The sequence below is a fragment of the Rathayibacter sp. VKM Ac-2762 genome, from assembly GCF_009866585.1.
GTDB lineage: Bacteria > Actinomycetota > Actinomycetes > Actinomycetales > Microbacteriaceae > Rathayibacter.
In genome coordinates this window covers 2,539,151-2,988,653 of the sequence record NZ_CP047419.1, presented here as the reverse complement: position 1 = coordinate 2,988,653, position 449,503 = coordinate 2,539,151, and the positions used below count along the sequence as shown (strand labels likewise).

Genomic DNA, 449,503 nt, shown 5'->3' with positions numbered 1-449,503 from the left:
TCCTCCTCACCGCCGCCGCAGCCACTCCCGCTGTCGCCGCGACCTCGGACACCGCCGGGGACTCCACCCGCTCCGTCGACGAGTTCGGCGTTCTCGCCGCGACCGACGGCGACACGCTGCTGATCAACGGGCGCGCCTTCCTCCTCGAGTAGGCCCTCCCCGCCGGGCACGGCCGCGAGGACGCCACTCGCGACGCCTGCCTCCTGATCCGCCACTGCGTCGACGTCGACGCCACCCTGGCCGTCGTCCCGTCGGCCGTCATCGAGACCACCGACGCCGATTACGCCGACTTCCTGCCCCTGTTCCCGCCGGCCGTCACCGAGACCGCCGACGCCGACCGCCGATACCGCGCCCCGATGGCCGGTGGGCGAAGCCTCGAGCCGGGCGACCCCGGATCGTCATCCACCCCCACTAGGGTGACGCTACTCATGCCCGGTCCTCCGGCCGTGGACCGGATCCGACACGGATCCCGCGAGGGGTGCCGCCCGGCAGTCGTCTCGCTCGTTCGCGGACCGCCCTCCCCGGGAAGGCTCCGCCTCCCCGCGGCTGGAGTCAGCATGGAGTCCCCCTTCCCCCTCGCGCACCGGCGATCCGGCACCACCGTCGGACTGCTGTCGACCTTCCCGCCCACGCGGTGCGGGCTCGCGACCTTCACCGAGGCCCTCGGCGGAGCACTGGCCGACGACCACGGCGCCGGCATCCGCACCGTCCGCGTGATGGACGAGCTCGCCGTGCCCGGATCGACACCCGGCACGAGCGTCGTGGCCGAGCTCGTCGCGGGCGACCCGGCGAGCACCGCGCGCGCGGCCGCCGAGCTCGACTCCTGCGACGTCGCGATCATCCAGCACGAGTACGGCATCTACGGCGGACCCGACGGCGACGAGGTGATCGCGCTGATGGAGCGGCTCGCCGTGCCCGTGATCGTGGTCCTGCACACGGTGCTGGAGACGCCGACCCCCTCGCAGCGCCTCGTGCTGGAGCGGGTCGCCTCCCTCGCCGACGCGGTCGTGGTGATGACGGCCGTCGCGGCCGAGATCCTCGAGCGCCGGTACGACGTCGACGCCTCGCGCGTCGTCGTCATCGCGCACGGCGTCCCCGTCTGGAACGCGGCCGCCCGCCCCGCCGCCGCCGCGGATCCGCAGATCATCACCTGGGGCCTGATCGGCCCGGGCAAGGGCATCGAGTGGGGGATCCGCGCGATGGCCGACCTGCGCGACGCCGGCGTCTCCGCCCGCTACACCGTCTACGGGCAGACGCACCCCAAGGTCGTCGCGCACGCCGGCGAGGCCTACCGGGAGTCGCTGGCCGACCTGATCGCCGAACTGCGGCTCGAGGACCGGGTCGTGCTCGACGGCCGCTACCTCGATCCCTCCCAGCTCGCCGCGGCGGTCGCCGAGGCCGACGCCGTCCTGCTGCCCTACGACTCCCGCAACCAGGTCACCTCGGGAGTGCTCGTCGAGGCGCTGGCCGCCGGACGGCGCGTCGTCGCGACGGAGTTCCCCCACGCTCTCGAGCTGCTCGGGAACGGCCGCGGCCGTACGGTCACGCACGAGGACCCCGCCGCGATGGCCACTGCGCTGCGCGAGGTGCTCGCCGGCTCCGCCCCCGCAGCCGCTCCGGCCGCCCTCTCCTGGCCCGCGGCCGCCGGCCTCTACCTCGATCTCGTCGAGCGCCTCCGCATCGAGCACGCGGCGTGACCGCGGGGCCCGCCCTCGCGACGGCACTCCCCTACGAGCACCTCGACGCCCTCACCGACGACCGCGGACTGCACGAGCACGCGCTGCTCGACGCACCCCGGCCCGAGCACGGCTACTGCGTCGACGACGTCTCGCGCGCCCTGATCGTGGTGGCGCAGGAGCCGGAGCAGACGTTCCGGACCCGTCGCCTCACGGAGCAGTACCTCCGCTTCCTCGAGGCGGCCGCCGAGCCGGACGGCACCGTGCACAACCGGCTGTCGCCCGACGGCGAGTGGGCCGACGCCTCCTCGCTCGGCGACTGGTGGGGCCGCAGCGTCTGGGCCGCGGGGGTCGTCGCCGCGCACGCCGAGCTGCCGCTGACCCGCCGCCGCGCGATGCGGCTCTTCCTCCACCTCGCGGAGGAGCGCTCGCCGGACCTGCGCGCCATGACGTTCGCGGTGCTCGGCGCGGTCGAGGTCGTCGCCGTCCGCCCGCACTCGCTGGTCGCGGTCCAGCTGCTGCACGACGCCGCGCCGATGCTCCTCTCCTGCACGGACCAGGCCTGGCCCTGGCCGGAGGCGCGCCTGCGCTACGCCAACGGCTGCGTCCCCGAGGCGCTCCTGGCGGCCGGCGAGGCCCTGCAGGATCCGCCGCTGCTCGCGCGCGGGTTCGCCGCCCTCGCCTTCCTGCTGGGCCTCGAATCGCGCGACGGCCGCCTCTCGGTGACGGGCGTGGCCGGCCGCGGGCCGGACGAGCTCGGAGTGCTCTTCGACCAGCAGCCGATCGAGGTCGCCGCCATCGCCGCCGCGTGCGCCCGCGCCCTGACGCTCGACGAGGATCCGCTCTGGCGCGAGGGCCTCGCCTCCTGCTGGGCCTGGTTCCACGGGGTCAACGACTCCGCGACCGTGATGGTCGATCCGCTCTCCGGCGCCGGGTACGACGGCCTCGAGTCTCAGGGGCGCAACGAGAACCGGGGCGCGGAGTCGACGATCGCCGCCCTGCACACCTCGCTCGTCGTGCGGCGGGCCGGCCTGCAGCCGACGCGGCCGAGCGTCCCGGCGACCCCCGCGGCCGTCACCGTCCGATGACCGCAGGACCCGGGGACCCGGCGGCCGGGCTGCGGATCGCGATGCTCGCGCCGATCGCATGGCGCACGCCGCCGCGCCACTACGGGCCGTGGGAGCAGGTCGCGAGCCTCCTGACCGAGGGCCTGGTCCGCCGCGGAGTCGACGTGACGCTCTTCGCGACCGGCGACTCCGTGACGACGGCCGCGCTCGAGTCGGTCGCTCCGACGGGCTACGCCGAGTCGGGCCGCGACGGCCGCGTCTGGGAGGCGCTGCACATCGCGGCGGTCCTCGACCGCGCTGGCGACTTCGACCTGGTGCACAACCACCTCGACTGGCTGCCGCTCGCCCTCGCGGCGCAGTGGCCCGTGCCACTCGTGACGACGGTGCACGGCTTCTCGGGGCCCGAGATCCTGCCCGCCTACCGCGAGGCGCTGGGGCACCCGCGCACCGCGCACCTGGTGTCGATCTCGGACAGCGACCGCTCCCCCGAGCTCGACTACGCGGCGACGGTGCACCACGGGATCGACGTGGAGGGCTTCCCCGCCGGATCCGGAGGAGAGGATCTCGTGATCCTCGGCCGGATCCACCCCGACAAGGGCACGGCGGAGGCGGTCCGGATCGCCGCCGCGGCCGGGCGCCGACTCCTCATCTGCGGCATCGTGCAGGACGAGCGCTACTGGCGCGAGGAGGTCGAGCCGCTCGTCGACGGGACGCGCGTCGTCTACCGCGGCTCGGTCGGGCCGGAGGAGCGCGCCCTCGTGCTCGGCGGAGCGCTCGCGCTCCTGCATCCGATCGGCTTCGACGAGCCGTTCGGCCTCTCCGTCGTCGAGGCGATGGCGTGCGGGACGCCGGTGATCGCGTACCGCCGCGGATCGATGCCGGAGATCATCGACGAGGGCGTCACCGGGTTCGCGGTGGGCTCCCTGTCGGAGGCGGTCGCCGCGGTCGAACGGGTCGGACTCCTCGACCGCGCGTCCGTCCGGGAGACGGCGCGCCGCCGCTTCGCCGTGGATCGGATGGTCGACGAGTACCTCGCGGTGTACGCGGGAGTGCTGGGGCGCTGACGTCGGCGCAGTCGCGGTGGCGACCGCCCTCGCGTCGGGCTCGGATGCGCGGGGTCGGCGTCAGACGACGCGGCCGTCTCGGAGGGTGAGGACGCGGTCGGCGCGATCGGCGAGGGCCGGGTCGTGGGTCGCGACGACGGCGGCCGTGGGGCCCGAGCGGACGGCGGCGGCGAGCAGATCGATCACGCGGGCCGCGGTGGCACTGTCGAGCTGGGCGGTCGGCTCGTCGGCGACGAGCAGCCGCGGGCGGCCGACGAGCGCCCGGGCGATCGCGACGCGCTGGCGCTGCCCGCCGGAGAGCTGGTCGGGGCGCTGATCGCCGTGCTCGTCGAGCGCCACGGCGGCGAGCGCCGCGGTGACCCGCTCGTCCCGCTCGGACGGGTCGGTGCCGACCAGGCGCAGCGGCATCTCGACGTTCTCGCGCGCCGTCAGGTCCTCGAGCAGCGCGAAGTCCTGGAAGACGATGCCGAGACCGCCGCGCCGCAGCTCCGAGAGCCGCCGCTCGTCGAGGTCCGCGACGGCGGCGCCGTCGACGAGCACCCGTCCGCTCGTGGGCCGGTCCACCGTGGCGAGCATCGACAGGAGCGTGGTCTTGCCCGCTCCGGACGCGCCGAGCACCACGACCAGCTCTCCCGCGGCGACCGAGAGCGAGACTCCCGCGCAGCCGACGACGTCGCCCGCCGGAGTCCGGAAGACGCGGTGGAGGTCGAGGGCCTCAAGGACGGCGGTCACGACGCGTCCTCCGCGGGGAGGGAGTGCCGGCCGCGGCGCCGGGGCGATTCGGTAGCCCGGGGCGGGCCGGCGGGCGGGAGCGGATCGGCGGGCCGGGGCGGGTCGGCGGGCGGGACCGGGTCGGCGCGCGGGAGCTCCTCCGCGCGCGCCGCCGCCTCCCCCGACTCCACGCGGATGTGGTCCGGCTCGAGCCCGAGCCGCACCCGGTCGCGGAGCCCCAGGGCGCCGGTGAACTCCTCCGGCAGCTGGAGCCGGCCGAAGCGGTCGAGCACCGCGAACTCCTCCGCCGCGTGCTGCGCGTCGACGCTCCGCTGGTCCGCCGAGAGGCGTCGCAGCGTCTCGGTCGAGGTGCGGCCGTCGCGGATGCGGACGGTGCGGCCGACGTGGTCCGACACTCCCGCGTCGTGGGTGACGATCACCGTCGTGACGCCGCGCTCGCGGTTGATCCCGCGCAGCGCCTCCAGCACGTCGACCGTCGCGGCCTCGTCGAGCTCCCCGGTCGGCTCGTCGGTGAGCAGCACATCCGGCTCGTTCACGAGGGCCACCGCGATCGCGGCCCGCTGCTGCTGCCCGCCCGAGAGCGCGCCCGGGCGCCGATCGCGGACGTCGCCGAGCCCGAGCAGGCCGACCATCTCGTCGACCCGCGCCGCCCGCTCCCTCCGCGGCGTGCGGGCGACGGCGGCGACCACCGAGATGTTGTCCTCGATCGAGAGGTAGGGCAGGAGGTTCCGCGCGGTCTGCTGCCAGACGAAGCCGACCGTGCGGCGCCGGAAGTCGACGCGCTCCCGCTCGGTGAGGGTGAGCACGTCGCGGCCGGCCACCTCGACACGGCCCGCGGTCGGGGTGTCGAGGCCCGAGAGGATGCCGAGGAGGGTCGACTTGCCCGATCCGGAGGCGCCGACGATCGCGATCAGCTCGCCCCGCTCGACGACGAGATCGAGGCCCTGGAGCGCCTGCACCTCGACCCCGGCGGTGGTGAAGATGCGCACGAGGCCCGAGCAGAGCACGGCGGGTGGGGTCATCGGAGGGGTCCTCTCGGAGGAGCGAGCGCGGAGGCGAGCACAGTGACGGCGGCAGCCAGGAGGAAGGCCGCGAGGGTGACGAGGGTCGCGGCCGGATCGATCCGCACGGCGGGTGATCCGGAGACGAGCAGCGGGACGAGCGCGACGGGCAGGAGGAGTCCGGAAGCGACTCCGGCGAGGGTGCCGATCACCGCGGGAGGTGCGGCGGTCGCGACGTCGAGCAGGGCGGTCCGGGAGCGCGGCATCCCGAGCGCGGCGAGCGCGGCGGCCCGGCGGCGGCGGGCTCCCGCGGAGGCGAGGCCGGCGAGGAGGAGCGCGGCCGACGCGGATGCGACTCCGCCCGCCACCGCGGCGACGAGGGCGGTCTGCTCGGCCGCGAGCCGCGGGCTGTCGAGGCGCTCGGCGGCGACGCCCGCAGAGGTCTCCACGTCGGCGTCCGGTCCGAGGAGGGTGCGCACGGCGTCCGCCGCCGAGGGGTCGTGGAGGCGCACGAGCACCACGGCGGCCGTTCCGGGCTGCACCCGCAGCTCGCGCGCGGCGGCCTCGTCGACGAGGAGCCAGGTCGTGGCCGACGTCAGCGGAGAGGCGTCGTCGGCGGTGGCCACGACGTCGAGGGCGCGGCCGCGCAGAGTCACTCCCGCGTCGCCGATCGTCGCCGCGGCGGAGCGCGAGGCGATCACCGGGACGCTCCCGTCCGCCTCTGCCGCAGCGAAGCCGTCGGGGATCGCGAGGCGGCCGACGAGGCCCTCCTGCACGCGCTGGAGCGCCGCCGTGTCGACCACGACGAGGCGCATCGGCTCCCGGGAGGCGCCGACTCCGACGGTCACGGGGTCGTCGATACCGACCGACGCCACCGCGGCGACCCCCGGCAGCGCCCGCAGCTCGTCCGCCCGGGCGGCGGTCACCGAGGCGCCCCGCACCGACAGGTCCGCGCCGACGTCGACCACTGCCCGGTCGGACACGTCGGCGCGGACGGTGGTCAGCAGCACGCCCGAGAACAGCGCGATCGCCAGAGCGCCCGCGATCGCGACCACGACGAGCGCCCCGTCGCTCCGCGAGGACGCGAGGAGCAGGAGCGGCCCGGTGCCGCGCCGCGCGCGCGCCGCCTCGCCGCCGCAGCAGAGCGGGCAGGAGGCGGGCGGCCGCGACAGCGACGGTCAGCGCGACCAGCGCCGGGGCGAGCACGCCCGCCAGCGGCAGCGGCGCCTCCTGCACCAGGGCCAGCACGGCGGCGACCGCCACCAGCAGGAGGAGCGCCTCGGCGATGAGCCGGAGGAGCGGCAGCCGGTCGGTCCGCCGCTCGATCGCCGAGTGGTGCGCGAGCGCCGCCGCACCCGCCGAGACGAGCACCAGGGCGCCGGCGGTCGCCACGGCCCAGCCCGGGACGACCACGGTGCCGACGAGCAGGAGCGAGAGGAGCACCCCGACCACTCCTCCGGCCACGACGCCGACGAGCGAGGCGCCGCCCGCCTCGCCGGCCAGCGCGAGCCTCCGCCTCGTCGTCGAGGCTCCACGCGCCTCGAGCAGCGCCAGACCCGGCGCCCGCGAGCGCGCGAGCAGCGTCAGCACGAGCGCGAGCACGACGGCACCGCCGACGGCCGGGCCGCTGGCGGCGGTCCAGACGGACCCGTCGCTCCGCGTCTGCGCCGCCACCGCGTCGTCGAGCAGCCGCGGCAGCCGGCCGACGAAGGAGTAGGCCGGGACGCCGCCGCCCTCGACCCGCTGCTCGCGGCTGGTGAACGTCCGCGCCTGCTGGGCGAGCAGCTCGGCGTCGGCGCTCTCGACCCGGTCGACGCGCGTCGAGTACCAGGCGAGCGTCCGCGCGACGATCGGCAGGCCCGCGAGCCGGGGCAGCGAGGCCGGATCGACGAAGCCCGTGCCGAGGACGACGGTGCCGCCCGCGCCCGCCGCCACGACGGCCGGGCGCACCGCGTCGGTGATGTGCGTCCACACCGCGGCGTCCTCGTCGGTCGCGCTCACCGTGCCGGTGAGCTCGATCTCGACGGAGCCGCCCGGCGGAAGGGCGAGCAGCCGCCGCTCGCCGACCGGCCACTCCATCGCGGCGGCCACCTCCGTGTCGAGTGCGATCGGGATGCGGAGGCGCGGCTCGCCGTCCTCGTCGAGCGACCCGTCGCGCGCGGGCGGGCCCGGGAGCACCCCCTCGACCGGTCGGACATCGGTGGTCAGATCGGGATCGGCGGCCAGGGCGAGCTGGGAGGCGCGCACCGGATCGCCGGAGATCAGGGGTCCGACGGGCGCCGACTCCAGAACCACCGCCTCCCCCGGATCGGCGAGCACCGAGGCGAGCGGCTGCGGCTGCGCGTCGCGGAGGGCGCGGAGCGACGCGTCGAAGCGGCCCCACACCGCGTCGACGCCGCCAGGGAGGGTGCCGTCGCCGGGGCCGGGTGTGACGCCGCCGAGCGCCTGCGCGGTCAGGTCGAGACTCGGGACGCCGGCCTCGTCGAGGTCGCCCCGGAGAGCCGCCGTCGCCGAGGCGGCCGCGAGGGCGGGCACGAGGACGAGGGCGGCCGCGACCAGGAGGCCGAGGACGGCGAGGGAGAGGGCCATCGCGGGCGCGGCGAGGGCGGCGCGGAGGGTGTGGGCGGGGGTGCCGGCGGGGGCGGGCCGCCGGGTCGGGCGCTTCCCGGTGATCGGGGCGCCGGATCGGCGGGGGCTGTCTGCGCGAGGGGTGGCGCGGCCTCCCGCGCGATCCGAAGCGCGGTCCACGTCCCGGTCCGAGGCGCGGCTCATCGCGCACCCCGCTCGTGGGAGGCGGCCGCGACTCCGGCCGCTACCGCGACGAGGAGCCCCGCCGCGAGCGCCAGGAGCAGCGGCACGTCGACCGCCGGAGCCGGCCGGGTCGCTCCTCCGACCGCGAGCGATGCCACCGCGGGCAGGCAGAGCGCCGAGGCGACCGCTCCGACCACCGCGCCCACGACGATCCCCGTCCCCGCCACGATCCCGTTCTCGACCAGCCGGCGGCCGCGCCGCTCGCGGGAGCCGACCCCGAGCGCGGCGAGAGCGGCCTCGTCGCCCGCGCGCAGCCTCCGCAGGACCGCCCCGCCGGCGGTCAGCGCGACGAGCGCCATCAGCACGGCGACCACCGCGGCCACCGTCCAGACGCTCGCGCCCGCGGAGACGAAGGGCGATCCTCCGCCGCGCACCGTCCACGGGGCGCTCGCCTCCGTCGCGACGACCCGGGCCGTGCCGCGGAGGTCGTCCGTCGCGATCCAGACCCGGGACGGGGTGGGCAGCGAGTTCGAGGCCGCGAGGTTCGCGCGGGCGAAGTCGCGGGTGTCGATCGCGACGGCCGGGGCCCCTCCCGCGCCGGGGACGACGGGCACGATCGAGGCGACGACGGCCTGAAGCGCGCGCCCCGAGGGTCGGCTCAGGTCGAGGTCGTCGCCGACGGTGAGGCCGAGCGCGGAGGCGGCCGACGCGGTGAGGGCGACGGGCAGCGGATCGTCAGCGCCGTCCACGAGGATCCGCGCGCGCTGCTGCTGCGTCGTGAGCGAGACGGCGTCGCGGGAGAGCCGGGTCGCGTCGATCCCGCCGGTGGAGGCGCCCTGTGCGTCGAGCCCCGAGACGGAGCCGACCTCGACAGTGGCGGTGTCGGCGCCGTCGAGTCGCAGATCGACGGCCAGGAGGTCGGCATCGGCGAATCCGTCCGGGAGTGCTCCCGAGAGGAGGGCGTCGTCGGAGCCGGAGACCGGCACCGTGCCGAGGTCGATCGCGGCGAGCGCTCCGTCCGCGGAGGCGAGCCACGCCGAGCCGGCGACGACGCCCGGGCCGACCGGTCCGTTCGCCGTTACCCGCACGCCGAGCCCGGTCGCATCGACGCCGAGGCCGGGGTTGTCGGCTGCTGCCGGAGCGAACGCGCTGCCGGTGAGCGCCGCGGCCGAGGCGGAGGGCAGGACCACCGAGGCGAGGTCGACGTCGCCGACCGACACCGCCTCCGTGACCACCGCCGCCGCGCGCCCGGTGGCGCGCGCGAGAGCCGCCACCGGCACCGGGGTGTCCCCCACGGCGACGATCGGGCCGAGGTCGAACGTCGCGCTCGCCGCCGCGCCGACGGTGTCGGCTGCCACCGCGCGGTCGGAGGCGGTGATCGTCGCGGGCAGGGCCGCCGCCGCCACGCAGAGCGCCGAGGCCAGAGCGACCACCAGCGCCGTCGCCGTGAACCAGGAAGCGCGCACCCGCAGCGAGCGGAGCGCCGCGAAGAGCCAGGCCGAGCGCGCGCCCAGCCCGATCCTGGTGCGGCGCCGCAGACCGGCCGCCGCCGCCGTCACCGCCGGCAGCGACAGGGCGACCAGGAGGAGGGGGACCGCCGCGATCCCCGCGGCGCCCAGCTCGCCCGACGCCGCGACCAGCTGCCCGACCGCCACGCCCGCCGCCGCGAGGAGGAGCACGGTGCCGAGCACGCCGAGAGCGCCGGTCCCGCGCCTCCGGGGCCCCGCGAGAGGAACGGGCTGCAGCGCCGCCGTCGCCACGAGCGCGCCGAGCAGCACCGCGACTCCGAGCAGCCCCGAGCCCTGCAGGACGGCACCCGGCACGAGAGCGGCGGAGGCGCCCGCTCCCGCCAGCACCCCCAGCACCGCCGCCGGGCCGGCCACCGCCAGGACCTCGCCGCTCGACCAGCGCACCAGCTGCCCCCGGGAGGCCCCGCGCGCCCGCAGCAGCGCATCGGCGTCGCGCCGGCGGCCCGCGCCGAGCACGATCAGGCGGCTGCTGCCCACCACCACGACCACCAGCAGGAGGAGCAGCGCCGCCGCCGTCAGCCCCTCCGCGGCGGAGGAGGTGCGGAGCGCGCGCCGGGCGGTGGCGTCCAGCCCGCCCGAGACGCTCATGTCGCCCGCCTCGCCCGAGACCGCGAACGCGTCGGCCAGAGACGCGCGGTCGGCGCCCCGGGCGAGGTCGGTGATCGACCGGCTCCCCGGCACGACCACCCACTCCGACGTCGTGGAGGAGGCGGCCGCCTGCAGAGCGTCCTCCGCGACGAGGAACGGCCCGACCGCATCACCGTCCCGCCCCGAGGCGGCGGCGGGATCGGCCGCCCAGCGCGGATCGAGCACGTCGAGCGGCTCCCACGTCCCGCTGACCTCGAGCGGTCCGCTCGGAGTGGCGAGGATGTCGCCCGGAGCGAGGCCGAGCGCGTCGGCGGCCGTCCGTTGCACCGCCGTCTGCCCGGCGGCCGGCCACGCGCCCGCGACGAGCCGCGCGGCGTCGGCGAGCCCGGCGTCGGCGAGCAGCTCCGCTCGGATGGCGACCCCGTCGTGCTCGATCGCGACCGGAGCGGACTCGGTGCGGACGACAGCGGCATCGCCGAGGCGGGCCCGGAGGAGGTCGCGGACGGCGGTGTCCTGCCGGGTGGCGTCGGGCGTGCCGGCCGTGTCGGTGGCGTCGGAGGTTCCGGTTGTCCGGGCGGTCTCCGCCGAGAGGAGGACGACGCCCTCGGTCCCGACCGCCCCCCGCACCGCGCTCACGGCCGCCCGATCGGTCGCGGCGGCCACCGATCCCGTCACCCCGACCAGCAGCGCGGACGCGACCGCCACCACGACCCCGACCGCCGCCAGACTCGATGCCGCCGACCTCGCGCGCGCACCCCACGGCGACGCGCGTCGGCGCACTCGGGGAGGGGCGGTGGGAGCAAGGATGCGGGCCACTCTAATGCGGAAGAAGGGCGGGAGTGAGCGGGGTTCCGCGTCCGTGATTCCACGGAGGACAGGCCCTCTCCCCCTCCGCTATCGCCCCTCGCGCTCGCCTTCCGGGCCGCCGTACCGAGTCGCCCGAGAAGGCTCGTTCTCGGCGCCGAAAATCCTTTCGATCCGTTGGTCTGGGCGCATCTTCCGGCATCGGCCCGTCGCGAGTCGAGAGAACTCCTCGAGAGATCCGTCATCCGATCTGTGACTGCCTTCGCCGTACTCAAGCGGTCTCTTCGCAGACCGATCGTCTGTCAGGATCAGGAGGTTCACGGCGGAGACGGGCTCTCTCGTTCTGGAGCGATCAGATCTCTGACGCTCACAGCCGCACTATTCGGGGGAGACAGCACATGAGCAGCGAAGAGACCATCGGTTCAGGCGAAATCATCGCACCTGTCGAGGCTGTCACTCTGGAGGCGGAACTCGTCGAGGAGGAAGCCGCGGAAGACATCGCCAAGGCAGTGAGCGCGCGCCACTCGATCGCCCGGAAGTACGTCATGCGTCTGCGCCGGAAGCGCCCCGACGCCTCCCCGGCGGAATTGATCCGACTGCTGGAACGGCACTACGGAACCTCGATCACGGCAGCAGGCGCGCTCATCTCCGCCGGCGCTATCGCTGCCGACGTCGGCATCGCGATGATCCCGGGAGTCGGCGCCGCAGCGGCCGGGGTGAAGAGCGCGGGGGCGCAGGCAGCGAAGAAGGCCGGCAAAGAAGCGACGAAGGCCGCGGTCAAAACCGCGGCGAAGACCGTCGCGCTCGGCGCCGCGAGGTCAGGAGCGCAGAAGGCCGCCGCGCTGCTGCCCGCCGGCGACGAGCAATTGCAGTTCGAGATCACAGCGATCTTCGCCCTCGCGGTCGCAGACATCCACGGCATGGACCTCGACCAGGATCAGGCGCAGGCACTCGTTTACGGCCTCACCAACGATCGTGTCGGCGCGAAGCAGATCGCTGCCATGGCGACCGATGTCGCCGCGGTCTCCTCCGGTGGGAGTACGCAGGAGAAGCCGACCGCGAGCGGTCGGACTGACTGGGCGCGCACTCTTGCAGACTCCCTTCCTGCGGGTCACGCGCAGAGCCTCGTTCGGACGATTCAGACGGGCCAGCTGGACGGCGTCCGCGACTCCCTCAGCGGCAAGCAGCAGTCCGCGGTGGACTACGGAGTCGGTGCTTTGTCCGGCGGGATTGCACGATTCGTCTTCGGGCGTGAAGTGATCACTGCCTCTCGGGCCGCCTTCGCTGAGGCACCGGATCAGTTCCCCTCCCGACTCGCCCTCGAGCTCGCGCTCGCGGGTGACGACGACGACACGGAGCCGAACCGCGCGCTCGCTGCTCTGGAGGATGCCGCGAAGTCCACCGGTGACTGGGTCGCCGGGACAGCAGGAGCCGTTGGCGGCGGCATCACCTCCGCGGCCAGCGCCGTCTCGCGGCCCTTCCGCAGTGTGGACATCGACGGCGACGGCGTACCGGACGAAGCGCAGGCCCTCACCGCCATGAAGAGCGCAGGATCAGCCGTCGCCGGCGCGGCCGATGCGGTCGGTGGAAAGGTCGCAGGCCTGTTCAGATCGCGCAAGCGCGACTAGGTCTTTTCAGGGGAGGCCAGCCGGAGTCGAGGTCACCCCGCCCGCCCCCACTCCCCCAGCAGCTCCCGCTCCCGCTCCTCCCCCAGTCCGGCGCCGCGTCCCGGCACGTGCGCGGCCGCCGCGTCCCGCAGCGTCTCGGCGAGCTCGCGGCGCTCGAAGCCCGCGGCCTCCGCCCGTGCCGTCGAGCGCGCGTTCATGCCGCGCCAGTCCGGGTCCGCGATCCACAGCGGGAGCGAGCCGGCGCCCGCCCACTGGCCGACGCCGCGCTCGAGCAGCCACTCCTCCGGCACGGCGACCGGCTCGGCGGACGACCCGCCGCGCGCCACGGCGAGGTGCTCGCCGAACGGCACGGGGGTCCCGCAGACGTTCATCACGCCCGCCACCCGCGCCTCGGCGGACGCCACCAGCCAGGCGGCGAGATCCCGCACGTCGACCACGGACGCCGGCAGCTCGGGCGCATCCGGCACCAGCACGGGCCCGGACCGCGTGCGGAAGCGCCAGGGCCAGTAGGAGGAGCGGCTCGTGGGGTCGCCGGGGCCGCCGATCAGGCCGGCGCGCGCGATCAGAGACGGCGCGGATCCGGCCAGCACGGCCTGCTCGCAGGCGGCCTTCGCGGCGCCGTACGAGGCGGGGTCGTCGGAAGGAGAGAGCTGCTCGGCGTCCTCGTCCGCACCGACGACCGCGTTCTCGGCGTAGACGCTCGTGGTCGAGACGAGGACGTAGGCGCCGCAGCGCAGGTCGCGGACGGATCGGCGGACGTGCTGCGGGGTCGAGGAGACGTCGATCACCGCGTCCCACGATGCCGCAGCCACGGCGTCGAGAGCGTCGTCGCGGTCGCGGTCGGCCCGGACGAGGGACACCCCCGCGGGCACGGCCGTCCCGCGCACGAGGCAGGTCACGTCGTGGCCGCGCCGCAGCGCCTCCGCGGCGAGGTGCCCGCCGAGCCAGCCCGTGCCTCCGAGGATCAGCGTTCTCATCCCCGCATGCTCGCACGGGCCTCCCCGCGCGAGGCCCGCTGAGGTGCCCGAGACGGTTCCGAGAACGCTGAAACAGCTTCATCCTCGGGCGACTCGACGCGGTGCGCGCCGAGCGAGCGCCTCAGCGACAAGGGCCCCCTCCACGAGCCCCCGCACACCCGACCACCCGAGCCCGCCCGCGTCCTCTGTCCGGAATCACGCGGGCGGCTCGGGCGCCCGAGCGGCTCACACGACGACGAAGGCGTCCAGGATCAGCGAGTTGCCCGTGGAGGCGGCGTTGCGCTTGCTGCCGCGGCGGATGGTGATGGTGTGCTCGCCGGCGCTGAGGGTGCTGCTGGTGAACACGGTGCGGGCCGAGCGGTTCGTGGCGCTGTAGCGGTCGACGGAGGCGACGAGCACGCCGTCGATCAGGACCTCGTTGATGCCGGAGGTCGGGGTGATCCGGCTCACCCAGCTGACCTTCGTGCCCCGGAAGCGGAGGGTCGCCGAGGCCGTGGAGGTGCTGGAGTACGAGATGCTGCCGCCGCTGTCGGCGGTGCTCGAGAGCGTCGCCCAGGTGCCGACCGTCGCGATGACGGCGGCTCCGTTCTGGTACGTCCCCGCCGCCGGCAGCGTCGAGGTCGGGGTGGGCGTGGACGTGGCCGTCGGGGTCTCGGTCGGAGTCGGCGTGTCGGAGGGGGTCGGCGTGTCCGTGGGCGTCGGCGTGCTGGTCGGCGACGCCGTCGCGGTGGGGGTGGGGGTCGACGTGGAGACGGTCCCCGCGGTCACGACGAAGGCGTCGAGGATCAGCGTGGATCCGGTGGACGCCGGGTTGCGCGTCGTCCCCCGGCGGATCGTGACCGTGTGGGTGCCGGCGGCGATCGGCCCGCTCGTCCAGACCGTCTGACCCGAGCGGGTCGTGGGGCTGTAGCGGTCGACGGTGGCGACGAGGACGCCGTCGAGCAGCACCTCGTTGATGCCGGAGGTCGCCGTCATCCGGCTCACCCAGCTGACGCCCGTGCCCGAGAAGCGGAAGCTCGCGGACGCTCCGGCCGAGCTGGAGTAGCTGATGCTCCCACCGCTGTCGGCGGAGGAGGAGATGGTGCTCCAGGTGCCCGCCGTCGTGATGAGCGGCGAGGAGTTCTGGTACGTGCCCTCGCCGGGGATCGACGAGGCGGGCTCGTCGGGCAGCGGAACGACCGGCTGCTCCGCGAGCCAGCGGTCGAACGTGTCGAGCATGTCCTTGTTCGTCAGGCTCGGCACGTTGTGGCCGTTCGGAGCGCCGTCGGTCGGCGTGTAGAGGACCACAGCCTCCTTCGCGACGGGCTTCGCGAGCGCGACCCAGGCCCCTCCGTGCACGGCGATCGGGACGAGGACGTCCTCGGTCGAGCCGGTCGTGCGGATCCGCGCCCCCGCCCACGAGGCCTGCGGCAGCAGCGCGGGGTCGGTCGCCGGGATCGTCGAGGGGTCGTTGTCGTAGTCCGGCAGAACCCGCTCCGGGTCGCGGCGGGCCATGTCGGCCATGTCGTAGACGCCGGCCGCGTGGTACGCGCCGCGGATCTCGGGGACCAGCTTGTTGCCGTACGCCCAGCAGAGCAGCGCGCCGCCGCCGGAGTTCGAGCGGAGGAAGCTCGCGCCGATCCGCCACGTCTTCTGGAACCAGGCGACCGCGTCCACCTGCATGGCGACGGCCCGCTTGTTCGTGTAGATGCTGCCGCCGTAGTTCGGGCAGATCGAGATGACGCCCTTGTCGACGGCCTGGTCGGCGCTGTACTGGTAGGCGCCGGACAGGGCCGCGTAGGTGCTCCCGTTGGCGTGGTAGTACCAGTAGACGACCCGGCCGATCCGCTGCGACGGGACCGCGGTGTGCGGGACGAAGAGCCGCGCACGGTCGGTGCCGATCATCACGTCGATGATCTGGTACGGCTTCTTCCCCACGCGCGAGATCGCCGTGTCGCTGCGCCCGAGCTCGTTGGGCAGCGGCGGGATCACGCTGTAGTCGGGCGCCGCGGACGCGGTCATCGCGTAGGCGAAGGCGGATCCGACGCCGAGGGCGGCTCCGGTGAGGACGAGACGGCGGCTGTGGCGCGCAGGAGAGGACATGGGATCCCGACGTGGAGAGGGCTGCTCGGTCGGCGGAGCCTGACCGGAAGGAGTGAGGGGGTGCTGCGGTCCGGGTCGGACCACCGTGGAGGGGGCGCGGTGCGGTCCTTCGGGGGACCGTGCGGGCGGGCAGGCGCGAGTGCATCCTCCCGCGTCCGCTGCGCGACCGCCAGACCCGCTTCAGGGACACCCGCGGCGGCGCTCCCACCTGGCGTGGAGCGGCGGAGGGATGCGAGAAGGTCCTGGTGAGAGCGCTATCTCGCGCCACTGCTCTGGAGATGCCCGCCACGGGAGCGGAACCGCATCGTCCCGGTGCCGGGACGCCGGGGCGGCACGGGGCCGGCACGGATCCAGGCCGCCTTTCGTCCGGCGCGCGGGCCATGCGCACGTCAACACTCTCGCGGGAGACCCCCGGATGAGTCTCGTTATCTGAGCACGACCTGATCGCTGGTTCAGCGCCTGCTCTCCCCCTTCTGAGTGCCGACCGGGTCGAGGGTCCGTCGTCCGCCGCCCACGTCCCGTCTCAGGGGGACAGGGCGCCTCCGAGCCGCGACCTATCGTGATCCCGCTCCATCCGGAAGGCCCGGCGAGGCGCCCGGGGGGAGGTCGATCCGTGTCGAACGCGCATGCCCGGCCGGGCCACGACCGCTCGATCGCCCTCGGCCTCGTCCTGCTCCTGATCGCCGCCGTCCTCGTGGTCCTGCCGGCGACGAGGGCCGCGGCGGCCACGGTCCTCCTCCAGGAGGGCTTCGGCGGCACCAGCGTCGCGGACTCGGCGTGGCAGCCGCTCGACGCCGCGTGCCTCACCCGGGCGACCGCGACTCCGCCGACCGGCAGCTCCCGGCTGGGCACGTGCGTGACCCCGAAGAACGCGGCGCCGGCGACCTCGACGGATCCGGGCTTCCTGCAGCTGACGGACAGCCGCGGATCCTCGAAGGGAGGCGCGGTCTTCAACCGGCCGATCCCGGCCACCGGCGGACTCGATGTGCAGTTCGACCAGTACCAGTACCAGGGCACGCTCGACGTCACCGGCGGTGACGGGATCGGGTTCTTCCTGACGGACGGCTCCCGCAGCCTCACCGCGGCGGGAGCCTCCGGCGCCTCTCTCGGATACGGGCAGTCCTCGACCAGTGACGGCGTCAGCGGCGGCTACCTCGGGATCGGACTGGACGCCTACGGGAACTTCTCGAGCACGGCGAACGGGCTGGGAGCGGGCTGCCCCACCGCTCCTCCCGGGGCGCTCGCCAACCGGATCGTCGCGCGCGGACCCGGCGACGGGAGGACCGGCTACTGCTTCATCCAGAGAGCGTCGCCCGGAACTCTGCAGTCATTGCGACCGACGGTCAACCTGGGGGACCCGACGAATCCGCCGGCGTCGAACGGACGCACCATCCGCATCACGGTGTCGGCAGCGGCCACGCCGGTGGTGACGGTCTACTACGGCTCCACCGCAGGCCTGGCGGCCGCCTCACTCGCGCAGGTGATGCAGTTCACGATGCCGACCGCAGCTCCGTCCACGTACAAGCTCGGCTTCACCGCCTCCACGGGAGGTTCGTTCGACACCCACCTGATCCGGAACGTCTCCGTCTCGTCCATCAACACGCTCGACGACATCACCCTCGTCAAGCAGATCGACCGCACCACCGCGCAGCCCTCCGCCTACACCGAGGGCGCTGCGATCCCGTACCAGTTCGTGGTGACCAACGGCTCGATCAAGGCGACGCTCAGCGGCATCGTCGTCGCCGACCCGAAGGTCGCGACGATCACCTGCGCGGCCACGACGCTCGCTCCGCTCGCCTCCACGATCTGCACGGGATCCCATACGGTCACGGCCGCAGAGGCGGTGGCCGGCTCCCTCGTCAACACGGCGACGGCCTCGGCCACACGGACCGCGACCGGCGAGACGACGACGACCGTCACCAGCAGGACCGCCACCGTCACCGCCCCCATCGCCGCCCCGGCTCCCGCTCTGACCCTCACCAAGACCGCCCTGCTCACCGACACGAACGGCAACGCCCAGGCCGACGCCGGCGAGCAGATCCGCTACTCCTTCCTCGCCCTCAACTCCGGCAACGTCACACTGCAGGCGGTCGCCGTCGCCGACCCGAAGGTCACCGGCATCACGCCCGCCTCGACTCAGCTCGCCCCCGGAGCGAGCGCGACCTTCACCTCGGCGCCGTACACGGTGCTGCAGACCGACATCGACAAGAACACGTCGCTCGTCAACACGGCGACCGTCTCCGGCCGCACCCTGGCCGCCACGCCCGTGACGGTCACCGCGACCTCCACGGCCACCACGCCGATCCGCTACGCGCCCTCGATCTCGCTGACGAAGAACGGCACGATCCCGACCGGCGCCGCCGTGGGGTCGACCGTCTCCTACAGCTTCACCGCCACCAACACGGGCAACACCGGGCTGAGCTCCGTCGCGGTCACCGATCCCAAGAGCGGGCTCTCCGCGCTCGCCTACTCCTGGCCGGGGACCGCCGGGCGCCTCGAGATCGGCCAGTCGGTCACGGCGACCGCCTCGTACACGCTCACGCAGGCCGACGTCGACGCGGGCCAGGTCCTCAACACCGCCACCGCGACCGGCACCCCTCCGACGGGCGCCGCCGTCACGGCCACCGCCTCGCGGACGGTGACGATCACCCGCACGAACGACCTCGCGCTCACCAAGACCGCGAACCCCGCCTTCATCAGCGCCGCCGGCACCGTGGTGACCTACACCTTCCGCGCGACCAACACCGGCACCACCACCCTCACCGCGGTCGCGATCAGCGACCCCAAGAGCGGGCTCTCCGCTCTCACCTACTCCTGGCCGGGCACTTCCGGACGACTGCTGCCCGGCCAGGTCGTCACCGCGACCGCCGCCTACACGACCACCGCCGCCGACGTCACCGCCGGCACGATCGCCAACACCGCCACGGCGACGGCGACCGGCCCGACCGGCGGGGCGTTCACCCGCACGGCCTCGGTGAGCATCTCGGTGATCCCCGATCCGGCGGCCGACGCCGCGACGGTCGTGCAGGGCGGATCGGTCGTGATCGACGTGCTCACGAACGACGGGCCCGCCGCGACCGGCGCGACCTTCTCGCGCGCGCAGCTCTCGGCGACCCCGAGGGCGATCGGAGGCGCGGCGACCCCCGCCCCCGCCACTCCCGTGCAGGGTTCCGTCTCCTGCGTCGCGAGCGGAGCGACCCGCGGCCAGTGCACCTACCGCCCGATCGCCGCCTTCGTCGGCACCGACGTCTTCGACTACTCGCTCTCGGGCCAGTACGGCACCTGGAACGTGCGGGTCACGGTCACCGTCACCGCGCTCAACCGCGCGCCGGTCGCCCGGCCCGACCGCGTGGTCGCGACCACCGGCGGCCCCGCCGTCACCGTCGCTCCGCTCGCGAACGACACCGACGAGGACGCGGGCACGACCCTCGCCCTGGTCGGCACGAGCGTCTCGGCCGGGCTGCGCGGTACCTTCTCCTGCTCCGGATCCACGTGCACCTACACGCCCGCGGCCGACGGCTGGACCGGGAGCGCGACGATCGCGTACACGGTCACGGACGGCGCGCTCACAGCGGGCGGCACGATCACGGTCTGGGTCGATCCCGCTCCCCTCGTCCGGCGCGGCTTCTCCGGCACCGGCAGCACGAGCGGAGCGGTCGGGCTCGGCGCCTGGACCAGCTCCTCCGTGGTCGCCACGCCCGTCGCGAGCTGCACGGCCGGTCGGCCGAGCACCCTCGTGAGCTGGTCGGCCGCCGCCGGAGCGACCGGCTGGACCCTCGAGCGCCGCCTCGCGGGGACGACGCCCGGCCCCTGGACCGTGATCGCGGCACCCGCCGCCTCCGCGACGAGCTTCACCGACGACCGGGTCGGCGAGGGCCGCAGCTACCAGTGGCGGGTCCGCCCGGACCTGCAGCGCTGGCTCGGAGTCGCGTCCGCCGCCTCGATCGCCGTCGCCCAGCCGGCCGTCACCACCGCCGGAGGCTGCTGATGCCTCCCCGCCGACACCCCTCTCGTCCTGCACGTGTCCTCGTGAGGGAGACCACGCCCGCACCGGGCACCACCCACCAGAAAGGAACGGTCGCCATGACCACCACAGCACCCACCCGTCGCAGCCCCTGGAAGAAGATCGCCCTCACCGGCGGCGTCCTCCTCGCCGCGGGAGCCCTCGCCGGCGCCGGCGCCTTCGCCGTGTTCACCGACTCCGGGACCGCCGTCGGCAACGTCGACGCCGGCCAGACCGACATCTCGGTGACCGGAGCGTTCACGGTCGCGAACATCGCGCCCGGCGACACGGTCCAGCGCCCGATCAGCCTCGTGCTGCCGAACGCGACCAACGACGGCGACCTCGTCTCGTCGGTCCGCTTCTACCAGGACGTCACCAACGACGTCGTCGGCTCGGACACCACCGACCCGGGCCGCGTCGGCGCGTCCCTCGTCACCGGCGCGAACGGACTCGACTACCGCCTGCTGACCTGCTCCACCGCCTGGGTCCCCGCCGCCGCTCCCGCGGAGGCCGGCCCCTACACCTGCGCGGGCACGCAGACCGTCACCGGCACCGGCAAGCTCTCGACCATCGGCGGAGTCGCCAACGCGGCGAACTTCACCCCGGCGAACTTCGGCATCACCCCCACCGCGACCGGGACCTTCCCCTCGGACGCCGGTGACGTGACGCTGAACACGCTGATCGAGCTCGTCCTGCCGACGGCGGCCGACAACGCGTACGAGAACGCCTCCGCCACGGTCACCTTCACCGCCGCCGCGATCCAGCGCGCCGGCATCCAGAAGTAGACCGTCCCCCACCGCCTCCGCCCTGCCCGGCCGCCACCGGCGCGGGGCGGAGGCATCCCCCTTTCCTCCCGGAGTCGTCCCCATGCCCCACGCCCGTGCGCTCGTCGCCGTCCTCGCGGTGGTGCTCCTCGCGCCCGCGGCGAGCGCCGAGCCCGTCGGCGTGCTCGACGTGCGCGAGCTCTCGGCGCCCGGATCCCTCACCGACCTCGCTCCGGGCGACCGCGCCGAGTGGGCGGTCGAGGTGACCAGCACCGGCCTGTCGCCGCAGGGGGTCTCCGTGGCCTTCGCGGTCGACGGAGGCACGCTGGCGCAGGACCCGCGCGACGGCCTCCAGCTGTCCGTCGAGCTCTGCGACGCGGCGTTCACCGTCGCCGAGGTCGTCGACGGGGAGCGCACGGTCGAGCGCTACCTCTGCCCGGAGGACGCGATGCCGCTCGGATCCGGGCCCGCGGCGACGCTCGGCCGGCTCGACGGCGTGCGTCCGCTCGAGCGCGGGGCCACCGTGGGGGTGCGCGTCCGCGTCCTGTTCCCGGAGTCGGCCGGCAACGGGGCCGAGCTCGCGGCGGCGTCGCTGCGGGTGCTCGTGGGCACGACGGAGGAGGATCCCTCCCCCACCCCCGGCCCCGGCTCCTTCCCCGGAGCGGCGGGCGGCGGGCTGGCCGTCACCGGCCGCGACCTGGGCGCTGCGCTCCTGGGCGGGATGCTCGCCCTCGGCTCGGGCGCCCTGCTCGCCGCGGCCGCGCGCCGTCGTCACCGGAGGGAGCAGGCGTGAAGGCCATCCGCGCTCTCCTCGGCGGACTGGTCGCGATCGTGGCCGTCGCCGGCATCGCCGTCTTCGTCCTCTCCGCGCTCGGTCTCGTGCGGCTCGTGCCGGTGCTGTCGAACTCGATGGCGCCCGGGATGCCCGTCGGCTCCCTCGCCGTCACCCTGCCCGTCGACCAGGCCGCGATCCGCGCCGGCGACGTGATCGTCTTCACCGACCCGGACGATCCGGGCCGCCGCGTCATCCACCGCGTCACCCTCGTCTACTCCGAGGAGGAGGCTGCGGCCCTCCGCGGCCGCGAGCCCGGCCAGCTGGCGCTCACCACCAAGGGCGACAACAACGAGTCGGCCGACCCGTGGATCGTGACGATCGCGGACGAGCGGATCTGGCGCGAGAGCTCGGTGGTGCCGCTGCTGGGCTGGCCGAGCATCGGCCTCGCCCACCCGGAGGCGCGGTTCGCGCTCTTCGCCGCGGGCGGCGCGGTCATCGTGGGCGCGCTCCTGATCGCCATCTGGCGCCGCCCCGCGGAGGTCGCCCCGTGAGCGGCGCGCACCGCTCGTCGGACGGCACGCCGCCCCCGGAGCCCCTGCGTCCGCCCGCTGAGCACGGGCGGCACAGCGCCCGGCCGTCCTCCCGCGACCGCGGAGCCCCGCGCCACTCCCCCGAGGTCCGCCGCCGCGTGGTCTCCCGCGCCGGCCTGGCGGGACTCGTCGCCGGCGCGCTCGTCCTCGGCGCCGCCGCCACCGCGACCGCCGTGCTCCTGGACCGGGGCTCCGTGAGCGCGCGGGTCGCCTCCGGCACCGTCATCGCGACGTTCACCGGCACCGGAGCGACGACCGTGCCGGTCCCCGTCGCGGGCCTCGTCCCCGGTGGCACGGCCCGGCGCCTCCTCGACCTGACGAACGCCGGGACCCTGCCGATGTCGGCCCTCCAGCTGCAGACGGCCACCGGCACCGACTTCTCGGACGGCCTGCAGCTCGCGATCGAGCGCTGCTCGCTGTCCTGGTCGGCCGATGCCGCGACCTGCCCCGGCACCGTCACCACCGTGTCGGCCGACCGCCCCGCCGCCTCCCGCCTCGACCTCCCCGGCTCCCCGGCCCTGGCCGTCGGAGCGACCGACCACCTCCGCCTGACCGTGCGCCTCTCGGAGTCCGCGCCGCCCGCCGCGCAGAGCACCTCCGCGACCGTCACCGTCACCGTCGTCGGCGTGCAGCGTCCGGGCCGCCAGCTGTAGGCGCGGCGGGCCCACGCCTCGGCGGCACCACCGCCGCGCCGTCCACTCTCGCGTCAGCGCTGAGGCGCCCTAGACGGTCGTCGACACGCCGGAGCGGGCGACCGTCTCGGGCGACTGAGCGGGGCCGCGGGTACCTCGGTGGTGCCTCGCTACTCGCGCAGGGCCGCCACGGCGTCGTGGAAGCTCGGCACGTCGGAGAGCACGCCCTCGGGGCCCAGCACCGTCCAGGTCGTGCCCGTGCGGATCAGGACGCCCAGCTCCTCGGCGGGCCGGCGGCGGGTGCGGCGCAGCTCGAGCACGAAGACTCCGGGACGCGCCTCTCTGATCTCGGGAGTGCGCCGGTCGGGCAGCATCACGAGTCCTCCCCGAGGGTCAGCGGTAGACGCTCCACTCCTTCTTCACGATCCGGCGCTCCTCGCCGTCGACCGCGACGATCCACTCGCCGTCCTTCTTGGCCACGACCCGCCCGCGCAGGTACTGCGGCTCCCAGCCGTCGGCCTTGTTGACCCACTTCACGAATCGCGCGAACCGCCCCGGTGCCACGTCGTCTCTGGACATCTCTCGACTCCCCTTCGTCGTCACCGGCACGTCCATCGCCCTCCGTCAGGAGAGCACCTCGCCCAGCGCGAGGGGGACCTCTCCTGTGAGGTCTCGAAGCCGGTTCACTGACGGTAGAACGCGCTGCTGGAAGTGGACGAGGCCGTTGACTGATCGACGATCGTCTGGCAGTGGGGTCAGGATGCGGCAGCGGATTCAGGAGTCGAACAGCACGTGCGGCCGTCCGGCGTCGACGATCACGCGGGCGCGCACCCCGTAGACGTCCGCGATCAGCGCCGGGGTGAGCACCTCCTCCGGGGTGCCGCCCGCGACCACGCGCCCCTCGCGCAGCACCAGCAGCGCGTCGCAGAAGAGGGCCGCGAGGTTGAGGTCGTGCAGCGCGACGACCGTGGTCACCGGCAGCGCCCGCACCAGGGCCAGCAGCTCCAGCTGATGGCGGATGTCGAGGTGGTTGGTCGGCTCGTCCAGCAGCAGCTCGCGCGGCTCCTGCGCGAGCGCCCGGGCGATGTGCGCCCGCTGCCGCTCGCCGCCCGAGAGGGTGTGCCAGAGGTGGTCGGCCTTCGCCTCGAGACCCACCTGCTCGAGGGCGCGCTCGATCGCGCGCAGGTCCTCGGCCGTGTCTCCGCCCAGGAGGGAGCGGTGCGGTGTCCGCCCCAGCCGGACGACGTCGCGGACGGGGAGGTCCGCCTCCGTCTCGGCCTGCTGCGTCACCGTGGCCACGGCCCGGGCGACCTCGCGGCGGCGGAGCGAGCGGAGCGGCGCGCCGTCGAGGGTGACGACGCCGGCGTCCGGAGCCGCGGTGCCCTGCAGCAGCCGCAGCAGCGACGACTTGCCCGAGCCGTTGGGCCCGAGCAGTCCCACTGTCGAGCCGGGAGCGGGGCGGAGCGAGACCCCGTCGACCACCAGGCGGCCGCCCCGGCGCCACGAGACCCGGTCGGCCTCGAGCGTCACGAGCGGCCCCTCCGCCGCAGGAGCAGCAGCATGAACACCGGCACGCCGACGAGTGCCGTGCCGACCCCCACCGGCAGCGGAGTCGGCGCGAACGCCACCCGCGATCCGGCGTCGACCCACACCAGGAACACCGCGCCGAGCAGGATCGTCGCCGGGATCACCCGCGAGTGCCGCTGGCCGAACACGAGTCGCGCGGCGTGCGGCAGCACCAGCCCCACGAAGCCGATCGCGCCGGCGATGCTCACCAGGGTCGCCGTCAGCAGGGCCGTCACCACCAGCAGGAGGAGGCGGGTGCGGCCCACGTGCACGCCGAGCGACGCGGCCACGTCCTCCCCGAAGGCGAACGCGTCGAGCGTGCGCGCCGCGGCGAGGCAGACCACGGAGCCGAGCAGCACGACTCCTCCGCTCAGCGCCACGTCGTCCCAGCGCATCCCCTCGAGGGAGCCGAGCAGCCAGAACATCACGCCGCGCGTCTCGTCCGAGTCGGCGAGCGCGAACACGATCAGCGAGGTCAGCGCCGAGAACAGCTGCGTGCTCGCCACCCCCGCCAGGATCACGCCGGAGGTGCCGCCCGCCGAGAACCGCGTGAGCAGCAGCACGAAGCCGAAGGCGACCAGCGCGCCGACGAAGGCGCCTCCGGAGAGCCCGACCACTCCTCCGCCGACCCCGAGCACGCCGACGAGCACCGCGCCCGTGGACGCTCCGGACGAGACGCCCAGCACGAACGGGTCGGCGAGCGGATTCCGCAGCAGCGACTGCAGGATCACTCCGCACACGCCGAGCCCCGCCCCGCAGGCCGCGGCCACGAGTGCGCGCGGGAGGCGCTCCTGCCAGACGATCGCATCCTCGGCCGGGCGCACCGGGACGGAGGCGAGCCCGAGGTGGTTGAGGAGGATGTCGCGGACGTTCACGAGCGAGACGTCGGCCGGGCCGAGCGTCACCGCGACGCCGACCGAGAGCGCCAGCGCGAGCAGCCCGCCGACGACCAGCGCAGCGGCGGCCAGACCGCGCGGCACCCGGCGGACGAGGACCGTGCTCGTGCTCGTGCTCGTGCTCGTGCCCGTGCCCGTGCTCAGAGCGAGGCCCCGTTCTCGTCCCACCAGGCGCGGATCTTCTCGAGCCCGTCGACGAAGCGGATCGACGGGTTCAGCTCGGCGCCGTGGAGCGCGATGAAGCGGCCGTCCTGCACCGCGGGCAGGCTGCTGGTCAGCGGGTCGGAGCGGAGGAACGCGGTCTTGTCGTCGAGGCGGTCGCCGGGGAAGCGGTCGCGCTGCAGGTCGCCGAGGACCAGGACGTCCGGGTCGGCCGCGACGACGCTCTCCCAGCCGACAGCGGGCCAGTCCTCCGTGCGGTCGGCGAAGACGTTGGTCATGCCGGTCGTGGTGCCGAGCATCGAGGCGAAGTTGTAGCCGCCTGCCATGTAGGGCGTCTTGGTGTCGGCGAACCAGAAGGCGACGCTCCGGCCGCCGAGGTCGACCCCCTCGGTGGCGGCGGCGGCGCGCTCCTGCAGCTGCGCGACCAGGGCGTCACCGCGCTGCTGCACGTCGAAGACCTCGGCCAGCTCGTGGATCTCCTGGTAGAGGACGTCGACGGTCAGCGGGACGGTGCGCGTGCCGCTCCCGCCGTTGACGCTCGCCCCGTTGTCGCAGTCGGAGGGGGCGAGGTAGGAGCCGATCCCCGTCTCGGCGAGGCGGTCGCGCGAGGCGACGCCCTCGGGCGCGTAGTGCCGGCCGAAGGAGGCGGTGACGAAGTCCGGGTCGGCGCCGAGCAGCACCTCGTAGGTGGGCGCGTTGTCGGCCAGGCGCGGCACGCTCTCGTTCGCGGAGGCGAGGGTCTCGAGCACGGGGTCGGTCCAGGAGGCCGTGCCGACCATCCGGTCCTCGAGGCCGAGGGACAGCAGGATCTCGGTCGAGTTCTGGTCGAGGGAGACGACCCGCTGCGGAGGGGCGGTGACGGTGGTCGTGGTGCCGCAGTCGTCCAGCGTGAGCGGGTACGAGGTCGTGCCCTCCCCCGCGGCGGCCGTGCTCTCGGGCTCGATCTGCTCGGAGGCGCCGCAGCCGGTGAGGGCGAGCAGGGTGAGGGCGGCGAGGGCGAGGGCGGCGGGGCGCCGTCGGTGCGTGGACATGGATCTCCCGTGGTTCGTGGGCGTCGGTCGTCGGCCCGGTGCGCGGGCCTTGTTCGTGGGCCCGGCGCGGAGCCCGGGTAAGCATAGCATTACCTCACTTCGACCCGTCCATTCGCGCCAGTCGATCCGCGCCACCGACCCTCGGCCGCCCTCGGCCCGGCCCGCATGCGACCCCGCAGGAGTCGCCGTGGTCGCGCGCGAGGACGGCGGCTGCCGAGTCCTCACCGCACTCAGAAGGTCCGGAACAGCCGAGTAAGCGGACACCTGTCGCGCACCTCGCCTCCGCAGCCCCCAACCAGGTGGACAGCACCCCGGACACGGTTCCCCTGGGGGCGGGAGAGCGCGATCCTGGACAGCGACGCTCGACGGCGCCCGCCCCACCGCCCTCCGACCGTCACAGAAGGATCCTGTTGCCCCGCCACTCCGCCCGCACCGCCCCCTCCGGCCGGTCCGCGCTGGTGCGCAAGGCCGATGCGTCCGGCTACCGGCCCGAGATCGAGGGACTGCGCGCCGTCGCGTCCCTCCTGGTCGCGACCTTCCACATCTGGCTGGGCCGCGTCTCCGGAGGCGTCGACGTCTTCTTCGTGATCGCCGGGTTCCTCACCACCCTGACCCTCCTCGGCCAGATCCGGCGGTTCGGGCGCGTGCGTCCGATCGCCTTCCTCCGGAGGCTCGCCTCGCGGCTCTTCCCGGCGGCCGCGGTGGTGCTGGTCGTCGTCGCGGCGCTCGCTCCGCTCCTCCTGCTCCCCTCGCAGCTGCTGCAGACCTTCACCGAGGTGCTCGCCTCGACCTTCTACGTCGAGAACGTCGCGCTCGCGCGGGCCGGAGTGGACTACCTCGCGCAGGACGACTTCCACTCGCCGGTGCAGAACTTCTGGGCGATGTCGGTGCAGGGGCAGTTCTACCTGATCTGGCTCGCCCTGGTGCTCGTCGCGACCCTCGCCGCCGTGCTGCTGCGGCGACGCGCGCAGCTGCCGCGGTTCCTGCTGGCGCTCGTCGCGGCGCTCACCGTCCTCTCGTTCGCGTTCTCCGTCGTGCTGGTCGGGATCGACCAGCCGACCGCGTACTACAGCACCCTCGCCCGCTCGTGGGAGTTCGGGCTCGGCTCGCTCGCGGCCCTCGTGCTCCCGGGACTGGCGATCCCGGCGACCCTGCGGGCCGTTGCCGGGTGGCTGGGGCTGATCGGAGTCGTCTCCTGCGGGTTCGTGCTCCAGGTCTCGAGCGCGTTCCCCGGCACCGCCGCGCTCTGGCCGACCCTCTCGGCGGTGCTCGTGCTCGTCGCCGGGACCGGCCCCGCCCCGGAGCGCGGAGTCGGCCGGCTGCTGGCCCTGCGCCCGCTCGTGTGGCTGGGCGGCCTGAGCTACGGGATCTACCTCTGGCACTGGCCACTCCTGGTCTTTTGGCGCGAGAGCACCGGCGAGGACCCGACCGCCCTCGCGGGCCTGGGCGTCATCGCCGCCGCGATCCTCCTGGCCGCCGCCTCGAAGCGCTTCCTCGAGGACCCCCTCCACCGCCGCGCTCCCGCCGAGCGCCCGCACCGCCTCCGCGCGCTCGCCCCGGCGGCCCTGCTGGCCGTCGCCGCCCTGGTCGGAGCGACGGGCCTCACCGGAACGAACGCCGCGATCGCCGCCGACCTCACCCGCGCGCACGCCCTCCCCGTCTCGACCGAGGGCTGCGTCGGAGCCGCGGCGCTCGCGAACGCCTGCTCCGACTCCTGGACCACGAGCCTGCCCGCCGTCGACGCCTCGGAGGACGGCTCCGCGCTGAACACCGACGAGTGCAGCACGGGCAACTCCGGCACCGCGCTCAAGGAGTGCCGCTTCGGCGATCCCGCCGGCCTCCGTGTGCTGCTCATCGGCAACTCGCACGCGGCGTCCTTCTTCCCGGCGCTGCGCGGCGTCGCGGAGGAGCGCGGCTGGGACCTGCACACCTACTACAAGACGGGCTGCGTCTTCTCGACCGCGGAGCGGCGCGACGACTCCGCCTCCTCCCGCCGCTCCTGCGACGTCTGGAACGAGAAGCTGCAGGAGGAGCTCGCCGGCCAGGAGCCGTACGCGCTCGTCGTCACCGCCTACTCCGCGAAGAAGTCCGTGTTCGTCGACGCGTCCGGCACCCCCGACGAGCAGGCCGGCATCGACGGGTTCCACGAGTCGTGGGCGCCGCTGATCGCCCGCGGATCCACGGTGGTCGCGATCCGCGACAATCCGGTGCTGCCCTCGCTCTCCCTGCTGGCCTGCGCCGAGGAGCCGGGCCCCGCGGCCGACTGCAGCGTGCCGCTCGACGAGGCCTTCGCCGACCGCGAGCTGATGGCCGCCGCGGCCGAGGGCTGGCCGGGCGCCGCCGCCGTCGACCTCACCCGCTGGTTCTGCGACGACCGCGGCTGCCCCCTCGTGATCGGCGGAGTGAAGGTGTACCGCGACCTCGGGCACCTCACCGAGTCGTATGCCCGGACCCTGGCGCCCTACCTCGGCGAGGCGCTGGACCCGCTGGTCGGCTGAGGGCCCTCGCGCTCGCCTCCGGACGCATGCAAGACTGTTTATACGAACAGGGATCGGAGGAGCCGATGGGCCACTCTCACGGCGTTCCAATCGGCTCCGCCGCCGCACGGCACCGGCGTCCGCTCGTGGCCGCCTTCGTGCTGACCGCGGCGTTCATGATCGTCGAGTTCGCGGTCGGAGTCGCAACGGGCTCGCTCGCGCTGCTCTCGGACGCCGCGCACATGGGCACCGACGTGCTGGCCCTCGGAATGTCGATCGCCGCGATCTCGCTCGCCGCCCGCCCCGCCGCGAAGAGCCGCACCTACGGCTCCTACCGCCTCGAAGTGCTGGCCGCCCTCGCCAACGGCCTGCTTCTGTTCGCGGTCGCCGCGTTCGTGATCGTCGAGGCCGTCCGCCGCTTCGCCGAGCCGCCCGCGGTGCCCGGCGGCCCCCTCCTGATCACCGCCGTCGTGGGCCTGGCGGTCAACCTCGTGAGCCTGCGCCTGCTGTCCGCCGGGGCGAAGGAGAGCATCACCCTCCGCGGAGCCTCCCTCGAGGTGCTCGGCGACGCGCTCGGCTCGATCGGCGTGATCGTCGCGGCGATCGTGCTGCTCACCACCGGCTGGGCGTGGGCGGATCCGATCGTCGGCGTGCTGATCGGGCTGCTGATCCTTCCCCGCACCTGGTCGCTGACGCGGCAGGCGCTGGGGATCCTCATGGAGTCGGCGCCCGCGCACGTCGACCTCGCAGCGCTCGAGCGCGACGTCTGCGCCGTCCCCGGCGTGCTCGCGCTGCACGACCTGCACGTGTGGACGATCACCTCCGGCATGGAGAGCGCCACCGGCCACGTGGTCGTCGCCCCCGACGCCGACTACCGCACCGCGCTCTCGCGGGTGCTCGCCGTCCTCCGCGAGCGCCACGGCATCGACCACGCGACCATCCAGTGCGAGCCCGAGGCCTTCCCGGAGACGACGCACCGCGTCTGAGCGCGGGGGTGTCGCGGCGCGCGGCCGCACGCCTCCGCATGCCCACGACCCTCCAGGAGTCGTCGCACTCGGCGCCGACTGCGACGACTCCCGGCTTCTCGACGCTGCGGGCCTCGCCCACCCCTGAGCTCCTTCCGATTGTTGACGTGAACATGTACAGTCGGCCGTCAGGGCGCGTTCACGTGAACATGCCCGCATTTCGATGGCGAAAGAGAGACCGCATCAATGTCGATGTCCTTCAGAAGGGTCGCCGCGCTCGCCACGAGCGCCGCCCTGGCCACAGGAGCACTGCTGGCGATCCCCGCCGCAGCGGCCCCCGCTCAGGCCGCGGACGCGTTCCGCATCACGCCGAACCCCGCCGCCGCCGGTGAGGCGTTCGAGGGCTGGGGCACCAGCCTCGTCTGGTTCGCGAACGCGACCGGCGGCTATCCCGAGGCCCTCCGCGAGGACCTCTACCAGAAGGTCTTCGGCGACAGCGGCCTCGACCTGAACATCGCCCGCTACAACATCGGCGGCGGCAACGCCTCCGACGTGAAGGACTACCTCCGCCCGGGCGGCGCCGTCGAGGGCTGGTGGAAGCCGAACCCGGCCGGCGACGCGTCGACCTACGGCGGCACCTCCACGAAGCTCGCCGACCGCGATGCGCTCCTGGCGAAGTGGAACGCGGACGACCCCGCCTCCTACGACTGGACCGCCGACGAGACGCAGCGCTGGTGGGTCGAGAGGCTCGCCGAGGAGAAGCAGATCTCGCACTGGGAGGCGTTCTCCAACTCCGCCCCGTACTTCATGACCGAGAGCGGCTACGTCTCGGGCGGCTTCGACGCGAACAGCGAGCAGCTGAAGCCCGCCGCCGAGGAGCAGTTCGCGAAGTACCTCGTGAAGGTCACCGAGCACATGGAGGACGAGTACGGCATCGAGTTCGACACGCTCGACCCCTTCAACGAGCCGAACACGAACTACTGGGGCACGCAGCTCTCCAACGGCGTCCCGACCGGCGGACGCCAGGAGGGCATGCACGTCGGACCGACGCGCCAAGCGGGTCTGATCCCCGACGTCGCCGCCGCGCTGGACGCCTCGACCACCGACGCCGGCATCGCCGCGATGGACGAGACCAACCCCGACATCTTCGCGACGAACTGGGCCGCCTACTCCGCCGCGATCCGCGCCGAGGTCGACCGGATGAACGTCCACACCTACGGCACCTCGGGCCGCCTCAAGGTGCGCGACCTCGCGAAGCAGGCCGACACCGACCTGTGGATGAGCGAGATCGAGGGCAACTGGGTCTCCGGCTTCGACCCCACCAACATGGAGAACGGCCTCGGCATCGCCGGCCGCATCAACGACGACCTGCGCGAGCTCGAGCCGAAGGCGTGGGTGCTCTGGCAGCCCGTCGAGGACTACTACAACATGCAGCAGCCCAAGCCCAAGGGCGAGAACCTCAACTGGGGCTCCGTCTACATCGACCTGGACTGCAAGCCGTACCAGGAGAACGGGACCGAGGTCTGGAAGTCGGTCCGCCGCGTCGCCGACGCCGGTGGCGACTCCACCAAGGCCCCGGTCTGCGGCGTCGAGACGAACTCGAAGTTCAACACCATCCGGAACTTCACCAAGTTCATCCACGAGGGCGACCACCTGATGCCCTCCAACGACAGCTCCTCCACCGCCGCCGTCCGCGGCGACGGCTCGGGCGCGACCGTCGTGCACACCAACAGCACCGCGACCGAGAAGACCGTCGTGCTCGACCTCTCCCGCTTCGGCACCATCGCCGACACCGCGACGGTCACCCCGTACGTCACCACGAAGGCCTCCTCGGCCGCCGCTCCCACGAGCAACGCCCTGGTCGCGAAGACCCCGGTGAGCGTCGACCGCATCTCGCGCACCGCCACGATCACCGTGCCCGCCAAGTCGGTCACGAGCTTCTCGATCGACGGAGTCTCGGGAGTCGCCGACTCCGCCCCCGCCCTGCGCGACGGCCACCGCTACCAGCTGGTCGGCACCCAGAGCGGCAAGGCCCTGACCGGCAACCCCTCGGGTGCCGCGACCACGATCACCGGCCTCGCCACCGACTCCGCCACGGCCGCCAAGCAGACCTGGACGGTCCGCGAGGTCGCCGCCGGCGAGCGCGAGGCCACCCGCCGCGTCGTCCTCGTCAACGGCGACGGACGCGTGCTCGGAGCCACGACCGCCGGCACCGACCTGCGCTCGCTGTCCGTCGACGCGGCGAAGACGACCGCCGCGACCCGCTGGATCGTCAACACCACCGACGGCGCGAACTTCTCGCTCGTCAACGAGTCGATCGCCCAGTCGCTCGACGTGAACGGCGGCTCCAGTGCCGACAACGCGTCGGTCGGCGTCTACACCTCCAACGGAGGAGCGAACCAGAGGTGGTCCCTCCGCGACCTCGCCCCGACCGCCGGCCAGACGATCGCCGTCCGCACCACCGCGGGCGTCGCTCCGACCCTGCCCGCGAGCATCACCCCGCAGTACTCCTGGGGAGCCGGCGCACCGCTCGCCGTCACCTGGCAGCGCCCCGCCGACTCGGCGTACGGCGCGACCGGCCGCGTCGAGGTGCCCGGCACCGCGACCGACCTCTACGGCCAGACGATCACGGTCACCGCGCTCGTCGATGTCGGCGGACTGACCGCGACCGACCCCGTGTCGGTCACTGCCGCCGCGGGCGCCTCGGTCGCCGGAGTGAAGGCCTCGGCCCCGACGACGGTCCCCGCCCGCGTGGGCGCCTCGGCCAGCACCTTCCCGGTGCCGGTCGTCTGGGACTGGACGCCGCTCACCACCGCCTCCCTCGCCCAGGCCGGGCAGGTGACGGTCTCGGGAACGGCGACCGCCGACGGCGCGACGCTCCCCGCCACGCTCACGGTGCTCGTCACCACGGGCACGCTCCGCAACTTCAACCCGGACGCCGGCATCGTCGCGACCGCGTCGTCGTCGGAGTCGGGCTACGGACCGGAGCGCACCCGCAACGGCGTCGACGGCGACAAGGGCTGGTCGAACTGGACCAACGGCACCAAGGCCGCGCAGAGCTCGCTGACCTACACCTTCCCCTCGACCCACCAGGTCGAGAAGGTGTCGGTGCAGTTCCTGGCCGACGGCGGCACCAGCTGGGCGCAGACCTACCAGTTGCAGTACCAGGCCGCCGACAGCACGACCTGGACCGCGGTCCCCGGCTACGAGTCGGCCGTGGCCCTCGCGTCACCGGCCGGCGGAACGGCTCCGACCCTGGTCGCGTCGTTCGCGCCCGTCACGGCCAAGGCCTTCCGCGTCGTGATGAACGCCTACGACAACACGCACCTGATCGTGGCCGAGACCAAGCTCTACGAGTCGGTCGCCTCGCCCGCCGCGGTCGCCACCCTGGGCGCCCTGCGCGTCGGAGGAGCAGGCATCGCCGGGTTCGACCCGGCCCGCACCTCCTACGCGGTCACCGTCGAGGGCACGGCGATGCCGGTGATCGGAGCAGTGGCGACCGACTCGGCGGCCACCGTGCGGATCACCCAGCCGACGACGGCGAACGGCGGAGTCGCGACCATCGCGGTCCGCGCGGCCGACGGCTCCGTCACCTCGACCACGACGGTGACGGTGACCCTGAAGGCGCCCGCCGCCCTCGCGGTCGCGGTCACGGCGACCACCCGCTGCATCGCCGGCAAGGTGACGCTCACCGTCGCGGCGAAGAACGAGTCCGGCGTGCCGGTCTCGATGACCATCGCGACGCCCTCCGGGTCGAAGCAGGTCACCGGAGTCGCGCCCGGCGCGAGCGGCAGCGCCGCGTTCACCACGCGCGCGGCCTCGGTGCCGGCCGGCCAGGCCACCGTCACCGCGACGGGCACGGTCGACGGTGAGCAGGTCACCTCGGTGGCGACGGGAGCGTACGCGGCCCGCAGCTGCTGACGCCCCCTCCGACACGGACCGCCTCCGCCCCTCCGGGGACGGGGGCGGTCCGTCGTTCGCCGTCGGAGCGGCGCTGCGCGGGCGGCGCGTCGTGATGTCTCGGCGCGCCCGCGGCGCGAGCTACTCGATCAGCATGGATCCGTGCCGGTCGGGCAGCCGCACACCTCCGCGCCGGTGGAGCGACCGCGCACCCCCATGCCGGTCGACCGGCCGCGGCACGCGGAGTACCGAGACCCCGCTCAGTGCCCCGCGGCCGCCTCGTCGCGGGTGCGCAGGCGCGAGACGCCCATCACGACGGCCGCGATGACCAGACCCAGGACGAGGCCGAAGATCATCGAGACGAAGGTGTCGGCCAGCCACACGACGACCGGGCCCGCGCCCTCGACCGCGTGGGTGACGACGTGCACGAGGTCGTACGGACCGTGCCACACCGTCTCGGCGAGGTTCGCGACGACGAGGTGCCCGCCGACCCAGAGCATGGCGAGCGTCCCGATGATGCTGATCGCGCGGAACACGACCGGCATCGACGCGACGATCCTCGCCCCGGTGCGCCGCACGCCGCGGGCCGCGTTCTTCATCAGGCGCAGGCCCACGTCGTCGATCTTCACGAGCAGCGCGACGGCGCCGTAGACGAGCACGGTCATCCCGAGCCCGACGACCAGGAGCGCGCCGAGCGTGGGCCAGATCCCGAAGTCGGGGTCGAGGCCGTCGAGCGCGATCAGCATGATCTCGGTGCTCAGGATGAGGTCGGTGCGGATGGCGCCGAAGACGAGCTTCTTCTCGTCACGCGCCTCCGTCTCGTGGCCGCCGTGCGAGACGCCGAACCACTCGAGCACCTTCTCCGCCCCCTCGAAGCAGAGGAAGGCGCCGCCGAGGATCAGCAGGTACGGCAGCACCTGCGGCGCGAACGCCGAGAGCAGCAGCGCCAGCGGGATGATGATGACGAACTTGTTGAACAGGCTCCCCAGCGCGATCCGCCCGACCACCGGGAGCTCCCGCGCGGGCGTGAGGCCCTGCACGTACTGCGGGGTGACGGCCGCGTCGTCGATCACGACGCCCGCCGTCTTGGCGCTCACCTTCAGGGCGGCGGTGAGGATGTCATCGACAACCGCGAGCAGGCCGACCGACATGTGCGTCTCCTTGGAGGTCCGGGGTGAGAGGGCTCACAGTATCGCGAGCGCCGCGGTCGAGCGGGCACGGGGAGGGGCGTGGGTGCGGCAGAGGGGGTCCGGTGCAGGGGATCTCGGTACGCCGGCGGGGTCGGCTCCTCGATCAGCGTGAAGGGCGGGCGGGCTCCGCGGGCCGGCTCCGCGGAAGCATCAGGAGGCGGCGGGGGCCGGGCCGGTGCTCTCGCGGACGATGAGGCGGGTCGGCACGAGCGAGACGCCGGTGCGCTCGCCCGACTCGAGCTCGCGCAGGAGGATGTCGACCGAGCGGCGGCCCGTGTCCCCGAAGAACTGGCGCACCGTCGTGAGAGGCGGCCAGAAGCTCGCCGACTCCTGCATGTCGTCGAAGCCCGCGACGCTCACCTCGCCGGGCACGGCGCGTCCGGCCTCGTGCAGGGCGCGCAGCACGCCGAGCGCCATCTGGTCGTTGGCGGCGAAGATCGCGGTGACCTCCGGATCGGCGGCGAGCCGCTTGCCGAGGCGGTAGCCGGAGTCGGTGGACCAGTCGCCGACCAGCACCTCCGGCACCGGGGCGCCGCGCTCGATCAGGGTCGACTCCCACGCCTCGTGGCGGCGCTCGGCGGAGTAGGAGCGGTCCGGGCCGGCGATGTGGTGCACGGTGCGGTGTCCGAGTCCGAGCAGGTGCTCGACGGCCTGGCGGGCGCCCGACATCTGGTCGGTGTCGACCACCGGGTACTTCTCGCCGCCGGCGGAGTCGACGACCACCACGGGCAGGTCCGGCGGGAGGACGATGTCGGCCTCGTCGAGCAGGTGCGCCTCGACGATGATGATGACGCCGTCGACCGCCTCCTCGCTCAGCCGGTGGAACGCGACCGACACCTCGCCCTGGGTGGGGTGGGAGACGGGGATGAGGGTGATCGAGTAGCCCGCGTCGGCGGCCGCGATCGCGATGGCGTCGAGGGTGCGCATGTTGCCGAACGAGGACAGCGTGAACATGATCACGCCGATGCTGTGGAAGCGGCCCGTCCGCAGGGCCCGCGCCGCACTGTTGGGCCGGTAGCCGAGGGCCCGCATCGCCTCGAGGACCCGCTCGCGCGTCTCGCCGTCGACGTTCTGCTTGCCGTTCGACACCCGCGAGACCGTCTGGCCCGAGACGTTCGCGCGCCGGGCCACGTCGGCCATCGAGACGCCGCGTCGCGGCCGGGTGGACGGGGACGGGCGGTCGGTCTCGAGTGACATGGGCTTCCCTTTATAGCGCGCCGCCCGTCAGCCGTGGTGCATCGTGCGCCGAACCGTGACGCAGGAACAGTCGCGGGTGGCGACGTGGACATGCTACGGTGACGCTCTGCCATGTTGACGTGAACATGGCGGGCCCGCACTACTCCCCGAACGGAATCCCATGACGACGACGTCTCCCCCCGTCCCGCTGAGCGAGGTCGCCCCTCCGGCGTCCCCCCTCGCGGCCCCGAAGTCGCGGGCGAAGAGCGAGTGGAAGGGCCTGGCGTTCGTCGCCCCCTTCCTCGTCGTCTTCCTCCTGGTCTTCATCGCCCCGGTCGTCTACTCGATCTACCTCAGCCTCTTCCGCGAGCAGCTGGTGGGCGGCAACTCCTTCGTCGGCTTCGCGAACTACGCCGCGATCTTCACCGACCCGAACTTCTGGGAGGGCTTCGGCCGCGTCCTGCTGTTCCTCGTCGTGCAGGTCCCCGTGATGCTCGTGCTGGCCCTCGTCGCGGCGCTCGCGATCGACAGCGGCCGCCTCCACGGCACCGGCTTCTTCCGCATCGTGGTCTTCCTCCCCTACGCCGTCCCCGCGGTCGTCGCGGTGCTGATGTGGGGCTTCATCTACGGCGACAACTTCGGCCTGGCCGCGAACGTCAACGACCTGCTCGGCTCCGACGTCGTCCAGCCCTTCTCGCGCGACTGGATCCTCGCCTCGATCGGCAACATCGTCACGTGGGAGTTCGTGGGCTACAACATGCTCATCTTCTACTCCGCGCTGAAGACGATCCCCGGCGAGCTCTACGAGGCGGCCGAGATCGACGGCGCCGGCCCGATGCGCGTCATCCGCTCGATCAAGCTGCCCGCCCTGCGCGGCGCGATCGTCATCGCCACGATCTTCTCGATCATCGGCAGCTTCCAGCTGTTCAACGAGCCGAACATCCTCCGGACGCTGGCGCCGAACATCATCACCACCTACTTCACCCCGAACATGTACGCCTACAACCTGTCCTTCGCCGGTCAGCAGTACAACGCGTCGGCCACGGTCGCCATCGTCATGGGCGTGATCACCGCGGTGATCGCCTACGTCGTGCAGCTCCGCGGCGCGCGGAAGGAGAACTGATGGCCCTCGCGACCGCTCCCCGGACGCCCGCCCGCGCCCCGAAGCGCCCGGCCGCCCGCCGCGGCTCCTCGGTGCAGCCCAAGAAGTCGATCGCCTTCACCCTGCTGATGTCGGTCTTCATCCTCTACAGCCTCGTGCCGCTGGCCTGGCTGGTCATCAACGCGACGAAGACGCAGGCCGGCCTGCTCTCGAGCTTCGGCCTCTGGTTCGACGGCGACTTCGTCTTCTTCCAGAACATCGCCGACACCCTCAGCTACCGCGACGGGATCTTCCTCCGCTGGCTCGGCAACACCCTGCTCTACGTCGTCGTCGGCGCCGGAGGAGCGACGCTCCTGGCCACGCTCGCCGGCTACGGCCTCGCGAAGTTCCGCTTCACGGGCCGCAAGGCGGTCTTCGCCGTGGTGCTCGGAGCGATCGCGGTGCCCGGCACGGCCCTCGCCGTCCCGACGTTCCTCATGTTCAGCCAGCTCGGCCTGACCAACACCCCGTGGGCGATCATCATCCCGTCGCTGATCAGCCCGTTCGGCCTGTACCTGGTGTGGGTCTACGCGGTGGAGTCGGTGCCCACCGAGCTGCTCGAAGCGGCGCGGATGGACGGGGCGGGCGAGTTCCGCACCTTCTTCACCATCTCCATCCGCCTCCTCGCCCCCGGCATCGTGACCGTGCTGCTGTTCTCGGTCGTCGCGACCTGGAACAACTACTTCCTCCCGCTGATCATGCTGAGCGACCCCACCTGGTACCCGCTCACCGTCGGCCTCAACCAGTGGAACGCGCAGGCCACCGGCGTCAGCGCGCAGCCGATCTACAACCTCGTGATCACGGGCTCGCTCCTCACGATCATCCCCATCGTCGTCGCCTTCCTCGGGCTCCAGCGCTTCTGGCAGTCCGGTCTGAGCGCCGGCAGCGTCAAGGGCTGAGCCCTCCCCCTACCCATCCCCCGGCCGGAGCGTCCTGCCCCGTCCACAGCACCCGCAGCACGAAGAAGTGAAGGGAAACACCACCATGAAGATCGCCCGTTCCGCCCTCAGGCGGACCCTGACGGTCGCGGCCGTCGCGGCCCTGGCCGCCGGCTCCCTCGCGGCCTGCTCGTCCACCTCCGGTGGCGGCACGACCACGAGCGCCGGCTCCGCCGCCGACCTCGACTCCGCCCTCGAGGCCGGTGGCAAGATCACGTACTGGAGCTGGACCCCCAGCGCCGAGGCGCAGGTCGCCGCGTTCGAGAAGGCCTACCCGAAGGTCGACGTCGAGCTCGTCAACGCCGGCACCAACAAGGACGAGTACACCAAGCTCGAGAACGCGATCAAGGCCGGCTCGGGCGCCCCCGACGTCGTCCAGATCGAGTACTACGCCATGCCGCAGTTCGCGCTGTCGGACTCGCTCCTCGACCTGTCGCAGTACGGCATGGGCGACCTCGAGGACAAGTACTCCGCCTCCACCTGGGGCAGCGTCAACATCGACGGCAAGCTCGTCGGCCTCCCGCAGGACTCGGGCCCCATGGCGCTGTTCTACAACAAGACCGTCTTCGACCAGTACGGCATCGCCGTCCCCGCCACCTGGGACGAGTACGTGGCCGCGGCCGAGAAGCTGCACACCGCCGACCCGTCGAAGTACATCACCGCCGACACCGGCGACGCCGGCTTCGCGACCAGCATGATCTGGCAGGCGGGCGGCGAGCCGTTCACCACCGACGGCACGGACGTGAAGATCGACCTCGCCGACGAGGGCACCGCCGAGTGGACCGGCGTCTGGAACCAGCTCGTCGAGAAGAAGCTGCTCTCGGACACCCCCGCCTGGGGCGACGAGTGGTACAAGGGCCTCGCCGACGGCTCCATCGCCTCGCTGGTGACCGGCGCCTGGATGCCCGGCGTGCTGGAGTCCAGCGTCCCCGACGCCTCCGGCGACTGGGCCGTCGCGCCGATCCCGACCTACGACGGCACCGCCGTCAGCGCCGAGAACGGCGGTGGCGGCCAGTCCGTCACCAAGCAGAGCGAGAACCCGGCGCTGGCCGCCGCGTTCCTGCGCTGGCTGAACAGCGACCAGGCCTCGGTCGACGTCTTCCTGCAGAGCGGTGGATTCCCGTCGACCACGGCCGACCTCGACAGCTCGGACTTCACCGGTCAGGAGTCGGAGTACTTCGGCGGCCAGAAGATCAACGAGGTGCTGACCCAGGCCTCGAAGGACGTCCGCTCCGGCTGGTCGTACCTGCCCTACCAGGTGTACGCGAACAGCGTCTTCGGTGACACCGTCGGCCAGGCGTACGCCAACGGCACCAGCCTCGACCAGGGCCTCGCCGACTGGCAGAGCAAGCTCGTCCAGTACGGCAACGCGCAGGGCTTCACCGTCTCGGAGTAGCACCACTGCTCGACGCGGGGCCGGCCGGATCGCTCCGGTCGGCCCCGCGTCGTTCTCACGCTCGGACACACCGGGCACCGATCCTGAGGGGGATCCAGATGACCACCGCTCCCGAGAGCCGCTTCGCCATCGGCACCGTCGACTTCGAGCTCGACGGCCGCCCGCACCGCATCCTGTCGGGGGCGCTGCACTACTTCCGCATCCACCCGGACCTCTGGGCCGACCGGATCCGCAAGGCCCGCCTGATGGGCCTGAACACCATCGAGACCTACGTCGCCTGGAACGCGCACGAGCCGCGCCGCGGCGAGTGGCGCGAGGACGCCGGGCTCGACCTGGGCCGCTTCCTCGACCTGATCGCCGCCGAGGGCATGCACGCGATCGTGCGCCCCGGCCCCTACATCTGCGCGGAGTGGGACAACGGCGCCCTCCCGGCCTGGCTCTTCCGCGACCCCGAGGTGGGCGTGCGCCGCTCGGAGCCGAACTACCTCGCCGCGGTCAGCGACTACCTGCGCCGCGTGTACTCGATCGTGGCTCCGCGCCAGATCGATGCCGGCGGGCCCGTGGTCCTCGTGCAGATCGAGAACGAGTACGGCGCGTACGGCTCCGACAAGGAGTACCTGGCCGAGCTCATGCGGGTGACCCGCGACTCCGGCATCACGGTCCCGCTGACCACCATCGACCAGCCCACTCCGCAGATGCTCGCCGACGGCAGCCTGCCGGGCCTGCACCTCACCGGCTCGTTCGGCTCGCGGACCACGGAGCGCCTCGCGACGCTGCGCGAGTTCCAGCCCACCGGGCCGCTGATGTGCATGGAGTTCTGGTGCGGCTGGTTCGACGACTGGGGCACCCAGCACCACACGACGGACGCCGACGCCTCCGCGCAGGAGCTCGACACCCTGCTCGCGGCCGGCGGCTCGGTCAACATCTACATGTTCCACGGCGGCACCAACTTCGGCCTGACCAGCGGCGCGAACGACAAGGGCCGCTACGCCGCGATCACGACGAGCTACGACTACGACGCCCCGCTCGACGAGGGCGGCGACCCGACCGCGAAGTTCTGGGCGTTCCGCGACGTCATCGCGCGCTACGCGCCGGTGCCGGAGGAGGTGCCCGCGGTGCGCCCGCCGGCCCCCGCCCTGACCGCTCCGCTCGTCCCCGGCCCGGCGCTGCTCGGCCTCGGCCAGGCGTTCGGACCGGCCGCGCACCTCGACGCGATGGCCAGCTTCGACGACCTCGGCCACGACGACGGCTTCGTGCTCTTCACGACGACGCTCGACGGCTCCTCCGCTCCGGTCCGCCTCGTGGTGGGCGAGGAGGTGCGCGACCGCGCCTGGGTGCTGCTGGACGGCGTGCCGGTGGGCGTGCTGGCGCGCGACCACCACGAGCGGGCGCTGACGCTGCCGAGCGGACGCGGCGAGCTCGCGATCCTTGTCGAGAACCAGGGCCGGGTGAACTACGGCACGCGCATCGGCGAGCACAAGGGCCTGATCGGAGGCGTGACGCTCGACGGCGCCCCGCTGACCGGCTGGGCGGCGCGCGCCCTCGCGCTCGAGTGCCTCCCCGACCTGGCCGTCGCGGCACCGGCGTTCTCGGCCGGGCCGCAGCTCGCCTCCGGCTCGTTCGACCTCGACGAGCAGGCCGACCTGTACGTGGACACGCTGCACTGGGGCAAGGGCCTGGTCTGGGTGAACGGCTTCCTCCTCGGACGCTACTGGCGCCGCGGACCGCAGCGGACGCTGATCGTCCCCTCGCCGGTCACCCGCGCCGGCCGCAACCGCGTCGTGGTGCTGGAGCTGGAGGGCATCGCCGAGCCGGAGATCCGTCTGCTCGCGGGAGCCGAGCTCGGGCACACCGAGATCTGAGCTGCGGAGCGGAGGCGCGAGCGGCCATCGGAGGCGCGGGTTCGGGGTTCCGGGCTTCGTCGTGCGGGCGGGGCCGGGCCGACTCCGATCTGCACGCGCTGCCGGACCGCCTCCGGTCTGCGGGTGCCACCGGGCCGCCTCCGTCCTGCGGGCGGCGCCGGGCCGCCTCCGGGACGCGAGGCTCTGCTAGCCTCAGGCGCCCCGGTGCGGCGCCGGCGGGCGAAGGGGGAGACATGATGTCCAAGACACTGCTGCGCACGACTCTGATCGGAGGCGCGCTGCTGCTCGCCCTCTCGGGCTGCGCGGGGACCGCGACGAGCGGATCGACCCTCCGCCCGTTCACTCCGACGCTCCCCTCGTCGTCGGCCGCCCCGTCCGCCACCGCGACGGCCGCCGCCCCTGCCGCCGACACCGCTCAGAAGACCGGCGAGCAGGTGGCCGCCGTGCTGACCGGCGTGCAGTTCGTGCCCGGCGAGTACGCGAGCATCCAGGAGATGCTCGACTCGATCTACCCGGGCCTCACCGCGACCGACGCGAGCTGCCTCTCGCCGTTCGGCCTGGGCTGGGACACCGCGCAGCCCGCCGCCGGACTCTCGTACGGCACCAGCGCCGACCGCTCCATGACCGCCGTCGTGTCGAGCACCGGCACCGCCGACGCGGCCGCCTCGCTCCTCGCGAGCGCCACCGACGCGACCACGCGCTGCGCCTCCGGCTCGACGCTCTTCGCCATGCAGGGCGTGCCGGTCGAGACGACCGTCGAGCGCACTGAGCAGACGCTGACCGGCGCCGACGAGACGCTCGGCTGGAAGGTGTCCGGAGCCGTGGGCGGCAAGCCGTTCTCGCTCGTGGGCATCACCGCGCGCGTCGGCGGCGACGCGGTCGCGCTCGTGGGCTGGGACCCGACGACGAACACCTCGTACGTCCCGCGCGCGACGCAGCTCGTGGTCGACGGGCTGTAGGGCGCTCGGCGCTGGGCGCTGGACGCTCTGAGCTCTGGCTCTGAGCTCTGAGTCCTGCGCTCGACCGTCCTCCCCTCCGCGAGAGTCCAGGAGTCGTCGCACTCGACGCCGAGTGCGACGACTCTTGAACAGTGGGCGCGGGTCGAGCGCCGGAACTCCGAGCTCCGAGCTCTCAGCGCTGCACTTCGACGCCCTCTCCTTCGCGACTGTCCAGGAGTTGTCGCACTCGACGCTGAGTGCGACAACTCGTGAACAGTGGGCGGAGGATCAGGCCGAGCGCCTGAGCTCAGAGCGCTGCGCGCTGCGCGTTGCGCGTTGCGCGTTGCGCGTTGGGCTTCGGGCTTCGGGCTTCGGGCTTCGGGCTTCGGGCTTCGACGCTCGCTCCTCCGCGAGAGTCCAGGAGTTGTCGCACTCGACGCTGAGTGCGACAACTCTTGAACAGTGGGCGCGGGTCGAGCGCCGGGGCGGAGCGGGCACCGGGCGCCGGGCACCTCCCGAGCTTCGGGCAGCCCGCACACGGCGCTGGAGCGAGCCTCAGGCCAGCCAGGAGAGGGTGCCACCGTGGGCGGCCGCGCTCGCGAGCGGGACGCCGTCGGCGGCGAGCAGGAACGGGGTCGGCTCGGGAGCCGTGCGGTCCCCGCGCGCGGCGACGAGGTGCGGGAGCAGCGCCTCCGCCTCGAGCGTCACCAGGCTCGCGCCGCGATCGGCGACCGTCGCCAGGACGCTCTCGCGCGCGGCCCACGGCAGGTAGACCAGGGTCCCGAGCGAGACGACCACCGTCCGCAGACCCGGCGGCACCGCGTCGAGCAGGGCGGGCAGCTCGGCGGCCGCATCGCCCGCGACGATCGTCGGCGGGTCGTCCTGCAGAGTCTCCACGGCCGAGCGGAGCCGCGCGGTCCGCTCCGGGCGGTCGGGCGGGAGCAGCGCCTCCAACCAGGCGACGTCCTCGGGCGAGCGGACGTCGAGCGGCGCCAGGTCGAGCCCCCGGCGCCACGCGACGACCGGCAGCCGCGCCGGCGCCGCGCCTCCGCTCACCGCGCACCGCAGCAGAGGCGCGCCCGACCCGAGCCTCTCCTCGCCGTCGCTCGCCGTGAAGGCGTAGGAGTACCGCTCCGGCGCCAGGCAGAGCCCTGCGGAGGCGCCGATCTCGACGAGCGCCACCGGCTCACCGGGCTCCGTGATCCGCTCCAGCGCCGCGACCAGGGGCGCGCACCGCAGCGCCTCGTTGGTCTGCGTCCTCCGGTCCGCCGCCACCGGCGCCACCCGCGCCCACTCGCTCCGGAGCCACGCGGCGAATCCGGCGCCGTCGACGTCGGGCACGCCGAGCAGCCGCGCGACCGAGAAGAGCAGGGACGGCTGCCGGTGCTGCGCGGGCAGCTCGTCGATCAGGGCGAGGAGGCGCGCATCCTCCGTGACGGCGAGCGCCCACTCGACCTGCCGCTCGGAGGTCTGCGCGAGCTCGACGGCGGCGCGGCGGAAGCGGTCGGCGGAGGAGGGCATGCCTCCATCCTGAGGGAGCGGCGCCACGGTGCCTGCAGCCGGGCGGAGGACCTGCGCGCCGGGCGACGGCCCCGCCCCCGCGGATGTCGGTGGTCGCCGGTAGAACGGACTCATGTCCGACACCGCTCCGAGCCCCGCGTCCGCGCAGGTCCGCGAGCGGCGCCTGCTCGACATCCGGCGGATCTACGCCGAGCCGGCCGCGCTCGAGCTGCCCCGCGGGCAGGAGGTCGTGGCGCGCTGGCCGGGCGCCGAGATCGTGCCCGTCGAGTCGCACTGGCTGATCCCGGAGGTGCACGGCGACGAGGCGAACGTCGCGCGCTGGGTGCGCATCAAGACGGAGGCGCTCGTGCTCGGGGTGAAGAAGTCGCTCGTCACGCGTCCGAACGGCCGCTCGGCCGACTTCATCGCCCCCTCCACCGCCAACGGCTGCGCCATGGCGTGCGTCTACTGCTACGTGCCGCGGAGGAAGGGCTACAGCAACCCGATCACGCTCTTCACGAACATCGAGCAGATCCAGCGCCACCTGGCCCGGCACATCGCCAAGCAGGGCCCCAAGGCCGAGGCGAACCAGTGCGACCCGGAGGCCTGGGTCTACGACATCGGCGAGAACAGCGACTGCTCCGTCGACGCGCTTCTGAGCGAGAACGTCCGCGACCTCTGCGAGCTGTTCCGGATGTCGCCCACCGCCAAGGCGTCCTTCGCGACCAAGTACGTCAACCGCGAGCTCCTCGAGTGGGACCCGCTCGGGCGCACGCGCATCCGGTTCTCGCTGATGCCCGCGGAGACGGCGAAGGTCACCGACATCCGCACCTCGCCGATGGCCGAGCGGATCGCGGCGATCAACGACTTCGTCGACGCCGGCTACGAGGTGCACGTCAACTTCTCGCCGGTGATCCTCACCGAGACCTGGCAGCAGGACTGGACCGAGCTCTTCGACCAGCTCGACGCCGCCCTCCACCCGCGGGCGAAGGCGCAGCTCGCGGCCGAGGTGATCCTCCTCACCCACAACGAGGGCCTGCACGAGGTGAACCTCGGCTGGCACCCCACGGCGGAGTCGCTGCTCTGGCAGCCGGGGCGCCAGGAGCAGAAGGTCTCCGAGAACGGCGCCGTCAACATCCGCTACCGACGCGACCTCAAGCGCGCCGCCCTCGACCGCTTCCGCGCCCTCCTCGCCGAGCGCCTCCCCTACTGCCGCGTCCGCTACGCCTTCTGAGCGTCGGCACCCCCGCCGGAGCGGCGGCGCGACGACTCGCGGAGGAGCGCACCCTCCTCCTCCCGCACACGCCGAGACACCGCCGTCTCGCCGGGACACCGCCGCGGAGACGGCGTCTCGCGCACGAGCGCGTGTCTCGACGCAGCCGCCCCGCCCTTCGGAGGCACCCTCAACTGAGCCCCGGAGTCACCCGGCTGGGAGTCCGCCCGGCGGCCGGGGCCACTGCTTCGCATTCCGGATAGCGGCACGTGCCCTCCGAACGAGGGGCGTACTTTCGGAGAACAGCCGGAGGGACGGCCCGACCGCCCGACTCCACGGGCCTGCAGAGCAGGCGTCAGCGGGGATCGACGGCTCGGCGCGACGGCATCCGGGCTCGACATCCCGGAGCCCGGCACCCCCGGATCGACACTCCGGACACTCGACTCGGCGGCACAGCACACCCCGGGTCCTGCTCCCCACGAACACCCCCACCATCTCGCACTCCCCCTCCCGGCGGCACTCGCCGGGGCACCCCACCGTCGCGGCCGGCACCCGCGACACAGCACAGAACGGCGGCACGCACCATGGGCGCTCTCCTCTACGGCACTCCCCCCACCTCGCACGAGATCGACGACCGCGCGCTCGCGCACCTCCAGATCGTCATGATCAACAAGTTCCGCCGCGACGAGGCGTTCGCCTTCCAGCTCGACGCCTCGAGCGCGCACGGCACCGGACGCCAGACGCTCTGGCTGCACCCGACCATCCCTCTCCAGTTCTCGTTCCACGGAAGCCGCATGCCGGCGATCAACGCCACCTGGGTGCGCGCACTGATGGAGGAGGCCAACAGCGGCCGGGGCCTGCGGATCGTCACCGAGCCGGCGCAGCAGCCCGAGTCCTCCGGGCTCACGCACGCTGCCTGAGCGCGCCGTGTCCAGGCGCGACGACGACGAGCCGATGGAGGTCACCGACTTCGTCGAGCTCGCCGGTGCGGTGCACGACGACGCGGGCTTCGAGTGCTCCTCCACTGTCGACGGCGTGACGGGCGCGCTCTGCGTGCTGCCCGACTCCCTGGTGCTGCGGAGCGCCGGCACCGGCGACTCGACCCGCGTCGGCACCCGCGACATCCGCTCCTGGCGGGCCACTCCGGCCGGCGCCACCTTCTCGCTCGCCGTGGAAGCCGGAGCGCGGCACACCGTGGTGCTGCTCACGCAGTTCCAGGCGGCGACCGTCCAGGCCATGACCCGCGCCGCCGGACCCGCGACTGGTTTATCCGCTTAACGAATTCCCCGTTCGGGGCACGCGGTGAGGAGCGCTCCTCGTGCGACCCTGATCGGGATGAACGAGAAGGACGAGGTCATGCGCTCCGACATCGGCGGGCGTGACATCGAGCAGGCGCGGGCCCTCTTCGAGCAGTCGTACAACGGGCACCGCTTCGTCGTCGAGCCCGGCGAGGACTTCTCGTACCGCTACACCTCCGTCGGCGACGGCGATGTGACGCTCCGCGGCAGCCAGTTCGCCGGCTCCGTGCAGGGCTCGATCCAGACCGAGGGCGAGTACGTCGTCTCGTGGCTGACCGCCGGCGCGGGCGTCACCGATCTCGACGGCGACGCGGTGACCCTCGGATTCGGGCAGCCGGCGATCTTCGTCAACGACCGTCCCAGCCGGTTCGAGTTCCACGACTACCGCCAGAACCTCATCCACTTCGACGGCGCGTACCTCGAGGGCATCGCGGAGGAGGTCGAGGGCACCCGCGGCCCCCTCCTCTTCGACACGACCTCACGGCCCGAGGGCGCGGCGCTGCGGCGCTGGTCGGCGACCGTCGCGACGGTCGCCCGGGTGATCTACGACGCCGACAGCTCGCCGCTGCTGCGCCGCGAGGCCGACCGCGCGGTCGCCGTCGCCCTGCTCGAGACCTTCCCGCACTCGACGCTGGACACTCCCGGCGACCTCGGAGTACCCCGCTCGGGGCGCCTCCGCCAGGCTATCGAGTACATGTACGAGCACGCCCACGAGCCGCTCCGGACCGAGCAGATCGCCGACGCGGCGGGCATCGGCCTGCGGACGCTGCAGACCGAATTCCGGCGCGAGTTCGGCTTCACCGCGGTCGACTACCTGCGGCGGATCCGGCTGGACGGCGTGCAGAAGGAGCTGCGGGCGGGCGAGTCCGGAGTCGTCAGCGTCAGCGAGGTCGCACGGCGCTGGGGCTTCGCGCACCTCGGCCGGTTCTCGGCCTCGTACGCCCACCGCTTCGGCGAGCGCCCCAGCACCACGCTCGACACCTGAGGCGTCAGAGGTAGTCGGTCCCGCCGTCGTCCTCGCTGTCGTCGCCCTCGCCGCGCGGCTGCACGGTCGGCCGCGCGGGCTGGAGCCGTCGGGTCTTCTCGCGCATCGACTCCACCGCCTCCGGGTCGTCGAGGTCGACGCCGCGGTCGAGCGCCGGGCTGGTGAAGAGCTGGCTGGCCGGCCCGACCAGGAGACGGGTCTCGCCGCGCATCCCCTCGTCCGAGAGTGACGGCACCACGACCAGGTCCGACTTCCCCACGTTCGCCAGCGCCTGCGCGTACTCGACGACCGCCGAGCACACCTCGTCGCCCAGCAGCACGAATCCGCTCGCGTAGTACAGCTTCTGCATCTCGCCCTCCCCTGGATCCCGGACCGCCCCTCCGGTCGGCCCGTCCCCCGACGCTAGGACGGCGCCGACCGGGTGCCCCACCCCTTGACGGGGGTGGGGCGGAGGGGTCAGAGTCCGCGCGGAGGGGTCAGAGTCCGCGCGGAACGGGCAGTCGCAGCGCGGTCGCGAGCGCCTCGACGACGCGGGTCGCGCGCACGTCGCCGACCCCCTCCATCCGGTTGGTGAGGAACGCGAAGCCGACTCCCGCGTCCGGGTCGGCGAAGGCGACCTGTCCGCCCGCGCCGTCGTGCCCGAAGCCGCTCGGCGTGAGGTACCGGCGCGCGTCCGTGCTGAGCTGGAAGCCGCAGCCCCAGGCCGGCCACGGGCCCGGCACCGGCCACACCGGCGGGCCGCTGCTGAGCGGAGCGGTGGCCCGCTCGATCGTCGCGTCCTCGAACAGCCGCACGCCGTCCGTCTCGGTGAACGCCGCCGACCAGATCGCGGCGAGCGCCCGGGCCGAGCCGATGCCGCCCGCCCCGGGGATCTCGGCGGCCTGCAGCATGGGATCGTTGAAGCCCGTGCCCGGTCCGACGAGCTCGACGGGCAGCGCACCGCCGAGAGTCATCGCCCGCTCGCCCCAGTCGACGACTCCGGGGGTGCGCGCCGCGGCCTGCGCCGCCGTGAGCTCGGCGAGGGTGGGGCCGACGAGCATCGTCGCGACGCGGCCCTGCTCGGAGGCGGGCAGCCCGATCCACGCCTCCGCGCCGACCGGTCCGGCGATCCGCTCCTGGAACGCGGCGCCGACGCTCCGCCCGGTCACCCGGCGGATCACCTCGCCGATCAGCCAGCCGTGCGTGATCGGGTGGTAGGCGTACCCCGTGCCCGGCTCCCACAGGGGCTCCTGCTCGGCGAGGCGCCCGGCGACGAGGTCCCAGTCGGCGAGGTCGGCGGTCGTGAGCGGGAGGCGGGGGGCCGAGAGCCCGGCCCGGTGGGCGAGCAGGTCCTGCACGCGCACGTCGGCCTTGCCCGCTGCGGCGAACTCGGGCCAGTACTCGGCGACCCGGGCGTCGTAGTCGAGCAGCCCCTCCTGCACGAGACGTGCGGCGAGGAGGGAGACGAGGCCCTTCGTGCACGAGAAGACGACGCTGAGGGTGTCCTCCCGCCACGGCTCCTCCGCCCCCGCCTCTCCCGCCCAGAGGTCGACGACCGGCCGGCCGTGCAGCCGCACCGCGACCGCCGCTCCCGAGCCGGGCCGGACGGCCTCGGCTAAGGCGTCGCGGACCCCCTCGAACCCGGGCTCCACGACTCCGTGCACCGCGGTCACCCCTTCACCGCGCCCTGCAGCAGAGCGGTGATGAACTGCCGCTGGAAGATCACGAAGACCAGGATCGTCGGCACGATGATCAGCAGCGCGCCCGCGTTGAGCAGCGGGATGCTGTTGCTGTACTGCCCCTGGAAGAAGGTGAGCGCTCCGGCGACGGTGCGGTCCAGCGGATCGGAGACGAGCACCACCGGCAGGAGGAACTGGTTCCAGGTCCAGAGGAACAGCAGGATCGCGAGCGCCGACAGGGCCGGGCGCGCGAGCGGCAGCTGGATCCGCCGGAACTCCTGCCAGGTCGTCGCGCCGTCCACGCGCGCCGCCTCCGAGAGCTCGGACGGGATCCGGACGAAGTGCGCGCGCATCCACACGACGCTGAAGGGCATGTAGAGCCCGATCAGCGGCAGGATGATCGCCCACTGCGTGTTCAGCAGGCCCAGCGACTGGATCTCGTAGTACAGCGGGATGATCAGCGACTCGAACGGGATCGTGAGCCCGAGGATGAGGAACACGAAGACGAACCCGCCGCCGCGGATGCGCAGGTTGCCGAGTGCGTAGCCGGCGAGGGTCGCGAAGAGCAGGCTGATCGGGACGACTCCCAGCACGATCAGGGCGCTCGACCCCATGAGCTGCAGGACGTGCCCGGTCTCGAAGGCCTGGGCGAAGTTGCCCCACTGCGGGTCCGTCGGCCAGGTGAGGCCGGTCGGATTCACGTCCGCCGGCTGCAGCGCCGCCGAGAGCATGTTGACCAGCGGGATGACGGTCAGCACGAGCACGACGATCAGGACGACGCGGCCGATGACGACCTCGGACTTGGTGACGATCATCGGTCGTTCACTCTCGAGAGGCGCTGGAGGGGGAGGACGCAGGCGAGCACGAGCACCATCAGCACGATCCCGAAGGCGGAGGCGAGACCCACGTCGCTCTGCGTGAAGCCGATCCGGTAGATCGAGATGCCGGGCACCAGAGTCGAGCGGCCGGGGCCGCCGAGCGTGGTCGTGTAGATGATGTCGAAGCTGCTCAGCGCCGCGATCACGGTGATCGTGGTGAGCACCGAGATCTCCTGGCGCAGGCCCGGGACCGTGATGGTGAAGAACTCCCGCAGCCACGTGCCGCCGTCGAGCCGGATGGCCTCGTAGAGCGAGACGTCGATCTTGCCGATGCCGGTGAGGAAGAGGACCGTGCAGAGCCCGGTGAGCACCCACGAGCCGATCAGGCCGACGGCGGGGAGGGCGGTCTGGAAGTCGCCCAGCCACGGCCGCGCGAGCGAGCCGAGCCCGACGGCCTGCAGGATCTGATTGACCGCTCCGGTCTGCGAGTACATCCACGACCAGGCGATGCCGGCCGCGGCGAGCGGGATGATCTGCGGCAGGAACAGGATCGTCTGCGACACGCTCGAGAAGACGCCGGGGCGCATCGAGCGCAGCAGGCTCGCGAGGACCAGGCCCGCCGAGACCGGGATCACCGTGAAGTAGAGGATCAGCACGAAGGCGTTGCCGATCGAGCCGAGCAGGTCGGGATCGGTGAACACGCGGAGGTAGTTCGAGAAGCCCACCCACTCGGAGGGGCCGACGCCGTTCCACTTGTAGAACGAGTACTGCACCCCGGTGATCAGCGGGTAGATGACGAACGCGATGTAGACGAGCAGGGCCGGCACGACGAAGAGCCAGCCGACGAGGGTCGCCCGCCGCGCCGCAGTGCTCCTGCGGCGCGGCGTCCCGCTCCGGCCCCCGCGGTCGACGGCGCTCGAGACGAGAGGGCCGGCCGCGGTCATCCGGCGAGTTCCTTCGCGTAGAACTCCTGCACGGCCGTGACGAAGTCCTGGCCGGAGATCTGGCTGGTCACCAGCAGCTGCGACTCCGGGATGATCGCGCCCGCGTAGATGCCGGCGGTCGCGTTCGACATGAAGTCGACCTGGCCGTCCTCCGCGCCGATCTGCGCCGACATGGCGAGCGCCTGCTCGAGCAGCGAGCCCGACTCGACCTCGGGGAGCGCCTGGGCCGGGTCGCCGCCGGGAGCGGCACCGGTCACGTCGACGACGATCTGGCGCGCGGCCTCGTTCGTGTGGATCCAGTTGAGGAAGAAGACGATCTCGTTGAGGTGCGACGACTTCGCGGCGACCGAGAACGAGTTGGCGGCGCCCATGGCCACGTGGCTCCCGCCCTCCTCGGCCGGGGGCACCAGGAAGAAGTCGACGCCGTCGCCCATCTTGGTCTGCGTGTCGGCGGCCGCCCAGTTGCCGTTGAAGGCGAACAGGCCCTCGCCGCCCTGGAAGCGGCTGACGAAGGAGGAGTAGTCGATCGCGTTGATGTCCGAGGGGAAGTAGCCCGCGTCGGCCCAGGTGCGGACGAGCTCCGCACCCTTCACGTTGCCGTCGGTCTCGTAGGTGGCGCCGGGGACCGTGAAGATCCAGTCGGCCATCTCCTGCTTGTCGGCGTACTGGTTCATCGCCGCCTGCACGACGAAGTTGACCACCCCGTCCTTGTCGCCGGCCATGATCGGCAGGACGCCGCCGGCCTTCGCCTTCGCGAGGTCCTCCTCGAACTCGGCGAGCGTGGTCGGCGGGGCGTCGATCCCGAGCTGCTTCGCGAGCTCCAGGTTCATGTAGATGCCGGTGACGCTGTAGCCCAGGCCCAGCTGATAGAGCGAGCCCTTCCCGCGGACGCCGTCGGAGTCGACGCGGAGCGGGGCGAGCTGCGAGGCCGACCAGGCGTCCCAGCCGTAGGCGTCGAACCACGGGTCGAGGTCGGCGAGCAGGCCGTCCTTGACGGTGTCGCCGATGGTGGGCAGGCGGATGAGGTCCGGCGGAGTGTCGCTCGCGAGCAGCTTCGGCGAGTTGGCGGTGAGGTTCGCGAAGGTGTCGCGGTTGATGGTGAAGGTGACGTTCGGGAACTGCTTCGTGAACTCCTCCGTCAGCTTGTCGGTGACGGGGAAGCCGGTCTCGTCGGCGATGACGAGCTCGACGGTGTCGCTGGTGAGCTCGGTCCTCACGTCGACCGAGGAGCTCGCGGCCGGAGCGCTCGAGCCTCCGGGCGCGCAGGCGGCGAGGGTGAACAGGGCCGCGACCGAGCCGGCGCCGACCAGGACGGTCCTGCGGCCGATCGGCGTGCCGGGGGTGGGGAAAGACATGCGGTGACTCCTTCGTCGTGGGTGCAGGTGCTGCTGGTGCCCGGCCGCCCGGAGGGGCTCGAGCCGCGGCTCCGGACGGCCGCCTGAAACCTTTGAGCGGGGGACTAAAAGGTTTCAGGTGTGGATATAGTCTGTGCACACGGAAGACTTGTCAAGGGCGACGGCGGGAGGCGGCGGGCATGGCGAAGAAGCGCGTGACGCTCGCCGACGTGGCCCGCGAGGCCGGGCTGTCGATCTCGGCCGCGTCGATGATCCTGAACGGGAAGCCCGAGACCGGACTGTCGAAGGACGCCCACGAGCGGGTGTTCGCCGCCGCCGAGGCGCTGCACTACCGGCCCAACGTCGCCGCCCGCGGGCTCCGCACCGACAAGACCCGCACGATCGGCTTCATCTCCGACCAGATCGCGACCACGCGCTTCGCCGGCGGCCTGATCAAGGGTGCGCTCACGGCGGCCGAGGCGGCACGGCACGTCGTCCTGCTCCTCGAGACCGGCGGCGATCCGGCGCGCGAGGCCGAGGCCGTCGACGCGGTGCTCGACCGCCAGGTCGACGGCATCATCTTCGCCTCGATGCGCTCCCGCGAGTTCTACGTGCCGGAGCTGCCCGCCTCCACCTCCGTGGTGATGCTCAACGCGACGAACTCGCAGCACCCCGCGTCGATCCTGCCCGACGAGTACGCGGGCGGGCGCGCCGCGGTGGAGCTGCTGCACGCGCACGGCTACCGCGACGGGATCGCGCTGATCGGGCAGAACGACGAGGTCGAGCGCGACCGCTTCCGCTCGGCGACGGTGGCCGAGCGCGTCGCCGGCATCCGCGACGCCATGGCCGAGAAGGGGCTCGCGTTCGTCGCCGAGGAGTCGATCCCCGACTGGGAGCCCGAGCACGGCCACCGCGCGGTCGCCGACCTGCTGGTGCGGCGCGACGACATCCGCCTCCTGCTCTGCCTCAACGACCGGATGGCGTTCGGCGCCTACCAGGCGGTCGCGGAGGCGGGACTCTCGATCCCCGGCGACGTCGCCGTGGTGTCGTTCGACGACGACGAGCTGGCCGCCTACCTCCGCCCCGGGCTGACGACCGTGGCGCTGCCGCACGAGGAGATGGGCCGCCGGGCGGTCGAGCTGCTGCTCAGCGGCGCTCCGGGAGAGCGGGTGCTGGTGCCGATGCCGCTGGTGGAGCGGGCGTCGACGCGGCGGGTCTGACGGGGCGGGGCTGATCGGGGACGGCGGGCGGGGCGGGTGGAGTCGGGCCAGCCGCCTCAGCCGGCCGAGCGGATCCCTCCGGTCGGACCCCAGGCGACTCCGGTGCCGCCCGCGTCGCCCTGGTAGTCGTCGGGCGAGAGGGTCATGCCGCTCGCGACGAAGTCGGCGGTCGCCGCGCAGTCCGTGACGACGACGTCGCCGTCGGAGCGCGCGAGCCCGTAGAGGCAGACGGACTCGTCGGCGAGCTCCGCGGCCGAGAAGGAGTCGAGGCTGAGGGTGGCGAAGTAGTCGACTCCGGCGATGCTGCCCAGGTAGCGCGTCGGCCCCCAGTGGAAGACGCGGAGGCTCGCGAGGGTCGACAGCGGGCGCGTGGCGACGTCGTCGGGGACGGCCCAGGGCTCGGTGAAGACCTCCAGCGACGGGCGAGGGGCCAGCGCGACGGAGGCGGCCGTGCCGAGGGCGGCGAGCCCGAGCACGGCGACGAGGGCGGCGATCACCCCGAGGCGGCGGCGCGGGCGGGGCGTGGCGGAGGTGCGGGAGTCGGCGTCGTCGCCTCCGGTGGTCTCGCCGGTCTCGTCCCCACCGGTCCGGCCGCTCGTCGTCCCGCGGCCGATCCGGCCCTGGGCCGCTGCGGGCCCGACGGACGCGGCCAGTCCCGCGACCGCGGCGTCGAGCGCCTCCTCCCGCTCGCGGAGCTGCGCGCGCAGCAGTGCCAGCTCCTCGAGCGCCGGGTCCGCCTCCGCGCTGAACGCCCGGCGCTCGAGCGCGGCCCGCTGCCTCCGCTCCTCCGGCGACGCGCCGTCGCGGCGCCGCTGCAGGGCGGCCCGGCCCCGACCGCGACCGCCCAGGGCTGCATCGAGCGCCGCCTCCGTCGCGGGATCGAGGTCGTCGAGCAGCCGCGCCGCGCGTGGCGGCGTGACCGCGATGCCGACGGACGCCGGCACGTCAGGCCCGGTCGCGGACGGCGCGCGCCAGCGACTCGAGGCGCTCCCGGTACTCCGGCCACCACTCCTCCGGCACCGGCGGGAGGTTGTCGCCGGGCGTCCGGAGCCCGACCCGCCCGTCGATCAGCTCGCGGACGATGTCGGCGTGGCCCGCGTGCCGGTGCGTCTCCGCGGTGATGTGGACGAGGATCCGGTGCAGCGTCACGTCGCGGTTCGTCCACCAGGGGACCTGCCCGGGAGCGTCGAGCGGGAGGGCCGCGACCGTCGCGTCGGAGTGGGCCCATACGCGGCGGTACAGCGCGACGACGTCGGCCAGTGACTCGTCGGCCGTCGCCCACATGTCCGAGTTCGGCTCCGACTCGTCCTCCATCCACGGCATCGGCTCCGGGAACGGCCGCCCGAACACGGCGCCGAGGTAGCCCGCCTCGGTGCCCGCCACGTGCTTCACCAGGCCGAGCAGGTTCGTGCCCGTCGAGACCAGCGGCCGCCGCACGTCGTACTCGTCGAGCCCGTCGAGCTTCTGCAGCAGGGCGTCGCGCCCCTCCTGCAGGTAGCGGAGGAGGGTCTGCTTCGCGTCGTCGCTCATCCCCCCAGCCTGCCGCGCCCGTCCGAGCCGCGCCAGAGCGGTACCGGAGCCGCGCCGTGCTCAGACCGCAGGAAGGATCGCCCCGCGGGCACCGGGATCCGCGGATCCACGGCCCGCCGGAGCGATCCTTCCAGCGTTGTGCACGGGTCAGGCCGGGACGCCCGCTCCCGCCCGCTGGACCCGCGTGCCGACGAGGCGCTGCGAGGAGGCGTCGACAGCGGCGGCCGCGCCGACCAGCTCGAGCGCCGCCTCCGTCTCGCGCGTCGCGCAGTCCGGGCCCACCCACAGCTCGACGCGGCCGGGCTCGACGATCCGCACGCCCTCGCGTCCGGTGAAGGCCAGGCGCGCGGCCGGGACCTCGAAGCGGACCTCCACCTCCTCGCCGGGCTCGAGCGCGACCCGCGCGTAGCCGAGCAGCTGCGCCACCGGCCGGGTCACGCTCGCGAACACGTCGCGGGCGTACAGCTGCACCAGGTCGGTGCCCGCCCGCTCGCCCGTGTTGCGGACGCGCACGGTCGCCGTGAAGGATCCGTCCGTCGGGGCGGACTCCTCGACCGCCAGCTCCGTCCTGGCGAAGGTCGTGTACGAGAGCCCATGGCCGAACGGGCGCACCGGCGTGCTGTCGGCGGAGGTCACGTCCGACGGCCCGCCGAGGATCGGGTGCAGGTACGAGAACGGCTGCGCTCCGGCGGAGCGCGGCAGCGAGACCGGCAGGTGGCCGGAGGGGTCGACCCGTCCCGAGACGACGCCCGCGATCGCGCCGGCGCCTTCCTCCCCCGGGAAGAACGCCTGCAGCACGGCGGCGGGAGCCGACGGCCCGTCGAGCGCCCAGCCCACGGCGTAGGGGCGGCCGGTCAGCAGCACGAGCACGACCGGGGTCCCCGTCGCCACGACGGCCTCGACCAGCTCGCGCTGGCGGCCCGGGAGCTCGAGGCTCTCGACGTCGTTGCCCTCGCCGACCGTGCCGCGGCCGAACAGGCCCGCCCGGTCGCCGACGACCACGATCGCCACGTCGGAGTCGGCGGCCGCCCGGACCGCCTCGGCGATCCCGGAGGCGTCGTCGCCCTCGACCGAGCAGCCCTCGGCGAGCAGCAGCTCGACCGAGCCGAACTCGCCGGCCAGCGTGTCGGCGACCGTCGGGATCTCGAAGCCCAGCGGCACGCCCGGGTGGTGCGCCAGCACGTGGTTGGCGAAGGAGTAGCAGCCCATGAGCGCGGGCGCGCTGTCGGCGTTGGGGCCGATCAGCGCGAGGCGGCGCGGCGCAGCGAGCGGCAGGACGCCGTCGTTCGCGAGCAGAACCACCGACTCCTCGGCCAGCCGGCGGGCGATGTCGCGGTGGGCGGGCGAGTCGAGGTCGATCGACTCGGGGGCGTCGTCGAAGCGCGCGTCGAGCAGGCCGAGCCGCTCCTTCTGCGCGAGCACCCGCAGCACGGCCCGGTCGACGAGCGCCTCGTCGGCCTCCCCGGCCCGGATCCGCGCGGCCAGCGGCGCGAGGAACGCGTCGCCCGTGGGAAGCTCCACGTCGATCCCCGCGGCGAGCGCCAGCTCGGCCGCCTCGCCCAGATCGGCGGCGACCGCGTGCATGAGGTGGAGGAACGCGACCGAGAAGTAGTCGGCGACGACCACGCCGTCGAAGCCCCAGCGCTCGCGCAGCACGCCCGTGAGGTAGGCGGGCGTCGCTCCGACCGGGTCCCCGTCGATCTCGGCGTAGGAGTTCATCACCGAGCGGGCGCCCCCGTCGCGGATCGCCATCTCGAACGGCGGCAGCAGCACGTCCGCGATCTCGCGCGGTCCGGCGTGCACCGGCGCGTGGTTGCGGCCGCCGCGGGAGGCGGAGTAGCCGATGAAGTGCTTCAGCGTCGCGTCGACGCCGGTGGACTGCAGCCCCTGCACGTACGCGGTCCCGATCGTGCCGACGACGTACGGGTCCTCGGCGATGCACTCGTCGACCCGGCCCCAGCGGGGGTCGCGGATCACGTCGAGCACGGGCGCCAGGCCCTGATGGATCCCGAGCTCGCGCATCGAGCCGCCGATCACAGCGCCGAGCTCGGCCACGAGCTCCGGGTCGAAGGAGGCGCCCCAGGCGAGCGGAGTCGGGAACGTCGCGGCCTGCCAGGCGGCGAGCCCGGTCAGGCACTCCTCGTGGACGATCGCCGGGATGCCCAGCCGCGTCTCCTCGACGAGCCGGCGCTGCTCCGCCCACAGCCACTGAGCGCGCTCGAGCGGATCGACGGGGCGCGTGCCGTAGACGCGGGTCAGCTGGCCGATCCCCTCGCGGGTCGCCTCGGCGTACCCGGTCGAGGTGGCCATCTCGCCGGCGAGCGGGGCGACGACCTCGCCGCCCTGGTCGACCCAGTAGCCGACCAGCTGGGAGAGCTTCTCCTCCAGCGTCATCCGGCCCAGCAGCTCGGTGGTGCGGGCGGACGGGGCCTGGGGGTCCTCTGGTGCGTGCGGTGCGGTCACGGTGCGACCCTCTCTGCGGGTGGGGCGACGGGTGCGGACGGGACGGGGGACGCGGCGGACGGGCGGAGCGATCCGCTCATCCCTTCACCGCCCCCGTCAGCCCGCCGACGATGCGGCGCTCGAAGACGCTGAAGAAGATCAGCGCCGGGATCATCGACAGCGAGACGAAGGCGAGCACCTTCGCCGTGTCGACCGAGTACTGCGACGAGAACGCCTGCACTCCGAGCGGGAGCGTGAAGGTGGACTCGTTGTTGAGGATGAACAGGGGCAGCAGGTAGCTGTTCCAGCTCGCGATGAACGCGAGGATCCCCGTGGTGATCACGCCGGGCATCGCCAGGCGCACGACCATCCGGAAGAAGAAGCCGATCCGGCTGCAGCCGTCGATGAAGGCCGCCTCCTGGATCTCGTCCGGGATCGCGCGGAGGAACGGCACCAGGATGATGATCGTGGTCGGCAGGCCGAACGCGATCTGCGGCAGCACCACTCCGGCGAGCGAGTTCATCAGGCCGAGGCTCTTGATCACCAGGTAGAGAGGAGTGATCGCCACGGTCATCGGGAACATCAGGCCGGCGGCGAAGAGCGCGTAGAACACGCCGCGTCCGGTGAAGTCGTAGCGGGCCAGGACGTAGCTCGCCATCAGGCCGAGCACGACCACGCCGAGCGTCGTCGCGAGGCCGGCGATGGTGGAGTTGCCGACCTCCTGCCAGAAGACGCCGCCGGTGATCACGTCGAGGTAGTTCTGCACGTTCCACGGCGAGGGCAGGCCCGCCGGGTCGGTGGTGATCTGCGCGTTCGTGCGGAAGCCGCCGAGGATGATGTACGCCACCGGGGCGAGCATCAGCGCGATCACGACGATCGCCACGACGTAGGCGATCGTGGTGCCGCGGCCCAGGGGCTGCCGGCGCCGCTTCACCGCGAGAGGCCGAGGGGTCTCCGGAGTGATCGGCGGGGCCGTCATCGTCGTGCCGGTCATCGCTTGTCTCCCGTCAGTGCGCCCGCCGTGTCGCGCCGGAGCACGAAGCGCTGGTAGAGCAGCGCCACCACGAGCGAGATCAGGAACAGGACCACCGCGACGGCGTTCCCGTACCCGTAGTTGCCGGCGTTGCGGCCGTTGGTGACCAGGTAGATCGCCATGGTCGAGGTGCCCGCGGTCGAGGACACGTACTGGCCCCAGATGATGTAGACGAGGTCGAACAGCTGCAGTGCGCCGATGATCGACAGGAACGCCCAGATCCGCAGGGTCGGCGCGAGCAGGGGCAGGGTGATCCGCCGCTGCACCTGCCAGTAGGAGGCGCCGTCGATGGCCGCGGCCTCGGACAGCTCCTCGGGGATGCCCTGCAGACCCGCGAGGAAGAGGATCACGGCGAAGCCGATGTACTTCCACGTGATGATCAGCATCAGCGTCCAGATCGCGATCGCCGGATCCGAGAGCCAGTCCTGCTTCAGCGCGCCGAGGCCGACCTTCTCGAGCAGGCCGTTGACCGCGCCGCTGGTCTGGAGCATCAGGCTCCAGCCGGTGCCGACGACGACCTCCGAGATCACGTACGGCACGAAGATCAGGACGCGGATGATCGACTGCCCGCGCAGCTTGCGGTTCAGCAGCAGCGCCAGGAGGATCGCGACCGGCCCCTGGAGCACGAGCGAGAGCACCACGATGATGCCGTTGTGCGCGAGGGCGTCGTGGAAGGTGGGGTCCTGCAGGATCGTCAGGTAGTTGCGGAAGCCGACGAAGTCCGTCGGCACTCCGTAGCCCTGCCAGCTGAAGAAGCCGTAGTAGGCCGCCATCACGACCGGGAAGATCACGAAGGCGAGGAAGACGATCAGCGCCGGGCCGACCAGGAGCGCGATCTCGAAGCGCCCCGCCCAGCCCACGCTGCGGCGGCGCCGGCGCACCGGAGGCGTCGAGGTGACGCCTCCGGTGCGCGCGGTCCCGCGGGGCTCATCCACTCCGAGGAGCGGGCTCTCGCGGAGTGCCATGGTGGCTAGGCCTTCGCCGCGGCGGCGTTGACGGCCTCGACCAGCTGCTCGGGGTCGCTCTTGCCGGCCAGCAGGTCGACGACTCCGACGTTCAGCGCGTTGCCGACGTTGAGGCCGTAGACGGTGTCGAGCCACTGCGAGACGTACGGGGCCGAGTTGTAGGCCTCGAGGATCTGCTGCAGGTACGGCTCGGTGACCGCCTCCTGCGCCACGGTGTTCACCGGGGGCGCGTTGAAGGCCGCGTAGTACTCCTTCTGCACGTCGGAGGTGGCCAGGTAGTTGAGGAAGTCGACGCACTCGTCGGGAGCGCCCGCGGAGCAGGAGTAGCCGTCGACGCCGCCCATGATCGCGCCGGCCTCGCCGTCGCCGCCGTCGATCTCGGGGAACGGGAACCAGCCCAGGTCGGGCAGCGGCTTCTCGTCGGGGGTGAGGGAGGCGATCACGCCCGGGTCCCACGCGCCCATGAGCTCCATCGACGCCTGGTGGTTGGCGAGGAGTCCGGCCGAGCTGCCCGCGCCCTGCTGGGCGGCGGTGGTGAGGAAGCCCTCGTTGAACGGCTCGGTCGCCGCGAAGTCCTGCAGGTCCTCGCCCGCGCGGACCCAGCAGTCGTCCGAGAAGTCCTTGGTGTCGGCCGCCTCGGCCATGGTGTCGGCGCTGCACTCGCGCAGCGCGAAGAAGTAGTACCAGTGCGCGGCGGGCCAGGCGTCCTTCGCGCCGAGCGCGACGGCCTGGGCTCCGCTGCCCTTGATCTTCGTGATCGCCGAGTCGAGCTCGTCGATGGTCTTCGGCGTCTCGGTGACTCCCGCCGCCGTGAAGAGGTCCTGGCTGTAGAACAGGCCGCCCGGGAGGACGGCGACCGGCATCGCCCAGACCTTGTCGTCGAGCGTGTTCGCCGAGAACGAGCCCTCGGGGATCTCGCTGCGCGCCTGGTCCGAGATGCCGCCGGTGAGGTCCTTCAGCTGTCCGCCCGCGACCATGGCGGCGAGCTTGCCGCCTCCGCGCTGGAGGAAGACGTCGGGGGCGTCGCCCGAGTTGAGCGCCGTCTGGAGCTTGCCGTCGAGGTCCTCGTTCTGGATGGCCTGCGACTCGATGGTCACTCCGGGGTTCGCGGCCTCGAAGTCCGCGATCGTCTTGTCCCAGAACTCCTGGCCGGGGCCCGTGGTCGAGTTCTGCCAGAGGGTCATCGCGACGGTGCCGTCGCTCGATCCCGAGTCCTGGGCCGAGCAGCCGGTGAGGGCCGCGACCGTGCCGAGCAGGGCTGCTGTCGCCACTGCGATCTTCCTGAACTTCATCGTCCAACCGTTCTCTTCATCGAGGGCGCCGCCTGGTGCACCGGCGCCGTGGGGGTTCCCGCCTTCGCGGGTGGAGTCAGTGTCCGCAGTGCTTGCGAAAGTGGTCAAACGTTTTCGAAATGGTTTTCGAAGCACGGGTTACAGTCGGCCACATGACCACCCGACCGACCATCCACGACGTCGCCGCTGCCGCCGGCGTCTCGGTGGCGACGGTGTCCAAAGCCGTGAACGGCCGGTACGGCATCGCCCCCTCCACCGCCACCCGCGTGCTCGAGGTCGTGCGCGAGCTCGGCTACGAGTCGAGCCTCGTCGCGAGCAGCATGCGCTCCCGGCGCACGGGCGTGATCGGCGTGCTCGTCGCGGGGTTCGAGCCGTTCAGCGCCGAGATCCTGAAGGGCGTGGGGTCGGTGCTGGCGGAGTCGCGGTTCGACCTGCTCGCCTACTCCGGCTCCCACGAGGGCGAGCAGGAGGGCTGGGAGCGGCGCTCGCTCAGCCGGCTCAGCGGCACCCTCATCGACGGGGCGATCATGGTGACGCCGAGCGTGGTGAGCGCCCCCTCCGACATCCCGCTCGTCGCCGTGGACCCGCACACCGGCCGTGCCGACCTGCCGACCGTCGAGTCCGACAACTTCGGCGGCGCCCTGCTCGCCACCCGCCACCTCGTCGCCCTCGGGCACCGCCGCATCGGATTCGTCGCGGGCCGCGGCGACCTGCGCTCGGCGAGGCTGCGCGAGGCCGGCTACCGGGCGGCGCTGGCGGAGGCCGGCATCGCCTTCGACGAGCGCCTGCTGCGGGTGGGCAACTACCACCGCGACACCGCCCGGCGGCCCGCCTCCTCGCTCCTGTCGCTGCCCAACCGGCCGACCGCGGTCTTCGCCGCCAACGACGTCTCGGCGCTGGCGATCATCGAGACCGCCGCGCACCTGGGCCTCGCCGTGCCTCACGACCTGTCGGTGATCGGCTTCGACGACGTGCCCGAGGCCGCCCGCTTCGATCCGCCGCTGACCACCGTCCGCCAGCCGATGCAGACGCTCGGAGCGACCGCCGCCGAGATGCTGATCGCCCTGATGGCCGGGCGCGAGCCGCGCTCGCTGCACGTGCAGCTGCCGACGCAGCTCGTCCGCCGCGCGACGACGGCACCGCCGGCATGAGCGGCGACGGGACCGCCGGCATCGGCGACGAGCTGGAGGACGACGGCCCGACCGCGGTGCACGCCGCCCTCTTCGACGCGCTGGAGCTGGTGGACCTGCCCGCGCTCGAGGCGCTGCTCGACGAACGCTTCGTGATCGAGCACCCGACCGGCCTGGTGCAGTCGCGGGAGGAGTGGCTCGCCGACATCGACGAGGCGCGCAAGGAGTACCACGAGATCGACCACGTCGAGAGCGCCCTCTCGGGCGGCGCCGCGCACCCGGTGCTCACCTCCCGCACCATCACCGAGGCGACCATCGGCCGCCTGCACGCGACCTGGCGGCTCCAGCTGACGAGCCGCCTCGTCCGCCGCGACGAGGGGTGGGTGATCACGCGGACCGTGGTGACGAGCTGGTGAGGCGGGCGGACCGGCGCGTCCGCGGCCGGCTGCGGGCGCGGCGGGCAGGATCGACACCGTGCTCCTCCAGGTCGTGACCCGCTCCGCCCGCCCGGCCGCCGAGATGTTCGACCGGGCACGCGACATCGACCTGCACACCGCCTCGCAGGCCGGCGCTCGCGAGCGCGCGGTCTCCGGGACGACTACCGGGCTGATCGGCCTGGGCGAGCACGTGACCTGGAGCGCCCGGCACTTCGGCGTCCCGCTCCGGCTGACCAGCACCGTCACCGCGCTCGACGCCCCGCACTCCTTCGTCGACGAGCAGACCCGCGGGCCCTTCGCGACCTTCCGGCACGAGCACCGCTTCGAGTCCGACGGCTCCGGCTCCGGCTCCGGCTCCGTGATGATCGATCGGCTCGAGTACTCCGCGCCGCTCGGCGTCCTCGGGCGGATCGCGGAGCGGCTGGTGCTCGACCGGCACCTGCGGCGGCTGCTGGAGGAGCGCGGCGCGTTCCTCGCCGGGGGCGACCGGTGAGGCTCCTGATCCGGACCCTGCTGACGCTCGTCGCCGTCGCCGGGGTCCTCTCGCTCGCGACGACCTCGGTCCTGTTCGCCCTGTCCTCCCTCGACACCGGCCGGGACCCCGGCGAGCTGCTCCTCCCGCTGGCCCGAGCGCTTCTGGCGGCCGCCGTGACGGCGGCCGTCGGCGGGCTCCCCTACTCCGCGGGACGGGGTCGCGCGCCCTGGCCGGTCCTCTCAACCGCTTCTACGGTCTGCATCCTCGCGATCGCCTGGCTCATGGTCTCGATCGCGGCGTGGACCGACGCGGGCGACGGGACGGACGCCGTCGTCGCGCTGCTGACCGTGGTGCCCGCCGCCTGCTGCTCGATCGCCGCGGTGCCGGTGAGCGAGCTGGTCCTCCGGGTGGGAACGCGCAGGATCGGCGCCCGCTAGCGGATCCGTCCGCGCCGCTTGACGTTGACGCTGCGTCAACCCGTACCGTCGCTTCCATCGCCACCGGAGTCCCCGGCGACGCGGAGACGGAGGGCACTGTGGAGCAGGAGTGGACCGTGCACGAGGTGGCGCGGCTGGCCGGCACGACCAGCCGGACGCTTCGGCACTACGGGGCCGAGGGACTGCTCCCGGCAAGCCGGGTGGGCGCGAACGGCTACCGCTACTACGACGCCGCCGCGCTCGTGACGCTGCAGCGGATCCTGCTGCTGCGCGACCTCGGTCTCGGGCTGCCCGAGATCCGGCGGATCCTGCGGCGCGACGCGGAGCCTGTGGCCGCTCTCGAGCGGCACCTCGACGTGCTCCAGGAGGAGCGCCGACGGCTCGACCGCCGCATCCGGGCGGTCACCGGGACGATCACCACGATGAGAGAAGGGAACGGGCCGATGGCCGAGGAGATGTTCGACGGGTTCGACCACGGGGAGCACCGCGAGGAGGTGGAGCGCCGCTGGGGTGCTCCGGCGTACGCCGACGGCGACCGCTGGTGGCGCTCGATGAGCGCGGAGGACCGCGAGCAGTGGCAGCGGCGGCAGGCGGACCTCGCCGACGCGTGGATCGCCGCGGCGGCGAGCGGGGCGGATCCGACCGGGGAGGAGGCGCTCGCGCTGGCCGAGCGGCACCGCGCCTGGCTCGCCGAGGTGCCGGGCACGCCCCGCGACGCGACCGGCGGCCCGAGCGACGAGTACCTGCTCGGGCTCGGCGAGATGTACGTCGACGACGAGCGGTTCTCGGCGCACTACGGCGGAGTCGCCGGCGCCCGGTTCGTTGGCGACGCGCTGAAGGCGCTGGTCGAGCGGCGGGGATGACGGAGGTTCCGTCGGCCGGGACGGGACACTGCTCCGGAACGGCATGATCGCCTCATGGGACGCATCCGATTCAGCAGTCCGGGCTGGGACGAGGACACCGATCGGGGGCCCGCGCCCGACCCCGACCGCGGCCGGTACTCCCGGGACGACGGGGCGAGGTTCACCGCGATCGCGCTCACCTGCCTGTCGGTCCTCCCCGCGATCGTCCTCACGGCCGCGTTCCTCCTCGTGCGGCTCCCTCCGCTGGACCGCGACGACCAGCCCGACTGGACGGCACCGGCCGCGGACGTCCTGGCTCCGTGGCTGCTGCTGTTCCTGCTCCCGCCGCTGGTCACGGGGCTGCTCGCCCGTCTGGTCGGCGGGCGGGACTCCTCCCACGGGTTCGGTCGCTCCGCCGCGGTCTGCCTCGTGGTGATGGCGCCGTTCCTCGGGCTCTCGGCCCTCTCGCTCCTCGGCTAGGCGCTGCCTCTCACGCCTGCAGGACCACCGCGCCGTAGTGGGTGCCGGCGCCCGTGCCCACCAGCAGCACCGACTCCCCCGGCTGCACGCGCGAGCGGTGCAGGGCCAGCGGGATCGCGCTGCCGATCGTGTTGCCGACCTCGCCGAGTGTGATCGTCATCCGGTCGCGACCCCAGAGGCGGGCCATGCCCTCGAGCCCGGCGGCGCTGGTCTGGTGCGGGACCACGCGGTCGATGCCGGGGAGCCCGGTCGAGAGGCCGGGCCGCACCTCCTCGAGGAACGCCGGGAAGTGCCGCAATGCGTCGACGAGCAGCGCCTTGCCCTGCATGTCGAAGCGGAAGTCGGCGAGCCGGTCGGGCGCCTCCTCGATGCGGATCCGCGAGCCGAAGCCGCGCAGCTCCGCGTGGCGCACACCGCTCGGGCGGGTGCGGAAGTGCGTGGTGACCAGGCCCTGGCCCGGAGTCTCGGCGCGGCCGATCACGACGGCGGCGGCCGCGTCGCCGAAGAGCAGGGCGCTCTCGGGCTGGCCCGGGTCGATGCCGCGGCTGCCGCAGTCGGTCGAGACGATGAGCACGGTGTCGGCGCGACCCGTGGCGAGGAGGAACCCCGCCTCCTGCAGAGCGAAGAGGAACGACAGGCAGGTGGCGCCGACGCTGTACGCCGAGACGTCGTCGAGGCCGAGGCCCGCCGCGAGCAGCGCGCCTCCGTCCGGGATCGCCTGCAGCTGAGTGCCCGAGGCGTTGAGCACCACGTCGACCGTGTCGAGCCCGGCCGCCGCGAGCGCCCGGCGGGCGGCGAGCAGGCCGAGCTCCAGCGGGTCCTCGTCGTCGGTGACCCAGTGGCGGGTGCGCACGCCGGAGCGGCGCTCGGCCTCGTCGGCGGGCAGGCCGCCGAGCGCGGCGACCTCGGCGGTCGTGACGATCCGCTCGGGCAGCGCTTCGCCCGTGCCGAGGATGCGGAGCGGGAGGAGGTCGGGCACGCGGGCCCCTTCCTGCCCCGGGACGTGCGGAGCGAATCCCTGTATAGCGCGCCTCTGCACTTCTGCGTGCCGTGTCGGCGCGGTTTGACGGCACGGGCCCCCGCCGACACCATGGTCCCGGAGCGGGGGACGGATGGACGCGCGCGGTTTCTGGGTGGTCGTGCCCTTCCTCGACGAGGAGAAGCTGCTCGGTGGCGCCCTCGACGCGCTCGCCCGCCAGACCGATCCGGACTTCACCCTCCTGCTCGTCGACAACGGCAGCACCGACGGCTCGCGCGCCGTGATCGACGAGTTCCGCCGCCGGTGCCCGGAACGGCAGGTCGCCGTGATCGACGAGGCGCAGAAGGGCACGGGAGCCGCCTCCGACACCGGCTTCCGCCACGCGATCGCCGAGGGCGCGACGGCCGTCGCCCGCACCGACGCCGACTGCCTGCCGAGCGCCGACTGGGTGGCGCGCCTCAAGGCCGACCTCCGCGGCGGCGCCCGCTTCGTCGGCGGCCGCCTGTCCCCGCGACGGGACGAGGCCGTCTACCGCTGGTACGACGGCGTGCTCGGCACCGCGCTGATCCGCCTGATGGAGCACGCGCCGGCCGTCTTCTACCGCCGCCCCGGCCAGCGGTACCGGATGTTCATGGCCGCCGGCTGCAACCTCGCGATCGACGCCGCGCTGTACCTCCAGGTCGACGGCTTCCCGCGCTCGAGCATCGACGACACCGACGAGGACCTGGAGCTGCACCTCAAGGTCTGCCAGGTGATCGGGCGGAGCGAGGCGCTGCTCGACAAGGACGCGGTCGTGCTGATGTCGATCCGGAAGGGCAAGGCGCTCGGGTACCTGGGGATCCTGCTCTGGTACTGGGGCCGCAAGCGCGGGCTGGAGGTCGTCGATGTCCGCTGAGCGCCGGCGCCGCGTGCTGATCACCGGGGCGACGGGCTTCCTCGGCGGCTACGCGGTGCGCGAGTTCCTGGCCGCGGGCGACGACGTGCTCGCCACCGGTCGCGCCCCCGAGGCGCTGGCGCGGCTGGAGGAGGAGGGCGCCACGGTCCTCCGCGCCGACCTCGCCGAGCTGGGCGCGACGACCGTTGAGGCCGACGTGCTCGTGCATGCAGCGGCGCTCTCGAGCCCGTGGGGCACGTGGAGCGAGTTCGAGCGCGCGAACGTCGCGGGGACGGAGGCGATGATCGCGCTGGCCGAGCGCTGCGGGATCCGCCGGTTCGTCTTCGTCTCGTCGCCGAGCATCTACTCCGCCCGGCGCCACCAGTACCTGGTGCGGGAGGAGGAGGTCGACACCGGCAGCCGGATGAGCCTCTACATCCGCAGCAAGATCGAGGCCGAGCGGCTGCTGCAGGAGGCGCACCGCGCCGGCCGGATCCCCGAGCTGGTGATCCTGCGCCCCCGCGGCCTGATCGGCGTCGGCGACCCCAGCCTCCTCCCCCGCTTCGTCGCGGCCAGTCGCCGCCGCGGCATCCCCCTCTTCGACGGCGGCCGGAACCCCGTCGACATCACCTGCGTCGAGAACGCCGCGCACGCGCTGGTGCTCGCCGCCGACGCTCCCGTGGCCGACGGCGGCGTCTACAACATCACCAACGGCGAGCCCGCTCCGCTCGGCGACCTCCTCGAGCGCTTCTTCGCCGCGATGGGCGAGGAGCCGCGCTTCATCCGGGTGGACCTGCGCGTGCTGACCGCGCTCGCCGAGATCCTGGAGCGGGTCTACCGGCTGCTGCCCGGCCGCGAGCCGCCGTTCACCCGCTACACCGTGGCGACCCTCGCCTACGCGCAGACCCTCAACATCTCGCGGGCGCGGACCGAGCTCGGCTACGAGCCGACCGTGCCGCTGGCCGAGGGCATCCGCCGGGTCGGCGAGCACCTGAGGGGGACGCGTGGCTGAGTCGTCGCTGCAGGTGATGGCGTGCGGGAGCACCGTCTTCCCGCTGTCCCGGGTGTTCCGCGGGAAGGGGCTCCCCCGCCGCGTCTTCCCCTCGAACGTCTTCCTCTACACGCACGCGAGCGGCCGACGGGTGCTCGTGGACACGGGCTACCCGCCGACGTTCCGCGGAACGGGCCTCGTCGGACGGCTGTACGAGCGCATCCTGCCCGCGACGGTGCCGGACGACGAGACCGTCGACCAGCGGCTGCTCGCCCTCGGCCTGACCCCGGCCGACGTGGAGTTCGTGGTGCTCACGCACCTGCACCCGGACCACGTGGGCGGCGTGCGCTGGTTCCCGGACGCGACGTTCGTGCTGTCGTCGGGCCAGGTCGCCGCCGTGCGGCGGAACCGCGTGCGCGAGGGGATCTTCCGCGCGCTGCTGCCGCCGTGGTTCGCGGCCGGGATCGTGGCGGACGAGCAGCCCGCGACGACGATCGCGGGGCTGACCGGATTCGACCTGTTCGGCGACGGGTCGCTGCTCGTGGTGCCGCTCCCGGGGCATGCGCGCGGGCACCTGGGGGTGCTCGTCGAGGGGCGCGTGCTCGTGGCCGGAGACGCAGCATGGGGGCGGGAGTTCCTCGGCTGGTCCGGGCGCCTGCGCCGGCTGCCGCGGTTCATCAGCGACGACGCGCGGTCGCACGAGCGGACGTCCGAGTTGCTCGAGCGTGTGGAGGCGGCGGGGGTGCGGCTGCGCTTCTCGCACGACGCGTATCCGGAGGGGGACGTGCGGCTGGGTGGGGCGGCGGCGAGTGGCGGACAGGACCTCATCGACCTCGACGGTGAGAGCTCCCGTCTCCGCTAGACGGGAGGCGACTCAGGTTCACGGGGTCCTCGGCGGATCAGTCGTTCGAACGTCCCGCGAGAGGCCCCGTCACCGGGCCTGTCGTCGGGCAGGTCTTTCGGGACGCTGCGGACCGCGAGATCTCGAGTTCCGGTACTCGACCAGGCGGCGGTCGTCAGCGGGGCAGGTGCTCATAGGGGACGCGGCGGCTCAGCCAGGCGAGCAGCCCGGCGGCGAGCGCCGCGATCGCCGCCGGGATGAGCAGCAGCCAGAGGGCCGAGGTCACGGCGACGAGGACGAGCGCCGCCGCAGCGACGCCGGCGCCGATCGCGAAGTTCCAGCGCACGTCTGTCGCCACTCCGCCCTCGGGACGCGCCCACAGCACGACGAGGGCCGTCGCGATCGGCCCGAGCAGCAGCCCCAGCACGAACCAGCGCCAGCGCGAGCGGCCCTTCTGCTCGGCCAGACCGGCGGTGACGATCGCGAGTCCGAACCAGATCCAACCGGAGTCCTGGGTGAGTGTCATGCGTGGAGCCTAGGGCGCGGGCAGGATCGCCCCGGCGAGGTCGCCGATCGGGAGCGTGGGCCTGTCGCCCGCGTCTCCCGCCCAGCGGTCCCCGGCGCGGCTACCGACCTCCACCGCTACCCGGGCACCACCGCGAAGGCGACTCCGACGACGACGCCCAGCACGAGAGCCACTGAGCCGAACCCGATCAGGAGGGCGAACGTCAGCGGACGGGTCTCCCGGAAGCTCATCGTGCCGGGGATCAGCTCGTTGATCTCGGAGGGGCTGAGCGTCTTCTCCGGGGCGGGCGGCGCCTCGGTCTCCCGCCGACGAGCGGCTCCGGTCAGGCGCGCCCACACGCTCCGGCTACCGGTGTGCACGCCACGCGCCGCCGGCAGGAGCGGCGTCGTCACGGCGGCGACGACAGCTCGCAGATCCTCGATCTCCCAGTCCGACCCGCGGAGCCGCAGCGACCGGCTCTCGTCCGACAGGAACAGGATGAGCGACGGGGGCAGGTTGATCCCCTCACTGTTGGGGCCGGCGGGCACCCAGGCGAGCAGCGCCTTCACCGACGGGTCGGCGCGGTCGAAGGTCACGACCCTGCCTCGAGCGTCCGTGCACTCGATCGTCCGGTCCGAGATCCGCAGCGACGCGCTGGCGAGGAACCGCCGGTTGCGGAGCGCCAGCACTCCGACGATCACCAGAGCCACCACGGTGGCGAAGCCGAACAGCCCGAGGTAGACGGCCAGCGCGGCACCGCGGTCGTCGGCGACCACGACTCCCCAGACGCTCCCCGCCAGCAGGACCAGCGCGGGGAGGACGGCGACGGGCCTCAGGCGTCGCGACTCGTTCTTCTGCCGGGCCCTCGAGGGCCGGAACTCGCGAACCGGCTCCGAGCGGTCCGCCCGTCGCCGCTCCATCAGACGGACGCGACGGACGGAGAGCCGGTGCGGACGCGGTTCCGAAGAGGGTCGTCGAGGATGCGGCGCATGGCGTCAGGGTAGCGGTGGCGCTCACCAGCGCCGCCCTCGCCTTGGGGGCCTTGGATTCTTCGCGCGGCTGTAGCGCAGCGACCGCCGAAAGCGAGGACCACCGCTCCTTCTGTGCTCCCGGCGACGCCGATAGCCTTCGCCCGTGACCTCCTCGACTCGCGCACTGGACCTCGCTCGTGCACGCCTCCGGATCGGAGTGCTCGCGTTGGTCCACCTCGTGGTCGCCGTCAACCTGGTCCCGTTCGGACTGTTGAGCTACGCCTCCGAGAACTATCCGGCCGTCGATGAGTGGTCCGACCTGTCGACGCTCGGGCGGGCCGTCCAATGGGCGGCCTTCGCTCCGTGGGTGCTCGTCGTCATCACTCCCGTCGTCTCGTTCATCGTCGTCCGTCGCCTCTCCGCCCCCCTGAGGAGCTTCTGGATCACGCCCGCCGCCGGCATCGCCGCCACCGTTGCGATCCACTTCGTGTCCTACCTCTTCTTCGACGCCCCTCGCCCAGTCACCGGAGGGTGAGCGGACGCGGCGCGCCTGTCGGTCCGCGCGGGATGTCACCGCACGACAGGTCGCCCCCCTCCCGGGGTACCGCCGCCGAGCACGATCATCCGAGCGAGGGCTCGTCCGGGTCGACAGACTGGGCTGGTGTCCTCACCGATGACGATCCGCGCCGTGCCGACCTCGGCCCAGCGTGAGGAGATGCACCTCAGGCTCCATCTCGCAGAGAGCAGGCGAGTGCTGCCTCTCGCGGCCGTCCCCGGCGATCGGCCTCCTCAGGACCTTCCGTACCGGGCAGCGCGCTCGACGCACGCGGGACGCCGGGCGCGGCGGCAGCCCGCCGGGGGCCGAGCGCCCTGACGCGACTCCCGCGCCGCCGGCGACACGACGCCCCCACTCGACGCCCCACGTACCCACTCAGACAGGACCTGCCATGACCTCCTCCCTCTCCCACCCGGCGAGCCGCTGGGCGCTCGACCACATGCCCCTCACCGCGCAGGCCGTCCGGGAGCTCGCTCCGGTGCTCTCCGGGAAGAAGCTGGCGATCTGCCTCCACGTCGAGCCCAAGACCGCCGCCCTCGTGTCGCTCCTCGTCGAGGCCGGGATGGACATCGCTCTGACGGGCTCGCCCGGAACCACGAAGGACGACGTCGCCGACGACCTCCGCGCCCTCGGCGTGCACGTGCACACGCAGCAGAGCGACGGCGAGGCGGAGCACCTCCGCAACATCGAGAAGGTGCTCGAGCACGATCCCGACCTCACCCTCGACAACGGCGCCGACCTCACCCTGCGCCTGATCAATTCGGGCGTCCCGGACCACTACCTCGGCGGCACCGAGGAGACCACCACCGGCGGCATCCGCCTGCGGGAGAACAGCGCGACCCTCCCGCGACCGGTCGTCGTCATCAACGACTCCCCCCTCAAGCTGATCGTCGAGAACGAGTACGGGGTCGGCCAGAGCGTCGTCCAGGGCTTCATGAACGCCACGAACCTGATGATCCCCGGCACGCGCGCCGCGGTCATCGGCTACGGCCCGTGCGGACGCGGAGTCGCCGACACCCTCGCGCAGCTCGGAGCGCGGGTCTCCGTCGCCGACGTCGACCCGATCCGCTCGCTGCAGGCGATCCTCCGCGGCCACCGCGTCGGACCCGTCGCCGACGTCCTCTCGGACGCGCAGTTCGTCTTCACCGCCACCGGCGCACCCGGCGTCATCGGCGCCGCGGAGATCGACGCGTTCGCCGACGGCGCCGTGATCGCGGGCGTCGGCCACTTCCCGTGGGAGATCGACGAGGACGCCCTCGCGGCCGCCACGGAGTCGACCACCGAGTTCGCCGACGGACAGCGCCGGCAGGGCATCCGCCTGAAGAACGGCAAGCGGATCGTCCGCCTCGAGAACGGCCGGATGATCAACCTCACCGCGGCCGGAGGGAATCCGATCCAGGCGATGGACCTCGGCCTGACCCTGCAGGCCCGGAGCCTCGCCGCTGTCGTCACCGCGGACCTCGACGCCGCCGTGCAGCCCGTCCCGGCCGACGTCGAGCACCGCATCGCGACCGACCTCGTCGCCCTCCTCAGCCGCTGAGGGGCGCCGGGCAGGAGGGGCTCGCCGGGCGCAGCGGGTCGGGATCGCGACCCGGCTGCGCCGACGTCGGCGCGGTTGCCGGCAGCAGGAGCAGGCGTCCGTGGCCGCTCCCGCGAGGCCGAACCAGCGGGCCCGCCCGGCTCACGGGACCGTCACTCGCGGCCGAGCCAGTCCGTGATCGCGCTGACGACGCGGTCGAGGTGGGACTCGAGCAGGAAGTGCCCGCCGTCGACGAGCTCGATGCGCGCGTGGGGCGCGTCGCGGAGGAAGGCCTGGGCGCCGGCGGGGGCGAAGATCTCGTCGTTCCGGCCCCAGACGGCGAGGACGGGGACTCCGGACTCGCGGATCCACGCCTGCACGGCGGGGTAGAGCTCGCGGTTGGTGGCGTAGTCGCGGAAGAGCGCCAGCTGCACGTCGTCCTGGCCGGGGCGGGCGAGGAGCGCGAGGTCGTGCTCCCAGGCGTCCGGATCGACGGTGGTGGTGTCGGGGACACCGTGGGTGTACTGCCATTCGACGGCCTCCCGGCCGAGAGCCGGCCGGAGGGCGTCGCGCGTCTCGTCGGTCCGCTCGGCGGCGTCGGCCCAGATCGGGTCCCAGAAGCCGGGCACGAAGCCCTGCTCGTAGGCGTTGCCGTTCTGCGAGATCACGCCGACGACCGCGGACGGATCGGTGAGGGCGAGGCGCCAGCCGACGGGGGCGCCGTAGTCCTGGACGTAGATCGTGTACCGGGTCACCCCGATGGTCTCGAGGAAGCGGCCGGTCACCGCGGTCAGGGCCGCGAACGTGTAGTCGAAGTCGTCGACGGAGGGCGCGGACGAGCGCCCGAAGCCGATGTGGTCGGGGGCGATGACGCGGTAGTGGCCGGCGAGGGCGGGGAGGAGGTGGCGGACCATGTGCGAGCTGCTCGGGTACCCGTGCAGCAGCAGGAGGACGGGCGCGTCGACGGGCCCGGCCTCCCGCCAGAAGACGTCGAGTCCGTCGACGGACACGGTGCGGTGATGGACGACGACCATGACTAACCCCTTACAATAGATTTACCGGTTAGCCGGACGCTAGCATGGATCGAACGGGCCGCACGGCGGGAGAACGGGGAACGATGGATCGGGACGAGGAGCTGCTCCTGGCGGTGCTGAACAGCGCGCCGGTGGTGGACGGACGGCCGACGGACGACCTCGGCGACGCGTCCGGTCGCGAGCTCGCCCGGCGGTGGGGCGGAGTCGGCACCGAGGACGAGCTCGAGCGGCTGCGCCGCGCCCGCGACGCGCTCCAGGCCGTCGTGCGCTCGGACGCGCCCGCGGCCGTCACGGAGCTCGCGGACCTGGTCGCGCGCGCCGTTCGCACCCCGCGCATCACCGGTGAGGGCGTCGTGTGGGAGCTGAGCGCTCCCGAGCCGGATCGCCTCGCGGTGCAGTCGGTCCTCGCCTGGTCCGCTGTGAACGCCCGGTTCCCCGGGCGGCTCCGCGCCTGCGCGAACGACGAGTGCAACCTCTTCCTCCTCGACCGCAGCCGCCCCGGCACCGCCAAGTGGTGCTCGATGGCGACCTGCGGCAACCGGATGAAGGCCCGCGCGCACGCGAGCCGGTCGCGGGACTGAGCGCGGCCGGGAGGCGGACGCCGTCGAGCTAGCGGGGTCGCACGTCGTAGGTGACCCGGAGGAGCCCGTCCCCCTCGCTGCTGTGATGGCCTCGGAGAGTGAGGAGCACGTCGCCGGTGAGGTCGCCGAAGAGGCGGTGACCCTGTCCGATCAGCACGGGAGCGATCGAGACGGTCAGCTCGTCGACGAGGCCCGCCCTCAGGAACGCCTGGATGGTGCGGCCTCCGTCGATGTAGACGCGCTCTGCCGCTCCGGCGTCGAGCAGCAGCGCCGCCTCCTCGACGGAGTGAGCCACCTCCACTCTGCCGTCCGCCTCGATCGTGGTGCTCAGCACGACGACCCGCTTCCCCTCGAACGGCGAGGCGTCGAAGCCGAGGACCGTCTCGTAGGTGGAGCGCCCCATGACGAGGGTGTCGATCGTCGGGAAGAACGTCTCCCAGATGAGCGCGGGGTGGGCCGTCGCCTCCGCGGTGTGAGGTCGCGGGGCGGGATCGGTGAGCCAGTCGAGGTCTCCGCCCGGTCGCGCGATGAAGCCGTCGAGACTCGTGCCGATGAACACGCATCCCGTCCACGATCGGTTCTCTGCCATGTCCAGCCTTTCCGAAGAGCGTCGAGTGCGAGGGCAATGATCGCAGGGGAGGCGTCGCGACCGGACGGCCATCGGGGCCCCGGCGCGGCATCGGCGGTCGGCCGCCCGAGACGCTCGGCCGCGCGCGGATCCGCTGAGTACGCTCGGGCCATGCAGCGCAGGGTGGGCGGAGTCGTCATCGAGGTCGTCCACTCGAGGACCGATGATGCGACCCGGACTCCCGACGGCCCGATCCAGCTGTGGAGGATCACCCTCTCCGGAGCAGGCATCGATCACACCGCGACGGTCGGCGTCGCCGGCACGTCGACGGAGCCGGACGACGACGTGCTCGCCACCGTCCTCGACGTGGCCGTCGTGGAGTACGTCCCCGTATCCGAGGTTTCGAGCACGACTCCGGCGTTCCGCGAGTGGAAGCGGGACCACGCGTCCGAACTGCATCAGCTCGTGGCGGCGCTTCGAGCGGGCAGCTGACTCCTGCAGGGCGCGCGACGGATGCTAGGCGCCGCGCAGCCGGGCCGTCGATGCGGACGCCCGCGCTCGAGCCCGTTGCAGGGCCTCCTCGCGTCCGGCCGCGTCGAGGCGGGCGGGACCGTAGGTGACCACCGGGGGCAGGACGTCGTACCCGACGAACTCGAGCATCCCGCGATGGATGTGGAAGAGGAACGACTGCAGGTCGCCGTAGCCGTCGGCGGCGCCGGGCGCGAAGGCCGCCTCGCCGCCGCCCGTCGTCAGCAGGAGCATCGCGCTCCTGCCGCGCAGGCCGCCCTCGGCGAAGACGCCGTGCTCGCCTCCGAACGTCGCGCCCATCACGAAGACCCGGTCGATCCAGCCCTTCATGATCGCCGGCATCGAGAACCACCACAGGGGGAACGAGAGCACCAGGAGATCCGCCTGCAGCAGCTCGTCGAGATCGCTCGTGACGGGCTCCCCGAGCGTCTTCTCGAGGACCGCGGTCATCTGCTGCGCCTGCGGCTTGAAGTAGCCGGAGCCGGCCGCGAACTGGTCGCGGTGCAGCACCGGGTCCCGACCCTCGGCGTACAGGTCGAGCCGGCGGACCTCCATGCCGTCGGCCCTCAGCTGCTCGAGGACCGCGTCCGCCTGCGCCGAGGAGAAGGACCGCTCCTCGGGATGGGCATGGACGAGCAGAGCGCGGCGAGCGGGAGCGGTCTCGGAAGCATCGGTCATGCGGCCGATCATATCGACGATTCGCGATACGTCGCTAGATCGACGCTCCGAGCCGCTTCAGGAGCCCGTCGACGTCGGCGTCGCTCCTCCGGTAGTGGGTGTACTTCCCCACGCGCGTCGAGCGGACGAGGCCCGCGCGTTCCAGGGATCCCATGTACGACGAGATGGTCGACTGCGCGAGACCGCTCTTCGCGGCGAGATGGGTGACGCAGACCCCGAACTCGGCGCGGTCGGCGATCGGCTCGAACTCGCTGAACGACGCCTCGGGAGAGCGGAGCCACTCCATGATCTGCAGTCGCGTGGGATTGCCCAGCGCCTTCAGCACCTCGACCAGTCCCGTGTCCACCGCGCCATTCTCCTCTGCTCGCCGCCCAGGCGCCTCCGCACCGGAATCACCCTCCGCCCGGACGCACCCCGCTCACGGCAGCAGGATCACCTTGCCGTCGAGCGTCCGGGACTCGGCGAGCTCCATCGCCTCGACGATCCCGGTGAGCGGGAAGCGGGCGGCGATGTTGGCCGTCAGCGAGCCGTCGGCGAGGAGTCCGAGCACGCGGCCGAGGTCCTCCTCGAGCCGCGCACGGAAGCGCGCGGGGCGCATCGAGTGGCCCGCCCAGAGGTCGTAGAAGACCGCGCGCCGGCCGTTGGGGGCCAGCTGGTAGGCCTGGATCCGTGCGAGCTGGCGGAGGAACGGGGGCCAGATCCTCCCGGTGCTTGCGCTGACGATCGCGTAGGCGACGAGGGTGCCGCCGGGCGCGAGCAGCGACCACGCCAGCCGGGTCGTCGCTCCGCCGACGTTGTCGAAGACGGCCTGCACTCCGCCGGGAGCGAGCTCGCGCACGCGGGCGGCGAGGTCGGGATCGGCGTAGTCGACGGGCTCCACTCCGGCCGCTCGGAGGGCCTCGTGGTGGCGGGGCGAGGCGGCGCCGATCACGCGGATCCCCTCGAGGCGGGCGAGGCGGTGCACGAGGCCGCCGACTCCGCCGTTCGCGCCGAACAGGAGGATCGTGTCGCCGCGGGAGACCCGGGCCGAGCGGTGCAGCATCTGCCACGCCGTCACTCCGTTGACCACGACGGCCTCGGCGTCCTCGGACGCGACTCCGTCGGGGACGAGAACGCAGTCGCGGGCGGCGACGCGGGCGTGACCCGTCCAACCGCCGGTCTTGGTGAGGGCGGCGACCCGGCGGCCCTCGAGCGACGCGTCGCCGCCGGGGCCGACCGCGAGGACCCGGCCGACGAGGTCGTAGCCGGGCGTGAAGGGGAACGGCGGCTGGGCGAAGTAGCGGCCGCGGCGCATCGACTGCTCGGCGAACGAGATGCCGGTGGCCTCGACGGCGACGAGCATCTCGCCGGCCGCGGGCGGCTCGACCGGTGCCTGCTCGAGGAGCAGCCCGGACGGCTCGACGATCCCGGGGAGGACGACGCGGGTGGTGGTGCGGGGAAGGGTGGTGGACATGAGGGGCTCCTGGAGGTTGTGGTGAGTGACTGGACAGTCACAACGACGGACATGAAGAAGAGGGTGACGGAGAGGAGGAGGAAGAGGAGGGAGAGGGAAGGGCCGCGGACTCAGTCGCGGTGCCGGATGCCGTCGGAGACGATGCGGGCCCACTCGGAGTCGACGCCGCCGAGGTCGGTCTGCACGATCAGGTGGCAGAGCTGCCCGTAGGCGACGAAGCGCTGCACGGCCGGGCCGTCGGCTCCGGAGACGACGGTGACCGTCCGGACGACCGCGGAGATCCCGCGGCGCACCGCCTCGCGGATCTCGGGGACGTCGCACGCGCTCTGCGCCTGCGACTGCAGCATGATCAGGTCGCGGTCGGCGATCAGGTCGATGTAGGCGACGGTCATCGCCTCGAGCCGGTCGGCCGGGTCCGAGGAGGGCGAGGCCTCCCCCGCCGCCGCGAGCGTGGACGCCACCTGCTCGTAGCAGCGGTCGACCGCGGCGACGAAGACGCCGAGCTTGCCCGGGAACAGGCGGAAGACGTAGGCGGGCGAGACGCCGGCCTCGGCGGCGACCTCGGTGATCGGAGTCGCGGCGTAGCCGGTGCGCGCGAAGACGTGGAGCGCCGCCGCGGTGATCCGCTCGCGCTGCGCCTCGGCGGTGGAGCGGGTGGAGGGAGAAGGCATGTGACTGATCGAACACTTACTTCGCTCGTGTGTCAAGAGCGGCGGCCGGACGGATAGAGACAGCGGCCCCGCTCAGGGGCACCCCACGATCCGGTCCGGCACGCGTCAAGGGCAGGCCTACCGATCGTGGAGCCCGCCACACACCCCCTACCCCGCACCCCCACCCCGCCCCTAGGTTGGGGGGACCGGCATCGCCGACCGCGCACCACAGAGTTCCGATGGAGGAACGCCATGGCCACGACACCCGTGCTCCGCAGGATCGCGATCGCAATGGTCGCGGTCGTCGCAGTGGGAGTGGCGGGTGCCGCACCGGCGTCCGCTCTCGACAGGCCCGTCTCCGGATACCTGAAGGACAGCGGGCTCACGCCCGAGAAGATCCGCGACTTCCTCGGCGGACCCCTCATCTCGCCCTCGACGCAGGTGGGCTACGGCGGAGCGGTCTCGAGCGTCGACGCGAACGCGAGCCGCGTGGGCATGGAGGTGCTGAAGCGCGGCGGCAACGCAGCTGACGCCGCTGTCGCCACGGCCGCCGCCCTCGGCGTGAGTGAGCCCTACAGCGCCGGCATCGGCGGAGGCGGGTACTTCGTCTACTTCGACAAGGCCTCCGGCGAGGTCAGCACCATCGACGGACGCGAGACAGCGCCGGCCGGCATCACCTCGGACGCGTTCCTCGACCCCGCGACCGGAGCCCCGTACCCGTTCACCCCGGACCTCGTCTCCTCCGGCGTCGCGGTCGGCGTGCCCGGCACCGTGGCGACCTGGGACACCGCGGTCGACCGCTTCGGCACCCTGCCGCTCCCCGTCGTGCTGGCGCCCTCGATCGCGCTCGCGGCGAAGGGCTTCCGGGTGGACGAGACCTTCCGCAACCAGACGCTCGACAACCTCGAGCGGTTCCGGGCGTTCCCCGACACGGCCGAGCTCTTCCTCCCCGGTGGGGACGCGCCGAAGGTGGGCAGCACCTTCCGCAACCTCGACCTCGCGAAGACGCTGACCTCCATCGCCGTCCACGGGCCGGACGCGTTCTACGAGGGCGCGCTGGCCGCCGAGATCGCCGACACGGTCCAGAACCCGCGGATCGCCGAGGGGTCGGACCTCCCCGCCCCGGCCGGCACGATGACCGCCGCCGACCTCGCGGCGTACTCGGTCGCCGAGCAGGCGCCGACCCGCGTCTCCTACCGCGGACTCGACGTCTACGGCATGGCGCCCTCCTCCTCCGGCGGGATCGCGGTCGGCGAGGCCCTCAACATCCTCGAGAACCACGACCTCGCGGCCGAGGACACGGGCAGCGCCCTGCACCTCTACCTCGAGGCGTCCGCCCGCGCCTTCGCCGACCGCGGCGCCTACGTCGGCGACCCGGCCTTCGTCGACGTGCCCACCGAGACGCTCCTCAGCCAGGAGTTCGCGGACTCGCGGGACTGCACGATCGACCCGGCGACCGCCTCCGTCCGCCCGGTCGCGCCCGGCGCTCTCGACGGCTCCGGATGCGCGACCGCCCCCGCCGCGGAGGAGTCGGACACCGAGAACATCTCCACGACCCACCTCTCGGTCGTCGACAAGTGGGGCAACGCCGCCTCCTACACGCTGACGATCGAGCAGACCGGCGGCTCGGCGATGACCGTCCCCGGCCGCGGCTTCCTCCTCAACAACGAGATGACCGACTTCTCCCCCACCTTCGTCGACGGGGACCCGAACCGGATCGAGCCGGGCAAGCGCCCGCGCTCGTCGATGTCGCCGACGATCGTGCTCGACGGCGGGGACGTGCGGTTCGTCGTCGGCTCGCCGGGCGGATCGACGATCATCACGACGGTCCTGCAGACCCTGGTCAACCGCATCGACCTCGGCATGACGCTCCCCGAGGCGGTGGCAGCGCCCCGCGCCTCCCAGCGCAACGGCGCGACGACCTCCGCCGAGCCCGAGTTCATCGAGGCGTACGCCGACGACCTCGCTCCCTTCGGCCAGCAGCTGGTCCCCTCGGGCGACACCTTCACCTCGGCCGCGCAGATCGGGGCAGTGGCCGCCATCGAGGTCGACCCCTCCGGCCGGATGACCGCGGTCGCCGAACCGGTGCGGCGCGGCGGCGGCGTCGGGCTGGTGGTCCGGCCCGAGAAGTGACGCACCGGAGCCTCCGCGGCCCGCTGAGAGGAACCGTCGGCCGGCCGCCCCTCTCGCCCGGGAGCGGTCCTCCGCGGGAAGGAGGCGTCTGCGACACTGGGAAGATGTCGTCGTCGCGCCCGCTGCGCACCCTCCGGGGTGTCGTCGCGGCGACGGTGGCGACGCTCGTCGCGCTGTTCTCGCACGTGGCCGGCGGCGGCCAGATCCCGGGTCCGCTCGGTGTCGCGATGCCGCTCGTCCTGTCGGTCCTGGTGTGCGTGGCGCTCGCCGGGCGCAGGCTCTCCCTGGTGCGCCTGGCGGTCTCGGTCGGAGTCAGCCAGTTCCTGTTCCACACGCTCTTCACGATCGGGACCTTCGCGGGGCCGGTCGATGCGCCGACCCTGCACGCGCACCACGGTGCCGTGATCGACGTCAGCGCGGCGATGACGCACAGCGGGATGACCGGCTCCTCGATGTGGGCGGCGCACCTCGTCGCCGCCGTCGCGACGACCGCGGCGCTCCACCGCGGCGAGTCCCTCCTCGTCAGGGTCGCCGCGACGACGAGCCACCTCGTCACCCGCCTGGTGCGGGTCCTGCCGACTCCGGCGACCGCTCCTCGACCCGCGCGACGCTCCTCCTTCGAGCTGCGCGACGTGCTCCCCCTCGCCTCGGGCGTCTTCCCCCAGGCGGCGCTGCGGCGCGGCCCCCCTCTGCAGCCCGCCTCCTGATCATCGACGCGAGCCGCGGCGAGGACCTCCCCGGAGGTCTCCGCGGCGTCTGACCGACCCGTCTCCTCCCCCGCAGGGGTCTCCGAGGGACGCCGGCCGGTCGGCGTCTCGGCGACTCCTCCCGGACGGATCGTCCTGGCCCGGCGCTCCTGCGCGCCGGCGGAGGGGTCAGTGGAGCGTCCCCTCGGGGACGCCCCTGAAGGGAGCCACGCCTGTGGCACAAGCATCGACATCGGTCGACGACGACCTCCTCCCGCCTCAGCGGCCGCTCGCCGCTCCTCTCCGCGGGGCGGAGGCGTCCCTCCTGCTCGCGATACCGGCGGCGGTCGCCGTCGCCCTGCTGGGCCTGTCGTACACCGGGGCGTTCTCGGTGGAGACGCGGCTGATCGACCCCGGCGACCTGGTGACGCGGGGCCTGCCGATCGCGCGGGTCCTGCACGACTCCGCCGCGTCGCTGACCATCGGCCTGCTCACCGCGGCCACCTTCCTGCTGCCCGGGCAGCGCATCGCGCCGGGCGTCGTCTCGTACTCGCAGAACCGCGCCCTGCGCTGGGCGACCTGGTCGGCCGCGGTCTGGGTGGCGTCCGCGATCGCTGTCCTCGTGTTCACGGCGGCGAACACGATCGGGCAGCCGCTGGACGCGCCGGGCTTCCGGACGCAGCTCGTGTTCTACGCCACGCGGATCGAGCTGGGGCAGACGCTCGTGGCCTCGACGGCGTGCGCGACGGCCGTCCTCCTCCTCACCCTGTTCTCGCGGCGGCTGGCCTGGGTGGCGGCGGCGACCGCGATCGCAGTGCTGGCGCTGCTCCCCCTCTCGCTGTCCGGGCACGCCGCCGGCGCCGACGAGCACGCGAACGCGGTGAACAGCCTGGCCGTGCACCTGATCGGAGTGACGGCCTGGGCCGGCGGGCTCGCCGCGGTGATCCTGCTGCGGCGGACCGTCGGCGCCCAGCTCGGCGTGGTCGTCGCGCGCTACTCGGTGCTGGCCGGCTGGGCGCTCGGGGCGGTCGCCTTCTCGGGTCTGGTGAACGCGTCGCTCCGGATCGAGGACCTCGACGACCTGGGCACGCCCTACGGGCAGCTGCTGATCGTCAAGGCCGTCGCGCTGCTCGCCCTCGGCGGCGCGGGCCTCGGGCACCGGCTGCGGCTGATCCCGCGGCTGCGCGCCGACCCGGCCGACCGCCGCGCGTTCGTCGCGGTCGCGGTCGGCGAGGTGGTGGTGATGGCGCTGACCATCGGCGTCTCGGTGGCGCTCTCGAACAGCGCGCCGCCGGTCTCGCAGGACCCGATCAGCGGAGACGTCCGGCGCAGTCTGCTCGGCTTCCGCTACCCGCCCGAGGTCACACCCGAGCGGATGCTCGACCAGTGGCACCTCGACGCCGTCTGGCTCGGGATCGCGGTCGTCGGCGCCGCCCTCTACGTGTCGGCGGTCCTGAGGCTGCGGCGCCGCGGCGACGCCTGGCCGCTCGGGCGCACCGTCGCCTGGGTGGCCGGCTGCGCGGCCCTCGCCTACACGACCAGCGGCGGCCCGGCCGTGTACGGGCAGGTGCACTTCAGCACCCACATGATCCAGCACATGCTGCTGATGATGGTCGTGCCGCCGCTGCTCGTGCTCGGCGGACCGGTGCTGCTCGCTCTGCGGGTGCTGCCGGTGCGCCGCGACGGCGGGCGCGGGCTGCGCGAGTGGATCCTCGCCGTCGTGCACTCCCGCTACCTCGCCGTGCTGTCGCGGGCGCCCGTCGCCGCCGTGCTCTTCGCCGGCAGCCTGGTCGTCTTCTACTACACCGGCTGGTTCGAGTGGGCGATGTTCAGCCACCAGGGCCACGTCCTGATGACCCTGCACTTCCTCGCCACGGGCTACCTCTTCTTCTGGGTCCTGATCGGCGTCGACCCCGGCCCGAACCGGCCCGGCCACGTGCTGAGGCTGCTGGTGATGCTCGCGACGCTGGCGTTCCACGCCTTCTTCGGCCTGGCGATCATGTCGCAGACCACCGTGCTGGCCGCGTCCTGGTGGACCGCGCTCGGGTACACCGACACGGAGGCGCTGCTCGCCGACCAGGGCGTCGGCGGAGGGATCGCCTGGTCGGCGGGCGAGATCCCGATGGTGCTGATCGCCCTCGTCGTGGTCGCGCAGTGGGTGCGCTCCGAGGAGAGGACCGCGAAGCGCTACGACCGGCGCGCCGACCGCGACGGCGAGGCCGAGCTCACCGCCTACAACGACCGTCTGAACCGGCTCGACAGCTGGAGCACTCCCCGTCCGACCACCACGAAGGAGACCGACCGATGACCTCTCGACCCCTGCGACGGCTTCCCGCCGCGCTGGCAGCCCTCGCCCTGGCGGGCGTCCTGATCGGGACGGCCGGGCCCGTCCAGGCGCACGACCAGCTGATCAGCAGCACTCCCGGCTCCGGTGAGCACTTCACGAACTCGCCCGCGGAGGTGACGCTGACGTACTCCGAGGACGTCCTCACGATCGGCGCGCTGGTCCTCGTCACCGACATGGACGGCATCGACCACGTGTCCGGCCCGGTCGAGCTGACCGACTCGACGGTCACCGCTCCGCTCGAGGCGGCGCTTCCGGGCGGCTCCTACGACCTCAAGTGGCGGGTGGTCTCCGCCGACGGCCACCCGATCGCGGGCGTCGTCCCCTTCACCGTCGGCGACGGCGCCTCGGCGCAGGCCGCGGCCGTGGCGGAATCCACCCCGACCATCGAGCCGACCGTCGTCGCAGCCGCCTCCTCGCAGGCCCCGCCGGACGTCCTCCGACCGGTTCTCATCGGTCTGACCGGCGCGGTCCTCGCCGTCGCGGCCTTCCTCCTGATCACCCGCCGCCGCGGGCGGCCCTCGACCACCACCGAAGACCGGACGTCGTCGTGACCGCCGACGTCCTCCACCCACCGCACCACTTCACAGGAAGGCGCCACACCATGCGCACTCGACACGTCACCACCCTCTCCGCCCTCTCGGCCGCAGCCCTGCTCGCCCTGACCGGCTGCAGTGCCGGAGCCTCCGGCAGCCCCTCCGCCGAGGTCGCGCCCGCCGCGACCGAGGTGAGCATCACCGACGGCTGGGTGAAGGCCGCCGACTCCGGCATGTCCGCCGCGTTCGGTGAGCTGGAGAACTCCGGCACCGAGGACGTCACCGTCGTGTCCGCCACCTCCGCCGCGTCCTCCGAGCTGGAGCTGCACGAGACCGTGGCGAACGAGTCGGGCGAGATGGTGATGCGCGCCAAGGAGAGCGGCTTCACGATCCCCGCCGGCGGCAGCCTCGAGCTCGCCCCCGGCGGGAACCACATCATGCTGATGGACCTCACCGCGCCGATCGTCGCCGGAGACGAGGTCACCGTCACCCTCACCTTCTCGGACGACTCCACGACGGAGTTCACCGTCCCGGCGCGCGACTACGCCGGCGCGAACGAGGACTACGAGGGCGGCGACATGGACATGGACATGGGCGGAGAGGGCTGATGAGCGAGGACCGCGAGACCGGCCACGGCGCCGACGAGCGCCCGCGCAGCGCCGTCAGCCGGCGACGGCTCCTCCTCGGCGGAGCAGTCGCCGGCATCGGCGCGGCCGGTGCGATCGGAGCGGACCAGCTGCTCGGCCGCGGCGGCGCTGCGCCGGCAGCGGCCGCGGCGCTGAACGGCGACGAGACGATCCCCTTCCACGGTGCGCACCAGGCGGGGATCGCCGCGACACCGCAGGCGCACGCGACCTTCGTCGCCCTCGATCTGCGCGAGAGCACCGACCGGGACGGGCTGCGGCGGATGCTGCGCATCCTGTCCGACGACGCCGCGCGCCTCACCCAGGGGCAGCCGGCCCTGGCCGACTCCGAGCCCGAGCTCGGCGTGGTCCCCGCCCGCCTCACCGTGACCTTCGGGTTCGGGCCGAGGCTCGTGTCCCTCGCGGCCGGCGATGCGGCGAAGCCGGCCTGGCTGGCACCGCTGCCCGCGTTCGGGATCGACCGGCTCGAGGAGCAGTGGAACGACGGGGACCTGCTGCTGCAGTTCCACGCCGACGACGCGTTCACGATCGCGCACGCGCTGCGGATGCTGCTGAAGAACACCCGCACCTTCGCGACCGTCCGCTGGACCCAGACCGGATTCCGCCGGGCGCACGGCTCCGAGAAGGCCGGCACCACGATGCGGAACCTGTTCGGCCAGGTCGACGGGACCGTCAATCCGCGCCCCGAGGACGTCGACTTCGACGAGCTGGTCTGGGTCCGCGACGGCTGGCTGGCCGGCGGCACCGGGCTGGTGCTGCGCCGGATCCGGATGGACCTCGACAAGTGGGACCGCCTGGACCGCAGCGGCCGCGAGCAGTCCGTCGGGCGGACCCTCGCGAACGGCGCGCCCCTCACCGGGACGGCGGAGGCCGACGAGCCCGACTTCGAGGCGACGACGGCCATCGGCTTCCCGGTGATCCCGGAGTTCTCGCACATGAGGCGCGCCCGCTCGGAGAACACCGCCGAGCGCTTCCACCGCCGCGCCTACAACTACGACGACACCCCGACGGGCGAGGACATCTCGAACTCCGGGCTGATCTTCGCGGCGTACCAGGCCGACGTCACCGCGCAGTTCGTGCCGATCCAGATGCGACTGGACGAGCTGGACCTGCTCAACGAGTGGACGACGCCGATCGGCTCCGCCGTCTTCGCGATCCCGCCGGGCTGCGTCGAGGGCGGCTACATCGGCGACACCCTCCTCTGACCCTCACCGGCACCCGCCACAGCACCGAAGGACCAGAAGCATGACCACCACCGCCACGAGACCCCGCGACTCCGCCGACACCCCGCCCCCGCCGCGCAGAAGCAGCGGAGGCTGGCTCGGACAGCTGCTGCTCCGCCTGCACTTCTCCGCCGCCCTGTTCGTCGGGCCGTTCATCCTCGTCGCCGCGACCAGCGGAGCGCTCTACGCACTCACCCCGCAGCTCGAGCAGGTCGTCTACGCGCAGGAGCTGCACGCCCCCGAAGCGGACACCTACCTGCCCCTGGCCGACCAGATCGACGCCGCCGACGCGTACACCGGAGGCGGGCAGAGCATCGTCGCCGTCCGCCCCGCCCCGAACCCCGGCGACACCACCCGGGTGATGTACGCGGACCCGGCGCTCGGCGCCAGCGAGACCCGCGCGGTCTTCATCGACCCGGCCACCGCCGACGTCCGCGGCGACCTCACCGCCTACGGCACCAGCGGCGCCCTGCCGTTGCGGACCTGGATCAGCGACCTGCACCGGACGCTGCACCTCGGGGACGTGGGCCGCTCCTACAGCGAGCTCGCCGCCTCGTGGCTGGGGGTCGTCGCCCTCGCCGGCCTGGGCCTCTGGATCATCCGCCTCCGCCGCGCCCGCGTGAAGAGGGACCTGCTGCGCCCCGCGCCGAGGACCACCGGCTACAAGCGCCTGTTCTCCTGGCACGCCTCCACCGGCGTCTGGCTGCTCGTCGGCGCCCTGTTCCTCTCGACCACAGGCATCACCTGGTCGCTCTACGGAGGCGGGAACTTCGAGACCCTCCGCTCCGCAGTCGGCTGGACCACGCCCTCGCTGGGGACGACGCTCGGCGACCGGACCGGCGAGGTGGCCGACGAGCACGCCGGGCACGCCGGACACGGCGCGGCCACCGGCGACGCCGTCGAGTCGACGGCGGGCTACTCTCCGGCCGCCTACGACTCGGTGCTCTCGGTCGCCCGCGAGGTCAACGTGAACACGGGACTGGTCGAGATCCGGCCGCCCGCGGCGGAGGGCTCGGCCTGGGTCGTGCAGGAGATCCAGCGCAGCTTCCCGACCGAGGTCGACGGCGTCGCGATCGACGGGAGCACGATGCAGGTCGTCGACCGGGTCGACTTCGCCGACTTCGGCCTCGTCGCCAAGCTCTCCCGCTGGGGCATCGACACGCACATGGGCTCGATGTTCGGGCTGCCCAACCAGCTGCTGCTGTTCGTCACCGCGGCCGGCATCGCCACGATGGTCGTGCTCGGGTACCTGATGTGGTGGAAGCGCCGCCCCACCCGCGGCCCCCGGCGGCTCGGCGGCACCCCGCCGGCCCGGGGAGCGCTCCGGCGCGCGCCGTGGTGGGGAGTCGCGTCCGTCCTGGTCGTCGCCGCCGCGGTCGGGCTGTTCCTCCCGCTCCTGGGGGCGAGCCTTGCGGCCTTCGTGGTCGTCGACACGCTGCTGGGGCTCCGACCCGCGCACCGCTGAGCGCGCGGGCGCCGACCCGGTGAGGTGCACCGGGCCGGCGTCACAGCCCCTTCGGGAAGCCGAGGGAGCGCAGCGCGGGGTCGAGGCCCTGCCACTGGTGACGGCGCTCCGCGTCCCGGTCGGCGTCGCTCCCCCGGAGTCCGACCGCCTTCGCGGCGTACACGGCGGCGTGCGAGCAGTGATCGACCATGTGCGCGACGGCTGCGGCCTGCCCGGCCGCCCGCGCGGCAGCGGTGGCGGCCGGCTCGCCCGCCTGCGTCGCGGCGCGGGCTGCGGCGTGCGCCGCGAAGGCCGCCGAGCGGCACTCCGTCATCGGAGCCTCGCCCCGCTCCCACGCGAGGAGGACGTCGAGCGCGCGCCGGGGCCGGGGATCGTCCGGGTCCCACTCCTCGAACGCCGGGAGGGCGCGCTCCGCGCACTCCGCCGCCCACCGCGCGAGCGCCCGGTGGACCTCCGGCTCCGGATCCGCCCAGGCCGGCTCCTCCGCTCCGCTCACGGGTCTCTCTCCGATTCCGGAGCTCAGCTCCGGCGCGGCCGCCCCGTGACGTGCTTCACCCCGTAGACCAGGAGGAGCAGGATGCCGCTCAGCTGCAGGGCGAGCGAGAAGCCGGAGGCGAATTCACCGGCCGGCCACACCAGCCTCAGCACCAGCGCGACGAACATCGCTGTGACCCCGACGACGAACAGGACTCGATTCCGCATCCGTCGAGTCAACCATCCGCACGCGCATCGGGGCCAGCCGGACGGCTCAGCTCAGGCGCTCGGTCAGGTGGACGGTGACGACGTCGCCGAGGTCCTTGCCGATCGTCTTCCGCAGTTTCGCGCTGATCGACAGCATGTGACCGCCGGTGCCGTTCGGCAGCAGGCCCGCGGTCACCGGCTCGCCGTCGACGGTGGCGACCACCTTCACCGACCTCCCTGTGCCGAGCAGCTCGACGGAGCCGGGCACCTCGACGCACGACCAGAGGTCGCCCTTCACGGCGACACCGATCGGGGCGGTGAAGGCGAGGTCGAGGGGGCCGGCGCTCATGCGCTCTCCTCCGCGGACGCCGCGCTCTCGCCGGAGGAGCCCTGCCCGCTGTACCGGTCGAGGATCTCGTCGTACATCGCGTCGTCGAGCAGACCATGGGACAGGGCCCGGCGGACCTCCTCGAACTCCCCCGGGTCGAGGGTCGTCCAGTCGAAGCCGTCGCTCGGCGATCCGGGCCGGTAGCGCCAGCGGCCGAGCTCGTCGACGGCCTGCTCCCGCGTCAGCTCCCCCGCGGCGAAGCGCTGCGCGATCCCGTACGGTGTCGCGCCGGAGAAGCCGGAGCGCACGTGCGGCAGCGCGGCGGCGGCCTCGATCCCGTCGGACACCTCGTCGATCGACATGCGGACCCCTCCCGTCCGAGGGTCCACCGACCCTCCCGTCGACCCTACGACGAGACGTCGCATCCCGGTCGGGCCGGGCGACGCGCACTGCCCTCGACTTGCGGCTACCGTTCCTCCATGACCGGACGCGCCGCTACGTCCCGGCACGAGTTCCGCGTCGACTCGCGCACGCTCGTCGCCCACGACTTCCTCGGCACTCGAGCCCCCCGCGCTGTCGTCGTCTGGTGCGGAGGGACACCGCACACCGGCGCACTCCTCGCTCCCCACGTCGACGCCGCTGCGGCGCGCGGCATCCGGCTCGTCTCCGTCGCCCGTCCCGGCTTCGGCGGCTCGATGCGCGCTCCCGGACGGAGCATCGCGGATGCGGCCGCCGATGTGCTCCGCGTCGCCGACCTGCTCGGGATCGAGCGCTTCGTGGTGACGGGCTACTCCGGCGGCGGCCCGCACGCGCTGGCCGTCGGGGCTCTCGGAGGTGATCGCGTCCTGGGCGTCGCGACGTTCGGCAGCCCGGCGCCCTTCAGTGACGACGGAGCGTGGTTCGACGGCATGCAGGATCCGGGCGCTCTCCGCAGCGCGCGCGACGGCCGGGCTGCGCGCGAGGAGTGGGGGGGCGACTGCCCGCTTCGATCCGGAGCAGTTCACCGGTGACGACTACTCGGCCCTCGACGGCCCGCTGACGGCGCTCGGCGCAGAGGCCGGACGCGCCTCGGAGCTCGAACAGGGCGGGAGCGTCGACGACGACCTCGCCCTCGTCATGCCCTGGGGAGTCGACCTCTCGCGCCTGGCGGCGCCGGTCCTCCTCCTCCACGGCGCCGCGGACAGGGTGGTCCCGGTGGCCCACGCGGAGCGGATCCGCCGCCTCCACCCGGCTGCGGAGCTCACGATCCGGTCCGGTCGAGGCCACATCGGCGTCCTGCTCGACTGGCCGGACGTCCTCGACCGCCTCCTCGCGGACGGGATCCCCGGGGACCGCCCCGGCAGCGGAGGCTGAGCGCCTCATCGCGGCCGGCAGCGGAGCCGACGCGGAAGGTGGGCCTGGAAGGGCCACGCTTCGAGAGGGCTCCCTCCGCGAGGATCACGGCATGGCCCCTCACACGGATCCCCGCCGATGACTCTGCAGGACCTCGCCGACGAGCTCGCCCAGGCTCTCGACCGCCCGGTGACGATCGAGGACGCCTCGAGCCGGGTACTGGTGGCGACGCGCGCGCGCGAGGAGGCGCCCCGCGACGGGGTGTTCCCCGTCCAGGATCCGCGGGGCCGGCTCGCGACCCTCCTCCTCCCCCGGGAGCGGCCCGCGCCGCTCACTCCGGCCGAGTACTCGCTCATCGATGCGGCCGTCGGAGCGATCCGCCGCCTCCTCGGCCCCTCGACGCGGGCGGGCGGCAGCTCCCGGCGCGCGGACGTCCTCGCGGCGCTCCTGGCGGCCGACGGCGGCACCCGGCGCGCCTCCTTCGCCGAGGCGGTCGAGCGCCGCTGGCTGCGCCGTGACGCCCAGACCGTGGTCCGCGCGGTGCGGCTGACCGGCCCGACCGGCTCCCTCCAGCGGACGGCGCTGGCGCGGCGGATCGACGCGAGCGCCGCCTCCGGGCTGACGTTCCTCGGCGACCAGGAGGGCGTGCTGTTCTTCGTGAGCGTGGAGGCGCCCGAGGCCGCCGCGGAGGCGGACGACGTCCTGCGGGCGGAGGCGCGCGGCCGCGGCACGGCCGTCGACGCGATCGGCTCGGCGCGCTTCGACGTCCGCGACGACGACCTCCTCCCGACCGCCGAGCGGGCCGCCCTCGCGGCGACCATCGTCGGCTCCCTGCCCGACGGCCGCGGCCGGGCCGACATCGCCGAGCTCGGGGCCTGGGTGCTCCTCGCCTCGATCGGGGCGGACAGCTCGCAGCTCGCCATGCTCTCGCCGGCCGCGGCGATGCTGCTCGAGCGGGGCGACGAGGTGCAGCGGCGGACGGTCGAGGCCTACCTCGACGTGCGCGGCAGCGTGCGGGAGGCGTGCGGGCTCCTCCACATCCACCGCACCACGCTCTACTACCGCCTCGACAACCTGCCCGAGGCGGTCCGGGAGGCGCTCGACGACGGCCTCGCCCGCAGCACGCTGCACCTCTGCCTCAAGCTGATGAAGTTCCGCGACGGGCTCGAGCGGCGGCGGGCCTCGTGACCGTGGCCGGGGACCTCCCGCAGGTCCGCCTCTACGGGCGGCGCGAGAGCCGCGACGCGTGGGAGATCCGCGACCTCCTCTCGCGCAGCGTCGTCTCGTTCTCGTGGACGCCGATCGACACGGACGAGCAGTGCCTCGCCGTCGCCGGGCATCCGCTCGCCACCGCGTCGCTCCCCCTCGTGGTGTTCCCGGACGGCAGCCGCGCCTCCGATCCGACGCTCGCCGAGGTCGCGGCCCGGCTCGGCTGGGTGGGCTCGCCGCGGCTCGCGGAGTACGACCTCTCCATCTACGGAGCCGGCCCGGCCGGGCTCTCGGCCGCCGTGTACGCCGCCTCGGAGGGGCTGAAGGTCGTGGTCCTCGAGCGCTCGGCGATCGGCGGGCAGGCCGGCTCCAGCAGCCTGATCGAGAACTACCTCGGCTTCCCGCACGGGATCGCGGGAGCCGATCTGGCCGAGCGCGCGCGGCAGCAGGCCGTCTCGTTCGGCGCCGAGCTGCTGCGGATGCGCGAGGGGATCCGCGGGCGCTTCGCCGACGACCGGATCCACGCGCTGCTCGCCGACGGGACGACCGTCGTCGCCCGCACCAACATCTGCGCCACGGGCATCCAGTGGCGCCGGCTCGGCCTCGAGCGCGAGGACGAGCTGCTCGGCGTCGGCCTCTACTACGGTGCCGGCACGAGCGAGGCGCCGCTCTGCGAGGGCGAGGACGTCGTGGTCGTCGGAGGCGGCAACTCGGCCGGGCAGGCCGTGATGAACCTCTCGGCGCACGCGCGGCACGTGACCATGCTGGTCCGCGGCCCGGATCTGGCCGACAGCCTCTCCTCCTACCTCGCGGAGCGCGTCGTCCGGCAGCCGAACGTGACGATCCTCCTCGACTCGCGCGTCACCCGCCTGCACGGCGCCGACGCCCTCGAGTCGATCGAGGTCGAGAACTCGGCGACCGGCGCGCACGGGGCGCTCGCCACCTCCCACCTCTTCGTCTGCATCGGCGGCGAGCCGGACACGACGTGGGCGGCGGAGACCGCGATCGTCCGCGACTCCGGCGGCTACCTCGTGACGGGACCGGACCTCGCCGGCGAGCACGCCGCTCCCGACTGGCCGCTCGAGCGGGCGCCGTTCTACCTCGAGACCAGCGTCCCCGGCTCCTTCGCCGCGGGGGACGTGCGCCGCAGCTCGGTCAAGCGCGTCGCCTCCGCCGTCGGCGAGGGCGCGATGGCCGTCACCTTCGCCCACCGCCACCTGCAGGAGACCTCGTGAGCCGCCGGCTGCCGACGGTGCGCCACGGCGTCGGCTTCTGGATCGTCGCCGCGACCTTCCTGCTCGTGATGGCGTACTCGACGGTGCCGACTCCGCTCTACCCGCTCTACCAGCAGCTCGACGGCTTCCCGCCGTTCGTGATCACCGTCGTCTTCGCCGCCTACGCGGTCGGAGTGATCGTGAGCCTGTACCTCGCCGGTCACGTCAGCGACTGGCTCGGCCGCCGCCGAGTGCTGCTGATCGCGGTGCTCGTCTCGGCGGTCTCGGCCGTGCTCTTCTCGCTGACGACGGAGGTGCCGGGGCTGATCGTCGCCCGCTTCGTCAACGGCGTCAGCATCGGGATGCTCACCGCCACGGCGACCGCCCACCTCGGCGAGCTGCGCGCCCGCGCCCGGCCCGACGAGAACACGATCGTCGCCGCGTCGATCTCGGGCGCGGTGAACCTCGGCGGACTCTCGCTGGGCCCGTTGCTCGGCGGGGTCTTCGCCGAGTTCCTGCCCGATCCGCTCCTCCTGCCGCACCAGGTGTTCCTGGTCGCGCTGCTCGTGGCGGGCCTGGCGCTGCTCCTCGTGCCCGAGACGGTCGACGTGCCGGAGACGGCGCCCGCCTACCGGCCGCAGCGGCTCTCGGTGCCGGCGGACGCGCGCCGGGCGTTCCTGCTCGCGGCGTTCGGAGCGTTCTCGGCCTTCTCCGTCCTCGGCCTCTTCACCTCGCTCGCACCGACGTTCCTGGTGCAGACCTTCCAGGTGCGCGACCACCTGCTGGCCGGCGCGACGTCCTTCGCCGTGTTCGCCTCCGCGGCCCTCGGCCAGCTGCTGCTCGTGAAGGTGGGGACGCGCCTGCAGCTCTCGATCGCGGTGGCGGGCTGCGCGGTCGGGCTCGCGGCGGTCGCGGCCGGAGCGATCGCTCCGCAGCTGGGGGTGTTCCTCGCCGGCGCCGTCGTCTCGGGCTTCGGGGTGGGGCTGCTCTTCAAGGGGTCGATCGGCACAGCGGTCGCCCTCGCGGATCCCGCCCGCCGGGGCGAGACCCTGGCGGTGGTGTTCCTGGTCGCGTACACGGGACTCGCGGTGCCCGCACTGGCGGCGGGAGCGGCGCTCAACCTCGTCGCCGCGACGATCGTGCTGACGGTGTTCGCGGCGCTCGTGCTGGCGGCGACCGCGACGGCCGGCGTGCTGCTGCGCGCCCGCACCGTGGCGGCCGGGCGATGAGCGGCGGAGCGGGGCGGCGCTGCGGGGTGCGGGCCGGCGGCCGTCCGGGTGCCGGCCGCGTGCACCCCCGGACGGCCGCCCGCCGCATCAGAAGTCCTCGCGCCGCTCCTGCTCGGCCTCGGCGGCCGGCTCGAGCGCGGCGAGATCCCCGAGCGCGAGGCGCAGCTGGCGCAGCAGCCACTCCTCGGTCAGCGCACCGGCGTCGAGCGCGTCCAGCCGGCGGAGGCGCTCGGCCGCCGACCCGGTGAGGTCGGCGGGCGTCCCCGCGCTCATGCGCCGTACCCCGCTCCGCGGAGCAGGCGGCGCAGGTCGACGAGCTGCTGCTCGTCCACGTCCTTGTGGTGCGGCCGGTGGAGCGTCTCGGTCGTCGAGCCGACCGTCACCGAGAAGGCGCCGTCGTGCTTCTCGTGGACGGTGCCGACGGCCTCGAGCAGCGTCAGCACGTCCGCCCAGAGGACGTTGTGGCTCGGCGAGTCCTCGAGCAGCCGCTCGAGGGTGTCTCGCTGGTTCGAGTGGAGGTGGCGGGTGTCGGTCATGAACGGCCCTTCGGTGTCTGCGCACGCGCCCCGGTGGCGGTGCTCGGCGTCGCGTCCGACGGTAGGCGCGCGGGTGGAGCGGGTGCGCGAGTCGGATGACTCGAAGAGCGGACGCCGCGGGGCGGCCCCGCGAGAGGTGCGGTCCCCGCGAGAGGTGCGGCCGTGAATCCGGAGCCGAGCGACCGCCTCGACGAGGAGGACCCTCCCCGCACGCCCGCGCTGCCCGAGGCCGCCGTCTCCGCCGCGTCGCTCCCGGACCGGCCGGCCGCGTTCCTCAACGCCCTGCTGACCGAGCACTTCGTGCTGGAGTCGGCGCGCGGCATCACCGTGACGGAGTCGAGCAGCCGCGCCTCGCTCTATCTGACGATGCTCTCCAGCTCGCTCGTGGCCTTCGGCTTCCTCGCCCCGACCCGGTACGCGATGGGGTTCCTCGCGGTGATCATCCCGGTCGTCGTGCTGCTGGGGGTGTTCACCTACGAGCGGCTGGTGCAGACCTCGATGGAGGACATCGCCGCGCTGACGGCCATCCAGCGCATCCGCCGCTACTACGGCACGCTGCTGCCCGGCGCGGGCGCCTACTTCGCGGTGCCGCGCGGCCGCCACGCGCCGAACGAGCTGCTCGAGATCGGCCGACGGCAGAGCTGGCGGGGCATCTTCTTCACGATGTCCTCGGCGATCGCGGTGGTCAACTCGATCGTGGCGGGCGCCGGAGTCGCGCTCGCGCTGACGCAGAGCGGCGCGGACGAGGTCCCCGCGATCGCGTGCGGGATGGCGGCCGCGGTCGTCCTCGCGGTGCTGCACGGGGTGTACCAGTTCCACCGCTACCGGCAGATGCGGCTGCGGATCGCCGAGGCGGAAGCGCTGGACGGGGTCGAGAGGGGGTGACGGGGCGGGGTCCGGCCGGCGGGGTCTGGAGCTGACGAACGCCGATCAGGCGCGGCGTCGGCCGCCGGCTGGGCAGCTGGCTCCGACCTGCTCCCGCGACTGCTCAAGAGTTGTCGCACTCGACGCCCAGTGCGACGACTCCTGGACTCTCGTGGCGATCGCTCCTCGGCGGGCCGCCGCGAACATCCAGAAGTCGCCGTGGTCGGTCGCGAGCACGGCGACTTCTGGCTGCACGCCGCCTGTAAACAAGCGTTGGGTGTCGGCGGCTCCGACGGCCGCGACTGCTCGAGAGTTGTCGCACTCGACGCCCAGTGCGACAACTCCTGGACCTCGTGGCGATCGCTCCTCGGCGGGCCGCCGCGACCATCCAGAAGTCGCCGTGGTCGGTCGCGAGCACGGCGACTTCTGTCTGCACGCCGCCTGCGGACGTGCGCAGGGAGCCGGCGGCCGGCGACTGTCCAGGAGTTGTCGCAGTCGATGCCGAGTGCGACAACTCCTGGACTCTCGCGAAAGTCCTGCGCTCCCGCGGAGGCGCGCGGCTCAGCCCCGCTCGGCGCGCTCGGCGCGCTCGGCGCGCTCGGCGCGCTCGGCGCGCTCGGCGCGCTCGGCGAGGAGGTACTGCCAGTCGCGCGGCACGCGGTCCTTCGGCCCCGGGGTGGTCTGGCTCGCCGGGTGGCTCTGCGGGTCGGCCAGGGCGGGGCCGTCGGCGTAGTCGTCGGTCCGGTAGTCCCAGAACCAGTCCTCGCCGGGCTCGAAGCTGCGGATGACCGCGTGGCCCGTCGAGTGGTAGTGGGCCGTCGCGTGGCGGTTCAGCGAGTCGTCGCAGCAGCCGATGTGCCCGCAGAGCGCGCAGCGGCGCAGGTGCAGCCACCACGAGCCGGACTGCTCGCACTCGACGCAGCCGGGGCCGCTCGGCGGGACGGAGGGGTCGATCATCTGCTGCGACGTCATGCGCTCAGCATGCGCCTCCCGCGGCGGCAAGCACCAGGTCGGATGACTCGATCCTGCGGCTCCGTCATGCGCTCCGGGCGTCCTCGAGGCTGAGGAGCGCGTCGCGGAGCCCGGCCCGCGAGGTCACCCCGAGCTTGGGGAAGATCCGGTACAGGTGCCCGCTGACGGTGCGGGGCGAGACGAAGAGCTGCTGGGCGATCTGCTTGTTCGACAGGCCGGCAGCGGCCAGAGAGACCACGCGCCGCTCCTGCTCGCTGAGGTCGGCGGCGACCGGCGCCTCCCCCGCTCCGCCCGCCGCCCGCAGCTCGTGCTGGGCGCGGGCGAGCCAGAGCTCGGCCCCCACCGCGGCGAATCCCGCGGCGGCCTGGCGGAACCGGGTGCGCGCCTCCAGCGGGCGCATCCGGCGGCGCAGCCACTCGCCGTGGCAGAGCTGGACGCGCGCCCGCTCGAACGGCCACTCCTCGGAGGCCGGGTCGAGGGAGCGCTCGAAGAGGGCGCCCGCGCCGCCGGTCTGATCGAGGACCGCGGTCGCCGCGAGGGCGAGCATCCGCCCGCGGGGAGCGAGGGGCCGCGCGGCGAGGTCCGCCGCGGCCGTCGCCAGCTCGGCGCAGTGCTCGGGCAGGCGGAGGCGCGAGGCGGCCTCGGCTGCGTCGAGGAGCTCCAGCGGATCGCCGCCGGCGCGGGAGGAGGAGCGGGCGTGTGCCTCCTCGAAACGGCCGCCGCCGAGGTCGAGCGAGCACAGGGCGTGATCGGCGGCGCGCGCGACCGACGCCGCTCCGTGCCGCAGCGCCCAGGCCGTCGCGCGCTCGGCGCACTCGAGGGTGCGTGCGCGGTCGCCCTGCACGGCGTGGACCCGGGCTCGAGTCGCGTCGATCAGCGCGCGCACGGCGGGCAGGTCGTCGGCGCGGGCGGCGGCGCGGTCGAGGTCGGCCGAGGCGTCGTCGAGGCGACCGCCGTCGAGTGCGGTGGTGCCGCGGCGGAGGAAGGCGAGGGCGCCGGGCAGGCCGTCCGCCTCCTCCCCGCCGTCGAGGAGCCCGGCGAGGCAGTCGCGGCGCTCGTCCGAGACCTCGAGCAGCGACCAGGCGAGGTGCAGCGCGACCGTCTTCCACGGGTCGCCCGTGACCGCGGAGTCCTCGGCGAGCCGCAGGCGACGCTCCCACTCCTCGTCCGGGACCGGCTGCACGCAGGCCTCCACGAGGCGCAGGACAGGATCGAGGGGGTGCTCCTCGCCGACGGCGAGCGCCTCCTGCCACCACGCGGGATCGCTGCGGAGCATGCAGGCGAGGTGGAGGACGGTCGTCAGCAGGTCGGCGGCGGCGTGAGGGGCGACGCGGTCGGCGGAGAGGCTGCCGGCGTCGTCGCGGGAGGCGTCGGTCTCGGCGGGAGCGACACCGCCGACTGGAGAGGCACCGCCGGCGAGCGAGGCACCACCGACTCCCGCGCCCCCACGCCCCACCCGAGCGCCGAGCCCCCGGAGGGCCGCGCGGCGGACCCCGCCCACGTCCCCCGTGCGGAGCAGCGCATCGGCCAGCCGCGCCGCCTCGACGCCGGCCCCGAGAACCCCGCCGTCCTCCCGCGAGCGCTCGACCACCCGCTCGAGGGCCGCCGCGTCGCCGGTGAAGGCCGCGACGGCGGCCGCGCGCGCCTCGAGCTCCTCCTGAGCAGCACCGCGCGCACTCGACCGCGCCTCGGCGAAGAGGAGCAGCGCCTCCTGCGGCCGACCCGCGCGGAGTCGCTCCTCCGCCGCGTCCCTCAGCAGCCGCGCCCGCTCCTCCGGCCCGGCCGCGTCGTCCGCCGCGAGCAGCAGGCGGAGGTGCGGGGCCGACTCCGGGCGCTCGGCGAGCCGCCTCCGTGCCGCCCGCAGCGCTCGGGGCGACGCCGTCGAGAGCACCACCGCGCGGACCACCGGGTCGCGGAACGCACGGCCGCCCGCCGTCAGGATCCCCGCCTGCACCAGGGCGCGGTCCCCGTCTCCGGGGGCCGACCCGATGCTCTCCGTGAACTCGGCGCCCGCCACCGCGGCGACCAGGAGCGCCTCCCGGCACTCCTCCGACAGCGGAGCCAGCAGGTCGAGCACCCTGGTCTCGGCCTGCTCGAGCCGCGGGTAGACCGGGAAGGGCGAGGGAGCGTCCTCGTCGGCCCAGGCCCGCCCGAGGACGTCGAGGAGCAGCGGATTCCCCTCCGCGACCCGCAACAGGCGCGCCTCGACGGCGAGCGACCGCCGGCCGCCGTGGGCGCGCAGGAAGCCGCAGGCCGCCTCCGCGTCGAGGGGCTCGGTGCGACGGTGCCGGAGGCCCTCCCAGCCGGCGAGGACGCGCCGGTCGCCGGTGGCGAGGAGGCAGGCGGCGCCGACCTCGTCGACCAGCCGGGTCACCAGGGCCTGGAGGGTCTCGCGGGCGGCGACGTCGAACCGCTCCCAGTCGTCGACGACGATCAGGAAGCCGGGGTCGCAGGGCGAGGCGGAGGAGTCGCGCACCCGCTGCAGACGGCCGATCAGCGTGGCGAACAGTGCGAGCGAGGACGCGCCGATCACGGCGTCGCCCCGGTCCGGCCGCACCTCCACGACTTCGCAGCCGGCGGCGCGAGCGGTGGCCGCGGCGGAGCGCAGCATGTGCGTCCGGCCCGAGCCGATCCCGCCCTCGACCACCAGGAGCCGCTCCCGCGCGGGCGACGCCGAGCTCAGCATCCGGACCACCACGTCCTCGGGGGCGCTCGGGTGCGCGGGCGGCGAGGAGAGTGCACTGATCGTCATCGCGACTCCTGAGGGACGGGTTCCGAGGACCCCATGCTGACCGCCGGGCGCGGCCGCGCTCTCCTCCCTCTGTCGGAACCCTCCGGAGCGCACCCTCTGTCGAACCGTCCCGAGCGCCCGTCTCCCGGTCGGCGCCGGGCAGGAGGCACAGGAGGGCAGTGGGCCCCGCGAGCGCCCGACGGTACTCTGTGTCCCACCGGACGACCGGTACGGCCCCACCCCCGCACGACCGCCGCTCGACGCGGCGGGTGATCCGATGGAGTCGCACGATGAGCTCTCGCAGCCCCCTCGCGGAGTTCCTCCGCGCTCGCCGGGCGGCGCTGCGGCCGGAGCAGGTCGGCGTGCCGACCGCGGGCACCCGGCGGCGGGTGCCGGGCCTGCGCCGCGAGGAGGTCGCCGACCGCGCCCGGATCAGCCGCGACTACTACCTCCGCGTCGAGCAGGGGCACGCCGTCGCCCCCTCCGACCAGGTGCTGAACGCCCTCGCCGAGGCGCTCGCCTTCGACGAGTTCGAGCGCGCCTACCTCTTCCGGCTGGCCCGGCTGCGCCCCGGCCCGCGCGATCCCGACTCCCCTCCGCCGGGCCAGGGCGCGGAGTCGCTGCTCGCCCACTGGCCGAGGACCCCGGCGTACGCGTTCGACCGCAACCTCGACGTCCTCGGCGCGAACGACCTGATGAGCCGTCTCGCCCCCGACAAGGGCGTGCCCGGCGCCAACATGCTGCTCTCCACGTCCCGCGGCTACGTGCGCGCCGTGGCGGACGGCGACCCGCCGGACCAGCTGCAGGCGTGGGGCCAGGTCTTCCGCGAGCTGATCGCCGCGCTGCGGTTCTACAGCGACCCCGACGATCCGCGGCTGCACGAGATCGTCGGCGAGTGCTCGGTCGAGAATCCGCTGTTCCGGTCGATCTGGGCCGAGTACCAGGTCCGCCCCTTCACCCACCGGTGGATCCGCGTCCACGTCGAGCCGTTCGGCTGGCTCGACCTCGAGATGCAGACCCTGGAGCTCGCCGGCGCTCCGGGCCGGTACGTCGTGACCTACCTCGCGGCAGCGGGGACTCCGGCGGCTGCGGCCGTCGACGTCCTCGCCTCGCTGCGGCCCGCTCCGGAGGCGGGCACCGCGCTGGCCGCCTCGGCCGGCGCCTGACGCGTGGCCGCGAGCCGGGCGAGAGCCTCGCGATCCGTCGCGTCACCCGCCTCGAACAGGAGCAGGAGGCGCGCGCCGTCCCGGACCAGCCGGTAGTCCATCGGAACGGAGCCGACCGCGGTGTCGAGGAACACGACCGACCCGCGTGCGTCGGCCTCCGCTCCAGCCGCCCACGAGTCCGCGAACCGCGGGCTCCTCGCCGAGAGCTCCCCGACGACCGTCAGGAACTCGCGGTCCCCCCGGTGCCGGTCGAGCGAGTCGCGGAGCATCGCCGCGACCTGATCGGCGGCGGAGCCCCAGCAGGGCAGGTCCTCGACCTCGGACGAGTCCAGGAAGGTGAAGCGGGCGATGCTCACTCCTGGGGCGAAGGCGGGCGAGAGCGCCCGCGCGAGCGGAGTCGCGGCCAGCACGCGCAGGTGCCGATCCAGCAGCACCGCCGCCCTCCCCGCCCACGGCAGGAGCGCCGCCTCGTGATCCTCCGCCATGTCCCCGTCCCCTCAGCGCGTCCCTCCCTCAGCGCAGCGGAGTGATCCCCTGCGTCCCTGGCGGGAAGGTCGCCAGCACCTCCTCCGGGATGTTCAGGTGCTGCGCGACCAGCGACGGCGGCAGGTGGCTCAGCCACTGGGCGAGCGACACCTCCTCGTAGCGGGAGCTCTTGAAGGTCTCGATGTAGACGAGCGTGTCGTCGCCGGTGTTCTCCACGTAGTGGCCGAAGTTGCGGCGCACGACGCCCACGTCTCCGGCGTGGAAGTCGGTCGTGTTGGCGTGCGGGCCGGTGTTGAAGACGGTCATCCGAGCGGATCCGCGGAGGTAGTACTGCCACTCGTCGGCGTTGGGGTGCCAGTGCAGCTCGCGCATCGAGCCGGGCTCGACGGTCGTCAGCGCGGCCGAGACCGTGCGCGAGGCCGGGAAGTTCGTGCTGTCGGCGATCTGGATCCGGCCGCCGCTGTTCTGGTACGCGGGCTCGGAGCGGGAGAGCCGGAAGATCACCGCCTCGTCGCCGTCCTGCACCCCGGCCGCGGCCCGGTCGGCCTGGAGGTCGCCGGGCACGTCGCCCGGGAAGATCCAGAGGTCGTGCAGCGGGATGTCGCGGAAGACCTCCTGCGCGACGCCGAAGTTCTTCGCCAGCACGTCAGGCGGCGTGTGCGCGAACCAGTCGGTGAGCAGGAGCGTGTTGCTCTCGGACTGCTCGCCGTCGTCGAACGCGAGCACGAACTCCGCCCCGTCCGGGCCGAGGCCCTGCAGGGAGTGCGGCAGGCCGGGCGGGAAGTACCAGAGATCCCCCTCCTGCACATCGTCGACGCTGGGCCGGCCGGTGCGGCTGAGCGTGGTGATGCGGCAGTTCCCCTTGGTCATCAGCGCCCACTCGGCGCTCTGGTGCCAGTGCAGCTCGCGGATCCCGCCGGCCTCGAGGTACATGTTCACGCCGGCGATCTCGTTCGAGATCGCGAAGTCGGCCTGCGTGAGCTCGCGCGCCCAGCCTCCCCGCTGCACCCGCCGCGGCGAGATGTTGAAGGAGGACCAGAAGAACGGCTGCGTGCTGATGTCCGTCGCGGGCGCGGCGATCTGGTTCGGGAACAGTCCCTCCAGGACGCGGTTCTGCGGGCCGGTCATCGTGTTCGCCGAGGGATCGCCCTCGGTGTTCACGATCCCCTCCTGGGGGAGGTCCGGGTCTCCGAAACCGGGGGTCTCGTGGTGCGGAGCGGTGCTGTCGTCGGGTTCCACGGCGTTCTCCCTGCTGATCGTCCTGCGCGCCTGCGCTGCTCCGATCCCACCGCTCCGGCCCGGGCGGCACCACGGTCATCCGACTCGATCCGCGCCCCGACGACCCACCCGTGTCAGCCGCCCAGGCCCTCGAGCACGTCCCGCGAGGGCACGAAGTAGACCCCGCCGGTCGTCGCGGTCGAGAAGTCGAGGAGGCGGTCGTGCCGGCCTGCGGGCACGCCGACGAACATCCGCGTCAGCATCGTCTCGATCACCGACAGGTCGGCGGCCAGGCCGAGGAAGTACGTGCCGAACTCGCCCCTGCCGGGCCGGCCGAAGGGCATGTTGTCGCGGAGGATGTCGTGCTCGGTCCCGCCGGCGTCGACCACGGTCGCGAGCCCCTTGTGCGAGAGCTGCGCCGGATCGTCCTCGCGCTCGACGTTGTCGGCCTTGCTCCGGCCGATGACCCGCTCCTGCTGCTCGGTGGTGAGCGCGTGCCAGGACGTCAGGTCGTGCAGGTACTTCTGCACGACCAGGTAGCTGCCGCCCGCGAACGCCGCGTCCTCCGCGCCGATCAGCGCGACGCGGGGCAGCGCCTCCCCGGTCGGGTTCTCGGTGCCGTCGACGAAGCCCAGCAGGTCGCGGTTGTCGAAGTAGCGGAAGCCGACCACCTCGTCGCGGACGACGACGTCCTCGCCGAGCGCGTCGAGCAGGAGGCGCTCGAACTCGAAGCAGGCGTCGTCGCGCTCCGCCCGGATGTGGAACAGGAGGTCGGTCTGCGTCGAGACGGCCGTGTGCGCCGCGCCCACCACCTCCCTGAACGGGTGCAGCTGTACGGGGCGCCCCTCCCCGCCGAAGCGGCCCCACGCGTCGCTCCCGATCCCGACCAGGCAGGAGAGGCGCAGGCCCAGGTCGCGGAAGCCGACCGCTCGGAGGATCCCGCCCACGTCGGCGACGACGTCCCGCACGCGGTCCGCGGCGTCCTGCCCGCCGACGATGTCGAGCGAGAGGAAGACGGCGGACCGGCTGAGCGGAGCGACGACCGCCTGCGGCTCGATCGGGACGCGGTCCTCGACGGTCACCGGAGCACCGCCGGCCGGAGCGTCGTCGTCAGGGGCGTCGGCAGGGCCGACGTCGTGGGCGTCGTCGTGGGCATCGCGACCTCCGATCCGCGCGCCGCGGGAGGGCGCGTCCGCCGCGATCCTGTCAGCGTCCGCGGTGCGGGTCACGAGTCATCCGACCCCACACGGCGTGCGCGGCCGGCGGCCTCGCCACCGCCCATGCGACCAGGTCTGGACGATCGTCGGAACATCTCCCCGCGCTCTTCAGGGAGCGCTCCCACGCGCCTATCGTGGAGCCGCTCCCCACCCTCATCCGGGGAGGCACCACCTTGGACACGACCCGGGCCGGGCTCGGGATCGACACGAGCACGGAGGTTCGAAGATGCCGTTTGTGACCACGGACGACGACGTCGAGATCTACTACAAGGACTGGGGCAGCACCGACGCGCAGCCCATCGTCTTCCACCACGGCTGGCCGCTGTCGTCCGACGACTGGGACGCGCAGATGCTGTTCTTCCACGCGCGCGGCTACCGCGTCATCGCGACCGACCGCCGCGGGCACGGACGCTCGACCCAGGTCGGCACCGGACACGACATGGACCACTACGCCAGCGACGTGAACGCGGTCGTCGAGCACCTCGACCTGCGGAACGCGATCCACATCGGCCACTCCACCGGAGGCGGTCAGGTCGCGCGCTACGTCGCGAAGTACGGCGAGCCCCAGGGTCGCGTGGCCAAGGCCGTCCTCGTCTCGTCGGTCCCGCCGCTGATGGTGCAGACCGAGGCTAACCCCGAGGGCACGCCGATCTCGGTGTTCGACGGCTTCCGCGACGCTCTCGCGGCGAACCGCGCCGAGTTCTACCAGGCCGTGGCCTCCGGGCCCTTCTACGGCTTCAACCGCGAGGGCGTCGAGCTCTCGCAGCCCGTGGTCGACAACTGGTGGCGCCAGGGCATGACCGGATCCGCGCTCGCGCACTACGAGGGCATCAAGGCCTTCTCGGAGACGGACCAGACCGAGGACCTGAAGGCGATCACCGTCCCCGTCCTCGTCACCCAGGGCGACGACGACCAGGTCGTCCCCTACAAGGACGCCGCGCTCAAGCAGCACGAGCTGCTGCAGAACTCGACGCTCAAGATCTACGAGGGCTACCCGCACGGCATGCTGACCGTCCACGCCGACGTCATCAACCCCGACCTGCTGGCCTTCATCCAGGAGTAGCGCGGCACGCTCGCAGGCGCGTCCCGGCCGTTCCGGGGCGCGCCTGCGCGTCTGCGCTCGAACGGGGGCCGGGTGCCCCTGCGAGCGGAGTCCGGCCTCAGGCGTCGGCGCCCGCGTCCCTCCCGAGCACCGCGGCGAGCTCGCCCCGCCCGCCGATCCCGAGCTTGCGGTACGCCGCGTACAGGTGCGCGCCGACCGTGCGCGGCGAGAGGAACAGGTTCTGCGCGATCGCGCGGTTCGACAGCCCCGTGCTCGCGAGAGCGCAGATGCGCAGCTCCTGCGGGGTCAGCGTCGCAGCGGCCGGCGACGGCGCGTCCGCGATCCTCCCTCCGGCGGCCCGGAGCGCGTCACGGGCCCGATCGGCCCAGGCGTGGATCGGCAGCTCCTCGAGCATCGCCAGTGCCTCGCGGAGGAGGGGCCGCGCCTCCGCCGCCCGACCGGCCCGGTGCAGCCCGTCGCCCACGAGCAGCAGCGCCCGCGCCCGTACGTACGGGAGCGGCGGCGGAGTCCGGCGGAGCAGCCCGGCCGCGACGTCCGGCGCTCCGTCGGCGAGCGCCACGGCGATCTGCGCGTACCGGAGGGCCGCCTCGATCATCGGCTGGTGCCAGCGCTCGAAGAGCGATTCCAGCCTCGCGGCGTGCAGGCGCACGACTCCGACGTCCCCGATCGCGAGAGCCGCGTCGACGAGATCGGGCGTGGTCAGGATCGCGAAGCCGGGGTTCAGGGAGTCGTCGTCCGTGTCGAGGAGGGGCAGGAGCTCCGGCACGGCGTCGCCCGGTCGAGACTCGAGGACCGCCACCGCCGCTCTCGATCCGCGGAGCGTCGCCCGCATCACGCTCGAGGAGAGGACGGCCGCGCCGATCGCGCTGCCCGCGCTGATCGCCTCGGGATCGGGCGCGACTCCCTCCATCGCGTCGAACCAGGCCAGGCAGGCCCGGGAGGCGGTCTCGAAGCCGACGTCCCCCAGGTCGCTCCCGAGGACGAGCGCCTCCTCGGCGAAGGAGCGGGCGCGCGAGAAGCGGCCGGCGAGCGACGTGGTCATCGAGGCGGCGAGGAGCGCCTGCGGGAGGATCCGGATGTCGCCGCGCGCGCGCAGCCCGGTGATCGCCTCCTCCAGGAGCTCCCGGGCGACCTCGACCTCGCCCGCCGTGTTCAGCGCGTAGCCGAGCCACCACGCCTCCTCCGGACCGCTCGCTCCGCCGGCCGCCGCGAGCGCCCGGCGGACGACCTCGTCGCCGCGGGCGATCGGCTCGGTGACCGCCGCGAGCAGGACGGCGCGCGGGTCGGAGTCGTCGAGGGCGAGCGCGCGCACCGCCTGGATCATCGGCTCCCCCGGCGATGCCTCTCGGTTGTGGTCCCAGGCGATGGCGGCGAGGTGCAGGAGCGCGGCGGTCGCGGCGTCGACGGCTCCGTGGCTCTGCAGCGCCGTCACTGCGGCGAGCGCGGGCGAGAGGTCTCCCCGCGAGAGGGCCGTGCGCCCGGTCGGCAGCGTCTCGCGCGTCCAGGCGGCGCGGGCGGTGAGCACCGGATCGACGGTCTCGCCCGCCGCGCGGTGCACGAGCAGCGCCGCCTCCGCGGTCCGGCCGGCGAGTCCGGAGTACTCGGCCGCGTCGATCAGGCGCGAGACGCGCAGCGGCCCCGCGGGGGTCAGCTCCGCCGCCCGCTCCATCGCCTGAGCCGCCAGGACGACGTCGCCCGTCGCGAGGCCGGACGCCGCGAGACCGGCGAGCTCCTCGCCGACCGGCCCGTCCGAGCCGGTCGCGAGCTCCGACCGCCACCAGAGCGTCCGGCTCGGGTCGTCGCGGTGCTCCTTGACGAGCGTACGGAGCACGGCGGCGCGCTCGGAGGGTCGGCTCACGCTCGTCACCGCGGACTGCACGAGAGGGTGCCGGAAGCGGAGTCCGCTCCCCGGCGTCCAGCTGAGGAGCGACGCGGCGACGGCCCTGTCGATCCAGGAGGGGTCGGGATGGCGGCCGAGCGCCAGGTTCGCCAGGCGGCTCGCCTCCTCCGCCGTCGCGACGTCGCCCAGCGCCACGGCCAGCACGGCGAGCCGCGAGGGCTGGTCGAGCTCCGCGAAGCGCTCGGCGAAGGCCGACTCGAGGCGTCCGGTCACCGCGCGGTCCTCCGCCTCGTCGGCCGACGGGTCGCGCCCGGTCAGCTCCACCAGGGCGAGCGGATTCCCGCGGGCGAGGTCGAGCAGAGCGCGCCGGGCGGCGCCGCGAGGAGGATGCGGGAGCGTGTCGAGGAGAGCGGCCGAGTCGGCGGCCGACAGCGGCCCGAGGTGGAGGTGCTCGAGGCCGGAGTCCTCCTCGGGCCGGTCCCTCGTGGTCATCACGACGACGACGCGGTCCTCGCCGATGCGCCGGGCGAGCATCCGCAGCGCCCACGCCGACTCCGGGTCGATCCGGTGCAGGTCCTCGACGACGACCAGCAGGGGCCGATCGGCGGCGGCGTCGCTCAGGAGGGTCAGGGCCGACAGGCCGGCCAGGAGCGGCGTCGGCTGCACTCCCTCCGCCAGGTGGAAGGCGACGCGGAGCGCGTCCCGCTGCGGCAGGGGCAGGCCGTCGAGGCCCGGGCGGAGCGGGTGCAGGAGGAGCTGCAGCGCCGCGTACTGGTCGCCCGACTCCGCTGCGGAGCCCGCGGTGCGCAGCACCCGCACGTCGCGTGCGCGGGCGTAGGCGACGACCTCCTCGACCAGGGTGGTCTTGCCGACCCCGGCGTCCCCGTCGACGACGAGCGCCGACCCGTGGACGGCGATGCCGTCGACCATCAGACGGAGCCGCGCGAGCTCCGATCCCCGACCGACGACGAGCGCGTCCCGCTTCACGCGTCGAGTATCGCACCCTCGCGCAGACACTCCTCGACCCGGTGGCGGGCCCGGATGAAATCGATCGCGGCGGCCGCGGCGCTGCCGGGGGCGCCGAAGAAGGAGGTCAGGAAGTGGTCGCCTCCGTGCACCTCCAGGGTCTGCCAGCGGAAGGCGATGAAGCCGAAGGGGTCGACGCGCACCGGCGACGAGCCCTCGCGGAGCGGATACGCCTCCTGGCTCGCCCAGACGCGGCGGAAGACCCGCGAGCGGCCGCCGAGCGAGGCGACCAGGACCCGCAGGCGCGGGTCCGCCGGGTCGGAGTGGAAGCGGAGGGCGGCCGCCATCACGGCGATCGTGCGGTCCCAGTCCTCGTGCCGCTCGGCGTCGGTCTCGAGCGCCGCGGCGTCGATGACGGCCTCGATCATGTTGGTCCCCTGCTCGCAGGCCAGGGGCAGGAACAGGCGGCCGAGCTCGTTCACGGCGACGAGGTCCTGGTAGCGGTCGACCACGTAGGCGGGCGTCGTGGTCCAGGACGAGACCATGCTCGTCAGGCTGCCGACCTGCGCCGGCGTCGGCCCGGCCTGTGCCCAGCCCGGCGAGCGGCGCGGCGCGGCGTGCCCGCCGAGCCGGAAGAGGTAGTCCCGCCCGTCCGCGTCGAGACGGAACGCGCGGGCCAGAGCGTCCAGGACCTGCGCCGAGGGGCGGCGGTCCTTGCCCTGCTCGAGCCGCAGGTAGTAGTCCGGGCTGATCCCCGCGAGCACCGCGACCTCCTGCCGGCGCAGCCCGCTGACCCGGCGACGTCCGTCGGTCCCCAGGCCGACCTCGTCGGGGCGCAGCCGGTCGCGGTGCCCCCGGAGGTAGGCGCCGAGCCGTGCGGTGTCCGTGTCCACGATCCCGCCCTTCTCTCCCTTCGAGGCTAGGGAGGCGGCGGGCCCGGCTCCACGCGACGCCGACCTAGATCCGCGGCGGGAGTACCTAGATCGGCGGGGCGTGCTTCAGGGTGGGGGTGGTGCGCGGCGGGGTGCGGAGGAGCGCACCGGAACGCAGCGCACCCCTCCGCGATCGGTAAGACTCCGCGGTCAGCTCAGCTCCGCCGCGGCGTCGGTGATGACCCGCGCGACCTCCTCCGGGTGCGAGCGCATCACCAGGTGCGGCGCGTCGAGCTCGACGACCGAGCGCACGCCCGCCCGCCGGTAGCCGAACCGCTCGACGTCCGGGTTGATCGTCCGGTCCGCGGCCGCGACGACGCCCCAGCTCGGCCGGGTCCGCCAGGCGGCGACGGGAGCGGCCTCACCGAAGGCCAGAGCGGCGAGCGGGCGCTGGCCGACCGCGAGCACGGCCGCCTCGGCCGGATCGATCCCGGCCGCGAACACCTCCGGGAACGCCGACACCGCGACCGACACGTCCGTGCCCGGCTCCGCTCCGTCGATCGGGAACGGTGTGTAGACGAGGTTCGCCGGGAGGTCGGAGTCGGGGAAGGCGCCCTGCAGCTGCCCGAGGCTCTCCCCCTCCTCGAGCGCGTAGGCCGCGAGGTAGACGAGGCCGACCACGTTCTCGGCGGCGCCCGCCACCGTGATCACGGCGCCGCCGTAGGAGTGGCCCGCCAGCAGGACCGGCCCGTCGAGCTGCTCCACGAAGGAGCGGAGGTACTCCGCGTCGCCCAGCAGGCTGCGGTTCGGCACGGCCGGGACGCGCACGGTGTGGCCGGCGTCGAGCAGGATCCGCGTGACCGGGGCGAAGCTCGCGGCGTCGGCGAACGCTCCGTGGACGAGGACGATGGTGGGTGCGGTCATGGGGCTGTCCTTCCGGTCGGGCTGCGGTCCGGCAGCCGGCTGCGCAGCCGATCCGGACCCGGGCCGAACCTAGGACGGCGAACGGCGCGCGTCGTGACCCCGCGACTCCCCTGCCGACCGGGCGGTCGCCTGTCGCCCGCCCGAGGACACGCTCCAGCGCTCGTCCCGCCCGCTCACGGCGGGCCCGGCCCGCTGCAGCGTCCGCGTCCTGGTCCCGGCAGGGTCACCCTTCGACGGCTGGACCGCCCGGGATCGCGGCGCGATCGGCCGGCGGAATCTCCGGCCGGATCGCCGGCGACAGCGGCGGATCGGCACGCGGACTCCTGCGGCCCGAGACCCGGGCCGCGGCGCCTCAGCTCGCGAACTCCTCCGGCCAGCCCAGCGCGGCCAGCGACCGGCGCACGCGCTCGATGTCCTCCTCCGAGGGCAGCTCCGAGGTCACTCCGGCGATCGCGGTGCCGACGTCCGCGCGGGAGGCGGGCGCGTCGGCGGCGAGACCGGCGGCCACCTCGGCCACCTCCTCGTCGCTCAGACGGCGGCGGAGGAGCGCCAGCAGCGGCACGAAGTCCTGCTCGGGCAGCCCGGCCGGATAGCCGGCGCGCAGCCAGCGGACGATGCGGGCGACCAGGCCCTCGCGGGTGTCCGGCTCGGCCAGCGACTCCGGACCCGCCAGCGGCCAGCCCGCGCTCGCGAGCCGCGAGGAGACGCGGGCGACGTCCTCGGGCATCGCCGGTCCGAGCAGCAGCTGCTCGATCCGCTCGCGCACGACGGCCCGTGAGACGACCGTCTCGGCCCGCTCCGACTCCGACAGGAGCCGCGCGACGACCTGCTCGACCTCGTCCGTCGTGAGACTGCGGCGCAGCAGGCCCAGCAGCGGCAGGTAGTCCTGCTCCGGCACGCCGGACGGGTAGCCCGCGCGCAGCCAGCCGACCACGCGGGCGACGATCCCCTCCCGCGCCGCGATCGGATCGGTCGAGGCCATGCTCAGCCCTTGGGCACGAAGGTCGGGATCACGTGCTCGAAGCTCACCGACTGGCCGAGGCCCGTCGCGATGATGACGCTCAGGCCGATCACGACGGAGCCGACGACGAGGGCGAAGCAGAGCACGCCGATCCCGCGCAGCACCGGAGCGGGCAGACCGCTCCGGACCGCGGAGGCGTCGGACCCGCCCCAGGCGGGAGCACCGGCGGCGACGGCGAAGGAGCGGACGCCGACGGCGAAGAGCACGGGCAGGCCTGCTCCGAGGAGCACGGCGACGAGGGCCACCTGGCCGGCGGCGGAGAGGAAGAGGGAGAGCACGGTGCGGATCCTTTCGCTCAGACGCCGGCGGTCTCGGGCGCGGGGCGTGCCGCCGCGTCCTGCCACTCGTCGTTGACGTTGTGCGCGCCGATGCTGTCGCGGCGCGAGCGGATGTAGATGAGGGAGGCGACGGCGACGAGGATCGCGGCCATCAGGAGGCCGCCGGCCGCGCCTCCGACGAGGTGGCCGATCCACCACATCACGGCGCCGACGAGGGCGGCGGCCGGGAGCGTGATGACCCAGGCGATCACCATGCGCAGCGCCACGCGCCAGCGCACCTGCGCTCCGGGGCGGCCGACTCCGGAGCCGAGGATCGAGCCGGTCGCGACGTGGGTGGTCGAGAGGGCGAAGCCGAGGTGGCTGGAGGCGAGGATGACCGCGGCGGAGGCGCTCTCGGCGGCCATGCCCTGCGGGGTGTCGATCTCGACGAGGCCCTTGCCGACGGTGCGGATGATCCTCCAGCCGCCGATGTAGGTGCCGAGCGAGATGGCCAGCGCGCAGCTGAGCTTGACCCAGAAGGGGACCGACTCGGTGTCGCTCCAGCCGCCGGCCGCGATCAGCGCGAGCGTGATCACTCCCATGGTCTTCTGCGCGTCGTTGGTGCCGTGCGCGAGCGAGACGAGGGAGGCGCTGCCGATCTGGCCGAAGCGGAAGCCGCGGTGGAGGCTCTTCTCGGCGAGGTTGCCGATCACCCGGAAGACGAGCCAGGTGCCGATCGCCGCGACCGCTCCGGCGAGCACGGGCGACATCAGCGCCGGGAGGATCACCTTGCCCACGACGCCGTCGAGCTTCGTGCCGTCGCCGGCCCAGTTGACGCCGTTGAGGCCGAGGCCCGCGAGAGCGGAGCCGATCAGGCCGCCGAAGAGGGCGTGCGACGAGCTCGAGGGAAGGCCGAGCAGCCAGGTCAGCAGGTTCCAGACGATGCCGCCGATGAGGCCGGCCAGCACGATCAGCAGCAGAGCGGATCCGCCGTCCTCGAGCAGCGCCGGATCGGGTGCGCCCGAGGAGTCCTGGATCTTCACGACCGCGTTGGTGACGGTCAGCGCCACCTCGATGCTGAGGAACGCACCGACGAGGTTCAGCGACGCCGAGAGGGCGACGGCGGTGCGGGGCTTCAGGGCACCGGTCGCGATGGACGTGGCCATCGCGTTCGCCGTGTCATGGAAGCCGTTGGTGAAGTCGAAGGCGAGGGCCGTGACGACGACGAGCGCGAGCAGGATGAAGGGATCCACGCAGACATGATGCTCCCGCGGCGGGAGGCGTTCCGGCGTGGTCGCGAGGCTTCACCTGCTGTTCACCTCGCGGGGCACGCCCGCCCGAGTACCCTGTGCGGATTCTCAGGCGGGCGGCGCATCGGCGGATGCGATTCTCCTGAGCCCGCACTGGCGTACGGCGCTCAGACGGGTGCGCTCAGGAGGCCGAGCGCGGCATCGGCGGGGTGAGGTCCGGGGTGTGCGCGGGGTCGGAGTCGGGGGCCGGCTCCGGCTGTGCGGCGGACCCGGCCGCGGCACCGGCGTCCTCGGCGGACTCCTGATCCTCGGCGGGCTCCTGCGAGCCGGGCAGCGGCGGGGTGAGGTCGAGGGCGCCGACCGCCGGCTCGGCGGCGTGCTTCGGCGTGGTCGGGTGGTTCTCGGCCGCGGCCGCCTTCTTCGCCGCCTTCTCCTGGGTCCGCTTGAGCTTCTCGGTCTGCTCGGCCAGCTTGCGGGCCTTCTTGCGCAGCTTCTTGCTGGAGTCGCGGACCGCCTCGTGCGCCGCGCGCACCGACTTCTCGGCCTTCTTCAGCGCCTTCTTCGCGCGCTTCTGCGCCGCCTTGTCGCGTGCGTCCTTGTCCTTGCCGGTCCCGGCCATGTCCGCTCCTCCGCTCGTCGACCGCTCCGGCCGACTTCCCCACGCTACCGAGCGGCACCCGGCCCGCGAACCCGCTGGCGAGCGCGCCCGGGTCGCGCTAGGCGCGCGGGCGGCGGCCGTCGTCCGGCCGTGCCGTCCGTGCTCCTCATTCCCCCTTCGTCGCCGCCTCTCCCCCTTCCCCCCGGCTCTCGCTTCGGCCCTGCAGCGCCGTTCGCGGCTGGGAGTCGCGGGCGAGTCGACCCCGCGACGGGCGCGGGTTCGGCAGGCTGGGGGCATGGTCTTCCAGCACGATCCCGGCGGCTACCAGGGCCGCGCCGGCCTCCGGCGTCCCGTGCGCGGGCCCAGGCGCGACAAGTGGATGTGGTGGCGCCTGGGCTCCGGAGTCGCGGCGACGGTCGCCGGTGTGATCGCCCTGCTCGTCTTCACCGCCGACCGCTGAGCACGCCCACCGGCGACCCGGCGCACCCCCGCCACTCCGGATCGAGAGCCGATCGATGCGCTCAACCGCTTGACTCCGGAGGTTTCTCTCAGGTCGGATCCGGCGGAACGCGGGTAGTTTGGAGGGTCGCATCGGCTTAGCCGTGCGATCAGCCCCACTGCCCCACCCGGCGCTCGCCTCCCCCCTCGAGCGTCGGCAGACCTGGAACCTCCTCTGCATGCACCGTTCGTCACGCGCCTCGACTCCCACCCCCGCAGGAGCCGAGACCGGCAGTCCGTCCGCCCTCCCGACCCGTCGCTCGCTCCGTGAGCAGGAGTCCCGCAGCCGCCGCCCCTCCCGCGGCCCGTCGCGACCCCGCGTCTCCGCCGTCGCCGCGATGACCCTCGTGGCCGGCATCGCGATCACGTCGACGATGCCCGCGTTCGCCGTGGGCGGCACCGCCGACTCCGAGCTGACCCGCGACACGGCCACCGCCGTCGCCGCGGCCCGCCCGCAGAGCTTCGTGGCGGCCGGAGTCGTGCAGCAGAGCGTCACCCGCGACGCCTTCGCCGCCGAGGCCAAGCCCGAGGTCCTCGTGCCCACCGCGTCCCTCGACGCGATCACGGCCACCTCCGGCGAGTCGACCGCGGCCGCCGCCGGAGCGTCCGGAGCGTGGGTCGTCCCGATCTCCGGTCACATCAGCAGCAGCTACGGCCCCCGCCCCGACGCGCCGGTCGCCGGCGTGAACCTGTTCCACAAGGGCACCGATCTCGCCGGCGCCTGCGGCACGCCCGTCCTCGCGGCCTCCAGCGGCACCGTCGAGGAGGCGTCGTACCAGGGCAGCTACGGCAACTGGATCCTGCTCGACAACGGCGGCGGCATCGAGACCGGCTACGCCCACAACAGCGAGCTGATGGTGTCGGTCGGCGAGACCGTCACCGTCGGCCAGGTCATCGCGCTGCGCGGCTCGACCGGCGCCTCGACCGGCTGCCACCTGCACTTCGAGACGCGGGTCGACGGCGAGGCGGTCGACGCCGTGCCGTTCATGGCCGAGCTCGGCGTCCCGATCGGCTGACGTCCTCGACGACTCGAGAACGCAGACGTCGCGGTGGCCGCTCTCGACCACCGCGACTTCTGTGTTCTCGTGAGCGCGCAGGCCGGCGTCAGGGCCCGGGGACCGTCCGCGCCCCGGTCGAGACGGCGGCCGACCAGTGCGCGTCGTCCGGCACCGTCGTCACCCTGATCTCGGCGTCCTGCTCGACGGCGATCTGCATGGTGCCCGTGTTGCCGCCTCCGGTGCCGGTGCGGGTCGTGCTCGGGCTGTAGACGCACGACGATCCGCTCGTCATCAGGCCGACGACCTCGATCGTCACCTCGGCGTCCGCGGTGTCGCAGGCGACCGAGACGGTGATGTGCAGCGGATCGCCGCTGAGGTTCACTGTCTGCGGATCGACAGGGCCGACCTGGTCGGTCCACCGCACGGCGGCGGTCGCGCCCTCGGGCAGCGTCACGGGCCCGAGCGGAGCGTCGGTGGGCGTCGCGGTCGGAGCGGCGGTCGTCGGAGCAGCGGCGCCCGGGGCGGCGGGTGTCGCCTCCTCCGCCTGGTCGGCGCCGCTCGTGCAGCCGCTCAGAGCGAGCGCCGCGAGCAGTGCCGAGGCGCCCAGCACGGTCGCGTGCCGTCCGGCCCGGAGCCCCGTCGCCCGGCGCGGAGCGGTCGTTCTCGTGGTGTCCATGGTGGTTCCCCCTGTCCACTGGCGTCCCTCCGGTCTACCCGAGCCCGCGTGGCCGCGGATCGCACTCTGCGGCGGTTGCCAGGGTCGGGGGCCGTGCTGCGGAGCGATGTGGAGCTCCTCCGTACCGGCGCGGCGGCCCGTCGATCCGCTCGGGTGCCGCGGATGATCGGCACCGGGCGGGTCCGACGCCCGCCGCACCCGGCGCACCCCGCCGAGCCGCCCCTCTGCACCCGGAAGGCACCGCCATGATCGCCTCGAACACCTACCCCTTCGCCGAACGCACCGTCCTGGTCACCGGAGCCGGCTCCGGCATCGGCCGCTCCATCGCACGCGCATTCCTCGAGCAGGGCGCGAGCGTCGCGGTCGCCGGGCGCACCCCCGCCACGCTCGAGGAGACCGTCGCCGGCTTCCCGGCCGAGCGCGTCCTGGTCGTCCCCACCGACGTCTCGGTCCGAGCCGAGGTCGACGCGCTCGTCGAGGGCACCGTCGCGAGGTTCGGCGGGATCGACGTCCTCGTGAACAACGCGGCCGGCCACCTCGGCGGCCCGATCGAGGAGGTGGAGGACGACTCCTGGCGCTCGCTCTTCGCGACGAACGTCGACGCCCTCTTCTACGCGGTGAAGGCGGCGCTCCCGCACCTCAAGGCGAGCCGCGGCAACATCGTCGTCGTCTCCTCCGTGTCGGGCATCCGCGGCGACTGGGGCCAGGCCGCCTACAACGCGACCAAGGGCGCGATCACGACGTTCGTGCAGTCGCTGGCCCTCGACTTCGGCGCGCACGGGGTGCGGGTCAACGCCGTCGCCCCCGCCTTCACGCAGACGCCGCTGACCGAGTCGATGGCCTCGACCCCCGAGGAGCTCGCGCCCTTCATCGACCGCATCGCCCTCGGGCGCCCCGCGCAGCCGGACGACATCGCCCCGCCGGTGCTGTTCCTCGCCAGCGCGGACGCGGCGTACATCACCGGCGCGATCCTGGCCGTGGACGGCGGAACGAGCGCCTCGACGGGGCAGCCGCACCTGTAGGCGGGCGTGCGGCGGATCGGGGTCGGGGGGGGGCGGGGGCGGGGGCTCTGCCCAGGACCCGAGTGCTCGCGTCGGATCCTGCGGCCCCGCTCGTGAGGGTCCACCGGGCTCGACTGCGGGCGCCCGCAGCCCGGATCACTCCATCCCTGACCGCGCACTCAGACTCAACCGACACCTGTGGCGTATCGTGGAGTCAATTGCATGCAGACGCATGGATACGGACTCGCCGACCGCACGGCCTCCGAGCCCATCCCTCTTCGAGCAGGAGTCGTCATGACCACCACAAGCACCCGCTTCACCGACCGCGTCGTCCTCATCACCGGAGGTGGATCCGGCCTGGGCCGCGCTGCCGCCGTCCGCCTCGCCCAGGAGGGCGCGAAGCTCGCCCTCGTCGACATCTCGGAGCAGGGCCTCGCCGCCACGGTCGACGTCCTGCCGGAGGGCACCGAGTCGATCACCGTCCTCGCCGACGTGTCGAAGGAGGCGGACGTCGACGCCTACGTCGCGCGCACCCTCGAGGCGTTCGGCCGCATCGACGGCTTCTTCAACAACGCCGGCATCGAGGGCCGCCAGAACCTCACCGAGGACTTCACGGCCGACGAGTTCGACAAGGTCGTCGCGATCAACCTCCGCGGCGTGTTCCTCGGCCTCGAGAAGGTGCTGAAGGTGATGCGCGAGCAGGGCTCGGGCATGGTCGTCAACACCGCGAGCGTCGGCGGCATCACCGCGATCGGCAACCAGTCCGGCTACGCGGCCGCCAAGCACGGCGTCGTCGGCCTCACCCGCAACTCCGCGATCGAGTACGGCGAGTTCGGCATCCGCATCAACGCGATCGCGCCCGGGGCCATCTGGACCCCGATGGTCGAGAACTCGATGAAGCAGCTCGACCCGCAGAACCCGCGCAAGGCGGCCGAGGAGTTCATCCAGGTCAACCCGACCAAGCGCTACGGCGAGGCCGACGAGATCGCCTCGGTCGTCGCGTTCCTCCTCTCCGACGATGCCTCCTACGTGAACGCGACCGTCCTCCCGATCGACGGCGGTCAGTCCATCAAGTACTGAGGACCCGCGGAGGGAGCGGAGGGAGCGGAGGGAGCGCCTGCTGCGGCGGCGAGCCCTCCACCCTCCCGCTGACGCCGTGTCGTTCGTGGGACGGACTCGGCCGCTCCTCCACAGGTGCTCCCTCCGACGCGCGTCCCCACCGGGCCTCCGTCGCGCAGCACCCGGCACCGCGGCGGGAGCAGAATGGGGTCGGTCCCGCCAGCGGCCGGACCTCGACCGCTACGGAGACATGCATGAACCCCACCGGGAGCTTCCGCGCCGCCCGCGACACCCTCCTGCAGCACCGCACCGATGCGGTCGCCGCGAACGAGGCCTTCCAGTGGCCGGACGTCGGGCCCCGCTTCAACTGGGCGGTGGACTGGTTCGACGCGATCGCCATCGGCAACGAGCGCCCCGCCCTCTGGATCGTGGAGGAGGACGGCTCCGAGGAGAAGTACTCCTTCGACCGGATGCGCTGGCGCTCCGACGAGGTCGCCGCCTGGCTCCACTCGGTCGGCGTCGAGCAGGGCGATCACGTGATGCTCATGCTCGGCAACCGCCTCGAGCTGTGGGAGTCGATGCTCGCGATCATGAAGCTCGGCGCGGTCATCCTCCCCACGACGACCCTGCTCTCACCCGCCGATCTGGCCGACCGCCTCGAGCGCGGCGAGGTCGCGCACGTCATCGCGGACGCCTCCGAGACAGCCAAGTTCGACGAGATGGAGGGCGGCTTCGGCCGCATCGCGGTCGGTGGCGCCGTCGAGGGCTGGCTCGACTACGCCGACTCGCTCGAGCCCTTCGGCATCAGCCCGACCGTGGTCGTCCAGAGCTCCGATCCGTGCCTGATCTACTTCACCTCCGGCACCACCTCGAAGCCCAAGATGGTCGTGCACACGCACGAGTCGTACCCCGTGGGGCACCTCAGCACGATGTACTGGCTCGGCGTCCAGCCGGGCGACGTGCACATGGCGATCAGCTCGCCGGGCTGGGGCAAGCACGCGTGGAGCTGCTTCTTCGCGCCGTGGAACGCCGAGGCGACGGTGTTCGTCTACAACTACAGCCGCTTCTCCCCCACCGCACTGCACGAGCAGCTCGACCGGGCCGAGGTCACCACGTTCTGCGCGCCGCCGACCGTGTGGCGGATGCTGATCCAGTCGGCGCTCGGAGTGAAGCCGCGCGCGCTGACCGAGATCCTCTCGGCGGGCGAGCCGCTCAACCCCGAGGTCATCGCGACCGTCGAGCGGGAGTGGGGACTCACGATCCGCGACGGCTACGGCCAGACCGAGACCACCGCGATCATCGCGAACCCGCCCGGCGCCCCCGTGGTCCCCGGAGCGATGGGCCGCGCGCTGCCCGGCGTCGCGATCGCCCTCGTCGATCCGCTGACCGGCGAGCCCGCCTCCACCGGTGAGATCTGCCTCGACCTCTCCGTCGAGCCCGTCAACCTGATGTCCGGCTACCTCGGCGACGAGGACCGCACCGAGCGCGCCCGCGCCGACGGCTACTTCCACACCGGCGACGTGGCGGTCCGCGCGGTCGACGGCACGATCACCTTCGTGGGCCGCACCGACGACATCTTCAAGTCCTCCGACTTCAAGATCTCGCCGTTCGAGGTCGAGAGCGTGCTGCTGCAGCACCCCGCCGTCGCCGAGTCCGCAGTGGTCCCGGCTCCGGACGAGGTGCGCCACAGCGTGGTGAAGGCCTACGTCACCCTCGCCGACGGCTGGGAGCCGACCGCCGAGACGGCGAGCGCGATCTTCGCCCACACCCGGGAGCTGCTCTCCTCCTTCGAGCGGGTGCGGCGCCTCGAGTTCCACCCCCTGCCCAAGACGATCTCGGGCAAGATCCGCCGCGTCGAGCTGCGCGAGCGCGAGGAGGAGGCGTTCCGCCGCGGCGAGGAGATCCCCACGGAGTGGCGCGCCGACCGCCTCTAGGCGCGGGGGCCCTCGTCCGCCGGGACACCGCCGAAGCACCGCCGAGACGGCGGCGTCTCGGCGAGGCGGTGCTGTCTCGGCGGGATGCGGTGGGGCCGGGACGTCGGCCGCCGGTGACCAGCGGGAGCGGGTGCCGTCAGCGCGGAACCAGCGCGGTGTCGGCGGCGTCCGGATCAGAGGTCGGCGGTCAGCTCGGCGTCAGCGTGGGCGGACCGCGATCAGCTCGCCGTGGTCGCGGACGCCGGGGGCGCTGCGGCGGAGCGAGTGGGTCACCTCGAGGCCGGCCTGCTCGGCGAGGGCGCGCATCTCGGCGAGCGGGTGAAACCACGCCGGTGCGACTGCGTGCGCGAACGCCTCCGTGCGCGGCCCTTCGAAGAAGCCGATCAGCAGGCTTCCGCCCGGTCGGAGGTGCGCGGCGAGCGCCGTGACCGCGCCGGACAGCTCCGCCGGCGGGAGGTGGATGAGCGAGTACCACGCGAGAACGCCCCCGAGGCCGTCGACGTCGAGCTCGAGCGCCGAGCCGAGCCGGAACGGGACGTCCGGGAACCGCGCCCGCGCCAGAGCGACGAACTCCGGCACCGGATCGACGCCGATCGCGGCGGCTCCGCGGCGCTGGAGGAACTCCGTCCAGTGCCCGGGCCCGCAGCCCACATCGGCGACCGTGCCCTCCAGCCCGTCGGCCCACGACCCGATCAGCTCGCGGTCGGCCGCAGGCCCCGCGTCGACCGATCCGAGCAGCGCCGCGTACTCCTCCGCCCGCGCGCCGTACGCGTCCCGCACCTCGTCCATCCGGTGAGCGTAGGCCGTCTCGAAACGGCGCGCAGCGGGCACTCGGAGGCGCGTGGCACGTTCCGCGGTGCCGTTGGCACAGCTCGGCGGCACGGTCCACTGGCGCGTTCTGACGTTCTGGCGCGCCTGCCTCGTGAGCGTTCGCGCCCGGCCTCCCGAGGCGCTCCGCGAGGACGGATCATCGAGGTGCCGCGCCCCGTCCCCGCCCCGAAGGAGACCCGATGACCCCTGCCGACGCCGCCCCCGCCCTGCCCGCCGCCGCCCTCGTCTTCCCCCTGCTCGTCGGAGTCGCGCTGCTCGCCTCGGGCGCGACCGCCCTGCTCCGCGCCGCTGGTCCTGATGGCGTCCGGAGGCGCCTCGAGGAGTCCCGCGCCCGCGCCGCGGCCCTCGGCGGAGGCCCGGGCGCGCGCGGATGCAGCGCTCCCGGCGTCCTCCCGGCCTGCCTGCGGGTCGTCGTCGGCGCCCTCCTCCTCCTGGCCGCCGGCCCGGCCTACACCGCGGCCGCCCTCGTCGCCGCAGCCCTCTGCGCACTCGCCCTCGCGCACGCCGTCCGCCGCTTCGCCCAGGACTCGGAGGGCGACCCGCCCACCCCGGCCGCGGTCGCCGCCACGGCCGCGATGCTCGCCTTCGCCACCGTCGCCGCGGCCCAGGGGATCCTCGGATTCACGGGCGTCCCGGCACACCTCCGAGAGTTCGACCAGCAGGACCTGAGCTGGGCGGCCGCCCTCGTCGGAGTGGTCGCCGCGTGCGGCCTCCTGCAGCTGGCGGGACGCGCAGCGCAACCGGTGGCCGCACCGGCGGCGGGCGTCAGGCGGCGCGGCTGATGCTCGGAGCTCCGACGCTCGATGCGCCCCCGCACCTCGTCCTCGACGGCAGCGCGGTGCGGCTCGCGCCCGCCCGCGGGTCCGTCGCTGTGATCACCTTCTGGATGCAGTTCCACAACTCCGGCACCGCCGCCCTGCACGATCTCGCCCTGTTCTGCGGCTCCTTCACCGACGGCTCGGGCGTCGAGCTCGACTACGACGAAGCCCCGGTCACCGTCGTCGGCCGGCCCGAGCGGGTCGCCCCAGGAGCGGGATTCGTGGCCGTCGCGCACTACACGATCGCGCCGCTGCGGGCACCGCGGACGCTCCGCCACTCCATCGTGCTGCGGGGCCGCACGAGCGACGACCGGCCGTTCACCGACGTCGCCGCGCTCGAGGTCCACGTCGATCCGAGGCGCACTCCGGAGGTGCGGTTCCGTCCCCCGATGGCGGGATCCGACACCTTGCGGTGGAGGTGAGCGACGATGCGATCGCATGAAGACTTCTCACCACCGGGCCGGATCGGCCAGGGTAGAGGGATCGCGTCGTACGGAGGACGCGCCAGAGGAAAGGACTCCGCCGTGAGGGGAATCGCAGAAGGCAGCCGACCGATCGTCGATCGCGGAGTGTCCCGCCGGGACACCGCGGCGGCCGCGTGGCTGGCCCAGAGCGGCGTCGACGTCCGCGCGAACGGCGCGTTCCGCATCGTGGCCGACACCCTCTGCAGCGACGGCGTCGACGTGCTCCGGATCTGGCACTCGCCGGCCCGCCTGCACCGCACCTCCGCCATCGGCCCGGGCGTCCGCCTGATCATCCCGCTCGAGGGCGCGCTCGTGATCCAGCCGGACGATCCGGCGGCGCTCGAGGTCCGCGTCGCGCCGGGCGACATCGCCTTCCTCCACTGCGACTCCCCGTTCACGATCGTGACCGACACCCCGAGCGCCCGCACCGAGATCGCCCTCGACCGCCCGCTGCTGGGCCTGGTCGACTCGGCCGACCGTGGCGCCGTCGTCACCGAGGCCGACCCGGCCAGCCGCGGCATCCTGCTCTCGACCGTCAACGCGACCTTCGGCTCCACCCTCGACGCCGACTCCCCCGCCTTCCCCCTGGTGCGGGCCGCCGTCGAGCAGCTGGCGGGCGCTGTGCTGGCGACCTCGCTGCCGCGCGAGAGCAGCGAGGACGTCTACACGCGCGCCCTCGCCCTGATCGCCGCGATGTCCACCGACCCCCGCCTCTCGGTCCAGGAGATCTGCGAGCGCCTCGGCGTCCCGAAGCGGACGCTGCAGCGCACCTTCGCGCGGAACGGCACCACGGTGTTCGACGAGATCCGCCGCGCACGCCTCACGACCGCGCGCGCCCTCCTCGGCGGGAGCGACTCTCCGCCCTCGCCCGAGCACGTGCTGAGCAGCTACGTCCGCTCGCAGCGCCTGCGCCGCGACCTGCTCCACCTCGAGGCGGTGCCCGCCTCGAAGCTGGGCTGACCCCGGGGCCGCAGCTCTCTCCGCGTCGACAGCCCCGTGGGCAAGGGAGGTCACCGCGCGGGCGCACGCCTCCCATCCGGACGCTCCAGCTCGGTCGCACCGTCTCCGCAGCCGCCCCGCGCTCAGCCCGGGTACGGCACCGCCGCCGCCGGCCACCCCGACGCCGCGAGCTCCGCGCGCAGACGGTGGTGGTGCTGCACGGCGCCGAGCGAGTCGGTGCGGAAGGCGATCGCGAGGGCCGCGTCGGCCCAGTAGGCGTCCCAGCCGGAGTAGCGCTCGAAGACGCGGTCGCCGACGGCGGCCAGCAGCTCCCAGGCCCGTGCCGCCGGGAGGTAGCCGGCGACGTAGGCGTAGCGGATCGCGCCGATCGTGCGCTCGGCGTCGCCCGCGAGCAGGAGGAGCGGCGGACGCCCCTCGACCGCCTGGGCGAGCTCGAGGAGGTGGAACTCGCTGCCGCCCGTGAGCGCGGCGACTCGGGAGCGCATCCGCTCGGCGTCGGCGGAGGCCGAGACCTCGGCGAAACGGGTCGAGAGCGGCCCGCGGGTGAGCACGTCGGCGACCAGCAGCTCGACGTCGTCGGCCGAGGCGATGCGGAAGTCGCGGTCGAGCGCGACCCGGTGCTCGACGAGCGGATGCAGCGGCAGCTGCTGCCACGGCGCTCCCTTCGCTCCGTCGGCGTATCGGCGCCGCAGCTCCTCCGGGAGCTCGGCCCACGAGGGCTGGAACGCGAGGGAGGAGTTCCAGCCGGCGAACGAGAAGTCGCTGACCGCGTCGAGCGCGAGCAGCTGCTGCTGGCGGAGGGACGGGGTCGGCGAGCCGGCCGCGCCGAGGTACGCGAGCTGCTCGCGGCGCGGCGCGCGCGCATCCCACTGCTGGAAGCCGACCGTGGCGGCGAGCAGCCCGAAGGCCAGAGCGAACGCGAACGCCGTGAACGCGACGACGCTCTCGCCGCCGCCGAGCGCGAGCCCCCATGCGAAGCCGACCAGGCCCACCGGAGCCGCGAAGGCGGTCACCAGAAGCGCGCGGCGTCCGGCGCCCTGACCGCGCCGGTGCGCATCGGCCGCCCGCGCGTAGCGCAGCCGGGGTCGGACGGGGAACTCGACGTCTCCGGGATGGTTCTGCAGCGGCACGGTCGCAGCCTAGGGGCGCGGGTCGCGTCGATGTGTGCTTGCCTGGTCGCATGACTCTCGCCGAAGCACTCCTCGAGCGGGCCGACCTGCAGAAGCGGATCGAGGCCCTCCAGTCGCGGATCGTCGCGAACGCCTCCTACCAGGAGGGAGAGGAGCCGACCGAGGACCCGGCCGAGCTGCTCGCCGACTGCACGCGCGCGCTGGGCGAGCTCGAGCGGCTGGTCACGGCGATCAACCTCACCAACGCGACGGCGACCACTCCCACCGGAGAGGTGCTGACCGCGGCGCTCGCCCGGCGCGAGGCCCTGCGCGCCCGGCACAGCCTCCTGACCCGCGCGGCCGACGCGGCCGCCGGCGAGCGCGGCTACCGCCAGCTCCGGAGCGAGCTGCGCCGCCTGCCCGCGCTGCCGGTGCGGGAGCTGCGCGAGCAGGCCGACGCCGTGGCGCGCGAGCTGCGCGGGCTCGACGCCGATGTCCAGAGGACGAACTGGGGGGTCGAGCTGCAGAGCTGACACGAGACGCGGTGAGTCGGTAGGCGCACCGGAGCGAGCACGCACCGTCGGGCCGGCGGTTCATCCGGCCCTCTGTCACGCGGTGGGCAGCGTCCCGGCTCCGGCCGTCACTCACAGCCCAGCACCGAGGACCGGTGACCGCGCAGACAGGACACCTCATCACCATGTGCTGGCCGGTGCGCCGAGGGCGGGTTCGGGGACCTCACCGCATCTCGGGCGTGCGCGGACGCTCGCCGGGTCGGGGCGGGATCTTCTCGAACGGGCGCGTGGGCGCACGCCGGGCTCGGGGCTGCGGCCCCTCGAACGGGCGCGCGGACGCCCGACGGATCCGGGCCGGCGTCCGGCCGCCTCCGCCCGGCCGCGCCCGCCCGCCCCACCGCTCAGTACTCGATGCGCCCGCGCCGGTCGTGGAACTCGCCCGTCGGCCCGTCGGAGCCGAGCAGGGCGAGCGCGACGGTCGCGTCCGTGCCCTCGGTGACGGTCTGGTGCCCGCCGTGCCCGTTGAAGTCGGTCGCGGTGTAGCCGGGGTCGCTCGCGTTGATCCGCATCGCCGGCAGGTTCTTCGCGTACTGCACGGTGAGCGCGACGACCGCCGCCTTCGACGCCGCGTAGGGGATCGCGGTGACGGGGAACTCGTCGTGGCCCTCGGTGCTCAGCCAGCGCGGCCAGCCGACTCCGGACGCCACGTTCACGACGACCGGGGCCGCGGAGGCCCGCAGCAGCGGGAGCGCGGCCTGCGTGACGCGGACGATGCCGACGACGTTCGTCTCGAGGACGCCCGCCATCGCCTCCGGGGTGAGGTCGTCGACGCCGAACGAGGTGCCGAGCACGCCGGCGTTGTTGACGAGCACGTCGAGCCCGGGCAGGGAGGCGATCGCGGAGTCGACGCTCGCCTGATCGGTGACATCGAGGCGGACGGGGTGGGCGCCGAGCGCGCGGGCGGCGTCGCCGTCGGCGGTGTCGCGCATGCCGGCGTAGACGGTGTGGCCCGCCTCGAGGAGTCGGCGGGCGGTCTCGAGGCCGAGGGAGCGGTTCGCTCCGGTGATGAGTGTCGTGGTCATGCGCCCATCCTGCGCGGGTCGTCGGGCCTCGACCAGGCCGCGCTCGACGGGGGGACCGTCAGTACCTGGCTCGGCGACGGCGGGCGGAGGAGGATGGGCGGCATGGAGGAGTTCGCCACGGTGCTGCGCTCGTGGCGCGACCGCATCCGTCCCGCCGACGTCGGCCTGCCCGCGGGCTCGGGCCGCCGCGCCACGGGCCTGCGCCGCGAGGAGCTGGCGGCGCTCTCGGGCGTGAGCGTCGACTACCTCGTGCGGCTCGAGCAGGGACGCGCACGGAACCCGTCGCCGTCGATGCTCCGCTCTCTCGCGGTGGCGCTCCGGCTCACGGACAGCGAGCGCGACCACCTCTACCGGGTCGCCGGTGCCGCCGTCCCCTCGCCGGGCGTCGTGCCGCAGCACGTGAGCCCGGGCGTGCAGCGGATCGTCGACCGCCTGGGCGACGTGCCGCTCGCGGTGTTCACGGCGGCCCACGACATCCTGCTGTGGAACCCGCTCTGGGCCGCCCTGAACGGCGACCCCTCGGTGTACACCGGGCTGGAGCGGAACCTCGTCTGGCGGCACTTCACCTCGGGCCACGCGGGCACCGAGTTCGACGCGCAGCACGAGGAGGACTTCGCGAGCGACCTCGCGGCCGACCTGCGCGCGGCGACCGGGCGCTACCCGCGCGATCCGGCGCTCGCCGCCCTCGTCGCCCGGCTGCGCGAGGAGTCGCCCGAGTTCGAGCGGCGCTGGGCGGAGGCGCGCATCGCCGAGCACCGCGCGAGCCGGAAGACGGTGACGCGGACGCCCGTCGGACCGATCACGATCGACTGCGATGTGCTCACGGCTCCGGGCACCGACCTGCGGATCGTCGTCTACACGGTGGCGCCGGGCAGCGAGGACGAGGCGCGGCTCGACCTGCTGCGGGTGACGGGGCTGCAGGCGCTGAGCACGGCGCCGGCGTGAAGCGGACGGGCGCGGCTGGGGCGCGCACAGCGGAGCGGGGCGCTGGCTGAACCGGGCTGAGCTGAGTCGAGCGGGCTGAGCCGAGCCGAGCCGAGCCGGGCGGGGCAGGCCGGGCTCGTCCCACGGCGGGCGGGACAGGCCGGGCTCGTCCCACGGCGGGCGGGACCGGCTCGGCGCGGCCGACGGCGCAACCTGCCGATGCGGGCGAGCGGCGGCTAGTGACGGCCGAGGTGGACGGCGAGACGCGTCCGCGGCGCCGACGTCCGCGTCCCCGGACCGCCCGCCACCCCTGCTCAGGACGCGCAGTACGCGGTGATGAACGCGTAGAGCTCGCCCTTCTGCTCGGGGGTCGCGGCGACGACGACGGTGCCCTGCCGGCCCGCGGTCTCGACGGTGACCGGCAGGCGCGTGCCGACCTTGTCCTCGGCGAGCGCGTGGGTGTCGCAGCGGGTGGGGACGGCGTCCAGGACCACGGAGTCGAGGGTCCCGGCGGGCACGGAGCGGTCGAGGGTCCAGGCGTCGGCGGCGTCGGGCGGCTGCAGCAGGATCGTGGCGTCGACGCTGCGGAGCACGAGGGGGGTGCCCCGGACGTCGGCGGTAATGGTGAGGCGCGCCGGCTCGTGCGCGGCGCCTCCGGACGTGTCGATCCGCAGGGCGAGGTCGGCGTCGACGGTGCGGGCGAAGCAGCCGGACCGGGCGAGAGCGTCGACGAACGAGAACGGGTCGTCGGCGGGGTACGCGTGCTCGCCGTGGCCGTCGATGGCGAGGACGACCTCGAGCGCAGCGGGCGCCTCCGCGGCCGGGCAGGCGGGCTCGGGCACGTCGACGCGGAGGTCTCGCGAGGTCCCGTCGGGGACGCCCGTGCCGCCGGTCCAGGTGAGCGGGGCGGCGAGGCGCGGGTCCACGAGGCGGGCCGCGGTGACCTCGATCGGGGCGCCGCTGCCGTTGTGGACCTCGAAGGCCATGGTGCCGCCGGCGATGTCGGAGCGGTTCTGCTGGACGGAGACGGTGACCCCGGGAGCCGGGGCGGACGGGGCGGAGGAGCGGGCCGGGTCGGGGGCGGCCTGAGCCGGGGTGGCGGTGGTCGCAGCCGCGGTGGCCGCCGCGGTGCCGCTCGGGGCGCCTGTCGCGCCTGCCGGCGCGCAGGCCGCGAGGGCGGGCAGGAGGAGCAGCGCGGCGGCGAGGGCGCGGAGGCGTCGCATCGTGCCTCCCTCCGCTCGCCGTCAGTCTGGCGCCCCGGACCCCTCTCCGCGAGCGGGCGCTCCGGCGCCCCTCGGCTCGATCGATGCGTCACGAACGGTCGCCACGGCGGGCGGATGACGACCGTTCGTGACGCATCGCCGGAGCGACGGGGGTGAGGACCCGGGGACGCGCACCCATCCGGGTGTGCGTCCGCTCCGAAGAGAGGCGGGGACTTCAGGAGGAGACAGATGGCACGCGGCAGATGGCACGTCGGCACGATCGTGGCGCGAGTGCGCGCATCCGCAGCGATCGGGGCCTCCGGGCTCGACGCGGTGGAGCGGGCGGAGCGCCGGGCAGAGGTCCTGCGCATCGCCGGAGGAGTCGACTCCGGCCGTCTGGGCGACGACCAGGCGATCGCGGCGTTCGGCCGGATCGTCGACGGCCTGCAGAGCGACCTGCCCGGCTCGGCGCTCGGCGCCTAGCCCGCGAGGCCGGCGTCCCGGCACCCGCCCGGAGCGGACACCCGCCGAGCCGACATTCCGAGCCTCCGCGCGGCGCTGAGACCCGCCGGGCGAGCGTGCCGACGGCACACTGGGCGCCGAGACCCGGCACCCCGAGCACCCGCGCGCCGCGGAGCCCCGCTACCCCAGCGTCCCGAGCGCGATCCGCGGCAGCAGCCGCTGGATCGCGACGGCCGCCGCGCCGCGCGCCCACTCCACGAGCCCGCCGTCGTCGACGAGCAGCGCCAGGGGCGGAGCGTCCGGGTCGCGCGTGGCCGCGATCGCGGCGTCCACCACCGCGGCCTGCTCCGAGTAGAGGGCGACACCCTCCCCGGCCAGGATCACCGTGCCGGACATCGAGAGGTTGCCGATCGCGGCGATCATCGTCCCGAGCGCGTTGCCGGAGTCGGCGAGGATGCGCTCGGCACCGGGGTCGCCCGCGCGAGCGGCGGCGAAGCCCTCGGCCAGGGTCAGCTCGCGGCCGGTGGCGACGAAGAGCTGGCGGAGGAGCGAGGGCAGGCTGAGCATCGCGGTCGAGCAGCCGCGGTGGCCGGCCTCGCAGACGGGGCCGGTGGGGTCCAGCGGGTAGTGGCCGCCCAGGCCGAGCCCCGCCTCCGGGGGCGCGACCACCCGGTCGTGCACCACCAGTCCGTAGCCCACGCCCGCGCCGACGGTGAGCACCGCGAAGTGCGGGATGCCGCGCCCCCGTCCGAACCAGTGCTCGGCGCCCGTGAGCGCGACCACGTCGTTCTCGAGGGCGACCGGCAGCCCGAGGGCGGCGGAGAGCGGAGCGGCGAGGTCGACGTCGCGCCAGCCGAGGAACGGCGCGCGGCTCACCCGGCCGTCGGCGGCGATGCTCCCGCCGAGCGTCACGCCCAGGCCCGCGAAGGCGGAGGGGCCGCCGAGCTCGTCGACGACCGAGACGATCGCGGCGATCACGTCGGCGGGCTCCGTGCCCGGCAGCGGGCGGACCAGCTCCCGCTCGGTCCGCGCGCGCAGGTCGGTGCGGACGGCGAGGACCTCGGTGCCGGTGATCTTCACGCCCGCGAAGCTCAGCGCGTCGGCGCGGATGTCGAGCGGGCGGGCGGGGCGGCCGACTCCGGTGCTCTGCTCGGGGCCCTCGACGACCAGGCCGCCGTCGAGGAACGGGCGCGCGAGCCGGGTCAGGCTGGCGGGCGAGAGGCCGAGGCGGCGGCCGAGCTCGGCCCGCGAGACGGGACCGTGGATCAGGACCTCGCGCGCCAGGAGCTCGGAGGAGCTCCCGGAGGCGTCCTCGGCGACGATGGTGTCGGTCACGGGGCTCCTTCTTTCCGGCCTGGTAGAAAGCTACCGGCAGTGCGCCGCTCCAAGAACGGATCCGGACACTCGCGCCGCTCTTGACACCCCTATTACTTCTGCTCTAGAAATAAGCCATGCACCGCAGCATCGCCCCCACGAACGACTCCGTGACCCTCTCCGGCCGGGAATCGCGCCTCTTCCACCTGCAGGACGGGGGCACCAGCGTCGTCGTCGACGCCCGCCTCGTCACCTTCCCCACGATCGTGCACTGGGGCGCCGCGCTCGGAGATCTTTCCGCCGCCGAACTATCCGCCCTCGCCGACGCCGCCCTCCCCCAGCGCGTCTCGGGCGGACTCGACGCCTTCGCGCCGTTCGGCCTCGTCGCCGTCGAGGCCGACGGCTGGCAGCACGCCCCCACCTTCGAGGGCACCCACGAGCGCGCGGCCGCGTCGGAGCGGTTCGAGGTCGAGAGCATCGAGGCGCTCGGCTCCGCCCTCCGGACCGTCGCCACCGGCGCGGGCGTCCGGCTGACGGTGGACCTCGAGGTCGATGCGGCCGGCCTGCTCACCCAGCGCGCCCGGGTCGAGAACCTCGACGCCCGCCCGTTCCGCCTCGAGCGCTTCGAGCTCGGCTTCCCGCTCCCCGCGACCGCGCGCGAGATCCTCGACACCACCGGGCACCACCTCCGCGAGCGCCACCCGCAGCGCCGCGCGCTGACCATCGGCGAGCACACCCGCCGCACCCGCCGCGGCCGCCCCGGCGCCGACGCGACCCTCCTCCTCGCCGCGGGCACGCCCGGCTTCGGCTGGGAGCGCGGGCTCGTGCACGGCGTCCACCTGGGCTGGAGCGGCGACAGCTCGCTCCGCGCCGAGCGCACCGTCGAGGGCGTCTCGCTCCTCGCGGCCGGCGAGCTGCTGCGGCCCGCCGAGATCGAGCTCGCGCAGGGCGAGAGCCACGAGACCCCGGTCGCCTACGGCTCCTGGGGCGACGGGCTCAGCGCTCTGCAGGCCCGGTTCCACGCGTCGCTCCGCGCCCGCCCGCAGCACCCCGTCGCTCCGCGGCCCGTCACCCTCAACACCTGGGAGGCCGTCTACTTCGACCACGACCTCGCTCGCCTCACCGCCCTCGCCGAGCGGGCCGCGCGGATCGGGGTCGAGCGCTTCGTGCTCGACGACGGCTGGTTCCTCGGCCGCCGCGACGACACCGCCGCGCTCGGCGACTGGACCGTCGACCCCGCGGTCTGGCCGGAGGGCCTCACCCCGCTGACGGACGTCGTCACCGGCCTGGGCATGCAGTTCGGCCTCTGGGTGGAGCCCGAGATGATCAGCCCCGACTCCGACCTGGCCCGCGCGCACCCGGAGTGGATCCTCGGTCCGGCCGGCCACCTCCCGGCCTCGGGGCGGCAGCAGCAGGTCCTCGACCTCTCGCAGCGCGGCGCGTTCGAGCACGTGCTCGGCGCCCTCGACGCGCTGCTGACGGAGTACCCGATCGCGTACCTCAAGTGGGACCACAACCGCGACGTGATCGAGGCGGTCTCGCCCGCCACCGGTCGCTCCGCCGTCCACGAGAACGTGCTCGCGCTCTACCGCCTGCTCGACGAGCTGCGCTCCCGGCACCCCGGCGTCGAGATCGAGTCGTGCGCCTCCGGGGGCGCCCGCGTCGACCTCGGGATCCTCGCCCGCACCGATCGCATCTGGACGAGCGACTGCATCGACCCGCTCGAGCGGCAGACCATCCAGCCCTTCACCCAGCTGGTGGTGCCGCCCGAGCTGATGGGGCAGCACATCGGAGGGCCGCGGTCGCACTCGACGCAGCGCACCCACTCGCTCGCCTTCCGCGCCGGCACCGCGCTGCCCGGCCACCTCGGCATCGAGTGGGACGTCTCGGATCTCGCCCCCGCCGTCGAGGAGGAGCTGACCGCCTGGGTCGCCTTCCACCGCGAGCACCGGGCGCTGCTGCACACCGGGACGGTCGTGCGCGCCGACCTCGCCGACGACGCCGCCTCGCTCTCCGGAGTCGTCGCCGCCGACCGCTCCGCCGCCCTCTTCACCTTCGCCCAGCTGCGCACCGGCGAGACCTACCCGCCCGGCCGGATCACGCTCCCGGGCCTGGACCCGGAGCGCACCTACTCCGTGGCGCTCGCCCCGGTCACGTCGCCGCTCGGCGGCCCCGGGCAGTCGCCGCTCGGCTGGGCCGAGCACGGGACCGCGCTCCGCGGCCGCGTGCTGGGCACCGTCGGGCTCCAGGCCCCCGTCCTTGATCCGGAGCAGCTCGTCGTGCTCGTGCTCACCGCCCTCTGACCCGCCCTCCCGGCGCCGGAGCCGACCCCGCTCCCCCGCCGCCGCACCTGCTCTCGCACCGCCCTCCGCGGTCGAGCGCGCCCTGAGACCTGTCCCCACGCGCAAGGAGGCGCCGCATGTCCGCTCATCCGCATCCCCCCGGGTTCTCCCGGCGGCTGTTCCTCTCGGTGCCGCTCGCCGCGGCGTCCGCCGCCGCCCTCGCCTCCTGCGCCTCCCCCGGCGCCGGCGACGGAGTGACCACGCTCGACTTCTTCCAGTTCAAGGCGGAGGCGGTGGAGGACTTCGCGCGGATCATCCGCGAGTTCGAGGCGGCCAACCCGGACATCCGGGTCGTCGCCAACAACGTGCCCGACCCCGACACGGCCATCCGCACCCTGCTCGTCAAGGACAAGGTGCCGGACGTGCTGACCCTGAACGGCAGCGGCTACTACGCCGACCTCGCGAAGGCCGGCGTGTTCCACGACTTCACCGGCGACGAGCTCGTCGAGCGGGTGAACCCGGCGGCCCTCGACATCCTCGCCGCCCTCGGCAGCTTCGAGGGGAAGGAGGTGAACGCGCTCGCCTTCGCGAACAACGCGGACGGGATCCTCTACAACCGCACGATCTTCGCCGAGAACGGGATCGAGGTGCCGACCACCTGGGACGAGCTGATCGCCGTCTGCGAGACGCTCACCGCCGCGGGGATCACTCCCTTCTACGGCGCCCTGCTCGACAACTGGACCGGCGCCCCCGCCTTCAACGCGCTCGGCGGGCAGCTGCAGCCGGACGGCTTCTTCGACGCGATGCGCGAGGAGGGAGCGGCGCTCGGCCCCGACTCCCCCGTCTCGTTCACCAAGGACTACGCGACGACGATGGAGCGGCTCGGGCAGCTCTTCTCGTACACGCAGGAGGGCTCGTTCGGCCGCGGCTACGACGACGGCAACCAGGCCTTCGCCGCGGGCGAGGCGGCCATGTACCCGCAGGGCATCTGGGCGATCAACCCGGTGCGCACGAACAACCCGGACATCGATCTCGGCGTCTTCCCCTACCCGGTGCTCGACGACCCGGCGGACACGCGGGTCACCTCGGGCGTCGACGTGGCCGTCGCCATCGGCCGCGGCACCCCGAAGCTCGAGGCGGCCCGCCGCTTCGTCGACTTCCTGCTGACCCCCGGAGTCGTCGAGCCGTACGTCGCGAGCCAGGCCGCCTTCTCGCCGCTGGTCGGCGCCGCACCCAACTCGGACCCCACGCTGGCCGAGCTGCAGCCCTACTTCGAGCAGGGACGGCTGATCGGCTTCGTCGACCACCAGATCCCCGCGAGCATCCCGCTCAACCCCACGCTCCAGGCGTTCCTCGCCAGCGGGGACGCCGACGCGGCGCTCCGGACCCTCGACAGTGAGTGGCGCAAAGTCGCGGCACGCACGACCAGGAAGTGACCCCATGACCACGACCACGACGGCCGCCGCGCAGGCGGTGGCGACCACTCCTCCGCCGCCCGCGCGCCGCAAGCGCACCATCGGGCGCACCTCGAAGACCTTCTACTGGATGACGGTCCCCGCCGTCCTGCTCTTCTTCGTGCTCCACACGGTCCCGGTCCTCACCGGAATCTTCTTCAGCTTCACCGACTACGCGGGCTACGGCTCGTGGGACCTGATCGGCGCCTCGAACTACCTCGCGCTCCTCCAGGACGACCGTGTCTGGAAGGCCTACGGGTTCACCTTCGGCTTCGCGATCGTGGCGACCGTGCTGGTGAACGTGATCTCGCTCGCCATCGCCGTCGCCCTCAACGCGCGGATCAAGTTCCAGACGGCGTTCCGCGGGATCTACTTCATCCCCTACGTGCTCTCGACCCTGGTCATCGGCTACGTGTTCCAGTACCTCTTCGCGAACTCGCTGCCGCAGATCCTCGGCGCGATCCCGGTGATCGGCGAGAACATCCTCGCGAACGCCGACTGGGCGTGGGTGGCGATCGTGGTGCTGGCGGTCTGGCAGGCCTCGGCCTTCTCGATCATCATCTACCTCGCCGGACTCCAGACCATCCCGGGCGAGCTCTACGAGGCGACCTCGCTCGACGGAGCGGGGAGGTGGCGGCAGTTCACCTCGATCACGTTCCCGCTGATCGCCTCCTTCTTCACGATCAACATGGTCATCTCGATGAAGAACTTCCTCCAGGTGTTCGACCACATCATCGCCCTCACCAACGGCGGTCCCGGCACCTCGACGGAGTCGATCACGCTGCTGATCTACCGCGGCGGCTTCCAGGGCGGCGAGTACGCCTATCAGACGGCCAACGCCGTCCTCTACTTCCTCATCATCATCGTGGTCTCGCTGATCCAGTTCCGAGTCCTCAGCCGCAGAGAGGCGTCGTTCTGATGACATCGACCATCACCCCCACGACCGCCATCGCCCTCGGCGAGCCCGAGGGGCGGCGCCGGCCCTCCCGCGACACCTACCGGATCAACTGGTGGGCGACCGCGCTCATCGCGGTCTGCTCGCTGACGATCCTCCTGCCGCTCTACTTCGCCGTCGTGACCGCGCTGAAGACGCCCGACCAGCTCGGCGGCACCGGGTTCGAGCTGCCGACCTCGATCTCGTGGGGCAACTTCGCCGAGGCGTGGACGGCGACCCGCTTCCCGCAGGCCTTCGTGAACACCGCGCTGATCACGGTCGGAGCCGTCGTGCTGACGCTGTTCTCGAACTCGATGGTCGCCTACGCGGTCGCCCGGAACATGCACAGGCCGTTCTTCAAGGGCGTCTACTTCTACCTGCTCGCCGCGGTCTTCGTGCCGTTCCCGATCATCATGCTGCCGGTGGTGAAGGAGACGGCCCTGCTGGGCCTGGACAACCAGGCCGGGCTGATCCTGCTCTACGCCGTGTTCGGGCTCTCGATCAACACGTTCATCTACACCGCCTTCATCCGCTCGATCCCGATCGAGCTCGAGGAGGCGGCGCGCACCGACGGCGCCTCGACCTGGCGGACCTACTGGCAGGTGATCTTCCCGCTGCTCGGCCCGATGAACGCGACCGTCGGGATCCTGACCTGCGTGTGGGCGTGGAACGACTTCATCCTGCCGCTCGTGGTGCTCTCGGACCCGTCCGCCCGCACCCTGCCGCTGGCCGAGTACGTCTTCCAGGGGCAGTTCAACACGAACTACACCGTCGCCTTCGCGTCCTACCTGATGGCAATGGCGCCGCTGCTGATCGTGTACCTCTTCGCGCAGCGCTGGGTGGTCAGCGGAGTGATGCGCGGGTCGATCAAGTAGCGGTCGCGGCGAGCGCCGCCTCGAGCAGGTCCGTGAGCACGATGCCGCGCGAGCCCGCGTCCTCCGGGTGCCACTGCACGCACCAGAGCGGCGCGGACTCGTGCTCGAGGGCCTCGACGGTGCCGTCGTCGGCGCGGCCGACCACGACGAGGCCCTCGCCGGGACGGTCGACGGCCTGGTGGTGGGAGCTGCGGACGTCGAGCTCGGCGGCGCCGAGGATGCGAGCGAGGGCGCTGCCCGGCTCGAGCGCCACGCGGTGGTCGACCATCCCGGACAGGTGCTCGCCGGGGACCGACCGGCCGACGTGACCGGCGCCGGGCAGGTGCTGCACGAGGTCGCCGCCGAGGGCGACGTTGACCAGCTGCATCCCGCGGCAGATCCCGACCAGCGGGGTCCGCGTCTCGACGGCACGGCGGACGAGCGCGATCTGCGCGCGGTCGGCGGCGGGGAAGGACTGGCCGCGGTGCGGGTCGTCGGGCCGGCCGCCGTAGAGGGACGGGTCGACGTCCTCGCCCCCGGTGACCACGACGGCGTCGGCGGCGGCGAGCCGGCGCTCGAGCTCGGCGGCGCCGGCCTGCTCGGCCGGGACGCGGTCGACCACGAAGCCCGCGGCGGTGGCGGCCGAGACGACGCTCGCGGTCAGCAGCTGCAGCTCGATCTCGAACTCGGGATCCTCGCGGCCGCCGTCGGCGACGTCGACGACGAGCAGGACGGGGCGGTCAGAGGCCATGCGGACATCGTGCCACCCGGCCGGCTCCTGCAGAACGTCGGCGGAGAGGAGGGCCTGTGCGTCGGCGGGCGAGGGACCGCGCTCTCGGCGGGCGTTCTGCACGAGCCCGCAGACCTCTCCCGGGGTCTGGTCAGGATCCGGTACCGCGATCTAGGATGTTCACGTTCACATTCCGTGCGAAGACGCACACCTCCGCGGCCCTGCGGATCGTGCCTCGACGCCGCACCCGATCACGAGGGCCTATCTGCATGAGACGATCACGATCGGCGGTGAGGACCGCTCTGGCGGTCGCGACCGTCGCCGCCACGGCGCTGCTCGGCGCCACGGTCCCCAGCTCCGCCTTCGGAGCCACCGAGACCCCGCTCCTCCACTACACGTTCGACACCGCCCCCACCGGCACCACGGTCGCCGACACCAGCGGCAACGGCTACAGCGCGACGCTGCGCGGCTCCGGGGCCCAGTTCCGCAACGGGCTCATCAGCCTCCCCGGCGGATCCGCCGCGGCCGCCCCCTACCTGGAGATCCCCACCGCCGGCCTCGTCGGCAAGAAGGACCTGACCTTCTCCACCTGGCTCGCCCACAAGGGCGGCACCGGCAACGTCGCCGCCGCGTTCGTCGGAGCGCCCGTCGCCTCCGGCGCCTCGTTCTCCTCCGGCTACTGGCTGCTCAACCCGAGCAACCTGTCCGGCTACACCAAGTCGGTCGTCACCAACTCGGTCAACGCGGGCGCTCCCTACAACACCGAGGTCGGCGCCGGAGCGACGGGCACCCCGACCGTCGGCGCGCGCACCCCCGCGGGCCTCTCGCTCTACACGACCGTCGTCGACGGCTCGACCGGCAAGCTCACCGTGTACGTCAACGGCGCGCAGATCTCGCAGAGCGCGATCGCCCGCGACGTCTCCTCGTTCGGCCCGTCGCTCGTCGCGTACATCGCGCGCTCGACCTACAACGACCCGGGCTGGAACGGCGAGATGGACGACTTCGCCGTCTACGACAGCGCCCTCAGCAGCAGCTCCGTGCAGGCGCTCTACTCCTCGCAGGCCCTCGACCGCGCCGTCGCGTCGGTCACGGTGCCCACGGAGGCGACCGCCGGCTTCACGGTGCCCACCACCGCCAGCGGCGTCGGCATCACCTGGACGTCCAACAGCGCGGCCGTGGCCATCACCGGCGGCACCGCGACCGTCACGCGCCCCGCCGCGGGACAGCCGGACGCCACCGCCACCCTCACCGCCACCTACAGGGTCGGCACCGAGACCCGCTCGGTCGACTACACGGTGCGCGTCGCCGCGCAGCTGGACGACGCGACGAAGGTCCAGCGCGACCTCGCCGCGATCGCCATCCCGAACGTCGGCGACATCCGGACGAACGTCTCGGTGCCCACCACCGGCACGCTCGGCTCGAGCATCGCCTGGAGCGTCGTCAGCCCGAGCGGGGCGACCGTCCGCGACGGCAGCGCCGCCGGCACCCGCACCATCGACGTCGACCGCCCCGCGACCGGGAGCCCCGCGATCGACGTGGTCGTCCGCGCGACCGCGACCAGCGGATCCACCACCCGGACCCGCGACTTCACCCTCCGGGTGCAGCCGCTCCCCGCCGGCACCGACGACACCGAGGCGTACGTCTGGGCGTTCTTCACCGGAGAGGGCGACGGCGCCGAGCGCATCAGCCTCGCCGCCTCGAAGGGCAACGACGCGCTGAGCTGGAACACGCTGAACGGCGGCAAGCCGGTCTTCACCTCGAACCTGGGGACGATGGGCCTGCGCGACCCGTTCATCATCCGCTCGCACGAGGGCGACAAGTTCTTCATGCTCGCCACCGACCTGAAGATCGACGGGCTCCCCGGCGGCTTCGACACCGCGCAGAAGTCGGGCTCGAAGTACATCGAGGTCTGGGAGTCGACCGACCTGGTGAACTGGTCCGCCCAGCGCCACGTCAAGGTCTCCACCGACTTCGCCGGCAACACCTGGGCCCCCGAGGCGTACTGGGACGACGAGCTCCAGACCTACGTCGTGTTCTGGGCCTCGAACATCTACCCGACCACGAACACGGCCGACCGCGCCTCCGTCACCTACAACCAGATGATGTACGCGACGACCGAGGACTTCACCTCCTTCTCGGAGGCGAAGCCGTGGATCGACGTCAAGCGCGGCGCCGGCAAGGGCACCATCGACTCGACGGTCGCGAAGGACGGCGACACCTACTACCGCTTCACCAAGGACGAGGCGTCGATGACCCTCCGCGAGGAGAAGAGCACCGACCTGCTGGCCACCGTCTCGGGCTCGCTGCCCGGCACCGGCGGACCGGCGGACGAGTGGTCGCTGGTCAAGGAGAAGGTGGCCTCGGGCCTGCCCAACGGCGAGCCCGGGAAGACCTTCACCAGCGGTGAGGGCCCCAACGTCTTCCCCGCCAACGAGGGCGACGTGAACGGCCTCGACTGGTTCCTCTTCATCGACCAGCCGAACTACCACGACGGGCCGAACCACTACATCCCGTTCGGCACCGACGACCTCGCGAACGGCGACTCCTGGCAGCCGCTCGGAGCGAAGCTCCGCACGGGCCTGCCGCAGAACGCCGACGGCGGCAAGCCGCGCCACGGCACGGTCATCCCGGTGACGCGCTCCGAGTACCAGAAGGTGCTCGAGGGCTACGCCCCCGGCCTGGCCGTCGCCTCGGTCGCTCCGCTGACCGCGACGACCACGGTCGGCACCGCGCCGGTCCTGCCCCGCGCCACGATCACGACCGCCGCCGGCACCACCAGCACGGTCGACGTGGCCTGGGACGCCGTCGCGCCCGCCGCCTACGCCACGGCCGGGACCTTCACGGTCTCGGGCGTCGCGCAGGACGCGTCGCGCATGCCGGTGCAGGTCACTGTCACCGTGCAGTCCTCGCTGAAGGTGAGCGCGACCGCCACGTCGCGCTGCGTCGCCGGCAAGGTCGTGCTGACGGTCGTCGGCAGGAACGGCGACACGGTGCCGATGGACGTCTCGATCAGCACCCCGGAGGGCGTGAAGACGATCGCCGGCGTGAAGCCGGGCGCCTCCGGCTCCGCCGCGTTCACGGTGCGCTCGACGCAGCTCGCCGCGGGCGAGGCGACGGTCACCGGCACGGCCACGGTCGGCGGCAAGACCGTCACGGCCACGGCCACCGCGCCGTACAGCGCGCGCAGCTGCGGCTGACGCACGGCACTCCCCGGGAGCCCGTCGCACCTCACCGGTGCGGCGGGCTCCCTTCGTCGTGCGGAGGGAGTCGGGACACCGCCCTGACACCGAGGCACCGCTCCCTCGGCGGCGCCTAGGAGGACGGCGCGGTGCCGCGGCGCGCGGGCGGACCCGGGACGGCCCGCCCGGCGTCATCCGGTGACGGCTGCCGGTCCGGCTTCGAGCAGGTCGCGGACGCTGCGCGGCTCGCGTCCGAGGAGGCGCCCGAGCTCGGGGCCGGTGCCCGCGAAGAAGCCGCGCTCGGCCGCCTGGTGCATCCCGAGGGTGAAGCGCACGAGGAACTCGGGCTGACCCGCCGCGACGCGCGCGGCGACCCACTCGTCGTCGCCGAGGACGCGCAGCTCGACGGGTCGCCCGCCGACCTCGGCCGCGATCCCGGCGATCTCCTCGAACGTCGGAGCCTCCGTCGCGGTCAGCATGATCGGCCCGTCCTGCGGGCTCCCCGAGAGGAGGAGCCGGGCGGCCGCCTCCGACTCGTCCTCGCGGGCCGTCCACGAAACGCGGCCGTCGGAGGGGACCTCGATCACGCCGGTCTCCCGCCACGGTCCAAGGAACAGACCCAGGCTGTGCGCGTAGAAGCCGTTGCGGAGCGACGTCCAGGCGAGTCCGGACTCGGCGAGCAGGCGCTCGGTCGCCGCGTGGTCCCGGCCCGGGCCGAAGGGGGTGTCGGCGGCGGCGCCCTGGTGGCTCGTGTAGAGGACCCGTCCGACTCCGGCCGCGACGGCCGCCTCGACGGCGGTGCGGTGCAGGGCGACGGCGTCGGCCCGCGGATCGCTCGAGGAGACGAGGAGCAGCTGATCCGCTCCGTCGAAGGCGCCCGGGAGGGAGGCGGGGTCGGCGTAGTCGCCGACGCGCACCTCCACTCCGCGCTCCGCGAAGCGGGCGGCCTTCGAGGCGTCGCGGGCGACGACGGCGATTCCGGAGGCGGGGACGGAGTCGAGGAGGTGGTCGACGGTGGCGCCGTTCAGAGCGCCGGTGGCACCGGTCACGATGATCATGGGGAGAGCCTTCCGATGAGGGGTATCAGCGATACCACGACGAAGATAACCACGGAATTCCCTTGATAGCAACCGTGCGCTACCGTCGATACGTGACCAGCTCCACTCCTCCGACCGACACGCGCCTGCGCATCGTCGAGGCGGCCGCCGGCCTCCTCCGCGACGAGGGCCCCGCCGCCGTCACCACGCGAGCGGTCGCCCTGGCGGCCGGGCTGCAGGCCCCGGCGATCTACCGCCTCTTCGGCGACAAGGACGGCCTGCTCGAGGCGGTCGCGGAGCACGTGCTGGCCACCTGGGTCGACTCCAAGGCGCGGACGGTCGAAGCGGCCGTCGCCGCCGGCGTGGACCCGGTCGAGGACCTGCGCGCGGGCTGGGCCGCGCAGGTGGAGTTCGGCCTGGCCAACCCCGCGCTCTTCCGCCTCCTCAGCGATCCGGGCCGCGCCTCCGGATCGCCGGCCGCCCTCTCCGGGCGGCGGGTCCTCGCCGCCCGCGTGCAGCGCGTGGCCGCCGAGGGCCGCCTCCGAGTGCCGGAGGAGCGCGCCGTCGGCCTCATCCAGGCGGCGGGCACCGGCGTGGTCACCACCCTGCTCTCCACCCCCGCCGCCGACCGCGACCCCGGTCTCGCCGACGCCGCGCTCGACAGCGTGCTCGCGGGGATCCTCGCCGACCCGCCCTCCCCCGGCGACGGCGGGCGGCTCACCGCCCTCGTCGGCGTCCGTGCCCTCGCACCGGAGCTCGCCGGCCTCACACCCGCGGAGCGCCTGCTGCTCGCGGACTGGCTCGACCGCGCCCTCGCAGCGGCCGAGCAGGAGTGACGGGCGCGCAGGAGTGACGGCCGCGCAGGAGTGACGGGCGCGCTTCCACCACAGGAGTGACGAGCGCCGTCCCGCCGCGGGGACGACGGCGCCTCCGTCCCGCAGAGACGCGGGCTTCGCGGCTAGGCGCGTCTGCCGTCGGGCGGGAGGATCGACGCCTGGATGAGCGGCACGGGGAAGTGCGACGCCCGCAGCGGGTCGAGCAGGCTGTCGGTGATCCCCGCGGTGAAGTCCTCCGTGCCGAAGACCTTGAACAGCGCCTCCCGCCCGAACTTCGAGCTGTCGGCGACGAAGAACGCCTCGCGCGCGGACGCCATCATCAGCCGCTTGAGCTCGAGCTCGTAGCTGGTGGTGCTGTAGATGCCGTCGTCGCCCACGGTGTCGGCGCCGAAGATCGCGACGTCCACCCGCAGGTTCGAGAGCTGCTGCACCGAGGTCGGCCCCCACATCGAGAAGGCGTTCGGCAGGAGCTCGCCCCCGATGAAGACGAGGTGGATCGTCTGCTTGCGGGCGACGGCGAGGGCGACCCGCAGGTCGCCGGTCACGACGGTGAGGCGCTGGTTCTCGAGGTGCCGCGCGACCTCGAGCGTCGTGGTGCCCCCGTCGAGGAGGATCGTCTGCCCCTCGAGGACGCGCTCGGCCATCGCCCGCCCGATCGCCGCCTTCTCGCTGCGGTGCAGCTCCTCCTTGAAGTGGTGCGGAGTCTCGGACTGCTTCACCGGGATCGCACCTCCGTGCGTGCGCTTGACCAGGTCCATCGCCTCGAGCCGCTCGAGGTCGCGCCGGATGGTCGACGGAGTGACGTCGAACCGCTCCGCGAGGTCTCGCACCGACTGGAAGCCGCCGTCCTGGAGGGCGTCGACGATCTCTGCTTGACGGGACATCCCACACCTCGATCCTGGTCTCGCCTCCGTCGAGGCTACGGGGCGGAGCGGGGAGGAGGCGCAGACGGCGCGCGGAAACGCGCAGATTGCGCGCATGCGCGGGCGGCTGCGCGTCCCGACCGCCGGGTGCGCGGCGGATCTGCGCGGTCGAACGCACCGTCTGCGCCCTGGATGCGTGATTCGCGCGCTTCCCACGCCCCGTGCGCGAAAGAGTGCAGCCATCTGCGCGTTATCGCTTGACGGAGTGCTCGATCAGCGATTAGCGTCGGGCTCCTGCGACGGATTCCGACACAGCAGCGTCAGAACACCGCACCGGATGAGGGCCGAACGGCCGCCATCCTCTCGTTCACGAAGGAGTCAACGAATGGACCGCTCTCGACTTTTCCGAGGCATGACGCTCGCAGCGGGCGCCGCAATCCTCCTCACCGGATGCACGACCGTCGGCGCCGGCTCCGACACCGCCGCCGGCAGCGGAGGCTCGTCCGCCCCCGGCGAGATGGTCATGGTGACCGTCGTCAAGGCGCAGACCATCCCGTGGTTCCAGCGCATGGCCGTCGGCGTGCAGGACTTCGCCGACGAGACCGGGATCGACGCCCGCCAGGAGGGCGCCGACGACGTCAGCCCCGAGAAGCAGACCGCGATCGTGCAGGACCTGATCGCGCAGCGCCCGACGGCCATCACGGTCGTCCCGAACTCGCCCGAGTCGCTCAGCAACGTGCTCGCCCAGGCCCGCCAGCAGGGCATCATCGTCGTCTCGCACGAGGCGTCCGGCATCGAGAACGTCGACGTCGACATCGAGGCCTTCGACAACGCGTCCTACGGCTCCGAGATCATGGACAACCTCTCGGAGTGCATGGGCGGCGAGGGGAAGTACGTCCAGTTCGTCGGCGGCCTGACCGCGAAGACCCACATGGAGTGGGTCGAGGCGGCGTACGAGACGCAGCAGGCCGACTCCCCCGGCATGACACGCGTCGAGACCCCCATCGAGAGCACCGACAACCAGGAGACGGCGTACGAGCGCGCGAAGGAGATCCTCGCGAAGTACCCCGACATCGCGGGCTTCCAGGGCTCCGCCGGCAACGACGTCCCCGGCATCGCGCGCGCGGTGCAGGAGGCGGGCCTCCAGGACCAGGTGTGCGTGATGGGCACCTCGATCCCGTCGGTGGCCAACCAGTACCTGGCCGACGGCTCCATCGACAAGATCTTCTTCTGGGACCCGGCCCTCGCCGGTGAGGCCCAGCTGTCGATCGCGAAGATCCTCGCCGACGGCGGCGAGATCACCGAGGGCACCGACCTCGGCGTCGAGGGCTACGACTCGCTCAAGAAGCTCGACGGGTTCGACAACGTCTTCGTCGGGAACGCGTCCGTCGCGGCCGACGCGGAGACCGCCGCGCAGTACGACTTCTGATCCCCCTCCACCCCCGTTCCGGGGCGCGCCGCCCGCGCGCCCCGGAGCACCCTCAGGAAGGTCGACGATGACCGACGCTCCCCCCGGCACCATTGCCCCGATCCTCAGCGCCCGCGGCATCACCAAGCGATTCGGCGGCGTCACCGCCCTCGACGGCGTCTCGCTCGACCTGATCCCCGGCGAGGTGCACTGCCTCGCCGGCGAGAACGGCTGCGGCAAGTCCACCCTGATCAAGATCATCTGCGGGGCCGAGCGCCCCGACGCGGGCGAGATCTCCATCGACGGGGACACCCGCTCCCGGATGGACACCACGTCCGCGATCACGAGCGGGATCCAGGTCATCTACCAGGACTTCTCGCTCTTCCCCAACCTCACGGTCGCCGAGAACATCGTGCTGACGTCGGCCGTCGCGGCGAAGCACCGCCTCTACCGCGCCGGCACCGCGCGCCCCCGGGCGAAGGCCATCGTCGACGAGCTGCAGCTCGACCTGGACCTCGACGCCGACGTCGCCGACCTCTCGGTCGCCGACAAGCAGCTCACCGCGATCTGCCGCGCCCTCGTCAACGACGCGCGCGTCATCATCATGGACGAGCCCACCACCGCGCTGACGCACACCGAGGTGGCGCGGCTGTTCACGATCGTGGAGCGGCTGCGCAGCCGCGGCGTCGCGCTCGCGTTCGTCTCGCACAAGCTCGAGGAGGTCCTCGAGATCTCGCAGCGGGTGACGATCATGCGCTCCGGCCGCGTGGTCACCAGCGGCCCCGTCGCCGACTTCGACCGCCGCTCCATCGCCGAGCACATGACCGGCCGCGAGCTCGACGAGTCGCGGATCGTGAGCACGCTCGACGAGTCGGCGCCCCCGATGCTCGAGGTCGTCGGCCTCTCCCGCCCCGGCGCCTTCCACGACGTCTCGTTCTCGGTGCGCCCGGGCGAGATCCTCGGCATCACCGGGCTCCTGGGCTCGGGCCGCACCGAGATCGCGGAGGCCGTCTTCGGCTCCCAGCCCGCCGCCTCCGGGATCATCGCCGTGGACGGAGCGCCCACCGCGGTGCGCAGCATCCGCGACGCCGTCCGCGCCGGCATCGGCTACGTGCCGGAGGACCGCCTCTCGCAGGGCCTCTTCCTGGAGAAGCCGATCGCGGACAACATCATCGCGGGCTCCCTCGACACGCACCGCACGCCGTGGCGCTCGCTCGACAAGCGGCGGATCCGCGCGACCATCGACCGGCTCTTCGCCGAGCTGTCCATCAAGGCCCCGAACCCCCAGGCGCCCGTCCGCTCCCTCTCGGGAGGGAACGCGCAGCGCGTGGTGATCGCGAAGTGGCTGGCGACCGACCCGAAGGTGCTGATCCTCAACGGACCCACGGTCGGAGTCGACGTCGGCTCCAAGTCGCAGATCCTCGAGCTGCTGCGGCGCGAGGCCGCCCGCGGGATGGCCGTCGTCGTGATCTCGGACGACGCCCCCGAGCTGGTCGCCTGCTGCCATCGCGTGCTGGTCGTCGCCCGCGGCCGCATCGCCCACGAGCTCCGCGGCGACGAGATCACCGCCGAGAACCTCCAGAACAGAATGGCGGTCTGACGTGTCCACGCTCCGATCCCTCCGAGGCGCGAACAACGAGGGCGTCCTCGCCCTGGTCCTGGTCGCCCTCGTGATCGTCATGACGGCCGTGAACCCGGTCTTCTTCAGCGCGACGACGGGTCTGTCGATCCTCCGCAGCGCCACCGTGCCGCTGATCTTCGCGCTCGCGGTCCTGATCGTCATCGTCTCCGGAGGCATCGACGTCTCGTTCGCGGCCGTCGCGATCTTCTCGGCCTACACGGCGGTCAGCGTCACCCTCGCCACCGGGCAGGACCTCCCCGCGCTCGCGATCATCGCGATGGCCGTGGTGATCGGGGCGGTGCTCGGCCTGGTCAACGGATTCGTGATCGCGCGGTTCCGGCTTCCCACGCTGATCGTCACGCTCGGCACGCAGGGCGTGTTCGTCGGCGTGATGTACACCTTCGTCGGCGCCCAGTACTACGCGCAGCTGCCCCCGTCGCTCGCGGCGCTCTCCTCGGTCAACGTCGTCGACGTGGCGACCTCGGGCGGCCGCGCGGCCCTCCACCTGATGACGCTGCTCGCCGTCGTGCTCGCGGTCGTGGTCTGGCTGATGCTGACGCGCACGATGTTCGGACGCTCGCTCTACGCGATCGGCGGCGACATCGAGGCCGCCCGCCGGGCGGGCTTCCGCGTGGTCAGGACCCAGCTCTCGGTCTACGTCCTCGTCGGCGTCCTCGCCGCCCTGGCCGGGATCGCGCACATGGTCCTCGGCCGCAGCGCGAACCCGCAGGACCTGGTGGGCGACGAGCTCGACATCATCGCCGCGGTCGTCCTCGGTGGCGCGTCGATCTTCGGCGGCCGCGGATCGGTGCTCGGCACGGTGCTGGGCGTCGTCCTGATCCAGGTGATCAACAACAGCCTGCTGCTCGCCGGCGTCCCCAGCGCCTGGCTGCGCGCCGCGGTCGGAGTCCTGCTGATCGTCGGAGTCGGCGTGCAGGCGATCGCCGCGCGCCGCAAGGCGAAGCGGGTCCGGCCCGTCGACGACGACGTGAGCCACGAACGAGAGAGCGCGAGGGTCGCATCATGACCGACGGATCCCGGACCACCTCCGAGCACCCGGCTCGGCGCATGAACGACCGCCTCGACGCGTTCACCCGCGGTGTCGTCGGACGCGCCGCGGGCAACCGCGGGACGGGCCGCATGCTCATCGCGCTCGTCGTCGCGGTCGCGATCTTCGCGATCGCCAACCCCCGCGTGTTCCTCAGCCCGCTCAACCTGCAGAACATCGGCGTCGCGGCTCCCGAGATCGGCGTGATCGCCATCGCGATGATGCTCGCCATGCTCACGGGCGGCATCGACCTCTCCCTCGTGGCGATCGCCAACCTGTCGGCGGTGACGATGGCGACGATCTACTCCCAGGTCGCCGCCGCCGACCCCGCCGCCGCGGAGGCGATGACCGTGCCGATCGTCCTCGCGGGCCTGGTCGTCGGAGTCCTCTGCGGCGCTCTCAACGGATTCCTCGTGAGCGTCGTCGGGATCACCCCGATCCTGGCGACCCTCGGCACCATGCAGATCCTCAACGGCATCGCGGTGGTGTGGACCGGCGGGACCACGCTCTACGGAGCACCGTCGGCCCTGACGACCTTCGGCATGATGGCCGTCGGGCCCGTCCCGGTGCTGTTCCTCGTGCTGCTCGTGGTGGCCGTCGCGGTCGCCCTGCTGATCAACACGACCTCCCTCGGCCGCAAGGTGCAGCTGGAGGGAGCGAACCCCGAGGCCGCGCGCTTCTCGGGCATCCGCAGCGTCAGCGTCCTCTCGCGCAGCTACATGATCGGCGGGCTGCTCGCCGGCGGCGCCGGGGTGCTGTTCCTCGCCCGCAATCCCACCGCGTCCGCCGATTACGGCTCCTCGTACGTGCTGCTCGTCATCGTCATCGCGGTGCTGGGAGGGACGAACCCGTCGGGCGGCTTCGCCTCGGTCGCCGGAGTCGTGCTCGCCACGCTCACCCTCCAGGTCGTCTCGAGCGGATTCACCGCTCTGCGGCTGACCTCCCACGAGTACGCCATCGCCCAGGGCGTCCTCCTCATCGCCGTCATGGTCCTCGACTCCGTCACCGCGAACCGGCCGCGCCGGCAGCGGGCGACGGCCCCGACCCCTCCCGCGCCCGCGCGGCCCACCGTGGACGCGTCCACCAGAACGGAGCACCAGTGAAGAAGATCATCAACGAGCCGAAGGACTTCGTCGACGAGTTCGTCGAGGGCATCCTGCTCGCCCACCCGACCCTGGTGAAGACGCCGGGCACCGACCTGCGGATCCTCGCCCGCGCCGACGCCCCCGTCGCGGGGAAGGTCGGGATCGTCACGGGCGGCGGCTCCGGCCACCTGCCGCTGTTCAAGGGCTACGTCGGCACGGGGCTGTGCGACGCGGTCGCCATCGGCAACGTGTTCTCCTCGCCGTCGTCCGCGCAGATCCTGGAGGCGACCAAGGCCGTCGACGGCGGCGCCGGCGTCCTCTACCTGTACGGCAACTACGGCGGCGACGTCTTCAACTTCGACCTCTCGGTCGACATGGCCGAGCTCGAGGGGATCCGCACGCTGACCGCCCTCGGACGCGACGACGTCGCCAGCCAGCCGAAGGAGCGCGCCGCGGACCGCCGCGGAGTCGCCGGGATCTTCTTCGCGTTCAAGGCGGCCGGCGCCGCCGCCGAGCGCGGGGACTCGCTCGACGAGGTCGCGGCCGTCGCCGAGGACGTCATCGAGCACACGGCGACCATGGGAGTGGGCCTCTCCCCGACGATCCTCCCGATGACGGCCAAGCCGAGCTTCGAGCTGGCCGAGGACGAGATGGAGATCGGGATCGGGATCCACGGCGAGCCCGGCATCCACCGCGGCGCCCTCGAGTCGGCGGACAGCATCGCCGAGCACCTCACGGAGCGGCTCGTCGCCGACCTCGGCATCGGCGAGGGCGACCGCGTGGCCGTGCTCGTCAACGGCATGGGCGCCACACCTCTCGAGGAGCTGTACCTGCTCTACCGGCGGGTCCACGGGCTCCTCGCCGAGCGCGGCGTCACCGTCGCGAAGAACTACATCGGCGAGTACGCGACCAGCCTCGAGATGGCCGGAGCGTCGATCTCGCTCCTCGCCCTCGACGACGCGCGTCTCGAGCTGCTGAACGCCCCCGCCCAGTCCCCCTTCTTCCGAGAGGTCTGATCACGATGAACGGAACCGAACTCAGCTCCGCGATCGCGAAGTGCCTGGTCGTCTTCCCCGAGCACGCCGACGAGCTCGGCGACCTGGACCAGGCGCTCGGCGACGGCGACCTGGGCATCACGGTGTCGCTCGGCGCCAAGGCCGCCCGCGAGGCGCTCGCGCTGCTCCCGGACACGGCGACGCCGACCGAGGTCGTGCTCGCCTGCGCCAAGGCCTTCGCCAATGCGAACCCGTCGACGATGGCCGCACTCGTCGCGGGCGCGCTGCTCGCCGGCTCCCGGGTCTGGGGCGACGCCGCCACCATCGGCTCCGACGACGTCAGTGCCTTCGCGCTCGCGGCCGCCGAGTCGATCAGCCAGCGGGGCAAGTCGCAGGTGGGCGACAAGACGATCCTCGACGCGATGTTCCCCGCGGCCGAGGCGCTGCGCACGTCGGAGCCCGGCCCCGCCGCCCTCGACGCGGCGATCGCGGCCGCCGAGCAGGGCGTGATCAGCTCGAAGGAGCTGCAGTCCCGCCGCGGCCGTGCGTCGTGGCTGCAGGACCGCAGCATCGGCCTGCAGGACCCCGGAGCCACCGCCTACCTGCGGTTCCTCCAGTCCTGGAAGGCCGCCAATTCCGACCAGGGGGCGGAGCTCCCCGCGGAGACGACCTCCGACACAGAGATGAAGGTGCACTGAGATGGCGAGAATCGGATTCCTCGGACTGGGGACCATGGGACGCGGGATGGCGGACAACCTCGTGAAGGCGGGGCACGACGTCACCGTCTGGAACCGCAGCGCGGTCCCCGAGGTCGCGGGAGCGGCGACGGCCGGGTCCGTCGCCGACGCGGCGGAGGGCGCGGACTTCGTCCTCTCCTGCTTCGCCGACGACACGGCCGTGCGCGAGGTCGTGCTCGCCGAGGGCGGGCTCGCCGGCCTCGTCGATCCGTCGACGATCGTCGTCGACCTGTCCACGATCAGCCCCGAGGCCAGCGACGAGGAGCGCGCGGCGTTCGACGCCCGCGGCGTCCGCCTCCTGGACGCCCCGGTGTTCGGCTCGAAGGGCGAGGCCGCGGCGGGCGGGCTCTGGGTCGTCGTCGGGGGCGACGCCCAGGTCTTCGCCGAGGCGCGGCCCGTGCTCGAGGCGATCAGCGAGACCGTCCACCACATCGGCCCCGGTGGCTCCGGTGCGCGGATGAAGCTGGTCGGCAACCTGATCGTCGCGTCGCAGCTGCTCGCGCTCGGCCAGGCGCTCACCCTCGCCGAGAAGGGCGGGCTCGACCTGCACAAGGTGCTGGAGGTGCTCGCCGTCACCGACTTCAAGTCGCCGATCTTCGACGGCGTCGGTCCCTCCGTCCTCGCCGGCGACTACTCGCCGTCCTTCGCCCTCGCGCTGATGCAGAAGGACGCGGGGCTGATCCAGGCCTACGCGGACAGCGTCGGCGCGCCCGTCCCCGGCGTCGGGACGGCCCGCCACTACATCGACGAGGCGATGGCCGCCGGCTTCGGCGGGGAGAACGCCTCGGCGCTGATCAAGGCGATCGCCGCCGAGGCCGACGTCGACCTGACCCGGCGCTGACCCTCCGCCCGGGGGTGCCCCTGCCCGGCCGTGACGGCTGCCGCAGGGGCTCCCCAACACCCTCCCCGTCCCGGCCGCGCCGCGTGCTTCACTGGAGGGATGACCACGCGTGACGACCACATCGCCGACTTCGCCGAGTTCCTGACCGCCTCCCCCTCCTCGTACCACGCGGCCGCCGAGGCGGCACGGCGCCTCGAGGGAGCCGGATTCACGGGGCTGGACGAGACGCGGGCGTGGCCCGCGGAGCCCGGCCGGTACTACGTCGTCCGCGACGGCGCGATCATCGCCTGGCACCTGCCCGAGGGCTCCGGGGCGACCACGCCCTTCCGCATCCTGGGCGCCCACACCGACTCCCCCGGCTTCATGCTCAAGCCCCGGCCGACGATCGGCTCGAAGGGCTGGCTGCAGGCCGGCGTCGAGATCTACGGCGGCCCGCTGCTCAACTCCTGGCTCGACCGCGAGCTCGAGCTGGCCGGGCGCGTGGTCACCCGCGACGGCTCGACGCGCCTGCTCCGGACCGGTCCGCTGCTGCGCATCCCGCAGCTCGCGATCCACCTCGACCGCACGGCGAACGAGGGCCTCACTCTCGACCGCCAGAAGCACACCGTCCCCGTGTTCGGCGTCGGCGACGCCTCCGAGGTCGACCTGCTCCAGCTGCTCGCCGCGCACGCCGGGCTCGACGACGCCTCCGACATCGCCGGCTACGACCTGCTCACCGCCGACACGCAGGCGCCGCGCCGCTTCGGCCTCGACGAGATGTTCCTCGCCGCCGGGCGGATGGACGATCTCAGCTCCGTGCACGCCGGCCTCGTCGCACTCCTCGCGGCGAGCGCCGATCCCGCGGCGCCGCCCGCGCACATCAGCGTGCTCGCCGCCTTCGACCACGAGGAGCTCGGCTCGGCGAGCCGGTCCGGAGCGAGCGGGCCGTTCCTCGAGGACGTCCTCTCGCGCATCGGCACGGCCCTCGGCGCCGGCGTCGACGAGCGCGCCCGGGCGATCGCCGCCTCCTGGTGCCTCTCGGCCGACGCGGGCCACTCCGTGCACCCCAACTACTCCGAGAAGCACGATCCCGCGAACCAGCCGGTGGCCGGGAAGGGGCCGCTGCTCAAGATCAACGCGACGCAGCGCTACGCGACGGATGCGCGCGGCGCGGCGCTGTGGGCGGGCGTCTGCGAGCGCGCCGGGGTCGGGTACCAGGAGTTCGTCTCGAACAACTCGGTGCCGTGCGGATCCACGATCGGCCCGCTGACCGCGACCCGGCTCGGCATCTCCACGGTCGACGTGGGAGTGCCGCTGCTCTCGATGCACTCGGCGCGCGAGCTCGCCCACGTGGACGACCTGGTCGCCCTGACCGCGGCGATCGAGGCGTTCTTCACTCCCTGAGCCGGGTCCGGCGCGCCCGGGGCCCGTGGCTCCGCGCAGCCTGTGGGCGGACCCTGCGACTCCGCGCAACCGCCAGGCGGGCCCTGCGACTCCGCGCAACCGCCAGGCGGGCCCCGCGGCTCCGCTCAGTCGCCGGGCGGCCGCCGGCGCTGCTGCTTCGTCTCGGAGCGCTGCTGCTTCGCGGCGAGCCGCCGGCGGGTGGAGCCGCGCGTGGGCCGGGTCGGGCGCCGCGGGGCGGAGGGAGGCGCGAGGGCCGCGGTGATGATCCCGCGGAGCATCTCGAGGGCCGTCTCGCGGTTGCGCAGCTGCGAGCGCTCCTGCGCCACCGTGACGGTGACCGCCCCGGAGACGAGCCGCCTCCCGAGGCGCTCGAGCAGGCGCGAGCGCTGCTCGTCCGAGAGAGCCGTCGACTCCTCGACGCTCCAGGTGAGCTGCACGCGGCTGTCGGAGGTGTTCACGTGCTGCCCGCCGGGCCCGGAGGAGCGCGAGAACCGCCACTGCAGCTCCGATGCGGGGACGACGAGCCCCGGCCGCACCTCGAGATCCATGCGGCAAGCCTGGCACGCGCCCACCCCGGAGCGGGAGCGCCGGCGATCCGCTCCCGGGTGCGGTGTCCTCTTCCGGACGTGTCCGCTACAGGCTCTTGTCCCCGCCGTGGTCACGTCCGGACACTGGAAAGGTGCCCGGGCGGGCGCATCGGCCGACTCCTCAGGGCCACCCGAAGGCGTCGAGGGGTCGGCCGCACCGTGTCTGCGACGATGGCGGGCATGACGATCCTCGACCGGTTCCTCGCGCGCCTCGACGAGGAGGGAGCCCGCGACGGACTGCCGCAGGGCGCCGTGGAGGCGGCCCGGCTCGCACTGGCCCGCGCTCGTGACGCGCACGATCCCGAGGAGCGGACCGCGGCACTCGCGCCGCTCGCCCGGCAGATCTCGGACACCTGGCCGCACGCCTCGACGCTCGGCCGGGACGTGCTCGGGTACGTGCAGGGGCTGCGCCGGTAACGCCGGGATCAGGCCCCGCGGCCGGTCCACGCCGAGACCCCGTCCCCGCGGCGGCACTGCCCCGCCCCGGCTCAGTCCTCGCGCGGCACCGTCTCGGCGAGGTCGATCTCGCCGTCGTCCAGCGCTCCCGGCTCGAGCGCTCCCGGCTCGAGCGCTCCCGGCTCGAGCGCCTCCGGATCGACGAGCACCGGCTCTCCGGCACCGGCGTCGCCGTCGCGGGTGCGCGAGTCCGCCGCCCACGCCGTGCCGAGCGCGAAGAGCGTCGCCACTCCGTAGTGCTCCATCGCGGCGGCCACGCGGCGGCGGCCGGTCCGCGGATTCATGCCGAGCCGGTGCGACGCGGTCTCGAGCGTGACGCCCTGGCGCATCAGCCGGAGCAGCGGCAGCCAGCTCTGGTCGACGGCGCCGATCGGAGCGGCCTGCCGCCACAGCACCTCGAAGTACGACTCGACCAGCCCCGCCAGCGCCGCATGGCGCACGCCGAGCACGCTGGTCGGCTTCGTCTCGCCCCGCTCGAACGGGACGGCGAGGTGGTCGCCGTCGACCCAGAACCAGCTCGGCGGGCTCTCGAGGAGCCGGTACTCGACGCCCGCCGCCTGGTACGCCTCCACCCGGGCGAGCACCCGGGGGTCGCGCGCGCCGGCGGCCGGCATGATGACGCGCACCCGGTCCTTCGCCGCGAGCGCGTGCCCGAAGCGGATCGCCCGCTCCGTCGGCGGGTCGAGGAACCGCTCCACGTTCGGGAGCACCGCCACGAGCGAGCCGGAGTCGCGGCGGACGAGGTCGAACCAGAGGTCCTCGGACGCGTGCGGCCCGTGACGGAGGAGGGTCGGCACCGGATCCGTCGTGTCCTCGCCGACCCGCCAGGCGCCGAGCAGCATCGGCAGGCCCGCGACGACGCGCTCGATCCCGTCCAGGGACTCCCTGCCCGCCCGCCGCGCCGACTCCGTGTGCCGGGCGATGGCCGCGGCCGCCCACTCCATCGGCGCCGGGAAGTCGAGCTGCTCGCCCTCGCCGCCCATGAGCCCCCGGCCGCGGAGCCGCTCGATCGCCGCAGCGACCTCGGCCTCGTCGATGTGGGTCAGCTCCGCCGCGTCGGCCAGCGTCGCCGGCCGTCCCCGCAGCAGCGCAGCCAGGAGTCCGTCGTCGTCCATGCGTCTCCTTCGCCGTGGGCCGTCACCCGAGGGTGCCGTCTCCGCGGTCGAGGAGCAAGGGACGCGCGGCGGACGGCGGGGAGCGGCCAGGCGGGGGCGGGGGATGAACTCGTGACGGGCACGGACCTCGGCTCACCTGAGGACTTCCAGCGGAAGCCTTCTTCTCCGCTGTCGATCGCGATCTTTCGCCGTGGCGCCTCGTCACCGGGAAGGCGGTGGTCACTGCGGACGTCCGGGATCGATCAGGAGCCCGGTACTGCGATCACTCGGACAGCAGCGGGATCGAGCGGCCCAGGCGCCTGCCGTACTCGGCGATGGCGCGGCCGACGGGGAGCCGCTCGGCCTCGTAGCGCTCGAGCGCCTCGTCGACCGGGTGCCGCGCGAGGGAGGCGGCGAGGGCCAGCGCGTCACCCGCCGCCTTGGCCGCGCCCATGGCCGTGTGCGGCCGCACCGTCACGGCGGCGTCACTGAGGAGGGCGACCCGGCCGCGGACCGTCCGCGGCGGGACGTAGTCGACGATCGCCTGCAGGAAGGGCTGCGGCTCGGCGAGGACGGCGGCCGCGAAGGGCGGCGGCAGGCGGTCGACCGCGTCCTCCTCGAGCCGACGGCGGAGATCGGGAGCGAGATCGCCGGGCGCGAGGGACACGCTCTCCGGCGGACGGCCGGACGCCGTCATCACTCCGCGGAGGGCGTCCTCCGAGAGGGGCCGGTACCAGACCCAGTTGTAGCGCCGTCGGCCGGGCTCCACCTCGCCGGCGGGTCCGGGGACGAGGTAGCCGAGCATGTGCTCGCCGGGCGCGGTGTAGAAGGCGAAGCGCCCTAGCAGAGTCGCCGCGGCCTCGGCGGGGAGCGCCGACTCCGGGATCAGCCCGCGCCAGGTCGAGTAGCCGGCGTAGCGGTTCCCCGGCGCCTCGGGCGCGACCGCCGCGCGCATGACGGATCCGAGGCCGTCGGCTCCGATGACGACGTCGAACTCCACGCCGCTCCCGTCGCGCAGCTCGACGACGACCGGGTCCGTCCCGGTCGAGGGGCGCACCCCGGCGACGGCGTGACCGAGGAGGTAGCGGTCGGCGGGGATCCGCGAGCGGAGCGTGTCGTAGAGGTGGTCCCACGACACCTGCGTCTGCGGGGAGGGGTCGCGGCCGATCACGCGCCCGGAGCGGTCGAGGGTGATCCGCTCGTGCGCGACGACGCCGACCCGCGCCTCGTCGTCGCGGCCTATCGCGTGCAGGAGGTCGATCAGGTCCTGCTGGGCCACCAGCCCGGCTCCCCGCCGCGACAGCCCCGTCGCCGACCGCTCGAGCACCGTCACGCGGTGCCCGTCGCGGACGAGCAGGGCCGCGGCGAACAGTCCGCCGATCGAGCCGCCGACGATCCCGACGTCGAGCGGGCGCACCGCAACTCCTGCTGCCATGAGCGCGACCGTACCGGCGAGCGCGCGGCGCCCGTTCCTACAGACGGCGGAACAGCGCCCCTCAGGTGCGGTCGTCCACCCGCAGTGATCGGATCATCCCGCGGAGCAGGCGCGCCGCCGCCTGCCGCTCCTCCTCCGCGAGCCCCTCCAGCATCCGCAGCTCCACCCCGCGGACGGCGGCGGACGCCTCGGCGAGGCTGCGGCGTCCGCGCTCGGTGAGCCGGGCGGGGAGCACCTTTCCGACCGGAGCCGCGTCGGGGCGGATGACGACGCCGTCGCGCTCGAGGGTCTGCAGCAGGACGTTCATCGACTGCCGGGTGACGAAGGCGCCCCGCGCGAGCTCCGAGTTCGAGAGGCCCGGCCGCTGGGCGAGGAGCTCGAGGCAGGAGTAGTGGGTGACCGTCATCCCGAGCGGGCGGAGCACGGCCTCCATCGCCGCGCGCAGGGCGCTCGACGCCTCCTTGAGGAGGTAGCCGAGCGAGGTCTCGAGGTCGATGCCGTCTCGACTCATGTCAGTATTCTGACATATGCTCCTGTGTGTCAAAAATCTGACACAACCGAGGAGGAACCCCATGCCCGTCACCGGCCCCGACTTCGTCTCGCTCCAGGTCCGCGACCTCGCGGCGTCCCAGGCGTTCTACGAGCAGTACCTCGGCCTGGTCCGCTCGCCCGCCGGCCCGCCGCACGCCGTCGTCTTCGCGACGACTCCGATCGCCTTCGCCCTGCGCGACCTCGCGCCCGGCACCGACCTCGACTCCGCCTCCCGCCCCGGTGTGGGCGCCGCGATCTGGCTGCACGCGACCGGCGTGCAGGAGATCCACGACGCGCTCGTCGCCGACGGGCACCCCGTCGTCGCGGCTCCGATCGACGGCCCGTTCGGGCGCACCTTCACCTTCGCCGACCCGGACGGGTACCACGTCACCCTGCACGACCGCGCCTGAGCGGAGTGAGACGGGGCGGGGCCGACCGCGCCTGAGCTGAGCGGGGCAGAGCGGGACGGGACGGGGCAGAGCGCCTCAGCCCATCGCGCGCAGCTGGGCGGCGAAGAGGTGCAGCGAGCGGTCGACCTCGGGCAGCGCCGGCGTCCGGTTGAGGTGCCCGTGGGGCATGCCGGCGGCCAGGTGCCCGGTCACGGCGACGCCCGCCTCCGCGAGCTGGCGCAGGAGCAGCTCCGCCGACCCCCGCAGCTCGTCGTACTCGTTCACGACAACCGTGACCGGAGGCAGACCCGCCAGCGGCGCGGAGCCGGGCAGCGCCTCGACGGGGAGGTCGGAGATCCGCCCGAGGTAGGTGCGCACCATGCCCTCAATGCTCGACGGAGGGAAGCGGAGGACCGGCGGCAGCTCGCGCAGCTCGGCCGCGATCGCGTCGTCGACGGCGGGGTTGGGGAAGTGGGCGAAGGGGTAGGCCAGGAGCACGTGCTCCGGCAGCCGCGCACCGGCGTCGCGCTCGCGGAGGACCGCGCCGAGGGCCAGGGCCGCTCCCGCGCTCGCGCCGCCGATCGCGACGGGCGTGGATCCGGACTCCGTGCTGCGGAGGTGCCGCCAGGCGGCGTGCACGTCGTCCAGCGGGACGGGGTAGCGGACGTCGGGGCCGGCGAGCCGGTAGTCGACGGAGACGACCCGGGCTCGCGCCCGGTGGGCGAGCTCCGCCGCGACGACGTGCGACTCGCGCATGTCGATGCTCCCGGCGGCGAATCCTCCTCCGTGCACCCAGAGCAGAGCGCGCTCGGGCGCGGCGGGCGAGTACACGCGCAGCGGGACCGGTCCGTGCGGGCCGGACGCCGTCTCCGTGACGACGTCGATCCCCTCGGGCAGCGACCAGGGCCCCGGATCCTCCTCGAACGCGACCATGCGGGCGGCCTGCTCGGCGTCGAGCGGATACGCGAGGCCGGCCAGGAGGGGCAGCCGAGCGGCGAGGTACGGATCGAGCGGCATCGGCGCCTCCTGCGGGGTCGGGGTCGCGGACCACGCTAGCCCGGCCGCGGGTCCTCGAGCGGCGCCTGCTCAGCCGCGTCTCTGCAGGAGCATCACGCCGTCCAGGAGCACGGCTGCCGTGCCGTCGGGAGCGGTCACGGCGCGCTCCCGCGTCTCGACGAGCTCCGCGGTCCACTCGGCGGGGTCGAGGGCCAGCTCGGCGAGCTCCTCCTCGGGGCCGACGAGGTGCATCGCTCCGTGGCGGTGGTCGTCGCCGCTCGCCCACGGCGGGGGCGCGGCGTGCGAGACGACGGCGAGGCGGCCGCCGGGAGCGACGACGGAGGCCGCCCGCCGCAGCACGTCGATCCGCGGGAACTCGGCCATCGAGTGCAGGAAGCTCGCCGTCACCAGATCGAACTCCCCCACGACCGGCCAGTCCTCGGCGAGGTCTGCCTGCACGAAGTCCACATCGGCGCCCCGCTCGGCCGCGGCCGCGCGCGCCCGGCCCAGCGCCGTCTCGGAGAGGTCGAGCCCGGTGACGCGCCAGCCGAGCGACGCCAGCCACAGCGCGTCCGCCCCCTCACCGGCGCCGAGGTCGAGGGCGCGGCCCGGCGGCAGCGAGCCGACCAGCCCGACCAGCGTCGCGTTCGGCCGGCCCGACCAGATCCGATCGGAGTCGGCGTAGCGCGCCTCCCACTGCTCGCGTGCGGTGCTCATGCTGCTCCTCGTCCCCGGGCGCAGGGGCACCCGCGTCGAGGATGCCGCGCCGCCGCTCCGGCCGCCAGCCGTCGTGCCGAACCGGCACGGGCACCCGTCCCCGCGGACGACACGGCCGGACGGAGCAGCGGCGCCGCGCGGACCCGCCGGACGCACTTCCCCGACACGCCCCGCGCCGATTAGCGTCGGTGCATGGCCCTCCGACTCGAAGAGATCATCGTCGACTGCACCGACTTCCGGACCCTCGGGCACTGGTGGCAGGAGGCGCTCGGCTGGGACGTCGTGGACGAGGACGAGGACGGCATCGAGCTGCTCGCCCCGTCGGGCCGCGGGCCGAGCCTGCTCTTCCTCGACGTGCCCGAGCGCAAGACCGTGAAGAACCGGCTGCACCTGGATTTCGTGCCGGACGACCAGGAGGCGGAGGTCGCGCGGCTGGTCGGCCTGGGGGCGACGCGGTCCGATGTCGGGCAGGGCGAGCAGTCCTGGGTCGTGCTCGCCGACCCGGAGGGCAACGAGTTCTGCATCCTCTCGGCGCGGGAGTGAGAGCGCTTCCACTTTCCGGGACGGTTGTCGGGAAAGCGCTTCCATGCGCATGCATCGAAAAAGATTCTGAAATGTCAAGGGTAGAACGATCGTTCTCGACTCCCTAGCATCGCCTCCGACGCGTTTCCCGACCGGGAGCGCGCGGAGCCGAGGAGTCACCGTGACCACCTACGACAGACCCGTCGCCGCCGTCGGCATGACGCAGTCGCAGCAGCAGGGCGAGCTGCTCGCCGGCCGCGCCCTCGAGAACCGCGCCCTCGGCCTCTACGCGTACGCCTACCGCCTCACGCTGTCGGACTCCGCGGCGAGCGCCGCCCTCCGCCACGCCGCGGTCACCGTCCGCAGCGGACGGCCGCAGGGACTCGACGACACAGGCGCCCTCGACCTGATGCGCTCCGAGGTCGGGCGCGCGAGCGTGCAGCGCGGCGGCTCCGCGATGGAGCGCGCCGAGCAGGCCCCGCCGGCGATCCGCGAGGACGACCTGCTGCGCTCGGGCTTCCACCGCCGCCTGCACGCCCTGCCGACGCTCGAGCGCCAGGCCTGGCTGCTCCGGCACACCGGCGGCCACGACGTCGACGCGATCGCGGCGATGCTGCAGGAGCCGGCGGAGCACATCCGCTCGGCCCTCGCCTCGGCCGCCCGCACGCTGGTCGAGGGCGAGCTGGCCGAGAGCGAGTCCGCGGAGTAGCGCGGCACCGAGGTGCCCGAGAGACGCCGGGTCCAGCCGGCGGCGCCCCTCAGGCGTCTGGGACCCGGCAGCGACTCGGCGCGACCGGGAGGACGGGGTCAGTCGAGGTAGTCGATGTCGTCCCACGGCTGGTGGACGTCACCGGTGTCGCGGTCGTCGTCCGGCACCTCGAGCTCCTCGAAGATCACCGGAACACCTGTCGAGATCAGGACGCTGACCTGGCGGTTGCCCACGATCACGAAGTCGACGAGGCCTCCTCCGGCCTGCGTCGCCTCGGTCGCCGACCGCTTCAGCTCGGCGACGTCGGTCCCCTGGGACAGCCCGTAGGTCTTGCCCTCGATGGTGACGGTGGTGCGGATCATGTGGCGCTGCTGCTCCTCGGCTCGATGGGTTCAGCGTACGAATCGCGACAGAGCGCTGCCAGGCCTTGCGGTGGACGCCCGCGGCTGCCACGCGTGAAGTGGCCGACTGAGGCGAGCGGCGTCCGGCGCCGAGGCCGGAAGCAGCGTGACGGGCCGCTCGGGCGGATCCGCCGCTCCTGACCTCGGTTCCGGACACCGGGCGGCGGAGTCAACCGGGCGCGCTCCACGGAGCTCCCGCCGTAGCGTGGAACCTGTCCGCACGTTCCGCATCCAGCGACAAGGAGGATCCGATGACCGAGAAGAACACTCCCGAGGACCCGCAGACCACCGACCCCGAGCACGTCGACCCCGAGACGGCCACCGACCCCGAGGGCGACCCGGTCGAGAACCCGTCGGGCTGACGCCCGCACCGGAACGGCCCGCGGCCGCCGGGACACCGCTGAGAAGGCGGCGTCCCGGAGGTCGCGGGCCGTTCCCGTGTCCGGCGCCGCCATACTGACGGAGTGCAGGCCGAGGACGACGAGCGCAGGGATCTCGAGCGGATCCTGTCGGCCCGACCCCGCGACGACGGCGCCGACCGGGACGGGCGGCGCGAGGCGCTGCGACGGCTCGGCGAGCTGGAGGCGGAGGACGCTCCTCCCGGAGTGACGCGGTCCGGCGCGCAGACGGGCGCCGCGCCGTCCGTGGCGCAGCCGGGCGCGGCGCATCCCGGGACGGCGACCGACTCGCGTCTCCTCCTGCCCGCGACCGCACTCCCGCTGTCGGCGACTGCCGGCTCCGAGACTGCGGAGGCGCCCGCCGAGCACCCCGACCGGCCGGCCCCGCGGACGCCGCACCCCCGCCGCCGCCGCCTCGTGCTCGCCGCCGCGATCGTCGGCGGAGCCGCGGTCGGCGCGATCGTCCCCACCGCGCTCCTCCTCCCTCCGCCCGCGGACCCCGTCGCCCCGCCGACCGCCTCCGCGGATCCCGCCGACCGCTTCGCCGCGCTCGTCGAGGGCTGGGAGCCGACCACCGACGTCCCGCCGGGCCTCGCCCTGCTCGCCGGGGAGGCCGTCGTCTACGGCTCCGGGTTCGACACCGCCGAGAACGACCGCCTGCTGATCACCGAGCCGAACGGCACCACGGTGTGCCTCGCCGTGCAGCGCCCGGACGCGTCCTTCTTCGCCGGCTGCACCGGCTCGGAGGCGTTCTTCGCCGGGGAGCCCCTCCGGGTCAGCGGCACGACGCTCCGCAGCGGCGCCCCGGTGTACACGCAGATCCTGCTCCGCCCGGACGGGACGATCGAGGGCGGCTACCAGCTGGTGCCGGAGTCGCCGCAGCCCGAGGCGGAGGAGTCCGGAACGGTGGAGTCCGGGTCGGTGGAGTCCGGGTCACCGGACCCCGCGACCAGCGAGCCCTGAACCGCCGGGGCCGCGACCAGCGAGCCGTGAGCCCGCGACCAGCGAGCCTCTAGGCGCGCGTCGCCTCCGCCGCGTCCGCGATCACCTCGGCCGCGGACGCCGTCCGCTCCCACACCGCGCGCTGCCGCTCGGCGCCCGTGCCCCGCGCCAGGACCCGCTCGACGCCGCACGCCGCGACCTCCTCGTCGCCGGACTCCGCCAGCGCCCGACCCGCGTGGTCGAGCAGGCGCGCCAGTACCGCGGAGGCGGGGGCCGGGCAGCCGTCGACCGGATCGATGAGGTCGCCGGTCGTGCCGTGGCGGCTCGCCAGCCAGGAGGAGACGGCGATCACCGGAGTCGGCAGCGCCACGGGCGGGACCCCGGCGTCCGCGTCGCGCACGGCCGTCTCGGCGAGCGCCCGGATCAGGACGGCGATCAGCGCCGAGTCCTCGGCGTGCAGCGGGACGTCGGCGATGCGCACCTCGACGGTCGGGTGCGCACGGGAGAGGCGGGCGTCGAAGTAGAGCATCCCCTCGTCCAGCAGCACGCCGCAGGAGGTGAGGGAGGCGACGACGCTCCGGTACTGCTCGACGTCGCCCCAGATGCCGACCGGGCCGGCGGAGGGCCAGCGCCCCCAGGACTGGTAGCGCCAGCTGGCGAACCCGGTGTCGACGCCGGCGCTCAGCGGGGAGTTGGTGCTCAGGGCGAGGAGGGCGGGCAGCCAGCCGCGCAGCCGGTCGAGGACCGCGATGCCCTCCTCCGGCGACCCGATCCCGACGTGGACGTGCAGGCCGCAGGTGAACTGCTCGCGGGCGACGAGGCCGAAGCGCTCGGCCATCCGGTCGTAGCGCTCGTCGGCCGAGAGGTGCGGCTCGAACGCGGCGGGGCTGGTCGCGACCGCGACGGCGCGGGCACCGACCTCGCGGGCGGAGTCGTCGGCCAGGCGGCGGCCCTCGCGCAGCCCGGCCAGCAGCGCGTCGTGCGTGCGGGCGGGAGCGCCGACCGCCTCGATCTGCTCCGCCTTGAGCTCGGCGGCCAGGGCGACCGCCGCGGAGCCGCGGACGGAGCCGAGCAGCAGCGGCGCCGCGGGCGTCGGGAGGAACGTGCCGGCGTCGACGAGGAGGTACTCCTCCTCCACCCCGAAGGTGCGGGCGCTCATCGGAGCGCCTTCCGCTCGAGTCCCCCGCCGCAGCCCACCCGGTCATCCCACCGTGCCGGGCGCCCGCCGGGCAACCGTCCTCGGCCGATGTTCAGCGTCGTGACGCCCGCGGCGCCGGTCCGCGGGCGGGCTGTCAAGGCCGGGTGCTGCCGGGCGCGGAGCGGCAGGATCGGAGCACACCCAGAACCGGAGGTCCCCGTGCCCGACAGCACTCCCGAGCAGACCGAGTACGACGTCGCCGTCATCGGCGCAGGACCCGCGGGGACGGCCGCCGCCCTCCGCGCCGCGGAGCTGGGAGCGCGCGTCGTCGTGCTCGAGGCCGCGCGCGTCGGCGGCACCTGCGTCAACACCGGCTGCGTGCCCACCCGCGTCCTGGCGAAGACGGCGCGGATGATGCGCGAGACCCGCTCCGCCGGCGACTACGGGATCGAGATCGGCACTCCCGTGCTCGACTGGGCCGCGACCGTGCGCCACGTGCACGAGCGCGTCGACCTGGTGCGCTCGATCAAGCGCGAGGCGCAGCGGTTCGAGGAGGCGGGGGTCGACCTGATCCACGAGGGCCGCGCCCGCTTCGTCGACGAGAGCACCCTCGTGCTCGACAGCGGCCGGCGGATCCGCGCGCGCTCGATCATGGTCTGCGTCGGCGGGCACTCGCGGCGGCTGCCGATCCCGGGCGCCGAGCTCGCGACCGTGCCGGAGGACGTGCTCGGGCTGACCGAGCTGCCGCGCCGCGTCGCCGTGATCGGCGGCGGCAACACGGGCGCCCAGCTCGTCACCGTCTTCAACGCCTTCGGCTCGGAGGTGACGCTCCTCGACGTCGCCCCGCGGATCCTGATGACCTCCGACTCCAGCATCTCCGAGCACGTCGCGTCCGCCTTCGAGCGCCAGGGCGTCCGCGTCCGCACCGGGATCGAAACGGTGTCGGGCATCGAGCGGCAGGACGACGGCTCGCTCGCGATCGCGTGGCGCGAGGGCGGTGAGGACCGCACGGCCGAGGTCGACGTGGTGATCATGGCCACCGGCTGGCCCGCCGACGTCGAGGACCTCGGACTCGAGAACGCGGGCATCGAGGTCGTCCGCTCCGCGATCCCCGCCGACCAGTACTTCCGCACCGTCGTGCCGCACATCTTCGCGGTCGGCGACGCGAACGGGCGCGACATGCTCGTCCAGGCGGCGCAGTTCGAGGCGGAGGCCGCCGCCGAGAACGCGGTGCTCGGCGCGAACCGGCGCACGCCTCAGTTCCTCCTGCCCGCGGGCGGATTCACGGACCCTGACTACGCGGGCGTCGGCTTCACGCAGGAGCAGGCCCGCGAGCGCGACCCGCAGTGCGTCGTCGCCTCGGTGCCGTTCTCCAATTTGGACCGCGCCGTCATCGACGACCGCGAGAACGGGTTCCTCACGCTGATCGCCGACCGGCGCCGCGAGCTGCTGCTCGGCGCGCACGCGGTCGGCGAGAACGCGATCGAGGTCGTGCAGTCGGTGACCACGGCGATGGCGGCCGGAGTCGACCTCGCGACCCTCGCGAACGTCCGCTTCGCCTACCCCACCTACAGCGCGGTGATCGGGATGGCGGCGCGCGCCCTGCTGGCCGAGCCGGCGCGCCCGACCGAGCTGGACTGACGCGCTACCCGATCCTCGGAGGCGGCGCCAGCCCCGAACCGGCGGCCCGCCGCCTCCGAACCACTGGAGACGGGCACTCCGCCCGCCCCGCCGAGAGGAACCCCTGTGCCGATCCCCGCTGTCGACTACAACCACGTCCGACTCACCGTCCGCGACATCGCCGTCTCGCGCCCCTTCTACGACTCCGTCTTCGGCTTCGACGTCGCCTTCGAGGCGCCGCCGGCCGACGCGTCGCCGGAGGAGAAGGAGCAGCTGGCGTTCGTGTTCGGCGGCGTGATCTACCAGTTCCCGGGCGGACTGCTCGGCCTGCGCCCCGTCGCGCCCGGCGACGACCGCTTCGACGAGGACCGGGTCGGGCTCGACCACGTCAGCTTCACCGTCCCCGACCTCGACGCGCTGAAGGCGGCCGCGGCCGTGCTCGACGACCTCGGCATCGCCCACGAGCCGATCAAGGACGCCGGCGGCATGAGCCTCCTCGAGTTCCGCGACCCCGACAACATCGCGCTCGAGATCACGTCCCCGAGCTGATCGGAGCAGCGCGCGCACGATCGGGCGGGTCTCACCAGGCCTCCACGCTGATCGAGTAGCGCGCGTCTCGAGATCCCCCACGCTCGAAGGGGCGGGTCTCGATCCGCCGTTGCGCCGCTACTCGACCAGCAAGGGTCCCCGCCGTGCTGATCGAGTAGCGCGCTCAGCGCGCGTCTCGGGATCCCCGCGCACGCACGGAGAGCGGACTACGGACGCCGCCGACGGTACGGAGTCGTCGTCGACACCCGGACGAGGCCCGCGCGCTCCAGGATGGGCCGCGAGTACTCGGTCGAGTCGCTGTGCAGGAGGGTCTTCCCGAGGGCTCGAGCGGAGGCGGCGCGGGCGGCCGTGACCAGGCCGTAGAGCCCGCGTCCGCGGTAGTCCGGCAGCGTCGCTCCGCCCCAGATGCCGGCGAAGGCGGTGCCCGGGACGGGCTCGAGCCGGCCGCCGGACGCCATCCGCCCGTCGACCTCGGCGACCCACAGCTCCATGCCGTCGCCGCGCGCCAGGCGGGCGACGAGCGAGTCGGCGATCGACACGTCGACCTCCTCCTCGAAGGCGGCGTCGATCATGGCGCTGAACGCGCGGACGTCCGGCTCGTCGACGACCCGCCGCAGCACGACCCCCTCCGGGACCGGCCGGTCCGAGAGCAGCGCCTCGACCGGGCCGATCATGATCGACTCGGCCTCGTCCGGCGCGAAGCCGTTCGCGACGAGCGCGTCGTGCAGGCCGGGGGCCTCGTCGTGGCCGCGGGTCTTCCACTCGACGCGGGTGATGCCGGGATCGGCGTCGAAGTGCGCGCAGGCCGCGGCGACCAGGCGGGCGATCTCCGCGGAGGACGCGCCGGCGAGGTCGCGGTAGGTGACGAAGCCGCGTCCGCCGGCGAAGGTCACCAGACGCAGAGGCCCCTCGCGCGTCACGGAGGCGGCGCTCGGGGTCTCGGCGTCGGAGCGGAGCTGGTCGTCGTAGGCGCGGAGGTAGTCGGAGCTCATCGCCCCGACGCTACCCCCGGACCCGGGCGATCAGGTCCTGGATGAAGGGGATGACGTCCTTCGCCTGGTCGACGCTGGCGAATCCGGTCGCGACGAGCGGCCAGATCGAGCCGATGAGCGTCGCGATCACGGCGGCCACCGCGGCGACCCAGGCGAGGGCCGCGTTGCGGGAGAGGAACGCGACCGCGAGGCAGGCCAGGCCGACCGCGTAGCTGAGGACGATCGAGAGGACGATCGCGCCGACCGGGACGTCGAGCGCCCCGGCCGTGGTGCCGTCCGCCGCGCCGATCAGCCCGAGGACGGGCAGCAGCACGGCGACGACGACCACGAACGAGAGCACGACGCCCGTGCCGAGCGCGATCCAGGCCGCACGCGGCTTGCGTCGCGCGCCGTACGAGCGGGTGCGCACGGGACTACTCCCGACCGGCGGTGGACGACGCGCGGTCGTCCTCGGAGCGGTGGGCGTCGGCGTCGTCGGACGCGGCGTCGCGATCGGCCGCGGCTTCGTCGCGCTCGGACTCCTCCGCCGGAGCGACCTCGACGGTCGCGGTGCGGGGGTCGCCGTCGTCGTCGACCGGCTCGACCTGGACGCGGACCACGAACTCCGCGGTCTCGACGACGGCCGGGGCCGCGTGGGTCTCGACGCGGGGGTCGTCCTCGTCGCGCTCGGCGGCGCGCTCGTCGTCGGCCGTCTTCTGGGCGGCTGCGCGCTCGTCGCGCTCGTCGGCCGCGCGGTCCATCGCGTCCGCGGCGTCGTCGGCGGCGTCCGCCAGGCGTCCGCGGGCGGAGTCGACGGCACCGGAGACGGCGTCGCGGGCGTTCCCGGCGGCCTCCACGGCGGAGTCGCGGGCGTCGGACGCGGCGCGCTTGGCGGTGTCGACGAGCGGCTCCTCGTCCTCCTCCGGCTTCTCGATCGGGTCGAACGGGCCGTGGACGTCGGTCGCCTCGACGTTGACGACGACGTGGCCGCCGGCGACCGGCTCCGCCACGCGCTGCACCTGCTCGCGCACGGCGTCCAGGACCTCGCGGACGGGGTGGGGGTACTCGACGACGAGGTCGATGTCGACGGTGGTGACGCCGTCGGCCTTCGAGACCGTGACTCCGGGGACGGTGCTGGTGCCCAGCACGCGGCGGGAGGCGCGGTCGAGGCCGCGGGCGACGGCTCCACCGAGGTGGTGGACGCCGGACACGCGCTGGGCGCTCTCGCCGGCGGCGGTCGCGACCCGGCTCTCGGTCGACTCGGGCTCGGACGGCTCCCCGTCGCGGCGGGCGGACTCGCGCCGACTCTGCTCGTTCGGGGTCGGCTGCTCATCGGTGCGGATGCGCTCGACGGTGCCGGGCTCCATCGGATCGGACATGGGGTGCTCCTTCAGAAAGACTTCCATCCCGCCTGAGCGGGGCTCTCCGGCCCTCCCGATCGGGAGGGCCGGACGGTGGTGCCGGCGGCTACTGCACGCGGGCGGTGCCGCTCATCTTCGTCCGCAGACCGCTGACGATCTGGATGACGACGGGCGTCTCCTCGCCGAGGAGGGCGTCCCACTGGCGGACGGCCTGGTCGACCGTCTGCCGGGTGCGGGCGGGCGAGGCGCCGCGGCGGGTGTGCGCGGTGACGCGCAGCACCTTCTGGTGCTTGATCTCGAACGCGGTCACGTCGACCGCGACGATGGACGGCTCCTGCGACAGGGCCTCCTCGAGGACCTGCTCGGCGACCTTCGCATCGATGGTGACGGAGCCGCCGGTGGGCGTCCCCGCTCCCTCTCCGGAGCCGACGCGCAGCAGCGTGGAGGTGCGGCCGCGGCCCTGGCGCACGATGAAGCGCACCAGCAGCAGGATGAGGACGAGCGCGACGACCGCGATGACCCAGAGGATCCACGGGGTGCCGCCCGAGAGGGCCCGGCTCGTGGGGTCGGCCGCGTCCTGCGCGGCGGTGGACACGTTCTCCTGGACCTGCGGGAGCAGCGACCCCACCGCGACGGCGCCGCCGGCGAGGAGGAGGACGAGCCCCACGACGAACAGGAGCAGCCGGTTGAGGAATCGGTTCGTGGTGGTCATCAGCGGACCGTTCCCTTCTCGGACAGGCGCACCTTGGAGCGCAGGCGCGGGGTGCAGTCGAACGTGGCGAGCTCGGCGTCGACGGCCTCGCGGATCGGCGCGACGTCGATGCTGCGGCCGGAGGTGCGGGAGACCGTCACGTCGACGACGCGGGATCCGACCGACACCGACACGTTGTCCGGGTCGACGTCACCGGCGTAGCCGGCGGTGCGGGCGACGGCCTGCGCGATGACGCGGTCGTCGACGATGGCCGCGGTGCGGTCGGTGCTGACGGCGCGACGGCCGCGACGGCCGGGCTTGAGCGACACGACGATCAGGACGAGCCCGATCAGCGCGAGCACGGCGCCGGCGGCGGCGGTCAGCGCGATGGGCGCTGCGGCCGCGTTGAGCAGCGAGGACGCTCCGTCCTGCGGGGCCACGAGCAGCGCGGGCTGGCCGAGGACGGCGAGGACCGCCTCCGTGCCCAGCCACGCGAACAGGAGGATGAGCAGGACGGCGAGGACGATCGCCGATCCGGAGCGGGACGAGTGCGTCTCGCGCCTCACCAGGCGCGGGTAGAGCGCCCGGCCGGCAGTGCTGGGAGTCGTCACGACACCCTCCTTCGTTCTCGGAGGTCGGCACCGGTGATCCGGAGGTCGACCCGGCCGATCGTGGAGCCCGTCAGTTCGAGGCAGCGCGAGCGGATGGTCGTCTGCGCCCGGCTGAGTCGGTCCAGCAGCGTCCCGGAGGAGCGGCGGCCCGTCTCGCCCAGGGGCGTGACGTGGATGGGGGCGTGCGCGACGACGTGGAGGCGTCCTCCCTCGTCGTCGAGCTCGACGGACACGTCGGACGAGTTCACGTCCAGCGCCTCCGCGGTGACGGCCGACACGACTCGGCGCACGGCGCGCGAGCTGATCGTCGTGCGGCCGTGGCTGGCCTCGTCGGCCATCACCGCCGCGGTCACGAGGACCGCCGCCCGCGGAGGGTGTCGCCGAGGGAGCGCAGGTCGAGCTTGCCCTCGACGACCCGCCCGACGCCGTAGCCGATCGCCATGGCGAGCGCGACCCAGAGGAGCGCCCAGAAGCCGAAGACGAGGGCGGTCAGCGCGAGGACCGCGCCGAGGACCAGGCCGATGTGGGACGGAGTCACTTGACGCGGCTCTCGGTCTCGTCGTCCTTGTCGTCCGAGGGGATGAAGACGTCGGAGACGGTGACGTTCACCTCGGCGACCTCCATGCCGACGACCGAGGAGATGGCCTCGGAGACGGCGGAGCGGATGCTGTCGGCGAGCTTCTGCAGTGCGACGGGGTACTCGGCGACGACGGTGATGTCGGCGGCGACCTGCTTCTCGCCGACCTCGACGGAGATGCCCTGGCCGCGGTCCTGCGCGTTGATCGCGTTGCGGATGGCGCCGATGGCGCGGGCGGCGCCGTTGCCCAGGTCGTGCACGCCGGGGACCTCGCGGGCCGCGATGCCGGCGACCTTCTCGACGACGCCGTCGGCGATCGTGTTCTTGCCGGCCGAGGTGGCGGTGCCGTGCTTGGCCGAGGAGGCGTTGGCGAGGCTGGTGGGGGTGACGTTGGTCATGATCTTCTCCAGATGGTCAGAGGTCGTGGCCGGGGCCGCGGTGCTCACGATCCGTGGCACATGATGAAGACGTGGCCCGGGGCCCGGACGTCCCGGTGGCTCAGCCAAGGTGCAGGGAACGTCGAGCGGAGATGCGTTTCGCGGCCACCGGCGTCCACAGGCCTCGGCGGCGCACTCGCTGAGCGGCCAGCGGAGTGCACAGCCGCGTCAGGCCGCGGTCGCCGTCCCCGCCGGGAGCCGGCGGTCGCGCCGACGGGTGAGGGCGCGGCCTCCCGAGATGAGGCTCCGGCCGCCCGCGCGCATGACCGAGCGCGGACTCCTCCCCGCGGAGGAGCAGCGCGTCAGGCCTCGTGCAGGTGGCGGTCGAGCGTCATCCAGTTCTCCCGGCTGAGACGGGCGGCGCCGTCCGTGTCGCCCGCGCGGAGGGACTCCACGATCGCGCGGTGCTGCTCCACGGATCCGCGGGCCGCGAGGGAGGCGAAGCGCTGGCGCTCAGCACGGCGGATGAGCGGAGTGGCCTGCTCGAGCACGTCCTCGATCATCCCGTTGCCGCTGAGCCCGGTGAGCACCGCGTGGAACGCGTCGTCGGAGCGCAGCGCCAGCTCGACGTCGCCCTCCGCCAGCGCCCGCGCGAAGTCGTCGTTCGCCGACTCCATCGCGGCGAGCGCCTCCGGAGTGACGGCCGGGCCGGCGAGGCGCGTGGCGAGCTCGTGCATGGCGGCGGCGATCTGCTGGGCGTCGCTGATGCTCTCGGCCGTGGCGGGGGTCACGATCGTCGCCCGGCCGGGCTTGGCCGAGACGAGGCCGACGCGGGCCAGCCGGAGCAGCGCCTCCCGGATCGGCGTCCGGCTGACCCCGAGCCAGGCCTCGAGCTCCTGGTCGCGGAGGCGCTCCCCCGGCTCGAACGTCCCGTCGACGATCGCGTCGCGGAGGGCGCGGTAGACGTCGTCGCGGAGGAGGGACCGGGGGGTGACGGCGGTCGTCTTCGGGATGGGCATACGGCGACCATAGCACCGCGCGATATATTGCATACGCCACTCGACCGCCGCCACCGGCGTCACTCCACCGACACCGCGCCCGCTCCGCTCACCGCGAGCCGGGTGTCGAGCGGGAGCGGCTCCCACCGGTCGCCCGAGCAGAAGTCGACGCGGTCCCGGTCCAGTCCGCTCGTCGTCACGACCTCGCCGCCGTCGAGCACGACCAGAGTCTGCATCCCCTCGTCCTCGGACCGGTCGGGCCCGGACCAGGAGATCCCGGTCCGCTCCTCGACCGACTCCGGCGACTCGTAGGGGCAGACGACGAGGAAGTCAGAGCCGTCGACGCCGTCCACCTCCGCGAGGGCGAACGATCCGCCCGCCGCGGCCTCGGCGGCGTCCTCGACGGCGGGGCCGGGATCGGCCGCGCCCGCGCAGCCGACGAGCAGCAGCGCGGACGAGAGGACGACCGCAGCAGCCCGGGTCCGGCGGCCGGAGGCGGCCCCTCGGTCCGCCCGCCCCGTCACCGCGTCGCCCGCACCGCGTCGAGGATCAGCTCCGCGACCGCGTCCGGCTCCGAGACCGTCACGGCGTGCGACGCGTCGATCTCGACCGCGGTGGAGCGGGCGCGCTCGGCCATGAACCGCTGCGACTCGGCGGGGACGGCGAGGTCCTGACGCGTGATCAGGGTCCAGGAGGGGATGCTCCTCCACCCGGCGGCCGTGGCCGAGTCCTCGAGCGCGGCGGCCGCGATCGGCCGCTGGGTCGCAGCCATCAGAGCGGCGGTGGGCTCGTCGACGTCGGCCGCGAAGACCTCACGGAACCGGTCCTGCTGGATGTAGAGGTCGTCGCCGGAGAACCCGCCGGACGCGAAGGGGACGGGGGTCAGGGCGGGGCCGAGCTCACCGCCCGGGAACTTCCCGGCCAGCTCCCCGGTGCTCTCGCCCGGCTTCAGGAGGAAGCTGGCGACGTAGACGAGCGCGCGGACGTTCGCGGCGCCCTCCGCCGCCTCGCTCGCGACGGATCCCCCGTAGGAGTGGCCGGCGACGACGACGGGTCCGTCGATCCCGTCGAGGACGCTGCGGAGGTACTCGGCGTCGGGGGCGAGCCCGCGGAGGGGGTTGGCGACCGCGAGGACGGGCAGGCCCTCGGCGAGGAGCCGGGTGGCGACTCCGTTCCAGCTGGACGACTCGGCGAACGCGCCGTGGACGAGGACGACGGTGGGCCGGTCGCCCTCAGGGGTGAACGCGGACGTGGACATGGCTGCTCCTTCGGGATGAGGTGGTCGGACGACTGCATGCAATATATTGCATGCAGGTAGAAGAAGGCGAGAGAGTGGCGGGAAATTCCCGAGGCGGATGAACGGAGTGGTCCGGTCGCCCGGTCGGGGCCTCCCACCCTCCCGGCGGGCCGAACGGTCAGCCCGCGTCGTCATCGACCTGCGCACGCGCGCCGACGTCGCCCGGAGTGAGACGCTCTCGACGGAGTGAACGCCTCCTGCCGGGCCGTTCCTGCGTGGAGGCGCGCGGACACGATGCCCCCACCGGCGCCGGAGAAGCCTCGCGCTCCTCGATGAGCGAGAGGACATAAGCTCGCACACGTGGCAGCCGGCGCAGTGATGTACAACTTCGCGATACAGCTGGCTGATGTGGACCGCGGCGTCTACGAGGACATCACGTTGCGGGCCGCTCGGCACCCCTCCGAGACCGACGCGTACATGATGACGCGCGTGCTCGCGTACTGCCTCGAATACGTGGAGGGGATCACCTTCAGCGAGGGGATCTCGTCGACAGCGACCGAGCCGGCGGTGCTGGTCCGCGATCTCACCGGCAGGCTGACCACGTGGATCGAGGTGGGCGCGCCGGACGCCGAGCGACTGCACTTCGGGAGCAGACTGGCCGACCGCACGACGGTCTACACGCATCGCAACCCGGAGAAGGTGATCGCGGCGTGGTCCGGCAAGCGCGTCCACCAGCTCGAGCAGATCACCGTGCAGAGCTTCGACCAGGGGTTCCTGGATGCCGCGGTCGCGGTACTCGAGCGCCGCAACACGCTGACCGTGTCGGTCGTCGAGGGGCAGCTGTATCTCGAGTTCAACGGCGTGACGTCGAGCAGCGACATCCACGTGCATCAGCCGGGCTGAGCCGGCGCCGAGTGTCCCGAGGTCCGTGTCCGGAAGACCGGTCGGAGGACACGATGGAGCATGACGGCAGAGCACTCGCCGCCGACGAGACCGATGTGCATCACCGGCCCTCACCTGTCGCGAGCGTGCACGTCGGGGCGGCGGTGACCTGGCTGGCGATCTCTCCTCTGGTCACCATCGGGATGACAGTGCCGGCCCTCGTCGCGGACGAGTGGCCTCCTGTTCTGCGGGCCTTCGTCCTGACCGCCGTCGTGGTGCCGCTCGCGGTCTACCAGGTCGTGCCGCGGCTGCTCCTCCTGCACGGCCGGATCGTCGCCTTCCGCGGACGTCACCGAGCTGCCCGCGGCTGAAGTCGCACGCTGACGGCTCCGGGTGCCGAGAGGCTCGAGGCCGCTTCTAGTCGAGCGCAGTCTCGGCGAGCCAGTCGCGGGCGATGGTCGCGGGGGATGCCTGCTCCTCGACGCTGCGGGTGTTGAGTCCGAGGAGTCCCTCGGGGGGTGAGTTCGGCGCTGATCGAGTCGATGATCCTTCGCTAACGCCGAGGGCCGCTTCCCTGAGGAAGCAGCGTAAGTGGCGGCGGAGTACCGGGCGCAGTGCCGCGGGTGAATGAGACGCTGCGACGACTGGCCGACCAGTGATCCCCAACGTCACGTACGGCGGGGACATGGGCGGTCTCGTGCGCTACCTCGCGGGCGAGGGGCGCGCGAACGAGCACACCGAGCAGCACTTGATCGCGGGGAACCCGGCGATCATGGCGATGCTCGGTGAGAGCGTCCTCGACCAAGCCGAGGCCGCCGCGATCGCGGCAGAGTTGAACGAGTACAAGAACTTCTTCGGCGTCGAGGTGACCCGCCACGAGAAGGTGTTCGACAAGGACTCCGGCGAGTAGATCGGCAGCAAGCGCGTCGCCGCTGACGTCTGGCACTGCTCCCTCTCGCTGCGTGCGGAGGAGGGGCAGCTCACCGATGAGCAGTGGGGACGGATCGCGACCGATTTCGTGGACCGGATGGGGTCCGCCGGCGAGTCCTCCGCAAAGGCGGACTGCCGGTGGATCGCCGTGCGGCACGGGCTGTCGAAGAACGGCAACGACCACATCCACATCGCTGTCTCCGCGGTGCGCGCCGACAGGACGAAGGCGCACGTCGCGTATGACAAGGCGCTCTCGCAGACGGTCAGCCGTCAGCTGGAGAAGGAGTACGGGCTCGAGCCGTTGCACGCGCCCGAGCGTGAGCTGGGGGAGCGCGGCGTGCAGCCGGGCGCTCGCGAGTCCGCGCAGCGCCGCGGCGCCGTCGAGGTCGACGCTCACCGGCTCGAGCGCGCGGTCCGCTCGTCGACATCCGCGTCAGCGGACGAGGCGGAGTTCGTGCGCCGGATGCGTCAGGCCGGCGTGCTCATCCGCCCGCGCTATGCGGCGGGCCACGACGACGTCGTCGCCGGCTACTCGGTCGCGTTGCGTCCCGAGAAGGGCGCGCCCGTGGTGTGGCACGGTGGCGGGAAGCTCGCCCGGGATCTCACTCTCCCGGAGCTGCGGAAGGGCTGGCCGGACTCACCGGAGTCCGCGCAGACAGCGGTCGATGAGTGGCGCGCGACAGCGAAGAACTCGTGGCGCTATGAGCCCGTCGCGTCCGGCCGCGAAGCGACGGAGCTCTCCAGCGCCCTTTACTCCTCGTACGCGGAGGACATGGGGCGGCTGCACGACTACCTGAGTCGAGTGGACCCCTCCGATCGAGCGACCTGGGCACACGCAGCCCGCGAAGCCTCCGGCGCCTACGCCGCGTGGTCGAGGCGCCTCGAGCCGACGCCCGGGCCGCTGGCCGAAGCGTCACGGACCCTCGCCCGCTCCGCGCACCTGCGCGCGCACGAGTCGACGCCGCGGCCGGCGGGGATGCCGTCCATGTCCGGCACGACGATGCTGATCCTCGCGACCGCCGGGAAGCGGAACAAGGCCGCCGAGGAGGCCATGCTGCTGCGTCAGATCGTGCGCACCACGCGAGCGATCATGGACGCCCACCAGGCCGCCGGCGACGCCCGCCGCACGCGCGAGCTCGCCGGGACGATCCGAAACCAACTGAAGACGGTTCACGAGGGCTACAGCGCGCAGATCCAGAAGAACGCCTGGGAGGCTCTGCCCGAGGACACTCGCCGCGCGCGCGAGACGGTGCAGGCGAGCTTCGCGACCGGGACTCCTGTCCCGACGAAGCTCACGAAGGCCGAGCCGAACGTCACCACGACCGCTGCCCCGCAGCGCGGCACCGAGCCGCGCGAGCGCGACGGATACGACCGCTAGACCGAGACCAGTGAAGGGGAGGCATCACTATGGCTGACGACGACGGAGGCGTGGAAGAGTCCATCAACTCGTCCACGCGGATCGCGCTCACCATCGCGATCCAGCTCGGCGAGAAGCTGGCCCGCGCATACCAGGAAGCGATGCGCGAAGCGCAGCAGCGCAGCGCGATCGAGGCCCGCGAGCTCGCCGCCCGCTACGAGGGCGAACGGGCAGCTGCGCGACAGGCAGTATCGGTCGTCAACGATCCCCAGTGGTGGGATCAGGCGAGCGTGCGCGACGTCGCCCGCGTCGCGGAGACGGCGACCGCGTGGAAGGACGCGGACCCTCAGATCGCGTCCGCCAGCGCCTTGATCGCGTCAGAGGCGAAGGAGCGCTACGGCGTCGACGTCGCCACGCTGCAGGGCATCGCACGCGACACCCCAACCGAGCTGGACCTCGCTAAGCAGTGGGCCTCCACTGCCGCGCCCGAGGGCTACCACCGACACGACGATGACCGGCTGACGATGCCCGTCGGCGACATCCGCGAGCCCAACCCTTCGGCGGAGCGGGCGCTCATCGCGGACTACCGCGCGGCGGTAGCCGGCGACGTCCCCGCACTCGAGCTGAGTGTCGCGGAGGAGTGGAAGCGCGCCAACGATCCGGTCGGCTACCAGGACTACCGCGTCGAGACAGCCGTCGCCTTCGACCATGGCCGCGCGCAGCCGGCGGATCCGGCGGTGGCTGAAGCCGCGAGCGCGGCTCTCGTGCAGGAGTGGCGCACCGACCAGGCCGGCGGCCCCACCGTCGCCGCGGCGGACGCCGAGCGGGCACAATCCCGCCGTGACGTCACCGAGGCCCAGGTGATGATCGCGGAGGCCGGCGGAACGCCCACGCAGAGCCCCGAGGAGTTACGCACCCTGGCCGAGGACGCTCGATCCCAGGTTGCGCTCTACCGCGACGACAACGGCGTCCAGAGCGCCCCTGACGGCGTTCCTGCGGCGGTAGACGAGGGACGCGCAGCCGCGGCCCGCTCCGAAGGGAAACTCGCGTACGACAGCGCCGAGCGCCGGACTCCCACCGCGAATGCGATGCAGGCCCAGGACGTCCCGCAGGAGCAGATCAACGCGCGGATAACCGTGGACGCCTCGTTCGCGACTCCCGCTCGTGGAGCGGACCCCGCAGCGCGCACACGAGTTCCATCGACGCGTGGCGGACGCGGGCAGGGCCGTCAGATCGAACGATCTGAACCCGGCCGCTGAGTCGCGCCCTCAGCCATTGACGCTGCGCTCGCGCTCGTCCCGAGCGTCGCGCGGATAGCTGCTGACCAAACATCAAGGGGCGGAGGGAGGTTGTCTGTCGACGACCGTGACTTGCACCTGTAATCCGATGGTGTAGCGGGAGAAGGGGAAGTAGAGCCGGTTTTGGGTGTCGACCATCTTGAACGCGGCGATGCTCGTGCCTTGAACGAACTGTGCGGTGCAGGGGACCGTGAACACGAGGTCTTCGCCGGGTTTGGTTGTGGGCATGGGGATGAAGGCGGGTGTCGTGATGAGGCCGTGGCCTGCGGCGATTCCGATGCGGGCGAGGCGTCGGTCGGTCCAGGTGACTGTGCCGACGTTGCGGATGGTCCAGGTTTTCTCGAACATTTGGCCCGGCGCCATGATGGTGCCGTCCGCGATTGTCTCTCCGAGGAACTCGGAGGAGTCGGCTTCGGATGCGTCAGGGGAGAGTGCGAATTGGGTGAGTTCGCGGTTGAGCTTCTCTCTGGCGCGTCCCGCGAGGACGGCTTCGTAGGAGGACATCAGGATGCCGCCGCTGGCGAGGTGGTGCTCGAGCTGCATCATGACCGCGGCTGACGGGCAGTCGCGCCCCTCCTCGGCGCCACTGATGGTTCGACGGTTGCGTCCGACGAGGTCCGCGAGTTGGGGGATGGTGAGTGATCGCTGCTCTCGCCAGTGCCGGATCTGGTGGCCAAGCTGCTGCTGCAGCGTGTGGGCGGGGCCGGGGGGACGACTTTCGCGTGGCATGGGCGCCTCCGGTTGGGGGGAAATTTCCCACAACATAGCGTCCCCCGTATCAAGGGAAGTGGCGTCGGTCACAACCACCAGCCGGCGCTCCACTCCATGACACAGCAGAGGAGCCCTGATGTACCCGATCACCCGGCGAGCCCCCCGGTCTCGCCTGACCACTTCCTTCCAGCTCGACACCCTTCGGGCGGGGAGCGAGAAGCCAGTTGGGCCGCGAAAGCGGGTCACGCTCCGCCGAACCGTGGCGACGGGGCTAGTTACAGGTTCCGTGGTCGCCTATGCGGTCGCGGGAGCGAGCTCCGCGCAGGCATCGGACTTCTACCCCACCCTGGGAGCTGCGAACATCCGCTCGGGACCCACGACCGCCGCACCTATCGCCACCGTCGTGCCCCAGGGAACTCAGCTGGCGATCGACTGCTACGAGATCGGGCAGAGCGTCAACGGCACGGCAATCTGGAACCACATCCCGGGCCAGGGATACATCCACGATTCGCTTCTGCTCACGCGCAGCAACGACCCCGTGGTGCCTGCGTGCTCGAACTACGCCCGAAGTGCCGCGGTGCAGTGGGCGCTGGATCACGTCGACGATGAAGACAGCTACCGCTATGGCAACGACTGCACCTGGTTCGTGTCCAACGCCTTGTGGCAGGGCGGGCTGCCCAAGACGTCCGACTGGACGGACTGGACCATCAATCCCGTCTACATGAACGACAAGCCCTGGCCCGGCCCATCCAAGGCGGCCTCCGCCGCCGACTGGTTCAAGAACTCGATGGTGAACAACAACTACTCGACGCTCGCCGAGATCAGCACCGAAGACCGCACAGCCGGAGGTGCCCAGCTCGGCGACATCATCCTCTACGACTGGGATGCCGCCAACGGCGAGCACCACGCTGACGGCGCCATCGATCACGCTGGCATCGTCACCGCGATCGATGGAGACGGATCCGTCCGCATTTCCCAGCACAGTCCGTCGCGCCTGGATAAGCCGTGGGCGCTCGACCCGTCGACAGGCCAGTCGATCGGAGCGGCCGGCGGCCGCGGCTACCTGCTGAAGATCACCTACTAGATCTTCGCGACAGGGGAGGGCCAGGTCGTAGTAGCGGCCTAGCCCTCTTCCGCGCTGCCGCCAGCAGACCCGGTGCATCTTGCCTACCGAAGAAGACGAGGGGCGTTTCCCCACTACGAATGAGCCCGCGTATCAAAGATTCTGACGACGGACGAGACCTTCGGCCGGCGCACCAACTGCCAGGAGTCCTGATGAACCAGACAGCTTCACGAAGCCTTCGCTCCCGTCTCTCGAGCGTCCTCGCCGCCTCCGTCGTGCTCACCGCGACGGCGATCGGGGGAGCGCCCGCAGCGAACGCTGCTCCGACGAGCGGGGATCCTCTCGCCACGGGATGTTCCACCTCGGCGTCCACGATCTACATGCGCAACTACCTCGGCTACGGCAAGGTCGAGGTGCGGTACAGCTCCAGCTGCCAGACGAACTGGGTCAGGATTACCAACGCGGGTGGTCGGCAGGCGGAGGCCGGCATCTACTCCGCCTCATCAGGATGGAAATACAGCCCGTCCTACGCGAGCGCCCCGAACGAGTTCTGGACCCCGATGGTCTACGCACCCGGAACGACCTGCATCACCTTCTACGCGAAGATCGCCAAGAACCCGGTCGACGTCCTCAACACCGGAAACGTCACCCTCTGCTGACAAACTTGCAGGGAGAGTCGCTCGCGCCGCTCTCCCTGCAAGCCGCCATGAGACCCATCTACACACTCTGCACTCATTGAGTTACTGAGTTACCTGGTCCGCGCAGCCCGCAGGATGTCGGTGGCCGTAGCTAGTCTCGTTGAAGGCCTAGTGTCGCGTCCGACGACCGGCGGCCGGAGAGGCAATCCATGGTCCAGTCTGAGGGTCTCCCGGCCCGTGGTGTGGTGTTCTGGCCAGTCGGTAACGGCGACAGCACGACGGTCGTCGTCGATGACCTCCTTGTGCTGCAGGTGGATCTGCATGACATGGCGAAAGCCGATGATGAAGCCACGCCAGAAGTCGCGGTGGTCGACCGTCTGATCGAGGCACTGCCGGTGGTGGACAATGTGCCGTACTTGGCGGCCTTCGCGCTGACGCATGCTGACGAGGACCACTGTCTGGGCTTCGCGGACCTGGTTGACCGAGTCAGGATCGGCGAGCTGTGGTCCACCCCCCGGTTGTGGCGCGAGTACAACGACCCGGACGCTCCGGCTTTGTGCAGCGACGCGGTCGCTTTCCGGGAGGAGTCCGAGCGACGCATCGCGGCAACGATGGATGCGGTGAACGCTGGAAGGGTCCCCGCCAGTGGTGATCGTATCCGGGTCATCGGGTACGACGACGAGCACAGTTCCCATGCCTACGACGAGTTGCCGGACGAGTACCTCGCGTGGCCGGGACAGTCGTTGACGGTGCTGGACGGGCACGAGCGGGCGGGCATGTTCGAGGCGTTCATTCACGCGCCGTTTAAGGACGACGCCGCATCGGCGCGGAACGACACGTCGTTGTCGATGCAGGTCACTCTGACCGACGAGAGCGGCGTTGACGGCAAGGTGCTGCTGTTCGGAGACCTAGCCCACGACACGATCATGAAGATCTTCGACTACAGCGAGTACTACGACCGTGAACAGTACCTGGCGTGGGATCTGCTTCTGGCCCCACATCACTGCTCCAAGCGCGTGATGTACAAGAAGGACAGTGACGGCAACGAACAGCTGCAATTGGACGTCCTCAACGCGTTCGAGCGCAACGCCCGCGCGAATGGGACCATCGTGTGCAGCAGCGGAGTGTTTCCCGACGTAGACGTCGCGGGGCACAACCCGCCCCATCGGATGGCAGCGGATCGGTATGAGGACATTGCGGACGAGGTCATCTGCACCATGTCCTGGATTGATGAAGCGGCGCCTTCCCCGGTCGTGTTCGGCGTTGACGCGATCGGCGCCCGCGTCATCCGTGGCGACCTCGTCCAGAGCGCTGCAACCGAGGCCAAGATTGAGTTGGCCGCCTCGGCGATCGGTCGTCGGTTCGCTGCCATCACGGCAGCCGCCGTTGCCGTCGGTAATGCAATGCCCACCACGGCGTCCGCTGCGCCGTTGAGTACGGGCCCGGAGCGCATCGATGCCGCGGTCGCGGCCGATCGGGGCGGCAGCAGTGCCCCGGAGATGCCGGTCGGGTTCGGTCGTTGAGCGCGCTGGCCCACCGGCAGCTGTCCGATCTCGCTGACGTCAGTGGCGGCGGGATCCAGCTGCTACATGTCGAGCACGATGAAGAGGGCCTGACCACCTTCACCGTCTCCCTCGACACCTCCGGGATCGTCCTGAGTGGGTCGGGCATCCGCGTGCGCGCGCGGGAACGATTCGAGTTCCTCGTCGGGCCTTCCTTCCCATTGGTGCATCCCACCGTCTGCGTCACGCACCGGCGATGGGCGGGGACGCCCCATGTGCAGTGGGGCCGCCTTTTGTGCCTCTACGCGGCGCCCTCAGTGGAGTGGAACCCGGCAGACGGGATGCGCGGGCTGATCGGCCGGCTGAACCTTTGGCTGCAGCGTGCTGCGGCTGGGGAGCTCGACCCAGCCGGCCAGCCACTACACCCGCCGATTGCCTACAGCTCTTACAAGAACGGCTGGGTCGTGGTCCGACCAGACCTGGGCGACCTCGCCCCCTGGACAGATACCGCACCCGATGCTGCGCGGGTGCGCTTGCTGTTCGCCTGGTGCGCCCAGCGCGGAAAACGGATCGATGTGCTGGAGTGGTTGACTGCGCAGCAGATCTACCAGCGTCTGGTTGCTGACGAGCTGCCGGCCCACGACACGGACGGTACGGCACACTTCGCTGCCCCACTTGTGCTGATCAGCGACACCCTCGATATGGAGTACCCCAGCACGGCCGACGCGCTTGCGGCCTCGCTCGAGACCTACGGGTACAGCCGCGACGAATTGCTGCGGGCTTTCGTGATTACCCGCACCATCAATAAAGCAGTCGGTGTCGCGCTCGACGGAGACGATGCCGTCCCCGCGATGATGCTGCTCGGCACCCCCGCACGCCGGCTCGACCCCGGGCAGGCGCTGGCTCACGTCACGGCCTGGGTTCTGGATGACCTGGGTGCGCAAATCACCGAGCTGCTCCAAGACGTCAGCCCCCAACACGTCGAGCTCACCCAGCAAGTGCGCGACCTGGCACAGAGATGGCTGGGCTTTGCAAAGATCCAGTGGATGGTCATTCATGAAGCCCGCTCGGAGGTGACTCGACGCCGCGACTCCGGATCGCCAGCGCAGTGGCTCATGGGCCGCAAGGTGCTGATCCTAGGCTGCGGCGCCCTCGGCGCACCCATCGCGGAACACTGCGTTCGCGCTGGAGTGGCACAGCTGCACGTGGTCGACAAGGGCGCTGTCACGCCTGGAATCCTGGTCAGGCAGCCCTACGACGATGCGGACATCGGCCACAACAAGGCCGATCGACTCGCGCAGCGGCTATCTCGTATCCGCCGAGACCTCGCCGTCACCAGCTCCAGGGTCAATATTGTGACCGGCGCACTCGCCGATCCCGCAACGCTGCTCGAGTACGACCTCATCGTTGACGCGACCGCGGATATCGGGGTGCGGGTCGGGATCGAACGCGCACGAGCAGTCACGCGCGGACAGTGGCCACCGACGATCAGCGCGCTATTTGGGCATACCGCGCAGCGAGGCATCGCCACGGTCTCGATGCCCGGAGCGACCGGCAGCGGCCACGACATCTTGCGTCGCCTTGCCATCGACACCGCCACTATCCCGGCCCCCGGGTGGAGAGCGATCACAGAAGACTTGTTCCCGAACCCGCCGCGCGCCGATCGATTTTTTCCCGAACCAGGCTGCTCAGCTCCGACCTTCACCGGCGCGGCAGCCGAGGTCACAGCACTGGCGTCTGCCCTGTTCTCCAACGCACTGGCTCTTGTTGCCGACAAGAACGCTGCACCGATGTCCGCGGTTGGCTGTGACCTAGCACCCACAGCATCAGGTGGCAGACCCGTGCCGTTGACATGGGCGAACGATCTCACTTTCACCGACCACACCGGTGAGTACGACGTGTGCATCAGCGAACGGGCGCTGACCGAGATGCGTACCGAGGCGCGACGAGGACGACGAGTGCGCGGGAATCGCATCGAGACCGGGGGAATGATCCTGGGCAGTCTCGACGAAGCCACCCAAACCGTCTACATCGATAGCGCGAGCGGCCCGTCGCCTGACAGTCGCCTGTCCGCGGCGTACTTCGACCACGGCATAGAGGGCACCCAGGAGATCGTCACGAGCGTCCGCACCGCGACCGTCGAGCGGGTCGGATTTATCGGCATGTGGCACACCCATCCGCACGGCATTGCCTCACCGAGCCGTACCGACGAGGCCGGCATGGCGGACATCGTCTCACCCGACGGCACGGGGCGCAGAGCCGTCATGCTCATCCTCGGTGGACGCGGAACCACCTGGCAGGCATGGCTGGAGACAGGCACACCACCGGATCTCTACGTGCGTGTGGTGAACCGTACGACCCAGTCCCGGCCCGAAGAGCCGATCGCACTCCACTTCATCTCGGTCGGCGCATGGTTCCCCGGCGGGTACGCCTACCCGGGCCGCAGAGCTTCCGATGACGAGCATGAGGGCTCGGGTGACCATAGATGACCGCGCGAATCGGCCTCGCCCTGTCCGGTGGAGGGTTCCGTGCAGCGGCCTTCGGTCTAGGCGCGCTACGAGCCCTCCACGACCGCGACGTCCTCGACAAAATCAGCATCGTCTCTGGCATTAGCGGTGGCAGCCTCCTAGCGGCGCTTTGGGCCTACGGGCCCCGAAAGTTCGACGAGTTCGACAACACGGTCACTGCCTTGCTCCGAGGCGGTTTGCAGAATGAACTCGCACGCCGCGCCCTCACGCCACGCGCGGCCATGCGCTCAACGTTCAGCGCAATGCGTGCCCTCGGCACATGGCAAGGGCGCTCCTACTCCCGCACCGACGCGCTGGTTGAGGCGCTGGCCGCGCGCCCCTTCGGCGCCTTGCAGATGACCGACGTCACGCACGCGGGCCTCGACACGATCATCTCCGCCACCGACATGAGCACCGGGAACGCCGTCAGATTCGGCAGCGCCCTGAGCGCGTCCTCGCCCTACGGGCGCATCCTCGATGAGGTGAGCGTCGCCGAAGCCGTCGCCGCCTCGGCAGCGTTCCCGATCCTGTTCCCCGCCCTTCACCGACGGTACGCATTTGAACGCTCCGACGGCACCCGCCACGACGAGACGCTCGCAATGACCGATGGCGGTGTCTACGACAACCTGGGCCTTTCCCCACTGCTACCGGGTAGGTCCACCCAGCACAGCTCTCACGTCTACGACCTGGACTACATAATCGCCATCGACGCCGGTAGAGGACGCGGTACACAAACGGCATCGCGCTTCCTCGCCGGGAGACTCACGCAAAGCTTCGACATCACCCACACCAAGTCCCAAGACGCCGCCCGCAACCGCATCCACCTCGTTGGTGAACGAGCCGAGATCAAGGGATTCATTCACGTCTACCTCGGAACGCAGGACCACCGGCTCCCGAACCCTCCAGCTGATCTCGTTCCGCGGCGCGCCGTGCACGCGTACCCCACAAACTTCGCAGCGATGAATAAACCGGACCTCGAAGCGCTCGCCCTGAGAGGCGAACAACTGACGCGCACACTCATCACCGCATACACGCCAAACCTTGGCGGTTCGACCTAGGCGACGGGCCTGCGCAAACCAGACATCCCCTCTCGTGACGTCCGATGCCTCAGCGTCAGTCCGTAGGCTCAGCTGCCGCGTTGAGGAGAGCCTCTGCGTACCTTGTAGCAGGTCGCTTGACGTACGCCGGCGTGATAATGACGATCCAGAGCGCGCTAATCGCGAGGGCTGCGGCGCCACTGAGGATGACCGGGAGCCAGGAGAAGTCCGCCCGGCCGAGTACGTTCACCACGGCAGCGCCGCTTGCTAGAAGGAGAACGCTTACGGAAATCGTGAGGCCCCACGGCTTCACGCCGAGCAGATTTCTCGCGGTGCTGTACTCGAGCAACTCAGAGAAGACGCGATGGTAGCGCGTGCGGTCTCGGGTCATTTCTCGGAGGCGTGCTACTGCGCGCTCGTATGTCGCATCTGCCTGAGCCGAGTCGGAGCGTTCGACCGCGGCCTTGGGTAGCTTCGTGCCGGTCATCGCCTGGACTCGGCGGTGAAGATCGGCGTGGGCCGACTGATCGGTGGCCGAACTCCAGCGGAGCCGAAGTGCTGTCGGGTGTCCGCCCCACTGTTGCCAGAGCCGGTCTTGAACCTTGTTTCCTCGGTCGCGGATCAATCTCATGATGACGAGGTGAAATCCCGCGGCAGCGAGACACGTGACGATCGACGGTGGCAGGTCCTCCCATTGGAAAGTGACGATAGCGGCGAAGCTCAGGGGTGCAACCGCTGCGGCGGCAGGTACCAGTTGTGTCGTCCGTTGGTAGCGGTCCATGCCGTCAGTCCTCCGGTTCCACCCAGGGAAGAGGGGTCATCGGGACCCACCCGGTCCGAGGACTTGCATCGCGGGAGAAGCAGATCTTCTGTCCTCGTGTGGCGCCGACGATGTATCCCCGGCGCTTGAGCGCGTTGGCCACTTCTGCGCGGGGGAACTCGTCTGCCTTCTTCCCGACGCTGACCAGAGCTGTGTGGCTGGCGGTGTCGCCGATGATTGGTCCCACGAGACGGTCGAGCGTGGCTGAGTCAAGGTTGTGACGAGATCCGTGATGGGGGACGTCGAAGAAGTCGGGGCTGGCCGTGGAGCGGTTGGCGGCGGCCACCGCGTCGACGGCTGGGTTGAGTGCGGGTACGCCGGCGTCACCGGTGAAGAGCGCACGGTAGCCGTCGAGCTGGAAGTCGAGGATGATGCTGCTGTTGTTACGTGCGGTAGTGCCACCGTTGTCGGTCAGCTCACCTTCACCGGGATCTGTCGATCGGGGGGTCAAGGCCTTCTTGATCGCTGCGGCTGATGCTCTTAAGAAGGACGAGAAGCTACTGGATGATCTGGTGGTCGAGCCTGATTGCTCAGCCAGGAGGGTGCGGTAGTACTCGCGGGTTGGACCGGCGATCATGAGAGCGCCGGAGAAAAAGGTGTGTCCCGCCCAGACGCTGGTAGACACTGTCGTGCCGGATGCGTGGGCGAGCGTGATGAGCTCGTCAACACGAGCTGCTTTCACGTCGTCGGACCGGTAGCCGTGTTCGCTAGGGCGGTGGATCAGTAGCTCGCCAACAGTGAGTTCGTCGAAGACGCCGAACAGACCGTCGATGTGGTCGCTGTCCGGGTGTGTGCAGACCATCAGGTCGATGTGGCTTGTTCCGTAGAACTGACGGACATGCGAGGCGATGTCGTCGCTCGTGTCGATGAAACCTCCGTCGATGAGGACGACGCGGTCCCTGCCTGTGGACGGCTCCGTGAAGTGGAGCAGGATCGCGTCGCCGGTGTTGGTTTCCTCGCCGATCGGCAAGAACTCGATCTCGATCATGGTGTGAGCTCTTCTCGTGTAAAGCTAACTCGTGGTTGGAGCGGCGTAGCGGGCGGGGGTCGGGAAGCGTTGGGTTGCGACGAGGCGGCTCCACGCTGGGTTCGAGACCAGGTGGTCCTCGATCACCACATTGCCCGACAGCTGTCCAGATGGACATCACTGATGTGTCCCATTCGAGCTCCGCTGCTCGCGGAGGTCGTCCGTTGCCGGCCGCTGCTGTCCAGGAGCGCCGAGGCCCTCGGCTGCTTCGCAGCGAACGAGGCGGCTTCCTCGCGGCGGCGATCGCGCAGAGATGATGCGCGACCGAAGGGTTACGGCCGCCGCGTCGGAACGAGCGATGCGCGTTTCGAAGCGGTGAGCGGTTGCTCGGCCAAGCCTCAGCGCCAGGCGAAGCTGAGTTGACATCCGACAACTACCGACCCAAAATAGACACATTGCTCCCCGCCGTCTCCGGATTGGCGGGGATTTTTTTACCTCGGGGGAGGCCCGTTGTTCCGCACGTCCGTCATCGTTGACTACCAGAACGTTCATCTGACGGCGTTCGACGTCTTCAACCCCCGCGGCGACCGACATGACTCCCTGATTCATCCGATGCAGTTCGCCAAGCGAGCAGTTCAGGAGCGGAACGCGAAGCAGCGGGATGGGTTCGAGCACGCTGACGTGACGCGCGTTGTTGCGTTCCGAGGTCTTCATCACATCGACCACGACTGGGAGCAGCACCGTCGCGCCCAGGACCAGGCCACGCAGTGGCGGGCTGACGGAGTGGATGTCCAACTTCGCGATCTCAAGTACTCGTACCAGCTCGGGGCGGACAGGAAACCTGTCCTCGACATCAATGGCAAGAAGATCCCCCTTGGTCGACCCAAGGAGAAGGGCATCGACGTGCTGTGCGCACTCGCCTGTGTGCGAGAGGCGTCGCGCGAGGACGTGGATCTCGTTGTGCTGGCTTCCCGAGACACCGACCTCGTCCCGGCTCTCGATGAGGTGTACGACTTTCGCGGTCTCGAGCCGGCCAGATACGCCCGTATCGAGACGGTCTCGTGGTTCAACAGTCGATGGCGTGAAGAAGACTCGGTGAGCGGGGGCAGCTTGAAGCCGACCCAGCCGAGAAGGATCTGGAACACGAACCTCAACCGGTCGTGCTACGAGGCATCCGTCGACCGGACGCTCTACCGGTAGGAGCGACTCAGCTCGAGTCGAAGATCTGACCGACGACGTGGGCGTCGTCGGCAGCTTCACGAACATCCGATAATCTAGATTTTGTCAGTTTGCTGACACCACACCCGCTGCCCCCTCATCGGAAGCCGAGCTCCTGCTACCCGGCGAGCACCAGCTGGCCGATCAGGCCAGACGCAAGGGCGCCTGCGCCAGCGTTGGCGGCGGAGGTCAGCACGCCTTTGATCGTTGGCAGGGCGCGCTTGATGACCGACACGTCGGGCGCGGGCTTCGACGCCTCCGTTACGACGACTGTCGCGGAGTCACGAGCTGCCTCCACTTCGTCGGGGTCCACCCCGGCGGTTTCCTCGATGATCGCGATCGCGCGACCCACAGCATCCGCGAGCTTCTCGAACCCTGCGCTGACCGGCAGCTGCTGCGTGATCGAGCTCCCCTCGACCGCCACGGTCACGTTGTTGCCATTGACGATGATCATGTGACCGCCACTCGCGTTGCCACCTTGCTGGCGCGGGAAACCCAGGGAGTGCTTTGAGTACTTCGCCGAGATGTGCTTCATGAATGCTGAGGCCGTGGGCGCATCGAAGACTTCGACGCTGGTGACCTGAGCGGTCTGGCGACTGCCTCGGTCGTCCCACTCCAAGATGTCGCCGTCGAAGACGAGGTCGTCGACCTCAAAATCGATAGCGTCTGGTTTTGCGAGCCCGCGGAGTTCACGAACTCCTCGTTCGGGCATTTGCGTTCCCGGCGTGACCGTCACCGTCTTCGCTGATCCCAGCCGGCTCCAGTGCTGTACGAACGACATCTTCTCTTCCCCTCAGCCGGTCGATTGGCGTAGCTTCCAGACCCGAACCTCGCATCCGAAGTACCAGTCTCAACGAGCGGTCTGACATCGGTAGCAAGGCTGTCAGCCGGCGCCGCTCAAAACGTTCGATGTTGCGGTCCTGCCTGCGTCCTGTTCGAGTGCGAAGGGCCGCCTTGCTTGCCCGGGAATCGGGCTGAGTGGCCGGTGCGAGCGGCTAGCCGTGGAACCGGTTTCCGAGACGGCCCCTCGGGACGCACCCGGAGACGACGAAGGCCCGGCACCGTCCTGAGACGGTCCGGGCCCTCGGGCTCGCAGGGGCTGAGCGTCAGCGGCGCAGCGTGTGGCTCGGCTTCTCGTCGAAGCGCACCTGGTACGCGCTCGCGAAGCGGCCGAGGTTGCCGAAGCCCCACTCGCGGGCGACCGCGGCGACGGTGGTCGAGCAGGGGTCGCCGGCGACCAGGTCGGAGTGGGCGCGGTCCAGCCGCACGTCGCGCAGGTAGACCGACGGCGACACTCCGAGGTGCCGCTTCGTCGCCTGCTGCAGCGTGCGGGTGTGCAGTCCGGCCGCGCGGGCGGCGTCGGCCGGGGTGATCGGCTCGTGGGCGTGGTGCTGGAGGAAGTCGAGCGCGACCCGGGTGCGGGACGCGGACGGGCGCCGCAGCACGGCCGGCACGTCCCACGCGCGCCACGGGAACAGCAGGAGCAGCACGCGGGCGAGGTCGAGCTCGGCGGTGAAGCGCACGAGCGGAGTGATCGCGGCCGTCGCGAGCGCGGCGCTCGCCTCCGTCACCGCGGCGCGCCAGCGGGCGAGGACGCCGGGGTCGGCGTCCGCCGCGTGGTCGAAGGAGACGGGCTGGCGGGGGCCGGCGTGCGTCTCGGTCGCGACGTCCTCGAGGAACCCGGGGGCGAAGTGGATGAGGTTCTGCCGGTGCGGCTCGAACTCGAGCCCGAACTGGCGCTCCGCGGGGAACAGGAACGGGGCCGACAGCGCGCCGGTCCGGGTGAACGGCGGCAGGTTCAGGCGTCCGCCGCCGGCGCGGAACCAGCCGACGACGTACTCCTTCAGGTGGGGGACCTGGCCGGTGAGGGCGCCGGAGCAGTCGGAGGTGCGCAGGGTCACCCGGTCGCTGCCGCGGACGGCGTAGCGGTAGGAGAAGCCGCGCTGCGACGGAGCGACGCGGAACTCGCCTCCGCCGTACGCCTCGGAGTAGACGGCGGACGCGGCGGACGGATCGTCGCCGGAGGCTTCGTAGCGCCGGTCGGCCCGCTCGTCGCCCGCGAACGGGCTGCCGAGGGTGAAGGTCGACTCGCTCATGACGTCCGCCCGGGGCGGCGGCGGAGGGAGCAGTGCATGGGGGACTTCTTCCGGGTTCGGGGTCCGTGCGCTCGGGGGGACGCACGAGGGGTACGGAATCAAGACGTGTCGAGGAGCCGGAATGTCACGAATCCCATCTCGAGACGTCCCCCATCGGCGGCACTCGCAATCCGGCCAGCGGATTCGGCGGCCCGTTGTCAAGGCTGGTAGTCATGCCGGACGGCGCCCCACACTGAGGGCACCGGCGCGCGGGGACACCGCGCGCGGGACCGCGGAGGAGGCGCTCATCGACGACGACCCCCTCCTGAACGCGTCCGACGCGACCCTCGCCGCGCGCGCCGTCGACGGCGACGTGCAGGCGTTCGAGCAGCTCGCCCGCCGCCACGGCGCCCTCATGCGCGTCTACGCCGCGAAGCTCCTCGGCTCCGAGGCGGAGTCCGAGGACGTGGTGCAGGAGGCGTTCCTCACCGGCTGGCGGCGTCTGGCCGATCTCGACAGCCCGGCGCACATCCGCAACTGGCTGATGCGCATCGTCACCCACAAGGCGATCGACCGGATCCGCGTCCGCCGCCGCCACGACGACATCGACGACTGGGATCCGCCCGCGCCGCCCGAGCACTCCCCCGAGCGCATCGTCGAGGCGCGACTCCAGCTGGACGCGGTCTGGGAAGCGCTGGACCGATTGCCTGCTGATCAGCGACGCTGTTGGCTACTCCGCGAGACCGCCGGCTACAGCTACCAGGAGATCGCCGGCGCTCTCGAACTCCCCGTCTCGACGGTCCGCGGCCTCCTCGCCCGGGCTCGTCGATTCCTGCTCCACGAATTGGAGGCATGGCGATGACCGACGACGCCGCCGTGCCCGAGGACGACCTCGACGGCCACACGCTCGAGGAGCTGGGCGAGTACCTCGACCGCGGCCGCGAGCCGCGCGACCCCTCGATCGAGAACTCCGCCGCGTGCCGGCTCGCTCTCGCGAACCTCACCCGCCTCACCGAGCTCTCGGCGCGGGCGCTGCGCCAGGAGGCCGACCGCGAGCCCGACCGCGACGAGGTCTGGATCGCAGGCCTGCTCGACGCGATCCGCTCCGAGGTGCGCTCCGGCCGCGACATCCCCGTCCGCCACCCCGACCCGACCCTCCGCCTGGCGCTCACGGAGGCGGCCGTGCGCGGGATGATCCGCCGCGCCGGCGACACGATGGGCGGCGTCATCATGGGCCGCTGCACCCTCGACGGCGACGTCTCGGCTCCCGGCGCCGTGGTCCGGATCGACGTGACCTGCGCCCTCGAGTTCGGCCTGCCGGTCGCCGTGGCCGCCGACCGCCTGCGCGAGCGCATCCGCTACGCCCTGGAGCGCCACACCGAGCTGACCGTCGGCGCGATCGACGTGACCGTCGACGACGTGTACCCCCACCGGGAGGAGCGGGAATGACCGACGACACCGAGCTCTCGCAGCGGCTGACCGCCGAGATCCGCGACATCGAGGGCGTCGCGGGGGTCTACCCCGCCCAGCCGATCGTCGAGGCCGCGGCCGACGCGCTCGCCGTGAAGCTGGACCTGCGGCAGCCCGACGTGCTGGTCGACATCGACCGGTCGGAGGGGTTCACCACGGTGAGCGCGCACATCGCCGCGTCCGCCGCACTGCCGGCCCCCGAGACGCTCCGCCTGGTGGGCGAGCGGATGCACGCGCTGCTCGCCGCCGACCCGTCGGTCTCGGGGCCGCTCGCCGTGAACGTGAAGGTGCGCCTCATCGAGGACTCGGGGCGCGCCGAGCACTGAGCGCAGCCGCCGCCTCCCTCCCGCGAGAGCCCGCTCGGGTACGCCGCGTACGGCGTGCCCCGTACCGGAGCGGTATCCCGCGGAAGGGATCAGGGGCAGCCCGGGTCAGCAGGAGACGAGGCGGTCGAACCGGGACGCGACGCCCGAGCTGTCGCTGAACTTGCGGTTGATGACGCTGATCTTGTTGCAGCCGCTGTCCGGACCGTTCTTCCAGATGACCTTGACGTTGCTCGCCTGGTCGCAGTGCCACCACACCGTTACCTGCGCGCGACCCAGGGAGTCGCGCTGCGAGCGGACCTCGTAGCAGTTGCCCGGGCCGCCGTTCTGGTAGACGAGCTGCCCGGCGGAGGCGGGGGTCGCGACGGCGACGGCCCCTCCGAGGGCGAGAGCGATCGCGGCGAGCGTGGCCGTGAGACGACGGTGCATGGTGTTCTCCTTCGAACGGGCGATCGGAGGCGACGGCGGCCGCCCCTCGGCCAGCACCCTGGACCCGGCCCCGCCGAGCCCGGTCGTGAGCTTTCGTGCCGGGGATCACCCCGCCTGGAGGGTGGAGGGAGAGCGAGTACTCCTCACTAGCGTCGAGGCGCGCGCAGCTGTGCGCCCCTTCGACGCAGAGGACTCGCCATGCCTTCACGACTCCTCGACCGGCCGCGACTCGCCCTCGCTCTCGCGGCCCTGTGCCTCGGAGTGCTGGCGGCGACACCCCCGCAGGCGGTCGCCGCCCTCGCACCGGCGTCCGCGACTCCGACCGCCTCGTCCGCCGGCCAGGCCGTCACGGCGGCGCCCGCCGACGCCCCGGGCTGGACCACGCTCCTGCGCGACGACTTCACCGGGCCGGCGGGCGCGCCGGTCGGGAGTCAGTGGGAGCACGAGGTCGGCACCTGGGGCACCGGGGCGGTCGACCGGACGACCGCGTCGACGGCGAACGTCTTCCTCACGGGCGGCGGCGCTCTGGGCATCCGCGCCCTCCGCGACTCCGCCGGAGCATGGACGTCCGGGCGGATCGTCACCGCCGACAAGTCGTTCTCGGCGCCGGCGGGCGGCCGACTGCTGATGACCGCCTCGATCCAGCTGCCGGACGTCGCGCAGGCCACCGGCTACTGGCCCGCCTTCTGGGCTCTCGGGCGGGACGCGAACGCCGTCATCGACTGGCCGGCGACCGGCGAGTTCGACATGCTCGAGGCCGTCAACGGCACCGCCCAGGTGATCCAGACTCTGCACTGCGGAGTGCCGGACGGCGGCCCCTGCGACGAGCCCGCCGGCCGGACGAGCGGGATGCTGGACTGCGCGTCCTGCGGGACGGGGTTCCACCGCTACTCCGCCCTGCTCGACCGGACCGTGCCCGGCGACGAGCGCGTGGAGTTCCTCGTCGACGGCGTCACCCGGCACGTGGTGCGGGAGTCGGAGGTGGGGACGGCCGCGTGGCAGGCCGCGGTCCCGAACGACGTGCTGCTGATCCTGAACCTCGCCATCGGGGGCGGGCTGCCGAACGGGGTGTGCGGGTGCGACAGCGCGGCCGCTCCGAAGAGCTCCGGCGGGACGATGCTCGTCGACCACGTCGCGGTCTACCGGTCCGACGCGGCGCCGGCTCCGGTCGTCGTCGGGACCGCCGCGGTGGGCGCGACCCTGTCCTCCTCCGCCGGCCGGACGGGACCGCTCGTGCACCGCTGGGCGGCGGGAGGCGTCGACATCGCGGGAGTGACGGGTCCGGATCTCGTGGTCCCCTCCTCCGCGGTCGGCAAGCGGGTGACCGTGACGGTGAGCGCCGCCGACGGCTCCGGCCCGACGACCTCGCAGCCGACCGCACCGGTCGCCGCCGGCACCCTCGGCACCGCGACGCCGACCGTCACGGGCACGGCCCGGGTCGGAGCGGTGCTCACGGCAGCCCCGGGTCCGTGGACGCCGACCCCCGTCAACCTCACCTACCGGTGGAAGGCGGACGGCGCGGCCATCGCGGGAGCGACGTCGCCGCGGTTCACGCTCACGAAGGCTCAGGCGGGGAAGCGGATCACGCTGACCGTCACCGGGACGAAGACCGGGTACACCACCGCGAGCCGGACCTCCGCGGCGACGGCGGTCGTGGGACGGTGACGGGCGCGGGCTGTCCCCCGCTCGCCACCGTGTCTCAGACCTCGCGCTTGCGGCGAGGAGCGATGCGCAGGACGGCGGTCCCCGCAGCGATGAGGGCGAAGGCCGCGAGGGCGAGCCAGACCGAGTCGAACCCGGTCATGGCGAGCGTTCCGGCACCGACTCCGGCTCCGGCGGCTGTTCCGATGTGGTTGTACATGTCTCTCTCTCTGTTTCACCAGTCGCGCCGACGGCGTGTCAGCGCATCCAGGTAGGCCTTGGTGTGGACGACCTGCAGGAACAGGTCGACGACGAGCTCGTACATCGACGCGGCGGCGAGCATGTACCGCCAGCCGCGGTCGCGGACCGTCACGATCCGCTCGACGACGAAGATCGCGGTGACGGCCAGCCAGAACGGCTGGAGGCTCAGCTCGCCCCAGCCGACCGCGTAGACGATCGTGGCCAGGTAGACGTACGTGATGATGCAGCCGAGCATCGTGAGCAGCTGGCGCCCCCAGTAGGGAGCCGTGACCCGCGTGAAGCCGTACTGCACGCAGTTCTCGACCGCTCCGCGCTTCCAGCGCAGGCGCTGACGCCACAGGTCTCCCCAGGTCGGCATGACCTCGGTGACGAGGGTGCAGCCGGCGGGGCTCAGCACGTCGTAGCCGAGGTGGCGGATCGCGAACGTGAGCTCGTTGTCCTCGGTGAGGACCGTGGTGTCGTAGATGCCGCCGATGCCGTCTCCGGAGGGGAGGGAGCCGGCCAGGCGGGCCGCGCTGATGCGGCGCATCACGGCGACCTGGAGCACGGCCGCGGTGCCCGTGACGACCAGGCACTTCCCGTTCAGGCGGCGCACGTCGCGGGCGTAGCGCGCGTACTCGTTGCGCTGGAGGTGGCCGACGAAGCCGCCGCCCTCGCCGCCGCGGAACACTCCTCCGACCGCGCCGATGCCGCCGTGCAGCCTGCCGCGGGCGATCTCGAGGAACCCGGGGTCGAGCGCGGAGTCGGCGTCCTGCACGAGAACCAGGTCGTCGTCCTGCAGCCCCGGGAGGACCTCGGCGAGGAACTGGTTGAGTCCGCCCGCCTTCTTGTGGCTGTTCCCGACGGTGACGAAGACCTCGGCGCCGTGCGCGAGAGCGATCTCGACCGTGGCGTCGGTGCAGTTGTCGGCGATGACGACGATCCGGTCCGGCGGCCAGGTCTGCCGGCGCAGGCCCTCGATCGCCGCGGCGATCCCGGCCTCCTCGTTGTGGGCGGGGAGGGCAGCGACCAGGTCGCCGATGCGCGACGAGGCGCGGCGGCCGCTGCGGGGGCGCGTGCCGCGGATCGGAGTGGATGCCGGAGGGAGTCGGTCGGCGTCGACGGCGGGGAGCGCGGTGCGCTCGAGGACCGCGGCGGGGGCCGGCGGACGCTCGAGCAGCGCGGTCGGGGCGGCCGGACGCTCCAGCGCGGCGGTCGCGGTGGCCGGATGCTCCAGGGCAGCGGCCGTCGCGGCCGGAAGCGCGGTCGGCGCAGCCCGACGCTCCAGGACAGCGGCCGGCACGACCGGTCGCGCGACCACCGCGGACGGGGCGGCCGGATGCTCCAGCACCGCGGTCGGGGCGGCGGGGACCGTCACCGCTCCGGCGGTCAGCGCGGACGCGAGGCGGCGCGGTGCGGAGACCCGCTCGCGCCCGGAGCGGGCGGCACGGCGTCCCGAGAGCGGGCGCGAGGCCGTCTCGTCGTGCGCCTCCCAGGTCGCCCGGCGACGGGGAGCCGTCGGCTCGTCCGCGCCGTGGCCGGGCTGTGTGCTCATGACTGTTCCTCTCCGCGGCCGGGGGCCGATGTGCGCTGATGAGCGCCCGCGCGGAACGGAGGTCGTCGCCGGGGTGGGCGCGACCCGAGTGAGGATCGGCGTCCGACGGGGGGATCGGAGCAGGGCCTGACAGAGGACAGCATCGGGGGGTGCTGCGATCAACCTAGGGGCACGGAGATGATGGAAGCAAGCAAAATTTGTCACCCTAAAGGGGCCGTACAAGGTCCTTGCGGCTTCTTCGTCTTCGTCGTAGGTGATCCCTCGCCTCCCTGAGCCTCCTCCACACCCGGCGCACCCCTGTCCGCTCGGCCCCACGGCGGGCCGTTCGGGGGTCGGCGGCGCTCTTGTGCGCCGGGCCGCCGGGGTCCACCATCGAGCGACGGCCCCCGCCCGGGGCGGCCGCACCCGACGGGTCAGGGGCGCCATGCGGTCGCGAGGTCTGCTCTTCTGCCTGATCCCGCCGATCCTCTGGGGCGGGATGCTCCCCGTCGCGGACAGCATCGCGGCGACGGTCGACTCCTTCTACATGACCCTGATCCGCTACACGGCGGCCGCGCTTGTCCTCGCCCTTCTGCTCGCCCGGGCGGAGGGGCTCCGCGCCTTCCGGCTCGACGGCCGCGGGTGGCGGCTGGCGCTGCTCGGCGCCTCCGGATTCGCCGGCTTCGGCCTGCTCGCCTTCACGGCTCTGCGGTTCACCTCGGCCCCGAACGTCAGCCTGATGATGGGGATGATGCCCGCGATCGGCGCGGTGCTCGCGAGCATCGGCGCGCGTCGCCTGCCGCCGGCCGCCACAGTCGGCTGCATCCTGCTCGCGCTCGCCGGAGTCGCACTCGTCGTCACCCGCGGCGACGTCGCCCTCCTCCTCGACGGCGAGCTGGGGTTCGGCGAGCTGCTCGCCCTGCTCGGCGCGATCTGCTGGGTCGTCTACACGCGCGGAGCCGCGGCGTTCCCCGGCTGGTCGGCGCTGCGGTACTCGACGCTCACCACCGCGCTCGGCTGCCCCTCGATCGCCGTCGCGGTCGCCATGGCGACGGCCACCGGCTCCGCGCACCCGCCGACCGGAGCCGAGGTGCTCGCGGCCTGGCCGCAGCTGGCCTACCTGATCCTCCTGGCCGGCGTCGTCGCCGTGCTGCTGTGGAACGCCGGCATCAAGCTGCTCGGCGCCCTCAACGGCACGCTCTTCCAGAACCTCGTCCCGGTCACGACCTTCGCGATCAGCATGGCGGGCGGCTACCGGCCGGGGCCCGTCGCCCTGCTCGGCGCGGCCATCGTCGTGACGGCGCTGCTGCTCAACAACTGGGCGACGCGGCGCGCGGCCGCGGTCGCCGCGCGTCCCGTGGCGGTACCGGCTCCGGTGCGCTGAGCGCACCGCCGGAGCCTCCCGCTCGGGGCGGTCACTGGTCGGAGTTGCCGGCCCAGCGGACGGAGCCCTGCGCCTCCTCCTTGCTGATCGGGGACACGGTGCCGCAGTGCGAGCACTCGAGCAGGTAGCGGGTCGAGACGGTCAGGACGGGGACGAAGAAGAGCGAGAGGCGCGTCCGGCGGCGGAGGATCCGCTGCTCGTCGCGCTGCCCGCAGACGCGGCAGACGAAGACGAGCGTCCGGAGGAGGTCCTCGACGGCTCGGGTCCCGAAGATGAGGAGCATGCGTCCGAGCGTAGGGAGCAGGGCGCGCTCGGCGGAGGGGGTTGCCGGGGCGCCGTCGCCGCGAAGCGCCGGGCGCAGACGACCACGGCGAGCGCCGTCTCGAGCAGGTCGCCTCCGTAGAACAGCAGGAGCGCCGCCTGGCGTCCGGTCTCGTCCGGAGCCTCCGCGTAGAGCACGGTCGCGAGCAGCCCGTGCGCGGCGATGCCCGCTCCGAGCACCCCCAGGCGCAGGCCGAACGGGGCGCGGTGCGGGTTCGGATCGACTCCGGCGAGCGCCGCCGTCATCAGGCAGCCGCTGAGGAGGAAGTGCACGCTGAGCGCGAGGTGCAGCAGCGGATCGGCGTGCGCGGCGGCGAGCAGTCCGGTCGCGTGCACGAGCCAGAGGGAGCCCGTCGAGAGCAGGAGCGCCGTCACCGGGTGGGCGAGGAGACGGGCCGGGCGACTCCGGAGCAGCCGCGAGAGCCGCCGGGCAGCCGTGACGTCGAGCGCGCGCAGGGCCAGGGTGACGGGGGCCGAGAGCACCAGGAGGAGCGGCGCGAGCATCCCGAGGACCAGGTGCGTCAGCATCGCCCCGCGCGGATCCGCGTGCGACCACTCCGCGAGCGGACCCGTGAAGCAGAGCGCCGCGGTCGCGAGCCCGCCGAGGAGCAGGGCGGTCCGGTGCAGCGGCCACGGCCGTCCGCGCCGCCGCTCGAGGGCCGCGGCGCCCCCTCCGAGCGCCGCCGCCGCGGCCAGCGGGACCAGGAGCAGCAGGCCCGGGTCGAGCAGGGTGTGGTCGGCGTGCGGGGTCACGCCGTCGCGCGCCGTCGCCGAGGCAGGAGGAGCAGGCCCGCCGCCAGCAGCACCGCTCCAGAGGCGATCCAGACGGAGTCGTAGAGCAGCAGGTCGACGTCGTAGCGCACCTGGTGCACCCGGAGCAGCTTGTGGTCGACGACTCCGTCCCACAGCTGGAACAGCCCCGCCCCCGTGAGCCCCGCGGCCCACGCCGTGCGCGGACGCAGAGCGGATCGGCGCCGGGCGTCGGCGAGCAGGAAGCCGCCGCCGACGAGCGCGAGGATCTCGGCCGCGTGCAGCAGCCCGTCCGAGAGAAGGCCGATCGCCGGAGTGGAGCGGTCGTAGAAGTGGTGCCAGGCGAGGATCTGGTGGAAGACGATCTCGTCGACGGCCGCCATGAGGCCGACTCCGATCAGGAAGGCGCCCTGGAACGCCCTGTCGCCGCGGAGTCCCCGGCCGCTCCGCCGCATCCGGTCCCCTCCCGATCGAGTGCCGGGGCCCCGGGATCCCGAGACCCCCGCGCCTCCTCCCGAGGCCCCGCCACCAGGGAAGCGGACGCCCGGATCGCGGCCTAGAGGGTTGACTCCTCGCGCCCGCGCCGGTCGTGCTGCCCCTCCGCTACGGGCTGGGCCGACGAGGCGCAACCCCGCGCGAGGGGCGCTCCCGTTCGGGAGAGTGGAGGCATGCAGCAGCTGACCTACGCCTCCAAGAGCTTCGTGACGACCGACGCCGTGACCGAGGCCCTCCTCGACCTGGTGACCGCGATCGACCGCCAGGAGCACTCCGAAGCGGTCACGGTCCCGGCGTTCACCGAGGACGGCGAGCTCATCGAGGCGAAGATGACGCTCGACGCGAGCAGCGAGCTCGTCGCCGTCCCCGTCGAGGTCTCCATCAAGGACGAGGAGTCGACCACCGGCGCCGTCGAGGCCGCCGTCGAGGACATCCGCTCCCGCATCAAGAGCAACCGCGCCACGATCGCGCGCCCCGTGATCGACGAGGACCCGGAGCCCTACAACTACGAGGAGTTCTGAGCCGCGCCTGCGGGCCTCAGCATCTCCGCGGCTCCGCACTGAGGTGCCCGGATCTGCTCACGACACGCCGGAGCGGCCGGCCGATCCGAGCACCACAGCGCGGATCCTCGCCCTGCGCCTCTTGACCGGCGGCGCCGCAGGGAGTCGGATGAGGGCGTGCGCGCGCTGGTCCCCGTCTCCGATCCGTGGTCCGTCGACGGGAGCGGGCGGACGGACGACGGGCCGGTCGACGACCTCTCGGTCCGCGCCGAGCGGGACGGCGGCTCGTACTCGGTCCGCACGCTGCGGCTGACCGGTGTCCGCCTCGGCCCGCGCGGCTCGGTGCACGGAGTGGTCACCGACCCGGTCGCGACGGCCGCGCTCGCGATCGGGTCGCTCCTCCTCTCGCTGATCCCCGCCGGCCTGCCCGGGGACCGGACGCGAGCGGCGATGGTGGCGGCGGAGGCGCGGGCTCAGGAGCTGGCCGCCGACCGGCCCGCGTGGGACGTGAGCCCCCTCCCCCTCGACGGGATCGACTACGCGCTCTTCACCCGGACCCTGCCCGAGGGCGCCGTCGCCCACGCCGACCTCGGCTGGGCCGTCGTCGCGCTGTGGAGCACAGGCCCGCTCCCGCGGGGTCCCTTCCACCTGCTCGACATCCCCGACGAGCCCGTCCCGCGCTGAGTCGCCCGGATCGGCTCGCGGCACACCGCAACGGGGAGCCGATCCGGGCGTCTCAGCGAACGGGTCAGCGCACTCGGCCCGGGTTCAGGCGCCCGCGACCGTGGAGCCGCGCACCAGCAGCTCGGTCGGCAGCAGCGTCACGCGCTGCACCTCCTCGCCGGCCAGGAGGCGCACCAGCACGTCCGCCATCGCCTCGCCGAGGCCCGTGGAGGGCTGGCGCACCGTGGTGAGGCGCGGCTCGCTCGCCTCGGCGAAGTAGTCGCCGTCGAATCCCGCGAGTGCGATGTCGCCCGGGACCGTGAGGCCGCGCTCGCGCAGCGCCGTCAGGGCGCCCGCCGCCATCTGGTCGTTGGAGGCGAAGACCGCGTCGATCGGCCGGCCGGAGTCGAGCAGGCGGCGCATCGCGGTCGCGCCGTCCTCGGGCGAGTAGTCGCCGTACTCGACGAGCGAGTCGTCGAGGCCCGCGGCGCTGACGGCCGAGCGCCAGCCGGCCAGGCGGTCGATCGCGGCGGGCATGTCCTGGCGGCTCGCGATCATCGCGGGGGCCGTGCGGCCGAGGCTCAGCAGGTGCTCGGTGACCGTGCGCGCCGCTCCGGTGTTGTCGACGTCGACGAAGTAGCTGCCGCCCTCCTCCGTCAGCGGCCGCCCGCCGAAGACCACGGGGAGGGAGGCGCCGAGCTGCGCGTAGGAGTGGTCGCCGCTGTGGTGCGAGACGACCAGCGCGCCGTCGACGTTGCCGCCGAGCAGGTAGCGCCGCGTCTTCTCAGGAGCCGCCTCCGACGCGATCACGATGGTGAGCGTGTACTCGGTGCCGGCGAAGGCCATCGCGGCGCCCTGCACGACCGAGGCGAGGAACGGATCCGCGAACACCTTCGCCGCCGACTCCGGCACCACGAGCGCGACGGTCTGCGTGCGGCGGCTGGCGAGGGAGCGGGCGGCACGGTTGGGCACGTAGCCGAGCTGCTCGATCGCGGCGAGCACGGCCGTCCGGGCGCCGTCCTTCACGCGCGGGGAGTCGTTGACGACCCGGCTGACCGTCGCGCGGGAGACTCCGGCCAGCGCGGCGACGGCTTCGAGGGTCGGGGCGGCCGAGACGGCGTCGTGAGTCATGCAGGCCTTCCTCGCGGGTGCCTCCGAGGCTAGCCGAGCGCCGGAGGAGCGGCCTCGGGGAGGGCGTCCTCGGCGCGAAGGGGCGCGGATCGCGGCCATTCGGGGGTGATGCGGCGGTGACGGGGCCACCGGGAGCGCCCCCGACGACCGCGCTCAGAGCCCGGTCGCCCCCTCCTGGCCGAGGCCGTTGAGGGCGAGCGCGAGCTGCGTCCGCGTGCGGACCCCCATCTTCCGGTAGGCGTGGGCGAGGTGGGTCTCCACCGTGCGGACCCCGAGGAACAGCTGCTCGGCGATCTCCCTGTTCGTCAGCCCGGAGGCGGCCGCGTCGGCGACCCGGGCCTCCGCGGTGGTCAGCAGCGCTCGGCCGTCCACCGCGTCGACGGTCTCCGTCAGCTGGAGGGTCCTCGCGGCGATCCGGGGGTCGTCGGCGTGCGCGCGCGACGTGGCGACCTCGGCCAGCACGGTGCGCGCCCGGGCGCTCCTGCCCCCGGCGACGAGCAGCTCGGCGCGGTCGAGCTGCGCCCGCGCCAGCTCGGGCGCGAATCCGCTGCGGCGCAGGAAGTCGACCGCGTCGTCCGCCAGGCGCAGGGCCTCGGCGGGCTCGCCCGAGCGCATCGCGACGAGCGCCCGGAGCCGGAGCGCCTGGCCGTGAGCGTGCGGGCGCCGGTGCGGCTCGTCGAGTCCGGCGAGGTGCCGGGCGAGCGCCTCCGCTCCCTCCAGATCGCCGGCGTGGACCCGCGCCCGGCCGAGCTCGACGTCGATCCAGAGCCGCCTGCCGGGCTCGACGATGCCCTTCGCGTCCGCCAGCGCGAGAGCCGTCTCGAGCTCCGACCGCGCGATGTCCCACTGCTCGGACCACGCGGCGTCGATCCCGGCGAGCCCGTGGAGCAGCAGCCCGCCGCGCATCATCGACGTCGGGCTCACCGATCCGGCGAGCAGCTCCTCCAGGGTGTCGCGGTCGTTGCGGGTGAGCGCGACGAGCCCGCGGGCGCGCGTGAGCGGCAGCGGCGGGTCGACCAGGCCGCGCGCGTGCTGCTCCGCCTCGGCCAGCAGCGACCCGGCCTGCACGATGCGTCCCGCGAGCACCTCCACGATCGCGGCGTGCGCGAGGGCGGACACGGTGGTCCGGTGCTCGCCGACGAGCTTCGCCGTGCGGACGAACGCCGTGAGGGCGGGGCGGGAGCGGCCGAGGTCGTCGGCCTGGTACGCGCCGGTGGCCTCGACCGCTCCGGAGCTGGACCTCAGGTCGAGCACGCCGTTCACCGCCTCCAGAGCCCGCGTCCGCGCGAGGATCTCCGAGGAGAGCCCCTGCCCCGCATCGAGGTGCCGGAAGGCGAGATCGCCCAGAGCAGTGAGGAGGGTGTACGGCGTAAGCTCCGGAGGGAGCGCGGCGGCCCGCTCGGCCAGTGCCCGGCCCACCTCCGCGGCCTCGCCGCTGGACCAGACGAGCCTCAGCACCTGGATCACGGTCGACCGCACGTCGTCCGGCTCGAAGGTCCTCAGCGCGTTCGCGAGGCGGTGGTCGAGGGCCTCGACGCCCAGGTCCTGGGCGATCGCCTCCGCGGAGACGACGGCGAGCCGGTCGAACCGGGACGGCGTCAGCTGCGCGGGGTCGACCATCGCGGACAGCCGCAGGACGAGCGCGATCTCGCCCCGCCCACCGGCGATCTGCGCCGCGTGCAGCACCGTGTCGACGTGCGCGGTCGAACCCGGTTCCGCCCGGGCGAGCGCGCGCAGCGCCAGCCGGAGAGCGTCGGAGCTCGTCCCGATGCGCCGGGCCCGATCGGACGCGGTCCGCAGCTCCGCCGCCAGCTCCGGTTCCGGACCGGGCGGGAGGGCGTCGTCGCGGTGCTCGAGCCGCTGCTCGGCGGGGAGGGCCGTCTGGGCCAGCTTCGCGTGCAGGGCGCGCCGGACGCCCACCGGCGTCGTCTCGGTCACCGCGGTCCGCAGCAGCGGCGTCCGGACCGACACTCCGTCGCCCGTGACGCTGAGGACGCCGAGCCGCACGGCCTCGGCGAGCGCCTGCTCCTGCTGACCGGAGACCTGGAGGAGCACGTCGACGCTCCCCGTCCGCATCAGAGCGGTCGCGACCAGGAGCTCGCGGACGGCCTCCGGGAGCCGGGAGATCCGCTCGATCGTCGACGCGACGGCGCGGGACGCGGAGGCCCTCGGCCGCGGCTCCCCCGTCCGGCGGGCCATCGCGAGGTCGATCGCCCAGGACGGGTTGCCGCCGCTCTCCGCGGCGATCTCGGCCGCCTCGGTCGGGGTCAGGCCGTCGATGTCGGCGTCGGCGAGGACGGCGGCGACCGCCGCCGGTCCGAGGGGAGGGAGGAGCGCGAGCTGGGCCGCGGTGAAGACCACCTTCCACGAGGTCACCGGTCCGCCGGCGTCCAGTTCGCGCGCGACGACGAGAGCGATGCCGGCCGCCTCCTGGGGCGGTCGGAACATCGGCGCCAGGAGGTCGACCGACTCCCGGTCCGCCAGGTGCGCGTCGTCGAGGATCACCACCGCGTGCGACGCCGCCAGCAGGGAGCAGAGGTGGCGCAGGGCGGCCTCGAGCACGCGGCGGTCGGCGAGAGCGGGGGGATCGACGACGAGGAGCCGCTCCAGGACGGCGCGGTACCCGCTCGGCAGAGCGCGGTGCAGGCGGTCGGGCACGAGGCGGAGGAGGGACCTCACCGCGGCGAAGGGACCGACGGCCCCCTCGTCGAAGCGGATCAGCAGCACGACCCGGTCGTGGCGGACGCGGCGGGCGAGGGCCTCGAGCATCGTCGTCTTGCCCACGCCGGGCTCGCCGACGAGCGCCAGACGGCCGCCGCGCTCGCCGGCGACGCGCACCATCCGCTGGAGCAGCGCCCGCCGCTCCGGCGCGATCCGATCGGGACCCTCGGGGTCCTCGAGCGCTCCGGGGGTCATCGGCGGGCGCTCCCGAAGACGGCGTCGAGGTGCGCGAGCGCCGACTTGGTCGGCGACAGCGCGGTGTGGCGCGCCCCGGCCCCCACGTCCTGGAGTGCTCGCGCGAGCGGGTGGCCGGTGCGCAGTGCCGCCGCGCCGCTGCCGTTCACGAGCAGCGGCAGCGCGCCCTCCGCCTCCGCGACGGCCTGCACGGCCAGGTCGGCCGCCGTGGCGCGGTCCAGCGCGGACTGCGCGTCGACCGCGGCGCGGGTGCCGAGCCCTGCCACCGCGGCGGAGTAGAGGGCGTTCGCCCGCGCGACCCGCAGCATCGCGGAGCTCACCGAGGCGCGGACGTCGCCGCGGTCCCAGCGCGCCGATCCGTCCGCCGCCTCCGCCGCCACCCTCTCGGCCGCGGCGGTCACGGTGCCGATCAGGGGGGCGGCGAAGAACAGCGTGGCGAAGTAGGTCAGCGGTGCCGCGGCAGGATCCGGACGGAGGATCCGGGTGCGGCGGAGGGGCACGGTCACGTCGTCGAGGAAGGCGGAGTCGCCGCCCGTGCCCCGCAGTCCGAACGCGTCCCAGGTCGCCTCGGTGCGCACCTCGTCGACGGGGACCAGCACGCGCACCGGCTCACCGGCGCCGGCGTCGAGGACCGTCGCCATGACCCAGTCGGCCCAGGGCAGTCCGCTCGCGGGCGAGGAGACCGCCCGGACGCGGAAGCCCCCGCCGATCCGCTCGCCGGTCCCCTGCGGAGCGAGGGTCCCGCAGACCAGCGGCGCGCGTCCGGGCGCCCAGATCTCGCGCAGCGCCTCGTCGGGCAGCTCCGCGACGGCGAGGTTCGTCACGGCGGCGACCGCGCCGACCCAGCCGAGGTCCGTGTCCTCGGCGCCGAGCGCGAGGAGCCGGGCGGCGATGTCGGCGACGGTGGCGGGGCCTCCTCCGTACTGCTCCGGCCGCCAGGCCCGCAGGACTCCGGACCGCTCGAGCGGGAGCGGCACCGGGGCCGCTCCGCGGCCGGTGGTCGAGGGGATGTCGTGGTGCGTGAGGGTCATGCTCGTCCTGTCGATCGTCGCCGGAGTCCCGACTCCGCTCCCGCGCCGCTCGGGGCGCTGCGGTGCGGCGTCGTCCGGTCCCGATCCTCGCCACCGGCTGTCGACGTCGCGTCGACGACGGATCGACGCCGGGGCGCACTCCGGCTCACAGTCCGTGCGGGGCGACGAGGAGGCGGACGGCGAAGACGGCGCCGAACAGGACGAACCAGAAGCCGCCGACGACGACGCCGGCGATCGCCAGCCCGCGTCCGCGCTCTCCGGTCCGGCGGATCTGCGCGAGCGCGACCAGCGACACCACGAGGCCGACGACGTTGAGGACGAACGCGAGCACGAAGCCGGCGATCGACAGGGTGTTCAGGCGATCGGTGTGCGGTGCGGTCGATGTGCTCCGGCCGGTGATGGACATGGGGTCTCCTTCGTGCAGCGTCCCGGGCGGGCGCAGCGGCGGACCGTCCGGGATCAGCCTCCGACGATGGACGACAGGTGTCGAGCACCGTCCGGACGATCGTGATCACCCCACAGGATGAGGGCGACGGACCTCCGTGATCGCACGGACGCCGGCCCCGGCGCAGCGGACGACGATCGCCTCCATGCCGGAACACGAGCCCGCCCTCGACTCCTTCTCGGAGCAGTCCCCCTCCACCGCAGCCGCCCGGAGCGCTCTCCGCGCCTCCCCTGCGCAGTGGATCAGCGGCGCGCGTCCTCGGACCCTCCCCCTCAGCATCGGCTCCGTCGCTTTGGGCACGGGAGCGGCGATCGCGGGCACCGGCGGCGGCATCGCCGAATGGGCGGCCGGCGGCCGGAATCCGGGGATCGCGGCGCTGTGCCTCGCGGTCGCGCTCTGCCTGCAGATCGGCGTGAACTTCGCCAACGACTACTCCGACGGCGTGCGCGGGACCGACCGCTTCCGGCGCGGACCGGCCCGGCTGACCGGAGCCGGGACCGCCGCCCCGGCCGCCGTGCTCGGAGTCGCCCTGTCGTTCCTCGCGCTCGCCGCGGTCAGCGGGACGGCGGTCGTCCTGCTCACGGGGCTCTGGTGGATGCTCGCGGTCGGCGCCGCCACGATCGTCGCCGCATGGTTCTACACCGGAGGCGCGCGCCCCTACGGCTACCGGGCGCTCGGCGAGGTGTCGGTCTTCGTGTTCTTCGGGCTCGTCGCGGTCCTCGGCACGGAGATCGTGCAGCTGGACCGCCTCACCGGTCCCGGCTGGATCGCCGCCACGGCCGCCGGATCCTTCGCCTGCGGCGTCCTGATGGTCAACAACATCCGCGATGCCGAGGCGGACCGCCTCGCCGGGAAGCGGACCCTCGCCGTCGTCGTCGGGGAGCGCACCGCGCGGGTGCTCTACGCCGTCCTCCTGCTCGCCCCGTTCGCTCTCCTCGCCGTCCTCGCGCCGGAGCATCCGCTCGCGCTCGTCGCCGCGTCGGCCCTCGCACCGGCGGTCCCCGCCGTCCGGATCGGCTCGCGTCCGGCGGACGCACCGCGCCTCATCGCCGCCCTCCAGCTGTCGTCTACCGCCTCGCTCGTCTACGCGCTCCTGCTGACGGGAGCGCTCGCCCTCGGCGCCCCGTCCTGACCGCCGCAGCCCGGCGAGCCCGTCCCCCGCACGTCCCTCTCACCCGCCCGCTCCCCCGATCGAGGTCACTCATGCGCATCGTCTTCTCCGCCAACCCGCTCCCGGGGCACCTCGTCCCGATGATCCCGCTCATGCGGGCCGCGCGTGCCGCCGGGCACCGCGTCGCCGTCCTCACCGGGGCCGACGCCGCGGCGTTCGTCCTCGCCGAGGGGAGGCCGGACCTCGAGATCCTGCCTGCAGGGCCGCCCACCCTCGCGGCGATGACCGCGATGCAGGAGGAGACCGGGGCGAGCCCCGCGACCGCTCCGGATCCCGCCACGATCGCCGAGTTCTTCGCCGTGCGCCGGGTCGCCGAGACGGTGGACGAGGCGGTGAGCGCCGCCCGGGTCTGGCGCCCCGACCTGGTGATCAGCGAGAGCCTCGATCACGTCGGACCCTACGTCGCCGAGGCGCTCGGAGTGCCGTTCGTCAGGCACACGTTCGGACCCGAGCGCCCCGAGGCGGTCCGGACCGCGATCGCCGCGGCCTCCGCCCGCGCCGCCGCCGCGCGGGGTGTCGTGCTGCCGGCCCCCGCGGCGTGGATCGACGTCTACCCGGCGTTCCTCGAGGACCCGGCGAGCGTCCGCACCGGATACCGCATCCCCCTGCGCCCGTCGGCGCACGAGGCCGCGGGCTCGCCCGGAGCGCCGCGGCCGGCGCACGGCGACCGGCCGCGCGTGCTCCTGACCATGGGAACGGTCTTCACCAGCCAGCCGCTCCTGGACGCCCTGGTGTCGTCGATGGAGCGGGACGGTCTCCGCATCGACCTGGTGGCCACCGCCGTCAACGGCGTGCGGGCGCGGCCGGGGGCGCCGGAGTCCCCCGTGCGCGTCGAGAACGTGCCCTTCCGTCCGCTCGCCGAGCTCTTGGCGGACGCCGACGCCGTTGTGACAGTGGGCGGTGCCGGCACCGTCCTCGCGGCCCTCGTCTCCGGGGTCCCCCTCGTGGTGATGCCGCTCGGCGCGGATCACGCCGTCAACGCGGCCCGCGCCACGGCAGCGGGTGCGGCGATCACCGTCGCCGCAGCGGAGGAGGCGGGTCCCGCCCTCCGGAGGGTCCTCGAGGACGACCGGTTCCGCGCGAGCGCCCGGACGGCCGCCGCGCGCATCGCAGCGCTGTCGGCCGCCGACGAGGTGCTCGGCGAGATCGAGCACCTCGTCCTGGGCGACCTGCGGAAGCGGGCGTGAGCGGGGAGGAGCGGCCGGGAGGGATGCCGGCCGCGGAACCCGGTCCCGGTGCGCTGCGGCCGCGATCCGCCGGGTCCGGGCGCGGATCCACGCCGTCGCACCGTCGTCGACAGCCCGTCGACCGGACGTCGACGGCCGACTGGTCGACTCCTCACGACCGCCCCCTCCGGGCGGACCCACGACGAAGGACGGACATGCCCCCCACCACTGACCACCGCACCGCCGGTGCCGCTTCCGACTCCCGCGCCGCGTTCCTCGAGGACGTCGCCGCGCTGAGCGCCGCTCTCGAGGGCGCCGCGCTGACACCCGAGGACGACGGCTACGCGGCCGCCTGCGCCGGCTACAACCTCGCCGGCCACCGGCGTCCCGACGTCGTCGTGACGGCGCGCAGCGCGGGCGACATCGTCGAGGCGGTCTCGTTCGCCGCGGCGCACGGCCTCCCCGTCGCCGTCGTCGCCACCGGCCACCACGCGACCCGCCCGATGCGGGACGGCCTGCTCGTCTCGACGGCGGCGATGACGGACGTGCACGTCGATCCCGCGGCTCGACGGGCCGTCATCGGCGCCGGCGCGCGCTGGAGCGACGTGGTGCCGCGCACCGCGGAGCACGGCCTCACTCCCGTCCACGGGTCCTCCGGCCACGTCGGCGCGGTCGGCTTCACGCTCGGCGGCGGCCTCAGCCCCGTGCTGGGCCGCCGGTACGGCTGGGGGTCCGACCACGTCGTCGCCCTCGACGTCGTCGCCGCCTCCGGCGAGCTGCTCCGCGCCTCCGCCGATAATCACGCCGACCTCTTCTGGGCCCTGCGCGGCGGCCGGAGCAGCCTCGGCGTCGTGACCTCGATGGAGATCGAGCTGTTCCCCGTCGAGCGGTTCATCGGCGGCGGCCTGTTCTTCGACGGGGAGCACGCCGAGGCCGTCCTCGCCGCGTTCGCCGCGGCGACAGCATCGGCGCCCGACGAGCTCACGCTGTCGCTGGCGTTCCTCCGCTTGCCGCCGGTGCCCGGTGTGCCGCCGCTGCTCGCCGGGAGGTCCGTGCTGCACGTCCGGGTTGCGCACCTCGGCGACGCGGCGACGGCTGCGGCGCTCCTGGCTCCGCTCCGCGACGCGGCGCCCGTCCTCGCCGACACGGTGGAGGAGACGCGGTCCGAGGACTTCGAGCGCATCCACAACGACCCGACCGACCCGGCGCCGTTCTCGGAGGAGACCTCCCTGCTCGCGGGCCTCGACGCGTCCGCGCAGCGCGCGCTCCTCGACACCGTCGGACCGGCGAGCGGCACCGGTCTCCACATCGTCGAGCTGCGGCACCTCGGAGGGGCGTTCGCCGCGCCGCGGGCCGGAGCCGGGGCGGTCTCCGCAGGCTCTGCCGCCTACGTCCTCTGGGCCGTGTCCATCGGGATGCCCGAGGACGACGCCGACGGCGTCGCCCAGGCGCGCGCGCTGATCGAAGCCCTCCGCCCGTGGAGCACCGGCGCGCGGTACGTCAACTTCGCCCCGGACGACGGGCACCCCGAGCGCTCGTTCTCCGGGGACGACTGGGCGCGGCTGCTGCGGGTGAAGGCGGCCGTCGATCCCGGCGACCTCTTCCGGGCGCAGACGCCCCTGCTCGAGCACGCGCCGTCCGGCGAGCGCCGTCCCGCCCCGCGCCCGTGAACCCGCACCACCGACCCGCACGAACGACCACCACCGACCGAAGGAGCACCACCGTGACCACCACCGGCACCACCGCCACCACCGACACCACCACCGCCACCGCCGCCCTGCCGTTCGCGGTCGAGCAGGAGCTCGGCCGCATCCCGCTGCTCTGGGCGCGCGCCCTCGACACCGCCGACGCGTCCGTGCTCGAGGACCTCCTGACCGACGACGTCGTGGTTGACATGACGCCCGCGACCACGAGGATCGGGCTCGAGTTCCCCGTCCTGCAGGGGAGCGGGACCGTGATCCCCACCATGATCGGCGCCGTCGGCCCGCTCGACACGATGCACGCGGTGAGCAACGTCACCGCGAGCCGCCGCGGCGACGGGTACCTCGTCGAGGCCTACGCCCTGGCGCAGCACTTCCTCCCCGGCGAGGGGCCGGTCGCGACGGCGACCCGGCACGCCCTGATGGGCAACACCTGGACCTTCCACGTCCGCGTCACGCCCGAGGGCCACCGGGTGGAGCGCTTCGTCATGGACTGCCGCTGGATGGAGGGCGACCCCCTGGTCCTGCTGGCCGCGATCTCCTGACGCCCGCGGCGGCCGGATCCGCGGACCCGGCCGCCGTCCTCACCCCGGCGGGATCCCGGAGACTCCGGCCGGGACCCCGAGGAGGCCGATCCGCCTCAGGCGACCTCCTGCCGCAGCGGCTGGCGCCGCGCGAAGGCGCGCACCAGCGCGAAGAAGCCGTAGCGGCCGCCGGCGGCGTCGAGGAGGAGGTGCGCGTCGACCAGGTCCTCGAGCACGGCGCGCGTCGCCGACACCTCCAGGTGCAGGACCTGCGCCGCGGTCTCGACGGAGAAGGCCTCCTCGGTCAGGTGGGACAGCGCGTGGAAGGCCGCCCGGCGGTCCTCCAGGAGCCCGGCCGACGCGCGGCGGAACGGGGCGTCCACGATCCTGCAGTCGGCGTGCATCACGACCGGCTGGTCGAGGTCGTCGTACAGCTGCTGCTCGATCTGCGCGACGCTCCACGCCGGACGGTCCGCGAGGCGGGCCGCCGCCACGCGGACCGCGAGGGGCTGGTGCGAGCACGCGGCCGCCAGCCTCGCGGTGGGGCCGGGCTCGGCGGCCAGGCGCTCACGGCCGACGAGGCGCCCCATCAGCTCGACGGACTCCTCCGGGGCGAGCGGCAGGAGCTTCATCCAGCGCGCCCCGGTGACGTCGAGGAGCCGCCTGGTCGCCGTCACCACGGTCAGCGAGCCGGCGCCCGTGGGGATCAGGGGGTGGACCTGGGCAGCGCTCGCCGCGTCGTCGAGGAGGAGCAGCACCGGCCGGTCCGCGGTCACGGACCGCCACAGCGCCGTGCGCTCGTCGAAGCCGTCGGGGACCGCGGCGCGGGCGACTCCGGCGCCCTCGAGGAGCGACAGCAGCGCGCCGGCCGCGGTGCGGGGGTGGCCTCCCGCCGCCCGGAGGTCGACGAAGAACTGCCCGCCGGGGAACGCCGCCCGCACGCGGTGGGCGGCGTGCACGGCGAGCGCGGTCTTGCCCATGCCGCCCAGCCCGGTGATCCCGACGACCCCCTGGCCGGAGCCGACCGCCGCGGCCTGCTCGATGCGGAGGATCTCCTCGGCCCGCCCCACGAAGTCGGCCGGGTCCGGTGGCAGCTGCGCGGGTGCGACGGCGTGGCCCGGCGTCCCACCCGGCCGCGCAACGGAGGCCGAGAGGGCGACCGGACCGGCGGGCGGTCGAGCGGGATCGTCCTCGAGGAGGTCGCGGTGCAGCTGCTGGAGCGCCGCGCCGGGCGAGACTCCGAGCTGCTCGGCGAGCCGTCGTCGGAGCGCGTCGTAGGCGCCCAGCGCGTCGCTGCGGCGTCCGAGCGCCCGGAGCGTCTCCAGGAGGAGCGCGGCGACTTTCTCGTCGAGCGGTCGCTCCTCGGCGAGGCGGCGCAGCCCGGGCAGGGCGTCGTCGTGCCGCCCGAGGCCGACCCGGAGCCCGGCGAGCTCCAGCGCGATCTCGTTCCGCACCTCGAGGAGGCGCCGGCGCTGGTCCTCGAACCACTCCCCGGGCAGCCCGGCGAGCGGGGTGCCGCTCCACCGGTCCGCCGCGGCGCCGAGCCGCTCGGCAGCGCCGGCCGGGTCGTCGGCCCGCTCGAGCTCGCGGGCGAGACGGCGCTCCCGCTCGACCACGGTCAGGTCCAGATCGACGCCGCCCCGGGGCATCCGGTACCACCCGCCGTCGGTCTCGATGCCCGGCCCGTCCGCGCCGGCGTGAGGAGCGAGCACGCGCCGGAGCCGGTAGACGTAGGTCCGCAGGACTCCGTGCGCGCTCCGGGGCGGGGTCGCCCCCCAGATGCGGTCGACGAGCGTGTCGACGTCGACCGGGCGGCCGTCGGCGAGCAACAGGATCGCGAGGACGGCCCGCTGCTGCGGCGAGCCGAGATCGAGGTCGGCGCCCTCCGCGACGGCCGAGATCGGCCCGAGCACGGTGAACCCGACGGAGCGGGGAGCGGGTGAGGTCATGGACGGTCCTCCTGTGGCGGTGGGGCGGTGGCGGGGCGTCCGGACGACGCGGGGTGCGCGGGACGCGCGGATTCGAGGGGGTGACGGAGCGGCTGTCGCGATGCGGAGGAGACGGACGCCGGGTCCGCTGCGCTCCTCGCGGCTGGGCGGAACGACGGGCACCGCCCGCGCCTCCCGGAACCGGGACCGCGGACGGCTGTGCGCCTCCCGCACCGGGACCGCGGACGGCTGCTCGCATCCCGGAACCGGGACCGCGGACGGCTCCTCACCTGCGCCTCAGCGTCGCGGGAGTGCCGCGCGCGGGCTCGCGGCGCCCCGGTCGCTGCGGGCGGCGGCGTCCGACGGCGCGCTCGACCGGCGCCGCGAGGTGAGCGCGAGGAAGGCGAGCGCGCCGACGAGCGCGATGCCCCCGGCGAGGCGGAAGTCCCCGTCGAGGCCCGTCGCGGTCACCACGCCGCCGCCGACGATGGAGCCGGCCGCGAGGGCGAGCTGGATGGTGGTGACGAACAGCGCCAGTGCGGTCTCGGATCCGGCGGGGGTCGCCGTGGACATCCAGGTCTGCAGGGCGAGCGGGAGGCCTCCCCAGACGAAGCCCCAGACGAGCACGAGCGCGACGACGCCGACGCTCGAGGGCGCCAGGAACGGCAGCAGGACGACCGCCGCGGCGAGCGCGATCTGCGCCGTCCCCGTCGTGCCGCGCACGCTCCGCGTCACCGTCGCTCCGGCGGTGAAGTTGCCGGCGATCCCGGCGACGCCGAACAGCAGCAGTGCGACCGTGACCGCCTCCGGTCCGAGCCCGGCACGGGTCTGCAGGAAGGGCGTGATGTAGGTGTACGCCGCGAACTGGGCGAAGAACAGGACGGCGGCGCCGAGGAGTCCGACGCGGGCGCGCGGCACGCGGAGCAGTCCGCCGAGGGAGGCGAATCGGACGCGCTCCGTCGAGGGGAGCGGCGGCAGGGTCGCGAGCTGGAGGGCGAGGGCGACCAGCCCGATCGCGCCGCCGATGACGAACGCGAGGCGCCAGTCGGCGAGCGCCGAGACGGCCGCGGACAGCGGGAGGCTGACGACGGTGGCGACCGAGATGCCGGCGGTGATCATCGACACCGCTCGGACGGCTCCGGCCGGCGGCACGAGCCGGGCGCCGATCCCCATGCCGATCGCCCAGAATCCGCCCAGGCTGACGCCGAGGAGTGCGCGGGCGGCCAGGAGCACGGGAAAGGTCGGAGCGAGGGCCGCGAGCGCGTCCGAGACGACCAGCAGTGCACTGAGGGCGACGAGCACGGTGCGGCGGTCGAACCGCGAGGTGGCGACCGTGACGAGGGGCGCGGCGAGGGCGGCGAAGAGGCCGGTGACGACGACGACCGAGCCGGCGGTCCCGATCCCGACGTCGAGGTCGGACGCGATCGCGGGCAGGAGGCCGATGGGCAGGAACTCCGAGAGGACGATCGCGAACGAGCCGAGGGCGACGGCCGCGACTCCGACCCGTCCGCGGCGCGCCGTGATTCCGGGCCCGCTCACGAGAGCGCTCCGACGATCGCGGGGGCGTCGACGAGGGGGAGCGTTCCGGTGCGCGACGGGAGGGCGCCACGGCGGAGGGCGGGAGGAACGGTGCTGGTCATGAGTGGTCTCCTTGCTGCTCGGGGTTCGCGGGCGGAAGCGGTCCTTTTCCGGGGGAGGCGGGCCGGGCAGGGAGCGCCGTGCCGATCTCTGGGCCTGATGAAGCCACCCGGGTTGTTGACCGATCAGTCTTGAACGCTACGCCGATGTAGACCTTTCAGTCAATAACTCCGTGCAGCCCTCCCGGCCGGGCCTCAGGTCGCGAGTCCGGCGAGGTGGTGCGGCGCGGAGGGGTCGTACCGTCGGAAGACGGCGTCGGGGAAGTGCGGGCCGACGAGCACGACGTCCCCGCCTCCGACCCGCTCCGCGAGGAGCTGCCGCGTGCGGACCGCCTCCGCTCCGTCGTGGTCCCCGACCCAGACCAGCTCCGGACGGAGGATCTCGGCCGGGCAGTGCACCGCGTCGCCGACGACGAGCGCGCGGAGGCGGCTCCCCTCCACGGCGAAGCCGACGCGACCCGGCGTGTGCCCCGGTGTCCGGACGACCCGGACCCCGGCGACGGGCTCCTCGCCCTCCACGAAGTGCCGACGCCGCGCGTCGATCAGACGGAGCTCGTTCGGCCGCGGCCCCACGGCCTCTCCGCCGTTCTCGGGCCGGCTCCAGAAGTCCCACTCGTCCGCCGCCAGCCAGTACTCGGCGTTCGGGAACGTGGGCACGCCGTCCACGGTCTCGCCGCCGATCCAGCCGATGTGGTCGGCGTGGAGGTGGGTGATCAGCACGGCGTCGATGTCGGCCGGCTCCAGCCCGAGAGCGGCCAGGCTCTCGAGCAGCGCGCCTCCGCGCATGTACGCGTCGCGGACGGCCCCCGGCCGGACGAGGGGGATGGTCCGGTCGCCGATGCCGGCGTCGATCAGCACCCTGCGGTCCGCAGTGGTGGCCAGGACCGCTCCGACGCTCAGCACGAGCATGCCGTCGTCGTCGAGGACGTCGGGGCCGTCGGCGGCGAGCGCGTCGTCTCCGCGGGGGTAGGCGAGTCCGGGCTCCGCGCGGAACTCGCCGTCGGGCAGGTAGTCGAGGGTGATCCCGCCGAGATCGAGGTGGGCCGCGGCTGCGGGTGATGCGCTCATGAGGACTCCGGACGGTGCTCGGGACGGGGACACGAGCAGTGAACCGCGACGAGGCCCGTCCGGCCGTCCGTGGTCCCACCGAGACCGCTCCGCGCCGGCTGGGAGCCGACCGGGCGGCAGCGGAGGGAACGGTGACAGGTCCGCCCCTCCACCCGGCCCAGCCGTGGTTCCACGGACGCCCCGACGGCGACCGCGTTCCTACCGTTCCCACGACGGCCCGCGCAGAGAGCGCGGGCGGGCCGGACTCCGGCCGGACGTCGCGGAGGGAGCATCCATGCGCATCACGGTCCTGGCGGTCGGGTCTCGAGGAGACGTCCAGCCGATGGTGGTCCTCGCCGCCGAGCTGCGCGAGCGCGGACACGACGTCCTGGTGGCTGCACCGGACGACCTCGTGCCGATGGCGTCCGCGCTCGGCCTCGACGCCGTCCCGCTCGGCTTCGACGTGCGGGCGTTCCTCCAGTCGGGCGAGGGGCAGGCGTGGCTCGCCTCCGGAGACACCCGGAGCTACCTCCGCGGCCTGCTGCGGCAGAAGGTCGAGCTCAGCAGCGTGCTGCAGCCCGCGATGGTGCGGGCGGCGGCGGGTGCCGACCTCCTCCTCGCCGCCAACCTCGTCCTCGACGAGGCCTCGTGCATCGCGGAGGCCGCGGGGATCCCCGTCATCGGGATGCACTTCGTGCCGCGGCGCTCCAACCCGCGCTACCCCGCCGTCACCGTGACCGCCCGGAGACTCCCCCGCCCTCTCCCCCGCCTCACGCACCTCATCGCCGATCGCGTCGAGCGGCGGGCGACGGCGGGCTACGTGAACGACCTGCGGCTCGCGCTCGGCCTCCCTCCGACGACCCTGCCGGTCAGCCGGCGCCTCGCGGACCGGGGCGCCTGGGAACTGCAGGTGTACAGCTCCGTGCTGGTGCCCGGCCTCGAGGGGTGGCCGGAGCGCCGGCCGATCACCGGGTTCATCCGCGCGACACCCGAGCAGCACGCGCTGTGGGGCGATGCGGGCGCGGACGACTCCCTCGACGCCTGGCTCGACGCGGGCGACCCCCCGGTGTTCTTCGGCTTCGGGAGCATGCCCGTCGGCGAGCCCGGCCCCGTGCTCGCCCTGCTCGACCAGGTGTGCCGCGACCTCAGGGTCCGCGGTCTCGTCGGCGCGGGCTGGAGCGACTTCGCCGACCGCGCGCCCTCGACCCGGGACCGGCTCCGCGTCGTCGGCGCTCTCGACCACCGCGCCGTCCTCCCCCGCTGCGTCGCGGCCGTCCACCACGGCGGCGCGGGGACCACGGCGGAGTCGCTGATCGCCGGCCTCCCGACCGTGATCGCCGCCGTCTTCAGCGATCAGCCGTTCTGGGGGCGCCGCGTGACCGAGCTCGGGGTCGGGTCGACGTTCGCGTTCGTCGACCTCTCCGCCGACCGGCTCGTCGCCGCGCTCCGGCCCCTGCTCAGGGAGGAGGCCGGGAGGCGGGCGCGAACCGTCGGCGCGGCGCTCGCCCGCGAGGACGGGGTGCGGGCCGCGGCGGACGCCGTCGAGCGCTCGGTGAGTGCCGGCGTCCGCTGAGACGTCCGGGGTCCGTCAGCCGCGAGAGGCCGCGTTCCGGCGGAGCCCCGCGATCACCGGTCGCCGGTCCGCGCAGCCGCTCCCGGGCGGACGACGCGGTCCACGGCACGGACGGCCCCGGTCGCGTCGGTGCCGTCGGCGGCGAGCCAGACGACGCCGCGGACCGCCTCCACCCCCGGCGCCGGCCGGTCGATCCGGTAGCCCACCCGGAAGGGGAACGAGCCGCCCGTGCTCCAGGGGAGGCTCCCGGGCGCCGAGTGGTGCTCGACGAGCTCGACCGTCGCCCAGGTGAGCCCCGCCACCGCCGTGAGAGGGGTGTCGAGGAGCAGCCGGTCGCCCGCGCGCACCGGCGCCGCGGTCACGCTGCCGCCTCGCCGACCTTCAGCGGCGCTCCGTGCCCGGGCAGGATCCAGTGCGTGGGCAGCTCGCGCAGGTGCCGCCCGGCGGCAGCGGCCTCGTCCGGATCGGCGTGGAAGAAGCCGGGGAGCAGCTGCAGGCCGTCGGAGTCCAGCAGGGGATGGCCGGTGACCAGCGCGTCCCCGGCGATCAGGACTCCCGCGGACGGCTCGAGGTACGCGGTGTGCCCGCTCGTGTGCCCGGGGCTCGGGACCACGCGGAGGGTGTGCCCGGTGGTGAGCGCCAGCTCCGTGCCGGCGAGCTCGACGGCGGTCGGCACCCCGACCCGGCCGAGGCCGCCCGCCGCGACGGCGCGGAGCACCCAGTCGATCGTCCGCGGTCGGTGCAGCACCGGGAGGAGCTCCCGCAGTGTCACCTGCTCCTCGATCTCCCGGCGCACGTTCGCCGCCTCCACCGGGCCTGTCGCCACCGCGACTCCGCGGGTCCGCGCCAGCAGACGGCTGCTGCCGAGGTGGTCCGAGTGGCCGTGGGTGATCAGGATCCTCCGCAGGTCCTGCATCCGCCCTCCCGCGAGCGCGATCGACCTCTCGACGAGCCGCAGGTCGCGGGGATAGCCGCAGTCGACCAGCTCGACGGAGCCGTGCCCCGTGAGGACCGTCCAGTTCGACAGCGGCCCCTCGACGAAGAGGACGCCGGGCGCGACCGCGGTCGTCCGCATCCTCACGCGGCTGCGGCGCGCGCTCCCGCTCATTCCGGGCCCCTCGAGCCGAGCGGGCGGACGAGGAGCGGAGCGGGAGCGGCCTGCGAGGAGCGGGAAGGACGTCTGGACACTCAGTCATGGTCGTCCCCGCCGACCGAGGCCCGCGTCGGTGGGATCACGGAGATCCGGCGGACGCGCGCGGTCCCCGCCTCGACGGACGCTCCCGGCCCGATCCGATCGGCCCTTCCGGGTCAGCCCGTCTCGGGGAGCACCGTGACGGTCAGCGCCCGCGCCGGAAGCGGGAAAGGAAGCTGCGGAACCGCTCGGCCTGCCGGTCGGTGAAGTCGTTCGACAGCCGGAACGCCTCGCTCGTCGGATCCGCCCCGTTCGCGACGTCGCGGATGGCGCGCAGCGCCTGCTCCGACGGGGTCGGGCCGTCCGCCGGACGCGGCTGCGCCGACTCGCTCGACGGGTCCTCGTCGCGCCGGTCCTTCGGCTCCATGTCGCCTCCTCCGCGCCAGCCTAGGCGGCGGGAGGACACCTCCGACGAGGTGTCGAACGGGGCGCGGACGCCGAGGAGCAGTGCCCGGCGGTCGGACGCTCCCGGGGCGACGATCGGCCGCGGCCCGTTCCGGAGGGACCGTCGACCGCTCGCGGCCGGGCGGCACGCTCCCCGACCTCGATCCCCGGACCCGGAGCGCCACGGCCCCGGGTCCGAGGCCCCCGTCCCGCGGTCCGATGTCCCCCGACCCGGTCCCGCGGGAGTCTCCGGGCGTCAGCCCTTCACCGCTCCGCTCATGATGCCCGCGATGAGCTGGCGTCCGGCGAGCAGGAACAGCACCAGCAGCGGGATCACCGAGAGCACGGCGCCGGCCAGCACGATCGAGTAGTCGACGTAGTAGCCCGACTGCAGCTGCGCGAGCGCCGTCTGCAGGGTCGGGTTCGTGGGGCTGAGGACGATCAGCGGCCAGAGGAAGTCGGTCCAGGCCATCATGAACGTGAAGAGCCCGAGGATCGCCATCGCCGGTCGCGCCGCCGGGACGGCGACGGTGAGGAACGTCCGGAACTGGTTCGCTCCGTCCACGCGCGCCGCCTCGATCAGCTCGTCCGGGATCACGTCGACCAGGTACTGCCGCATGAAGAACACGCCGAACGCGGTGACCAGCGTCGGCACGATCACGGCGCCGAGCGAGCCGGTCCAGCCGAGCTGCCGCATCAGGATGAACAGCGGGATGATGCCCAGCTGCGTCGGGATCGCCATGGTCGCGACGACTCCGATCATCAGGCCGTCGCGCCCGCGGAACCGCAGCTTCGCGAAGGCGTAGCCGGCGAGCGTCGAGAACGACACGACCGACAGCGTGATGATCCCCGAGACGATGACGCTGTTCAGCAGCGCCGTCCAGAACGGGATCGCCGTCAGCACCTGCGAGGCGTTGGCGAGGAAGTTGCCGCCCGGGACGAGCGGCAGGGTCTCGCTGCGGGTCGCGTTCGAGCCGCTCGCCACGACGAACGACCACCACAGCGGGTAGGTCGAGCCGAGGATGAAGGCGCTCAGCAGCCCGTAGGTGAGGAAGCCGGGCCGGTCGACGCGGCCGGCGCGGGAGGCGCGGACGCGGCGCACCGGGAAGGCGGCGGAGGTGGCGGGGGCGGTCATCGCTCGCTCTCGTTCTGGCCGAGGCCGGTGGTGGTGAGCAGGGGGTCCGCGGAAGCGATCTCGTCGGCGGTCGCGGGGCGGGCGGAGCGGCGCTTCGAGCGCTGCGAGATCCGGTTCTCGACGGAGGCGATCCGCCGCGAGATCGCGAAGTTCAGCAGGCCGATCAGCACGATCAGGAGGAACAGCAGCCACGCGATCGCCGCCGCCTCGCCGAAGTTCTGGCGGAAGAACGCCATCTCCCAGAGGTAGAGGACGGTGGTCTGGAACTGCCGGTCCGAGCCGCCGATGCCGCCCGCGTTCGACACGTCGAACAGGCGCGGCTCCGCGAAGATCTGCAGGCCGCCGATGGTGGCGGTGATGATCACGAAGATCAGGGTCGGTCGGATGCTGGGGATCGTGATCGAGCGGAAGCGGCGGAACGCGTTCGCCCCGTCGATCGCGGCCGACTCGTGCAGCTCGCGCGGCACGGCCTGCATGGCGGCGAGGAGGATGAGGGCGTTGTAGCCGGTCCAGCGCCAGTTGACCATCGTCGCGATCGCGACGTGGCTGGCGAGGCGGTCGTTCGTCCACTCGATCGGGCTGATGCCCACCAGGCCGATCAGGTTGTTGATCAGGCCCTCCTGGTCGCTGAAGACGCTCGAGAAGATCAGCGCGACCGCGACCGGCGAGACGATGTACGGCAGCAGGACGCTCATCCGCCAGAAGGTGCTGGCCCGCAGCGCCTGGTCGAGGGCGGCCGCGAGCAGCAGCGCGACGGCGAGCTGCGGGATCGTGGAGAGCAGGAAGATGCTCAGCGTGTTGACGATCGAGTTCCAGAAGAAGCGGTCGCCGAGCACGGCCGCGAAGTTCGCGAACCCGACGAAGTCGCCCTGGCCCTGCAGCAGCTGCCAGTCGTAGAGCGACACGACGAGCGTGTAGACCAGCGGGAACGCGCCGGTGAGCGCGAAGAGCAGGAAGAACGGCGAGATGTAGAGGTAGGGCGAGGCCTTCACGTCGAAGCGGCTCGCGCGCTGGCGGAAGGTCAGCGGGAGTCGGGGCGCCGGGCGCCGCTTCCCCGCGGGGGGCGTCGCCGTGGTCGGCGGGGTGAGTGTGCTCGTCATGGCGCTCTCTTCGAGGTCGAGTCGGAGTCGGAGGGGTGCGGCGGGGCCGGAGTCTCTCGTGCGGCGGGGCCGGCCGGGAGGAGTCGCGGGCGGCGGGGCCGGAGAGGCCTCGGCCGGCGGGCGGCAGCGTTTCTCCCGTGCGGCGAGGCGGCCCGGGATGCGGGCGGCCCGGCCGCACGGGGACCGGGAGGTCCGGTGGCGGCCGGACCTCCCGTATCGGTTGGGCGTCGGCTCGGAGGGGTCAGCCCCCGGGCGTCGGCCCGACCGGATCAGTCGACGAGCTCACCGAGGAGCTGGAGCGCCTCGTTCCAGCCCTCCTTGCCGTCGATCTCGCCGCGGTCGACCTTCTGCAGGACCGGTCCGAAGACGTTCTCCTGGATCAGCGAGTCGTCCGGGCCCTTGTACTGGGCGACGACGCCCTCGGCGCGCTGCGCGAGGATCGCGCCGGTCGGGGAGTCGTTCATGCCGGGGTCGGGAGCGGCCGCCGAGGCGAGCTCCTTCTGCGCGTCGAGGGTGCTCGGGAACGGTCCGGCCGCCTCGAACGCCTTCAGCTGCTGCTCCGGCTCGCTGAGCCACGACGCCAGCGCGGCGGCCTCGGCGGGGTGCTTCGACTGGGTCGGGACGGAGAGGAACGAGCCGCCCCAGTTGGCGGGGCCGCCGGGGAAGACGTCGGCGAAGTCCCAGCCGGTGGCCTCGGCGTTCCCGCCGCCGGCCTCGACGTTGCTCTTCAGCGTGCCGAACATCCAGCCCGGGCAGACGAAGGTGGCGAAGGTCTGGTCGGTGAACGACTTGCCCTTGTTCCAGTCCCACGCCTTCTGCGCGGCCGAGAGGCCGGAGGCGGTGGCGTCGGTCAGCTGGCCCCAGCGCTCCTCGAGCTCCGGGTTGCCCTCGACGTTCAGCTCGCCGTCGGAGGTGTAGTACCCCTCGGGCAGCTGGTTGACCATGGCGTTCCACACGAATCCGGAGTGGTCGAACCACGCCTTGCCGGTCGCGTCGTGGTACTTCTGGCCGGCGGCGAAGTAGTCGTCCCAGGTCGCGTCCGGTCCGCCGAGCATCTCGGCGACGGCGGCGCGGTCGGTGGGCATGCCGGCGGCCTCGAAGGCTGCGGTGTTGTAGCAGAGGCCCTCGGGTCCGATGTCGGTGCCGTAGCCGATGACGCGTCCCTCGGGGTCGGTCGCCTGCTCGTACTTCCAGTCGACCCAGTCGGCCTTGCGGTCCTCGATGCCGTGGTCGCGCAGGTCGACGAACTGGTCCGAGACCTCCATGACGGAGCCGAGCCAGCCCTCCTCGATGGCGACGACGTCGGCGAGTCCGGAGCCGGCGGCGAGCTTGGTGAACGCGTCGGTCCGCGCGTTGCCGCCGGTGTCGATGTTGTTCGGGACGATGGTGATCCCCGGGTTGGCGTCCTCGTACTCGCCGTAGAGCTCGTCGAAGCCCATGGCGTTGAACGTGGTGACGGTCAGCTCGATCTCGCCGCCCTCGGAGGCGTCGGATCCCGACGAGCATCCGGTGACGATCAGGGCGAGGGCCGAGGCGCCGGCGATCGCCGCGGCGATCCTGGTGCGTCGTGAATAGGGCACGGTCACTCCTTCGTGATGGTGGTGGGGCACCCCCGGGAGCGCTCTCACGCGTGCTGTTCCGCGTATGTGAGAGCGCTCTCACGAGGTGTGCGGCGAGCTTACGCACGCCCCCGCGGAGAGGTCAAGCGTTTTCGAGAGAGCGCTCTCATTGGATTGATGGTCCGCGCCCAGCCGCGCGCCCCCCGCCGCCCTCGCCCCACGAGAACGCAGAAGACGCGGTACTCGACCGCGAGTACCGCGACTTCTGTGCACTCACCGCCCCCTGCCGATCGAGTAGCGGCTACTCGACCAGCAGGGACGCCCTCAGCCCACCAGCACCGCGAAGCCCTGCGCGGGCAGCTGCACGGAGACGGCACCGGACGGCGACGTCTCGCTCACGAGCACGCCGTCCTGCGAGTAGACGCGCAGGGTGCCGGAGCCGCCCGAGACGCCGATCGCCGTGGTGCGCACCCCGTCGGTGGAGTTGCGGATCAGCTCGGTGCGGCCGCCCTCTCCTCCGACCACGAGGCGCGTCACCAGCGGGCGCACCAGCAGCGCGTCGAGGCGCGTCTGCCCACTCAGCGGGCGGACCTGGACACTCGTCGATCCGGCCGGCACGGTGCGGCGGAGCTTCTCCGGGAGCAGCGCGCCCGACGCCTCGGTGACCCCCTGCGACCCGACGGTCGAGCGGAGCAGGTCGAGCGGGCGCGAGCCGGACGTCCAGACGCTCAGCGGCGTGCGCTCCGTGCCGCGCTGCGGCTGGTCGATGACGGCCTCCACCACGCGGTCCTGCGTGGACGAGCCGATCGGGATCGACACCGCGCGGCGCGGGTCGGTCAGCGAGAGGTACGAGCCGCTCCAGCCGGCCTCCCCGGTCCAGGACGACTCGGGCGTCACGACGGTGCCGCTGCGCGCGCTCTCCGCCTCGACCAGCGTCAGCCCGTCGCGCGAGCGCTCGGTGGCGACGGAGCGGGCACGGTCGGCGACGTCCGGGTGTGCGTCGAGCGCCAGCATCGCCAGCAGGCCGTGGATGGTGCTCTCGGCGCCGCTGTTGCGGTTGACGGACCCGTCGGCCTGGACGCCGTCGAAGACGACTCCGGTGGCCGGGTCGTAGACCGGGGCGAGGCTGCGGTTCAGGCCGAAGAACCAGGCGCCCTGCACGGCTGCGAGGTCGGTGAAGGCGCTGGAGCCGGTGGCGTCGGCCAGGGCGAGCGAGTTCTGCAGGCGGGAGTCGGCTCCGTACGCGATCTGCACGCGGTCGGTCGGAGTCGGGTTCCAGCCGTTGTCCGGGCCACCGGCGGTGAGCAGCTCCGGAGCGAAGCGGGCGCCGTCGACGAGCGCGGGCTCGAGGAGGGAGGAGTCGTCGAGCGCCGCGGACGACGCGGCGAGTCCCCCGGCCATCTGCGACGACCAGGAGTGCCAGAGCGTGCGCGACTTCGTCCACGGGAGGATCGCGCCGTACGGCCAGGCGGTGGTGTCCGCCTCCGTCGTCGTGGTGCGGGCGTAGGCGGCGACGCCCTCGGCGAGCTCGGCCGTGCTCGTGCGCACCGCGGAGTCGTCGGGAGCGGCCTCGAGGTAGGCGGACAGGCCGAGCAGCGCCTCCGAGGTGGCGTCGGCGCCGTCGACGATCAGCCAGGCCGGCACCTTCACGCCGTCGGCCTGCGCGTACTCCCCGTAGCGCGTGAGCACCTCGCGGTCGACCGCCGCGACGCCGAGGCGCAGCCGCTCCTGCAGGAAGGCGGCGAACTCCGGATCCGTGTCGCGGAACGCCGCGTAGCCCTCGCCGAGCGCCCAGAGCGTGCGGGCGAGCCAGTAGCTGTCCTCGGAGTCGCTGGGATCCGGCAGCTCGACCGGCTCGGCGCTCGCGTTCAGCTCCCCGTCGGTCTGCATCCAGAGCACCACGTTCCCGGCGTCGTCGCCCTCGGTGGTCTGGAAGTAGGCGAGGGCGCGGAGCGTCTCGAAGGCCTTCTCGCGGCTCTCGGTCGACCCGGTCTGCTGCCAGTGGCGGAGGTAGACGACCGCGGCGCGCGAGATGTCGTCGGTGTTGAACGCGCCCTGCTCGTAGTCGCCGGTGGCCGGATCGAGGCGGCCGCCGCCCACGCGCTCGAAGGCGCCGCCGTCGCGGGCGTCGGCGTAGGTCCACGGCATCACCAGGGTCGGCTCCTCGTCGAGCCGGTAGGTGGTGTGGCCGGGCTCGGGCACCGGAGTGGCGGTGTCGAGGAGGAAGTCGAGGTGCGCCGTGTTCGTCAGCGGCTCGGCCGCCTGCGCGGGGGTCGCGCCGAGGGCGAGGCCCCCGACGGTGAGGGCGGCGGCGGCCAGGACGGCCGCCGATCTGGTGAGCGTGTTCGTCATCGAACTCTCCTTGGGTGGGGGATGTGGGGGCGGATCTCGATACGCGATGCGCGGCTGCTCGATCAGCACGAGGCGCGGGCGGACTCGATCCGGGGAGTCAGCCGTCCGTGCGGACGAGGCGGGCCGCGCCGATCTTCGAGTCGGCCATGCCGTAGAAGACGTAGTGCTGTCCGTCGATCTCCTCGATCGCCGTCGGGAAGACGACGTTCGGGACGATCCCGCTGCGCTCCTCCTCCGTCTCGGCCTCGAGCAGCGGCTCGGCGGTGCGCGCGATCACCCGCGACGGGTCGTCGCCGTCGAGGAGGATCGCTCCGGCCGAGTAGTTCACGTGCTGCTGCTGCGCGAAGGCGCTGTCGATCACTCCGGTGACCCCGTGATGGATGAGCAGCCACCCCTCGGGCACGCGCAGCGGCGCGGGGCCGCCGCCGACCTTCAGCTCCTCGAACGGGAACTCGGGGCCCGCGAGGAACCGGTGCCGCGTCCAGCGCGTGAGGCTCGCCAGGTCGCGGTCGACCTCGTCCACCGGCACGTAGCTGATCCAGATGCTCTGCCGCGGGTCCTCGATCCCGGCCGGGAGGCGCACGCCCTCGCCCGGCCGCGTCTCGCCGAGGTCCCACATCGGCCGGTGCAGCACCGCGAACGAGCGGGTGCCGTCCGGGGCGGCGACGATCTCGGGGAAGAACACGCAGTCCTTGTTGTGGAACAGGCCCAGGTCGATGTCGAGAGCGTCGTCGTAGGCGAAGGTCACCGGGCCCAGGCGCCGCCAGTCGCGGAGGTCCTCGGACACGGCGAGCGCCGTCCGGGGCCCGAGCGGCCCGTAGGCGACGTAGGTCATCACGTGCAGGCCGAGCGCCTCGATGAAGGTGATCCGCGGATCCTCCACGCCGGCGTTGTGCGCGCCGCGCTCGAAGCCGCGGTCGGGCGCGAGCACGACGCCCTCGCGCTCGACTCCGACGGGCACGCCGCCCTCTACGACCACGCGGGCGAGGCCCACGCGGGAGACGTTGCCGGCGGCGACCATCCGGGGCAGGAGGTACAGCTCGCCGTCGGGCCCGCGGCCGCTGCCGGGGTTGAGCACCCCCTCGGCTTCGAGCTCGTCGCCCGGGGCGGGCTCCATCACGACGCCGACGCGCTCGAGACGGTAGGGGACAGTGGTGAGGGTGGGAGACATGGTCAGCCTTTCACTCCGGATCCGAGATCGGTCGAGACGAAGTAGCGCTGGAACACGATGAACAGCACCACGACGGGCGCGGCGAGCACGACGGCTCCCGCGAGGATCGCCCCGAACGGGTTGTCGGTCGACGACGCCACGTTCGAGATGTAGTTGGCCAGGGACACGGCGAGCGGCTGCAGCGACGCGTCCTTGGTGATGAGGAACGGCCAGAGGAACTCGTTCCAGGGGCCGATGAAGGTCAGCAGCACGGCGGTCACCAGCGCGGGCCGCACCAGCGGGAGCGCGATGGTCCACAGCAGCTTCAGCTCGCCGGCGCCGTCGATCCGGGCCGCCTCGAACAGCTCCTTGGGGAGCTGCAGGAAGTACTGCCGGAAGATGATCACCGCCGTCGAGTTGATGGCGAACGGCAGGATCATCCCGAGGTGGCTGTCCGCGAGGCCGTAGTCGCGCGCGATCAGCACGTAGAGCGGGATCTGCAGCAGCTGGAACGGGATGACCTGCACCAGCAGGGCGAGCGCGAACACGGCGTTGCGCCCCCGCCACTGCAGCATCGCGAGCGCGTAGCCGGCGAGGACGCCGAAGAACACGGTGCACAGCAGCACGCCGCCGGTGAAGATCCCGGAGTTGACCAGTCCGGTGAGCAGGCTGATCCGCTCGTTCACGTTGACGTAGTTGTCGAGCGTGAGGTTGCCCGGCTCCGGGATCGCTCCCGCGAGCGTCGGGTCCGGATCCGTCTGCAGGGAGCCGACGATCATGTAGTAGAAGGGGAAGAGGAAGACGATCGCGCCGATCGCGAGCACGACTCCGCGCAGGATCACGGCTCCGCGGCTGGAGCCGACGGGGCGCCTCCGCGGCGACTTCTCCGGGGCTGCGGCGGCGGGCACGGCCGAGGCGGCGCCTCCGGCACTGGACAGGGTGCTCATGAGTTCCTCTCCCCCGCGAAGCGGTTCTGCAGATAGGCGATGACCAGCACCAGCAGCACCAGGACCACGCCGATGGCCGAGGCCACGTCGGGCTGCCCCTGCTGGATCCCGAGCTGGTACATCAGCAGCACGGGCGAGGCGGACGCGCCGTTGGGGCCGCCTCCGCCGGTGAGGAGGTAGGGCTCGGTGAAGAGGTTCGCCCCGGTGACGGTCGACACCAGCAGCACCAGGAGGGTCGCGGGCCGCACGCTCGGCACGGTCACCGACCAGAACTGGCGGATGCGTCCGGCGCCGTCGGTCGAGGCCGACTCGTAGAGCTCCTTCGGCACGTTCTGCAGCGCCGCCAGGTACAGCAGGATGTAGAACCCGAGCTGCTTCCAGGTGACGTAGAGCGCGATGATCGGCATCGCGAGCTGCTCGTTGATCAGCCACGACGGGTTCGGCGCGAGCGGCCCGAGGAGGCTGTTGACCAGTCCGTTCCCGTTGAAGAGGAACAGCCACACGCCGACGACCGCGACGCTCGCCGTGACGTACGGCACGTAGAAGCTGACGCGGAGGAACGTCCGCAGGTGCACGACCTTGTCGAGCGCCGCGGCGAGCAGCAGCGAGAGCACCACTGTCAGCGGCACGTTGATCACCAGGAAGATCCCGATGTTGCCGAAGGAGCGGATGACCTGCGGGCTCGAGAACGCCGTGACGAAGTTGTCGAGGCCGACGAACGGCCGCTCCACCTGCACGCCGGGAGCTGCGAAGAAGAAGTCGTGGAACGCGATCCAGACCGAGTAGACGACCGGGAACGCGAAGACCGCGAGCACGAAGAGGAGGTAGGGGCTGCCGAACAGCAGCCCGAGGGGCTGGGGCCCGAGGACGCGGTGCAGGAGGCTCCGCTTCCCCGGTGCCCCGGCCGGCGCGGGCCGGCGGGTGAGGGTGGTCACGGCCGGGTCACTGCTGGCCGGCGAGCCCGGTGACGGTCTCGGCCGCTCCGTCGAGTGCCGTCTTCACGTCGCCCTCGCCGAAGATGACCGTCTTGCCCCAGGCGTCGCGGATCGCCTGCAGCATCTGCACCGTGTTCGGCCCCGACGGCACCTCGATGGTGCGGCTCGCCTGGTCGCCGAAGCGCTGGTAGGCGGGGTTCGCCTCGAAGTAGTCGGCGTAGGTGGTCTGCAGGTCGGTGCGCAGCGGCATCTGGCCGGTGGTCTCCAGCAGCGAGCGGTCCTGCTCCTCGCTGGTCGCGAACTTCAGCACCTCCCACGCCGTGCCCTTGTTGGCGCAGGCGGAGTAGAGGCCGACGTTCTTCGCGTCGCTGAAGGTCCAGGTGTCCTCGGCGGGCGTGCCGTCGGGGGTGGGCACCGAGACGGAGCCCCAGTTCAGGTCGTCGTAGACCGAGACCGCCCACGGGCCGACGATCGACATCGCGGCCTGGCCGTCGGCGAAGGCGTCGCCCTGGTACTGCTCGCGGCCGGCGAGGCCCTGGTCGTAGAGGCTCTTCCAGAAGTCGGCGACCTCGTAGCCCTCGTCGTCGGCGAAGGTGGCCTTGCCGTCCTCGACGAGGCTCGTCCCTCCGGTGGCCGCGGCGTAGAGCGGCATGAAGTCGAACTGGGTCTGGAAGAACTCGCTGGTGGGCGCGGGCTGGATCGCGGCGGGAGCGGCACCCGATTCGACCAGCGTCTTCGACGTCGCGAGGAAGTCGTCGTAGGTCGACAGCGACGGGTTCTCGGGGTCGAGTCCCGCCTTCGCGAAGAGGTCCTTGTTGTAGAAGATGACGACCGGGTTGCTCTTCCACGGCATCTGGAAGTACTCGCCGTCGGCGTTCTGGTACTGCTCCGCGAGGTCGCCGCTGCGGGTCTCGATGTAGTCCGCGCCGCCGTCGAAGCTCGAGAGGTCGACGAGTCCGCCCTGGCGCTCGAACTGGCCGACCGCGCTCGGGGCCGTGTTGAAGACGAGGCACGGCGCGTTGCCGGCCGTGATCGCGGCTCCGATGACCTCCTCGCTGCTCTTGCCCGCGGGGATCTCCTGCCCGGTGATCTCCTCGTCCGGGTGGTCGGCGTTCCACGCGTCGACCATCGCCTTGCCCCACTGCACCTCCTGCTCGTTGTTCGAGTACCAGATGGTGATCGGTCCGGTGGCGGTGAGGTCGGTCGACGCTCCGCCGCCGCCGCTGCAGGCGGTGAGGGCGAGGGTCGCGAGGGAGGCGGTGGCGATCCCGGTCAGCCAGCGTCTCGTCGTCGAGGGGGCCATGGTGTTCTCCTTGTCCGGCGTGCGCGACGGTGCGCACGCGTCTTCAGTGGGTCGACGGCCGCGGAGGAGCGGTCGAGTGGCGCACCACGAGCCCGGCGGGCTCGAGGTCGACGTCGGGGGCGCTGCCGGACTCGATGAGGTCGAGCAGCGTGCGGGCGGCCTCCTCGCCCCAGCGCGCGGGGCGCGTGCGGGCCGAGGTCAGCGACGGGTAGACGTGGGCGGCGATCTCGGAGTCGTCGAAGCCCGTGATCGAGAGGTCGTCGGGGAGTCGGAGCCCGCGGGCGTGCGCGACGCCGAGCCCGGCGATGGCCATCGGGTCGTTGCCGAAGACGATCGCGGTGGGCGGGGTCGGGCTGTCGAGGAGCCGCTCCGTGGCCGCCGCGCCCTGCTCGGCGCTGAAGTCGGTGGCGACGAGCGCGGTGGGCTCGAGCCCCGCGTCGGTGCAGGCCCGCGTGAAGGCCTCGCGGCGGCGGGAGGAGTGGAGCAGGTGGTCGGGCCCGGCGACGTGGGCGATGCGGCGGTGGCCGAGCTCCGCCAGGTGCCGGACGGCGTCGGCGATGCCCGCGGAGTCGTCCATCACGACGGCGGGTGAGGAGGAGCCCTCGAGTCGCCCGAGCGTGACGGCCGGGATCTGCAGCTCGGCGAGCAGCGCCGGCCGGGAGTCGTCCTGCCGGAGGTCGGTGAGGAACACGCCGTCGACGCGGCGGTCGGCCGCGAGCGTGCGGTAGACGGCCTCCTCGGAGGCGCCCGGGTCGACCACGCTGAGCACCAGCACCCGGCCGCGCTCGGCGAGCATCCGCTCCACTCCCGAGATGAAGGAGGGGAAGAACGGGTCGGCCGCGATGACCGCCGGGTCGCGCGCCACGACGAGGCCCACCGCGAAGGAGACGCTGGTGGAGAGGGAGCGGGCCGTGAGGCTGGGCCGGTAGCCGAGCTCGGCGGCCACGCGAAGGATCCGCTCGCGGGAGTCGGGCGAGACGCCCGGCCGGTCGTTGAGCGCGAACGAGACGAGCGCCTTGCTCACGCCGGCCTCACGCGCGACGTCGAGGATCGTCGGTCTGCCCGCCATGGGAGCTCCCTCGCTCGTCGCCGCGTCTGAACCGGTTTTGTAAACCGGTTCAGAGCACCGTAGCAGGGAGGCGGGCGGAGGAGAAGAGGGAGGTGGGCGAGGCGGCGCTCGGGCCACCTGGAGCCCGTTTCCCGCCTGTCCCCGGCGCTGAGACGTGCGGGCGTCGGCCGGTCGCTACGGTGACGGGCGCCTGTGCATGGGCGCCCGGGATGGCCGCCGAGCGAGTGGCTCCAGGCCGCTCACGGAACCGTCGAGCGACGGAGTCTGAGAGCCCTCCGCGTCCCGGCTCCGGCTCGGCTGCCGGGTGCTGGAGTGTCCCGGTGCCCGGTGACCCCGCAGGCACTCCCCCGACCCGAGAGAGAACGATCATGGCCCGCCCCCACACCGCCAGCCGCACCACGAGCGAGCAGCGCACCGAGCACGCCGAGCAGTACTCGGCCGGAGCGCGCTACGCGTCGGAGGCGTTCGGCACCTTCCTCCTGGTCGCCGGCGGCGTCGGCACCGCGGTGTTCGCCTCCGCCTTCCCCGACTCCGGCAACGCGCTCGGAGTGGGCTTCCTCGGCGTCGCCCTCGCCTTCGGCCTCACCGTGATGGCCGGCATCTACGCCGTCGGCCACATCTCGGGCGGCCACTTCAACCCCGCCGTCAGCATCGGTCTCGCCATCGCCGGCCGCACCGAGTGGAAGCACATCCCCGGCTACATCGTCAGCCAGATCCTCGGCGGTCTCGTCGGAGCCGGAGTCGTCTTCCTCGTCGCCGCCGACGGCCCCGCCGGCTACCTCACCGCCGCCCGCGACTCCGGCTTCGCCTCCAACGGCTACGGCGCCGCCTCCCCCGGCGGCTTCGGCCTCGGCGCGGTCCTGCTGACCGAGATCGTCCTGACCGCCGTCTTCGTCGCCGTCATCCTCTCCGTCACCGCCAAGAGCGAGTACAAGGCTGTCGCGCCGCTCGCCATCGGCTTCACGCTGACGCTCGTGCACCTGATCAGCATCCCGGTGAGCAACACGTCGGTGAACCCGGCGCGGTCGATCGCTGCGGCGGTGTTTGCGGGGCCGGACGCGCTGGGGCAGGTGTGGGTGTTCCTGGTGGCACCGATCGTGGGCGCTGCGATCGCGGGGGTGGGGACGAAGGTGCTGAACCGGCGGAAGTAGGCGGTTGACGGGGCGCGCCGCAATGTGCGCCCTCCCCCGCGCAAGGGCACATTGAAGCTCCCGACGCGCCTCGAAGGATGATCGGATTACCCGCGCTCCCTCAGCAGGGTGGCGGTGTGAGCAGAGCGATCAAGACCGACCAAGTCCGCTGATGCGACACAGGCAGGCACCGACTCGCTCCTCGGCTCACTCGAGGCGAATCCTCACCCGGGAGCGCTCGACTACGACCTTGCCCTCCGGGGCCACGACGCAGAACCTGCAGCTGGTGCAGCCCTAAGGCGACGGGCGCGTTGAGCGGCAGCCGAGCGCAACGATCTACCGAACGTGTGCCCAAGGCCAAGCAACTGTGGAGCCGCTCCGCATCAGAAACCCCCTCGCGAACCCAAAGCGAGGCATCCCACCACGAGACGCCTTCCCTAGACGGTTGTGCGCCCGGGATCCGACGAGCGCTCGGGCTTCGTCTGCGAGGCGACCGCGTGTCCCAGGAAGCAATGTTTCTCGAGGCACTCTGACAGGACGTGGCAGCGGGCCTCACGCAATCATGCGCCGCACCTCAATCGCGACTCAAGACTCACACACGACACCGCTCGCAAGCAGACCGGCACCATCCGCTAAGTTTTCAGCATGCCTCGCATCCCGGTAAACGGCGCTGTTCTTCGGTGGGCGCTTGATGACGCCGACGTTGCCGTCGACGAAATTGCGCAGATCACCGGCCGCTCGGCACAAACGATCGAAGCCTGGATGGCCGAAACTGAGGATTCGCCAAATAAAGGCGACTTGGAGAAAATAGCAAAGCGGGTCGGTCGATCCCTGCAGTTCTTCCTTCTGCCTGCCCCACCTGCGGCTACGCCAAACACAATCCGCTTCAGAGCGGCCATCGAAGGCGAAAGCGTGGACCCGCCCGCTGAACTGGGAGCGGTTCGCAAAGCAGGCGGAGCTCAGAAGCTTGCTCGATGGGCAGCCGAAGTCAACTCGTCTGCAGCCGTATCGTTACCTCAGCCCGGTTCGGATCCGATCGAGTTCGCCACCACGATGCGCGACTTCCTCGCTTGGTCCTACCAGGATCAGGTGAACGCTACGAGCAAATCAGCAGCATATAAGGGACTGCGTGCCGCTATCGAACGCTTGGGTATCGTCGTTCTCTACATTGCGGCCGGACGCTCGAACTGCCGGGGATTCTCCTTACCCGACGGCCTTGCGCCAGTCATCACTCTTAATTCAGCTTATAACTTGGCTTCATTGAAGAGCTTCACTCTTCTCCACGAGCTAGCTCATCTCGCCGCCGGAACTGCGGCGATCTGCCACGACCCCTCGTCTTCCGAGGAAAAATGGTGCGACGACTTCGCATCTGCTTTTTTGCTCCCAGAGCAACATCTACGCAATTACTTTGAATACAAAGGTTGGGCTACTGTCTCAGTCGGCGAAATTGACGATCGAATCCGCCTAATATCCAACCGCTACAACGCGAGTTGGCAGGCAGTGGCTATTCGGTTGAGACAGCTCGGCCTGACCGACCAGACCGTCGTAGATAAGGTTTTTGAGGCAAGCAACGAGGTCATCAGGGGCTTCAGCCCGGATGGCGGTCGTACACGTCCTCTAATTCGACTTGACGAGTATGGGGCTACGTTCACCCGAGCGGTAGTAACCCTTCGCAATACGAACCAGTTAAGCGAGTTTGACGCTCGGCAACAACTAAACGTCAACAGAGCCGAATTTGAGCAAATAAAGAGTCTTCTTTTAGGGGCCGGCTGACGTGCCCTTGTATATTCTCGACGCGAGCGCTCTGATAGCACTGGAAGACACCTGTATTGACGCGGGACATCAAATTGAAGATATCCTTGATTCCCTGACTGAACTTGCGATTCAAGGTTCGTTGGTCTGTCCTCCTCTTGTGATCAAGGAGTGCAGGAGGCTTGGGGACGGCGAAAGTACTGTTCGCTGGTTGCGTGCTTCTTCGGGCCACTTCAGCCGCTTGGATGACCCTTGGGATTACATGGAGACAGTGCTTTCGTCTTGCCCCGAGCTAATTGATCCCGATGATATGAACGAGAACCCGCAAGTAGCAGTTCTTGCGCTGGCACTCTTCTCACAAACGACTTCAAACGAGGAAGTCATCGTTGTCACCGATCAGTGGGTCGATAGCCCAATGCGCCAGTCACTTGGCACAGCTGCCGCAGTAATCGACGTCATGGCTTTGCCAGTAAAGGACTTTGTTCTGACCGTAGCAGCTTAGCGAGAAGGCACGACTATCTGGCGCGCGATCGGCGGAAGATAGTTGCCGAGCCACGAGGCTTCCGCTCCGGCGTCGAGATTTAAAACATCCAAAAGTAGCTTGGCAAAAATCAGAAGAGCTCGGCCCGGTTCGAATACATGTCGAGGGCCATTAGGCTTGAAGCGACTAATCGGATACCTAGTGACTCCTGAGGCGATCCAAGTTGCCGTTCCAGTAGCGGCTATCCATTGCTCGCTTAGCCGTTCCCCCGCCGCCGTCACTTTATGCAAAGGCACCATGCCGACAACCTGCAAATTGCCAGGGTCAGTGACTACGCCTGGTACGAGCAGACACGTCAGGTCAGGGCGAGAATTCTCAGGTAGCTCATTGATCTCGAGAGCACGTACAGATGGGGCTCCGTGTGATTGATAGCCAAATAGCCCAAATGCCGGAGTTCGTTCAGACGCGGAATCGAGCGCATTCAAGCTCAGCTTCTTTTCAGAGGAATCCGCGATTTCTTTGGCGGTGACTGTAGTCTTCACCTCGATGACCATTCGCACTGTCTCTATTGGAAACAGTAGTTGCGTTGATTGCGCAAGCAACTGCGGTTGAGAGGCTTTGTCAAAGACAATTAGGTCACATTGTTTCGAGCGGCCTCCGTGCCTATCAATCACGATCCCAGTACCTACTCCATAGTGCGCTGGGATAAGTTTAGTTACAAGACTTTCGAGTGCAATTTCGTTTGCTCTCCCCGTCTCGCCATTATGACCAACCAGACGACTGAAGACGTCTGCTTCGATTTGCAACTGACTCGCAACGCCAGTCCAGTACTCCTCAACCACTCCAATAGACTGCATACATGGAGTATTGCACCTTAAAGTCCATTTCTGCACATTCGCGGCGCGTAGCCTGGCGACAGACTTCTGGGTGCCGTCGCGAGGTCAATCTCTATCGGGCGAGTGACGATCTTCCCTACCACCCTCGGTGTGAGCAGTTTCAGTGACGCCGGTGGCGACGCCCTCATCTGAACCGGCAGCAAGTGCCCTCCGTCAAGTTCTCATACTCAGACGAGAGAGGTGGCCGACGCCCGTGGCCACGTCCGACCTGCAGCGGGGGGTCCTTGTCGCTAGCGCTTGCCGGTATCGACGTCACCTCCTCACTGGTACGGTCGAACCCAATACCAGGGAGACACCGGATGACAGCGTTGAGTGGACCGACCCAACAGGCACTCGCTCGCCTGCTCGATGCGGAAGCCACTCATGGAGTCATTGACAGCCTGTACCAGCGATTCCAGGTCGATTCCCTTCCGACCGCTGACGGCATGCCGAACAAGCTGAAGAAGGCCACACACCTCACCCGCGAGCTTGCGAAGCGCCCCGAGGGCCGTTTGAGCTTGATGAAGCTGATCGAGTACGTCGGATCTGATTCTTCCGGCATGCCTCAGACCTTCCGGCGAGGACACCCTGCCGCGGCGGATCTGTACCAGAACCTCGACCACGACCTAGAAGCAGTTCGGCGTCGTCAGCAGCCAACGGTGCGGAATCCCGCGCTGGAGCGTCAGTTCAAGAGACCGGGAACAACTGCCCCGACGCCTACCGAAGCGACGGCAGCTTCACCCAATCGCGCTGTCTTCGTGGTCCGCGGTCGAGATAACGACGCCTACGAGGCTCTCGAGTCCCTATTACTCGCGCTGGACCTGCGGATCGTCACCTGGGACGACGCTGTTCGCGCGTGTGGCGGGGGCACTCCGCACACTCTTGACGTCGTACGCGCAGGAATCAACCTGGCGACAGCTGTCGTCGTTCTGATGACAGCGGACGATCTCGGACAGGTCAAGCCGGAGTTCCACCAGGCGACCGACAACCCCCGCGAAGCGAGTCTGAGCGGGCAGGCCCGGCAGAATGTGGTCTTCGAAGCCGGCTGGGCCATGGCCCTGAATCAAGATCACGTCGTGCTGGTGCGCGTCGGTGACGTCCGGCCACTGAGTGACATCGACGGGTTGAACTACGTGAGCCTGTCTGGTGATATCTCCAGTCGCCGGCAGCTCATCGGTCGCCTCAAGAACTGCGAGCTCGCGGTCGACGACAGCGGGGAGCGGTGGCGTGCTGCCGGTACCTTCCCTGGGCAGGAATAGATCATCTTTGCGCGCCCTGTGCCGCATGGTCCGTCTACCGCCTCGACGCCGCCCACTCGATCAGTGCATGCCCGGCTCGCCAAGTGGTTCTACGTGGTGACTGGTTCGAGCTGAAGCGACCAGCCGGCCGGTTTGTCGACGGCGTGGCCGTCGTGCTCGGTGAAGACGTAGAAGTAGAACGTGGAAAGCCGCTTGTCGTTGCTGCCCGACAGGGCACCGGCTGCGTAGAGACGCGTCGCCCACTGCTCCCCCACGACGGCTTGCGCCCACGCGGTGTACTCGTCGGGTTCGAGGATCTCCGAGTTGCCGACGAGGAGGTTCACGCCCTTCACGGACACACTCACCAGCGAGAGCGTCGGGTCGGCGCCGGAGTCCGGTTCGAGTTCCCTGGCGGCCCCGCGGTCCATGAGGACGGACACCTCGGCGCGCCGGTTAGTCAGAGATCGTCCTCGCAGGCGGGGAAGTTGCCGTGCGCGAGCGTGTGCGAGCTCGTGCAGCTGGGCGTCGGTGAGACCGGGCTGTGAGGTGATCCGCTCCCCTGCTTAGGTGAAGAGGGTGCGTTGCATCAAGCGGATGTCGCGCTCGTGCTTGTTGACGATCTTGCGGACGAGTGGCGAGACCACGCCCGGAGTTTAGAGGGAGAGAAGACGGCCCTCCGTCGGTCGTGGGACGCTGACGGTATGACTGCTCCCCGTACTCCTCTGGCGCGAACCGCTCTGTTCGCGAATGGCATGGTGTGGTTCGGGGCGTCGGTGATGTTCCTCGCGATCGCCGGTGAGCAGACGTATGCGGCCTTCACCGGTGAGCGGTTCAACGTCCTCGGCTGGGCGCTGATCGTGGCCGTGGCGGTGGGTCTGGCGGTCGTGGGTGTGATCGAGAACCGGAACATTCGGGCGGGGAAGAAGTACCGGGCGCGGCCGCGGCGCCGATGACTCGTCAGGCTCATGCTGCTCTGCTGGTCTGGCTTCTTTTGCTGGCTGGCCTGTTCGTCGTGCCGGTGGCTGCTTCGCTGTTGCAGGCGCGCGATCCGGAGTACACGTGCCTGGTGGACCGGCAGGCGCCGCCCTCGAACGGCGTCGACTACGAATGGCAGGTGCGGGGACGGATCACCCCGTTCCCGCTGGGCCTGGAGTGCACGTTCATCCGGGAGTCGGGGGAAGAAGTCGTCGTCGGTCCGGGCTGGCTGCTGACGCTGTTCGCCGGCACCGCCGGCGCCTTCGCTGCCGCCTCGGTCGCAGCGCTGGTGTGGCGAGCACCTCGACCGGCCTCCTCACACCGGACCGCCGCGTAGCCCGAGCACGCCGACCCGAGCTCGGCGCGTGGTGACCGGGGGGGGTCGAGGGGGTTCTCCCCCTCGTGCGGGCCGGCCTGGTTCGGGTCGGCCCGCAGGCACGTTCAGAGCGCGAGCGTGTGGAGGATGAGCACGGTGGAGCCGATGGGGGTTCCGAAGTCGGTGTAGTCCTGGGTCGCGGGGTGGTTGGTGATGAGGTCGAGGGCGACCAACTCCTCCTCGGATTCATCCGTCATCGGGTCGGGGTCGTCGTCCCACGCTCGGAGCACGGTCCGGTCGGCGTCGAGGACTCGCCAGAGTCCCCACACTCCGGCGACGGGCCCGGTCGACTCGTACTTGAACACGACAGCGGTCGCGGTGGGCCAGCCGTGCGCGGCCGCGGCGTCGATCAGCGCTCGCGCGGCCGCGGCAGTCGCGGCCTGGTCGCCGGTGGCGGTGGCGGCGTCGACGGCGGCTTGCGCGTCGCGCAGCGCCGGGGTGTGTCCCCACACGTCGACGTCGACGGTGGGAGTCGTGGTGGTGGTCATGGTGAGCCTTTCTGCAAAGCCGAGGCGGGAGGGGGCGGGCTAGCTGAGGCTGGCGGCGTCGGCTGCGGTGGTGTCGCCGGTGACGACCTGCTCGACCGGGGAGAGCGCGTAGCCCCATGCCGCGAGCTGGCGGAAGTGAGCGGCGGCGCGCTCATCTCCCCGGCGACACGACTCCTTGCTCGTGTTCGCCTCCTCCCCTCCGAGAACCACGGCCAGCGCGACGAGGCGGGCCTTCGCGGGGTTGGCCTCGACCAGCGCGCCGAGAGCGTCGGAGTGGTAGCCGGAGGGCTGCGCGATCCCGAGGAGGGTGTGCGCGAGGGGGTTGCCGTTGCTCATTCCGGAGGACATCGAGAAGCGGTGCACGATGAGGCCCAGCGCGATCACGCGGTCCGCGTCCTTCGGGAGGGTCTTGCGGGAGAGGAACGAGGCGATCCACTCGCGGGGGACCGTCTCTGCCGCTTTCCACACTTTGTTGCAGGAGATGAGTATGCGACGCTCGGCCTTCTGCTCGTCGAGCATGGGGCCTGCGGGTAGTCCTTCCCTCCTTGCGGAAGCCCGCCGCTTGCTGGTCAGTGAAGTACTAGCTGGCATCGGCGCTCTTGCCGGTGAACACAACCCGTACATCTGCGGCGCGTCCCTCGACGTTCTCGATGTCGGCGGCGTCTACCCGGGAGCCGTCCTCCTTGCGGAGGTCGCGGATGCTGGTGTGGCTGGTGTCGCCGTAGTAGACCTCGCTGTCGAGGATCGCGAATCCGCGTGCGGTCAGCTCGGCCTTCGCAGCGGCCTTGGCCTGTGCGCAAGCTCACTCGTCGCGGGCGCGCTGCGCGGAGCGTTGTGGTCCGCGGACGCTAGATCGGGGCATTGATCGTTCTCGCTAGTCCGCTGGACGATCCGGACCGCAGTCGTCTCGTCGCTCTCCGCGATCTGGACAGGGATGGTGGCGGGTCCGGCCTCGCGGGTCGCTAGCGAACGGCGCTGGCGGGCGCAACTTTCGAAGCCACGAGCGTTGACCGTATCCAGCCGAACCGCCTCCGCATAGGCGGCAGGAATGATTCCGCGACTAGGCGAAGAGACGCAGGGCGACTTGACCCGATGACTCTGCTGATCCCGATGACCGAGGTCGGCGTCGCGGTCGGAGACTGGTTGACCTCAGGGCCGAGCTTCGCTCCGATCGTCCTGGCGGTACGAGCCGTCGCCTCTATCGTCACTCTGCGCCGACACGACGCGACGTCCTACCTCTCCGCTGCGGTGGCGAAGAACCTGATCGAGGCGCCGGAGAGCCGAGCGGTGACGGTCGGCCTGCGGGACTGACCGCCTCACAGCGGCTCACGACGCAACCCCGCCAAGCCGTGGGCGACCAGGGCTCTGCCACCCCCGCTTCGGTACCGTCTCCCCCATGCCCGACCTCACTCCCGACGCCCCCGAGGTCGCCGCCGAGCACCTCCGCGCCGAGCTGCAGCTGCGGCGCTTCGGTCGGCTCCGCCTCACCATCGACATGGCGCTGGGGAGCGGCTTTCTCGCGCCTTACGACCTCGTCGTCGTCCGCCTCGACACCGGGGCCGAGATCATCCGCGTGAAGGCCGACCTCACCGATCCCCACTACCTGCTCGGTCAGGTCGAGCTCGACCTCGAGACGAAGACGGTCGCCGAGTTCCTCGAGGAGTGGCGGCCCGCCTGACCAGGCCGGCACAGCCGCGATCCCGGTGACGGGACGGGGCCGAGGCGACCGGAGCAGGACGGCGGAGATCCGCGCCCCCTCGCCTCACAGATCCGCAGGAACTCTGTCGCGCTCCTCGTCGGCGGCCACTACCGGCACCCACGCTCCGCGCGCCGGCCGCCCCGCCCACCAGACGTACACCCCGGCTGCCACCACGGCGCCTCCGGCCGCGATCGCCCACCACGGGAACCCGGCGACGTCGGGCGACTCCCCCGCCGCGTCCACGTCCGACTGCGGCGTCGGGATCACCCGTTCGCCGGTGACGAGAATGCGGTGGGTGTTGATCCCGAGCGGGGTGCAGGTGACGAGGGTCAGGAGGTCCTGGCCGGGCTGCACGAGGAGACTCTGCGTGTCCTCCGGCTCGACGACGAGCGTCTCGCGCACGCGGTAGGTGACCACCTCGCCGTAGACCTCGATGGTGAAGGTGTCGCCGACGTCGACGCGGTCGAGGTGGGTGAAGAGCTCGGCCGAGGCGAGGCCGCGGTGGCCGGTGAGGACCGAGTGGGTGGAGGGGCCGCCGACCGGCAGGGCGGTGCCCTCGAGGTGGCCGACGCCGCGCTCGAGGACGGCGTCGCTCGTGCCGTGGAAGATCGGCAGGTCCACGTCGATGGCGGGGATCCTGATCCGGGCCATCAGTCCCTCGGCGTCGCCGCGCAGGAGGGAGGAGTAGCGCTCGCGGTCGGCGACCTGCTCGTCGTCGGCGAGGGGAAGGCGCTCGTTCGCGGCGACGGCGGCGCCGCCGCCGCTGAGGCTCTGGTTGTAGGCGCGGGCCTCGACGAGGTTCTGCCGGAGGGTCTCGGCGCCGAGGTCGGTGATGTCCTGCGTGAGGGAGTCGATCTCGCGCGCCTGCTCGACGGCGCTGAGCCAGCTGGCGGCGACGGGGTACAGCAGCAGCGCCACTCCCGAGAGGCTGATGAGCGCGATGACCAGCGGGGCGATCGGGAGCCGCCAGCGCGGCCGGCGGTGGATCCGCCTCCGCGGAGGAAAAGGGCTGGAGACAGAGGAATGCGGGGCACCCGACGGGTGCCCCGCATTCGACTTCGTCATGGTGTGACGTTACTCCGCGGTCTGAGCAGCCAGCGCGGTGCGACGGCGCGAGGCGATCAGGCCCGAACCGATCGCGAGGGCGAGGAGCGCGCCTCCACCGAGGGTGAACCACTGCGCGCCGCCACCGGTGAGGGGCAGGGCGAACGCCGGCACCTGGGTGTGGAGGAACTCGACGTAGTTCTGGATCGGCGCGGTGGCCGAGCTCGGTCCGGCGACGACCTGCGTCAGCACCTGGGCCGGGGTAGGCAGACGGAATCCGGCGGGCGGGGTCAGCTCGCGGACGTAGTAGTTGCCCGGCGTGATGATCGGGATCTCGACGATGCCGTTCGCCCCGGTCGTCCAGTTCTGGTTGCCGTTGATGAACACCGGGTTCTGGCCGAGGTTGGCGTCGTTCTCGGTGAGGAACACCTGGTAGACGGCACCCGCGAGCGGCACGCGGTTGGCGCCGTTGTTCTGGTACGCGTACACGGTCAGCTGACCGATCGGGGTGCTGCCGGTGACCGTCTCCGTGGCCCCGTTCACGACGCTCGTCGCCGAGTTGGTGATGATGCCGTTGGCCGGAATGGCGGTGGCGCGGGTGAGCACCGTGAGGGTGACGACGCCGCCCTGCAGGCCCTGGAGCTTGGTGAGGCCGGACTGCAAGAAGTTCAGCGTCACGTTCCGGGTCGCGGCGTCGTAGCCGAGCGTGTAGTCGGTATTGGCGATGAACGCCGGTGCGGGCGCGGTGCCCGCGGCGCTGGTCACCGTGATGCCGGTGGGCGCGACGCCGGCCGGGCCGGTCGGCAGGTAGGTCAGCTCGGCGGGGAGCGTGTCGGTGAGGGTGAACGCGTCCAGCGCGTCACCGGCGGCGAGCACCGGCACGTCCGAGGCGATGGCCCAGCGGATGAGGTCGGGGTTGCGCGCCTCGACCGAGTTCGCCGCCGCGGGGACGCGCGTCTTGGTGAGCTCCGTGACCGCGTTCTTGGGGTAGACGTGGACGTCGTAGATCCACTGGTTCGCCGGCGCACCGGTCGGGCCCGTCGGGAACGGCAGGGTCACGAGGAACGGCGCCGCGCCGTTGGTCGCTCCGGCGGGGAGCTGGGTCTCGGTCACGAGGTAGAGGCCGAGCGGCATGCTCGCGCCGTTGTTGAACACAGCCTCGCCGTCCGTGCCGCTGGTGGCGGTGAAGGTGTCGGCGGCGGTGACACGGGTCGCGGCGGTGCCCGGGGTCAGGTTCGCGACCTGGTTCCAGCCGTCGGGCGTGGTGAGGTCGACGCCCTGGACGCGCGCGGCGGTGAACACGGCGCCGGGCAGCGCGTCGCCGGGGACCGTGATCTCCTGGCCGGTGCCGATCGCCTGGCCGTTGTTGGAGCCCAGCGCGAGCTTGTGCACGGTGAGGGTGCGGCTGATGGTGGGGTCGATGTTGCCGGGCAGCGTGACCGCTGACGCCGGCGCGACGGCGGTGAAGACCGCCGCAGCGCTCAGCGCGAGGACGCCGGCTGCGGCGGCGAGCCGCCTGGTGAGTGAGCGGGACATGTGATCTCTCCTACTGAGGTCGTGAGTGCTGGTGTCGTGAAGTCGAAGGTGTGCGGGAAGGGGTCTGCGGGAGAGCGCCGGGGCTCTCGGTCGGGGCGTCACCGGGAGGGGCCTCGCAGCCTCCGGCGCCGCTCCCAGAGGAGGAGGCCGAGTGCGAGAGTGAGCACCGACCCCCCGCCCAGGAGGAACGCGTCGGTGCTGGCGCCACCGGTCAGCGGCAGGCGTGTGGGGTCCACGGGTGCGTTGACGAAGCGGTAGACCGCCGTCTGACCGGCCGTGGGGGCCGTGATCGTCCGCGAGGCGACCGGGGACCACGTCGTCCCGGTCAGGCGCTCGAGACGCAGTTCCTGGTAGGCGAGGCGGCGGGTCGGATCCGTCGCCGCCTCGGACAGCGTGTAGCCGTGACCCGGTCGCACCTCGAAGGTGCTCGCCGGGTTGCCCGCGGCGGCGTACTCCGCGCCGGCCCGGGTCTCCGTCGGGAGCGTCGCTCCGGCCAGTGCGGCGGGCGTCGCGGTGACCCGCCAGTCGGCGGCCTGGAAGCCGGTCTGGGGGCGCAGGACCTGCTTGACCAGGGTGATCGTCGCGCTGGCGTTGTCCACGGTGCAGGTGACGGCGGCACCGTTCGTCGGGGTCACGTCTCCGGCCGCGCTCACGGTGAGGGCGGCACCGGTGTCGGTGCGGCACTGCCAGGGCCCGGTCTGCACAGAGGTCGCGGAACCGCCGGTCTCGGCGAGCCGGTAGGCGGCACCCGGGGTGACGGGGATCGCCGACACGCCCGCGGAGCCCGCGCGGCCGGTCGGGCCGGGCAGCGCGCCGGTCGGGCCGGTGGCGCTGAGCGTGAAGTCGCTGGGCAGCGCGCTGCCGGAGCTCACCGTCTTCACCAGCGTGAGGGAGGCCGTGGGCCGGTTCACGATCGAGCACTCGACGACCGCCGCGGAGGCGATGCCGGTGAGGCTCGCGCTGATGACGGTCCCGGACTGCGAGAACGTGGTCGCCCGGGCGGTGCCGTTGACCGTGCAGGCGCCGCTGACGAACGCGAAGCCCGTCTGCTGCACCTCCGAGACGGTGAGCGTCGCCCGCGACGCCTCCGTGCCGAACAGGACGGTCCAGGCGGCCTGGCCCGCGGCGTCCGTCTGCTGGCGGGGCGACTGCTCCGGCAGCAGGGCGACGGTGCCGGCGGTGGCCGTCGCGGTCGTGCCCACGGTCCAGTCCACGCCGGGGCGGGTCGTGCCGGAGGCGTCCCGGATCGTCTTGGTGATGCGAACAGTGGAGGCGGGGCGCGGGGAGTTGAAGAAGGTGCAGGTGACGTTGACGCCGAGCCGGTTCGGGAGGGTGACCGTCCCGGTCGGGTTCGAGCCCGTGCTCACCCGCACGCCGTCCGCGTAGCACTCGTAGATGCTCGTGTAGGCGGTGATCGGGGAGGCGGAGCCCGCGGCCATCGCCTCCGAGACCGTCACCGTGCTGTTGATCGGAGTGGGGAAGGGGCCGATCTGCGCGGTCTGGCGGCCGGTGGTGGCGCCGGTGGTGGTGGCCGTGGCGAACGGCGACGCCGGGGAGCCGGCGGCGGCCGTGAGCTGGAACTGGTCCGCCGCGGCCAGGCGGCCCACCACGCTCTTCTGCACGGTGATCGTGGCCGGCGAGGAGCAGCCGGAGAGGTCGACGGCGTTGACGCTCACGCGCGGCGTGCCGCTGACGCGGGTCCAGGTGGTGGCGTCGAACTCGTAGGCGCTGCCGGGAATCGCCGGGGCACCGTTCGCGGCGGCGACGTCGCCGTTGGCGAGGTAGACGGTTCCACGCGGCGAGAAGGCGATGCCGTTGATGTTGGCGAAGGCGGCGTCGGTCCCCGTCACGGCCTTCGCGATCGAGGTGTTCACCGGGAGGGTGCCGCCGGTCGCCGCGGCCAGGGCGTCGGCCGGCACGGTGAAGATCGCAGCGCTGCTGGCGTTGTTGACCGAGCCCGCGCCGACGACGTAGAGGTTGCCGCGAGCGTCGAACGCCATGTCGCCGTTGCCGTTGGGGGTACCGGAGGTGGGGAAGGAGCCGACGAGGGCGAACCGGGTGGCGACGGGGTTGGCCTCCGTGAAGCTCCAGATGTAGAACTGGCCGCTCGCGAAGCTGCCGAACAGGTACCGGCCCGTCCGGAGGTCGACCGCGCCGGCGACAATGCTGCCGGTCACCTGCGCTCCGCCGGCCACGGTCGTGTACGCGCTGTTCGCGATCCTCTGGAAGCCGGCCTCCGGCGTCCACTTGAGGACGGCGTCGACGTCCGTCGCGTCGGACGAGCGGTCCAGCGCGTAGGCGAAGGCGCCGTTCGCGCCGACGCCGAGCGCGTTGGCCTCGGCGGTCCCCGACCAGCTGCCGATCGAGGTCAGGGATCCCGTGACGATGTCGGCCTGCTGCAGGGCGCCGGCCGCCGTGAGGGAGTAGAAGCGGCCGGTGTCGCAGAACAGGCGCGGCGTCTGCACCGTGTTCGTGAAGGTGCAGAGCACCTCCGCTCCCGCCTCGCTGGGGATCGTGATCGACCCGGCGGCGGAGGCTCCGGAGGCGATGACCGTGCCGCCGCGCGAGCACTCGTAGCTGTTGGAGTACCCCAGGCCCGCGCCCGCGGTCTGCGCCTCGGCGATCGTGTACGTCGCTCCGGACTGCACGGTGAGGCGGCTGATCTGCGCGGCCTGGATCCCGGTGGCGGTGCCCGTGGTGGTCGCCGACGCGAGGACGGTCGTGCCGCTGCGCACCGAGAGCGTGAACTGGTCGCCCGTGGCGCTGCGCACCGGCAGGTTCTTCCGGACGGTGAGGGTCGTCGCGGCCTGGATCGTCACCGAGGTGGGGGCGGAGGCGATGAGGCCGGTGGGAGCCGTGGTCCCGGTGCTGTACGTCCCGGCGGCGGCGGCCACCACGTCCACCGAGATCGTGCAGGAGGTCGCGCCCGCGGCGAGGTCGCCGCCGACGGTCGAGACGGAAGAGGATCCGGCGGCCGCTGTGACGGCGAACGCGGTTCCGGTGACGTCGGTGCAGGACCCGCCGACGGCAGGCGTCGGGGCCACGACGAGGCCGGCTGGGAGCGCGGTCGAGAAGCGCCAGTCCGCCTTCGCGAGGAGGTCGCTGGTGTTGGTGACCGTGTAGGTCAGCGTGGTCGGCACCGTCGCGGTCGGCACGGCCTGCGTGAAGGCCGCGTCGAGAGCGGGAGTGACGTCGAGCACGCGGAGGTCGTCGACGGCGAAGGCGCTTCCCGTGCCGGTGACCGTGTTCACGAGCTGCACCTGGGCCGCGGCGATCTGCGCCGGAGTGAGGAGTGCGGTGCTCGTGCCGGTGTAGGCGGCGGCGCGGGCGGAGGCGGGGAGCGCGGGATCGACGAGCGCGCCGAGCCCGCCGACCAGCGGGAGGGTCGGGGACGTGTAGAACACGCTGCCGGTCGCGGCGCAGGGCACGACCGGTGCGGCGAATCCGGTGAGGACGGTGGACCCGCCCGAGACCAGGTTGAGGGAGAGGGACGCGTTGTTCGTCCCGCACTGCCCGCCGGCGGCGTTCATGCCGACGGCGTAGTAGCGGGCGGCGGGCGCGGAGACGCCGATCCCCGCGGCGCTCTGGGCGACGGTCGTGCCGCCGGTGACGGCGGCGTACGGGTACTCGACCAGGGCGTGGTTCGCCTGCGTGCCGGTGTTCGAGCCGTTGGCCGGTGCGGTGCTGGAGGTGGACCCCGGCACTCCGGCCGCTACCTGGCCGAGGACGTCCGCCATGCGGCGCGTCTCGCGTGCGGCCGACGATCCCGTGCCGACGGTGAGGAGGGGCCGGGTCGGGCAGAAGGCGGCGTTGGGGTACGGCGCCGTGTAGTTGACCAGGACGCCGGTGCAGTTCGTGGCGGTCGACCAGCCGGTGGCGGCTGTGTAGCGGCCGTTCGCGTAGGCGGTGAGCGCGCTCGGGGTGGCGGTCAGGCCCTGCTCGAAGGTCTCCGTCCACACCTGTCGCGGGGCCTCGGCGACGCCGGCCGCGAGCGTGGAGAAGCCTCCCGCTGCTCGCGCCGTCGCGGGCGGGCCGCGGTCCGACTCCTGATCGTCGTCCGAGGCCGCCGGAGGAGCGGGCGCCGATCCGGCGGGCGCCAGCTCGACGGGCTGCTCCGTCCCTGCGGCGCCGCGGGGTGCTGCGGGATCGGGCTCGTCCTGAGCGGGCTCCTCCGCCGTCGCACTCGGCGACTCCGCGGCCTCGGCGGGTGCGGACGGGGCGGACGTCGACGGGGCGGACGCCGAGGGCGCGGGTGCCGACGGAGCGGGTGCCGGATCGGCCTCGGGGGCTGTCGGCGGTGTCGGTGCGACCGGCGTCGGGAGAAGGGCGGGGGCGTCGCCGGCGACCGGATCCGCCTGGTTCGCGGCCTGAGCGGGAGACGAGGCGGAGACGTCGCCGAGCCCCCACGAGCCGACGAGGAGAGCGCCGATCGTCGCGAAGACGACGGCCCGCATTCCGAGGCGCGACGGCGCTCGGTGCCGTGAGTGGCGGCGCCGCCGGGTCGTGAAAGCCATGGTTCTGCTTCTCAGTCGTGTTGTCGATCGTGGAGATGAGCGAAACGTCGACACGACGAACGACACGGATGTCGCAGCGAGTGCGGAGGCCCCAGACTCCGGAAGGGAGCACGCATTCCGCGCGGGCTTCCGAAGATGAACGTATAGGTCGGCCTTCCTCTCGCCATAGAGAAGTGAGCCCCCCTTGTCGGGGCCATAACCGATGAGAAAAGGACCGGGGTGAAGCCGAATATGGCGCCTTTTGACGGCTCTTCGCGAAGGAGTCCCCGAAGTGAGCACGCGCGACCGCCTCGGCTCACTCCTCCCGTCAGGTCCCGTGCAACGCTCGGGCCCCACCCGGCCACGTACTCGGTAGACGCCCGACCGACGAAGGATGGACCCGATGACGCGACGCACACTCGACGACCTGCTCTCCCGCAGCGACCCCGCGACCGACGACCGGGCGCCCGGTGTCCGCACCGCCCTGCACAGCGTGATCGCCGAGACCCGCGAACGCGCGCCCCGCCGTCCCGCGCGGTCGAGGGCGTGGTGGCTGGCGGCTCCCGTCCTCCTCGTCCCGGGTCTCGTGCTGGCGACCAGCGCCGGCACCGACGTCCGCTCGGTCCCCGACTTCACGATCCCGATCAGCTACACCACCGACTCCGGCGCAGCGGTGTCGTGCTCGATCGACTACTTCAACGGCGAGATCGACTACCGCGAGGTCACCACCTCCGCGACCGACTACCTGCGTGCGCAGGACTGGAGCGGCGTCGGCCAGCGGATCCACGACGACGCGGTCGCCTACACGACCGACCCCGCCTGGCTGGCCTCGGACATGAACAGCGACGGCCCCGTCCTCTCTGACGAGACGATCCGCTGGCGCGCCTGGATCACCGCCGCGGACGACCACATCCTCGACACGATCCCCGAGGGCGTGATCGTCGAGGGCGACGGCGGCCTGGGCGGCAGCACCGACTGCACGGGAGCGCTGTGATGAGCGCCGGCGAGGCGGCGCCGTCGATGGCCCGCAGCGTCGTCCGCTCCCCCGCGCGCGACCGGGAGGCCGAGATCACGGCCCTGGTCGAGCGGGAGGCGCCGGACCTGCTCCGCTACTTCGCGCGGCGGACGGCGAGCCCCGAGGACGCCGCGGACCTCCTCAGCGACACCCTCCTGATCCTCTGGCGGAAGGAGCGGTCGATCCCCGAGGACGAGACGCGCGCGCGGATGTGGGCGTTCGGCGTCGCACGGCGGGTGCTCTCGGGCCAGCGCCGCACCGCGACCCGGAGGAGCGCGCTCGTCGAGCGGCTGGCGGAGGAGCTCCGCATCCCGCCGCCCGCACCGGCCGACGTCGCCGCGGAGGACGTCCGCGCGGCGATCGCGCAGCTGAAGCCCGTCGACCAGGAGATCATCACCCTCGTCTACTGGGACGGCTTCTCCCTCGCCGAGGCGGCCGAGATCCTGTCCCTCCGCGCCGCGACCGTGCGGAGCCGGCACGCGCGGGCGCGGGCGACGCTGCGGGACGCGCTGGGAGCGGCGATGTGAGGGGGTGGCGGGGCGGGGGTGCAGAAGTGCGCACAACCTCAGCTGAGACAGGGAGGCCTCCCTCAGGGGGCGACGCCCCCTCCCGTCAGCTGACGTCGTGCGCGCGAGGCGCAGGGGCCGCCCCGGACAGCGAGCGGTCGCCCGACGCTGCAGGCCGGCGGAGCGCCCGGGCGCATAGCCGGACCCCCAAAACGACGCTCGCCGCGCCGCCCGCCAGCACCCCGGCACTCAACGCCGTCCAGGTCGTCATGCTCGAACTCGGCACGGCGCGCAGCCCGAAGACGAGCCCCACTCCGCTGCCGACCAGGGCGGCCGCGACCAGGGGGATCGCCAGCGCCGACCTCTTACCGGCGCCGGTCCACGCCGAGCTCCACAGCACCAGAACGGCGCCGATCGGCCAGCCGACTCCGGGGATCAGCAGCCAGCCGAAGGCGAAGACCAGGGAGGCCGCGAGCGCGAACCACCGGCGGGCGAGGATCCCCCGCCCCTCTCCGGGCTGAACTCCGGCCCGGACCTGATCAGTCATGCGTCGGAGCCTACGGAGACGGCCGCGACCGCGGCACGGACTGGCGCAGGATCCTCCGCGCTCCGGCACGCGGCGGAGAAGCACCTGCCGACGTCGGCACCACGCCTCAGTCCACGCACCCCTCCGGTGCGCCGCCGCCCACCCGCCCGATGGACTCCCGGGCGATGAACGTCGCGGCGAGCATCTCCGCGTCCGGCTCCGTCCGCCCGCCGAGCAGGCGCAGGATCGTGCGGCCGGCCGCGACTCCCACCTCGTAGATCGGCTGGGACACGACCGACAGGGGCGGATCGATCAGCTCGGCCCACGGGAAGTCGTCGAACATCACGAAGGAGAGGTCGTCCGGGATGCGCAGGCCTCGGGCCCTCGCGGCGCGCAGCAGGTCGAGGGCGATGAGGCTGTCGGAGGCGAGGATCGCGGTGGGCGGCTCGGAGAGCGCGAGGAGATCGTCGAGGACGGCGGCCGCCTCGACGAAGCCGGTCGCGCCGAAGTGGATCAGCTCCCGGTCGGGCGCGATGCCCGCCGAGCTCAGCGCCGCGGAGATGCCGGACAGGCGCTCGGTCACCGAGGACACGCGAAGGGGCTCGCCTGGCGTCCAATCACCGGGGTCGGCGAGCGCCGTCACGAACGCCACCCGGCGGTGCCCGGCCTCGAGCAGGGCGGCGGTCGCCTGCTCGGCGGCCACGGCGATCTCGACGCCGACCGAGGGAACCGGGAGTCCGTCGATCCGCCGGTCCAGCAGGACCAGGGGACGACCCGTGGCGTGGACGTCGTGCAGGTGCTGCGTGTGGAAGGACGACGCGGGCGAGACGATCATGCCGTCGACGCGCTTGTCCAGGAGCACCCTCACCGCGTCGACCTCGGTGTCGACGTCCTCCGACGTGTTGATGAGGACGACGTCGTAGCCCGCTCCGGCGACGGCGTCGGTGATGCCCCTCATCGCGAGGCCGAAGTAGCCGTTCTCGATGTCGCCGACGATGACGCCGATGGTCTTCGACTTCCCCGTGTTCATGCTCCGGGCGAGCTCGTTCGGCCGGTAGTCGAGGCGCTCGGCGGCGGCCAGCACCCGGTCGCGGACGCTCTCGCTGACGGCGCCGTAGTTGCCCAGCGCGCGCGCCGCCGTGGCCTTCCCAACGCCGGCCTCCCGGGCCACGTCGGCCACGGTCACCTCGCGCCTCCGCTTCGTGATGTCGGTCACGACGCTCCTTCCGATCCGGACTTCTCCTGCTCTTGACACTCGTTCGCAGCGCGGGGTAGCTTCCTCGATACCGCAGTGAGTCCGGTCTCAACCTAGCTGATTGGGACCGGACTCACCTACAGAATCCCTCGATCCTCCGCCCCACCTCCTCATGAATGGACAGCGATGAAGAAGCGCATCATCCCCGCAGCGATCGCCACGCTGGCGGCGGCCCTGCTCACCCTCACGGCCTGCGGCAGCAGCGGAGCAGGCGGCGGAGCGACCTCCGCCGAGAACCCCTACGGCCTCATCACGCCGGGCCAGATCCGCGTCGCCAGCGTCGGCGACATCAAGCCCTACGCGTTCACCGACGCCGAGGGGAAGTTCAGCGGCTTCGACATCGAGCTGTTCACCGACGTCGCCGCCCGCGAGGGCATCACCGACGTGGTCTTCACCGGCCAGGACTTCTCGAGCCTCCTCGCCGCCGTGGCGAACAAGCAGTACGACGTCGGCGTCGCCGCGATCGGCATCACTCCCGACCGCCAGAAGACGGTGGACTTCAGCGACGGCTACCTCGCCGGCTACCTCACGGTGCTGAGCACGAAGGACAGCGGGATCTCCTCCGCCGACGACCTCGGCTCGGGCACCCGCCTCGGCGTCGTGCAGGGCACCCTCCAGGAGACCTACGCGGTGAAGAACTTCCCCGAGGCCGAGCTCGTGCGCTTCCCCGACAACAACGCGGCGATCGCGGCGCTCAACAACGGCACCATCCAGGCGCACTTCCTCGACTACGAGTCGACCAAGGCGTACATCGACCAGTACGACCTCGTCGACGTGGAGGACATCCCGTCCTTCGACGCCCCGGCCGGCTTCGCGGTCGCCAAGGGCAGCGACGCCCTGCGCGAGGCCCTCAACGACGGACTCCACGAGGCCATGGAGGACGGCACCTGGAAGGAGCTGTACCAGAAGTGGTTCCCCGGCTCCCCGATGCCCGAGCAGTACCTCCCGAGCGCCGAGCAGACCAGCTCCCCCACCCCCACCCCGTGACCTGAAGGGGGCGCGCGCGGTCCGCGCCGCGCCCCCTCGACCTTTGAGAGAGCACCATGGACTGGCTCGACACCCTCACTCAGACCTTCCTCGACTTCGACGCGATGGCCGCGGTCTTCCCGCAGCTGCTCGGCACCGGCCTCGTCAACACGCTCGTGATCTCGCTCGCGGCGACGGTCATCGGCATCGTGCTCGGGATGATCCTCGCCGTCATGGGGATCTCCACCTCCCGGTGGCTGCGCATCCCCGCCCGGATCTACACCGACGTGTTCCGCGGCCTCCCCGCGATCCTCACCATCCTGCTGATCGGCCAGGGCTTCGCCCGCTTCAGCCAGCAGATCTTCGGCCCCTCGCCCTACCCCCTCGGCATCCTCGCGCTCAGCCTGATCGCGAGCGCCTACATCGGCGAGATCTTCCGCGCCGGCATCCAGAGCGTCGACCGCGGACAGCTCGAGGCCTGCCGCGCCCTCGGCCTCAGCTACGGGAAGGCGATGCGGCTGGTCGTGGTGCCGCAGGGCATCCGCCGCGTCCTGCCCGCCCTCGTCAACCAGTCGATCGCGATCGTGAAGGACTCGAGCCTCGTCTACTTCCTCGGCCTCCTCGTGAGCGAGCGGGAGCTGTTCCGCGTCGGCCAGGACGCCGCCGTCCTCACCGGCAACCTGTCCCCGCTGGTGATGGCGGGCCTGTTCTACCTCGTGATCACCGTTCCGCTGACCCACCTCGTCAACTACTTCGACAACCGCTTCCGCACCGGCCGCCGCAGGGCCGCCCCGCCGAAGAGCGGTCTCGACGAGGTCGCCGAGGTCTCGCCCACCCCTCTCACCCTCGGGAGCAACACGTGACCTACACCTCGCCCATCCCCCTGGCCGACGGCCACGTCTACGAGGGGTCGCGCCTCGAGCTCGCGGACCTCACGATGGCCTACGGCGACATCGAGGTCCTCCGCGGAGTGAGCCTGACGGTCGAGCCGGGCACGACCACCTGCGTCATCGGGCCCTCCGGCTCGGGCAAGTCGACGATGCTCCGCGGCGTCAACCGCCTGCACGAGCCGAAGAGCGGCGACGTGCGGATCGCCGGCGAGAGCGCCCTCTCGGTGAAGCCCGACGTCCTCCGCCGCCGGATCGGCCTGGTCTTCCAGCACTTCAACCTCTTCCCCGACCACACCGCGCTCGAGAACGTCGCGCTGGCGCTGCGCAACGTGAAGCGGATGTCGAAGGCGGAGTCGCTGCGCGTCGCCCACGAGCGCCTCGAGGAGGTCGGACTCGCGGAGCGCACCGACCACCGGCCGCGCGACCTCTCGGGCGGCCAGCAGCAGCGCGTCGCCATCGCCCGGGCCCTCGCCATGGCGCCCGAGGTGATGCTCTTCGACGAGGTCACGAGCGCGCTCGACCCCGAGCTGGTCAAGGGCGTCCTGAACCTCCTGGCCGCGCTCGGGCAGCGCGGGATGACGATGCTCGTGGTCACGCACGAGATGAAGTTCGCCCGCAAGGTCGCCGATCAGGTCGTCTTCATGGACGAGGGCCGGGTCGTCGAGGCCGGCACCCCGGAGCAGATCTTCGACGCACCGCGCAGCGCCCGCCTGCAGCGCTTCCTCTCGGAGGTGCTGTGAGCGCCCGGGAGCCGCTGCGCACCGGTGTGATCGGGTTCGGCACCTCCGGCCGCGTGTTCCACGGTCCGCTCCTCGCCACGTCTCCGCGGTACTCGGTGGAGGCCGTCGTCACCGCCGATCCCGAGCGGGCCGCCGAGGCCCGCCGCCTGCACCGGGGCGCCGAGGTGCTGCCCGACGCGGAGTCCCTGTTCGAGCGCGGCCTCGACCTCGTCGTCATCGGCTCGCCGCCCGGCACCCACGTCGACCTCGCTACCCGGGCGGTCGACGCCGGAGTCGCGGTCGTCGTCGACAAGCCCCTGGCCGCCACCGCCGCGGAGGCGCGGGCGCTCGTCGACCACGCCCGCGCCCAGGACGTCGTGCTGACGGTCTTCCAGAACCGCCGCTGGGACGGCGACTTCCTCACCCTGCGCGCTCTCCTCGACGAGGGCGCCCTGGGCGTGGTGCGCCGGTTCGAGTCCCGCTTCGAGTGGTTCAAGCCGGTCGAGACGAAGACGTGGAAGGCCCGCTCGACAGCGGCCGACGGCGGCGGGATCCTCCTCGACCTCGGCACCCACCTCCTCGACCAGGCGCTCCTCCTCTTCGGCGAGGTCGACCACGTGCACGCGGAACTCGCGACGCGGCGGGACGGCGGAGGAGCCGAGGACGACGCGTTCGTCTCGCTCGAGCACCGGAGCGGAGTGGTCTCGCACCTGTGGATGAACGCGGTGGCGCCGCTGGTCGGGCCGCGCTTCCACGTCCTCGGCTCCGAGGCCGGCTTCACCTCCTCGGGCCTCGACCCGCAGGAGGGTGCCCTCAAGGCGGGGGGCCTCCCCACCGACGAGGGCTTCGGCGCGGCCTCGAGCCCGGCCCTGCTCGGGCGCGACGGGTCGGCTCGGCCGCACCCCCTCCTGGCCGGCCGCTACAGCGACTTCTACTCCCGCCTCGCCGACACCCTGCTCGACGGCGCGCCCCTGCCGGTCGATCCCGACGACGCGGTGCGCGTCCTCGAGCTGATCGACCGGATCCGCGCCGCCGCATCGCGCTGACGGCGCCCCCTTTCTCCACTCATCGAACAGGAAGCACAGCCATGCCCAGAACCACCGCCTCCGCTCCCGCCGTCGTCGTGATCGGTGCCGGAGTGCTCGGAGTCTCGACCGCGGCGCAGCTCGCCCGGCGCGGCGCGACGGTCACCCTCGTGACCGAGACGACCGTCTCCTCCGGCGCCAGCGGCCGCTCGCTCTCGTGGCTCAACTCGGCCGGGATCCGCAGCGACGAGTACCACGCGCTCCGCGTCGCCGGGATCGACCGCTACCGGACGCTCCTCGCCCGCAACCCCGACGCCGCGCGGTTCCTGCGCTTCGACGGCGGCCTGACCTGGGCCAAGCCCGGCCGGTCCCACCGCGAGCGCTCCGCCCACGAGAAGGCGGTCGGCTACGACTCCGAGTGGCTCTCCCCCGACGAGATCGCCGAGTGGACCCCAGGGGTCGACCCCTCCTCCGTCGCCGAGGAGGGCGCCATCTTCAACCCCGGAGAGGGCTGGGTCGACCTCCCGCTCCTCACCGCCCACCTGCTCCAGGCCTTCCAGGAGGCGGGCGGCGTGCTGATCGAGAACGCCGGACGCACGACGGTCGTCGTCGAGGGCGGTCGAGCCGTCGGAGCCGAGACCGCCTCCGGCGACCGGATCCCCGCCGACGAGGTCGTCCTCGCCACGGGACCCTGGGTGCCGCGCGAGCTCGCGGAGCTCGGTATCCACCTCCCCGAGCAGACGCCGATCTCGCTGCTCGTGACGACGAAGCCGATCGAGGTCGAGCTGCGGGCCGTGCTCAACACCCCCCGCGTCGCCGTGCGGCCCACCCCGCACGGGACCCTCGTCCTTGACTCCGGATGGTCGGAGCGCGAGGTCGTCGTCGACCCCGACGGCACCTGGCACGTGCGCGACGAGACCGTCGCCACTCTCCTCGAGGAGGCGTCGGCCGTGCTCGCGGGCAACCCGCGGCTCGAGCTCGACTCGTTCGGGGCCGGCCCGAAGCCGATCCCGGGCGACGGCGAGCCGGTGCTCGGAGCCGTCGAGGAGATCCCCGGTCTGCATGCCGTCTTCACCCACAGCGGCGCGACGCTCGGGCTCATCGTCGGGGAGCTGATCGCCCTCGAGATCCTCTCCGGCGAGCCGAGCCCACTGCTGCGGCCGTTCCGCTCGTCGCGGTTCAGCGCGGTGACGGCCTGATGCGCCCGCTCCCGCTCGCCGATCCCCGGATCGTGGCCGTCGGCGACAACGTCGTCGACTGCTACACCGCGGACGGTGTGATGTACCCCGGCGGCAACTGCGTGAACGTGTCGGTCTACGCCGCTCGCGAGGGTGTCCCGACCGCCTACATCGGCGCCGTGTCCGACGACGCCGCCGGCCGCCTCCTCCGCTCCTCCCTCGCCGCCGAGGGCGTCGACGTGTCGCGCCTGCGCCAGGAGGAGGGCTGGACCGCCTACTGCCGGATCGGCCTGATCGACGGAGACCGCGTCTTCCTCGACTCGGGGAAGGGCGTCTCGCTCTTCACCCCCTCGGCCGACGACCTCGACACGATCACGGGCTTCGACGCTCTGCACGTCGGCGCCTCGAGCTTTCTCGACGAGCACCTCGGCGCGTTCGCCGAGCGGACGCGCGTGTCGTACGACTTCTCCTCCGAGTTCGACCGGGCGTCCGTCGCCGAGGTCGCGGAGCACTGCTTCCTCGCCTCGTTCTCGGGAGGAGGCCGAAGCGACGACGAGATCGAGGATCTGCTCGCCGGCGCCCTCGATGCCGGCGCCTCCTGGGCCCTCGTCACCCGCGGCGAGCGCGGAGCCGTGCTCTCCGACGGAGTCCACCGGGCCGTCAGCACCCCGGTCGCCACTCGCGTCGTGGACACACTGGGCGCCGGCGACTCGTTCATCGCGCGCACGCTCATCGGGCTGCTGCGCGGCGAGGAGCTGGACGACCTCATGGCCGCAGCCTCGATCTCGGCCGCGTTCACCTGCACCGAGCACGGCGCCTTCGGCTACGGAGCGCCGATCGAGATCACAGAGGAGGCCGGCCCGCCCGCGGCCGCCGCCCTCGACCACCAGACCCACCCCCTCGCAGAAGGAGAACTCCGATGACCGACGGCACCTACCTCGGACCGGGCCCCGTCGCCCCCGTCCCCGACGACATCGCCCCCTCGATGGAGCACGCTCTGTCGCTGTGGAGCCGGATCGACGACCACGTCGCCTCCCTCCCCGCGGTCGACCGCGTCTTCCTGGTCGGCGCGGGCGGATCGCTGATGGGCGTCCAGGCCGCTCAGTACCTGCTCGACACGGCCGCGATCACGCCCGCCGCCTCCTACAACTCGGACGAGTTCTTCTTCCGCGCGCCCGCCTCGGTCGGCCCCGGCGCCCTCGTCGTCGTGCTCTCGGGCACCGGCGAGACCCCCGAGACCGTGCGGGCCGGCGAGTGGGCGCAGGAGCGCGGCGCCGCCGTGGTCGGAGTGACCCTCAAGCAGGAGGGACCGCTCGCGCTCGCCCTCGACACCGCCTTCGTCGCGCAGACCGGTCAGGGCACGCAGCTCGTGCTGCAGCTGCTCGCGCTCGCGGTCCTGCGCCGCGACGGGGTGGACGTGACGGATCGGCTCGAGGCGCTGCGCGCCCTGCCGTCCGCGATGGTCGCCATGGTCGCCGCCTTCGAGCCGAGGGCCGAGGAGCTGGCCGCCGCGATGAAGGACGTCCCCGTGACCTACCTCGTCACCTCCGGGTCGCTCATGGGCCCCGGTCAGACCTTCACCTCCTGCTACCTGCAGGAGATGCAGTGGATGCACGCCGCGACGATCAACGCGGACGAGTTCTTCCAGGGCCCCTTCGAGGTCTTCGACGGCGAGACGCAGAGCCTCGTCCTCCTCGCCGAGGACGCGACGCGGCCGATGGGCGAGCGCGCCCGGAGCTTCCTCGACCAGTACAGCGGGACGACCCACTACGTCGACTCCCGCGACCTCGAGCTGCCCGGCATCGCGGCGCCCCAGCGCGCCTTCGTCGCACCGCTCGTGTACTCGACGCTGGTCTCCCGGCTCGCCGCCCACTGGGCCGCTGTCCGGGGCTACGCGCTGGAGGGGCGCCGCTACATGTGGCAGTTCGCCTACTGAGCAGCACCGGGACCGGGAGGCGGGGGCGACTGCGGTCGCCCCCGCGCCCCGGCCTCCGCTCACCCCGCGACCGTCAGCAACACCTCGACCGTCACGTCCTCGGGCCCCTCCCCCAGCACCGTCTGCCGCACCTCGACCCCGTCGAGCCGCAGGCCGCGGTCTCCGGCGGCGTCGAAGAGCGCGACGATCGCCGGATGCAGGGTCCCCTCGGGCAGTTCCTCCCCGTCGCGGGGGCGCCAGGTGGCGACCAGCTCGGTGCGCGCCGGGAGGATCGCGGCGAGATCGGCGAGGTCGCCCTCCCCCTCCGCCGACGTCGGCCAGCAGCAGACGAGCTCCGCCGAACCCGGCTCGCCCGCCCGGAGCGCCGTCCAGAAACGTCCCGTCGGCCCGAGCCCTGCCGCGTGCACTCGGGTGGCGAGCGCGCCGAAGATCTCGTTCGCCTCGTCGTCGCCCGGCCCGTCGGCCTCGACCAGGGCGATCGTGAGGACCCGGCCGACGTACGGCTGCGCCGGCATCGTCCGCTCGGCGACCTCGACCGGAACGGCGAGCGCCCGCAGCGCCACCTCGGCGGCCTCGAACGCCCGGTCCTCCTGCTCCCGCTCCGCGAGCACGCGCTCCCTGTGCGCCTGCAGCGCCTCCGCCGCGGTGCCGGCTCGAGTCGCCGCCGCGACCTCGGGCAGCGGCACCCCCGCGCTCCGGAGGGCGCTGATCACTACTCCGGCCCGGACCTGGGCGTCGGCGTACCGGCGGTACGACGACCGCTCGTCGACCTCCGCCGGGACCAGCACGCCCTTCTCGTCGTAGTGCCGGAGCGCCTTCACGCTCAGACCCGTGATGCCTGCGTACTCCCCGATGCCCAACATGCCTCCAGCATCCCGTCTCCCCCGGCGGGAGGGTCAAGGGGCGGGAGGGTCAACGGGCGGGAGGGTCGACCGACCGGCCGGTCGACCGGCGGAACGGGTCGACCAGCGGGACGGCCAGCAGCGGAGCCGGGCGGGAGGCGACGCGACCGGCGTCGGCGGACCCGACCCCGCATCACGCCACGCGCCGACGCCTCAGCCCGCGCGCCTCACCGCGCGCTCACCAGCCCTCGGGCCCCGCGCTCCCCGCCTCGTACTCGTCCAGCGGAGCGTCGCCCGCGGCCCAGGCGGAGAGCACCGGAGTGACGATGCGCCAGCACTGCTCGGCCACGTCGCCCGGGACCGAGAGCAGGGTGTCGCCCTGCAGGATCCCGGCGAGGACCTGCGCGTAGGGGTCGAGCGTGGCCGCGCCGGGCTGCGCCGTCAGGGTGGTGCGCTCGAGATCGGTCAGCTCGTCGGCGCTGTTCACGACCAGGTCGAGGCTGACGTCGCCGCCCTTGAGGCCGATCCGGAGGACCGTCCCGGCGTCGCCCTCGGCCGCCTGCAGGCCGCGCGGGGGCGTGGCGGCGCGGAAGTGGATCGCCACCTCCCGGCGCGGGTCGCCGATCGCCTTGCCGGAGCGGAGGACGAAGGGGACGCCCGCCCAGCGCGGAGTGTCGACCTGGAGCAGCAGCTGCGCGAGGGTCTCGGTGCCGGTCTCGGGGTCGACGTCGGGCTCGTCGACGTAGGAGGGGAAGAAGCGGCCGTCGACGCGGCCCTCGGTGTAGCGGGCGCGGCGGGCGGAGGAGGGGTCGTCGCGCCAGAGCCGCACGGCGCCGAGCACCTCGGCCATGCGCGCGTGGACCTCGTCGGGCGCGACCTCGTCGGGGCGCTCCATCGTGGTCAGCGCGAGCACCATCAGGAGGTGGCTCTGCAGCATGTCGCGCAGCGCGCCGGTCTTCTCGTAGAAGGCCGCGCGGCCCTCGATGCCGAGCGTCTCGTCGTAGACGATCTCGACCTTCTCGATCCACTCGGCGCTCCAGCTCGCCTCGAGCAGGCTGTTGCCGAAGCGCAGACCCAGCATCCCCAGCACGGTCGCGTTGCCGAGGAAGTGGTCGATGCGCCAGAGGCGGCTCTCGGGGAGGACCTTCGCGAACGCCGCGTTGAGGGCGATCGCGTCGTCGAGGTCCTCGCCGAACGGCTTCTCGATGGCGACGACCAGCTCCTCGGGCAGGTCGAGCTCGGCGAGCGAGGCGGCGACCTTGTGCCCCATCGCCGGCGGCAGGGCGACGTAGAGCACCGGGGTCGACGGGCAGGCGTCGAGGAGGGCCTTCAGCTGCTCCGGGTCGGAGGCGTCGGTGGCGACGAAGCGCGCGCGCGACGCGAGCGCCTCGACCGTGTGCGGGGCGACTCCGGCCGCCTCGAGGCTGCGGCGGACGAGGCCCTGCCACTCCTCGTCGGTCTGCGGCGTGCGCGCCGCGCCGATCAGCGTGAGCTCGAGGTCGCGCGCGAGCTCGGCCACCCGGCCCAGGCCCGGCAGCAGCAGCCGCTCGGTGAGGTCGCCGCCCGCTCCGAGGATCGCGATGCTCCGCTGCTCGCTCCCCAGCGCCGCGGCCTCGGGGATTCCGATCTGCTCCGTCATGGTGTCTCCCTCGTAGCCGTCGTGAGTCAGCGGCCACAGTACGCGCCGGGCCCTGGCGCGAGGCCGGGAGCCGGGAGGGGTTGAGGAAGCGGGCGCGGAGTGGCAGGGCGGCGCGGTCGGGAGCGAGAGAGCTGGACAACCTCCGCTGAGACGCGGCCTGCCGTGTCGGGGCAGGGACCCCCCTTCTCAGCCGACGTCGGGCCGCGACCCACGACGCCCGGCCCGCCGCAGCCGTCCCGCACAGCACGTCATCCCTCTCCGGTGCCGTCCGGCGGTACCCTGCCCGCATGCGCCTGCGCCAGGTCGTCCTCGACACGGAGGACGCCCGCGCCCTCTCCGCCTTCTACCTCGCCCTGCTCGGCGGCGAGTACCGCCCCGGCGACGAGCCGCCCGCGGACGGCTCGGACGACGAGGCGGAGTGGGTCGCGATCGTCACCGCCGACGGCGCGAAGCTCACGTTTCAGCGGGTGGCCGCCCTGCCGCGCGCGACCTGGCCGGAGGGGCCCGTCCCGCAGCAGCTGCACCTCGACTTCATGGTCGCGGACGCCGACGAGCTCGACCGGCAGAAGACCCGGGCGCTCGCTCTCGGCGCCGAGCTGATCGAGGACAGGAGCGAGGACCCGGAGGAGGCGCTCCACGTCCTCGCCGATCCGGCCGGCCACCCGTTCTGCGTCTTCGTCGCGCCCGACTACCCGGCGGAGTAGGGGCGCGCGGCCTCAGCGAGTCGCACGCGTCGGATCACATGCCGGTGATCGTGACCGTCGTCGTCGCGGCGATCACCGCGGCTCCCGTGACGCTCGCGGCGGTTCCCGCGAGGACGGCGGCGGCCGCCGGCCCTGCCCAGTGCTGCGCCGCGAGCGACCGGATCGCCTGCCGGTCCGGGATGCCGGGCCTCGGCGAGAGCGCTCCGGCCGCGTCGAGCAGGCCGATGAGCGCCGCGTCCGACGGAAGAAGCGCCGTCCGAGCCGCGAGGACCTCGGCGACCCGGATCCGCAGCCGCTCGTCCTCCGCCGGCTCCACGGCGGCGACCCGCTCGAGGAGGGCGGCATGCAGCTCCCTCCGCGTGAGGCGGGCGATCCACCAGGAGACGCTGCGCGGTGCTCGCTCCGCTTCGATCCACCCGAGGGCCCCGTCGAGCACGGCGTCCCCGAGCGCGGACCGCTCCGGCCCGAGGGCGACGACTCCGGCGTCCACCTCGACGCGCCGCTGGAGGGAGAGCTCCGCGAGGACGGAGGCGGCCAGGACGGTGTCGAGAGCGCCCGACGAAGCCGCGGGCCGCCCGTCGCTCCGCCGCAGCAGGAGGAGGAGAGCGACGGGGAGGGGCGGCTGCCCGGCTCCGGGGGGCGCAGCGGCCGGCGGGGCAATGGGAGCAGGCTGTTCCGAGGAGTTCCGTGTCGAGTCGTCCATCCCTCGAGCCTGACACCCGACCCGTCGAGACCGCATCCGCCGGGCGACGGGTCCTCCGTCGTCCGACCGATCGACCGGCCGGACCCGCGACAGTGCCCGAGAGGACCGGGGCTGGCCGGACCCGCTCGGCGTCTGATTGACTGCCACGGGCGCCGGGGGGCGATCGGCGGGGAAGGCACGTCGTCACCGCCGCGCCGCCGAGGAGGACGATGTCGAACGACGACTACAGCGGGCGGATCACCGAGATCTACGGCCTGCTCTATCCGATGCCGGCCGAGGAGCACGACGCCCTGCACTCGCTGCTGCGGCGCTTCGCTCCGGGGAACCGCGTCATGGAGTACGGGATCGGCGAGGGTCGCACCGCCCTGCCTCTCGCCTCGGCGGGCTTCGACGTCGCCGGGATCGACATCTCGGCGCCGATGCTCCGTCTGCTCGCCGGCGCCGACTCCGACGGCCGGATCGACGCGCGGCACGGATCCTTCACCGAGCCGGGCCGCACGGGCGACTACGACGCCGTGCTCCTGATGATCAACACGATCTTCTTCGCGAAGAGCCTCGAGGAGCAGCAGGCGGTCTTCGCCAACGCCTTCGGCGAGCTGCGGCCCGGCGGCGTCTTCGTCGTGGAGACCTTCAATCCGATCCACTACCACTCGAGGACCAGCCCGTCCTCCTCGCTGCGCCACCTCGACCCGGGCACCGTCCTGATCGAGCAGTACACGGTCGAGCCCGTGCGCCAGCTCCTTGTCGCCGAGAACACGGTGATCGGGAGGGGCGACCCCATCAGCTGGACCCAGGTGCTGCGCTACATGTACCCGAACGAGATGGACGCGATCGCGCTCGCAGCCGGGTTCCGCCTCGCGGGGCGCACGGCGGACTGGATCGGGGCGCCCTACGGCCCCGAGTCCGCGCGGTGCATCTCGCTGTACGCGGTGCCGGCCCCCGACTGAGACGGAGGCGACGCCCGCGCCTCGAGCCGGCTCCGTGCCGCCGTCAGGAGCGGACGTCGCGCCTCTCGACCCGGAAGCACGCCAGCGCGACCAGGAGCACTGTCGCGCCGACGAGGGCCGCGACGCCGCCCGCCACGCCGCCCGGGAGAGCGGCCGCGTCACCCTGCGCTCCCGCCAGACTGAGCCCGGCCGAGACCGGGAGGAGCGACGCCGCCGCTTCGAGGGCGGGCACCCGTCCGAGCCAGTCCTCGACGAGGAGGTACCAGACGAGCAGGACGCCGATCGTCAGGGGCACCGAGTCGAGCAGTGCCGCCACAGCGACGGCCATCGCGGCGTACGCGGCGAGCACGAACGGCAGGACCAGCCAGAAGCGCGCTCCACCCGCCTCCAGCAGCTCGGACGGCCAGGCGATCGCGCCGGCCGCGGCGGACGCCGTGACGATCAGCGCGAGCGGGACGAGGACGGCCGTGAGTACGAGCGTCCCGACCGCGGCGACGGTCGTCTTCGAGAGCACGAGCACGCTCCGTGACGGCACGGCGATCGCGCTCAGCCCGGCCGTCCGGGGGACTCGCTCCCCGAGCACCGACCAGGCCGCTGCCAGGAGGAGGAGCACGACCCCGACGGTCAGCAGCCCGACCAGGGCGAACTGGGGCTGGAGGATGCCCTGTCCGCTGTTCCACCGCGCGTCGGCCGTGCGGCTCACCGAGCCGATCCCGAGCGCGACCCCGAGCGTCACCAGGCTGACGAGGACGGCACCCCCGGCCTGGAACCCGGTCGACCACTCCTTCGACACCTCGGCACGGACGGACCGGGCGAACATCGTGGATCGCGGCAGGCGCGACTCGCTCAGGGCAGTGGACATCAGTGGTTCTCCTTCCGGGAGGACAGCACGGGGACGAGCGCCGAGACGGTGAGCGCCGCAGCGCAGAGGGCGGCCGCCCAGGCGAGGGGCACGAGCAGCGCCCAGGGAGCCGACCAGGGGTAGTCGGCCCCGTAGGCGCTACCCGTCACGAAGTAGTCGGCGTTGCGGACGGGCAGGAACGGACCGGCGATCGGCCCGAGACCCGGGATGCTCCCGACGAGCCGTTCGCCGACCGCCGACCAGGCGAGGACGAGGGTCCAGACGGCGGCGGTGTTGCGGAGCAGGTCGCCCAGAGACCGCGCGGCGACGACGAGCACCGCGACGACGAGCCCGGCACGGAGGCTCTGCAGCAGCAGGACCGTCACCGGCGCCCCGATCGACAGGGCCGACTCGGCGCCGACGACGATCAGATGGGCCGCGGCACCCCAGGCGAACCCGAGCACGGCGACCGCGAGCAGGGCGCCGCCGGTCCGCGCGCGAGCCGAGGGGACGGCGAGGACGACGGCGTTCTCGACGCCCAGCCGATGCTCGAGGGCACGGCTGCCCGCGACGGCGGCGGCAGCCAGGGGCACGCCGAGCGAGACGAGCAGCAGAGTCGCCCGGCTGGACAGGTAGGGGCCGTCGACCTCGAGGGTCCGGGAGGCGAGGAGAGCGGCCGCCGGGATGAGCACCGCGACGAGCGCGGTCACCTGCACGTCGGAGGTGGACACGAGGCGGGTGCCCGCGGAGCGCGCTGAGCGGAGCAGCTGCACGGCGCTAGAGCCTTCCCCGGAACTCGGCTCCGTCACCGACCTCGCGGAAGAAGGCCTCCTCGACGGACGACCGCTCGGCGCTGATCTCGAAGACGAGGAGTCCGGCAGCCGCAGCCGCCTCGGCGACCGTCTGCTCGTCGCTGTCCTCCACTGTGAACTCCGGCCCACGCGCACCTGCGACGACGTCGGAGCAGACCACCCCGCTCTCGGCGAGGACGGCCGCGAGGCGCTCGGGCTCCGCCGCGCGGACCCGGACCCTCCCCGACCCGCCGCGGGCGGTGAACTGCTCGATGCCGCCCGTGTACCGGGCGGAGCCCCGGGCGATCACGACGACCTCGTCGCAGCTCTGCTCCACTTCGCCCAGCATGTGGCTGGACATCAGCACCACGCGCCCGCTGTCCGCGAATCGCCGCATGAAGGCGCGGATCCACTGGACGCCCTCGGGATCGAGACCGTTCGCCGGCTCGTCGAGGATGAGGTGGTCGGGGTCGCCCAGCAGCGCTCCGGCGAGGCCGACCCGCTGGCGCATCCCGAGCGAGAGCTTGCCGCAGCGGCGACCGGCGACGCTCTGGAGGCCGACGATCTCGAGGACCTCGCCGATGCGCTCGCGCGGGATGCCGTTCGACTGCGCCATCCAGCGCAGGTGCGCGGAGACCGTCCTCAGCGGATGCACCCAGCCCGCATCCAGCAGCGCGCCCACGCTGCGCATCGGCTCGCGCATCGACCGGTAGGGGACGCCGTCGAACGTGGCGGTCCCGCCGTCGGGCTGCTCGAGCCCGAGCAGGATGCGGAGGGTCGTCGACTTGCCGGCGCCGTTGGGTCCGAGGAGTGCGGTGACCGCGCCGGGTCGCGCCGAGAACGAGAGCTCGGAGACGGCGGTCGTGCCGCGGTAGCGCTTCGTGAGGGAATCGATCGAGATCACGTCGGTGTCGCCTTTCAGGTGTGGTGCCGGTGGGGAGAGTCAGCGCATCGGCGCGGCCGCCGCCCGCGCCGGGTCAGGGGCGGCCCCGTCGGATGCGCCGCCGTCCAGAGGCGGATACAGCGTGCGGTACGGGCCGTCGATCGCCGCGAGCTCGTCGTGGGGGCCGACCTGCGCGATGCGGCCGCCCGCGAGGACCACGACCTGCTGGGCGTCGCGGATGGTCGAGAGCCGGTGCGCGAAGAGGATCCTGGTGCAGCCCAGATCCCGGACGTACTCGTCCACGAGCCGCTCGTTGACTCCGTCGAGGGCGCTCGTCGCCTCGTCCATCACCAGGATCTCGGGGTCGCGGAGCAGGGTGCGGGCGATGGCGACGCGCTGGCGCTGCCCGCCCGAGAGGTTCCCTCCGAGGCTGGAGACGATCGTGCGGTACCCCATCGGCATCTCGTCGATGAAGTCGAGGAAGCCCATCGCGCGGCAGCGGCGCTCGATCTCGGCGGGGTCCATGGCGGAGCCCATGGCGAGATTGTCGAGCAGAGTCCCGTTGTGCAGGGTGCTGGTCTGCGGCACGTAGCCGATGCGGGAGCGCAGGAAGTCCGTGTCGTACTCGGTCGACGGCACTCCGCCGACCAGCATCCGACCGGTCGTCGGACTGTAGAGGGTGCACAGCACGGCGGCCAATGTGCTCTTCCCCGCCCCCGATGCTCCGACCACCGCGGTCGTCGAACCGGCGGGCAGGTGCAGAGAGAGGCCCGAGAGCGAGTCGGGGGCCGAGACGGAGTAGCGGAAGCCGACGTCGTGCAGCTCGAGCGAGGCGTCGTCCAGTCGAGTGCGAGTACCGCCGCTCGTCTCGGGCGCGGTCTCGGTGATGTCCCCGATCCTGGCGACCGCTCGCGAGGTCTGGACGAACTCGTTGTAGGCGCCGAAGAGCGAGGAGAGCGAGGCGAACAGCACCCCGCCGACGCTCTGGACGGCGATCGCCTGGCCGGTCGTCATCTCGCCGCGGCTCGCCTGCCAGAGCGAGACGGTGAGCAGCAGGAGGGGCGCGAAGAGCTGGACGCAGGCGACCACCCCTCCGACCGCTCCGAGCTGGAGGCGCATCCGCCCTTCGAGAGCCGCCATCGAGCGGCGGTAGTCGGTCGACCAGCGCTCGACCACGGACCGCGCGCTCCCCGCCATCTTGATCGACTCGATGGACGCGATCGCGTCGAGCTGCACGATCTGACTCGACGCCGCGTAGGCGATCTCCGTGTCCAGGCGGGTGCGGATGCGAGAGGCGGTCAGGGCGAGCAGCACCACCACGAGGGCGAGGACACCGAGCGCGGCGAGCAGCACGGCGGGCGAGACGATCGCGAGGTACACGGAGAGGGACAGGAGCGTGCCCGCGTCCACCACCACCTGCACGACGCGGGTCGAGAGCAGGTCGCGGACGGTGTTGACGCTCGACAGGCGGTAGAGGAGCTCACCGGCCGGCCTCGTCGAGAAGTACGGGAACGGCAGGCTCATCATCCGGTCGAACACCTTCTCCATGAGGTGCTGCCCGAGGGCTCGGACGAGGCGCGCGAGCACGACGCTGCGCAGGAGCGTGATGACGTAGAACAGCACCGCGGCGACGAGCACGAGCAGCACCACGCCCCCGATGTCCGGCGCCGCGCCTCCGGTGAAGGCGTCGACGATGCTCTGCGTGAGCAGCGGCAGCCCGATCGTCACCGCGTACCCGGCGAGCACGAGTCCGGCGGCCGCGAGCAGGGGCGCCCGCATCCCCGGCGCCCGGAGCGGCAGCGATCGCCACTCCGCGAGCAGAGGCGCGCGGCTCGGAGTGAAGTCCTCGCCCGGCCGGGCGTCGATCACGATGCTGCTGAACCCCTCCTCGAGCTCGGCCATCGACACCACTCGCCGCCCGTAGGCCGGATCCATCAGGAAGGCGCGGTCTCCCACGATCCGCTCCAGGACCAGGTAGTGGTACTGCTCCCAGAACAGGATCACCGGCGACGCGCAGGCCCTCAGAGCCTCGGCGGAGGCGACTCGGTAGACCTTCGACTCCATCCCCCTGTCCGCGAGCATCCGGACGAGATCGCCCGCGGAGAGTCCGTCGCGTCCCGCTTCGTAGCGCGACCGGGCCGACGCGAGGCTCTCGTCGACCCCGTGGGCCCCCAGGACGGCGACGCAGCTGCTCAGGCCGCACTCGGTCTGCGAGGTCTGCAGGACGACGGGAACTCTGCGGCGCGCGGTCACGAGAGCACCACCGGCGACGACGGAGCGTCGGGATCGAGCCGCCGGACGGTCGAGAGGAGGACGCCCGACGTGCCGACCATGACCGAGTTCGTGTGCGCGTAGCGGCTGCTGGGCTCGTCGATCCGGGCACGGAGGACGGAGGCCGACAGGAAGGACTCGACGCGGGCCCTGTCCTGCGCGTGCGCACCCCCGGAGGCCTCGTCGAGCGCGCGGAGGACCTCCAGGTTCCCCAGGTCGCCGTGGCAGAGCGTCGTGTTGCGCCCGAACCCTCTCCTGATCAGCGCGTCCTCGCTCGCGGCGAGGACGTCCGGGTCGACGCCCGCGTCGGGCGCGTACTGCGCGCAGGTCGTCAGGGCGAGAGCGATGCCGGCGGAGCCGTGGCACCATCCGGTCGCGGACCCGGACCGTGCCGAGTCCGTGTGCCAGTCGCGCTCGGCCGTGTCGTAGAAGGAGTCGAGCACACCGAGCAGGCGGCGCAGCACCGCGGTCCTCGTCCCGCTCGGTCGGGCGTGCCGGGCGACCGTCGCGATGGCTCCTGCGACGCCGTGCGCATAGCCGGACTGCCGGAGCAGCGGCGTCGCCCCGGAGAGGACGGCGAGGCTCCGGACCGCGTCCTCCACCAGTGCGTCGAGGGCCGCGTCGGGCGCGGGATCGACGGCGCGGAGCATGCCGAGGGCGCCGAGCCTGCCGGAGACGATGTCCCACGACGCGGGATCCGTCTCCTCCGCGAGCTGATCGAGGACGAGACCGCGCGCGGACACCGCCGCCTCGATCCAGTCGGCGCGGTCGAGGCGGCGTCCCGCCTCCGCGAGGCCCCAGAGGAATCCGGGCAGCCCGGTGTAGGCGCCGGTGCCGATCGCGCGGATGCTCCTGGCCTCGTAGCGGCCCTCGCTCAGCACCTCGGCGGAGGCGTCGAAGACCTGGCGGGCGATGTCGAGGTGGCGACGGGCTCCGACCGAGGCTCCGAGAGCGGCGAGGGCGAGCGCGGGACCCGTGCGTCCCGTGTAGAGGTCGTAGCCGAGGACTCCGGGCGGCCAGGGGCGGGCTGCGGAGGCGGAGGCGAGAGGGCCGATCCAGGTGGGAGGCAGATGCGCCCAGCGGTCGCCGAGGACCGTGTCGACGAGATGGTCGCCGATGTCCACGGCGAGCGCGGCGAGATCCGACCGGGCGGACGAGGGGCGGTCGTCCCGCATCCTCCGGGCCCCCGCTCCGTCCGCGCCGCCGCTCCCGGGCAGGTGGTTGTCGGGGAACTGCGCGGTGAACGCGGCTCCGATCAGAGACGCCTGCAGAGACCTGTCCGCCGGGCCGAAGCGCGCGAGCTTCGCCCGGAACGACTCCAGAGGCGACTCCTCGAGGCGAGCCACGATCGCGCCGTCCGCTGTCAGCTCCTCGTGATCGACGCGGGTGACGAAGTAGGGGATGTCGCGGCGCGAGAGCTGGAGCATCTCGGACGCCACCAGGGTCGTCGCGACGTTCTTGCTCGCGATCCCGATCCTCTTGAGCACGGCGAGGAAGACCTCGCGGGACGCGAGCACCTCGACGCCGGAGGTCATCCGGAGAGTCTGGGCGTAGAGGATCGTCGGGTTGTGCACGTAGCGGAGCCGGGCCGACCCGAGGTGACGGACGACCAGCTCGGCGAACGCGTCGCGGTGCTCGGCGATCCAGTCGTACAGGTCGAGGAACCCCGCAGTGAACTCGCTCGCGACGGTCCGGACGCCTGCTCCCGGGTCGACGCCCGCGGCGAGGACCGCCGGGCCGTCGTCGGGCTCCGCGGACTCGAGCGCGACGGTCATCTCGTCCGAGAAGCCCTCCCGGACCCGGAGCGTCCGGTAGGGCGAGGGCCCGTCGCCTCCTCGGCCGAGGAAGCCGACGTCGAGGTGCCCGGCGTCGTCTCCGGGGCGGGTGATGAGCATCGGCAGCAGGCCGACGCCGTAGACGGACTCGGAGAGGACGTCCTGCGCGGTGCGCCGCCCGCCGGAGGAGCGCACGGGCAGCGGAGTCCCAGTGGTCGACTGCTCCTGCCTGCGGGGGTGCAGGAGGGTCTCGAGGTCGACGGGGACCGGTCCAGACGTCGACAGGAGGACGTTCTCGTGATGCATGTCGCGGGCGTTCAGAGCGAACAGGAGCGCGCCGAGCTGGCCGGAGCGGAAGACGCTGTCGGACGGCGCCTCCGCGGGCGGCACCGCGCGGACGAACTGCACCCAGCCGTACCCGTCGCACCGGACGACCCGGGCCGCCTCGAAGCGGCGACCGGACAGAGCACCGAGCTCCTCGGCGAGCGCCGCGTAGCCGGCCTCGCCGTCGACCGAGCGCGGCTTGTAGGCGACCGCGCCGCCGCCGTCGAAGCGGAGGATCCCGACGGCCGAGCCGCGGGCGTGGGTGTCGCCGCTCACGCTGATCCCGGTGAGGACCGGGGAGCCGGAGGTCGGCTCGATCAGGGTCTCCACGAGAGCGCGGTCGCGTCGGAAGCGGGCCAGCAGGAGATCGTGGGCCGCGAGCGACTGCCGGATCACTCCGTCCACCTGCGAGGCGAGAAGAGGGAGGCTCCGGTGGGTGACGGCCGCGAACTCGCTCTCCCATCGCGCGCAGAAGTCCTGGTACCGCGCGAGACGGGTCCCGCCGCGGAGGACGCCCTCCTCGCGCGCGCGGTTGATCGCGACGACCAGCGGCCGGATCAGCACGGGGCGGACGCGCTCGCGGAGCAGCAGTCGCAGTCCCGCCTCGACGGCGTCCGCGTCCACTCCCTCGTCGGTCGCGGCGGGCGCCGTCCGCCCCGCGAGGTGCTCGTCGACGACTCCGTCGATGATCGCGTCGAAGGGGGCGGACTCGACGGCCGGTCCGGAGTCCGCGACCGGGGTGCCGAGCGCAGGATCGGAGCGCCCGGCGAGGGAGCGCTCGAGCTCGCCGTCCCACTCCGTCAGCGGCCGGATGACGTCGTCGAACTCCTGCTGATCGAACTCGGGGTAGAAGACTCTGGTGTCGCTCATCTCACGCTCCTGCTGGAATCGGTCCCCTCGCTGACGGGGACCCTGCCGATGAAGGGAACGGGAGGCGGGACCGGTCGTGGCCCCGCCCCCCGTCATCCGTCTACTTGCAGTTGGGCTGACACTCGACCGTGAGCGTGCACCATCCGCCCTGGTTGCCGAGGACGTTGCTCAGCGTGAAGGTGTTGGTGGTGCAGGCGCCGTAGGCGACCGAGTCGAAGTCCTGCTCGGCGATCTCCTCGAAGAGCGCGACGTCGTACTGGGACATGATCTTCTCCTTCGTTCGGATGTCTGCCCGACCGGTCCGGGACGGGCCGGGTCGGGTGGTGTCGGTGGTGGTCTGGTCTGGATGTGCTCTCGTCCGGTCTCAGCCCACCCCCGCTCTGTCCTCCGACCGCCTCGGTGCGGTGCGGAAGGAAGGGCCCTCGAGCGGCTCCGCCGGCTCGAGCAGCGTGATCAGGGCGTCGAGGACCGCTCGCGGGCCGGCGACGGCGGTCGCTCCGATGACATTGAGGACGATCTCCTCCACACCGGCGGCGGCGTACCGCGACCGCAGCCCGTCGAGCTCGGCGGCCGGGTCGGTGGTCACCGCGCCCCGCTCCTCGAGGTCGCGGCACACCTCGGCCGACAGCGCCGCGCCGGGCTCGGGCAGGCGGATCCCTGCTCTGCCGAGGACGTCGCGGTAGTGCGGCAGCGTCAGGTGGTGGCCGATGGTCGCCTCGATCGCCGCTGCTCCGTCCCTCCGGTCGACGCCGAAGGCCGCGGGGAGCACGGACACGATGCGCGGCCGCGGCCGCCCGGCGGAGGCGGCTCCCTCCTCGAGGGCGCTCAGCAGCGTGTCGCGGATGTACTCCGGCGGAGTGAGCCAGGTGATCGCGACGTCGGCCGTCTCACCGCACAGGAAGGCCATCCGGGGGCGGAGGACTCCCATCCCGATCTCGATGCCGGGCGTCCCGCCGAGAGCGGTCCGCATCGTCGAGACGTAGTCGCGCATGTGCGTGAGCGGTGACGGCAGCGGTGCGCCGTGCAGGGCGGCCTGCGCGGAGCGCCCGCCGGGGCCGAACCCGGCGACCACGGGGCGTCCCGTCTGCCTCGTCAGCGAGACCGCCTTGACGACCGCTTCGAAGGGGTGGGCGTAGCCGGTCAGCTGGACGCCGAAGCCGAACGGCACCGTGTACCCGGCTCCCGCGAGGTGCGCGGCGTTCATCCAGGCGTCCCCGGCGGTCGAGTGCCCCTGCCAGAGCATCCGCAGCTCCGTCTCCTGGACGAGGGCGCAGAAGGGAGCCAGGGCCGCCGGATGGGCGGGATCGAACGGAGCGAGCAGCGAGAGGGCGGTCACGGGAGGACCCCCTCGGCCGCATCGTCGACGGCGGGCGCGGGCCGCTCCCCGCTCGTGAGGTCGATCACGACATCGGCCCGGGCGACCGTGTCGGAGTCGGAGGAGACGAGCACCACGGTCGTCCCCTGCCGGGAGAGACGCTCGAGCAGTCGCTGCTCCGCGTCGCGCCCGAGCGGAGCGGTCGCCTCGTCGAGCAGGAGGACGGCGGGCCCGACGGCCAGCGCCCGCGCGAGCACGACTCTCCGCCGCTGCGCCGTCGTGAGCGACGCCGCTCCGGGCGCGATCACGGTCTCGTAGCCCATCCGCAGGCGCCGGACGTCGTCGTCGAGCTCGACCGTCGCCGCCGCCGCCCTGATGTCCGCGTCGGACACGTCGGCGCGGCCGAAGCGGATCATCTCGGTGATCGTGCCGCCGGGGAGGACGGGACGCTGCGACACGTAGGCGACGCGACGGGAGAGCGAGGACCGGCGGTACGCGGTCCTCGGACGGCCGCCGATGAGGACTCGGCCCGCGCCCGGATCGGCGACACCGGCGAGCATCGCGAGGAGCGCGGAGCGGCCCGACCCGGGCGGACCCGAGACGACGGCCCGCTGTCCGGCGGGGACCCCGAACGAGACGATCGGGCCCGTCGGAGCGGGTCGGAGCCCGTCCGCGCAGATCCCGGAGTGCTCGAGTCCCTCGAGGCCGGTCTCCGCGTCCGCGGCGGCCGGCCTCCCGAGGAGGTCGAGGGTGCCGTCGATGTCGTGATCGAGCGCCGCGAGCGAGACGAGCGCGCGCTGGGCGCGGCCGAGCAGCACGAGCACCGCCACGCCCAGCGCGGCGGCTCCGAGGGCGACGGGGCCGGCGACGAGCAGCAGCACGAGGACGAGTGCCGAGCGGACGAGCCAGGCGGCTGCGCCGATCGCCGTCCGGATCGTGTCGGCGGTGCGGCGGTGCCCGAGTGCCGCGGACACGCTCGTGGCCCAGCTCCGGGCAGAGGCCGCCTCGAGCGCCGACGCCTTCACCTCCGCGATGGACACGATCGTCGCAGCCGCCGTCTCCGCGGCTCGCTGCCCGTCGGCCACGGCGGCGGCCTCCTCGAGCGCCGCCGCGCGCTCGCCCCACCGGCTGATCGCCCACTGGCCGAGCGCGGCGAGGGCGACGGCGACCGCCGCTGACGGCGAGACGACCGCCGCGGCGGCCACGAGCGCCGCCGCCGCCGCGAACGATCCGATCGCCGCCGCCGCGCCGCGCAGCACTGCGCGCCGCACGGGCTCGGCACTGCTCAGACGGAGCATCGGCTCCGATGCGGCGCGCTCCGAGAAGTACGTCAGAGGGAGGCGGAAGAGGTGCTCGGAGAGGAGACGGGACGCCGACCGGTTCGTGCGGTCGACCGTGCGGTCGAGGAGCAGAGCGTGGGCGAGGAGGAGGCCTCCGCCCACGGCCGCGCCGGCGGCGGCGGAGGCGAGGTGCTGCGGAGCGAGCGCCCCACCGGCTGCCGGAGCAGCCCAGGCGTGCACCGCCCCGCCCGCGATCGCGGCGGTCGCCACGGCGTGGAGAGCGGCGGCGATCCCGGCGGCGAGCGCGGTGCGGGGGCGGTTCCAGCCGAGGGCGCGTCGCGCGCGATCAGCGGCACCGACCGCCTGGCTCAGCAGGGCCCTGCGACCATCGACCTCGACGAGCACGCCGCCGTAGCGACGGGAGAACTCCTCCGTATCCACGGCGAGCCGCCCGACCGCAGGATCGACGACCACGACGCGGCGGCGGCCGACGCGCTCCAGCACCACGAAGTGGCCGCCGTCCCAGAACAGCACCGAGGGCGCCGGCAGAGCCGACAGCGGTGCGACCGGGACGCGACGCACCCGGGCGGGCAGTCCGTTCCCGGCTATCGCCGCGGCCACCTCCGCGAGGCTCATCCCCCCGCTGGTCCCGGTCGGCGGCGCCAGGCGGCCGACCTCCTGGCCGATGCCGTGCGCGTCGAGGATCATCTGCGCGCATCGGGGCCCGCACTCGGTGACCGAGAGCTGCAGTCGGGGCCGGACCGTCGTCCTCATCGCGCGGCCACCGGCTCTCGGCGACGGGCCGAGCCGACCGGAGCCGTGCAGGGAGCGGTGTCGGAGACCTCGAGCAGGGCGTGAGCGAAGCCGGGCACCCCGAGCATGAAGCCGAGGGACGACTCCCCGTTGCGGACGCCTCCCCGGAAGCCGCTGCGCGCGTAGCGGTCGACCAGGTCCGCTCCCGCCGCGCGTGCTCCGCCGAGCAGCTCCTCGTCGCCGAGCGCGCGAGCGACGGCGACCCAGCTGGACAGAGCGCCCGCCGTCCCGTGGCACAGGCTCATGTCGTCCGACGACACGGCCGCCGACGTGAACGCCTCCCGCGCCGCCGTGCCCAGGCGCTCCTCGAGCTCCTGGCGGTCCGCCCCGAGGGCCCGGAGCCCGTCGACGGCGCCGCGGAGTGCGCCGGGCAGTCCCTTGCACCACGAGAAGTGCGCCGCGGGATCGCGGTCGACCCGAGCCGCCTCGCGGTGCACGAGAGCCTCGAGGCCGTCCGCGAGCTCGTCCCGCGACAGCGACGGGTCGTACGGGGCGGCGTGGGCCAGGCCGACGAGGACGCCGAGGCGGCCGTGGGCGAGGTTCTCCTCGGGGTCGTCGGCGACGGGGGCCGCCCGCAGTGCCCGGACGGCGGCGGTCAGGGCCTCCTCGTGCCGGCCGCCGGCTGCGTCCCCGGCCGCGAGCAGGGGAGTGACGCCGGCGACGCCGCCGATGAAGTCGGAACCGAGGCCCTCGCCGTCGCGGAGACGACGAGCGACGAGGTCGAGCGCCTCCTCGCTCAGCGCGGCGGTCCGGGGATCGCCCGTCACCCGGGCCGCGGCTGCGAGCGTGACCGCCACCGAGCCGAGCCCGGTGAAGCCGGAGACGCCCAGCGGCTGCTCGGCGAGGTCGACCCCGTGGAAGCCCGCAGCGAATCCGCGCAGGGCACGGGCGTACCGGGGGTCGTCGAACCTCCGGTGCGCCGCCTCGAGGAGCAGCGTCAGCCCGCCTCCCTGGTAGAGGGTCAGGTCGAGGGAGGAGACACGCAGACGCGTGTCGTCGACGAGCAGCGGCGTCAGCCAGGTGCATGCCGAGCCGTCCTCGGTCCAGAGCGCGAGATCGACGATGCGGTCGGTGAGATCGCGGGCGACGTCCTCCGGGGAGCCGGCGTCGAGCGCGAAGGGGATGTCCCGCCTCGTCGGGCCCTTCGTCCAGGCGTTCGGAGGGGTCGAGGCGATCAGGGAGTGGATGGAGTGGTCGTCGCGCACGACGCCGCGCCGGACGAACTCGCGCAGGGCGTCGAAGGCGGCGATCTCGATCGCGCTCGACGGCAGGTCGACCCCGGACTCGTCGGCGGCCTCCCGCAGCGTGTTGCTCGGCCGGTCGTAGACGAAGAAGGGGATGTCGCCGCGCATCAGCGCGCGGCGCTCGGCGAGGGCGACCCGGTGGGCGACTCCGGGCGGAACGGATGCGGGATCGCCGAGGAGCGCGAAGAGCCCCTCCGCGGCCTCCCGCGAGGTCAGGTAGCGGGGGTGGAGGGAGGACTCGAGGAACGCCGCGTAGGTCGAGGTCGGCCGGAGGATCTCGCGGACGGCGAGCCGCCAGGTCCGGAGGATCGTCTCGATCCGGGTGCGGGAGCGGACGATCGCCTCCGCCGTCTCGCGGTACCCGGCCCGCAACGGCGCCGACAGGTCCTCCAGCGTCCAGGCCTCGGCGTCCGAGCCCTCCGGCGCGTGCGGCTGCCGCTGCACGGAGCCGGGGACCCGGTCGACGCGGATGCCGATCGTGCCGGCCTCGACGATCCGCGATCCGCTCATCACGTCCGACTCCTGCAGGACCGCGGTGCCGGCGGCGGAGAGGTCGATGTCGAACCGGCCGGCCGTATCGGAGTTCGGCAGGATCAGCGACGCGCCGACACCGAAGGCGGCGTCCACGGCCATCCGCGCCGCGAGCGAGTCGTTCTCGGGAGCGGCGAACCGCACGCGGATGCCTGTCTCCAGATCGATGGGCACCGGCTGCGCGCCGACGGCGAGGATGTTCTCGTAGTGCATGTCGTGGCCGCCGACAGCGGTGAAGAGAGCCAGGAGGCTGCCGAGCCGCCGGTAGTACTCGAGGTACTCGTCCACGGAGGCCGAGCGCCGCGACTCGATGAACGGCTGCCAGCTGTGGTCCCCGCGATCGACGGTCGCAGGAACGAGGAGGTGCGAGCGGCCTCCCGTCTCATCGTTGACGACCTCCGCGATGCGGGCGACCAGCTGGTCGATCGAGGACGAGCGGGGCTTGTAGACCAGACGGCCGGCGTCGGTGGTGACGATGAGCACCCTTCGTCCGTTCCGGTGAGGATCGCCGTCCGAGAACGTGATGTCCCGGATCCGGGAGCCGGCGTCGAGAGGTGCGGCCGCGAGCGCGGCCTCGTCGGCGAAGAAGTGCTGGACGCACTCCAGGACGGTGGAGACCACCTGGTCGCCCGTGCGGTCGAGCATCTCGGCGAGCACGGGGTACTCGGACAGGAGCGCCGAGCGCTCCTGCGGGGAGGACATCGTCGTGACGAAGTCCACGAACGCCGACGACCCCGCATCGGCGGGGAGGTCCTCCGCGTGCAGGCGCGCGATCAGCGTCCTCGCGCCCAGCCGGGTGAGACCGCTCATCGCCGACCGGGCCGCGCTCAGGACGACCGTCTCGTCGATCCGGCCGCGCTGGGGAAGAGCGTCGAACGACTCCGCCAGCCGCGCGACGACCCGCTCGACCCACGGACGGTAGACGGGTCCGAAGACTCCGAAGTACTCGTCGCACACCCTGTCGACAGTCGATGCCGTCATTCCTGCCCCCCTCGAGCACTGGTCGGATCGATCCCGGATCGCGTCACCCGTGTGCGGATGCTCTGCCCGTGACCGGCCCGATCAGGTGCGGGAGCGGCTGCGACGCCGCTCCCGCACCCTGGTCCGCGATCAGCTGAGGACCGCGGTCACGCCCGATGCGGGCGCGTGGTCCGACGGCCGATCAGCACTCGCCCGTGCAGGAGAACGTCGGACACAGCCCGGAGCTGGTCACGAGGGCGCTCACCGCGGTCGCGCTGGCCACGGTGCCCGAGACCGCCGAGATGATCACCGGCGAGCCCGCCCCCACCTCCTGTTCTCCAGCAGCACGGTCGCCCGCCACCAGGTCGGACAAGTGGGACTCGTCCACGAAGCCGGTCCGTCGCAGAACATCGTCAGCGTTGTTCGTCATCTTCATCAACCTCTTTCCATCTGCCTTGCACGGTGTTCTTCTGATCCTCCGCGGAACTCCTTCTTCTCCTCGGGAGAAGCGGAGGCACCGTGGAAGCACTCGGTGGGGAGAAGAGTCGCCGGCGTCGCTCGGGAGCGCAGAGGAGATCCCCCGCAGGGCACCTTTCGACGGATGTCCGAGCAGGCGCACGCGACCCTCGCCGCCTAGCGGGAGGAGCGCATCCTCGACATCTGCACGAACCCTGCGATCAGCAGGGCGATCCCCACGACGGCCGCCACTGCACCGAGCGGAACATCGCCCGACGTCGTCAGGAAGATGCTCCCGACGAGAACGAAAGTGGCGACTATGAAAGTGATGAGCGCGGCATTCGCATTCGATGCCCCGGCGATCGACTTCTGCGTCATCGGCCTGTCCTCTCCCCTCATGGACATCCCCCTGTCCACCCGACGAGAAGATCACCTGACGTGCTTCTCGATCGGTGGAGTCCGGAGGACGACTGCACTATCGACCCTAGAAAGGGCCTGAGCGGGAGAAGAAGACCGCTCAGGGGAATCGGAGGTTGTCCCAGAGGATGCACACGAGACTCCGCCGGGAGGCAGTTGCGGGCGCCGGGAGACGTCACTACCTTTCGGCCTCGCGGCCGGATCGGCCCGTTCCCGGCGCACGGCCGTCGGACGAGGGCCGCGTACCCCTCCGCGGACGGGAGCCGGAGGCCGAGGGAGCGCGACAGCCCCTCGGCCCGACCGGCGTCAGACCACCCCCGCCGCCGTCCCCGACACGATCAGGTCGGCGCGGTCGCGAGTGGCCTCGATCAGCAGCGCGTTCCGCCCGTCGACCTCGGAGGCCCAGGCGGAGGCCGCCTCGGGGGCGCGGCCGAAGGAGACGTGGCGGTCGACCAGGCGCTCGAAGCGCTCGGTCTCGGGAGTCGCGCAGAACCAGGCCTCGTCGAACTCGGCGCTTAGCAGCGCCCACGGGCCCTCGTCGACGAGGAGGTAGTTGCCCTCCAGCACGACGAGCGACGCGGAGGGGTGCACCGCCAGCGCGCCGGCCACTCCCTCGTCGACGGTGCGCTCGAAGGTGGGCGCGTAGACGACGTGGTCGGTCTCGGCGCGCAGCCTCCGCACCAGGGCGAGGAAGCCCCAGCCGTCGAACGTGTCGAGGGCGCCCTTGCGGTCGTGGCGGCCGAGCTCGTCGAGCGTGGCGTTGGCGAGGTGGAAGCCGTCCATCGGCACGAAGGCGGCGGTCCCCTCCCCCGCGAGCTCGTTCGCGCGGGCGACCACCGCCCGGGCGAGCGTGGTCTTGCCGGCCCCGGGGCTGCCGGCGATCGCGACGATCGCACGGCGGCCCGGCGAGGTCAGCGCGAGCGCGCGCCCGGCCAGCTCGTCGAGGCCGGGCCGCACCGCGTCGGGCGCGACCTCGGTCTCAGGCCTCGCCACGGCTGCTCTCCAGCGCGTTCACCAGGAAGCCGTGGGCGTGGCGGGCGAGCGCGGGGCCGTCGTTCCAGAGGTTCCGCCACACGGCCAGGTCGTTCGAGAGGGTCGGCGAGACGACGGCCGACGAGAACGACTCGAAGGTGATGGGTCCGCGGTAGTCGATCGCGGCGAGGGCGTGGAAGAACGTCGTGAAGTCGAGGTGGCCGCTGCCGAGGTAGCCGCGGTGGTTCTCGCCGATGTGGACATACCCGAGACGATCCCCGACCAGCAGCACCGGGCGGAAGAAGTCGTCCTCCTCGATGTTCATGTGGTACGTGTCCAGGTGGATCAGGACGTTGTCGGCGCCGATGTCGTCGGCGAGGCGCAGGGCGTCCGCGGCGGTGTTGATGACGTTGGTCTCGTAGCGGTTGCAGATCTCGAGGCCGAGGGTCATGCCCTTCGTCGAGGCCTCGGCGGCGAGGTCGGTCAGCACCGAGACGACGTTCGCGCGGCCCGCGGCCGAGAGGGGCGCGCTGTACTTCCCGAGCGCGCTGTAGAGGGCGCCGGTGAAGTGGGTGCCGCCGAGCGCGTGGGTGGTCTCGAGGGAGTCGGCGAGCAGCTTCGCGCCGCGGGCCACCACCTCCGGGTCGTCGCTGGAGACGTCGGCCGAGAAGGCGAGGCCGCGGGAGCAGACGATGCCGAGGTCGTTCGCCTCGAGTGCGGCGCGGGCGGAGGCGGTGTCGAGGTTCTGCACGTCGTGCAGCGAGAGCTCCAGCAGGTCGAATCCGGCCGCCTTGGTCTGCTCGATCGTCGCGGTCACTTCGTCGGGGGTGGTGCCGCCGGCGAAGACGAGGGCGTGCACTCCGAGAGGGTTCGTGGTCATGGTGGTGCTCCTTGGTTCGAGAGGTTCAGGGGCGGCGTCGGGCCGCGGGGTCGGTGTCGAGCAGGTCCGCGAGGAACGCGTGGCCGGAGGTCGCGAGGGCGACGGGGTCGTGCCAGAGCTCGCGCCAGAGGCCCATGCCCTCGGCCGAGGCCGGGGGCTGGACGGCGGGCGAGAAGCTCTCGAGGGTCAGCGGGCCGCGGTAGCCGGAGTCGGCGAGCGCCGCCGCGAGCCCGGTCCAGTCGGTGCTCCCGGTGCCCAGCTCTCCGCGGTGGTTCTCGGAGGCGTGGAGGTAGCCGAGCAGGTCGCCGGCGTCGCGGACGGCGCTCGCGAGGTCGACCTCCTCGAGGTGGGCGTGGAAGGTGTCGAGGTGCAGGAGCACGTTCGGCGCGTCGAGCTCGCGGAGGAACGCGGCGGTCTGGGCGGCCGTGTTCAGCAGGTTGCTCTCGTAGCGGTTCACGTACTCCGCTCCGACGACGACGCCGGCGGGAGCGGCGGCCGCGGCGACCCTCCGCAGCACGTCGAGCGAGCGCGAGCGGGCAGCCGCGTCGGCCGCGTGCTCGTACTTGCGCATGGCCGAGTAGGTGACTCCGCCGACGTACCGCGCGCCGATCGCCTCGGCGAACCGCACGGCCGCCAGGAGCCGCTCCTCGCCGCGGCCGGCCGTGGCCTGGTCGGTGATGTCGGAGTCGGCGTCCAGCGCGAGCGAGACGACCGCGTCGATCCTGTGCTCGTCGAGCAGGTCGGCGGTCCACGCGGAGGCGTCGGGGTCGTCGGGCGCCGGGATCTCGATCAGGTCGAAGCCGATCGAGGCGGCGGCGCCGATCGCGCGGCGCCCCGACTCCGGCGTCCAGTCGCCGACGAGCAGGCCCGCGTGGACCCCGATCGGCGACGAGCGCTCCGTGCTCCCGCGGTGCAGGAACTCGGGGTGCATCAGGCGGCCTTCGCGCCCGTGATCAGCGAGACGAGCTCGTCACCGCTGGTCTCGGCGGTGCGGCGGCCGGCGACGGCGAGGCCCGCGCGCATCACCCACACCTGGTCGCTCAGGCGCATCACCTGGTCGAAGTTGTGGCTGATCAGCAGCACGGCCACTCCGGCGTCGCGCAGCTTGAGGATGATCTTCTCGACGCGCGCCGTCTCCTGGACGCCGAGCGCCGCGGTCGGCTCGTCCATGATCACGATCTTGCTGCCCCAGCCCGCGGCCCGGGCGATCGCGACCGCCTGGCGCTGGCCGCCCGAGAGGCGGCGGACCTTGCTGGTGACCGGCGGGACGTTCACGGCGAGGTCGCCGAGCAGCTCCTGGGCCGTCTTCTTCATCTGCGTCCGGTCCAGGAACCGCACCCCGGGCACGCCCTTGGTGAGCTCGCGGCCGAGGAAGAAGTTCTGCCACACGGTCAGGTCCTCGACCAGGGCGAGGGTCTGGTGCACCGTCTCGATGCCGCCGTCCCGCGCGCCGAGCGGAGTGGTGAAGTGCACCACGTCGCCGTCGAGGGTGATGGTGCCGGAGTCGGCGGGGTGCACCCCGGAGAGGCAGCGGACGAGGGTGGACTTGCCCGCGCCGTTGTCGCCGATCAGGGCGGTGATCTCGCCGCGGCGCATCGACATCGACGCTCCCTTGAGAGCGTGGACGCCGCCGAAGGACTTCTTGATGTCCCGCGCTTCGAGCAGGATGTCGCTGGTCATGGCTGGGCTCACTTCTTCTGGTAGCGGGTGATGAGGGCGGCGAGCACGACCACCAGGCCGACGGCGAGGGGCTGGTAGAACTGCGAGACGCCGAGCAGGGTCAGGCCGTTGGTCAGCGCGGTCAGGAGGAACGCTCCGATGATCGGGCCGACGATCTTGGCCTTGCCGCCGGTGAGGCTCACTCCGCCGAGCACGACGGCCGCGATGGAGTTGAGCAGGTACTGCGTGTTGATGGCCGGCTCCGCGGCGCCGACGCGGGCGACGAGGAGGAGCGAGCCGACTCCGGCGAGGACGGCGGCGATGATGTACACCGCGATGCGCACGCGTCCGGCCTTGATGCCGTTGGCGACCGCGCTCTCCTCGTTGCCGCCGACCGCCTGCACGTGCAGGCCGAAGCGGGTGCGGAACATGACGACCCAGGCGACGACTCCGATGACCGCGGCCAGGATGATCGGGTAGCCGATGATCCCGATCGAGCCGGTGGTGAGGCGGAGCAGCTCGGGGCTGCCGACCGTGATCGGCTTGCCGTCGGAGACGATCAGCGCGAGGCCGGTCGCCACCGAGAGCGTGCCCAGTGTCGCGATGAAGTCGGTGACCTTGCCCTTCGCGATCAGGAAGCCGTTGATCACTCCGATCAGCCCCGCGAAGAGCAGGGCCGCGAGCGCCGAGAGCCAGAAGCCCCAGCCGGCGCTCCAGCCGATGCCGAAGCCGACCGCTCCGACGGTCATCGTCGCCGAGATCGAGAGGTCGATGCCGCCGGTGGTGATGACGAAGGACTGGCCGATCGAGAGGATGACCAGGATCGCGGCGGCGACGAGCATCGCCTTGATGTTGCCGAGGCTGAGGAACGTCGGCGTCGCGATCGAGAACACGATCACCAGGGCGACGAGCCCGATCGGTGCGGCGTTCTCGGCCCAGAAGCTGAGCTGACGGAGGTTCGCCAGCAGCGGGGAGGCGCTGGCCGGGGGTCGGGCGGTGACTGAGGTCATGGTCGCTTCCTGGGTTGCCATGGGCAGGAGGTCCTACTTGCTGGGGACGAGCGCGGCGAGCGGGTTGTCGAACTCCTCGAACGGCTGGGGGAAGGCGCCGAGGGCCTGCTCCGCGGTCTCGGAGGTCACGAGCGCGGTGGGCGACTCGATCTCGGCGGGGATCTCCTCGCCGGCGCCGACGGCCTCGCACGCCTGCACGCCGAGCTGGCCGATCGCGTAGGGGTACTGGGCGACGGTGGCGGTGAGTCCGCCGTCCTTCACCGACTGCAGCGCGTCCTCGTTGCCGTCGACGCTGACCACCTGGACGGAGCCGGTGAGGCCCGCGTTCTCGACGGCCTTGACGATGCCGAGGCCCATGTCGTCGTTCGCGGCGAAGAACGCCTTCACGTCGGGGTTCGCGGCGAGGATGTCGGTCGCCTTGGTCAGCGCGACCTCGCGCTTCCAGTCGGCCGCGGCCTCCTGGACGACGGTGAGGTCGGAGCCGATCGCGGCGGTGAAGCCGTCGACGCGGGCGGCGCTGGTGACGTCTCCCGAGACTCCGCCGATGACGGCGACCTCGGAGCCGGCGGGCAGCTGCTGCAGGAGGAAGTCGCCGGCCTTGCCGCCCGCGGCCTCGTTGTCGGTGCCGATGTAGGTGGTGACGTCGAGGTTCGCGGCCTCGACCGCGTCGGGGTCGAGCGGGCTGTCGATGTTGACGATCGTCTTGCCGGTGGCGGAGGCGAGGGCCTGCACCAGGTTCGTGCCGCTGATCGGGTTGACGATCAGGCAGCCGAAGTCCTGGCCGGCGACCGTGGTGAGCTTGTCGGCCTGGCCGGTGGTGTCGCCGATGTCGGCGGCGGCCTGCACCGAGACGTCCACGGAGTCGTCCTTCGCGGTGTCCTCGATGCCGTTCTCCATCGCCTGGAAGAAGGGGTTGTCGAGGCCCTTGATGACCGCGGCGACCTTGGTCGATCCGGAGCCGCCGGCGGCCGTGTCGCCACCCGAGGCGCAGCCGGTGAGGAGGAGTGCGAGGGCGCCGACCGGTGCGAGAACCGGGAGGAGGCGGCGTGCTGTGCGGTTCATCGTCATCCTTGAGGATCAGTGGCACCACTGCGTGCCGGTGTGTGAAAACTACCGGCGCTTTCGCGTTACCGCAATACGAAAGTCGGGGAACTTCAGGTTTCCCGTCGGCAGGCATGTACGCTGACCGTGACAAGAGGGGGAGCGATGACGGGGTACTCCACCGGCGAGGCCGGTTCGCACGTGGCCGACGTCCTCGCGCTGTTCCGCGAGCAGGGCGAGGTCTCGCGCAACGCGGTGATGGAGCAGACGGGGCTCTCCCGCTCCACCGTCAACCAGCGCCTCGCGACCCTCGTGGAGCTCGGCCTGATCGCCCCCACCACCGGCGGCGAGTCGACCGGCGGGCGCCCCTCGAGCATGTTCGCGATGAACCTGGTCGGCACGGTGTTCCTCACCGCCGACATCGGGGCGAGCGGATTCGTCGCCGCCGCCTGCGACCTGCGCGGCACCCCCCTCCGGCACGAGAGCGGCGTCGTCGACGTCTGGGAGGGGCCGGACGCCGTGCTCTCGCTGGTGATCGCCGCGTTCGAGCGGCTGCAGCAGGGCGACGCGGTCGCCGGCATCGGCGTCGGAGTCCCGGGGCCGGTCGAGTTCGCCGCCGGGCGCGTGCGCAACCCGCCGATCATGACCGGCTGGGACGACTTCGACATCGCCGGCTACTTCGCCGAGCCGTACGAGGGCGTGCAGGTCGTCATCGAGAACGACGCGAACGCCCGCGCCCTCGCCGAGTCGCGCCACCACGGCTCCGACAACCTGATCAGCCTGAAGCTCGGCACCGGCATCGGCTCGGGCCTCGTCTTCAACGGAGCGACGATCCGCGGAGCCGTCGGCGCGGCCGGCGACATCGGCCACACCCGCGCGGTCACGGGCACGGTCGACGCGGATCCGCTGCCCTGCCGCTGCGGCAACGCCGGCTGCGTGGAGGCGTACGCGAGCGGCTGGGCCCTCGTCCGCGACCTCTCGGCCGACGACCCCTCGATCAAGCACGTCGCCGACGTCACGGCCCGCGTGCTCCGCGGCGACATGCGCGCCACCCAGGCCGTGCGCCAGGCCGGCCGCGTCCTCGGCGAGGCGGTCGCCGACCTCGTCAACATCCTCAACCCGCGGACCATCGTGATCTCGGGTCAGCTCGGCGACTGCGGCGAGGTGCTGATGTCGGGCCTGCGCGAGCGCGTCTACCTGCGCACCCACCCGCTCGCCACGCGGCACCTGACCATCCACACGTCGGACCTGGGCGAGCTGGCGGGCGTGATCGGCCTCGCTCTGACGACCGCCGACCAGGTCTTCAGCCGCGAGCGCTTCGACCGCGAGGCGAGCGCCGAGAGCCCCCGCGCGGCGGCCGCCGCGAGCTGAGCGGGAGCGGGTTCAGTGACGCAGGGTCGCGGTGATCCGGCAGAGCACCTGGACGTGGGACGGGGCCTGGGGGTTCACCTTCTCTGCGACCGCCTCGACCTCCCATCCGGACGCCATGAGCGCGGCGACCTCACCGCACAGCCAGTCCGGAACCCATCCGATCCGCTCGCCGGACACCGAGGCCACCTCGTAGGCCTCCGGGTTGCGGAGGTTCGAGGCGTCGGGCACGAGGACCAGCCCGTCGCCCTGCTCGAGAGGCAGCACCGGAAGCGGGAGCTCGGCCCGATGGCGGACTCCTGACACGAAGAAACGACTGATGAGGGTCTGCGCGGTGCGGAGAGGCTTCTCCACGACATGGAAGGTGTCGGTCGCTCGCGCCGCGCCGGTCCGGACCATGATCTCGACGGGGAGGTCGGGGGACGCCGCCTCGAGACCGAGCCACCCCAGGTACTCCTCGTACGAGCCGCGCTCGGACGACATCACCCTGTTGGCGAAGAACGGCGGAAGGGACGAGCTCCGGTACTCCGCGTCCACACGGGGGAACTCCGCGAGCGGGAAGAAGTCCTCGTCGGCGACAGCCGCAGGCTCGTACCGGAAGAGGAAGCCGTCGACCCCGACGGACAGCACCGCCGCGCGGAGGAATCGGCGAGTACGAGGGTTCTGCCAGACGAGCAGCAGCTCGCGGACACCAGGGGTCGGACGCGGCGCCGGTCGATCAACGAGGAGAGTCATCGAGGATCCTCCTCCGTGTCGCTGCCAGCAGTCCTTCCGTGAAACTAGCGCACGTCTCCGACATCAGGGTCGGAGGCACCGCCGCGAGGACCTCGCGGACTGCAGAGGGATCGACCGCTCGGAGGCGAGCAGGCCAGAACGCCTGCGCCTCCGGAGAGGCCGCCGCGAGGGCCTCCGCTGCGAGGTCGACCAGCAGCGGTCTCCCGGCGAAATGGTGACTCCTTCCTCTCCGCACCCACCGGTCGAAGAGAGCCTCATCGGCGAGGCAGGCGGCGCGCTTCTCCTCGGTCTCCTGGAACCCGAGGGCGTTGCCGTGATCGAACGAGGGCGAGAGGGTCCGATGACCGCGTCCGGCGATGACGGCCCAGTTCTCGTCGTGTCGATCTCGTCCAGCTACCCAGGCATCGAACAGCAGGTAGCCCGCCCACACGTCGAAACCGCTCAGTCCGGCGACGGCGTCGAAGCCTGCAGGAGCGTCGACGCCGTCGAGAGCACGTCTCACCGCATCGACGGTGTAGCGGTCGTTGGGCCGCCTCCGAGCGTGGTCGTAGTGGCGATCGGAGTGGCGCAGCAGGCTGTTCCCGATCTCGAGGCTCTGGATCTGCTCGCGCTCGATGACGTTCCTCGACATGATTCCGCGCCGACCGCCCACCGTCGCAGGTCGGATCTCCGCGCACGGGACGTCGAGCATCCGCGCGAGATGGAACGACACCCACTCCGCCCAGTCCTCACCGCGGGTCTCGTCTCCTCGCTGGCGGGCGAACTTGAACAGCCACAGATCGCCGTCGGCGACGAGCCAGAACTTCTCCTTCGTCCCCATCGGCTCGTCCGACCACCCCTCGTCGAAGGCGCGCTCGATGGTCGTCGACTCCCACTTCGGCTGCATCCGGTCACGGTAGCCCGCGTGCTGCCGGCCGCGGCGGTCCTGTCGCGTCTCGCGGCCGCGACCCCCTCCGCCCCGCGCACTGTTACGCCCGGCGACGAAGGGTTACGCCGGGCGACGCGGGCCGGGACGGGCGGGCCCGCGGTGCTCCATCATCGTGTCCGGGACGACGCGGAGAGGCCGCGGCCGCCCGACCCGTCCGAAGGAACGCGATGATCCGGCTCGAGCAGCTCAGCAAGTCGTACGGTCCGGCGACCGTGCTCGACCGCCTCGACTTCTCGGTCGCGACCGGCGAGATCTTCGCCGTCGTCGGCCCGAGCGGTGCGGGCAAGAGCACGCTCGCCGCCTGCGTGAACCTCCTGGAGCGGCCCACCTCGGGCACGGTCGTCGTCAACGGAGAGGCGCTCTCGCAGCTCTCGGAGGAGCGGCTGCGCGTCGCCCGCCGCCGCATCGGCACCGTCTTCCAGTCCGACGGACTCTTCAGCCGCCGCACGGCCGAGCAGAACGTGGCGCTGCCGCTGGAGTACCTCGGCGTCACCGCCGCCGAGACGAAGCGCCGCGTCGCGGAGCTGCTCGAGCGCGTCGGCCTCTCGGACCGCGCCCGCTACTACCCGCACCAGCTCTCCGGTGGTCAGCGCCAGCGCGTCGGCATCGCCCGCGCTCTCGCCCTCCGCCCCTCGGTGCTGCTCTCGGACGAGGCCACCTCGGGCCTCGACCCCGCCTCGACCACCGCGATCACCACGCTCCTGAAGGAGCTGCGCGACGACCTGGGCCTCTCGATCCTCTTCATCACCCACGAGATGGAGACGGTGCGCCAGGTGGCCGACTCCGTCGCCCGCCTCGACCACGGCCGCATCGTGGAGTCGGGCCGTCTCGTCGACCTGCTGCGCGACCCCGCGTCCCCGCTCGGCCTCGCCCTCAACCCGGTGCGCCCCTCCGTCGCGCCCGGCCCGGGCCTGGGCGAATGGGTGGTGGGCTACTCCCGCTCCGGAGTGCCGACCGACTGGGTCACCCGGCTCGCGGAGGCGGTCGGCCCGGTCGCGCTGCTCGGCGCGGCGATCGAGACGGTGGACGGGCAGGCGGTCGGCCACGCGACGATCGGGCTCGGCCCGGTCGACGAGGCGCGGCTCACCCGTGCGGCGGCCGAGCTCGGCCTGTCGGTCCGGCCCGCCGGCGTGCGCGTCCTCGCCGAGGAGGTGGCGGCGTGATCCTCCACCTCGACAACAAGGTCCCGCTCGAGCAGATCCCCGCGCTGGTCCTGCCGGCGCTCGGCGAGACGCTGATCATGGTCGGCATCGTCATGGCGATCGTGGTGCTGGTCGGCGTGCCGCTGGGCGCTCTCGTGCACAACCTCGCTCCGGGCGGGCTGGCCGAGAACCGGGCCGCCCACCAGGTGCTCAGCGCCGTCATCAGCGTCGGCCGCTCGCTGCCGTTCCTCATCCTGATGGCGTCGATCATGCCGTTCACGCGCCTGATCACCGGCACCAACATCGGGATCGCGGCCGCCGTCGTGCCGATGTCGATCGCGGGGATCGCCTTCTTCACCCGGATCGTCGAGAACGCGCTGCGCAGCGTGCCGCTCTCGCTCACCCGCGTCGCCCGCGCCTCCGGAGCGTCGCGGCTGCAGGTGGTGCGGACCGCCCAGCTGAGCGAGGCGGTGCCGCAGATCATCGGCGGCCTGACGATCAACACGATCGCGATGATCGAGTACTCGGCGATCGCCGGCACGATCGGCGCCGGCGGCATCGGCTACGTCGCGGTGACCTACGGCTACCAGCGCTTCGACACCACCGTCATGCTCGCCACCATCGTGATCCTGGTCGCCACCGTCGCGACCGTGCAGCTCACCGGCGACGCCCTCGTCCGCGCAACCACGCCCGGCGCCTCCCGCTCGCGGCGAGCGCCGCGGGTCGCGGCCGCCGTCTAGAACCACCACTCCTCCTCCTGCGCCCTCGGGCGTCCCTCCCGCGCGCCCGCGCACCCCCTCTTCGAAAGGCACCGCCATGTCCACTCCCGACGACCTCGGATTCGATCTCAAGAAGAAGCGCCGCTGGCCCTGGATCGCCGGAGCGGCCGTCGTCGTGGTCGGCGTCGCCTCCGCGATCGCCGTCCCGCTCCTCTCCCCCGCCGTCTCGGCCAACGAGCAGGAGGGCGCGACGCTCTACGTCGCGACCGCCGAGGGCAACGCCTCCGAGCAGGCCCTGGTCGACTTCGTCGCGAAGGAGGTGGCGCCGCGCTACGGCATCACCGTCGCCTTCAAGGGGCTCTCGGACAGCAACACCATCAACCGCGCGGTGAGCGAGGGCGAGGTCGCGGCCACGGTCTACCAGCACAAGCTCTGGCTGGGACAGGTGCTCGAGGCCAACCCCGACTTCGAGGAGGAGGCGGCCACCCCCGTCTTCCGCTGGGGCTTCGGGCTCTGGAGCGACAAGTACTCCGACGTCTCCCAGATCCCTGACGGCGGCACGGTCTCGCTCTACTCCGACCCCGCCAACGAGGCGCAGGGCCTCTGGCTGCTGCAGAACGCCGGCCTGATCACGCTGAAGCCGGGCACGGAGCCGGGCACCGCGACCCAGGACGACATCGCCGAGAACCCGAAGAACCTGCAGTTCACGCTGCTCGACTTCGCCGCCCAGTCGCGCGCGCTGCCGGACCTCGACGCGGCCGTCGGCTACACCGAGTACTACCTCGCCGCCGGCATCCCGATCGAGCAGCAGATCTTCGCCCCGCAGGCCCCCGACGACTTCGCCGGGCAGCTCACCATCGGCTCGAAGTACCGCGACACCGAGAACGTGAAGAAGCTCGTCCAGGCCTTCCAGGACCCGGCCGTGCAGGAGTTCCTCGCCACGGACGAGACGGTGAAGGGGATCCTGCTGCCGATCGACGGCTGAGCAGGGCCGGAGCGACGGGGTCGCCTGAGGAGTCGCGCGCGGCTTCTCGGGCGACTCGGCGTCTGCGGACGTAGCGTGGGCTCATGAACACGTTCACTCTCCACAACGGTGTCGAGATCCCCGCCCTCGGACTCGGCGTCTTCCAGACTCCGCCCGACGAGACCCGCGCCGCCGTCGCCGCCGCGCTCGACGCGGGGTACCGGCACATCGACACGGCGGCGGCCTACGGCAACGAGCGCGAGGTGGGCGAGGCGATCGCCGGCCGCGACGACGTCTTCCTCGAGACGAAGGTGTGGATCAGCGACTACGGCTACGACGAGACGCTGCACGCCTTCGACAAGAGCGCAGGCAAGCTCGGCGTCGAGCGGATCGACCTGCTGATCCTGCACCAGGCCCTGCCCGAGGCCTTCGACCGCACCCTCGACGCCTACCGGGCGCTCGAGCGGCTGCTCGCCGACGGGAGGGTGCGGGCGATCGGCGTGAGCAACTTCATGGTCGAGCACCTCACCCGCCTGCTCGCCGAGACCGACGTCGTCCCCGCGGTGAACCAGCTCGAGGTGCACCCGTACTTCCAGCAGCGGCGGGTCGAGCGCTTCGGCTGCGAGAACGACATCCTCACCCAGGCCTGGTCGCCGATCGGCGGCATCACCGCCTACCGCGACTCCCCGCGCCGCAGCTTCGACGACCCGGTGCTCCTCGAGCTCGGCGCCAAGTACGGGAAGACGGCCGCGCAGGTGATGCTGCGCTGGCACCTCCAGGAGGGCCGCCAGGTCATCCCCAAGTCGACCCGCCCCGAGCGCATCGCCGAGAACATCGACGTGTTCGACTTCGCGCTCTCCGGCTCGGAGCTCGCCCGGATCGACGCCCTCGAGGCCGGCGTGCGCGGCGGACCGGAGCCCGAGGCCGTCACGCTGGAGGCGTACGGCCGCGACATCCCCGAGGCGTGAGGAAGGCGCCCGCGACGGGAACACCGGAGCCGTCGCGGGCGTTGCCCTCACCATGAGCGTTCCCCTCTCCATCCTCGACCTCGCCCCCATCGCCCCCGGTGAGACCGCTCGCGACAGCTTCGCCGCCTCCGTCGCCCTGGCCCGGGAGGCCGAGCGGAACGGCTACCGCCGCGTCTGGTACGCCGAGCACCACAACATGGCGAGCATCGCCTCCAGCGCGACCTCGGTGCTCATCGCGCACGTCGCCTCGCAGACCTCCACGATCCGCCTCGGCTCCGGCGGCGTCATGCTGCCGAACCACTCCCCGCTCACCATCGCCGAGCAGTTCGGCACCCTCGAGACGCTGCACCCGGGCCGGATCGACCTCGGACTCGGCCGCGCCCCCGGCAGCGACCAGGCGACCTTCCGCGCGCTCCGCCGCGACCCCGACTCCTCCGAGCGCTTCCCGCAGGACGTGCTGGATCTGCAGGCATTCCTCGCCGGCGAGTCCCGCATCCCCGGAGTGAGCGCGACGCCCGGTGCCGGCACCCGCGTCCCCCTCTACATCCTCGGCTCCTCGCTCTTCGGCGCGCAGCTCGCGGCCGCGCTGGGCCTGCCGTACGCGTTCGCCTCGCACTTCGCTCCGGACGCGCTGCACCAGGCCGTCGCGGAGTACCGCCGCGGCTTCCGCCCCTCCGAGCAGCTCGACGCCCCCTACGTGATCGCCGGGATGAACGCCATCGCCGCCGACACCGAGGAGGACGCGCAGGAGCAGTTCGCGCAGATGAAGCGCGCCCGCCTGATGATGCTGCTGCGCCAGAGCGGGCAGATCCCCGTCGGCCAGACCTTCGACGACGAGGAGCTCGACGCCCTGCTCAGCGCGCCGATCGGCGCCCACGTCGCGAGCATGACCACCTACACCGGTGTCGGCACCGGCGACCAGGTGGCCGACTACACCGCCGACTTCGCCCGCTCCGCCGACGCCGACGAGGTCATCGTCGCCCACGCGTCGCTGCAGACGGAGGCGCGCCTGCGCTCGGTCGCGCTCCTCGCGCAGTCGAACGCGCGCGTCGCCGTCTGAGCCCGTCCGCAACCGAGGTCGAGCGGCCCGGCACCGGCCTGATGGCCACTGTCGGACGCTCCGGGCCTCGGTTGCGAACGGCCGGCCCTGCGCAGAGTGGGGGTCGGGCGGCGCACATCAGCGGACGCGAGCAGAAGTGAGCCTCTAACGGGGGCCACCTCTCGGGGCACGACCCCGGGAGGAGCGCGTCCGCGGTGCCAGGCTGAGCCCTGTGTCGACGATGACGGGCGAGCGGCGTGAGCCCGGGGACAGCCCTGCGCGGTCAGCGGCCCTGCTGCTGCGGGTCTGCGCGGGCGACCGGACCGCCTTCCGGCAGCTCTACTCGCTCACCGCGGGCAGGGTCGTCTCCGTCGCGGACGCGGTGCTCGACGACCGCGCCGCCGCCGAGGAGGTCGCGCAGGAGGTCTACCTCGAGCTCTGGCGCACTGCGCGCTCGCTCGACCCGGGCCGTCCCGTCCTCGCCTTCCTGGCCCAGGTCGCGCACCGCCGGGCCGTGGACCGCGCCCGGGCGGACCGGTCGGCGCGGCGCCGGGAGCTGCAGTACACGGTCCTCGACCGGCCGCGCGATCACGAGTGGGAGCGCTCGGACGTCCGGCTCGCCCTGGCGCCCGCGGCCGGCGCGATCCGGCAGCTCGCCGCCATCCACCACGACGTCCTCTACCTCGCCTACGTCCGCGGGTACAGCCACTCCGAGATCGCGGAGGAGCTGTCGATCCCGCTCGGCACCGTCAAGACCCGGCTGCGCGACACCCTCATCCGCCTGCACACCCACCTGCAGTCCGCCGGCCCGGCGGACCCGGACGGCGGACCGGGACGGCGCATCCGGCACTGACCGATGGCGCGGACGCCTCTGCACCACCGGGGTCGCACGCTTCCGGACCGTGTCCGGCCCGCTCAGCCCGCCTGCGTCGCGCCCGAGACCGCGAGCCCGACGATCACCGTCAGCACCGTCGTCCACAGTGCGATCGCGACGCCCTGCCAGAGCAGGATCCGCCCGCGGCCGACTCCGGCGCCCGCCAGCATCACGGCGGTGAAGTGCGTCGGGAGCAGCAGCGGCCCCAGCAGGCTCACGCCCGGGACGCCGTAGCGGGTGAAGGCCCGCTGGAACTTCTCGCGCCGCGGAGTCGTCCGCTTCGCCTCCGAGCGGCCCGTGATCGCCGAGCGGACGCCGGTGCCCAGCAGCACGAGCAGCGCCACGCAGACGAAGTTGCCGATCGCCCCGGCGAGCCCGGCGACGACCGGGTGGATGCCGCCGATGATCCCGATGCTCGCCGCTCCCTCGCCCTCGATGAAGGGGACGGCCCCGGCCGCGGCGACGACGAGGGGCTGCACGAGCTCGGGAACGCGGCCGATCAGGTCCTGGAATCCGAGGATCGCGTCGCTGATGATCGTCATGGTCGTGCCTTCCGGTTCGTGGCCCCGGCTCTCGGGACTCCTCCATCCGACCGTGTCCGCGCCCGCTGCGGCAGTGCCGCCGGGTCACCGCGTCCCGGGAGGATCGACGGCCCGAGGGGTGACAAGTGTCATGGTCGTAGCCTGGGCCGCATGGTGAACTCGACCGAGGCGGATCCGCCCGTGCGCGCGGGCCGCGGCGTCGCCGTGACCTGGTGGTACACCCTCGCGTCGGCCGCCTCCTTCGTGGTGATCGTCCTGGCCGTCTGGTCCGTGGCGGTGCTGAGCGCCGAGGCCGAGGAGTGGCGGAAGGGCGCCTACTTCCTGGGCGCGGCCGCCTGGGTCGCGGTGTTCTCGCCGACCGCGCTCGCGTACCGGCGCGCCGACCGCGAGGGCCCGGTGCGCCTCCGGGCTGTGCCGACCCTGGTCTTCTGCCTCGGAGTGGCGGCCGCGGCGCTCACCGGCACGGCCGCCGGGAGCCTCGCGCTCGGGCTCTCGCTCGCCGCGACCCTGGTCGCCGTGCTGCCCTGGCAGAGCGGGGTGCGGCTCCGGGTGATGGTGCTCTGCACGATCGTCCTCGCGGTCGCGGCGGTGCTCGAGCAGACGCGCGCGGCGCCGGACGCGTCGGCCGCGCTCTCGACCCTGCTGCTGTTCGCGACGCTGCTGCCCCTGACGGTCGTCAGCGCGCTGTGGTGGTGGGACATCGTCCGCGAGCTCGACCGGGCGCGTGCCGCCGAGGGCCGGCTCGCCGCCGCCCAGGAGCGCCTGCTGCTCGCCGGCGACGTGCACGACCTCCAGGGGCACCACCTCCAGGTGATCGCGCTGCAGCTCGAGCTCGCCGAGCGCCTCCTCGGCAGCGACCCGGATGCCGCTCTCGAGCAGCTGCGCGCCGCCCAGCGCTCGGTCGACGGCGCCCGCACCGGCACCCGCGAGCTGGCGACGCGCTTCCGCAGCGTCCCGCTCGCCGACGAGCTGGCCAACGCCGCCGACCTGCTCCGCTCGGCCGGGCTCCGCGTCGAGCTCGAGGTCGACCCGGCGGCGGCTCACGCGCCGGCCGAGACGCTCGGGCCGGTGGTCCGCGAGACGACGACGAACATCCTCAAGCACGGCGGCGGCTCCAGCGCGCGGCTGCGGCTCGCGCGGGAGCAGGACGAGTGGCGGTTCGAGGCGGTGAACGACCTGGCACCGGACGCGGAGGAGGCGGACGGGACCGGCTCGGGCGTCCTCGGCATGGCGGAGCGGGTCGAGCGGGCAGGGGGGACGCTGCGCGCCGGGGCGGTCCGCCGCTCCTTCGAGCTGGACGCGCGCCTGCCGGTGGGGAGCGACTCGTGATCCGGGTGCTGATCGCCGACGACGAGGACATGATCCGCACGGCGCTGGCCGCGCTCCTCCGCCTCGAGGAGGACCTCGAGATCGTGGGCGAGTGCCGCGACGGCGAGCAGGCGGTCGCGGAGGCGCTGCGCCTGCAGCCCGACGTGTGCCTGTTCGACGTCGAGATGCCCGGGCTCGACGGGATCGAGGCGGCGGAGCGGCTGCGCCGGGTCTCCGCGACGCGGGTCGTGGTCGTCACCCGGCACGCGCGGCCGGGGGTCCTGCGGCGAGCGCTCGGAGCGGGCGTCAGCGGCTTCCTGCCGAAGTCGCGCCGGGTCGAGGACGTCGCCGAGGTGATCCGTCAGGTCGCGAGCGGACGCCGCTACGTCGATCCGGAGATCGCCGCCGACGCCCTGGCGAGCACGCGCAGCCCGCTGACCGACCGCGAGCTCGACGTGCTCAGCGCCGGCTCCCGCGGCGAGACGATCGGCGAGATCGGCGCGGCGCTGCACCTCTCCTCCGGCACCGTCCGCAACCACGTCTCGTCGATCCTCCGCAAGCTCGACGTCGACACCCGCCAGCGCGCGGTCATCGAGGCCCGCGAGCGCGGCTGGATCTGAGCGCAGGCGCCGCGACGGCAGCCACTCCGCAGGAGTCGTCGCACTCGCGCTCGAGTGCGACGACTTCTGCGTTCTCGCGAGCGCCGCCGGGTCAGGCCGTCGGCGTCCAGATCCGCATCGTCGACGGTCCGCGGTTCGCCCAGCGGTGGTACGGCCGGAACTCCGCCTCGAAGCGGCGCCCCTCCTCCACCGGCACGGAGCCGTAGGGCCAGCCGGGAGCCGCCTCCCGCGCCACGAGGGACACGCGCGCTCCCTCCGCCGTCACGACGGGCGGCACCGAGGCGTCGACCGCGATGTGCTCGGTGTCCAGGCCCTCGGGCAGGTCGAGCGACTCGATCGCCAGCACGAACGGCCCGCGCTCGAGGGCGACCTGGCCGCGCACCGCATCGATCCGGGGGTGCGGGGCGACGAAGCGGGCCGTCATCGGCAGCGAGAGCCGCACGGTGTCGCCGGCGGAGAACGCCCGGCGGACGGTGACGGTCGGCGTCGAGACCGGCTCGCCGTCGAGCAGCGCCGAGCCCCGCGCGAACGGCGGGACCCGCAGCGTCAGCGCGAACTCCGCGTCCTCGAGGATCCGCACGACGATCTCGCCGTCGGCCGGGTACTCCGTCTCGACCCGCAGCGCGACGCCTCCGGTGCGCACCTCGTACGCGCCGTACTGGTGGAGCTGCACCCCGTCGTCGGTGGCGGTCGCGAAGCCGAGCTCCACGCTCGCCAGGGTGCGGGCGGTGTTGGTCGGGCAGCACGAGACCCAGAACCAGGGCGCGCGGAGGCTGGACTGCGCGCGGTCGGTCTCGCGCGACTCGTCCGGCGCCACTCCGTCGACGCGCTGCTGCAGCGTGTTCGTGTAGAAGAAGGCGCGGCCGTCGTCGCGGGTGGCGGGGAGCACCGCGTTCAGCAGCGTCCGCTCCATCAGGTCCGCGTAGCGGGGCTCGTTCGAGCCGAGCAGGAGCCGCCAGCTGAGCATCGTGGAGCCGATCGCCGCGCAGGTCTCGGCGTAGGCGCGGTCCGGCGGCAGCTCGTAGTCGGCGCCGAACGCCTCGTCCTGGTGGTGCGAGCCCATCCCGCCCGTGACGTAGGTGCGCCGCTCGACGGTCGCCTCCCACTGGCGGCGGACCGCCTCCTCCAGCTCGGCGTCGCCGGTCTCGACCGCGACATCGAGAGCCCCGGAGGCGAGGTAGAGGGCCCGCACCGCGTGGCCGCGCAGCACCTCCGCGTCGCGCACGGGCACGTCGTCCTGGAAGTACTCGGCGCCGAACGCGATCGGCTTCAGCGTCCCCGTCCCGCGCCGCTCCACGAACAGGCGGGCCAGCTCGAGGTAGCGCTCCTCCCCCGTCGCCCGCGCCAGTTCGGCGAGCGCCGGCTCGATCTCGGGGTGGCCGCACACGGCGACCCTCCCCTCGGGCCCGAACTCGCGGTGCACGTGGTCGGCGAGCCGTCGGGCGACCTGCGGCAGGAGGTCGTCGTGCCCGGTGCGCAGCCGCGCCACGGCGGCCTGGATCAGGTGCCCGAAGCTGTACAGCTCGTGGCCCCACTCCAGGTCGGAGTAGCGCGCACGCTGGCCGGGCCGGCCGAAGCTCGTGTGCAGGTAGCCGTCCGGGTCCTGGGCGGAGGCGACCCGCGCGACGAGGTCGTCGTACCGCTCCTGCAGCCCGGCGTCGTCGCTCCGGCCGAGCTCCCAAGCCATGGCCTCGAGGAGCTTGTAGACCTCGGAGTCCACGAACTCGATGCCCGCGTGCGCGTCGCCGCCCTCGGCGGACGAGATCGAGCCGTCGGCCGCACGGTCGAAGTTGCCGGCCCAGCCGACGCGCTCGATCCACGAGCGGCAGTGCTCGATGACGGCGGAGGAGTTGAGGTCCTGGTAGTGCTTCCAGAAGCCGCCGGTGAGGCGGATCTCGTCCTGGCGGAGCGGCCGGAGCACGCTCCGCGAGGGGGCGACCGGGCCGCCGAGGGCGGTGGCGGTGGGGGCGGTGAGGGTCACGGTGTCTCCTTGGAGGGACGGGTCAGTCCTTGACGGCGCCGGCGGTGACTCCCGCCGAGACGTACCGCTGGGCGACGACGAGGAGGACGGCGGCCGGGAGCGAGGCGACCACGGCGGTCGCCATGATCGAGTTCCACTCCTGGTTGTTGTTGCCGATGTACTTGTAGATGCCGAGGGTGATCGGCTGGAGCTTGCCGCCGCTGTCGAGCGTCGAGGCGAAGATGAAGTCCGACCAGGCCCAGAGGAACGCGAACAGCGAGACGGTGACGACGGAGTTGCGGCTGATCGGCATGATCACCGAGGTGAAGGTGCGCCAGGCGCTCGCTCCGTCCATCCGGGCCGCCTGGGTGAGCTCGTCGGGGATCCCCGACATGAAGGCCGTGAAGATCAGCACGCCGAACGGCACCGCGATGGTGGAGTCGGCCACGATCAGGCCCGGGATCGAGTTGAGCAGCCCCAGGTTGAGGTAGATGGCGTAGAAGCCCATCGCCATGATGATCGCCGGGATCATCTGCGCGATCAGCAGCACGAACGAGAGGGCCTGCCCGCCGCGGGGCCGCAGCTTCGCCAGCGAGTAGGCGGCGGGAGCGGCGATCGCCACGGTCAGCAGCACCGTGCCGAGGCCGACGACGAGGCTGGTGCCCAGGTAGGGCAGCTGCTCGCTCAGCACCGCCTGGTAGCCGGTGAACGTGGGCGAGAACGGGAACCAGTCCGGCGGATCCTTCCGCATCGAGCCGGTCGGAGTGAGGGAGACGTTGATCATCCAGTAGACGGGGAACAGCATGACCGCCGTGAGGGCGATCCCGACCACCGTCAGGTACCAGGGGCGTCGGGCGGTCACGAGTCGGCCTGCTTCCGCTGGACCCGGATGTACACGAGGCCGAAGACGAGGGCCAGGATGATCAGCAGGTTGCCGACGGCCGCGGCCGGTCCGAAATCGGGCAGCATCGAGCCGAAGCCGAGCTGGTACGTCCAGGTGGCGAGCGTGGTCGAGGAGTCGGCGGGGCCGCCCTTCGTCATGATCCAGATGATGTCGAACACCTTCAGCGTGTAGACGAGGCCGAGCAGGATCGTGATCGCCGACACCGGCCGCAGCAGCGGCAGCGTGATCCGCCAGAACTGCTGGGCGCCGGTCGCGCCGTCGAGCGAGGCCGCCTCGTAGAGGTCCTGCGAGATGTTCTGCAGGCCGGAGTAGAGGATCACCAGGTTGAACGGGATGCCGATCCAGATGTTCGCGATCAGGACCGCGATCAGCGAGGTGGTCGGCGAGGTGAGCCAGTTGATCTGGCCGATCCCGAACGACTCCAGGAACGCGTTCACGATGCCGGAGTCGCTGTTGAGCATCCACGACCAGGTCGAGGCCGAGACGATCAGCGGCAGGAGCCACGGCACCAGGAACAGCGCCCGGAGCGTGCTCGCGAGCGGGAAGCGGCGGTAGAAGAACACGGCGAGCGCCAGCCCCAGCGTGAACTGGAAGAGGAGCGAGACGCCGGTGAAGACCGCCGTGTGCAGCAGCGCCGGGCCGAAGGTCGCGTCCTGGAACACCTGGACGTAGTTGTCGAACCAGACGAAGGGCGCGTTCCCCTGCACGAACGAGCGGACCGTGTAGTCCTTCAGGCTCAGCTCGAGGTTGCGGTAGAGCGGGAACGCGTAGAAGACGAGCAGGTAGGCGACGAGCGGGGCGAGGAACGCCCACGCGACCAGGCGGCCGCCCTCGGGGCGCCGGCGGCGCCGACGGCTCTCGGCGGCCGGGGCGGGCGGGGCCGGCGGCTCGGTGCCGCGCCGCAGGAAGCGGGCGGTCTCGGTGGCAGTGGTCATGGTCTCTCCCGTCCCCCCGGCCGGTGCGCGGAGCACCGGCCGGGGGGACCTCGTTCGGGGAGCGGGAGCCCCCGGTCGTCCTACTTCGTGGCGGATTCGGCGGCCGACTGGGCGGCCTTCAGGGCGTCCTCGGGAGACTGCGAGCCGCTGAGCACGGTCTGCACCGCGCCCCACAGCTGCTCCGAGATCTTCGGGTACTTCGTGCCGAGGTCGTCCGAGGTGCGGCCCTTCGCGGCCTGCACGGCGGTGACCCACGGCTCGAGGTCGGCGTTGCCGGCGACCTGCTCCTGCTGCGCCTCGGCCGTCGGCGCGATGTACGAGAGCGTGTTGTCGGTCGTGACCAGGCTCTCCGTCGAGGTCAGGCACTCGGCGATCTGCTTCGAGGTCTCGTAGCGCGCCGTGTCCGACTGCACCGGGAGGGTGAGGAACTCGCCTCCGGTCGGTGCGGGGGCCGCTCCGCCGTCCTTCGACGGGATGGTCAGGACGCCGTAGTCGATGCCCGAGGCCTTCGCGTTGGCCAGCTGCCAGGTGCCGTTCTCGCCGAAGGCGTACTCGCCGGTCTCGAACTCCTGCCAGCTCGTGGTCTGCGTGTTGCCGATCACGGAGTTGGGCGCGTAGCCCTTCTCGAGCCAGTCGCTCCAGAGCGAGACGGCGTCGACCGCGGCGGGCGAGTCGAGGTCGGTCAGCTCGGCGCCGGAGCCCCAGAACCACGGCAGGAACTGGAAGGTCCCCTCCTCCGTGCCGATGCCGGAGAACGTGATGCCCTTGCCGCCGGAGGCGGTGACCTTCTCGAGCGCGTCGGTCAGCCCGGCCCAGTCGGTGATGGAGGCGGCGTCCACGCCGGCCTTCTCGAGCACGGCCTTGTTGTAGTACAGCGCGAGCGTGTTGGCGCCGATCGGCACGCCGAAGGTGTCGCTGCCGGTCTGGCCGGCCGCGAGGATGTTCGCGTCGATCCCCTCGGTGGAGAGCCCGGACTCGGCGGTCGTGGTCAGGATGCCCGACTCCGCGAGCGTCGAGACCACGGGGTTGTCGACGAGCAGGAGGTCGGGCGAGTTGCCCTGCTGCCCGGCGAGCAGCGCCTTGTTGGTCAGGTCGGTGGTGTCGTAGCCGGTGCGCTCGACGGTGACGCCGGCCTCGGTCCCGCAGGAGTCGATGAGCTTCGCCCAGTCGGACGACTCGTCGAACTGGGGGTACGGGTCCCAGAACGTGTAGCTGCCTCCCGCGGCGGAGCCGGAGTCGCCCCCGGTGCCGCTCGCGCAGCCGGTCAGTGCGGCCGCGGCCGTTCCCAGCAGGACGGCGGCGGCGAGGCCCCGAGCGTGCTTCCTCGTCTTCACGGATGATCCCTTCGTCGTTGACGGATTCCTCGGCAGTCGTCCCGATCGTCTACGCCGGGCCGAAACTACTTTCTGTCGGGTAAACCTAGGCAGGGGCGGTCAGCGCGTCAAGAGATGCGACCTTTTCGGTCTTTTCGGTTTTTCGCCGAAGTCGTGCGAGGATCGACGCGGCGGCCCGCCGGGCCCGGAACGGAGGCGCGGTGCCACCACGCAAGCCCACCGGCACCATCACGCTCACCGACGTGGCGGCCGCCGCCGGCGTCTCGATCGCCACCGCCTCCAAGGCGCTCAACGGCCGCGACCAGGTGCGCGCCGAGACCCGCCAGCGCGTGCTGGACGCCGCCGAGGCCCTCTCCTTCACCCCGAACCCGTTCGCGCAGGCCCTCAACTCCCGGCGCACGGGCACGATCGGGATGCTCACCAACGATCTCGACAACCGCTTCGTGCTCCCCGTGCTGCTCGGCGCCGAGGACGCGTTCGGCGCAGGATCGACGTCGGTGCTCCTCTGCGACGCCCGCGGCGACTCGATCCGCGAGCAGCACCACATCAAGAACCTGCTCGCCAAGCGCGTCGACGGGATCGTGGTGCTCGGCCGGACGACGAACCCGCGCCCCTCGATCACCCGCACCATCCCGGTGCCGGTCGTCTACGCCTACGCGCCCTCGGAGGATCCGCGCGACTCCTCCTTCACGCCCGACAACGTGCAGGCCGGCGTCCTCGCCGCCCGCCACCTGATCGAGCGCGGACGGACCAGGATCGCCCTCGTCAACGGCGAGCCGAGCTACACCGCCGCGCACGACCGCGCCCGGGGCGTCGAGCAGGCGCTGACGGAGGCGGGGCTCCCGCTGGTCGGCGGCGGCGTCCTCTTCGGGCAGTGGTCCGAGAGCTGGGGCCGCCAGTGCGCCGAGACGCTGCTGCGCGCGCATCCGGACCTCGACGCGATCATCTGCGCGAGCGACCAGATCGCCCGCGGCACCCTCGACCACCTGCGCGAGACCGGCCGGCGGGTTCCGCAGGACGTGGCCGTCGTCGGCTTCGACAACTGGGACCTCCTCGTCGAGGCCGCCCGCCCGCCGCTCTCGAGCATCGACATGATGCTCGACACGCTCGGCCGCGCCGCCGCGGAGGAGCTCTCGAACGCGATCCACGGACGTCCGACCGCGGGCGTGCAGGCCATGCCCGTCCGCCTCGTGCCGCGGGAGTCCTCCGGCTGACGCCGCCCTCCGCGAGAACGCGGACGTCGTCGCACTCGAGCTCCGGAACGACGACTCCTGCGTTCCCGCGACGTGCCGACCGGGGCTCGCGGAATCATATGTTGACGCCGCGCTCTCGGATGTGTACTTTCCAGTTATACGAATAACCGAGACCACGAGGAGGTGGGTCATGGCCGGACGGACGGCGACGATGAGGCAGGTCGCGGAGCGCGCCGGCGTCTCCCAGGCCACCGTGTCCCTCGTGCTCAACAACGCTCCCGGCAACCGCGTCACCGAGGCCACCCGAGCCCGCGTGATGGAGGCGGTCGAGGATCTCGGCTACCGCACCAACGCCTTCGCGAAGTCGCTCCGCAGCGGGCAGTCGGGGATGATCGGCTTCGTCTCGGACGAGGTCGCCAGCTCCCCCTTCGCCGGCCGCCTGCTGAAGGGCGCGCAGATGCGGGCCTGGGAGAGCGGCCACATCATCCTCAGCGTCGACACCTTCGGCGAGCGCGCCCTCGAGGAGTCGGCGATCGACATGATGCTGTCGTACCGCGTGCTCGGCGTCATCTACGCCTCGATGTACCACCGCGTCGTCGAGGTGCCGGAGGCGCTGGGCGACGTGCCCACCGTGGTCGTGAACGCGCAGTCCGCCGGCGGGCGCTTCTCGAGCGTCTTCCCGGACGAGGAGGAGGGCGGGTACACCGCCACCCGCCAGCTGACCGGCGCCGGCCACCGCCGCATCGCCTACATCGACATCCAGCCCGCCGACAGCGACCTCCCTGCGGGTGTCGGACGGCGGGCGGGCTACCGCCGCGCCCTCGAGGAGGCGGGCCTCACTGTGGACCCCCGCCTCGTCCGGCACGGCTCCGGCGGCACCGTCGAGGACGGCCTCGCCCTCACCGCGGAGCTCCTCGACGAGGCCGATCCCCCCACCGCGATCTTCTGCGGCAACGACCGCACCGCCTGGGGCGCCTACCGGGCTCTCGAGGCGCGGGGCCTCCGCGTGCCCGAGGACTGCTCCATCGTCGGCTTCGACGACCAGGAGACCCTCGCCTCCTACCTCGACCCCGGCCTCACGACCGTCGCGCTCCCCCACGAGCGCATGGCCCGCGACGCCGTCTCCCTCCTCCTCGCGGAACCGCGCGAGGAGCCCCGACCCCATCCCATCCATTGCTCACCGGTCCTCCGCGGATCGGTGACGAGTGCAGAGGTGCGCGCATGACGACGATGAAGTCCGCCCCCGGGATCCCCCGGCCACGGCGCCTCCTGAGCCCGAGGCAGCGCCTCGGCTCCGCTGCGAGGCGCGCCCTGCGCTCCTGGCAGTTATACGTACTACTGACCCCGGCGCTCGTCTTCGTGGCGCTGTTCAAGTACTGGCCGATGTACGGCGCCCAGATCGCCTTCCGCGACTACAACCCGTCGCTCGGCTTCTCGGGCAGCCCGTGGGTGGGCCTGGACAACTTCACCCGCTTCGTCTCGTCGTTCCAGTTCGGGCGCCTGATCGAGAACACCCTGACGGTGAACGCCCTGGGGCTGCTCATCGCCTTCCCGGTGCCGATCGTGCTCGCGCTGATCGTCAACCAGCTGCAGAGCGAGCGGTTCAAGAAGTTCACGCAGACGGTGCTCTACTCGCCGTCCTTCATCTCGGTCGTCGTGGTCGTGGGCATGATCCACCTGCTCTTCTCGCCGCGGTCCGGGATCGTGAACAGCGCGATCGTCGCCCTCGGGGGAGAGCCGGTGTTCTTCATGGGCTCGCCGGACTGGTTCCGGCCCCTCTACATCGGCTCCGACATCTGGCAGAACGCCGGATTCTCGATGATCGTCTACCTCGCCGCCCTCACCGCGATCGACCCGGCTCTGCACGAGGCCGCCCGCGTCGACGGAGCGAGCAAGTGGCAGCGGATCCGCCACATCGACATCCCGGGCATCCTGCCGGTGATCACGATCCTGTTCATCCTGGCGATCGGCAATCTCTTCAACCTCGGATTCGAGAAGGTCCTGCTCATGCAGACCGACCTCAACCTCCCGACCTCCGAGGTGATCCAGACCTACGTCTACAAGGCGGGGCTGCAGCAGGCGCAGTTCAGCTACTCGGCCGCCATCGGCCTCTTCAACTCCCTGATCAACCTCGTCCTGCTGGCGACCTTCAACCAGGTCGCCCGCCGTGCGGGCCAATCGAGCCTCTGGTGACGACGCCATGACACAGACCATCCACCCCGACCGCGCCGTCCGCGAGCCGTCGGCACCGACTCCCCCTCGCCGCACCGCCCCGGCGAAGCGCACCGGACGGTACGCGGACCCCGTGTTCAACACGATCGCGATCGCCGTCCTGCTCCTGGCGATCGTCGCGATCGTCTACCCGATGTACTTCATCGTGATCGCCTCGTTCAGCGAGCCGTCGCAGATCCTCAACGGGAACGTCTGGCTGTGGCCGGCCGGCTTCACTCTCGAGGGCTACGGGCGGATCTTCTCGGACGGCGCGATCTGGCAGGGCTTCGGCAACTCGGTCCTGTACACGGTCGTCGGCACCGCGATCAGCGTCAGCACGATCCTCTGCGCGGCCTACGCCCTGTCGAGGAAGGACCTCTACGGGCGGACCGTCTTCCTCCTGATCTTCATCCTCACGATGTTCATCGACGGAGGCCTGATAGCCCGCTACCTGGTGGTGCGCGACCTCGGGATGCTGGACACGATCTGGGCCGTGGTCCTGCCCGGCGCGGTCGGGGTCTGGAACCTGATCATCGCCCGCGCCTTCTTCGAGAACAACGTGCCGGGCGAGCTGCGCGACGCCGCTCAGATGGACGGCGCGAGCGACTTCCGCTTCTTCTTCAGCATCGTCCTGCCGCTGTCGAAGCCGCTGATCTTCCTCATGATCATGATCCACCTCGTGGCCAACTGGAACGCCTTCTTCGACGCCCTGATCTACCTCGACGACGAGAGCAAGTACCCGCTCCAGCTGGTGCTGCGCAACGTCCTGATCCAGTCCGAGGTCACCTCCGCAGGCGGCTCCGGAGCGATGGACTCCTACGCCGCCGCCCAGCGCCTGGGCGAGCTGATCAAGTACGGAATGATCGTCGTCTCGACGATCCCCCTCTTGATCGTCCTGCCCTTCATGCAGAAGCACTTCACCAAGGGCGCCCTTCTCGGCGCCGTGAAGAGCTGACCCTCCACCCCTCCCGCACCACCCTTTCGACAAGAGGAACACGAACGATGAGACACCGCAGTTTCTTCACCACCACCGCACTCGCCCTCTCCGGCGGACTGCTCCTGGCCGGCTGCACGACCGGCGGCGGGAACGACCCCGTCCAGGACCGCTCGAGCGAGGTCGGCTTCAACGAGACCGGCCTGCCGATCGTCGACGACACGCTGTCGCTGACCTTCGGCGGCACCAAGTCCGCCCTGTCCCCCGACTACTCCTCGATGCAGCTCGTGCAGCAGTGGGAGGAGGACACCAACATCTCGATCGACTGGAAGAACCTCCCCGAGCAGGTCTACGCCGAGAAGAAGAACCTCCTCCTCGCCAGCGACGACGTGCCGAACGTGCTGTTCAACTCGGGCCTCACCGACGCCGAGATCGTGCAGTACGGCGAGAACGGCACGCTCCTCCCGCTCGAGGACCTGATCGAGGAGCACGCGCCGACCCTCTCCGCGATCCTCGAGGACCGGCCCGACATCCGCGCCGCGCTCACCGCCTCGGACGGCCACATCTACACGCTGCCCTCGGTCGAGGAGCTCGGGATCCTCCAGTACCCGAACTTCCTCTTCATCAACACCGCCTGGCTCGACGCGCTCGGCCTCCCGATGCCGACGACGATCGAGGAGTACCGGGTCGCACTCGAGGCCTTCAGAACCGGCGACCCCAACGGCAACGGCAAGGCCGACGAGATCCCGCTGTCCTTCCGCACCGACTCCTTCTGCGGCAACCCGCACGACCTGATCGCGGCGCTCGGCGGCCAGCCGGAGAACAACGACCACCGCATCGTGGTCGACGGGAAGGTGCAGTTCACGGCCGACACCGACGGCTACAAGCAGGGCGTCGAGGCGCTCTCCGACTGGTACGCCGACGGGCTCATCGACCCCGAGTCGTTCTCGCAGGACGACGTCGCCTTCCTCTCCAAGGGCAAGGCCGACACCCCGGTCCTCGGCTCCTTCTTCTGGTGGGAGGCGAAGGAGATGGTCGGCGAGGACCGCCTCGGCGACTACGCGATCCTCGGCGTGCTCGAGGGCGTCGACGGCGAGAAGCGCGCCAGCGTCACCAGCAACCAGGAGATCAACCGCGGCGCGATGGCGATCACCCGCTCCAACGAGTACCCCGCCGCCACGATGCGCTGGGCCGACCGCCTCTTCGACCCCGAGATGAGCGCCCAGAGCAGCTGGGGACCCCTCGGCATCACGCTCCAGAAGGACGAGGCCACCGGCCTCCTCGTGCAGATCCCCGCCGCCGCCGGCGAGGCCGAGGGCGAGCGCCGCCAGAAGGTCGCCCCGGGCGGCCCGAAGATCACCACCGAGAAGGACTTCGAGACCGTCGTGGCCCCCGAGCCGCGCGCGAAGGAGCGCCAGGACCTGGTGAACGAGTACTACCTCCCCTACAAGGCGAACGACGCCTACCCGCCGGTGATGCTCTCGAACGACGAGCTCGACCGCGTCTCGTACGCGCTGACCGACATCAACACCCTGGTGAAGGAGAAGTTCGCCGCCTGGATCGTCAACGGCACCGTCGACAGCGAGTGGGACTCCTACGTCTCGCAGCTGGAGTCGATGGGCGCCTCCGACGTGACCGCGACGTACCAGCAGGCCTACGACCGCTTCCAGAACGGCGGCGAGTAGTCCCCGGGGGCGCGGGCGGCAGCCGCCCGCGCCCCTCGTCCGGCCGCACCGAACCCCTCTCCTCAGGAGCCCTTGTGACCATCACCACGACGACCGACGCCTGGCGTCCGTCCGCCCACTTCACCGCCCGATCCACCTGGCTGAACGACCCGAACGGGCTCCTCTTCCACAACGGCACCTACCACCTGTTCTTCCAGAACAACCCGACCGGCAGCACCTGGGGCAACATGTCCTGGGGCCACGCGACCTCGACCGATCTGGTGTCGTGGAGCGAGCAGCCCGTCGCGATCCCCGTCCTCGACGGCGAGATGGCCTTCTCCGGCAGCGCCGTCGCCGACGTCCGCAACACGGCGGGCTTCGCCGGCCCCGGCGAGACGGCCCTCGTCGCGGTCTACACGGCCGCCCGCGACGCCCTCCCGGACGGCACCGGGGCCTCGCAGGCCCAGGCGCTCGCCTACAGCGTCGACGACGGCGCCACCTGGACCCGGTACGCGGGCAACCCCGTCCTCGACATCGGCTCCGCGGAGTTCCGTGATCCGAAGGTCTTCTGGTTCGGCGGGGACGACGGCCACTGGGTGATGGTCGCCGTCGAGGCGGTCGACCGCCGCGTCGCGGTCTACACCTCGCCCGACCTGATCGCGTGGACCCGGCGCTCCCACTTCGGCCCCGCCCATGCCACGGGCGGCGTCTGGGAGTGCCCGGACCTCTTCCCGCTGCGCGTGCGCGGCACCGACGAGGTCCGCTGGATGATGATCGTGAGCCTCAACCCGGGCGGCATCGCCGGCGGCTCCGGCAGCCAGTACTTCCTCGGCGACTTCGACGGAGCCGAGTTCACCGCCGACCGGCTCAGCGCGTCCGAGGACCCCGCCGACTACGACTGGCTCGACTACGGCCGGGACTACTACGCGGCCGTCTCCTTCAACGATGCTCCTGAGAGTCGCCGCCTCACGATCGCGTGGGCCAGCAACTGGGACTACGCGAACGAGACGCCCACCGGCCCGTGGCGCTCGTCCATGTCGCTCGTGCGCGAGCTCGACCTCGTCCGCGGGGCCGACGGCCGTCTCCGCCTCGCGCAGCGGGCGGTCCTGCCGACCGGGCCGGCGTCCCGCGACGTCCGCGTCTTCGACGTCGACGTGTCCCGCCTCCCCGGCGACCGCACCGAGCTGCGCCTGCTCACCGGCACGACCGACGACGAAGTGGTGCTCACGGTCGACGGCGACGAGGGAGTGCTGACCTGCGACCGCACGCGCAGCGGCGCGGTGGACTTCGCGGCGTCCTTCCCCTCGGTCGACTGGGCTCCGCTGCCCGCGCCGGACGAGTCGGGGCGGATCCCGGTCCGCATCGTCGTCGACGCCTCGGTGGTCGAGGTGTTCCTCGGCGGGGGTCTCAGCACCCTCACCCAGCTCGTCTTCCCGTCGGCGCCGTTCACGACGCTGCAGGTCCGCGCGGCGGCGGAGTGAGCGGCCCCGGCTCGGGCTCCGGCCCGCGCGTCCTCGTCGTCGGCGAGACCGTCGTCGACGTCGTCGAGCGGAACGGGAGCCGGTCGGAGCACGTCGGCGGCTCGCCCGCGACCGTCGCCGTCGCGCTCTCCCGGCTCGGCCGCTCCGTCCGCTTCGCCACCGCCCTGGGCGACGACGAGCGCGGACGCCGGGCCCGAGCGCACCTGGAGGAGTCCGGAGTCGCGGTGTCGGCGCCCGCGCGCGGCACCACGTCGACCGCGGCGGCGGTCATCGGCGCCGACGGGTCGGCCCGCTACGACTTCGACCTCAGCTGGGACCCGGACCGCATCGATCCCGACGGAGCCGCGCACCTCCACACCGGGTCGATCGCCGCCTTCCTGCACCCCGGCGCGGACGCGGTCGCGGACCTGCTCGACCGTCTGCCGCCCGGGACCTCCGTCAGCCTCGACCCCAACATCCGGCCCGAGGTGCTCCCTCCGCGCGCCGAGGTGCACCGCGTCCTCGAGCGGCTCCTCCGGCGCTGCGATCTGGTGAAGCTGAGCGACGAGGACGCCGAGTGGCTCCACCCCGGCGACTCCGTCGACGCCGTCCTCGACCGCCTCCTGGCCGCCGGCCCTTCGCTGGCGGTCGTCACGCGGGGCGGCGAGGGGATGGTCCTCGCGTCCCGCCGGGCCCGGGTCGTCGTCCCCGCCTCCCGCATCGCTGTCGCGGACACCATCGGCGCCGGCGACACGGCGATGGCCGGGCTGATCGACGCCCTCCTCGACAGCGGGACCACCGCTCTCGACGAGGACGCCCTCCTCGCGGCGGGCCGGTGGGCGGCCCGGGCGGCGGGAGTCACCGCCTCCCGCATCGGCGCGGACCCGCCCTTCCGAGCCGAGCTGGCCGGGGTCTGACGGCCGGGCGGAGCGGACCCCGGCATCGAGCGGACGCCCGCGTTCCGAGCAGAGCGGTCACGCACTCCTCGCATGCCGCCTTCCGCCCCGAGACACTGCCCCTACCGCGATGTCCCGGCGATCGGAGCGGCGTCTCGACGCACGAGCGGGCCCGACGGCACCGGGGTACTCCCGTGTCAGGAGCAGTGCGTGCTCACCCGGACGCGCACCCGCCTCCTGCCCCGACACCGCCCCGCATCCGAGACGCCGCCTGCTCAGCGGTGTCCCGACACTCGGAGCGGCGTCTCGACCCACGAGGGGGCCTGCACGCAGCGGCGAGGACACCGGAGAGACGGGCGGAGCGCGATCGAGGGCGCAGACGTGCGCCGGACCCCTCGGGAGTCCGGCGCACGACCTGGCGGTGATCAGCTTCCGGTGATCAGCCGGGATCAGCTCCCGGTGCGCTCACCGCGTCGTCGGAGGGTGAGGAGCATCAGACCCCCGCCGAGCAGGGCGAGCAGGCCCAGCACTCCGGCGGTCGCCGTCGCTGCGGCGTCCACTCCGGTCGAGGCGAGAGCCGGACCGCGGGGACCGTTCGACCCGGACACGGGAACGACCGCGGCGTGGGAGGGCGCCGGTCGCGGCGCTGTGGTCGCGGTCGGAGTGGGCGAGGCCGTGGGCGTCGCGGTCGGCGTGGTGGTGGGGGTCACCGTCGGCGTGGTGGTGGGAGTCGCCGTCGGAGCCACGGTCGGGGTCGCCGTCGGCGTGGTCGTCGGCGTGACCGTCGGCGTGACCGTCGGAGCCACGGTGGGCGCGATCGTGGGAGTCACCGTCGGAGCCACGGTGGGCGCGATCGTGGGAGTCACCGTCGGAGTGACGGTGGGCGTGACCGTCGGAGTCACCGTCGGCACGACGGTGGGGGTCACCGTCGGGGTGACGGTGGGAGTCACGGTCGGCGTGACGGTCGGGGTGACAGTGGGCGTGACCGTCGGCGTCACGGTCGGAATGACTGTCGGAGTCACAGTCGGCGTCACGGTCGGCGTCACGGTCGGCGTCACAGTCGGCGTCACGGTCGGAGTCACAGTCGGCGTCACGGTCGGCGCGACGGTGGGGGTCACGGTCGGCGTGACGGTCGGAGTCACGGTCGGCGTCACCGTCGGGGTCACGGTCGGGGTCACGGTCGGCGTGATGGTCGGGGTCACCGTCGGAGTGACCGTGGGCGTCACGGTCGGAGTGACCGTCGGCGTCACGGTGGGCGTGACCGTCGGGGTCACGGTCGGCGTCACGGTCGGCGTCACGGTCGGCGTCACGGTCGGCGTGACCGTCGGGGTCACGGTCGGCGTCACGGTCGGCGTGACCGTCGGGGTCACGGTCGGCGTCACGGTCGGCGTGACCGTCGGCGTCACGGTCGGCGTGACCGTCGGAGTCACGGTCGGCGTGACCGTCGGAGTCACGGTCGGCGTCACGGTCGGCGTCACGGTCGGGGTCGCCGTCGGCGACGGTCCGCCGTCGGAGGGCTCGCAGCCCGGCTCGGTGAAGTCGTTGGAGTCGAGCGTGACCGCTCCCGTGCGGGCCAGTGCGCGGCCCTCGACGGAGACGCCCGTCGTCACCGTGATCGAGGCCGAGGCGAGCACGGAGCCCACGAAGTCCGAGTCGGTGCCGAGCGTCGCGGAGCTGCCGATCTGCCAGTAGACATTGCAGGCCTGCGCTCCGTTGATCAGGGCCACCGTGCTCGACGAGGCCGTCGTCAGCGTCGACGCGGCGCGGATCACGAAGACCGCCTCGTTGACGCCCTCGGCGTCGAGCGTGAGCGTCCCCGTCACTCCGACCGGTCCGGCCGCGGTGTAGACCCCGGGCTTCAGCGTGCTGCCGCCGATCTCGGCGTCGATCTGCGCGGTCGTCGCCTGCGAGGCGAGCTGTCCGTAGGCGGTGCCCACGTCGGCCTGGGCCTGAGCCGCCTCCGCGTCTCCGCGGTGGATCACTCCGTCTGTCCGCCCGGGCGGGAACCCGGTGACGGCGGTCAGCGGGCTGACCCCGACGCTCTGGTCGAGGACGCTCGACCCCGTGTTCGTCACGGTCGACGCGGCCAGGACCGAGTAGTCCTCCGCCGTGCCGAGGTCGGGAGCAGTGGCCGCCTGCGCCGAGACGCCGGCGAAGAGCGCGGCGCCGACGACGGCGAGGACGACACCCGTCCCGATCGCCCCTCTTCTGCGGTTCTGCCGATGACGGCGGAGCGAGGTACGAGAGGACACGTGCGGCATGAGGCCAGCGATCTGCCCACGTCAGCGTGAGCTCAATAACCCGAGGTGGGAGGCTCGAACCGTAGGTCGCGCTCCTCGCCCGCGTCTACGCCGCGACCCTGACGGGGGGCAGGATCCGCCGACGGCGTCCCCCGACCCGGGACATGGCCGCCACTGGAGTCCTCGCGCCGGTGACGGCGGACCCGGCCGGCGGAGCGGATCAGCGGTGACGCCCGCGGCACCCGAACCGGTCGGAGTGCCGTGCGTCCCGAAGCCCTCAGCCGAGAGCCGCCACCCGCTCGATCACGCCCTCGCCCAGCCGGGCGACGTACCCCTCCGGATCCGGCCCGGCCGGCGCCAGCTGCACGTGGTCGATCCCCAGCTCCGCGTACTCCTCCATCGCGCGGACGAAGCCGTCGGGGTCGCCGATCGGATCGCCGCCCCCGGTGATGGTCTTCGTGATCGTCGCGTAGTCGCGCCCGAGGTCGTCGCAGTGCCGCTTCAGCACGTCGAGCTTGTGCGCCACGTCGTCCGCGCCGGTGCCGAACAGGTTGCAGGCGTCGCCGTACTGCGCGACCAGCCGCAGCGTCTTCCTCTCTCCGCCGCCGCCGATGAGGATGGGCGGGCCGGGCTGCTGGATCGGCGCCGGGTGGTTCAGCGTCTCGGCGAGCCGGTAGTGCGTCCCCTCGAACGGCCCGTCGTCGTCGCTCCACATCTGACGGCAGATCCGCAGCGTCTCCTCCAGCCGCTCGAACCGCTCCTTCAGCGGCGGGTACGGCACGCCGAGCCCGAGGTGCTCGCGCTCGTACCAGGCGGCCCCGATGCCGAGCATCGCGCGCCCGCCGGAGAGCACGTCGAGGGTGGTGACGATCTTCGCGAGCAGTCCCGGATGGCGGTACGTCACGCCGGTGACGAGGAGACCCAGCCGCATCCGCTCCGTCCGGCCGGCGACGAAACCGAGCGAGGTGTAGCCCTCGAGCATCGGATCCTCGCTCGTCGCGAAGTGCTCCATCTGGAAGTAGTGGTCCATCAGCGTGAACCACGCGCAGCCGACGTCCTCGGCCGTCCGCGCGGTCGCTCCGAGGATCGGCGCGATCTGCGCACTCCCCCCGGTCAGAGTGAAGTTCATGAAGTGAATGCCGAGCTGCACGCGCGTCTCCTGTCGTCCCGGGATGTCCAGGAGCCAGTGTGCGCCGAGCCACCGCTCAACACGCCGACGCGCCCGCCTCTGAGCGGCGTCTCATCCGTTCCGCGGCGTCTCGGCCGATCGCACCCGTCGAGGCGCGGCCGCGCTCACTCGCAGACGCGGAAGCGGTTCCGGTCGAACCCGACGACGTCGCCGACGACGAGCTGGCGCCCGCGGCGCAGATCGACTTCGCCGTTGACGGTCACCATCCCCTCGGCGACCGCCTCCTTGGCCTCGCCGCCCGAGAGGATCCCCGCGAACTTGAGGAACTGGCCCAGGCGGATCGACCCGCCGCCCAGCGGGACGTCGACGGGCTCGGGGACGGCAGCGGCACCCGTCACGTCAGACCGCCGGGATGTCGGCGAAGCGCGAGAAGTGGCCGTGGAAGCCGACGGTCACCGTGCGGGTCGGGCCGTTGCGGTGCTTGGCGACGATGAGGTCGGCCTCGCCCGCGCGCGGGTTGTCCTTCTCGTAGGCGCTCTCGCGGTGCAGGAGGATCACCATGTCGGCGTCCTGCTCGATCGAGCCGGACTCGCGGAGGTCCGAGATGGCGGGGAGCTTGTCGGCGCGCTGCTCGGGGCCTCGGTTCAGCTGCGAGAGCGCGATGACCGGCACCTGCAGCTCCTTCGCGAGGAGCTTGAGGGCACGCGAGAACTCCGAGACCTCCTGCTGGCGGCTCTCGACCTTCTTGCCGGAGGTCATCAGCTGCAGGTAGTCGATGACGACCATCTTGAGCCCGACCCGCTGCTTGAGCCGGCGGCACTTCGCCCGGATCTCGACGAGGGTCATGTTGGGCGAGTCGTCGATGTAGAGCGGCGCGTCGTTGATCCGGCCGCGGGTGGAGGCGATGGTCGTCCAGTCGCGCTGGTCGACCGTGCCCTTGCGCATGTGCTGCAGCGGCACGGACGCCTCGGCCGAGAGGAGGCGCATCGCGATCTCGCTGCGCCCCATCTCGAGGGAGAAGAAGATCGTGGCCATGTTGTGCTTGATCGCGGCGGCGCGGGCGAAATCGAGCGCCAGCGTCGACTTTCCGAGCGCGGGGCGCGCGGCGACGATGATCATCTGCCCGGCGTGGAAGCCGTTGGTCAAGTCGTCGAGGTCGGCGAAGCCGGTGGGGACGCCGGTGAAGCTGCCGTCCTTGTGAGCGGCCGCCTCGATCTCGTCGATCGCGACGGTCACTGCGTCGGTCAGCGGGACGTAGTCCTCCGCCGTCTCGGAGCCGGTGACGTTGTAGATCTCGGCCTGCGCCGTGTTGACCAGGTCGAGCACCTCGCCCTCGCCCTGGTAGCCCATCTGCGCGATGCGGGTGCCCGCCTCGACGAGGCGGCGCAGCAGAGCGCGCTCGGCGACGATGGAGGCGTAGTAGCCGGCGTTGGCCGCGGTGGGGACCATCGAGGTGAGCGTGTGCAGGTAGTCGGCGCCGCCGGCCCGCTGCAGCTCGCCCTGCTTCGTGAGCTCGTCGGTGACCGCGATGACGTCGGTCGGCTCGCCGTGCGAGTAGAGGGCGAGGATCGCGTCGAAGACGATCTCGTGCTTGGGGATGTAGAAGTCGGTGCCCTTGACGCTCTCGACGACGTCGGCGACCGCGTCCTTCGAGAGCAGCATGCCGCCCAGCGCCGACTGCTCGGCGAGGAGGTCGTGCGGAGGGGTCCGCTCGTTCCCGCGCGACTCGCCGCGGTCTCCGCGACCGTCCCGTCCGTCCGAGCCGGGTACCGCCAGGTGCGCGATCGTCATGCCTTCGCCTCCTCCTGTCGGGTGCTGCGCGTCCGGTCGAGCCGGTGCCGGGATCCGTTCTACCAGCGACCTCCGACAGCGGCGCACGGGCGCCTGCCCGCACCCCTCGCGGGGCGCTGCGCCACCCTACGGACCGCCGCCCGCGGCACGCAAACCGCCCTGTGGAGAGAGCTGTGCAGAACCGAGGGGAAACGCCGGGCCCACTGTGGGCAACGTGTGGACAACCCTGTGGGATCAGCGGCCCTCAACAAGTTTTTTCCGACTCCTGACCAGGCATTTCCTGCTTTCCACAGGTGTGTGGGGAAAAGAGTCTCAAGACCACAGTGAAGGTTGGTCCCGCCGGAGGGTGTATGTGGATGGAGCTGTGGAGAACGGGAACGACGAAGGGCGGTGCGAGGGGACTCGGAAGTCCCGTCGCACCGCCCTCCGCGGCGTTCTCGCGGCCTTACTTGGCCGCGACCACCTGCAGCTTCACAGTGGCCTGGATGTCGTCGCGCAGACGCACCACGGCCTCGTGCTCGCCGACGTGCTTGATCGCGTTCGAGATGACGATCTTGCGCTTGTCGAGCTCGCCGAATCCGGCCGCCGCCACCGCGTTCGCGATGTCGGAGGTCTTCACCGAGCCGAACAGGCGGCCGTCCTTGCCGGCCTTGACCGTCAGCTTCACGCGGTTGGCCTCGAGGACCTGCTTGGTGTGCTGGGCCTCTTCGATGGTCTTGTGCTCACGAGCGGCTCGCGCCGACTTGATCTGCTCGACCTGCTTCTCGCCACCGCGGGTCCACGCGACGCCGAAGCCCTGCGGGATGAGGTAGTTGCGGGCGAACCCGTTCTTCACGTCGACGACGTCGCCGGCCGAGCCGAGTCCGTCGACCTCGTGGGTCAGGATGACCTTGGACATACCGTTACCTACCTTCCGCTGCCGGCGTAGGGCAGGAGCGCCATCTCGCGGGCGTTCTTGACGGCACGGGCGATGAGGCGCTGCTCCTGAACGGAGACGCCGGTGATACGACGGGCGCGGATCTTCCCGCGCTCCGAGATGAACTTGCGGAGGGTCGCGACGTCCTTGTAGTCGATGACACCCACGCGGACCGACTTCGCGGGGGCCGCGTTCTTCGCGCCCTTGCCGCGGATCGGCTTGCGGCGGTCGCCGCTGCTCTTTCCAGCCATAGTGGTTTCCTTAGATTCTGGTTCGCCCCTGCCCCGCCGCGAGCGATCGCGGTGCGGGGGAGGCGTGATTCAGGTGAGGAGAGCGTCCGAGCCGAGGCTCAGAACGGCGTCTCGTCGTTGTAGCTGCCCGGCGTGCTCCACACGTCGCCACCGGCGGGAGCGCTCGGCGCCCACGGCTCCTCGGCCTGACCGCCACGGTTGCCGCCGGCGTTGCCGGAGCCCCCCTGACCGCCGCCGCCGAAGCCGCCCTGGCCGCCGCCGATCTGACCGCCGTTGCCCTGGCCGCCACCGGCCTGGCCGCGTCCGCCTCCACCGGAGGCGCGCGTGACCTGCGCGGTCGCGTAGCGCAGCGAGGGCCCGATCTCGTCGATCTCGAGCTCGATGCTGGTGCGCTTCTCGCCTTCCTTCGTCTCGTAGGAGCGCTGCTTCAGGCGGCCGGTCGCGATGACGCGGCTGCCCTTGGTCAGCGTTCCTGCGACGTTCTCGGCGAACTCGCGCCAGACGGAGGCGCGGAGGAACAGCGCTTCGCCGTCCTTCCAGTCGTTCGCCTGACGGTCGAAGGTGCGCGGCGTGGAGGCGATGGTGAAGTTCGCGACCGCGAGCCCGCCCTGCGTGTAGCGCAGCTCGGGGTCGGCGGTGAGGTTCCCCACCACGGTGATGATCGTCTCGCCGGCCATGAGCGCTACGCCTTGGGAGCGGCCGAGGCCTTGGCAGCCTTGCGGGCGGCCTTCTCGTCGGCGAGCTTCGCGGCGGCCGCGACCTGGGCGATGCCCTCTTCGGCCCGCAGCACCTTGGTGCGCATGACGGCCTCGGACAGCTTCAGCTGACGGTCGAGCTCGTTCGCTGCGGCGGAGGTCGACGTGAAGTCGACGACGGCGTAGATGCCCTCGGACTTCTTGTTGATCTCGTACGCCAGACGACGGCGGCCCCAGACGTCGACCTTGTCGATGGATCCACCATCGGTGCGGATGACGTTGAGGAACTTGTCGAGACTCGGAGCGACGGTGCGCTCATCGATCTCGGGGTCCAGGATGACCATGATCTCGTACTGATGCGTCACTAACCCACCTCCTTCGGACTGAACGGCCACGGTATTTCCGTGACAGGAGGGTATGTAGCATCTGCCCACTCCCGCGGACGCGAGTGCGTCTGGTCGTGGACAACCTGTACAGACTACAACAGGACCGCCGCGACGCGCCGGACGGATCCGCTCGAGGCGCACCATCCCGGGCGCAGGGCGAGGCGAGCACGGGGCCCGGCTCAGCGCCTCAGCGCGACGCCCACCATTCGCGGAGCCGCTGCGTCGCGACCTCCTCGCCGAGCGGACCCTCCTCGAGCCGCAGCTCCAGCAGGAACCGGTACGCCTGTCCGACCTCGGGGCCCGGGGCGAGGCCGAGGATCTCCATGATCCGCGTGCCGTCGAGGTCGGGGCGCTTGGAGGCGAGCTCCTCCTTCTCGGCGAGCTCGGTTATGCGCGCCTCGAGGTCGTCGTAGGCGTGCGCGAGCCGGTCGGCCTTGCGGCGGTTGCGCGTGGTCACGTCGGCGCGGGTGAGGATGTGCAGACGCTCGAGCAGCGGCCCCGCGTCGGTCACGTAGCGGCGCACCGCGGAGTCGGTCCACGCGCCGTCCGTGTACCCGAAGAAGCGCAGGTGCAGCTCGATGAGGCGGGCCACGTCCTTCGTCGTCTGGTTGTCGAACTTCAGGGCGCGCATCCGCTTGATCGCGAGCTTGGAGCCGACCAGGTCGTGGTGGTGGAAGCTCACCGCTCCGGCCGGCTCGAGCCGCCGCGTGGCCGGCTTGCCGATGTCGTGCAGGAGGGCGGCGAGCCGCAGCACGACGTCGGGGGCGGCTCCGGGGTGCCGCGACTCCTCCAGCGCGATCGCCTGCTCCAGCACGGTGAGGCTGTGGGTGTAGACGTCCTTGTGGTGGTGGTGCTCGTCCTGCTCCAGGCGCAGCGCGGGCAGCTCCGGGAGGAAGCGACCGGCCAGACCGGTGTCGACGAGCAGCTCCAGGCCGGCACGGGGCGAGGCGGTCGCGAGGAGCTTCCGCAGCTCCTCCTGCACGCGCTCCGCCGAGACGTCGTCGATCCGGCCGGAGAGCTCGGCCATCGCCCACTCGACCTCGTCGGTGGTGCGGAATCCGAGCTGCGAGGTGAAGCGCGCGCCGCGGAGCATCCGGAGCGGATCGTCGCCGAAGGAGAGGTCGGCGGGGGAGGGGGTGCGCAGCCGGCCGGCGAGCAGGTCCTCCACTCCTCCCGAGGGATCGACGAGGACGACCTCCGGGAGCCGCAGCGCCATCGCGTTGACCGTGAAGTCGCGCCGCACCAGGTCGCCCTCGAGCGAGTCGCCGAACTCGACCTCGGGCTTGCGGCTCACCCCGTCGTAGCTGTCGCTGCGGTAGGTCGTGATCTCGACCGTCTCGCCGGCCACGCGAGCGCCGATCGTGCCGAAGGCCCGGCCGATGTCCCAGTGCGCCTCGGCGATCGGAGCGACGATCCGCACGATGTCGTCGGGGCGTGCGGAGGTGGTGAAGTCGAGGTCGTGCACGCCGTGGCCGAGGAAGGCGTCGCGGACCGGGCCGCCGACCAGCGCGAGCTCGTGGCCCTGGGCTGCGAACGCCTCCGCCAGCCGCGTCACCGTGGGCGTCCCCGCGAGCGCGCGGAGGGTCTCGAGAGCGGTCTGGACGCTGTGCATTCGCACGATCCTAGTGGCGGGGGGTGTCCCGGCAGCGGGTGACCGTGCCAGGGGGTTACGCGGGGGAACCGCCTGCACAGCGGACGCACCGCCTGCCCCGAGGAGGGCTGCCCGTAGAATCACCCGCATGGAGGCCGAGTGAGTCCGATGCATCGGCGCGACCCCTCCCTCCGCTCCCGCCGCTCGCGGGCGGCCCTCCTCCTGCTCCGCTCGGCAGGTGCTGCCGCCCTCGCGCTCGGCCTGACCGGCGTGGCCTCCCCCGCCCTCGCGGCCCCGGTCGCCGCCGCGACGGCGACCTCGACGCCCGCTCCCGGCACCGTCACCACGACCGCCGGGGCCGGCAGTGACGGCGTCCTGCGGCCCGGCCAGGACCTCGAGCTCTCGATCGCCGTGCGCAACGGCACCACCGAGGCGATCGACAGCGCCGACGTGACGGTCGCCCTCTCCTACGCCACCCTCGACACCCGCGCGGAGCTGCACGACTGGCTCGACGCCGAGGCCGACAACGACACCGACCCGGTCCGTGCGACCGCCCAGCTGCGCCTGCTGCCCTCCAGCACCGCCGAGGCCGGCCTCACCGTGCCGGTCGATCAGATCCCCTTCTCCAACGACCGGACCGCGCTCGGCACCCACGCCGTCCTCGTCACGGTCACCGGTCCAGGTGGTGTCGTCTCGACCGCCCGCACGGCCGTCGAGCTGACCGACGACGCGGCGGCCCCGGAGCCCGAGACCGGCGTCAGCGTCCTCGTCCCGCTCACCGTCCCGGACACGGCCGACGGCCTGCTCTCGGCCGAGGCCCTCGCCGACTACACCGACGGCACGGGGACCCTCACCCGGCAGCTCGACGCGGTCGCGGGGAAGGGCGTCACGATCGGGGTCGACCCGCGCATCCTCGCCTCGATCCGGATCCTCGGCAGCGCCGCTCCGGAGTCGGCCCTCGACTGGCTCGACCGGCTGCAGTCCGTGCCGAACGAGCGCTTCGCCCTGCCGTACGCCGACGCCGACGTCTCGGCCCAGGCGCAGGCCGGGCTCTCCGCCCTCCTCTCTCCCACCTCCTTCGAGTACGCGATCGACGACACCCGCTTCGCCGCGGTCCCCGGCACCGCCAGCCCGGCACCCACGGTCGCCGTCGACTCCGACCAGCCGGCCGAGGACCTGCCGGCGCGTCCGAGCACCGAGTCGCTGCTCGCCTCCGACTGGAGCACCTCCCTCGGCAGCGTCGCCTGGCCCGACGAGGGCACTCTCCGAGGGTCGGACCTCGACGTCTACGCGGCCAGCGGAGTGAACCGCACGGTCGTCCCCTCCTCCGGTCTCCTGCTGCCGGAGGAGGTGACCACGACCTCGCGCGCCACCGTCGGCGACTCGGACCTGGTCGTGGCCGACTCGCGCCTCACCGAGGCGTTCGACGCGGCCGCGACTGCCACCGACGACACCGAGTGGCGCGCCCGCATGTCCGAGATCGCCACCGATCTCGCCGAGGTGCAGGAGGAGGGGACCGCGCCGGACGTCGTGCTCACCCTCGGCCGCGGCTCGGCGATCGGCGCCGCGCGCCTCTCCGAGACCCTCGACGCGATCGAGTCGCTGCCCTGGGCCCGCGGAGTCGCCCTCTCCACCGCCCTCGCCGTCCCCGCGACCGAGGGCGCGAGCGTCGTCGACTCGCCGGAGTCGGAGTCGCGGCTCGACCGGGTGCGCGACCTGCTCGACGCCGGCTCCGAGGTCGAGGCGTTCTCCTCCGTGCTGCAGGAGCCGGAGCTGCTGTCGGGCAAGAGCCGCAACGACGTGCTGGCGCTGCTCTCGGTGACCTGGCGCGGAGACGGCAGCGGCTGGGGCGACGCCGTCGGCGCGGCCATGACCGAGGCCGACCGGACGCTCTCGCTGGTGTCGATCGACGCGACCGGCAGCATCCTGCAGGTCTCCCGCGACTCGAGCATCCCCGTGTACGTCCGCAACGAGCTCCCCTGGCCGATCGCCGTCCGCATCCAGGCCTCGACCTCGAACGCCGTCCTCGACATCGACGAGGAGGCGATCGAGACCACCGAGATCGACGCCCGCTCGCAGGGCCGCGTCCTCATCCCCGTGAAGGCCCGGGTCGGCAACGGCGAGACGAGCCTCGGACTGCAGCTGACCTCGGCGCAGGGCGTCCCCATCGGCACCCCCACCGGCATGACGACCAGCGTCCGCGCCGACTGGGAGACCGTCGGCACCCTGGTCATCGGGATCGCGCTCGTCGTCGTCTTCGGAGCCGGCATCCTCCGCAACATCCGCCGTCGCCGTCGAGGCGACACCCCTGAGGACGAGGAGGACCCGAACGCCGTGCTCGAGGTCCAGCCCGACCTCGACGACCAGCGATCGGACCCGCGTGGCTAGCTTCTCCCTCGGACGCGCGAGCGCCGTCCTCGCCTCCGGCACGATGGTCTCGCGGATCCTCGGCTTCATCATGTCGATCGTCATGGCGAACACGATCGGAGCCGCGGTCGCGCCGGGCGCGGACGCCTTCACGACGGCGAACCTGCTCCCCAACACGATCTACTCGATCATCGCGGGCGGCGCTCTGAACGCCGTCCTCGTCCCGCAGATCGTGCGGGCGGGCCTCGACGCCGACGGCGGCCGCGGCTACATCAACCGCCTGCTGACCCTGGCGCTCGGCCTGCTCCTGGTGACCACGATCGCCGCCACGGTCCTCGCTCCCCTGCTCGTGCGCCTCTACGCGCCCGGCTACGGACCGGAGCAGTACCAGCTGGCCGTCGCCTTCGCGTTCTGGTGCCTGCCGCAGGTCTTCTTCTACGGTCTCTTCACCATCCTCGGCGAGGTGCTCAACGCCCGCGGCTCTTTCGGCCCCTTCACCTGGGCGCCCGTGCTGAACAACGTCGTGGTGATCGCCGGGCTCGTCGCCTTCATGGTGCTGTTCGGCGCCGATCCGGAGGGGAACCGTCCGGTCGACTCGTGGTCCCCGGCGATGGTCACCCTCCTCGGCGGGAGCGCGACGCTGGGCATCGTCGTCCAGTCGCTGTTCCTGATGCTCTTCTGGCGGAGGGTCGGCCTCAGCTACCGCCCCGACTTCCGCTTCCGGGGCGTCGGCCTCGGCACGGCCGGGCGGATGTCGCTGTGGTCGTTCGCCACGGTGCTGCTGACCATCGTCGCCGGCATCGTCGAGAGCCAGGTCTCCTCCACCGCGTCCGGCGAGGGGCCCTCGGCCGCGGCGCTGCAGAAGGCGTGGCTGATCTTCATGCTGCCCCACTCGGTCATCGCGATCTCGATCGCCATGGCGTACTTCACCAAGATGAGCGGCCACACCGCGCGGGGGGAGATGAAGGAGTTCCGCTCGGACGTCTCCACCTCGCTCCGCCTGGTGCTGATGATGCTCGTCTTCGCCGCCGCCGCGATCGTCGTGGTCGCGGTGCCGTTCGGCTCCGTCTTCACCGACTCGTTCGCGGACGCGCAGGCCATCGGAGCGATCGCCATGGCCTACGTGATCGCCCTGCCGCTGTTCTCCTCGATCGCCATCATGCAGCGCGCGTTCTACGCCCTGAGCGACGGAGCGCGGCCGTTCCTGTTCACCCTGGTGCAGGTCGTCGTGGCGGTCGCCGGGTACCTGATCGTGCTCCGGCTCCCCGCCGACCGCACCGCCGTCGGCATCGCCGCTGCGACCTCGCTCGGCATCTGCGTGCAGGCCCTCGTGGCGGCCCTCCTCCTGCGCCGCCGGCTCGGCGGCCGCGGAGGCAGGCGGATCCTCGTCAGGCTCGCGCAGTTCGTCCTCGCCGCGCTGCCCTCCGCCGCCGCCGGCTACGGCGTCCTGGTCGCCCTCGGCGGCACGCGCGCGGGCGGTTTCGCGGTCTCGAACTACGTGGAGCCGCTGCTCTCGATGGCCGCGATCGGCACCGTGATGGCGCTCGTCTACTTCGCGGTCCTCTGGTTCCTCCGGGTGCCGGAGCTGCGCGCCGTCCTGGCTCCGGTGCTCCGCCGACTGGGCCGCTGATGCTGCTCCGGCAAAAGCCCGGTCAGAGGCTCTTTCCGGTTCTGCTGAGTCGACCGGACCGTAGCGCTGCCCACGCTCCCGGGCCCGCGGAATAGTGCCCGCCTAGGATGTGTTGTAGCCCACGGAGCCGCGGAACGATTCGAGCGACCGGCTCCGGGTGCTCGGCTCCCGCCCCACCCGTCACCGCTCGTACAGACCCCGAGGAGTTGCCGTGCGCGACATCGTCATCATCGGATCCGGCCCCGCCGGCTGGACCGCCGCCATCTACGCGGCGCGCGCCGAGCTGCACCCGGTGGTCGTGGCCTCGTCGGTCGAGATCGGCGGCGACCTGATGAACACGACGGACGTCGAGAACTTCCCCGGCTTCCCCGACGGCGTCCTCGGCCCCGAGCTGATGACCTCGATGCAGGCGCAGGCCGAGAAGTTCGGCGCCGAGACCTTCTACGACGACGTCACCTCCCTCGATCTCGAGGGCGAGGTCAAGACCGTCCACCTCGGCTCCGGCGAGAGCATCGAGGCGAGGACCGTCGTCGTCGCGACCGGATCCGCGTACCGCAAGCTGGGCCTCCACGACGAGGACCGCCTGTCGGGACACGGTGTCTCGTGGTGCGCCACCTGCGACGGCTTCTTCTTCAAGGGCAAGACCATCGCCGTCGTCGGCGGTGGCGACTCCGCCATGGAGGAGGCGACCTTCCTCACCAAGCACGCCGCGAAGGTCTACGTGATCCACCGCAAGGACTCGCTCCGCGCCTCGAAGGTCATGCAGAAGCGCGCCTTCGACAACGAGAGGATCGAGTTCATCTGGAACGCCGAGGTCACCGGCATCACCGGCGAGAACCACGTCGACGGCGTGAAGCTGCGCGACACGGTCGACGGCACCGAGTCCCACCTCGACCTCGACGGCCTGTTCATCGCGATCGGCAACGACCCGCGCACGCACGTCGTGCACGGCAAGCTCGACCTCACCACCGAGGGCACCATCTCGGTGGTCGGCCGCTCCTCCCAGACCTCCGTTCCCGGCGTCTTCGCCGCCGGCGACGTGATCGACCCGACCTACCGTCAGGCCGTCACCGCCGCGGCATCCGGAACGGTCGCCGCCCTCGACGCGGAGCACTACCTCGCTTCGCTCGCCGATGGCACCGCCCACACCGAAGGCTCACCCCGGGCCGAGCTCATCACCCGCTGACCGTCCGGTCATCGCACATCGGAGCCGGCAGCCCGCCGACTCGTGAAGGAGAGAACACCATGTCCACCGCGAAGAGCGTCACCGACGCATCGTTCCAGTCCGACGTCCTCGACTCCGAGAAGACCGTCCTGGTCGACTTCTGGGCCGAGTGGTGCGGCCCCTGCCGCATGGTCGCGCCGATCCTCGACCAGATCTCGGCCGAGCACGGCGACAAGATCGAGATCGTCAAGCTGAACGTCGACGAGAACCCGCAGACCGCTGCGAAGTACCAGATCACGTCGATCCCGGCGATGAAGGTCTACCAGAAGGGCGAGGTCGTGAAGACCGTCATCGGCGCGAAGCCGAAGCCGGCCCTCGAGGCCGACCTGGCCGCGTTCCTCTGAGTTCGCACCCCTGACCGCCCTCTGCGGTCTCCGAGAGCCCCTGTCACGTCGTGACGGGGGCTCTCCTCGTTCCCGGTGCTGTTTCACGTGAAACAGCCCCGCTGGGACGCAGGCCACGCTCCCTGCGGTGGCGCCCGACCGCCCCGCCGCAGCACAGGACCGGCCGGTACTGTGGATCCACCCGGCTCCGGCCGGAGAGACCCTGTCCACCGAGCGAAGCGGAACCATCGTGACCAACCGCGGCACCAACCTCGACCCCTGGTACAACTCCTATGCGGAGCGCACGGCCGGTCTGGCCGCCAGCGAGGTCCGAGCCCTGTTCGCCGTCGCGTCACGCCCCGAAGTGGTCTCGCTCGCGGGCGGCATGCCGTTCGTGTCCGCGCTCCCCCAGGACCTGGTGACCGGCGCCATCGACACCGTGATGCGGGAGCAGGGACCCGTCGCGCTGCAGTACGGGTCGGGCCAGGGCGTCCCCGTCCTGCGCGAGCAGATCCTCGACGTCATGGCCCTCGAGGGCATCTCCGCCAGCGCGGACGACATCGTGGTCACCACGGGCTCTCAGCACGCCCTGGAGCTCGTCTCCAAGCTGTTCCTGGACCCGGGGGACGTCGTCCTCTCCGAGGGCCCCAGCTACGTCACGGCGATGGTCATCTTCCGGTCGTACCAGGCCGAGGTCGAGCACGTCCCGATGGACGAGCACGGGCTCATCCCCGCCGCCCTCCGCGAGCACATCGCCCGCGTGCGCGCCGCCGGCAAGACGATCAAGTTCCTGTACACGATCCCCACCTTCCACAACCCCGCGGGCGTGACCCTCAGTTGGGAGCGCCGCGTCGAGATCCTCGAGATCTGCAAGTCCGAGGGAATCCTCGTGCTCGAGGACAACCCGTACGGCCTCCTCTACTTCGAGGACGTCCCGCCGAAGGCGATGCGCTCGCTGGAGGAGGACGGAGTGATCTATCTCGGCACGTTCTCGAAGACGCTCGCTCCCGGCTTCCGGGTGGGCTGGGCTCTCGCTCCGCACGCGATCCGCGAGCGGCTGATCCTCGCCAACGAGGCGGCCGTCCTCAGCCCGTCGTCCTTCAGTCAGCTGGTCATCTCGAAGTACCTCGAGACGGCCGACTGGCGCGGACAGATCGACACCTTCCGGGGCGTCTACCGCGAGCGGAAGGAGGCGATGCTGAAGGGCCTGCAGACCCATCTGCCCGGCCTCAGCTGGACGAACCCGAACGGCGGCTTCTACGTCTGGGTCACGCTGCCCGAGGAGCTCGACTCCAAGGCGATGCTGCCGCGCGCAGTGAAGGAGCTCGTCGCGTACACGCCGGGTACCGCGTTCTACGGCAACGGAGACGGACGTCAGAACATCCGCCTCTCGTTCTGCTACCCGACGCCGGAGCGCATTGGTGACGGCATCCGCCGCCTCGCCACGGTCATCAACGGAGAGCTCGATCTGCTGTCGACCTTCGCGGGCACGGGCCGGCTGAGCAGCGCCGACGCGAGCAAGCCTGACGCCGTCCTGCCGCCGAACGTCTCCTGACACCGCTCCTTCGATAAGAAAGCCCTGGTCATGACCGATTTCTCTGTGCTCGACCGTACACTCGACATCGTCGTCATCAGCGGTGGGATCAGCCACGAGCGCGACGTCTCCCTGCGGTCGGGCCGTCGCGTGGCGGACCGTCTGTCCGCCATGGGCCACCGCGTCTCCCTGCACGAACCGGACGCCGGCCTCCTCTCGACGCTCCTGCAGAAGCGTCCCGACGTCGTCTGGCCCGCGGTGCACGGAGCGAGCGGCGAGGACGGTGCACTCCTCGGGCTCCTCGAGGCGGCGGGCTTCGCCTACGTCGGCTCGCAGACGGACGCGGCGCGCCTGGCCTGGTTCAAGCCGACCGCGAAGACGCTCGTCGCTCGCGCCGGCTTCTCGACCCCGCGCTCCGTCACCCTCCCCCGCGAGACCTTCCGCGAGCTCGGAGCCGCCGGGATCCTGGAGCAGGTCGAGGCGCACCTGCCGGGCTCACTCGTGGTGAAGCCCGCTCAGGGCGGTTCGGCCCAGGGCGTCAGCATCGTGACGGAGTCGTCGCAGCTCCCGCGAGCGATGGTCGAGGCGTACACCTACGGCGACGTCGTGCTCATCGAACAGCAGATCCAGGGGACCGAGGTCTCCGTCGGTGTTCTCGACCTCGGTGACGGTCCTTTCGCCCTGCCGCCTGTCGAGATCGCACCCGTCGCGGGCCAGTACACCTTCGAGGCGCGCTACAACGCGGGGGAGACGCACTTCTACACGCCGGCACGGATCTCGCCGGAGATCACGGAGGAGGTGTCCCGCGTGGCCGTTGCGATCCACGAACTGCTGGGACTCCGCCACCTGTCGCGGCTCGACTTCATCATCGACGACGCCGGACTCCCCTGGTTCTTCGACGCGAACGTCCTTCCCGGAATGACCGAGACCTCACTCGTTCCCCAGGCTATCGAGGCGTCCGGCCGCTACCTCGGCGACGTCTACTCCACCCTCGCGAAGCTCGCCGCCTCCTGACCTTTACCGTTTCACGTGAAACGGTCCGCTGCGCGTCCGCTCCTGGTCGCGAGGCTGCAGCGTTGTGAACATGTGCGCGAAACCATGCCAAACGAGTAGCCGGATCGCGGCATATCGAGACCCGCGATCGCCCCCTTCTCCTATGACATGGGTCGAGTAGCCGCCCAACAACGTGTCCTGGTCTTCATCAGCAGACCAGTAGTGCCGACTCGAGGGAAGCCGAGGCCGCATCTCGACCCCCACAACGTCAGACACCCATCGCCGCGCCTGTCGAGTATCCGTAGATCGGCGTGGTGAGGCCCCCCTCGTCCCCCTAAACCCACCAAGAATCGACCTGGCCCATGGGCTTCCATCGGCACCTGGTCCTCGTCGTCATGCTGGTCGAGGAACCGCATTGCTGCGTCCGAGACCCGGGCACCCTTGGTGGGTACCAGGTGAGGCATTGCCTGGGGCAAGATATCCACGCCAATCGTTTCCCTATATCCGCAGACATACCGGCGAAGAGCACTAGTGCGTCGAATCGAGGCTCACCACGATCGCCACCCGCGCCATCTCTGGGAAACGACCTGTTCTATCGACGCTGATCGACGCCAGCCCCCGTCGCTATGCTGGTCGAGTAGCCACAACGCGACGTATCGAGACCCGCGGGCCGAAGGGACCCCTCTCGCTTGGTTCTCTGACCTCAACTCCGCCTCGGGGGGTGGTGCCTGAATTTCGTTGGTCAGGCGAGCGATCTCGTTCGAACACTGCGGTCGAAGTCCGTCCCACGATGATCCGCACGTGCGCCCAAGGTTTTCGGCAGGGGCGTTTCACGTGAAACGCTTCCGCTGCCGTTGAGCAACTTCAATCGGAAAAGTTGCGCCCGTTGGAGCGAGTCGAGCCGACGAGGGCCTCCTGATTGGCCTGACGAGTTCGTAGCTCGTCAATGGCCAGGCCGCCCTGGAGCGCGCCGTTTCACGTGAAACGGCCCTTCCATCGTCTCTTTCAGTGCTCTCTGGGGGCGACCGCCGACGGGGTCCTCCGTCAAACCTCGGCGAACCCACTCATCACCTCTGCATCGATCCGCGAAAACGAAGCGATACTGCATTTCGTCTAAACTTGCCCCCCGCTGGCCAATTTCTGGAGGTCCAAGAAGCACTCCTCACCGGCGACTTGGGATGCACGGACAGCCGAGGTGATCCTCATCCCAGCGGCCAACGTAGGAATGTTTCACGTGAAACATTGCGCACGCGACTATCGGCGACCATGACGTCGCCCTGGGCAGCGGAGAGCGCCACCGAGTAAGACCCGCCCAGGCACCCGTCCTGCGCCCGCCAGCGAGTCACCGAAAGCGACATGAACTCCGGAGGTCAACGAGGTCTGAACTCAGCCAACCCTAGATCCGGCGCTCTACGCCTACTCAACCGCCATATAGACGCATTGTGAGCTGCTCTCTCCAGAGATCAATGCCACAGAAACCCGGCGATCATCGCCGATGGACAATACCCGCCGTATTCGCGACCAGACTCGGAGTCAGCAGCGCCCCGCAGAACCTGGGGCCACTTCATCAGACTGTACCGGTCAGAAGGGCTTATCAATCAGAGAGAAGACGACAACCGAGAATGCTCCGCCCACAAGGCATCTCGTAGATCGCCTCAAGCGTGCTGATCTCTGCGATCACGGTACTGACGAGGGGAGGGGACACAGCCAGATCGGCGATACTGCCGAGAACACAGCGAGCGCGCGCCCTCGCAAGCCGCAGGGCTGATCGGTGGCCGCCGCTAGGCCGGCCCTCTACGGAGCGAGCGACACCTCGGTCGGCTCCCCGATCTCGGCGAGGATGCGGTTCAAGTCCTGGATGGTGGCGAAGTCGATGACCATCTGGCCCTTACGTGCGCCCAGGGTGACCTTGACGCGCGTGTTCAACCGGTCGCCGAGGTGATCCGCGATCGACGAGAGGTGTCCGGAGTGCCCGCCCTTCTCCTCCACCACGGGACGCACGGTCGTCCGCGGCGCCTTCATCTGCGCGGCGGCAGCCTCGGCGGCACGGACGGACAGGTCCTCGTTGACGATCTTGTCGGCCAGGCGGCGCATCATCTCGACGTCGTCGAGGGACAGAACCGCACGCGCGTGTCCTGCGGTCAGGACGCCGGCAGCGACGCGGGCCTGCACATCGGCCGGGAGCCGCAGGAGACGGAGCGTGTTCGAGATCTGCGGCCGCGAACGTCCGAGCCGCGTCGCCAGGGCCTCCTGGGTGATCCCGAAGTCGCTGAGGAGCTGCTGGTAGGCGGACGCCTCCTCGAGCGGGTTGAGGTCGGCGCGGTGCAGGTTCTCCAGCAGCGCGTCGCGGAGCATGTTCTCGTCGGCCGTGTCCTTGACGACCGCGGGGATGGTGGTCAGTCCCGCGGCCTTCGAGGCGCGGAACCGGCGCTCACCCATGACGAGCTCGTACTTCGCTCCGCCGCGAGCCGTCACGGGCCGGACGACGATCGGCTGCAGCACTCCGAACTCGTGGATGCTGTGGACGAGTTCCGCGAGGTCGTCCTCGTCGAACACCGACCGCGGCTGCGCCGTGTTGGGGGTGATGTCGGCCAGGGGGAGTCGCGCCAAGCGCGCTCCGGGGACCTCGAGGAGCTCCTCGGCACGGGCCGAATCGCCGACCTGATCAGGGAAGAAGACGTCGACAGGTCGGGAGCGCGACTCGTCGCTGGTCGGGATGAGCGAGCCGATCCCCCGGCCGAGTCCCGTGCGCTTGGTCGCCATCAGCGTGCCTCTCCTTCGTGTGCCGTCTCGGGTGTCTTCCGAGCTCCGCGTCGTGCGATCTCCGCGGCCGCCTCCAGATACGCCAGCGAACCGGATGACTGCGGGTCGTAGCTGATCACGCTCTGTCCGTAGCTCGGCGCCTCCGAGATCCTCACGTTGCGCGGGATCACCGCGCGCAGCACCTCCTTCGGGAAGTGCTCTCGGACATCCGCTGCCACCTGCTGGGAGAGGTTCGTGCGGCCGTCGTACATGGTCAGAAGGATCGTCGAGACACCGAGGTTCGGATTGAGGTGTCGTTCGATCAGGTCGATGTTCTTGAGCAGCTGGCTGAGCCCCTCGAGGGCGTAGTACTCGCACTGGATCGGAATGAGCACCTCGCGAGCGGCGACGAACGCGTTGATGGTCAGCAGACCGAGCGACGGCGGGCAGTCGATGAAGACGTAGTCGAACGGCTCGTCCATGGTGTCGAGCATCCGGTCCAGCGCACGGCGGAGCCGTTGCTCGCGTGCGACGAGCGAGACCAGCTCGATCTCGGCGCCGGCCAGGTGGATGGTCGCCGGCACACCGTAGAGCGAGGCGAACTCCGGGCTCTTCTGCACGACGTCCGCGAGGGGAGTGTCGTTGACGATCACGTCGTACACGCTGGCCGTCTCGGCACGGTGCTCGATGCCCAGGGCCGTCGACGCGTTGCCCTGCGGATCGAGGTCGATGACGAGCACCTTCGCCTCACCGCGGGCGAGCCCGGCGGCGAGGTTGACGGTCGTCGTCGTCTTGCCGACGCCGCCCTTCTGGTTCGAGATCGTGATTACGCGCGTCGACTCGGGCTTGGGCAGCGGCTGGGCGTTCAGCAGTGCGCGCCGACGGGTCATGTCCGCGATCTCCCGGGCCAGGGGAGTCGAGGAATCGAAGCCTCCGGTCAGACCGGCGGAATCGGGTTGTTTCACGTGAAACCTTCGCTCAGCGAGTGGGACGGACAGCAGCACCGAGGAGTCGACGGACGAGGAGTCGGGGGCTCACTGCGGCGTCGTGGCGATCAACCCACTGTAGCCCGGACGACCCTCGTCACCTCGGAGAGCACGCCGTCGCCGAGCACGACGACCTCGGGCGGGGAGAGCCGGAAACGACGGATCTGCTTGGCCGCCGCCTCGATCTCCTTCTCGGCGTTGATACCCTTCAGCAGGACCAGCTCGCCTCCGAGCCGCAGCAGCGGCGCGGTCAGCGGGATCAGCTTCGAGAGGGCGCTGACCGCACGAGCGGTCACCTGGTCGAGAGGCTCCGCGAGCTCCGCCTCTTCAGCACGGGCTCGAAGAACTGAGACATTCTCGAGTCCGAGTCCGTCCACCTGCTCCTGAAGCCAGACGACGCGACGCTCCATCGGCTCGATGAGCACGAAGCGGACGTCGGGCCGCACGATGGCCAGGACGAGCCCGGGAAGGCCCGCGCCACTGCCGACATCACCCACCAGTCCCGGACGCAGGAGAGGGGCCACCAGGGCGCTGTTGAGCACGTGCCGCGTCCAGAGACGGGGGAGCTCCAAGGGCCCGATCAGGCCGCGCTCCTCACCCTGGTCGGCGAGAGCCTCCGTGAACCGCCGCAGGAGGGGCAGGCGGTCGCCGGCGATCGCCGCAGCGGCTGCGGGCTCGGCCTCGAGGGTCGACTCCACGCCGCTCAGCCGCGGGTGATGACGGTGTGGCGCTCGCGCGCCTCGCCGCGCGACTCCGACACGAAGCCGCGCTCGCCCACCATGTCGTGGACCAGCTTGCGCTCGTACGACGACATGGGCGGGAGCGAGGCCGACGTGGCACCGTCCTCGATCCGCTCGATCGCGCGGTCGACCAGCTGGGCGAGCTCAGCCTCGCGGGCGTCGCGGGAGCCGCCGATGTCGAGGATGAGGCGGGAGAACGCGCCGGTCTTCGTCTGGACCGCCAGGCGCGTCAGCTCCTGCAGTGCCTGGACGGCGTCGGGGCGGGAGAGCACCCGGAGGTTCGTGTCGCCGGAGGCGGTGACCGAGAGGTAGGCGCGGCCGTTGCGGACCTCGATGTCGATGTCGCCGTCGAGGTCGCAGATGTCGAGGAACTCCTCGATGTAGTCGGCGGCGACGTCGCCCTCGTCCTCGAGCTGCGAGAGCGTGGACTCGGGCGCCTCGTCGACGGTGGACGCGTCCACGTCCGCGGGTGCGGACGCGTCGTCGGTGATGGTCTGCATCGGATCGGTCATGGCGGCTCTACTTCTTTCCGGCTTGCTTCTTGGAGCGGTTCTTGCTCACGGGCTGCGTGCGCTGCACGGCCTTCTTCTCGACGAGGGTGACGTCGCCGGCGGCCGTGGTCTCCTCGACCAGCTTGCCCTTGCGGCGCAGGCGCTCCTCGCGGGCCTTGGCGGCCTCGCTGCCCGGGGTCGGCATGTTCCGGATGACGATGAACTGCTGGATCATCGTCCAGATGTTCGAGGTCAGCCAGTAGAACATGACGCCGAGGGGGAACGCGAAGCCCGAGAAGGCGAAGACGAGGGGGAGGATGTAGAGCAGGATCCGCTGCTGCTTGAACGTCGGCGAGGCCTTCGCCTCGGGCGACATGTTCTTCGACACGATCTGCAGCTGCGTGATGAACTGCGACGCCGTCATCAGGACGACCATGATCACCGCGATGATGATGACCGGCTCCTGGCCGCCCTCGGCGAGTGCGCCCTGGATCGACTGGTGCAGCGGCGCGACGCCGAAGAGGTTCGCCTCGCCGAACTGGCGGGCGAGCGTCTCGTCGAGCGGGCCCACGCCCTTCTGGCTGTGCTGCGCCGCGTTCAGCACCGAGAACAGGCTGAAGAAGATCGGCATCTGGATCAGCAGGGGCAGGCAGGAGGCGAGCGGGTTGGTGCCCGTCTTCTTGTAGAGCTCCATGGTCTCGCGGGACATCGCCTCGCGGGACAGCTGGTCGCGCTTGCCCTTGTACTTGTCCTGGATCTTCTTGAGCTGGGGCGCGACCTCGAGCATCCGGCGCTGGCTCTTGATCTGCTTGACGAAGATCGGGATGAGCGCGGCGCGGATGACGATGACCAGGCCGACGATCGAGAGGACCCAGGTGATTCCCGCGGCCGCCTCCATGCCGGTGAAGGTCAGCAGCTGGTGGAAGGCGACGAGGAGCAGCTCGACCACCCACTTGAGGGGCCAGAGGATCGTGCCGAGGAGGTCCATGGAGTGGGGTCAGTCCTTTCGAGGGCCCACGACGAACCCGGCTCGCGTCACGGCGAAGCGGGTCCGGCCGGAAGCCGGTCGGTGCAGGGGGATCGAGGTCGGGACGTCGTCGATGCCGCCGGCCGCCCACGGGTGGCAGCGGAGCAGACGGCGGGCCGCGAGGACGGAGCCGAGGACGAGCCCGTGGAGCTGGACCGCCTGGAGCGCGTACGCGGAGCACGAGGGGTAGTAACGGCAGACGTCCCCGTAGAGAGGGGACACGACCGCCCGGTAGACGATCAGGAGCAGCACGCCGATGTTCCGCGGCAGCAGGAGGATCGCCCACCCGAGCCGGGCGAACGGCGCCTCGCGGCGGGGGAGCACGGCGGTCACGAGGACGCCCCGCTCTTCCGCGCGGCTCGCGCCATCGCGGACCACACCTCGGAGCGCAGCTCCGACCAGGGGGCGTCGGCGCTGCCGGGCAGCGCGCGGACGACGACCTGGGTGCCGGGGTCGATCTCGGGGACGAGCTCGAACGCCACGGCCTTGAGCCGGCGGCGGACGGTGTTGCGCGTCACCGCGGTGCCGACCGTCTTGGCGACGATGAACCCGAACCGCGCCGGATCGCCCGCGGAGGACCGGCGGACATACGTGACGGTGTGCGGTCCTGTGGACCGCACACCGCGACGGACGACTGTCCGGTACTCGCCTCCGTGGACGATGCGATTGGCTCTGGCCAGCACCGCTGGTCGGTACCGCTCGCTGCTAGGCGGAGAGCTCGGTGCGCCCCTTGGCGCGGCGCGCGCTGAGGATGCCGCGGCCGGCACGGGTGCGCATGCGCAGACGGAAGCCGTGCACCTTGGCGCGACGACGGTTGTTCGGCTGGAAGGTTCGCTTGCTCATAATCAGATCTCCACGTACGTGTTCCGCGGCGCGAACCGGCACCACCCGCTCGGGCGGAGACTCGGATCCTCCGGGAAGAAGGGGTGCCCGGCTGCGGAATCCGCTCGGCCTGCGAGGGCCGCACGGACGACACCGGGCAGGCGTCAACTGATTTAAACTACGGCCTGTTCCGTCACCGGTCAAATGTGGACGGCGCGAAACCTCGATCATGCACACGGGACACGGGGTTCCGCGCATTGACACGCGGGTATCGCTGTGGTGGATTTGTCTCCCGTCGGCTCCGTTCGTTACGGTGTTGAGCCGCAGTTATCCACAGGTGGGATCCGCGTCCTCCCGCGCCCGCACAGGCATCGCTCGAGGCCGGTGGACAACCCTGTGGAGAGAGCGGCACTCGAGACCCGGCTCCGCGCCCGGTCCGCGACGCCCCTGCAGCGGGCGGCGACGGGTCCGGCGGAGACGGCGATCCCGCAGCGACTTCACAGCGACAGCACCCAGGACCGGAGACAGATGGCAGACGACACGTCGATGGTCGACGCGTGGAACGTGATCCTCGGCGCACTGTCCCAGGACGAGCGGATCACCGCTCCCCTCTACGGGTTCGTCTCGCTCGTGGAGCCCAAGGGCATCATGGCGGGCACCTTCTACCTGGAGGTCCCGAACGAGTTCACCCGCGGGATGCTCGAGCAGCGCGTGCGCGTGCCCCTGCTCAGCGCGATCGGGACGCTCGACGACTCCTTCGGCGTCACGACGTTCGCCTTCGTGGTGAACCCCGACATCGAGCACGAGCCCCTCAGCTCCCCGTCGTCGCAGGAGTCGATGAACCCGTTCGAGCCGATCACCGCCTCCTCGGCGACGGTCGCGCCGACCCGCGGGGTCGAAGAGCTGCGGACCGTGCCGGCGACCGACACCCGGCTGAACCCGAAGTACAGCTTCGACAACTTCGTCATCGGAGGCTCCAACCGGTTCGCGCACGCCGCGGCCGTCGCGGTCGCCGAGGCTCCCGCCAAGGCCTACAACCCGCTCTTCGTCTACGGCGACTCCGGGCTCGGCAAGACGCACCTCCTCCACGCCATCGGCCACTACGCGATGAGCCTCTACCCGGGGATCCGCGTGCGGTACGTCTCGAGCGAGGAGTTCACGAACGACTTCATCAACTCGATCGCGAACAACCGGGGCAACGCCTTCCACGGCCGCTACCGCAACGTCGACATCCTCCTGATCGACGACATCCAGTTCCTGCAGGGGAAGGCGGAGACGCAGGAGGCGTTCTTCCACACCTTCAACCAGCTGCACGACCACAACAAGCAGGTCGTGATCACGTCCGATCTGCCGCCGAAGGCACTGACGGGCTTCGAGGACCGGATGCGCTCGCGCTTCGAGTGGGGCCTCATCACCGATGTGCAGGCTCCCGACCTCGAGACCCGCATCGCGATCCTCCGCAAGAAGGCGGTCAGCGAGAAGCTGCTCGTGCCCGACGACATCCTCGAGTTCATGGCGTCGAAGGTGTCGAGCAACATCCGCGAGCTCGAGGGGACGCTCATCCGCGTCACCGCGTTCGCGAGCCTGAACCGGACGCCGGTGGACATGTCGCTCGTGCAGACCGTGCTGAAGGATCTGATCACGCTCGACGAGGACAACGTCATCTCGCCGGTCGACATCATCAACCACACCGCGGACTACTTCAAGCTCACGGTCGACGACCTCTACGGCTCGTCGCGCTCGCAGGCCGTCGCCACCGCGCGCCAGATCGCCATGTACCTGTGCCGCGAGCTGACGAACCTCTCGCTGCCCAAGATCGGCCAGCTGTTCGGGAACCGCGACCACACCACGGTCATGTACGCGAACAAGAAGATCTCGGAGCTCATGAAGGAGCGCCGCAGCATCTACAACCAGGTCACCGAGCTGACCACCCGCATCAAGACGAACCGCTAACCGGCAGTCGTACGGTCCCCGGGACCGCCTGTCCCGGGTGGCGTGCCCCGGGGTCCATCGGCGTCCGTGCGCGGTGGTCGGGTAGTCGCTCCCCTCTCTTCGTGTGAGGGGAGGCGACGGGGATCGCGGCGCGAGCAGCAGGGCGTCGGTGTCGGCGCGCGTCGAGATCAGGCGAAGGCGCTGGCGGGGGTCTCGATACGGCTCGCTGGGGCTACTCGACCAGCACGGACCGGACATGCTCAGGGGGTTCGGGCGAGTGGCGGAGCGGCTGAGCGGCCGACGTGCGATCGGACGGTGTCGATCCGCCGTGCGACGGCCAGGAGAGCAGCGCAGGGGAGAGGGAGCGCGCATCGTCTTCCGCGCCGCTCGGACGGCGCGAGCCGCGTTCGACGGTCTCCGTCGTGACCCGGAGAAGTCGTCGACGGACTCCTCGACCCACCGCGCGGGCCTCGGACACGCCGCCTCGCGCGCCTCGGAGGGCCGATTTCCACAGTGTGAGGAACCTGTGGATAACTGTGGACAACCGCCTCGGGACTGTGCGCCGGGAGAGCCCGCCTGTGGAGGGCGACCGGTCGGCCCGGATCGCTCCACAGGGCGTCCACGGCCCCGCTCACACTCCCTCCACAGGGGCGGGTCCCTCCGATCCCACCCAGGAGTAGGGCCCCGAAGCGTTTTCCACAGTTTCCACACGTGTTAACACTGTTAACGCAGTTCTCTCTTTAATGAAGCCTCGACCGGCAACCTCTCCACAGCGGCTCGGGAGTGCTCGGCGGTCCACCCCCTTCCGAGCTCGTCGAGCCCGGCGGGTACGATGGGCGACGGTCTTCGTCCGCGACTCGTCAGGGGTGTACTCGTGAGGTTCCAAGCCAACCGCGATGTCTTCAGCGAGGCGGTGTCCTTCGCGGTCAAGCTGCTTCCGCAGCGCACGACCCTGCCGATCCTCTCCGGAGTCCTCATCGAGGCGACCGCCGAGGGTCTGACGCTGTCCTCCTTCGACTACGAGGTGTCCGCGCAGACGCAGATCGCGGCCGACGTGGAGGAGACGGGGACCGTGCTCGTCTCGGGCCGTCTGCTCGCCGACATCGCGAACCGCCTCCCCAACGCTCCCGTGCGCATCGCCACGGAGGAGTCGCGCGTCTCGGTCTCGGCCGGCTCGGCGCACTTCACGCTCCTGCAGATGCCCGTGGAGGAGTACCCGAGCATCCCCGAGATCGACGCCTCCACCGGCCTCGTCCCGGCCGACGCCTTCGCAGCCGCCGTCTCGCAGGTGGCGGTCGCCGCCTCCCGCGACGACGTGACCCCCGTCATCACCGGCGTGCAGCTCGAGATCACCGAGAACACGATCGGCCTCGTCGCGACGGACCGCTACCGCGTCGCCGTCCGCGAGATCGACTGGGACAACGGGGACAACCCCGCGCCCACCCAGCCGCTCACCGCCCTCGTGCCCGCGCGCACGCTGCAGGAGGTCGGCAAGACCTTCGGCCACTCCGGCACCGTCTCCGTCGCGATCACCAACCGCGACGAGCGCGAGCTGATCGCCTTCACCGCGGACCGCAAGACCGTCACGTCGCTGCTGATCAAGGGCAACTTCCCGCCCGTGAAGCGCCTCTTCCCCGCCTCCGTCGAGAACTACGCGGTCATGTCGACCAGCGACCTCATCGAGGCCACCCGCCGCGTCTCGCTCGTGCTCGAGCGCGAGGCGGCCCTCCGCTTCAGCTTCAGCAGCGACGGCCTCACCCTCGAGGCCATCGGCTCGGAGCAGGCGCAGGCGTCCGAGAGCATCGACGCGATCGTGACCGGCGACGACGTGGTCGTCTCGCTCAAGCCGCAGTTCCTGCTCGACGGCCTCGCCGCCGTCCACTCGGAGTTCGTGCGCATCGCGTTCACGAAGACCGAGAACCCCAACAAGCCCGGCCCCGTCCTGATCACCGCGCAGACCTCGCGGGAGCAGCCCGGCAGCGACAGCTACCGCTACCTGCTCCAGCCCAACCTGCTGCTGCGCTGACCACTCCCCGGATCGCAGAGCCGCGACCGCCCCGCTCCCGACGAGCGCCCGCCCGCCGGACAACGAATCCAGGAAGGTTCACCATGCACATCGGACTCGTCGGCCTCGGCAAGATGGGCGACAACATGCGCTCCCGCCTCCGCTCCAAGGGGCTCGAGGTCACCGGCTACGACCGCAATCCCGACGTCTCGGACGCGGCCTCTCTCGACGAGATGATCGCCGCACTCCCCTCGCCCCGCATCGTCTGGGTGATGGTGCCGGCCGGCGAGATCACCGACGCGGTCGTCAAGGACCTGTCGGAGAAGCTCAGCGAGGGCGACCTCGTCATCGACGGCGGCAACTCCCGCTTCACCGAGGACTTCAAGCACGACGCGCTGCTGAAGCCCAAGGGCATCCACTACATCGACGCGGGCGTCTCCGGCGGAGTCTGGGGACTCCAGAACGGCTACGGCCTGATGGTCGGCGGCCCGAAGGAGCTCGTCGAGTACGCCATGCCCGTCTTCGACGCGCTGCGCCCGGAGGGCCCCCGCGAGGAGGGCTTCGTCCACGTGGGCGAGGTCGGCGCCGGCCACTACGCGAAGATGGTCCACAACGGCATCGAGTACGCCCTGATGCAGGCGTTCGCCGAGGGCTACGAGCTGCTCGAGACCCGCAGCGACATCATCAAGGACGTCACCGGCACCTTCAAGGCGTGGCAGCGCGGCACGGTCGTGCGCTCCTGGCTGCTCGAGCTCCTCGTCCGCGCCCTCGAGCAGGACCCGGACTTCAAGAACATCGAGGGCTACGTGCAGGACTCGGGCGAGGGCCGCTGGACCATCGAGGAGGCCATCAACAACGCCGTCCCGGTGCCCACGATCAGCGCCTCGATCTTCGCCCGCTTCGTCTCCCGCCAGGAGGACTCCCCCGCGATGAAGGCCGTCGCAGCGCTCCGCAACCAGTTCGGCGGGCACTCCGTCAAGGCCGTCGACTGAGTCGGCTGGTGAGGACTGCCTCCGGCAGTCCTCACGGCGGTCGGCTTCCCGAGGGGGGCGCGTTCCGTAGAGCCGGTGACGGACGGCGGACTGCGGCCCGCCGCCCCCGTGAGGCAGGGATGCTCTCACGGAGGCGGCGGGCCTCCGGCCGCCTCCACCTCGCTACGGACGTCGGGCGGCGGGCCTTCGGCCGCCTTCACGGGCGGGGACGGGGCGCCGCCGATCATGGTGAGCGAGTAGTGGCCCCGGACGGGCGTATCGGGATCCGCGTCCCGGACGGTTCCGCCGCCGTGCCGGTCGAGTAGCCCGCAGGGGTGTGTCGAGACCGGGGGCGCAGGCCTGGCCGGCAGGGGGAGAGCGGACCGCAGGCGCCGGGGCGGGTGGACCGGCCGAGCGAGACGGGCGAGGAGCCCGCAGGGGTGCAGTGAAGGCCCGCGACGACGGGTGGAGGAGAGGAGCGCGACGTGCAGGTGACGCAGCTGGCGCTCAGCGACTTCCGGAACTACGAGTCGGTCGATGTCGAGCTCGTGCCCGGACCGAACCTCTTCGTCGGCCGCAACGGCCAGGGCAAGACGAACCTCGTCGAATCTCTCGGCTACCTCTCCACCCTGGGCTCGCACCGCGTGTCGAGCGACCAGGCGCTCATCCGCGCCGGCCGGGACAGCGCCGTGGTGCGCGCCCGCCTCCGCAACGGCGAGCGCGACCTGCTGGCCGAGGTGCAGATCAACCGCTCCTCCCCCAACCGCGCGCAGATCAACCGCGGCGGGATCAAGCCGCGCGAGCTCCCCCGCTTCTTCTCCAGCGTCCTCTTCGCGCCGGAGGACCTCCTCCTCATCCGCGGCGACCCGTCGGCCCGCCGCCGCTTCCTCGACCAGCTGGTGATCCTCCGCTCCCCGCGGATGAGCGCCGTCCAGGCCGACTACGAGCGGGTGCTGCGCCAGCGCAACTCGCTGCTCAAGTCCGCACGGGCGAGCGGCGTCCGGGACCCCTCGAAGCTCGGGACCCTCGACATCTGGGACGAGCGCCTGATCGCGCTCGGGACCGAGATCATGCAGTCGCGCCTCACCCTGGTGGAGGAGCTGAGCGGACCGGTGCGCGCCGCGTACGAGGCGGTCGCCGGTGCCGATCAGCGTCCGGTGCTCCGCTCCCGCCTGAGCATCGAGGGCGCGGTCGACGACGACGGCGAGCCCGTGGAGCAGCCGGGCGCCGCGTCACCGGCGGCGGGCGAGGGACTGGCGGAGGCGTTCGCGTCCGCGCTGGCCGGGGTGCGCCGCCGCGAGCTCGACCGGGGCGTCTCCCTCGTCGGCCCGCACCGCGACGACGTGCAGTTCGAGCTGAACGCGCTGCCGGCCAAGGGCTACGCCAGCCACGGCGAGAGCTGGTCGTTCGCGCTGGCGCTGAAGCTGGGCGCCGCGGAGCTGCTCCGGCGCGACTCCCCCATGGGCGATCCGGTGCTGATGCTCGACGACGTCTTCGCCGAGCTGGACGCGCGTCGACGCGAGCGCCTCGCCTCGGTGGTCGCCGACTATGAACAGGTCCTGATCACCGCGGCCGTCTTCGACGACGTCCCGGAGGCGCTGGCCGCGCACACCGTGCGGATCGAGGCCGGCCGGATCGTCGGCACGGGCGCCGCCGCCGCGCCGATCGCCGTGCCGGAGCCGATCGCTCCCGACTCCGCCTCGTCCGATCCGGTGTCCTCCGACTCCCCTCCTCCCGGTCCCGAGTCCTCCCACTCCTCTTCTCCCGGTCCGGTCTCGTCCGACTCCCCTTCTCCTGGTGCCGTCTCCTCCGCCGCGGCCTCCTCCTCGGAGCCCGCGTCCCCAGCGCCGGCGTCCACGGATCCCGCGTCCCCGGAGCCGCCCGCCCCCTCCCCGTCCGAGCCGTCCGATGGCTGACTCCCCCCGCCGCGGAGCCCCCGCCCCCGACTCCGAGGCCGCCCGCGTCTACCGGCACCTCAAGGAGGTGTTCGGCGCCGACGGCCCGCGCCGCATCCGGAAGACCGTCGAGCGCGCCGAGCCCAAGGGCGACGCGATCCCGTTCGGCAAGGGCCGCGACCCGCACGACCTCGGCGACGTCCTCGACTCCCTCACCGTGAAGCTCGGCTGGACGGCACCGCTGGCGCAGGGCGACCTGATGTCGTCGTGGACGGCGATCGCCGGCGAGGAGACCGCGAAGCACTCGACTCCGGTGGGCGTCGTCGACGGCGTGCTGACGGTCGCGTGCGAGTCCACGGCGTGGTCGACGCAGCTCCGGTTGATGCGGATCGAGATCATGAACCACATCGCGGTGAACTTCCCCGACGCCGGCATCGCGTCGATCCGTTTCCAGGGCCCGGACGTCCCGAACTGGAAAAAGGGTCCCAGGTCGATTCCAGGGCGTGGTCCGCGCGACACCTACGGCTGAGGACGCATTTTCGGTCGACCGCCGATCTTTCGCGCCTCAGATCGCCGTCCAGCGCTTCGGATCGACCCGGCACGCGGTAGAATGGAGGGCCGCCGAACCGCAGTGACGCCGCCGCGCGGGCGATCTCCAGATCACCGTGCGCGTCGCGACGGACCGTCAGAGGAGAACTCCACAGCTATGACTCACGAGCCGAACGACTCCACGTCACCCGCAGCGAACGACCTGGACGCGAACGGCTCAGCAGCCCCCTCCGCTCCGCACGAGAGCATGTCGACCAAGTCGTCCGGCGACTACGGCGCGAACCAGATCCAGGTCCTCGAGGGCCTCGAGGCGGTCCGCAAGCGCCCCGGCATGTACATCGGATCCACGGGTCCGCGCGGTCTGCACCACCTGGTCTACGAGATCGTCGACAACGCCGTCGACGAGGCGCTCGCGGGCTACTGCGACAACATCGAGATCCTGATGCGCGCCGACGGAGGCGTCACCGTCTCCGACAACGGCCGCGGCATCCCGGTCGACATGCACCCGACCGAGGGCATCTCCACGGTCGAGCTGGTCCTCACCGTGCTGCACGCCGGCGGCAAGTTCGGCGGCGGCGGCTACGCGGTCTCCGGCGGCCTGCACGGCGTCGGCTCCTCCGTGGTCAACGCGCTGTCGACGCGCCTCGACGTCGAGGTCAAGCGCCAGGGCGCCGTGTACCGGATGAGCTTCACCGACGGCGTGCCGGACGCCCCGCTCGAGAAGGGCGAGGCCAGCGACGAGACCGGCACGACGATCACCTTCTGGCCCAACGCCGGCATCTTCGAGACGGTCGAGTTCGACTACGAGACCCTGCGCGCGCGCTTCCAGCAGATGGCGTTCCTCAACAAGGGCCTGCGCATCGCGCTGACCGACCAGAACGAGATCGAGTTCGAGGGGGAGGGCGAGAACGAGACCGAGGGCGACCGGACCGACGTCTTCCACTACGAGAAGGGCCTCGTCGACTACGTCGAGTACATCAACTCGCTGAAGAAGTCGGACCTCGTGCACTCCGAGATCATCGACTTCGAGTCCGAGGACACCGAGCGCCGCATCTCGCTCGAGGTCGCGATGCAGTGGACCACGGCCTACACCGAGAGCGTCCACACCTACGCGAACACCATCAACACCCACGAGGGCGGCACCCACGAGGAGGGCTTCCGCGCCGCGCTGACCACTCTGGTCAACCGCTACGCGCGCGCGAACAACCTGCTCAAGGAGAAGGACGAGAACCTCTCGGGTGACGACATCCGCGAGGGCCTCACCGCCGTCGTGTCGATCAAGCTCGGCGAGCCGCAGTTCGAGGGCCAGACCAAGACGAAGCTCGGCAACACCGAGGCGAAGGCGTTCGTGCAGCGCGTGGCCGGCGAGCAGCTGGCCGACTGGTTCGACCGCAACCCGAGCCAGGCGAAGGACATCATCCGCAAGGCGATCCAGGCGGCCTCGGCCCGCATGGCGGCGCGCAAGGCGCGCGAGACCGCCCGCCGCAAGGGCCTGCTCGAGGGCGGCGGCATGCCGGGCAAGCTCAAGGACTGCCAGTCCAAGGACCCGTCGATCTCCGAGATCTTCATCGTCGAGGGCGACTCGGCGGGCGGATCCGCGGTGCAGGGCCGCAACCCCGAGACGCAGGCGATCCTCCCCCTCCGCGGCAAGATCCTCAACGTCGAGAAGGCGCGGCTCGATCGCGCTCTCGGCAACAACGAGGTCCAGGCGATGATCACGGCGTTCGGCGCCGGCATCGGCGAGGACTTCAACCCCGACAAGGCGCGGTACCACAAGATCATCCTAATGGCCGACGCCGACGTCGACGGCCAGCACATCACGACGCTGCTGCTGACGCTCCTCTTCCGCTACATGCGCCCGCTGATCGACCTCGGCTACGTCTACCTCGCGCAGCCGCCGCTGTACCGCCTCAAGTGGTCGAACTCCCCGCACGAGTACGTCTACAGCGACCGCGAGCGCGACGCCCTGATCGCGCACGGCTCGGCGACCAACAAGCGCATGCCCAAGGAGAACGGCATCCAGCGCTACAAGGGCCTCGGCGAGATGGACTACAAGGAGCTGTGGGAGACCACGATGGACCCCGCCACGCGGACCCTCCTCCAGGTCACGCTCGACGACGCGGCCGCGGCCGACGAGATCTTCTCCACCCTCATGGGAGAGGACGTCGAGTCCCGCCGCTCCTTCATCCAGAAGAATGCGAAGGACGTGCGCTTCCTCGACATCTAGTGGTCGAGGAAGCGGACGTCTTCGAAAGGCGGCGGCCGGGCGGTCCAGTGGACCGCCCTCGCGACCACCTCGAACACGTGACGGCGGCCCTCGATGGGCCGCATCCTCGACCAGAACGCGACAGAGGCCCCCACCGGCCCGCACACCGACGACACACCTGACACCCAGCGCGACCGCCGCCCCCGCTCCTCCGGGGCACGGACCCACCTGAGAGACCAGAGACCATGGCAGAAGAACCCACCACCCCCACCGGCCCGGACGAGAGCGACGACATCGTCACCGAGACCGGTGTGGTGATCCACGGTCACGACAAGATCGAGCCGGTCGACCTGCAGCTCGAGATGCAGCGCTCCTACCTCGACTACGCGATGAGCGTCATCGTCGGGCGAGCCCTGCCGGAGGTGCGCGACGGCCTGAAGCCCGTGCACCGCCGCGTGATCTACGCCATGTACGACGGCGGCTACCGTCCCGACAAGGCGTTCTCGAAGTGCTCACGCGTCGTCGGCGACGTGATGGGCCAGTTCCACCCGCACGGCGACTCCGCGATCTACGACGCGCTGGTCCGCCTGGTGCAGCCGTGGAGCCTCCGCTACCCGCTCGCGCTCGGGCAGGGCAACTTCGGCTCCCCCGGCAACGACGGCGCGGCCGCCCCCCGGTACACCGAGACCAAGATGGCGCCGCTCGCGCTCGAGATGGTCCGCGACATCGACAAGAACACCGTCGACTTCCAGGACAACTACGACGGCCGCACGCGAGAGCCGGCGATCCTGCCGGCCCGGTTCCCGAACCTGCTCGTCAACGGCTCCGTCGGCATCGCGGTCGGCATGGCGACCAACATCCCGCCGCACAACCTGCGCGAGGTCGCCGCCGGCGCCAAGTGGGCGCTCGAGAACCCCGACGCGACGCGCGAGGAGCTCCTCGAGGCGCTGCTGCAGCGGATCAAGGGACCCGACTTCCCCACCGGTGCGCAGATCCTCGGCGTCCGCGGTATCCAGGACGCGTACCGCACCGGCCGCGGCTCGATCACGATGCGCGCCGTCGTCTCCATCGAGGAGATCCAGGGCCGCACCTGCCTCGTCGTCACCGAGCTGCCGTACCAGGTGAACCCGGACAACCTGGCGATCAAGATCGCCGAGCTGGTCAAGGACGGGCGCGTCTCGGGCATCGCCGACATCCGCGACGAGACCTCCGGTCGCACCGGCCAGCGCCTCGTCGTCGTCCTCAAGCGCGACGCCGTGGCGAAGGTGGTGCTGAACAACCTCTACAAGCACACGCCGCTGCAGGAGAACTTCGGCGCGAACATGCTCGCGATCGTCGACGGCATCCCGCGCACGCTCTCGCTCGACGGCTTCATCCGCGCGTGGGTCGACCACCAGGTCGAGGTCATCGTGCGCCGCACCCAGTACCTCCTCGACGAGGCGGAGGCGCGGATCCACATCCTGCGCGGCTACCTCAAGGCGCTCGACGCGCTCGACGAGGTCATCGCCCTCATCCGCCGCTCCCCCACCGTGGAGGAGGCGCGCGACGGCCTGATGGAGCTGCTCGACATCGACGAGGTGCAGTCCCGCGCCATCCTCGACATGCAGCTGCGCCGCCTCGCGGCCCTCGAGCGCCAGAAGATCATCGACGAGCACGACCGGATCCAGGCCGAGATCGAGGACTACAAGTCGATCCTCGCGAGCCCGGAGCGCCAGCGCACGATCATCTCGGACGAGCTCGACGAGATCGTCGACCGCTTCGGCGACGACCGCCGCACCGAGATCCTCTTCGGGTTCGACGGCGACATGAGCGTCGAGGACCTGATCCCCGAGGAGGAGATGGTCGTCACCGTCACCCGCGGCGGCTACCTCAAGCGTACCCGGAGCGACTCCTACCGGGCGCAGCACCGCGGCGGCCGCGGCGTGCGCGGCGCGCAGCTGAAGGCCGACGACATCGTCGAGCACTTCTTCGTCACCACCACGCACCACTGGCTCCTGTTCTTCACGAACACCGGCCGCGTGTACCGCGCCAAGACCTACGAGCTGCAGGAGGCCGGCCGCGACGCCAAGGGCCAGCACATCGCGAACCTGCTCGCGCTCGAGCCGGGGGAGCAGATCGCGCAGATCCTCGACATCCGCGACTACGAGGCGGCCCGCTACCTTGTGCTCGCCACGCGCGACGGCCTCGTGAAGAAGACGGCCCTCTCGGAGTACGACACGAACCGCTCCGGCGGCATCATCGCGATCAAGCTGCGCGACGGCGACGAGCTCGTCTCGGCGCTCCTGGTCGAGGAGGACAGCGACGTGCTGCTGGTCTCCCGCAAGGGCATGTCGATCCGCTTCACCGCGTCCGACGAGGCGCTTCGTCCGATGGGCCGCTCCACCTCCGGAGTCCGCGGCATGTCGTTCCGCGGGGAGGACCGCCTCCTCGACGCCAACGTCGTCAGCGACGAGGGCTTCGTCTTCGTGGTCACCGAGGGCGGCTACGCCAAGCGCACCGCGGTCGACCAGTACCGCCTCCAGGGACGCGGCGGGCTGGGCATCAAGGTGGCCAAGCTCGAGGAGAAGCGCGGCGACCTCGTGGGCGCCATCATCACCGGAGAGGACGACGAGGTGCTCGTCGTGCTCGCCAGCGGCAAGGTGGTACGCTCTGCGGTGGCCGAGGTACCGGCCAAGGGTCGCGACACCATGGGAGTCGTCTTCGCACGATTCGCTGAGGACGACCGCATCATCGCACTCGCCAAGAACACCGAACGCAATCTCGACGCCCAGGACGAGGATCCCGACGCCGCGGCGCCGGCCGAGTCCGCCCCGGTGTCGGAGGAGGATGGGTCCGTAGATGAGTAGCACCGTCGCCGAGAAGCTCGCCAGGAAGTCCGCGAAGAGCCCGGCGGCGAAGCAGGTCCGCCTGAAGCTCGTCTACGTCGACTTCTGGTCGGCCGTGAAGCTCTCGTTCCTGCTGGGCCTGACGCTCGCGATCATCACGATCGTCGTCGTCTACCTGGTCTACACGGTCCTGGCCCAGACGGGAGTGTTCGACGAGGTCAACGGCCTCGTGCAGGACATCGCCGGCGCGGAGGCGTTCGACCTCAACACGATCATCTCGCTGCCGCAGGTCATGGGCTTCGCGATCGTCGTCGCGGTGCTGAACACCATCGTCACCACCGCGCTCGGCGCGATCGTGGCGCTGCTGTACAACCTCAGCGTCAAGATCACCGGCGGCCTCCTGGTGGGCTTCACCAACCAGTAGGGCGCACGGTCCGGCCGATTGGGATTCCTGCTCGATGTCGGGTAGAGTCTCCTCTGGCCATTCCGGGGGTATAGCTCAGGCGGTTAGAGCGCTTCACTGATAATGAAGAGGTCCCAGGTTCAAGTCCTGGTACCCCCACCCGGTCCGAACGGCCCGTCACCTCGCGGTGGCGGGCCGTTCGACTCTCGGAGACGGATCGCCCCGTCTCCGGCCCGGGGCCTTAGCTCAGTTGGTAGAGCGCCTGCTTTGCAAGCAGGATGTCAGGAGTTCGAATCTCCTAGGCTCCACACTTCCTCCCCGCTCGCGGGTGCTCCCAGTCGCCAGATGCGCCCATGCAGTTGTGCCGATGCAGCTCGGACGGCTCTCGAGGGTGCACGAAGCAGGCATATCCTCACAGCAAGGCGCCGCGGGCCGTCCACTCGGAGCGACCACCGCATCTCCGTGCTGGGACGATAGTGTGACCGTCGTGGGGGACGCGACGGAGAAGAAGGCTCAGAGGCGCGGTCTGCGGTTCTGGGAGATCGTGGTCTACGTCATCGGCGCGGCTCTGGTCGTGCTCGGCGGTTGGGTGTGGGTTCTTCGCGCGAGCGTCGAGGGGGACTTGTCGCTTCGCTTGTCGCAACTATGGGACTCCATCGGGCTCATTTCGCTCGGTCTCGCCATGGTTGCCATCGGACTCACTCTCTCCATCCTTCGCGTGCAGAATCGCGAAGCCGCGCGAGCCGACCGCGAGACGAAGACCCGCCAGGACCAGCACGAAGAAGTGCTGAGGCGGGTCGAGGCCATCGCCGAGAGAACGCACGTCGCCGTCAGCGAGACGGGGGTGGACGTCAAGGACATGAAGCAACTCCTCGGGTCGCAGATCGAGTCAGCTCAAGCCGCGAGCCGGTCGGAGCCGGAGCCGGATCCGGGAACGTCATCGACGACGGAGTCCGAGACTGACGCGCTCTTCGACGACCTGTCGCTCGAAGGTGTCCGCGATGGCGACATCTCGAACCTCCCGCTCGATACCCACGCTCTCGCGGACAACCGACTGCTCGAAGAGGTGAGAATGCGCGAGGGTGTCTTCTATCCTGTCGGTGCTGTTCCCATCGGCGTGCTCGCCGACATCTTCGACGCTTGGGAAGCCGCCTATCCCGAGTCGAAGGCTCAGTGGAAGGTGGGCGCGCTCGTCGGCGCGTACCGCTCCTACTCAGCGAAGGCTCTGGCCAAGGGGCGCCGGTCGTTGCAGGGCGCGCCCTGGTACGTCACCTTCCGTCCGTCGCACGACACTCTCGTCACGTACTACCTGTCGAGATCCGGTCGTCTCCGGCGCGGCCAGACCGAGCGAACACCAGTCGTGAAGCGTCTGATGGGCGAAGGTGAGGATGCGCGCTGGGTGCCTCTCAGTGATGCACCCGACTTCACATGACGCGCTCACAACCGACGACGTAGACATCAACACGACGATCGGGCGATGGAGCCCCGGCTCACCCTCGGCTCGCACGCGAGTCCGCCGTGCTGACGATTGAGCGGTGTCGTCGCGCACCTTCGGGGCGAGCAGACACCGTCACGGGTGCGAGTACGTCGCGGCGCAGCTAGCCACTACGTCGAATCTCCTGCGCTCGACGGCTCCACCGCGAGTCCTCTGCCGTCGCCTGACCGCCGTTGGTCGCGGAGGGTCCGCGTCGGGGTCCACGGGCCGGCGGCCTCTCCTGTCGCCGACCGTGCGGTCGTGCGATCGAGGCCGCCGCTCGGACGGCCGCCCGCTCAGCGGTCCACGCAGGCGAGGCCGAGGAACTGCTGGACCGAGAGGGTCTCGGACGTGCCGTCGCGGATGTCGCCGACGATGATCTCGCCGACGGAGAGCGTGTCGAACTGCTCGGCCGTGAAGACGACCGGGCGGGCGAGCACGGAGCGGTCGGTCGCGTAGGCGCCCAGCGAGAGGTCGACGCCGAGCGGGAACCGCTCGATCACCGTGTCGGCCGGCCAGACCGTGGATCCGGAGAGGTCGGTCGCGCCCAGTTGCGTGACCGGTGACGGGGAGACCCAGCGGGTGACCCTCCGCAGCCCGTCGCCGATGGTCAGGGGGGCGGAGTCGGAGGCGGCGAGGTCGAGGCCGTCGACGGATCCCGAGCACACGACGACGACGCCGAGGACCTCGCCGCGCTCGCCGCCCCGTCCGAGCCCGACCGCGGCCGTGGTCACCGGCTCCTCGGAGGCGCATCCCGAGAGCGCGAGGGCGCCGAGCAGAACGACGGTGCTCGCGAGCGCAGCGCGACGGTGCATGGGTCCTCCCGCGGCCACCCTACGCGGGCAGGGCGAGGGCCAGAGCGGCGAGAGCCTGCGGAAGGGAGGGAGCGCCCTCCGCCCGGAAGACCACCTCTCCGGCCGTATCGCGCACGACGACGGTGGGGGTCGAGCGGACACCGGCGGCCTCAGCCTCGACGGGGTGGAAGGCCACGTCGCGCTCGCGGATCTCGGCGGCGGGGACGAGCTCCGCGGCACGCTCCAGCACCGAGCGCGCGGCATGGCAAGCGCCGCAGAAGGCGGAGGTGTAGAGCTCGACGATCACGACGAAGGGAACGCCGGGGCGCGGCCGGGGATTCCCGGGCACCGTCAGCGGAGGAGCCAGGCCTCGTTCATGGTCAGGGCCGCGTCGACGAGCTCGACGCGCTCCAGCTCCTCGACGTCGCTCAGGGGGAACCAGGCGGCGGCGTCCGTGGAGCCGTCCACCTCGTGCGTGAGCTCGCCGCCCACGATGCGGGCGCGGTAGACGACGCGGATGGCGTGCAGGGGACCGGCCTCGGGATCGCTGCGCCGGTGCGCGGGGATCACGTGCGAGTCCACGCCGATGAGGGCCTCGAGCTCGGCGCGGTAGCCCGTCTCCTCGAAGATCTCGCGGACCGCGGCGTCGGCGGGCGACTCGCCCTCGTCGATCCCGCCGCCCGGAAGCGTCCAGGCCGACCACGGTCCCTGGCTCCAGTGCGCGAGCAGCATCCGCTCGCCGTCGATGATCACGCCGTACGCGGCGACCCGGATGTCCACCGCAGAAGCCTAACCCGGGCATGCGAAGGAGCCGGACCCCCTGAGGGGCCCGGCTCCAGCGACGAGAACGTCAGGAAGCGGTCGAGGCCGCGTTCTGCGCGGCGCTCTGCGGCTCGTCCTCGGCGACCCACAGCTCGTCGTCGGCGCGGAACGTCTGCCAGACGGCGTAGCCGATGCCGCCGACGGCGACCAGCGCGGCGCCGATCGCGAAGACCGTCCCGACCTTGCTCTTCTTCTTCGGGGGAGTGGTGAGCTCCTCCCAGCGCGCCTTCGAGATCTCGGCGAGCTTCGCGCGGTTCTTCGAGTCCTTGGCGGCCTCGAAGGCGGCGGCGGCCGTGCCGCCCACAGCGGCGAAGGTCGGGACGACCTTGTGCTTGTAGGCGTTGCGGGCCGAGGAGTACGTGCCCTCGACGGCCGAGACGCCGTTGTCGTAGACCGGCTTGACGCGCGAGTCGTACGTGTCCTTGACGAAGGGGACGAGCTCCTTCTTGGCGTACTTCGACGCGTGGCGGCGGCTCTTCTCGAGCACGGAGGCCGCGTGCGCCAGCACCTCCTGCTGCTCGCCCCAGACCGCCTCGGCGTTCTTGCGAAGACGCTTGAGGTCCTTCTTGTGCTTACGTGACAGACCCATGTTGGTCCTCCATCGGCTACGAGCAGCGAACGCCTCAATACTGCCACTCATCGATCGGCGTCCGCATCGCGCACCCAGCGCATTGACACCGGGCGTTGCAGGGGCCTACAGACGCGCTGTGCGAGAATCCGAGCATGCCTTTGCACACCGCAGTCGCGACGTTCCACACCAACAAGGGCGACATCGTCGTCAACCTCTACGGGAACCACGCTCCCAAGACGGTCCGCAACTTCGTCGGTCTCGCGACCGGCGACATCGAGTGGACCCACCCCGCCACGGGTGCGAAGACGAAGGAGCCGCTCTACAACGGCACCGTCTTCCACCGCATCATCCCCGACTTCATGCTCCAGGGCGGCGACCCGCTCGGCCAGGGCATCGGCGGCCCGGGCTACCAGTTCGACGACGAGATCAACTCGGAGCTCGACTTCACCCAGCCCTACATCCTCGCTATGGCGAACGCCGGCAAGCAGGCGGGCCGCGGCACCAACGGCTCGCAGTTCTTCATCACCGTGGCGCCGACCACCTGGCTCCAGGGCAAGCACACCATCTTCGGCGCCGTCGCCGACGAGGAGTCGAAGAAGCTCGTGCAGTCGCTCTCGGCGGTCCCCACCGACGGCCGTGACAAGCCGCTCGAGGACGTCGTGATCGAGAGCGTCGAGATCACCGAGGTCTGATCGCCTCATCCACCACTCATTCGAGGGCCGGGTCCGTCAGGGCCCGGCCCTCGTTCTCCCCGGAGGCACGTCCGTGACCCAGGTCCCGCCGAGCAGCACCTACTCCTGCTACCGACACCCCGACCGGCAGAGCTTCGTGCGCTGCCAGCGGTGCGGCCGCACCATCTGCGGCGAGTGCCAGACGCCCGCTCCGGTCGGCGTGATCTGCCCGGACGACATGGCGCAGCAGCGCGCCACCGCGCCGCGCACCCGCGGTCCCCTCCTCTCCCGAGTGCGGGCCATGACCCGAGCCGACCAGCCGACGGTGACCTACGCGATCATCGCGCTCTGCATCGTGCTGTGGATCGTCGAGATCCTCCCCTTCGTCGGCGGGCCGGCGGTCAACGCGCTCCTGTACGCCCCCGCCTACACGCTCCCCGGCTTCGGTGCCGGCTTCGAGCCGTGGCGGATGCTCACCTCGGTGTTCCTCCACAGCACGTCGCTCTTCATCGTCATCCCGTTCCACCTGGTGCTGAACATGTACACGCTGTGGGTGTTCGGCATGGTGCTCGAGCGCATGCTGGGCCGCGGGCGCTACCTCACCCTCTTCCTCCTGAGCGGGTTCGCCGGGTCGGTGGGCGTCCTGCTCCTCGCGAACCCGCTCACCCCGGTGATCGGCGCCTCCGGTGCGATCTTCGGGCTGATGGGCGCGTACCTGGTGATCCTCCGGCATCTCGGCGGTCAGGCGTCGCAGCTGCTGGTGCTGGTCGGACTGAACCTCGTCATCGGCTTCCTGCCCGGGATGAACGTGGCGTGGCAGGCGCACGTCGGCGGTCTGGTGGCCGGCGCGCTCATCGGGCTGGTCTTCACGAAGACCCGGCAGCGCGCTCAGCGGCGCACGCAGAATCTCCTCGTCGGGCTCATCGGAGTCGGACTGGTGGCGATCACCGCGGGCGCCTACGTCCTCGGCTGATCCCGTCCCCTCCCGCAGCGGCGGGTCCGGCAGTGCCTCGCGCACTCCCGGGCCCGCCGCTTCGTCGTTCCCGCGGCGACCGTCTCCACCGCTGTCCACAGGTGCTCTCAACAGGTGGGGAGGAAGTTATCCACAGAGTTGTTAACACTGGGGAGAACGTTCCGGGTGTCCTCCTCGGGAGGACGATCCGGGGACGGCGGCGCGTCCGAGGACCGGCGGACTGGTGCGGATCCGGGCCCTCCTCGCCTCGAGCAGGCCAGCGCGGCGGGGACCGCGGAGTTCTCCACAGGAGATTCCACAGCTGGGGATAATTACAGCGGTGTAGTTCTCCGGCGGACGGCCACCAGGGCCGTCGCCTCACGGTCGTCGTCGCGGTGCAGCGAGGTGGCGAACCCGGCCGCCTGGAACGCGGAGGCACTCGCCGCGGCCTGATCCGCGCCGACCTCGATCACGACGACGCCGTGGGGTGCGAGCCACGCTCCCGCCTCCTGAGCGATGCGGCGGTGGAGGGCGAGCCCATCCGACCCGCCGTCGAGCGTGAGCATCGGCTCGTGCACCCGGGCCTCCGGCGGCATGAGCGCGATCGCCGCGGTGGGGACGTAGGGAGCGTTGACGACCACGACGTCGATCCGCCCGCGCTCACTCCGGGGGAGCGCGTCGAAGAGGTCGCCCTCGTGGACGTCGGCGCGGCCTGCGAGCGTGCGGCGCGCGCAGGCGACGGCGGCGGGAGAGAGGTCGGCCGCGAGCAGGCGGACGTCCGGCCGCTCCTCCGCGATCGACCGTGCGAGGGCGCCGGATCCGCAGCAGAGGTCGAGCACCACGGCGCCGTCCGGGAGGACCTCCAGGGCGCAGTCGACCAGCCACTCGGTGCGCACGCGGGGCACGAAGACGCCGGGTGCGACGGGGACGCGCAGGCCGCGGAAGGCGACCCAGCCGAGGATCTGCTCGAGGGGTTCGCCCGTCTCGCGGCGTCGGAGCAGCAGCTCGAGGTCGGACGAGGAGTCGGCGGCCTCCTCGAGCAGGCCCGCCTCCTCCTCGGCGAAGACGCAGCCGGCGGCGCGCAGTCGCTCCACCGACGACGAACGCCCCGTCGGCGGACCGGACGGGGCGTCGTTCACGACTGGGGGAGGCTCAGCGCCAGCGCGTCGTCATCAGGAAGCCGATGAACGCGATGCCGAAGCCGATCAGGATGTTGAGGTTGCCGAGATCGGGGATCGGCAGGGTGCCCTGGCTCACGTAGAAGACGATGATCCAGGCGAGTCCGAGCAGCATGAAGCCGAACATCACCGGCTTGAACCAGACCGGATTCGGTGCGTTCTCGCCGGTCCGGGCCTCGTCGCGCTCGGGCTTCGGGCTCTTCGTCGCTCGTGCCATGCCGACCACTGTACCGGGCGGAGGCTCCGGGCCGGGAGCGCCGGGGCTGCGCGGGTGCTGTGCGGACTCGCGGAGCGGCCGGTGCGGGCGCTCGAGTGGTCTCATCGGTCCTCCTCAGGCGGCGACTCGGGAGGGCTCTCCACAGGTCCGGATCATGCGCCACAGCCGGTCACGGCTCGCGCCTAGACTCGTCGCATGACCGCCCAGAACCCCGACGGGGCGGCTCTGCGGCCGCGAGCGAAGCGACGGAGGGCCCGCCCGGTCCGACGACTCTCGTTCTTCGGAGTCGTCGGCGAGCTCCTGATGACCGCCGGCGTCCTGGTCCTGCTCTTCCTGGCCTGGCAGCTCTGGTGGAACGACGCGGTGATCGCGGGCCGGCAGACGACGCAGGCCGCGGAGCTCCGCGAGACCTGGGGCGACTCCTCTCCGGCACCGCAGCCGACCGAGGCCGCCCCGGCGGAGCCGGTCGTCGCGTCGGTCGCCGCCCTCGACACCTCCTTCGGCAACCTCTACATCCCGCGCTACGGCGAGGGGTGGGTGCGCACGATCGCCGAGGGCATCGACGCCGAGAACGTGCTCGACGAGGGGAGCATCGGCCACTACCCCGGGACGCAGATGCCTGGCCAGGCCGGCAACTTCGCGCTCGCCGCGCACCGCAGCGCGTACGGCGGAGGCATGCACCTGATCGACGAGCTCCAGCTCGGCGACCCGATCTACATCGAGACGGCGGACGGCTGGTACACCTACCGCTTCCGCAATCTCGAGTACGTCCAGCCCTCCGACGTCCAGGTGATCGACCCGGTTCCGTGGACTCCGGACGCGGCTCCGACCGATCGCCTGATCACGCTGACGAGCTGCAACCCGCTCTACTCGACGGCCGAGCGGATCATCGCGTACGGCGTCTTCGACTCGTTCCAGCCGCGGTCCGCGGGCGCCCCCGCCGAGATCGCCGCCTCGCTGGCTCAGGAGGGCTGACCGTGTACGCAGCGCTGTGGCGGCTCCTGCCCGGGCCGTGGTGGGTCCGGCTCCTGATCGTCCTCGTCCTCGTCGCGGCGGTCCTGGTCGCGCTCGACGAGTGGGTGTTCCCCTGGGTGCAGTCGCTCGTGCTCGACCGGAACGTGACCGTCGGCTCGTGACCGGCGGCGCGGCCCCGCGGATCCTGGTCGTCGACCACCACGACAGCTTCGTCTTCACGCTCGTCTCGTATCTCCGCGAGCTCGGTGCCGAGGTCGACGTGGTCGAGTTCGACGACCTCGGGACGACGGCGCTCCTGGCTCTCGCGGAGGAGGCGGACGGAGTCCTGGTCTCACCCGGACCGGGCCGCCCCGAGGACGTCCCCGCGTCGACGGCGCTCGTGCAGCGGGCGGAGGCGACCGGGCGGCCGCTGCTCGGAGTCTGCCTCGGCCACCAGGTGCTCGCCCACGCTCTCGGCGCCCGCGTCACGGAGGCGCCGGAGCTGCTGCACGGCCGGACGTCCGCGGTCCTCCACGACGGAGATCCGCTCTTCGACGGCCTGCCCTCCGGCTTCGCCGCGATGCGGTACCACTCGCTCGCGGTCGACCGCGAGAGCCTTCCCGAGGAGCTGCGGGTGACGGCGCGGACACCGGAGGGAGTGATCATGGCCGTCCGGCACCGGAGTGCTCCGCTCGTGGGCGTGCAGTTCCATCCGGAGTCGGTCCTCACCGAGGGCGGGCGACGCCTTCTCGAGAACTGGCTGCGCGAGGTGAGGCCGGGCGGAGCCTCCGTATCGGCCGACGACACGCCCGGACTCTCGATCCCGGCTCGATGAGGCGGAATTCGCCGGGCTTATCGGGCTGCTTATCGAATCGAGAGCGCTGAGAATGATCAGTGTCGGTCGTCCCCCGAACGGGGATGAAGGCCTGAGCGCGTTCTCACGCAGAAAACCGCCATGTGACGGCTAACTGGTCGTGCGCCGAGGAGTCCGCCCAGACAGGGTATGAGCGTGACCTTGTCCACCCCCTTGCGCACCCCCCGATCAGGTGGCGGGATTTGACGGGCTCCCGGCGGAGGATGCGGCCCCTTTTCCCTGCATAATCAGAGGGCGCCGACAGGGGGTCGGCGCCGCAGAAGAGAAGTCCGGGGGGACCTCATGGTCGCATCGATCTCCTGGGCTTTCTCGGGAATCCGAGAACTCGAGAATCTCGGTCCGCGCATCGTCGTCAAACCCGGCACCGTCCCGAGCATCACCGGTTCGGGATTCGGCACCGCCGATCTGAGCGTCGTGCTGATGACGGTCTCGCCGTTGCGCGTCCTCCGCGGGACGTGGCCGGCCGACGACACCTCCTTCCTCACCTTCAGCTTCCTCATCGACGGCTTCGTGCGCATGGTCGCACCGGACCGCACGGTGCTGCTGCGTCCGGGCTCGATCTCGTACCAGCAGGGGACGACGACGTTCACGACCGAGTCGACGACTCCGGCCACGATCCTCCATCTCTCACTGCGCGCCGACGAGATGCGCCGCTACGGCTTCGACACGTCCGCCCCGGTCTACGCGCTCGACCCCGACGCCCGGTCCACCCGCGCCGCGTACGCCTTCACGACCGCCTTCGCCCTCGCTGCGGAGTCCGGGACGGGGCTGCCCGGCGAGGGCGAGGTCACCGGCTTCGCCCACGTGGTCAAGCAGCTCCTCACCAGCGCGTTCCTCGCTGCGGCGAGCTCGCAGCCCGGCACCACGAGCGTCCGGGCCGCCACGCTCGGACGCGCGCGCACGGTCATCGACCGGACGCACCGCACGCCGCGCTGCACCCCGGAGGCGGTGGCCGACGCGGTCAACGTGTCCACGCGCTCCCTCCAGCGGCTCTTCGAGGACGCGGGCACCACGGTCGCGAGCGAGATCGAGCGCTCCCGGGTCGCCAGCGCCGTGGAGCTCCTGCGCCGCCGCCCGCGGGAGGTCCCGCTCGAGGCGATCGCCGCCGCGTCCGGATTCTCCTCGGCGGACCACCTCCGCCGTGCGCTCAAGCGCCGCGAGGGGCTCACCCCGAGCGACATCCGCGGCAGGATCGCACGCCCCGCCGACGGATCGGCAGCCGGCGAGGTCGTGCGGCTCCAGCCCCCGCTCGCCGACGCACGCCGGGCGTAGCCGTTCACCTCGGCGCCGTCGGCTCCGTGGAGCATCGACCCCGACGAGCGACGTCCCGACGAGCCCTTCTCGGCGCGCAGAGCAGCGGCCCGGCCTCCACCGGGCGCCGTCGGTCGACGCCGCAGCCGCAGCGGGCTGCAGGCCGGGTCAGCCCGCGCAGTATCCGAGCTGGACGGTCGATCCCTGCGGGACGTCGCCCGGAGCCAGGGACTGGGTCGTGATGGGCGGGTTCGCCCGGGTCGCGTCGCAGGTCTCGTCCGGGACCTCGACCCCCACGAGTTGCAGCTTCTCGGAGGCGAGGGTGGCCAGTGCGCTGCTGAGGGACGTCCCGACGAGGTCGGGGAGCGTGACCTGGCCTGAGGAGACGGTGAGGTCGACCGGCGTGCCCGGGGCGACCTGCTGTCCCGCTCCGGGGGAGGCGGAGAGCACGACGTCGCCCGGGACGGTCGGCGAGTTCTCGCGGGTCTGGGAGCCCTCGACGAAGCCGACGGCGGTGAGCGCGTCGATGGCCTCGGCGAGGCTCTGCCCGACGGTGTCCGGCACGGCGACGGGCTGCGGGCCCTGGGACACGACGATGCGGATGACCGTCTCGGGTGCGACGATCGTGCCCGAGCCCGGATCCGTGCGGATCACCTCGCCCTCGGGGACGGTCGAGCTGTACTCCGCGACCTGGCTCGGCACGAGATCGAGCTCGGTCAGGGTCGACTGCGCGCTGTCGTAGGTGGTCTCGGTGAGGGTGGGGACCTCGCGCGACTGCGACGGCAGCGTCGACGCGGGCTGGAGCGTCAGCACCCAGATCACGAGTGCGGCGACGATCACGGCCAGCACGACGATCGAGGACCAGATCCAGAGGACCGGCGGGCGGCGCTGGGTGCGGACGATCGAGTTGTCCTCGGCCAGCTGGCGGAGGGCGAGCTCGGAGTCGTTGACTCCGCCCTGGCTGCGGGCCGCGAAGAGCGAGGTGGTCAGCTCGTCGATCGGGCGGTGGTCGGGGAGGCGTCCGGCGGCGGCGTCGCGCAGGTCGTCACGGAACTCCGCAGCTCCCTGGAAGCGCTCGTAGCGGTCCTTCGAGAGTGCTCGGGCGACGACCGCGTCGAGTGCTGGGGTGACGGCCGGGTTGATGGAGCTCGGCGCCGGCGGCGTCTCGCTGACGTGCTGGTAGGCGACGGCCACCGGGGTGTCGCCGCGGAAGGGCGCACGGCCGGTGAGGAGCTCGAAGAGCACGATGCCGGCGGAGTAGAGGTCGCTGCGGGCGTCGACCTGCTCGCCCTTCGCCTGCTCGGGGGAGAAGTAGGCCGCGGTGCCGAGGATCGCCGTGGTCTGAGCGACCGTGGCGGCGGAGTCGGAGACGGCGCGGGCGATCCCGAAGTCCATCACCTTCACCTGGCCCGACGGGGTCAGCATGATGTTGCCGGGCTTGATGTCGCGGTGGACGACACCTGCGCGGTGCGAGTACTCGAGGGCGGTGAGGATGCCCTCCGTGATGCGGACGGCCTCGTCCACGTCGAGGGGGCCCTCGGCGATCAGGTCCTTGAGGAGGCGGCCCTCGATGTGCTCCATGACGATGAAGGGCCGGCGCGATTCGGCGCCGTTGTCGTCGAGCGAGACCTCCTCGCCCGCGTCGAAGACCCGGACGATCGTGGGGTGCGACATGCGCGACGCGGACTGCGCCTCCTGCCGGAACCGCAGGCGGAAGGCGGAGTCGGAGGAGAGGGAGAGCTTCAGCTCCTTGATGGCGACGGTGCGGCCGAGCCGGGTGTCGGTGCCGAGGTACACCTCGGACATCCCGCCGCGGCCGAGCCGGGGCCCGACCTGGTACCGTCCCGCGATCAGGCGACCCTCATCCGTCACGCGCACGCTCCCGCCCTGTACTTCCGTGTGGTGCGGCCCCGAGGAGCCACGGCAAGTGTACCTATGGGCCCCTGGTGTTCCGGGCGGGGGCGCGACGCGACGGCCGCGAGGCGCCGGGCCGGAGCGGTGCCCCGACCGGCGCGCCGCCGCTACTCGGAGGGGGTGGGCGTCGAGGTGGCCTTCGAGGTGGGGGTCGGCACCGGGGTCGGAGCCGGCTCCTCGACGGTGACGGAGAGGGTGGGCGAGGCCGCCGACTCCGACTCGCCGCAGAGCACGGTGTACGTGACGTCGATCGTGCCGGCCGTGGTGCCGGCCTGGATCGTCGCGGTCGTCGAGTTCGACGGGTTGGTGCTCGTCACGCTCGCGCCCTCACCGGTCGCGGTCACCCGGTAACCGCTCACGGAGGTTCCGCTCGGGCACTGGTTGTAGTTGCTCCAGGTGACGTTGAACGTCGCGCCCGCCTCGACGCTGGAGGCGGCGGGGGTGACGGTCGGCACGGCGGTCGGTGCGTCCGGGGTCGCGACCTCGGTGAAGACGGAGACCTCGATGGTCGTGCCCTTCACCACGTTCGCGGTGGGGTTCACGTCCTCGACGAGTCCGACCTGCTCGGCGGTGGGGGCGCTCGGGCCGTCCGCGCGCCGGACGCCCATGCCCAGGGCCTCGAGCTCGGTCTCGACGTCGTCGAAGGAGCGCCCGACGTAGTCGGCCTTGTCGATGACCACCGTGTTCGAGGTCGGTGTCGGCGTGGGGCTCGGAGTCTCGGACGGCGTCGGCGACGGGGCCGTGCTGGTCGTCGCGGTGGGGGAGGCGGCCGGGTCGCTGCTCCCGCCGGTCGTCAGGGCGAAGATCGTGCCCGCGATGACGACGGCGAGGATCACGATGAGGGCGATCAGCGGCCAGGTCCAGGGGCTGCGCCGCCGCGGCTCCTCGGCCGGCTCGAGCGGCTCCTCGATCGGCACGAACGGAGCGGCGGCCGCGGCCGCGGGCGCGCCGGAGGGCAGCACCGTGGTCGCCTGCGTCGCGCCGTGGTTGGAGGGGAGGACCGTGGTCGCCTGCGTCGCGGGAAGGTCGCTGAGGACCGCGGGGACGGCCAGCGCCGCTCCGCGCACGTCGCCCGAGCGCAGCGCCTGGGCCGCCCGCGCGAGGTGCGCGGCGGTGGCGGGGCGGTCGGCCGGCTTCTTGGCGATGCAGGAGTAGACGAGGTTGCGCACCGGCTCCGCGACCGTGACCGGCAGCTCCGGCGGGGTGTCGTTGATCTGCGCCATCGCGATGGCGACCTGCGACTCGCCCGTGAAGGGGCGGCGCCCGGCCAGGCACTCGTACGCGACGATGCCCAGCGAGTAGATGTCGGTGGCGGGGGAGGCGGGCTGGCCGCTCGCCTGCTCCGGGGACAGGTACTGGACCGTGCCCATGACCTGCCCGGTCGCCGTCAGCGGGACCTGGTCGGCGATGCGCGCGATGCCGAAGTCGGTGATCTTGACGCGGCCGTCCGGCGTGATGAGCAGGTTGCCCGGCTTCACATCGCGGTGCACGAGGCCCGCGGCGTGCGCGGCGTGCAGGGCGAGCGCGGTCTGCGCGACGATGTCGAGGACCTTGTCGGTCGAGAGGACGCGCTCGCGCTCGAGGACGGTCGAGAGCGCCTCGCCGGGGACGAGCTCCATGACCAGGTAGGCCGAGCCGTCCTCCTCGCCGTAGTCGTAGACGTTGGCGATGCCCTCGTGGTTGACCAGCGCCGCGTGGCGGGCCTCGGCGCGGAAGCGCTCGAGGAAGCCGGGGTCGCCGAGGTACTCGTCCTTCAGGATCTTGATCGCGATGGTGCGGCCGATGACGAGATCGGTCGCCTGCCACACCTCTCCCATGCCGCCGATGGCGATCCGGGACTGCAGCTCGTAGCGTCCTCCGAAGGTGAGGCCTGTCGTGGGTCTCATTTGTTCAGCACCGCCTCTAGTACCTGTTGTCCGATGGGTGCGGCGATCAGGTTGCCGTACCCGGTCTGGCCGAGCCCTCCACCGTTCTCCACGAGCACGGTGATGGCGTACTGCGGGTCGTCCGCAGGCGCGAAGCCGGTGAACCAGAGGGTGTACGGGTCGTCCCCGCCGTTCTCGGCGGTACCGGTCTTACCGGCCACAGTGACGCCCCCTATTGTTGCATTCGTCGCCGCGCCGCCCTGGACGCTGGCGACCATCATCGCCTTGACGGCGTCCGCGGTCTGCGTGCTCACCGCCCGGCCGAGCGACTTCTCCTGGAACTGCTGCAGCACGCTGAGGTCCTGCGAGCGGATCGAGTCGACCAGGTTCGGCTGCATCACCTCGCCGCCGTTCGCGATCGCCGCGGAGACCATGGCGATCTGCAGCGGCGTCGCGCGCACCTCGTACTGCCCGAAGGCGGTGAGGGCCGTCTGGGCGTCGTCCGTCTTCGTCGGGTAGGTGCTCGCCTCGACCGACATCGGGATCTCGAGCTCGGTGTCGAAGCCGAACTTCTCGGCCTGCGAGCGGATCGCGTCCGCTCCCAGCTGCACGCCCATCTCGGCCATCGGGACGTTGCAGGAGAGCGAGACGGCGGTGGCCAGCGTGACCGTCTCTCCGGAGCCGCAGCGACCGCCTCCGGAGTTGATCACCTGCGACGAGGAGCCGGGCAGCGTGTAGGACTCGACGTTGGGGAAGCTCGAGTCGGCCGTGAAGCGGCCGGACTCGAGGGCGGCCGAGGCCACGACGAGCTTGAAGACGGAGCCGGGCGGGTTGAGCGAGCCGCCGATCGCACGGTTCACGAGGGGCTCGGAGGAGTCGTCGTTCAGCGCCCGGTAGGCGGCGAGGACGTCGTCGGTGTCGTGGGAGGCCAGCGCGGTGGGGTCGAAGGTGGGCTTCGAGACCATCGCGAGGATGCGGCCGGTGGCCGGCTCCGTCACGACGACGGCCCCCGTGTAGTCGCCGAGCGCGTCGAAGGCGGCCTGCTGGGCGACCGGGTCGATCGAGAGCTCGACCGACGCGCCCTTCGGATCCTGGCCCGTGACGAGGTTGTTGATCTCGTCGAAGAACTGCGAGTTCGAGGTGCCCGAGAGGTAGTCGTTGAGCGTGCGCTCGATGCCGGTGGTGCCCTGGTTCAGGGTGAAGTAGCCGGTCACGGCGGAGTAGAGCGGGCCGTTCGCGTACTGCCGCTGGAACTTGTAGAGGTCGTCCGACGGCGTCGAGGAGGCGATCGGCTGACCGCCGGCGAGGATCGCACCGCGCTCGGTCGAGAAGCTCTCGTAGAGGGTCCGCGTGTTGCGGCCGTCCTCGTCGAGGGAGTCGGCCTGGATCACCTGGATGGTGGTGGTGGAGAGGAAGAGGGCCACGAACATCGTCAGCACGACGAGGCTCACCCGTTTGAGTTCTCGGTTCATCGACGGATCACACCACCAGACGAGGCTGACTGCGGACTGTGTCGGACAGGCGCAGCAGCACCGCCACGATCATCCAGTTCGCCACGAGGGAGGAGCCGCCGGCGGCGAGGAACGGCGTGGTCAGGCCGGTCAGCGGGATGACACGGGTGACGCCTCCGATGACGATGAAGCACTGCAGAGCGATCACGAACGAGAGGCCGACTCCCAGGAGGCGCCCGAAGTCGTCCTGCCCGGCGAAGCCGATGCGGAACCCGCGCGAGACCAGCAGGAGGTAGAGGCCGAAGATCGCGAAGAGCCCGGCGAGGCCCAGCTCTTCGCCGAGGCTGGCGATGATGTAGTCGGACTGCGGGACCGGCGTGAGATCCGGCATCCCCTGGCCGAGGCCCGTGCCGAGCAGCCCGCCGTGCGCGAGGCCGAAGAGGCCCTGCACGAGCTGGTAGCTGCCGCCCGGATCCGCCCCGTAGCGCTCGGCGCTGAACGGCTCGAGCCAGTTGGCGAAGCGGTTGCCCACGTAGTCGAGCGTCTGGCTCGCCAGCAGCGCGCCGCCGAGGAACAGGCCGACGCCGATGAGGACCCAGCTGGTGCGCCCGGTCGCGACGTAGAGCATGACCAGGAACAGGCCGAAGTAGAGCAGAGCCGTCCCCAGGTCGCGCTGGAAGACGATGACGCCCATCGTGACCGCCCAGACCACCAGGATCGGGCCGAGGTCGCGCAGGCGCGGGAAGCGCATCCCGAGGACGGTGCGGCCCACCATCGAGAGGGAGTCGCGGTTGCGCACGAGGTAGCCGGCGAAGAAGACCGCGAGGGCGATCTTGGCGATCTCGCCGGGCTGGAAGCTCGCCACGTCGCCGATCCCGATCCACACGCGCGCGCCGCTGACCTCGCGGCCGATGAAGGGCAGGAGCGGCAGGAGGAGCAGCACGATCGCCGCGAACCCGGCGACGTAGGTGTAGCGGAACAGCACGCGGTGGTTGCGGATGACCAGCAGCACCACGATCGCCGCCACGACGGCCAGGGCGCTCCAGAAGATCTGCCGCACCGCGACCGACTCCCAGCCGGTCGCGCCGTCGGCGATGTCGATCCGGTAGATCTCGGCGACGCCCAGGCCGTTCAGCACGGTGGCGATCGGGAGGAGGAAGGGGTCGGCCGCCGGGGCCGCGAAGCGCAGCACGACGTGCACGGCGAGCACGAGCGCCGAGAGGCCGGCGCCCAGCGAGACCAGCGTGGTGTCGATCGAGCCGAGGGCGCCGAGCTGCACGAGCACGATCGCGCCGGCATCGATGAGGCATGCGCCGATCAGGAGCAGGAGCTCGAGATTGCGCAGCTTCTGGCGGAAGAAGCCCTGCCGCTCGGGGGCGGGGCGGGCGGTGGCCGTGGCGGCGTCCGTCATGGTGCTCCGTTCGCGTCCGTGAGGCGCTCGACGATGTCGACCGCGCCGGCGTAGGAGTCGGCGCTGATCGTCTGCTCCAGCTGCTCGACGTCGTAGGCGCGGAGGGAGTCGAGCGGGATGCCCGTGTCCTCCTTCACCTCCGAGAGCGAGAGCGGGCCGACCGACTGCTGGATGCCCTGGTAGATGATCACGGTGTCCCCGTCGGTGCCGACGTAGAAGCGGGACTGCGTCCAGTCGTAGGCGAAGAGGATCCCGAGGAATCCGATGATGAGCACGAGGGACAGGCCGACGAGCCAGGTGATGCGGCGGCGCAGGTGCCGGCGGCGGTCCTCCTCGATCAGCTCGTCGAGGTAGTCCTCGGACGCGGGCTCGAAGTGGGTGGGGCCCTGCGCGGCGGGAGCCCGGGTGTGCAGGCGGAGGCCGGGGATCCGGACGCGGTTCTGCGAGTCGTCGGTGCTGAAGGGCGTGGGCGCGGCGGCGGATCCGACGACGACCGGCTCCTCCACGGGGGCGAGGATGCGCGCGGTGTCGCCCGCCCCGGGGATGTCGAGGACGACGACGGTGACGTTGTCCGGGGCGCCGTGCGAGAGGCTGTCGCGGATCAGGCGGTCGGCCACCTGCTGCGCGGTCTCGTCGCGGCTGAGCTCCTTGAGGATCTCGTCGTGCGGGACGACGCCGGAGAGGCCGTCGGAGCAGATCAGCCAGCGGTCGTGCGGCTCGGTCTCGAGCGTGAGCGTGTCGATCTCGGGGTTGGTGTGCACATCGCCGAGGACCCGCATCAGGACGGAGCGGCGCGGATGCGTCATCGCCTCCTCCTCCGTGATGCGGCCGGAGTCGACGAGGCGCTGCACGAAGGTGTGGTCCGTCGTGACCTGCTCGAGCCGGCCGTCGCGGAGGACGTAGATGCGGGAGTCGCCGATGTGCGCGATCGCCACCGACTCGCCGACGCGGGCGATCGCGCTGACGGTGGTGCCCATGCCGGTGAGCTCGGGGTGGTCGACCACGGCGTCGGCCAGCAGGGTGTTGGCCGCCAGCAGGGTGCGCTTGAGCTCGTCCTCGGCCTCGTAGGTGGAGGCGTAGACGCGGTCCGCCTCCGCGATGCGCTTGATCGCGATGGAGGAGGCGACGTCGCCGCCCGCGTGGCCGCCCATGCCGTCGGCGACGACGAAGAGCTGCCGGCCCGCGTAGCCGGAGTCCTGGTTGTTCGAGCGGATCCTGCCGACGTGCGAGACGGCGGCGCTCTCGCGCACCGCGCCGTGGCCGGAGGCGCTCTCCGGAGTGGGGGCCACGCGCTACGACCGCCGCAGTTCGAAGGTGGTGGTGCCGACCTTCACGGGCGTGTCCAGCGGCACCTTGGTGGGCGCGCCGACGCGGCGGCCGTCGAGGAAGGTGCCGTTGGTGGAGTCGAGGTCCTGGATCATCCACTCGTCGTTCCAGAGGAGCAGGCGCGCGTGGTGGGTCGAGGTGTAGTCGTCGCGGATGACCAGAGTCGACTCGGCGGAGCGGCCGATCGTCAGCGGGTCGCCGGTCAGCTCGAGCTCGGTGCCCCGCTTGGGGCCCGAGGTGATCACGAGGCGCTGCGCCGTGTGGACCGTGGCGGCGCCTCCCTGCTCGGCGCGCTCGGCGGCGGCCTCGCGGCTCCTCCGGGCCGAGGGGGCCGACGGGGAGGCGGGCTGCGCGGGCGCGGGAGCCGGGGCGGCCGCAGCGACCACGGGCTGGGCCGCCGTCACGAACGGGGCCTCGGGGGACGCGGCCTGCGCGCCGGGCGGCAGCTTGCGCACGCGCTGCCCGAACAGGTCGGAGCGCAGCGCGTAGACGATGCCGAACACGAAGAACCACAGCAGCGCGAGGAACGCGATGCGCAGGAGGAAGAGAGTGAGCTCGCTCATAGCCGGTCGTCCCAGAATCCCTCGGAACCGCGTCCGGCTGCCCTGCCGGACGACGGGCGGTCGGTGCGTGCGGGCGCGGAGCCCTGCACGACGCGGTAGACGATCGAGGTGCGCCCGATCGTGATGGTCTGCTCGGGGGCCAGGGGCGCCTGCGTGACGGGCCGGCCGTCGAGCTTGGAGCCGTTCGTGGACCCGAGGTCGTGCACCTGGGCGCGGGAGCCGTCCCAGAGGATCTCGACGTGCTTGCGGGACGTGCCCGAGTCGTCGACGGTGATGTCGGCGTCGCTGCCGCGGCCGATGACGGTGCGCGCCTTCGTGATCGGGTGGCGCCGGCCGTCGATGTCGAGGACGGGCGTGTAGGCGACGGTGCCCTTCACGCTGCGGGAGTCGACCTCGACCATGCCGTCGCTGAGCGCCGGATCGACGGCGAGGGAGATGTCGATCGGGCCGGGGAAGCGGAAGCCCTGCTTGGTGGCGTGCTCGGTGGCGACCGTGGTGAGCTCGTCGATCAGGGTGGCGCCGAGGCGCTGCATCCGGTCGAGGTCGGTCGCGGACATCCGCAGGACCAGGCTGTTGGGGACGAGGATGCGGTCGCGGCTGACCACGGCGGCGGAGGTGTCGAGCTCCCGGCGGAGGGCGGAGGCGAGCTCGACCGGCTGCAGACCCGACTTGAAGGTCCGCGCGAACGCGCCGTTGACGACGCGCTCGAGTCCCTTCTCGAAGTTGTCCAGTATGCCCACAGTCTTCCGATCTTCCGGTTCTTCGCCTTCTCGGCGGTCGCGCACGGATCGAGATGTCTGCGCGCCCGTCGCCGCTTCCTCTTCTTGGTCTGCGCCGCGCACGGCTACGGGCATGTTACTGGGATGGTCTGGATGCGCGATCCTCCGCGGTGGTTTCGCGGCCGGAGTGCCGTGTGCGCGCTCTCACCGGGGCGGCCCGGAGGCGGCTCCCGGGGGAGCGACGGCCCGGGGCGGCGGGTGCCGGTTCGGCTAGGAGGCCGGGGGATGCTACGATTTCTCGTCGGCGCTTCGGTGCCGCTGGTGAGCGCGAGTGGCGGAATAGGCAGACGCGCACGGTTCAGGTCCGTGTGCCCGAAAGGGCGTGGGGGTTCAACTCCCCCCTCGCGCACCAGAGTTCATGAGAACCGGAGTTCGAGAGAACCGGGTTCGAGGGAACCGGAGAGAAGCCCCCGATCGGATGTCCGGTCGGGGGCTTCTCCCGTTCCCGGGTGCGGTGCGCTCCGGGGCGGGCTCCTGTCGTGTCGTTCTCGCGGACGGCGTCCCGCGGAGGGGCGGTGTTCACCGGGAGGTCGGCGGGAGGTCGTCCGGCGCGGGCACGCTCGCGGGGTGATCGCCCTCCGTGCCGACGTGTCCGCCCTCGATCCGCGGGCGCTGCCCGAGCTGCTCCGACGTCTCCGCCGGCACCGGAGCGTGCAGGTGGGGGAGTGCCAGCGGATCGCGGTGCTGCCCGGATCGGGCCCGGTGCTGCTGACGGCCGGCGACCGGCTCGTGCTCGACCTGCTGATCGAGCGGCGCGCGCTGCTCCCCGTGGTGATCGACGCGCTCGAGGCGGAGCTGCGCAGCGGCGGCTTCCGCGAGCGGATCGCGCTGAGCTGGAGCACGCCGGACACGGTGCCCGTGCCGCTGCGCTGACGAGCCGCGGTCAGCGGCGGGTGAGCTCCACGACCGGGATGATGCGGGTGGTGCGCTTCTCGTAGTCGAGGAAGCCGGCGGAGGCGGTGGTGAAGCGGGCCCAGCCGGCGTCGCGCTCCTCCCCGGCGAGGACGCGCGCCCGGACGTCGACGGTGCCGTCGTCGGGGGTCTCGATCGCCAGGTCCGGGTGGGCGATCATGTTGTGGAACCAGGCGGGGTGCTTCGGCGCACCGGCGGCGGACGCGGCGAGCAGCCAGACGTCCTCGGAGGGGTGCAGCGCCATCAGCGGAGTCACGCGCTCCTCACCGGAGCGGGCGCCGCGGTGGTGCACCAGCACGAGGCTCCTCCCGAAGCCGCCCGTGGTCACGGTCCCGCCGTTCGCGCGGAACTCCTCGATGATCGTGTCGTTCCAGTCGGCCATGCTCGTCCTCCTCGACGCGGTGCCGGCACTCGAGTGCCGGGGTCAGGCTCGGGCGCCCAGGGCGTCCTCGCGGCTGCTGCTCCCACCCGGCGGCTGCACGCCCCCGGTGACGGCGGCGGGATCCGCCAGCGCCCGCCGCCAGGGTAGCTCCGCGGCGCCGACGAGTTCCAGCCTCGAGCGCAGGGCGGCCCGCTCGATCCGCACGCCGCGCGCGAGGTCGCTCAGGGCCCGGGCGGAGACGCGGGCGGCGAGGCGCTCGCGGTCGACGGTGAGCAGCGAGCCGAGGAAGCCGCCCAGCACGACCGCGGTGGGGTTGAAGAGGTTGATGTAGGTGGACAGGCCCTCCGAGAGCAGGTCGACCTGGCGGGCGACCTCGCCGAGGACGGCGGGGTCGCGGGAGGTGCCCAGGGCGATGTCGAGCTCGTCCTGGTCGAGGACGCGGGCGCCGAGGACGTCGAGGAGGGAGCGCATCCGGACCTCGGCCTCGAGGCAGCCGCGCCGGCCGCAGCCGCAGAGGCGGCCGTTCGTGGCGACGAGGGTGTGGCCCAGCTCGGCCGCGAACCCCGAGGAGCCCTGGAGCGGGACGCCGCCGATGATGACTCCTCCGCCGATGCCGCCCGCGCCGCCGGTGACGTAGACGACGTCGGCCACGCCGTGCGCCGCTCCGAAGAGGGACTCGCCGATGGCGCCGAGGGTCGCGTCGTTGCCGACGGCGACCGGGAGGTCGAGGGCGCGGCTGAGCTGGGTGGCGAGGTCGACGTCGCGCCAGCCCAGGTGCGGGGCGCGGTGGACGAAGCCGGAGTCGGCCTGGACGAGGCCGGGGACGGCGACGCCCGCGCCGACCAGCGTGCGCAGCGACTCCCGCTCGGAGCGGAAGCCCTCGACGATTCCGGTGACGACGCGGACCACCGTGGCGGGGCTCGCGGGCTTGGGGGTGTCGAAGCGGACGCGGCGGAGCAGCTCGCCGTGCAGCCCGACGAGGCCGACGATGATCGCGTCGGTGTCGAGGTGGACGCCCACGGCCGCGAACCGGTCGCCGGGGACGACGGTGGCGCTGGGGCGGCCGATGCGGCCGTCGGGCGCGGTGGTCTCCTCCGCCACCCAGCCGAGCTCGCTCAGCTCGCCGACGAGGTTGGCGACGGCGGAGCGGTTCAGCCCGGTGAGGCGGCCGAGCTCGGCGCGGCTGGTGGGACCGGAGCGGTGCACCAGGGTCGCGAGGCTCGCGAGGTTCGTGCGGCGCAGCAGCGCGTTGCTGGAGGCTCCGACTGCTCCTGCCATGATCGCCTGCCTGTCGCTGGACCCCGACGGGTCTCGGATGCACTCGGGCGCGGCTCCCCCGAGGAGAAGCCGCGCCCGAGAACTGTAGAAGAGAAGGACGAGGAGCGCCGCTGGGCGGCGCCCGGCGTTCGTCTAGCGGCCGCCGGCGCGGCGCTTGTTGAAGATGTCGAACGCCACCGCGAGCAGGAGCACGAAGCCCTTGATCGCCATCTGCCAGGCCGCGTCGACCGAGAGGATGGACAGGCCCATGTTGAGCACGCCCATCACGAGTCCGCCGATGACGGCTCCGACGACGGTGCCCACGCCTCCCTGGACGGCGGCGCCGCCGATGAAGACCGCGGCGATCGCGTCCAGCTCGTAGTTCTGTCCGGCCGAGGCGACCGCACCGCCGGCGCGGGCGGTGCTGACGATGCCCGCGACTCCGGCCAGTGCGCCCATGTTGACGAAGATGAAGAAGTTGACCCACTTCGTCTTGACACCGGACATCATCGCGGCGAACAGGTTGCCGCCCATCGCGTAGATGTGGCGGCCGAAGACCGTCCGGCCGAGCACGAAGCTGTAGGCGAGGATCAGCACGGCGAGCACGATCAGGATGATCGGGGTTCCGCTGTAGCCGGCGAGCAGCCAGGAGAGGGCCATGATCGCGATGACGGCGATGGCCGACTTCGCCACCAGCGAGCCGATGGGCTCGCGGGGCAGCTCGAGGCGGCGGAGGGTCGCGCGGCTGCGGAGCTGCTGGGCCACGAGGACGACGCAGACGATCAGGCCGAGGACCAGGGTGAGCGCGTCGCGCCCGGCGATGCCGCCGAGGACGCCCGGCAGCCAGCCGGCGCCGATCGCGGTGAACTCGGTGGGGAGGCCGTTGATCGTTCCGCCGGTGAGGAGGACGAGGGTGAAGCCGCGGAAGATCAGCATGCCCGCGAGGGTCACGATGAACGCCGGTATGCCGACGAAGGCGACCCAGAAGCCCTGCCATGCTCCGACGGCGGCGCCGGTGACGAGGGCGACGACGACGGCCGCCCACCAGGGCAGGCCCCAGTTGTTCATCGCGATCGCCGAGATGGCGCCGACCATCGCCACGACCGAGCCGACCGAGAGGTCGATGTGGCCGGCGATGATGACCATCACCATGCCGATCGCGAGGATCAGCACGTAGGCGTTCTGCTGGATCAGGTTGTTGACGTTGCCGGGCAGGAGCAGGCGCCCGCCGGTCAGCACCTGGAAGAGCAGGATGATGATGGCCAGCGCGGCGAGGATGCCGTACTGCCGGAGGTTGATGTTCAGCCGGCGCGAGCGCTTGGGCGGGGTGGAGGGCGTGTTGGCGGGCGTGTCCGCCGGCGCTGTGGTGGTCGTGGCGCTCATCGGGCCTGTTCCTTTCCGGCGGTCATGTAGTGCATGAGGTGCTCCTGGGTGGCGTCGGCGCGATCGATCTCGCCCGTGATCCGTCCCTCGGAGATGGTGTAGATGCGGTCGGCGAGGCCGATCAGCTCGGGCAGCTCGGACGAGATGACGACGACCGCCTTGCCCTGGGCCGCGAGCTCGTTGATGATCCCGTAGATCTCGTACTTGGCTCCCACGTCGATGCCGCGGGTGGGCTCGTCGAGGATCAGCACGTCGGGACCGGAGAAGATCCACTTCGAGAGGACGACCTTCTGCTGGTTGCCGCCGGAGAGCTTCCCCGTGACGGCCGAGACGGTCGGCGCCTTGATGTTCATCTTCGATCGGTACGAGTCGGCGACCTTGTACTCGCGGTGCTTGTCGATCACGCCGAGCCGGGCCAGGCGCGAGAGCGCGGCGGCCGAGACGTTGACGGTGATGTCGCCGATGAGGTTGAGCCCGTAGCGCTTGCGGTCCTCGGTCGCGTAGGCGAGGCCGTTGCGGATCGCCTCGTCGACGGTGCGGGTCTGGATCTCCTTGCCGTCCTTGTAGACGCGGCCGGAGATGCCGGTGCCGTAGCTCCTCCCGAAGATGCTCATCGCGAGCTCGGTGCGTCCGGCGCCCATCAGGCCCGCGAAGCCGACGATCTCGCCGGCGCGGACGGTGAAGGAGGCGTCGTCGACGACCACGCGGTTGATGTCGACGGGGTGGTGGACCGTCCAGTTCTCGACGCGCAGCTTCTCCTCGCCGATCTGCGGGTCGCGCGGCGGGAACATGCTGTTGAGGTCGCGGCCGACCATCGCGCGGATGATCCGGCTCTCGGACGCCTCCTCGCCGGCCATCGGGAAGCTCTCGATGGTGCGGCCGTCGCGGATGATCGTGACGGTGTCCGCGATGGCGCGGATCTCCTTCAGCTTGTGGCTGATGATGATGCAGGTGATGCCCTGCTTGCGGAGCTGGTCGATCAGGCCGAGCAGGTGGTCGCTGTCCTCGTCGTTGAGGGCGGCGGTGGGCTCGTCGAGGATGAGGAGCTTCACCTCCTTGGCGAGGGCCTTGGCGATCTCGACGAGCTGCTGCTTGCCGACGCCGAGCTCGAGGATCTTGGTCGCGGGGCTCTCGGCGAGGCCGACGCGCGCGAGCAGCTTGGCCGCCTCCGCGTTGGTCGCGTTCCAGTTGATGACGCCGCGGGTCGACTTCTCGTTGCCGAGGAAGATGTTCTCGGCGATGGAGAGGTAGGGGCTGAGGGCGAGCTCCTGGTGGATGATCACGATGCCGTCGGCCTCGCTGTCGTTGATCGACCGGTACTGCGCCTCCTCGCCCTCGAACTCGATGGTGCCCTCGAAGCTGCCGTACGGGTACACGCCGGAGAGGACTTTCATCAGGGTCGACTTGCCGGCGCCGTTCTCGCCGCAGATGGCGTGGACCTCGCCGGGCTGGACCGAGAGCGAGACGCCGTCGAGGGCGCGGACGCCGCCGCCGAACTCCTTGACGATGTCGCGCATGATGAGGATGGGACTGGCCAACAGGGCCTCACTTCGTTGGGGGGGAGTGGTGTGCGGACGGGGAGGCGGGGGCGGGGAGGATCGCTCCTCCCGGCCCCCGCCCGACGGATCAGAGTCCGACGTCGCCGGCCTTGAGGAAGCCGGAGTCGACGAGGACCGACTGCACGTCGTCCTTCGTGACGACCTGCGGCTCCAGCAGGTAGGACGGGACGACCTTCTCGCCGTTGTCGTAGGTCTCGGTGTCGTTGACCTCGGGCTCCTCGCCCGCGACGATCGACTGCACCATCTGGAAGACGCGGTCGCCGAGGGTGCGGGTGTCCTTCCAGACCGTCATGGACTGCTCGTCGGCGAGGATCGCCTTGACGTTGGCCTTGTCGGCGTCCTGGCCGGTGATGACCGGGTAGTCGGCGCCGGGGGTGTAGCCGGCCGACTTCAGCGAGGCCTCGATGCCGATGGCCAGGCTGTCGTTGGGAGAGAGCACGACGTCGACCTTCTGGCCGCCGGTGTAGAAGGAGGAGAGGCGGTTGTCCATCTCGGACTGCGCCTTGTCGGAGGCCCAGCCCTGGATGCCGATCGAGGCCCAGTCGTCGTCCGACGCGGGCGACTTGCCCGAGGGGACGGTGAGCTTGCCGCTCTCGATGTAGGGCTGCAGGACGTCCCACGCGCCGGAGAAGAAGAACTTCGCGTTGTTGTCGTCGGGGCTGCCGGCGAAGGGCTCGAGGGTGAAGGGACCCGCGGCGTTCTTCAGGTCGAGGGTCGACTCGATGTACTGGCCCTGGAGCTGGCCGACCTTGTAGTTGTCGAAGGTCGCGTAGTAGTCGACGTCCGCGGTGCCGTTGATGAGACGGTCGTAGGCGATGACGGTGGCGTTCTGCTTCTTCGCCTCGGCGAGGACGGGCGCGAGCGCCTCGCCGTCGATCGCGGCGATGACCAGGATCTTGGAGCCGCCGGCGATCTGGTTCTGGATCTGCGAGATCTGCTGATCGGTCTTGTTGTCGGCGTACTGGAGGTCGACGGTGCAGCCGTCGCCCTCGAGCTGCGACTGGAGGCCTTCGCCGTCGTTGATCCAGCGCTCGAGGCTGCGCGTGGGCATCGAGATGCCGACGGTGCAGTCGCCTTCCGCGCCGGCGCCGGCAGCGGCGCCTCCGGAGTTGGCGGGGCTCGCGGAACAGGCCGCGAGGCCGAGGGAGATGATGCCGGCGGCGGCCAGCGTGGTGATGCCGCGGGAGAACTTCATGGAGTGCATTCCTCTCTGAAAGCAGTGTCCGAGGGAGAGGACGACAAGAGGCGTGCACGTGTGGCGCACGTCGTCGTGTCGTCGCCCGGGGGGGCGGGAGAGCCCCGAGGGGCTTTGTCCACGGAGAGAACATATTCCTTCGATCGGGGGGAGTAAAGCGCGGGCGGCGAATTTGTCCAGGCGATGCCGAAATGTGATCTTCGGGACGCCGATCCCCGCCGTTGCTGCGGGAGAACGCTCTCACCGCCCGGCTCCCGCCCCTCCGCCGGGCGCCCGTCGCCGTCCGCGTGAGGGAAACGCGAGGACTCCGGGCCGGGCCGTAGGGGAACCGTGAGGACCGCTCCGAGGAGCCCCCGCGAGGTGTTGCATCGCTTCCTGTGCCGCTTCCCGGCAGGCGTCCGGTCCCGGGCGTCGTCCGCTCCCCGGATGGAGTCCTCCGTGCTCGACCTCGCCTACCTCCTCGGCGTGCTCGCCCTCTTCTCGCTCATCGCTCTCGCCGCGAAGGGGGTCGAGCGGCTGGGCGGACCGCCCCCCTCGGCGACCCGCGGGACCCGCGAGAAGGAGGCGGGCCGGTGATCGTCTTCGACGCCCTCGCGGCCGTGCTGGCGCTCGCCGCCGTCGTCTACCTCGTCGCGGCCCTGATCCGACCGGAGCGCTTCTGATGGATCCGCTCCTCGCCGTCCTCCAGGTCGCGACCGTCGGCCTGGCCGTCGCCCTCCTCCACCGCCCCCTCGGCGACCACATGTTCCGCGTCTACACCTCGACGCGCGACCTCGCCCTCGAGCGCGGCGTCTACCGCCTCATCGGCGTCGACTCCGCGGGCGAGCAGAGCTGGCGCGCCTACCTCCGGGCCGTGCTGGCCTTCTCTCTCGTCGGCGTGCTCCTGCTCTACGGGATGCAGCGCCTCCAGGCGGTCCTGCCCGGCTCCCTCGGCCTGCCCGCGGTGCCGGAGGGGCTGGCGTTCAACACCGCCGTCTCGTTCGTCACCAACACCAACTGGCAGTCCTACTCCCCGGAGGCGACCCTCGGCTTCGCGGTGCAGCTCGGCGGCCTCGCCGTGCAGAACTTCGTCTCGGCGGCCGTGGGCCTGGCCGTGGCGGTGGCGCTGATCCGCGGATTCGCGCGCCGCTCCTCCGGAACGCTCGGCAACTTCTGGGTCGACCTCGTGCGCGGCACGCTGCGCCTCCTGCTGCCCCTCGCGGTGGTGGCGGCGGTCGTGATGATCGCGGGCGGCGTGATCCAGAACCTGAACGGCCCGCTGACGGTGACCACGCTCACCGGCGGCGAGCAGAGCATCCCGGGCGGCGCGGTGGCCTCGCAGGAGGCGATCAAGCTGCTCGGCACCAACGGCGGCGGCTACTTCAACGCCAACTCCGCGCACCCGTTCGAGAACCCCTCGGCGTGGGTGTCGCTGCTGCAGATCGTGCTGATCCTCGCGATCCCGTTCTCGCTGCCGCGCACCTTCGGCCGGATGGTCGGCGACGTGCGGCAGGGGCGCGCGATCCTCGCGGCGATGGCGACGATCTTCGTCGTGTCGCTCGCGGCCCTCACCGCGCTGGAGGCGGCGGGCGGCGGATCCGCGGCGCAGGCCGCCGGAGCCGCGATGGAGGGCAAGGAGACGCGCTTCGGCATCGCCGGCTCCGCCCTCTACGCGACCGCCTCGACGCTCACCTCGACCGGCGCCGTCAACGCGATGCACGACTCCTTCACCGCGCTCGGCGGCATGCTGCCGATGCTCAACATGATGCTCGGCGAGGTCGCCCCCGGCGGCGTCGGCTCGGGCCTCTACGGGATGCTCGTGCTCGCGGTGCTGGCCGTGTTCGTCGGCGGGCTGCTGGTCGGCCGGACGCCCGAGTACCTGGGAAAGAAGCTCGGCCCGCGCGAGATCAAGCTCGCGAGCCTCTACATCCTCGTGACGCCGACGCTCGTGCTGGCCGGCACGGCCCTGAGCTTCGCGATCCCGGCGGTGCGGGAGGACGTGGAGAGCACGTCGATCCTGAACCCCGGGCTGCACGGGCTCTCGGAGGTGCTCTACGCCTTCACCTCCGCGTCCAACAACAACGGCTCGGCGTTCGCGGGGCTGACGGCGAACACGCCCTGGCTCAACACGGCGCTCGGCGTCGCGATGCTCCTCGGCCGCTTCCTCCCGATCCTGCTGGTGCTCGCCCTGGCCAGCTCGCTCGCGGCGCAGTCGCCGGTGCCCTCCAGCGCCGGCACGCTGCCCACCCACCGGCCGCAGTTCGTCGGCCTCCTCGTGGGCGTCACGGTCGTCGTGACCGCGCTCACCTACTTCCCCGTACTCGCGCTGGGCCCCCTGGCGGAAGGACTGCGACTCCGATGACCACTGCACTCACCGAGGCCCCCGCGGAACCCGCGCGCCCCGCCCGCGCCGCCCTCGGGCCGCGCCAGCTCGCCGCTGCCCTCCCCGGAGCGCTGCGCAAGCTCGATCCGCGCCTGATGTGGCGCAACCCCGTCATGTTCATCGTCGAGGTCGGCGCCGTGCTGACCACGGTGTTGGCGGTCGCCGAGCCGTTCCTCGGCGGGCCGGAGGAGTCGGGCGGATCGACGGTGCCCGTCACCTTCACGGCCGGCATCGCGATCTGGCTCTGGCTCACCGTGGTGTTCGCGAACCTCGCGGAGTCGGTGGCCGAGGGCCGCGGCAAGGCGCAGGCCGAGAGCCTGCGCGCCACCCGCACCAGCACTCCGGCCCGGCGCGTGGCCGACTACGACCCCGCGGACCCCTCCGCCCTGTCGGCCCGCCTGGTCGAGGTCTCCTCGGCCGAGCTGCAGCTGGGCGACGTGGTCGTGGCGGAGGCGGGCGACCTCGTCCCCGGCGACGGCGACATCGTCTGGGGCATCGCCTCCATCGACGAGTCGGCGATCACGGGCGAGTCGGCCCCGGTCGTCCGCGAGAGCGGAGGCGACCGCAGCGCGGTGACGGGCGGCACGCGAGTGCTCTCGGACCGGATCGTGGTGCGCATCACCTCGCGGCCGGGCGAGACCTTCGTCGACCGGATGATCGGCCTGGTCGAGGGCGCGTCGCGGCAGAAGACGCCGAACGAGATCGCGCTCGACATCCTCCTGGCGAGCCTCTCGATCGTGTTCGTCGTGGTCGTGCTGACCCTGAACCCGATCGCCTCGTTCGCGGGAGCCTCCGTGAGCGTTCCGGTGCTGGTCGCCCTGCTCGTCTGCCTCATCCCGACCACCATCGGCGCCCTCCTCTCGGCCATCGGCATCGCCGGCATGGACCGGCTCGTGCAACGCAACGTGCTCGCGATGTCCGGCCGGGCCGTGGAGGCGGCGGGCGACGTCACGACGCTCCTGCTCGACAAGACGGGGACGATCACCTACGGCAACCGCCGGGCGGTGGCGTTCCTCCCGCTCGACGGAGTGGCGCAGGCCGCCCTCGTCGACGCGGCCGCCTCCTCCTCGCTCAGCGACCCGACGCCCGAGGGGAAGTCGATCGTCGACCTCGCGGGCGACTCGGGCCGCCCCGCCGTCGAGCCCGCTCAGGCCGCCGTGGTGCCGTTCACCGCGCAGACCCGGATGAGCGGGCTCGACCTCCCCGACGGCTCCTCCATCCGCAAGGGCGCCGGCTCGGCCGTGCGCGCCTGGGTGGAGGAGGAGGGGCCGCTGCCGTCCGCGGTCGCGGCGCGCCTCACGGTGCTCGTCGACGGCGTCTCGGAGAGCGGCGGCACGCCCCTGGTCGTCGCGGTGAAGGACGCCCACGGCGCCCGCCTGCTCGGCGTCGTGCACCTGAAGGACGTGGTGAAGGACGGGCTCGCCGAGCGCTTCTCGGAGCTGCGCGCGATGGGCATCCGCACCGTGATGATCACGGGCGACAACCCGCTGACCGCGAAGGCGATCGCGGCGGAGGCGGGAGTCGACGACTACCTCGCCGAGGCGACCCCCGAGGACAAGCTCGCCCTGATCCGGCGCGAGCAGGAGGGCGGCGCGCTGGTCGCGATGACCGGCGACGGCACCAACGACGCCCCGGCCCTCGCGCAGGCCGACGTGGGCGTGGCGATGAACACCGGCACCTCGGCGGCGAAGGAGGCGGGCAACATGGTCGACCTCGACTCCGACCCCACCAAGCTCATCGACATCGTGCGGATCGGCAAGCAGCTGCTGATCACCCGCGGCGCGCTCACCACGTTCTCGATCGCGAACGACGTGGCGAAGTACTTCGCGATCATCCCGGCGATGTTCGCGGGGGTCTTCCCCGGGCTCGCGGTGCTGAACGTGATGCAGCTGCACTCGCCGGCCTCGGCGATCCTCTCGGCGATCGTGTTCAACGCGCTGGTGATCGTCGTGCTGATCCCGCTCGCGCTGCGGGGAGTGGCGTACCGCCCGGTCGCCGCCTCGCGCATCCTCAGCCGCAACCTCCTGGTCTACGGGCTGGGCGGAGTGATCGCTCCGTTCCTCGGGATCAAGCTCGTCGACCTGATCGTCGCCGCGATCCCCGGCTTCTGACCCGCCCGTCCCGACCACTGAAGACAGAGAGAAGAGACCATGTTCCGTCCCTACGGTGTCGCGCTGCGCGCGATGATCGTGCTCACCGTGCTGCTGGGAGCGGCGTACCCGCTCGCGGTGCTCGGGATCGGGCAGCTCGCCCTGCCCGCCCAGGCGAACGGCTCGCTGCTGCGCCAGGACGGCGCGGTTATCGGCTCGTCGCTGATCGGCCAGTCGTTCACGGACGCCGACGGAGCGCCCCTGCCGGAGTGGTTCCAGTCGCGTCCCTCCGCCGCGGGCTACGACGCCGCGGCCTCGACCGGCAGCAACCTCGGCCCCGAGAACGCCGACCTGGTCGCGTCCGTCGAGGAGCGCCGGGCCGCGATCGCGGCCTTCGAGGGCGTCGACCCGGCCGCGGTTCCGGCCGATGCGCTGACCGCCTCCGCCTCGGGGCTCGACCCCGCGATCAGCCCCGCCTACGCGCAGCTGCAGGCGCCCCGCGTCGCCGCCGCCCGCGGGCTCGACGTGAGCGCCGTGCGCGCGCTGGTCGACGAGCACACCGCGGGCCGCGAGCTCGGGTACCTCGGCGAGCCGACGGTGGACGTGCTCGAGCTCAACGCCGCTCTCGCGCGGCTGTGACCGCTCCGGTGGCGCCTCCGGCTCGTAGAATCGCGATCGGCTCGTCGGGACCGTCCGATCGAGCGGATCGACGCCGGACCCGCGAGCCCGGGACACCCCGGAGCCGCGAGCACGAGGGGAGGCCGGGAGCATGACGAAGGGCCGCCTGCGCGTGCTCCTCGGAGCCGCGCCCGGAGTGGGCAAGACCTACACGATGCTCGAGGAGGGCCGCCGGCTCGCCGCCGAGGGCCGCGACGTCGTGGTGGCCGTGGTCGAGACGCACGGCCGCTCCGCCACCGCCGCGATGGTCGAGGGGCTGGAGGTCGTGCCGAGGAGGGCCGTCGAGCACCGCGGCGTGCTGCTCGACGAGATGGACCTCGACGCGGTGCTCGCCCGCCGGCCCGACGTCGCGCTGGTCGACGAGCTCGCGCACACCAACGCCCCCGGCTCCCGGCACGAGAAGCGCTGGGAGGACGTCAGGACGCTCCTCGACGCGGGCATCACCGTCTTCTCGACCGTGAACATCCAGCACATCGAGTCGCTCAACGATGTGGTGCACGCGATCACCGGAGCGCCGCAGCGCGAGACGATCCCGGACGCGGTCCTCCGCGCCGCCGACCAGATCGAGGTCGTCGACCTGGCGCCCCAGGCGCTGCGCGACCGCCTCGCCGACGGCCGCGTCTACCCGCCCGAGCGCATCGACGCGGCGCTGTCCAACTACTTCCGGCTCGGCAACCTGACAGCCCTGCGCGAGCTCGCGCTGCTCTGGCTCGCCGACGAGGTCGACAGCGCGCTCCGCGACTACCGCGTCGAGCACGGCATCGACAGCACCTGGGAGGCGCGCGAGCGCGTGGTCGTGACCCTCACCGGCGGGCCGGAGGGGGAGACACTGCTGCGGCGCGGCGCGCGGATCGCGGCCCGCGCCTCCGGGGGCGATCTGCTCGCCGTGCACGTGGTGACCCCCGACGGCCTCCGCACTCCCCGGCCGCACGTGCTCGAGGCGCAGCGGGTGCTGGTCGAGAAGCTCGGCGGCAGCTACCACCAGGTGGTCGGCGAGGACGTGCCGCGCACGCTGGTCGAGTTCGCCCGCTCGGTGAACGCGACGCAGCTGGTGATCGGCGTGAGCAGGCGGAGCCGCCTCGCCTCGGCGCTGACGCCCGGCACGGCGTCGACGGTGATCCGCGAGTCCGGCAACATCGACGTGCACATCGTCAGCCACTCCGCCGCCGGGCGCACCGCGGTGCTGCCGAGGCTCGACGGGGCCCTGACGCTGCGGCGCCGCCTCCTGGGACTGGCCCTCGCCCTCGTGGGCGGCCCGCTGGTGACCTGGCTGCTCTCGAGCCTCCGCAGCGACGAGTCGATCACGAGCGACGTGCTCTCGTACCAGCTGCTGGTGGTGGTGGTCGCGCTGGTCGGCGGGCTCTGGCCGGCCCTCTTCGCGGCCGTGCTCTCGGGGCTGACCCTCGACTTCTTCTTCGTCGATCCGCTCTACACGATCACCGTCGACGAGCCTCTGCACGCGCTGGCGCTGGTGCTCTACGTGCTCAACGCGGCGCTCGTCAGCGCCGTGGTCGACCGCGCGGCCAGACGGGCGCGGGCCGCCAAGCGCTCGGGGGCGGAGTCGGAGCTGCTGGCGACGATCGCCGGTGGCGTGATCCGCGGGCAGGGGGCGCTGCAGGCGATCCTCGAGCGCTCGCGCGAGGCGTTCGGGCTGACCGGCGTGCGGCTGCTGCGCGGCGGCGAGCTCGTCGCGGCCGACGGTGAGCCGCAGCCGGAGGGCGATCCCGCGCGCATCGCGGTGGGCGAGGGCGCGGTGCTCGAGCTGCACGGCCGCGAGCTGGAGGGGAGCGAGCGACGGCTGCTCCAGGTCGTCGCCGCCCAGCTGGACTCGGTGCTCGAGAACGCGGCCCTCAGCGAGACGGCCAGCTCCCTCGCTCCGCTGGCCGAGACCGACCGGGTGCGCAGCGCCCTGCTCTCGGCCGTCAGCCACGACCTGCGCCGGCCCCTCGCCGCGGCCACCGCGGCGGTCAGCGGTCTGCGCTCGCCCGAGGTGGTCTGGAGCGAGCGCGACCGGGAGGAGCTGCTCGCCACCGCCGACGAGAGCCTCACCGTGCTGGCCGCGCTGGTCACCGACCTGCTCGACGTGACGCGGCTGGAGGCGGGGGCGCTCGCCGTGGCGCTCGCTCCGCTCGACGCCGCCGACGTGGTGCTCCCCGCGCTCGACGAGCTCGGTCTCGGACCCGGCGAGGTCGACCTCGACCTCGATCCGGAGGGCCCGGCGCTGCTCGCCGACGCGGTTCTGCTGCAGCGCGTCGTGGTCAACCTGCTCGCGAACGCCGTCCGCTACGCGCCGTCCGGCACCCGGGTGCGCGTGGCCGCCAGCGCCTTCGGCGGGAGCGCGCAGCTGCGGATCGTCGACCACGGCCCCGGGGTGCCCGAGGAGCGCCGCGCCGAGATCTTCGTGCCGTTCCAGCGACTCGGCGACGACGACAACCTGACGGGCCTGGGCCTCGGCCTCGCGCTCTCGAAGGGGTTCACGGAGGGGATGGGCGGCACGCTCGAGACGGAGGACACTCCGGGGGGCGGGCTGACGATGGTGGTGACGCTGCCGCTGGCGCCGGAGACTGCTGCCGCTGCTCCTGCGGTTCACGTCGCTCCGGCCGCCCCGCACGACGGCGGGTCGGGCGCCGCCCCGCACGAGGACTCCGGAGGAGCCGCATGAAGATCCTGATCGCCGACGACGACCCGCAGATCCTGCGCGCCCTGCGCATCACCCTCACCGCCCGCGGATACGACGTGGTGACGGCCGGCGACGGCACCGAGGCGATCAACCGCGCGGTGGACGAGCATCCGGACCTCTACATGATCGACCTCGGCATGCCCCGGCTCGACGGGGTCGAGGTCATCCACGGACTGCGCGGCTGGACGAGCGCGCCGATCCTGGTGGTGTCGGGGCGGACGGGCGCGGCCGACAAGGTGGGCGCGCTCGACGCCGGCGCGGACGACTACGTGACCAAGCCGTTCTCGATGGACGAGGTCCTCGCGCGCATCCGGGCCCTCTCGCGGCGGGTGCAGCCGGCCGACGGCGAGCCGCTGGTCGTGATCGGCGAGGTGACCGTGGACCTGGTGGCCAAGAGCGCGACGCGGGACGGCGTCTCCGTGCGGCTGACTCCGACGGAGTGGCAGGTGCTCGAGATCCTCATCCGCAACGCGGGCAAGCTGGTCACCCGCCGCTCGCTGCTGGCCGAGATCTGGGGCCCCGCGCACGTCACCGACACCGGCTACCTGCGCCTCTACCTCGCGCAGCTGCGCAAGAAGCTCGAGCCCGACCCCGCACATCCGCGCCACCTGCTGACCGAGGCGGGCATGGGCTACCGCTTCGTGCCCTGACCGGCCTGTGCCCGGCGGGGGGAACCCCGGACCGTCGAGGGAGCCCGCTGGTCGTGGCTCCCGCGACCGTTAGGGGTCCCCTCGGCGGAGGAGGGGCGCCCGCAGGTCACCAGTCGTGGACGGTGCCGTCGGCGAGGCGGTTGAAGGGCAGGTACGCGCGCACGTAGGGGTACTTCCCGGCGGCGTCGACGTCGAGCTCCACGCCCAGACCGGGGGCGTCGCCCGGGTGCAGCCGTCCCTCGCTCCAGGTGAACGACTGCTGGAAGACGCTGTCGGTCCGCTCGCCGTGCTTCATGTACTCCTGGATCCCGAAGTTGTGGATCGCCAGGCCCAGGTGCATCGCGGCCGCCATTCCCACCGGGGAGACGTCGGTGGGTCCGTGCATCCCGGACTTGATCTGGTACTGCGCGGCGTGGTCGAGGATCCTCCGGAGGTGGGAGACGCCTCCGGTGTGCGTGACCGCGCTCCGGATGTAGTCGATCAGCTGCTCGCGGATGAGGAGCTGGTAGTCCCAGACGGTGTTGAAGACCTCGCCGATCGCCAGGGGCGTGGTGGTGTGCTGCCGGACGAGGCGGAGGGCCTCCTGGTTCTCGGCGGGCGTGCAGTCCTCGAGCCAGAAGAGGTCGTACGGCTCGAGGGACTTGCCGAGGGCCGCGGCCTGGATCGGTGTCATCCGGTGGTGGCCGTCGTGGAGGAGGGGGAGCTCCGGCCCGAACTCGTTGCGGACGGCCTCGAAGACGCGGGGGACGTGGCGCAGGTAGGCGCGGGTGTCCCAGTCCTCCTCGGTCGGCAGGCCGCCGCGCTGCGCCGGCTCGTGGTCGTAGCGCACGCCGGCGTTGCCCTCGAGGACGGCGTTGGAGGCGATGCCGTAGATCGAGGTCAGCCCCGGCACCGCGGTCTGCACGCGGATCGCGCGGTACCCCTGCTCCTGGTGCTCGCGGATGCTGTCGAACAGCTCCGCGTCCGTCCGCCCGGACGCGTGGCCGTAGGCGAGCAGGCCGGTGCGGGACGCGCCTCCGAGCAGCTGGTAGAGCGGCATGCCCGCGGCCTTGCCCTTGATGTCCCAGAGGGCGGTGTCGACCGCCGCGATCGCCGCCATCGTGACCGGCCCGCGGCGCCAGTAGGACGACCGGTAGAGGAACTGCCAGGTGTCCTCGATGCGCGAGGCGTCGCGGCCGAGGAGCAGCGGCACGACGTGGTCGGCGAGATAGGAGACCACGGCGAGCTCGCGGCCGTTGAGGGTCGCGTCGCCGAGGCCGGTCAGCCCGTCGTCGGTCGTGAGCTTGAGGGTGACGAAGTTGCGGTCGGGACTGGTGACGACGACCTCGGCCTTGTCGATCTTCATGGGATGCCTTTCGTGGTGGGGGATCGGGTCAGGGGTTCCGGCCGGGAGCGCGGTCCATCGAGAACGCGGCGGTCGAGAGGCCGGGCGCCACGGGCGCGGCCTGCCCCGTGCTCTCGCGGCGCTCGGCGATCTCGGCGACGATCTGCGCGTGCCGACGGTCGGTCAGCGGGTAGAACGCCATGATCAGCACCGCGAGCAGGGCCGCGACGGCCGGGATGAGGCCGGCGGCGGCGCGGATGCCCCACTCGGCGTGCTCGCTCTGCTCCGCGGCCCCGGCCACGTAGCCGCCCCAGGCCAGCGCGTACGCGGCGAGGGCGCCTCCGACCGCCTGGCCGGTCTTGCGGGTGAAGGAGAACAGGGCGTAGATCGTGCCCTCGGAGCGGATGCCGGTCTTCCACTCCCCGTACTCGACGGTGTCGGCCTCGATCGCCCAGACGAGCATGTTGACGAGCTGGATGCCGACGTAGGCGAGGACCAGTCCGCCGAAGCCGACCGCCACCGCGTCGCCCGGGGCGAGGAAGACGACCGTTCCGCCGCTGATCAGGACCCCGACTCCGGCCATGTAGGCGTTGCGCTTGCCGAACCGCCGCACGATCGTCGGGACGAGGGCGGCCAGGCCGAAGGTCAGGGCGAGCTGGATCAGCGACATCGCGGCGTAGAGCTGGACCGATCCGAGCACGTCGCGCAGGTAGTAGAGCTGCACGGTCTGGAGCGCGAGCGTCCCGGTGAGGAACAGGAACGAGCTGAGGCAGAGGAAGAGCAGCGGCCGGTTGGAGCGGAGGGTCGTCATGCTCTGACGGAACGTGACGTGCGCGACGTCGCGCTGGACCCGCTCCTTCGCGGTCAGGATCGTGAAGAGGTAGAGCGCGGAGCCGACGACGACGAAGCTCAGCGTGACGATCGAGAAGAGCGACTGCAGATCGGCGCCGGGGACGACCAGCGGGGCCATGAAGGTGCCGAGCCCGGCCCCCACGATCGCGCCGCCGATGGCGCGGGCGCTGGCGAGCTTCGCGCGCTCGGTGCCGACCTGCGTCATCGCTCCGGCGAGCGAGCCGTAGGGGATGTTGACGAGGCTGTAGGCGAGGCCGAGCGCGGCATAGCTCAGGTAGGCGTAGAGCAGGGTTCCGCTCTCGCCGATCTGCGGGACGGAGAAGGTCGCGGCCGAGAGCAGCAGGAGCGGAACCGACCCGAACATCAGGAAGGGCCGGAACTTGCCGAAGCGCCTGCTGTAGGTGCGGTCCACGACCCGGCCGGCGAAGACGTCGGCGAACGCGTCGAAGATCCGCACGACGAGCAGCAGCGTGCCCGCCGCGGCCGCGGAGATCCCGGCGACGTCGGTGTAGTAGACGAGCAGGAACATCGTGGCGGTGGTGAAGGCGAGGTTGTTCGCCGTGTCGCCGGCGCCGTAGCCCACGATGCTCAGCTTCGAGAGCTTCTCAGCGGCGGGCGCTCCGGGCGCGGTGGTGCGGGGGGTCATGCGGGCTCCTTTACCCGGGCGCGGACCCGTCGGGGATCCGCGCCGCATCGAGACGGTGCGAGGGTGGCAATCGGTTGCCGACGGTGCCGGAAGGCACCGCGCGGAGAGGCGGGGTGGAGGTCTAGGCCGCCTGAGCGGCGACCGCGGCGACGAGGGCCGGGTCGTCGACGAGGCGCGGGTCGACGAGCCGCAGCAGCGCCTCGAGGGGCCGGGCGGAGCCGAGGGCGCGGTCGAGGGCGGGGCGCTGCGCGTCGGGCAGGCGGTCGCCCTGGAGCAGCAGTGCGATCCAGTCGGCGACGGCACGGAGGGAGGCGGCTCCGTCGTGTCCGCCCGCGCGCTCCGCGAGGAGCACGGGCGCGATCCGGATGCGGAGCTTGGCGGTCGCGTCGGCGCCGATCTGCTCGAGCCGGTGCTCGATCCGGGGGTTGCCGAAGCGCTCGAGGAGGGCGGCGCAGTAGGCGTCCGCGTCGAGACCGGCGGGGAGGCCGGCCGCCGCCTCCGCCCAGAACGCCTCGACGGCGCTCCGGCAGGCGGGGTCGGCGATCGCCTCCGCGACGGTGGCGAGACCCCGCCGGCGGCCGGTGGCGGCGAGGAGCGTGTGCGCGCCGTTGAGGAGTCGCAGCTTGCGCCGCTCGAAGGGCTCGATGTCGTCCACGAAGCGGGCTCCGGCGCGCTCCCAGGCGGGTCGGCCGGCGGGGAAGCCGCCGCAGAGGATCCAGTCGCGGAACGGCTCGGTCACGACCGACGCGGCGTCGCTGATGCCGGTGAGCACGGCCGCCGCCTCCCGGTCCGCCGCCGTGGCGGCCGGAGTGATCCGGTCGACGGAGGTCGACACGAACGAGACGGTGCGGTCGATCCAGTCGGCGAGCGACGGGTCGAGCCGCTCGGCGAGCAGGAGCAGTCCACGGCGCACGAGAGGGCCGTTGCCGGAGAGGTTGTCGCAGGGGACGACGGCGAGCGGGCCGGAGCCGGCGTCGCGCCGGGCGGTGAGGCCGAGGAGGAGGCGGCCGAGCGCGGTCGTCGGCGCTCCTCCCGATCGGAGGGCGGCGAGGTCGCTCCGGACGGCGGGGTCGTCCAGGTCGAGGCCGCCATCCGCGGCGAGACGGTACCCGGCCTCCGTGATCGTCAGCGTGACGATCGCCGTCGCCGGAGCCGCGACGAGCTCGACGAGACGCGCGACGTCCGCGCCGTCGACCGCCTCGACGATGCTGCCCACGACCGTCGCCGAGTCGCCCTCCGGTCCGCGCTCGATCAGCGTGAACAGGCCGTCCTGCGCGGCGAGCTCCTCGGCCGCGCGGGGGCTCCGGCCGGTGAATGCGGCGATGCCCCACTCGTGGTCGTCGTCGACGGCGTGCGTATACCAGGCCTGGTGCGCTCGGTGGAAGGCGCCGAGGCCGAGGTGGACGATGCGGACGGGAGCCGCCGGCAGGCCCGCGGACGCGCGATCGAGACCGCCTCCTCCGCCGTGCCCGCTCACAGCTTGAAGACCTTCCGCGGCTGGGCGTCGACGAGGTCCAGGATGACGGCGCTCGCCGTCTCGGAGTCGATGCGCCCCTCGGCGACCAGGCGCGCGAGGAACGCGGCGTCCAGCCTCCGCGCCATGTCGTGACGGGCCGGGATGGAGAGGAACGCGCGGGTGTCGTCGATGAAGCCGGAGCTCCGCTTGAAGCCGGCGGTCTCCGTCACGGCGGCGCGGAAGCGCAGCACCGCGTCAGGCGCGTCGAGGAACCACCACGGCGCTCCGAGGAACACCGACGGGTAGTAGCCGGCGAGAGGAGCGAGCTCGCGCGAGTGGGTGCTCTCGTCGATCCCGAAGAGGACGAGGTGGAAGCCCGGCGCGTTGCCGAGCTCCTGCAGCAGCGGGCGGAGGGGCTCGGCGAACCGGGTCGCGACGGGGATGTCGTGGCCGGTGTCGGGACCGAAGCGCTCGAAGGTCGGCCGATCGTGGTTGCGCAGCACGCCGGCGTGGACGGTCATCACCAGGCCGTCGTCGACGCTCATGCGGGCGGACTGCAGCAGCAGGTGGGCGGCGAGGACGCGGCTGCCCTCGGCGTCGATCGTGCCGGCGCGGGCGCGGGCGAAGAGGGACTGCGCCTCGGCGGGGTCGAGGTCGACGGTCAGCGGCTCCAGCACTCCGTGGTCGGCGGAGACGGCGCCGTGGTCGAGGAAGTACCGGCGCCGGGCGCGGAGGGCCTCGAGGAATCCGGGGAAGCTGGACTCCTTCGTTCCGGTGGCGGCGGCCAGGGCGGCGACGCGTTCGGGCCAGCCGGGGGTGGAGGGATCGAGGTAGGCGTCGGGGCGGAAGGTCGGCAGCACCCGGCCCGGGAACGCCGGATCCTCCGCCAGAGCCCGGTGGACGGCCAGGTCGTCCAGCGGATCGTCGGTCGTCGCCAGCACCTCGATCCCGAACCGCTCGAAGAGCGCCCGCGGGCGGAAGGCGTCGGACGCCAGCCGGGCCCCGATCGCCGCGAAGAGGGCGTCGGCGGTGGAGGCGTCGGGCTGCTCGGTGATGCCGAACTGCTCGGCGAGGATCGACTGGAGCCAGTAGCCCGAGGCGGTTCCCGCGAAGATCCGCCAGTGCGCGCAGAACGTGCGCCACACCTCCTCCGGGCCGGCGAGGCGCTCGCCTCCGGGGATGCCGAGATCGCCGAGGTCGATCCCGGCGGAGTGGAGCAGCCGGGTGACGTAGTGGTCGTGCCGGAGGAAGAGCTCGGACGCGTCGGCGAAGGGACGGTCCTCGAGCAGGAGGCGCGGATCCACGTGCCCGTGCGGGGAGAGGATCGGCAGGTCGGCGACGCTCGCGTGGAGATCGCGGGCGATCGCCCGGGTCGTCGGGTCGATCGGCAGGAGTCGGTCGGGATCGTTCAGCAGCTTTGTCGGCACGGGGCCATCCAAGTATGGGTGCCGAGGAGTGTCAACCGATTGCCAGAGGTGTCGCACCGGATGGCGCGCCGGGCGCGGACCGGGGTCAGGAGTCGCGGCGGGGTCCCGTCGAGGCGCGCGGGACGAACTCCGTCGGCAGATCGTCGGCCCGCTCCGGAGGCTCCTCGTCGCCGAGCACCCGGCGGACCGCCCGCTCGCCCATCCGGCCCAGCGGTGCGCTGATGGTCGACAGCGGTGGCGAGGTGAAGTCGCTCCCGAAGATGTCGTCGAAGCCGATGATGCTGAGCTGCTCCGGGATCGCGACGCCCGACTCCTGAGCCGCGCGCATCAGTCCGATGGCGACCAGGTCGTTGTAGGCGATCACCGCGCCGACGCCGGAGGCGGTCACCCTCGCGAGCGCGCTCCTCCCGCCCTCGAGGGTCGAGACGCCCGGCCCGATCTCGACGACCGTCATGCCCCGCTGCGGAGCGCGGTCGAGGAGGAGCTCCCATCGCGCGGCGCTCATCCACGAGTCGGGCGGACCGGCGATGAAGGCGAGGGAGCGGTGGCCGAGGGCCGCGAGGTGGTCGAGCGCGGCGTCGATCCCGGGGGCGAGATCGGGCACGATCCCCGCGACGCCGGGGACCACGCGGTTGAGGACGACGACCGGGATGCGCCCGGCCAGCGCGATGATCTCCTCGTCGCTGAGGCGGGTGCTGACGAGGACGAGCCCGTCGGTGGAGGCGGCGATGCGGTCGGCCGCCTCGGCCTCGCGCTCCCCGGACTCCTGCGACTCGGCGAGGATCATCGTGAAGCCGCGGAGCGACGCCGCCCGCTCCGCTCCGCGCACGGCGGGGAAGAAGGCCGGGTTGGTGATGTCGGCCACCAGCAGCCCGAGGGTCGAGGTGCGGCCCGTCGGCAGCGCGCGCGCCATCGGGTTGAGCCGGTAGCCCAGCTCCTTCGCGGCGGCGCGGATCCGCTGCTCGGTCGCGGCGTTCAGCCGTCCGGGCGTGCTCAGCCCGCGGGAGACGGTGGAGGGGGCGACGCCGGCGAGTCGGGCGACGTCGTAGATCGTCGTCGCGGAGCGGCCGCGGCGTCTCGCGGCGGAGGGGCCGGTGGGCGCGTCTTCGCTGGGCACGATCGCGGTCTTCTCTCGAGGGGCACGGCGGCGGACGGGGCGCCGTCCGCCGCCCATGCTGCCACAGGGCCGAGAAGCCCGCCCGGCCCGTCGCTCGCGTCCGGGTCGGGCCGGATCGGGGAGCCCGCGCTCCGGGAGGCCGCCGTCGCCGGTCGGCCGCCCACCGCTCCGGTCCTGTCCAGCGCGGCCGCCCCGTCAGCTCCGCTCCGGGAACGCCCCCTCCTCGCGGATCCGCTCGTTGAGCGCCGCCAGGAACACGCCCTCGTCGAGGTCGAGCGGTACCTCGCGTCCCGTCCAGCTCGAGTAGTGGATGGCGTTGGCGAGCCGGACCCCGAGGATCCCCTCCGCCCCGGGTGCGAGCAGCGGCGTGCCGTGCAGGATGCTGTCCGCGAAGTCCTGCAGGACGGCCGTGTGCTGCTCGCCCCAGACCGACGCCGACTCGATCCGCTCCGTCGTGGAGAGGCCCGCGGTGTCGTAGCGACCGCCGAGCAGGAGGCCCACGTCCTCGGCGCTGAGGGCGGCGCTGACCTCGCGCTCGGGGGCGTTCAGCCGGGTGATCGTCGCGACCCGGGAGTCGTCGACGACGATCCGGCCGCGGTCGCCGATTATCTCGAGGCGGTCGGTGCCGATCGGGTCGTGCGTCGTGGTGACCAGCACACCGGTCGTGCCCCCGCCGAAGTCGGCGAGCACCGTCACCTCGTCCTCCACCGCGATGTCGCGGCACCGTCCGTAGCCGGCCTTCGCGACCACCGACTCCGGCACCCCGCACAGCCACTGCCACAGGTCGAGCTGGTGGGGCGCCTGGTTGACCAGGACGCCTCCGCCCTCGCCTCCCCAGGTCGCGCGCCACGCGCTCTGGTCGAAGTAGGCCTGCGGCCGCCACCAGGTCGTGATGATCCAGTTCGAGCGCAGGATCCGGCCGATCCCGCCCTCGTCGACGACCTCCTTGAGCCGGCGGTAGAGCGGGTTCGCCCGCTGGTTGAACATGATCGCGAAGCGCTGACCGGGACGGGCGGCGGCGGCCTCGTTCAGCTCCGCGACCTGCGCGGCGTAGACGCCCGCCGGCTTGTCGACCAGCACGTGCAGCCCGTGCTCGAGAGCGTCGATGCCGATCCCGGGGTGGAGGTAGTGCGGAGTGCAGACGACGACGGCGTCGACCTCTCCGCTCGCGAGGAGGGAGCGGTGGTCGGCGTGGAAGGACGCTCCGGGTGCGAGCGCGGCGGCCGCCGCCTCCCGGGCGGGGTCGACGTCGGCGACGGCGGTGACGACGAGGTCGCGCACCCTGCCGTCGGCGAGGAAGCGGGCGTAGGAGGAGCCCTGGGCGCCGAATCCGATGATGCCGAGGCGGACGGTGGTCATGGGAGGAGTCCTTCGTTCGGGGTGGAGTGGGGGATCCGCGCGGGCGCGCTCGGGGCGTACGCGGCCTGGACGATCGCGAGCGACCTCGCCGCCTCGCGGGGCGAGATCCAGAAGGGCCCGTCCTCGCTGAGGCGGGCGTAGAAGTCGTGCACGAGCAGCTCGTGCGAGGCGCCCCAGTACGAGCGCCCGCCGGATCGGCGCTCCGTGTCCGGGACGACCTCGACGGATCCGTCGTCGCGCCGCACGGTGAGGGCACCGCGCAGCGAGACGGTGGCGCGCTCGGTGCGCAGGCGGAGCTCGACCGGCTCGTCCCACGCGTTCGCCACGGTCGCGTAGAGGACGCTGCGCGCGCCGGAGGCGTGGCTGAGCACCAGGTCGGCGGTGTCCTCGACCTCGATCGGAAGCAGGCGCGTGGAGGCGGAGCCGCTCACCGTGACCACGTCGCCGAGGAGCCACTGCAGGAGGTCGACGGTGTGGATCGCCTGGTTCATCAGCATCCCGCCGCCGCCCTCGGCCCGCATCCCGCGCCAGGGGCGGTCGAGGTAGTAGCCGGGAGTGCGGTGCCAGAGCACGGTCGCGGCCGCACCTGTCACGGCACCCAGGGAGCCGGACGCCAGCAGCTCGCGGAGGCGCTGCACGGGCGGGTTGTAGCGGTTCTGGAAGCAGACGCCGATGCGCGCTCCGCCCCGCTCGGCCGCGGCGATCACCTGCTCGCCCTCGGCGACGGAGGAGGCGAGCGGCTTCTCGAGGAGCACCGCGACGCCGCGGTCCAGGGCCGCGACCGCCAGCGCGGCGTGCGTGCTGTGCGGAGTGCAGACGTGCACGACGTCGGGGCGGACGGAGTCGAGCATCCGGACCGCCTCGGGGAAGCCCGGCACCGCGTGCCTCTCGGCGGCCGCGGCGAGCCGGCCCGGGTCGGTGTCGCAGACCGCCACCAGCTCCGCGCCGGGTGCGGTGCCGATCGCCGCGAGGTGGACGGAGGAGATGTCGCCGCAGCCGATCACCGCCGCGCGGACGGTCATCGCAGGTCGATCCCGAGCGAGGAGGCGAGCCCCCGGAAGGCTCGAGCGGCCACTCCGAACGACTCGGGGCCGGAGAATCCGCCGAAGGCGTCCGTGATCGCGAGGTGCGGCTCCAGCGAGGCGACGCCCGTCCAGCCGTCGTCGCGCAGGGCGGTGAGCGTCTCGCGCAGCTGGCCGTCGCCCTCGCCGGCGGGCACCACGGTGCCGGTCGCGGCCACCGCGTCCTTCACCTGCAGGTAGTCGACGTAGGGCCGCAGCGCCGTCCAGCCGTCGTCGAAGGGCCGCACCCCGCACTGCACGAAGTTCGCGTTGTCCCAGGCGAGGCGCAGGGCGGGCGAGCCGACGGACTCGACCAGGTCGAGGATCCGCTCGGGGACGTCGCCGTAGATGTCCTTCTCGTTCTCGTGCAGCAGCACCACGCCCTCGCGCTCGGCGCGGTCGGCGAGCCTGCGCATGCGCAGCAGGACGTCGTCGCGGATGCTCTCGACCGGCACTCCCTCGCCCCGGTAGAACGAGAAGACGCGGATGCTCGGTGTGCTGAGGGCGTGCGCGGCGCGGATGACGCGGTCGAGGCGCGCCACCTCGAGCTCGGGGTCGAGGGCGACGTCGACCTTGCCGATGGGCGAGGCGACGGCCGAGACGGACTGGCCGCCGCGCTCGAGCACGGCGGCCAGGCGGGCGAGGCGCTCGTCGTCGAGGTCGACGACGTTCCGGCCCCAGGCGCTGCGCACCTCGATGCTGTGCGCGCCGAGCGCTCGGAGGACGGCGACCTGGACGACCGGGTCGGGGTCGATCTCGTCGCCGAAGCCGGAGAGGGTCCAGGGTGCGGGGTTCGCGGGTGCGGTGGTCGCGGGTGCGGGGGTCGCGGGTGCGGTGGTCACGGTGCGTGCCTCGTTCTCGTCGTCGGGAACCGGCGGGCAGGAGCGCCGCCGTGCCACGACCATACGCGTATTGGCAACCGATTGACAAGGTCGGAGACGCGCCTCTACCGTCGGGGGCGTTCCGGGCCGCGGCGACGCCGGCCTCCACCGCGACCGGGAGGACTGCCGTGACCAGGATCGGCGTGCAGGCGATGATGCTGAAGGACGCGTTCGCCTCGGCGGGCGCCTTCGCGACGCTCCGGGAGGTCCGAGCGATCGGCTACCGGTCGGTGGAGATCTCGCAGATCCCGCTGACGGCGGCCACCGTGGCCGAGCTGCAGCGGGCGCGGGACGAGCTCGGCGTCGAGATCGCGGCGATCTCGGCGGGCCTGGCACCGGGGGACTCCCCGGGCGCCGCGCTCGAGGGCGGGCTCGCCGGGATCGTCGCCGACGCCCGCGCGCTCGGCACGCGCACGGTCCGGATCGGCATGCTGCCCGCCTCCGCGGCGGCCTCGCCGGCCGCTCTGCTCGATTTCGCCGACCGCTGCCAGGCCGCCGCGGCGAGGCTCCGCGACGACGGGCTGCGGCTGCTGCTCCACAACCACCACCACGAGTTCGCGCGGCACGGCGGCCGCCTCCTGCTCGACGTCGTCGCCGACCGGGCTCCGCTGCTGGGGCTCGAGCTCGACGTGCACTGGGTGCAGCGGGGCGGGCTCGATCCCGTGACGACGCTGCGCCGGTACGGGGAGCGCGTCGCCCTGGTGCACCTGAAGGACTACCGGGTCGGGCCGCCCGCCGACATGTCCGGCGGGTGGTCCGTGCACGCCTTCACCTCGAACGTGCAGTTCGCCGAGGTGGGGGAGGGAAACCTCGACTTCCCGGGGATCATCGGGACGAGCCTCGCGCTCGGCGTCGAGCACCTCCTCGTCGAGCAGGACGAGCGCTACGGGCGGAGCGCGCTCGACTGCCTGCGGACCTCGCACGTGAACCTCGTCGCGATGGGGTTCTCGGACCTGTTCTGAGGAGCGGCCGAGGCTCCTCCCCAGGGATCGGAGCGGCCCGTTCTCCACCGCTCAGGGGCCCGGGTCCCCGCCGCGTCGGGCGCGACGGCACGCTTGCTCTCCGTGCCCGACCAGTCCGTGGTCGAGTGGACCGAGGACGCCGCCCCGCACGCCGAGGAGGAGGAACGACGACCGGGAAGACGACTGCGAACGACGGCTCGACGGCCCTCCGCTACCCGCCCGCGTACGGCCGCCCCGCTCCGGCCACCCCTCCGCCCGGTCGATCGGGGATCTCCGTTCCGCCCTCGCATCCGGGCGCAGCCCCGGAGAAGAAGCAGCCGGATCCGCCGGGGTCCGCCTCCGCTCCGCGGAGCGGAGGACAATGGAGGGACCCCCAGTGAAGGAGACCACCGTGGATCAGCCGCGCATGAACGTCGAGTCGTTCAACCTCGACCACCGCACCGTCGCCGCGCCGTACGTGCGCCTCGCCGACGCGAAGACGCTGCCCGGAGGCGACCACCTCGTCAAGTACGACGTGCGCTTCACCCAGCCCAACCGCGGGCACCTCGAGATGCCCACCGTGCACTCGCTCGAGCACCTGTTCGCCGAGAAGTCCCGCAACCACTCCGACCGCGTGATCGACTTCTCGCCGATGGGCTGCCAGACCGGCTTCTACCTGCTCCTCTCGGGCGAGCCCGAGCTCGCCGAGGTGCTCGGACTGGTCGAGGCGACGCTCCAGGACATCACCGAGGCCGACGAGGTCCCGGCCGCCAACGAGACCCAGTGCGGCTGGGGCGCCAACCACTCCCTCGAGGGGGCGCAGGAGGCGGCGCGCACGTTCCTCGCGCACCGCTCGGAGTGGGAGACGGTCACCGCGTGAGCACGGCGATCGTCCTGGTCGCGATGGACGAGGAGGCCGCGCCGTTCCTCGTCGCCGCGTCCAGAGCCTCCGAGCCGCGCGCCGTCGGCAACGCGCTGCAGTGGGAGCTCGAGCTCGACTCCCGCGCGGTGCTGCTCGTCCGCACCGGCATCGGCCTCGTCAACGCGGCCGGCGGTCTCACCGCAGCGATCCTTCGGGAGGCCGGCGAGCGGCCGCTCGTGGTGAGCGCGGGGACCGCCGGCGGCCTGGGCGCCGACGTCCGCGTGGGCGAGGTCGTGATCGGCGCCGAGTACGTGCAGACCGACGCCGATGCGCGGGCGTTCGGCTACGCGCTCGGGCAGGTCCCGGGGATGCCCGCCCGTTACTCCGGGGACGACGCGGCGCTCGCCGCGGAGCTCGAGCTGCCCGAGGGGCCGGAGGTGCGCCGCGGCGTGATCGTCTCGAGCGACGTCTTCGTCTCCAGCGCCCACGTGGACCGCGTGCGGAGCGACTTCCCCGGCGCGCTCGCCACCGACATGGAGTCGGTCGCGCTCGCGCAGACGGCGCACGTGCACGGGCTGCCGTTCGTCTCGGTCCGCGGGATCTCGGACCTCTGCGCCCCCGGCGAGTTCGAGGCGCACGTCGACGACGCGGCCGATCGCTCCGTCGCCGTGGTGCGGGCGCTGCTCGTCGAGCTCGGCGTCCGGGACTGACGGACGGGCGGCCCTCCGCGACACCGCGGAAGGGCCGCCCCGGGGGTCAGTCGTTGCCGACGTGCTGGTCGCCGGCCTCCTGGGCCTTGTCGACCTGCCCGGCGAACTTCCCGCCGGTCGCGGAGTCGGCGGCGTCGCCCGCCTTGTCGAGTCCCTTGTCGGTCAGCTCCTCGCCCTTGTCGCTGCTCGCGGCGTTCTTCGCCTTGTCCGCGAGTCCTCCGAGATCCACCATGGGGTCGTTCCTTCCGTCGATGAGCGCCCGTCGAGCAACGGGCCGTCGCCAGTCTCCGCCGCTCGGCGAGGGTCTGCGCGGGGGTTGCGGCTCACGGCCGCGCCGAGGACGATGCGCCTCCGGATCCGCTGTTCCCCCGGGGCCGCCGACGCGCCAGAGTGAGCGGTGCGCCCCCGCGCACCGACCCCAGGGAGAACCGATGAAGTACATGCTGATCATGCGCGCGACCGATGCGGCGAAGGAGGCCTACGCCTCCATCCCGTTCGACGAGATCATCACCCGGATGGGGCAGTACAACGAGGCGATGATCGAGGCGGGCGTGCTGCTCTCGGGCGACGGCCTGGCCGACGACGTCGCCTCCTCCGGCTTCGTGGTCGACTTCTCCTCCGAGCCGCCGACCGTCGTCGACGGCGCCTACGGCCCGACCGAGTCGCTCTTCAACGGCTTCTGGATCATCGGGGTCGACTCGAAGGAGCAGGCCCGCGAGTGGGCGCTGCGCTGCCCGCTGGTGCCCGGCAACCGCCTCGAGGTGCGCCGGATCACCGACGAGAGCGACTTCGCGGAGTTCGCCGACAACGAGTACGTGCAGAAGGAGGCCGGCTGGCGCGAGGACGAGGCGGCCCGCGCCTCCGGGGACTGACGCGGCGGCGGGCGTCACGCCTCCGTGACGACGCCCGCCTCGACGTGCCAGTGCCGCGTCAGCTGCACCGTCTCGAGCATCCGCCGGTCGTGGGTGACCAGCAGCAGCGTGCCCTCGTACGCCTCGAGCGCCTCCTCCAGCTGCTCGATGGCGACGAGGTCGAGGTGGTTGGTCGGCTCGTCGAGCACCAGGAGGTTCGTGCCGCGGGCCTGGAGGAGTGCCAGGGCGGCTCGCGTCCGCTCGCCCGGCGAGAGCTCGCTGACGCGGCGGCCGACATGATCGGCCTTCAGCCCGAACTTCGCCAGCAGCGTGCGGACCTCGGCGGTCGGCCACTCGGGCACCAGCGCCTCGAACGCGTCCGCGAGCGGCACCTCGGCGGCGAGCATCCCGCGGGCCTGATCGATCTCGCCGATCGCCACGCTCGCTCCGAGGGAGGCGCCGCCCTCCTCCGGCTCGGCGCGGCCGAGGAGGAGCGACAGCAGCGTCGACTTGCCGGCGCCGTTGGGCCCGGTGATGCCGATCCGGTCGCCCGCGTCGACCTGGAGCGACACCGGCCCGAGCGTGAAGGCGCCGCGGCGGGCGACCGCGCCGTTCAGCGTCGAGACGACCGAGCTCGAGCGCGGGGCGCTGCCGATCGTGAAGGCGAGCTGCCACTCCTTGCGCGGCTCCTCGACCTCCTCGAGCCGCGCGATCCGGCTCTCCATCTGGCGCACCTTCTGCGCCTGCTTCTCGCTCGACTCCGCCGAGGCCTTGCGGCGGATCTTGTCGTTGTCGGGGGCCTTCTTCATCGCGTTGCGCACGCCCTGGCTCGACCACTCCCGCTGGGTGCGGGCGCGGGAGACCAGGTCGGCCTTCTGCTCGGCGAAGTCCTCGTACTTCTCGCGGCGCTGGCGGCGCGCGGTCTCGCGCTCCTCCAGGAACGCGTCGTAGCCGCCTCCGTAGACCCGGTTGGTGCCCTGCGCGAGATCGAGCTCGAGCACGCGGGTGACGCTGCGGGCGAGGAACTCGCGATCGTGGCTCACGAGGACCGCGCCGCCGCGGAGCCCGCGGACGAAGGCCTCCAGGCGCTCCAGGCCGTCGAGGTCGAGGTCGTTGGTCGGCTCGTCGAGCAGCACCACGTCGAAGCGCGAGAGCAGCAGCGCCGCGAGGCCGACCCGCGCCGCCTGCCCGCCGGAGAGGGAGGTCATCGTCGAGGAGGCGGCCGCGGCGCCGAGCGACAGGCCCAGGTCGGCCAGGACGACCGGGGTGCGCTCGTCGAGGTCGGCCGCGCCGCTCGCGAGCCAGCGGTCGAGCGCGAGGGCGTACCGGTCCGCGATCGAGCCGTCGGGATCGGGGTCGGCCAGGGCGGAGGCGGCGGCGTCGAGCTCGGCGGAGGCCTCGGCGCAGCCGGTGCGGCGCGCGATGTAGCCGGCGACGGTCTCGCCCTCGCGGCGCTCGTGCTCCTGCGGCAGCCAGCCGACGAAGGCGTCGCCCGGCGAGAGCACGACGGAGCCCTCGAGCGGAGCCGTCTCGCCCGCGAGGATGCGCAGGAGCGTCGACTTGCCGGCTCCGTTCGCCCCGACGACGCCCACCACGTCCCCGGGGGCGACCGTCAGGTCGAGTCCGTCGAACAGGGTGCGGTGCGCATAGCCTCCGGAGAGGCCCTTGGCGACGAGGGTGGCGGTCACCGGTCCAGCGTAGGCGCGGGCGACTCGCTAGACGGCCTGGTGATCAGCCGGTCTAGGATGTGCGGATGAGCGACACGAGCCTGCGGAGCGGCGCCGGGTACTGGTACCCGGACGAGTCGTCCACCCGCCGCGCTGTCGAGGTGCTGAGCGCGATGCGCACGTACCGCGTCTCCGAGGTCTCGATGCGCCGCCGCACGCGTGAGCGGATGGCGATGGGCGAGACGGACCTGATCGCCATCCAGTACCTGCTCCGCCAGCAGCGCAAGGGCGAGCTGGTGACCGGCAAGGACCTGGCCTCGCACCTCTCCATCTCGTCCGCGTCGACCACGGTCCTCATCGACCGCCTGGTCCGCAGCGGCCACCTCGTGCGCAAGCCCAACCCGACCGACCGGCGCGGGATCGTCGTGGAGGCGACCGTCGACAGCGACGACGAGGTGCGCGCCACGCTCCAGGAGATGCACCGCCGGATGCTCGAGATCGCCGAGGACCTGGACGCCCCCGAGGCCGAGGTCGTCGTCAACTTCCTCCGCCGGATGAGCGCGGCCGTCGACCAGATCGACGCGGAGCACGGCGACGGGCACGATACGGACGAAGCCGACCCGGCGGAACCCTCCGCGGCGAAATAGCTAGACGGACTAGTAATAAGCCGAGGGGCCTATAGTCTGGCGGCATGGGTCAATTCCTCTACGGCACTCCTCCCGCCGTCATCGAGATCGAGGACCGGACCCTGGCCCACCTCCAGATCGTGATCTACGCGAAGTTCCGCCGCGACGAGCGCTTCAGCCTCACCCTCGACTCGATGCCCGAGGGTGCGCGCGGCCGCCACTCCTTCTGGATGAACCCGAACATCGCCCTGCAGTTCCACTTCGCGGGGAGCCGGCAGCCGACGATCAACCCGACCTGGGTCGAGCTCCTGATGGACGCGGCGAACAGCGGCGGCGGGCTGCGCCTGCTCACCGAGCCCCCGTCCTGACCCGGTCCCGGTGAGGCCGACCCGGCCCGGACGACCGCGGAGCTCCCTGCACGACGGTGGATCCGCAGCACCGGCCTCCTGCGACAGCGCACGTGCCCCCGGCCGCCCCGTCTCCTAGGGTGGAGCGGGCGCCGCGGGGCGCGCGGAGGGCGGGGGACATGCGCAGGACGGTCATCGGAGCGACGGCACTGGCCGGTGTGCTCGCGCTCGCGGGGTGCTCGGCGCCCGCTCCGGCTCCCACGGTCACGGTCACCGTGTTCGCCACTGCGACGCCGACCCCGGTGCCGGACCCGACCGTCACGGCGGCGCTCCCGCAGGCGACGGCCACGGTCTTCGCGCCGGTCCCCGAGGCGACGGTCACCTTCACGCCGAACGCGACGCCGGACATCCCCGAGACCGCCTTCGCGGTCGACAACGGCGCGGTTCCCGGGGCGAACGGCGAGCCGACCCGCGATGGGGAGGGGGACATCGTGAGCTACACCGTGGTGCAGGGCGACACGTTCTTCGACATCGCGCAGCGCTTCGGGATCCCGGTGCAGCAGCTGCTCCGGATGAACCCGACGATCGCCGGGGCCGGCGAGGCGGTCTACATCAATGCAGTCATCGACCTCGACGCGAGCACGCTGGGCTGAGCGGAGCGGCGAGCCGCGGAGGCGGTCGCCCGGAGCGACCCGGCTACTGCGACTTCGGCAGGACGTGGAACGCGACGGCCAGCGATCCCGAGATCATCAGGATGCCGCCGACGAAGAGGAATCCGGCGATGTCGGGCAGCAGGAACGAGTTGCCGAGAACGAGGATCCCGCCGAGGAACAGCACGAACGAGAGGACGACGCCCAGACCAGTCATGCCCTCATCGTACGCAGGTCACGGGAGCAGGAGGTCCGCGAGCTCCTCGGCACCGGACACCAGCGCGATCGTCCCGACCGCCTCGAGCGGCGATCCGTAGCCCCACTCGACCATGATCGTCGGCACGCCGTGGGCGGCGGCGCCCTGCACGTCGTGCTCGCGGTCGCCCACCATCACCGGCGCCGAGAGGTCGACGCCGAGCTCGCGGAGCCGGCGCAGCGCCTCCTCCACGACGTCGGCCTTGGCGCTGCGGACCTCGTCCTCGGAGGCGCCGCAGATCACCGTGAAGTACTGCGCCAGTCCGTAGTGCTCGAGGATGCGCGTGGCCGCCGACTCCGGCTTCGAGGTCGCGAGCGAGAGCGGCACGCCGGCCTCGGCGATGCGCGCGAGCACCTCGGGCAGCCCCGGGTAGACCGAGGAGTCGAACAGCCCGCCCGCGTTGTAGCGGCGGCGGTAGACCACGAGCGCCGCCTGCGCCTCCTCGACGGTCATCCCGCCGAGCTCGCGGAACGCCTCGAGCAGCGGAGGGCCGACGTAGGCCAGCAGCTCGGCCGGAGCGGGCACGGGGCGGCCCAGCTCGACGAAGGTCTCGACGAGGGTGCCGGTGATGCCGGGGGCCGAGTCGGTGATCGTGCCGTCGAGGTCGAAGAGGATGCAGGACCAGGTGCCGGCGCGCGCGTCGAGGCCGGTGGCGGCGAGGGTCGTGTCGGACATGGCGGGCTCCTGACCTCGGAGGACGGGGTGACGCCGGCGCTGCCCCGCCGGGGGCCACACTCTACGGCCGTTCGGCGTCCAGAGCCCGTTCGACGAACGAACGGGTGACGACCTGGGCGATCGAGCCGGGGTCGAGCTGCACGGCGACGAAGTCGGCGGTGCGGATCAGCGCGAAGGCCTCGCGTCCGGGGAGGACCAGCATCTGCACCCGCGGATGCTGCTGCCGGGGGACCGCGGTGCGCACCTCGTCCGTGGAGGTGAACAGCGGCAGGACCTGCTCCCCGGTGGTCGTCGCGACGGTGCGGACGTGCGGCACGCCTCCGGGCTGGGAGCCCGTGACGTCGACCACGAGGGAGCCGTCGAGGCAGGCCTCGAGCAGCCGGTCGACGGCCTCGGCGGTGGGAGCGGCGACGAGCGCCTCCAGTGCTTCCCGAGCCTCCGCATTGCGGTACGGACCGGGTCGCGCCGGGCGTGCAGGGGGTCCGCCTCGTCGTGCCATGACTCCACGCTAACGAAGACCGGGGCGTGATCGGAATCGCCGGGACCGGTTCCCGGGAATGCGCACGATCGGTGTCCGGAATCGTTACGGCCGTCTGCGGACACCGTGTCCTCTATTCGACGGCTGGTGGCGAACAGCTCGATTCCGCCCTGATTGCCTCCGCTTATCCTGAACATTCCCCTCGACATGGCGCGAGAAAGGGACGAATGGCGCCATTCATGGCGCACTCGATTGTGAAAGGGGGTAATGTCTCTCCCGGTCCGGGTCGAGACAGTCCGGTCCCGCGAACTCCAGGAGGAAAAGTGGCCCAGAAGATCACGCTTGTCGACGATATCGACGGAACCCTTATCGATTCCGGTGACGGCGGTACCGTCCGCTTCAGCATCGAGGGCGCCAACTACGAGATCGATCTCGGCCCCGACAACATCGCCGAGCTCCACTCGGCGCTCGAGAAGTTCGTCTCGAGCGCCCGCCGCGTCGGCTCGCGCCCCGCGGCCGCCACGAGCGTCGCGACCGCCTCCAAGAGCGACCCCAAGCAGCTCAAGGCCATCCGCGAGTGGGCGAACGCCAACGGCCACCCCGTCTCCGACCGCGGACGCATCCCCTCCGAGGTCCAGGCCGCCTACCAGGCCGCCCACAAGTAGCGGCCGCCGGGCTCTCGGCCCGGTGAGACGCGGCATTCCCGGGCCTCGCGCCCGGTGAGCGGAAGGCCCCCGTGATCCGATCGCGGGGGCCTTCGCCGTGCCTGTCGCCGTGCCTGTCAGAACAGGCGCGTGTGGGAGTCGTCGGTGCCGCGCATGGCCTCGTAGTCGAGCACCACGCAGCGGATTCCGCGGTCCTCGGCGAGAGTCCGCGCCTGCGGCTTGATCTCCTGAGCGGCGAAGACTCCCGTCACCGGGAAGAGGTGCGGATCGCGATTCATCAGCTCGAGATAGCGGGTGAGCTGCTCCACTCCGTCGATCTCGCCGCGGCGCTTGATCTCGACGGCGACGGCGGCTCCCGAGGAATCGCGGGCGAGGATGTCGACCGGGCCGATCGCGGTCATGTACTCGCGCCGGACGAGAGTGTGCCCCTCTCCGAGGAGGCCGATCTGCTCGGCGAGAAGGCGCTGGAGATGCGACTCCACTCCGTCCTTCACGAGTCCCGGATCGACGCCGAGCTCGTGCGCCGAATCGTGCAGCACCTCGTGGATCGAGACGACGAGAGCGTCGCCGGTCTTGCGGTGCGCGACGGTCCACTGCTGCGTCACTCCCGCGGTGCGCGCCTCCTCGTCGGGCTCGCCCGTGATCAGCGTGCAGGGAGGGCTCATCCAGTTCAGCGGCTTGTAGGAGCCGCCGTCGGAGTGGATGAGGACGCTCCCGTCGGCCTTGACGAGCAGGAGGCGGGTGGCGAGCGGGAGGTGGGCGCTGAGACGGCCGGTGTAGTCGACGGAGCAGCGCGCGATGACGAGACGCACCCGTCGAGGATAGACGGCGCGGCTCCGGCGGGCTCCCGGCTCAGCGCGCGGCGACGGGAGGCCGGCGGCCGAGCGGAGGAGCGGGCGGCGGCACCGAGAGCGAGGCGCGCAGCGCGACCGCGAACTCGGCCGGCGCCTCCGCCCACGGGTGGTGGCCGCTCGACTCGATGACGGCCAGGCTCGCCTGCGGCAGGAGCGCGGTGAGCGCCTCCAGAGCGGCGACGCCCGTCACCGGATCGTCCTCGCCGCCGAGGACGACCGCGGGGCAGTCGAGGCGCTGCAGAGCGTCGCGGATCGCCGCGGTGTCGTCGGAGCCGGCGGGAGTCGTGGGACCGGCAGCCCGGTCGTCGATCCCGAGCCAGGCGGTGCCGGGGGCGATCAGGAGCAGGTGGGCGACGCGCTCGGGCGCGTCCACGGCGGCGAGCAGGACGGCGCGGCAGCCGGAGTCGTGCGCGGCGAGATCGAGCGCGTCGACGCCGAGGTGACGGCGCAGGTCCTCCACGTCGGCGGCCGTCGTGGCCGGGGGAGCGGGAGGCAGCTCCGCGGAGCCGCCCACTCCGCGCGGGTGCAGCACGAGGACGCGGCGCGTGCAGGCGATCGAGGCGAACGAGCCGAGATAGGAGGGGTGGCGCTCCGGCTCACCGGGGACGACCACCAGGGGCCGCCCCTGACCGGCTCCGTGCTCGTCGACGTGGAGCAGGGCGCCGTCGCGCGCTCGGTACCGCATCCGCTCCCCCTCCGCCGCCGTCCTGGGAAGCCTAGGGGGAGGCGCGCCGGGGCGCCCGGGCCCCACGGGGGCTTGCGGAGGCGCGTGGAGCGGGGCGGTCAGCTCCGTCGGCTGCGGGCGGCGGGGGAGGCGAGCCCGGCGACGACCACCAGGGCCAGCACCAGGAAGAGGGCGTTCAGCAGGCCGTAGTGCTCGCCGAGGAAGCCGATGGCCGGCGGTCCGACCAGGAACGCGACGTAGCCGAGCATCGCCACCGCGCTGACGCGGGCGGCCGAGTGCGGCCCCTCCGCCGCGGCCGACATGCCCACCGGGAAGCCGAGCGAGCAGCCCAGACCCCAGGCGACCGCGCCGACGACGACGAGCGCGTCGACCGGGGCGAGGATGAACAGCAGGATTCCGACGATCGCGAGCCCGGCGGAGGCGCGCAGCACCGGGACGCGGCCGAAGCGGTCGAGCACGGGTCCGCCGATCACGCGTCCGACGGTCATGGCGGCGACGAACACGCCGAACACGACGGCGGCGGTCGTCTTGTCGGTGCCGTGGCCGTCGACCATCGCCAGGGTCAGCCAGTCGTTCGCGGAGCCCTCGGCGAAGGCCATGCCCAGCATGATCAGGCCGATGAGGACGAGGCGGCCGTCGCGCCAGACGCCGAGGGAGGCGGCGACGCGCTCGCGGACCGGCGGCTTCACCGTGGTCGCCGCGCCGGAGGTGTCGAGCTCCTCGCGGACCGGGACGAAGCGGATCGCGATCACCGCGGTCACGGCGATCACCACGGCGATCGCGCCGAGGTGGACGGCGACGGGCACGGCCAGGGCGGAGGCGCCCGCGCCGATCAGCGCGCCGGCCACGGTGCCGAGGCTGAAAAAGGCGTGGAACAGCGGCAGGAGCGTCTTGCCGAAGGCCTTCTCGTTGGCCGCTCCCTCGACGTTCATCATCACGTCGACCGCTCCGTTGCCGAAGCCGAGCATCGCCATGCCGGCGAAGGCCGCTGGGAGGACGCCGATGACGTCGGCCGAGACGCCCAGCACCGCGAGCCCCGCCGCCGAGACGGTGAGGCCGAGCGCCATGCCGCGCCGGGCGCCGATCGCGCCCATGACCGGCGTCGAGAACGCGAGTCCGACGATCGCGCCGATCGACATCGAGAGGATCAGCAGGCCCACTCCGGCGGTCGAGAGCTGGAGCTCGTCACGGATGGCGGGGGTGCGCGAGACCCAGGTGGCGATGGAGATCCCGCTGAGGACGAAGATCGTGAAGACGGCGTTGCGCCAGGCGACCAGCTGCGGGCGCGTGAGCGCGGACGTCGAGGTCATGGCGGTTCTCCTGGTGCGGGCGGGATCCGGACACCGGATCGAGAGGCACGGTCGAATCGATTCGAAGCGAGCCGGTCTAAGCTATCCGGAACCCCGGGGACGGTCAACCGACGACGAGCGCGCCGCCCCCACGAGGAGGAACGTGGAACCCCGCAAGAGCCCCCGGCCGACGCTCGCCCGCGTCGCGAGCCGGGCCGGAGTGTCCCCCTCCACCGCCTCGCTGGTCTTCAGCGGCTCCGGCCCCGTCTCGGAGGCCACGAAGGAGCGGGTGCTGCGCGCGGCGTCCGAGCTCGACTACGCCGGCCCCGACCCGCGGGCGCGCTCGCTCCGCCGCGGCCGCTCGGGGATCGTGGGGGTCGTCGTGGACGAGCGGATGCTGCACGCGTTCCGCGACCCGATCAAGATCGCCATGCTCGACGGGATCGCCGACGTGCTCGGCGGGGTCGACGCCGGGATCCTGCTGCTCACCGAGACCGGCGACGGCGCGGGCCTGCTGGCGACGGCCCCGGTCGACGCGATGATCCTGGTCGGCTGCAGCCCGTCGGTCGACGACTCCGTCGCCGTGCTGCGTCGCCGGGGGGTGCCGGTCGTCGTGGTCGAGGGCCTCTCGGAGCTGGGCGGCGCCGTGATCTCGCTCGACAACCGCGAGGCCAGCCGCACCCTCGCGGAGCACCTGCGCGAGCTCGGCCACGAGCGGGTCGCGGTGGTCTCGCTCCCGTTCGCGAAGGACCGCCGCCGCGGCGCGATCCCGCCGGGCTGGCGCTCGAGCCCCAGCATCACTCCGGTCGACCGGCTCCTCGGCGTGCAGGACGTCTTCCCGGACGCGTCGGTCGTCGCCGCCGCAGCGAGCTCGGTCGACGAGGGCGTCGCCGCGGGCCGCACGCTGCTCGAGGGGGCGGAGCCGCCGACCGCGGTCGTCGCGCAGAGCGATCTGCTGGCCGCGGGCGTGATCCTCGCGGCGGAGGAGCGCGGGCTGCGCGTGCCCGAGGACCTCTCGGTGGTCGGCTTCGACGGCGTGCAGGTGCCCGGTCTCGCGGCCGAGTACGACCTCACGACGATGGCCCAGCCCGCGGTCGAGAAGGGCCGTGCGGCGGGTCGGGCCGCGGTCGCGCTCCTGGCCGACGAGGAGGCGGAGGCGGTCTGCTTCCACGCCGTCTTCCACCGCGGGAACACCAGCGCACCGCCGCGCTGACCGGAGTTGTCCACAGGCTTCTCCACAGGGGAGGAGCGCGGTCAGCGGAGCCAGACGTCGCTGCGGACCCGGAGCCCGAGGGTGACCGCGCGGGCGCCGAGGAAGCCGACGGCGAAGGCGAGCCAGAGCGCGAGGAGGCGCCATTCGGCGGGCGCGGCGGGGGCGAGCAGGGCGAGCGGGACGAAGACGGCGAGGTTCGCGAGGCCGCTGAGCGCCAGGTAGCGGCCGTCGCCGGCGCCGATCAGCACGCCGTCGAGCACGAAGACGTAGCCGCCGAGCGGAGCGGTGAGGCCCACGACGGCGATCGCCGCGGGCAGCAGCCGCAGCACCTCCGGGTCGCTCGAGAAGACGTACGGCAGGACACCGCTCAGACCGGTGACCAGTGCTCCGAGCACTACTCCTGCACCGATTCCCCAGGTCACACAGCGTTTCGTGACGGCTCGGGCCTGCTCGGCGTCGCCCGCGCCGAGGAGGCGGCCCAGCAGCGCCTGCGCGGCGATCGCCACCGCGTCGAGGGCGAAGGCGACCGTCGAGAACAGCGTCATCGCCACCTGGAAGGCGCCCAGCTCCTCCGCCCCGAGCGAGGTGGCGGTCGCGACCGCGAGCAGGATCGCCGCGCGGAGGCTCGCTGTGCGCAGCAGCATCCAGCCGCCGGATCCCGCGGAGGAGGCCAGGCCCGCGAGGTGCGGCCGCAGCGGCGCGCCGACCCGCCGGGCGAGCCGCAGCGCGACTCCCGCGTAGGCCGCGAGCATGGCCCACTGCGCGATCACCGTCCCCAGCGCGGAGCCGGTTATCCCCAGGCCGGCCGGGTAGATCAGCACGGCGTTGAGAGCGGCGTTGAGGGCGAATCCGCCGGCGGCGATCACCAGCGGAGTGCGGGTGTCCTGGAAGCCGCGGAGGAGCCCGGTGAGCGCGAAGACGCCGAGCATGGCGGGGATCCCGGCCATGCTCACCGCCAGGTACCGCACGCCCGCCTCCGCCACCGCCGGCTCCGCGCCGAAGAGCGCCACGACGGCCGGAGCGGTGAGCGCGCCCACCACGGCGATGCCGGCGCCGAGGAGCAGGGCCAGCCAGCCGCCGTCGATCCCGGCCGCCACGGCCCTCCGCTCGTCGCCCTCGCCGAGGGCCCGGCCGACCCGCGGAGTGGTGCTGTACGCGAGGAAGACCATCAGGCCGACGATCGTCTGCAGCACCGTGCCGCCCAGCGCGAGCCCGGCGAGCGGGACGGCGCCGAGATGGCCGACCAGGGCGGAGTCGGTGAGCAGGAACAGCGGCTCGGCGACCAGCGAGCCCAGCGCCGGGACGGCGAGCCGGAGGATGCTGCGGTCGAGGGCGGAGGTCACCGCTCGACGCTAGCGGCTGCCGCAGCTCCGGGACGGGCGTACCGTGGGCGGGATGCAGCGCTTCGGGATCGGGCTGGCGGCCGTGGGCCGGCCGGCGTACATCACGGCAGGGCGCGACGACGACCTCGGCCCTGCGGCCGAGCGGAGCGTCGACGCGCTGCGGGAGCGCACGCACCTGCTGCTCGACGCGGCGTGGGACGCCGGCGTCCGCTTCCTCGACGCCGCGCGCTCCTACGGGCGGGCGGAGGAGTTCCTCGGCGGCTGGCTCGCCCGGCATCCGGAGCGGCGGGCGGCGCTCACGATCGAGTCGAAGTGGGGCTACGAGTACGTCGGCGGGTGGGCGATGGACGCGCCGGTCCACGAGCGCAAGGAGCACTCGGTCGCGATGCTCGACCGCCAGTGGCCGCTCACGCTCGACGCGCTCGGCTCGGCGCCCGACTCCTACCTCGTCCACTCGATCACTCCCGAGAGCCCGGCCCTCACCGACCGCCCGCTGCTGGACCGCCTGCGCGGCCTCGCCGGCTCCGGAGTGCGGGTCGGCCTCTCGACGAGCGGACCCGAGCAGGCGCGCGTGATCGAGCTCGCCCGCGCGATCCCGGAGTCGCCGTTCAGCGCGGTCCAGAGCACGTGGAACCCGCTCGAGCAGTCCGCGGGCCGGGCGCTCGCCGCCGCGCACGACGACGGCTGGCTGGTGGTGGTCAAGGAGGCCCTCGCCAACGGGAGGCTCGTCGCGCACCCGATCGAGCACGCCGGCGCCGCGCCGGACGCCGTCGCCCTGGGGGCCGCCCTCGCGCAGCCCTGGGCCGACGTCGTGCTGAGCGGCGCGGCGACTCCGGAGCAGCTGCGGGCCAACCTGCGCGCGCAGCCTGTGGAGCTCGCGGATCTCCCGGCGCTCGCCGTGGATCCGGCCCGCTACTGGGCCGAGCGCTCCGCTCTCGACTGGACCTGAGAGCACTCGAACGAAGTGGTGCGTGCGCTCCGGCGCCGCACGGGATAGCGTTCCTCTCAGCGCCCCGTCTGCCCTCTCTGCGAGGGCTGGCGCGCGGATCGACCCTCGTGATATCGCCCGAGAGGATCCGCCCCGGCCCGCCACCCCTCTTCGAGTGCGGGCGAATCGAGCTTTCCTCCGCACCCTTCCGAGCACCTCCGCCGGTCCTAGCGTGACGCGCAGGTCGTCGATGCGGCCGGCTCGCCACCACCCCCAGGCGAGCGTTCGATCCTCGATCCGACGCCCAGCGGAGTGCCCCCATGTCCCGTGCCCGAACAGTCCTCCTCGTCACCGCCGCCCTCGTCGCGGGCCTGCTCACGGCGCCGAGCGCCGCGTCGGCCGCGACTCCCGGGACCAGTCCCGTGACGGGCTTCGAGAGCGGCTCGCCCGCGCTCGCGACGGTGACCGGCACGGCCTCCACGGCCGTCTCCGACGACAGCACGGAGGGCGACTCGTCGCTCGAGGTCTCGTACGACGTCACCGGGGGGCTCGCCGAGCTCGGCTTCGACCCGCTGCAGGCGCCCGTCATCCCCGCGCCCGCCTCGTCCCTGACGGTCGACCTCCGCGGCGACGGCTCCTACAACACCGTCTACCTGCGGGTCCGCGACACGAGCGGCGAGACCTTCGTGCACCGCGTCGACGCGATGCGCTCGACCCAGTGGCAGACGCTCACCGTGGACCTGACCGCGGAGCCGGTGGCCCGCGACGGCGGCGACGGCAACGGAGTCATGGACGCGCCGCTCACCGTGGCCGGCGTCCTCGTGGTCCGCAACGGCGAGCAGCCGCCGACCGGCACGTTCGCCCTCGACGACCTGCGCGCGGACACCACCGGCTGGACCCTCCCCGTCGCCGCGTCGACCTACGTCGCCGCCGGGGCGAGCGCCGCGCTCTCCTTCGACGCCGGATCCGCGGGCGACTGGGAGCTGCGGCTCGCGGACGCCGCCGGGCTCTCGCGCACCCTCACCGGCACGGCCGCCGCGGCGGGGCCCGTCGCCGTCGACTGGGACGGACGCGACGACTCCGGAGCCGCGATGACCGGCGACGTGCGCGCGGTGCTCCGCCAGGACGACTCGGCCGACGGCTCCCTCGGCGCCGCGACGACGACCGGCGTCCCGTTCCTGCTCACCCTGGCCGCGGCCGACGACCCCGACGCGACCTCGGTGGTCGAGGCCTTCGACGGCGGAGACGCCGGCTGGGGAGTCGCCACCGGATCCGCCACCCTGCGCCGCGCCTCCGCGGCAGGGGGCGGCGCGGCCGGCACCGAGGGCACCGACGCGCTCGCCGTCGACTACGACCTCACCGACGGCATGGCCGGCATCACGCGGACCGCTCCGCTCGACGTCGCCACCGGCCCGGTCACGGGGCTGAAGGTCGACCTCAAGGGCGACGGCAGCTACAACACGGTCTACCTCCGCGTCACCGACGCGAGCGGCGAGGCGTTCACCTACCGGATGGACGCGATGCGGCAGACCACCTGGACCACGGTGCCCATCGACCTCACCCAGGACCCGGTGCTCGCCGAGGGCGGCAACGCCGACTCCGTGCTCGACATGCCGCTGACGCTGACCGGCTTCTACGTCGTGCGCAACGGCGAGCAGTCCGCCACCGGCTCGCTCGTGCTCGACAACCTGCGCGCGGTGAGCAGCCGGTGGACGATGCCGGTCGCCGACACCGAGTTCCTCGTGCCGTCGGAGGGCGGAGTCGCGAGCCTCGCGTTCTCGGCCGCCACGGCCGGCGACTGGATGATCGTCCTCCGCGACGGCACCGGCCGCAGCCGCTCCCTCACCGGCACCCTCGCGGAGCCCGGCGAGACCGCCGTGCAGTGGGACGGGAAGGCGGACGACGGACAGGAGATGGACGGCCCGATCCGCAGCACCTTCCTGCAGGACTCGACCCCGGACGGGCAGTTCTCCGCGTCGCGGACCCGCTCGGCGACTCCGACCCTGCTGACCGTCGCCGCGGCGCAGCCGTCGACGACCAGCGTGGTCGAGGGCTTCGAGGGTGCGGCGTCGGGCTGGAGCGTCGCGATGGGCTCGGCGGCGGTCTCGCGCACCAGCGCGCAGAAGACCCAGGGCTCCTACGCCCAGCGGATCGACTACGACGTCTCGTCGGGCCTGGTCGAGACGGTGCAGAGCACTCCCGCGACCGTGATCGCGAAGCCGGCCTCGTCGCTCCGGATCGACCTCAAGGGCGACGGCACCTACAACACCGTCTACACGCGCCTCCGCGACGCCTCGGGCGAGGCCTTCACCTACCGGCTCGACGCGATGCGCTCGACGGCGTGGGCGACGATCGACGTCGACCTCACCGCCCCGGCCGCGCTGATCGAGGGCGGCGACGGCGACCAGGTGCTCGACTTCCCGGTGAAGCTCTCCGGCGTGATCATCGTGCGCAACGGCAGCCAGCCCGCCACCGGGACCGTCGTGCTCGACAACCTGCGCACCCTCGCCACCGGCTGGTCGCTGCCGACGGCCGCGACCGCGTTCTTCACCCCCGGCGCCTCGGCGACCACCTCGTTCTCCTTCACCGCGGCCGGCCCGGGCGACCACCTCCTCGAGCTGCGCGACAAGGAGGGGCGCGTGAAGACGATCACCGGGCGTGCGGCCGCGGCCGGCCCGGTCACCCTGACCTGGGACGGCTCGGACGACTCCGGGACCCGCATGCGCGGCGACGTCAGCGGCGTCTTCTCGCAGGACGGGACGGACGACGGCGTCCTCGCCTCGAACGCCACCCGCAGCGGGATCCCGCTCCTGCTGACCCTTGCGGAGATCGACGCGGACGCGAGCCTCGCGCAGTCCTTCGACTCCGCCGGGACCGACTGGGTGCAGGCCGCCGGCACCGCGACCCCCTCGACCTCGGCCACCCGCACCGAGGGCTCGGGCGCGCTGAAGATCTCCTACGACCTCTCCCGCGCCGACGCCGAGATCGAGACCGCGACGACTCCGGTGCCGCTGCTGACGCAGCCCGCGACCGCGCTCAAGGTCGACCTGCTCGGCGACAGCAGCTGGAACACCGTGTTCCTCAAGCTGCGCGACGCCACCGGCGAGATGTTCTTCTACCGCGTCGACGCGATGAGCCTCAGCCGGTGGACGACCGCGACGATCGACCTCCGGTCGCCCGCCGCGAACACCCACCTCGGCAACGACGACGGCGTGCTCGACTACCCGGTCTCGCTGGTGCGGATCAACGTGGTGCGCAACGGCGCCTCGGCCCCCGCCACCGGCACCGTCGTGCTCGACAACCTGCGCGTGCTCGACAAGGACTGGACGCTGCCGACCGCGAGCGCCGCGCGCTTCTCGCGCGAGAACGCCGCGACCACGACCGTCCGCTTCACGGCGGGTGGGCCCGGCGACTACGCCCTGGTGCTGCGCGACAGCGCCGGCCGCACCCGCACCTTTGGCGGAACCGCCGCCGCGGCGGGCGAGATCACCGCGACCTACGACGGCACCGACGACAGCGGAGCCGCGATGGCCGGCAGCATCGCCGGCCGCCTCACCTGGGACACGACCGCCGACGGCGCGCTCTCGGGAGCCGCCACGGCGACCCGCCCCTACCTCACCGGAGTGAGCGCCCGGGTCACCGAGGCGTCGCCCACGTCGATCAGCGGCATCAACAGCTTCCTCACCGAGCAGGACTCGCCCGTCGAGGCCGACCGGCAGGCCGCCCTCCTCGAGGACGCGCAGGTGCGCTGGGCCCGCGAGGAGTTCGAGTGGAAGCGCGTCGAGCCGCGCAAGGGCTTCTACGACTGGGCGAAGTTCGACCAGGCCGTCGCGATCAGCCAGGCGCGCAACGTCGACATGATCGGGAAGCTCGCCTACTCCGCGCCCTGGGCCTCGTCGGCCCCGGCCGGCACCGCGGCGGAGGACGCCCAGTACTACCCGCCGCGCAGCAACGCCGACTTCGCGTCGTACGCGGCGGCGACCGTGGCCCGGTACAAGGACCGCGTGCACGTCTGGGAGGTGTGGAACGAGCCGAACACCGACTACTACTGGCGCGGAGGCGCCACGGCCGGCCAGTACGGCGAGATGCTGAAGGCCGCGTACACGGCGATCAAGGCCGTGGACCCGACCGCGACCGTGCTGGTCGGCGGGCTCGACCAGTTCAGCGACCCGTTCATGGCGGGCGTGCTGGCGGCCGGGGCGGGCGACTCCTTCGACGGACTCGCGATCCACACCTACACGGTCGACGGAGCGCCCGAGACCGGAGCGATCCCGACCTACCTCGACGCGGCGCAGAACTTCCTCACCCGCAGCGCGCCGGGCCGGAGCCTGTGGATCACCGAGGTCAGCTGGGCGACCTGCACCACCTGCACCGGCGCCACCAGCGAGGCCGACCAGGCGTCGTACCTCTCGCGCTCCTACCTCGACGCCGCGGCCCGCGGGATCAAGGCGATCGCCTGGTACAACCTCGTCGGAGGCCCCGACCCGCAGGCGCCGCTGGACACCTTCTCGGTGACCGAGCGCTCCGGACGGCAGAAGCCCGCGTACGCGGCGCTGAAGGAGGTCGGCGCGGTCCTCGCGACCGGCACCGCGGTCGGCCGGGCGAGCGCGACCGCCTCCGCCTCGCCGGTGAAGGTCGACGACCTCGCCTCCACGAGTGGATGGGCGGTGGCGCCGATCGGCGGCGGGACCGCCTCGCTGGCCGCGACGTCGACCGGCTACTCCGGCTCAGGCGCGCTGAAGCTGACGTACGACTTCTCCGGCGCCTCGAAGGGCGCGCAGCTGCACACCTCGCGCACCCTCCCCGGCTCGCCGACGGCGGTCTCGGTCCGGGTCAGCGGCGACGCGAGCACCAGCCCCGTCTACCTGAAGCTGCAGGATGCGACCGGGGAGACCTTCCAGGGCCTCGTCGGCAACGTCGGCGGCTCGCCGTGGCAGAAGATGACGCTGTTCTCGGACGGGCTGAACGCCAACTACACGCACTCCGGCGGCGACGGCGACGGGGTGTGGGACTACCCGGTGAAGCTCGTGGACGCCTTCGTCTACAAGGCGATGTCGGGCGTCTCCTCCGGCACGGTCTCGATCGACGACGTGACCGCCGACTACGGTGTGAACCTGCACGGGACGGTGCTGCAGACGCCGACCGAGACGGTGCAGGCGCTCTACACCGCGGGCCCGTCGACGGCCTCGGTGCAGGTCTCGGGGGCGACGGCGTCGATCCGGACCACCGCCGGCAGCACGGCGCTGACCGTCGCCGACGGCCACGCGACCGCGACGCTCGGCCGGACGCCGGCGTTCGTGGTCTCGGCGCCCGCGGTGACCCGCCCGGGCGGCACGACGACGCTCGACTGGATGACCGGCGACGGCGCGACGACCAGCGTCGCGGTGCTCACGGCGTCCGGCGGAGTCGCGAAGCAGCTGACCTCGTCGATCAGCCACCTCGCGGGCCGGCAGACCCTCGCCTGGGACGGACGCCTGACGAACGGCGCCGCCGCCCCGGCCGGGTCGTACAGCATGCGCATCACGACGACGACGCTCGACGGCCGCACCAGCGTGCAGAAGGTCGCGTTCACGCAGCCCTGACGCGGGTCGCTGCAGGGCGGCCGCCTCGACGACTCCTGGAGTCTCGGGACGGCCGCCCCCCTTCGACTCTCCAGGAGTCGTCGCAGTGGGGTGTCGAGTGCGACAGATCCTGGACAGTGGGCGGCAGGCATCCCTCGATGGCGGGCGCCCGGGCGCCTCAGGACCAGTCGCCCTCGCCCGTGCCGAGGCGCTCGCGGCCGAGCTCGGTGATCGGGACGGCCGCGAGGCTGGTGAGGCCGATGCCGAGGAGCGTCGCCCGGGGTGCGCCGGACGCGCCGAGCAGAGCCATCCCCTCCAGCACCGCGCAGAAGTAGGCGCCGAGCGCCTCCGGATCGGCGGAGGCGTCGATCTCGCCCGCCGTCCGCGCGTCGTCGATGCAGGCCGCGTAGTGCGAGCGCATCGCGTCGAACGCGGTCGCGACCGTCGCCGCGATCTCGGGGTCGCGCGCCGAGAGCTCCACCGCGGTCCGGGTGAACAGGGACGGAGCCGACTGCGCCGCGCCGTGCTCGACCGCCACCCGCACGAGCTGCGAGCGGATGCGCGCCAGCGGGCTCTCGGTCCCGTGGCGGATCGTCTCCACGGCGTCGACCGCCTCGGCGGTGTCGCTGAGGAACGCCCGCATGAAGAGCTCCTTCTTGCCGCCGAACGCGTTGTAGAGGCTCTGCCGCGCCAGGCCGGTCGCCTCGAGCAGCGTGTCGAGCGAGGTGCCGGCGTACCCGGTCTCGGCGAAGGCCGTCCGGGCGCGGGCGACGACGTCGGCCTCGTCGAAGGTGCGGGGTCGGGGCATGATCGTCCTCCTGGTCGGGTGGCCCGTCCATCCTGTCCCACCGCACGGGGTCCGCGGATCGAGGGGACGGGCGCGGGTCGGGCTCCGGGTCCGAGGGGGCTCCCGGCTCGGGCTCGGGCTCGGCGCTCCGGGCTCAGGCGATGGACGCGCCGCCGTCGACGAGGATCTCCGCGCCGGTGATGCCCGAGCTCTGGTCGGAGACGAGGAAGAGCACCGTCGCCGCGACCTCCTCGGGGCGCAGCAGCCGGCCGAGCGGCATGCCGGAGGCGATCTGCTCGAGGAGCGCGGACGGGTCGCCCGGGGCCAGGGCCGCGAGGCCGGGCGTCTCGGTCGGCCCGGGCACGACGGTGTTGATCCGGACGCCGCGCGGCGCCAGCTCGGCGGCCCAGGTGCGGGTCATCGTGGCGACGGCCGCCTTCGAGGCCCCGTACAGGCCGAAGCTCTTCTCGGTCCCGGAGCCCGCGGTGGAGCCGGTCACCACGATCGCGGCCCGGTCGGTGAGGTGGGGGAGCGCCCCCTGGACCGTCAGGGCGGTGCCGCGGACGTTGGTCGCGAAGGCCGCGTCGATGTCGTCAGTGGTCACGTCGGCCAGGTCCTTGAACCCGCCCCCGCCCGCGTTGGCGTGCACCGCGTCGAGACCGGACCCGCGGGCGGCGACCGCGTCGAAGACCGCTCGCGCGCCGTCGGGCTCCGCGGCGTCCGCGCGGACGACGGTCACGGCGTCGCCGAGCTCCTCCGCCACCGCGTCGAGCTGCTCCTGCCGGCGGCCGGTCACGAACACATGCGCGCCCTCCTGTACGAACCGGCGGACGACCGCGAGGCCGATGCCCGAGGTCCCGCCCGTCACGAGGGCCGTCCGACCGCTGAGTGCTGCATCCATGAGAAGCTCCGTCCGAGTTGTTGACTGATCGTTCTCATACGGTAGACGTGCTGGATCGATCAGTCAATAACTCGGGAGGAACCGGGTCTTCGCGGGCCGCGGACGCGGAAGCGCACCGCCCCCGGAGAGACGGTGCGCTTCTGCGGCGGATCAGACCGCGACGAGCCAGGTGAGCTGCGAGTGCGGCTCGACGATCAGCGGGCCGAGCTCCCTGTTGAACTCGGCTCCGTAGTCGGCCGAGATGTGCGCCTGGAAGGCGTCCTCGTCGCGGTAGACCTCGTAGACGAAGAACCGGGCCGGATCGTCCTCTCGCCGGTAGGGCGTGAACTCGACATTGCCCGGCTCCCGGCGGACCAGGACGGCGAGGTCGGCGATCATGCCGGCGACCGTCTCCTCGTGACCGGGCTTCGCGGTGAACTCGGCGTAGAGGATGCGGGCGCTCATGCCGTCGCCGCCCCGGTCATGATCGCGACCGCGTCGGTCATCGAGTGCGACTGCGGGGTGATCGTCGCGGCCTTCTTGCCGAGGCGCTGGATGTGGATCCGGTCGGCCACGTCGAACACGTGCGGCATGTTGTGGCTGATCAGGATGACCGGGATGCCTCGGTCGCGCAGATTGCGCACGAGCTGCAGCACCTGGTTCGACTCGCGGACGCCGAGGGCGGCGGTCGGCTCGTCGAGGACGACGACCTTCGAGCCGAACGCGGCGGCGCGGGCGACGGCCACGGCCTGGCGCTGTCCTCCGGAGAGGTTCTCGACCGGGACCGTGACGTCCTGGAGGGTCGAGATGCCCAGCTCGGTCAGCTCGGCGCGCGCCTCCTTGCGCATTCCGGCGGTGTCGAGCATCCGGAAGACGGAGCCGAGGATCCCCTTCTTGCGCTTCTCGCGGCCGAGGTAGAGGTTCGAGGCGACGTCGAGCGCCGGGGAGACGGCGAGGTTCTGGTAGACCGTCTCGATGCCGGCGCCGCGGGCGTCCTGCGGGCGCTTGAAGGTCACCGGCTGCCCGTCGAGGAGGATCTCGCCCTCGTCGGGGATCTCAGCGCCGGTGAGGCACTTGATCAGCGTCGACTTCCCGGCGCCGTTGTCGCCGATGATGGCGAGGACCTCGCCGGGGTAGAGCTCGAGGCTCACGCCGTCGAGCCCGACCACGCGGCCGAAGGTCTTGACGAGGCGCTTGGCCTGCAGGACGGGGGTGCGGGCGGCGGCGGGAGCGGTGCCCGCGGCGTCGATGAGGGTCACTTGCGAACCTTCCGGATCCACTGGTCGACCGAGACGGCGACGATGATGAGGACGCCGACAGCGAGCGTCTGGTAGAGGACGTCGAGCCCGGCGAGCGAGAGCCCGTTGCGGAAGACGCCGACGATGAGGGCGCCGAGGAGCGTGCCCCAGACCGTGCCGCGCCCGCCGAAGAGGCTGGTGCCGCCGATGACGACCGCGGTGATCGAGTCGAGGTTGAGGTCGGCTCCGGCGTTCGGGCTCGCCGCGTTGGTGCGGCCGATCTGGATCCACGCGCCGATGGCGAGGATCGCGCCGGCGGCGAGGTAGACGCTCATCAGGACGCGGTTCACGCTGATGCCGGCCAGGCGGGCGGCCTCCTTGTCGTCGCCCACCGCGTAGACGTGGCGGCCCCAGGCGGTCTTGCCGAGGATGAACGCGATCACGATGTAGACGAGGAGCATCAGCAGGACGCCGTAGCTGATGCGGACGCCGAGGATGTCGAAGGTGCCGCCGGTGGAGGGCAGCAGGGCCGGCATGTCGGTGCCGCGGACCGTCGAGCCGCTCGAGTAGAGGAGCGTCAGCGCGACGAAGATGTTGAGCGTGCCGAGGGTGACGATGAACGGGGGGAGCCGGAGCTTCGTCACGAGCAGGCCGTTGAAGGCGCCCGCTGCGAGGCCGACGACCAGGCCCAGGAGCAGGGCGACGACCGCCGGGAGCCCGTTCTCGGTCGCGGTCTGCGCGATGACCATCGAGGTGAGGACCATGACCGCGCCGACCGAGAGGTCGATGCCGGCGGTGAGGATGATCAGCGTCTGCGCGACGGCGAGGGTGCCGACCACCGCGACCTGCTGCGTGATGAGCGAGAGGTTCGACGGGTCGAGGAAGCGGTCGTTCAGGAGCCCGAAGACGATGACGGCCAGGACGAGGACGACCGCCGGGCTGACGGCCGGATAGCGGTGCAGGACTCCGCGGACGCGGTCCAGCGGCGTGCGGCGGTCGAGGAACTCGCTCGCGAGGTCGAGTGCGGAGGTCGGCGGATTCGGGTCGGTGGTCTTCTGAGCCACGATGGCCTTTCTGGAGTCGCTGGGAGCGGGAGGAGGAGGGCGGGGCGCCGGAGCGCCCCGCCCGCGTGGGGCTACTCGCCCCAGCAGATCCCGGCGGCGTCGTCGGAGGTGATGCTGTCGAGGCCGTCGACCGGGGTGTCGGTCACCAGCTGCGAGCCGGTGTCGAAGAAGTCGAGGCCCTCGCTGGTGCTGGGCTTGGTGCCGTCCTCGGCGAGCTGGGCGATCGCCTCGACGCCGAGCTGGGCCATCTTCACCGGGTACTGCTGCGCGGTGGCGCCGATGAGGCCCTCCTTGACGTTCTTCACGCCGGCGCAGCCGCCGTCGATCGAGACGAGCAGGACGTCCTTCTCCTTGCCCGCGGCCTGGAGGGCCTGGTAGGCGCCGTAGGCGGCGGGCTCGTTGATCGTGTAGACCACGTTCACGTCGGGGTTCTTGGACAGGAGCGTCTCCATGGCGGTGCGGCCGCCGTCCTCGGCACCCTGGGTGGCCTCGTTGCCGACGATCTCGTAGTCGCCGCCGCTGTAGCTGCCGGTCTTCGCCTCGTCGCCGTTGGTCTGGTCGTCGGCGACGTCGATCCCCATGCCGGTGAGGAAGCCCTGGTCGCGGTTGTAGTCGACCGAGACGACCTTGTCGTCGAAGAGGTCGAGCATCGCGATGGTCGCCTTCTTCCCGTCGAGCTGCGCGGCGGTCCACTCGCCGATGGCCTCGCCGGCCTTGAAGTTGTCGGTGGCGAAGGTGATGTCGACGGCGTCGGCGGGGTCGGGCGCCGTGTCGAGGGCGATGACGAAGAGACCGGCGTCGCGCGCCTTCTGGATGGCGTCGACGACGGAGGGGCCGTTCGGGGTGATCAGGATGCCCTTGTCGCCCTTCGAGATCGCGTTCTCGATGGCCTGGATCTGGGTGTCCTCGTCGCCGTCCTCCTTGCCCGCGGCGAGCGTGAGGTTCACGCCGGCGGAGGTGGCCGCCTCCTTGGCGCCGTCCTCCATCGCGACGAAGAAGGGGTTCGTCGTCGTCTTGACGATGAGGGTGACGCCGACGCCGTCTCCGCTGCCGGCGGTGGAGCCGGCGTCGGACGAGCCGGGGCCGGAGCTGGAGCAGGCGGTCATGCCCAGGGCCGCGAGGATCGCGACGGAGCCGAGGCCGATGTACCGGGTGAGGCGAGGGGAACGGTTCGTCATTGAAAGTCCTGTTCATAGGGCGGGAGCAGCCTCCCGACAACGATGTCAGAGGTAGGTCTATCGGGTCGGTGACGCTAAGGTCAAGCGATCCTCCAGAAAGCGAGACCCGACCGTGACATCGTTGTCAGATCGAAGCGGCGCCGGTGCAGGCCGCCGTCCGACCATGAAGCACGTCGCCGCTCTGGCCGGAGTGGGCATCAAGACGGTCTCCCGGGTCATCAACGGCGAGCCGAACGTGTCGGCCGCCACGATCGAGCGGGTGCAGGCCGCCGCCTCGCAGCTGCAGTACCAGCCGGATCTGCACGCCGGGAACCTCCGCCGCTCCAACGGGCGCACGAACACGCTCGGACTGCTGGTGGGCAGCGTGGCGAACCCCTTCTCGGGTGCTCTCCACCGTGCCGTCGAGGATCTCGCGAACGAGCGCGGGGTCGCGGTCTTCGCCTCGAGCCTCGATGACGACCCCGCCCGTGAGCGCTCCTCGGTGAACGCCTTCGTCTCGCGGCGCGTCGACGGGCTCATCCTGACCACGGTCGCGCCGAGCCAGGCCTACCTGGGCGTCGAGGTCGACCGCGGCACGCCTGCGGTGTTCGTCGACCGCGTCCCCTCGGGGATCACGGCGGACGCGGTGATCACCGACAACGCCGCCGGCATCGCCCGCGCAGTGGGGCACCTCGCCTCCTTCGGGCATCGCCGCATCGCGTTCCTGGGCGACCGGCCCGAGATCTTCACCGCTCAGGAGCGGGAGCGCGGCTTCCTCGAGGAGATGAGCCGGCTCGGCCTGCCGGTGCCGCCCGCGTACGTGCGCCACGGCGCCCACGACGAGCACGCGGCGGAGGAGATGGCGACCGCTCTGCTCGACCTCGAGGTGCCGCCGACCGCCATCGTCGGCGGGCAGAACCTGATCACGATCGGCGTGCTCGCCGCGCTCCGCCGTCGTGGCGCGCACGGAAGGGTCGCCCTGATCGGCTTCGACGACATCCCCCTGGCGGAGCTCCTCGAGCCCGCCGTCTCGGTGATCGCGCAGAACCCCGCGGTCATCGGGCGGACGGCTGCCGAGCGGGTGTTCCTCCGCCTCGACGGCGAGGACGAGCCGGCGCAGACGTTCGTGATCCCCACCGAGCTGATCGCCCGCGGCTCCGGCGAGGTGCCCTGCCCCGACTGAGAGGCGGTGGGACGGGATCTGATCTTTCTCGCAGACCGCTCTTGAATTGTCCGGAGGACAGTCCGTAGATTGCCCAGCAATTGACAACGTTGTCACTCGTGACACGCGCAACGAAGGGCGTTCTTCCGTGCTTTCTCCTCATCGCTCGCTCCCACGGCGCAGCGGCCTGGTGGCCGTCGCCGCCGCGCTCTGCCTCGTCGGCGGCGGGCTCTCCGTCCCCGCTGTCTCCGCCGCTCCGCTCGACGCGGCAGCGGAGACCTACCGTCCGGCGATCCACTACTCGCCGACGAAGAACTGGATGAACGACCCGAACGGGCTCGTGTACTACGAGGGGGTCTACCACCTCTACTACCAGTACAACCCGCAGGGGACGCGCTGGGGGAACATGAGCTGGGGCCACGCCACCAGCACCGACCTCACGCACTGGACCGAGCAGCCGCTCGCGATCCCGGGCGATGCGGAGTCGGACATCTTCTCCGGCTCGATCGTCGTGGACAAGGAGAACACCTCCGGATTCGGCACCGCCGAGAACCCGCCCCTGGTGGCGATGTACACGGCCGCGTACAAGACGGGGGAGCAGGCGCAGGCGCTCGCGTACAGCACCGACGCCGGGCAGACGTGGACGAAGTACGAGGGCAACCCGGTCATCGACCGTGACCAGAACGACTTCCGCGACCCGCACGTGTTCTGGTACGACGGCGGCACTCCGGAATCCTCCTACTGGGTGGTCGTCACCGTGGAGGCCGACGACCACAAGGTCCTCCTCCACAAGTCGACGGACCTCAAGAACTGGACCGAGCTCAGCGAGTTCGGCCCGGCCAACGCGACCGGAGGCGTCTGGGAGTGCCCGGACCTGTTCCCGCTGGCGGTCGACGGCGACCCGTCGAACATCAAGTGGGTCATGGTCGTCAACCTCAACCCGGGGGCGGTGGGCGGCGGCTCCGGCGGCCAGTACTTCGTCGGCGACTTCGACGGCACCACCTTCACCTCCGAGTCGACCGTCGGCTCCGACACCCTCCCCGAGGGCACGACCCTCGCCGGGTTCGACGACGGGACGTACAACGGCTGGACCGTGGACAACGAGCCCGGCAACGGGAAGAACGGGCCCTTCGGCTCCGCCCCCGCCACCGGTCCGATCGACGGCCAGCAGACCGTCACCGGCTTCTCGGGGACGGGACTGATCAACGGCTTCAACGACGGCGACTGGCCGGTCGGCTCGATGGAGTCGCCCGCCTTCACGGTGGACCAGGACCACCTGAACTTCCTCGTCGGCGGCGGCAACCACCCGCACGTCGACGGCACGCAGCTTGCCAACGACCCGCCCGCCGGGAGCGAGCTGCTCTTCGAGGGCTTCGAGTTCCCGGACCAGCAGGGCCTCGCGGACAACGGCTGGGCAGTGACCGGCGACCTCGTCGGCGGCACCAACCCCTCGACCAGCGGCGGCGAGTTCTTCCTCGGCCAGAAGCGGATCAACACCTTCGACGGCGGACCGAAGGGCGACGACAACCTCGGCACCTTGACCTCGCCGGAGTTCACGATCGACAAGAGCCACCTGAGCATGCTCGTCGGCGGAGGCTTCCGCCCCGAGGGAGACGCCCAGACCCTCGAGGTGCAGCTCGTCGTCGACGGCGAGGTCGTGCAGACCACCGCCGGCACGAACGACGGCGCCCTGAACTGGAAGAGCTGGGACGTCTCGGCCTACCAGGGGAAGGCGGCGCGGATCGTCGTCGTGGACGACGCGACCGGCGGCTGGGGTCACCTGACGGTCGACCACATCGTGCTCGCCGACGCTCCGGCGCAGGTCCGCTCCAACGAGACGAGCGTGAACCTCGTCGTCGACGGGGAGATCGTCCGCACTGCGACCGGCAGCGACAGCGAGACGCTGGACTGGAAGAGCTGGGACGTCGCGGACCTCGTCGGCCGCACGGCGCACCTGCAGGTCGTCGACAACAACCGCGCCGGCTGGGGCCACATCCTCGCCGACCAGTTCATGCTCGCCGACGAGCCCGCGCAGAGCCGCCTCGTCGACTACGACTGGCTCGACTGGGGCCGCGACTACTACGCAGGGGTCACCTTCGACAACGCGCCCGACGACAAGCGGATCATGATCGCGTGGATGAACAACTGGCAGTACGGCGAGGCCATCCCGACCGGGACCTGGCGGGGAGCGATGGCCCTCCCGCGTGAGCTCTCCCTCGAGACCGTCGACGGCGCCCCGAAGCTCGTGCAGAAGGTCGTCGATCAGACCGCGGCCCTCGAGCGCGGCGACGAGGCGTTCACGCTGGGCGCCACGGACATCGCCGACGGTGAGACCGCACTCCCGGCCGCCGCCGAGGGCAGCGTCTACAAGCTCGACGCCGTCTTCAGCGCCGGGGACGCGGACTCCTTCGGCCTCTCGGTCCGCAACTCCGCCGACGGCTCCCAGCGCACGCCGATCACCTACGACGTCGCGTCCGGTCAGCTGAGCGTCGACCGCACCCGCTCGGGCGACGTCGGCTTCGACGCCGACTTCCCGTCGGTCGAGACCGCACCCGTGGCGCTCGACGACGGCGAGCTGCACCTCGAGCTCTACGTCGATCACGCCTCCGTCGAGACGTTCGCGCAGGGCGGCCGCGCGACGATCACCGATCAGGTCTTCCCCGACCCGAGCAGCACGGGAGTCTCGCTCCTCTCCTCCGGAGGGACGGCGCGCCTCGAGAGCCTGACGGTCACACCGCTCACTCCGTCGATGTTCACCGATCCGGCGGCGGTCGCCTCGCTGACCCCCGCGGGCGCGGCGCAGACCGTCGAGACCGGAGCGGCGATCACCGGCCTCGGAGTCACCGCAGCGAACGCGGCCGGCGAGCCGGTGGCGGGCGCGGACGTCGCGTACACGATCGAGGGTCCGGCCCGCTTCGCCGACGGAGGCACGACCGCCGCCGCGACGACCGGCGCCGACGGCTCCGCTCCGCTCCCCGCGGCCACGGCGGGCCCCGGCACGGGTGCCGTGTCGATCACCGCGGTCTCGGGAGGCGTCAGCCGGCTCCTCCCCGCCGTCACCGTCGTCGCCCCGGCGACCCGGGTCGACGTCGACGTGACGATCACCGGCGTGAAGCGCGGCGGCTCGGTCGTGCTGACCGCCACCGCGACGAACGAGGGGAGCACGCCGGTCCGTCTCAGCATCCCGACGGCCTTCGGTGAGCTGAAGGTCGCTTCGCTGGCGGCGGGCCGCACGAAGACGGTCTCGGTCGACACGCACCTCTCGCGGGTGCCGTCGGGCTCGTTCCGCGTGACGGCGACCGCCCCGGACGGGACCCGGGAGACCTTCCGGGTGGCGTACCGCGGCACCGGCAAGTAGCGGCGAGGAGGGGCGAGGAGAGGGGCGGAGGCTCGGGGCTGGACCCCGGGCCGCCGCCCCTCTCCTGCGCCCGCTGCCGGATCGCGCGTCCGACGAACGCGTCCGGCACCACGCCCGGTCTCCCGCCGCGAGGGCGGGCATCGATGCGTCACGAACGGTCGTCACGCGCGCCCGGAAGCGACCGTTCGTGACGCATCGATCGCGGACCGTGCGCGGGGAACGCCGCACGAAGCGGGGCCGTCAGGCGAGCGGATCGCGGTCGCGGGTCAGCGGGGCCGCCCGCAGCGCCCGCATGTAGATCCCGTACCGCCGCAGCTGGCCGGCCGCCGCCGCCGCGCGTCCGGGGCGCAGGCCGGACAGCCGGTACACCAGCATCCGCGACGCCATCCCCGTGAGCACGACCGCCCGCCAGGCCTGCTGCTGCAGGTCCGAGCGCGCCATCCGCCAGCCGTACAGGTCGAAGAGGTTGACGATCCAGGCGGTGCCGACGCGGCCGTCGACGCCGCTCGAGGAGCCGCCCATCGCGTGCAGGGCGTGCAGGCGCGGATCGAGGACCACGCGCAGGCCCTCGGCGCGCAGGCGGAGGCAGATCTCGACGTCCTCGGCGTACATGAACCAGCGGTCGGTGAGTCCGCCGACGCGGTCCCAGACGGCCAGCGGGATCATCAGGCAGCCGCCGCTCACCCAGTCGACGTCGCGCTGGCGGCCGTGCAGGTCGGCGGCGAACAGGTAGTGGCCCTCGAAGGAGGGGAAGCGGCGACCGAGGCGCGAGAGGCCGGTCTGGTGCAGGAGCATCCGGCGGACCGTGGGGGCGTGGCCGGCGGCGACGATCACGACGTCCTCGCCCTCGTTCTCGAGGAGAGGGGAGACGGCGCCGATCGTCGGATCGCTGTCGAGAAGTGACGCGAGCGAGCCGACGACCTCCGCCGAGATCTGCGCGTCGGGGTTCAGCAGCAGCAGGTGGCGGCCGGTGGCGTGGGCGGCGCCGAGGTTGACGGCCCGCGAGAATCCGGCGTTCTCGGTGTTCTCGACGACCTGGACGTCCGGGTACTCGGCGCGCAGCACGGCGACCGTCTCGTCGCGCGAGAGGTTGTCGACCACCAGGACTTCGACGCTCTCGTCGCGGCCGGCGAGCGCGTCGAGGCAGGAGCGGATGACGCCGATGCTGTTGTAGGTGACGATCACGATCGACACGGACGGCCCGCTCACGGCAGCACCGCCACCATCGCGGCGCGCAGCCGGGCGACCACGGCGTCCCAGCTGTAGTGCTCGAGCACCGGAGCCGGATCGAGCGGTTCCGGCGGGTCTGCGACGAGCTCGCGGATCGACGCCGCGATCGCCGCCACGTCGCGCGGATCGACCAGGCGGGCGTGCTCGCCGAGGATCTCGCGGAACACGGGGATGTCGCTGGCGAGGATCGGCGTGCGGCAGGCCAGGGCTTCGAGGGTCGGCAGGCCGAAGCCCTCGTCGAGGGTGAGGAAGAGGAACAGCGCGGCGTTCTCGTAGAGCCAGCGGAGCTCCTCCGTCTCGATCCGTCCGAGCAGGCGCACCGAGCCGTCGTCGAGTGCGGCGCGCACGGCCGGAGGGAACTCGGTGCGGACGCCCGAGGCCTCGCCGACGACGAGGAGCGGGAAGGAGGGGGAGAGCACTCCCGAGGCGAGAGCGGCCTCGATCGTGGTCGCGAGGTTCTTGCGCGCGTTGAGGCGGCCGACGGCGAGGAGGAAGCCGTCGAGGTCGTCGACGCCGGCGGGCGCCACGGGCTCCGCGGCGGCGAACGCCCGGTTGAGGCCGAGGCCGACGGGCACCGCGCTCGTCGCGGCGGACGTGCGGACGATGCGGCGCGACTCCGCGACGCTGCTCGCGATCACCACGTCGGCGCGGCGGACGCTGAGCGGCATGAGCGAGAAGTAGGCGCGCTCCCTCCGCGTGAACCACTCCGGATTCGTGAGGAAGAGGAAGTCCTGGATGAACACCGCGGACCGCCCCAGAAGGGGGGTGAAGTTGTGCGCCAGAGTGATGTCCGGACGCAGTCGGAGAGAGAGCAGAGAGAGTTCGATAACGGCGCTGATCCCCTGCGGCCGGAGTCTCGTCGGCACTACTCGGGCGATTCCCGCTAACTCCCGTCTCGCCGTCTCCACCCCCGTCAGGGGGGCAGCAATGACAAGGGAATCCTCAGGAAAGAGTCGCGCCCAGGAGAAGGTGATCTCTCGCATGACCTCACGGTTGGAGATCGGGCCGCGAATCCACCAATTACCATCGAGCAGGACCCGTAGGGATCCTCGGTGCGAACCTGTGCCGGGCATTCGACCCCTGTCTGGGAATGGGTTCTCATGGATGTCCCGACTGTAGCGAACGGACTCCTGCACCGGACGCCCACGAGTACCGGCCCGAGGGTCGCCGCACCGAGGAGAGGGCCCCATGAGAGCTCGACGCCGCACTGCACTCGTCCGCTGGGCCGTCGCCGCGCTGGGGGCGGTCGTGGTGCTCAACGCGGTCGTCGTCGCCCAGACGCAGGTGGGCTCGGACGCGACCGCCGACTTCCTGAGCTCGGTCACGGCGCTGACCAACATCCTCTCGGTGATCGCCTTCGCGATCGCGGGCCGGAGCGCCTGGCGATCCGCGCGATCCGGGGGCAGGAGGAGTGCTGCGGCGCACGGGGAGTCGCGGGCCGTCACCGCGATGCGCACCCTCAACACCGCCACGCTGCTGAGCATGTCGGGCCTGTTCCTGGTGATCTACGGGCCCGCCGTGCTCGGCGACCCGGCTCAGCTGAACCCGAGCACGGTGGTCCTGCACGTGCTCGTGCCGGCGCTCGCGCTGGTCGAGCTGCTCGCCGTCCCGGGCGCCCGCCCGGTCGACCTCCGGCTGGTCTGGGCGGTGATGGTGTTCCCCGTCCTGTGGTTCGCCTACACCTTCGTCAGGGGCGCTCTCACGTCGCGCTACGTATACGAGTTCCTCGACCCGGAGCTCTCGGGCGGGGAGCGGATCATCGTCGGGATGACCGTCCTGATCCTCTCGATCTTCTTCCTGATGGGTGTCGCGATCCTGTCCCTCCAGCGGTGGCGAACGGCGGTCCGTTCGCCGCTAGTATGAGCGCCAATACCCGCCTTCGGGGGTGCGAGTAGGCCGTCGAATGAATGCTGTGCACCGTCGCATACGCCTGGTATTGCGACAGCAGAGTTTCGTCGGGCGCGCGCCTTTCTCACGGCGCCGCACAACAAAGGGAGAACCGGGACATGGGCAGGTCGGTCGCCATTATCGGCACGCGGGGCTATCCCAGTTACTACGGGGGATTCGAGACAGCCGTCCGACGTCTCGCGCCATTCCTTGCGGAGCAGGGATGGGAGGTCACGGTCTACGGAAGGCCGGGCACCACGGCCCTGCAGGACCCGGACCGCGACGAGCGGGTGATCACCCGGCAGACGCGGGGAGTCGAGAGCAAGTCGCTCAGCACCCTCTCCTACGGGCTCACGGCCGCTCTCGACGCGGCGAAGCGCAAGCCCGACGTCGCCCTGGTGCTCAACTGCGCCAACGGCTTCTGGCTGCCGATCCTCAAGCAGCGCGGCATCCCCACCGTCGTCAACGTCGACGGCATCGAGTGGGACCGCGCCAAGTGGGGCCGCTTCGCGAAGTTCGTCTTCCACCAGGGCGCGGTCTGGACCGCCCGCCACGGCGACCGCATGGTCTACGACGCCGCGGCGATCGAGACGCGCTGGAAGCGGGAGTTCGGCCGCGACGGCGACGTCATCCCCTACGGCGGCGACGTCCCCCCGGAGCACCCGGTCGAGCCGGGGCTCACCCACCGCGGCTACGCGCTGATCGTGGCGCGCTTCGTCCCCGAGAACACGGTGCCCGAGTTCATCGAGGCGGCCGAGCGGATCGCGCGGACCCACGACGTGGTCGTCGTCGGCTCCTCCGGCTACGGCGGTCCGATCGACCAGGCGGTCAGCGCCCTCGCGCAGCAGAACGCGCGGGTGCACTGGTTCGGGCACGTCAGCGACGACACCCGGCTCCACTCCCTCTGGCAGCACGCCGGGGCCTACTTCCACGGGCACAGCGTCGGCGGCACCAACCCGGCTCTCGTGCAGGCGATGGCCTGCGGGGCTCCGGTCGTCGCCCGCGACACCGTCTTCAACCGCGAGGTGCTCCAGGAGGCGGGGCGCTTCGTCGCTCCGACCCCGGACGCGATCGCCGAGGGCGTGCTCGCCGTGCTGAACGACCCGATCGAGCAGGAGCGGCTCTCGTACCGCGGGCACCTGCGCGCCGTGCACTCCTACTCCTGGGCCGAGGTGAACGCCGGCTACGAGCGCTCGCTGCTCAGCGTCATCGCCGAGCGGGCCTCCGCGGGAGCGAGCAGGAGCCGGGCGTGAGGGCCCCGCGCGACCTCGGCTACGACGACCTCCTCATCAGCTACCACGTCGGCCCGCTGACGGGCGTGACCGCGGAGCGTGTGCGCACCGCGCTGCGCGACCTCCTCCTCTCGCCCCGCGGCGCCGTGCTCCTGCGGCGCCGCACCCGCCTCCGCGGGTGGCGCCGGATCGACGTGGCCGCCGCCCTCGACGCGGCCGAGCGCGCCGTGCGGGTCGTCGACGGCCCGCTCGAGCGCGAGGACCTGGCGCACCGACTGCTGGCGCCGCAGTTCGCGCCGGGCGAGCTGCCGGTCCGGATCCTGTTCGACGGCGCGACGGTCGGCTTCACCCTCCCGCACAGCCTCTTCGACGGTACCGGAGCGACCGCGGTCGTCGCGCTCGTGATCGAGAAGCTCGGCGCCCCGGGGGCCGACGGCACCGCTCCGAAGCCGCTCGCCGCCGCTCCGCTGCGCGAGATCGTGGAGCGCTTCGAGCTCACCGGTCTCGCCGGCGCCAGGAGGGCCCGCGACACCTTCCGCACTCTGACCGCCGCGACCGGCACCGGCTACCAGCTCGACGCGACCCTCTCGAAGGAGGAGTCGGACCGCCGCGCGCGCCTGGTGACCGCGGTGCTCGGCCCCGAGACTCTGCGGGCGATCGCCGCGACCCCGGAGCAGGCGCGCGAGGGCCGGCGCCCCGCCCGCCCGCCGGTGTCGCTCAAGACCGCGAGCCTCGTGCTCCGCTCCCTGCAGGACTGCGCCGCCGACGGCCTGGACTTCCGCGTCGTCGTCCCGGTCGACGCGCGCCGCTGGGTCGCGAAGGGCACGGAGGTCGGCGGCAACCTCTCGCCCTCCCTCCCGCTCGGCCGCCTCCGCGCCGACGACTGGTCCGCGACCTCGCTCCTCGAGCGGCTGTCCGCGGCCACCAGGTCCGGCCTCCCCGCGACCTGGCTGCTCGCGAGCGCGCTGCTGAGCATCAAGACCCTCGTGCAGCACCCGCTGGCACCCCTGCGCACGCCGCGCGAAACGCCCCGCGTGCCGTGGGAGATCCACGTCTCCCTCCCCTCCACCGAGGTGCCCGTCCCGGAGGGGCTGCTGCCGCGGATCGAGCCGGACACCATGGTCGGCGGGATGCCCGCCCACCTGCGCTTCCCGCTCGGCGTCTGGGTCGAGATCGCGCCGCTGCGCGACAGCATGCACCTGACCGTCCACGACGAGACCGGCACCTTCGCTCTCGACGGCTTCGAGGAGCGGCTGCTCGCCGCCGTCGGCGCCCGGGCCGCGGAGGCCTCGTGAGCGGGCTGCTGCGCCTCCTGAACTCCCCGATCACCATGCTCGCGAGCCGCCTCTCGGTGGCGGCGCTCGGGCTGGTCAGCGCCCCGCTGATCGCGCAGGCCCTCGGCCCGAGCGGACGCGGCGAGACGGCCGCGGCCCTCGCCTCGATGTACCTGATCCCGATCGTCCTCGCGCTCGGCATGCCCCTCGAGATCCGCCGGCGCGTTCTCGCCGCGGCGGGCGACCTGGGCGCGGTGCGCACTGCCCGGCGGCTCGCGCTGCTGACCGCGATCCCGGCGGCGCTGATCGCCTGGCTGCTCACCTCCACTCTCCTCTCGGCGCTCGACGAGGCGGCCACGATCGCGGTGTTCGTCGCGATCACCGGGACCCCGCTCATGGTCTGCTGGATGATCGACATCGGCGTCGTCGGGGCGCAGCGCCGCTTCGGAGCGGTCGCGCTGCTCCAGGCCACCCAGCCGCTGGTCTACGTCGGCGGGATCGTGGTGCTGTTCCTCCTCGACTCGATCACCGTCTCGGGCGTGATCTGGTCGAACTTCGCCGGCTCCGCGATGACCGCGCTGATCGGCTCGCTGCTCGACCGCCCCCGCGGAGCCGCTCCGGCGCCCTGGCGGCCGCTCGTCCGCGGCTCCGTCACCTTCTACGGCGCGCAGGCCTCGGACGCCGCGTACCAGCGCCTCGACCAGGTGATCATGCTGCCGCTGATCGGCTCGCACCAGGCCGGTCTCTACTCGGTCGCCGTGACGATCGGCACGCTGCCCGTGTTCCTCGCGCACGCGGTCGCCGCTCCGGTCTTCTCGGACATCAGCCGGACGGAGGGGGGCGCCCGCGTCACCGCGACCGGCGACGCGCTGCGCTCGGCCTTCGCGGTCGGCCTGGCCTCGGCCGTGTTCCTCGCCGTCGTCACCCCCTGGGGCGTGCCGTTCCTCTTCGGCGACGAGTTCGCGGAGGCGATGCCCGCGGTCTTCTTCGCGATCCTCGGCTCCGTCTTCGTGGTCGTCACCGTCAGCGCCGGCGAGGTGCTCTCGGCGCGCAACCGCGGCATCAGCCTCACCGTCGCGCAGGGCGCCGGGCTGATCACCTGCCTCGTGCTCCTGTTCGCCTTCGGCCCGGCGAACGGCGCGATCGCCGCCGCCATCGCCAATGCGAGCGGGATCCTGATGGCGCTGGTGGTGATGGTGCTCGCGATCCGGCCCCCGGCGCGGACCATCGTCCCGCGGCCCTCCGACGTCCCGCTGGTCGTCCGGCGCCTCACGATGCGGGGCGGCGCGGCATGACCCGCACCGCGGCGCCGCTGCCCCGGGCCGGCTCCCGCACGGCCGCCCGCGGACCGGTGCGCACCCGCCGCACGCTCCGCGCCCTCCTCGGCCGCGACGGGCTCGGCCTGCCGTGGCTGGGCGTCCTGCTGCTGGTCTTCGCCCTCCCCGCGAACGGAGTCGCCTCCGCGTTCCTGCCGGGCGCCTCGGCGACCGCGTTCGGCGCGATCAAGGACGCCACCATCCTCGGACTCTTCCTGCTCGTGCTGGTCAGCGGGCGGATCAAGCGGGTGCCGGTGCCGATCGTCGTGCTCGTGCTGATGATCGTCGGCCTCGGCGCCGTCTCGGCCGTGTGGACGGAGAACCCGATCCAGGCCGCCTACGGCTGGCGCAACGACTTCCTGCCGTTCCTCGCGCTCATCGTGGTGCCCGCGGTGCTCGAGAAGCGCCACCTCGGGATCCTCGCGACCGCGTTCGTCGTCGCGCTGCAGCTCTCCTCGATCACGACCATCCTCACCTGGAACCAGGGGCTCGACTGGCTGTTCACCCTCGGGGTGTTCCCGCTGGCTCCCGGGACGCCGTTCCCCTCCTCCCTCTTCGTCGCCGGGAGCATCGTGCCCCGCGGCTTCAGCCCCTACAGCGCCCCGAACGAGAGCGCCGTCGCCGTCACGATCGCGCTCGCCGTGCTGTGGACCCGCCCCCGCTGGCCGCTGTGGCTGAAGGGCGCTCTGACGCTCCTGCCGCTGGTGGCCGTCTACCTGACGCAGTCCCGGAGCGGCTACATCGGCCTGGCGATGCTCGCGGTGACCCTGGTGGCCTGGGCGCTGTTCCGCGCGAAGCCGATGCTGGTGTGGGCGATGCTCACCGTGACCACGGCCGCGGCCGTCGGCGGAGTCACGCTCTACCTCTACATCGACAAGGTGATCTCGCACGTCGCCGACCCGTCGCTGATCGGTCACAGCGACAGCCTGCTCGAGAACATCCCGCTGCTCGTCGCGCACCCGTTCGGCTTCGGCCTCGGCAAGGTCGGCCCGCGCGCGCAGCTGTACTCGACCGACAGCGTCCTCGTCGAGAGCTTCTTCCTCGTGCTCGCGATCGAGTCGGGGATCATCGTGATGCTGCTGTTCGCGGCGCTGCTGGTGTACCTGTTCCTCCGCGGGCTGCGCGCGCCGACCCTCGACGGCTTCCTGCCCACGGCCGTGGTCGCGGGCACGCTGGTCAGCTACACGGTGCTGCCGACGCTCCAGGAGGGTCCGGTGGCGTACACGCTCTGGATCGTCTGCGGCATGGGCGTCGTGGCCGGGCGGGCCGAGCAGGCGGTGCGCGCGGGCACCGCCCGGGTCCGCGAGCCCTCACCCTCGCGCAACGCCGCCCACCTCGACGGGCCGCGCGCCGGCACCGGGGCCCACGTCGTCACTCCCCGCGGGGAGGGGCGCCGGCACCGGCTGCAGCGCTCCCGGGTCTCAGGCGGACGCCGTCGCCGCGGCGGTGACGACCGTGCTGCGGGGAGCCTGCGCGACCACGGTCCCGAGGACGTCGCCCCCGACGTCCCGTAGCCGGTCGGCCGCGGCGACGAGGTCGGCCGAGGACGAGACCCCGGCGCCCGCGACGAGGACCGTCGTGGCGACCATCTTGCCCAGCAGCACCGCGTCGGTGGCCGAGAGGATCGCGGGGGAGTCGACGATCACGTGGTCGTAGCGGCGCGAGAGGTGCGCGATCACGCGCTCCATCGCGGGGGTGCCGATCAGGTCGCTCGGGTTCGCCTGGCTGCCGCCGGCCGTGAGCACCGTGACGCCCTGCGCGCTGACGGGCAGCGACCCGTCGGCGGGAAGGGTGCCGGTGCGGAGCAGGTCGGCGAGGGTCGGTCCGCCCGTGGGGACCCGGAAGACCGTCGACTGCGCCGGGTCGCGCAGGTCGGCGTCGATCAGCACCACGGTGCGGCCGATCTGGGCGATCGAGACGGCGAGGTTCGCGGCCACCGTGCTCTTGCCGTCGCCCTCGCGGGCGGAGGTGACGAGCAGGGTGCGCTCGTGGGTGCCGGAGCCGAAGAGGAGCGTCGTGCGCAGCATCCGGAACGACTCGGCGACGGCGCTGCGGCCGTCCACGACGAGGGGGGAGCGACGGACGGCCGTGTCGAAGGGGATCGACTCGAGCACCGGCAGGGTGGTGCCGGCGGCGACGTCCTTGGCCGAGCGGATGCGGGAGTCGCCGAGCGAGCGCAGCACGACGACGCCGACGCCGAGGATGAGGCCGGTCGCTCCGCCGAGCACGAGGTAGACGAGGAGGTCGGGGCTGAGCGGCGAGCCCGGCACGGACGCCGCCTCGAGCACCTTCACGTCGACCCGGCTCGCGCCGCCCGTGACGGGGCGCTCGATCTGCGCGACGTAGCTGCGCAGGCTCTCGGCGACCGCGTCGGCGATCCGCGCGGCCTGCTGGGCGTCGGCGTCGACCACGTCGATGCTCATGATGACCGTGCCGGGGAGCGCGGCTGGAGTGACCTCGCCCGCCAGGTCGCCGACGGTCATGTCGAGTCCGAGGTCGTCGATGACGGGCTGCAGCACCGAGCTCGAGTCGACCAGCGCGACGTAGGAGGCCACCCGGGCCTCGGCGCTGGTGAAGGACGCGCCGACCTCGGCGCTGGACTGGTTGTCGGCGGTCGCGACGGAGACGAACACGGTCGTCTGCGCCCGGTACTCCGACTCCGACGCCATGGTCGCCACGGAGGCGGCCGCGAGGCCGAGGGCGACGAAGATCGAGATGACGAGCCAGCCCCGGCGGAGAAGACGTCCGTACTCGCGAATTCCCACAGTGCCGTCCTTGTCGAGGAGGGATCCGGCGGAGCGGATCGAGACGATGAGCGTGCTGCTGTCGATCCTGGCAGAAGCGCGCCGCGTGTCCCCGGCGCCGGGCCGCAGCGGATGCGCCGTCATCGCGGCGCGGACGTGAACGGGGCCGGATCCGTCGCGTTCGCCCCGACCCGTGGCGTCGATCGACGGACGTCAGCCCCGCCGCACCCGCAGGCGCGTCTCCTCGAGGTCGAGCAGCGACTGGGCGTCGCGGAGGATGCGCTGCGGGTAGGCGCGGCGCGAGCGCGCGTCCAGCAGCGCCTCCCGCTCGGCCGCGACCACGGCGAGGCGCAGCGCCCGGTAGAGGCGGTGCGGAGTGTCCGCGACCGACCGCTCCGTGCCGCGCGAGCGCTCCCAGGCCGCCTCGGAGCGGAGGAACGACGTCTGGCGCACCCGCTCCAGGACGTCCGGAGCGACGCCGTCGGCGCCCTCGACGGCGTCGCCCGGGTGCTCCAGCACCGAGAGGCCCTTCTCGGTGATCTCGTCGAGCAGACCCGCGAGTGCGCGCTGGTCCTCGGGCACGTCGATCCCGCGGATGCCCAGCGCCCGGATCAGCAGCGGCAGCGTGCTGCCCTGGATCAGCAGGGTCGCGACGGCCACGGTGAAGGCGATCAGCACGAGCTGCGGGCGGTACGGGATGTCCTCGGGCAGCGACTGCGCGGCCGCGAGGGTCACCACTCCGCGCATCCCGGACCAGCCGAGCACCAGACCGCCGCGCCAGCCGATGCCGTTGCGGCTGAAGTGCCGGTAGTCGCTGCGCCGCAGCAGGTAGCGCCGCTTCGCCCGGCCGCGCTCCTCCTTCGGCAGCTCCTGCGCCTCGGGCGACTCGAGCAGCTCCTTCTGCTCGCGGGCCCGGCGCTCGGCCCGGCGGGTCTGCCAGCGCTCGCCGAGGAGGACCGGGCCGACCCAGAGGAAGCGCACGACGATCAGCCCGACCACCGCGATCAGGCCAATCCCGACAGCTCCGGGCACGGAGAGGCGCGCGCTGTCGGCGTCGTGGATCAGCGAGCGGATCTCGAGCCCGATCAGCAGGAACACGCCGTTCTCGAGCAGGAACTGCACGGTCCGCCAGTTGATCCGGTCGTTCACCCGCGACTGCGCGGTGAAGGCGCGGGAGGAGGCGTGCCCGGTGTGCAGGCCGGCGACGACCACGGCGAGCACGCCCGAGGCGCCCAGGCCCTCGGCGGGGATGAACGCGACGAAGGGGACGATGAAGGAGAGGACGGTGTTGAGCACCGGGTCCTCGAGCCGCGAGCGGACGAAGACGGTGACGACGCTGGCCACGAACCCGACCACGACGGCCACGACGACCGCGTAGAGGAAGTCGCCGATCGCGGCCCACGGCGTCGCGAGCGTCCCGGCGGCGGCGGCGAGAGCCGAGCGGAGGAGGACCAGCGCGGTCGCGTCGTTGATCAGCCCCTCGCCCTCGAGCAGGGTGAGCAGACGCGGCGGGAGGCCGAGGCGCCGGCCGACCGAGGTCGCGGCGACCGCATCGGGCGGGCTGATGATCGCGCCCACGGCGATCGCCAGGCCCAGCCCGAGCTCGGGGAGGAGGAGGAAGAGGAGCGCGCCGACACCGGCCGCCGAGATCAGCACCAGCACGACTGACAGGCCGGTGATGGTGGTGAGGTTCCGGCGGAAGTCGATGAACGGGACGCTGAGCGCCGCCGCGTACAGCAGCGGCGGCAGCACGCCGTCGAGCACCCACTCGTGCGGGACGACCACCTCCGGCACCCCGGGGATGTACGAGAGGCCGACGCCGGCGAGCACGAGGACGATCGGGGCGGCGACGCCGAGGCGCCGCGAGAAGACGGCGACCGCGACGAGGACTGAGACGCCGACGATCGCGGCGATGCCCAGCTCCATCAGCGGAGGCTCTCGAGGGCGCAGAAGGGCATGGTCTCGTCTCCAGGGGGTGGCGGGCGATCGCCCGGGACGAGTCTGCGCCTCTCGGCGGATGCGGGGCAGGGGGTTGCGAGCACCCGGCGTCCCGCGCCGGGGTCAGCCGTCGTCGCGAGCGGCGCGCCGGTCGAGCAGGCGGGCGAGCGCGAGGAGCAGCGCCATGGCGCCGAGCGCCGCGACGGCCAGGGCGAGCGCGGCGCCGGGCTCGAGCGTGATCCCGCGCTCGACGACCTGCGCCCGCAGCACCGGGTCGGCCGAGACGACGAGCAGGCCGATCGAGGCGGCGGCGAGGACGAGTCCGTAGAGGACGGCGCCGACGCGGATCCGCGGGCGGGCGGTGGCGGGGGTGGGCGTGGTGGTCATCGTGCGGCTCCGGTCTCGGGGGTGGGGCTCGGGGTGGGTGTCGGGGTGGCGTCGGCGTCCGGCGCAGTGGTGCCGGAGTCGGCGCCCGGTGTGGAGTCCTGGACGCGGATCGACCCGCCCTCCTGGGCGATGCGGACCACGAACGGCTCGGCCTCGGGATCGCCGAAGGTCTGCGTCCACAGCTGACGGCCGTCGGCGGTGCGGACCTCGCGGGGCGCGTCGATCGCGCCTCCGTCGGCGTCCAGCACGAGGAGCTCGGTGTCCTCCGTGGTCGCCTCGAGGCGGACCGCCGTTCCCGCCATCGTGGCGACGGACACGTGCCCGTAGCCGATCCACAGGTCGAGCGGCTCGCCGGAGGTCTCGTAGCCGGGTGCGACCGTGACGCGCAGGTCGCTCGCCGCGAGCGTCGCGTAGCGGCCGGGAGCGGCGCTCGAGAAGCCGTAGGTGCCGAGCACGGGGAGCAGCTCGCGGTCGGTCGGCAGCACGGCGGCGCAGGCGGCCGTGACCAGCGCGACCGTCGCGAGGGCGATCAGCGCGATCGCGCGCCTCCGGAACAGGCCGGCGAGCACGATCACCACGGCGAGCACGAGCGCGGCCGAGGCGGCTCCGACGACGAGGGCCGTCGGTCCGGAGGCGGTGAGCGAGACCAGTGCGCCGGTCAGGGCGGCGGCGCCCAGGGCGAGCAGCGTGAGGCTCGCCCGCAGCCGGGGGTTCGCGGCGCGTCGGAGGCGCTGGCGCTCCAGGCGCGCGGCGGTGACGGCGGCGGCGGCGAGTCGCGCCTCCTCCGCCCGGGCGCGGGCCGTCTCACGGGCCGACGCGCTCTGCTGGGCGCGGAACGCCTCCCGCTCGGCCCGCCAGGCCTCCTGGCGCTCGCGCCACTCGGCGACGGCCTCGGGGGACGAGGGGCGCTCGTCCTGCAGCCCGGGGTCGGGTGCGGGGTAGGCGGGAGCGGAGGGCGCGGGGTAGGGGAGCGTCGCGGAGGGGTGTGCGGACGGGGAGCCCTGGGCCGGGTGAGCGGCCGCGTCGTCCGATCGCCGGCTCCGCCGCACGATCCAGACCACGAAGGCCACGATCAGCCCGAGCACCATGAGCGACCACAGCGTCCGCCCGGTCGCGGGCGCCCAGGGCATCGCCCCGGTGTACGCGCCGCCGAGCGACCAGAAGCCCTGCGCCACCGGCAGCATCGAGGCGAGCACGAGGACGCCGATCCCGGCGTGCACCCGGTCGAGCGAGCCGCGCAGCAGCCGCTCCACCGGCAGGGCGCCGTCCTGGTCGGGCAGCAGCAGCCAGGCCGCGGCGTAGAGGAGGAGCGCGGGCCCGCCCAGCACCGCGACGACGAGCACGATCCCGCGCACGATCAGCGGGTCGATGCCGAGCCGGTCGGCGATCCCCGCGCAGACGCCGCCGATCCAGCCGGGACGGCGGGGCAGGTCGAGGCCTCGCAGCCAGAGCACGAAGCGGTTCTCGGGCGCGGGGGGCGGATCGGCGGGGCCGGGGGCTCCCGGGTCGGGGCTCTCGGGGCCGGTGCTGTCGGGTCCGGCCGCTCCGGGATCCGTCCCGATCGGCGTCGTCGCTGTGCCTGCCGCCTCCGTGCCGTCCGGCTCCGCGGAGCCCGGCGGGGTCGTGCTCTGTCCTGTCATGCTGCGAGTCTCCCGTGCGCTCCACGGCCCGGACCATCGGGGGAACCCCTGATCCGACCCCGAGAGCACCCCCGATCGTGCGGCCGACCTGTTTGGATGCAGGGGTGAGCACAGTCCCCGGCACCGCCGTCCGCCCCCCGCTGCAGCGGCCGCGGACGATGCTGCTCGGCGGGGTGTGCACCGCGGTCGCCGACCACCTCGGCTGGAGCGTGCGGAGGACCCGCCTCCTGGCCGTCCTCACGACCGCGCTCGGCGGGGGCGGCGCGCTCCTCTACCTCTGGCTCTGGGCCCTGGTGCCCCTCGCGCCGCTCGACTCGCGCGACGCGGATCCGGCCGTCCGCCGCTCCGCTCCCGTGGCCGGCCTGCTGACCCTCGCCGCCGCCGTCGCGGCGCTCGCCGTGCTGATCACCGTCGACAGCGGCGACGACGCCGACATCACGCGCGCGCTCGTCGCCGTCGGCCTGCTCGCGGGAGGAGCCGTCGGCTGGAGCCTCGGGCTCGACCGCGGCGACGCCGTCCGCCCCGCCCGGTACGGCTCCGCGGTGCGCCTCGCCTCCTGCGCGCTGCTGGTGCTCGCCGGAGCGGCCGTGCTCACCGGCCGCCCGAGCGCCCTCAACGCGGTGCTCGCCGTGGGCGTGCTGCTGATCGCCGCCGGCGTGCTGGCCGCGCCCCGGGTGGTGACCCTCTGGTCCGAGCTGATGGGCGAGCGCGCCGCCCGCGTGCGCGAGGAGCAGCGGGCCGAGATCGCCGCGCACCTGCACGACTCCGTGCTGCAGACCCTCGCGCTCATCCAGAACCGCGCCGGAGCCTCGAGCGAGGTCGCCCGCATCGCCCGCGCCCAGGAGCGGGAGCTGCGCGACTGGCTGTTCGAGCGCGACGTCCCGGTCGCCAACGACCTGGCCGCCGAGGTCCGGGCGATCGCCGCCGCCGTCGAGCTCGACTACCCCGTGCACCTCGAGGTGGTGGCCGTCGGAGCGTCCGTCCCCGGCGCCGCCGCGCTCCTCGCCGCGACCCGCGAGGCCGTGCTGAACGCGGCCCGGCACGCGGGCGGCGACGTCTCGGTGTACCTCGAGTCCTCCGTGCAGGGCGTCGACGTGTTCGTGCGTGACCGCGGCCCCGGCGTCGTCCTCGACGAGGTGCCCGGCGACCGCCTCGGCATCCGCGAGTCGATCATCGGCCGGATGGCGCGCGCGGGCGGCAGCGCGACCGTGCGTCCCGGGGTCGGCGGCACCGGCACCGAGGTGCATCTGCGGCTCCCCGCGGAGGTCGAGCGGTGACCCGCGTGCTGCTGGTCGACGACCACTCCATCTTCCGCTCCGGCCTGCGGGCCGACCTCGCCCCCGAGCTCGAGGTCGTCGGGGAGGCGGCCGACGTCGACTCCGCCGTCGGCCTGGTCGCCTCGCTCGCGCCCGAGGTGGTGCTGCTCGACGTGCACCTGCCGGGCGGTGCGGGCGGAGGCGGGGCCGAGGTGCTGCGGCGCAGCGCCGGGTCGTCATCGCGCTTCCTGGCGTTGAGCGTCTCGGACGCCGCGGAGGACGTGGTCGGCGTGATCCGCGCCGGCGCCCGCGGCTACATCACCAAGGCCAGCTCCGGAGCCGAGGTCAGCCGGGCCGTACTCGCGGTGGCGGGCGGGGACGCCGTGTTCTCGCCGCGCCTGGCCGGCTTCGTACTCGACGCCTTCGGGGCGCTGGCGGGCGAGCAGGCGGAGTCGGGGGACGAGCTCGACCGGCTCTCGGCCCGCGAGCGCGAGGTGATGCGCCTGATCGCCCGCGGCTACGCCTACAAGGAGGCGGCCGCCGAGCTCTTCATCTCGGTCAAGACGGTCGAGTCCCACGTCTCCGCCGTCCTCCGCAAGCTGCAGCTCTCCTCCCGCTACGAGCTCACCGCCTGGGCCTCCGCGCGCCGCCTGCTCTGAGGCGCGCGCGAGCAGTCAACCCCGTCCCTCCTCCCGCTCCTGCCGTCCGACACTGTCGGGACACGACAGGAAAGGACGACCCGATGGTGACCACCACCCCCGCTCTCCCGACCCTGGCCGAGCTCCTCCGCGACTCCCGGCCCGTGTCGCAGCTCTACGTCGACCTCGCGATCGACTCCGGGGATCCGCCGGACATCTCGCTCGAGCGCGCCACGTCCCTCGGAGACGAGCTCGCCCGCCAGGGTGCGCCCCAGGCCGACATCCAGGCCCTCACCGCTCTGCTCGAGGGGGCCGGGCGCCCCCAGGGCGGCTGCTGCCTCTTCGCGGTCGCCGTGGACGGGAGGGTCGTGCTGAACGAGGTGCTGCCGGGTCGGCCGGTCGCGCCCGAGGGCGTCTCCTACAGCCCGCTCCCGGACATCGTGCCGCTGCTGCAGCACCGGCCCGACCTGCGCGTCCTCGTCGTCGAGACCTCGCGGGACGGCGGCGAGATCCGCCTGCACCGCCTGGGCGCGCAGCGACCCGAGGCCGAGCAGGCCGTGCAGGGCCGCACCGACACCCTCCACAAGGCGCAGGCCGGCGGCTGGCGGCACGACCGGTTCCACCACCACGCGGAGGAGATCTGGCGGCGCACGCAGGCCGAGCTCGCCGCCGCGGTGGACGAGCTCGTGCGCGTGCACCTGCCGCGCCTGCTGGTTGTCGCGGGGGACATCCACGCCCGGCAGCTGCTCGCGCAGCAGCTCTCGCCGAGCAGCGCCGCGATCCTGGCCGTCGAGCCCGTGAACACGCGGGCCGCCGGCAGCGAGGAGGGGGCGCTGGAGCGGTTCGTCGACGAACAGCTCGACCGGATCCTGCTGCGCGAGAAGGAGGACGTGCTCGACGCCCTGCGCACCGGGGAGCCGCGCCGCACCGTCGAGTACTCGCTCGGCGCGATCGTCACGGCGCTGGCCTCGGCGCAGGTCGAGACGCTGGTGCTCGACCCCGGCCGGCTGCGCGAGCGCGCTCTGCTGGCGCTCGCCGCGGAGCCGTGGGTCGCGTCGGCCCCGGAGGAGGCGCTGGGCGCCGAGGTGATCGACTCCGTCGACGCCGCCCTCGCGCTGGCCCGCGCCGCCGTGCTCACGGACGCGCGCGTGCTCGTCACCGACTCCCGCACCGCTCCGGAGGGGGTCGACGTGGTGACGCTGCCGCACGACGCCGACGCCGCGGCGATCCTCCGCTGGCGCACCGGCCCGCCGGTCCCGGGGGCCTGAGCGGCGGGTCCCCGAGCGTGACAGGGCCCGGGCCCCGATCCTGTGATCGGTCCCGGGCCCTGTCCAGCCTCACGCCTGCAGGTCGTCCTCGCCCTCGGCGGCCGCGCGGCGGCGCGCTCCGAGTCCGAGCGCGGTGGCGCCCGCGGCCAGGAGTGCGGTGGCGCCCGCGATCAGGCCGACGCTCTCGACTCCGGTCGAGGCCAGTCCGCCGCCCGAGCCGCCGACGGGCAGCGGGGTGGGCGTGCCGGTCGGCGCGGTCGTGGGCACCGGGGACGGAGCCGCGGTGGGCGCCGCGGTCGGCCCGGCGGTCGGCGCCGTGGTGGGAGTCGCCGTGGGCGCGGTGGTCGGCGGGGTCGTCGGTGCCGTGGTCGGCCCGGCGGTCGGCGTCGGAGTCGGCGCCACCACCTGCGACGCCGGCAGGATCTGCACGATGGTCGGACGCGGTGCCGCCACCGCTCCCGCCGCCGTCGATCCGTAGTCCGGGAAGAACGAGGTCGGCGCCTCGAAGGTGCCCTCCTCGCCCGGGTGCTGCACCGCCACGAACACGTGCTGGTCGAGGTCGTGGACGATCGGTCCGCAGGTCTCGGCGTCGCGGGGCACCGAGAGGAACTGCTCCACCCTGCCGCGCGTCGCGCCCTCGAGCGCGACCTTGAAGAGCCCGTCGTTATAGCCGATGCCGCTCGGGGCGCCGTCGGTCGAGATCCAGAGGTTCCCGACCGAGTCGAAGGCCAGGTTGTCCGGGCACGAGATCGGCGAGACCTGGTCCGCCGGGAAGCCGGAGAAGTAGACGACGTCGCCCTGCGCCTGGTCGCCGCAGAGCATCAGCAGGTTCCAGGTGAAGGTGCGGCCGGTCTGGTCGCCGCCGTCCTCGATGATCTCGACGATGTGGCCGTCGCGGTTCTCGGTGCGCGGGTTGACCTCGGTCGCGCCCTCCTTGGCGCCCTCGGTGCCGCGGGCGGAGTTGTTGGTGCAGGCCACGTAGATCCGGCCGCTGACCAGGCTGGGCTGCACGTCCTCGCAGCGGTCCATCTTGGTCGCGCCCGCGGCGTCCGCCGCCTGGCGGGTGTGCACGAGCACCTCGGCGACGCTCATCCCGGCGATCGTCGAGGCGCCGTTCAGCACCAGGGGCAGCCACTCGCCGATGCCGTCGAAGCCGCCGTCCGAGGGGACCGCCCCGGTGCCGGTGATCTCGGCCACGGGGGAGTCGCCGGTGAAGCGGGCGACGTAGAGGTCGCCCTCCTCCAGCAGGGTCTTGTTGTGGGCGCGGTCGCCCTCGATGTAGCGCTTCGTCGAGACGAACTTGTAGAGGTAGTCGAAGCGCTCGTCGTCCCCCTGGTACGCGACCACGCGGCCGTCCGGGGCGATGATGACGTTCGCGCCCTCGTGCTTCAGCCGGCCGAGCGCCGTGTGCTTCTTCGGCGTGGAGTCCGGGTCGAAGGGGTCGAACTCCACGATCCAGCCGAAGCGGTTCGGCTCGTTCTCGTAGCCCGGGGTGCGGGCGTCGAAGCGGGGGTCGTCGAGCTCCCAGAGGCGCGAGGTCTCGGAGTCGGCGAGGCCGTAGCGCTTCTCGGCATCGCTCGTGCCGACGGCGCGGAAGTAGCCGTTGAAGTTCTCCTCGCCCGAGAGGATCGTGCCCCACGGCGTCGTGCCCCCGGAGCAGTTGCCGAGCGTGCCGAGCACGGTGCGGCCCTCGGGGTCGGCGACCGTCTTCAGCAGCTCGGTGCCGGCGGCGGCGCCCGTCACCTCGTAGGGGGTGTCGAGCAGGTAGCGGCGGTTGCGCTCGCCCCCGCGGACGTAGGCCCACGGGCGGTCGACCGCGGTGCGGACCAGCTCGACGACGCTGAGGCCGTGGGCGGCGCGGCCGACGGCGCGCACGCGCTCCGGCTCCGCCTCGAGCTGCGCGGCCGGGAACATGATGCTCTCGTTCGTGTACTCGTGGTTCACGACGAGCAGGGCGCGGAGGCGCTTCGAGCCCGGGATCTCGACGATGTCGGTGTAGTCGTTGTTGTAGCCGAACTGCGCGGCCTGGGCGGCCTCCGTCTGGTCGGCGATGTCGAAGGCGGGGCTGTCGGCGAAGAGCGGGTCGCCCCAGCGGATGATCGGCTGCCAGGCGAAGCCCTCGGGGACGGTGAACCGGTCGACCGTGTACGGCACCGGAGCGATGGGAGTGAAGGCGAGCGGCGAGCCGTCGGCCGCGGTCGCCACGGCCGCCTCGGCGGTGGGCGCTCCTCCGGCGGAGGCGACGGCGACGGTGACCGCGCCGGCCAGGCCGAGGCCGAGGGCACTGCGGCGGGAGAGCTGCGACGAGACGATGTCGCGGAAGTAGCTGTTGTGCGACGTGTTGCAGGTCGCGGTGGAGCAGGCGTTGGCGCACTTCAGCGCGCAGGTGACGGGGCTGCGCTTGCCGCGCACGTGGCCGGCCATCGGGAGGAGGAGCGGGCGGCGGGCGGTGTCTGACATGGAGGTCCTTCGGTCGCGAGCAGGAGACGCGATCGAGGCAAGCAGGGGGAGGGGGCGCCGATGCCGCCGGGTGGAGGCTCCTCCCTGAACGGAACGTGAACGTTCTCACAAGAAGGTGAGGCTCACCTACCCTCCCGGCGGCCCTCCGAGCGCGCCTCCAGGACCGCCCCGACGTTCCCCGCGATCCATTCGACGACCGGCAGCAGACGCTCCGCCAGCTCCGCTCCCAGCGGCGTCAGCCGGTACTCGACGTGCGGCGGGACGACCGGCCGCGCCTCGCGGTGCACGAAGCCGTCCTCCTCCAGGAACCGCAGCGTCTGGGCGAGCATCTTCTCGCTGATCCCGCCGATCCGGCGGCGCAGAGCGCCCCAGCGCAGCGTGCCCGGAGCGAGCGCCGCGAGCACCAGGACGCCCCACTTGCTGGTGACGTGCCCGAAGACCTCGCGGCTCGGGCAGTCGGCGGAGTAGACGTCCCCGGCGAGCAGGGGGGAGTCGGCGATCGTCATGGGTGCTCCTCGGGACAGGGGTGGTGACTGTACTAACGAAATAGTGGGTACTGCATTCCGGGAAGCAGGAGGAGGATGCGCCGGTTGCACCCTCCTGGCGGCGGACCCCGCCCGCCCCCACCCGTCAGGAAGGACCCCTCATGACCCTCGTCGTCACCGGAGCCACCGGCCACCTCGGCCGTCTCGCCGTCGAGCACCTGCTCGCCCGCGGCACCGCCGCCTCCGTCATCGTCGCCACCGGCCGCGACGCCGCGAAGCTCGAGGCGCTCGCCGCCGACCTCGGCGTCCGCACCGCCGTCGCGGACTTCGACGACCCCGCCTCGCTCGACGCCGCCTTCTCCGGCGCCGAGGCCGTCCTCCTCGTCTCGGGCTCCGAGGTCGGCAGGCGCGTCGCGCAGCACACCGCCGCGATCGACGCCGCCGTCCGCGCCGGCGCGCGCCTGGTCTACACGAGCGCCCCGAAGGCGACCACGAGCGCGCTCATCCTCGCCCCCGAGCACAAGGCCACGGAGGAGGCGATCGCCGCCAGCGGCGTCCCCGCCGTCGTCCTCCGCAACGGCTGGTACAACGAGAACTACGAGCAGACCGTCGCCGAGCTCGCCTCCACCGGCAGCACCCTCTCGAGCGCCGGCGAGGGCCGCGTCGCCAGCGCCGCGCGCACCGACTACGCCGAGGCCGCAGCGGTCGCCCTGACCGACCCGTCCCTGGTCGGCACCGTGCACGAGCTCTCCGGCGACACCGCCTGGAGCTTCGACGAGCTGGCCGCGATCGTCGCCGAGGTCGCCGGACGCGACGCCGCGATCAGCCACGTCTCCTCCGACGAGCACGCCCGCGTCCTCACCGGCGCCGGCGTCCCCGAGGGCGGAGTCGGCTTCGTCGTCGGCCTCGACGCGAACATCGCCGATGGCCTCCTCGGCGGGACCGACGGCTCGCTCGCCCGCCTGATCGGGCGGCCGACCACGCCGATCCGCGCGTACGTCGAGGAGCAGCTCGGGCGCTGACGCTCCGGCGTCCCCGTCGGCCACCGTCCGGCTCGCAGGAGCAGTCCGCCCCCGCGAGCCGGACGGTGGCGCGCCCGGCCCTCCCGCGGCTCCGCGCCGGGCACTCCCGTCCGCGGCTCCGCGCCCGCCCTCCGCGGCTCCGCGCTCGACCCGCCGCACCTCGCGCCACCGTGTCGGCGCCCCGACGTAGGCTGTCCGCCATGACCTCGACGACGCCTCGCTCCGGTATCGACCGCTCCGAACTCGACCCCGCGACGCGCCCGCAGGACGACCTCTACCGGCACGTCAACGGGCTCTGGATCGACCGCACCGAGATCCCCGCCGACAAGGCGCGCTACGGCTCCTTCCACGTCCTCCAGGAGGAGGCGGAGAAGGCCGTGCGCGACATCATCGTCGAGGCGCAGACCGCGCAGCACGGCACCGAGGAGCGCCTGTTCGGCGATCTCTACGCCTCCTTCATGGACGAGGAGCGGGCCGAGGAGCTCGGCGCCGCCCCGATCGCCGACGACCTCGCCGCCGTGCAGCGGGTCGACTCGATCCCCGGCCTGCTCCGCGCGGTCGGCGCCTTCGAGCGCACCGGCGTCCCCGGGCTCTTCGGCCTCTTCGTCGACAACGACCCGGGCAGCCCCGAGCGCTACCTCGTCTTCGTCAACCAGGGCGGCCTCGGCCTGCCGGACGAGAGCTACTACCGCGAGGAGGAGTTCGCCTCCGTCCGCGAGGCCTACACGCCGTTCGTCGCGCGGATGCTGGCCCTGGCCGGCATCGACGCCGCCGAGGCCCGCGCCGAGCGCATCGTCGCCCTCGAGACCGACCTGGCTGCCGCGCACTGGGACAAGGTCCGCAGCCGCGACAGCCAGGCGACCTACAACCTCCGCTCCTGGTCCGAGGTCGAGGAGCTCGCCGCGGGCGTCGACCTCGGCGTCTGGCTCACCGCGATGGGCGCTCCGGAGGGGGCGCTCGCCGAGGTGGTCGTCCGCCAGCCGAGCTTCCTCCAGGGTCTCGCGGGCCTGCTCACCGAGGACCGGCTCCCGGCCTGGCGCGACTGGCTGTCCTGGCAGGTGATCCGCGGAGCCGCGGCCTACCTGTCCAGCGGCTTCGTCGACGCCAACTTCGACTTCTACGGCCGCACCCTCACCGGCACCCCGCAGAAGCGGGAGCGCTGGAAGCGCGCCGTCTCGCTCGTCGAGGGCTCGCTCGGAGAGGCGGTCGGCCGCACCTACGTCGCCCGCCACTTCCCCGAGACGGCGAAGGCCGCGATGGACGTGCTGGTCGCGAACCTCATCGAGGCGTACCGCCGCTCCATCGTCGACCTGGAGTGGATGAGTCCCGCCACCCGCGAGCGCGCGCTCGAGAAGCTCGCGAAGTTCACGCCCAAGATCGGCTACCCGGTGCGCTGGCGCGACTACTCCGCCCTCTCGATCGACCCGGCCGACCTGCTCGGCAACGCCCGCCGCGTGGCCGAGTTCGAGTTCGCCCGCGAGCTCGGCAAGATCGGCCGCCCGCTCGACCGCGACGAGTGGTTCATGACCCCGCAGACGATCAACGCGTACTACAACCCGGGCTTCAACGAGATCGTCTTCCCGGCCGCGATCCTGCAGTTCCCCTTCTTCGACGAGGCCCGCGACCCCGCCGCGAACTACGGAGCGATCGGCGCCGTCATCGGTCACGAGATCGGCCACGGCTTCGACGACCAGGGCTCGCGCTTCGACGGCGACGGCCGCCTCACCGACTGGTGGACCGAGGAGGACCGGGCCGCGTTCGAGGAGCGGACGAAGGCGCTCATCGCGCAGTACGACGCGCTCGCTCCCGCGACCACGCCCGGGCACCACGTGAACGGCGCCCTGACCATCGGCGAGAACATCGGCGACCTCGGCGGTCTCGGCATCGCCTGGAAGGCTTACCTGCTCTCGCTGGACGGCGAGGAGCCGCCCGTCGTGGACGGCCTGACCGGCGCCGAGCGCTTCTTCCTCTCCTGGGCGCAGGCTTGGCAGCAGAAGTCGCGCGACGAGGAGACGATCCGCCTCCTCGCCATCGATCCGCACGCTCCGGCCGAGTTCCGCTGCAACCAGATCGTCCGGAACATCGACGAGTTCTACGCTACTTTTGACGTCTCCGAAGGCGACGCCCTCTGGCTCTCCCCGAGCGAGCGCGTCACCATCTGGTAGTCGCCGCCGACCACCTCCGCACCACGGACGAGGAGCCCCGGGCATCGAGAGCCGACCGATGCAGCGGGGTCGTCCGCCGATCGCGCGTCCTGCCGGCGCGTGAGGACCCCGGTCCCCCTCCGCACGACCGCACTCCCGACCCGTAGAGGGGCCGTACCCGTGGTGATCCCCACCAGCGAGACCCGCCGTGAGAGCCGACGCAACCGCCGGGGGCGCCACAAGGGCGGCGGCGACCGCGAGAACTTCCAGCGCGGCTTCGACGCCCTCGGCCGTCTCGCGATCGACGGGGTCGTCGTCTCGGCGCGCGCCGTCGACCTGGCGACCGGCCGCACCCTGTTCGCGGTCGACGACTCCGTCTCGATGCCCACCGCCTCCCTCGGCACCGTCGTGCTGCTGATCGAGGTCGCCGCCCGGCTGGCGAACGAGCCGCAGGAGAACCTGCGCCTGGTCGACCGGACCGCGGCGGACGCGGTCTCGGGCTCCGGGCTCTGGCAGCACCTCCAGGTGCCGTCGATGCCGATCGCCGACCTCGCCGCCCTCGTCGGTGCCTCCAGCGACAACCTCGCGACCAACGTCCTGCTGCGCCGCGTCGGCCTCGATGCCGTGCGCGAGCGGGCGGAGGCGCTCGGCCTCTCCCGCACCGCCCTGCTCGACGTCGTGCGCGACGAGCGCGGCCCGGACGACGCGCCGCAGCTCTCGATCGGCTCCGCCCGCGAGCTGACCTGGCTGCTCGCCACCCTCGCGAACGGCGAGATCGTCGACGCCGCCGTGAGCTCGCGGGTGATCGGCTGGCTCTCGCTCGGCACCGACCTCTCGATGGTCGCCGCCTCGTTCGGGCTCGACCCGCTCGCCCACCGCCACCCCGACCACGGCGTCCTGCTCGTCAACGCGACCGGCACCGACGTCGGCGTCCGCGCCGAGGCCGGAGTCCTCCGCGGCCCGCGCGCCGGAGTCGCCTACGCGGTCGCCACCCAGTTCGACGACACGACCCTGCACTACCGCCTCGCGGTGCTGGAGGGCATGCGCACCCTCGGAGCCGACCTGCTCGAGTACGTGCACTGACGGCTGCCGGGGCGGAGGCTCCTCCGGAGCAGGCCGACCCTCGGGGCCCCTCGGGTGCCCCGTCAAGTCCGTGACCGCCTCCGGGGGCGCGACCTAGGCTGCCCGCAGCGGCGCCGCCTCCCGGGCGCACCGCGGAGAGGGAACCATGAGCAGCTTCGGCTTCGACGCCCCCGAGGACGTCACCGACACCACCCGCCCCGACGGCGACTCCCTGCCGGTCCCGCCGGAGGACCCGGCCGAGATCGACGACCCCGAGTCGATCGACGAGGCGCTCGACCAGGGCGCCGACGCCCGCCTCGGCGACGACCAGGACCCGCCGGAGCACCCCTTCATCCCGTCGCCCAGCTGATCGGCCGGCCGGGCGCCCAGCGGCGCCCGGCTCCTCCGTCCTTGCGGCTCGTCCGAGCCGACTACTCCTTCGACCCCGGCTTCAGGCGGTGCGCGAGGCGCTTGATCGGGTGGGCGGGCTCGCGCTCCGCCGGATCCTCGACCTCGAGGCCGTAGAACGTGCCGATGTCGCCGACGAACGCCTTGCGGCGGGCCTTGTCGTACGCGCGGATCTCGCGGCGGAAGGCGATCACCGTCGCGACGCACATCAGGATCATCACGACGCTGAACGGCAGGGCCGAGAGGATCGCCGCGGTCTGCAGGGCGTCGAGGCCGCCGGCGACCAGGAGCGACAGGGCGAGCAGCGCGGTCGCGACGGCGAAGAACACGCGGATCGGGTTGCGCGGCTCCGCCTGGCCTCCGGTCGCGATCATCGCCATGACCAGCGCTCCGGAGTCGGCGGAGGTCACGAAGAAGACGCCGATCAGGAGGATCGCGCCGATCGTCAGCACCGAGCCCGCGGGCAGTCCCTGCAGCATCGAGAAGAGCGCCAGGTTCGTGTCGACCGAGCCGTCGGCGCCGACGAGGCCGCCGTCGCCGTAGAGCTCCCGGTAGATGGCCGTGCCGCCGAGGACGCTGAACCAGAGGAAGGTCATGATCGTCGGCACGAGCAGCACGCCGCCGACGAACTCGCGGACCGTCCGGCCCTTCGAGACGCGGGCGATGAAGATGCCGACGAACGGCGCCCACGACATCCACCAGCCCCAGTAGAACGTGGTCCACGAGGCCTGCCACTGCTCGCCCTCGCGGCCGGCGTAGGCGCTGACCGTGAAGGTCAGGCCGATGAAGTTCTGCAGGTAGTTGCCGAGCGACTGCACGAACTCGCGGAGGAGGAACTGGGTCGGGCCGGCGACGAGCACGAAGACGAGGAGCGCGGCGGCGAGCAGCAGGTTGCCGGTCGAGAGCCACTTCATGCCCTTGCCCACGCCCGAGATCAGCGAGAAGACGGTCAGGCCCGTGACGACGGCGATGACCACGATCTGCACGGTGAGCGACGACTCCACGATGCCGCTCGCCTCCAGGCCCGCCGAGATCTGGGTGACGCCCAGCCCGAGCGAGGTCGCGACTCCGAACATGGTGCCGACCAGGGCGACCACGTCGATCGCGTTGCCCCAGCCGCCGCGGACCCGGCGGCCCAGCAGCGGCTCCAGCGCCCAGCGGATCGACACCGGCCGCTTGCGGCGGTGGATCGCGTACGCGAGGGCGAGGCCGACCACCACGTAGATGGACCAGGCGTGGACGCCCCAGTGCAGGTAGGTCTGCGAGATCGCGCTCTGCGCGAGCTGCGTCTCGGTGCCGGTGACGCCCGGGCGCGGAGTGGCGAAGTGGGTGAGCGGCTCCGCGACGCCGTAGAAGACGAGGCCGATGCCCATGCCGGCGGCGAACAGGAGCGAGATCCAGGCGAGCATCGAGAACTCGGGCTCGTCGTCGTCGGCGCCGAGCTTGATGTCGCCGAAGCGGCTCACGCCCATCCAGATGGCGAAGGCCACGAAGACCGCGGCGATCAGCACGTAGTACCAGCTGAACGTGTTGACGACCGTGGTCTGCAGTGTCGAGAACACGGAGGTCGCGGCGTCGGGCGCGAGGATCGCGAAGGCCGCGATCGACAGCGTGAGGACGGCGGCGGGCCAGAAGACCCACCGCGCGAGGCGGTGCGGAGGGGCGGTCGTGCCCGCGGTGGCGGGGGCGGTGTCCGGGGAGGACGGGTGCTCGGACATGGGGTCCTCTCGTCGGCGGCAACCGTCCACGGTACACGGGGGCCCGTCGGCGGCCCCGGCCGGGGGAGCCGGGCTGGCATGATCCGGCCCCGGTGCGGGAGGCTGGACCCGTGCAGTTCAGAGTGTTCACCGAACCCCAGCAGGGCGCGAGCTACGAGGACCTCCTCGCCGTCGCGCAGGCCGCCGAGAGCCTCGGCTACGACGGCTTCTTCCGCTCCGACCACTACCTCCGGATGGGGGACGGCGATCCCGGCGTGGGCCCGTCCGACGCGTGGACGACGCTCGCCGGCCTCGCCCGCGAGACCGAGCGGATCGCGCTCGGCACCCTCGTCTCCTCCGTCACCTACCGGCCGCCGGGGATCCTCGCGATCCAGGTCGCCCAGGTCGACGCGATGTCCGGGGGCCGTGCCGAGCTCGGCCTCGGCACCGGCTGGTTCGAGGAGGAGCACGCCGCGTACGGCATCCCCTTCCCTCCGCGCCGCTTCGACCTCCTCGAGGAGCAGCTCGAGATCGTGACCGGCCTGTGGTCGACGCCGGTCGGCGAGCGCTACTCCTTCGCCGGCGAGCACTACACGCTGACCGACTCCCCGGCCCTGCCCAAGCCCGCCCGCCTGCCGCTGCCGGTGATCGTCGGTGGCGGCGGCCCCAAGCGGACCCCGGCGCTCGCGGCGCGGTTCGCGAGCGAGTTCAACCTGCCCTTCCCCGAGTTCGACGCGATCCCGGGGGCCTTCGAGCGCGTCGACGAGGCGTGCCGGGCGATCGGGCGCGAGCCCTCGTCGCTCGTGCACTCGGTCGCGCTGATCGCGGTCGGCGGAGGCGACGAGGCGGAGTTCACGCGCCGTGCCGCGGCGATCGGCCGCGAGCCCGCCGAGCTGCGCGAGCACGGAGTGGCCGGCGGCGTCGACGAGGCGGTCGACCGCCTCGAGTCCCTCCGCGAGGCCGGCTGCGAGCGCGTCTACCTGCAGTTCATGGACCTGCAGGACCTCGACCACCTCGACTTCTTCGCCCGGGAGGTCCTGCCGCGCCTGTCGGCGTAGCGGGCGGCGCTGCTGCAGCCGAATCAGCGACGACTCCTGGCTTCTCGCGGTCCCCGTCCTCGTGCCCCCGCGCCGAGTGCGACGACTCCTGGACACTCGCGGGCTGCGGGCGGCGCGCTCCGGGCCGCGCGCCCGGGCGTCCGCCCGCGCCGCGGCCTACGCTGGAGGGATGGCGGACACGATCGAGCGCGCGGACGAGCGCCTGGCGACCCGCTCGGCGGCCGAGGTCCCGTGGATCGTGCTGGTCTGGGACGATCCGGTCAACCTGATGTCGTACGTCTCGTACGTCTTCCGCAGCTACTTCGGCTTCGGCCGGGCCGAGGCGGAGCGGCTGATGCTGCAGGTGCACACCGAGGGGCGCGCGGTCGTCGCGACCGGCAACCGCGAGGAGATGGAGCGGCACGTGGAGGCGATGCACGGCTACGGCCTGTGGGCGACGCTGCAGAAGGCCGACGCGTGAGCGCCCCGCTGCGCCCCGCGGCCGCGGAGACCGGGGAGCACCCCGCTCGCGGCATCCGAGGACTCGGCTGATGCGCGCGTTCCGCCGCGACTCCTCCGGAGCGGCCGTCGCCCGTTTCGACCGCGAGGAGGCCGGGATCCTCCGCCATCTGGCCGGCGAGATGCTCGAGCTGCTCGACCGCGGGGCGTCCTCGGAGGAGGCCCGCTCCGATCCAGCGCTCGCGCGCCTCCTGCCCGACGCCTACCGCGACGACGCCGAGGCGGCCGACGAGTTCCGCCGCTTCACCGCTCCGGACCTCGCCGCCCGCAAGATGGACGACGCCCGCGCCGTCACGGCGGCCCTCGACGCCGGCGACGGCACGAGTCACGGCCGGATCTTCGAGGGGCTGGGCGAGGTCGCGGTCCGTCTCGAGGAGCCGCAGGCGATCGCCTGGCTCCGCGCACTGACCGACATGCGGCTCGCTCTGGCCGTGCGGCTCGGCATCGACGACACCGACGACGTCGTCCCGGAGGAGGGGAGCGCGGCCGCGATCCGCAGCGTCTACGACTGGCTGGGAGGCGTGCAGGACGGACTCGTCCGCGCCGTCGACGTGTGATCCACTCGTCCCTCTAGCGATTCCACAGCTGTGGACAACCCTGTGGAAAGGTGTGGAGAACCGGCTCCGGGAGCACCTCCGAACGGCGGAGCGCCGGGCGCGGGGGTGTGGAAACGCGTAGCGTCCACCCTGTGAACACTCCGAGCACCGCCGACGCCCAGCGCACCGCCGACGACATCCAGGACTCCCGGGCGGTGCGGACCCTCGCCCGCGGCGGCTTCGCGGCGAACGGCCTCGTCCACCTCCTGATCGGAGTGATCGCCCTCGGCGTGGCCCGCGGCGGCGGAGGCGAGGCCGACCAGAGCGGTGCTCTCGGCGCCCTCGCGGCGCAGCCCGGCGGTCTGGTGATCCTCTGGATCTGCACGGTCGGCCTCTTCGGCCTGGCGCTCTGGGGGCTGCTCGAGGCGTTCCTCGTCCGCCCGCGCGAGAGCGCCCTGAAGACCTGGGGCAGCCGGCTGAAGGAGGCGGGCAAGGCCGTCGTCTACGGCGCCCTCGGCGTGACGGCGCTGAAGTTCGCAACGGGCGGCGGGTCGAGCTCGTCCGAGTCGTCCGAGAGCGCGAGCGCGCAGGTGCTCTCGGCGCCGGGCGGAGTCGTGCTGCTCGTGATCGCGGGACTGGCCGTCCTCGCGGTCGGCGGCGTCTTCGTGTACCGCGGAGCGAGCAGGAAGTTCCTCGAGAACGTCGCGGAGCCGGGCGGTACGGCGGGCACCGTCGTCACCGTGCTCGGCGTCGCCGGCTACGTCGCCAAGGGCGTGGTCCTCGGCGCTCTCGGCGTGCTGCTGATCGTCGCCGCCGTCACCCATGATCCGGAGCAGGCGGGCGGGCTCGACGAGGCGCTGAAGTCGCTCGTGGAGCTGCCGGCGGGCGTGCTCCTCCTCGGCTTCGTCGCGGTCGGGCTCATCGCCTACGGGCTCTTCTGCTTCGCCCGCGCGCGCTGGCCGCGCCTCTGATGTCGGATAGCGGATCCGCTCCATACCTGTCACCCCCCTTCCGCGCAACTGGTCCCGCCGTCCCGGAGTCGGTGACACGCTGGGGCCTGTGAGTGCTGGAGGCGAGGACGCGACCGGTGGACGGGTGCGTCCGCCGCTGACGCAGGACGCCGCCCGTCTGCTGACCCGCTCCGCCACGGGGGACGCCTCCGCTCTGGGAGAGCTCGTCGATCGCTTCGGCGGCCTCGTCTCGGCGTGCGTCGGCACGGTCCAGGCCGACCCGGCCGGCCGCGACCGGCTCTGCACCGACGTCTTCACCGCCGTCTGGCGCCGCTCCCGCGAGGGCGCCCGCTCGCCGGAGCCCGTGCTCTGGGTGCTCGAGGTCCTCTGCGAGACCCTCGGGTCCGCGCACGAGCTCGCCCGGCGTCCGCTCGGCAGCGGCCTGCTCGCCCTCGACTGCCCGGACCGCGAGCTCCTGCTGCTGGCTGCGGCCGGCGGCTTCTCGCAGGCCGAGATCTCGGCGCTGACCGGGATCGACGAGTTCCGGCTGCGCTCGATCCTCCGGAACGCGCTCGAGACGCTCCAGGGCCGCGACAGCGATCTTCTGACGGCCTGACCGCCGGAGCCGTCGCGGGAGTAAAGTTGAGTCCGTCGAACTCAACTTTCGAGCCACGGAGGAGACCACCATCATGCAGGCCGGTCGGATGCCCCAGCAGGACGAGAAGTCCGCACTCGAGCAGTACGGCGTCAACCTGACCGCCATCGCGGCGAGCGGCAAGCTCGACCCGGTGATCGGGAGGGACGCCGAGATCCGGCGCGTCAGCCAGGTGCTCACGCGCCGCACCAAGAACAACCCCGTCCTCATCGGCGAGCCCGGCGTCGGCAAGACCGCCGTCGTCGAGGGGCTCGCGCAGCGGATCGTCGCGGGCGACGTCGCCGAGAGCCTCAAGGGCAAGCAGCTCGTCAGCCTCGACCTCTCGGCCCTGATCGCCGGAGCGAAGTACCGCGGCGAGTTCGAGGAGCGGCTGAAGGCCGTGCTCCAGGAGATCGAGGAGTCCGACGGCCGGATCATCACCTTCATCGACGAGCTGCACACGCTGATGGGCGCGGGCGGCGGCGAGGGATCGGTGGCGGCCGCGAACATGCTCAAGCCCATGCTGGCGCGCGGCGAGCTGCGGATGATCGGCGCGACGACGCTCGACGAGTACCGCCAGTACATCGAGAAGGACGCCGCTCTCGAGCGCCGCTTCCAGCAGGTCTTCGTCGGCGAGCCGACCGTCGAGGACACCGTGGCGATCCTCCGCGGGCTGAAGGAGCGCTACGAGGCGCACCACAAGGTGGCGATCGCCGACTCCGCCCTGGTCGCCGCCGCGTCGCTCTCGAACCGCTACATCACCTCCCGCCAGCTGCCGGACAAGGCGATCGACCTGATCGACGAGGCCGCGTCGCGGCTGCGCATGGAGATCGACTCCGCTCCCGTCGAGATCGACGAGCTGCGCCGCTCCGTCGACCGGCTGAGGCTCGAGGAGCTGGCGCTGAAGAAGGAGAAGGACGAGGCCTCGAAGGCGCGGCTGGAGAAGCTGCGCGAGGACCTGGCCCGCCGCGGCGCCCAGCTCGAGGAGCTGCAGGAGCGCTGGGAGCGCGAGCGCGCCTCCCTCAACCGCGTCGGCGAGCTCAAGAACCGGCTCGACGCCCTGCGGATCGCCGCCGAGCGGGCGCAGCGCGAGGGCAAGCTCGAGCGCGCGTCGAAGCTGCTCTACGGTGACATCCCGGTGATCGAGCGCGAGCTCGCGGCCGCCGAGGCGGAGGAGGAGCCGGCCGAGGGCCGCATGGTCAACGAGCAGGTGACGGCCGACGACATCGCCGCGGTGATCGCCGCCTGGACGGGGATTCCCGTCGGGCGCCTCCTGCAGGGCGAGACCGAGAAGCTGCTGCACCTCGAGACCGAGCTGCACCGCCGACTGATCGGCCAGGACGAGGCGGTGTCGGCCGTCGCGGACGCGGTGCGCCGCACCCGCGCGGGCATCTCCGACCCCGACCGGCCGACCGGCTCCTTCCTCTTCCTCGGGCCGACCGGCGTCGGCAAGACCGAGCTGGCGAAGGCGCTCGCCGACCACCTCTTCGACGACGAGAAGGCGATGGTCCGCATCGACATGTCGGAGTACGGCGAGAAGTTCGCCGTCTCGCGGCTGGTCGGCGCCCCTCCCGGCTACATCGGCTACGAGCAGGGCGGCCAGCTCACGGAGGCGGTCCGCCGCCGCCCGTACTCGGTGGTGCTCCTCGACGAGATCGAGAAGGCGCACCCCGAGGTGTTCGACGTCCTGCTCCAGGTGCTCGACGACGGCCGGCTCACCGACGGCCAGGGGCGGACGGTCGACTTCCGCAACACGATCCTCATCCTCACCTCCAACCTGGGGTCGCAGTTCCTCGTGGACCCGGCGCTGTCGCGGCCGCAGAAGGAGGAGGCGGTCCAGCAGATGGTGCGCCAGGCCTTCAAGCCCGAGTTCGTGAACCGGCTCGACGACATCGTGATCTTCGACGCGCTCGACCGCACCGAGCTCGGCGAGATCGTGTCGCTGTACGTCGACCGGCTGTCGAGGAGGCTCTCGGAGCGACGGCTCGACCTGGCGGTGACGCCCGCGGCCCGCGGGTGGCTGGCCGAGCGCGGCTACGACCCGCAGTACGGCGCGCGGCCGCTGCGCCGGCTGATGCAGCGGGCGATCGACGACCAGCTGGCCACGGCGCTGCTCGGCGGCACGGTGCGCGACGGGGACGTGGTGCTGGTGGACGTGGCGCCGGACGGCGAGAGCCTGTCGGTGACGGCGGGGATGCCCGCGTCGGACTGACCGGGGTGCTCGACCCCTGTCGCGAGTCCGACTTCTGCGTACTCGCAGGGGAGAGGAGCGCGCGGGTGGCGACGGAAGTTCCCTCCACAGGGCGCGCGAGGGCGGGAGTCGTCCACAGTCGCGGGATCCGCGGCGCGCGCGTCCGGCGGGCTCCGTAGCGTCGGCGGCATGTCCTTCGAAACGCCCGGCCCCCGGATGGCCGACCTCCCTCCCGAGGAGAGGCCGAGGGAGCGCCTCCGCGCCTACGGACCGGAAGCGCTCACCGACGCCGAGACCCTCGCCGTGCTCATCGGGGCCGGCGTCCGCGGCGCCAACGCGACCGTCGTCGCGCAGCGCCTCCTCGCGCGCTTCGGCGGCATCGACGCCGTCGCCCGGGCCGGGGTGGCCGATCTGATGCGGCACCGCGGAGTCGGCGAGGTCGCCGCCTGCCGCCTGGTCGCCTCCTTCGAGCTGCGGCGGAGGATGAACCGCGCCTCGCGCGCCGCCCGCGTGACCGACGCCGCCGGCCTGGCCGGGCTCGTCGCTCCGCTGCTGGCCGCCCGGCCGGTCGAGACCGTGCTGGCAGTGGCGCTCGCCGAGTCCGGAGCCGTCCGCGACGTCCTGACGCTGGCCGACGGAGCCCCGGCGCACGCCGAGATCCCCGTCGCCGCCGTGCTCGCCGAGGTGCTGGCGCGCGGCGCGGCGGGCATCGGCCTGGCGCACAGCCACGCGGGCGAGGCCGTGGTGCTCCCCTCCGACCGTGCGGCGACGCGGGCGATCGCCGACGGGGCAGAGGCGTGCGGCCTGCGGTTCCTCGCGCACGTCGTGATCGGGCGCGACGGCTGGGCGGAGGCGCAGCCGTGACGCGGCGCAGGGCTGCTGCGGGGCTGCTCCGATCCGGCAGGACGCCTCCCGCCCTGCGCCGGACCGCCCCCGGCCGTGCCCCGGCTCTCCACCCGTGCCGCGTCGGCGCGCGTTCGTGCAAGCCCCCGCCTCTCCGGCACCCGCGGCCGGTCGCGGGCGTACCGTGGACGCCGACCCCACCCCCCTCCCGACCAGGAGCACCCATGCGAGCAACACTCATCCACGGCGAGCGCGACATCCGACTCGAGGAGGTCCCCGACCCGCAGCTCTCGACGGGGCGCGACGCGATCGTCCGCGTCACCGCGGCGTGCGTCTGCGGCTCAGACCTCTGGCCCTACCGCGGCGTCACGCCCACCAAGGAGGCGCACCGCATCGGCCACGAGTTCGTCGGCGTCGTCGAGGAGATCGGCGACGACGTGCACGACGTCGCGGTCGGCGACTTCGTGATCGCCCCGTTCTACGTCTGCGACGGCACCTGCGCGAACTGCGCGAACGGCGTCTCCACCTCGTGCCTCACCGGCGGCTGGTGGGGCGCCGAGGTCCGCGAGGAGGGCTTCGCGGACGGCGCCCAGGGTGAGAAGGTGCGCGTGCCCCTCGCCGACGGCACGCTCTTCCGCGTGGGCATCGACCCGGACCCGGCGCTCATCCCCAGCCTGCTCACCCTCGCCGACGTGATGGGGACCGGCCACCACGCCGCGATCTCGGCCGGTGTCACCGCGGGCTCGACCGTCGCGGTCGTCGGCGACGGCGCGGTCGGCCTCTGCGCCGTCCTGGCGGCCAAGCGCCTCGGCGCGACCACGATCATCGCGATGTCGCGGCACGAGTCGCGGCAGAACCTCGCCCGCCGCTTCGGGGCGACCCACATCGTCGAGACCCGCGGCGACGAGGGCGTCGCGCGCGTCCGCGAGCTGACCGGCGGGATCGGCGCCGACTGCGTGCTCGAGTGCGTCGGCACCAAGGAGTCGATGCAGCAGGCCCTCGACTCCGCCCGCCCCGGCGGCATGGTCGGCTACGTCGGCGTCCCCAACGGAGGCCCCGAGCTGCCCGTCCGCCAGATGTTCGGCTCGAACGTGGGCGTCAACGGCGGAGTCGCGCCGGTCCGCGGCTACATGGCCGAGCTGCTGCCGGACGTGCTCAGCGGCGCGATCGAGCCCGGTCTGGTCTTCGACCTCGAGCTGCCCCTCGAGGAGATCGCCGAGGCGTACGCCGCCATGGACGAGCGCCGCGCGATCAAGACCCTCGTGCGTCCGTAATCCCGCGGAGGGGCGCCGGCACGGCCGCGAGGAGTAGCCTCCCGCGCATGACCGCGTCAGCCCGCACCGCCGCGACGGCGCCCCTCTTCCACCCCGACCTCGCGCTCGGCCGCTTCCTCCCGCCGATCGTCCTCGGCCCGCGACTGCTGCGCCTCGCCACGCGTCGCGTCGCCGAGGGAGGCGAGGCTCCGCCCGACATCGTGGTCGACGACCTCGAGATCCCCGTCGCCGGAGCCGCTCCCGTCCGGGCCCGCAGCTACCGGCCGCGCATCCTCCGCGGTACCGCTCCCGCGCTCATCTGGGTGCACGGCGGCGGCATGGTGCTCGGCAGCCACCTCCAGGACGAGGCGTCCTGCATCGACTTCGCCCGCACCCTGGGCATCACGGTCGTCTCCGTCGACTACCGCCTCGCGCCCGCGCATCCCGCGCCGGCTGCCGTCGAGGACGTGCTGGCCGCGTTCGACTGGCTCGTCGAGCACGCCCGGGAGCGCGGCGTCGACCCGGCGCGCGTCGCCGTCGGAGGTGCGAGTGCGGGCGGCGGCATCGCCGCGGGTGCGACCCTCCTCGCCCACGACCGCGGAGGAGCACAGCCCGCGTTCCAGCTGCTCGTCTACCCGATGCTCGACGACCGCACCGTCACCCGGTCCGGTCCTCCGCCGCGCGGCGTCCGCGTCTGGACCCCGGGCAGCAACCGCTTCGGCTGGACCGCCTACCTCGGCGGCGAGCCCGGCGGCCCCGGCGTCCCGGCGTACGCCGCCCCCGCCCGCCGCGACGACCTCACGGGCCTCCCGCCGGCCTGGATCGGCGTCGGCGGCCTCGACCTCTTCCACGACGAGGACGTCCGCTACGCCGAGCGCCTGCGCGCGGCCGGAGTGCCGTGCGGGCTCGAGATCGTGGAGGGCGCCTTCCACGGCTTCGACGCCCTGTTCCGCCGGACCGGTGTGGCGAAGCGCTTCTGGGCGGCGCAGGCCGCGGCGCTCGGCGAGGCCCTCCTCGCCTGACCTCCGCGTCGACGCGCCGGGCCGATTCCGTCTCCGGCGCTCGGCACTGCGAGGCTGAGGGGCGACGGCCGCCGCCGCCCGCGCGTCATTTGTGCCGTGCCTGCCGCGCATCCCTCTCCGCCCGCCGCCCCGCCCCGCCCCGTCTCCCGGAGGACCCATGGACATCGACCGCCTCGCCACCCGCTACGAGATCGCCCTGCCCGCCTGGATCGGTGACGCCCTCCGCGACGTCCCCGAGGTCCTCCCGAGCCTCGAGGACCGGATGGCCCTCGTGCACGCGCTCGCCGACCGCAACTTCCGCGAGGGGAACGGCGGCCCGTTCGCGGCGATCGTCGTCGAGCGCGACTCCGGTCGTCTCGTCTCGGTCGGAGTGAACGTCGTCCTCGGCAGCGGGGTCTCGTCCGGCCACGCCGAGGTGACGGCGCTCGGTCTCGCGCAGACCGCGCTCGGCACCTGGGACCTCGGTGGCGAGGGCCTCCCCGCTCACGACCTGGTCGTCAACTGGCGCCCGTGCGTGCAGTGCTACGGAGCGACGATGTGGTCGGGGGTGCGCCGCCTGGTCGTCGCGGGCTCCGGCCCCGAGCTCGAGGAGATCAGCACCTTCGACGAGGGGCCGATGCGCGAGGACTGGGCCGCGCAGTTCGAGGCCCGCGGCATCGAGGTCGTCGACGGCGTGCTCCGCGACGAGGCCCTCGACGTGTTCCGCGCCTACCGCGCCTCCGTCGACTCCGGCGAGGTGCTCGTCTACAACGCCCGCGCCGACTCCTGATACCGCGGCGGGTCCGGTCCTCGCATCGGTTCCGCGCCGGACGCACGGGAGCCCCGCCTCAGCGGGGCCCCGTGCGGTCCTGAGCTGCCGGCCGCTGGAAGCGGTCAGCGGCGGCTCAGCGCCACCAGTCGTCGAACATCGACAGCGGCACCTGGCGCTTGTGCTCGGTCGCGGCGTACCGCGCCTCGATCGCCTCGGCGACGGCCCGGTCGACCTCGCCGCCCTCGAGGTACGTGTCGAGGTCGGCGTAGGTGAGCCCGAGGTTCGTCTCGTCGGTCTGGCCGGGGTTGTCGTCGAGCAGGTCCGCCGTCGGCGCCTTCTCGTAGAGCCGGGCCGGTGCATCCAGGTGCTCGAGGAGCGAGCGCCCCTGCCGCTTGGTGAGGCCGGTGAGCGGGAGGACGTCGGCGCCGCCGTCGCCGTACTTCGTGAAGAAGCCGGTGACCGCCTCGGCCGCGTGGTCGGTCCCGACGACGAGCATCCCGGCCTGGCCGGCGATCGCGTACTGCGCGATCATCCGCATCCGCGCCTTCACGTTGCCCTTCACGAAGTCGCTGATCGGCTCGTCGACCGCGTCGCCGAATGCTGCGGCCACGCCGTCGACGCCCTGGTGGATGTCGAAGACGACCTGGCGGTCCGGGCGGATGAACGTGAGGGCGAGCTGGGCGTCCTCCTCGTCGGCCTGCACCTTGTACGGCAGGCGGACCGCGATGAAGGAGGCGTCGCCGCCGCTCGCGCGGACCTGCTCGACCGCGAGCTGGCAAAGGCGCCCGGCGAGGCTCGAGTCCTGGCCGCCGCTGATGCCGAGGACGAGGCCGTTCGCGCCGGTGCTGCGGAGGTAGTCGGCGAGGAATCCGCTGCGCCGTTCGACCTCGACGGCCGGATCGACGGCGGGGGAGACGTGGAGCTCGGAGATGATCTGCTGTTGGACGTCGCGCACGGCTTCACGCTACTCCGGATGCTCCCCGGCGGCCCCTCCTCGCCGCGGACGCGCAGGCTCCCGACGCCTCCCCGAAACAGGGTCCGCCCGCCGCGTCCGACTGGCGCGGCGCCTACCCGCGCTCGGCGACGATGCGGGCGATGCGCGCCGGGACGGTGTCGTCCTGGAGGCTCGTCACGTCTCCGAGCGGGCGGCCGTCGCGGATGTCGCCGAGCAGCCGCCGCATGATCTTGCCGGAGCGGGTCTTGGGCAGATCCGGCACCACCACCACGTCGCGCGGCTTGGCGATCGGACCGATCGCGACCGCCACGTGGTCGCGCAGGAGCGCCGAGAGCGTCGTGCCGAGCGCGGCCCAGTAGGCCGGGTCCTCCTCGGCGCGGTCGACGGCCTCGTCGGAGGGGATGACGAACGCCGCGATCGCCTGCCCGGTCGTCGCGTCGGCGACTCCGACGACTCCGGCCTCGCCGACGGCCGGATGGGCGACGAGTGCCGACTCGATCTCGATCGTGGACAGGCGGTGCCCGGAGACGTTGATGACGTCGTCGACGCGGCCGAGCACCCAGACGTCGCCGTCGGCGTCGTACTTCGCGCCGTCCCCGGAGAAGAACCACCCCTGGGACGCGTAGCGGGCCCAGTAGGAGTCGCGGTACCGCTCCGGGTCGCCCCACACGGTGCGGGCGAGCGCCGGCCCGGTCCGGTCGACCACGAGGTAGCCGCCGGAGCCGTTCGGCACCCGCTCGCCGTGCTCGTCCACCACGAGGACGCCGAGCCCGGGCAGGGCTCCGAGAGACGAGCCCGGCTTGAGGGTCGAGACGCCCGGCAGCGGGCACATCACCGCGGCGCCGGTCTCGGACTGCCACCAGGTGTCGACGATCGGGCAGCGTCCGCCGCCGATCGCCTCGTGGAACCAGACCCAGGCCTCGGGGTTGATGGACTCGCCGACGGTGCCTAGCAGGCGCAGGCCCGACAGGTCGTACCGGGCGGGCACGCCCTCGGGGAACCAGGTCATCAGCGTCCGGATCAGCGTCGGCGCCGTGTAGTAGACGGTCACCCCGTACCGCTCGATGATCTCGAAGTGCCGGGCGGTGTGCGGGGTGCTCGGGGTGCCCTCGTAGATCACCTGGGTGAGCCCGTTCGAGAGCGGTCCGTAGATCTCGTAGGTGTGCGCGGTGACCCAGGCGAGGTCGGCGGTGCACCAGTGCACGTCGTCCGGCTTCGCGTCGAACACCGCCCAGTGCGTCCAGGAGGCCTGCGTGAGGTAGCCGCCGCTGGTGTGCACCAGCCCCTTGGGCTTCCCGGTCGTGCCGGAGGTGTAGATGATGAACAGCGGCGTCTCGGAGTCGAAGGCCTCGGCCTCGTGGACGTCGCTCTGCGCATCGACCAGCTCGTGCCACCAGACGTCGCGGCCCGGGGTCCACGGGACGTCGGTCTCACCGGTGCGGCGGACGACGAGGACGTGCTCGATCGACGCGACGCCCTCGACCGCCCGGTCGGCGCTCGCCTTGACCGGCACCGCCGCTCCGCGCCGGAACTGCCCGTCCGTGGTGACCAGGAGCTTCGCGCCGGTGTCCTCCACGCGGAACCGCACCGCCTCGGCGGAGAAGCCGCCGAAGACGAGCGAGTGGATCGCGCCGATCCGCGCGATCGCGAGCGTGATGACGATGGTCTCGGGGATCACCGGGAGATAGACGACGACGCGGTCGCCCTTCCCGATCCCGAGCGCGGTCAGCGCGTTCGCGGCGCGGGAGACCTCGCGCTGGAGCTCGGCGTAGGTGATCGACCGCCGGTCGCCGCGCTCGCCCTCGAAGTGGAGGGCGGTCTTCCCGCCGCGTCCCGCGTCCACGTGGCGGTCGACGCAGTTGACGGCCACGTTCAGCCGTCCGCCCTCGAACCAGGTCGTGCGCGGCACCGAGAGCGAGCCGTCGGGCAGCGGAGCGGCAGGCTCCCAGCTGTGGGCGGTGTGCCACGGCTCCGCCCACTCGAGGCGGCGGGCCGCCTCCTCCCAGAACGCGACCGGATCGGCGGCGGCGCGCGAGTACTCCTCCGCGCCCGCGTTCGCCTGCGCGGCGAAGGCTGCGGGCGGGGGGAACCGGCGGTGCTCGTCGAGCAGGTTGGCGATCGTTCCGCTCACGCTCGGAGCTCCCTCCCCGGCGCTCACGCCCACTTCCTCACGGCGTAGCGCTGGAACACGCCGACGACGGCATCGGTGAGCTTGCCCAGCACGGCCAGCAGGACGATCGCCAGGAACACCCGGTCGATCCGGCCGTTGTTCTGGCTGTCGATGAGGCGGAAGCCGAGGCCCATCGAGGAGGCGATGAGCTCGGAGGCGACCAGGAACAGCCACGACTGGGCGAGCGCGAGGCGCAGCCCGGAGATCACGGAGGGGATCACCGCGGGCAGCTGCACCGTCGTGAAGAGCCGGACGCCCGAGAGGCCGAAGGCGCGGCCCGCCTCGACGAGGTGCCGGTCGACGTGGCCGAGCGCCGTGGCCACCGTGGTGAAGACGGGGAAGAACGCGCCGATCGTGATCAGCGTGATCTTCGACTCCTCGCCGATGCCCATCCAGAGCAGCAGCAGCGGGACCCAGGCCAGCGACGGGACCGCCCGGATCGCGCCGAGGGTCGGCCCGAGGACGACCTCCCAGACGCGGGAGAGCCCGAAGAGCGCGCCGACCACGAGCCCGAGCGCCGAGCCGAGCGCGAACCCGATGAGCACGCGCTGCGTCGAGATGGCGACGTCCTGGCCGAGGTCGCCGCGCTGGGCGAGGTCGACGCCGGCCGCCCAGACCATCGCGGGCGAGGGGAAGACTGCCACCGAGACCATCCCGGTCGTCGTCGCGATCTGCCAGGC

At 72.4% G+C, this 449,503-nt stretch carries 419 protein-coding genes, 3 tRNA genes and 2 pseudogenes (2 of these 424 cut by a window edge); 209 read left to right on the top strand and 215 right to left on the bottom strand.

The genetic code is table 11. The features are described 5' to 3' along the window. From GTU71_RS14065 to GTU71_RS14050, 4 genes are all read left to right on the top strand, one after another. Positions 1 to 152: the 3' portion of a hypothetical protein gene (locus tag GTU71_RS14065; RefSeq protein ID WP_104223384.1), read on the top strand. 40 nt of this gene lie to the left of the window's left edge; the window shows 152 of its 192 coding nt (coding positions 41-192); the start codon falls outside the window, past its left edge; the stop codon is at positions 150 to 152. 405 nt (positions 153 to 557) lie between these two features. Further along, positions 558 to 1,697: a glycosyltransferase gene (locus tag GTU71_RS14060; RefSeq protein WP_159940653.1), complete on the top strand. Its 1,140-nt coding sequence runs from the start codon at positions 558 to 560 to the stop codon at positions 1,695 to 1,697. After that, a complete protein-coding gene (locus GTU71_RS14055) occupies positions 1,694 to 2,764 on the top strand; it encodes a glycosyltransferase (RefSeq protein ID WP_208543591.1) in 1,071 nt (356 codons plus the stop codon). The genes GTU71_RS14060 and GTU71_RS14055 overlap by 4 nt, the downstream gene beginning before the upstream one ends. Further along, positions 2,761 to 3,807: a glycosyltransferase family 4 protein gene (locus GTU71_RS14050; RefSeq protein WP_244230568.1), complete on the top strand. Its 1,047-nt coding sequence runs from the start codon at positions 2,761 to 2,763 to the stop codon at positions 3,805 to 3,807. Before GTU71_RS14055 ends, GTU71_RS14050 begins: the two co-directional genes overlap by 4 nt. A gap of 60 nt (positions 3,808 to 3,867) precedes the next feature. Here GTU71_RS14050 and GTU71_RS14045 read toward each other — a convergent pair whose 3' ends face one another. The 3 genes from GTU71_RS14045 to GTU71_RS14035 are packed head-to-tail and all read right to left on the bottom strand — an operon-like array spanning position 3,868 to position 6,595. Then, positions 3,868 to 4,539 (bottom strand): ABC transporter ATP-binding protein, encoded by a 672-nt coding sequence (locus GTU71_RS14045; RefSeq protein WP_159940651.1) that lies wholly within the window; start codon positions 4,537 to 4,539, stop codon positions 3,868 to 3,870. Next, on the bottom strand, positions 4,536 to 5,561 hold the full coding sequence (locus tag GTU71_RS14040; RefSeq protein ID WP_159940649.1) for an ABC transporter ATP-binding protein: 1,026 nt from the start codon (positions 5,559 to 5,561) through the stop codon (positions 4,536 to 4,538). The genes GTU71_RS14045 and GTU71_RS14040 overlap by 4 nt, the downstream gene beginning before the upstream one ends. Then, on the bottom strand, positions 5,558 to 6,595 hold the full coding sequence (locus GTU71_RS14035) for a hypothetical protein (RefSeq protein ID WP_159940647.1): 1,038 nt from the start codon (positions 6,593 to 6,595) through the stop codon (positions 5,558 to 5,560). Before GTU71_RS14035 ends, GTU71_RS14040 begins: the two co-directional genes overlap by 4 nt. A gap of 230 nt (positions 6,596 to 6,825) precedes the next feature. Between GTU71_RS14035 and GTU71_RS14030 the strand changes: the two genes are divergently transcribed. After that, entirely contained in the window at positions 6,826 to 7,257 is a 432-nt protein-coding gene (locus GTU71_RS14030) for a hypothetical protein (protein WP_159940645.1), read from the top strand. Between the two features lie 1,051 nt (positions 7,258 to 8,308). On the opposite strand, the gene GTU71_RS14025 is transcribed toward GTU71_RS14030, so the two are convergent. Beyond that, positions 8,309 to 11,113, bottom strand: a complete 2,805-nt coding sequence (locus GTU71_RS14025) for a hypothetical protein (protein ID WP_159940643.1) — start codon at positions 11,111 to 11,113, stop codon at positions 8,309 to 8,311. Positions 11,114 to 11,610: 497 nt separating this feature from the next. Here GTU71_RS14025 and GTU71_RS14020 point away from each other — a divergent pair, with 497 nt between their 5' ends. Next, entirely contained in the window at positions 11,611 to 12,840 is a 1,230-nt protein-coding gene (locus GTU71_RS14020; protein ID WP_244230567.1) for a hypothetical protein, read from the top strand. A 32-nt stretch (positions 12,841 to 12,872) separates the two neighbouring features. On the opposite strand, the gene GTU71_RS14015 is transcribed toward GTU71_RS14020, so the two are convergent. Then, positions 12,873 to 13,817, bottom strand: a complete 945-nt coding sequence (locus GTU71_RS14015; RefSeq protein WP_159940641.1) for an NAD-dependent epimerase/dehydratase family protein — start codon at positions 13,815 to 13,817, stop codon at positions 12,873 to 12,875. Between the two features lie 225 nt (positions 13,818 to 14,042). Further along, a complete protein-coding gene (locus GTU71_RS16240) occupies positions 14,043 to 15,899 on the bottom strand; it encodes a hypothetical protein (protein WP_167305257.1) in 1,857 nt (618 codons plus the stop codon). Between the two features lie 613 nt (positions 15,900 to 16,512). Here GTU71_RS16240 and GTU71_RS14005 point away from each other — a divergent pair. The 5 genes from GTU71_RS14005 (at position 16,513) to GTU71_RS13985 (ending at position 22,684) form a co-directional block, all read left to right on the top strand. Next, positions 16,513 to 19,887, top strand: coding sequence for an Ig-like domain-containing protein (locus tag GTU71_RS14005; RefSeq protein WP_159940639.1), 3,375 nt, complete (start codon positions 16,513 to 16,515; stop codon positions 19,885 to 19,887). 95 nt (positions 19,888 to 19,982) lie between these two features. Further along, entirely contained in the window at positions 19,983 to 20,687 is a 705-nt protein-coding gene (locus GTU71_RS14000; RefSeq protein ID WP_104339071.1) for a TasA family protein, read from the top strand. 82 nt (positions 20,688 to 20,769) lie between these two features. Continuing rightward, positions 20,770 to 21,459 (top strand): hypothetical protein, encoded by a 690-nt coding sequence (locus tag GTU71_RS13995; protein ID WP_159940637.1) that lies wholly within the window; start codon positions 20,770 to 20,772, stop codon positions 21,457 to 21,459. Next, positions 21,456 to 21,992, top strand: coding sequence for a signal peptidase I (locus GTU71_RS13990; RefSeq protein WP_159940635.1), 537 nt, complete (start codon positions 21,456 to 21,458; stop codon positions 21,990 to 21,992). Before GTU71_RS13995 ends, GTU71_RS13990 begins: the two co-directional genes overlap by 4 nt. Further along, positions 21,989 to 22,684: a peptidase gene (locus GTU71_RS13985; protein ID WP_159940633.1), complete on the top strand. Its 696-nt coding sequence runs from the start codon at positions 21,989 to 21,991 to the stop codon at positions 22,682 to 22,684. Before GTU71_RS13990 ends, GTU71_RS13985 begins: the two co-directional genes overlap by 4 nt. Positions 22,685 to 22,833: 149 nt before the next feature. On the opposite strand, the gene GTU71_RS13980 is transcribed toward GTU71_RS13985, so the two are convergent. The 5 genes from GTU71_RS13980 to GTU71_RS13960 all read right to left on the bottom strand — a co-directional run bounded on the left by GTU71_RS13980 (position 22,834) and on the right by GTU71_RS13960 (position 26,318). Then, positions 22,834 to 23,040, bottom strand: a complete 207-nt coding sequence (locus GTU71_RS13980) for a hypothetical protein (RefSeq protein WP_104256374.1) — start codon at positions 23,038 to 23,040, stop codon at positions 22,834 to 22,836. A gap of 16 nt (positions 23,041 to 23,056) precedes the next feature. Next, complete coding sequence (locus tag GTU71_RS13975; RefSeq protein WP_104223398.1) at positions 23,057 to 23,242, bottom strand: hypothetical protein; 186 nt, start codon at positions 23,240 to 23,242, stop codon at positions 23,057 to 23,059. A gap of 195 nt (positions 23,243 to 23,437) precedes the next feature. Continuing rightward, complete coding sequence (locus tag GTU71_RS13970) at positions 23,438 to 24,193, bottom strand: ABC transporter ATP-binding protein (protein WP_104226361.1); 756 nt, start codon at positions 24,191 to 24,193, stop codon at positions 23,438 to 23,440. After that, positions 24,190 to 25,209 carry an iron chelate uptake ABC transporter family permease subunit gene (locus GTU71_RS13965; protein ID WP_244230697.1) on the bottom strand — a complete coding sequence of 340 codons (1,020 nt, stop codon included), beginning with the start codon at positions 25,207 to 25,209 and terminating at the stop codon, positions 24,190 to 24,192. The genes GTU71_RS13970 and GTU71_RS13965 overlap by 4 nt, the downstream gene beginning before the upstream one ends. Before the next feature lie 56 nt (positions 25,210 to 25,265). Further along, positions 25,266 to 26,318 carry an ABC transporter substrate-binding protein gene (locus GTU71_RS13960; protein ID WP_159940631.1) on the bottom strand — a complete coding sequence of 351 codons (1,053 nt, stop codon included), beginning with the start codon at positions 26,316 to 26,318 and terminating at the stop codon, positions 25,266 to 25,268. A 410-nt stretch (positions 26,319 to 26,728) separates the two neighbouring features. Between GTU71_RS13960 and GTU71_RS13955 the strand changes: the two genes are divergently transcribed. From GTU71_RS13955 to GTU71_RS13945, 3 genes are all read left to right on the top strand, one after another. Beyond that, positions 26,729 to 28,816, top strand: a complete 2,088-nt coding sequence (locus tag GTU71_RS13955) for an acyltransferase family protein (protein WP_159940629.1) — start codon at positions 26,729 to 26,731, stop codon at positions 28,814 to 28,816. 65 nt (positions 28,817 to 28,881) lie between these two features. Next, complete coding sequence (locus tag GTU71_RS13950) at positions 28,882 to 29,781, top strand: cation diffusion facilitator family transporter (protein ID WP_159940627.1); 900 nt, start codon at positions 28,882 to 28,884, stop codon at positions 29,779 to 29,781. A 231-nt stretch (positions 29,782 to 30,012) separates the two neighbouring features. Next, positions 30,013 to 33,681: a glycoside hydrolase gene (locus GTU71_RS13945; protein ID WP_159940625.1), complete on the top strand. Its 3,669-nt coding sequence runs from the start codon at positions 30,013 to 30,015 to the stop codon at positions 33,679 to 33,681. Positions 33,682 to 33,920: 239 nt separating this feature from the next. Here GTU71_RS13945 and GTU71_RS13940 read toward each other — a convergent pair whose 3' ends face one another. Beyond that, positions 33,921 to 34,811, bottom strand: a complete 891-nt coding sequence (locus tag GTU71_RS13940) for a DUF808 domain-containing protein (protein WP_159940623.1) — start codon at positions 34,809 to 34,811, stop codon at positions 33,921 to 33,923. Between the two features lie 189 nt (positions 34,812 to 35,000). Beyond that, positions 35,001 to 36,047 (bottom strand): LacI family DNA-binding transcriptional regulator, encoded by a 1,047-nt coding sequence (locus GTU71_RS13935; protein WP_146076621.1) that lies wholly within the window; start codon positions 36,045 to 36,047, stop codon positions 35,001 to 35,003. A 160-nt stretch (positions 36,048 to 36,207) separates the two neighbouring features. Here GTU71_RS13935 and GTU71_RS13930 point away from each other — a divergent pair, with 160 nt between their 5' ends. From GTU71_RS13930 to GTU71_RS13910, 5 genes are all read left to right on the top strand, one after another. Further along, positions 36,208 to 37,149, top strand: coding sequence for a sugar ABC transporter permease (locus tag GTU71_RS13930; protein ID WP_104223405.1), 942 nt, complete (start codon positions 36,208 to 36,210; stop codon positions 37,147 to 37,149). Then, the gene (locus tag GTU71_RS13925) at positions 37,149 to 38,066 is read left to right on the top strand and encodes a carbohydrate ABC transporter permease (RefSeq protein ID WP_104223406.1); all 918 of its coding nucleotides are present in this window, start codon (positions 37,149 to 37,151) and stop codon (positions 38,064 to 38,066) included. Before GTU71_RS13930 ends, GTU71_RS13925 begins: the two co-directional genes overlap by 1 nt. Positions 38,067 to 38,151: 85 nt before the next feature. Continuing rightward, positions 38,152 to 39,501, top strand: coding sequence for a sugar ABC transporter substrate-binding protein (locus GTU71_RS13920; RefSeq protein WP_159940621.1), 1,350 nt, complete (start codon positions 38,152 to 38,154; stop codon positions 39,499 to 39,501). A 98-nt stretch (positions 39,502 to 39,599) separates the two neighbouring features. Next, positions 39,600 to 41,363, top strand: a complete 1,764-nt coding sequence (locus GTU71_RS13915; RefSeq protein ID WP_159940619.1) for a beta-galactosidase family protein — start codon at positions 39,600 to 39,602, stop codon at positions 41,361 to 41,363. Between the two features lie 233 nt (positions 41,364 to 41,596). Beyond that, complete coding sequence (locus tag GTU71_RS13910; RefSeq protein WP_104295376.1) at positions 41,597 to 42,322, top strand: hypothetical protein; 726 nt, start codon at positions 41,597 to 41,599, stop codon at positions 42,320 to 42,322. 534 nt (positions 42,323 to 42,856) lie between these two features. Here GTU71_RS13910 and GTU71_RS13905 read toward each other — a convergent pair. Beyond that, positions 42,857 to 43,822: a DUF2332 family protein gene (locus GTU71_RS13905; protein ID WP_159940617.1), complete on the bottom strand. Its 966-nt coding sequence runs from the start codon at positions 43,820 to 43,822 to the stop codon at positions 42,857 to 42,859. 112 nt (positions 43,823 to 43,934) lie between these two features. On the opposite strand from GTU71_RS13905, the gene GTU71_RS13900 reads away from it, so the two are divergent. The 4 genes from GTU71_RS13900 to GTU71_RS13885 all read left to right on the top strand — a co-directional run bounded on the left by GTU71_RS13900 (position 43,935) and on the right by GTU71_RS13885 (position 47,297). Then, complete coding sequence (locus GTU71_RS13900) at positions 43,935 to 45,035, top strand: spore photoproduct lyase family protein (protein ID WP_159940615.1); 1,101 nt, start codon at positions 43,935 to 43,937, stop codon at positions 45,033 to 45,035. A gap of 563 nt (positions 45,036 to 45,598) precedes the next feature. Continuing rightward, entirely contained in the window at positions 45,599 to 45,934 is a 336-nt protein-coding gene (locus GTU71_RS13895) for an ATP-dependent DNA ligase (RefSeq protein ID WP_104223411.1), read from the top strand. 7 nt (positions 45,935 to 45,941) lie between these two features. Then, entirely contained in the window at positions 45,942 to 46,292 is a 351-nt protein-coding gene (locus GTU71_RS13890) for a hypothetical protein (RefSeq protein WP_104223412.1), read from the top strand. 57 nt (positions 46,293 to 46,349) lie between these two features. Beyond that, positions 46,350 to 47,297: an AraC family transcriptional regulator gene (locus GTU71_RS13885; protein ID WP_104297620.1), complete on the top strand. Its 948-nt coding sequence runs from the start codon at positions 46,350 to 46,352 to the stop codon at positions 47,295 to 47,297. A gap of 4 nt (positions 47,298 to 47,301) precedes the next feature. Here GTU71_RS13885 and GTU71_RS13880 read toward each other — a convergent pair whose 3' ends face one another. The 5 genes from GTU71_RS13880 to GTU71_RS13860 form a co-directional block, all read right to left on the bottom strand. Further along, positions 47,302 to 47,646, bottom strand: a complete 345-nt coding sequence (locus tag GTU71_RS13880; protein ID WP_104258084.1) for a hypothetical protein — start codon at positions 47,644 to 47,646, stop codon at positions 47,302 to 47,304. Positions 47,647 to 47,773: 127 nt separating this feature from the next. Then, the gene (locus tag GTU71_RS13875) at positions 47,774 to 48,949 is read right to left on the bottom strand and encodes a serine hydrolase domain-containing protein (protein WP_159940613.1); all 1,176 of its coding nucleotides are present in this window, start codon (positions 48,947 to 48,949) and stop codon (positions 47,774 to 47,776) included. Further along, a complete protein-coding gene (locus GTU71_RS13870; protein ID WP_104239126.1) occupies positions 48,946 to 49,770 on the bottom strand; it encodes a carbohydrate ABC transporter permease in 825 nt (274 codons plus the stop codon). Before GTU71_RS13870 ends, GTU71_RS13875 begins: the two co-directional genes overlap by 4 nt. After that, positions 49,767 to 50,717 (bottom strand): sugar ABC transporter permease, encoded by a 951-nt coding sequence (locus GTU71_RS13865; RefSeq protein WP_159940611.1) that lies wholly within the window; start codon positions 50,715 to 50,717, stop codon positions 49,767 to 49,769. Before GTU71_RS13865 ends, GTU71_RS13870 begins: the two co-directional genes overlap by 4 nt. Next, on the bottom strand, positions 50,714 to 52,072 hold the full coding sequence (locus GTU71_RS13860; RefSeq protein ID WP_159940609.1) for an extracellular solute-binding protein: 1,359 nt from the start codon (positions 52,070 to 52,072) through the stop codon (positions 50,714 to 50,716). The genes GTU71_RS13865 and GTU71_RS13860 overlap by 4 nt, the downstream gene beginning before the upstream one ends. 179 nt (positions 52,073 to 52,251) lie before the next feature. Between GTU71_RS13860 and GTU71_RS13855 the strand changes: the two genes are divergently transcribed. After that, complete coding sequence (locus tag GTU71_RS13855; protein WP_159940607.1) at positions 52,252 to 53,271, top strand: LacI family DNA-binding transcriptional regulator; 1,020 nt, start codon at positions 52,252 to 52,254, stop codon at positions 53,269 to 53,271. Between the two features lie 56 nt (positions 53,272 to 53,327). Here GTU71_RS13855 and GTU71_RS13850 read toward each other — a convergent pair whose 3' ends face one another. The 6 genes from GTU71_RS13850 to GTU71_RS13825 all read right to left on the bottom strand — a co-directional run bounded on the left by GTU71_RS13850 (position 53,328) and on the right by GTU71_RS13825 (position 60,533). Continuing rightward, positions 53,328 to 54,215 (bottom strand): hypothetical protein, encoded by an 888-nt coding sequence (locus GTU71_RS13850; protein ID WP_159940605.1) that lies wholly within the window; start codon positions 54,213 to 54,215, stop codon positions 53,328 to 53,330. A gap of 1 nt (position 54,216) precedes the next feature. Further along, positions 54,217 to 54,801, bottom strand: coding sequence for a DinB family protein (locus GTU71_RS13845; protein ID WP_159940603.1), 585 nt, complete (start codon positions 54,799 to 54,801; stop codon positions 54,217 to 54,219). A gap of 147 nt (positions 54,802 to 54,948) precedes the next feature. Then, on the bottom strand, positions 54,949 to 57,195 hold the full coding sequence (locus GTU71_RS13840; RefSeq protein ID WP_159941275.1) for a glycoside hydrolase family 3 N-terminal domain-containing protein: 2,247 nt from the start codon (positions 57,193 to 57,195) through the stop codon (positions 54,949 to 54,951). 145 nt (positions 57,196 to 57,340) lie between these two features. After that, the gene (locus GTU71_RS13835) at positions 57,341 to 58,222 is read right to left on the bottom strand and encodes a carbohydrate ABC transporter permease (protein WP_181027256.1); all 882 of its coding nucleotides are present in this window, start codon (positions 58,220 to 58,222) and stop codon (positions 57,341 to 57,343) included. 11 nt (positions 58,223 to 58,233) lie between these two features. Then, entirely contained in the window at positions 58,234 to 59,241 is a 1,008-nt protein-coding gene (locus GTU71_RS13830) for a sugar ABC transporter permease (protein WP_104226347.1), read from the bottom strand. A gap of 5 nt (positions 59,242 to 59,246) precedes the next feature. Further along, positions 59,247 to 60,533, bottom strand: a complete 1,287-nt coding sequence (locus tag GTU71_RS13825; protein ID WP_104350552.1) for an extracellular solute-binding protein — start codon at positions 60,531 to 60,533, stop codon at positions 59,247 to 59,249. 152 nt (positions 60,534 to 60,685) lie between these two features. Between GTU71_RS13825 and GTU71_RS13820 the strand changes: the two genes are divergently transcribed. The 6 genes from GTU71_RS13820 (at position 60,686) to GTU71_RS13795 (ending at position 64,334) form a co-directional block, all read left to right on the top strand. Then, a complete protein-coding gene (locus GTU71_RS13820) occupies positions 60,686 to 61,684 on the top strand; it encodes a LacI family DNA-binding transcriptional regulator (RefSeq protein ID WP_159940601.1) in 999 nt (332 codons plus the stop codon). Then, complete coding sequence (locus tag GTU71_RS13815) at positions 61,681 to 62,079, top strand: nuclear transport factor 2 family protein (RefSeq protein WP_104226345.1); 399 nt, start codon at positions 61,681 to 61,683, stop codon at positions 62,077 to 62,079. Before GTU71_RS13820 ends, GTU71_RS13815 begins: the two co-directional genes overlap by 4 nt. Positions 62,080 to 62,137: 58 nt before the next feature. Beyond that, the gene (locus GTU71_RS13810) at positions 62,138 to 62,593 is read left to right on the top strand and encodes an SRPBCC family protein (protein ID WP_347877596.1); all 456 of its coding nucleotides are present in this window, start codon (positions 62,138 to 62,140) and stop codon (positions 62,591 to 62,593) included. Further along, complete coding sequence (locus GTU71_RS13805; RefSeq protein WP_159940599.1) at positions 62,590 to 63,012, top strand: hypothetical protein; 423 nt, start codon at positions 62,590 to 62,592, stop codon at positions 63,010 to 63,012. The genes GTU71_RS13810 and GTU71_RS13805 overlap by 4 nt, the downstream gene beginning before the upstream one ends. 98 nt (positions 63,013 to 63,110) lie before the next feature. Then, positions 63,111 to 63,875: a TipAS antibiotic-recognition domain-containing protein gene (locus tag GTU71_RS13800; protein WP_159940597.1), complete on the top strand. Its 765-nt coding sequence runs from the start codon at positions 63,111 to 63,113 to the stop codon at positions 63,873 to 63,875. 54 nt (positions 63,876 to 63,929) lie between these two features. Next, positions 63,930 to 64,334, top strand: a complete 405-nt coding sequence (locus GTU71_RS13795; protein ID WP_159940595.1) for a hypothetical protein — start codon at positions 63,930 to 63,932, stop codon at positions 64,332 to 64,334. Between the two features lie 10 nt (positions 64,335 to 64,344). Here GTU71_RS13795 and GTU71_RS13790 read toward each other — a convergent pair whose 3' ends face one another. Next, complete coding sequence (locus tag GTU71_RS13790) at positions 64,345 to 65,313, bottom strand: 3-oxoacyl-[acyl-carrier-protein] synthase III C-terminal domain-containing protein (RefSeq protein WP_159940593.1); 969 nt, start codon at positions 65,311 to 65,313, stop codon at positions 64,345 to 64,347. Positions 65,314 to 65,446: 133 nt separating this feature from the next. Between GTU71_RS13790 and GTU71_RS13785 the strand changes: the two genes are divergently transcribed. The 3 genes from GTU71_RS13785 to GTU71_RS13775 are packed head-to-tail and all read left to right on the top strand — an operon-like array spanning position 65,447 to position 68,040. Further along, a complete protein-coding gene (locus GTU71_RS13785; protein WP_159940591.1) occupies positions 65,447 to 66,208 on the top strand; it encodes a glycosyltransferase family 2 protein in 762 nt (253 codons plus the stop codon). Then, positions 66,198 to 67,199, top strand: coding sequence for an NAD(P)-dependent oxidoreductase (locus GTU71_RS13780; protein WP_159940589.1), 1,002 nt, complete (start codon positions 66,198 to 66,200; stop codon positions 67,197 to 67,199). The genes GTU71_RS13785 and GTU71_RS13780 overlap by 11 nt, the downstream gene beginning before the upstream one ends. Next, positions 67,192 to 68,040: an MBL fold metallo-hydrolase gene (locus GTU71_RS13775; protein ID WP_159940587.1), complete on the top strand. Its 849-nt coding sequence runs from the start codon at positions 67,192 to 67,194 to the stop codon at positions 68,038 to 68,040. Before GTU71_RS13780 ends, GTU71_RS13775 begins: the two co-directional genes overlap by 8 nt. Before the next feature lie 154 nt (positions 68,041 to 68,194). On the opposite strand, the gene GTU71_RS13770 is transcribed toward GTU71_RS13775, so the two are convergent. Both GTU71_RS13770 and GTU71_RS13765 read right to left on the bottom strand, forming a co-directional pair. Next, positions 68,195 to 68,545, bottom strand: coding sequence for a hypothetical protein (locus GTU71_RS13770; protein ID WP_104226336.1), 351 nt, complete (start codon positions 68,543 to 68,545; stop codon positions 68,195 to 68,197). 116 nt (positions 68,546 to 68,661) lie between these two features. Next, a complete protein-coding gene (locus GTU71_RS13765; RefSeq protein ID WP_159940585.1) occupies positions 68,662 to 69,444 on the bottom strand; it encodes a hypothetical protein in 783 nt (260 codons plus the stop codon). A gap of 214 nt (positions 69,445 to 69,658) precedes the next feature. Between GTU71_RS13765 and GTU71_RS13760 the strand changes: the two genes are divergently transcribed. Both GTU71_RS13760 and GTU71_RS13755 read left to right on the top strand, forming a co-directional pair. Beyond that, complete coding sequence (locus GTU71_RS13760) at positions 69,659 to 70,030, top strand: hypothetical protein (RefSeq protein WP_104224916.1); 372 nt, start codon at positions 69,659 to 69,661, stop codon at positions 70,028 to 70,030. 412 nt (positions 70,031 to 70,442) lie between these two features. Further along, positions 70,443 to 71,591, top strand: coding sequence for an adenosylhomocysteinase (locus GTU71_RS13755; RefSeq protein ID WP_159940583.1), 1,149 nt, complete (start codon positions 70,443 to 70,445; stop codon positions 71,589 to 71,591). A gap of 152 nt (positions 71,592 to 71,743) precedes the next feature. Here GTU71_RS13755 and GTU71_RS13750 read toward each other — a convergent pair whose 3' ends face one another. Next, a complete protein-coding gene (locus tag GTU71_RS13750; protein ID WP_159940581.1) occupies positions 71,744 to 72,604 on the bottom strand; it encodes an alpha/beta hydrolase in 861 nt (286 codons plus the stop codon). Positions 72,605 to 72,687: 83 nt separating this feature from the next. Between GTU71_RS13750 and GTU71_RS13745 the strand changes: the two genes are divergently transcribed. Continuing rightward, complete coding sequence (locus GTU71_RS13745; RefSeq protein ID WP_104282927.1) at positions 72,688 to 73,185, top strand: CGNR zinc finger domain-containing protein; 498 nt, start codon at positions 72,688 to 72,690, stop codon at positions 73,183 to 73,185. Positions 73,186 to 73,213: 28 nt separating this feature from the next. On the opposite strand, the gene GTU71_RS13740 is transcribed toward GTU71_RS13745, so the two are convergent. Further along, the gene (locus tag GTU71_RS13740) at positions 73,214 to 73,774 is read right to left on the bottom strand and encodes a dihydrofolate reductase family protein (protein WP_159940579.1); all 561 of its coding nucleotides are present in this window, start codon (positions 73,772 to 73,774) and stop codon (positions 73,214 to 73,216) included. A 150-nt stretch (positions 73,775 to 73,924) separates the two neighbouring features. On the opposite strand from GTU71_RS13740, the gene GTU71_RS13735 reads away from it, so the two are divergent. Continuing rightward, a complete protein-coding gene (locus GTU71_RS13735) occupies positions 73,925 to 74,245 on the top strand; it encodes a hypothetical protein (protein ID WP_159940577.1) in 321 nt (106 codons plus the stop codon). Positions 74,246 to 74,269: 24 nt separating this feature from the next. Here the strand turns inward: GTU71_RS13735 and GTU71_RS13730 are convergent, their stop codons facing one another. The 4 genes from GTU71_RS13730 to GTU71_RS13715 form a co-directional block, all read right to left on the bottom strand. Beyond that, a complete protein-coding gene (locus GTU71_RS13730; protein ID WP_159940575.1) occupies positions 74,270 to 74,959 on the bottom strand; it encodes an NAD(P)H-dependent oxidoreductase in 690 nt (229 codons plus the stop codon). A 34-nt stretch (positions 74,960 to 74,993) separates the two neighbouring features. Continuing rightward, entirely contained in the window at positions 74,994 to 75,305 is a 312-nt protein-coding gene (locus GTU71_RS13725) for a metalloregulator ArsR/SmtB family transcription factor (protein ID WP_244230566.1), read from the bottom strand. Positions 75,306 to 75,377: 72 nt separating this feature from the next. Then, positions 75,378 to 76,412 (bottom strand): medium chain dehydrogenase/reductase family protein, encoded by a 1,035-nt coding sequence (locus GTU71_RS13720; RefSeq protein ID WP_159940573.1) that lies wholly within the window; start codon positions 76,410 to 76,412, stop codon positions 75,378 to 75,380. Between the two features lie 110 nt (positions 76,413 to 76,522). Next, positions 76,523 to 77,083: a TetR/AcrR family transcriptional regulator gene (locus tag GTU71_RS13715; protein ID WP_104250436.1), complete on the bottom strand. Its 561-nt coding sequence runs from the start codon at positions 77,081 to 77,083 to the stop codon at positions 76,523 to 76,525. A 231-nt stretch (positions 77,084 to 77,314) separates the two neighbouring features. Here GTU71_RS13715 and ggt point away from each other — a divergent pair, with 231 nt between their 5' ends. From ggt to GTU71_RS13680, 7 genes are all read left to right on the top strand, one after another. After that, on the top strand, positions 77,315 to 79,195 hold the full coding sequence (ggt, locus tag GTU71_RS13710) for a gamma-glutamyltransferase (protein WP_208543590.1): 1,881 nt from the start codon (positions 77,315 to 77,317) through the stop codon (positions 79,193 to 79,195). A gap of 104 nt (positions 79,196 to 79,299) precedes the next feature. Continuing rightward, complete coding sequence (locus tag GTU71_RS13705; protein ID WP_159940571.1) at positions 79,300 to 79,902, top strand: hypothetical protein; 603 nt, start codon at positions 79,300 to 79,302, stop codon at positions 79,900 to 79,902. Between the two features lie 214 nt (positions 79,903 to 80,116). Then, entirely contained in the window at positions 80,117 to 82,189 is a 2,073-nt protein-coding gene (locus tag GTU71_RS13700; protein ID WP_244230565.1) for a cytochrome c oxidase assembly protein, read from the top strand. After that, on the top strand, positions 82,186 to 82,779 hold the full coding sequence (locus tag GTU71_RS13695; protein WP_159940569.1) for a copper resistance protein CopC: 594 nt from the start codon (positions 82,186 to 82,188) through the stop codon (positions 82,777 to 82,779). The genes GTU71_RS13700 and GTU71_RS13695 overlap by 4 nt, the downstream gene beginning before the upstream one ends. A gap of 50 nt (positions 82,780 to 82,829) precedes the next feature. After that, positions 82,830 to 83,369 carry a copper chaperone PCu(A)C gene (locus GTU71_RS13690; protein ID WP_159940567.1) on the top strand — a complete coding sequence of 180 codons (540 nt, stop codon included), beginning with the start codon at positions 82,830 to 82,832 and terminating at the stop codon, positions 83,367 to 83,369. Further along, complete coding sequence (locus GTU71_RS13685) at positions 83,369 to 84,610, top strand: Dyp-type peroxidase (RefSeq protein ID WP_159940565.1); 1,242 nt, start codon at positions 83,369 to 83,371, stop codon at positions 84,608 to 84,610. Before GTU71_RS13690 ends, GTU71_RS13685 begins: the two co-directional genes overlap by 1 nt. Positions 84,611 to 84,650: 40 nt before the next feature. Next, positions 84,651 to 86,093, top strand: coding sequence for a PepSY-associated TM helix domain-containing protein (locus GTU71_RS13680; protein WP_159940563.1), 1,443 nt, complete (start codon positions 84,651 to 84,653; stop codon positions 86,091 to 86,093). Between the two features lie 40 nt (positions 86,094 to 86,133). Here GTU71_RS13680 and GTU71_RS13675 read toward each other — a convergent pair whose 3' ends face one another. From GTU71_RS13675 to GTU71_RS13660, 4 genes are read right to left on the bottom strand one after another with little or no spacing between them, the layout of a single operon-like run. Next, a complete protein-coding gene (locus GTU71_RS13675; RefSeq protein WP_159940561.1) occupies positions 86,134 to 86,589 on the bottom strand; it encodes a putative immunity protein in 456 nt (151 codons plus the stop codon). Positions 86,590 to 86,612: 23 nt separating this feature from the next. Continuing rightward, positions 86,613 to 86,795, bottom strand: a complete 183-nt coding sequence (locus GTU71_RS13670) for a hypothetical protein (RefSeq protein WP_104263394.1) — start codon at positions 86,793 to 86,795, stop codon at positions 86,613 to 86,615. Between the two features lie 46 nt (positions 86,796 to 86,841). After that, a complete protein-coding gene (locus GTU71_RS13665) occupies positions 86,842 to 87,123 on the bottom strand; it encodes a DUF1905 domain-containing protein (protein WP_104224783.1) in 282 nt (93 codons plus the stop codon). Continuing rightward, entirely contained in the window at positions 87,120 to 87,464 is a 345-nt protein-coding gene (locus GTU71_RS13660) for a hypothetical protein (protein ID WP_159940559.1), read from the bottom strand. The genes GTU71_RS13665 and GTU71_RS13660 overlap by 4 nt, the downstream gene beginning before the upstream one ends. A 117-nt stretch (positions 87,465 to 87,581) precedes the next feature. On the opposite strand from GTU71_RS13660, the gene GTU71_RS13655 reads away from it, so the two are divergent. The 5 genes from GTU71_RS13655 (at position 87,582) to GTU71_RS13635 (ending at position 92,086) form a co-directional block, all read left to right on the top strand. Beyond that, on the top strand, positions 87,582 to 88,112 hold the full coding sequence (locus GTU71_RS13655; RefSeq protein WP_159940557.1) for an alpha/beta fold hydrolase: 531 nt from the start codon (positions 87,582 to 87,584) through the stop codon (positions 88,110 to 88,112). Between the two features lie 106 nt (positions 88,113 to 88,218). After that, entirely contained in the window at positions 88,219 to 88,455 is a 237-nt protein-coding gene (locus tag GTU71_RS13650; protein ID WP_159940555.1) for a hypothetical protein, read from the top strand. A 117-nt stretch (positions 88,456 to 88,572) separates the two neighbouring features. Continuing rightward, positions 88,573 to 89,622, top strand: coding sequence for a helix-turn-helix domain-containing protein (locus tag GTU71_RS13645; RefSeq protein WP_159940553.1), 1,050 nt, complete (start codon positions 88,573 to 88,575; stop codon positions 89,620 to 89,622). Continuing rightward, complete coding sequence (locus GTU71_RS13640) at positions 89,619 to 90,878, top strand: FAD-dependent oxidoreductase (protein ID WP_208543589.1); 1,260 nt, start codon at positions 89,619 to 89,621, stop codon at positions 90,876 to 90,878. The genes GTU71_RS13645 and GTU71_RS13640 overlap by 4 nt, the downstream gene beginning before the upstream one ends. Beyond that, the gene (locus tag GTU71_RS13635) at positions 90,875 to 92,086 is read left to right on the top strand and encodes an MFS transporter (protein ID WP_244230564.1); all 1,212 of its coding nucleotides are present in this window, start codon (positions 90,875 to 90,877) and stop codon (positions 92,084 to 92,086) included. Before GTU71_RS13640 ends, GTU71_RS13635 begins: the two co-directional genes overlap by 4 nt. A gap of 87 nt (positions 92,087 to 92,173) precedes the next feature. Here GTU71_RS13635 and GTU71_RS13630 read toward each other — a convergent pair whose 3' ends face one another. Together GTU71_RS13630 and GTU71_RS13625 are read right to left on the bottom strand one after the other, a co-directional pair. Continuing rightward, positions 92,174 to 92,359: a hypothetical protein gene (locus GTU71_RS13630; RefSeq protein ID WP_104224778.1), complete on the bottom strand. Its 186-nt coding sequence runs from the start codon at positions 92,357 to 92,359 to the stop codon at positions 92,174 to 92,176. Continuing rightward, on the bottom strand, positions 92,356 to 92,622 hold the full coding sequence (locus tag GTU71_RS13625; protein ID WP_104257441.1) for a hypothetical protein: 267 nt from the start codon (positions 92,620 to 92,622) through the stop codon (positions 92,356 to 92,358). Before GTU71_RS13625 ends, GTU71_RS13630 begins: the two co-directional genes overlap by 4 nt. Before the next feature lie 162 nt (positions 92,623 to 92,784). Here GTU71_RS13625 and GTU71_RS13620 point away from each other — a divergent pair, with 162 nt between their 5' ends. Further along, on the top strand, positions 92,785 to 93,507 hold the full coding sequence (locus tag GTU71_RS13620; RefSeq protein WP_159940551.1) for a hypothetical protein: 723 nt from the start codon (positions 92,785 to 92,787) through the stop codon (positions 93,505 to 93,507). Between the two features lie 540 nt (positions 93,508 to 94,047). On the opposite strand, the gene GTU71_RS13615 is transcribed toward GTU71_RS13620, so the two are convergent. Beyond that, entirely contained in the window at positions 94,048 to 94,458 is a 411-nt protein-coding gene (locus GTU71_RS13615; protein WP_159940549.1) for a UBP-type zinc finger domain-containing protein, read from the bottom strand. Positions 94,459 to 94,522: 64 nt separating this feature from the next. Then, on the bottom strand, positions 94,523 to 97,210 hold the full coding sequence (locus tag GTU71_RS13610; RefSeq protein WP_159940547.1) for a LuxR C-terminal-related transcriptional regulator: 2,688 nt from the start codon (positions 97,208 to 97,210) through the stop codon (positions 94,523 to 94,525). 269 nt (positions 97,211 to 97,479) lie between these two features. On the opposite strand from GTU71_RS13610, the gene GTU71_RS13605 reads away from it, so the two are divergent. Further along, the gene (locus tag GTU71_RS13605) at positions 97,480 to 98,355 is read left to right on the top strand and encodes a helix-turn-helix transcriptional regulator (protein WP_159940545.1); all 876 of its coding nucleotides are present in this window, start codon (positions 97,480 to 97,482) and stop codon (positions 98,353 to 98,355) included. On the opposite strand, the gene GTU71_RS13600 is transcribed toward GTU71_RS13605, so the two are convergent. From GTU71_RS13600 to GTU71_RS13590, 3 genes are all read right to left on the bottom strand, one after another. Further along, on the bottom strand, positions 98,247 to 98,840 hold the full coding sequence (locus GTU71_RS13600; RefSeq protein ID WP_159940543.1) for a hypothetical protein: 594 nt from the start codon (positions 98,838 to 98,840) through the stop codon (positions 98,247 to 98,249). The genes GTU71_RS13605 and GTU71_RS13600 overlap by 109 nt on opposite strands. Positions 98,841 to 98,868: 28 nt before the next feature. Further along, entirely contained in the window at positions 98,869 to 100,080 is a 1,212-nt protein-coding gene (locus GTU71_RS13595; protein ID WP_244230563.1) for a cupin domain-containing protein, read from the bottom strand. A 113-nt stretch (positions 100,081 to 100,193) separates the two neighbouring features. Further along, on the bottom strand, positions 100,194 to 101,288 hold the full coding sequence (locus GTU71_RS13590; protein ID WP_347877595.1) for a Dyp-type peroxidase: 1,095 nt from the start codon (positions 101,286 to 101,288) through the stop codon (positions 100,194 to 100,196). A gap of 214 nt (positions 101,289 to 101,502) precedes the next feature. On the opposite strand from GTU71_RS13590, the gene GTU71_RS13585 reads away from it, so the two are divergent. Further along, positions 101,503 to 102,339, top strand: a complete 837-nt coding sequence (locus GTU71_RS13585) for an alpha/beta hydrolase (protein WP_159940541.1) — start codon at positions 101,503 to 101,505, stop codon at positions 102,337 to 102,339. A 97-nt stretch (positions 102,340 to 102,436) separates the two neighbouring features. Here GTU71_RS13585 and GTU71_RS13580 read toward each other — a convergent pair whose 3' ends face one another. The 7 genes from GTU71_RS13580 to GTU71_RS13550 form a co-directional block, all read right to left on the bottom strand. Next, positions 102,437 to 105,166 carry a LuxR family transcriptional regulator gene (locus tag GTU71_RS13580; RefSeq protein ID WP_159940539.1) on the bottom strand — a complete coding sequence of 910 codons (2,730 nt, stop codon included), beginning with the start codon at positions 105,164 to 105,166 and terminating at the stop codon, positions 102,437 to 102,439. Then, positions 105,163 to 106,038 carry a helix-turn-helix transcriptional regulator gene (locus GTU71_RS16320; protein ID WP_159940537.1) on the bottom strand — a complete coding sequence of 292 codons (876 nt, stop codon included), beginning with the start codon at positions 106,036 to 106,038 and terminating at the stop codon, positions 105,163 to 105,165. The genes GTU71_RS13580 and GTU71_RS16320 overlap by 4 nt, the downstream gene beginning before the upstream one ends. Before the next feature lie 189 nt (positions 106,039 to 106,227). Continuing rightward, on the bottom strand, positions 106,228 to 106,941 hold the full coding sequence (locus tag GTU71_RS13570; RefSeq protein ID WP_159940535.1) for an alpha/beta hydrolase: 714 nt from the start codon (positions 106,939 to 106,941) through the stop codon (positions 106,228 to 106,230). Positions 106,942 to 107,293: 352 nt separating this feature from the next. Further along, complete coding sequence (locus GTU71_RS13565; RefSeq protein ID WP_104224010.1) at positions 107,294 to 107,923, bottom strand: DUF3349 domain-containing protein; 630 nt, start codon at positions 107,921 to 107,923, stop codon at positions 107,294 to 107,296. A gap of 2 nt (positions 107,924 to 107,925) precedes the next feature. Then, the gene (locus GTU71_RS13560) at positions 107,926 to 108,240 is read right to left on the bottom strand and encodes a hypothetical protein (protein ID WP_159940533.1); all 315 of its coding nucleotides are present in this window, start codon (positions 108,238 to 108,240) and stop codon (positions 107,926 to 107,928) included. Between the two features lie 17 nt (positions 108,241 to 108,257). Continuing rightward, the gene (locus GTU71_RS13555) at positions 108,258 to 109,472 is read right to left on the bottom strand and encodes an inorganic phosphate transporter (protein WP_104224012.1); all 1,215 of its coding nucleotides are present in this window, start codon (positions 109,470 to 109,472) and stop codon (positions 108,258 to 108,260) included. Positions 109,473 to 109,650: 178 nt separating this feature from the next. Then, on the bottom strand, positions 109,651 to 110,088 hold the full coding sequence (locus GTU71_RS13550) for a hypothetical protein (protein ID WP_159940531.1): 438 nt from the start codon (positions 110,086 to 110,088) through the stop codon (positions 109,651 to 109,653). Positions 110,089 to 110,362: 274 nt separating this feature from the next. Between GTU71_RS13550 and GTU71_RS13545 the strand changes: the two genes are divergently transcribed. Both GTU71_RS13545 and GTU71_RS13540 read left to right on the top strand, forming a co-directional pair. Beyond that, positions 110,363 to 110,527: a hypothetical protein gene (locus GTU71_RS13545; protein ID WP_159940529.1), complete on the top strand. Its 165-nt coding sequence runs from the start codon at positions 110,363 to 110,365 to the stop codon at positions 110,525 to 110,527. 217 nt (positions 110,528 to 110,744) lie between these two features. Further along, positions 110,745 to 111,581: a M23 family metallopeptidase gene (locus GTU71_RS13540; protein ID WP_104239337.1), complete on the top strand. Its 837-nt coding sequence runs from the start codon at positions 110,745 to 110,747 to the stop codon at positions 111,579 to 111,581. An 88-nt stretch (positions 111,582 to 111,669) separates the two neighbouring features. On the opposite strand, the gene GTU71_RS13535 is transcribed toward GTU71_RS13540, so the two are convergent. Continuing rightward, positions 111,670 to 112,239: a hypothetical protein gene (locus GTU71_RS13535; protein ID WP_159940527.1), complete on the bottom strand. Its 570-nt coding sequence runs from the start codon at positions 112,237 to 112,239 to the stop codon at positions 111,670 to 111,672. 245 nt (positions 112,240 to 112,484) lie between these two features. Here GTU71_RS13535 and GTU71_RS13530 point away from each other — a divergent pair, with 245 nt between their 5' ends. From GTU71_RS13530 to GTU71_RS13520, 3 genes are all read left to right on the top strand, one after another. After that, positions 112,485 to 113,261, top strand: coding sequence for an SDR family NAD(P)-dependent oxidoreductase (locus GTU71_RS13530; protein WP_244230562.1), 777 nt, complete (start codon positions 112,485 to 112,487; stop codon positions 113,259 to 113,261). A gap of 273 nt (positions 113,262 to 113,534) precedes the next feature. After that, positions 113,535 to 114,320 carry a glucose 1-dehydrogenase gene (locus GTU71_RS13525; protein ID WP_167299040.1) on the top strand — a complete coding sequence of 262 codons (786 nt, stop codon included), beginning with the start codon at positions 113,535 to 113,537 and terminating at the stop codon, positions 114,318 to 114,320. Positions 114,321 to 114,553: 233 nt separating this feature from the next. Then, a complete protein-coding gene (locus GTU71_RS13520; RefSeq protein WP_159940525.1) occupies positions 114,554 to 116,233 on the top strand; it encodes an AMP-binding protein in 1,680 nt (559 codons plus the stop codon). 198 nt (positions 116,234 to 116,431) lie between these two features. Here the strand turns inward: GTU71_RS13520 and GTU71_RS13515 are convergent, their stop codons facing one another. Continuing rightward, complete coding sequence (locus GTU71_RS13515; RefSeq protein ID WP_104353278.1) at positions 116,432 to 117,022, bottom strand: class I SAM-dependent methyltransferase; 591 nt, start codon at positions 117,020 to 117,022, stop codon at positions 116,432 to 116,434. Between the two features lie 221 nt (positions 117,023 to 117,243). Here GTU71_RS13515 and GTU71_RS13510 point away from each other — a divergent pair, with 221 nt between their 5' ends. The 3 genes from GTU71_RS13510 to GTU71_RS13500 all read left to right on the top strand — a co-directional run bounded on the left by GTU71_RS13510 (position 117,244) and on the right by GTU71_RS13500 (position 119,306). After that, positions 117,244 to 117,846: a hypothetical protein gene (locus tag GTU71_RS13510; protein WP_159940523.1), complete on the top strand. Its 603-nt coding sequence runs from the start codon at positions 117,244 to 117,246 to the stop codon at positions 117,844 to 117,846. Continuing rightward, positions 117,846 to 118,304 carry a hypothetical protein gene (locus GTU71_RS13505; RefSeq protein ID WP_104282897.1) on the top strand — a complete coding sequence of 153 codons (459 nt, stop codon included), beginning with the start codon at positions 117,846 to 117,848 and terminating at the stop codon, positions 118,302 to 118,304. Before GTU71_RS13510 ends, GTU71_RS13505 begins: the two co-directional genes overlap by 1 nt. Positions 118,305 to 118,451: 147 nt before the next feature. After that, the gene (locus GTU71_RS13500; protein WP_159940521.1) at positions 118,452 to 119,306 is read left to right on the top strand and encodes a helix-turn-helix domain-containing protein; all 855 of its coding nucleotides are present in this window, start codon (positions 118,452 to 118,454) and stop codon (positions 119,304 to 119,306) included. A gap of 122 nt (positions 119,307 to 119,428) precedes the next feature. On the opposite strand, the gene GTU71_RS13495 is transcribed toward GTU71_RS13500, so the two are convergent. Further along, positions 119,429 to 120,436 carry a DUF1266 domain-containing protein gene (locus GTU71_RS13495; RefSeq protein ID WP_159940519.1) on the bottom strand — a complete coding sequence of 336 codons (1,008 nt, stop codon included), beginning with the start codon at positions 120,434 to 120,436 and terminating at the stop codon, positions 119,429 to 119,431. A 50-nt stretch (positions 120,437 to 120,486) separates the two neighbouring features. Between GTU71_RS13495 and GTU71_RS13490 the strand changes: the two genes are divergently transcribed. Further along, positions 120,487 to 120,948, top strand: coding sequence for a DIP1984 family protein (locus GTU71_RS13490; protein WP_104224023.1), 462 nt, complete (start codon positions 120,487 to 120,489; stop codon positions 120,946 to 120,948). 380 nt (positions 120,949 to 121,328) lie between these two features. Here GTU71_RS13490 and GTU71_RS13485 read toward each other — a convergent pair whose 3' ends face one another. Beyond that, positions 121,329 to 122,009 carry an SDR family NAD(P)-dependent oxidoreductase gene (locus tag GTU71_RS13485; protein ID WP_104227483.1) on the bottom strand — a complete coding sequence of 227 codons (681 nt, stop codon included), beginning with the start codon at positions 122,007 to 122,009 and terminating at the stop codon, positions 121,329 to 121,331. A gap of 102 nt (positions 122,010 to 122,111) precedes the next feature. Between GTU71_RS13485 and GTU71_RS13480 the strand changes: the two genes are divergently transcribed. Next, a complete protein-coding gene (locus tag GTU71_RS13480; protein WP_104248302.1) occupies positions 122,112 to 122,954 on the top strand; it encodes a helix-turn-helix transcriptional regulator in 843 nt (280 codons plus the stop codon). Positions 122,955 to 123,247: 293 nt separating this feature from the next. Here GTU71_RS13480 and GTU71_RS13475 read toward each other — a convergent pair whose 3' ends face one another. After that, positions 123,248 to 124,156 carry a hypothetical protein gene (locus tag GTU71_RS13475; protein WP_159940517.1) on the bottom strand — a complete coding sequence of 303 codons (909 nt, stop codon included), beginning with the start codon at positions 124,154 to 124,156 and terminating at the stop codon, positions 123,248 to 123,250. Positions 124,157 to 124,384: 228 nt separating this feature from the next. Here GTU71_RS13475 and GTU71_RS13470 point away from each other — a divergent pair, with 228 nt between their 5' ends. Beyond that, positions 124,385 to 124,618, top strand: coding sequence for a hypothetical protein (locus GTU71_RS13470; RefSeq protein WP_104224027.1), 234 nt, complete (start codon positions 124,385 to 124,387; stop codon positions 124,616 to 124,618). A 159-nt stretch (positions 124,619 to 124,777) separates the two neighbouring features. Here GTU71_RS13470 and GTU71_RS13465 read toward each other — a convergent pair whose 3' ends face one another. Next, the gene (locus GTU71_RS13465) at positions 124,778 to 125,932 is read right to left on the bottom strand and encodes an ROK family transcriptional regulator (RefSeq protein WP_104260513.1); all 1,155 of its coding nucleotides are present in this window, start codon (positions 125,930 to 125,932) and stop codon (positions 124,778 to 124,780) included. Between the two features lie 116 nt (positions 125,933 to 126,048). On the opposite strand from GTU71_RS13465, the gene GTU71_RS13460 reads away from it, so the two are divergent. From GTU71_RS13460 to GTU71_RS13445, 4 genes are all read left to right on the top strand, one after another. After that, positions 126,049 to 128,214, top strand: coding sequence for an alpha-galactosidase (locus GTU71_RS13460; protein ID WP_159940515.1), 2,166 nt, complete (start codon positions 126,049 to 126,051; stop codon positions 128,212 to 128,214). Positions 128,215 to 128,330: 116 nt separating this feature from the next. Further along, entirely contained in the window at positions 128,331 to 129,629 is a 1,299-nt protein-coding gene (locus tag GTU71_RS13455; protein WP_159940513.1) for an extracellular solute-binding protein, read from the top strand. Between the two features lie 4 nt (positions 129,630 to 129,633). Then, the gene (locus tag GTU71_RS13450) at positions 129,634 to 130,566 is read left to right on the top strand and encodes a sugar ABC transporter permease (protein WP_104225874.1); all 933 of its coding nucleotides are present in this window, start codon (positions 129,634 to 129,636) and stop codon (positions 130,564 to 130,566) included. Beyond that, positions 130,566 to 131,456: a carbohydrate ABC transporter permease gene (locus GTU71_RS13445; protein ID WP_347877594.1), complete on the top strand. Its 891-nt coding sequence runs from the start codon at positions 130,566 to 130,568 to the stop codon at positions 131,454 to 131,456. Before GTU71_RS13450 ends, GTU71_RS13445 begins: the two co-directional genes overlap by 1 nt. Here the strand turns inward: GTU71_RS13445 and GTU71_RS13440 are convergent. Further along, complete coding sequence (locus tag GTU71_RS13440) at positions 131,449 to 132,186, bottom strand: gamma-glutamyl-gamma-aminobutyrate hydrolase family protein (protein WP_159940511.1); 738 nt, start codon at positions 132,184 to 132,186, stop codon at positions 131,449 to 131,451. The genes GTU71_RS13445 and GTU71_RS13440 overlap by 8 nt on opposite strands. Before the next feature lie 269 nt (positions 132,187 to 132,455). Here GTU71_RS13440 and GTU71_RS13435 point away from each other — a divergent pair, with 269 nt between their 5' ends. Then, positions 132,456 to 135,362 (top strand): immunoglobulin-like domain-containing protein, encoded by a 2,907-nt coding sequence (locus GTU71_RS13435; protein ID WP_159940509.1) that lies wholly within the window; start codon positions 132,456 to 132,458, stop codon positions 135,360 to 135,362. Positions 135,363 to 135,535: 173 nt separating this feature from the next. Here GTU71_RS13435 and GTU71_RS13430 read toward each other — a convergent pair whose 3' ends face one another. Further along, complete coding sequence (locus GTU71_RS13430) at positions 135,536 to 136,402, bottom strand: NAD(P)H-binding protein (protein ID WP_159940507.1); 867 nt, start codon at positions 136,400 to 136,402, stop codon at positions 135,536 to 135,538. A gap of 92 nt (positions 136,403 to 136,494) precedes the next feature. On the opposite strand from GTU71_RS13430, the gene GTU71_RS13425 reads away from it, so the two are divergent. Continuing rightward, positions 136,495 to 137,217 (top strand): TetR/AcrR family transcriptional regulator, encoded by a 723-nt coding sequence (locus tag GTU71_RS13425; protein WP_208543588.1) that lies wholly within the window; start codon positions 136,495 to 136,497, stop codon positions 137,215 to 137,217. 122 nt (positions 137,218 to 137,339) lie between these two features. Here GTU71_RS13425 and GTU71_RS13420 read toward each other — a convergent pair whose 3' ends face one another. Beyond that, positions 137,340 to 138,101, bottom strand: coding sequence for a DeoR/GlpR family DNA-binding transcription regulator (locus tag GTU71_RS13420; RefSeq protein ID WP_104238145.1), 762 nt, complete (start codon positions 138,099 to 138,101; stop codon positions 137,340 to 137,342). A 391-nt stretch (positions 138,102 to 138,492) separates the two neighbouring features. Here GTU71_RS13420 and GTU71_RS13415 point away from each other — a divergent pair, with 391 nt between their 5' ends. From GTU71_RS13415 to GTU71_RS13380, 8 genes are all read left to right on the top strand, one after another. Continuing rightward, positions 138,493 to 139,509 carry an autoinducer 2 ABC transporter substrate-binding protein gene (locus GTU71_RS13415; protein WP_244230561.1) on the top strand — a complete coding sequence of 339 codons (1,017 nt, stop codon included), beginning with the start codon at positions 138,493 to 138,495 and terminating at the stop codon, positions 139,507 to 139,509. Between the two features lie 67 nt (positions 139,510 to 139,576). Further along, positions 139,577 to 141,088 carry a sugar ABC transporter ATP-binding protein gene (locus GTU71_RS13410; protein ID WP_159940501.1) on the top strand — a complete coding sequence of 504 codons (1,512 nt, stop codon included), beginning with the start codon at positions 139,577 to 139,579 and terminating at the stop codon, positions 141,086 to 141,088. A 1-nt stretch (position 141,089) separates the two neighbouring features. Then, the gene (locus GTU71_RS13405) at positions 141,090 to 142,136 is read left to right on the top strand and encodes an ABC transporter permease (RefSeq protein WP_244229522.1); all 1,047 of its coding nucleotides are present in this window, start codon (positions 141,090 to 141,092) and stop codon (positions 142,134 to 142,136) included. After that, positions 142,133 to 143,260, top strand: a complete 1,128-nt coding sequence (locus GTU71_RS13400; RefSeq protein WP_244230560.1) for an ABC transporter permease — start codon at positions 142,133 to 142,135, stop codon at positions 143,258 to 143,260. Before GTU71_RS13405 ends, GTU71_RS13400 begins: the two co-directional genes overlap by 4 nt. Then, complete coding sequence (locus GTU71_RS13395; protein ID WP_104238142.1) at positions 143,257 to 144,258, top strand: dihydroxyacetone kinase subunit DhaK; 1,002 nt, start codon at positions 143,257 to 143,259, stop codon at positions 144,256 to 144,258. The genes GTU71_RS13400 and GTU71_RS13395 overlap by 4 nt, the downstream gene beginning before the upstream one ends. Before the next feature lie 5 nt (positions 144,259 to 144,263). Continuing rightward, positions 144,264 to 144,935 (top strand): DAK2 domain-containing protein, encoded by a 672-nt coding sequence (locus GTU71_RS13390; protein WP_104295137.1) that lies wholly within the window; start codon positions 144,264 to 144,266, stop codon positions 144,933 to 144,935. Position 144,936: 1 nt separating this feature from the next. Further along, on the top strand, positions 144,937 to 145,815 hold the full coding sequence (locus GTU71_RS13385; RefSeq protein WP_159940499.1) for an NAD(P)-dependent oxidoreductase: 879 nt from the start codon (positions 144,937 to 144,939) through the stop codon (positions 145,813 to 145,815). 99 nt (positions 145,816 to 145,914) lie between these two features. Continuing rightward, a complete protein-coding gene (locus tag GTU71_RS13380) occupies positions 145,915 to 147,198 on the top strand; it encodes a M18 family aminopeptidase (RefSeq protein WP_159940497.1) in 1,284 nt (427 codons plus the stop codon). A gap of 125 nt (positions 147,199 to 147,323) precedes the next feature. On the opposite strand, the gene arfB is transcribed toward GTU71_RS13380, so the two are convergent. Continuing rightward, positions 147,324 to 147,746 (bottom strand): alternative ribosome rescue aminoacyl-tRNA hydrolase ArfB, encoded by a 423-nt coding sequence (gene arfB, locus GTU71_RS13375; protein ID WP_104257473.1) that lies wholly within the window; start codon positions 147,744 to 147,746, stop codon positions 147,324 to 147,326. 219 nt (positions 147,747 to 147,965) lie between these two features. On the opposite strand from arfB, the gene GTU71_RS13370 reads away from it, so the two are divergent. Beyond that, positions 147,966 to 148,202 carry a hypothetical protein gene (locus tag GTU71_RS13370; RefSeq protein WP_159940495.1) on the top strand — a complete coding sequence of 79 codons (237 nt, stop codon included), beginning with the start codon at positions 147,966 to 147,968 and terminating at the stop codon, positions 148,200 to 148,202. Positions 148,203 to 148,273: 71 nt separating this feature from the next. Here GTU71_RS13370 and GTU71_RS13365 read toward each other — a convergent pair whose 3' ends face one another. From GTU71_RS13365 to GTU71_RS13355, 3 genes are all read right to left on the bottom strand, one after another. Continuing rightward, positions 148,274 to 149,356, bottom strand: coding sequence for a hypothetical protein (locus GTU71_RS13365; protein WP_159940493.1), 1,083 nt, complete (start codon positions 149,354 to 149,356; stop codon positions 148,274 to 148,276). A gap of 262 nt (positions 149,357 to 149,618) precedes the next feature. Continuing rightward, positions 149,619 to 150,770, bottom strand: coding sequence for an FAD-dependent monooxygenase (locus GTU71_RS13360; protein WP_167305256.1), 1,152 nt, complete (start codon positions 150,768 to 150,770; stop codon positions 149,619 to 149,621). A gap of 61 nt (positions 150,771 to 150,831) precedes the next feature. After that, positions 150,832 to 151,281, bottom strand: coding sequence for a MarR family transcriptional regulator (locus GTU71_RS13355; protein ID WP_159940491.1), 450 nt, complete (start codon positions 151,279 to 151,281; stop codon positions 150,832 to 150,834). A 61-nt stretch (positions 151,282 to 151,342) separates the two neighbouring features. On the opposite strand from GTU71_RS13355, the gene GTU71_RS13350 reads away from it, so the two are divergent. Beyond that, complete coding sequence (locus GTU71_RS13350) at positions 151,343 to 151,711, top strand: VOC family protein (RefSeq protein ID WP_104238135.1); 369 nt, start codon at positions 151,343 to 151,345, stop codon at positions 151,709 to 151,711. Positions 151,712 to 151,786: 75 nt separating this feature from the next. Here GTU71_RS13350 and GTU71_RS13345 read toward each other — a convergent pair whose 3' ends face one another. Together GTU71_RS13345 and GTU71_RS13340 are read right to left on the bottom strand one after the other, a co-directional pair. Next, the gene (locus tag GTU71_RS13345) at positions 151,787 to 152,707 is read right to left on the bottom strand and encodes an alpha/beta fold hydrolase (protein WP_159940489.1); all 921 of its coding nucleotides are present in this window, start codon (positions 152,705 to 152,707) and stop codon (positions 151,787 to 151,789) included. A gap of 69 nt (positions 152,708 to 152,776) precedes the next feature. Further along, positions 152,777 to 153,403 (bottom strand): class I SAM-dependent methyltransferase, encoded by a 627-nt coding sequence (locus GTU71_RS13340; protein WP_104263260.1) that lies wholly within the window; start codon positions 153,401 to 153,403, stop codon positions 152,777 to 152,779. 192 nt (positions 153,404 to 153,595) lie between these two features. Here GTU71_RS13340 and GTU71_RS13335 point away from each other — a divergent pair, with 192 nt between their 5' ends. Both GTU71_RS13335 and GTU71_RS13330 read left to right on the top strand, forming a co-directional pair. After that, the gene (locus tag GTU71_RS13335; protein WP_104224051.1) at positions 153,596 to 153,946 is read left to right on the top strand and encodes a VOC family protein; all 351 of its coding nucleotides are present in this window, start codon (positions 153,596 to 153,598) and stop codon (positions 153,944 to 153,946) included. Between the two features lie 160 nt (positions 153,947 to 154,106). Then, a complete protein-coding gene (locus GTU71_RS13330) occupies positions 154,107 to 154,634 on the top strand; it encodes a hypothetical protein (RefSeq protein ID WP_159940487.1) in 528 nt (175 codons plus the stop codon). A 98-nt stretch (positions 154,635 to 154,732) separates the two neighbouring features. Here the strand turns inward: GTU71_RS13330 and GTU71_RS13325 are convergent, their stop codons facing one another. Continuing rightward, positions 154,733 to 154,996, bottom strand: coding sequence for a hypothetical protein (locus GTU71_RS13325; protein WP_104224053.1), 264 nt, complete (start codon positions 154,994 to 154,996; stop codon positions 154,733 to 154,735). Between the two features lie 503 nt (positions 154,997 to 155,499). On the opposite strand from GTU71_RS13325, the gene GTU71_RS13320 reads away from it, so the two are divergent. Continuing rightward, a complete protein-coding gene (locus GTU71_RS13320) occupies positions 155,500 to 156,396 on the top strand; it encodes a hypothetical protein (protein ID WP_159940485.1) in 897 nt (298 codons plus the stop codon). A gap of 49 nt (positions 156,397 to 156,445) precedes the next feature. Here GTU71_RS13320 and GTU71_RS13315 read toward each other — a convergent pair whose 3' ends face one another. Next, complete coding sequence (locus GTU71_RS13315; protein WP_159940483.1) at positions 156,446 to 157,534, bottom strand: glutamate--cysteine ligase; 1,089 nt, start codon at positions 157,532 to 157,534, stop codon at positions 156,446 to 156,448. Between the two features lie 198 nt (positions 157,535 to 157,732). On the opposite strand from GTU71_RS13315, the gene GTU71_RS13310 reads away from it, so the two are divergent. Together GTU71_RS13310 and GTU71_RS13305 are read left to right on the top strand one after the other, a co-directional pair. Next, positions 157,733 to 159,154: an NAD(P)/FAD-dependent oxidoreductase gene (locus GTU71_RS13310; RefSeq protein WP_244230559.1), complete on the top strand. Its 1,422-nt coding sequence runs from the start codon at positions 157,733 to 157,735 to the stop codon at positions 159,152 to 159,154. Between the two features lie 105 nt (positions 159,155 to 159,259). Continuing rightward, entirely contained in the window at positions 159,260 to 159,682 is a 423-nt protein-coding gene (locus GTU71_RS13305; RefSeq protein ID WP_104223996.1) for a VOC family protein, read from the top strand. A gap of 206 nt (positions 159,683 to 159,888) precedes the next feature. On the opposite strand, the gene GTU71_RS13300 is transcribed toward GTU71_RS13305, so the two are convergent. From GTU71_RS13300 to GTU71_RS13250, 11 genes are all read right to left on the bottom strand, one after another. Further along, positions 159,889 to 160,674 (bottom strand): GNAT family N-acetyltransferase, encoded by a 786-nt coding sequence (locus tag GTU71_RS13300; protein ID WP_159940479.1) that lies wholly within the window; start codon positions 160,672 to 160,674, stop codon positions 159,889 to 159,891. 10 nt (positions 160,675 to 160,684) lie between these two features. Beyond that, complete coding sequence (locus GTU71_RS13295) at positions 160,685 to 161,083, bottom strand: hypothetical protein (protein ID WP_104223994.1); 399 nt, start codon at positions 161,081 to 161,083, stop codon at positions 160,685 to 160,687. A gap of 4 nt (positions 161,084 to 161,087) precedes the next feature. After that, a complete protein-coding gene (locus tag GTU71_RS13290) occupies positions 161,088 to 162,032 on the bottom strand; it encodes an Asp23/Gls24 family envelope stress response protein (protein WP_159940477.1) in 945 nt (314 codons plus the stop codon). Positions 162,033 to 162,120: 88 nt separating this feature from the next. Then, complete coding sequence (locus tag GTU71_RS13285) at positions 162,121 to 162,726, bottom strand: hypothetical protein (protein ID WP_159940475.1); 606 nt, start codon at positions 162,724 to 162,726, stop codon at positions 162,121 to 162,123. Next, the gene (locus tag GTU71_RS13280) at positions 162,726 to 163,316 is read right to left on the bottom strand and encodes a DUF6286 domain-containing protein (RefSeq protein ID WP_159940473.1); all 591 of its coding nucleotides are present in this window, start codon (positions 163,314 to 163,316) and stop codon (positions 162,726 to 162,728) included. The genes GTU71_RS13285 and GTU71_RS13280 overlap by 1 nt, the downstream gene beginning before the upstream one ends. Then, positions 163,313 to 163,669, bottom strand: coding sequence for a hypothetical protein (locus GTU71_RS13275; RefSeq protein ID WP_244230558.1), 357 nt, complete (start codon positions 163,667 to 163,669; stop codon positions 163,313 to 163,315). The genes GTU71_RS13280 and GTU71_RS13275 overlap by 4 nt, the downstream gene beginning before the upstream one ends. Further along, entirely contained in the window at positions 163,666 to 163,854 is a 189-nt protein-coding gene (locus GTU71_RS13270) for a DUF2273 domain-containing protein (protein ID WP_104223990.1), read from the bottom strand. The genes GTU71_RS13275 and GTU71_RS13270 overlap by 4 nt, the downstream gene beginning before the upstream one ends. Continuing rightward, complete coding sequence (locus GTU71_RS13265; protein ID WP_159916480.1) at positions 163,851 to 164,291, bottom strand: Asp23/Gls24 family envelope stress response protein; 441 nt, start codon at positions 164,289 to 164,291, stop codon at positions 163,851 to 163,853. Before GTU71_RS13265 ends, GTU71_RS13270 begins: the two co-directional genes overlap by 4 nt. 341 nt (positions 164,292 to 164,632) lie before the next feature. Then, the gene (locus GTU71_RS13260; RefSeq protein WP_104308272.1) at positions 164,633 to 165,289 is read right to left on the bottom strand and encodes a GntR family transcriptional regulator; all 657 of its coding nucleotides are present in this window, start codon (positions 165,287 to 165,289) and stop codon (positions 164,633 to 164,635) included. Between the two features lie 59 nt (positions 165,290 to 165,348). Continuing rightward, positions 165,349 to 165,792: a hypothetical protein gene (locus GTU71_RS13255; RefSeq protein ID WP_159940471.1), complete on the bottom strand. Its 444-nt coding sequence runs from the start codon at positions 165,790 to 165,792 to the stop codon at positions 165,349 to 165,351. After that, positions 165,789 to 166,526: an alpha/beta hydrolase gene (locus tag GTU71_RS13250; protein WP_159940469.1), complete on the bottom strand. Its 738-nt coding sequence runs from the start codon at positions 166,524 to 166,526 to the stop codon at positions 165,789 to 165,791. The genes GTU71_RS13255 and GTU71_RS13250 overlap by 4 nt, the downstream gene beginning before the upstream one ends. Positions 166,527 to 166,865: 339 nt before the next feature. Between GTU71_RS13250 and GTU71_RS13245 the strand changes: the two genes are divergently transcribed. The 5 genes from GTU71_RS13245 (at position 166,866) to GTU71_RS13225 (ending at position 170,933) form a co-directional block, all read left to right on the top strand. After that, entirely contained in the window at positions 166,866 to 167,408 is a 543-nt protein-coding gene (locus GTU71_RS13245; RefSeq protein ID WP_104266521.1) for a YaeQ family protein, read from the top strand. 53 nt (positions 167,409 to 167,461) lie between these two features. Continuing rightward, positions 167,462 to 167,758, top strand: coding sequence for a hypothetical protein (locus tag GTU71_RS16500; RefSeq protein WP_159940467.1), 297 nt, complete (start codon positions 167,462 to 167,464; stop codon positions 167,756 to 167,758). Positions 167,759 to 168,072: 314 nt separating this feature from the next. Next, positions 168,073 to 168,297, top strand: a complete 225-nt coding sequence (locus tag GTU71_RS13235) for a hypothetical protein (RefSeq protein WP_159940465.1) — start codon at positions 168,073 to 168,075, stop codon at positions 168,295 to 168,297. After that, positions 168,298 to 169,695, top strand: coding sequence for a relaxase/mobilization nuclease domain-containing protein (locus GTU71_RS13230; RefSeq protein ID WP_347877632.1), 1,398 nt, complete (start codon positions 168,298 to 168,300; stop codon positions 169,693 to 169,695). Positions 169,696 to 169,724: 29 nt separating this feature from the next. Beyond that, positions 169,725 to 170,933 (top strand): hypothetical protein, encoded by a 1,209-nt coding sequence (locus GTU71_RS13225; protein ID WP_159940461.1) that lies wholly within the window; start codon positions 169,725 to 169,727, stop codon positions 170,931 to 170,933. 72 nt (positions 170,934 to 171,005) lie between these two features. Here GTU71_RS13225 and GTU71_RS13220 read toward each other — a convergent pair whose 3' ends face one another. After that, a complete protein-coding gene (locus GTU71_RS13220) occupies positions 171,006 to 171,833 on the bottom strand; it encodes an NBR1-Ig-like domain-containing protein (protein ID WP_159940459.1) in 828 nt (275 codons plus the stop codon). 136 nt (positions 171,834 to 171,969) lie between these two features. On the opposite strand from GTU71_RS13220, the gene GTU71_RS13215 reads away from it, so the two are divergent. The 5 genes from GTU71_RS13215 (at position 171,970) to GTU71_RS13195 (ending at position 178,451) form a co-directional block, all read left to right on the top strand. After that, a complete protein-coding gene (locus tag GTU71_RS13215; RefSeq protein WP_159940457.1) occupies positions 171,970 to 172,767 on the top strand; it encodes an amidase domain-containing protein in 798 nt (265 codons plus the stop codon). Positions 172,768 to 172,958: 191 nt separating this feature from the next. Next, positions 172,959 to 173,405: a DUF2690 domain-containing protein gene (locus tag GTU71_RS13210; RefSeq protein ID WP_159940455.1), complete on the top strand. Its 447-nt coding sequence runs from the start codon at positions 172,959 to 172,961 to the stop codon at positions 173,403 to 173,405. Between the two features lie 188 nt (positions 173,406 to 173,593). Continuing rightward, on the top strand, positions 173,594 to 174,907 hold the full coding sequence (locus tag GTU71_RS13205; RefSeq protein WP_159940453.1) for a hypothetical protein: 1,314 nt from the start codon (positions 173,594 to 173,596) through the stop codon (positions 174,905 to 174,907). Beyond that, positions 174,904 to 177,375 carry a ThiF family adenylyltransferase gene (locus GTU71_RS13200; protein ID WP_159940451.1) on the top strand — a complete coding sequence of 824 codons (2,472 nt, stop codon included), beginning with the start codon at positions 174,904 to 174,906 and terminating at the stop codon, positions 177,373 to 177,375. The genes GTU71_RS13205 and GTU71_RS13200 overlap by 4 nt, the downstream gene beginning before the upstream one ends. Next, the gene (locus tag GTU71_RS13195; RefSeq protein WP_159940449.1) at positions 177,372 to 178,451 is read left to right on the top strand and encodes a patatin-like phospholipase family protein; all 1,080 of its coding nucleotides are present in this window, start codon (positions 177,372 to 177,374) and stop codon (positions 178,449 to 178,451) included. The genes GTU71_RS13200 and GTU71_RS13195 overlap by 4 nt, the downstream gene beginning before the upstream one ends. A 55-nt stretch (positions 178,452 to 178,506) precedes the next feature. On the opposite strand, the gene GTU71_RS13190 is transcribed toward GTU71_RS13195, so the two are convergent. Beyond that, positions 178,507 to 179,211: a hypothetical protein gene (locus GTU71_RS13190; protein ID WP_159940447.1), complete on the bottom strand. Its 705-nt coding sequence runs from the start codon at positions 179,209 to 179,211 to the stop codon at positions 178,507 to 178,509. A 4-nt stretch (positions 179,212 to 179,215) separates the two neighbouring features. After that, on the bottom strand, positions 179,216 to 180,238 hold the full coding sequence (locus GTU71_RS13185; RefSeq protein WP_159940445.1) for an MBL fold metallo-hydrolase: 1,023 nt from the start codon (positions 180,236 to 180,238) through the stop codon (positions 179,216 to 179,218). A gap of 489 nt (positions 180,239 to 180,727) precedes the next feature. Here GTU71_RS13185 and GTU71_RS13180 point away from each other — a divergent pair, with 489 nt between their 5' ends. Then, positions 180,728 to 181,417 carry an NYN domain-containing protein gene (locus GTU71_RS13180; RefSeq protein WP_159940443.1) on the top strand — a complete coding sequence of 230 codons (690 nt, stop codon included), beginning with the start codon at positions 180,728 to 180,730 and terminating at the stop codon, positions 181,415 to 181,417. Between the two features lie 136 nt (positions 181,418 to 181,553). Here the strand turns inward: GTU71_RS13180 and GTU71_RS13175 are convergent, their stop codons facing one another. Together GTU71_RS13175 and GTU71_RS13170 are read right to left on the bottom strand one after the other, a co-directional pair. Continuing rightward, positions 181,554 to 182,216 (bottom strand): hypothetical protein, encoded by a 663-nt coding sequence (locus GTU71_RS13175; protein ID WP_159940441.1) that lies wholly within the window; start codon positions 182,214 to 182,216, stop codon positions 181,554 to 181,556. 325 nt (positions 182,217 to 182,541) lie between these two features. Further along, the gene (locus tag GTU71_RS13170) at positions 182,542 to 183,531 is read right to left on the bottom strand and encodes a helix-turn-helix transcriptional regulator (protein WP_104223975.1); all 990 of its coding nucleotides are present in this window, start codon (positions 183,529 to 183,531) and stop codon (positions 182,542 to 182,544) included. A 121-nt stretch (positions 183,532 to 183,652) separates the two neighbouring features. Between GTU71_RS13170 and GTU71_RS13165 the strand changes: the two genes are divergently transcribed. Genes GTU71_RS13165 through GTU71_RS13155 form a run of 3 tightly spaced genes read left to right on the top strand, consistent with a single transcriptional unit; the run spans position 183,653 to position 185,306 of the window. Then, positions 183,653 to 184,372: an RNA polymerase sigma factor gene (locus GTU71_RS13165; protein WP_159940439.1), complete on the top strand. Its 720-nt coding sequence runs from the start codon at positions 183,653 to 183,655 to the stop codon at positions 184,370 to 184,372. Further along, positions 184,369 to 184,959, top strand: coding sequence for an Asp23/Gls24 family envelope stress response protein (locus tag GTU71_RS13160; RefSeq protein WP_146076902.1), 591 nt, complete (start codon positions 184,369 to 184,371; stop codon positions 184,957 to 184,959). Before GTU71_RS13165 ends, GTU71_RS13160 begins: the two co-directional genes overlap by 4 nt. Further along, positions 184,956 to 185,306, top strand: a complete 351-nt coding sequence (locus GTU71_RS13155) for a hypothetical protein (protein WP_104223972.1) — start codon at positions 184,956 to 184,958, stop codon at positions 185,304 to 185,306. The genes GTU71_RS13160 and GTU71_RS13155 overlap by 4 nt, the downstream gene beginning before the upstream one ends. A gap of 105 nt (positions 185,307 to 185,411) precedes the next feature. Here GTU71_RS13155 and GTU71_RS13150 read toward each other — a convergent pair whose 3' ends face one another. After that, positions 185,412 to 185,732, bottom strand: a complete 321-nt coding sequence (locus tag GTU71_RS13150; RefSeq protein ID WP_159940437.1) for a hypothetical protein — start codon at positions 185,730 to 185,732, stop codon at positions 185,412 to 185,414. A 198-nt stretch (positions 185,733 to 185,930) separates the two neighbouring features. Between GTU71_RS13150 and GTU71_RS13145 the strand changes: the two genes are divergently transcribed. Beyond that, on the top strand, positions 185,931 to 187,397 hold the full coding sequence (locus tag GTU71_RS13145) for a family 16 glycosylhydrolase (RefSeq protein WP_159940435.1): 1,467 nt from the start codon (positions 185,931 to 185,933) through the stop codon (positions 187,395 to 187,397). A 34-nt stretch (positions 187,398 to 187,431) separates the two neighbouring features. Here GTU71_RS13145 and GTU71_RS16230 read toward each other — a convergent pair whose 3' ends face one another. Beyond that, positions 187,432 to 187,593: a hypothetical protein gene (locus GTU71_RS16230; RefSeq protein WP_167305255.1), complete on the bottom strand. Its 162-nt coding sequence runs from the start codon at positions 187,591 to 187,593 to the stop codon at positions 187,432 to 187,434. A gap of 15 nt (positions 187,594 to 187,608) precedes the next feature. Continuing rightward, positions 187,609 to 189,168, bottom strand: coding sequence for a glycosyltransferase family 2 protein (locus GTU71_RS13140; protein ID WP_159940433.1), 1,560 nt, complete (start codon positions 189,166 to 189,168; stop codon positions 187,609 to 187,611). A gap of 424 nt (positions 189,169 to 189,592) precedes the next feature. On the opposite strand from GTU71_RS13140, the gene GTU71_RS13135 reads away from it, so the two are divergent. Then, complete coding sequence (locus GTU71_RS13135) at positions 189,593 to 190,531, top strand: DMT family transporter (protein WP_159940431.1); 939 nt, start codon at positions 189,593 to 189,595, stop codon at positions 190,529 to 190,531. A gap of 141 nt (positions 190,532 to 190,672) precedes the next feature. Here GTU71_RS13135 and GTU71_RS13125 read toward each other — a convergent pair whose 3' ends face one another. Both GTU71_RS13125 and GTU71_RS13120 read right to left on the bottom strand, forming a co-directional pair. Then, positions 190,673 to 191,605 carry a cytochrome c oxidase assembly protein gene (locus GTU71_RS13125; RefSeq protein ID WP_159940429.1) on the bottom strand — a complete coding sequence of 311 codons (933 nt, stop codon included), beginning with the start codon at positions 191,603 to 191,605 and terminating at the stop codon, positions 190,673 to 190,675. Then, positions 191,602 to 192,057, bottom strand: a complete 456-nt coding sequence (locus GTU71_RS13120; RefSeq protein ID WP_159940427.1) for a DUF2243 domain-containing protein — start codon at positions 192,055 to 192,057, stop codon at positions 191,602 to 191,604. The genes GTU71_RS13125 and GTU71_RS13120 overlap by 4 nt, the downstream gene beginning before the upstream one ends. Positions 192,058 to 192,270: 213 nt before the next feature. Here GTU71_RS13120 and GTU71_RS13115 point away from each other — a divergent pair, with 213 nt between their 5' ends. Together GTU71_RS13115 and GTU71_RS13110 are read left to right on the top strand one after the other, a co-directional pair. Then, a complete protein-coding gene (locus GTU71_RS13115; RefSeq protein WP_104223965.1) occupies positions 192,271 to 192,618 on the top strand; it encodes a hypothetical protein in 348 nt (115 codons plus the stop codon). Positions 192,619 to 192,774: 156 nt separating this feature from the next. Then, positions 192,775 to 193,281, top strand: a complete 507-nt coding sequence (locus GTU71_RS13110; protein ID WP_159940425.1) for a hypothetical protein — start codon at positions 192,775 to 192,777, stop codon at positions 193,279 to 193,281. An 84-nt stretch (positions 193,282 to 193,365) separates the two neighbouring features. Here GTU71_RS13110 and GTU71_RS13105 read toward each other — a convergent pair whose 3' ends face one another. The 4 genes from GTU71_RS13105 to GTU71_RS13090 all read right to left on the bottom strand — a co-directional run bounded on the left by GTU71_RS13105 (position 193,366) and on the right by GTU71_RS13090 (position 198,744). Further along, positions 193,366 to 194,391, bottom strand: a complete 1,026-nt coding sequence (locus GTU71_RS13105) for a LacI family DNA-binding transcriptional regulator (RefSeq protein ID WP_159940423.1) — start codon at positions 194,389 to 194,391, stop codon at positions 193,366 to 193,368. A 153-nt stretch (positions 194,392 to 194,544) separates the two neighbouring features. Further along, positions 194,545 to 197,307, bottom strand: a complete 2,763-nt coding sequence (locus GTU71_RS13100; RefSeq protein WP_159940421.1) for a LuxR family transcriptional regulator — start codon at positions 197,305 to 197,307, stop codon at positions 194,545 to 194,547. Beyond that, entirely contained in the window at positions 197,304 to 198,338 is a 1,035-nt protein-coding gene (locus GTU71_RS13095) for a hypothetical protein (RefSeq protein WP_104282850.1), read from the bottom strand. Before GTU71_RS13095 ends, GTU71_RS13100 begins: the two co-directional genes overlap by 4 nt. 145 nt (positions 198,339 to 198,483) lie before the next feature. Beyond that, entirely contained in the window at positions 198,484 to 198,744 is a 261-nt protein-coding gene (locus tag GTU71_RS13090) for a DUF4190 domain-containing protein (RefSeq protein WP_159940419.1), read from the bottom strand. Between the two features lie 184 nt (positions 198,745 to 198,928). Here GTU71_RS13090 and GTU71_RS13085 point away from each other — a divergent pair, with 184 nt between their 5' ends. The 4 genes from GTU71_RS13085 (at position 198,929) to GTU71_RS13070 (ending at position 203,365) form a co-directional block, all read left to right on the top strand. Beyond that, complete coding sequence (locus tag GTU71_RS13085) at positions 198,929 to 199,915, top strand: 1,4-dihydroxy-2-naphthoate polyprenyltransferase (RefSeq protein ID WP_104282892.1); 987 nt, start codon at positions 198,929 to 198,931, stop codon at positions 199,913 to 199,915. Between the two features lie 71 nt (positions 199,916 to 199,986). Continuing rightward, entirely contained in the window at positions 199,987 to 201,141 is a 1,155-nt protein-coding gene (locus GTU71_RS13080) for a glycosyltransferase (RefSeq protein ID WP_104282848.1), read from the top strand. Positions 201,142 to 201,335: 194 nt separating this feature from the next. Continuing rightward, entirely contained in the window at positions 201,336 to 202,790 is a 1,455-nt protein-coding gene (locus GTU71_RS13075) for an FAD-binding oxidoreductase (RefSeq protein ID WP_159940417.1), read from the top strand. Positions 202,791 to 202,843: 53 nt separating this feature from the next. Further along, the gene (locus GTU71_RS13070) at positions 202,844 to 203,365 is read left to right on the top strand and encodes a nuclear transport factor 2 family protein (protein ID WP_159940415.1); all 522 of its coding nucleotides are present in this window, start codon (positions 202,844 to 202,846) and stop codon (positions 203,363 to 203,365) included. A gap of 95 nt (positions 203,366 to 203,460) precedes the next feature. Here the strand turns inward: GTU71_RS13070 and GTU71_RS13065 are convergent, their stop codons facing one another. From GTU71_RS13065 to GTU71_RS13055, 3 genes are all read right to left on the bottom strand, one after another. After that, positions 203,461 to 205,293: a BTAD domain-containing putative transcriptional regulator gene (locus tag GTU71_RS13065; RefSeq protein ID WP_104282845.1), complete on the bottom strand. Its 1,833-nt coding sequence runs from the start codon at positions 205,291 to 205,293 to the stop codon at positions 203,461 to 203,463. 276 nt (positions 205,294 to 205,569) lie between these two features. Continuing rightward, entirely contained in the window at positions 205,570 to 206,811 is a 1,242-nt protein-coding gene (locus tag GTU71_RS13060; RefSeq protein WP_244230557.1) for an MFS transporter, read from the bottom strand. A 293-nt stretch (positions 206,812 to 207,104) separates the two neighbouring features. After that, positions 207,105 to 207,977, bottom strand: a complete 873-nt coding sequence (locus GTU71_RS13055) for an MBL fold metallo-hydrolase (protein WP_159940413.1) — start codon at positions 207,975 to 207,977, stop codon at positions 207,105 to 207,107. Between the two features lie 274 nt (positions 207,978 to 208,251). On the opposite strand from GTU71_RS13055, the gene GTU71_RS13050 reads away from it, so the two are divergent. After that, on the top strand, positions 208,252 to 209,529 hold the full coding sequence (locus GTU71_RS13050) for a glycosyltransferase (RefSeq protein ID WP_159940411.1): 1,278 nt from the start codon (positions 208,252 to 208,254) through the stop codon (positions 209,527 to 209,529). 53 nt (positions 209,530 to 209,582) lie between these two features. Here the strand turns inward: GTU71_RS13050 and GTU71_RS13045 are convergent, their stop codons facing one another. The 12 genes from GTU71_RS13045 to GTU71_RS12990 all read right to left on the bottom strand — a co-directional run bounded on the left by GTU71_RS13045 (position 209,583) and on the right by GTU71_RS12990 (position 222,655). Further along, entirely contained in the window at positions 209,583 to 209,891 is a 309-nt protein-coding gene (locus GTU71_RS13045; RefSeq protein ID WP_159940409.1) for a hypothetical protein, read from the bottom strand. Next, positions 209,888 to 210,637 (bottom strand): MBL fold metallo-hydrolase, encoded by a 750-nt coding sequence (locus GTU71_RS13040; protein ID WP_244230556.1) that lies wholly within the window; start codon positions 210,635 to 210,637, stop codon positions 209,888 to 209,890. The genes GTU71_RS13045 and GTU71_RS13040 overlap by 4 nt, the downstream gene beginning before the upstream one ends. A gap of 229 nt (positions 210,638 to 210,866) precedes the next feature. Then, positions 210,867 to 211,088: a hypothetical protein gene (locus GTU71_RS13035; RefSeq protein ID WP_159940407.1), complete on the bottom strand. Its 222-nt coding sequence runs from the start codon at positions 211,086 to 211,088 to the stop codon at positions 210,867 to 210,869. A 273-nt stretch (positions 211,089 to 211,361) separates the two neighbouring features. Continuing rightward, positions 211,362 to 212,240 (bottom strand): carbohydrate ABC transporter permease, encoded by an 879-nt coding sequence (locus tag GTU71_RS13030; protein ID WP_104223961.1) that lies wholly within the window; start codon positions 212,238 to 212,240, stop codon positions 211,362 to 211,364. After that, entirely contained in the window at positions 212,237 to 213,340 is a 1,104-nt protein-coding gene (locus GTU71_RS13025; protein WP_159940405.1) for a sugar ABC transporter permease, read from the bottom strand. The genes GTU71_RS13030 and GTU71_RS13025 overlap by 4 nt, the downstream gene beginning before the upstream one ends. 269 nt (positions 213,341 to 213,609) lie before the next feature. Next, positions 213,610 to 214,920, bottom strand: a complete 1,311-nt coding sequence (locus GTU71_RS13020; protein WP_104224001.1) for an ABC transporter substrate-binding protein — start codon at positions 214,918 to 214,920, stop codon at positions 213,610 to 213,612. Positions 214,921 to 215,223: 303 nt separating this feature from the next. Beyond that, positions 215,224 to 217,251 carry a hypothetical protein gene (locus GTU71_RS13015; protein ID WP_159940403.1) on the bottom strand — a complete coding sequence of 676 codons (2,028 nt, stop codon included), beginning with the start codon at positions 217,249 to 217,251 and terminating at the stop codon, positions 215,224 to 215,226. Positions 217,252 to 217,348: 97 nt separating this feature from the next. Next, entirely contained in the window at positions 217,349 to 218,422 is a 1,074-nt protein-coding gene (locus GTU71_RS13010; RefSeq protein ID WP_104257499.1) for a glycosidase, read from the bottom strand. Positions 218,423 to 218,424: 2 nt separating this feature from the next. Continuing rightward, the gene (locus GTU71_RS13005; protein ID WP_159940401.1) at positions 218,425 to 219,348 is read right to left on the bottom strand and encodes a carbohydrate ABC transporter permease; all 924 of its coding nucleotides are present in this window, start codon (positions 219,346 to 219,348) and stop codon (positions 218,425 to 218,427) included. Further along, positions 219,345 to 220,283 carry a sugar ABC transporter permease gene (locus tag GTU71_RS13000; RefSeq protein WP_104223956.1) on the bottom strand — a complete coding sequence of 313 codons (939 nt, stop codon included), beginning with the start codon at positions 220,281 to 220,283 and terminating at the stop codon, positions 219,345 to 219,347. Before GTU71_RS13000 ends, GTU71_RS13005 begins: the two co-directional genes overlap by 4 nt. Before the next feature lie 7 nt (positions 220,284 to 220,290). Further along, positions 220,291 to 221,586 (bottom strand): extracellular solute-binding protein, encoded by a 1,296-nt coding sequence (locus GTU71_RS12995; RefSeq protein WP_104223955.1) that lies wholly within the window; start codon positions 221,584 to 221,586, stop codon positions 220,291 to 220,293. A 43-nt stretch (positions 221,587 to 221,629) separates the two neighbouring features. After that, positions 221,630 to 222,655, bottom strand: a complete 1,026-nt coding sequence (locus tag GTU71_RS12990; RefSeq protein WP_159940399.1) for a LacI family DNA-binding transcriptional regulator — start codon at positions 222,653 to 222,655, stop codon at positions 221,630 to 221,632. A 368-nt stretch (positions 222,656 to 223,023) separates the two neighbouring features. On the opposite strand from GTU71_RS12990, the gene aqpZ reads away from it, so the two are divergent. The 3 genes from aqpZ (at position 223,024) to GTU71_RS12975 (ending at position 226,039) form a co-directional block, all read left to right on the top strand. Further along, a complete protein-coding gene (gene aqpZ / locus GTU71_RS12985; protein ID WP_159940397.1) occupies positions 223,024 to 223,806 on the top strand; it encodes an aquaporin Z in 783 nt (260 codons plus the stop codon). Between the two features lie 624 nt (positions 223,807 to 224,430). After that, positions 224,431 to 225,558 (top strand): ImmA/IrrE family metallo-endopeptidase, encoded by a 1,128-nt coding sequence (locus GTU71_RS12980; protein ID WP_159940395.1) that lies wholly within the window; start codon positions 224,431 to 224,433, stop codon positions 225,556 to 225,558. 1 nt (position 225,559) lies between these two features. Next, on the top strand, positions 225,560 to 226,039 hold the full coding sequence (locus GTU71_RS12975; RefSeq protein WP_159940393.1) for a hypothetical protein: 480 nt from the start codon (positions 225,560 to 225,562) through the stop codon (positions 226,037 to 226,039). Here GTU71_RS12975 and GTU71_RS12970 read toward each other — a convergent pair. Further along, positions 226,036 to 226,860: a DUF6602 domain-containing protein gene (locus GTU71_RS12970; RefSeq protein WP_159940391.1), complete on the bottom strand. Its 825-nt coding sequence runs from the start codon at positions 226,858 to 226,860 to the stop codon at positions 226,036 to 226,038. The genes GTU71_RS12975 and GTU71_RS12970 overlap by 4 nt on opposite strands. A 353-nt stretch (positions 226,861 to 227,213) precedes the next feature. On the opposite strand from GTU71_RS12970, the gene GTU71_RS12965 reads away from it, so the two are divergent. Further along, entirely contained in the window at positions 227,214 to 228,152 is a 939-nt protein-coding gene (locus GTU71_RS12965; protein WP_159940389.1) for a TIR domain-containing protein, read from the top strand. An 89-nt stretch (positions 228,153 to 228,241) separates the two neighbouring features. Here GTU71_RS12965 and GTU71_RS12960 read toward each other — a convergent pair whose 3' ends face one another. Continuing rightward, on the bottom strand, positions 228,242 to 228,496 hold the full coding sequence (locus GTU71_RS12960) for a hypothetical protein (protein WP_159940387.1): 255 nt from the start codon (positions 228,494 to 228,496) through the stop codon (positions 228,242 to 228,244). 336 nt (positions 228,497 to 228,832) lie between these two features. On the opposite strand from GTU71_RS12960, the gene GTU71_RS12955 reads away from it, so the two are divergent. Beyond that, positions 228,833 to 229,084, top strand: coding sequence for a hypothetical protein (locus tag GTU71_RS12955; RefSeq protein ID WP_159940385.1), 252 nt, complete (start codon positions 228,833 to 228,835; stop codon positions 229,082 to 229,084). Continuing rightward, the gene (locus tag GTU71_RS12950; RefSeq protein WP_159940383.1) at positions 229,081 to 229,443 is read left to right on the top strand and encodes a hypothetical protein; all 363 of its coding nucleotides are present in this window, start codon (positions 229,081 to 229,083) and stop codon (positions 229,441 to 229,443) included. The genes GTU71_RS12955 and GTU71_RS12950 overlap by 4 nt, the downstream gene beginning before the upstream one ends. A gap of 104 nt (positions 229,444 to 229,547) precedes the next feature. Here GTU71_RS12950 and GTU71_RS12945 read toward each other — a convergent pair whose 3' ends face one another. Together GTU71_RS12945 and GTU71_RS12940 are read right to left on the bottom strand one after the other, a co-directional pair. Beyond that, positions 229,548 to 229,970, bottom strand: coding sequence for a hypothetical protein (locus GTU71_RS12945; protein ID WP_159940381.1), 423 nt, complete (start codon positions 229,968 to 229,970; stop codon positions 229,548 to 229,550). A gap of 39 nt (positions 229,971 to 230,009) precedes the next feature. Continuing rightward, positions 230,010 to 230,489: a hypothetical protein gene (locus GTU71_RS12940; protein WP_159940379.1), complete on the bottom strand. Its 480-nt coding sequence runs from the start codon at positions 230,487 to 230,489 to the stop codon at positions 230,010 to 230,012. 573 nt (positions 230,490 to 231,062) lie between these two features. Between GTU71_RS12940 and GTU71_RS12935 the strand changes: the two genes are divergently transcribed. After that, positions 231,063 to 231,281, top strand: coding sequence for a hypothetical protein (locus GTU71_RS12935; RefSeq protein ID WP_159940377.1), 219 nt, complete (start codon positions 231,063 to 231,065; stop codon positions 231,279 to 231,281). A gap of 85 nt (positions 231,282 to 231,366) precedes the next feature. Continuing rightward, complete coding sequence (locus tag GTU71_RS12930) at positions 231,367 to 231,648, top strand: hypothetical protein (protein WP_104257763.1); 282 nt, start codon at positions 231,367 to 231,369, stop codon at positions 231,646 to 231,648. A gap of 84 nt (positions 231,649 to 231,732) precedes the next feature. Here GTU71_RS12930 and GTU71_RS12925 read toward each other — a convergent pair whose 3' ends face one another. The 3 genes from GTU71_RS12925 to GTU71_RS12915 all read right to left on the bottom strand — a co-directional run bounded on the left by GTU71_RS12925 (position 231,733) and on the right by GTU71_RS12915 (position 238,763). Continuing rightward, a complete protein-coding gene (locus GTU71_RS12925) occupies positions 231,733 to 232,602 on the bottom strand; it encodes a class C sortase (RefSeq protein ID WP_347877631.1) in 870 nt (289 codons plus the stop codon). A 141-nt stretch (positions 232,603 to 232,743) separates the two neighbouring features. Continuing rightward, positions 232,744 to 234,249 (bottom strand): SpaH/EbpB family LPXTG-anchored major pilin, encoded by a 1,506-nt coding sequence (locus GTU71_RS12920; RefSeq protein WP_159940373.1) that lies wholly within the window; start codon positions 234,247 to 234,249, stop codon positions 232,744 to 232,746. A 98-nt stretch (positions 234,250 to 234,347) separates the two neighbouring features. Further along, on the bottom strand, positions 234,348 to 238,763 hold the full coding sequence (locus tag GTU71_RS12915; RefSeq protein WP_159940371.1) for an LPXTG cell wall anchor domain-containing protein: 4,416 nt from the start codon (positions 238,761 to 238,763) through the stop codon (positions 234,348 to 234,350). Positions 238,764 to 239,145: 382 nt separating this feature from the next. Between GTU71_RS12915 and GTU71_RS12910 the strand changes: the two genes are divergently transcribed. Further along, on the top strand, positions 239,146 to 239,736 hold the full coding sequence (locus tag GTU71_RS12910; RefSeq protein WP_159940369.1) for a hypothetical protein: 591 nt from the start codon (positions 239,146 to 239,148) through the stop codon (positions 239,734 to 239,736). Beyond that, positions 239,736 to 240,284: a sigma-70 family RNA polymerase sigma factor gene (locus tag GTU71_RS12905; protein ID WP_208543587.1), complete on the top strand. Its 549-nt coding sequence runs from the start codon at positions 239,736 to 239,738 to the stop codon at positions 240,282 to 240,284. Before GTU71_RS12910 ends, GTU71_RS12905 begins: the two co-directional genes overlap by 1 nt. A gap of 85 nt (positions 240,285 to 240,369) precedes the next feature. On the opposite strand, the gene GTU71_RS12900 is transcribed toward GTU71_RS12905, so the two are convergent. Both GTU71_RS12900 and GTU71_RS12895 read right to left on the bottom strand, forming a co-directional pair. Continuing rightward, a complete protein-coding gene (locus tag GTU71_RS12900) occupies positions 240,370 to 240,810 on the bottom strand; it encodes a hypothetical protein (RefSeq protein ID WP_159940367.1) in 441 nt (146 codons plus the stop codon). A 106-nt stretch (positions 240,811 to 240,916) separates the two neighbouring features. Then, entirely contained in the window at positions 240,917 to 242,005 is a 1,089-nt protein-coding gene (locus GTU71_RS12895) for a LacI family DNA-binding transcriptional regulator (RefSeq protein WP_244230554.1), read from the bottom strand. A gap of 165 nt (positions 242,006 to 242,170) precedes the next feature. On the opposite strand from GTU71_RS12895, the gene GTU71_RS12890 reads away from it, so the two are divergent. Genes GTU71_RS12890 through GTU71_RS12860 form a run of 7 tightly spaced genes read left to right on the top strand, consistent with a single transcriptional unit; the run spans position 242,171 to position 248,758 of the window. Further along, complete coding sequence (locus GTU71_RS12890) at positions 242,171 to 243,031, top strand: ABC transporter substrate-binding protein (protein WP_104315287.1); 861 nt, start codon at positions 242,171 to 242,173, stop codon at positions 243,029 to 243,031. A 56-nt stretch (positions 243,032 to 243,087) separates the two neighbouring features. Beyond that, positions 243,088 to 243,873, top strand: coding sequence for an amino acid ABC transporter permease (locus tag GTU71_RS12885; protein ID WP_104345707.1), 786 nt, complete (start codon positions 243,088 to 243,090; stop codon positions 243,871 to 243,873). Further along, positions 243,870 to 244,640, top strand: a complete 771-nt coding sequence (locus GTU71_RS12880; protein ID WP_159940365.1) for an amino acid ABC transporter ATP-binding protein — start codon at positions 243,870 to 243,872, stop codon at positions 244,638 to 244,640. The genes GTU71_RS12885 and GTU71_RS12880 overlap by 4 nt, the downstream gene beginning before the upstream one ends. Beyond that, positions 244,637 to 245,665 carry a Gfo/Idh/MocA family oxidoreductase gene (locus GTU71_RS12875; protein WP_159940363.1) on the top strand — a complete coding sequence of 343 codons (1,029 nt, stop codon included), beginning with the start codon at positions 244,637 to 244,639 and terminating at the stop codon, positions 245,663 to 245,665. Before GTU71_RS12880 ends, GTU71_RS12875 begins: the two co-directional genes overlap by 4 nt. Positions 245,666 to 245,706: 41 nt before the next feature. After that, entirely contained in the window at positions 245,707 to 246,843 is a 1,137-nt protein-coding gene (locus GTU71_RS12870; protein WP_104288035.1) for an FAD-binding oxidoreductase, read from the top strand. Next, a complete protein-coding gene (locus GTU71_RS12865) occupies positions 246,843 to 247,745 on the top strand; it encodes a PfkB family carbohydrate kinase (RefSeq protein WP_104288036.1) in 903 nt (300 codons plus the stop codon). Before GTU71_RS12870 ends, GTU71_RS12865 begins: the two co-directional genes overlap by 1 nt. Then, a complete protein-coding gene (locus GTU71_RS12860; RefSeq protein WP_159940361.1) occupies positions 247,742 to 248,758 on the top strand; it encodes an SIS domain-containing protein in 1,017 nt (338 codons plus the stop codon). The genes GTU71_RS12865 and GTU71_RS12860 overlap by 4 nt, the downstream gene beginning before the upstream one ends. 59 nt (positions 248,759 to 248,817) lie before the next feature. Here the strand turns inward: GTU71_RS12860 and GTU71_RS12855 are convergent, their stop codons facing one another. Together GTU71_RS12855 and GTU71_RS12850 are read right to left on the bottom strand one after the other, a co-directional pair. Then, on the bottom strand, positions 248,818 to 249,621 hold the full coding sequence (locus GTU71_RS12855; RefSeq protein ID WP_159940359.1) for a MerR family transcriptional regulator: 804 nt from the start codon (positions 249,619 to 249,621) through the stop codon (positions 248,818 to 248,820). 217 nt (positions 249,622 to 249,838) lie between these two features. Continuing rightward, positions 249,839 to 251,239, bottom strand: coding sequence for a glucose-6-phosphate dehydrogenase (locus tag GTU71_RS12850; protein ID WP_159940357.1), 1,401 nt, complete (start codon positions 251,237 to 251,239; stop codon positions 249,839 to 249,841). Between the two features lie 287 nt (positions 251,240 to 251,526). Between GTU71_RS12850 and GTU71_RS12845 the strand changes: the two genes are divergently transcribed. Next, on the top strand, positions 251,527 to 251,943 hold the full coding sequence (locus tag GTU71_RS12845) for a VOC family protein (protein WP_104239613.1): 417 nt from the start codon (positions 251,527 to 251,529) through the stop codon (positions 251,941 to 251,943). A gap of 34 nt (positions 251,944 to 251,977) precedes the next feature. On the opposite strand, the gene GTU71_RS12840 is transcribed toward GTU71_RS12845, so the two are convergent. Beyond that, positions 251,978 to 252,646 (bottom strand): GPP34 family phosphoprotein, encoded by a 669-nt coding sequence (locus GTU71_RS12840; protein WP_159940355.1) that lies wholly within the window; start codon positions 252,644 to 252,646, stop codon positions 251,978 to 251,980. 209 nt (positions 252,647 to 252,855) lie between these two features. Between GTU71_RS12840 and GTU71_RS12835 the strand changes: the two genes are divergently transcribed. Next, positions 252,856 to 253,593, top strand: a complete 738-nt coding sequence (locus GTU71_RS12835; RefSeq protein WP_159940353.1) for a class I SAM-dependent methyltransferase — start codon at positions 252,856 to 252,858, stop codon at positions 253,591 to 253,593. Positions 253,594 to 253,636: 43 nt separating this feature from the next. Here the strand turns inward: GTU71_RS12835 and GTU71_RS12830 are convergent, their stop codons facing one another. From GTU71_RS12830 to GTU71_RS12750, 17 genes are all read right to left on the bottom strand, one after another. Next, a complete protein-coding gene (locus GTU71_RS12830) occupies positions 253,637 to 254,455 on the bottom strand; it encodes a hypothetical protein (RefSeq protein WP_104329720.1) in 819 nt (272 codons plus the stop codon). After that, the gene (locus tag GTU71_RS12825) at positions 254,455 to 255,207 is read right to left on the bottom strand and encodes a hypothetical protein (RefSeq protein ID WP_104255172.1); all 753 of its coding nucleotides are present in this window, start codon (positions 255,205 to 255,207) and stop codon (positions 254,455 to 254,457) included. The genes GTU71_RS12830 and GTU71_RS12825 overlap by 1 nt, the downstream gene beginning before the upstream one ends. A gap of 4 nt (positions 255,208 to 255,211) precedes the next feature. Next, positions 255,212 to 256,129 (bottom strand): ATP-binding cassette domain-containing protein, encoded by a 918-nt coding sequence (locus GTU71_RS12820; RefSeq protein ID WP_159940351.1) that lies wholly within the window; start codon positions 256,127 to 256,129, stop codon positions 255,212 to 255,214. 39 nt (positions 256,130 to 256,168) lie between these two features. Next, on the bottom strand, positions 256,169 to 258,361 hold the full coding sequence (locus tag GTU71_RS12815) for a peptidase domain-containing ABC transporter (RefSeq protein WP_159940349.1): 2,193 nt from the start codon (positions 258,359 to 258,361) through the stop codon (positions 256,169 to 256,171). Beyond that, a complete protein-coding gene (gene lanM / locus GTU71_RS12810) occupies positions 258,358 to 261,348 on the bottom strand; it encodes a type 2 lanthipeptide synthetase LanM (protein ID WP_159940347.1) in 2,991 nt (996 codons plus the stop codon). Before lanM (GTU71_RS12810) ends, GTU71_RS12815 begins: the two co-directional genes overlap by 4 nt. Positions 261,349 to 261,448: 100 nt before the next feature. Then, the gene (locus GTU71_RS12805) at positions 261,449 to 261,613 is read right to left on the bottom strand and encodes a plantaricin C family lantibiotic (protein ID WP_104255168.1); all 165 of its coding nucleotides are present in this window, start codon (positions 261,611 to 261,613) and stop codon (positions 261,449 to 261,451) included. 99 nt (positions 261,614 to 261,712) lie between these two features. After that, positions 261,713 to 262,684 (bottom strand): LLM class flavin-dependent oxidoreductase, encoded by a 972-nt coding sequence (locus tag GTU71_RS12800; protein WP_159940345.1) that lies wholly within the window; start codon positions 262,682 to 262,684, stop codon positions 261,713 to 261,715. Next, positions 262,681 to 264,717, bottom strand: a complete 2,037-nt coding sequence (locus tag GTU71_RS12795; protein WP_159940343.1) for an ATP-binding cassette domain-containing protein — start codon at positions 264,715 to 264,717, stop codon at positions 262,681 to 262,683. Before GTU71_RS12795 ends, GTU71_RS12800 begins: the two co-directional genes overlap by 4 nt. Continuing rightward, positions 264,714 to 267,512 (bottom strand): type 2 lanthipeptide synthetase LanM, encoded by a 2,799-nt coding sequence (gene lanM / locus GTU71_RS12790; protein ID WP_159940341.1) that lies wholly within the window; start codon positions 267,510 to 267,512, stop codon positions 264,714 to 264,716. Before lanM (GTU71_RS12790) ends, GTU71_RS12795 begins: the two co-directional genes overlap by 4 nt. Before the next feature lie 181 nt (positions 267,513 to 267,693). After that, on the bottom strand, positions 267,694 to 267,927 hold the full coding sequence (locus GTU71_RS12785) for a hypothetical protein (protein WP_104255164.1): 234 nt from the start codon (positions 267,925 to 267,927) through the stop codon (positions 267,694 to 267,696). Positions 267,928 to 268,124: 197 nt separating this feature from the next. Beyond that, the gene (locus tag GTU71_RS12780) at positions 268,125 to 268,325 is read right to left on the bottom strand and encodes a hypothetical protein (protein ID WP_146082182.1); all 201 of its coding nucleotides are present in this window, start codon (positions 268,323 to 268,325) and stop codon (positions 268,125 to 268,127) included. 345 nt (positions 268,326 to 268,670) lie between these two features. Further along, positions 268,671 to 269,357 carry a nucleoside/nucleotide kinase family protein gene (locus GTU71_RS12775; RefSeq protein ID WP_208543586.1) on the bottom strand — a complete coding sequence of 229 codons (687 nt, stop codon included), beginning with the start codon at positions 269,355 to 269,357 and terminating at the stop codon, positions 268,671 to 268,673. After that, positions 269,344 to 270,216 carry a sugar phosphate isomerase/epimerase gene (locus GTU71_RS12770; RefSeq protein ID WP_104225811.1) on the bottom strand — a complete coding sequence of 291 codons (873 nt, stop codon included), beginning with the start codon at positions 270,214 to 270,216 and terminating at the stop codon, positions 269,344 to 269,346. The genes GTU71_RS12775 and GTU71_RS12770 overlap by 14 nt, the downstream gene beginning before the upstream one ends. Positions 270,217 to 270,241: 25 nt before the next feature. Beyond that, positions 270,242 to 271,147 (bottom strand): sugar phosphate isomerase/epimerase, encoded by a 906-nt coding sequence (locus GTU71_RS12765; RefSeq protein WP_159940339.1) that lies wholly within the window; start codon positions 271,145 to 271,147, stop codon positions 270,242 to 270,244. Further along, on the bottom strand, positions 271,147 to 271,896 hold the full coding sequence (locus GTU71_RS12760) for an ATP-binding cassette domain-containing protein (protein ID WP_104222715.1): 750 nt from the start codon (positions 271,894 to 271,896) through the stop codon (positions 271,147 to 271,149). The genes GTU71_RS12765 and GTU71_RS12760 overlap by 1 nt, the downstream gene beginning before the upstream one ends. A gap of 8 nt (positions 271,897 to 271,904) precedes the next feature. Beyond that, positions 271,905 to 272,885, bottom strand: a complete 981-nt coding sequence (locus GTU71_RS12755; RefSeq protein WP_104222714.1) for an ABC transporter permease — start codon at positions 272,883 to 272,885, stop codon at positions 271,905 to 271,907. Between the two features lie 33 nt (positions 272,886 to 272,918). Continuing rightward, a complete protein-coding gene (locus GTU71_RS12750) occupies positions 272,919 to 273,947 on the bottom strand; it encodes a substrate-binding domain-containing protein (protein WP_104222713.1) in 1,029 nt (342 codons plus the stop codon). 144 nt (positions 273,948 to 274,091) lie between these two features. Between GTU71_RS12750 and GTU71_RS12745 the strand changes: the two genes are divergently transcribed. Beyond that, positions 274,092 to 275,297: an ROK family transcriptional regulator gene (locus tag GTU71_RS12745; protein WP_104225808.1), complete on the top strand. Its 1,206-nt coding sequence runs from the start codon at positions 274,092 to 274,094 to the stop codon at positions 275,295 to 275,297. 12 nt (positions 275,298 to 275,309) lie between these two features. On the opposite strand, the gene GTU71_RS12740 is transcribed toward GTU71_RS12745, so the two are convergent. Together GTU71_RS12740 and GTU71_RS12735 are read right to left on the bottom strand one after the other, a co-directional pair. Continuing rightward, entirely contained in the window at positions 275,310 to 276,029 is a 720-nt protein-coding gene (locus GTU71_RS12740) for an HIRAN domain-containing protein (RefSeq protein WP_159940337.1), read from the bottom strand. Continuing rightward, positions 276,013 to 276,915, bottom strand: coding sequence for a hypothetical protein (locus GTU71_RS12735; protein ID WP_104222710.1), 903 nt, complete (start codon positions 276,913 to 276,915; stop codon positions 276,013 to 276,015). The genes GTU71_RS12740 and GTU71_RS12735 overlap by 17 nt, the downstream gene beginning before the upstream one ends. 209 nt (positions 276,916 to 277,124) lie before the next feature. On the opposite strand from GTU71_RS12735, the gene GTU71_RS12730 reads away from it, so the two are divergent. From GTU71_RS12730 to GTU71_RS12705, 6 genes are all read left to right on the top strand, one after another. Then, entirely contained in the window at positions 277,125 to 278,120 is a 996-nt protein-coding gene (locus GTU71_RS12730; RefSeq protein WP_104256583.1) for an ATP-binding cassette domain-containing protein, read from the top strand. Continuing rightward, a complete protein-coding gene (locus GTU71_RS12725; RefSeq protein ID WP_104222708.1) occupies positions 278,117 to 278,839 on the top strand; it encodes a methionine ABC transporter permease in 723 nt (240 codons plus the stop codon). The genes GTU71_RS12730 and GTU71_RS12725 overlap by 4 nt, the downstream gene beginning before the upstream one ends. A 76-nt stretch (positions 278,840 to 278,915) precedes the next feature. Continuing rightward, positions 278,916 to 279,803 (top strand): MetQ/NlpA family ABC transporter substrate-binding protein, encoded by an 888-nt coding sequence (locus GTU71_RS12720; RefSeq protein ID WP_104257783.1) that lies wholly within the window; start codon positions 278,916 to 278,918, stop codon positions 279,801 to 279,803. An 83-nt stretch (positions 279,804 to 279,886) separates the two neighbouring features. Next, positions 279,887 to 280,750: an aldo/keto reductase gene (locus tag GTU71_RS12715; protein WP_104222706.1), complete on the top strand. Its 864-nt coding sequence runs from the start codon at positions 279,887 to 279,889 to the stop codon at positions 280,748 to 280,750. A 52-nt stretch (positions 280,751 to 280,802) separates the two neighbouring features. Continuing rightward, the gene (locus GTU71_RS12710) at positions 280,803 to 281,810 is read left to right on the top strand and encodes an LLM class flavin-dependent oxidoreductase (RefSeq protein WP_159940335.1); all 1,008 of its coding nucleotides are present in this window, start codon (positions 280,803 to 280,805) and stop codon (positions 281,808 to 281,810) included. Between the two features lie 220 nt (positions 281,811 to 282,030). Next, on the top strand, positions 282,031 to 282,642 hold the full coding sequence (locus GTU71_RS12705) for a sigma-70 family RNA polymerase sigma factor (protein ID WP_244230696.1): 612 nt from the start codon (positions 282,031 to 282,033) through the stop codon (positions 282,640 to 282,642). A 62-nt stretch (positions 282,643 to 282,704) separates the two neighbouring features. Here the strand turns inward: GTU71_RS12705 and GTU71_RS12700 are convergent, their stop codons facing one another. Further along, positions 282,705 to 283,205 (bottom strand): small multidrug efflux protein, encoded by a 501-nt coding sequence (locus GTU71_RS12700; RefSeq protein ID WP_104225805.1) that lies wholly within the window; start codon positions 283,203 to 283,205, stop codon positions 282,705 to 282,707. A gap of 150 nt (positions 283,206 to 283,355) precedes the next feature. Between GTU71_RS12700 and GTU71_RS12695 the strand changes: the two genes are divergently transcribed. Together GTU71_RS12695 and GTU71_RS12690 are read left to right on the top strand one after the other, a co-directional pair. Next, entirely contained in the window at positions 283,356 to 284,534 is a 1,179-nt protein-coding gene (locus GTU71_RS12695) for a histidine kinase (RefSeq protein WP_159940331.1), read from the top strand. Then, positions 284,531 to 285,133, top strand: a complete 603-nt coding sequence (locus GTU71_RS12690; protein ID WP_104222701.1) for a response regulator transcription factor — start codon at positions 284,531 to 284,533, stop codon at positions 285,131 to 285,133. The genes GTU71_RS12695 and GTU71_RS12690 overlap by 4 nt, the downstream gene beginning before the upstream one ends. A gap of 91 nt (positions 285,134 to 285,224) precedes the next feature. Here GTU71_RS12690 and GTU71_RS12685 read toward each other — a convergent pair whose 3' ends face one another. From GTU71_RS12685 to GTU71_RS12670, 4 genes are all read right to left on the bottom strand, one after another. After that, entirely contained in the window at positions 285,225 to 287,114 is a 1,890-nt protein-coding gene (locus GTU71_RS12685; RefSeq protein WP_159940329.1) for a beta-L-arabinofuranosidase domain-containing protein, read from the bottom strand. Positions 287,115 to 287,136: 22 nt separating this feature from the next. Continuing rightward, positions 287,137 to 287,955, bottom strand: a complete 819-nt coding sequence (locus tag GTU71_RS12680; RefSeq protein ID WP_104222699.1) for a carbohydrate ABC transporter permease — start codon at positions 287,953 to 287,955, stop codon at positions 287,137 to 287,139. Next, positions 287,952 to 288,932, bottom strand: coding sequence for a sugar ABC transporter permease (locus tag GTU71_RS12675; protein ID WP_159940327.1), 981 nt, complete (start codon positions 288,930 to 288,932; stop codon positions 287,952 to 287,954). The genes GTU71_RS12680 and GTU71_RS12675 overlap by 4 nt, the downstream gene beginning before the upstream one ends. Before the next feature lie 80 nt (positions 288,933 to 289,012). Continuing rightward, on the bottom strand, positions 289,013 to 290,266 hold the full coding sequence (locus GTU71_RS12670; RefSeq protein ID WP_159940325.1) for an extracellular solute-binding protein: 1,254 nt from the start codon (positions 290,264 to 290,266) through the stop codon (positions 289,013 to 289,015). A gap of 200 nt (positions 290,267 to 290,466) precedes the next feature. Between GTU71_RS12670 and GTU71_RS12665 the strand changes: the two genes are divergently transcribed. The 7 genes from GTU71_RS12665 to GTU71_RS12635 all read left to right on the top strand — a co-directional run bounded on the left by GTU71_RS12665 (position 290,467) and on the right by GTU71_RS12635 (position 298,645). Continuing rightward, positions 290,467 to 291,480 carry a LacI family DNA-binding transcriptional regulator gene (locus GTU71_RS12665; RefSeq protein ID WP_104225800.1) on the top strand — a complete coding sequence of 338 codons (1,014 nt, stop codon included), beginning with the start codon at positions 290,467 to 290,469 and terminating at the stop codon, positions 291,478 to 291,480. Positions 291,481 to 291,649: 169 nt separating this feature from the next. Beyond that, a complete protein-coding gene (locus GTU71_RS12660) occupies positions 291,650 to 292,684 on the top strand; it encodes a LacI family DNA-binding transcriptional regulator (protein ID WP_104282809.1) in 1,035 nt (344 codons plus the stop codon). A 134-nt stretch (positions 292,685 to 292,818) separates the two neighbouring features. Next, positions 292,819 to 293,652, top strand: a complete 834-nt coding sequence (locus tag GTU71_RS12655) for an ABC transporter permease subunit (protein WP_244230552.1) — start codon at positions 292,819 to 292,821, stop codon at positions 293,650 to 293,652. A gap of 7 nt (positions 293,653 to 293,659) precedes the next feature. After that, entirely contained in the window at positions 293,660 to 294,625 is a 966-nt protein-coding gene (locus tag GTU71_RS12650; protein WP_104268804.1) for a carbohydrate ABC transporter permease, read from the top strand. A 47-nt stretch (positions 294,626 to 294,672) separates the two neighbouring features. Next, positions 294,673 to 296,289: an ABC transporter substrate-binding protein gene (locus GTU71_RS12645; protein WP_159940322.1), complete on the top strand. Its 1,617-nt coding sequence runs from the start codon at positions 294,673 to 294,675 to the stop codon at positions 296,287 to 296,289. 74 nt (positions 296,290 to 296,363) lie between these two features. After that, on the top strand, positions 296,364 to 297,749 hold the full coding sequence (locus tag GTU71_RS12640) for a glycoside hydrolase family 32 protein (protein WP_159940320.1): 1,386 nt from the start codon (positions 296,364 to 296,366) through the stop codon (positions 297,747 to 297,749). Further along, positions 297,746 to 298,645 (top strand): PfkB family carbohydrate kinase, encoded by a 900-nt coding sequence (locus GTU71_RS12635; RefSeq protein WP_159940318.1) that lies wholly within the window; start codon positions 297,746 to 297,748, stop codon positions 298,643 to 298,645. Before GTU71_RS12640 ends, GTU71_RS12635 begins: the two co-directional genes overlap by 4 nt. A 428-nt stretch (positions 298,646 to 299,073) precedes the next feature. Here GTU71_RS12635 and GTU71_RS16495 read toward each other — a convergent pair whose 3' ends face one another. The 9 genes from GTU71_RS16495 to GTU71_RS12590 all read right to left on the bottom strand — a co-directional run bounded on the left by GTU71_RS16495 (position 299,074) and on the right by GTU71_RS12590 (position 307,644). Continuing rightward, positions 299,074 to 300,876 (bottom strand): ice-binding family protein, encoded by a 1,803-nt coding sequence (locus tag GTU71_RS16495; protein WP_244230551.1) that lies wholly within the window; start codon positions 300,874 to 300,876, stop codon positions 299,074 to 299,076. Between the two features lie 265 nt (positions 300,877 to 301,141). Continuing rightward, complete coding sequence (locus tag GTU71_RS12625; RefSeq protein ID WP_159941249.1) at positions 301,142 to 301,993, bottom strand: LLM class F420-dependent oxidoreductase; 852 nt, start codon at positions 301,991 to 301,993, stop codon at positions 301,142 to 301,144. A 164-nt stretch (positions 301,994 to 302,157) separates the two neighbouring features. Next, positions 302,158 to 302,391, bottom strand: a complete 234-nt coding sequence (locus GTU71_RS12620) for an RNA-binding S4 domain-containing protein (RefSeq protein ID WP_104268809.1) — start codon at positions 302,389 to 302,391, stop codon at positions 302,158 to 302,160. Position 302,392: 1 nt separating this feature from the next. Then, entirely contained in the window at positions 302,393 to 303,784 is a 1,392-nt protein-coding gene (gene dnaB / locus GTU71_RS12615; protein WP_104225797.1) for a replicative DNA helicase, read from the bottom strand. A gap of 445 nt (positions 303,785 to 304,229) precedes the next feature. Then, positions 304,230 to 304,682 carry a 50S ribosomal protein L9 gene (rplI, locus tag GTU71_RS12610; RefSeq protein WP_104222692.1) on the bottom strand — a complete coding sequence of 151 codons (453 nt, stop codon included), beginning with the start codon at positions 304,680 to 304,682 and terminating at the stop codon, positions 304,230 to 304,232. A gap of 8 nt (positions 304,683 to 304,690) precedes the next feature. Then, on the bottom strand, positions 304,691 to 304,951 hold the full coding sequence (rpsR, locus tag GTU71_RS12605) for a 30S ribosomal protein S18 (RefSeq protein ID WP_055784551.1): 261 nt from the start codon (positions 304,949 to 304,951) through the stop codon (positions 304,691 to 304,693). 98 nt (positions 304,952 to 305,049) lie between these two features. Next, on the bottom strand, positions 305,050 to 305,628 hold the full coding sequence (locus GTU71_RS12600) for a single-stranded DNA-binding protein (protein WP_104222691.1): 579 nt from the start codon (positions 305,626 to 305,628) through the stop codon (positions 305,050 to 305,052). 5 nt (positions 305,629 to 305,633) lie between these two features. Then, positions 305,634 to 306,011 (bottom strand): 30S ribosomal protein S6, encoded by a 378-nt coding sequence (rpsF, locus tag GTU71_RS12595; protein ID WP_068207796.1) that lies wholly within the window; start codon positions 306,009 to 306,011, stop codon positions 305,634 to 305,636. A gap of 208 nt (positions 306,012 to 306,219) precedes the next feature. Continuing rightward, the gene (locus tag GTU71_RS12590) at positions 306,220 to 307,644 is read right to left on the bottom strand and encodes a CCA tRNA nucleotidyltransferase (RefSeq protein WP_159940314.1); all 1,425 of its coding nucleotides are present in this window, start codon (positions 307,642 to 307,644) and stop codon (positions 306,220 to 306,222) included. A 147-nt stretch (positions 307,645 to 307,791) separates the two neighbouring features. Here GTU71_RS12590 and GTU71_RS12585 point away from each other — a divergent pair, with 147 nt between their 5' ends. The 6 genes from GTU71_RS12585 (at position 307,792) to GTU71_RS12560 (ending at position 315,716) form a co-directional block, all read left to right on the top strand. Further along, a complete protein-coding gene (locus GTU71_RS12585) occupies positions 307,792 to 310,011 on the top strand; it encodes a DUF6049 family protein (RefSeq protein WP_159940312.1) in 2,220 nt (739 codons plus the stop codon). Further along, positions 310,004 to 311,620, top strand: a complete 1,617-nt coding sequence (gene murJ, locus GTU71_RS12580) for a murein biosynthesis integral membrane protein MurJ (protein WP_244230550.1) — start codon at positions 310,004 to 310,006, stop codon at positions 311,618 to 311,620. Before GTU71_RS12585 ends, murJ begins: the two co-directional genes overlap by 8 nt. Positions 311,621 to 311,831: 211 nt before the next feature. Further along, positions 311,832 to 312,806, top strand: a complete 975-nt coding sequence (trxB, locus tag GTU71_RS12575; protein WP_159940310.1) for a thioredoxin-disulfide reductase — start codon at positions 311,832 to 311,834, stop codon at positions 312,804 to 312,806. Positions 312,807 to 312,865: 59 nt separating this feature from the next. Continuing rightward, positions 312,866 to 313,189 carry a thioredoxin gene (trxA, locus tag GTU71_RS12570; protein WP_104222687.1) on the top strand — a complete coding sequence of 108 codons (324 nt, stop codon included), beginning with the start codon at positions 312,866 to 312,868 and terminating at the stop codon, positions 313,187 to 313,189. 229 nt (positions 313,190 to 313,418) lie between these two features. Further along, positions 313,419 to 314,723: a PLP-dependent aminotransferase family protein gene (locus GTU71_RS12565; protein WP_159940308.1), complete on the top strand. Its 1,305-nt coding sequence runs from the start codon at positions 313,419 to 313,421 to the stop codon at positions 314,721 to 314,723. Between the two features lie 30 nt (positions 314,724 to 314,753). After that, positions 314,754 to 315,716 (top strand): ATP-grasp domain-containing protein, encoded by a 963-nt coding sequence (locus tag GTU71_RS12560; protein ID WP_104262573.1) that lies wholly within the window; start codon positions 314,754 to 314,756, stop codon positions 315,714 to 315,716. A gap of 1,773 nt (positions 315,717 to 317,489) precedes the next feature. Here GTU71_RS12560 and GTU71_RS12555 read toward each other — a convergent pair. The 8 genes from GTU71_RS12555 to rpmH all read right to left on the bottom strand — a co-directional run bounded on the left by GTU71_RS12555 (position 317,490) and on the right by rpmH (position 322,524). Continuing rightward, a complete protein-coding gene (locus GTU71_RS12555) occupies positions 317,490 to 318,458 on the bottom strand; it encodes a ParB/RepB/Spo0J family partition protein (protein WP_159940306.1) in 969 nt (322 codons plus the stop codon). Next, complete coding sequence (locus GTU71_RS12550; RefSeq protein WP_104247021.1) at positions 318,458 to 319,327, bottom strand: ParA family protein; 870 nt, start codon at positions 319,325 to 319,327, stop codon at positions 318,458 to 318,460. Before GTU71_RS12550 ends, GTU71_RS12555 begins: the two co-directional genes overlap by 1 nt. Positions 319,328 to 319,491: 164 nt before the next feature. Continuing rightward, the gene (rsmG, locus tag GTU71_RS12545) at positions 319,492 to 320,121 is read right to left on the bottom strand and encodes a 16S rRNA (guanine(527)-N(7))-methyltransferase RsmG (protein ID WP_159940304.1); all 630 of its coding nucleotides are present in this window, start codon (positions 320,119 to 320,121) and stop codon (positions 319,492 to 319,494) included. Positions 320,122 to 320,126: 5 nt separating this feature from the next. Next, entirely contained in the window at positions 320,127 to 320,675 is a 549-nt protein-coding gene (locus tag GTU71_RS12540) for a R3H domain-containing nucleic acid-binding protein (protein WP_244230549.1), read from the bottom strand. A 7-nt stretch (positions 320,676 to 320,682) separates the two neighbouring features. Continuing rightward, the gene (gene yidC / locus GTU71_RS12535) at positions 320,683 to 321,642 is read right to left on the bottom strand and encodes a membrane protein insertase YidC (protein WP_104222681.1); all 960 of its coding nucleotides are present in this window, start codon (positions 321,640 to 321,642) and stop codon (positions 320,683 to 320,685) included. A gap of 9 nt (positions 321,643 to 321,651) precedes the next feature. Continuing rightward, the gene (gene yidD, locus GTU71_RS12530; RefSeq protein WP_244230695.1) at positions 321,652 to 322,005 is read right to left on the bottom strand and encodes a membrane protein insertion efficiency factor YidD; all 354 of its coding nucleotides are present in this window, start codon (positions 322,003 to 322,005) and stop codon (positions 321,652 to 321,654) included. Between the two features lie 5 nt (positions 322,006 to 322,010). Next, positions 322,011 to 322,364, bottom strand: a complete 354-nt coding sequence (rnpA, locus tag GTU71_RS12525; RefSeq protein ID WP_104222680.1) for a ribonuclease P protein component — start codon at positions 322,362 to 322,364, stop codon at positions 322,011 to 322,013. A 22-nt stretch (positions 322,365 to 322,386) separates the two neighbouring features. Beyond that, positions 322,387 to 322,524: a 50S ribosomal protein L34 gene (gene rpmH, locus GTU71_RS12520; protein ID WP_055784512.1), complete on the bottom strand. Its 138-nt coding sequence runs from the start codon at positions 322,522 to 322,524 to the stop codon at positions 322,387 to 322,389. 507 nt (positions 322,525 to 323,031) lie between these two features. On the opposite strand from rpmH, the gene dnaA reads away from it, so the two are divergent. The 11 genes and pseudogenes from dnaA (at position 323,032) to GTU71_RS12465 (ending at position 336,721) form a co-directional block, all read left to right on the top strand. Then, positions 323,032 to 324,456, top strand: a complete 1,425-nt coding sequence (gene dnaA / locus GTU71_RS12515; RefSeq protein WP_104225789.1) for a chromosomal replication initiator protein DnaA — start codon at positions 323,032 to 323,034, stop codon at positions 324,454 to 324,456. Positions 324,457 to 325,309: 853 nt separating this feature from the next. After that, positions 325,310 to 326,461 (top strand): DNA polymerase III subunit beta, encoded by a 1,152-nt coding sequence (gene dnaN, locus GTU71_RS12510; RefSeq protein ID WP_104232992.1) that lies wholly within the window; start codon positions 325,310 to 325,312, stop codon positions 326,459 to 326,461. An 83-nt stretch (positions 326,462 to 326,544) separates the two neighbouring features. Beyond that, positions 326,545 to 327,432, top strand: a complete 888-nt coding sequence (gene gnd, locus GTU71_RS12505; RefSeq protein ID WP_104222677.1) for a phosphogluconate dehydrogenase (NAD(+)-dependent, decarboxylating) — start codon at positions 326,545 to 326,547, stop codon at positions 327,430 to 327,432. A gap of 464 nt (positions 327,433 to 327,896) precedes the next feature. Further along, positions 327,897 to 329,051: pseudogene (gene recF, locus GTU71_RS12500) on the top strand (DNA replication/repair protein RecF); the annotation flags it as partial. A gap of 268 nt (positions 329,052 to 329,319) precedes the next feature. After that, positions 329,320 to 329,835, top strand: a complete 516-nt coding sequence (locus GTU71_RS12495; protein WP_104237766.1) for a DciA family protein — start codon at positions 329,320 to 329,322, stop codon at positions 329,833 to 329,835. A 267-nt stretch (positions 329,836 to 330,102) separates the two neighbouring features. Then, entirely contained in the window at positions 330,103 to 332,082 is a 1,980-nt protein-coding gene (gene gyrB, locus GTU71_RS12490; protein ID WP_104355305.1) for a DNA topoisomerase (ATP-hydrolyzing) subunit B, read from the top strand. Between the two features lie 224 nt (positions 332,083 to 332,306). Beyond that, the gene (gyrA, locus tag GTU71_RS12485) at positions 332,307 to 334,907 is read left to right on the top strand and encodes a DNA gyrase subunit A (protein WP_104222674.1); all 2,601 of its coding nucleotides are present in this window, start codon (positions 332,307 to 332,309) and stop codon (positions 334,905 to 334,907) included. Then, positions 334,900 to 335,310 carry a DUF3566 domain-containing protein gene (locus GTU71_RS12480; RefSeq protein ID WP_104222673.1) on the top strand — a complete coding sequence of 137 codons (411 nt, stop codon included), beginning with the start codon at positions 334,900 to 334,902 and terminating at the stop codon, positions 335,308 to 335,310. The genes gyrA and GTU71_RS12480 overlap by 8 nt, the downstream gene beginning before the upstream one ends. A gap of 64 nt (positions 335,311 to 335,374) precedes the next feature. Continuing rightward, a tRNA-Ile gene (locus GTU71_RS12475) sits at positions 335,375 to 335,448 on the top strand. 76 nt (positions 335,449 to 335,524) lie between these two features. After that, positions 335,525 to 335,597 (top strand) — tRNA-Ala (locus tag GTU71_RS12470). A 179-nt stretch (positions 335,598 to 335,776) separates the two neighbouring features. Next, positions 335,777 to 336,721 carry a hypothetical protein gene (locus GTU71_RS12465; protein ID WP_159940300.1) on the top strand — a complete coding sequence of 315 codons (945 nt, stop codon included), beginning with the start codon at positions 335,777 to 335,779 and terminating at the stop codon, positions 336,719 to 336,721. A gap of 338 nt (positions 336,722 to 337,059) precedes the next feature. Here GTU71_RS12465 and GTU71_RS12460 read toward each other — a convergent pair whose 3' ends face one another. The 4 genes from GTU71_RS12460 to GTU71_RS12445 all read right to left on the bottom strand — a co-directional run bounded on the left by GTU71_RS12460 (position 337,060) and on the right by GTU71_RS12445 (position 338,968). Continuing rightward, positions 337,060 to 337,578, bottom strand: coding sequence for a hypothetical protein (locus GTU71_RS12460; protein ID WP_104257944.1), 519 nt, complete (start codon positions 337,576 to 337,578; stop codon positions 337,060 to 337,062). 19 nt (positions 337,579 to 337,597) lie between these two features. Next, complete coding sequence (locus GTU71_RS12455) at positions 337,598 to 337,864, bottom strand: thioredoxin family protein (RefSeq protein ID WP_104266625.1); 267 nt, start codon at positions 337,862 to 337,864, stop codon at positions 337,598 to 337,600. 44 nt (positions 337,865 to 337,908) lie between these two features. Then, the gene (locus tag GTU71_RS12450; RefSeq protein WP_104222671.1) at positions 337,909 to 338,337 is read right to left on the bottom strand and encodes an NUDIX hydrolase; all 429 of its coding nucleotides are present in this window, start codon (positions 338,335 to 338,337) and stop codon (positions 337,909 to 337,911) included. A gap of 70 nt (positions 338,338 to 338,407) precedes the next feature. Further along, entirely contained in the window at positions 338,408 to 338,968 is a 561-nt protein-coding gene (locus tag GTU71_RS12445; RefSeq protein WP_104232995.1) for a hypothetical protein, read from the bottom strand. Between the two features lie 134 nt (positions 338,969 to 339,102). On the opposite strand from GTU71_RS12445, the gene GTU71_RS12440 reads away from it, so the two are divergent. Both GTU71_RS12440 and GTU71_RS12435 read left to right on the top strand, forming a co-directional pair. Next, entirely contained in the window at positions 339,103 to 339,642 is a 540-nt protein-coding gene (locus GTU71_RS12440; protein WP_104222669.1) for a peptidylprolyl isomerase, read from the top strand. Between the two features lie 73 nt (positions 339,643 to 339,715). Beyond that, on the top strand, positions 339,716 to 340,594 hold the full coding sequence (locus GTU71_RS12435) for a rhomboid family intramembrane serine protease (RefSeq protein WP_104222668.1): 879 nt from the start codon (positions 339,716 to 339,718) through the stop codon (positions 340,592 to 340,594). A gap of 311 nt (positions 340,595 to 340,905) precedes the next feature. On the opposite strand, the gene GTU71_RS12430 is transcribed toward GTU71_RS12435, so the two are convergent. After that, entirely contained in the window at positions 340,906 to 341,667 is a 762-nt protein-coding gene (locus tag GTU71_RS12430; RefSeq protein ID WP_104291951.1) for a putative protein N(5)-glutamine methyltransferase, read from the bottom strand. A gap of 58 nt (positions 341,668 to 341,725) precedes the next feature. After that, entirely contained in the window at positions 341,726 to 341,968 is a 243-nt protein-coding gene (locus GTU71_RS12425) for a cell division protein CrgA (protein WP_104222667.1), read from the bottom strand. Positions 341,969 to 342,163: 195 nt separating this feature from the next. Between GTU71_RS12425 and GTU71_RS12420 the strand changes: the two genes are divergently transcribed. The 4 genes from GTU71_RS12420 to GTU71_RS12410 all read left to right on the top strand — a co-directional run bounded on the left by GTU71_RS12420 (position 342,164) and on the right by GTU71_RS12410 (position 345,068). Continuing rightward, the gene (locus GTU71_RS12420) at positions 342,164 to 342,943 is read left to right on the top strand and encodes a class E sortase (RefSeq protein WP_104232997.1); all 780 of its coding nucleotides are present in this window, start codon (positions 342,164 to 342,166) and stop codon (positions 342,941 to 342,943) included. 2 nt (positions 342,944 to 342,945) lie between these two features. Beyond that, the gene (locus GTU71_RS16225; RefSeq protein WP_167299010.1) at positions 342,946 to 343,104 is read left to right on the top strand and encodes a hypothetical protein; all 159 of its coding nucleotides are present in this window, start codon (positions 342,946 to 342,948) and stop codon (positions 343,102 to 343,104) included. Further along, on the top strand, positions 343,101 to 343,757 hold the full coding sequence (locus GTU71_RS12415) for an aminodeoxychorismate/anthranilate synthase component II (protein WP_159940298.1): 657 nt from the start codon (positions 343,101 to 343,103) through the stop codon (positions 343,755 to 343,757). Before GTU71_RS16225 ends, GTU71_RS12415 begins: the two co-directional genes overlap by 4 nt. Before the next feature lie 321 nt (positions 343,758 to 344,078). After that, entirely contained in the window at positions 344,079 to 345,068 is a 990-nt protein-coding gene (locus GTU71_RS12410) for a helix-turn-helix domain-containing protein (RefSeq protein ID WP_104222664.1), read from the top strand. Between the two features lie 147 nt (positions 345,069 to 345,215). Here the strand turns inward: GTU71_RS12410 and pknB are convergent, their stop codons facing one another. The 7 genes from pknB to GTU71_RS12375 form a co-directional block, all read right to left on the bottom strand. Beyond that, on the bottom strand, positions 345,216 to 346,919 hold the full coding sequence (gene pknB, locus GTU71_RS12405; RefSeq protein WP_104222663.1) for a Stk1 family PASTA domain-containing Ser/Thr kinase: 1,704 nt from the start codon (positions 346,917 to 346,919) through the stop codon (positions 345,216 to 345,218). Between the two features lie 149 nt (positions 346,920 to 347,068). Next, positions 347,069 to 348,847, bottom strand: coding sequence for a protein kinase (locus GTU71_RS12400; protein ID WP_159940296.1), 1,779 nt, complete (start codon positions 348,845 to 348,847; stop codon positions 347,069 to 347,071). Beyond that, the gene (locus tag GTU71_RS12395; protein WP_159940294.1) at positions 348,844 to 350,298 is read right to left on the bottom strand and encodes a penicillin-binding transpeptidase domain-containing protein; all 1,455 of its coding nucleotides are present in this window, start codon (positions 350,296 to 350,298) and stop codon (positions 348,844 to 348,846) included. The genes GTU71_RS12400 and GTU71_RS12395 overlap by 4 nt, the downstream gene beginning before the upstream one ends. A gap of 7 nt (positions 350,299 to 350,305) precedes the next feature. Next, a complete protein-coding gene (locus GTU71_RS12390; RefSeq protein ID WP_104225777.1) occupies positions 350,306 to 351,688 on the bottom strand; it encodes an FtsW/RodA/SpoVE family cell cycle protein in 1,383 nt (460 codons plus the stop codon). Next, positions 351,685 to 352,977 carry a Stp1/IreP family PP2C-type Ser/Thr phosphatase gene (locus GTU71_RS12385; protein ID WP_244230547.1) on the bottom strand — a complete coding sequence of 431 codons (1,293 nt, stop codon included), beginning with the start codon at positions 352,975 to 352,977 and terminating at the stop codon, positions 351,685 to 351,687. The genes GTU71_RS12390 and GTU71_RS12385 overlap by 4 nt, the downstream gene beginning before the upstream one ends. 3 nt (positions 352,978 to 352,980) lie before the next feature. Next, positions 352,981 to 353,577: an FHA domain-containing protein gene (locus GTU71_RS12380; RefSeq protein WP_104225776.1), complete on the bottom strand. Its 597-nt coding sequence runs from the start codon at positions 353,575 to 353,577 to the stop codon at positions 352,981 to 352,983. After that, complete coding sequence (locus GTU71_RS12375; protein WP_104225775.1) at positions 353,574 to 354,317, bottom strand: DUF3662 and FHA domain-containing protein; 744 nt, start codon at positions 354,315 to 354,317, stop codon at positions 353,574 to 353,576. Before GTU71_RS12375 ends, GTU71_RS12380 begins: the two co-directional genes overlap by 4 nt. A gap of 304 nt (positions 354,318 to 354,621) precedes the next feature. Here GTU71_RS12375 and GTU71_RS12370 point away from each other — a divergent pair. Further along, positions 354,622 to 354,708 (top strand) — tRNA-Leu (locus GTU71_RS12370). A 215-nt stretch (positions 354,709 to 354,923) separates the two neighbouring features. Beyond that, positions 354,924 to 355,229, top strand: a complete 306-nt coding sequence (locus GTU71_RS12365; RefSeq protein WP_159940292.1) for a hypothetical protein — start codon at positions 354,924 to 354,926, stop codon at positions 355,227 to 355,229. A gap of 10 nt (positions 355,230 to 355,239) precedes the next feature. Here the strand turns inward: GTU71_RS12365 and GTU71_RS12360 are convergent, their stop codons facing one another. The 5 genes from GTU71_RS12360 to chvE all read right to left on the bottom strand — a co-directional run bounded on the left by GTU71_RS12360 (position 355,240) and on the right by chvE (position 361,053). Beyond that, the gene (locus GTU71_RS12360; RefSeq protein ID WP_104250259.1) at positions 355,240 to 355,650 is read right to left on the bottom strand and encodes a nitroreductase/quinone reductase family protein; all 411 of its coding nucleotides are present in this window, start codon (positions 355,648 to 355,650) and stop codon (positions 355,240 to 355,242) included. Positions 355,651 to 355,692: 42 nt separating this feature from the next. Next, the gene (locus GTU71_RS12355; RefSeq protein ID WP_159940290.1) at positions 355,693 to 356,928 is read right to left on the bottom strand and encodes an ROK family transcriptional regulator; all 1,236 of its coding nucleotides are present in this window, start codon (positions 356,926 to 356,928) and stop codon (positions 355,693 to 355,695) included. 132 nt (positions 356,929 to 357,060) lie between these two features. Next, complete coding sequence (mmsB, locus tag GTU71_RS12350) at positions 357,061 to 358,290, bottom strand: multiple monosaccharide ABC transporter permease (RefSeq protein WP_104222654.1); 1,230 nt, start codon at positions 358,288 to 358,290, stop codon at positions 357,061 to 357,063. Beyond that, positions 358,287 to 359,807 (bottom strand): multiple monosaccharide ABC transporter ATP-binding protein, encoded by a 1,521-nt coding sequence (gene mmsA / locus GTU71_RS12345; protein ID WP_104255654.1) that lies wholly within the window; start codon positions 359,805 to 359,807, stop codon positions 358,287 to 358,289. The genes mmsB and mmsA overlap by 4 nt, the downstream gene beginning before the upstream one ends. A gap of 109 nt (positions 359,808 to 359,916) precedes the next feature. Next, positions 359,917 to 361,053 (bottom strand): multiple monosaccharide ABC transporter substrate-binding protein, encoded by a 1,137-nt coding sequence (gene chvE / locus GTU71_RS12340; protein WP_104222652.1) that lies wholly within the window; start codon positions 361,051 to 361,053, stop codon positions 359,917 to 359,919. Between the two features lie 417 nt (positions 361,054 to 361,470). Here chvE and GTU71_RS16220 point away from each other — a divergent pair, with 417 nt between their 5' ends. The 7 genes from GTU71_RS16220 (at position 361,471) to GTU71_RS12310 (ending at position 369,504) form a co-directional block, all read left to right on the top strand. Continuing rightward, a complete protein-coding gene (locus GTU71_RS16220) occupies positions 361,471 to 361,620 on the top strand; it encodes a hypothetical protein (RefSeq protein WP_167299012.1) in 150 nt (49 codons plus the stop codon). Continuing rightward, the gene (kdpF, locus tag GTU71_RS12335) at positions 361,617 to 361,706 is read left to right on the top strand and encodes a K(+)-transporting ATPase subunit F (RefSeq protein WP_068209492.1); all 90 of its coding nucleotides are present in this window, start codon (positions 361,617 to 361,619) and stop codon (positions 361,704 to 361,706) included. Before GTU71_RS16220 ends, kdpF begins: the two co-directional genes overlap by 4 nt. Then, positions 361,706 to 363,385 (top strand): potassium-transporting ATPase subunit KdpA, encoded by a 1,680-nt coding sequence (kdpA, locus tag GTU71_RS12330; RefSeq protein ID WP_159940288.1) that lies wholly within the window; start codon positions 361,706 to 361,708, stop codon positions 363,383 to 363,385. The genes kdpF and kdpA overlap by 1 nt, the downstream gene beginning before the upstream one ends. Further along, positions 363,382 to 365,517, top strand: coding sequence for a potassium-transporting ATPase subunit KdpB (kdpB, locus tag GTU71_RS12325; RefSeq protein ID WP_159940286.1), 2,136 nt, complete (start codon positions 363,382 to 363,384; stop codon positions 365,515 to 365,517). Before kdpA ends, kdpB begins: the two co-directional genes overlap by 4 nt. Before the next feature lie 39 nt (positions 365,518 to 365,556). Further along, positions 365,557 to 366,135: a K(+)-transporting ATPase subunit C gene (kdpC, locus tag GTU71_RS12320; RefSeq protein WP_104222649.1), complete on the top strand. Its 579-nt coding sequence runs from the start codon at positions 365,557 to 365,559 to the stop codon at positions 366,133 to 366,135. 130 nt (positions 366,136 to 366,265) lie between these two features. Next, the gene (locus GTU71_RS12315) at positions 366,266 to 368,836 is read left to right on the top strand and encodes a DUF4118 domain-containing protein (protein ID WP_104255657.1); all 2,571 of its coding nucleotides are present in this window, start codon (positions 366,266 to 366,268) and stop codon (positions 368,834 to 368,836) included. Beyond that, complete coding sequence (locus GTU71_RS12310; protein WP_104222647.1) at positions 368,833 to 369,504, top strand: response regulator; 672 nt, start codon at positions 368,833 to 368,835, stop codon at positions 369,502 to 369,504. Before GTU71_RS12315 ends, GTU71_RS12310 begins: the two co-directional genes overlap by 4 nt. A 106-nt stretch (positions 369,505 to 369,610) precedes the next feature. Here GTU71_RS12310 and manD read toward each other — a convergent pair whose 3' ends face one another. The 8 genes from manD to GTU71_RS12270 all read right to left on the bottom strand — a co-directional run bounded on the left by manD (position 369,611) and on the right by GTU71_RS12270 (position 379,588). Then, positions 369,611 to 370,849 carry a D-mannonate dehydratase ManD gene (gene manD, locus GTU71_RS12305; protein ID WP_104238009.1) on the bottom strand — a complete coding sequence of 413 codons (1,239 nt, stop codon included), beginning with the start codon at positions 370,847 to 370,849 and terminating at the stop codon, positions 369,611 to 369,613. 28 nt (positions 370,850 to 370,877) lie between these two features. Next, positions 370,878 to 372,326, bottom strand: coding sequence for a glucuronide transporter (gene uidB / locus GTU71_RS12300; protein WP_104257955.1), 1,449 nt, complete (start codon positions 372,324 to 372,326; stop codon positions 370,878 to 370,880). Positions 372,327 to 372,447: 121 nt separating this feature from the next. Further along, on the bottom strand, positions 372,448 to 373,803 hold the full coding sequence (locus GTU71_RS12295; protein ID WP_244230546.1) for a mannitol dehydrogenase family protein: 1,356 nt from the start codon (positions 373,801 to 373,803) through the stop codon (positions 372,448 to 372,450). After that, positions 373,800 to 375,209, bottom strand: a complete 1,410-nt coding sequence (gene uxaC / locus GTU71_RS12290; RefSeq protein WP_159940284.1) for a glucuronate isomerase — start codon at positions 375,207 to 375,209, stop codon at positions 373,800 to 373,802. The genes GTU71_RS12295 and uxaC overlap by 4 nt, the downstream gene beginning before the upstream one ends. An 85-nt stretch (positions 375,210 to 375,294) precedes the next feature. After that, complete coding sequence (locus GTU71_RS12285; RefSeq protein WP_159940282.1) at positions 375,295 to 376,326, bottom strand: LacI family DNA-binding transcriptional regulator; 1,032 nt, start codon at positions 376,324 to 376,326, stop codon at positions 375,295 to 375,297. Positions 376,327 to 376,521: 195 nt separating this feature from the next. Continuing rightward, a complete protein-coding gene (locus tag GTU71_RS12280) occupies positions 376,522 to 377,685 on the bottom strand; it encodes a Gfo/Idh/MocA family oxidoreductase (protein ID WP_104266579.1) in 1,164 nt (387 codons plus the stop codon). Next, positions 377,682 to 378,707: a Gfo/Idh/MocA family oxidoreductase gene (locus GTU71_RS12275; RefSeq protein ID WP_159940280.1), complete on the bottom strand. Its 1,026-nt coding sequence runs from the start codon at positions 378,705 to 378,707 to the stop codon at positions 377,682 to 377,684. Before GTU71_RS12275 ends, GTU71_RS12280 begins: the two co-directional genes overlap by 4 nt. Further along, positions 378,704 to 379,588, bottom strand: coding sequence for a sugar phosphate isomerase/epimerase family protein (locus tag GTU71_RS12270; RefSeq protein WP_244230545.1), 885 nt, complete (start codon positions 379,586 to 379,588; stop codon positions 378,704 to 378,706). The genes GTU71_RS12275 and GTU71_RS12270 overlap by 4 nt, the downstream gene beginning before the upstream one ends. Before the next feature lie 167 nt (positions 379,589 to 379,755). Here GTU71_RS12270 and GTU71_RS12265 point away from each other — a divergent pair, with 167 nt between their 5' ends. From GTU71_RS12265 to mtnN, 3 genes are all read left to right on the top strand, one after another. Next, positions 379,756 to 380,589 carry a sugar phosphate isomerase/epimerase gene (locus GTU71_RS12265; RefSeq protein WP_244230544.1) on the top strand — a complete coding sequence of 278 codons (834 nt, stop codon included), beginning with the start codon at positions 379,756 to 379,758 and terminating at the stop codon, positions 380,587 to 380,589. Between the two features lie 406 nt (positions 380,590 to 380,995). Then, positions 380,996 to 381,448, top strand: coding sequence for an S-ribosylhomocysteine lyase (locus GTU71_RS12260; RefSeq protein WP_104247555.1), 453 nt, complete (start codon positions 380,996 to 380,998; stop codon positions 381,446 to 381,448). Continuing rightward, positions 381,445 to 382,140, top strand: a complete 696-nt coding sequence (gene mtnN / locus GTU71_RS12255; RefSeq protein ID WP_244230543.1) for a 5'-methylthioadenosine/S-adenosylhomocysteine nucleosidase — start codon at positions 381,445 to 381,447, stop codon at positions 382,138 to 382,140. The genes GTU71_RS12260 and mtnN overlap by 4 nt, the downstream gene beginning before the upstream one ends. Before the next feature lie 46 nt (positions 382,141 to 382,186). Here mtnN and GTU71_RS12250 read toward each other — a convergent pair whose 3' ends face one another. Continuing rightward, positions 382,187 to 382,372 (bottom strand): antitoxin, encoded by a 186-nt coding sequence (locus GTU71_RS12250; RefSeq protein ID WP_104282784.1) that lies wholly within the window; start codon positions 382,370 to 382,372, stop codon positions 382,187 to 382,189. Between the two features lie 199 nt (positions 382,373 to 382,571). On the opposite strand from GTU71_RS12250, the gene GTU71_RS12245 reads away from it, so the two are divergent. Continuing rightward, positions 382,572 to 383,012, top strand: a complete 441-nt coding sequence (locus GTU71_RS12245; RefSeq protein ID WP_104222630.1) for a YciI family protein — start codon at positions 382,572 to 382,574, stop codon at positions 383,010 to 383,012. Positions 383,013 to 383,026: 14 nt separating this feature from the next. On the opposite strand, the gene GTU71_RS12240 is transcribed toward GTU71_RS12245, so the two are convergent. Continuing rightward, positions 383,027 to 384,679: an ABC-F family ATP-binding cassette domain-containing protein gene (locus tag GTU71_RS12240; protein WP_159940276.1), complete on the bottom strand. Its 1,653-nt coding sequence runs from the start codon at positions 384,677 to 384,679 to the stop codon at positions 383,027 to 383,029. 65 nt (positions 384,680 to 384,744) lie between these two features. Here GTU71_RS12240 and GTU71_RS12235 point away from each other — a divergent pair, with 65 nt between their 5' ends. The 3 genes from GTU71_RS12235 to GTU71_RS12225 all read left to right on the top strand — a co-directional run bounded on the left by GTU71_RS12235 (position 384,745) and on the right by GTU71_RS12225 (position 386,284). Then, positions 384,745 to 385,305 carry a MarR family transcriptional regulator gene (locus GTU71_RS12235; protein WP_159940274.1) on the top strand — a complete coding sequence of 187 codons (561 nt, stop codon included), beginning with the start codon at positions 384,745 to 384,747 and terminating at the stop codon, positions 385,303 to 385,305. A 44-nt stretch (positions 385,306 to 385,349) separates the two neighbouring features. Then, positions 385,350 to 385,652, top strand: coding sequence for a hypothetical protein (locus GTU71_RS12230; protein ID WP_068250131.1), 303 nt, complete (start codon positions 385,350 to 385,352; stop codon positions 385,650 to 385,652). A 158-nt stretch (positions 385,653 to 385,810) separates the two neighbouring features. Next, positions 385,811 to 386,284, top strand: coding sequence for a LysM domain-containing protein (locus GTU71_RS12225; RefSeq protein ID WP_159940272.1), 474 nt, complete (start codon positions 385,811 to 385,813; stop codon positions 386,282 to 386,284). A gap of 43 nt (positions 386,285 to 386,327) precedes the next feature. Here the strand turns inward: GTU71_RS12225 and GTU71_RS12220 are convergent, their stop codons facing one another. The 3 genes from GTU71_RS12220 to GTU71_RS12210 form a co-directional block, all read right to left on the bottom strand. Continuing rightward, positions 386,328 to 386,498 (bottom strand): hypothetical protein, encoded by a 171-nt coding sequence (locus GTU71_RS12220; RefSeq protein WP_159911733.1) that lies wholly within the window; start codon positions 386,496 to 386,498, stop codon positions 386,328 to 386,330. Positions 386,499 to 386,516: 18 nt separating this feature from the next. After that, complete coding sequence (locus GTU71_RS12215; protein WP_104222626.1) at positions 386,517 to 387,212, bottom strand: HAD hydrolase-like protein; 696 nt, start codon at positions 387,210 to 387,212, stop codon at positions 386,517 to 386,519. Between the two features lie 61 nt (positions 387,213 to 387,273). Then, on the bottom strand, positions 387,274 to 387,711 hold the full coding sequence (locus tag GTU71_RS12210) for an SseB family protein (RefSeq protein ID WP_104222625.1): 438 nt from the start codon (positions 387,709 to 387,711) through the stop codon (positions 387,274 to 387,276). Between the two features lie 302 nt (positions 387,712 to 388,013). Here GTU71_RS12210 and GTU71_RS12205 point away from each other — a divergent pair, with 302 nt between their 5' ends. After that, complete coding sequence (locus GTU71_RS12205) at positions 388,014 to 388,355, top strand: Lsr2 family protein (protein WP_104222624.1); 342 nt, start codon at positions 388,014 to 388,016, stop codon at positions 388,353 to 388,355. Between the two features lie 116 nt (positions 388,356 to 388,471). Here the strand turns inward: GTU71_RS12205 and nucS are convergent, their stop codons facing one another. From nucS to GTU71_RS12190, 3 genes are all read right to left on the bottom strand, one after another. After that, on the bottom strand, positions 388,472 to 389,167 hold the full coding sequence (nucS, locus tag GTU71_RS12200; protein ID WP_104247564.1) for an endonuclease NucS: 696 nt from the start codon (positions 389,165 to 389,167) through the stop codon (positions 388,472 to 388,474). A 40-nt stretch (positions 389,168 to 389,207) separates the two neighbouring features. Continuing rightward, positions 389,208 to 389,894, bottom strand: a complete 687-nt coding sequence (locus GTU71_RS12195; protein WP_159940270.1) for an alpha/beta fold hydrolase — start codon at positions 389,892 to 389,894, stop codon at positions 389,208 to 389,210. A 98-nt stretch (positions 389,895 to 389,992) separates the two neighbouring features. Continuing rightward, on the bottom strand, positions 389,993 to 391,204 hold the full coding sequence (locus GTU71_RS12190; protein ID WP_104225755.1) for an MFS transporter: 1,212 nt from the start codon (positions 391,202 to 391,204) through the stop codon (positions 389,993 to 389,995). Between the two features lie 142 nt (positions 391,205 to 391,346). On the opposite strand from GTU71_RS12190, the gene GTU71_RS12185 reads away from it, so the two are divergent. Further along, positions 391,347 to 392,396 carry a substrate-binding domain-containing protein gene (locus GTU71_RS12185; RefSeq protein WP_244230542.1) on the top strand — a complete coding sequence of 350 codons (1,050 nt, stop codon included), beginning with the start codon at positions 391,347 to 391,349 and terminating at the stop codon, positions 392,394 to 392,396. A gap of 41 nt (positions 392,397 to 392,437) precedes the next feature. Here the strand turns inward: GTU71_RS12185 and GTU71_RS12180 are convergent, their stop codons facing one another. Continuing rightward, entirely contained in the window at positions 392,438 to 393,739 is a 1,302-nt protein-coding gene (locus GTU71_RS12180) for an MATE family efflux transporter (RefSeq protein ID WP_104222620.1), read from the bottom strand. Positions 393,740 to 393,791: 52 nt separating this feature from the next. On the opposite strand from GTU71_RS12180, the gene GTU71_RS12175 reads away from it, so the two are divergent. Both GTU71_RS12175 and GTU71_RS12170 read left to right on the top strand, forming a co-directional pair. Next, on the top strand, positions 393,792 to 394,688 hold the full coding sequence (locus GTU71_RS12175) for an aldo/keto reductase (protein WP_104328435.1): 897 nt from the start codon (positions 393,792 to 393,794) through the stop codon (positions 394,686 to 394,688). A 299-nt stretch (positions 394,689 to 394,987) separates the two neighbouring features. After that, a complete protein-coding gene (locus GTU71_RS12170) occupies positions 394,988 to 400,249 on the top strand; it encodes a cellulase family glycosylhydrolase (RefSeq protein ID WP_159940268.1) in 5,262 nt (1,753 codons plus the stop codon). Positions 400,250 to 400,406: 157 nt separating this feature from the next. On the opposite strand, the gene GTU71_RS12165 is transcribed toward GTU71_RS12170, so the two are convergent. The 6 genes from GTU71_RS12165 to GTU71_RS12140 form a co-directional block, all read right to left on the bottom strand. After that, positions 400,407 to 401,036 carry a TetR/AcrR family transcriptional regulator gene (locus GTU71_RS12165; RefSeq protein ID WP_104282778.1) on the bottom strand — a complete coding sequence of 210 codons (630 nt, stop codon included), beginning with the start codon at positions 401,034 to 401,036 and terminating at the stop codon, positions 400,407 to 400,409. 133 nt (positions 401,037 to 401,169) lie between these two features. After that, a complete protein-coding gene (locus tag GTU71_RS12160) occupies positions 401,170 to 401,916 on the bottom strand; it encodes an SDR family oxidoreductase (RefSeq protein WP_104282777.1) in 747 nt (248 codons plus the stop codon). A 150-nt stretch (positions 401,917 to 402,066) separates the two neighbouring features. Further along, the gene (locus GTU71_RS12155) at positions 402,067 to 402,360 is read right to left on the bottom strand and encodes a putative quinol monooxygenase (protein ID WP_104250283.1); all 294 of its coding nucleotides are present in this window, start codon (positions 402,358 to 402,360) and stop codon (positions 402,067 to 402,069) included. Further along, complete coding sequence (locus GTU71_RS12150) at positions 402,357 to 403,154, bottom strand: ATP-binding cassette domain-containing protein (protein WP_104238957.1); 798 nt, start codon at positions 403,152 to 403,154, stop codon at positions 402,357 to 402,359. Before GTU71_RS12150 ends, GTU71_RS12155 begins: the two co-directional genes overlap by 4 nt. Next, entirely contained in the window at positions 403,151 to 404,197 is a 1,047-nt protein-coding gene (locus GTU71_RS12145) for an ABC transporter permease (protein ID WP_104238958.1), read from the bottom strand. The genes GTU71_RS12150 and GTU71_RS12145 overlap by 4 nt, the downstream gene beginning before the upstream one ends. Before the next feature lie 71 nt (positions 404,198 to 404,268). Further along, positions 404,269 to 405,375: a substrate-binding domain-containing protein gene (locus GTU71_RS12140; protein ID WP_104238959.1), complete on the bottom strand. Its 1,107-nt coding sequence runs from the start codon at positions 405,373 to 405,375 to the stop codon at positions 404,269 to 404,271. Between the two features lie 163 nt (positions 405,376 to 405,538). Between GTU71_RS12140 and GTU71_RS12135 the strand changes: the two genes are divergently transcribed. Together GTU71_RS12135 and GTU71_RS12130 are read left to right on the top strand one after the other, a co-directional pair. Then, positions 405,539 to 406,537 (top strand): LacI family DNA-binding transcriptional regulator, encoded by a 999-nt coding sequence (locus tag GTU71_RS12135; protein ID WP_104256432.1) that lies wholly within the window; start codon positions 405,539 to 405,541, stop codon positions 406,535 to 406,537. 127 nt (positions 406,538 to 406,664) lie between these two features. Further along, a complete protein-coding gene (locus GTU71_RS12130) occupies positions 406,665 to 409,874 on the top strand; it encodes a GH32 C-terminal domain-containing protein (RefSeq protein WP_279631239.1) in 3,210 nt (1,069 codons plus the stop codon). 240 nt (positions 409,875 to 410,114) lie between these two features. Here the strand turns inward: GTU71_RS12130 and GTU71_RS12125 are convergent, their stop codons facing one another. Both GTU71_RS12125 and GTU71_RS12120 read right to left on the bottom strand, forming a co-directional pair. Next, on the bottom strand, positions 410,115 to 411,068 hold the full coding sequence (locus GTU71_RS12125) for a glycosyltransferase family 2 protein (protein ID WP_159940266.1): 954 nt from the start codon (positions 411,066 to 411,068) through the stop codon (positions 410,115 to 410,117). An 11-nt stretch (positions 411,069 to 411,079) separates the two neighbouring features. Continuing rightward, positions 411,080 to 411,847 (bottom strand): glycosyltransferase family 1 protein, encoded by a 768-nt coding sequence (locus tag GTU71_RS12120; RefSeq protein WP_159940264.1) that lies wholly within the window; start codon positions 411,845 to 411,847, stop codon positions 411,080 to 411,082. A gap of 445 nt (positions 411,848 to 412,292) precedes the next feature. Between GTU71_RS12120 and GTU71_RS12115 the strand changes: the two genes are divergently transcribed. From GTU71_RS12115 to GTU71_RS12095, 5 genes are all read left to right on the top strand, one after another. Continuing rightward, positions 412,293 to 412,967, top strand: a complete 675-nt coding sequence (locus GTU71_RS12115) for a Pr6Pr family membrane protein (RefSeq protein WP_159940262.1) — start codon at positions 412,293 to 412,295, stop codon at positions 412,965 to 412,967. A gap of 143 nt (positions 412,968 to 413,110) precedes the next feature. Continuing rightward, the gene (locus tag GTU71_RS12110) at positions 413,111 to 414,244 is read left to right on the top strand and encodes a glycosyltransferase (RefSeq protein ID WP_104256434.1); all 1,134 of its coding nucleotides are present in this window, start codon (positions 413,111 to 413,113) and stop codon (positions 414,242 to 414,244) included. Next, positions 414,241 to 415,518 carry a hypothetical protein gene (locus GTU71_RS12105; RefSeq protein ID WP_159940260.1) on the top strand — a complete coding sequence of 426 codons (1,278 nt, stop codon included), beginning with the start codon at positions 414,241 to 414,243 and terminating at the stop codon, positions 415,516 to 415,518. Before GTU71_RS12110 ends, GTU71_RS12105 begins: the two co-directional genes overlap by 4 nt. After that, entirely contained in the window at positions 415,515 to 416,792 is a 1,278-nt protein-coding gene (locus GTU71_RS12100) for an oligosaccharide flippase family protein (RefSeq protein ID WP_159940258.1), read from the top strand. Before GTU71_RS12105 ends, GTU71_RS12100 begins: the two co-directional genes overlap by 4 nt. Further along, positions 416,789 to 418,327: an O-antigen ligase family protein gene (locus tag GTU71_RS12095; protein ID WP_159940256.1), complete on the top strand. Its 1,539-nt coding sequence runs from the start codon at positions 416,789 to 416,791 to the stop codon at positions 418,325 to 418,327. The genes GTU71_RS12100 and GTU71_RS12095 overlap by 4 nt, the downstream gene beginning before the upstream one ends. Here GTU71_RS12095 and GTU71_RS12090 read toward each other — a convergent pair. The 4 genes from GTU71_RS12090 to GTU71_RS12075 form a co-directional block, all read right to left on the bottom strand. Then, the gene (locus GTU71_RS12090) at positions 418,235 to 419,701 is read right to left on the bottom strand and encodes a polysaccharide biosynthesis tyrosine autokinase (protein WP_159940254.1); all 1,467 of its coding nucleotides are present in this window, start codon (positions 419,699 to 419,701) and stop codon (positions 418,235 to 418,237) included. The two genes, GTU71_RS12095 and GTU71_RS12090, sit on opposite strands and share 93 nt — an antisense overlap. Positions 419,702 to 419,770: 69 nt before the next feature. Continuing rightward, on the bottom strand, positions 419,771 to 421,483 hold the full coding sequence (locus GTU71_RS12085) for a cation:proton antiporter (RefSeq protein WP_159940252.1): 1,713 nt from the start codon (positions 421,481 to 421,483) through the stop codon (positions 419,771 to 419,773). 135 nt (positions 421,484 to 421,618) lie between these two features. Then, entirely contained in the window at positions 421,619 to 421,882 is a 264-nt protein-coding gene (locus tag GTU71_RS12080; RefSeq protein WP_104225751.1) for a hypothetical protein, read from the bottom strand. After that, positions 421,879 to 423,522: a PspC domain-containing protein gene (locus GTU71_RS12075; protein WP_159940250.1), complete on the bottom strand. Its 1,644-nt coding sequence runs from the start codon at positions 423,520 to 423,522 to the stop codon at positions 421,879 to 421,881. Before GTU71_RS12075 ends, GTU71_RS12080 begins: the two co-directional genes overlap by 4 nt. A gap of 104 nt (positions 423,523 to 423,626) precedes the next feature. On the opposite strand from GTU71_RS12075, the gene GTU71_RS12070 reads away from it, so the two are divergent. The 3 genes from GTU71_RS12070 (at position 423,627) to GTU71_RS12060 (ending at position 426,684) form a co-directional block, all read left to right on the top strand. Continuing rightward, positions 423,627 to 424,799, top strand: a complete 1,173-nt coding sequence (locus GTU71_RS12070; RefSeq protein WP_104222840.1) for a PspC domain-containing protein — start codon at positions 423,627 to 423,629, stop codon at positions 424,797 to 424,799. Next, a complete protein-coding gene (locus GTU71_RS12065; RefSeq protein WP_104222839.1) occupies positions 424,796 to 425,437 on the top strand; it encodes a response regulator transcription factor in 642 nt (213 codons plus the stop codon). The genes GTU71_RS12070 and GTU71_RS12065 overlap by 4 nt, the downstream gene beginning before the upstream one ends. 83 nt (positions 425,438 to 425,520) lie before the next feature. Further along, complete coding sequence (locus GTU71_RS12060; protein ID WP_159940248.1) at positions 425,521 to 426,684, top strand: Vms1/Ankzf1 family peptidyl-tRNA hydrolase; 1,164 nt, start codon at positions 425,521 to 425,523, stop codon at positions 426,682 to 426,684. A gap of 420 nt (positions 426,685 to 427,104) precedes the next feature. Here GTU71_RS12060 and GTU71_RS12055 read toward each other — a convergent pair. Continuing rightward, a pseudogene (locus GTU71_RS12055) lies at positions 427,105 to 429,144 on the bottom strand (PhoX family phosphatase); the annotation flags it as partial. Between the two features lie 122 nt (positions 429,145 to 429,266). Continuing rightward, complete coding sequence (locus GTU71_RS12050; protein ID WP_159940244.1) at positions 429,267 to 429,650, bottom strand: helix-turn-helix domain-containing protein; 384 nt, start codon at positions 429,648 to 429,650, stop codon at positions 429,267 to 429,269. 140 nt (positions 429,651 to 429,790) lie between these two features. On the opposite strand from GTU71_RS12050, the gene GTU71_RS12045 reads away from it, so the two are divergent. The 4 genes from GTU71_RS12045 (at position 429,791) to GTU71_RS12030 (ending at position 434,227) form a co-directional block, all read left to right on the top strand. Next, on the top strand, positions 429,791 to 430,651 hold the full coding sequence (locus GTU71_RS12045; RefSeq protein WP_159940242.1) for an NmrA family NAD(P)-binding protein: 861 nt from the start codon (positions 429,791 to 429,793) through the stop codon (positions 430,649 to 430,651). A gap of 200 nt (positions 430,652 to 430,851) precedes the next feature. Further along, positions 430,852 to 432,816: a M13-type metalloendopeptidase gene (locus tag GTU71_RS12040; protein WP_104222834.1), complete on the top strand. Its 1,965-nt coding sequence runs from the start codon at positions 430,852 to 430,854 to the stop codon at positions 432,814 to 432,816. 159 nt (positions 432,817 to 432,975) lie between these two features. Beyond that, positions 432,976 to 433,878 carry a serine hydrolase gene (locus GTU71_RS12035; RefSeq protein ID WP_104222833.1) on the top strand — a complete coding sequence of 301 codons (903 nt, stop codon included), beginning with the start codon at positions 432,976 to 432,978 and terminating at the stop codon, positions 433,876 to 433,878. Positions 433,879 to 434,023: 145 nt separating this feature from the next. After that, the gene (locus GTU71_RS12030) at positions 434,024 to 434,227 is read left to right on the top strand and encodes a hypothetical protein (protein WP_104222832.1); all 204 of its coding nucleotides are present in this window, start codon (positions 434,024 to 434,026) and stop codon (positions 434,225 to 434,227) included. Between the two features lie 61 nt (positions 434,228 to 434,288). On the opposite strand, the gene GTU71_RS12025 is transcribed toward GTU71_RS12030, so the two are convergent. Further along, positions 434,289 to 435,983 carry a BCCT family transporter gene (locus GTU71_RS12025; protein WP_159940240.1) on the bottom strand — a complete coding sequence of 565 codons (1,695 nt, stop codon included), beginning with the start codon at positions 435,981 to 435,983 and terminating at the stop codon, positions 434,289 to 434,291. Between the two features lie 110 nt (positions 435,984 to 436,093). Between GTU71_RS12025 and GTU71_RS12020 the strand changes: the two genes are divergently transcribed. From GTU71_RS12020 to GTU71_RS11975, 10 genes are all read left to right on the top strand, one after another. Continuing rightward, the gene (locus tag GTU71_RS12020) at positions 436,094 to 437,020 is read left to right on the top strand and encodes an LLM class F420-dependent oxidoreductase (protein ID WP_104234367.1); all 927 of its coding nucleotides are present in this window, start codon (positions 436,094 to 436,096) and stop codon (positions 437,018 to 437,020) included. Positions 437,021 to 437,189: 169 nt separating this feature from the next. Further along, positions 437,190 to 437,480, top strand: a complete 291-nt coding sequence (gene clpS / locus GTU71_RS12015; RefSeq protein WP_104222829.1) for an ATP-dependent Clp protease adapter ClpS — start codon at positions 437,190 to 437,192, stop codon at positions 437,478 to 437,480. A 70-nt stretch (positions 437,481 to 437,550) separates the two neighbouring features. Beyond that, positions 437,551 to 438,075: a DUF2017 domain-containing protein gene (locus tag GTU71_RS12010; protein WP_104225742.1), complete on the top strand. Its 525-nt coding sequence runs from the start codon at positions 437,551 to 437,553 to the stop codon at positions 438,073 to 438,075. A gap of 131 nt (positions 438,076 to 438,206) precedes the next feature. Then, a complete protein-coding gene (locus GTU71_RS12005; RefSeq protein ID WP_104225741.1) occupies positions 438,207 to 439,025 on the top strand; it encodes a DUF1206 domain-containing protein in 819 nt (272 codons plus the stop codon). A gap of 88 nt (positions 439,026 to 439,113) precedes the next feature. Then, positions 439,114 to 439,620, top strand: a complete 507-nt coding sequence (locus GTU71_RS12000) for a hypothetical protein (protein ID WP_159940238.1) — start codon at positions 439,114 to 439,116, stop codon at positions 439,618 to 439,620. 73 nt (positions 439,621 to 439,693) lie between these two features. After that, a complete protein-coding gene (locus GTU71_RS11995) occupies positions 439,694 to 441,850 on the top strand; it encodes an AAA family ATPase (protein ID WP_104225739.1) in 2,157 nt (718 codons plus the stop codon). 168 nt (positions 441,851 to 442,018) lie between these two features. Next, positions 442,019 to 442,693, top strand: coding sequence for a UPF0758 domain-containing protein (locus GTU71_RS11990; protein ID WP_104250698.1), 675 nt, complete (start codon positions 442,019 to 442,021; stop codon positions 442,691 to 442,693). Between the two features lie 203 nt (positions 442,694 to 442,896). Then, entirely contained in the window at positions 442,897 to 443,946 is a 1,050-nt protein-coding gene (locus GTU71_RS11985; RefSeq protein ID WP_159940236.1) for a zinc-dependent alcohol dehydrogenase family protein, read from the top strand. Positions 443,947 to 443,993: 47 nt separating this feature from the next. After that, positions 443,994 to 444,947 carry an alpha/beta hydrolase fold domain-containing protein gene (locus GTU71_RS11980; protein ID WP_159940234.1) on the top strand — a complete coding sequence of 318 codons (954 nt, stop codon included), beginning with the start codon at positions 443,994 to 443,996 and terminating at the stop codon, positions 444,945 to 444,947. 157 nt (positions 444,948 to 445,104) lie between these two features. Beyond that, positions 445,105 to 445,716, top strand: a complete 612-nt coding sequence (locus GTU71_RS11975) for a nucleoside deaminase (RefSeq protein WP_181027247.1) — start codon at positions 445,105 to 445,107, stop codon at positions 445,714 to 445,716. 115 nt (positions 445,717 to 445,831) lie between these two features. Here GTU71_RS11975 and nadE read toward each other — a convergent pair whose 3' ends face one another. The 3 genes from nadE to GTU71_RS11960 form a co-directional block, all read right to left on the bottom strand. Beyond that, positions 445,832 to 446,653: an ammonia-dependent NAD(+) synthetase gene (gene nadE, locus GTU71_RS11970; RefSeq protein WP_159940232.1), complete on the bottom strand. Its 822-nt coding sequence runs from the start codon at positions 446,651 to 446,653 to the stop codon at positions 445,832 to 445,834. A 112-nt stretch (positions 446,654 to 446,765) separates the two neighbouring features. Continuing rightward, positions 446,766 to 448,784, bottom strand: a complete 2,019-nt coding sequence (gene acs, locus GTU71_RS11965) for an acetate--CoA ligase (protein WP_159940230.1) — start codon at positions 448,782 to 448,784, stop codon at positions 446,766 to 446,768. Positions 448,785 to 448,807: 23 nt separating this feature from the next. Next, on the bottom strand, positions 448,808 to 449,503 hold the 3' portion of the coding sequence (locus GTU71_RS11960) for an ABC transporter permease (RefSeq protein ID WP_244229541.1). Its footprint extends 216 nt past the window's final position; the window shows 696 of its 912 coding nt (coding positions 217-912); the start codon falls outside the window, past its right edge; its stop codon occupies positions 448,808 to 448,810.

Bases quoted from the DNA above. Each gene is read 5' to 3' on its own strand.
- GTU71_RS12720 (WP_104257783.1), top strand. From the start codon at position 278,916: ATGTCCACTCCCGACGACCTCGGATTCGATCTCAAGAAGAAGCGCCGC.
- GTU71_RS13315 (WP_159940483.1), bottom strand. From the start codon at position 157,534: ATGAGCGCCCGCACCTTCGGGGTGGAGGAGGAGTACCTCCTCGTCGAC.
- GTU71_RS13025 (WP_159940405.1), bottom strand. From the start codon at position 213,340: ATGACGAGCACACTCACCCCGCCGACCACGGCGACGCCCCCCGCGGGG.
- GTU71_RS12220 (WP_159911733.1), bottom strand. From the start codon at position 386,498: ATGACTGGTCTGGGCGTCGTCCTCTCGTTCGTGCTGTTCCTCGGCGGG.
- GTU71_RS13570 (WP_159940535.1), bottom strand. From the start codon at position 106,941: ATGACCGCACCCACCATCGTCCTCGTCCACGGAGCGTTCGCCGACGCC.
- GTU71_RS13210 (WP_159940455.1), top strand. From the start codon at position 172,959: ATGAACCAGACAGCTTCACGAAGCCTTCGCTCCCGTCTCTCGAGCGTC.
- GTU71_RS13165 (WP_159940439.1), top strand. From the start codon at position 183,653: ATGTCACGAATCCCATCTCGAGACGTCCCCCATCGGCGGCACTCGCAA.
- GTU71_RS13915 (WP_159940619.1), top strand. From the start codon at position 39,600: ATGACCACCGCTCCCGAGAGCCGCTTCGCCATCGGCACCGTCGACTTC.
- GTU71_RS12870 (WP_104288035.1), top strand. From the start codon at position 245,707: ATGCCCAGAACCACCGCCTCCGCTCCCGCCGTCGTCGTGATCGGTGCC.
- GTU71_RS13835 (WP_181027256.1), bottom strand. From the start codon at position 58,222: ATGACGGCCCCGCCGATCACTCCGGAGACCCCTCGGCCTCTCGCGGTG.
- GTU71_RS12390 (WP_104225777.1), bottom strand. From the start codon at position 351,688: ATGACGGACGCCGCCACGGCCACCGCCCGCCCCGCCCCCGAGCGGCAG.
- GTU71_RS13670 (WP_104263394.1), bottom strand. From the start codon at position 86,795: ATGCGGAATCGAGTCCTGTTCGTCGTCGGGGTCACAGCGATGTTCGTC.
- GTU71_RS14000 (WP_104339071.1), top strand. From the start codon at position 19,983: ATGACCACCACAGCACCCACCCGTCGCAGCCCCTGGAAGAAGATCGCC.
- GTU71_RS13430 (WP_159940507.1), bottom strand. From the start codon at position 136,402: ATGATCATCGTGACCGGTGCCACCGGCGCTCTGAACGGCGCCACCGTC.
- GTU71_RS13065 (WP_104282845.1), bottom strand. From the start codon at position 205,293: ATGACCTCACCCGCTCCCCGCTCCGTCGGGTTCACCGTGCTCGGGCCG.
- GTU71_RS11980 (WP_159940234.1), top strand. From the start codon at position 443,994: ATGACCGCGTCAGCCCGCACCGCCGCGACGGCGCCCCTCTTCCACCCC.
- GTU71_RS12590 (WP_159940314.1), bottom strand. From the start codon at position 307,644: ATGCACAGCGTCCAGACCGCTCTCGAGACCCTCCGCGCGCTCGCGGGG.
- GTU71_RS13355 (WP_159940491.1), bottom strand. From the start codon at position 151,281: ATGAGTCGAGACGGCATCGACCTCGAGACCTCGCTCGGCTACCTCCTC.
- GTU71_RS13290 (WP_159940477.1), bottom strand. From the start codon at position 162,032: ATGTCCGATCCGATGGAGCCCGGCACCGTCGAGCGCATCCGCACCGAT.
- GTU71_RS13605 (WP_159940545.1), top strand. From the start codon at position 97,480: ATGAGCTCTCGCAGCCCCCTCGCGGAGTTCCTCCGCGCTCGCCGGGCG.
- GTU71_RS13660 (WP_159940559.1), bottom strand. From the start codon at position 87,464: ATGTCGATCGACGAGGTGTCCGACGGGATCGAGGCCGCCGCCGCGCTG.
- GTU71_RS12560 (WP_104262573.1), top strand. From the start codon at position 314,754: ATGACCGATTTCTCTGTGCTCGACCGTACACTCGACATCGTCGTCATC.
- yidC (WP_104222681.1), bottom strand. From the start codon at position 321,642: ATGGACCTCCTCGGCACGATCCTCTGGCCCCTCAAGTGGGTGGTCGAG.
- GTU71_RS12780 (WP_146082182.1), bottom strand. From the start codon at position 268,325: ATGACGCAGAAGTCGATCGCCGGGGCATCGAATGCGAATGCCGCGCTC.
- GTU71_RS13055 (WP_159940413.1), bottom strand. From the start codon at position 207,977: ATGAGCGCATCACCCGCAGCCGCGGCCCACCTCGATCTCGGCGGGATC.
- gnd (WP_104222677.1), top strand. From the start codon at position 326,545: ATGCACATCGGACTCGTCGGCCTCGGCAAGATGGGCGACAACATGCGC.
- GTU71_RS12915 (WP_159940371.1), bottom strand. From the start codon at position 238,763: ATGGCTTTCACGACCCGGCGGCGCCGCCACTCACGGCACCGAGCGCCG.
- GTU71_RS12540 (WP_244230549.1), bottom strand. From the start codon at position 320,675: ATGACCGATCCGATGCAGACCATCACCGACGACGCGTCCGCACCCGCG.
- GTU71_RS13910 (WP_104295376.1), top strand. From the start codon at position 41,597: ATGATGTCCAAGACACTGCTGCGCACGACTCTGATCGGAGGCGCGCTG.
- GTU71_RS14015 (WP_159940641.1), bottom strand. From the start codon at position 13,817: ATGAGAACGCTGATCCTCGGAGGCACGGGCTGGCTCGGCGGGCACCTC.
- manD (WP_104238009.1), bottom strand. From the start codon at position 370,849: ATGAAGATCGACAAGGCCGAGGTCGTCGTCACCAGTCCCGACCGCAAC.
- GTU71_RS14050 (WP_244230568.1), top strand. From the start codon at position 2,761: ATGACCGCAGGACCCGGGGACCCGGCGGCCGGGCTGCGGATCGCGATG.
- mmsA (WP_104255654.1), bottom strand. From the start codon at position 359,807: ATGCGCGACATCGTCAAGGAGTTCGGCGGCGGCGTCCGCGCCCTCGAC.
- GTU71_RS12555 (WP_159940306.1), bottom strand. From the start codon at position 318,458: ATGGCGACCAAGCGCACGGGACTCGGCCGGGGGATCGGCTCGCTCATC.
- GTU71_RS13090 (WP_159940419.1), bottom strand. From the start codon at position 198,744: ATGTCCATCACCGGCCGGAGCACATCGACCGCACCGCACACCGATCGC.
- GTU71_RS12860 (WP_159940361.1), top strand. From the start codon at position 247,742: ATGACCGACGGCACCTACCTCGGACCGGGCCCCGTCGCCCCCGTCCCC.
- GTU71_RS13345 (WP_159940489.1), bottom strand. From the start codon at position 152,707: ATGCCGCTCGATCCGTACCTCGCCGCTCGGCTGCCCCTCCTGGCCGGC.
- GTU71_RS13350 (WP_104238135.1), top strand. From the start codon at position 151,343: ATGCCCGTCACCGGCCCCGACTTCGTCTCGCTCCAGGTCCGCGACCTC.
- GTU71_RS12600 (WP_104222691.1), bottom strand. From the start codon at position 305,628: ATGGCCGGCGAGACGATCATCACCGTGGTGGGGAACCTCACCGCCGAC.
- GTU71_RS13510 (WP_159940523.1), top strand. From the start codon at position 117,244: ATGACCCCTGCCGACGCCGCCCCCGCCCTGCCCGCCGCCGCCCTCGTC.
- GTU71_RS12910 (WP_159940369.1), top strand. From the start codon at position 239,146: ATGACGCGACGCACACTCGACGACCTGCTCTCCCGCAGCGACCCCGCG.
- GTU71_RS12080 (WP_104225751.1), bottom strand. From the start codon at position 421,882: ATGACCACCACGCCCACCCCCGCCACCGCCCGCCCGCGGATCCGCGTC.
- GTU71_RS12310 (WP_104222647.1), top strand. From the start codon at position 368,833: ATGAAGATCCTGATCGCCGACGACGACCCGCAGATCCTGCGCGCCCTG.
- GTU71_RS12550 (WP_104247021.1), bottom strand. From the start codon at position 319,327: ATGACCCGTCGGCGCGCACTGCTGAACGCCCAGCCGCTGCCCAAGCCC.
- GTU71_RS12845 (WP_104239613.1), top strand. From the start codon at position 251,527: ATGCGCCTGCGCCAGGTCGTCCTCGACACGGAGGACGCCCGCGCCCTC.
- GTU71_RS12995 (WP_104223955.1), bottom strand. From the start codon at position 221,586: ATGGCCCCCTCGACGACGAGACGCTGGCTGACCGGGATCGCCACCGCC.
- GTU71_RS13505 (WP_104282897.1), top strand. From the start codon at position 117,846: ATGCTCGGAGCTCCGACGCTCGATGCGCCCCCGCACCTCGTCCTCGAC.
- GTU71_RS13400 (WP_244230560.1), top strand. From the start codon at position 142,133: ATGACCGACGGATCCCGGACCACCTCCGAGCACCCGGCTCGGCGCATG.
- GTU71_RS12115 (WP_159940262.1), top strand. From the start codon at position 412,293: ATGAGAGCTCGACGCCGCACTGCACTCGTCCGCTGGGCCGTCGCCGCG.
- GTU71_RS12700 (WP_104225805.1), bottom strand. From the start codon at position 283,205: ATGACGATCATCAGCGACGCGATCCTCGGATTCCAGGACCTGATCGGC.
- GTU71_RS13615 (WP_159940549.1), bottom strand. From the start codon at position 94,458: ATGACGTCGCAGCAGATGATCGACCCCTCCGTCCCGCCGAGCGGCCCC.
- GTU71_RS13930 (WP_104223405.1), top strand. From the start codon at position 36,208: ATGACGACGACGTCTCCCCCCGTCCCGCTGAGCGAGGTCGCCCCTCCG.
- GTU71_RS12085 (WP_159940252.1), bottom strand. From the start codon at position 421,483: ATGGAGCTGGGCATCGCCGCGATCGTCGGCGTCTCAGTCCTCGTCGCG.
- GTU71_RS13115 (WP_104223965.1), top strand. From the start codon at position 192,271: ATGCAGCAGCTGACCTACGCCTCCAAGAGCTTCGTGACGACCGACGCC.
- GTU71_RS12645 (WP_159940322.1), top strand. From the start codon at position 294,673: ATGAGACACCGCAGTTTCTTCACCACCACCGCACTCGCCCTCTCCGGC.
- GTU71_RS12850 (WP_159940357.1), bottom strand. From the start codon at position 251,239: ATGACGGAGCAGATCGGAATCCCCGAGGCCGCGGCGCTGGGGAGCGAG.
- GTU71_RS13335 (WP_104224051.1), top strand. From the start codon at position 153,596: ATGGCCCTCCGACTCGAAGAGATCATCGTCGACTGCACCGACTTCCGG.
- GTU71_RS12795 (WP_159940343.1), bottom strand. From the start codon at position 264,717: ATGAGGACGACGGTCCGGCCCCGACTGCAGCTCTCGGTCACCGAGTGC.
- GTU71_RS12710 (WP_159940335.1), top strand. From the start codon at position 280,803: ATGAGCGTTCCCCTCTCCATCCTCGACCTCGCCCCCATCGCCCCCGGT.
- GTU71_RS13545 (WP_159940529.1), top strand. From the start codon at position 110,363: ATGGTCTTCCAGCACGATCCCGGCGGCTACCAGGGCCGCGCCGGCCTC.
- GTU71_RS12785 (WP_104255164.1), bottom strand. From the start codon at position 267,927: ATGAAGATGACGAACAACGCTGACGATGTTCTGCGACGGACCGGCTTC.
- GTU71_RS13935 (WP_146076621.1), bottom strand. From the start codon at position 36,047: ATGTCACTCGAGACCGACCGCCCGTCCCCGTCCACCCGGCCGCGACGC.
- GTU71_RS12695 (WP_159940331.1), top strand. From the start codon at position 283,356: ATGGTGAACTCGACCGAGGCGGATCCGCCCGTGCGCGCGGGCCGCGGC.
- GTU71_RS13840 (WP_159941275.1), bottom strand. From the start codon at position 57,195: ATGACGCTGGAGGAGAAGCTCTCCCAGCTGGTCGGCTACTGGGTCGAC.
- GTU71_RS13485 (WP_104227483.1), bottom strand. From the start codon at position 122,009: ATGACCACGACACTCATCACCGGAGCGAACCGCTCCCTCGGCCTCGAG.
- GTU71_RS13205 (WP_159940453.1), top strand. From the start codon at position 173,594: ATGGTCCAGTCTGAGGGTCTCCCGGCCCGTGGTGTGGTGTTCTGGCCA.
- GTU71_RS12745 (WP_104225808.1), top strand. From the start codon at position 274,092: ATGACGGGGTACTCCACCGGCGAGGCCGGTTCGCACGTGGCCGACGTC.
- GTU71_RS13235 (WP_159940465.1), top strand. From the start codon at position 168,073: ATGGGCGGTCTCGTGCGCTACCTCGCGGGCGAGGGGCGCGCGAACGAG.
- GTU71_RS12905 (WP_208543587.1), top strand. From the start codon at position 239,736: ATGAGCGCCGGCGAGGCGGCGCCGTCGATGGCCCGCAGCGTCGTCCGC.
- GTU71_RS12275 (WP_159940280.1), bottom strand. From the start codon at position 378,707: ATGACCGTCCGCGCGGCGGTGATCGGCTGCGGCGACATCTCCTCCGTC.
- GTU71_RS12280 (WP_104266579.1), bottom strand. From the start codon at position 377,685: ATGACCACCGTCCGCCTCGGCATCATCGGATTCGGCGCCCAGGGCTCC.
- GTU71_RS12260 (WP_104247555.1), top strand. From the start codon at position 380,996: ATGAACGTCGAGTCGTTCAACCTCGACCACCGCACCGTCGCCGCGCCG.
- chvE (WP_104222652.1), bottom strand. From the start codon at position 361,053: ATGCACTCCATGAAGTTCTCCCGCGGCATCACCACGCTGGCCGCCGCC.
- GTU71_RS12445 (WP_104232995.1), bottom strand. From the start codon at position 338,968: ATGGGTCTGTCACGTAAGCACAAGAAGGACCTCAAGCGTCTTCGCAAG.
- GTU71_RS12840 (WP_159940355.1), bottom strand. From the start codon at position 252,646: ATGGACGACTCGACACGGAACTCCTCGGAACAGCCTGCTCCCATTGCC.
- GTU71_RS13610 (WP_159940547.1), bottom strand. From the start codon at position 97,210: ATGACGATCAGTGCACTCTCCTCGCCGCCCGCGCACCCGAGCGCCCCC.
- GTU71_RS13665 (WP_104224783.1), bottom strand. From the start codon at position 87,123: ATGAGCGCCGGCCCCCTCGACCTCGCCTTCACCGCCCCGATCGGTGTC.
- GTU71_RS13900 (WP_159940615.1), top strand. From the start codon at position 43,935: ATGTCCGACACCGCTCCGAGCCCCGCGTCCGCGCAGGTCCGCGAGCGG.
- GTU71_RS13780 (WP_159940589.1), top strand. From the start codon at position 66,198: ATGTCCGCTGAGCGCCGGCGCCGCGTGCTGATCACCGGGGCGACGGGC.
- rpmH (WP_055784512.1), bottom strand. From the start codon at position 322,524: ATGAGCAAGCGAACCTTCCAGCCGAACAACCGTCGTCGCGCCAAGGTG.
- GTU71_RS13690 (WP_159940567.1), top strand. From the start codon at position 82,830: ATGCGCACTCGACACGTCACCACCCTCTCCGCCCTCTCGGCCGCAGCC.
- GTU71_RS13540 (WP_104239337.1), top strand. From the start codon at position 110,745: ATGCACCGTTCGTCACGCGCCTCGACTCCCACCCCCGCAGGAGCCGAG.
- kdpC (WP_104222649.1), top strand. From the start codon at position 365,557: ATGTTCCGTCCCTACGGTGTCGCGCTGCGCGCGATGATCGTGCTCACC.
- GTU71_RS13190 (WP_159940447.1), bottom strand. From the start codon at position 179,211: ATGGACCGCTACCAACGGACGACACAACTGGTACCTGCCGCCGCAGCG.
- GTU71_RS13865 (WP_159940611.1), bottom strand. From the start codon at position 50,717: ATGACCGCGGCCGGCCCTCTCGTCTCGAGCGCCGTCGACCGCGGGGGC.
- GTU71_RS13735 (WP_159940577.1), top strand. From the start codon at position 73,925: ATGCAGCGCAGGGTGGGCGGAGTCGTCATCGAGGTCGTCCACTCGAGG.
- kdpB (WP_159940286.1), top strand. From the start codon at position 363,382: ATGACCACTGCACTCACCGAGGCCCCCGCGGAACCCGCGCGCCCCGCC.
- GTU71_RS16240 (WP_167305257.1), bottom strand. From the start codon at position 15,899: ATGTCCTCTCCTGCGCGCCACAGCCGCCGTCTCGTCCTCACCGGAGCC.
- GTU71_RS13525 (WP_167299040.1), top strand. From the start codon at position 113,535: ATGACCACCACAAGCACCCGCTTCACCGACCGCGTCGTCCTCATCACC.
- GTU71_RS13015 (WP_159940403.1), bottom strand. From the start codon at position 217,251: ATGACGAACACGCTCACCAGATCGGCGGCCGTCCTGGCCGCCGCCGCC.
- GTU71_RS16230 (WP_167305255.1), bottom strand. From the start codon at position 187,593: ATGTACAACCACATCGGAACAGCCGCCGGAGCCGGAGTCGGTGCCGGA.
- GTU71_RS11990 (WP_104250698.1), top strand. From the start codon at position 442,019: ATGTCCTTCGAAACGCCCGGCCCCCGGATGGCCGACCTCCCTCCCGAG.
- GTU71_RS12420 (WP_104232997.1), top strand. From the start codon at position 342,164: ATGACCGCCCAGAACCCCGACGGGGCGGCTCTGCGGCCGCGAGCGAAG.
- GTU71_RS12170 (WP_159940268.1), top strand. From the start codon at position 394,988: ATGTCCCGTGCCCGAACAGTCCTCCTCGTCACCGCCGCCCTCGTCGCG.
- GTU71_RS12155 (WP_104250283.1), bottom strand. From the start codon at position 402,360: ATGAGCGCCCGCATCCTCTACGCCGAGTTCACCGCGAAGCCCGGTCAC.
- GTU71_RS14020 (WP_244230567.1), top strand. From the start codon at position 11,611: ATGAGCAGCGAAGAGACCATCGGTTCAGGCGAAATCATCGCACCTGTC.
- GTU71_RS12250 (WP_104282784.1), bottom strand. From the start codon at position 382,372: ATGGTGGATCTCGGAGGACTCGCGGACAAGGCGAAGAACGCCGCGAGC.
- arfB (WP_104257473.1), bottom strand. From the start codon at position 147,746: ATGGATCTCGAGGTGCGGCCGGGGCTCGTCGTCCCCGCATCGGAGCTG.
- GTU71_RS12440 (WP_104222669.1), top strand. From the start codon at position 339,103: ATGCCTTTGCACACCGCAGTCGCGACGTTCCACACCAACAAGGGCGAC.
- GTU71_RS13260 (WP_104308272.1), bottom strand. From the start codon at position 165,289: ATGCCCATCCCGAAGACGACCGCCGTCACCCCCCGGTCCCTCCTCCGC.
- GTU71_RS13645 (WP_159940553.1), top strand. From the start codon at position 88,573: ATGACTCTGCAGGACCTCGCCGACGAGCTCGCCCAGGCTCTCGACCGC.
- GTU71_RS13895 (WP_104223411.1), top strand. From the start codon at position 45,599: ATGGGCGCTCTCCTCTACGGCACTCCCCCCACCTCGCACGAGATCGAC.
- GTU71_RS12075 (WP_159940250.1), bottom strand. From the start codon at position 423,522: ATGACAGGACAGAGCACGACCCCGCCGGGCTCCGCGGAGCCGGACGGC.
- GTU71_RS13370 (WP_159940495.1), top strand. From the start codon at position 147,966: ATGACGATCCTCGACCGGTTCCTCGCGCGCCTCGACGAGGAGGGAGCC.
- mmsB (WP_104222654.1), bottom strand. From the start codon at position 358,290: ATGAGCGCCACGACCACCACAGCGCCGGCGGACACGCCCGCCAACACG.
- GTU71_RS13975 (WP_104223398.1), bottom strand. From the start codon at position 23,242: ATGTCCAGAGACGACGTGGCACCGGGGCGGTTCGCGCGATTCGTGAAG.
- GTU71_RS13515 (WP_104353278.1), bottom strand. From the start codon at position 117,022: ATGGACGAGGTGCGGGACGCGTACGGCGCGCGGGCGGAGGAGTACGCG.
- GTU71_RS14040 (WP_159940649.1), bottom strand. From the start codon at position 5,561: ATGACCCCACCCGCCGTGCTCTGCTCGGGCCTCGTGCGCATCTTCACC.
- GTU71_RS13715 (WP_104250436.1), bottom strand. From the start codon at position 77,083: ATGCCTTCTCCCTCCACCCGCTCCACCGCCGAGGCGCAGCGCGAGCGG.
- GTU71_RS12585 (WP_159940312.1), top strand. From the start codon at position 307,792: ATGCATCGGCGCGACCCCTCCCTCCGCTCCCGCCGCTCGCGGGCGGCC.
- GTU71_RS12235 (WP_159940274.1), top strand. From the start codon at position 384,745: ATGAGCGACACGAGCCTGCGGAGCGGCGCCGGGTACTGGTACCCGGAC.
- GTU71_RS12460 (WP_104257944.1), bottom strand. From the start codon at position 337,578: ATGCACCGTCGCGCTGCGCTCGCGAGCACCGTCGTTCTGCTCGGCGCC.
- GTU71_RS13440 (WP_159940511.1), bottom strand. From the start codon at position 132,186: ATGGCCTCTGACCGCCCCGTCCTGCTCGTCGTCGACGTCGCCGACGGC.
- GTU71_RS12650 (WP_104268804.1), top strand. From the start codon at position 293,660: ATGACACAGACCATCCACCCCGACCGCGCCGTCCGCGAGCCGTCGGCA.
- GTU71_RS13530 (WP_244230562.1), top strand. From the start codon at position 112,485: ATGATCGCCTCGAACACCTACCCCTTCGCCGAACGCACCGTCCTGGTC.
- GTU71_RS13225 (WP_159940461.1), top strand. From the start codon at position 169,725: ATGGCTGACGACGACGGAGGCGTGGAAGAGTCCATCAACTCGTCCACG.
- GTU71_RS13680 (WP_159940563.1), top strand. From the start codon at position 84,651: ATGACCACCACCGCCACGAGACCCCGCGACTCCGCCGACACCCCGCCC.
- GTU71_RS13550 (WP_159940531.1), bottom strand. From the start codon at position 110,088: ATGGCCGGGACCGGCAAGGACAAGGACGCACGCGACAAGGCGGCGCAG.
- GTU71_RS12045 (WP_159940242.1), top strand. From the start codon at position 429,791: ATGACCCTCGTCGTCACCGGAGCCACCGGCCACCTCGGCCGTCTCGCC.
- GTU71_RS13885 (WP_104297620.1), top strand. From the start codon at position 46,350: ATGAACGAGAAGGACGAGGTCATGCGCTCCGACATCGGCGGGCGTGAC.
- GTU71_RS12770 (WP_104225811.1), bottom strand. From the start codon at position 270,216: ATGACCACGAACCCTCTCGGAGTGCACGCCCTCGTCTTCGCCGGCGGC.
- GTU71_RS12140 (WP_104238959.1), bottom strand. From the start codon at position 405,375: ATGACGAACCGTTCCCCTCGCCTCACCCGGTACATCGGCCTCGGCTCC.
- GTU71_RS13600 (WP_159940543.1), bottom strand. From the start codon at position 98,840: ATGGCGGAGGATCACGAGGCGGCGCTCCTGCCGTGGGCGGGGAGGGCG.
- GTU71_RS13145 (WP_159940435.1), top strand. From the start codon at position 185,931: ATGCCTTCACGACTCCTCGACCGGCCGCGACTCGCCCTCGCTCTCGCG.
- GTU71_RS12010 (WP_104225742.1), top strand. From the start codon at position 437,551: ATGCGCGCGTTCCGCCGCGACTCCTCCGGAGCGGCCGTCGCCCGTTTC.
- GTU71_RS13100 (WP_159940421.1), bottom strand. From the start codon at position 197,307: ATGACCCCCGGAGCGCTCGAGGACCCCGAGGGTCCCGATCGGATCGCG.
- GTU71_RS12060 (WP_159940248.1), top strand. From the start codon at position 425,521: ATGGTGACCACCACCCCCGCTCTCCCGACCCTGGCCGAGCTCCTCCGC.
- GTU71_RS13520 (WP_159940525.1), top strand. From the start codon at position 114,554: ATGAACCCCACCGGGAGCTTCCGCGCCGCCCGCGACACCCTCCTGCAG.
- GTU71_RS13450 (WP_104225874.1), top strand. From the start codon at position 129,634: ATGACCACGACCACGACGGCCGCCGCGCAGGCGGTGGCGACCACTCCT.
- GTU71_RS13095 (WP_104282850.1), bottom strand. From the start codon at position 198,338: ATGACCCTCACGCACCACGACATCCCCTCGACCACCGGCCGCGGAGCG.
- GTU71_RS13995 (WP_159940637.1), top strand. From the start codon at position 20,770: ATGCCCCACGCCCGTGCGCTCGTCGCCGTCCTCGCGGTGGTGCTCCTC.
- GTU71_RS12945 (WP_159940381.1), bottom strand. From the start codon at position 229,970: ATGACCACCACCACGACTCCCACCGTCGACGTCGACGTGTGGGGACAC.
- GTU71_RS12095 (WP_159940256.1), top strand. From the start codon at position 416,789: ATGACCCGCACCGCGGCGCCGCTGCCCCGGGCCGGCTCCCGCACGGCC.
- GTU71_RS12940 (WP_159940379.1), bottom strand. From the start codon at position 230,489: ATGCTCGACGAGCAGAAGGCCGAGCGTCGCATACTCATCTCCTGCAAC.
- GTU71_RS12835 (WP_159940353.1), top strand. From the start codon at position 252,856: ATGTCGAACGACGACTACAGCGGGCGGATCACCGAGATCTACGGCCTG.
- GTU71_RS13960 (WP_159940631.1), bottom strand. From the start codon at position 26,318: ATGTCCACGCACCGACGGCGCCCCGCCGCCCTCGCCCTCGCCGCCCTC.
- GTU71_RS13750 (WP_159940581.1), bottom strand. From the start codon at position 72,604: ATGGTCGTCGTCCATCACCGCACCGTGTCCGTCGACGGACTCGACGTC.
- GTU71_RS13390 (WP_104295137.1), top strand. From the start codon at position 144,264: ATGAACGGAACCGAACTCAGCTCCGCGATCGCGAAGTGCCTGGTCGTC.
- GTU71_RS13285 (WP_159940475.1), bottom strand. From the start codon at position 162,726: ATGACCACCACGAACCGATTCCTCAACCGGCTGCTCCTGTTCGTCGTG.
- GTU71_RS13860 (WP_159940609.1), bottom strand. From the start codon at position 52,072: ATGTCTTTCCCCACCCCCGGCACGCCGATCGGCCGCAGGACCGTCCTG.
- GTU71_RS13565 (WP_104224010.1), bottom strand. From the start codon at position 107,923: ATGGCCTCGACCGATCCGATCGCGGCGCGGGAGGGGATCGTCGCCCGC.
- GTU71_RS12210 (WP_104222625.1), bottom strand. From the start codon at position 387,711: ATGGCACGACGAGGCGGACCCCCTGCACGCCCGGCGCGACCCGGTCCG.
- GTU71_RS13325 (WP_104224053.1), bottom strand. From the start codon at position 154,996: ATGATCCGCACCACCGTCACCATCGAGGGCAAGACCTACGGGCTGTCC.
- GTU71_RS13925 (WP_104223406.1), top strand. From the start codon at position 37,149: ATGGCCCTCGCGACCGCTCCCCGGACGCCCGCCCGCGCCCCGAAGCGC.
- GTU71_RS12705 (WP_244230696.1), top strand. From the start codon at position 282,031: ATGACGGGCGAGCGGCGTGAGCCCGGGGACAGCCCTGCGCGGTCAGCG.
- GTU71_RS13385 (WP_159940499.1), top strand. From the start codon at position 144,937: ATGGCGAGAATCGGATTCCTCGGACTGGGGACCATGGGACGCGGGATG.
- GTU71_RS12885 (WP_104345707.1), top strand. From the start codon at position 243,088: ATGGACTGGCTCGACACCCTCACTCAGACCTTCCTCGACTTCGACGCG.
- GTU71_RS12380 (WP_104225776.1), bottom strand. From the start codon at position 353,577: ATGAGCGAGCTCACTCTCTTCCTCCTGCGCATCGCGTTCCTCGCGCTG.
- GTU71_RS11975 (WP_181027247.1), top strand. From the start codon at position 445,105: ATGGACATCGACCGCCTCGCCACCCGCTACGAGATCGCCCTGCCCGCC.
- GTU71_RS12355 (WP_159940290.1), bottom strand. From the start codon at position 356,928: ATGGCAGGAGCAGTCGGAGCCTCCAGCAACGCGCTGCTGCGCCGCACG.
- GTU71_RS13825 (WP_104350552.1), bottom strand. From the start codon at position 60,533: ATGAAGTTCAGGAAGATCGCAGTGGCGACAGCAGCCCTGCTCGGCACG.
- GTU71_RS13950 (WP_159940627.1), top strand. From the start codon at position 28,882: ATGGGCCACTCTCACGGCGTTCCAATCGGCTCCGCCGCCGCACGGCAC.
- GTU71_RS13300 (WP_159940479.1), bottom strand. From the start codon at position 160,674: ATGAGCTCCGACTACCTCCGCGCCTACGACGACCAGCTCCGCTCCGAC.
- GTU71_RS13870 (WP_104239126.1), bottom strand. From the start codon at position 49,770: ATGATCGTCACCAAGTCCGAGGTCGTCATCGGCCGCGTCGTCCTGATC.
- GTU71_RS14060 (WP_159940653.1), top strand. From the start codon at position 558: ATGGAGTCCCCCTTCCCCCTCGCGCACCGGCGATCCGGCACCACCGTC.
- GTU71_RS13480 (WP_104248302.1), top strand. From the start codon at position 122,112: ATGGAGGAGTTCGCCACGGTGCTGCGCTCGTGGCGCGACCGCATCCGT.
- GTU71_RS13050 (WP_159940411.1), top strand. From the start codon at position 208,252: ATGCGCATCACGGTCCTGGCGGTCGGGTCTCGAGGAGACGTCCAGCCG.
- GTU71_RS13905 (WP_159940617.1), bottom strand. From the start codon at position 43,822: ATGCCCTCCTCCGCCGACCGCTTCCGCCGCGCCGCCGTCGAGCTCGCG.
- GTU71_RS12855 (WP_159940359.1), bottom strand. From the start codon at position 249,621: ATGTTGGGCATCGGGGAGTACGCAGGCATCACGGGTCTGAGCGTGAAG.
- GTU71_RS13105 (WP_159940423.1), bottom strand. From the start codon at position 194,391: ATGACTCACGACGCCGTCTCGGCCGCCCCGACCCTCGAAGCCGTCGCC.
- GTU71_RS13815 (WP_104226345.1), top strand. From the start codon at position 61,681: ATGAGCGGCGACGGGACCGCCGGCATCGGCGACGAGCTGGAGGACGAC.
- GTU71_RS12890 (WP_104315287.1), top strand. From the start codon at position 242,171: ATGAAGAAGCGCATCATCCCCGCAGCGATCGCCACGCTGGCGGCGGCC.
- GTU71_RS13740 (WP_159940579.1), bottom strand. From the start codon at position 73,774: ATGGCAGAGAACCGATCGTGGACGGGATGCGTGTTCATCGGCACGAGT.
- GTU71_RS11985 (WP_159940236.1), top strand. From the start codon at position 442,897: ATGCGAGCAACACTCATCCACGGCGAGCGCGACATCCGACTCGAGGAG.
- GTU71_RS13455 (WP_159940513.1), top strand. From the start codon at position 128,331: ATGTCCGCTCATCCGCATCCCCCCGGGTTCTCCCGGCGGCTGTTCCTC.
- lanM (WP_159940341.1), bottom strand. From the start codon at position 267,512: ATGACGGCATCGACTGTCGACAGGGTGTGCGACGAGTACTTCGGAGTC.
- GTU71_RS13855 (WP_159940607.1), top strand. From the start codon at position 52,252: ATGGCGAAGAAGCGCGTGACGCTCGCCGACGTGGCCCGCGAGGCCGGG.
- GTU71_RS12675 (WP_159940327.1), bottom strand. From the start codon at position 288,932: ATGACCACTGCCACCGAGACCGCCCGCTTCCTGCGGCGCGGCACCGAG.
- GTU71_RS13185 (WP_159940445.1), bottom strand. From the start codon at position 180,238: ATGATCGAGATCGAGTTCTTGCCGATCGGCGAGGAAACCAACACCGGC.
- GTU71_RS12025 (WP_159940240.1), bottom strand. From the start codon at position 435,983: ATGTCCGAGCACCCGTCCTCCCCGGACACCGCCCCCGCCACCGCGGGC.
- GTU71_RS12225 (WP_159940272.1), top strand. From the start codon at position 385,811: ATGCGCAGGACGGTCATCGGAGCGACGGCACTGGCCGGTGTGCTCGCG.
- GTU71_RS13705 (WP_159940571.1), top strand. From the start codon at position 79,300: ATGTCGTCGTCGCGCCCGCTGCGCACCCTCCGGGGTGTCGTCGCGGCG.
- GTU71_RS11995 (WP_104225739.1), top strand. From the start codon at position 439,694: ATGCAGGCCGGTCGGATGCCCCAGCAGGACGAGAAGTCCGCACTCGAG.
- GTU71_RS12865 (WP_104288036.1), top strand. From the start codon at position 246,843: ATGCGCCCGCTCCCGCTCGCCGATCCCCGGATCGTGGCCGTCGGCGAC.
- GTU71_RS12965 (WP_159940389.1), top strand. From the start codon at position 227,214: ATGACAGCGTTGAGTGGACCGACCCAACAGGCACTCGCTCGCCTGCTC.
- GTU71_RS12920 (WP_159940373.1), bottom strand. From the start codon at position 234,249: ATGTCCCGCTCACTCACCAGGCGGCTCGCCGCCGCAGCCGGCGTCCTC.
- GTU71_RS13075 (WP_159940417.1), top strand. From the start codon at position 201,336: ATGCCCCCCACCACTGACCACCGCACCGCCGGTGCCGCTTCCGACTCC.
- dnaA (WP_104225789.1), top strand. From the start codon at position 323,032: ATGGCAGACGACACGTCGATGGTCGACGCGTGGAACGTGATCCTCGGC.
- GTU71_RS12715 (WP_104222706.1), top strand. From the start codon at position 279,887: ATGAACACGTTCACTCTCCACAACGGTGTCGAGATCCCCGCCCTCGGA.
- GTU71_RS12900 (WP_159940367.1), bottom strand. From the start codon at position 240,810: ATGACTGATCAGGTCCGGGCCGGAGTTCAGCCCGGAGAGGGGCGGGGG.
- GTU71_RS13030 (WP_104223961.1), bottom strand. From the start codon at position 212,240: ATGACCGCCCCCGCCACCTCCGCCGCCTTCCCGGTGCGCCGCGTCCGC.
- GTU71_RS13005 (WP_159940401.1), bottom strand. From the start codon at position 219,348: ATGAGCACCCTGTCCAGTGCCGGAGGCGCCGCCTCGGCCGTGCCCGCC.
- GTU71_RS13415 (WP_244230561.1), top strand. From the start codon at position 138,493: ATGACGCTCGCAGCGGGCGCCGCAATCCTCCTCACCGGATGCACGACC.
- GTU71_RS12165 (WP_104282778.1), bottom strand. From the start codon at position 401,036: ATGCCCCGACCCCGCACCTTCGACGAGGCCGACGTCGTCGCCCGCGCC.
- GTU71_RS12395 (WP_159940294.1), bottom strand. From the start codon at position 350,298: ATGAACCGAGAACTCAAACGGGTGAGCCTCGTCGTGCTGACGATGTTC.
- GTU71_RS13650 (WP_159940555.1), top strand. From the start codon at position 88,219: ATGCCCTGGGGAGTCGACCTCTCGCGCCTGGCGGCGCCGGTCCTCCTC.
- GTU71_RS13745 (WP_104282927.1), top strand. From the start codon at position 72,688: ATGGATCGGGACGAGGAGCTGCTCCTGGCGGTGCTGAACAGCGCGCCG.
- GTU71_RS12090 (WP_159940254.1), bottom strand. From the start codon at position 419,701: ATGACGGCGCATCCGCTGCGGCCCGGCGCCGGGGACACGCGGCGCGCT.
- GTU71_RS12930 (WP_104257763.1), top strand. From the start codon at position 231,367: ATGCCCGACCTCACTCCCGACGCCCCCGAGGTCGCCGCCGAGCACCTC.
- GTU71_RS12990 (WP_159940399.1), bottom strand. From the start codon at position 222,655: ATGGCGGGCAGACCGACGATCCTCGACGTCGCGCGTGAGGCCGGCGTG.
- GTU71_RS13470 (WP_104224027.1), top strand. From the start codon at position 124,385: ATGGCACGCGGCAGATGGCACGTCGGCACGATCGTGGCGCGAGTGCGC.
- GTU71_RS13250 (WP_159940469.1), bottom strand. From the start codon at position 166,526: ATGTCCACGTCCGCGTTCACCCCTGAGGGCGACCGGCCCACCGTCGTC.
- GTU71_RS13830 (WP_104226347.1), bottom strand. From the start codon at position 59,241: ATGGCACTCCGCGAGAGCCCGCTCCTCGGAGTGGATGAGCCCCGCGGG.
- GTU71_RS12495 (WP_104237766.1), top strand. From the start codon at position 329,320: ATGGCTGACTCCCCCCGCCGCGGAGCCCCCGCCCCCGACTCCGAGGCC.
- GTU71_RS12160 (WP_104282777.1), bottom strand. From the start codon at position 401,916: ATGGATGCAGCACTCAGCGGTCGGACGGCCCTCGTGACGGGCGGGACC.
- GTU71_RS12765 (WP_159940339.1), bottom strand. From the start codon at position 271,147: ATGCACCCCGAGTTCCTGCACCGCGGGAGCACGGAGCGCTCGTCGCCG.
- rplI (WP_104222692.1), bottom strand. From the start codon at position 304,682: ATGTCCAAGGTCATCCTGACCCACGAGGTCGACGGACTCGGCTCGGCC.
- GTU71_RS13820 (WP_159940601.1), top strand. From the start codon at position 60,686: ATGACCACCCGACCGACCATCCACGACGTCGCCGCTGCCGCCGGCGTC.
- GTU71_RS12730 (WP_104256583.1), top strand. From the start codon at position 277,125: ATGATCCGGCTCGAGCAGCTCAGCAAGTCGTACGGTCCGGCGACCGTG.
- GTU71_RS12175 (WP_104328435.1), top strand. From the start codon at position 393,792: ATGCAGCGCTTCGGGATCGGGCTGGCGGCCGTGGGCCGGCCGGCGTAC.
- GTU71_RS13265 (WP_159916480.1), bottom strand. From the start codon at position 164,291: ATGACCAACGTCACCCCCACCAGCCTCGCCAACGCCTCCTCGGCCAAG.
- GTU71_RS13445 (WP_347877594.1), top strand. From the start codon at position 130,566: ATGACATCGACCATCACCCCCACGACCGCCATCGCCCTCGGCGAGCCC.
- GTU71_RS12030 (WP_104222832.1), top strand. From the start codon at position 434,024: ATGAGCAGCTTCGGCTTCGACGCCCCCGAGGACGTCACCGACACCACC.
- GTU71_RS12230 (WP_068250131.1), top strand. From the start codon at position 385,350: ATGGGTCAATTCCTCTACGGCACTCCTCCCGCCGTCATCGAGATCGAG.
- GTU71_RS13630 (WP_104224778.1), bottom strand. From the start codon at position 92,359: ATGAGCGCGGGGACGCCCGCCGACCTCACCGGGTCGGCGGCCGAGCGC.
- GTU71_RS13945 (WP_159940625.1), top strand. From the start codon at position 30,013: ATGTCCTTCAGAAGGGTCGCCGCGCTCGCCACGAGCGCCGCCCTGGCC.
- GTU71_RS13380 (WP_159940497.1), top strand. From the start codon at position 145,915: ATGACCACGCGTGACGACCACATCGCCGACTTCGCCGAGTTCCTGACC.
- GTU71_RS13155 (WP_104223972.1), top strand. From the start codon at position 184,956: ATGACCGACGACACCGAGCTCTCGCAGCGGCTGACCGCCGAGATCCGC.
- GTU71_RS13475 (WP_159940517.1), bottom strand. From the start codon at position 124,156: ATGCGACGCCTCCGCGCCCTCGCCGCCGCGCTGCTCCTCCTGCCCGCC.
- GTU71_RS12735 (WP_104222710.1), bottom strand. From the start codon at position 276,915: ATGCAGCCGAAGTGGGAGTCGACGACCATCGAGCGCGCCTTCGACGAG.
- GTU71_RS12480 (WP_104222673.1), top strand. From the start codon at position 334,900: ATGAGTAGCACCGTCGCCGAGAAGCTCGCCAGGAAGTCCGCGAAGAGC.
- GTU71_RS12935 (WP_159940377.1), top strand. From the start codon at position 231,063: ATGACTCTGCTGATCCCGATGACCGAGGTCGGCGTCGCGGTCGGAGAC.
- GTU71_RS12245 (WP_104222630.1), top strand. From the start codon at position 382,572: ATGAAGTACATGCTGATCATGCGCGCGACCGATGCGGCGAAGGAGGCC.
- GTU71_RS12040 (WP_104222834.1), top strand. From the start codon at position 430,852: ATGACCTCGACGACGCCTCGCTCCGGTATCGACCGCTCCGAACTCGAC.
- dnaB (WP_104225797.1), bottom strand. From the start codon at position 303,784: ATGACGATCGCGCACCTGGCGGTACCCGGCTCGGACGGACGGGACGGT.
- GTU71_RS13170 (WP_104223975.1), bottom strand. From the start codon at position 183,531: ATGAGCGAGTCGACCTTCACCCTCGGCAGCCCGTTCGCGGGCGACGAG.
- GTU71_RS13535 (WP_159940527.1), bottom strand. From the start codon at position 112,239: ATGGACACCACGAGAACGACCGCTCCGCGCCGGGCGACGGGGCTCCGG.
- GTU71_RS12135 (WP_104256432.1), top strand. From the start codon at position 405,539: ATGAAGCACGTCGCCGCTCTGGCCGGAGTGGGCATCAAGACGGTCTCC.
- GTU71_RS12190 (WP_104225755.1), bottom strand. From the start codon at position 391,204: ATGACCTCGACGTCCGCGCTCACGCGCCCGCAGCTGGTCGCCTGGCGC.
- GTU71_RS12410 (WP_104222664.1), top strand. From the start codon at position 344,079: ATGGTCGCATCGATCTCCTGGGCTTTCTCGGGAATCCGAGAACTCGAG.
- ggt (WP_208543590.1), top strand. From the start codon at position 77,315: ATGGCCACGACACCCGTGCTCCGCAGGATCGCGATCGCAATGGTCGCG.
- GTU71_RS13080 (WP_104282848.1), top strand. From the start codon at position 199,987: ATGCGCATCGTCTTCTCCGCCAACCCGCTCCCGGGGCACCTCGTCCCG.
- GTU71_RS13920 (WP_159940621.1), top strand. From the start codon at position 38,152: ATGAAGATCGCCCGTTCCGCCCTCAGGCGGACCCTGACGGTCGCGGCC.
- GTU71_RS12955 (WP_159940385.1), top strand. From the start codon at position 228,833: ATGACTGCTCCCCGTACTCCTCTGGCGCGAACCGCTCTGTTCGCGAAT.
- GTU71_RS13585 (WP_159940541.1), top strand. From the start codon at position 101,503: ATGCCGTTTGTGACCACGGACGACGACGTCGAGATCTACTACAAGGAC.
- GTU71_RS12740 (WP_159940337.1), bottom strand. From the start codon at position 276,029: ATGACTCTCCTCGTTGATCGACCGGCGCCGCGTCCGACCCCTGGTGTC.
- GTU71_RS13195 (WP_159940449.1), top strand. From the start codon at position 177,372: ATGACCGCGCGAATCGGCCTCGCCCTGTCCGGTGGAGGGTTCCGTGCA.
- GTU71_RS13730 (WP_159940575.1), bottom strand. From the start codon at position 74,959: ATGACCGATGCTTCCGAGACCGCTCCCGCTCGCCGCGCTCTGCTCGTC.
- lanM (WP_159940347.1), bottom strand. From the start codon at position 261,348: ATGAGCGACACCAGAGTCTTCTACCCCGAGTTCGATCAGCAGGAGTTC.
- GTU71_RS13365 (WP_159940493.1), bottom strand. From the start codon at position 149,356: ATGGACGACGACGGACTCCTGGCTGCGCTGCTGCGGGGACGGCCGGCG.
- GTU71_RS12750 (WP_104222713.1), bottom strand. From the start codon at position 273,947: ATGAACCGCACAGCACGCCGCCTCCTCCCGGTTCTCGCACCGGTCGGC.
- kdpA (WP_159940288.1), top strand. From the start codon at position 361,706: ATGGATCCGCTCCTCGCCGTCCTCCAGGTCGCGACCGTCGGCCTGGCC.
- GTU71_RS12625 (WP_159941249.1), bottom strand. From the start codon at position 301,993: ATGAACTTCACTCTGACCGGGGGGAGTGCGCAGATCGCGCCGATCCTC.
- GTU71_RS12360 (WP_104250259.1), bottom strand. From the start codon at position 355,650: ATGGCCGACTGGAACGACACGATCATCGAGGAGTTCCGCGCGAACGGC.
- GTU71_RS13845 (WP_159940603.1), bottom strand. From the start codon at position 54,801: ATGAGCGACGACGCGAAGCAGACCCTCCTCCGCTACCTGCAGGAGGGG.
- gyrA (WP_104222674.1), top strand. From the start codon at position 332,307: ATGGCAGAAGAACCCACCACCCCCACCGGCCCGGACGAGAGCGACGAC.
- GTU71_RS12760 (WP_104222715.1), bottom strand. From the start codon at position 271,896: ATGACCAGCGACATCCTGCTCGAAGCGCGGGACATCAAGAAGTCCTTC.
- GTU71_RS13695 (WP_159940569.1), top strand. From the start codon at position 82,186: ATGACCTCTCGACCCCTGCGACGGCTTCCCGCCGCGCTGGCAGCCCTC.
- trxA (WP_104222687.1), top strand. From the start codon at position 312,866: ATGTCCACCGCGAAGAGCGTCACCGACGCATCGTTCCAGTCCGACGTC.
- GTU71_RS16220 (WP_167299012.1), top strand. From the start codon at position 361,471: ATGGAGTCCTCCGTGCTCGACCTCGCCTACCTCCTCGGCGTGCTCGCC.
- GTU71_RS13135 (WP_159940431.1), top strand. From the start codon at position 189,593: ATGCGGTCGCGAGGTCTGCTCTTCTGCCTGATCCCGCCGATCCTCTGG.
- gyrB (WP_104355305.1), top strand. From the start codon at position 330,103: ATGTCGACCAAGTCGTCCGGCGACTACGGCGCGAACCAGATCCAGGTC.
- GTU71_RS13795 (WP_159940595.1), top strand. From the start codon at position 63,930: ATGGGACGCATCCGATTCAGCAGTCCGGGCTGGGACGAGGACACCGAT.
- GTU71_RS13140 (WP_159940433.1), bottom strand. From the start codon at position 189,168: ATGAGCACACAGCCCGGCCACGGCGCGGACGAGCCGACGGCTCCCCGT.
- GTU71_RS13685 (WP_159940565.1), top strand. From the start codon at position 83,369: ATGAGCGAGGACCGCGAGACCGGCCACGGCGCCGACGAGCGCCCGCGC.
- GTU71_RS12755 (WP_104222714.1), bottom strand. From the start codon at position 272,885: ATGACCTCAGTCACCGCCCGACCCCCGGCCAGCGCCTCCCCGCTGCTG.
- GTU71_RS13340 (WP_104263260.1), bottom strand. From the start codon at position 153,403: ATGAGCACCGCACGCGAGCAGTGGGAGGCGCGCTACGCCGACTCCGAT.
- GTU71_RS13160 (WP_146076902.1), top strand. From the start codon at position 184,369: ATGACCGACGACGCCGCCGTGCCCGAGGACGACCTCGACGGCCACACG.
- clpS (WP_104222829.1), top strand. From the start codon at position 437,190: ATGGCGGACACGATCGAGCGCGCGGACGAGCGCCTGGCGACCCGCTCG.
- GTU71_RS12425 (WP_104222667.1), bottom strand. From the start codon at position 341,968: ATGGCACGAGCGACGAAGAGCCCGAAGCCCGAGCGCGACGAGGCCCGG.
- GTU71_RS13720 (WP_159940573.1), bottom strand. From the start codon at position 76,412: ATGTCCACCACCCTTCCCCGCACCACCACCCGCGTCGTCCTCCCCGGG.
- GTU71_RS13755 (WP_159940583.1), top strand. From the start codon at position 70,443: ATGACCTCCTCCCTCTCCCACCCGGCGAGCCGCTGGGCGCTCGACCAC.
- GTU71_RS12980 (WP_159940395.1), top strand. From the start codon at position 224,431: ATGCCTCGCATCCCGGTAAACGGCGCTGTTCTTCGGTGGGCGCTTGAT.
- GTU71_RS13940 (WP_159940623.1), bottom strand. From the start codon at position 34,811: ATGTCGGTCGGCCTGCTCGCGGTTGTCGATGACATCCTCACCGCCGCC.
- GTU71_RS13035 (WP_159940407.1), bottom strand. From the start codon at position 211,088: ATGGAGCCGAAGGACCGGCGCGACGAGGACCCGTCGAGCGAGTCGGCG.
- GTU71_RS13460 (WP_159940515.1), top strand. From the start codon at position 126,049: ATGCACCGCAGCATCGCCCCCACGAACGACTCCGTGACCCTCTCCGGC.
- GTU71_RS13150 (WP_159940437.1), bottom strand. From the start codon at position 185,732: ATGCACCGTCGTCTCACGGCCACGCTCGCCGCGATCGCTCTCGCCCTC.
- rpsR (WP_055784551.1), bottom strand. From the start codon at position 304,951: ATGGCTGGAAAGAGCAGCGGCGACCGCCGCAAGCCGATCCGCGGCAAG.
- GTU71_RS13120 (WP_159940427.1), bottom strand. From the start codon at position 192,057: ATGCGGCGGAGCGGCCGGGGACTCCGCGGCGACAGGGCGTTCCAGGGC.
- GTU71_RS13490 (WP_104224023.1), top strand. From the start codon at position 120,487: ATGACTCTCGCCGAAGCACTCCTCGAGCGGGCCGACCTGCAGAAGCGG.
- GTU71_RS13880 (WP_104258084.1), bottom strand. From the start codon at position 47,646: ATGCAGAAGCTGTACTACGCGAGCGGATTCGTGCTGCTGGGCGACGAG.
- GTU71_RS13085 (WP_104282892.1), top strand. From the start codon at position 198,929: ATGCCGGAACACGAGCCCGCCCTCGACTCCTTCTCGGAGCAGTCCCCC.
- GTU71_RS12215 (WP_104222626.1), bottom strand. From the start codon at position 387,212: ATGTCCGACACGACCCTCGCCGCCACCGGCCTCGACGCGCGCGCCGGC.
- GTU71_RS13040 (WP_244230556.1), bottom strand. From the start codon at position 210,637: ATGAGCGGGAGCGCGCGCCGCAGCCGCGTGAGGATGCGGACGACCGCG.
- GTU71_RS12400 (WP_159940296.1), bottom strand. From the start codon at position 348,847: ATGAGACCCACGACAGGCCTCACCTTCGGAGGACGCTACGAGCTGCAG.
- GTU71_RS14030 (WP_159940645.1), top strand. From the start codon at position 6,826: ATGAGCCGGAGGAGCGGCAGCCGGTCGGTCCGCCGCTCGATCGCCGAG.
- GTU71_RS12110 (WP_104256434.1), top strand. From the start codon at position 413,111: ATGGGCAGGTCGGTCGCCATTATCGGCACGCGGGGCTATCCCAGTTAC.
- GTU71_RS13785 (WP_159940591.1), top strand. From the start codon at position 65,447: ATGGACGCGCGCGGTTTCTGGGTGGTCGTGCCCTTCCTCGACGAGGAG.
- GTU71_RS12805 (WP_104255168.1), bottom strand. From the start codon at position 261,613: ATGTCCCAGTACGACGTCGCGCTCTTCGAGGAGATCGCCGAGCAGGAC.
- GTU71_RS12050 (WP_159940244.1), bottom strand. From the start codon at position 429,650: ATGACGATCGCCGACTCCCCCCTGCTCGCCGGGGACGTCTACTCCGCC.
- GTU71_RS13765 (WP_159940585.1), bottom strand. From the start codon at position 69,444: ATGGAGCGGCGACGGGCGGACCGCTCGGAGCCGGTTCGCGAGTTCCGG.
- GTU71_RS12315 (WP_104255657.1), top strand. From the start codon at position 366,266: ATGACGAAGGGCCGCCTGCGCGTGCTCCTCGGAGCCGCGCCCGGAGTG.
- GTU71_RS13175 (WP_159940441.1), bottom strand. From the start codon at position 182,216: ATGTCGTTCGTACAGCACTGGAGCCGGCTGGGATCAGCGAAGACGGTG.
- GTU71_RS12660 (WP_104282809.1), top strand. From the start codon at position 291,650: ATGGCCGGACGGACGGCGACGATGAGGCAGGTCGCGGAGCGCGCCGGC.
- GTU71_RS13655 (WP_159940557.1), top strand. From the start codon at position 87,582: ATGACCGGACGCGCCGCTACGTCCCGGCACGAGTTCCGCGTCGACTCG.
- GTU71_RS13360 (WP_167305256.1), bottom strand. From the start codon at position 150,770: ATGGCAGCAGGAGTTGCGGTGCGCCCGCTCGACGTCGGGATCGTCGGC.
- GTU71_RS13420 (WP_104238145.1), bottom strand. From the start codon at position 138,101: ATGTCCCGTCAAGCAGAGATCGTCGACGCCCTCCAGGACGGCGGCTTC.
- GTU71_RS13010 (WP_104257499.1), bottom strand. From the start codon at position 218,422: ATGTCTCCCACCCTCACCACTGTCCCCTACCGTCTCGAGCGCGTCGGC.
- GTU71_RS13770 (WP_104226336.1), bottom strand. From the start codon at position 68,545: ATGACACTCACCCAGGACTCCGGTTGGATCTGGTTCGGACTCGCGATC.
- GTU71_RS16500 (WP_159940467.1), top strand. From the start codon at position 167,462: ATGGAGCATGACGGCAGAGCACTCGCCGCCGACGAGACCGATGTGCAT.
- GTU71_RS12830 (WP_104329720.1), bottom strand. From the start codon at position 254,455: ATGTCCACTGCCCTGAGCGAGTCGCGCCTGCCGCGATCCACGATGTTC.
- GTU71_RS12950 (WP_159940383.1), top strand. From the start codon at position 229,081: ATGACTCGTCAGGCTCATGCTGCTCTGCTGGTCTGGCTTCTTTTGCTG.
- GTU71_RS13625 (WP_104257441.1), bottom strand. From the start codon at position 92,622: ATGACCGACACCCGCCACCTCCACTCGAACCAGCGAGACACCCTCGAG.
- GTU71_RS13410 (WP_159940501.1), top strand. From the start codon at position 139,577: ATGACCGACGCTCCCCCCGGCACCATTGCCCCGATCCTCAGCGCCCGC.
- GTU71_RS12195 (WP_159940270.1), bottom strand. From the start codon at position 389,894: ATGCGGTACCGAGCGCGCGACGGCGCCCTGCTCCACGTCGACGAGCAC.
- uidB (WP_104257955.1), bottom strand. From the start codon at position 372,326: ATGACCCCCCGCACCACCGCGCCCGGAGCGCCCGCCGCTGAGAAGCTC.
- aqpZ (WP_159940397.1), top strand. From the start codon at position 223,024: ATGGCCCGCCCCCACACCGCCAGCCGCACCACGAGCGAGCAGCGCACC.